The organism is Candidatus Photobacterium acropomis (assembly GCF_030685555.1).
Lineage (GTDB): Bacteria > Pseudomonadota > Gammaproteobacteria > Enterobacterales > Vibrionaceae > Photobacterium > Photobacterium lucens.
On sequence record NZ_CP131609.1, the window covers coordinates 2,592,713 to 3,054,085 of the forward strand.

Annotated in this window: 374 protein-coding genes, 13 tRNA genes, 3 rRNA genes, 1 other RNA gene and 1 riboswitch (2 of these 392 only partly in view); of the genes, 153 read left to right on the forward strand and 238 right to left on the reverse strand. The window is 41.0% G+C overall.

The window, feature by feature from the left end; genetic code table 11:
- The 4 genes from Q7657_RS18755 to lrp form a co-directional block, all read right to left on the reverse strand.
- Positions 1–702: the 5' portion of a replication-associated recombination protein A gene (locus tag Q7657_RS18755; protein ID WP_061013327.1), read on the reverse strand. Its footprint begins 639 nt before the window's first position; only the first 702 of its 1,341 coding nucleotides appear in the window; its start codon is at positions 700–702; its stop codon lies beyond the left edge, outside the window.
- 104 nt (positions 703–806) lie between these two features.
- Positions 807–1,421, reverse strand: coding sequence for an outer membrane lipoprotein periplasmic chaperone LolA (gene lolA, locus Q7657_RS18760; protein ID WP_498827406.1), 615 nt, complete (start codon positions 1,419–1,421; stop codon positions 807–809).
- A 101-nt stretch (positions 1,422–1,522) separates the two neighbouring features.
- On the reverse strand, positions 1,523–4,699 hold the full coding sequence (locus Q7657_RS18765; protein WP_107165359.1) for a DNA translocase FtsK 4TM domain-containing protein: 3,177 nt from the start codon (positions 4,697–4,699) through the stop codon (positions 1,523–1,525).
- 442 nt (positions 4,700–5,141) lie between these two features.
- Complete coding sequence (gene lrp / locus Q7657_RS18770) at positions 5,142–5,636, reverse strand: leucine-responsive transcriptional regulator Lrp (RefSeq protein ID WP_005368765.1); 495 nt, start codon at positions 5,634–5,636, stop codon at positions 5,142–5,144.
- Between the two features lie 878 nt (positions 5,637–6,514).
- Here lrp and trxB point away from each other — a divergent pair.
- The 6 genes from trxB to infA all read left to right on the forward strand — a co-directional run bounded on the left by trxB (position 6,515) and on the right by infA (position 13,010).
- Entirely contained in the window at positions 6,515–7,468 is a 954-nt protein-coding gene (trxB, locus tag Q7657_RS18775) for a thioredoxin-disulfide reductase (RefSeq protein WP_053986913.1), read from the forward strand.
- A 114-nt stretch (positions 7,469–7,582) separates the two neighbouring features.
- On the forward strand, positions 7,583–9,355 hold the full coding sequence (gene cydD / locus Q7657_RS18780) for a heme ABC transporter permease/ATP-binding protein CydD (RefSeq protein ID WP_107165360.1): 1,773 nt from the start codon (positions 7,583–7,585) through the stop codon (positions 9,353–9,355).
- Positions 9,348–11,069: a heme ABC transporter ATP-binding protein/permease CydC gene (gene cydC, locus Q7657_RS18785; RefSeq protein WP_107165361.1), complete on the forward strand. Its 1,722-nt coding sequence runs from the start codon at positions 9,348–9,350 to the stop codon at positions 11,067–11,069. Before cydD ends, cydC begins: the two co-directional genes overlap by 8 nt.
- Positions 11,070–11,185: 116 nt before the next feature.
- The gene (gene aat / locus Q7657_RS18790) at positions 11,186–11,899 is read left to right on the forward strand and encodes a leucyl/phenylalanyl-tRNA--protein transferase (protein WP_107165362.1); all 714 of its coding nucleotides are present in this window, start codon (positions 11,186–11,188) and stop codon (positions 11,897–11,899) included.
- A gap of 2 nt (positions 11,900–11,901) precedes the next feature.
- On the forward strand, positions 11,902–12,591 hold the full coding sequence (locus Q7657_RS18795) for an arginyltransferase (protein ID WP_053986917.1): 690 nt from the start codon (positions 11,902–11,904) through the stop codon (positions 12,589–12,591).
- A 200-nt stretch (positions 12,592–12,791) separates the two neighbouring features.
- Positions 12,792–13,010, forward strand: coding sequence for a translation initiation factor IF-1 (gene infA / locus Q7657_RS18800; protein ID WP_005368778.1), 219 nt, complete (start codon positions 12,792–12,794; stop codon positions 13,008–13,010).
- Between the two features lie 141 nt (positions 13,011–13,151).
- On the opposite strand, the gene clpA is transcribed toward infA, so the two are convergent.
- Both clpA and clpS read right to left on the reverse strand, forming a co-directional pair.
- Positions 13,152–15,419 (reverse strand): ATP-dependent Clp protease ATP-binding subunit ClpA, encoded by a 2,268-nt coding sequence (gene clpA / locus Q7657_RS18805; RefSeq protein WP_107165363.1) that lies wholly within the window; start codon positions 15,417–15,419, stop codon positions 13,152–13,154.
- 47 nt (positions 15,420–15,466) lie between these two features.
- Entirely contained in the window at positions 15,467–15,787 is a 321-nt protein-coding gene (clpS, locus tag Q7657_RS18810; RefSeq protein ID WP_053986919.1) for an ATP-dependent Clp protease adapter ClpS, read from the reverse strand.
- A gap of 224 nt (positions 15,788–16,011) precedes the next feature.
- On the opposite strand from clpS, the gene cspD reads away from it, so the two are divergent.
- On the forward strand, positions 16,012–16,233 hold the full coding sequence (cspD, locus tag Q7657_RS18815) for a cold shock domain-containing protein CspD (RefSeq protein WP_008987524.1): 222 nt from the start codon (positions 16,012–16,014) through the stop codon (positions 16,231–16,233).
- Between the two features lie 482 nt (positions 16,234–16,715).
- On the opposite strand, the gene icd is transcribed toward cspD, so the two are convergent.
- Entirely contained in the window at positions 16,716–17,969 is a 1,254-nt protein-coding gene (gene icd / locus Q7657_RS18820; RefSeq protein WP_053986920.1) for an NADP-dependent isocitrate dehydrogenase, read from the reverse strand.
- Between the two features lie 141 nt (positions 17,970–18,110).
- On the opposite strand from icd, the gene rluE reads away from it, so the two are divergent.
- From rluE to purB, 4 genes are all read left to right on the forward strand, one after another.
- Positions 18,111–18,761, forward strand: coding sequence for a 23S rRNA pseudouridine(2457) synthase RluE (gene rluE / locus Q7657_RS18825; RefSeq protein ID WP_107165364.1), 651 nt, complete (start codon positions 18,111–18,113; stop codon positions 18,759–18,761).
- Positions 18,762–19,122: 361 nt separating this feature from the next.
- A complete protein-coding gene (gene mnmA / locus Q7657_RS18830; RefSeq protein WP_107165365.1) occupies positions 19,123–20,238 on the forward strand; it encodes a tRNA 2-thiouridine(34) synthase MnmA in 1,116 nt (371 codons plus the stop codon).
- 11 nt (positions 20,239–20,249) lie between these two features.
- Positions 20,250–20,867: a high frequency lysogenization protein HflD gene (hflD, locus tag Q7657_RS18835; RefSeq protein WP_107165366.1), complete on the forward strand. Its 618-nt coding sequence runs from the start codon at positions 20,250–20,252 to the stop codon at positions 20,865–20,867.
- A gap of 95 nt (positions 20,868–20,962) precedes the next feature.
- Positions 20,963–22,330, forward strand: a complete 1,368-nt coding sequence (gene purB / locus Q7657_RS18840) for an adenylosuccinate lyase (RefSeq protein ID WP_008987529.1) — start codon at positions 20,963–20,965, stop codon at positions 22,328–22,330.
- Between the two features lie 74 nt (positions 22,331–22,404).
- On the opposite strand, the gene Q7657_RS18845 is transcribed toward purB, so the two are convergent.
- The 3 genes from Q7657_RS18845 to Q7657_RS18855 form a co-directional block, all read right to left on the reverse strand.
- On the reverse strand, positions 22,405–22,905 hold the full coding sequence (locus Q7657_RS18845; protein ID WP_107165367.1) for an OmpA family protein: 501 nt from the start codon (positions 22,903–22,905) through the stop codon (positions 22,405–22,407).
- The gene (locus tag Q7657_RS18850) at positions 22,905–26,444 is read right to left on the reverse strand and encodes a putative outer membrane beta-barrel protein (RefSeq protein ID WP_107165368.1); all 3,540 of its coding nucleotides are present in this window, start codon (positions 26,442–26,444) and stop codon (positions 22,905–22,907) included. The genes Q7657_RS18845 and Q7657_RS18850 overlap by 1 nt, the downstream gene beginning before the upstream one ends.
- A gap of 961 nt (positions 26,445–27,405) precedes the next feature.
- A complete protein-coding gene (locus Q7657_RS18855; protein WP_181319793.1) occupies positions 27,406–38,010 on the reverse strand; it encodes a DUF11 domain-containing protein in 10,605 nt (3,534 codons plus the stop codon).
- A gap of 538 nt (positions 38,011–38,548) precedes the next feature.
- On the opposite strand from Q7657_RS18855, the gene Q7657_RS18860 reads away from it, so the two are divergent.
- The gene (locus Q7657_RS18860) at positions 38,549–39,028 is read left to right on the forward strand and encodes a winged helix-turn-helix domain-containing protein (RefSeq protein ID WP_107165370.1); all 480 of its coding nucleotides are present in this window, start codon (positions 38,549–38,551) and stop codon (positions 39,026–39,028) included.
- The gene (locus Q7657_RS18865) at positions 39,028–39,465 is read left to right on the forward strand and encodes a hypothetical protein (RefSeq protein WP_107165371.1); all 438 of its coding nucleotides are present in this window, start codon (positions 39,028–39,030) and stop codon (positions 39,463–39,465) included. The genes Q7657_RS18860 and Q7657_RS18865 overlap by 1 nt, the downstream gene beginning before the upstream one ends.
- Positions 39,466–39,467: 2 nt before the next feature.
- On the opposite strand, the gene Q7657_RS18870 is transcribed toward Q7657_RS18865, so the two are convergent.
- The 7 genes from Q7657_RS18870 to Q7657_RS18900 form a co-directional block, all read right to left on the reverse strand.
- On the reverse strand, positions 39,468–40,208 hold the full coding sequence (locus Q7657_RS18870; protein WP_107165372.1) for an EAL domain-containing protein: 741 nt from the start codon (positions 40,206–40,208) through the stop codon (positions 39,468–39,470).
- Positions 40,209–40,224: 16 nt separating this feature from the next.
- Entirely contained in the window at positions 40,225–41,274 is a 1,050-nt protein-coding gene (locus Q7657_RS18875; protein ID WP_181319794.1) for a fimbrial protein, read from the reverse strand.
- 1 nt (position 41,275) lies between these two features.
- Complete coding sequence (locus tag Q7657_RS18880; protein ID WP_107165374.1) at positions 41,276–41,791, reverse strand: fimbrial protein; 516 nt, start codon at positions 41,789–41,791, stop codon at positions 41,276–41,278.
- Positions 41,769–44,210 carry a fimbria/pilus outer membrane usher protein gene (locus Q7657_RS18885; protein WP_107165375.1) on the reverse strand — a complete coding sequence of 814 codons (2,442 nt, stop codon included), beginning with the start codon at positions 44,208–44,210 and terminating at the stop codon, positions 41,769–41,771. Before Q7657_RS18885 ends, Q7657_RS18880 begins: the two co-directional genes overlap by 23 nt.
- Positions 44,210–44,899 (reverse strand): fimbrial biogenesis chaperone, encoded by a 690-nt coding sequence (locus Q7657_RS18890; protein WP_107165376.1) that lies wholly within the window; start codon positions 44,897–44,899, stop codon positions 44,210–44,212. Before Q7657_RS18890 ends, Q7657_RS18885 begins: the two co-directional genes overlap by 1 nt.
- On the reverse strand, positions 44,896–45,396 hold the full coding sequence (locus Q7657_RS18895; protein WP_107165377.1) for a fimbrial protein: 501 nt from the start codon (positions 45,394–45,396) through the stop codon (positions 44,896–44,898). The genes Q7657_RS18890 and Q7657_RS18895 overlap by 4 nt, the downstream gene beginning before the upstream one ends.
- A gap of 103 nt (positions 45,397–45,499) precedes the next feature.
- A complete protein-coding gene (locus Q7657_RS18900) occupies positions 45,500–46,054 on the reverse strand; it encodes a fimbrial protein (protein ID WP_107165378.1) in 555 nt (184 codons plus the stop codon).
- Between the two features lie 658 nt (positions 46,055–46,712).
- On the opposite strand from Q7657_RS18900, the gene Q7657_RS18905 reads away from it, so the two are divergent.
- Both Q7657_RS18905 and Q7657_RS18910 read left to right on the forward strand, forming a co-directional pair.
- Positions 46,713–48,293 carry an EAL domain-containing protein gene (locus Q7657_RS18905; RefSeq protein ID WP_181319796.1) on the forward strand — a complete coding sequence of 527 codons (1,581 nt, stop codon included), beginning with the start codon at positions 46,713–46,715 and terminating at the stop codon, positions 48,291–48,293.
- A 169-nt stretch (positions 48,294–48,462) separates the two neighbouring features.
- On the forward strand, positions 48,463–49,839 hold the full coding sequence (locus Q7657_RS18910) for a sensor domain-containing diguanylate cyclase (RefSeq protein WP_498827374.1): 1,377 nt from the start codon (positions 48,463–48,465) through the stop codon (positions 49,837–49,839).
- A gap of 49 nt (positions 49,840–49,888) precedes the next feature.
- Here Q7657_RS18910 and oppF read toward each other — a convergent pair whose 3' ends face one another.
- The 10 genes from oppF to moaA all read right to left on the reverse strand — a co-directional run bounded on the left by oppF (position 49,889) and on the right by moaA (position 58,900).
- Positions 49,889–50,878, reverse strand: coding sequence for a murein tripeptide/oligopeptide ABC transporter ATP binding protein OppF (gene oppF, locus Q7657_RS18915; protein WP_107165380.1), 990 nt, complete (start codon positions 50,876–50,878; stop codon positions 49,889–49,891).
- Positions 50,875–51,843, reverse strand: coding sequence for an ABC transporter ATP-binding protein (locus Q7657_RS18920; protein WP_107165381.1), 969 nt, complete (start codon positions 51,841–51,843; stop codon positions 50,875–50,877). The genes oppF and Q7657_RS18920 overlap by 4 nt, the downstream gene beginning before the upstream one ends.
- A 76-nt stretch (positions 51,844–51,919) precedes the next feature.
- Positions 51,920–52,831: an oligopeptide ABC transporter permease OppC gene (gene oppC / locus Q7657_RS18925; protein ID WP_053987174.1), complete on the reverse strand. Its 912-nt coding sequence runs from the start codon at positions 52,829–52,831 to the stop codon at positions 51,920–51,922.
- Between the two features lie 16 nt (positions 52,832–52,847).
- The gene (gene oppB / locus Q7657_RS18930; RefSeq protein ID WP_008987538.1) at positions 52,848–53,768 is read right to left on the reverse strand and encodes an oligopeptide ABC transporter permease OppB; all 921 of its coding nucleotides are present in this window, start codon (positions 53,766–53,768) and stop codon (positions 52,848–52,850) included.
- 82 nt (positions 53,769–53,850) lie between these two features.
- Positions 53,851–55,482: an ABC transporter substrate-binding protein gene (locus tag Q7657_RS18935; RefSeq protein WP_107165382.1), complete on the reverse strand. Its 1,632-nt coding sequence runs from the start codon at positions 55,480–55,482 to the stop codon at positions 53,851–53,853.
- Between the two features lie 451 nt (positions 55,483–55,933).
- Complete coding sequence (locus Q7657_RS18940; RefSeq protein WP_181319815.1) at positions 55,934–56,098, reverse strand: hypothetical protein; 165 nt, start codon at positions 56,096–56,098, stop codon at positions 55,934–55,936.
- A gap of 536 nt (positions 56,099–56,634) precedes the next feature.
- Positions 56,635–57,081, reverse strand: a complete 447-nt coding sequence (moaE, locus tag Q7657_RS18945; protein WP_008987541.1) for a molybdopterin synthase catalytic subunit MoaE — start codon at positions 57,079–57,081, stop codon at positions 56,635–56,637.
- Positions 57,082–57,084: 3 nt separating this feature from the next.
- Positions 57,085–57,330 (reverse strand): molybdopterin synthase sulfur carrier subunit, encoded by a 246-nt coding sequence (gene moaD, locus Q7657_RS18950; protein ID WP_107165383.1) that lies wholly within the window; start codon positions 57,328–57,330, stop codon positions 57,085–57,087.
- Positions 57,327–57,806, reverse strand: coding sequence for a cyclic pyranopterin monophosphate synthase MoaC (gene moaC, locus Q7657_RS18955; protein WP_107165384.1), 480 nt, complete (start codon positions 57,804–57,806; stop codon positions 57,327–57,329). Before moaC ends, moaD begins: the two co-directional genes overlap by 4 nt.
- A gap of 89 nt (positions 57,807–57,895) precedes the next feature.
- Positions 57,896–58,900 (reverse strand): GTP 3',8-cyclase MoaA, encoded by a 1,005-nt coding sequence (gene moaA / locus Q7657_RS18960; protein WP_181319798.1) that lies wholly within the window; start codon positions 58,898–58,900, stop codon positions 57,896–57,898.
- A riboswitch (molybdenum cofactor riboswitch) is annotated at positions 58,874–59,043 on the reverse strand. It overlaps the preceding gene by 27 nt.
- A gap of 185 nt (positions 59,044–59,228) precedes the next feature.
- Between moaA and Q7657_RS18965 the strand changes: the two genes are divergently transcribed.
- From Q7657_RS18965 to yvcK, 3 genes are all read left to right on the forward strand, one after another.
- On the forward strand, positions 59,229–59,456 hold the full coding sequence (locus Q7657_RS18965; RefSeq protein ID WP_053986945.1) for a hypothetical protein: 228 nt from the start codon (positions 59,229–59,231) through the stop codon (positions 59,454–59,456).
- 215 nt (positions 59,457–59,671) lie between these two features.
- Positions 59,672–60,247 (forward strand): LON peptidase substrate-binding domain-containing protein, encoded by a 576-nt coding sequence (locus Q7657_RS18970; RefSeq protein ID WP_053986946.1) that lies wholly within the window; start codon positions 59,672–59,674, stop codon positions 60,245–60,247.
- Positions 60,248–60,352: 105 nt separating this feature from the next.
- Positions 60,353–61,249: a uridine diphosphate-N-acetylglucosamine-binding protein YvcK gene (yvcK, locus tag Q7657_RS18975; RefSeq protein ID WP_053987175.1), complete on the forward strand. Its 897-nt coding sequence runs from the start codon at positions 60,353–60,355 to the stop codon at positions 61,247–61,249.
- Here the strand turns inward: yvcK and Q7657_RS18980 are convergent.
- The 4 genes from Q7657_RS18980 to pepE all read right to left on the reverse strand — a co-directional run bounded on the left by Q7657_RS18980 (position 61,211) and on the right by pepE (position 67,355).
- On the reverse strand, positions 61,211–61,570 hold the full coding sequence (locus tag Q7657_RS18980) for an Hpt domain-containing protein (RefSeq protein WP_053986947.1): 360 nt from the start codon (positions 61,568–61,570) through the stop codon (positions 61,211–61,213). The two genes, yvcK and Q7657_RS18980, sit on opposite strands and share 39 nt — an antisense overlap.
- Positions 61,571–63,025 carry a quorum-sensing sigma-54 dependent transcriptional regulator LuxO gene (luxO, locus tag Q7657_RS18985; RefSeq protein WP_181319800.1) on the reverse strand — a complete coding sequence of 485 codons (1,455 nt, stop codon included), beginning with the start codon at positions 63,023–63,025 and terminating at the stop codon, positions 61,571–61,573.
- A 395-nt stretch (positions 63,026–63,420) separates the two neighbouring features.
- Positions 63,421–65,448, reverse strand: a complete 2,028-nt coding sequence (uvrB, locus tag Q7657_RS18990; protein WP_107165386.1) for an excinuclease ABC subunit UvrB — start codon at positions 65,446–65,448, stop codon at positions 63,421–63,423.
- Positions 65,449–66,617: 1,169 nt separating this feature from the next.
- Complete coding sequence (pepE, locus tag Q7657_RS18995) at positions 66,618–67,355, reverse strand: dipeptidase PepE (RefSeq protein WP_107165387.1); 738 nt, start codon at positions 67,353–67,355, stop codon at positions 66,618–66,620.
- Between the two features lie 404 nt (positions 67,356–67,759).
- Between pepE and rsxA the strand changes: the two genes are divergently transcribed.
- The 7 genes from rsxA (at position 67,760) to nth (ending at position 74,739) form a co-directional block, all read left to right on the forward strand.
- Positions 67,760–68,341: an electron transport complex subunit RsxA gene (gene rsxA, locus Q7657_RS19000; RefSeq protein ID WP_008987552.1), complete on the forward strand. Its 582-nt coding sequence runs from the start codon at positions 67,760–67,762 to the stop codon at positions 68,339–68,341.
- Entirely contained in the window at positions 68,341–68,925 is a 585-nt protein-coding gene (gene rsxB, locus Q7657_RS19005; protein WP_053986951.1) for an electron transport complex subunit RsxB, read from the forward strand. Before rsxA ends, rsxB begins: the two co-directional genes overlap by 1 nt.
- A 2-nt stretch (positions 68,926–68,927) precedes the next feature.
- Positions 68,928–71,492 (forward strand): electron transport complex subunit RsxC, encoded by a 2,565-nt coding sequence (rsxC, locus tag Q7657_RS19010; RefSeq protein WP_107165388.1) that lies wholly within the window; start codon positions 68,928–68,930, stop codon positions 71,490–71,492.
- 2 nt (positions 71,493–71,494) lie between these two features.
- Positions 71,495–72,541: an electron transport complex subunit RsxD gene (gene rsxD, locus Q7657_RS19015; protein ID WP_053986953.1), complete on the forward strand. Its 1,047-nt coding sequence runs from the start codon at positions 71,495–71,497 to the stop codon at positions 72,539–72,541.
- A gap of 14 nt (positions 72,542–72,555) precedes the next feature.
- A complete protein-coding gene (gene rsxG, locus Q7657_RS19020) occupies positions 72,556–73,188 on the forward strand; it encodes an electron transport complex subunit RsxG (protein WP_107165389.1) in 633 nt (210 codons plus the stop codon).
- Position 73,189: 1 nt separating this feature from the next.
- Entirely contained in the window at positions 73,190–73,888 is a 699-nt protein-coding gene (locus tag Q7657_RS19025) for an electron transport complex subunit E (RefSeq protein ID WP_053986955.1), read from the forward strand.
- Between the two features lie 215 nt (positions 73,889–74,103).
- Positions 74,104–74,739 (forward strand): endonuclease III, encoded by a 636-nt coding sequence (gene nth / locus Q7657_RS19030; RefSeq protein WP_060988901.1) that lies wholly within the window; start codon positions 74,104–74,106, stop codon positions 74,737–74,739.
- A 67-nt stretch (positions 74,740–74,806) separates the two neighbouring features.
- On the opposite strand, the gene Q7657_RS19035 is transcribed toward nth, so the two are convergent.
- Complete coding sequence (locus Q7657_RS19035; protein WP_023931642.1) at positions 74,807–75,256, reverse strand: hypothetical protein; 450 nt, start codon at positions 75,254–75,256, stop codon at positions 74,807–74,809.
- A gap of 210 nt (positions 75,257–75,466) precedes the next feature.
- Here Q7657_RS19035 and Q7657_RS19040 point away from each other — a divergent pair, with 210 nt between their 5' ends.
- Positions 75,467–75,910, forward strand: a complete 444-nt coding sequence (locus Q7657_RS19040; protein ID WP_107165390.1) for a DUF2753 family protein — start codon at positions 75,467–75,469, stop codon at positions 75,908–75,910.
- 62 nt (positions 75,911–75,972) lie between these two features.
- Here the strand turns inward: Q7657_RS19040 and motY are convergent, their stop codons facing one another.
- On the reverse strand, positions 75,973–76,866 hold the full coding sequence (gene motY / locus Q7657_RS19045) for a flagellar protein MotY (RefSeq protein ID WP_107165391.1): 894 nt from the start codon (positions 76,864–76,866) through the stop codon (positions 75,973–75,975).
- A gap of 239 nt (positions 76,867–77,105) precedes the next feature.
- Between motY and rnt the strand changes: the two genes are divergently transcribed.
- The 4 genes from rnt to Q7657_RS19065 all read left to right on the forward strand — a co-directional run bounded on the left by rnt (position 77,106) and on the right by Q7657_RS19065 (position 83,362).
- Positions 77,106–77,771, forward strand: coding sequence for a ribonuclease T (rnt, locus tag Q7657_RS19050; protein ID WP_107165392.1), 666 nt, complete (start codon positions 77,106–77,108; stop codon positions 77,769–77,771).
- 275 nt (positions 77,772–78,046) lie between these two features.
- Entirely contained in the window at positions 78,047–79,309 is a 1,263-nt protein-coding gene (locus tag Q7657_RS19055; protein ID WP_107165393.1) for an outer membrane protein transport protein, read from the forward strand.
- Between the two features lie 40 nt (positions 79,310–79,349).
- Positions 79,350–81,758, forward strand: coding sequence for a VolA/Pla-1 family phospholipase (locus tag Q7657_RS19060; RefSeq protein WP_107165394.1), 2,409 nt, complete (start codon positions 79,350–79,352; stop codon positions 81,756–81,758).
- Between the two features lie 281 nt (positions 81,759–82,039).
- Complete coding sequence (locus Q7657_RS19065) at positions 82,040–83,362, forward strand: Na+/H+ antiporter family protein (RefSeq protein WP_053986970.1); 1,323 nt, start codon at positions 82,040–82,042, stop codon at positions 83,360–83,362.
- A gap of 108 nt (positions 83,363–83,470) precedes the next feature.
- On the opposite strand, the gene Q7657_RS19070 is transcribed toward Q7657_RS19065, so the two are convergent.
- On the reverse strand, positions 83,471–83,809 hold the full coding sequence (locus Q7657_RS19070; protein WP_008987566.1) for a Grx4 family monothiol glutaredoxin: 339 nt from the start codon (positions 83,807–83,809) through the stop codon (positions 83,471–83,473).
- Between the two features lie 328 nt (positions 83,810–84,137).
- On the opposite strand from Q7657_RS19070, the gene sodB reads away from it, so the two are divergent.
- The 3 genes from sodB (at position 84,138) to Q7657_RS19085 (ending at position 89,192) form a co-directional block, all read left to right on the forward strand.
- A complete protein-coding gene (gene sodB, locus Q7657_RS19075) occupies positions 84,138–84,722 on the forward strand; it encodes a superoxide dismutase [Fe] (protein WP_053986971.1) in 585 nt (194 codons plus the stop codon).
- A 227-nt stretch (positions 84,723–84,949) separates the two neighbouring features.
- Entirely contained in the window at positions 84,950–86,107 is a 1,158-nt protein-coding gene (locus Q7657_RS19080) for an efflux RND transporter periplasmic adaptor subunit (RefSeq protein ID WP_107165395.1), read from the forward strand.
- Positions 86,094–89,192, forward strand: coding sequence for an efflux RND transporter permease subunit (locus Q7657_RS19085; protein ID WP_107165396.1), 3,099 nt, complete (start codon positions 86,094–86,096; stop codon positions 89,190–89,192). The genes Q7657_RS19080 and Q7657_RS19085 overlap by 14 nt, the downstream gene beginning before the upstream one ends.
- A gap of 66 nt (positions 89,193–89,258) precedes the next feature.
- On the opposite strand, the gene asd is transcribed toward Q7657_RS19085, so the two are convergent.
- Positions 89,259–90,377 (reverse strand): aspartate-semialdehyde dehydrogenase, encoded by a 1,119-nt coding sequence (gene asd, locus Q7657_RS19090; protein WP_061013224.1) that lies wholly within the window; start codon positions 90,375–90,377, stop codon positions 89,259–89,261.
- Between the two features lie 709 nt (positions 90,378–91,086).
- Here asd and nhaC point away from each other — a divergent pair.
- Entirely contained in the window at positions 91,087–92,538 is a 1,452-nt protein-coding gene (nhaC, locus tag Q7657_RS19095; protein WP_008987572.1) for a Na+/H+ antiporter NhaC, read from the forward strand.
- A gap of 63 nt (positions 92,539–92,601) precedes the next feature.
- On the opposite strand, the gene ureG is transcribed toward nhaC, so the two are convergent.
- The 13 genes from ureG to urtA form a co-directional block, all read right to left on the reverse strand.
- Positions 92,602–93,228, reverse strand: a complete 627-nt coding sequence (gene ureG / locus Q7657_RS19100) for an urease accessory protein UreG (RefSeq protein ID WP_053986976.1) — start codon at positions 93,226–93,228, stop codon at positions 92,602–92,604.
- Positions 93,229–93,241: 13 nt separating this feature from the next.
- On the reverse strand, positions 93,242–93,940 hold the full coding sequence (locus tag Q7657_RS19105; protein ID WP_107165397.1) for an urease accessory protein UreF: 699 nt from the start codon (positions 93,938–93,940) through the stop codon (positions 93,242–93,244).
- Entirely contained in the window at positions 93,927–94,130 is a 204-nt protein-coding gene (locus Q7657_RS19110; RefSeq protein WP_107165398.1) for a hypothetical protein, read from the reverse strand. Before Q7657_RS19110 ends, Q7657_RS19105 begins: the two co-directional genes overlap by 14 nt.
- A gap of 30 nt (positions 94,131–94,160) precedes the next feature.
- Positions 94,161–94,613 carry an urease accessory protein UreE gene (gene ureE, locus Q7657_RS19115; RefSeq protein WP_107165399.1) on the reverse strand — a complete coding sequence of 151 codons (453 nt, stop codon included), beginning with the start codon at positions 94,611–94,613 and terminating at the stop codon, positions 94,161–94,163.
- A 68-nt stretch (positions 94,614–94,681) separates the two neighbouring features.
- Positions 94,682–96,385 (reverse strand): urease subunit alpha, encoded by a 1,704-nt coding sequence (gene ureC, locus Q7657_RS19120; protein ID WP_107165400.1) that lies wholly within the window; start codon positions 96,383–96,385, stop codon positions 94,682–94,684.
- A gap of 17 nt (positions 96,386–96,402) precedes the next feature.
- On the reverse strand, positions 96,403–96,738 hold the full coding sequence (locus Q7657_RS19125; RefSeq protein WP_498827375.1) for an urease subunit beta: 336 nt from the start codon (positions 96,736–96,738) through the stop codon (positions 96,403–96,405).
- Positions 96,739–96,744: 6 nt separating this feature from the next.
- Positions 96,745–97,047, reverse strand: coding sequence for an urease subunit gamma (ureA, locus tag Q7657_RS19130; RefSeq protein WP_107165401.1), 303 nt, complete (start codon positions 97,045–97,047; stop codon positions 96,745–96,747).
- A 24-nt stretch (positions 97,048–97,071) separates the two neighbouring features.
- Positions 97,072–97,947, reverse strand: a complete 876-nt coding sequence (locus tag Q7657_RS19135; RefSeq protein WP_107165402.1) for an urease accessory protein UreD — start codon at positions 97,945–97,947, stop codon at positions 97,072–97,074.
- Positions 97,944–98,639, reverse strand: a complete 696-nt coding sequence (urtE, locus tag Q7657_RS19140; protein WP_107165403.1) for an urea ABC transporter ATP-binding subunit UrtE — start codon at positions 98,637–98,639, stop codon at positions 97,944–97,946. Before urtE ends, Q7657_RS19135 begins: the two co-directional genes overlap by 4 nt.
- Positions 98,640–98,641: 2 nt before the next feature.
- Positions 98,642–99,493, reverse strand: coding sequence for an urea ABC transporter ATP-binding protein UrtD (urtD, locus tag Q7657_RS19145; RefSeq protein WP_107165404.1), 852 nt, complete (start codon positions 99,491–99,493; stop codon positions 98,642–98,644).
- The gene (urtC, locus tag Q7657_RS19150; RefSeq protein WP_107165405.1) at positions 99,490–100,650 is read right to left on the reverse strand and encodes an urea ABC transporter permease subunit UrtC; all 1,161 of its coding nucleotides are present in this window, start codon (positions 100,648–100,650) and stop codon (positions 99,490–99,492) included. Before urtC ends, urtD begins: the two co-directional genes overlap by 4 nt.
- Positions 100,651–100,667: 17 nt before the next feature.
- On the reverse strand, positions 100,668–102,275 hold the full coding sequence (urtB, locus tag Q7657_RS19155) for an urea ABC transporter permease subunit UrtB (RefSeq protein ID WP_107165406.1): 1,608 nt from the start codon (positions 102,273–102,275) through the stop codon (positions 100,668–100,670).
- A 59-nt stretch (positions 102,276–102,334) separates the two neighbouring features.
- The gene (gene urtA / locus Q7657_RS19160; RefSeq protein ID WP_107165407.1) at positions 102,335–103,618 is read right to left on the reverse strand and encodes an urea ABC transporter substrate-binding protein; all 1,284 of its coding nucleotides are present in this window, start codon (positions 103,616–103,618) and stop codon (positions 102,335–102,337) included.
- Between the two features lie 505 nt (positions 103,619–104,123).
- On the opposite strand from urtA, the gene Q7657_RS19165 reads away from it, so the two are divergent.
- The 3 genes from Q7657_RS19165 to Q7657_RS19175 all read left to right on the forward strand — a co-directional run bounded on the left by Q7657_RS19165 (position 104,124) and on the right by Q7657_RS19175 (position 106,568).
- A complete protein-coding gene (locus tag Q7657_RS19165; protein WP_053986988.1) occupies positions 104,124–104,864 on the forward strand; it encodes a nucleoside recognition domain-containing protein in 741 nt (246 codons plus the stop codon).
- Complete coding sequence (locus Q7657_RS19170) at positions 104,864–105,325, forward strand: YjiG family protein (protein ID WP_053986989.1); 462 nt, start codon at positions 104,864–104,866, stop codon at positions 105,323–105,325. The genes Q7657_RS19165 and Q7657_RS19170 overlap by 1 nt, the downstream gene beginning before the upstream one ends.
- 121 nt (positions 105,326–105,446) lie before the next feature.
- Positions 105,447–106,568 carry a M20 family metallopeptidase gene (locus tag Q7657_RS19175; RefSeq protein ID WP_107165408.1) on the forward strand — a complete coding sequence of 374 codons (1,122 nt, stop codon included), beginning with the start codon at positions 105,447–105,449 and terminating at the stop codon, positions 106,566–106,568.
- Between the two features lie 137 nt (positions 106,569–106,705).
- Here Q7657_RS19175 and Q7657_RS19180 read toward each other — a convergent pair whose 3' ends face one another.
- Both Q7657_RS19180 and yejK read right to left on the reverse strand, forming a co-directional pair.
- Complete coding sequence (locus Q7657_RS19180; RefSeq protein WP_023931628.1) at positions 106,706–107,074, reverse strand: nitrous oxide-stimulated promoter family protein; 369 nt, start codon at positions 107,072–107,074, stop codon at positions 106,706–106,708.
- A gap of 311 nt (positions 107,075–107,385) precedes the next feature.
- A complete protein-coding gene (gene yejK, locus Q7657_RS19185; protein WP_023931627.1) occupies positions 107,386–108,399 on the reverse strand; it encodes a nucleoid-associated protein YejK in 1,014 nt (337 codons plus the stop codon).
- A gap of 75 nt (positions 108,400–108,474) precedes the next feature.
- Between yejK and Q7657_RS19190 the strand changes: the two genes are divergently transcribed.
- The gene (locus Q7657_RS19190) at positions 108,475–108,693 is read left to right on the forward strand and encodes a YejL family protein (RefSeq protein WP_023931626.1); all 219 of its coding nucleotides are present in this window, start codon (positions 108,475–108,477) and stop codon (positions 108,691–108,693) included.
- A 51-nt stretch (positions 108,694–108,744) separates the two neighbouring features.
- Positions 108,745–110,625: a DUF3413 domain-containing protein gene (locus tag Q7657_RS19195; protein ID WP_107165409.1), complete on the forward strand. Its 1,881-nt coding sequence runs from the start codon at positions 108,745–108,747 to the stop codon at positions 110,623–110,625.
- Positions 110,626–110,677: 52 nt separating this feature from the next.
- On the opposite strand, the gene Q7657_RS19200 is transcribed toward Q7657_RS19195, so the two are convergent.
- Entirely contained in the window at positions 110,678–110,953 is a 276-nt protein-coding gene (locus Q7657_RS19200; protein ID WP_107165410.1) for a hypothetical protein, read from the reverse strand.
- A gap of 282 nt (positions 110,954–111,235) precedes the next feature.
- Between Q7657_RS19200 and Q7657_RS19205 the strand changes: the two genes are divergently transcribed.
- The gene (locus Q7657_RS19205) at positions 111,236–112,849 is read left to right on the forward strand and encodes a sensor domain-containing diguanylate cyclase (RefSeq protein WP_107165411.1); all 1,614 of its coding nucleotides are present in this window, start codon (positions 111,236–111,238) and stop codon (positions 112,847–112,849) included.
- A gap of 66 nt (positions 112,850–112,915) precedes the next feature.
- Here Q7657_RS19205 and Q7657_RS19210 read toward each other — a convergent pair whose 3' ends face one another.
- Positions 112,916–114,901: a DNA topoisomerase III gene (locus Q7657_RS19210; protein ID WP_107165412.1), complete on the reverse strand. Its 1,986-nt coding sequence runs from the start codon at positions 114,899–114,901 to the stop codon at positions 112,916–112,918.
- 170 nt (positions 114,902–115,071) lie between these two features.
- Here Q7657_RS19210 and Q7657_RS19215 point away from each other — a divergent pair, with 170 nt between their 5' ends.
- Positions 115,072–115,851 (forward strand): glucosaminidase domain-containing protein, encoded by a 780-nt coding sequence (locus Q7657_RS19215; RefSeq protein WP_107165413.1) that lies wholly within the window; start codon positions 115,072–115,074, stop codon positions 115,849–115,851.
- Positions 115,852–115,944: 93 nt separating this feature from the next.
- Here the strand turns inward: Q7657_RS19215 and mnmH are convergent, their stop codons facing one another.
- From mnmH to Q7657_RS19230, 3 genes are all read right to left on the reverse strand, one after another.
- Positions 115,945–117,033, reverse strand: a complete 1,089-nt coding sequence (gene mnmH / locus Q7657_RS19220; protein ID WP_107165414.1) for a tRNA 2-selenouridine(34) synthase MnmH — start codon at positions 117,031–117,033, stop codon at positions 115,945–115,947.
- Positions 117,033–118,067 (reverse strand): selenide, water dikinase SelD, encoded by a 1,035-nt coding sequence (gene selD / locus Q7657_RS19225; RefSeq protein ID WP_107165415.1) that lies wholly within the window; start codon positions 118,065–118,067, stop codon positions 117,033–117,035. Before selD ends, mnmH begins: the two co-directional genes overlap by 1 nt.
- 215 nt (positions 118,068–118,282) lie before the next feature.
- Positions 118,283–118,831 carry an NAD(P)H nitroreductase gene (locus Q7657_RS19230; RefSeq protein ID WP_053987007.1) on the reverse strand — a complete coding sequence of 183 codons (549 nt, stop codon included), beginning with the start codon at positions 118,829–118,831 and terminating at the stop codon, positions 118,283–118,285.
- Positions 118,832–119,253: 422 nt separating this feature from the next.
- On the opposite strand from Q7657_RS19230, the gene ald reads away from it, so the two are divergent.
- Both ald and Q7657_RS19240 read left to right on the forward strand, forming a co-directional pair.
- A complete protein-coding gene (gene ald, locus Q7657_RS19235) occupies positions 119,254–120,372 on the forward strand; it encodes an alanine dehydrogenase (protein ID WP_107165416.1) in 1,119 nt (372 codons plus the stop codon).
- A gap of 337 nt (positions 120,373–120,709) precedes the next feature.
- Positions 120,710–121,966 carry an SLC5/6 family protein gene (locus tag Q7657_RS19240; protein WP_107165417.1) on the forward strand — a complete coding sequence of 419 codons (1,257 nt, stop codon included), beginning with the start codon at positions 120,710–120,712 and terminating at the stop codon, positions 121,964–121,966.
- A 1,505-nt stretch (positions 121,967–123,471) separates the two neighbouring features.
- Here the strand turns inward: Q7657_RS19240 and tsgA are convergent.
- Positions 123,472–124,662 carry an MFS transporter TsgA gene (tsgA, locus tag Q7657_RS19245; RefSeq protein ID WP_053987010.1) on the reverse strand — a complete coding sequence of 397 codons (1,191 nt, stop codon included), beginning with the start codon at positions 124,660–124,662 and terminating at the stop codon, positions 123,472–123,474.
- A 268-nt stretch (positions 124,663–124,930) separates the two neighbouring features.
- Between tsgA and Q7657_RS19250 the strand changes: the two genes are divergently transcribed.
- Entirely contained in the window at positions 124,931–125,839 is a 909-nt protein-coding gene (locus Q7657_RS19250; protein ID WP_107165418.1) for a DUF6454 family protein, read from the forward strand.
- Between the two features lie 104 nt (positions 125,840–125,943).
- On the opposite strand, the gene rfbB (Q7657_RS19255) is transcribed toward Q7657_RS19250, so the two are convergent.
- The 15 genes from rfbB (Q7657_RS19255) to Q7657_RS19325 form a co-directional block, all read right to left on the reverse strand.
- Positions 125,944–126,954 carry a dTDP-glucose 4,6-dehydratase gene (gene rfbB, locus Q7657_RS19255; protein WP_107165419.1) on the reverse strand — a complete coding sequence of 337 codons (1,011 nt, stop codon included), beginning with the start codon at positions 126,952–126,954 and terminating at the stop codon, positions 125,944–125,946.
- 214 nt (positions 126,955–127,168) lie between these two features.
- Complete coding sequence (locus Q7657_RS19260) at positions 127,169–129,100, reverse strand: polysaccharide biosynthesis protein (protein WP_107165420.1); 1,932 nt, start codon at positions 129,098–129,100, stop codon at positions 127,169–127,171.
- 36 nt (positions 129,101–129,136) lie between these two features.
- On the reverse strand, positions 129,137–130,312 hold the full coding sequence (locus tag Q7657_RS19265) for a DegT/DnrJ/EryC1/StrS family aminotransferase (RefSeq protein WP_107165421.1): 1,176 nt from the start codon (positions 130,310–130,312) through the stop codon (positions 129,137–129,139).
- 16 nt (positions 130,313–130,328) lie between these two features.
- A complete protein-coding gene (locus Q7657_RS19270) occupies positions 130,329–130,946 on the reverse strand; it encodes an acetyltransferase (RefSeq protein ID WP_107165422.1) in 618 nt (205 codons plus the stop codon).
- Entirely contained in the window at positions 130,939–131,535 is a 597-nt protein-coding gene (locus Q7657_RS19275; protein ID WP_107165423.1) for a sugar transferase, read from the reverse strand. The genes Q7657_RS19270 and Q7657_RS19275 overlap by 8 nt, the downstream gene beginning before the upstream one ends.
- Entirely contained in the window at positions 131,519–132,793 is a 1,275-nt protein-coding gene (locus Q7657_RS19280) for a glycosyltransferase family 4 protein (protein WP_107165424.1), read from the reverse strand. The genes Q7657_RS19275 and Q7657_RS19280 overlap by 17 nt, the downstream gene beginning before the upstream one ends.
- The gene (locus Q7657_RS19285; RefSeq protein WP_107165425.1) at positions 132,790–134,604 is read right to left on the reverse strand and encodes a heparinase II/III family protein; all 1,815 of its coding nucleotides are present in this window, start codon (positions 134,602–134,604) and stop codon (positions 132,790–132,792) included. Before Q7657_RS19285 ends, Q7657_RS19280 begins: the two co-directional genes overlap by 4 nt.
- Before the next feature lie 14 nt (positions 134,605–134,618).
- A complete protein-coding gene (locus Q7657_RS19290; protein ID WP_107165426.1) occupies positions 134,619–136,760 on the reverse strand; it encodes a bi-domain-containing oxidoreductase in 2,142 nt (713 codons plus the stop codon).
- Between the two features lie 2 nt (positions 136,761–136,762).
- Positions 136,763–138,130: a phenylacetate--CoA ligase family protein gene (locus Q7657_RS19295; RefSeq protein ID WP_107165427.1), complete on the reverse strand. Its 1,368-nt coding sequence runs from the start codon at positions 138,128–138,130 to the stop codon at positions 136,763–136,765.
- Between the two features lie 9 nt (positions 138,131–138,139).
- Positions 138,140–139,360, reverse strand: a complete 1,221-nt coding sequence (locus tag Q7657_RS19300) for an O-antigen ligase family protein (RefSeq protein ID WP_107165428.1) — start codon at positions 139,358–139,360, stop codon at positions 138,140–138,142.
- A gap of 13 nt (positions 139,361–139,373) precedes the next feature.
- On the reverse strand, positions 139,374–140,414 hold the full coding sequence (locus tag Q7657_RS19305) for a glycosyltransferase family protein (RefSeq protein ID WP_107165429.1): 1,041 nt from the start codon (positions 140,412–140,414) through the stop codon (positions 139,374–139,376).
- A gap of 1,095 nt (positions 140,415–141,509) precedes the next feature.
- Positions 141,510–142,802 carry a UDP-N-acetyl-D-mannosamine dehydrogenase gene (wecC, locus tag Q7657_RS19310; protein ID WP_107165431.1) on the reverse strand — a complete coding sequence of 431 codons (1,293 nt, stop codon included), beginning with the start codon at positions 142,800–142,802 and terminating at the stop codon, positions 141,510–141,512.
- A gap of 16 nt (positions 142,803–142,818) precedes the next feature.
- A complete protein-coding gene (gene wecB, locus Q7657_RS19315) occupies positions 142,819–143,946 on the reverse strand; it encodes a non-hydrolyzing UDP-N-acetylglucosamine 2-epimerase (RefSeq protein WP_107165432.1) in 1,128 nt (375 codons plus the stop codon).
- 258 nt (positions 143,947–144,204) lie between these two features.
- Positions 144,205–146,379, reverse strand: coding sequence for a polysaccharide biosynthesis tyrosine autokinase (locus tag Q7657_RS19320; protein ID WP_107165433.1), 2,175 nt, complete (start codon positions 146,377–146,379; stop codon positions 144,205–144,207).
- 55 nt (positions 146,380–146,434) lie between these two features.
- Entirely contained in the window at positions 146,435–147,565 is a 1,131-nt protein-coding gene (locus Q7657_RS19325; protein ID WP_107165434.1) for a polysaccharide export protein, read from the reverse strand.
- A gap of 461 nt (positions 147,566–148,026) precedes the next feature.
- Between Q7657_RS19325 and Q7657_RS19330 the strand changes: the two genes are divergently transcribed.
- The 3 genes from Q7657_RS19330 (at position 148,027) to Q7657_RS19340 (ending at position 152,250) form a co-directional block, all read left to right on the forward strand.
- Complete coding sequence (locus tag Q7657_RS19330) at positions 148,027–149,007, forward strand: OmpA family protein (protein WP_107165435.1); 981 nt, start codon at positions 148,027–148,029, stop codon at positions 149,005–149,007.
- Between the two features lie 50 nt (positions 149,008–149,057).
- A complete protein-coding gene (locus Q7657_RS19335; protein ID WP_498827376.1) occupies positions 149,058–150,002 on the forward strand; it encodes an excinuclease ATPase subunit in 945 nt (314 codons plus the stop codon).
- Between the two features lie 91 nt (positions 150,003–150,093).
- Positions 150,094–152,250 (forward strand): YjbH domain-containing protein, encoded by a 2,157-nt coding sequence (locus tag Q7657_RS19340; protein ID WP_107165437.1) that lies wholly within the window; start codon positions 150,094–150,096, stop codon positions 152,248–152,250.
- Between the two features lie 66 nt (positions 152,251–152,316).
- On the opposite strand, the gene Q7657_RS19345 is transcribed toward Q7657_RS19340, so the two are convergent.
- Complete coding sequence (locus tag Q7657_RS19345; protein WP_107165438.1) at positions 152,317–154,329, reverse strand: NADPH-dependent 2,4-dienoyl-CoA reductase; 2,013 nt, start codon at positions 154,327–154,329, stop codon at positions 152,317–152,319.
- Between the two features lie 235 nt (positions 154,330–154,564).
- Here Q7657_RS19345 and sppA point away from each other — a divergent pair, with 235 nt between their 5' ends.
- The 3 genes from sppA to Q7657_RS19360 all read left to right on the forward strand — a co-directional run bounded on the left by sppA (position 154,565) and on the right by Q7657_RS19360 (position 158,475).
- A complete protein-coding gene (sppA, locus tag Q7657_RS19350; protein ID WP_107165439.1) occupies positions 154,565–156,412 on the forward strand; it encodes a signal peptide peptidase SppA in 1,848 nt (615 codons plus the stop codon).
- A 223-nt stretch (positions 156,413–156,635) separates the two neighbouring features.
- Positions 156,636–157,649, forward strand: a complete 1,014-nt coding sequence (gene ansA / locus Q7657_RS19355) for an asparaginase (RefSeq protein WP_107165440.1) — start codon at positions 156,636–156,638, stop codon at positions 157,647–157,649.
- 145 nt (positions 157,650–157,794) lie between these two features.
- Positions 157,795–158,475, forward strand: coding sequence for a glutathione S-transferase family protein (locus tag Q7657_RS19360; RefSeq protein ID WP_107165441.1), 681 nt, complete (start codon positions 157,795–157,797; stop codon positions 158,473–158,475).
- A 1-nt stretch (position 158,476) separates the two neighbouring features.
- On the opposite strand, the gene Q7657_RS19365 is transcribed toward Q7657_RS19360, so the two are convergent.
- Entirely contained in the window at positions 158,477–158,782 is a 306-nt protein-coding gene (locus Q7657_RS19365; RefSeq protein WP_053987037.1) for a YeaC family protein, read from the reverse strand.
- 220 nt (positions 158,783–159,002) lie between these two features.
- Between Q7657_RS19365 and Q7657_RS19370 the strand changes: the two genes are divergently transcribed.
- Positions 159,003–159,866, forward strand: coding sequence for a DUF2989 domain-containing protein (locus tag Q7657_RS19370; RefSeq protein ID WP_498827377.1), 864 nt, complete (start codon positions 159,003–159,005; stop codon positions 159,864–159,866).
- A gap of 142 nt (positions 159,867–160,008) precedes the next feature.
- Here Q7657_RS19370 and msrB read toward each other — a convergent pair whose 3' ends face one another.
- The gene (gene msrB, locus Q7657_RS19375; RefSeq protein WP_107165443.1) at positions 160,009–160,395 is read right to left on the reverse strand and encodes a peptide-methionine (R)-S-oxide reductase MsrB; all 387 of its coding nucleotides are present in this window, start codon (positions 160,393–160,395) and stop codon (positions 160,009–160,011) included.
- Positions 160,396–160,729: 334 nt separating this feature from the next.
- Between msrB and gap the strand changes: the two genes are divergently transcribed.
- Positions 160,730–161,725 carry a type I glyceraldehyde-3-phosphate dehydrogenase gene (gene gap / locus Q7657_RS19380; RefSeq protein WP_053987039.1) on the forward strand — a complete coding sequence of 332 codons (996 nt, stop codon included), beginning with the start codon at positions 160,730–160,732 and terminating at the stop codon, positions 161,723–161,725.
- A 322-nt stretch (positions 161,726–162,047) separates the two neighbouring features.
- Entirely contained in the window at positions 162,048–162,920 is an 873-nt protein-coding gene (locus Q7657_RS19385; protein WP_107165444.1) for a D-hexose-6-phosphate mutarotase, read from the forward strand.
- 38 nt (positions 162,921–162,958) lie between these two features.
- Here the strand turns inward: Q7657_RS19385 and Q7657_RS19390 are convergent, their stop codons facing one another.
- Positions 162,959–163,339 (reverse strand): VOC family protein, encoded by a 381-nt coding sequence (locus tag Q7657_RS19390; RefSeq protein ID WP_053987041.1) that lies wholly within the window; start codon positions 163,337–163,339, stop codon positions 162,959–162,961.
- Between the two features lie 529 nt (positions 163,340–163,868).
- Here Q7657_RS19390 and Q7657_RS19395 point away from each other — a divergent pair.
- From Q7657_RS19395 to Q7657_RS19405, 3 genes are all read left to right on the forward strand, one after another.
- Positions 163,869–165,803: a PrkA family serine protein kinase gene (locus tag Q7657_RS19395; RefSeq protein WP_053987042.1), complete on the forward strand. Its 1,935-nt coding sequence runs from the start codon at positions 163,869–163,871 to the stop codon at positions 165,801–165,803.
- A 28-nt stretch (positions 165,804–165,831) separates the two neighbouring features.
- Positions 165,832–167,103: a YeaH/YhbH family protein gene (locus Q7657_RS19400; protein ID WP_107165445.1), complete on the forward strand. Its 1,272-nt coding sequence runs from the start codon at positions 165,832–165,834 to the stop codon at positions 167,101–167,103.
- A gap of 93 nt (positions 167,104–167,196) precedes the next feature.
- Positions 167,197–168,726, forward strand: coding sequence for a SpoVR family protein (locus Q7657_RS19405; protein ID WP_053987044.1), 1,530 nt, complete (start codon positions 167,197–167,199; stop codon positions 168,724–168,726).
- A 68-nt stretch (positions 168,727–168,794) separates the two neighbouring features.
- Here the strand turns inward: Q7657_RS19405 and Q7657_RS19410 are convergent, their stop codons facing one another.
- The 4 genes from Q7657_RS19410 to fadR all read right to left on the reverse strand — a co-directional run bounded on the left by Q7657_RS19410 (position 168,795) and on the right by fadR (position 171,954).
- Complete coding sequence (locus tag Q7657_RS19410; RefSeq protein WP_107165446.1) at positions 168,795–169,406, reverse strand: porin family protein; 612 nt, start codon at positions 169,404–169,406, stop codon at positions 168,795–168,797.
- Positions 169,407–169,558: 152 nt separating this feature from the next.
- On the reverse strand, positions 169,559–170,047 hold the full coding sequence (locus Q7657_RS19415) for a hypothetical protein (protein WP_107165447.1): 489 nt from the start codon (positions 170,045–170,047) through the stop codon (positions 169,559–169,561).
- On the reverse strand, positions 170,041–170,910 hold the full coding sequence (locus Q7657_RS19420) for a winged helix-turn-helix domain-containing protein (protein WP_258178226.1): 870 nt from the start codon (positions 170,908–170,910) through the stop codon (positions 170,041–170,043). Before Q7657_RS19420 ends, Q7657_RS19415 begins: the two co-directional genes overlap by 7 nt.
- 192 nt (positions 170,911–171,102) lie before the next feature.
- Complete coding sequence (gene fadR / locus Q7657_RS19425) at positions 171,103–171,954, reverse strand: fatty acid metabolism transcriptional regulator FadR (RefSeq protein ID WP_053987048.1); 852 nt, start codon at positions 171,952–171,954, stop codon at positions 171,103–171,105.
- A 521-nt stretch (positions 171,955–172,475) separates the two neighbouring features.
- On the opposite strand from fadR, the gene nhaB reads away from it, so the two are divergent.
- Both nhaB and dsbB read left to right on the forward strand, forming a co-directional pair.
- Entirely contained in the window at positions 172,476–174,062 is a 1,587-nt protein-coding gene (gene nhaB, locus Q7657_RS19430) for a Na(+)/H(+) antiporter NhaB (RefSeq protein WP_053987049.1), read from the forward strand.
- A 143-nt stretch (positions 174,063–174,205) separates the two neighbouring features.
- Positions 174,206–174,721 carry a disulfide bond formation protein DsbB gene (gene dsbB, locus Q7657_RS19435; RefSeq protein ID WP_053987178.1) on the forward strand — a complete coding sequence of 172 codons (516 nt, stop codon included), beginning with the start codon at positions 174,206–174,208 and terminating at the stop codon, positions 174,719–174,721.
- A gap of 75 nt (positions 174,722–174,796) precedes the next feature.
- On the opposite strand, the gene Q7657_RS19440 is transcribed toward dsbB, so the two are convergent.
- The gene (locus Q7657_RS19440) at positions 174,797–175,204 is read right to left on the reverse strand and encodes a (deoxy)nucleoside triphosphate pyrophosphohydrolase (RefSeq protein WP_107165449.1); all 408 of its coding nucleotides are present in this window, start codon (positions 175,202–175,204) and stop codon (positions 174,797–174,799) included.
- Positions 175,204–175,857, reverse strand: a complete 654-nt coding sequence (locus tag Q7657_RS19445; protein ID WP_107165450.1) for a YecA/YgfB family protein — start codon at positions 175,855–175,857, stop codon at positions 175,204–175,206. The genes Q7657_RS19440 and Q7657_RS19445 overlap by 1 nt, the downstream gene beginning before the upstream one ends.
- A gap of 265 nt (positions 175,858–176,122) precedes the next feature.
- Between Q7657_RS19445 and Q7657_RS19450 the strand changes: the two genes are divergently transcribed.
- From Q7657_RS19450 to Q7657_RS19465, 4 genes are all read left to right on the forward strand, one after another.
- Entirely contained in the window at positions 176,123–176,800 is a 678-nt protein-coding gene (locus Q7657_RS19450; RefSeq protein WP_107165451.1) for an NAD(P)H-binding protein, read from the forward strand.
- Positions 176,801–176,880: 80 nt separating this feature from the next.
- Entirely contained in the window at positions 176,881–177,822 is a 942-nt protein-coding gene (gene dusC / locus Q7657_RS19455) for a tRNA dihydrouridine(16) synthase DusC (RefSeq protein WP_107165452.1), read from the forward strand.
- A gap of 169 nt (positions 177,823–177,991) precedes the next feature.
- Positions 177,992–178,852: a KPN_02809 family neutral zinc metallopeptidase gene (gene ypfJ / locus Q7657_RS19460; protein WP_107165453.1), complete on the forward strand. Its 861-nt coding sequence runs from the start codon at positions 177,992–177,994 to the stop codon at positions 178,850–178,852.
- A 205-nt stretch (positions 178,853–179,057) separates the two neighbouring features.
- Positions 179,058–180,041 (forward strand): MBL fold metallo-hydrolase, encoded by a 984-nt coding sequence (locus tag Q7657_RS19465; RefSeq protein WP_107165454.1) that lies wholly within the window; start codon positions 179,058–179,060, stop codon positions 180,039–180,041.
- A 76-nt stretch (positions 180,042–180,117) separates the two neighbouring features.
- Here Q7657_RS19465 and Q7657_RS19470 read toward each other — a convergent pair whose 3' ends face one another.
- On the reverse strand, positions 180,118–180,555 hold the full coding sequence (locus tag Q7657_RS19470; RefSeq protein WP_107165455.1) for a YcgN family cysteine cluster protein: 438 nt from the start codon (positions 180,553–180,555) through the stop codon (positions 180,118–180,120).
- A 250-nt stretch (positions 180,556–180,805) separates the two neighbouring features.
- Here Q7657_RS19470 and Q7657_RS19475 point away from each other — a divergent pair, with 250 nt between their 5' ends.
- Entirely contained in the window at positions 180,806–181,054 is a 249-nt protein-coding gene (locus Q7657_RS19475; RefSeq protein WP_053987057.1) for a YkgJ family cysteine cluster protein, read from the forward strand.
- Positions 181,055–181,080: 26 nt separating this feature from the next.
- Here Q7657_RS19475 and Q7657_RS19480 read toward each other — a convergent pair whose 3' ends face one another.
- Both Q7657_RS19480 and Q7657_RS19485 read right to left on the reverse strand, forming a co-directional pair.
- The gene (locus Q7657_RS19480) at positions 181,081–181,326 is read right to left on the reverse strand and encodes a TIGR02647 family protein (RefSeq protein ID WP_023931511.1); all 246 of its coding nucleotides are present in this window, start codon (positions 181,324–181,326) and stop codon (positions 181,081–181,083) included.
- Positions 181,327–181,574: 248 nt separating this feature from the next.
- Positions 181,575–182,447, reverse strand: a complete 873-nt coding sequence (locus Q7657_RS19485; protein WP_053987179.1) for a Tim44 domain-containing protein — start codon at positions 182,445–182,447, stop codon at positions 181,575–181,577.
- A gap of 298 nt (positions 182,448–182,745) precedes the next feature.
- Here Q7657_RS19485 and Q7657_RS19490 point away from each other — a divergent pair, with 298 nt between their 5' ends.
- From Q7657_RS19490 to Q7657_RS19500, 3 genes are all read left to right on the forward strand, one after another.
- Positions 182,746–183,150 (forward strand): NINE protein, encoded by a 405-nt coding sequence (locus tag Q7657_RS19490; RefSeq protein ID WP_107165456.1) that lies wholly within the window; start codon positions 182,746–182,748, stop codon positions 183,148–183,150.
- Between the two features lie 208 nt (positions 183,151–183,358).
- Complete coding sequence (locus tag Q7657_RS19495) at positions 183,359–183,955, forward strand: TetR/AcrR family transcriptional regulator (RefSeq protein WP_053987059.1); 597 nt, start codon at positions 183,359–183,361, stop codon at positions 183,953–183,955.
- A 13-nt stretch (positions 183,956–183,968) separates the two neighbouring features.
- Complete coding sequence (locus tag Q7657_RS19500; protein ID WP_107165457.1) at positions 183,969–185,843, forward strand: MFS transporter; 1,875 nt, start codon at positions 183,969–183,971, stop codon at positions 185,841–185,843.
- 47 nt (positions 185,844–185,890) lie between these two features.
- On the opposite strand, the gene menE is transcribed toward Q7657_RS19500, so the two are convergent.
- From menE to Q7657_RS19525, 5 genes are all read right to left on the reverse strand, one after another.
- Positions 185,891–187,318 (reverse strand): o-succinylbenzoate--CoA ligase, encoded by a 1,428-nt coding sequence (gene menE, locus Q7657_RS19505; RefSeq protein WP_107165458.1) that lies wholly within the window; start codon positions 187,316–187,318, stop codon positions 185,891–185,893.
- On the reverse strand, positions 187,306–188,280 hold the full coding sequence (menC, locus tag Q7657_RS19510) for an o-succinylbenzoate synthase (protein ID WP_107165459.1): 975 nt from the start codon (positions 188,278–188,280) through the stop codon (positions 187,306–187,308). The genes menE and menC overlap by 13 nt, the downstream gene beginning before the upstream one ends.
- A gap of 91 nt (positions 188,281–188,371) precedes the next feature.
- A complete protein-coding gene (menH, locus tag Q7657_RS19515; RefSeq protein ID WP_107165460.1) occupies positions 188,372–189,190 on the reverse strand; it encodes a 2-succinyl-6-hydroxy-2,4-cyclohexadiene-1-carboxylate synthase in 819 nt (272 codons plus the stop codon).
- Positions 189,174–190,901, reverse strand: a complete 1,728-nt coding sequence (gene menD, locus Q7657_RS19520; RefSeq protein WP_107165461.1) for a 2-succinyl-5-enolpyruvyl-6-hydroxy-3-cyclohexene-1-carboxylic-acid synthase — start codon at positions 190,899–190,901, stop codon at positions 189,174–189,176. The genes menH and menD overlap by 17 nt, the downstream gene beginning before the upstream one ends.
- Positions 190,898–192,262, reverse strand: coding sequence for an isochorismate synthase (locus Q7657_RS19525; RefSeq protein WP_107165462.1), 1,365 nt, complete (start codon positions 192,260–192,262; stop codon positions 190,898–190,900). The genes menD and Q7657_RS19525 overlap by 4 nt, the downstream gene beginning before the upstream one ends.
- A 354-nt stretch (positions 192,263–192,616) precedes the next feature.
- On the opposite strand from Q7657_RS19525, the gene Q7657_RS19530 reads away from it, so the two are divergent.
- The 3 genes from Q7657_RS19530 (at position 192,617) to Q7657_RS19540 (ending at position 195,936) form a co-directional block, all read left to right on the forward strand.
- On the forward strand, positions 192,617–193,831 hold the full coding sequence (locus Q7657_RS19530) for a pyridoxal phosphate-dependent aminotransferase (RefSeq protein ID WP_053987065.1): 1,215 nt from the start codon (positions 192,617–192,619) through the stop codon (positions 193,829–193,831).
- A gap of 153 nt (positions 193,832–193,984) precedes the next feature.
- Entirely contained in the window at positions 193,985–194,569 is a 585-nt protein-coding gene (yfbR, locus tag Q7657_RS19535; protein WP_053987066.1) for a 5'-deoxynucleotidase, read from the forward strand.
- On the forward strand, positions 194,569–195,936 hold the full coding sequence (locus Q7657_RS19540) for an anti-phage deoxyguanosine triphosphatase (RefSeq protein ID WP_107165463.1): 1,368 nt from the start codon (positions 194,569–194,571) through the stop codon (positions 195,934–195,936). The genes yfbR and Q7657_RS19540 overlap by 1 nt, the downstream gene beginning before the upstream one ends.
- A 50-nt stretch (positions 195,937–195,986) precedes the next feature.
- On the opposite strand, the gene Q7657_RS19545 is transcribed toward Q7657_RS19540, so the two are convergent.
- Positions 195,987–196,604 carry a tRNA-uridine aminocarboxypropyltransferase gene (locus tag Q7657_RS19545; RefSeq protein WP_107165464.1) on the reverse strand — a complete coding sequence of 206 codons (618 nt, stop codon included), beginning with the start codon at positions 196,602–196,604 and terminating at the stop codon, positions 195,987–195,989.
- A 10-nt stretch (positions 196,605–196,614) separates the two neighbouring features.
- On the opposite strand from Q7657_RS19545, the gene rrtA reads away from it, so the two are divergent.
- Positions 196,615–197,160, forward strand: a complete 546-nt coding sequence (rrtA, locus tag Q7657_RS19550) for a rhombosortase (protein ID WP_258178227.1) — start codon at positions 196,615–196,617, stop codon at positions 197,158–197,160.
- A 37-nt stretch (positions 197,161–197,197) separates the two neighbouring features.
- On the opposite strand, the gene Q7657_RS19555 is transcribed toward rrtA, so the two are convergent.
- From Q7657_RS19555 to Q7657_RS19590, 8 genes are all read right to left on the reverse strand, one after another.
- Complete coding sequence (locus Q7657_RS19555; protein WP_053987069.1) at positions 197,198–197,491, reverse strand: ComEA family DNA-binding protein; 294 nt, start codon at positions 197,489–197,491, stop codon at positions 197,198–197,200.
- Between the two features lie 139 nt (positions 197,492–197,630).
- Positions 197,631–199,523, reverse strand: a complete 1,893-nt coding sequence (gene ppiD, locus Q7657_RS19560; protein ID WP_107165465.1) for a peptidylprolyl isomerase — start codon at positions 199,521–199,523, stop codon at positions 197,631–197,633.
- Positions 199,524–199,937: 414 nt separating this feature from the next.
- Complete coding sequence (hupB, locus tag Q7657_RS19565; protein WP_008987659.1) at positions 199,938–200,210, reverse strand: nucleoid-associated protein HU-beta; 273 nt, start codon at positions 200,208–200,210, stop codon at positions 199,938–199,940.
- Between the two features lie 222 nt (positions 200,211–200,432).
- Positions 200,433–202,796: an endopeptidase La gene (gene lon / locus Q7657_RS19570; protein ID WP_053987182.1), complete on the reverse strand. Its 2,364-nt coding sequence runs from the start codon at positions 202,794–202,796 to the stop codon at positions 200,433–200,435.
- A gap of 192 nt (positions 202,797–202,988) precedes the next feature.
- The gene (clpX, locus tag Q7657_RS19575; RefSeq protein ID WP_008987661.1) at positions 202,989–204,269 is read right to left on the reverse strand and encodes an ATP-dependent protease ATP-binding subunit ClpX; all 1,281 of its coding nucleotides are present in this window, start codon (positions 204,267–204,269) and stop codon (positions 202,989–202,991) included.
- A gap of 109 nt (positions 204,270–204,378) precedes the next feature.
- On the reverse strand, positions 204,379–205,002 hold the full coding sequence (clpP, locus tag Q7657_RS19580) for an ATP-dependent Clp endopeptidase proteolytic subunit ClpP (RefSeq protein WP_008987662.1): 624 nt from the start codon (positions 205,000–205,002) through the stop codon (positions 204,379–204,381).
- Between the two features lie 105 nt (positions 205,003–205,107).
- Entirely contained in the window at positions 205,108–206,406 is a 1,299-nt protein-coding gene (gene tig / locus Q7657_RS19585; RefSeq protein ID WP_107165466.1) for a trigger factor, read from the reverse strand.
- Between the two features lie 475 nt (positions 206,407–206,881).
- A tRNA-Arg gene (locus Q7657_RS19590) sits at positions 206,882–206,958 on the reverse strand.
- Between the two features lie 305 nt (positions 206,959–207,263).
- Here Q7657_RS19590 and folD point away from each other — a divergent pair.
- A complete protein-coding gene (folD, locus tag Q7657_RS19595) occupies positions 207,264–208,121 on the forward strand; it encodes a bifunctional methylenetetrahydrofolate dehydrogenase/methenyltetrahydrofolate cyclohydrolase FolD (protein WP_107165467.1) in 858 nt (285 codons plus the stop codon).
- A 249-nt stretch (positions 208,122–208,370) separates the two neighbouring features.
- Positions 208,371–208,907, forward strand: coding sequence for a hypothetical protein (locus Q7657_RS19600; protein ID WP_498827378.1), 537 nt, complete (start codon positions 208,371–208,373; stop codon positions 208,905–208,907).
- A gap of 47 nt (positions 208,908–208,954) precedes the next feature.
- Here Q7657_RS19600 and galU read toward each other — a convergent pair whose 3' ends face one another.
- Both galU and rfaH read right to left on the reverse strand, forming a co-directional pair.
- Positions 208,955–209,872: a UTP--glucose-1-phosphate uridylyltransferase GalU gene (gene galU, locus Q7657_RS19605; RefSeq protein ID WP_107165469.1), complete on the reverse strand. Its 918-nt coding sequence runs from the start codon at positions 209,870–209,872 to the stop codon at positions 208,955–208,957.
- 43 nt (positions 209,873–209,915) lie between these two features.
- Positions 209,916–210,413, reverse strand: a complete 498-nt coding sequence (gene rfaH / locus Q7657_RS19610) for a transcription/translation regulatory transformer protein RfaH (protein ID WP_107165470.1) — start codon at positions 210,411–210,413, stop codon at positions 209,916–209,918.
- Positions 210,414–210,855: 442 nt separating this feature from the next.
- Here rfaH and Q7657_RS19615 point away from each other — a divergent pair, with 442 nt between their 5' ends.
- A complete protein-coding gene (locus Q7657_RS19615; RefSeq protein WP_107165471.1) occupies positions 210,856–212,244 on the forward strand; it encodes a peptide MFS transporter in 1,389 nt (462 codons plus the stop codon).
- A gap of 49 nt (positions 212,245–212,293) precedes the next feature.
- On the opposite strand, the gene Q7657_RS19620 is transcribed toward Q7657_RS19615, so the two are convergent.
- A complete protein-coding gene (locus Q7657_RS19620) occupies positions 212,294–213,346 on the reverse strand; it encodes a response regulator (protein ID WP_107165472.1) in 1,053 nt (350 codons plus the stop codon).
- A gap of 318 nt (positions 213,347–213,664) precedes the next feature.
- Between Q7657_RS19620 and Q7657_RS19625 the strand changes: the two genes are divergently transcribed.
- Positions 213,665–214,549 (forward strand): LysR family transcriptional regulator, encoded by an 885-nt coding sequence (locus tag Q7657_RS19625; RefSeq protein ID WP_053987078.1) that lies wholly within the window; start codon positions 213,665–213,667, stop codon positions 214,547–214,549.
- Positions 214,550–214,775: 226 nt separating this feature from the next.
- Positions 214,776–215,378 (forward strand): Yip1 family protein, encoded by a 603-nt coding sequence (locus tag Q7657_RS19630; RefSeq protein WP_107165473.1) that lies wholly within the window; start codon positions 214,776–214,778, stop codon positions 215,376–215,378.
- Between the two features lie 74 nt (positions 215,379–215,452).
- Here Q7657_RS19630 and purF read toward each other — a convergent pair whose 3' ends face one another.
- From purF to fabB, 11 genes are all read right to left on the reverse strand, one after another.
- Positions 215,453–216,970, reverse strand: coding sequence for an amidophosphoribosyltransferase (purF, locus tag Q7657_RS19635; RefSeq protein ID WP_107165474.1), 1,518 nt, complete (start codon positions 216,968–216,970; stop codon positions 215,453–215,455).
- A 73-nt stretch (positions 216,971–217,043) separates the two neighbouring features.
- Positions 217,044–217,535: a colicin V production protein gene (gene cvpA / locus Q7657_RS19640; RefSeq protein WP_008987674.1), complete on the reverse strand. Its 492-nt coding sequence runs from the start codon at positions 217,533–217,535 to the stop codon at positions 217,044–217,046.
- A gap of 62 nt (positions 217,536–217,597) precedes the next feature.
- A complete protein-coding gene (dedD, locus tag Q7657_RS19645) occupies positions 217,598–218,266 on the reverse strand; it encodes a cell division protein DedD (RefSeq protein ID WP_107165475.1) in 669 nt (222 codons plus the stop codon).
- Positions 218,267–218,316: 50 nt separating this feature from the next.
- Entirely contained in the window at positions 218,317–219,576 is a 1,260-nt protein-coding gene (gene folC, locus Q7657_RS19650) for a bifunctional tetrahydrofolate synthase/dihydrofolate synthase (protein WP_107165476.1), read from the reverse strand.
- A 186-nt stretch (positions 219,577–219,762) separates the two neighbouring features.
- A complete protein-coding gene (accD, locus tag Q7657_RS19655; protein WP_008987677.1) occupies positions 219,763–220,692 on the reverse strand; it encodes an acetyl-CoA carboxylase, carboxyltransferase subunit beta in 930 nt (309 codons plus the stop codon).
- Between the two features lie 140 nt (positions 220,693–220,832).
- On the reverse strand, positions 220,833–221,618 hold the full coding sequence (truA, locus tag Q7657_RS19660) for a tRNA pseudouridine(38-40) synthase TruA (RefSeq protein ID WP_107165477.1): 786 nt from the start codon (positions 221,616–221,618) through the stop codon (positions 220,833–220,835).
- A 199-nt stretch (positions 221,619–221,817) separates the two neighbouring features.
- Positions 221,818–225,951 (reverse strand): FimV/HubP family polar landmark protein, encoded by a 4,134-nt coding sequence (locus tag Q7657_RS19665; RefSeq protein ID WP_107165478.1) that lies wholly within the window; start codon positions 225,949–225,951, stop codon positions 221,818–221,820.
- Positions 225,952–226,199: 248 nt separating this feature from the next.
- Positions 226,200–227,213 (reverse strand): aspartate-semialdehyde dehydrogenase, encoded by a 1,014-nt coding sequence (locus Q7657_RS19670; RefSeq protein ID WP_053987085.1) that lies wholly within the window; start codon positions 227,211–227,213, stop codon positions 226,200–226,202.
- Entirely contained in the window at positions 227,210–228,385 is a 1,176-nt protein-coding gene (locus Q7657_RS19675) for a 4-phosphoerythronate dehydrogenase (protein ID WP_107165479.1), read from the reverse strand. Before Q7657_RS19675 ends, Q7657_RS19670 begins: the two co-directional genes overlap by 4 nt.
- 20 nt (positions 228,386–228,405) lie before the next feature.
- Positions 228,406–229,572: a nucleotide sugar dehydrogenase gene (locus Q7657_RS19680; protein WP_107165480.1), complete on the reverse strand. Its 1,167-nt coding sequence runs from the start codon at positions 229,570–229,572 to the stop codon at positions 228,406–228,408.
- 219 nt (positions 229,573–229,791) lie between these two features.
- Entirely contained in the window at positions 229,792–231,006 is a 1,215-nt protein-coding gene (gene fabB, locus Q7657_RS19685) for a beta-ketoacyl-ACP synthase I (protein ID WP_053987088.1), read from the reverse strand.
- 347 nt (positions 231,007–231,353) lie between these two features.
- On the opposite strand from fabB, the gene mnmC reads away from it, so the two are divergent.
- Positions 231,354–233,417 (forward strand): bifunctional tRNA (5-methylaminomethyl-2-thiouridine)(34)-methyltransferase MnmC2/FAD-dependent 5-carboxymethylaminomethyl-2-thiouridine(34) oxidoreductase MnmC1, encoded by a 2,064-nt coding sequence (gene mnmC, locus Q7657_RS19690; protein WP_107165481.1) that lies wholly within the window; start codon positions 231,354–231,356, stop codon positions 233,415–233,417.
- A 92-nt stretch (positions 233,418–233,509) separates the two neighbouring features.
- Here mnmC and Q7657_RS19695 read toward each other — a convergent pair whose 3' ends face one another.
- The 19 genes from Q7657_RS19695 to Q7657_RS19785 form a co-directional block, all read right to left on the reverse strand.
- On the reverse strand, positions 233,510–234,808 hold the full coding sequence (locus Q7657_RS19695; protein ID WP_107165482.1) for a glycoside hydrolase family 18 protein: 1,299 nt from the start codon (positions 234,806–234,808) through the stop codon (positions 233,510–233,512).
- 235 nt (positions 234,809–235,043) lie between these two features.
- Positions 235,044–236,420: an MBL fold metallo-hydrolase gene (locus Q7657_RS19700; RefSeq protein ID WP_107165483.1), complete on the reverse strand. Its 1,377-nt coding sequence runs from the start codon at positions 236,418–236,420 to the stop codon at positions 235,044–235,046.
- Positions 236,421–236,597: 177 nt separating this feature from the next.
- The gene (locus Q7657_RS19705) at positions 236,598–237,038 is read right to left on the reverse strand and encodes an arsenate reductase/protein-tyrosine-phosphatase family protein (protein ID WP_107165484.1); all 441 of its coding nucleotides are present in this window, start codon (positions 237,036–237,038) and stop codon (positions 236,598–236,600) included.
- Positions 237,039–237,058: 20 nt separating this feature from the next.
- Entirely contained in the window at positions 237,059–237,988 is a 930-nt protein-coding gene (locus Q7657_RS19710; protein WP_107165485.1) for a KpsF/GutQ family sugar-phosphate isomerase, read from the reverse strand.
- Position 237,989: 1 nt separating this feature from the next.
- Positions 237,990–238,733, reverse strand: a complete 744-nt coding sequence (gene kdsB / locus Q7657_RS19715) for a 3-deoxy-manno-octulosonate cytidylyltransferase (protein ID WP_107165486.1) — start codon at positions 238,731–238,733, stop codon at positions 237,990–237,992.
- 99 nt (positions 238,734–238,832) lie between these two features.
- Positions 238,833–239,630, reverse strand: coding sequence for a 3-deoxy-8-phosphooctulonate synthase (gene kdsA / locus Q7657_RS19720; RefSeq protein ID WP_107165487.1), 798 nt, complete (start codon positions 239,628–239,630; stop codon positions 238,833–238,835).
- A 137-nt stretch (positions 239,631–239,767) separates the two neighbouring features.
- On the reverse strand, positions 239,768–240,829 hold the full coding sequence (gene wecA / locus Q7657_RS19725; RefSeq protein WP_107165488.1) for a UDP-N-acetylglucosamine--undecaprenyl-phosphate N-acetylglucosaminephosphotransferase: 1,062 nt from the start codon (positions 240,827–240,829) through the stop codon (positions 239,768–239,770).
- An 85-nt stretch (positions 240,830–240,914) separates the two neighbouring features.
- On the reverse strand, positions 240,915–241,487 hold the full coding sequence (locus Q7657_RS19730; protein WP_258178228.1) for an acyltransferase: 573 nt from the start codon (positions 241,485–241,487) through the stop codon (positions 240,915–240,917).
- A 17-nt stretch (positions 241,488–241,504) separates the two neighbouring features.
- Positions 241,505–242,650 carry a DegT/DnrJ/EryC1/StrS aminotransferase family protein gene (locus Q7657_RS19735; protein ID WP_181319804.1) on the reverse strand — a complete coding sequence of 382 codons (1,146 nt, stop codon included), beginning with the start codon at positions 242,648–242,650 and terminating at the stop codon, positions 241,505–241,507.
- Complete coding sequence (locus Q7657_RS19740) at positions 242,643–243,647, reverse strand: WaaS/CpsH family glycosyltransferase (RefSeq protein ID WP_107165490.1); 1,005 nt, start codon at positions 243,645–243,647, stop codon at positions 242,643–242,645. Before Q7657_RS19740 ends, Q7657_RS19735 begins: the two co-directional genes overlap by 8 nt.
- A 4-nt stretch (positions 243,648–243,651) precedes the next feature.
- Positions 243,652–244,923, reverse strand: coding sequence for a capsular polysaccharide export protein, LipB/KpsS family (locus Q7657_RS19745; protein WP_107165491.1), 1,272 nt, complete (start codon positions 244,921–244,923; stop codon positions 243,652–243,654).
- A 1-nt stretch (position 244,924) separates the two neighbouring features.
- A complete protein-coding gene (locus Q7657_RS19750; protein WP_107165492.1) occupies positions 244,925–246,187 on the reverse strand; it encodes an oligosaccharide repeat unit polymerase in 1,263 nt (420 codons plus the stop codon).
- Positions 246,171–247,568, reverse strand: coding sequence for an oligosaccharide flippase family protein (locus tag Q7657_RS19755; RefSeq protein ID WP_107165493.1), 1,398 nt, complete (start codon positions 247,566–247,568; stop codon positions 246,171–246,173). The genes Q7657_RS19750 and Q7657_RS19755 overlap by 17 nt, the downstream gene beginning before the upstream one ends.
- Before the next feature lie 34 nt (positions 247,569–247,602).
- Positions 247,603–248,148 (reverse strand): dTDP-4-dehydrorhamnose 3,5-epimerase, encoded by a 546-nt coding sequence (rfbC, locus tag Q7657_RS19760; protein ID WP_107165494.1) that lies wholly within the window; start codon positions 248,146–248,148, stop codon positions 247,603–247,605.
- The gene (rfbA, locus tag Q7657_RS19765; protein WP_107165495.1) at positions 248,148–249,047 is read right to left on the reverse strand and encodes a glucose-1-phosphate thymidylyltransferase RfbA; all 900 of its coding nucleotides are present in this window, start codon (positions 249,045–249,047) and stop codon (positions 248,148–248,150) included. Before rfbA ends, rfbC begins: the two co-directional genes overlap by 1 nt.
- Positions 249,048–249,119: 72 nt before the next feature.
- Positions 249,120–250,178 (reverse strand): dTDP-glucose 4,6-dehydratase, encoded by a 1,059-nt coding sequence (gene rfbB / locus Q7657_RS19770; RefSeq protein WP_107165496.1) that lies wholly within the window; start codon positions 250,176–250,178, stop codon positions 249,120–249,122.
- Between the two features lies 1 nt (position 250,179).
- Positions 250,180–251,235, reverse strand: coding sequence for a Wzz/FepE/Etk N-terminal domain-containing protein (locus tag Q7657_RS19775; RefSeq protein WP_107165497.1), 1,056 nt, complete (start codon positions 251,233–251,235; stop codon positions 250,180–250,182).
- Positions 251,236–251,330: 95 nt separating this feature from the next.
- Positions 251,331–251,588: a YfcL family protein gene (locus Q7657_RS19780; protein WP_107165498.1), complete on the reverse strand. Its 258-nt coding sequence runs from the start codon at positions 251,586–251,588 to the stop codon at positions 251,331–251,333.
- Between the two features lie 29 nt (positions 251,589–251,617).
- Entirely contained in the window at positions 251,618–252,154 is a 537-nt protein-coding gene (locus Q7657_RS19785; RefSeq protein ID WP_107165499.1) for an elongation factor P hydroxylase, read from the reverse strand.
- A gap of 315 nt (positions 252,155–252,469) precedes the next feature.
- Between Q7657_RS19785 and Q7657_RS19790 the strand changes: the two genes are divergently transcribed.
- Positions 252,470–253,090 (forward strand): trimeric intracellular cation channel family protein, encoded by a 621-nt coding sequence (locus Q7657_RS19790; RefSeq protein ID WP_107165500.1) that lies wholly within the window; start codon positions 252,470–252,472, stop codon positions 253,088–253,090.
- Positions 253,091–253,169: 79 nt separating this feature from the next.
- On the opposite strand, the gene aroC is transcribed toward Q7657_RS19790, so the two are convergent.
- The 3 genes from aroC to manA form a co-directional block, all read right to left on the reverse strand.
- Positions 253,170–254,255, reverse strand: coding sequence for a chorismate synthase (gene aroC, locus Q7657_RS19795; protein ID WP_107165588.1), 1,086 nt, complete (start codon positions 254,253–254,255; stop codon positions 253,170–253,172).
- Positions 254,256–254,438: 183 nt separating this feature from the next.
- On the reverse strand, positions 254,439–256,343 hold the full coding sequence (locus Q7657_RS19800) for a PTS fructose transporter subunit IIABC (RefSeq protein ID WP_107165501.1): 1,905 nt from the start codon (positions 256,341–256,343) through the stop codon (positions 254,439–254,441).
- A gap of 406 nt (positions 256,344–256,749) precedes the next feature.
- Positions 256,750–257,949 (reverse strand): mannose-6-phosphate isomerase, class I, encoded by a 1,200-nt coding sequence (gene manA / locus Q7657_RS19805; RefSeq protein ID WP_107165502.1) that lies wholly within the window; start codon positions 257,947–257,949, stop codon positions 256,750–256,752.
- A gap of 275 nt (positions 257,950–258,224) precedes the next feature.
- Between manA and Q7657_RS19810 the strand changes: the two genes are divergently transcribed.
- On the forward strand, positions 258,225–259,082 hold the full coding sequence (locus Q7657_RS19810; protein ID WP_107165503.1) for an AraC family transcriptional regulator: 858 nt from the start codon (positions 258,225–258,227) through the stop codon (positions 259,080–259,082).
- Here the strand turns inward: Q7657_RS19810 and Q7657_RS19815 are convergent.
- The 5 genes from Q7657_RS19815 to Q7657_RS19835 all read right to left on the reverse strand — a co-directional run bounded on the left by Q7657_RS19815 (position 259,063) and on the right by Q7657_RS19835 (position 265,873).
- Positions 259,063–259,851, reverse strand: a complete 789-nt coding sequence (locus Q7657_RS19815; protein WP_107165504.1) for a PTS sugar transporter subunit IIA — start codon at positions 259,849–259,851, stop codon at positions 259,063–259,065. The genes Q7657_RS19810 and Q7657_RS19815 overlap by 20 nt on opposite strands.
- A gap of 12 nt (positions 259,852–259,863) precedes the next feature.
- Positions 259,864–260,175, reverse strand: coding sequence for a PTS fructose transporter subunit IIB (locus tag Q7657_RS19820; protein WP_008987697.1), 312 nt, complete (start codon positions 260,173–260,175; stop codon positions 259,864–259,866).
- Between the two features lie 113 nt (positions 260,176–260,288).
- A complete protein-coding gene (rluF, locus tag Q7657_RS19825; RefSeq protein ID WP_107165505.1) occupies positions 260,289–261,440 on the reverse strand; it encodes a 23S rRNA pseudouridine(2604) synthase RluF in 1,152 nt (383 codons plus the stop codon).
- 216 nt (positions 261,441–261,656) lie between these two features.
- Positions 261,657–264,791, reverse strand: coding sequence for a multidrug efflux RND transporter permease subunit (locus Q7657_RS19830; protein WP_107165506.1), 3,135 nt, complete (start codon positions 264,789–264,791; stop codon positions 261,657–261,659).
- A complete protein-coding gene (locus Q7657_RS19835) occupies positions 264,791–265,873 on the reverse strand; it encodes an efflux RND transporter periplasmic adaptor subunit (protein WP_107165507.1) in 1,083 nt (360 codons plus the stop codon). The genes Q7657_RS19830 and Q7657_RS19835 overlap by 1 nt, the downstream gene beginning before the upstream one ends.
- 180 nt (positions 265,874–266,053) lie before the next feature.
- Here Q7657_RS19835 and Q7657_RS19840 point away from each other — a divergent pair.
- From Q7657_RS19840 to Q7657_RS19865, 6 genes are all read left to right on the forward strand, one after another.
- Positions 266,054–266,138: transfer RNA gene (locus tag Q7657_RS19840), tRNA-Tyr, on the forward strand.
- A gap of 68 nt (positions 266,139–266,206) precedes the next feature.
- A tRNA-Tyr gene (locus tag Q7657_RS19845) sits at positions 266,207–266,291 on the forward strand.
- A 68-nt stretch (positions 266,292–266,359) separates the two neighbouring features.
- Positions 266,360–266,444: transfer RNA gene (locus tag Q7657_RS19850), tRNA-Tyr, on the forward strand.
- Between the two features lie 68 nt (positions 266,445–266,512).
- Positions 266,513–266,597, forward strand: a tRNA-Tyr gene (locus Q7657_RS19855).
- A gap of 68 nt (positions 266,598–266,665) precedes the next feature.
- Positions 266,666–266,750: transfer RNA gene (locus tag Q7657_RS19860), tRNA-Tyr, on the forward strand.
- 206 nt (positions 266,751–266,956) lie between these two features.
- Complete coding sequence (locus tag Q7657_RS19865) at positions 266,957–268,618, forward strand: response regulator (protein ID WP_107165508.1); 1,662 nt, start codon at positions 266,957–266,959, stop codon at positions 268,616–268,618.
- 78 nt (positions 268,619–268,696) lie between these two features.
- On the opposite strand, the gene Q7657_RS19870 is transcribed toward Q7657_RS19865, so the two are convergent.
- Positions 268,697–268,939, reverse strand: a complete 243-nt coding sequence (locus Q7657_RS19870) for a GlsB/YeaQ/YmgE family stress response membrane protein (RefSeq protein ID WP_008987703.1) — start codon at positions 268,937–268,939, stop codon at positions 268,697–268,699.
- A gap of 475 nt (positions 268,940–269,414) precedes the next feature.
- Between Q7657_RS19870 and budC the strand changes: the two genes are divergently transcribed.
- The 3 genes from budC to grxB all read left to right on the forward strand — a co-directional run bounded on the left by budC (position 269,415) and on the right by grxB (position 271,889).
- Entirely contained in the window at positions 269,415–270,176 is a 762-nt protein-coding gene (gene budC, locus Q7657_RS19875; RefSeq protein ID WP_107165509.1) for a meso-2,3-butanediol dehydrogenase, read from the forward strand.
- Positions 270,177–270,367: 191 nt separating this feature from the next.
- On the forward strand, positions 270,368–271,174 hold the full coding sequence (gene xthA / locus Q7657_RS19880) for an exodeoxyribonuclease III (protein ID WP_107165510.1): 807 nt from the start codon (positions 270,368–270,370) through the stop codon (positions 271,172–271,174).
- Positions 271,175–271,238: 64 nt separating this feature from the next.
- Positions 271,239–271,889: a glutaredoxin 2 gene (gene grxB / locus Q7657_RS19885; protein ID WP_107165511.1), complete on the forward strand. Its 651-nt coding sequence runs from the start codon at positions 271,239–271,241 to the stop codon at positions 271,887–271,889.
- Between the two features lie 90 nt (positions 271,890–271,979).
- Here grxB and Q7657_RS19890 read toward each other — a convergent pair whose 3' ends face one another.
- The 4 genes from Q7657_RS19890 to Q7657_RS19905 all read right to left on the reverse strand — a co-directional run bounded on the left by Q7657_RS19890 (position 271,980) and on the right by Q7657_RS19905 (position 275,172).
- Complete coding sequence (locus tag Q7657_RS19890; RefSeq protein ID WP_053987109.1) at positions 271,980–272,669, reverse strand: ABC transporter permease; 690 nt, start codon at positions 272,667–272,669, stop codon at positions 271,980–271,982.
- A gap of 4 nt (positions 272,670–272,673) precedes the next feature.
- Positions 272,674–273,414: an ABC transporter permease gene (locus Q7657_RS19895; RefSeq protein WP_023931453.1), complete on the reverse strand. Its 741-nt coding sequence runs from the start codon at positions 273,412–273,414 to the stop codon at positions 272,674–272,676.
- A gap of 89 nt (positions 273,415–273,503) precedes the next feature.
- A complete protein-coding gene (locus Q7657_RS19900; protein ID WP_053987110.1) occupies positions 273,504–274,280 on the reverse strand; it encodes an ABC transporter substrate-binding protein in 777 nt (258 codons plus the stop codon).
- Between the two features lie 121 nt (positions 274,281–274,401).
- Positions 274,402–275,172, reverse strand: coding sequence for an ABC transporter ATP-binding protein (locus tag Q7657_RS19905; protein WP_107165512.1), 771 nt, complete (start codon positions 275,170–275,172; stop codon positions 274,402–274,404).
- A 908-nt stretch (positions 275,173–276,080) separates the two neighbouring features.
- Between Q7657_RS19905 and focA the strand changes: the two genes are divergently transcribed.
- The 12 genes from focA to Q7657_RS19965 all read left to right on the forward strand — a co-directional run bounded on the left by focA (position 276,081) and on the right by Q7657_RS19965 (position 292,961).
- A complete protein-coding gene (gene focA / locus Q7657_RS19910) occupies positions 276,081–276,947 on the forward strand; it encodes a formate transporter FocA (protein ID WP_023931450.1) in 867 nt (288 codons plus the stop codon).
- A 57-nt stretch (positions 276,948–277,004) separates the two neighbouring features.
- Positions 277,005–279,278, forward strand: coding sequence for a formate C-acetyltransferase (gene pflB, locus Q7657_RS19915; protein WP_107165513.1), 2,274 nt, complete (start codon positions 277,005–277,007; stop codon positions 279,276–279,278).
- Between the two features lie 311 nt (positions 279,279–279,589).
- Positions 279,590–280,330, forward strand: coding sequence for a pyruvate formate lyase 1-activating protein (gene pflA / locus Q7657_RS19920; RefSeq protein ID WP_053987112.1), 741 nt, complete (start codon positions 279,590–279,592; stop codon positions 280,328–280,330).
- A 141-nt stretch (positions 280,331–280,471) separates the two neighbouring features.
- Complete coding sequence (locus Q7657_RS19925; RefSeq protein ID WP_107165514.1) at positions 280,472–281,794, forward strand: IS4 family transposase; 1,323 nt, start codon at positions 280,472–280,474, stop codon at positions 281,792–281,794.
- 682 nt (positions 281,795–282,476) lie between these two features.
- On the forward strand, positions 282,477–284,231 hold the full coding sequence (locus Q7657_RS19930) for a formate--tetrahydrofolate ligase (protein ID WP_107165515.1): 1,755 nt from the start codon (positions 282,477–282,479) through the stop codon (positions 284,229–284,231).
- A gap of 296 nt (positions 284,232–284,527) precedes the next feature.
- Positions 284,528–285,034, forward strand: a complete 507-nt coding sequence (locus tag Q7657_RS19935; protein ID WP_107165516.1) for a YfbU family protein — start codon at positions 284,528–284,530, stop codon at positions 285,032–285,034.
- Positions 285,035–285,258: 224 nt separating this feature from the next.
- Entirely contained in the window at positions 285,259–286,509 is a 1,251-nt protein-coding gene (locus tag Q7657_RS19940; protein WP_107165517.1) for an ABC transporter substrate-binding protein, read from the forward strand.
- On the forward strand, positions 286,506–288,890 hold the full coding sequence (locus Q7657_RS19945; RefSeq protein ID WP_107165518.1) for a sensor histidine kinase: 2,385 nt from the start codon (positions 286,506–286,508) through the stop codon (positions 288,888–288,890). Before Q7657_RS19940 ends, Q7657_RS19945 begins: the two co-directional genes overlap by 4 nt.
- Positions 288,880–290,154 carry a sigma-54-dependent transcriptional regulator gene (locus tag Q7657_RS19950; RefSeq protein ID WP_107165519.1) on the forward strand — a complete coding sequence of 425 codons (1,275 nt, stop codon included), beginning with the start codon at positions 288,880–288,882 and terminating at the stop codon, positions 290,152–290,154. The genes Q7657_RS19945 and Q7657_RS19950 overlap by 11 nt, the downstream gene beginning before the upstream one ends.
- A gap of 136 nt (positions 290,155–290,290) precedes the next feature.
- On the forward strand, positions 290,291–291,121 hold the full coding sequence (gene rlmA, locus Q7657_RS19955) for a 23S rRNA (guanine(745)-N(1))-methyltransferase (protein WP_107165520.1): 831 nt from the start codon (positions 290,291–290,293) through the stop codon (positions 291,119–291,121).
- A gap of 128 nt (positions 291,122–291,249) precedes the next feature.
- Positions 291,250–292,206 carry a ChaN family lipoprotein gene (locus tag Q7657_RS19960; protein WP_107165521.1) on the forward strand — a complete coding sequence of 319 codons (957 nt, stop codon included), beginning with the start codon at positions 291,250–291,252 and terminating at the stop codon, positions 292,204–292,206.
- A gap of 446 nt (positions 292,207–292,652) precedes the next feature.
- Positions 292,653–292,961, forward strand: a complete 309-nt coding sequence (locus tag Q7657_RS19965) for a DUF6172 family protein (RefSeq protein WP_008987721.1) — start codon at positions 292,653–292,655, stop codon at positions 292,959–292,961.
- 191 nt (positions 292,962–293,152) lie between these two features.
- On the opposite strand, the gene yfbV is transcribed toward Q7657_RS19965, so the two are convergent.
- Entirely contained in the window at positions 293,153–293,602 is a 450-nt protein-coding gene (gene yfbV / locus Q7657_RS19970) for a terminus macrodomain insulation protein YfbV (RefSeq protein WP_053987119.1), read from the reverse strand.
- Positions 293,603–293,935: 333 nt separating this feature from the next.
- Here yfbV and Q7657_RS19975 point away from each other — a divergent pair, with 333 nt between their 5' ends.
- The 4 genes from Q7657_RS19975 (at position 293,936) to Q7657_RS19990 (ending at position 298,667) form a co-directional block, all read left to right on the forward strand.
- Entirely contained in the window at positions 293,936–295,132 is a 1,197-nt protein-coding gene (locus tag Q7657_RS19975; RefSeq protein ID WP_107165522.1) for an acetate kinase, read from the forward strand.
- Positions 295,133–295,289: 157 nt separating this feature from the next.
- Positions 295,290–297,437 carry a phosphate acetyltransferase gene (gene pta, locus Q7657_RS19980; RefSeq protein WP_181319806.1) on the forward strand — a complete coding sequence of 716 codons (2,148 nt, stop codon included), beginning with the start codon at positions 295,290–295,292 and terminating at the stop codon, positions 297,435–297,437.
- 154 nt (positions 297,438–297,591) lie between these two features.
- Positions 297,592–298,356 carry a sulfite exporter TauE/SafE family protein gene (locus Q7657_RS19985; RefSeq protein WP_107165523.1) on the forward strand — a complete coding sequence of 255 codons (765 nt, stop codon included), beginning with the start codon at positions 297,592–297,594 and terminating at the stop codon, positions 298,354–298,356.
- 23 nt (positions 298,357–298,379) lie between these two features.
- Positions 298,380–298,667, forward strand: coding sequence for an Rdx family protein (locus tag Q7657_RS19990; protein WP_008987727.1), 288 nt, complete (start codon positions 298,380–298,382; stop codon positions 298,665–298,667).
- 109 nt (positions 298,668–298,776) lie between these two features.
- Here Q7657_RS19990 and yfcE read toward each other — a convergent pair whose 3' ends face one another.
- A complete protein-coding gene (yfcE, locus tag Q7657_RS19995) occupies positions 298,777–299,322 on the reverse strand; it encodes a phosphodiesterase (protein ID WP_107165589.1) in 546 nt (181 codons plus the stop codon).
- 258 nt (positions 299,323–299,580) lie between these two features.
- Between yfcE and Q7657_RS20000 the strand changes: the two genes are divergently transcribed.
- Entirely contained in the window at positions 299,581–300,483 is a 903-nt protein-coding gene (locus Q7657_RS20000) for a TIGR01777 family oxidoreductase (protein ID WP_107165524.1), read from the forward strand.
- Between the two features lie 46 nt (positions 300,484–300,529).
- Here Q7657_RS20000 and Q7657_RS20005 read toward each other — a convergent pair whose 3' ends face one another.
- From Q7657_RS20005 to Q7657_RS20025, 5 genes are all read right to left on the reverse strand, one after another.
- The gene (locus tag Q7657_RS20005; protein WP_107165525.1) at positions 300,530–300,859 is read right to left on the reverse strand and encodes a hypothetical protein; all 330 of its coding nucleotides are present in this window, start codon (positions 300,857–300,859) and stop codon (positions 300,530–300,532) included.
- A gap of 345 nt (positions 300,860–301,204) precedes the next feature.
- Positions 301,205–301,549: a type II toxin-antitoxin system RelE/ParE family toxin gene (locus Q7657_RS20010; protein ID WP_107165526.1), complete on the reverse strand. Its 345-nt coding sequence runs from the start codon at positions 301,547–301,549 to the stop codon at positions 301,205–301,207.
- A 10-nt stretch (positions 301,550–301,559) separates the two neighbouring features.
- A complete protein-coding gene (locus tag Q7657_RS20015) occupies positions 301,560–301,799 on the reverse strand; it encodes a type II toxin-antitoxin system prevent-host-death family antitoxin (protein WP_023931431.1) in 240 nt (79 codons plus the stop codon).
- 151 nt (positions 301,800–301,950) lie between these two features.
- Positions 301,951–304,419: an ABC transporter permease gene (locus Q7657_RS20020; RefSeq protein WP_107165527.1), complete on the reverse strand. Its 2,469-nt coding sequence runs from the start codon at positions 304,417–304,419 to the stop codon at positions 301,951–301,953.
- The gene (locus tag Q7657_RS20025) at positions 304,409–305,098 is read right to left on the reverse strand and encodes an ABC transporter ATP-binding protein (protein ID WP_045063629.1); all 690 of its coding nucleotides are present in this window, start codon (positions 305,096–305,098) and stop codon (positions 304,409–304,411) included. The genes Q7657_RS20020 and Q7657_RS20025 overlap by 11 nt, the downstream gene beginning before the upstream one ends.
- Between Q7657_RS20025 and Q7657_RS20030 the strand changes: the two genes are divergently transcribed.
- From Q7657_RS20030 to Q7657_RS20040, 3 genes are all read left to right on the forward strand, one after another.
- Positions 305,097–305,711: an arylesterase gene (locus Q7657_RS20030; protein ID WP_045068111.1), complete on the forward strand. Its 615-nt coding sequence runs from the start codon at positions 305,097–305,099 to the stop codon at positions 305,709–305,711. The two genes, Q7657_RS20025 and Q7657_RS20030, sit on opposite strands and share 2 nt — an antisense overlap.
- Positions 305,708–306,535 carry an SDR family oxidoreductase gene (locus Q7657_RS20035; protein ID WP_107165528.1) on the forward strand — a complete coding sequence of 276 codons (828 nt, stop codon included), beginning with the start codon at positions 305,708–305,710 and terminating at the stop codon, positions 306,533–306,535. The genes Q7657_RS20030 and Q7657_RS20035 overlap by 4 nt, the downstream gene beginning before the upstream one ends.
- Before the next feature lie 487 nt (positions 306,536–307,022).
- Complete coding sequence (locus Q7657_RS20040; protein ID WP_023931426.1) at positions 307,023–307,877, forward strand: co-chaperone YbbN; 855 nt, start codon at positions 307,023–307,025, stop codon at positions 307,875–307,877.
- Between the two features lie 119 nt (positions 307,878–307,996).
- On the opposite strand, the gene der is transcribed toward Q7657_RS20040, so the two are convergent.
- The 20 genes from der to trmJ form a co-directional block, all read right to left on the reverse strand.
- The gene (gene der / locus Q7657_RS20045; protein WP_107165529.1) at positions 307,997–309,499 is read right to left on the reverse strand and encodes a ribosome biogenesis GTPase Der; all 1,503 of its coding nucleotides are present in this window, start codon (positions 309,497–309,499) and stop codon (positions 307,997–307,999) included.
- 177 nt (positions 309,500–309,676) lie between these two features.
- Positions 309,677–310,840, reverse strand: coding sequence for an outer membrane protein assembly factor BamB (gene bamB / locus Q7657_RS20050; RefSeq protein ID WP_107165530.1), 1,164 nt, complete (start codon positions 310,838–310,840; stop codon positions 309,677–309,679).
- Between the two features lie 11 nt (positions 310,841–310,851).
- Positions 310,852–311,463, reverse strand: a complete 612-nt coding sequence (locus Q7657_RS20055) for a YfgM family protein (RefSeq protein WP_008987738.1) — start codon at positions 311,461–311,463, stop codon at positions 310,852–310,854.
- Between the two features lie 13 nt (positions 311,464–311,476).
- Positions 311,477–312,745, reverse strand: a complete 1,269-nt coding sequence (hisS, locus tag Q7657_RS20060; protein WP_107165531.1) for a histidine--tRNA ligase — start codon at positions 312,743–312,745, stop codon at positions 311,477–311,479.
- Positions 312,746–312,841: 96 nt separating this feature from the next.
- The gene (ispG, locus tag Q7657_RS20065) at positions 312,842–313,963 is read right to left on the reverse strand and encodes a flavodoxin-dependent (E)-4-hydroxy-3-methylbut-2-enyl-diphosphate synthase (RefSeq protein WP_107165532.1); all 1,122 of its coding nucleotides are present in this window, start codon (positions 313,961–313,963) and stop codon (positions 312,842–312,844) included.
- 15 nt (positions 313,964–313,978) lie between these two features.
- Positions 313,979–315,019, reverse strand: coding sequence for a cytoskeleton protein RodZ (gene rodZ, locus Q7657_RS20070; protein ID WP_107165533.1), 1,041 nt, complete (start codon positions 315,017–315,019; stop codon positions 313,979–313,981).
- On the reverse strand, positions 315,009–315,767 hold the full coding sequence (pilW, locus tag Q7657_RS20075; RefSeq protein ID WP_107165534.1) for a type IV pilus biogenesis/stability protein PilW: 759 nt from the start codon (positions 315,765–315,767) through the stop codon (positions 315,009–315,011). The genes rodZ and pilW overlap by 11 nt, the downstream gene beginning before the upstream one ends.
- Before the next feature lie 56 nt (positions 315,768–315,823).
- A complete protein-coding gene (rlmN, locus tag Q7657_RS20080; RefSeq protein WP_008987743.1) occupies positions 315,824–316,945 on the reverse strand; it encodes a dual-specificity RNA methyltransferase RlmN in 1,122 nt (373 codons plus the stop codon).
- 278 nt (positions 316,946–317,223) lie between these two features.
- On the reverse strand, positions 317,224–317,652 hold the full coding sequence (gene ndk / locus Q7657_RS20085; RefSeq protein ID WP_053987134.1) for a nucleoside-diphosphate kinase: 429 nt from the start codon (positions 317,650–317,652) through the stop codon (positions 317,224–317,226).
- A 52-nt stretch (positions 317,653–317,704) separates the two neighbouring features.
- Positions 317,705–318,982: an aminopeptidase PepB gene (pepB, locus tag Q7657_RS20090; protein ID WP_107165535.1), complete on the reverse strand. Its 1,278-nt coding sequence runs from the start codon at positions 318,980–318,982 to the stop codon at positions 317,705–317,707.
- Between the two features lie 77 nt (positions 318,983–319,059).
- On the reverse strand, positions 319,060–320,343 hold the full coding sequence (pepB, locus tag Q7657_RS20095; protein ID WP_107165536.1) for an aminopeptidase PepB: 1,284 nt from the start codon (positions 320,341–320,343) through the stop codon (positions 319,060–319,062).
- 474 nt (positions 320,344–320,817) lie between these two features.
- Complete coding sequence (gene iscX, locus Q7657_RS20100; RefSeq protein ID WP_008987747.1) at positions 320,818–321,018, reverse strand: Fe-S cluster assembly protein IscX; 201 nt, start codon at positions 321,016–321,018, stop codon at positions 320,818–320,820.
- A gap of 89 nt (positions 321,019–321,107) precedes the next feature.
- Positions 321,108–321,446 (reverse strand): ISC system 2Fe-2S type ferredoxin, encoded by a 339-nt coding sequence (gene fdx, locus Q7657_RS20105; RefSeq protein ID WP_008987748.1) that lies wholly within the window; start codon positions 321,444–321,446, stop codon positions 321,108–321,110.
- A 2-nt stretch (positions 321,447–321,448) separates the two neighbouring features.
- Complete coding sequence (hscA, locus tag Q7657_RS20110) at positions 321,449–323,302, reverse strand: Fe-S protein assembly chaperone HscA (protein ID WP_107165538.1); 1,854 nt, start codon at positions 323,300–323,302, stop codon at positions 321,449–321,451.
- A 33-nt stretch (positions 323,303–323,335) separates the two neighbouring features.
- A complete protein-coding gene (hscB, locus tag Q7657_RS20115) occupies positions 323,336–323,851 on the reverse strand; it encodes a co-chaperone HscB (protein WP_008987750.1) in 516 nt (171 codons plus the stop codon).
- Positions 323,852–323,937: 86 nt separating this feature from the next.
- Positions 323,938–324,261 carry an iron-sulfur cluster assembly protein IscA gene (iscA, locus tag Q7657_RS20120; protein WP_008987751.1) on the reverse strand — a complete coding sequence of 108 codons (324 nt, stop codon included), beginning with the start codon at positions 324,259–324,261 and terminating at the stop codon, positions 323,938–323,940.
- A gap of 18 nt (positions 324,262–324,279) precedes the next feature.
- Positions 324,280–324,666: a Fe-S cluster assembly scaffold IscU gene (iscU, locus tag Q7657_RS20125; RefSeq protein WP_008987752.1), complete on the reverse strand. Its 387-nt coding sequence runs from the start codon at positions 324,664–324,666 to the stop codon at positions 324,280–324,282.
- Between the two features lie 33 nt (positions 324,667–324,699).
- The gene (locus Q7657_RS20130; RefSeq protein WP_023931414.1) at positions 324,700–325,914 is read right to left on the reverse strand and encodes an IscS subfamily cysteine desulfurase; all 1,215 of its coding nucleotides are present in this window, start codon (positions 325,912–325,914) and stop codon (positions 324,700–324,702) included.
- A gap of 31 nt (positions 325,915–325,945) precedes the next feature.
- A complete protein-coding gene (gene iscR / locus Q7657_RS20135; RefSeq protein ID WP_042117050.1) occupies positions 325,946–326,464 on the reverse strand; it encodes a Fe-S cluster assembly transcriptional regulator IscR in 519 nt (172 codons plus the stop codon).
- A gap of 110 nt (positions 326,465–326,574) precedes the next feature.
- Complete coding sequence (gene trmJ, locus Q7657_RS20140) at positions 326,575–327,315, reverse strand: tRNA (cytosine(32)/uridine(32)-2'-O)-methyltransferase TrmJ (RefSeq protein ID WP_045068127.1); 741 nt, start codon at positions 327,313–327,315, stop codon at positions 326,575–326,577.
- Positions 327,316–327,599: 284 nt separating this feature from the next.
- Here trmJ and suhB point away from each other — a divergent pair, with 284 nt between their 5' ends.
- Both suhB and Q7657_RS20150 read left to right on the forward strand, forming a co-directional pair.
- Positions 327,600–328,400 carry an inositol-1-monophosphatase gene (gene suhB / locus Q7657_RS20145; RefSeq protein ID WP_008987756.1) on the forward strand — a complete coding sequence of 267 codons (801 nt, stop codon included), beginning with the start codon at positions 327,600–327,602 and terminating at the stop codon, positions 328,398–328,400.
- Between the two features lie 134 nt (positions 328,401–328,534).
- On the forward strand, positions 328,535–329,464 hold the full coding sequence (locus tag Q7657_RS20150; RefSeq protein ID WP_107165539.1) for a VirK/YbjX family protein: 930 nt from the start codon (positions 328,535–328,537) through the stop codon (positions 329,462–329,464).
- Between the two features lie 50 nt (positions 329,465–329,514).
- On the opposite strand, the gene secF is transcribed toward Q7657_RS20150, so the two are convergent.
- The 5 genes from secF to queA form a co-directional block, all read right to left on the reverse strand.
- Positions 329,515–330,462 (reverse strand): protein translocase subunit SecF, encoded by a 948-nt coding sequence (gene secF / locus Q7657_RS20155; protein WP_053987145.1) that lies wholly within the window; start codon positions 330,460–330,462, stop codon positions 329,515–329,517.
- Positions 330,463–330,474: 12 nt separating this feature from the next.
- The gene (gene secD, locus Q7657_RS20160; RefSeq protein WP_107165540.1) at positions 330,475–332,328 is read right to left on the reverse strand and encodes a protein translocase subunit SecD; all 1,854 of its coding nucleotides are present in this window, start codon (positions 332,326–332,328) and stop codon (positions 330,475–330,477) included.
- A gap of 40 nt (positions 332,329–332,368) precedes the next feature.
- The gene (gene yajC / locus Q7657_RS20165; protein ID WP_008987760.1) at positions 332,369–332,704 is read right to left on the reverse strand and encodes a preprotein translocase subunit YajC; all 336 of its coding nucleotides are present in this window, start codon (positions 332,702–332,704) and stop codon (positions 332,369–332,371) included.
- A gap of 15 nt (positions 332,705–332,719) precedes the next feature.
- A complete protein-coding gene (gene tgt / locus Q7657_RS20170) occupies positions 332,720–333,844 on the reverse strand; it encodes a tRNA guanosine(34) transglycosylase Tgt (protein WP_008987761.1) in 1,125 nt (374 codons plus the stop codon).
- A 288-nt stretch (positions 333,845–334,132) separates the two neighbouring features.
- Positions 334,133–335,185, reverse strand: a complete 1,053-nt coding sequence (gene queA, locus Q7657_RS20175; RefSeq protein WP_107165541.1) for a tRNA preQ1(34) S-adenosylmethionine ribosyltransferase-isomerase QueA — start codon at positions 335,183–335,185, stop codon at positions 334,133–334,135.
- Between the two features lie 291 nt (positions 335,186–335,476).
- On the opposite strand from queA, the gene Q7657_RS20180 reads away from it, so the two are divergent.
- On the forward strand, positions 335,477–335,938 hold the full coding sequence (locus Q7657_RS20180; RefSeq protein ID WP_107165542.1) for a CBS domain-containing protein: 462 nt from the start codon (positions 335,477–335,479) through the stop codon (positions 335,936–335,938).
- Between the two features lie 154 nt (positions 335,939–336,092).
- Here the strand turns inward: Q7657_RS20180 and aceA are convergent, their stop codons facing one another.
- The 3 genes from aceA to Q7657_RS20195 all read right to left on the reverse strand — a co-directional run bounded on the left by aceA (position 336,093) and on the right by Q7657_RS20195 (position 340,732).
- A complete protein-coding gene (gene aceA, locus Q7657_RS20185) occupies positions 336,093–337,400 on the reverse strand; it encodes an isocitrate lyase (protein ID WP_008987765.1) in 1,308 nt (435 codons plus the stop codon).
- Between the two features lie 132 nt (positions 337,401–337,532).
- On the reverse strand, positions 337,533–339,146 hold the full coding sequence (gene aceB / locus Q7657_RS20190; RefSeq protein WP_107165543.1) for a malate synthase A: 1,614 nt from the start codon (positions 339,144–339,146) through the stop codon (positions 337,533–337,535).
- 689 nt (positions 339,147–339,835) lie between these two features.
- Complete coding sequence (locus Q7657_RS20195) at positions 339,836–340,732, reverse strand: hydrogen peroxide-inducible genes activator (RefSeq protein ID WP_008987767.1); 897 nt, start codon at positions 340,730–340,732, stop codon at positions 339,836–339,838.
- Between the two features lie 132 nt (positions 340,733–340,864).
- Between Q7657_RS20195 and Q7657_RS20200 the strand changes: the two genes are divergently transcribed.
- Together Q7657_RS20200 and Q7657_RS20205 are read left to right on the forward strand one after the other, a co-directional pair.
- Positions 340,865–341,473, forward strand: coding sequence for a peroxiredoxin C (locus tag Q7657_RS20200; RefSeq protein ID WP_008987768.1), 609 nt, complete (start codon positions 340,865–340,867; stop codon positions 341,471–341,473).
- A gap of 224 nt (positions 341,474–341,697) precedes the next feature.
- Positions 341,698–342,447 carry a copper homeostasis protein CutC gene (locus Q7657_RS20205; RefSeq protein ID WP_107165544.1) on the forward strand — a complete coding sequence of 250 codons (750 nt, stop codon included), beginning with the start codon at positions 341,698–341,700 and terminating at the stop codon, positions 342,445–342,447.
- A gap of 98 nt (positions 342,448–342,545) precedes the next feature.
- Here the strand turns inward: Q7657_RS20205 and phoU are convergent, their stop codons facing one another.
- From phoU to Q7657_RS20225, 4 genes are read right to left on the reverse strand one after another with little or no spacing between them, the layout of a single operon-like run.
- On the reverse strand, positions 342,546–343,253 hold the full coding sequence (phoU, locus tag Q7657_RS20210) for a phosphate signaling complex protein PhoU (protein WP_107165545.1): 708 nt from the start codon (positions 343,251–343,253) through the stop codon (positions 342,546–342,548).
- 12 nt (positions 343,254–343,265) lie between these two features.
- Positions 343,266–344,084, reverse strand: coding sequence for a phosphate ABC transporter ATP-binding protein PstB (pstB, locus tag Q7657_RS20215; protein WP_107165546.1), 819 nt, complete (start codon positions 344,082–344,084; stop codon positions 343,266–343,268).
- A 39-nt stretch (positions 344,085–344,123) separates the two neighbouring features.
- Entirely contained in the window at positions 344,124–345,761 is a 1,638-nt protein-coding gene (gene pstA / locus Q7657_RS20220; protein WP_107165547.1) for a phosphate ABC transporter permease PstA, read from the reverse strand.
- 15 nt (positions 345,762–345,776) lie between these two features.
- Positions 345,777–348,008 carry an ABC transporter permease subunit gene (locus Q7657_RS20225; protein WP_107165548.1) on the reverse strand — a complete coding sequence of 744 codons (2,232 nt, stop codon included), beginning with the start codon at positions 348,006–348,008 and terminating at the stop codon, positions 345,777–345,779.
- Positions 348,009–348,292: 284 nt separating this feature from the next.
- Between Q7657_RS20225 and Q7657_RS20230 the strand changes: the two genes are divergently transcribed.
- The 3 genes from Q7657_RS20230 (at position 348,293) to ppx (ending at position 352,529) form a co-directional block, all read left to right on the forward strand.
- Positions 348,293–348,793, forward strand: coding sequence for a glycine cleavage system transcriptional repressor (locus Q7657_RS20230; protein WP_045068139.1), 501 nt, complete (start codon positions 348,293–348,295; stop codon positions 348,791–348,793).
- Positions 348,794–348,925: 132 nt separating this feature from the next.
- A complete protein-coding gene (gene ppk1, locus Q7657_RS20235) occupies positions 348,926–351,028 on the forward strand; it encodes a polyphosphate kinase 1 (protein WP_107165549.1) in 2,103 nt (700 codons plus the stop codon).
- The gene (gene ppx / locus Q7657_RS20240; RefSeq protein ID WP_107165550.1) at positions 351,015–352,529 is read left to right on the forward strand and encodes an exopolyphosphatase; all 1,515 of its coding nucleotides are present in this window, start codon (positions 351,015–351,017) and stop codon (positions 352,527–352,529) included. The genes ppk1 and ppx overlap by 14 nt, the downstream gene beginning before the upstream one ends.
- A gap of 38 nt (positions 352,530–352,567) precedes the next feature.
- On the opposite strand, the gene Q7657_RS20245 is transcribed toward ppx, so the two are convergent.
- The 7 genes from Q7657_RS20245 to Q7657_RS20275 form a co-directional block, all read right to left on the reverse strand.
- A complete protein-coding gene (locus tag Q7657_RS20245; RefSeq protein ID WP_498827379.1) occupies positions 352,568–353,557 on the reverse strand; it encodes a PstS family phosphate ABC transporter substrate-binding protein in 990 nt (329 codons plus the stop codon).
- Positions 353,558–353,575: 18 nt separating this feature from the next.
- Positions 353,576–354,910, reverse strand: a complete 1,335-nt coding sequence (gene phoR / locus Q7657_RS20250) for a phosphate regulon sensor histidine kinase PhoR (RefSeq protein ID WP_053987158.1) — start codon at positions 354,908–354,910, stop codon at positions 353,576–353,578.
- A 424-nt stretch (positions 354,911–355,334) separates the two neighbouring features.
- Positions 355,335–356,024 carry a phosphate regulon transcriptional regulator PhoB gene (phoB, locus tag Q7657_RS20255; RefSeq protein ID WP_008987779.1) on the reverse strand — a complete coding sequence of 230 codons (690 nt, stop codon included), beginning with the start codon at positions 356,022–356,024 and terminating at the stop codon, positions 355,335–355,337.
- 187 nt (positions 356,025–356,211) lie between these two features.
- The gene (locus Q7657_RS20260; RefSeq protein WP_107165553.1) at positions 356,212–360,009 is read right to left on the reverse strand and encodes an AAA family ATPase; all 3,798 of its coding nucleotides are present in this window, start codon (positions 360,007–360,009) and stop codon (positions 356,212–356,214) included.
- Positions 360,010–360,023: 14 nt separating this feature from the next.
- Positions 360,024–361,256: an exonuclease SbcCD subunit D C-terminal domain-containing protein gene (locus Q7657_RS20265; protein ID WP_107165554.1), complete on the reverse strand. Its 1,233-nt coding sequence runs from the start codon at positions 361,254–361,256 to the stop codon at positions 360,024–360,026.
- 210 nt (positions 361,257–361,466) lie between these two features.
- A complete protein-coding gene (locus Q7657_RS20270; RefSeq protein ID WP_107165555.1) occupies positions 361,467–361,781 on the reverse strand; it encodes a hypothetical protein in 315 nt (104 codons plus the stop codon).
- A 139-nt stretch (positions 361,782–361,920) separates the two neighbouring features.
- Positions 361,921–362,319: an SH3 domain-containing protein gene (locus Q7657_RS20275; protein WP_107165556.1), complete on the reverse strand. Its 399-nt coding sequence runs from the start codon at positions 362,317–362,319 to the stop codon at positions 361,921–361,923.
- Between the two features lie 250 nt (positions 362,320–362,569).
- Between Q7657_RS20275 and Q7657_RS20280 the strand changes: the two genes are divergently transcribed.
- From Q7657_RS20280 to rdgC, 4 genes are all read left to right on the forward strand, one after another.
- Positions 362,570–362,812, forward strand: a complete 243-nt coding sequence (locus Q7657_RS20280) for a hypothetical protein (RefSeq protein WP_023935465.1) — start codon at positions 362,570–362,572, stop codon at positions 362,810–362,812.
- A gap of 242 nt (positions 362,813–363,054) precedes the next feature.
- Positions 363,055–364,206 carry an iron-containing alcohol dehydrogenase gene (locus Q7657_RS20285; RefSeq protein ID WP_042117060.1) on the forward strand — a complete coding sequence of 384 codons (1,152 nt, stop codon included), beginning with the start codon at positions 363,055–363,057 and terminating at the stop codon, positions 364,204–364,206.
- 67 nt (positions 364,207–364,273) lie between these two features.
- Positions 364,274–364,666, forward strand: a complete 393-nt coding sequence (locus tag Q7657_RS20290; RefSeq protein ID WP_045071353.1) for a EutQ-related cupin domain-containing protein — start codon at positions 364,274–364,276, stop codon at positions 364,664–364,666.
- 238 nt (positions 364,667–364,904) lie between these two features.
- Positions 364,905–365,816, forward strand: coding sequence for a recombination-associated protein RdgC (gene rdgC, locus Q7657_RS20295; RefSeq protein WP_181315472.1), 912 nt, complete (start codon positions 364,905–364,907; stop codon positions 365,814–365,816).
- Between the two features lie 124 nt (positions 365,817–365,940).
- Here the strand turns inward: rdgC and Q7657_RS20300 are convergent, their stop codons facing one another.
- The 3 genes from Q7657_RS20300 to Q7657_RS20310 form a co-directional block, all read right to left on the reverse strand.
- Positions 365,941–367,359 (reverse strand): permease, encoded by a 1,419-nt coding sequence (locus tag Q7657_RS20300; protein ID WP_107165557.1) that lies wholly within the window; start codon positions 367,357–367,359, stop codon positions 365,941–365,943.
- A gap of 136 nt (positions 367,360–367,495) precedes the next feature.
- Positions 367,496–368,089, reverse strand: coding sequence for a DNA-3-methyladenine glycosylase I (locus Q7657_RS20305; protein WP_107165558.1), 594 nt, complete (start codon positions 368,087–368,089; stop codon positions 367,496–367,498).
- Positions 368,090–368,159: 70 nt separating this feature from the next.
- Positions 368,160–369,521 carry a GntP family permease gene (locus Q7657_RS20310; protein ID WP_107165559.1) on the reverse strand — a complete coding sequence of 454 codons (1,362 nt, stop codon included), beginning with the start codon at positions 369,519–369,521 and terminating at the stop codon, positions 368,160–368,162.
- A 161-nt stretch (positions 369,522–369,682) separates the two neighbouring features.
- On the opposite strand from Q7657_RS20310, the gene Q7657_RS20315 reads away from it, so the two are divergent.
- From Q7657_RS20315 to Q7657_RS20325, 3 genes are read left to right on the forward strand one after another with little or no spacing between them, the layout of a single operon-like run.
- Positions 369,683–370,195, forward strand: a complete 513-nt coding sequence (locus Q7657_RS20315) for a gluconokinase (protein ID WP_107165560.1) — start codon at positions 369,683–369,685, stop codon at positions 370,193–370,195.
- Positions 370,192–371,982, forward strand: coding sequence for a phosphogluconate dehydratase (gene edd / locus Q7657_RS20320; protein ID WP_107165561.1), 1,791 nt, complete (start codon positions 370,192–370,194; stop codon positions 371,980–371,982). Before Q7657_RS20315 ends, edd begins: the two co-directional genes overlap by 4 nt.
- 22 nt (positions 371,983–372,004) lie before the next feature.
- Complete coding sequence (locus tag Q7657_RS20325) at positions 372,005–372,646, forward strand: bifunctional 4-hydroxy-2-oxoglutarate aldolase/2-dehydro-3-deoxy-phosphogluconate aldolase (RefSeq protein WP_008987797.1); 642 nt, start codon at positions 372,005–372,007, stop codon at positions 372,644–372,646.
- Between the two features lie 99 nt (positions 372,647–372,745).
- Here the strand turns inward: Q7657_RS20325 and Q7657_RS20330 are convergent, their stop codons facing one another.
- The gene (locus tag Q7657_RS20330; RefSeq protein WP_107165562.1) at positions 372,746–373,762 is read right to left on the reverse strand and encodes a substrate-binding domain-containing protein; all 1,017 of its coding nucleotides are present in this window, start codon (positions 373,760–373,762) and stop codon (positions 372,746–372,748) included.
- 275 nt (positions 373,763–374,037) lie between these two features.
- Here Q7657_RS20330 and trhP point away from each other — a divergent pair, with 275 nt between their 5' ends.
- Entirely contained in the window at positions 374,038–375,429 is a 1,392-nt protein-coding gene (trhP, locus tag Q7657_RS20335; protein ID WP_107165563.1) for a prephenate-dependent tRNA uridine(34) hydroxylase TrhP, read from the forward strand.
- 5 nt (positions 375,430–375,434) lie between these two features.
- Complete coding sequence (locus tag Q7657_RS20340; RefSeq protein WP_042117063.1) at positions 375,435–375,689, forward strand: YfhL family 4Fe-4S dicluster ferredoxin; 255 nt, start codon at positions 375,435–375,437, stop codon at positions 375,687–375,689.
- Positions 375,690–375,794: 105 nt separating this feature from the next.
- Here Q7657_RS20340 and mepA read toward each other — a convergent pair whose 3' ends face one another.
- Together mepA and fdhD are read right to left on the reverse strand one after the other, a co-directional pair.
- Positions 375,795–376,625 (reverse strand): penicillin-insensitive murein endopeptidase, encoded by an 831-nt coding sequence (mepA, locus tag Q7657_RS20345; RefSeq protein ID WP_107165564.1) that lies wholly within the window; start codon positions 376,623–376,625, stop codon positions 375,795–375,797.
- A 329-nt stretch (positions 376,626–376,954) separates the two neighbouring features.
- Complete coding sequence (gene fdhD, locus Q7657_RS20350; RefSeq protein ID WP_107165565.1) at positions 376,955–377,782, reverse strand: formate dehydrogenase accessory sulfurtransferase FdhD; 828 nt, start codon at positions 377,780–377,782, stop codon at positions 376,955–376,957.
- Between the two features lie 102 nt (positions 377,783–377,884).
- On the opposite strand from fdhD, the gene fdnG reads away from it, so the two are divergent.
- From fdnG to selB, 6 genes are all read left to right on the forward strand, one after another.
- Positions 377,885–380,899: a formate dehydrogenase-N subunit alpha gene (gene fdnG / locus Q7657_RS20355; protein WP_146146399.1), complete on the forward strand. Its 3,015-nt coding sequence runs from the start codon at positions 377,885–377,887 to the stop codon at positions 380,897–380,899.
- 3 nt (positions 380,900–380,902) lie between these two features.
- On the forward strand, positions 380,903–381,775 hold the full coding sequence (gene fdxH, locus Q7657_RS20360) for a formate dehydrogenase subunit beta (protein WP_045064549.1): 873 nt from the start codon (positions 380,903–380,905) through the stop codon (positions 381,773–381,775).
- Complete coding sequence (locus Q7657_RS20365) at positions 381,775–382,410, forward strand: formate dehydrogenase subunit gamma (RefSeq protein WP_107165567.1); 636 nt, start codon at positions 381,775–381,777, stop codon at positions 382,408–382,410. The genes fdxH and Q7657_RS20365 overlap by 1 nt, the downstream gene beginning before the upstream one ends.
- A 97-nt stretch (positions 382,411–382,507) precedes the next feature.
- Positions 382,508–383,398 carry a formate dehydrogenase accessory protein FdhE gene (locus Q7657_RS20370; RefSeq protein WP_107165568.1) on the forward strand — a complete coding sequence of 297 codons (891 nt, stop codon included), beginning with the start codon at positions 382,508–382,510 and terminating at the stop codon, positions 383,396–383,398.
- 13 nt (positions 383,399–383,411) lie between these two features.
- Positions 383,412–384,875, forward strand: a complete 1,464-nt coding sequence (gene selA / locus Q7657_RS20375; RefSeq protein WP_107165569.1) for an L-seryl-tRNA(Sec) selenium transferase — start codon at positions 383,412–383,414, stop codon at positions 384,873–384,875.
- A 15-nt stretch (positions 384,876–384,890) separates the two neighbouring features.
- Positions 384,891–386,813 carry a selenocysteine-specific translation elongation factor gene (gene selB, locus Q7657_RS20380; RefSeq protein WP_107165570.1) on the forward strand — a complete coding sequence of 641 codons (1,923 nt, stop codon included), beginning with the start codon at positions 384,891–384,893 and terminating at the stop codon, positions 386,811–386,813.
- A 10-nt stretch (positions 386,814–386,823) separates the two neighbouring features.
- On the opposite strand, the gene Q7657_RS20385 is transcribed toward selB, so the two are convergent.
- Positions 386,824–386,918 (reverse strand) — tRNA-Sec (locus Q7657_RS20385).
- A gap of 106 nt (positions 386,919–387,024) precedes the next feature.
- Positions 387,025–388,005 (reverse strand): sugar-binding transcriptional regulator, encoded by a 981-nt coding sequence (locus Q7657_RS20390; RefSeq protein WP_053989804.1) that lies wholly within the window; start codon positions 388,003–388,005, stop codon positions 387,025–387,027.
- 444 nt (positions 388,006–388,449) lie between these two features.
- On the opposite strand from Q7657_RS20390, the gene Q7657_RS20395 reads away from it, so the two are divergent.
- The 4 genes from Q7657_RS20395 (at position 388,450) to Q7657_RS20410 (ending at position 398,476) form a co-directional block, all read left to right on the forward strand.
- Entirely contained in the window at positions 388,450–393,462 is a 5,013-nt protein-coding gene (locus Q7657_RS20395) for a cadherin-like domain-containing protein (protein ID WP_107165571.1), read from the forward strand.
- Between the two features lie 94 nt (positions 393,463–393,556).
- Positions 393,557–395,737: a type I secretion system permease/ATPase gene (locus Q7657_RS20400; protein WP_107165572.1), complete on the forward strand. Its 2,181-nt coding sequence runs from the start codon at positions 393,557–393,559 to the stop codon at positions 395,735–395,737.
- Positions 395,730–397,112 (forward strand): HlyD family type I secretion periplasmic adaptor subunit, encoded by a 1,383-nt coding sequence (locus Q7657_RS20405; RefSeq protein ID WP_107165573.1) that lies wholly within the window; start codon positions 395,730–395,732, stop codon positions 397,110–397,112. Before Q7657_RS20400 ends, Q7657_RS20405 begins: the two co-directional genes overlap by 8 nt.
- A 38-nt stretch (positions 397,113–397,150) precedes the next feature.
- Positions 397,151–398,476 carry a TolC family outer membrane protein gene (locus Q7657_RS20410; RefSeq protein WP_107165574.1) on the forward strand — a complete coding sequence of 442 codons (1,326 nt, stop codon included), beginning with the start codon at positions 397,151–397,153 and terminating at the stop codon, positions 398,474–398,476.
- Positions 398,477–398,930: 454 nt separating this feature from the next.
- Here Q7657_RS20410 and Q7657_RS20415 read toward each other — a convergent pair.
- The 13 genes from Q7657_RS20415 to Q7657_RS20475 form a co-directional block, all read right to left on the reverse strand.
- Positions 398,931–399,007, reverse strand: a tRNA-Asp gene (locus Q7657_RS20415).
- A gap of 131 nt (positions 399,008–399,138) precedes the next feature.
- A 5S ribosomal RNA gene (rrf, locus tag Q7657_RS20420) occupies positions 399,139–399,254 on the reverse strand.
- An 85-nt stretch (positions 399,255–399,339) separates the two neighbouring features.
- Positions 399,340–402,229: ribosomal RNA gene (locus Q7657_RS20425) — 23S ribosomal RNA — on the reverse strand.
- 302 nt (positions 402,230–402,531) lie between these two features.
- A tRNA-Glu gene (locus Q7657_RS20430) sits at positions 402,532–402,607 on the reverse strand.
- Between the two features lie 3 nt (positions 402,608–402,610).
- Positions 402,611–402,686: transfer RNA gene (locus Q7657_RS20435), tRNA-Ala, on the reverse strand.
- A gap of 24 nt (positions 402,687–402,710) precedes the next feature.
- A tRNA-Val gene (locus Q7657_RS20440) sits at positions 402,711–402,786 on the reverse strand.
- Positions 402,787–402,815: 29 nt separating this feature from the next.
- Positions 402,816–402,891 (reverse strand) — tRNA-Lys (locus Q7657_RS20445).
- 21 nt (positions 402,892–402,912) lie between these two features.
- Positions 402,913–402,988, reverse strand: a tRNA-Glu gene (locus Q7657_RS20450).
- Between the two features lie 99 nt (positions 402,989–403,087).
- A 16S ribosomal RNA gene (locus Q7657_RS20455) occupies positions 403,088–404,639 on the reverse strand.
- Together the 16S, 23S and 5S rRNA genes with 6 tRNA genes alongside form the textbook arrangement of a ribosomal RNA operon.
- A 369-nt stretch (positions 404,640–405,008) precedes the next feature.
- Complete coding sequence (locus Q7657_RS20460; protein WP_107166784.1) at positions 405,009–405,431, reverse strand: type IV pilus modification PilV family protein; 423 nt, start codon at positions 405,429–405,431, stop codon at positions 405,009–405,011.
- Entirely contained in the window at positions 405,418–406,686 is a 1,269-nt protein-coding gene (locus Q7657_RS20465) for a hypothetical protein (RefSeq protein ID WP_107166785.1), read from the reverse strand. The genes Q7657_RS20460 and Q7657_RS20465 overlap by 14 nt, the downstream gene beginning before the upstream one ends.
- On the reverse strand, positions 406,679–407,287 hold the full coding sequence (locus Q7657_RS20470) for a PilW family protein (RefSeq protein WP_107166786.1): 609 nt from the start codon (positions 407,285–407,287) through the stop codon (positions 406,679–406,681). Before Q7657_RS20470 ends, Q7657_RS20465 begins: the two co-directional genes overlap by 8 nt.
- Complete coding sequence (locus Q7657_RS20475) at positions 407,274–407,861, reverse strand: GspH/FimT family pseudopilin (RefSeq protein ID WP_107166787.1); 588 nt, start codon at positions 407,859–407,861, stop codon at positions 407,274–407,276. The genes Q7657_RS20470 and Q7657_RS20475 overlap by 14 nt, the downstream gene beginning before the upstream one ends.
- A gap of 132 nt (positions 407,862–407,993) precedes the next feature.
- Between Q7657_RS20475 and Q7657_RS20480 the strand changes: the two genes are divergently transcribed.
- On the forward strand, positions 407,994–408,383 hold the full coding sequence (locus tag Q7657_RS20480) for a type IV pilin protein (protein WP_107166788.1): 390 nt from the start codon (positions 407,994–407,996) through the stop codon (positions 408,381–408,383).
- Positions 408,384–408,444: 61 nt separating this feature from the next.
- Here Q7657_RS20480 and dnaJ read toward each other — a convergent pair whose 3' ends face one another.
- The 3 genes from dnaJ to grpE all read right to left on the reverse strand — a co-directional run bounded on the left by dnaJ (position 408,445) and on the right by grpE (position 412,429).
- A complete protein-coding gene (gene dnaJ / locus Q7657_RS20485) occupies positions 408,445–409,584 on the reverse strand; it encodes a molecular chaperone DnaJ (RefSeq protein ID WP_498827380.1) in 1,140 nt (379 codons plus the stop codon).
- Between the two features lie 101 nt (positions 409,585–409,685).
- Positions 409,686–411,599, reverse strand: a complete 1,914-nt coding sequence (dnaK, locus tag Q7657_RS20490; protein WP_053987860.1) for a molecular chaperone DnaK — start codon at positions 411,597–411,599, stop codon at positions 409,686–409,688.
- Positions 411,600–411,814: 215 nt separating this feature from the next.
- A complete protein-coding gene (gene grpE / locus Q7657_RS20495) occupies positions 411,815–412,429 on the reverse strand; it encodes a nucleotide exchange factor GrpE (protein ID WP_107166789.1) in 615 nt (204 codons plus the stop codon).
- 195 nt (positions 412,430–412,624) lie between these two features.
- On the opposite strand from grpE, the gene nadK reads away from it, so the two are divergent.
- The 3 genes from nadK to bamE all read left to right on the forward strand — a co-directional run bounded on the left by nadK (position 412,625) and on the right by bamE (position 415,870).
- Positions 412,625–413,506, forward strand: coding sequence for an NAD(+) kinase (gene nadK, locus Q7657_RS20500; protein WP_008988374.1), 882 nt, complete (start codon positions 412,625–412,627; stop codon positions 413,504–413,506).
- Positions 413,507–413,675: 169 nt separating this feature from the next.
- Positions 413,676–415,343 carry a DNA repair protein RecN gene (gene recN, locus Q7657_RS20505; RefSeq protein WP_107166790.1) on the forward strand — a complete coding sequence of 556 codons (1,668 nt, stop codon included), beginning with the start codon at positions 413,676–413,678 and terminating at the stop codon, positions 415,341–415,343.
- Between the two features lie 170 nt (positions 415,344–415,513).
- Entirely contained in the window at positions 415,514–415,870 is a 357-nt protein-coding gene (bamE, locus tag Q7657_RS20510; protein WP_008988376.1) for an outer membrane protein assembly factor BamE, read from the forward strand.
- Between the two features lie 77 nt (positions 415,871–415,947).
- Here the strand turns inward: bamE and Q7657_RS20515 are convergent, their stop codons facing one another.
- Together Q7657_RS20515 and Q7657_RS20520 are read right to left on the reverse strand one after the other, a co-directional pair.
- Positions 415,948–416,253 carry an RnfH family protein gene (locus Q7657_RS20515; RefSeq protein WP_107166791.1) on the reverse strand — a complete coding sequence of 102 codons (306 nt, stop codon included), beginning with the start codon at positions 416,251–416,253 and terminating at the stop codon, positions 415,948–415,950.
- The gene (locus Q7657_RS20520; protein ID WP_008988378.1) at positions 416,243–416,677 is read right to left on the reverse strand and encodes an SRPBCC family protein; all 435 of its coding nucleotides are present in this window, start codon (positions 416,675–416,677) and stop codon (positions 416,243–416,245) included. The genes Q7657_RS20515 and Q7657_RS20520 overlap by 11 nt, the downstream gene beginning before the upstream one ends.
- Before the next feature lie 204 nt (positions 416,678–416,881).
- On the opposite strand from Q7657_RS20520, the gene smpB reads away from it, so the two are divergent.
- The 5 genes from smpB (at position 416,882) to Q7657_RS20545 (ending at position 423,645) form a co-directional block, all read left to right on the forward strand.
- Complete coding sequence (smpB, locus tag Q7657_RS20525; RefSeq protein WP_008988379.1) at positions 416,882–417,364, forward strand: SsrA-binding protein SmpB; 483 nt, start codon at positions 416,882–416,884, stop codon at positions 417,362–417,364.
- Positions 417,365–417,476: 112 nt separating this feature from the next.
- Positions 417,477–417,846: a transfer-messenger RNA gene (gene ssrA, locus Q7657_RS20530) on the forward strand.
- Between the two features lie 165 nt (positions 417,847–418,011).
- Positions 418,012–419,250, forward strand: coding sequence for an integrase domain-containing protein (locus tag Q7657_RS20535; protein WP_107166792.1), 1,239 nt, complete (start codon positions 418,012–418,014; stop codon positions 419,248–419,250).
- 297 nt (positions 419,251–419,547) lie between these two features.
- Positions 419,548–420,789, forward strand: coding sequence for an integrase domain-containing protein (locus Q7657_RS20540; protein ID WP_107166793.1), 1,242 nt, complete (start codon positions 419,548–419,550; stop codon positions 420,787–420,789).
- Positions 420,790–421,062: 273 nt separating this feature from the next.
- Entirely contained in the window at positions 421,063–423,645 is a 2,583-nt protein-coding gene (locus tag Q7657_RS20545) for an HsdM family class I SAM-dependent methyltransferase (protein WP_107166794.1), read from the forward strand.
- A gap of 82 nt (positions 423,646–423,727) precedes the next feature.
- Here the strand turns inward: Q7657_RS20545 and Q7657_RS20550 are convergent, their stop codons facing one another.
- From Q7657_RS20550 to Q7657_RS20570, 5 genes are all read right to left on the reverse strand, one after another.
- Positions 423,728–424,309: a recombinase family protein gene (locus Q7657_RS20550; RefSeq protein ID WP_107166795.1), complete on the reverse strand. Its 582-nt coding sequence runs from the start codon at positions 424,307–424,309 to the stop codon at positions 423,728–423,730.
- Positions 424,310–424,480: 171 nt separating this feature from the next.
- A complete protein-coding gene (locus Q7657_RS20555; RefSeq protein WP_107166796.1) occupies positions 424,481–425,578 on the reverse strand; it encodes a tyrosine-type recombinase/integrase in 1,098 nt (365 codons plus the stop codon).
- On the reverse strand, positions 425,568–426,056 hold the full coding sequence (locus Q7657_RS20560; RefSeq protein WP_107166797.1) for a helix-turn-helix domain-containing protein: 489 nt from the start codon (positions 426,054–426,056) through the stop codon (positions 425,568–425,570). The genes Q7657_RS20555 and Q7657_RS20560 overlap by 11 nt, the downstream gene beginning before the upstream one ends.
- Complete coding sequence (locus Q7657_RS20565; RefSeq protein WP_107166798.1) at positions 426,049–426,249, reverse strand: helix-turn-helix transcriptional regulator; 201 nt, start codon at positions 426,247–426,249, stop codon at positions 426,049–426,051. The genes Q7657_RS20560 and Q7657_RS20565 overlap by 8 nt, the downstream gene beginning before the upstream one ends.
- 99 nt (positions 426,250–426,348) lie before the next feature.
- Entirely contained in the window at positions 426,349–427,350 is a 1,002-nt protein-coding gene (locus Q7657_RS20570) for a hypothetical protein (protein ID WP_107166799.1), read from the reverse strand.
- A 1,046-nt stretch (positions 427,351–428,396) separates the two neighbouring features.
- On the opposite strand from Q7657_RS20570, the gene Q7657_RS20575 reads away from it, so the two are divergent.
- On the forward strand, positions 428,397–429,038 hold the full coding sequence (locus Q7657_RS20575) for a helix-turn-helix domain-containing protein (RefSeq protein WP_008988380.1): 642 nt from the start codon (positions 428,397–428,399) through the stop codon (positions 429,036–429,038).
- 134 nt (positions 429,039–429,172) lie between these two features.
- Positions 429,173–429,688: an inosine/xanthosine triphosphatase gene (yjjX, locus tag Q7657_RS20580; RefSeq protein WP_061014989.1), complete on the forward strand. Its 516-nt coding sequence runs from the start codon at positions 429,173–429,175 to the stop codon at positions 429,686–429,688.
- 42 nt (positions 429,689–429,730) lie between these two features.
- Here the strand turns inward: yjjX and trpR are convergent, their stop codons facing one another.
- Positions 429,731–430,048: a trp operon repressor gene (trpR, locus tag Q7657_RS20585; protein WP_107166863.1), complete on the reverse strand. Its 318-nt coding sequence runs from the start codon at positions 430,046–430,048 to the stop codon at positions 429,731–429,733.
- A gap of 157 nt (positions 430,049–430,205) precedes the next feature.
- Positions 430,206–432,155: a murein transglycosylase gene (gene sltY / locus Q7657_RS20590; RefSeq protein WP_107166800.1), complete on the reverse strand. Its 1,950-nt coding sequence runs from the start codon at positions 432,153–432,155 to the stop codon at positions 430,206–430,208.
- Between the two features lie 265 nt (positions 432,156–432,420).
- On the opposite strand from sltY, the gene ettA reads away from it, so the two are divergent.
- Both ettA and Q7657_RS20600 read left to right on the forward strand, forming a co-directional pair.
- Entirely contained in the window at positions 432,421–434,088 is a 1,668-nt protein-coding gene (gene ettA, locus Q7657_RS20595; RefSeq protein WP_053987887.1) for an energy-dependent translational throttle protein EttA, read from the forward strand.
- A 182-nt stretch (positions 434,089–434,270) separates the two neighbouring features.
- Complete coding sequence (locus Q7657_RS20600) at positions 434,271–435,254, forward strand: M23 family metallopeptidase (RefSeq protein WP_107166801.1); 984 nt, start codon at positions 434,271–434,273, stop codon at positions 435,252–435,254.
- 48 nt (positions 435,255–435,302) lie between these two features.
- Here the strand turns inward: Q7657_RS20600 and radA are convergent, their stop codons facing one another.
- Entirely contained in the window at positions 435,303–436,697 is a 1,395-nt protein-coding gene (gene radA, locus Q7657_RS20605; protein WP_053987889.1) for a DNA repair protein RadA, read from the reverse strand.
- 147 nt (positions 436,698–436,844) lie between these two features.
- Here radA and Q7657_RS20610 point away from each other — a divergent pair, with 147 nt between their 5' ends.
- A complete protein-coding gene (locus Q7657_RS20610; protein ID WP_107166802.1) occupies positions 436,845–439,196 on the forward strand; it encodes a PilZ domain-containing protein in 2,352 nt (783 codons plus the stop codon).
- 103 nt (positions 439,197–439,299) lie between these two features.
- On the opposite strand, the gene serB is transcribed toward Q7657_RS20610, so the two are convergent.
- Positions 439,300–440,265, reverse strand: coding sequence for a phosphoserine phosphatase (gene serB, locus Q7657_RS20615; protein ID WP_107166803.1), 966 nt, complete (start codon positions 440,263–440,265; stop codon positions 439,300–439,302).
- Between the two features lie 364 nt (positions 440,266–440,629).
- Here serB and Q7657_RS20620 point away from each other — a divergent pair, with 364 nt between their 5' ends.
- A complete protein-coding gene (locus Q7657_RS20620; protein WP_023930961.1) occupies positions 440,630–441,244 on the forward strand; it encodes a YtjB family periplasmic protein in 615 nt (204 codons plus the stop codon).
- An 88-nt stretch (positions 441,245–441,332) separates the two neighbouring features.
- On the opposite strand, the gene deoD is transcribed toward Q7657_RS20620, so the two are convergent.
- The 6 genes from deoD to Q7657_RS20650 all read right to left on the reverse strand — a co-directional run bounded on the left by deoD (position 441,333) and on the right by Q7657_RS20650 (position 448,692).
- The gene (gene deoD / locus Q7657_RS20625) at positions 441,333–442,058 is read right to left on the reverse strand and encodes a purine-nucleoside phosphorylase (RefSeq protein WP_008988390.1); all 726 of its coding nucleotides are present in this window, start codon (positions 442,056–442,058) and stop codon (positions 441,333–441,335) included.
- 184 nt (positions 442,059–442,242) lie between these two features.
- Positions 442,243–443,463: a phosphopentomutase gene (locus Q7657_RS20630; protein WP_107166804.1), complete on the reverse strand. Its 1,221-nt coding sequence runs from the start codon at positions 443,461–443,463 to the stop codon at positions 442,243–442,245.
- A gap of 10 nt (positions 443,464–443,473) precedes the next feature.
- Positions 443,474–444,805: a thymidine phosphorylase gene (deoA, locus tag Q7657_RS20635; RefSeq protein WP_053987893.1), complete on the reverse strand. Its 1,332-nt coding sequence runs from the start codon at positions 444,803–444,805 to the stop codon at positions 443,474–443,476.
- Between the two features lie 211 nt (positions 444,806–445,016).
- Positions 445,017–445,793: a deoxyribose-phosphate aldolase gene (gene deoC, locus Q7657_RS20640; protein ID WP_107166805.1), complete on the reverse strand. Its 777-nt coding sequence runs from the start codon at positions 445,791–445,793 to the stop codon at positions 445,017–445,019.
- A 606-nt stretch (positions 445,794–446,399) separates the two neighbouring features.
- Positions 446,400–447,689 carry a NupC/NupG family nucleoside CNT transporter gene (locus Q7657_RS20645; protein ID WP_107166806.1) on the reverse strand — a complete coding sequence of 430 codons (1,290 nt, stop codon included), beginning with the start codon at positions 447,687–447,689 and terminating at the stop codon, positions 446,400–446,402.
- 220 nt (positions 447,690–447,909) lie between these two features.
- Positions 447,910–448,692 (reverse strand): TatD family hydrolase, encoded by a 783-nt coding sequence (locus Q7657_RS20650; protein ID WP_107166807.1) that lies wholly within the window; start codon positions 448,690–448,692, stop codon positions 447,910–447,912.
- 236 nt (positions 448,693–448,928) lie between these two features.
- Between Q7657_RS20650 and prfC the strand changes: the two genes are divergently transcribed.
- The gene (gene prfC / locus Q7657_RS20655; protein ID WP_107166808.1) at positions 448,929–450,518 is read left to right on the forward strand and encodes a peptide chain release factor 3; all 1,590 of its coding nucleotides are present in this window, start codon (positions 448,929–448,931) and stop codon (positions 450,516–450,518) included.
- 94 nt (positions 450,519–450,612) lie between these two features.
- Here prfC and rimI read toward each other — a convergent pair whose 3' ends face one another.
- The 5 genes from rimI to ubiT all read right to left on the reverse strand — a co-directional run bounded on the left by rimI (position 450,613) and on the right by ubiT (position 453,912).
- Positions 450,613–451,068 (reverse strand): ribosomal protein S18-alanine N-acetyltransferase, encoded by a 456-nt coding sequence (gene rimI / locus Q7657_RS20660; protein ID WP_107166809.1) that lies wholly within the window; start codon positions 451,066–451,068, stop codon positions 450,613–450,615.
- A complete protein-coding gene (locus Q7657_RS20665) occupies positions 451,058–451,459 on the reverse strand; it encodes a DNA polymerase III subunit psi (protein ID WP_107166810.1) in 402 nt (133 codons plus the stop codon). Before Q7657_RS20665 ends, rimI begins: the two co-directional genes overlap by 11 nt.
- Before the next feature lie 156 nt (positions 451,460–451,615).
- Positions 451,616–452,713: a glycerol dehydrogenase gene (locus tag Q7657_RS20670; protein WP_107166811.1), complete on the reverse strand. Its 1,098-nt coding sequence runs from the start codon at positions 452,711–452,713 to the stop codon at positions 451,616–451,618.
- 184 nt (positions 452,714–452,897) lie between these two features.
- Positions 452,898–453,401 (reverse strand): GNAT family N-acetyltransferase, encoded by a 504-nt coding sequence (locus Q7657_RS20675; RefSeq protein ID WP_053987900.1) that lies wholly within the window; start codon positions 453,399–453,401, stop codon positions 452,898–452,900.
- Positions 453,391–453,912: a ubiquinone anaerobic biosynthesis accessory factor UbiT gene (gene ubiT / locus Q7657_RS20680; protein WP_008988406.1), complete on the reverse strand. Its 522-nt coding sequence runs from the start codon at positions 453,910–453,912 to the stop codon at positions 453,391–453,393. Before ubiT ends, Q7657_RS20675 begins: the two co-directional genes overlap by 11 nt.
- 231 nt (positions 453,913–454,143) lie before the next feature.
- On the opposite strand from ubiT, the gene Q7657_RS20685 reads away from it, so the two are divergent.
- The 3 genes from Q7657_RS20685 to Q7657_RS20695 all read left to right on the forward strand — a co-directional run bounded on the left by Q7657_RS20685 (position 454,144) and on the right by Q7657_RS20695 (position 458,216).
- The gene (locus tag Q7657_RS20685; protein ID WP_107166812.1) at positions 454,144–456,171 is read left to right on the forward strand and encodes an EAL domain-containing protein; all 2,028 of its coding nucleotides are present in this window, start codon (positions 454,144–454,146) and stop codon (positions 456,169–456,171) included.
- A gap of 147 nt (positions 456,172–456,318) precedes the next feature.
- Positions 456,319–457,326, forward strand: a complete 1,008-nt coding sequence (gene ubiU, locus Q7657_RS20690; protein WP_107166813.1) for a ubiquinone anaerobic biosynthesis protein UbiU — start codon at positions 456,319–456,321, stop codon at positions 457,324–457,326.
- Between the two features lie 11 nt (positions 457,327–457,337).
- Positions 457,338–458,216 (forward strand): U32 family peptidase, encoded by an 879-nt coding sequence (locus tag Q7657_RS20695; protein WP_107166814.1) that lies wholly within the window; start codon positions 457,338–457,340, stop codon positions 458,214–458,216.
- 62 nt (positions 458,217–458,278) lie between these two features.
- Here the strand turns inward: Q7657_RS20695 and nlpI are convergent, their stop codons facing one another.
- A complete protein-coding gene (gene nlpI, locus Q7657_RS20700) occupies positions 458,279–459,193 on the reverse strand; it encodes a lipoprotein NlpI (protein ID WP_107166815.1) in 915 nt (304 codons plus the stop codon).
- Between the two features lie 137 nt (positions 459,194–459,330).
- A protein-coding gene (gene pnp, locus Q7657_RS20705) for a polyribonucleotide nucleotidyltransferase (protein WP_008988411.1) crosses the window boundary here: on the reverse strand, positions 459,331–461,373 show its 3' portion. 84 nt of this gene lie beyond the right edge of the window; the window shows 2,043 of its 2,127 coding nt (coding positions 85–2,127); its start codon lies off the right edge, out of view; the stop codon is at positions 459,331–459,333.

Genomic DNA, 461,373 nt, shown 5'->3' on the forward strand with positions numbered 1-461,373 from the left:
TTCAACCGTGATTTGCTTAACGCCTTTGTCATCTTCTTCAGCCATATCAATGAGCTGCTCCAGATAATTTAAAGACATTCGCGCATCACCACGGACAAACTCCGCTAGCTTTTCTTTAATATCATCAACGAAGTGCAAGTTTGTTTCCGTCACACCGCGTTCTTTATCAGTGAGTGCTTGCTCTAACACTTGCAAGATCTCGCTATCTTCTAGCGATTTAAGTTTATAAACACGAGCACGGGACAACAATGCGTTATTTAGTTCAAACGATGGGTTCTCTGTCGTAGCACCGATAAACGTCACAGTGCCATCTTCGATATGAGGTAAGAAGGCATCTTGCTGACTTTTATTAAAGCGATGCACCTCGTCGACAAACAAAATTGTACGACGCCCTGCCATTTTGTTATCACGCGCTTTATCAATTGCTGCACGGATATCTTTAATACCAGATGTCACGGCAGAAACACGCTCTACCTCAGCATTGGCATAATGTGCCGCCACTTCTGCCAATGTGGTTTTTCCTGTCCCTGGTGGTCCCCATAAAATCATGGAGTGTAAATGACCGGCTTCTAGTGCCCGACGCAGAGGTTTTCCTTCACCTAAGATATGTTGTTGACCGATATATTCTTCTACTGTTCGAGGTCGCATTCTTGCTGCTAGCGGTCTGAAATCAGAAGAAAAATCAAGGCTGAAGTTATTCAAAATAACGACTCCCATAAACAGAAAAAGGTGGCTATACAGCCACCTATTATATTCGAATGAAACAATGATGTTAGGCGAAAAGTATTTGCCTATTCATTGATTGATCATTGTCGCTGATCATCCAGCTCAACCCCTTTCGGAGGTGTGAACTTAAACAAACTTGCCGCAGGTGTCGTGCGGGTAAATTTAGATAAAGTATAGTTACTACGTTGACCATCACTTTCAACCACAGAGAAGTTACGTACCTGTCCATCTTGAGAAACAGTCACGATAAACTTGTCCATTGAAGACGTTTTATCTTTTGGTGTCAGAGTGAAAGTATCAGCAAGTTGCTGAACATTGTAGCGAGCCCAATCTTTAGGGCTATTTCTTGTTAATAGAACAAATGGCGTTTGCTCTGTAGCATCTTTTAACCACATCGCTGTCACTTGTTCAACAAATGGACTGAAATACCAAACCGTTTTACCGTCAGATACTAATAAACTTTCATCAGGTGTTTTGGTATCCCAACGAAATAGGTTTGGACGTTTAATCGATAAATCACCAGTGCCATCAACCAGTGTTTCACCATCAGGACTGATCACTTTTTGGGTAAAGTTAGCGCTAAATGCATTCACTTTATCAAGGCGGCTACTCAATGCTTGTTCTGGTGTTGCCCAAGCATTGGCTGTTGCCAACATAGATACGGCAACTAACATACTTAGCCATAACTTCTTCATCATATTCGCTAACCTCTATTAAAGTAAACCGCCGAACATAAATGTTACAGCGGTTTAAGTTACGCTATAAATTCACTAACAACAAGTTGTCGGTGATTTCATTAATCATGGATCTGTACTGGCGCTGGCGCTAATACTTCTCGGTTTGAGTTATGCCCCGGAGGACTAACAATACCATGTGCTTCTAATTGCTCGACAATACGAGCAGCGCGGTTATAACCAATCTTAAAGCGACGTTGAACACCTGATACTGATGCTCGACGTGTTTCCGTAACAAACGCTGCTACTTCATCAAACAATTGGTCAATATCGTCATCACCACCTGTCGATGTTTCACCAGGGAGTAAACTTTCTGCACCTTGATCAGAGCTTAAGATACTATCGATATATTGTGGCTTGCCACGTGCTTTCCAATCGTTAACCACATTATGAACATCATCATCTGATGCAAATGCACCGTGAACACGTGTGGTGTGACTTTGACCCGGTGGAAGATACAACATATCACCCATACCCAGTAGTGACTCTGCACCACCTTGGTCAAGAATGGTTCGTGAATCCGTCTTGGTTGACACAGTAAACGCCATACGTGTTGGAATGTTTGCTTTGATCAAACCAGTGATAACATCTACTGATGGACGCTGAGTCGCAAGAACTAAGTGAATACCTGCCGCACGTGCTTTCTGTGCCAGACGAGCAATCAACTCTTCGACTTTCTTACCTACAACCATCATCAAATCAGCAAATTCATCGATGATCACCACAATACTTGGCATTTTTTCCAGTAATGGTGGGTACTCATCCATGGTATCGCCTGGTTGCCATAATGGATCATGGATAGGGTAACCTGCCGCCGCTGCTTCCTCTAATTTATCGTTGAAGCCCGCTAGGTTACGTACGCCACATTTCGCCATTAGCTTATAACGACGTTCCATTTCACCAACACACCAACGTAGGGCATTACCTGCATCTTTCATGTCAGTAACAACTTCAGTCAGTAGGTGCGGAATACCTTCATAAATTGAAAGCTCCAACATTTTCGGGTCAATCATAATAAAACGACAATCTTCTGGCTTACACTTATATAGCAAGCTCAAAATCATTACGTTTACACCCACTGACTTACCAGAGCCTGTCGTACCTGCAACCAATAAGTGTGGCATTTTACTTAAGTCAGCAACAACAGCTTCACCAGCAATATCACTACCTAATACAATTGGTAGTGAACCATTCATATTCTGGAAACGATCACTTGCAATCACTTCTGATAAATAAACCGTCTCACGGCCTTTATTTGGCAGCTCTAAACCAATGTATGGCTTACCAGGGATCGCTTCTACTACACGTACAGCCATCACTGATAGTGCGCGAGCCAAGTCTTTTGATAGACCAGAAATACGGCTAACTTTCACACCCGGCGCTAAATCTAATTCAAAGCGGGTAATAACCGGCCCCGGATAGATCCCTTTCACCTGCGCTTTAATTTTGTAATCAACTAACTTAGATTCAATTAACGCAGCTGTCGCTTGCAACTCTTCCTCAGAAGCAGGTTCGACTGTACGACGAGCTTCTTGAAGTAAGTCTAATGTCGGCATTGGTGATGTTGGCGCAGGAAGATCAACTTCTGTTTGCATTAAAAATGGATTATCTAATCCAGCCAAGTGTGCTTGTTCTTTTTGTAGATCACGAATGTTTTGTAAAAAGGCTTCTTGATCTGCTTTCTCTTGCTCTTCTGCTGTTAATGGTGCTTCACCACGCTCAAGTTCAGACATACCGTCTTGAACACCAATTTCAATATCACTACCTGGTGTAGGTTGAGCTGCAAATGATTGTGTGATTGTAGGTTCAACTACAGCTGGCTGTACGGCTTCTGCAGCAGCTATAGCACTTTGTTGAGGCGCATAAGCTTGTGGTGAAACCGTAGGTTCAGCAGCATCAATCGCACTTTGCGTGTACTCATCAACAGGAACGGTGAAGTCTTCATCTTTATCTAACTCACGCTCTAGCTCTTCAATAGAAAGTCCACGAGGTTGTTGAGCTGATACTTGAGATTGTGGTTGAGCCACAGGCTGTTGTACTTCTGCTTGTGGCTGTACCACTGGCTGAGATACCACAGGTTGTTGTACCGCTGCTTGTGGTTGTGCTACAGGCTGAGTTACCACAGGTTGTTGAACTGCCGCTTGTGGCTGTGTCACTGGCTGAGATACTACAGGCTGTTGTACCGCTGCTTGTGGTTGTGCCACTGGTTGAGATACTACAGGTTGTTGAACTGCCGCTTGTGGTTGTGCAACAGGCTGAGATACTACAGGTTGTTGTACCGCTGCTTGTGGTTGTGCCACTGATTGAGATACTACAGGTTGTTGTACCGCTGCTTGTGGTTGTGCCACTGGCTGAGTTTCCACAGGTTGCTGAACTGCCGCTTGTGGTTGCGCCACTGGTTGAGATCCCACAGGCTCCACTGCCGGTTCAACAATAGGGCTTGGCTCTAATAATGGATCGCGTGTGATCGCTGAGTTAGCACGAACAATTTTATAAGGCGATGACGGCTCTTTTTTCTCTACAGATGTGAAGTCATCAGCGTAAGAAGATAATAATGGATCGTCCCCTGCATCAAACTCATCTAATTGAGCGATATAAGGCATTTCAGATTCATCAGGGATTTCTGTTGCAAAAGGTCGCATCACCTCATGCTTATCTGAACGGAATTTATTTAAGAACCACGTTAATGATGAAAGCGTCTTCTCACCCAATGTATCTGCAATAGATGTCCAAGAAACACCAGAGAATAATGTAAAGCCAATCGCCCAAATTGCCATTAACACTAACGTGGTACCTAGTACATTCAATAACGGCATAGAGATATTTGACACTACATCCCCTACTACACCGCCTGATGAGAAGTACCAAATATCATCAAAGTTTAGATCGGCAAGGCCACAGCTAGTCAGTAACAATAAAATGAGACCTAACAGACGCGTACCGTAAACCATGTAGTCATGGGATAAACTTTTTGAGCGTCGACGGAATAAGTAAGTACCTAGTAATACAATTAAGGCAGGAAAAACATAAGCTAAAGAGCCAAAGCTGAAGAAAAATGTATCAGCAACTAAAGCGCCTAATGCGCCAGCTTTATTCTGTACAACTCCATCCCATGCAGTTTGTGACCATGATGGATCTGCAGGGTTAAATGTTACCAATGCCACCATTAGATAAATAGCGGCTAAAATACTGATGATTAAAAAACCTTCAATGATGCGTTGTGTACCTGACAAACGCATCTGGGACAGTTTTTTACCTTTAATCTTCCTCAAGGATAACTCCGATGTCTCTATAAAAACTCAAAAACTTGCCAGAAATCTAAGACATTCATCGACCAATAGTAATCTTCATAACCAAATGCGCTATAAAGCTTAGCCAAATATCAAAAATACAATGTCATTGTCTCAATGCCACTATTCTATACTAATTGCGCACATTGTCTGTGTACCGAAAAACTTTTTAGTGAAAAAGTTGCCTATTTCTCCACAATGGCTAGGTACAAATAGTTCATATCAAAATCTTATTTTAGACGGTGAATAGATAAAAAAATTCATCATTATGTCAATTTGAATAACCGTTTGCCCAATTAAACAACAGTACGTAAGCGTTTTGATTTAATAAAAACAAAACGAGCGGCCATAGCCGCTCGTTTATTCAGTTATTTCAACGCTTCGCAGTCGCTTATCGTGTTTTAATAACGAGATTATTTGATTGTTTCACTTCTTCCATTACCACGTAAGTACGTGTGTCATTTACACCCGGTAGGCGAAGTAACGTTTCACCTAGTAACTTACGGTATGCAGACATGTCAGATACACGTGTCTTCAACAAGTAGTCAAAATCACCAGAAACTAGATGACACTCTTGAATATCTTCTAGCTCTTGTACTGATTTATTAAACTGCTCAAATACATCAGGCGCACCGCGGTTTAGTGTAATTTCAACAAACACTAAAAGTGAGGCATCAAGAAATTGTGGATTCAGAAGTGCTGTATAGCCACTAATGTAGCCCTGACGCTCTAGTCGACGAACACGCTCAAGACAAGGTGTTGGCGATAAACCAACACGCTTAGACAGTTCAACGTTAGAAATTCGACCATCTTTTTGAAGTTCATTCAGTATGTTACGGTCAATGCGATCCAATTCCTTGGACGGTTTCTTTTTGGTATCTACCATTTTTTATTCCACCTTCTTACTTCCTTGCAAAAAAATATACTACATTCTATCTATTTTTAGAATCAAATACTGAATAAGTCAAAAACAATAGTAATAAACTACAGCTAATAACTTATATCCGGCCAAATGCTCACTTGCGCAATCAACTACACTATAAAGATGATCATGCTACAGATGTCCCCTACACAGGCCTAGCATCCTGCCAAAACACATTAGAATTTAACTCTAAAAATGAATACTTATCATTTCCTCACAATACAAAATAAAGTGAGGTTTTAAATGCAGTTATAGAAATTTTTACCAGATAAGAAATGATTGTCAAAGTAAAACCTTAGTAAATAAGGTAATAATCACGACGAAAATGTGCTTAAAACTCATTAATCTTGTATCTTTAACTTCATATCATTGGCAACAAAGTGCGCTCATTTCGCATAAATAAGAGAATAAAAATGCATTAATTATGCTTTAAGCCATGACATACTCATTTTAGCCCTGTCAGCTGTGGATCATATTAAACATCAGAGTACAGCGTTAAACGCTAAAAGATCAGTATGTTACAAGTGGTTTGTCATTTTGTTTAAATCATTAACAACCGATTCTATGATTAACGACTACGTAGAAATGTAAAAATCAACATATATAAAAAGATGATCTGATTTTGCAAAATTAACCAATTAAGGCATTCATTATCTTTCGCTTTTTTTTGTGATGGATATAACATTTTATTTCTTAACTTATTTAATCCTGTTTTGTGATTTTTTGTTATATCTCAGGACGAATTGACAACAAGCTATTCTTAATTCGACTCTTCCTTTACGTCTGCAATTTACCTACAATCAATCTTCTATAACAATAATCTCATTCAGCCTGGAGAAGAAATGAGTAACGTAAAACATTGTAATCTACTCATCCTTGGTTCTGGTCCAGCAGGTTATACTGCTGCGGTTTATGCTGCACGTGCAAACTTAAATCCTGTGATGATCACAGGCATGCAGCAAGGTGGTCAATTAACCACAACAACAGAAGTTGAAAACTGGCCAGGTGATGCCGATGATCTAACCGGTCCTGCACTAATGGATCGCATGAAAGCTCACGCAGAAAAATTTAACACTGAAATTATCACTGATTACATTGTTGAAACCGACTTTAGCCAACGCCCTTTCCTGCTAAAAGGCGAAAACAGCACTTACACATGTGATGCATTAATTATCTCAACAGGCGCATCAGCAAAATATATCGGTTTAGAATCTGAAGAAGCATTCAAAGGTCGTGGTGTATCTGCTTGTGCAACGTGTGACGGTTTCTTCTACCGCAATCAAAAAGTTGCAGTTGTCGGTGGTGGTAATACCGCTGTTGAAGAAGCGCTTTACCTGTCTAACATTGCCTCTGAAGTTCACCTGATCCACCGTCGTGACACATTCCGTTCAGAGAAAATCCTTATTGATCGCCTAATGGATAAAGTGGCAAACGGTAATATCATCCTTCACACTGATCGCACACTTGATGAAGTGCTAGGTGATGATATGGGCGTGACAGCTCTTCGCTTAAAAGACACTAACTCTGACTCAACAGAAGAGTTAGAAGTAATGGGCGTATTTATTGCAATCGGCCACCAGCCAAACACTGCGATTTTCGACGGTCAATTAGACATGGAAAATGGCTACATCAAAGTACAATCAGGCTTAAACGGTAATGCAACACAAACAAGCATTGAAGGTATCTTCGCTGCTGGTGATGTGATGGATCATAACTACCGTCAAGCAATCACATCAGCAGGTACAGGTTGTATGGCTGCGCTAGATGCTGAACGTTACCTAGATGCAAAAAAATAAGTAATACCTCAAAACCGCGACCTTAGTGTTGCGGTTTGTTTATCTCATCGTTAAGTGATGCTCACCATTTAACGATGAGCGACCCACCGTTAACCCCCGTAATGAAACCCATATATGGATAAACAATTACAGCGTGATTTAACCAAGTGGCTTAAATCTCAAAGCAAGTTAGCTAAACGTTGGCTAATGCTCAGTGTCGGATTAGGCTTTGTGTCTGGTTTGCTACTGGTTGGTCAAGCAGCTTTACTTGCTAGCATTCTGCATCAATTAATCATCGAACACGCTGATAAATATTCTCTAATTAACCAATTTGTAGGCTTATTTATCATCATTGGTTTACGTGCGCTCTGTAGCTGGGGAAGAGAAATTTTCGGCTATCGTTGTGGTGAACAAATACGCTTACATATCCGTCAACTGATCTTAAATCGTCTACAAAGTTTAGGTCCGGCGTATATTAAAGGAAAACCAGCGGGTACATGGGCAAGCTTAGTGCTTGAGCAAGTGGAAGAGATGCAAGACTTCTTTGCTCGCTATCTGCCTCAAATGTCCCTATCAGTACTGATCCCTGTTGTTATCTTATTTGCTGTATTCCCGCTCAACTGGGCAGCCGGCCTTATATTTCTTCTTACCGCTCCGCTTGTACCACTATTTATGGCATTAGTTGGGTTAGGTGCGGCAGACGCAAACCGCCGTAACTTCAAGGCATTACAGCGTTTATCCGGTCATTTTTATGATCGTTTACAAGGCTTAAGTACACTGCGCTTATTTGACCGTGCAGAAGCTGAAGCAGAGAACCTGCATGCTGCTTCCCACGTATTGCGTAAACGTACGATGGAAGTCTTACGTTTAGCTTTCTTATCTTCTGCAGTTTTAGAGTTTTTCTCAGCTATTTCCGTTGCAATCGTGGCTGTTTACTTCGGTTTTGCATTCATTGGTGAGCTAAACTTCGGTAACTATGGCATTCCAATTAGCTTATTTACTGGTTTGTTTATTCTGGTTCTTGCCCCTGAGTTTTACCAACCACTGCGAGATCTCGGTACGTTTTACCACGCTAAGGCACAAGCTATTGGTGCGGCAGAATCCATCGTTGAGTTTCTAAATATTGAAGCAGACGAAATGACGGATGGTTCAAAAGCATTAGCAAACCCTGAGAAAATTCACATCTCGGTTACCGATTTAGAAGTCCTCAGCCCTGAAGGTCAAAAATTGGCAGGCCCTCTAACGTTCGATATCAATGCCAATGAGCATGTGGCGTTAGTTGGCCCAAGTGGTGCAGGCAAAACCAGTTTGTTAAACGCATTACTGGGTTTCCTCCCCTACCGAGGCAGCATCAAAGTTAACGGTGTGGAATTAAAAGAGCTTAATCACAGTGAATGGCGTCAAGCGATCAGCTGGGTAGGCCAAAACCCGTTACTTGTACACGGTACGATTTACGACAACATCACATTAGGCAATCCACTCGCAGAGCAAACGCAAGTCACTCAAGTTGCTAAAGAAGCGTACGCTAATGAATTCATTAATCGCTTAGAAAAAGGCTATCAACATCATGTTGGTGATCGTTCTGGTGGTTTGTCCGTAGGTCAAGCGCAGCGAATTGCGGTTGCTCGCGCCATGTTACAGCAAGGCGCATTTTGGATTTTAGACGAGCCAACAGCCAGCCTTGATGCAAACAGTGAACGTTTAGTGCTTGAAAGTCTTAGTCGTGCTGTTCAACAACACACCACATTAATGGTTAGCCACCGTTTAGATCAGCTTCATGCCATGGATCGCGTTCTTGTGATGGAAAATGGTAAGCTGGTGCAAAATGGTGCATTTGCCGAAATCAGTCAACATGGTCTTTTAGCCGATATGCTAAGCCACACAGATAAGAGGGATCTCGATGCGTGATTTAATCCCTTACCTAAAGCTTTACCGTAAACACTGGTTTGGCTTAACGCTGGGTATGATTTTAGGCTTAGCAACAATCCTTGCAGCTATCAGCCTATTAACCCTATCCGGTTGGTTTATTGCTGCTTCTGCCGTTGCTGGTTTAACTATCGCCCGAGAAACATTTAACTACATGCTGCCAGGTGCTGGTGTGCGTGGTTTCTCTATGGCACGTACTGCGGGTCGTTGGGGTGAGCGTGTTGTTAGCCATAACGCAACTTTCAAGTTACTCGCTGATCTGCGTTTATTCTTCTTTAGAAAACTAACACCACTTATTCCGGGACGTCAAACTAACCTACGTGATGCGGATTTGCTTAACCGCTTAGTCGCAGATGTTGACGCAATGGATCACATCTATCTACGACTGGTTAGCCCATTAGTCATTGGCGTATTAGGTATTGCAGCAATCACCGCGTTTCTCGCTTGGTTTGCTCCCACTATTGGTTTTACCTTAGGTGGTATTCTATTAGTGTTAATGATTGTTTTGCCTATTATTTTTTACCGTTTAGGTAAACGTAATGGTGAACAACTCACATTTGCTAAAGCGAACTACCGTGTAAAACTGCTTGATTGGCTGCAAGGGCACGCAGAGCTATTACTGTTTAATGCTGAATCACGTTACCGCCAACAAGCAGAAGCAGAGCAAGATCAACTGCTTGCTGCGCAACGTAAAATGGCGAGTTTAACTGGTCTCGCTAACGGCATTTTAATGGCTGCAACAGGCTGGACGTTGGTGGTGATTCTATGGATTGCCGCTGATGGTATTGGTGGTCATGCGCCAGATCCGTTTGTTGCTATGGTTGCGTTTGCCACAATGGCGAGTTTTGAGATGATGATGCCTGTGGCAGGTGCTTTCCAATATTTAGGTCAAACCTTAACATCAGCAAAACGCCTAAATGAAATCATTGAAGCGACACCTGATACGGTCTTTGATCCAAACGGTTATCATGGTGATGCACAAGGTGAGCTGAAGCTCGAAAATGTCAGCTATACCTACTATGGTAGTACTCAAGCTGTTGTTAAAGACATCTCTATCGATTTGAAACAAGGCGAGAAACTCGCTCTATTAGGTCGTACGGGGTGTGGTAAATCGACACTATTACAACTGATTACTCGTAGCTGGGATCCTCAACAAGGACACATTCTGCTAGATGGTAAGCCGCTACCAGAGTGGAGTGAAGCTTCACTGCGTAAAGCGATTACTGTAGTTAGCCAGCGTGTTGATATCTTCAACGGCTCATTACGTGAAAACCTCATATTGGCAAAACCTAATGGTACAGATGCTGAATTTACCGAAGCGTTAATTCAAGTTGGCTTATCTGCATTACTTGAAGATAAAGGCTTAGATACATGGTTAGGTAACGGTGGTCGTCAGATCTCCGGAGGTGAACGTCGTCGTTTAGGTATTGCTCGTGCTCTACTGCATAATGCACCTATCCTACTCATGGATGAACCAACCGAAGGACTTGATCGCCGTACCGAGCAGCAAATCCTATCGCTACTGTTAGAACACGCTAAAGATAAAACAGTCTTGTTTATCACTCACCGTTTAGTGGGTCTCGATCAAATGGATCAAATCTGCTTAATGGATGAAGGTGAGATCATCGAGCGTGGTAAGCATCAAGTATTACTAGCCCAACAAGGGCGTTACGCTGAATTGTGTAATCGCATTTAATAGCAATCACTCTTCAAAGGCGATACCTCTGTATCGCCTTTTTATTTATCTTATTCTCTATATTGCTAACAACTAGCTTATAATTTCTAAAGATTTACTAATATTATCAGTGCTGTATGACTATCTATTTACCAGAAATTGATACTGACTCTTATCAATTCCCTCACCCTAGCAACGCACTTGCAGAGCCAAACGGGTTGCTCGCAATGGGTGGTGATCTCAGCCCTCTGCGACTGCATAATGCCTACCGTGAAGGGATCTTCCCTTGGTTTTCAGAAGGTGAACCTCTGTTATGGTGGAGCCCAACACCACGCGGCGTTTTTCACCCAAGCACTTTTAAACCAAGTAAAAGCCTACGTAAATTTTTCAAAAAATCAGGCTATAAAATCACAATCAACCAGGCCTGCCACGATGTTATCCGTCACTGTGCCAGTTGCCGAGGTCCTGAGCAAACGTGGATAACTGAAGAGATGATCACAGCCTATCAGACATTGCATGACTTAGGTTTTTGCCATTCTGTCGAAGTTTGGGCTGATAACGAGCTTGTCGGTGGTTTTTATGGGATTGAAGTGGGAACAATCTTCTGTGGTGAATCAATGTTTTCACTCGCTGATAACGCCTCTAAAATTGCGTTATGGCAGTTTTGTCGTTACTTCACACAGCAAGGTGGCACATTAATTGATTGTCAGATGATGAACCCACACCTTGAATCATTAGGAGCTGAAACTCTTGAACGAAATGCTTTTCTTCAGCATTTATATCAACAACGAGACATTGCACTAGCAAGCCATACCTATCAATCTCAACCAATACCAGTAGCACAGGCATAGTAATGAATCAGTTATCTTTACAAGTTGGCTTAACACCTGAATCTGAATGCAGTTACTTACCTGATGAAAAAGAGCAATTAGGTGTTGTGATAGATCCTCAATGGCTATCGCCAGAAGGCTATAAAGTACTAATTACGTCAGGCTATCGTCGGAGTGGTCGCGCTATTTACAAACCTATGTGTAATGCATGCTCAGCATGTACCCCATTACGTATTGATTGTCCGGCATTCGTTCCTTCACGTAGCCAGAAAAGACAATTAGCACAAATGCGTAAATTACGCTGGGAATTTAAGACAGAGCTTGATGATAATTGGTTTGAATTATACGAAAAGTATATCCGTATTCGTCACTCGACAGGCTCGATGTATCCAGCCAATAAAGAACAGTTTTTTGATTTTGTCACCGCCCCTTGGATGGCTACGGCTTTCTTGCATGTTTATGAAAATGAAAAACTTATAGCTGTTGCAGTGACTGACGTATTTGCTGATGCACTGAGTGCTGTTTATAGTTTTTTTGAACCAGAGCACCCATTGTCACTTGGCACTTTATGTGTGTTATTCCAAATTGAATTTTGCCGACAATCAAACCGACAGTGGCTCTATCCGGGATATCAAATAGATGCTTGTAAAGCGATGAACTATAAAACGCGTTTTGCTCCTCACCAAAAGCTTATAGGCGGTATTTGGCAATAGTTTGCTTAAATCTAAAGCAATGAAAAAACAAACAAGACAGCTTGATGTTAATTTAACTAGAAAATGCGTATTAATCGCGAACAAAAGCTGACAAAGACAACTGGCAAGGGTAAAATTACGTCCTAAACTTTACACTTAAACAGTTTCGAGGCATTATCCAGCCCGATCAAGATGAATGGCTGGTAGCCTAAGAGGATTCAATGGCAAAAGAAGACGTAATTGAAATGGCAGGTACTGTACTAGATACACTACCTAATACAATGTTCCGTGTTGAGCTGGAAAACGGTCACGTAGTTACTGCTCACATCTCTGGTAAGATGCGTAAAAACTACATCCGTATCCTTACTGGTGACAAAGTAACTGTGGAACTGACTCCTTACGATCTAACTAAAGGTCGCATCGTCTTCCGCGCACGTTAATTTTCATTCAAGATTAACGATGCAATGAAACCCAGCCACATGCTGGGTTTTATTTTATCTATTGAAAAGCGATTCGTTAGATAAAAAAACGCCGAAGTGTTATTAGCTCTTCGGCGTTATTGTTTTATCTATTCAATTTAATTAATGGGCTGGTTCCATTTCGCTGCTGAATTGGAAATCAAGTTCGCCATTAACAAAGTCAACACGAACCGAGCCTCCGTTAACCAAGCAACCAAATAGCAATTCATTCGCTAAAGGTTTCTTCAAGTTATCCTGAATGACACGTGCCATTGGTCGCGCACCCATTGATTTATCGTAACCTTTATCTGCCATCCAATCACGAGCACGATCTGATACTTCCATTGAAACACCACGTGCATCAAGTTGAGCTTGCAGCTCTACAATGAACTTATCGACCACCTGACCAATTACATCTTTCTCAAGATGGTTGAACCAAATAATGTTATCAAGACGGTTTCTAAACTCAGGTGTAAAGACACGCTTAATTTCAGTCATCGCATCATGACTATGATCTTGTTGGATAAGACCAATTGACTTACGCACAGTTTCCGTTACACCAGCGTTCGTTGTCATAACGAAAATCACGTTACGGAAATCCGCTTTACGACCGTTGTTATCTGTTAGCGTACCGTTATCCATTACCTGTAGTAGCAGGTTAAATACATCTGGATGCGCTTTTTCAATCTCATCAAGCAGTACCACTGAGTGCGGATGCTTGATCACAGCATCTGTTAACAGACCACCTTGATCGTATCCCACATAACCTGGTGGTGCACCAATCAAACGGCTTACTGTGTGACGCTCCATGTACTCAGACATGTCAAAGCGTAATAGCTCAATACCTAATGTACGAGCAAGTTGCACAGTCACTTCTGTTTTACCTACCCCTGTCGGGCCTGCAAACAAGAATGAACCTACAGGTTTATTTTCAGCACCAAGACCTGCACGGCTTAATTTGATGGTTTCAGTCAGTACATCAATGGCATCATTTTGACCGAATACCAGCATTTTAAGCTTGTCATCAAGGCTCTGTAATACATCACGATCGCTCGATGAAATCGATTTCTCAGGAATTCGTGCCATCTTCGCAATCATGGCTTCGATATCACTGACGTTCACAGTTTTCTTACGACGGTTAGCTGGTGCTAAACGACAACGTGCGCCCGCTTCATCAATAACGTCAATCGCTTTATCAGGTAAATGACGCTCATTAATGTATTTTGCTGAAAGCTCTACAGCTGCACGAATCGCTTTATTAGTAAAACGTACTTCATGGTGAGCTTCATATTTCGGCTTCAAACCCATCAAGATCTTAGTAGTGTCATCGAGTGATGGCTCAATCACATCAATTTTTTGGAAACGACGTGATAAGGCACGCTCTTTCTCAAAGATATTGCTGTACTCTTGATAAGTCGTCGAGCCCATACAACGTAATTTACCGCTACTTAGTAGAGGTTTAATTAAGTTAGCTGCATCAACTTGACCACCGGAAGCTGCACCTGCACCAATAATGGTGTGAATTTCATCAATGAACAGTACTGCATGATCTTCTTTCTCTAACTGCTTCAAAATACCTTTGAAACGTTTTTCGAAATCACCGCGATATTTAGTACCGGCTAATAGCGAACCAATATCCAATGAGTAAATCACACAATCTTGAATAATATCTGGTACTTGACCTTCAACGATACGCCAAGCTAAACCTTCAGCAATCGCTGTTTTACCCACACCAGCTTCACCAACTAATAATGGGTTATTCTTACGGCGGCGACATAATACCTGAACGGTGCGTTCAAGCTCTTTATCGCGACCAATTAACGGATCAATACCACCTGATTTCGCTAGTTGGTTAAGATTCGTTGCAAAGTTCTCTAGTTTATCTTCAGAGCTAGCCTCTGCACGTTGATCTTCGCCATTCCCCATATCTGAAGAATTTACATCATCATTATCGCTGTCTTTAACAGTACCGTGAGAGATAAAATTAACCACATCAAGACGGCTAATATCACTTTTCTTCAATAGATATGCAGCATGGGACTCTTGCTCGCTAAAAATCGCGACAAGTACGTTGGCACCAGTAACTTCACTACGGCCTGATGATTGAACATGGAATACTGCACGCTGTAAAACACGCTGGAAACTTAGCGTAGGTTGTGTTTCACGGCTTTCATCATCAGCGGGAATTAATGGCGTTGTTTGTTCGATGAATGAATCTAATTCACGACGCAATTGGTCTAAATCAGCGCGACACGCTAATAGAGCCTCTTGGGCCGCAACATTCTCTAACAGAGCTAACAGTAAATGTTCAACTGTCATAAACTCATGACGCTTTTCACGCGCACGGGCAAATGCACCGTTTAGACTCGCTTCAAGTTCTTTATTTAGCATAAGGCACCTCCCCTAAAAACCACTCGATATGGCGTGCCGGAAAAAGATTATGCTTTTTCCATTGTACACAGCAGCGGATGTTCATGTTCGCGTGCGTACATCATGACTTGAGCTACTTTTGTTTCTGCTACTTCTGCTGTAAAGGTTCCGCATACCGCCTTACCTTCATAATGAACAGCGAGCATCAACTGAGCAGCTTTCTCCAGATCCATGGAGAAGAACGTTTGTAACACTTCTATCACAAAATCCATCGGCGTGTAATCATCATTATTTAAGATCACTTTGTACATCGATGGTGGCTTAACCTGAATCTCTTCCTCTTCTAAAATATCGGAGTCAGGGCTAATCCATTCGTATAACTTACTCATAATTTCATCTTAGTTCATTAGTTCACAAGCTGGCTATAGCTACGCCAACAAAAAAGATTTTATCAAAATGTTACAAAGAACACTTGACTGACTTGCTCTTTTTACTAAAGTGTTACCTGTAGTAGATATAATCTGCATCAAAGCGCATTAGTATGCAAATAATCAAATGTATTAGTATACAGCTAATGCCAAATGGAACTTGAATGCAAGAGGGATGTAAAAGCATGGCAACAGGTACAGTGAAATGGTTCAATAACGCCAAAGGATTTGGTTTCATCTGCCCTGAGGATGGTGAAGGTGATATCTTCGCCCATTACTCTACAATCCAGATGGAAGGATACAGAACACTTAAGGCTGGTCAACAAGTTAACTATGAAGTTCAAGCCGGTCCTAAAGGTTACCATGCTAGTGAAATAGTCCTCGCTGATGGCGATGAAGCAAAGTAACCTTGTATCTCCCATTTTGTGCGTACTAAAGGTGAGTTCAGCTCGCCTTTCATTTATCTTGCAAACGAATCCCTACTTTCCCTCAATATGGCATCGCTAGCTAGACCATAATAACAAAGCACTAACTTGTCTACGCTCTTATCTTCAATTACCACGCCAAACCATACCTAAACAGCATTATCCAACGTATTCAATTACAGCAAACAAACTTACAAAGAGCGCTTATTTTGAATAAATAGTGAATAATCAAAAAAGTAATGAAACAGCCTTTATTTAAAACACTTTATTAACATATCACTTAACATGTTTTCATCATATGCCAAATGATTAGCATTGAAAACAGCTTACTTACTGTGATGTAGCACCTTTGAGATCTTAAGCACGAACCACTCAACTAAATGCCTAACAAACATACAGTTTGTGATTTTTAAATACAAAAAAGCCCAGCATTGCTGGGCTTTGGTATTCACAGAATCAATAGATTACATTTGTTCAATCATGTCATCAGCAAACTCAGAACACTTACGTAGTGTTGCGCCATCCATTAGACGCTCAAAATCATAAGTAACTGTCTTATTGCGAATTGCAGCTTCCATTGAGCTGATAATTAGATCTGCAGCTTCTGTCCAACCTAGGTGGCGAAGCATCATCTCAGCAGAAAGAATAAGAGAACCTGGGTTCACTTTATCTTGGCCAGCATACTTAGGTGCCGTACCGTGTGTCGCTTCAAACAGTGCAATACCATCACCGATATTTGCGCCCGGTGCGATACCGATACCACCAACCTGTGCAGCTAGTGCATCAGATACGTAGTCACCGTTAAGGTTCATGGTTGCAATTACATCGTACTCTGCTGGACGAAGTAGGATCTGTTGTAGGAATGCATCAGCGATACAGTCTTTAATTACGATCTCTTTACCCGTGTTTGGATTCTTCAATGTCATCCATGGACCGCCATCAAGCAGCTCAGCACCGAACTCTTGTAGCGCAACTTCGTAACCCCAATCTTTAAATGCACCTTCGGTAAACTTCATGATGTTACCTTTGTGCACTAATGTTAGTGAGTCACGATCGTTATCAATTGTGTATTGAAGCGCAGCACGAACTAGACGCTTAGTACCTTCTTCAGATACAGGCTTGATACCTACACCACACTGTTGTGGGAAACGGATTTTGGTTGCACCCATTTCATCTTGTAGGAACTTAATCACTTTATCAGCTTCAGCTGTACCCGCTTGGAACTCAACACCTGCATAGATATCTTCTGAGTTTTCACGGTAAATAACCATGTCAGTCAGTTCAGGTTGTTTAAGTGGGCTTGGTACGCCATCAAAGTAACGTACTGGACGTGCACATACGTAGAGATCAAGCTCTTGACGAAGTGCTACGTTTAGTGAACGGATACCACCACCAACAGGGGTAGTTAAAGGACCTTTAATTGCAACTTTGTATTCACGGATAAAATCTAGTGTTTCTTGTGGAAGCCACGCATCTTCACCGTATACTTGCGTCGATTTTTCGCCAGTGTAGATTTCCATCCATTCAATCTTACGATCACCAGCATATGCTTTGTTAACAGCCGCATCGACAACTTTAATCATTGCAGGGCTAACATCAACACCAATACCATCACCTTCAATGTAAGGAATGATTGGGTTGTTAGGGACGACCAATTTGCCATCAGAATCTAGGGTAATTTTCTGACCTGCAGCTGGTACAACTACTTTACTATCCATTTTAATCTCCTAGCGTCCATTTGTTATCTTTTTGTAAGATGCGAGCAAATCATACTTGAAATTTTATCAACACGCCAATCGTGTTATTTTCAAGTATAATAGGACGGTCTATATTACAAATCTCCATTACGGCCAGTATTTATGAAGCCAAACACCACGATTCGTCAACCAAAACGTGCCAATAATGAGCGCAGGGCATCAAGAAAATTAAATAAACCGAAGCGAGCTCGCGGTCCACAAAAGATCATTTTATTTAACAAACCTTTTAACACTCTCACGCAATTTTCGGGCGAACCGGGTGATAGCACCCTTGCCGATTTCATCCCTGTAAAAGATGTCTATCCTGCTGGACGCTTAGATAAAGATAGTGAAGGTTTACTGGTTTTAACTAATGATGGCGTCTTACAAGCTAGGCTAACTCAACCTAAATCGAAACAAGCAAAAGTGTATTGGGTACAAGTGGAAGGCGCACCAACAGAAGCTGACTTACAAGCACTGCGTGATGGCGTGGAATTAAAAGATGGCATGACACTGCCAGCAGGCGTAGAAGTTATTGAATCACCACAAGTTTGGGATCGTAATCCACCTATTCGTGAACGCAAAAACATTCCAACAACTTGGCTTGCAATTACTTTAAAAGAAGGCCGTAATCGCCAAGTTCGTCGTATGACTGCGCATATTGGTTTTCCAACACTACGTCTAATTCGTTATAAAATGGCGCAATGGACGGTTGATGATTTAGCCCCTGGTGAATGGCGCGAAGTTACCCTTGCAGCAACTACCCCAGCCTAACTCTACTTTTGATCTGTGTGTTTCTTTCATAAAAAGGAACACACAAATTATTGTTCAAAATGTAAAACACTCTTTCCTACTAAAAAAACTACACATTCATCACTATATCCATTATCATCCAAACAAATAGCAAACGTTTGCGTTAGATTCCAAACTTAATATATAACCTCTGTTTTATTGGCATTTTTTATTGTTAGTTATTGTATTAACAATGATTTTTAAGGTTATTTTAGTTTGGTACCTAGCACATAAAGCTATGTCTCTTATTTATTGAAGTGTGATTCTGCTCTCGATCTGTTTCAGCTCAATGCTTTCTGTTAGAATTACGCTCTTAACACTAAATTAGCGACTGAAGAGAAATATGTCAGATAACAGCCAAAAGAAAGTCATTGTCGGCATGTCCGGCGGCGTAGATTCATCGGTATCCGCTTACCTACTCCTTCAACAGGGTTATCAAGTTGAAGGCTTATTCATGAAAAACTGGGAAGAAGACGATAACGACGAATACTGCTCTGCTGCAGAAGATCTCGCTGATGCACAAGCTGTATGTGACAAGCTTGGTATTCCTCTGCACACCATCAACTTTGCAGCTGAATACTGGGATAACGTATTTGAATACTTCCTTGCTGAGTACAAAGCAGGCCGTACGCCAAACCCAGACATTCTATGTAACAAGGAAATCAAGTTTAAAGCTTTCCTTGAGTTTGCAGATGAAGTGCTTGAAGCAGATTACATTGCTATGGGTCACTACACACGTCGCAGCTTCCCTACTGTAGAAGGCGAAAAGCCTCAAATGCTACGCGGTGTCGACAACAACAAAGACCAAAGTTACTTCCTATACACATTAAGCCACGAGCAAATTGCACGTAGCCTATTCCCTGTAGGTGAGTTAGAAAAACCTGAAGTGCGCCGCATTGCGGAAGAGCAAGGTTTGATCACGGCGAAGAAGAAAGATTCAACCGGTATTTGTTTCATCGGTGAGCGTAAGTTCACGGAATTTTTAGGCAAATACCTACCAGCGCAGCCAGGTAAAATCGTTACCGCTGACGAAGGTAAAGAAATTGGTGAACACCAAGGTCTGATGTACCACACGCTAGGCCAACGTAAAGGCTTACACATTGGTGGTCAGAAAGGCGGCAACGGTCATGAAGATGCATGGTACGTTGTAGATAAAGACGTTGAAAACAACCTACTGATTGTTGGTCAAGGTAAAGATCATCCTCGTCTTAAATCTAATGGTTTAATTGCAAAGCAGCTTCACTGGGTTGATCGTCAACCAATCCGTGAAACCATGGCTTGTACGGTGAAGACACGTTACCGTCAGCAAGACATTCCTTGCACCATCATTCCTGTGGATGATGAAACCATTAAAGTGATTTTTGATGAGCCTCAAATTGCAGTTACTCCAGGTCAATCCGCGGTATTCTACAACGGTGAAATCTGCCTAGGTGGCGGCATTATCGAAGAGCGAATTTAAGGAGTTTCACCGTGGCTTACACTGTTTATGACCGAACAATCGCCTTTGCTGGTATTTGCCAAGCAGTAAAACTAGTACAGGAAGTTGCCCGCAACGGCAGCTGTGATAACGATATTTTAGCCGCAACATTAAATAGTATTGTTGAAACAAATCCTTCTAATACTATTGCTGTATATGGAAATGAAGCCAACTTACGCATGGGCTTAGAATCCATGATCCGTGACATTGATAACAGCTCATCAGGTAGCGAAATTACTCGCTACTTGGTTAGCGTAATGGCACTTGAGCGTAAGTTAGAAAGCCGTCGAGATAGCATGTCACAACTCGGTGATCGTATTGATATGATCAAACGCCAACGTGATCACTTTGAGCTACTTGACGAGCAAATGCTAAGTAATATCGCGAGTGTTTACCTTGATATTATTAGCCCGCTTGGCCCTCGCATCCAAGTATCAGGTACCCCTGCACAACTGCAGCAACCACACGTACAACATAAAGTACGTGCGCTATTGCTAGCTGCGGTACGTGGTGCGGTACTTTGGCGTCAAGTAGGTGGTAAACGTCGCCATTTATTGTTTGGTCGTAAACAAATGATCGAACAAGCAAAAATCTTGCTTGCTCGTAACTAAAGCGACAGATTGAGATTCATACTGCTTGGCTTGAGTGCTCCTCAAGCTAAGCAAACAATTTTGTTTTAACCCTTATAAATCAGGAGAAACCCAATATGGAACTGTCAGCATTGACTGCTGTTTCCCCAGTAGACGGCCGCTACGGAAGTAAAACAAGTGCGCTACGCAGCATCTTCAGTGAATTTGGTCTGCTAAAGTACCGTACTATCGTTGAAATCCGTTGGTTACAGAAATTGGCTGCTACTGACGCTATTGTGGAAGTTCCTGCATTCAGCGCTGAAGCAAACGCATTCTTAGATCGTATTGCGGCTGAGTTTAGTGAAGAAGATGCGCTACGTATTAAAACGATCGAGCGTACAACAAACCACGACGTTAAAGCGGTTGAGTACTTCTTAAAAGAAAAAGTAGCTGAAGTGCCAGAGCTTCACGCTGTTAACGAATTCATCCACTTTGCATGTACTTCAGAAGACATCAACAACCTTTCTCACGCGCTTATGCTGACAGAAGCTCGTGAAAAAGTGATGCTACCTGAAGTACGTAACGTAATTGATGCGATCAAAGATCTTGCTAATCAATTCCGTGATATTCCAATGCTAACTCGTACACACGGTCAGCCAGCTTCTCCATCAACAATGGGTAAAGAAATGGCAAACGTGGCGTACCGCATGGAACGTCAATACAAGCAAATCGAAAACGTTGAAATTCTTGGTAAGATCAACGGTGCTGTAGGTAACTACAACGCTCACCTTTCTGCTTACCCAGAAATCGATTGGCACCAATACAGTGAAGAGTTCGTGACCTCTCTAGGTATCACTTGGAACCCTTACACAACACAGATTGAACCACACGATTACATCGCAGAGCTATTCGATGCATTCGCACGTTTCAACACAATCCTTCTAGACTTCGACCGTGACGTTTGGGGCTACATTGCACTAGGTCACTTCAAGCAGAAGACAATTGCAGGTGAAATCGGCTCATCAACAATGCCGCACAAAGTTAACCCAATCGACTTTGAAAACTCTGAAGGTAACCTTGGCCTAGCGAATGCTATCTTCGGTCACTTAGCACAGAAACTGCCTGTTTCTCGCTGGCAGCGCGACCTAACTGACTCAACAGTACTTCGTAACCTAGGTGTAGGTTGTGGTTATGCAATTATTGCTTACACATCAACACTAAAAGGTATTAGCAAGCTAGAAGTTAACGCAGAAGCACTAGCTGCAGAGCTTGATAAGAACTGGGAAGTACTAGCAGAGCCAGTACAAACAGTGATGCGTCGTTACGGTATCGAGAAACCATACGAGAAGCTAAAAGAGCTAACTCGTGGTAAGCGTGTTGATGGCGAAGGTATGCGTGTATTCATCGATGGTCTTGAACTACCAGAGCACGAAAAAGCACGTCTAAAAGAGCTAACACCAGCTAACTACATTGGTGATGCTGTTAAGCTAACTGACAAGCTATAATTTCGTTATAAACGAGATCAAAAAAGGCGAGAAGGGTTACCTTTCTCGCCTTTTCTTTATCTCGAATTTATCGATTAAAGTTCCGTGAACATCACCAAACCGCGACGGTTCAATGCATTGGCTTTTAAGCTGTGCCCTTTCACGATGGGATTCTTCTCACCAAAATATTTCACTTCAAAATGATAATGACTTTCATCAATTCGCGCTTTTAAATAGCTTTCAATCGCATGTGAACGACGCAGCGATAAAGCTTCATTGTAGCTGTCACTACCTTGATAGTCGGTATGACCAGCAATTAAGATATCACCTGAAAGCGACTGAATTTTAGCAATAAAATCATCTAATTCTTTAATGTCTTGTGGTTTTAAAACCGCTTTATCAAAGTCAAAATGCGAGATCAAAGACAAGTATATCTTCTTATCTTCTGCTATTGCTTTCGGTTTAAGCTCTGCAATTAAAAACTTCTTCACGGTCAGATCATCAAACTTATTGATGTTTTCTTGGCTAACATAAGTATCTGTTGAGCAACCACCCAATAACGCTAATACACATAATACGAAGAATGATTTTTTCATTAGAATTTACCTACTAAGTTAATGAAGACACCTTTCGCGTTGTAATCATCGTTATGTACTAAATCATCATCAAATTTAGAAAAGTTATAACCCACACCAATTTTCACATTATCATTAATATGTTTATTCACAGACACTAATGCACCTTGCTCTAAATCATCAGTCACACGATCTTTTTTCCAGTGATATTCACCGGATATATCCCAGTCTTTCATCACTTTATAGCTGGCACTGACACCAGTTAGGAAGATCTCGTTCTTCACTGGCACATCGCTACTGTCTTTACGTTTATAAAGCTCAGATTTTTTCTTGTAAGCCCCTTTCAAACCAACATCAACATGGGCATTGACCGAATAAATCGTTTCACCTTCAACAATATGGCTTTTCTCATTATTGGTATCTTGCTCTTTTGAACTGTCAGTTTGATCGTAATCTTCTAAATAGGTATAGCGAGTTAAGAAATTCAGCCGATCATTAAAAATAGGACGATAAGCTAAGCCCACACTGCTTTCTGTGTAGCGTTCAACGACTTCGTTTTTCGTTTCATCTTTAGATTTCGAGTAATTAAACTTACCAAACAAGGTGTATTCATCGCTAAGGTGATGAACATAACGGTTAGTGGTAACAAATTGAGTGACTTTGCTATCACCTTTATCGACACGGTATTCCACTTTATTTTTTAAGCTGTAATCGTCTTTATCAACCGAGGTATAAACACTGATCCCACTTCGCTCAATATCACCATTATCTGTGCTTTTTAAGTTACTTTTTTCAAACGCAATACCAGCATCAACGTCATCGTTGACATCATAATCAAAGCCAAACGAGTTCACCTTGCCTTTGCCATTGTTATCATCCACAAACTGATTTTCTTGATAGAACGACAAGGTATCGGTGAGATCCGCTTTCTGACCAAAAACAATATTGTTTTCGTTATCGTAATCTTCTTGGATATAACTCGCGTAAGTAGAGTAGTAATCGTTAACTTGGTAATCCACTTTCGCTTGCAGTGAATCGCCGCGATCACCCGTGGCATATTCACCGGATAACGTCCAATCATCATTCAGCGCAAACTCAGCACCCACGGCAACGCTATCGTCCTGATCAAAACTTTGACTAGCATTAACGGTTTTCTGCCCTTTAACATAAACACTATTGTCATCGTTAAATTCATAATCGGCACGAACACCTACCAGATCACCAGAGCTTTGCTGATCATCATTATTAAGCTCATTAACATGACGACCTGCTGCGGCAATTTTTAGATGATCGGTGACTCGGTATTGGCCTTCAACTTCAACACGTTCGGTATCAGTAACTGTTTTACCGCTGCTATCTTGCTCATCTAAATGATCAAATCGAGTAGTTAATTGTGTTCTATCGCCAAACTGCAAACGTAGCTTCGAGCCATAAGCCAACTGTGCCAAGTTATCGTCTTGGCTGGCATAGGAATAGCCTAAATCTTTATCACGATACCAAGCTTCAATATCGTTACCGACAGCACCAAAGGTATCAGGCATAAAATCGTACAAGCTCGCGACAGCATGTACTTGGATCATGTCACCTTGACGTTTAGCACTTGGATTAGTGTTTTCAATTTTATCGAAACTTAAACCGCCATCTTTTGACAGGTAGTTACTATCGGTTTGCTGCCCTTCAGAATGAGAGAATTCCGCCGTTAAGTAACTCCCTTCAGTGGCTTTTAAGGTTAAGTCAGCCCCTGATAATTGATAATTCTGATTATCTTTTTGCTCTTGAACATAAGTACTACCAAGGGCAATGTTATCGGTAAGCCAACCTTTAACACGTCCACCCGTTGTCATTTGCTCTAATGCTTCGCTGCCGTTTGGCACATATTCATAATCAACCGATAAGTAGTTTTCGAGATCGTTATTGGTTGATGAATCTAATACCCCATCACCACCAGATTGTGACTGCTGACTTAATGGTTTATTCAGTACAATACGACCTTGGAACGGGTTAATGGTGTAATCACGACCCGATTGCAAAGTTTTACGGCTTTCCACAACACCTGTTTTACTGTTACGCACAACGAGAGTGACTTTGTCGCTGCCAGGTACAATTTCACCGTGACGAGTGCTGTATAAGCTACCACCAGTACCTAAAAATTCATCATGCGAAGAAAGCGTATCGGCTTGTGAAGCAAAAGCGGTAACAGCAAGCCGATCATCACCAAATGACGTGGTTTGACGAGTACGATAATCCCCTTTAAAACCATATAAGCTGCGGCTGTAATCTGCGTTTTCAGTACCGGTTAATCCAGTATTGAAATTACCCCACATGGCACTGGATTTATCATATTGCACATCCAGATAGACTTTACCTTTGGTATTAACGACTTTCTCAATATTAGCTTCATCACCATAGTTGCCATAATACATTTCGTCGTCATCGTCTAAGATATCAAATACCGTCGTGTCGTCTGCGGCAAACGGATGTTTGAACATATCTTTTAACGCTGATTCTTTAGTATCTACATGAGCAACAACCTGAAGCTTATCGCCAAACTTACCTTGACCGAAATAGGCTAAGCGACCACGGTTATAAATATCACCTTGGTATTGATCGTCCACGCCCAGCACATCTTTATTGCCAGAAACATGATTTTTTCCAAAATACAGATCCACTAAACCCGCTTGAGCATAGTAAGTATCCGGAATACGCACAAATAGCTGATAGTCACGCTCTTTGCCATCGTCATATTTCACTTTCACAGGGAACATGTAGGCATCGGTTGGCAAATACTTTTCTACATATAACTTGCCATCTTCCACCGTGTATTCATCTTCACCAATGGTGACAGTATCAACGCCCTTTAGCCCTGTACCCATCATTTTTGCCATGCCTGACGACGTGGGAATGTTATGACGCATCAATGTTGCACGACCATAAGTGCGCTTTTCATTGCTGTCATCATTATCAAGTTTATCGATTTCTACTTGTTTATCAGCATGGACTAAATCAGTAACACCGATTGTCGATATATCCATGTTGCCATCTTTATCCCAAACCTTGAGTCTAAAGATCAGTTGCTCCCCAGCTTTAAACTGATAGTTCGTTTCAGTTTTTCCGTCCCATTCAATATCAAAATCATTACTCAGTTCATCACCAGCCAGCACTTTCAATGGCTGAGATAAATGACGATCTTTGCCTCGGTATACCGCAAGTTGCCAACGCTTAATATAATGAGAGTAATTGGTTTGGATATTGAATCGAAGGCTATCTGTTACCTGATTGTGTTCAACTTCCACCTCATCACTAAGATCGACATTAAGCACAGGTGAAAATTTGGTGATATCACGAGTAGCCCAAATCGCACCTTCGTCTAAATAGATACGTGAGTTATCTTTCTGAGTGTGAATATCGGTTTTAACATCGGTAGATTCTGAGCTAATTAACGTTAATTCAGGATCACTTTGTGATGGATTTTCTGACGTATTTACAGGTTGAGCTTGAGCAATTAAAGGCAACGCCGTAATGATTAATAGTGTTATTTTACTTAGTTTAAACTGTTTCACTTTAACCTCTTTTGGCAACCACGCCGGATGTAAAAGAATCAATACTCATTCGGGTGAATAGCAATTCTTCTATCTTTACTTCCTTAATTTTGATCACGACATATAGGTGTTATCTGTGAACAAAATGGATACATAATTAATATGTAGACAGGCTAACAATTGGTCTTAAAAGGGTTAACTCATAAACATTGAAATATTTTGATTTTGAATTTCAGAGAAAAAAACACTGTTTACGTCAATTAATATTAAATACATGGCAAGATAAATTCATCATGGAAATTCAAGAGAAGCAAGATTCCCCCCCCTTTACATAAAAAAACATAAACATTTAAAATCATTGAGTTACAAAGAATAACCATATGATTTTATGATAGTAAAGAGTTTTGAATCCAATTTTCAGAATAATATTAATACCCCAATAGCAGTGATATTTTCACTGCCTCTCTCTATTTCCATTTAAAAGTCATAGTTATTATTGTCTCTTACTTTAATTACAAAAATGAAAATGACTTAGTTGTATTAATTGACTTATCCAATATCAACTCCCTCATAGATAGGTATTTATACTCGTTAAAGCACATAGTGAAATACATCTAGGAATATAGAACAACAGCAATAGATAGATTAATACGCGCACTGTTATTCATGGCAAGATAAATGATGACAAGTATTCGTTATATTAATGGGTATGAAAGCGACTCTTTGATATTAAAAAGAGTTTATACCCAAGTAACTTCAAGATGCAGTGTTCAGAGAGACGACCTTAGTTCTCAGGCGCGGCAACGATTCGTAGATATAGTGGTTCTACATTGAGAATCGTTAACAAAGTCTGAGAGCTAAGGACGCTCGCCCTTTGGGAGCGTGTCACTGAATCAGGCATCTTGAAGTCACTTGGGTATATAAAATAGATACAAAAAAGGCTGATGAGAATTCATCAGCCTTTGATTTATCGCTTAACTAATTAATGTTTGGTTTGAACACTGAAGTTAAACTTAGCCAGTGCATTTGGCGTTATACGCTGTACTTTCGGGTTTTCACTGATCACTTTCATTCCTGTTGGTAAAGAATCAGTATCAACTTTCACAAGGAAGTTCTTACCTTTTTTATCTTTCACCCACTGATCTGGAATGTGGTAACGACCAAATTGATCGGTTTCGATCTTGATCCCTTCAGTGGTAATTAAGCGAACCCCAGGGATACCATCTTCATAGATACCCAAGTTTTCAATCACGATCTCCCAAACATAACCCGTTTTCGCTTGGTATAGATTACGTGTCACATTCAGGTTTTCAGCGGAAAGCCCTTGCTTGGTATCACCGGTTAATGTACGTGTAATTTTACCATCGGCACCAAAGTGAACATGAGTACCATTGCTTGTTGTTACACTAAAAGCAAACGGTGTAGCTGTTGTCGTTTTAAAGCGGATCGCGACTTTATTACCTTGCTTCAAGGTTCTATTTTGCGATTGACCCATCAAGGATTTAACTGTGATACCACGGTTAATAGGTGCCGCTTGTTTTACATCACTCACGACAGTCGTTTTACCGTCACGCATTAAAGTTGTTGAATTGGCAACATAATCCCCTTTCGGTAAGTCCGTTTTTACAGTAATGCCTTTTGCTGTTGCATCGGCTTGGAAACCATCACCATTTAAGTCTTCAAATACTTTACCTATGATAGATGCAGTATCGAATAACTTATCTGCTTCAATTTCAACAACGGCTTTATCGACATTCGATTTGTCTTCACCACGGATCTGCGCAACAGCGGTATTCACATATTTACCAAACGTCACACCGGTACTTACACGCATAAGGTAACGAACACGCACTTTCTCACTTGATTTCAGATTAACCTTTCTAAAGGTTAATTGTCCTGAAATCACTGGCTCTTGGCTTAGCAATTCGTCATCTTTGGTATCAAACTCACCATCAGGGCCACTATGTACGATTTGGGTTGAACCTGCCACGTATTGAAAACCTGCTGGGTAATGGTCAACAACTGATACATCGAAGAAACTCGCTTTATTGTCGTTTTCTACCATCACTTCGTATTCAACCACGTCACCCACTTGTGCCGTCGCTTTTGATGCTGTTTTAGTTAGCTTCAAGTCGTACTCTGGCAGCATAGGTTTCACTTCAGATTCAAGCTTTTCAATATCCATTTTATGCGGTGTTGGAAAGCCAATGACCTTATTACCGATATACAGTGCTAGATAATCAATTTTATCTACAAGATCTTTATCTACCGTGGTTGTAAAGGTGTAGACCACTTTACTATGCGGAGCAATATGCAGATCGGTTTTGATATCAGCGTTATCAGAAAAATCACCAACAGTCGTACCATGCTCTTTACCCGTTGCTCTTACGGTGATTTCCCAGCCAGTAAAGGCATTAATATTACTACCTTGGTAATCCTTCGCCTTCACCTTTGAGAATTCACTCATAAAGCCAACGTTATTAGCAAACGCATCAGTATCATTCGCAAGTGTAATGGTATAAACCACTTCACCGCCAGGTACATAGATGTTTTCATCTTCACCCACATTGTTGTCGTCATAATCCGTTGTCGTAACAATGGTACCTGTAATTTCGGGCTCTAATGGTGGGACAAGATTACTTAATACATCTTGATCATTAACCTGCGCGATATTTTGAATCATGCCATTAGCACTATCTACAACCTTACCTGTTACTTTAAACGTAATGGTTTGTTTAGGTAGTAGATCAACCAAGAACTGACTCTCTGTTTGCGCTTCAACTTGCGCTCCTTGCGGTACGGTATCTACGACAAACTTAGTGCTACCTTTTACAAAAGCTGGACCTGTTGAACCATCACGATATTTCGTCTCAATCGCACTCATATCATCGTTAACTATCATGTCATTGATAATATTGGCAGATGTATTGGTAATGCTGAGTTCAAAGCTCAAATCATTATTAATAATATAGTGCGACTCAATACTTGCTTTGGTTGCTTCAAAACTGGTTTGCTCTGGCTTAACAGTTGCCGTTGCATCCTGTTTGTTCTCACCAAATGTCATGCTCGCAGTGTTAGTAATATCATCAACAATGTCATCAGCAGCAGTACCCATTACAGTAAATGTCACTGTATCTTGTGGCGCAATATCCATCACCACATTCACATCTTTATCTTCAGGTAAGTTTTGCTTTAGCTTATTTAAAGCAACATCCATCACTTTGGTGTTTTCATCACCAGCGACATAACTCACTTTCCAGTGTGTTAATGCAGGTGTTGATTGACCTAAGTTTGTTGTTGCTTCTATCTTGCTGATCAGATCTTGTAGCTCTACATGAGCGGCAAAACCTGCGCCAGTATTTTCAACTTTAATATCAAAACCTACTTCACCACCGTTCTTATAAGTCGCGTAAATAGCTTCTTTCGTTAAAATCACAGCACCTTCAATAGGTTCGATAGTCACTTCAGCATTATGATCATCACCATTAATATCAATCGCATGAGCGATATTGGTAATAGAACCAATCACGTTCTTATTCACATTCGCAGCAATATTTACCGTCACTGAAGAGTTAGGCGCGATATCTAAAATGATACTTTCATTGCTTTCTTGCTTAACAACCTTGCTATCGCCCAAGTCAGCAATTTTTGTCACAACCGAATTGGCATCAAAAGCACTGCCTGTTAATGGTGAGGTTGGCGTACCACCAGCGATTTCAGCTTCAATTTTTGATACTTCATCTTTGATATTAACGCCCGTCGCCCAACTCGCTTTGGTGTTATTCACTGTCACTGTGTAATTCACGGTTTGACCCGGAACAAACTCACTAATATCAGCTGTTTTCTCAATCGTGATTTCAGAAGCTTCAGGCGTGATCACAACTTCATTAGACGCTTGATCATTCGCATAGGCAGTATTGGCAATATTACCGACAACATCGCTTGCAACCTGAGCATTAACGGTTATTACCGCTTCACTATTTGGTGCTAAGTCCACTAATACCGATAAGCTGCGATCAGGGTTAGGTTTCACATAACCTTCACCAGTAGTAATCTTGCCAGATGTCACTTTGATTGATGATTTATCAAAAGCTAACCCTGTTCTATTACCTGCAAGTTCAGTTGTAATAGTATTAAATGCATCTGTCACTTTTACATTTGTTACCCATGCTTCTGAATTATTCTTCAGAGTTAGGCTATACGTCATGGTTTCATTTGGTACAAACGTTGGCTTGTTTACAGCCTTCTCTAGCGTAAATTCACCTTGCGTTGGGGTAATGGTCGCTTCAGCAGATTTATCACCCGCCACTGCTATGTTAGTAATATCCCCAACAATATTGCTTGCAACATTCGCTTCAATCTCAAAGTGTACTTTGCCATGTGGCGCAATACTGACCTGTGCCGATTCACTAGCCGTATTGATATCAACAAAGCTATCAAGGCTACCTTCAGATGTTGCTGAAACCTTAATCGTTGCAGGATCAAACGCAGCGACTTTCGTCCCTGTTGGATCAAGTGCTTCGATTTTTGATACTTCATCTTTTAGCAGTACATCCGTTACCCAACTATCAGAATCATTTGACAATGTCACTGTGTAAGTGATCTTCTGACCTTGAATAAAGGTATCGGTATCAGCGATCTTGGTTAACGTAAAATCACCTTGCTCTGGCGTGATAGTTACCGTTTCAGATGGCGTCTTTTCTTCACCTGCATAAGCGGTGTTATCAATTGTGCCAATCACGTTATCAGCAACAACAGCCGTTACTGTAAATGTCACCGAGCCTTTCGGCTTAATATCCGCCACAGCGTCAATGTTGTCAGTTGCATGACTGGTAACATATGAGCCATCAGATGCTGTAGCATCGACGGTTACCGAACTAAATGCAGCACCCGTTGTTGGTGATGTTGCATCATGTGCAATCTCAGCTGTAATTGACGTGAGTGCATCTTTGATCGGTAAATCGTTCAGCCATGCCTCACCATTATTTTCAACCGTGATGGTATATACCATTGCTTGACCAGGGATAAAGGTTGTTTTATCCACACTCTTGTGAATCACAAAATCCCCTTGCTCTGGCGTAATCACAACTTCATTAGACGCTTGATCATTCGCATAGGCAGTATTGGCAATATTACCGACAACATCGCTTGCAACCTGAGCATCAACGGTTATTACCGCTTCACTATTTGGTGCTAAATCCACTACAGCTGATGAGCTACCATCAGGGTTAGGCTTTACGTAACCTTCACCTACGATCACTTTGCCAGACGTCACTTTTATTGATGCTGGATTAAATGCTCCCCCAGTCTTACCACCAGCAACTTCAGTTTCAATACTATTAAAGGCATCAGTTACCTTCACATTCGTTACCCATGCTTCTGAATTATTCTTCAGAGTTAGGCTGTACGTCATGGTTTCATTAGGTACAAACGTTGGCTTGTTTACGTCTTTCGCTAGCGTAAATTCACCTTGCGTTGGAGTAATGGTCGCTTCGGCAGATTTATCACCCGCCATTGCTACGTTAGTAATATCCCCAACAATATTGCTTGCAACATTCGCTTCAATGTCAAAGTGTACTTTGCCATGTGGCGCAATACTGACCTGTGCAGATTCATTAGCCGTGTTGATATCAACAAAGCTATCAAGGCTACCTTCAGATGTTGCTGAAACCTTAATCGTTGCAGGATCAAACGCAGCGACTTTTGTGCCTGTTGGGTCAAGTGCTTCGATTTCCGATACTTCATCTTTTAGTAGTACATCCGTTACCCAGCTATCAGAATCATTCGATAACGTCACTGTGTAGGTGATCTTCTGACCTTGAATAAATGTGTCAGTGTCAGCATTCTTAGTTAACTCAAAATCACCTTGCTTAGGCGTGATAGTGACCTTTTCAGAAGGCGTATTATCACTTCCTGCATAAGCGGTGTTATCAATTGCACCAATAACGTTATCTGCAACGACAGCAGTCACTGTGAATGTCACCGAGCCTTTCGGTTTAATATCAGCCACAGCATCAATGTTGTCTGACGCATTGCTTGTCACAAATGAACCATCGGAAGCTTTCGCTTCAACTAATACAGAGCTAAATGCCGTACCTTCCGTCGGTGATGTCGCATCATGAGCAATCTCTGCTGTGATCGCTGTTAATTCATCTTTGATCGGCAAGTCATTCAGCCACGCATCACCTGTATTTTCTACCGTGATGGTGTAGTTGATCTCTTGCCCAGGTGTAAAGGTTTTATCATCATCTGCCACCTTTTTATGAATAACAAAGTCACTGTTTTGCGGTGGGATCTCCTGCGATGTGTTGTCTAAACCATTAACAAATGCATGATTAGGTTCAATCACACCAACCGCAGTATCTTTAATCATTGCTTCAACGGTAAAGTACACGGTTTGTTGTGGTGCAATATCCAGTTCAGTATCAAGCTGCTTATTATCTAAAGGCGTATTTACTGGTACAAAGGTATCAGGCAAACCAGATACACCACCTTCAACACGATAAGTAATGCGATAATCGCTATAAGCTGGCTCATTCTTATCACCCGCTACATCGACGCTTACATGTGATACAACGTCTTTAACTGTGATGTCATTTGCCCAGTTATTTGAACTATTCTGAACCTTAATTTCATATGTCGCTTTTTGTCCTGGAAGGTAATAGCTATTCGATGTGAACGGCTTACCATCAAGCTCAATGACATTTTTTGACGCTCTAATATCTTTAGGCTCAGAGGTTAATACAGCATCATCACTCTTCTTACCGAACACTGCGGTATTGGTAATATCCCCCAAAGCATCATCGCTAATGGTTGCATCCACTAAAATCGTTATTTTGCCGACTTTAGGAGCAAGAACTGCCTCAGCGTTAATATCATTCTGCCCCGTTGTTAGTGGGATTGTTGTAATGCCACCTTCAAATGCAGGCTCATTAACAGACCAATTGCTAAAAGGCGTACCTGTTGGATCTTGCTTACCATCACCTGATAATTCAGCGACGTTGGTAATTAATTTACTTAGCTCATCTTTCAATAGCGCTGTGTAACTCGTACCGTAGCCTTTGTTTGATAACTCAATTTTGTATTGGATTTTTTGGCCTGGTTGGTAAGTCTTAATTTCCTTACCGGCACTATCCATAACAATTTTCGTTAGCTCCACATTGGCAGGCAACATCTTAGAGGAAGGAGACTTAGGATGTAGCCTGTCTCCAACATTTGCTTCATTGTGGAAAGTACCAACAATGGTAGGTTTAATATGCGCTGTGATATTAAACGTCACCTCGTTTTCAGGACCAATATCAACTGTTGTATCAAGCACTTGAGTTGAAGGTGCAAAATCTGCCACTTTACTAAATGCATCTTGATGAGCAAAAGCATGAGCAATCAATACATCATCAAAAACAGGCTCTTCCACACCATTAACGGTTTTTGCTGTGATAGTAGATAGATCGTCTTTTATCGATAAATCATCAATATTCGCAGTGCTTTGGTTAGTAACCGTCACCTGATACTCAATGTAACCACCCGGCATATAGCCTTTAAGATCGGGCAGTTTATTTTTCTCGTCATCGTAGTAAGCAACAATCGTCTTGTTAGCAATGTATTTTGCAGTAACAGGGTTTGTAACCACTTCGGTGGTATTACCATTTACATCTAAGGCATTGGTAATTGGGCCAACCGCATCCATGTTTACAACAGCATTAACGCTATAAACAGCAGTACCGCCTAGAGGAATAATGGTATCCGTTGTATTAATACTGCCAGTTTTGTCATAGTGACCTGCGAAGTACCATGTTTTATATTCACCGCTGTATTTATCTGTTGTTGTAACAGATGAGAACGCAGGCGCTTGATTACCATGAACATCCAGCACTTTCACGTCAGCAAGTAAATCCTTAACATGGACATCAAAGGCATGGGCTTTACCCGTGTTTTTAACGGTTAAGGTGTAATGTAATGGTTTTCCTGGTTCATAGCTTTTCTGATCGACCTTCTTTTCAATTTCTAATTTCGGCTCATAAGGTTCAACCACTAAGTCAGGATCGTTATTAAAAGTAATATCACCAACTGCATCGTCACGTACCGTACCTGTAACGGTATAAATCACTTTATCTTTTGGTGCGACATCAATCATAGTGTTGATGTTTTTGTTATTAGCAACAGTGCCGTCTAACGAACCATCCGTTGAAGTTGATGGAAGGTCGTGCCCAGTTACTTCTGACTTCTCTACTGATACGGTGAACACAGGGCCAGAACCATGATCAAACGGGTTACCTTCTGAAGTTGTACCGTCTTTATTGATAGTCGTTACTTTTAGTCCTTCGAGATCATCAAAAATGGTTCTATCGTTCATATAACCCAAGCTTGAAGATGCCGTGATGGTATAAACGATTTGTGTTTTACCTGGAATATAATGTGATTCATTCAAATGGCGAGTGACATCACCACCTGTATTGGCACGTTGTACAGTAGCATCTGCATATGCAGTGATCGGCTCCATCTTGCCGTTTTTCAATGTAAAGTAAGAGACTTCAGCAACGTTTTTCAGCCATTCATCCACCACATTATCTTTAATAATCGCCGTGATTCGATAAGTCGCATTGTCGCCAGCCTCACCTTTTTTCGCTAATTGCAATTCATCATGCAAGTCGACATTTTCAGCAAGCGGCTCTTCACTTCCCTCACCAACTTGCTTGGTAATTGTCCATGAACGGTAAGGCGTACCTGTAATATCGGCATGTTTGTTGTCGCCGTTATTTGCCAGTAAAACATCAACACCAATGATCTTGTCACTAACAACGACATTATCGACAGCATTCGCACTGTTATTAACAACACGTACTGTCCAAGTATATTTGTCACCTGGGTGATAACGTTTAAAATCAGGATCACCGTATTTGTAGATACTAATGCTATTGACCGATGTATTATCTTCATTGACATCAACAGAGGCATCAAAATGATCACCCGCATTATCCGTTGCAGTTACAACGTTAGTGATCTTACCCTTACCTACTGCCTTTTCAGACACTAAGCCTTTTACATGAATACGTAATGTTTGATGCGGTGCTAAATCAAAGCGAGCATTATTAATATCTTTGGTACTTTCACTCGCACTTGCTTCTGTTGTTGGGTAACCAAATAGCTCTGTTCCTTGCCCACGATCTTCTGTTGCAGGGTTCTTCTCATCATCAATGATTTCCCACCACACTTTCCATGTATCAAAAATGCCTAATGTTGAGATCGAATCTGATACATGACCATCATTCACATAACCATCACGATCATAATTTTGGATATCAATGGTGTACTCAAGTGGTTGTCCAACCGTATAAACACTGTTCGACACTAACTTACGTAAACGTAAACGAGGCTCAGCTGGAACAACATCAACGTTAGCTGTTTTGATAACTTCGCCTGTACGTGCCAATTTAGCTTGTGCTTGGTTAGTAAATTTGCCCCAAATCACATGATCTTTACTACGTGGATCAATATTGGCAGTTACAGTAAATGTGACGGAGCCTTCAGCTGGAACATTAACAACGCTCTCTAAATCTTTATTATTTACAGGTGCTTTAACAACTTCCGCCCCACCGTCAGTCGCTGTTGATACTGTCCAGGACTTGAATACAGGTACCTCTTCACCCTTTTTTTCAAGTAACTCTGCTTTTATTTGAGAAATAGCATCCTTGACTGTGACATTTTTAGCAAAGCCCGCTGGTGCTGGGTTAGTAACTTTAATGGTGTAAGTAAACTCATCATCGTTATAACCATAAGCACGCCAGCCATCACTATTTGCGCCTTTAACATGCTTTTCTATGTTCAAGTTTTCTAAACGTGGCGTGGTAATAACTGTCGATTTACCTTGCTGTTTACCCTCACCAGCATAGGCTGTGTTAGAGATAACACCGACGATGTCATGCTTAGTTTTAGCGGTAACAATGTATTTCACCGACTCATTCGGGAAAATGGTTGCTTTTACATCAATAGGATTTTTATTTAAATCACCATTAACATCAGGATTTGAATGTTCACCTTGATCTGTAGTTACACGAATACTCCCTTCAACAAATGGATATACCATCTTACCGTCAGCATTCTCTGCCGTGATTTCATCTAATTTATCAACCACAGGAATATCAAGTAACAAACCATTCGATGGGTTTTTTACTTCAATGGTATAAGTAATATCTTCACCCGGAGTGAACTTGTCTTGATCTACCGATTTCTTAATTTGGATCTTACCCTTTGGCATATCAATACCAGAGCCAGACTCATCAAAGTCATCACCACAAGCATTAGAATCTTGAATATGTCCAATCGTGGTGTCTTTCACTTTTGCTTTGATCGTATATTCGATATAAGAATTGGGCGCTAAATCGACAACAAAGTTAATGTCATCCGTTCTGTGTGCCGACGGGTTATTCGCAGCAACACCTGCATCAGTACCTTTATCAGTATTTTGAGCATCAATACTGTCGATATACCAATACTCAAATGGCGCCTCATCTGCACCTGTCGATTGCGTAGTAGCAGGACATGTCATCAGCTTATCTAATAAACTAATGTTGTTCGCAAACTTATGCTTATCTGTATTCTTAACTCTTAATTTATAAGTGATTTCATTACCAGGTGAATACTCACTTTCAATCACTCTTTTCGTATTTTGTGTCTTGGTTACAAGTTGAGTATTTGCATTCACTAATTCCGTTTCAGCAACTTGCTGACTTTTTGCATCAAGCAACAATGCTTTATTACTGATCTCTGCAATAGCAACAGCAGTTGTTGTCGCTGTTACCGTATAGGTAATTTTACCCTTAGCAGGTAATGTCACAGTGTCATCAAGATCAGTATCTTTTAGAGGAGAAGATAATGAAGAATCAGCACCGTTTTCAACGGCAACAGCAATATCCCACGTTGTAAACGGGCTAGACTTATCTTCGTCGGTATGTGACCAGTTATTATTGTCGTCGATATTATTATTTGCAGCTTGTGACTGAATAGATGAAAGCGTATCAATCACATGATAATTACGTGCAGTACCTGCATGAGCAGCATTTTCAACCACTACGGTATAGGTAATTTTCTTACCTGTTTGATATGCCGAATTAGCAACGGTTTTAGTAATAGAAACATCTGGCAGTAAATAATGAGTGACAACCGCATCTAATTCTTTTTTAAACCAGAAGCCTTTTTTAAATGAAACATGATCACTGGTATTAATATCGCCAATAGCATTTTCAACAGTCTTAGCTGTAATAATATAAGTAATTGACTCTGATGGTGCTACAGTAATATTTGTTACTTCTAAATTACCAGAAGAATTAAAGACACCCGCATCACTATTTACACCAACTTCTGTCGCTTTATTGGAAACGGTAGAAAAAGCTAACCCTTCGCTACCAGAATCAAGCATCGTAGTGATATCTGCAATTAATGCATTTAACTTTATATTTTTATAACTACTATCTTCAGAGTTGTTTTTAATGATTAATGTATATTTAACTGATGAGCCTGCATCATAATTCTTTGGTGCACTTATTGTTACAACCAAATCATCGGTAATATTCGCTTGTGCTGGAAGCACAGATAAACCAGTTATACATATCAATAAAGATAATATGAACCTTACTAATGTCGATAACAAACGCATAAGCTTTCCGTATATCTTCCTATTAATTATTTTTACACCTTATTTATGCTGACTAGGTGTCCCTATGAATTAACATTAACAAGAGAAAGATACGGGGTTAACTCATATGTTATGAATAACATTGAATTGAAAAATCAGAACAAACTGCCATTTTTAAAATACACTTTAAAACAAGGCACCTCATAATCAACAAAAAATTATTAACAAACAAAAACAAAGACTTACACTAAAAATAGAGCTTAAATTAAAATAAAAAAAACTAAATCAGTAAATTTATAAGCGCAAGTTTAGCAAATTAATAAACATTAATATCATTGAAACTTTTACACCAAAAACACGTTACCAACACTAAAAACCATAATGTTATAAAGGACAATATATATAAAATTTTTTATAATTTCATAAAGATGCATCTAGAATATTTGTATTTGAAACTATATAATAACTAACCAAATCAACAGCGAATATATATATGTCTTCTAATATCACTTATTCAAAAAATGAGAGAGCTATATTCATCAACTCAGGAGAATATAATAAAAAGATAGATCTATCTAAATTATCTTCAGCTGAATTAAACATTATGGAGCACTTTACTCACAATATAAATCAAGAAATAACACGTAAGGAGCTGATTAATATCGGATGGCCATATAAATCAGTCAGTATGAGCTCTCTAAATGTTGCAGTTGCTAATATAAGAAAAAATTTTATTGCTAATGATATTGATAGCAACTTATCAATAAATACTGTACCTACTATTGGATATATGTTTAATGCATCATTTACAAATACTCTGGAATCAATTCATGACCCAACCAGTGAAGATCTATTTAAAAGCAACAGAAAAAAAACATCGAAACTAAGTTTTACTATATTAAGCATGATTACTATCATAAATATGATATGTAGCTTTATGGTATCAAAATATATCTATAAGTTATTTTACTAATGAAAAATAAAACCTTTTTATATCTCAACATCTTTATTTTTTTCATTCCATTATATTTACTTATCCCTGCACTTTATAATGGTAACCAGTGTGCTTATACGGCAGAAGGAAAGATAGTTTTACCTGAACGTGATTTTAAGTTTATTTGTAAGAATGGTGTTTACGATCTATATCACTACTTCCCCGATGGTAGCATTCGGCATCATAGTGGTTTGTACTTAAATTATGGCTCGAAGAGTGCTCTTATAAAACTCAATGAAAAAATGATCAATTACCACTTAAAGGGAGAGACGTTAAATACAGACGTATTGAATCGAGGAATTAAAGTAGCCCCTTTCCTAAAATATGAAGATAGAATAGAGTTCAAACTTTTTGATAATGAACTTATGAAAAAATCTTATCGTATTAAAAATTTAGTTGTACACAAACAAAAATAGCACTAAATACTTAGTGCTACTTTTTCTATCAATGATGGTTTGGAGTATAAAAAACCTTGCTGATGTTTAATGCCCAGCTTAAGTAACTCTTGCGATTTCTCTATAGTTTCCACCCCCTCTGCTATCAGATCTGCTGAAAGCGTATCTGCAAAGTTAATCACGGCTTGTAGAGTATTCAGCGAGCCATTAACAATCGACTTATCAATCTTTATATCTTTTATCTTTAAGTCAGAAAAATAAGTATCAAAGTCGCAATAATCTTTGCCAAAATCGTCGATGTAAAACTTAAGACCATGTTTTTGAAGTAACTTTATATTTTTGATGAATATGGTTCTATTCGCAATTTTAGAACTTTCTGTCAATTCTAAAATGAGATTAAATTTATCTGCATCATAGCAACCCACCACCTTGGTTTGTATAAATTGAATAAACGATTGCTCTTCAATTAATGAGGGGGGCACATTAATACTAATATCTAGCGTAGTAGATATGTGGATATTATTAAGTAAAGTTAGCGATTGATAAATAATAGACTGTGTAAATTCATTCATTAATCCATAACTTTCAATCTCAGATAAGAAAGTGGCTGGAGATAAATATCTTCCATTTGCGTTTTTTCGTGCTAATACCTCTACACCTTTTATCGTTCTTTTTTCAAAATTATAAATACCTTGAAAAAAAGGAACATATACGTTCCTTTTAATCTCACACTTAACCCATTGTTTATAAAATAAATTACGCATTAATCACAGCCAAATGTTACTCATAAATAAATGTGACACTCGCAATTCCTGATGCTTCCCCAGCAGTGATATCACCTGTTCGTACATATTTCGCAGTAAGATTCACATCAATTAAATCTTCATCTTTATCTGCGGTTGCGATGTACCATTTATTCGATTGATCAGCCGTATTATTATCAGGCCCGTAAACAATCGCTTTAGGATCATCCTTATGGAAAAACTGAATCCCGACTCCTTTCGCTGTTGAAGTATCGGTTAATGTTAAAATATCAGATGTGTTACCTGGAAATGATTGATCTGTCATCACAGCCGATACCGCAACACCATTTTTACATTTAAGATTTATCTGCAAATTGGCTTCTCCGGCAGTCTCGCCAACGGCTGCAAATTCACTCATATTATGCTCACCTAAATCTATGGTAAATTCTTCATCAGAAGAAATTTCACAGCTAGGAGTAGTAATAACAATATCGTCACCATTAGTTAATATTGGTATATTGGTATTATATGTTGCACCTTTTGTATCAGCGTAAAGACGAGCAAAACCCAGCGTTCCACCCTGATCAATTTCAGGGCCTGTAATATTATGATTACCCGAGGGTATTGGTTCACCGGTATAAACAAAAATAATTCTAAACTCAAACCATGCTTTTGTTTTATCTACTAGTGGTATTTCAAGTTTATCAGTCGCATTAAGGCCAACAAAATTATTACCCACTTTCGCTTCTAAACTATAACCAATGCCTTTGACATTAGTTTTGTATATCACATGCTCACCGTTTTCATTAGTGAAACTGCCTGATGCTGCATTGGCAAAAGGCTGTGATAAATAAATAGACTCTATCTCACAGCTATTCAAATTAGATGGACATAAAAATGTAGGATCTGCTTCAGTTGAAAAACCATATGCCACGCCATTTTTAATAGGTGTACCTGCAACAGCATTATCAGGGTCAATAATAATATTTGCCCCATGTGCATATTCTTCATGATGATTTTCTATGGGAGATTCAGCATAAAGATGAAATGAAAGCAGTGATAAAGCAATTGCTAATATTTTTTTCATGTTATAAATATTCAACCTCAAATGTCGCTGTTGCAGAAAAAGCACCTTCAGCAACATCAATTTCTGTTTTCTTTAACGAAGCGGAAAAAGTAATAGATTGACTATCACTAGAATCAAAATTAATAACTTCACTACTACCATTTAATTTTATCTGCTCATCATTTGGAGTGAAAAAAGCAATGCTAAAACCCATATCTGCATCACCATTAATATTTAATGTATTAACATCCGTTTTATCTGCATCACCTTTTAAATTAAGTTTCACAGCTTGAATACTTTCACTGCAATTTTCAAAATTAATCGTAATTGGTGTTTTTTTGATTTGATCCCCTACTGAACCAAATTCTTTTTTATCTACTGTACCAAAAGACACTAATTTATTTTGATCTAATGGAGATATCGTACATGTATTCTCAATAATACGACCATTGATATTGATCAAAACATCGTAAGCAAAACAATTCGATGAAAATAAGACCAATAATATGATAAATTTAGATACAATCTTTCTGCCCATAATAAATACGCCCTTCTTTAAGATCGTTTAATTCAATATCTAATTGACATGATTTATCACGCCCCCATTGAATTTGGTAAGATTGTTTCTCTTGCAAGCCCGATAAATAAATTTTACCTTCATCACCTACAATGGATGCTTGGTTATTGTCTTTATCTAATACCGAACTGCCAAATGGTAACCACTTCCCTTGATATTTAACGTTGATCAGGGCCTTATAACCTTTCTTAATATCAAAAGTTAATTGAGCAATCGCACCATCAGTTGGTACAGTTTTCTTCACTGATTTTTCAATTTCTAAATTATCATCAAGATGGTTAACATCAATCTCAACCGTATTTTCTTTATATGGACGAGCATAAGATACAATGGCATAGCCCTGACTATCTGTAACAACATTACGTTCGTTATAAAGCGGTACATTAGCCACGCCATTAGTGGATACTAATACACTGGTGTTACCCACGTTTTGCCCAAAGGTGATCCCGCCCTCATGGAGAATAATGCCGCCTTTCATTGAATAGTTTATAGTTTGACTATCACCATTTTTCGAGTAACCAACATCATATTCCGCATGAGATGAGGAATAATTTAAATTCACGTTGCCCGAAAAATCACTGCTATTAACACGGGTTGAAGCAGAATATTGCAACTCTTTATTTTCTAATAGCGCCCCAGAGACCGAAGCACGATGCGCAACATGACCATCTAAATCTGAATCCATACTGTAATTTACATATGAGGTTGATAATGTATTTTTATCATCCATGTAATTAATTGGTATCGATGCATTCAATGAAATCATCTTATCACTGTTTGAATATTGACTATCATTGTCAACCTGAGAATAAGATAAACCCAATGTAACGTTCTTGATGGTTGCGTTATAACCAATTAAGAAATTATTTTCTTTACTGCCATCCCAATAAGACTGCTTATAATAGTTAGTATATAAGCTGCCATATTTTCCTAGTGATTGATTAACAGTAACATTTGCTTTGGCTTTTTTATTATTAATATGATCTTTAGTACTATTTTCTTGGATCACATCCGACAGCTCATAAAACCCTTTTGATGAATAACGGTAACCCGCTAAACTTACGTTCATACCTGTGCTTGTTAGTGATTTAGAATAAAGAATACTAGTAGACACACCTTCCGCATCACTGTTTTCAAACTGACTTTTTGCATAGGATGTATTAATCGAAAAGGCACCAAATTGACCAATATTCGCTGCTACACCAAGTGATAATGCTTGATAATTGGTATTTAATTGCACAGCGTTATACACGGTAAACGTATTGTTTAAACCGTAATAAAAATTACCGTCTAAAAATAATCCATCTTTTAGATCATCCGCATCTTTCAATTTACCAAGGTTCATTTCGTAACCTAGATGACCCGCACGTTGCAATGACGGTAAACTTGAAAATGGGACAATAAATGAGCTAACAGTATTATCTTCTTCTTTCACTTCAACATGTAAGTCACCGCTTGATCCTGTTGAGTAAAGATCATCAATAACAAACGGACCCGGCTGCACCGAGGTTTGATAAATGGTGCTATTACCTTGTTTTACAGTGACTAATGCATTCGATTTAGCGATCCCTTTAATAACAGGGGCAAAACCTTGCTGACTTTCTGGCATTAAATTTTTATCAGTTACAAGCTGAACCCCATCATAACGATTAGAAGAGAATACCCTGCCACTGGAATTTAACTCACCCACTTTCAGCTTCGATTCAATCGCTGGGATCACTTTATAAATATAGTTATTACTAATATTGACATCTGGTGAGCCAGTTATATCACTAACAAAAAGACTACCGCGGTAACGCCACTCGTTAAAATTAGCTCCGAGTAATACGTTCGCAGATAAATTATTAGATGCATTGCCATGATAACGGCTATTACGACCAGATAAATGATAATTCATATATGCTGAATTAATACCATTATCCCAACGACTAGGATCAACGAATCCTCTCACATTTTTATCAAGGTATGCTTGAGGAATAGAAATAGACAGGGCTTGTTTGGAGGTATCAACGTCAATGCCAAGATCGTTAATTTCTTTATAAGCAAAACAACTTTTAAGATCGAAGTGTTGCTCTCCCAGCTTCGTTAAATCTAACCCTAATGAAGATAATTCCTCTAATGAAAGACAAGGTTCAACGCTGTCATCATGATTTTTAAATACAATCTCTTCATTGGTTAAATATTTATCATTAACGTAAATATCAAAGATATATTGGCCTGGTAAAATAGAACTACGACTAAATGAAGAGAGATCCACTGCTGCACCATCACCTTCAGAAAGAAAGGCGGCATCAAATGTTTCAGCATTAACCATGACTGTTGATTGAGTCATACATAATAACAGGCAGTAGGCTACTTTATTTAGTCGTAGTGTCATCATTACATTACTTTCAAGGTTAACTTATCAGAAATCGCACCATAATCATTAATGCTTTGATATTGCAGATTGGCATTTTTACAATCATTACAATCAAAACTTGTGGTTGATTTAGGTGCTAGCATAATTGCTTGAGGCTTATTTTTTCCCGTTTTCACATTGATCAATGATTGATGGAAAATAGAGTCATTCACTAATTCAATATGTCGACTATCTTTATATTTGGCTTGTAATGGTATATCTACCATACCTGCGGCATGCGCTACATAATCAGGGCGATAGAACATTTTGATCCGCGATACAATCGCCAGCTGCAAGGTATTTTTCTTCTTTTCGTCTTTCGGTGGGATCGCTTTTACATTGATCCAATACACTTGCTCTTTTTTAGGTTCGAACGCTGCGCTGTCTTTAACTCGAATGATCCTGATTTTATTTTCTGTATTTTTATCAACAACAAATAAAGGTGGTGTAATGGTGAAATCATTGGTCTTCTCACCTTTATCGTTTTCAATCCATGACTGAATTAAGAATTTATTATCTTGATCAGAATTATTAATATTTAACGATTGCTGTGAGTTTGATTCTTTAAATATTACCCGCGTTGCTCCTAATGAAACACCACCAGCATAAGAACAAATTGGAGCAAGCAATGATAATAATAATACTGCTTTTCTTTTTTTAAATTTCATCATGGATAGATAACTCGAATTAAAAGTTTACTGTTTGTTGAGCTTGGGACAACTTTCTTTTGAGTGCTTTTGTATTTTAAAACCATATCAACTTTTTCTTTATTCTTATCCAATACCACACGGTTATTAGTATTGGGTAAGAATGGTTTACCGTAAATATCAGTAATAACAATCGCAATGCCATTTTTATTACTACCTGCTTTAAAAGCATTCATATCTTTGATGTCTTTTATCCCGGTAAAACCTAAATCAATATTTTTTTTAATATCTGTAATGCACTCTTCAAATAAAACATTAAAGTTAAAACCATCATCTATATCATTATTATTATGTTTCGATATAGTGGTTTCTTCATGGTTGTTATCATAATTAATCACGCAGGTTTGATTAACTACCATGCCTTCAATGTTGACAATTCCATCTGCAGTTACAGGCATATCTTTGCTAAATGCAAAATGAGAATAAGTAACAATCGATAATATTAATATGTAATATTTCATCTAACCTACTTATTACTTATTGATAAGAAAGTGCTCACCCTTAATACGTTGAATAAAAGTAAGCACCCTATCTTAGTTAGCTATATTTACGCCAACTTAACCCTTATGAGTAAGTAACAGTAAATTGTGCCACTGCGTTTGCTACGCCTGGTTCTACTGTCGCATCAGTTGATACATACGTTGCGCGGTAGTTAAATACGTTAGTACCGTCAATTAGAGCTTTCGAATAAGACGAAGCTTCATTGAATGTAACTGCACTACCATCTTCATTGTAAAGATGAATACCTACACCTTTAGCTGAGCCCGCTAGGGTATTAATTGCTAATGCTTGAGTATCAGTTGCAGCAACATTACCTTGGAAGTTAATCGCAGCAGTAGTTTGAACTGATGTATCACAATCTACTAAAGAAAGCGTGAAAGAGTTACCACCCGCTTCATCGCCTGCTGAAGCAAAGTCAGCAACACGCACTTGACCCATTTGTACTAGCTTGTCACGAGACTCGTTATCAACTGCACATGCTGCATTAACTACTTCACCTTCAAAACGTACTTGGCCGCCTTGAACTTCTGTTGTACCTGTAGCGCCTGAAGTAGCAGCAGAAGCCATCATTGGGAACGCAACAGCAGCTAGAGCAACAAGAGTCTTATTGAATTTCATATCGATTTTCCTTTATGTAAATTTTTTAGTCGTAGCTTGAAAGGCAAAGCATGTCTTCTGACATTCGTGATTCACGATGATGTGCAGATAAGCGCTTGATGAGCTCCTTAAAAGCACCTTGCCTTTCGAGTGACTACATTTAGCCACAGGAAAATTCGTATCCGATAGTTATTAATTATGATTAAGCATGATGAAAATAATTAATCAAAAAGACACTGATATATAAGGCTTTTTCGCTCACCACAATCAAAAAATTAATACTTTTTAATATTTAATTTCTTCGCCACCATTAAAATGGCCACAAATGGATCTGTTTAATTGCAAACCAACCTTAGTATTTAAAGACATGAAAAAATAGACTCGACTCCAGACAAATACAGTCACAAAGCCGCTTAATGAAACCAGTTAAATCAACAGGGCAAATAAGAGTCATGAAAGAAACAGAAATAATAAGATAAATACGATATGGAGGAATAAATTTACCCAAGAAAGAGCTCATAAAACGCAAGATAAAAGACAAAATCGAAGATAAATAAACATAAAAATATTTTCTCTCACATAAATTTTATGTTCAGATTTTTTCAGGGCTATTTGGTAGCGTATTAATACTTCAAGATTTATATTGTCGCTTTAAAGCACTACACGTTGGGTGAGTATTATGATCGTAAAATTAAAGCGTCTTTCTTTTACTTTTTTTAACTGCGCGGTTGGCTTTCTTAGCTTAGCTATCGTGCTAGTTTTAGCGATCTTATCCTCGGAGCAAATCAGCACTCAGCTTTTCCAAACTCACCTTAAACTTCTCGAAAAACAGCGTTTTTATGACTATATCGAGCAAGTAAAAAAGACTTCAGTGCTACTTGATAACTTACAATATAGTCTTTCTTATACTTGCGATGCTCAAGATATCGCTGAACTGGAAAAAATCAGTTACTACTCACCTCAGATCGCATCGATTCAACTTATTACTAATAGTGGTTTACAATGTAGTGATCACCGTGATATTGATGCGCTATATACCCATCCTCTTCAAATTATCGAATTAGATCCGCAAATTATTCTCATCGCTAATAAGAAAAATAATCAGTCGATTGTCCAGTACAAAAAGCATATTTTAGGCGGTAATGTTATTGTTGATATTGCTCAACAGCCTATTAACCCTTTACTTGCTGGATTACCTAAAAATAGTTGGATTCAAATTATTGAAGGTAATAATGTCGCATTATTTACGGGTAATCGAAAAGGCTCACCTAACGAAATTTTCTCAAAAGACATTACCGCAAGTGATATTAATCATATAGTCAAACCTATTTTATCCATGTCATTAAATAATAAAGCATGGCTCAAATATTATGCGACGCCTGAAGCAATTAAGACTTATCGCAACATTATTAAACCGTATTTACTCTTTTTACTGGCTCTTTTTTCTAGCGCCTTGATCTACCTATGTTATCGCCGTTATCACAGCACTAGCATCATTAAGTTTTTGATTGAAAATGCGATTAAACAAAATCATCTGGTGCCTTACTACCAAGCAATTGTCGATGCCGATAAACAGCAAATTTGTGGTTATGAAGTCCTGATCCGTTGGGAAACAAAAAAAGGTAAAGTGATTTTACCAGATGAGTTTATTCCACAATGTGAAGAAAATGGAGCAATCACGCCTCTTACTTTCCAACTAATTAATACTGTTGCGAAAGATATTCGAAAGCTTGAAATTCTGCATCATGGCAAGCCTTTACCTTTCTATTTCAGTATTAATTTAAGTGCCAGCGTACTGCAAGATCCTGAGCTTGTGCAGATCACCCGCGAAGCACTACAACATTATAAAATTGCGGCACACAACATAGCGTTTGAGTTAACAGAGCGCTCGCCAATTAAAGATATTGAGTTAGCTGGTAAAATTTGCCAACAGCTCAATGATATGGGTATTCAAATTAAACTCGATGATGTCGGCAATGGATATTGCGATTTCCTTGCTCTACAAAAACTACAAGCAACGACAATTAAAATTGATAAGATCTTTATTGATGAACTCGATTGCAATAACAAAAATACCATTGTGAGTTCATTGGTTGCCTTTGCTGATAAAGCAGAAGTCGAAGTGGTGGCTGAAGGTGTAGAAACAGCAGAGCAAGCTAACTGCTTATTAGCGATGGGGATCCACTATCACCAAGGCTACCTATACAGTAAACCACAACCCTTTAGCCGTATTTGTCAGGAGTTTTCTACTGATGAATAACAACAATCACAGTATTTTAAATGAACAACAGTCAAGCCGATTGACGAGGTGTTTTTTCGTCAATCACTTCCTGTTAAACCGTGTATTTGTAATATCTATCAATATATTGCTGCTGATCTTTCTTGTTGTCATGAATACACAACAAGAGATCAGTGCAGCCAAAGAGTACGTGCAAGGTAATTTAAATCAGATAAAAAAAAGTATTATTTCATTGGCTTATCGTAATGAGCGTTATGCTCGAACATTTTCGAAGCAAATAACGACATTACATCCCCTGCAAACCTCACCGCTTGTTGAGGTGCATTACTATCCAGAGCTCAATGAGTTTGGATTTAACCGTAATGTTTACCCCAGTAATTTACTTAACGGCAGCCTTATTGGAACAGGAAAACCCTCTGATAAAATAAAAATGGAAACCAATATTTTTCCCTTTTTAGACGATCTATGGAGCCAGCAACACCAGCACTCGATTAAGTATAATTACTACTATATTTCACATACATTGAAGTATTTCTATTTATCGACCAAGTATCCAGTGAGTGAATTTAATACCCGTAAGCATTTTTTTTCAACCGCACTATATAACAGCTATCGTTCTGATATTAATAAGCAATATCAGAATAAAAAAGGGTTTTATTTTACTGCGCCTTATACTGATTACATCACCCATGAACAAGTGATCACATTAAAATCACCTGTTTATAAAGAGCAGAAAGTGATTGGTGATATTGGTGTAGATATTCCAATCGCCTCATTAAGTAATGCAATTACACTACCACGTAACTTTAAACCTTACTTGACGTTTATCTTCTATAACAAAGAGGATGGTTCAAAGATTAATATCCAAAAAGGAAGTAAAAATAAATTCCTTCCGCACATAGAAATGAAAGTAAATATTGATGATAACAATGCAATTTATGCAAATTTATCGATTTTGTTTTTCTTAAGCGCGGTACTGCAAAATATTGTTATTGGAGTACTGTTCTTATTTTTACTCAATTACATGTATTCACAGTTGAAAAAATACAAATTTCAAAAGAATCACTTTCAACTAGAAGCATTTACAGATTCGTTAACTGGGTTATTTAATCGTCGTATTATGGAGAAGATCCTGCCTAAATTAATTAGGGAATATCAAGATAAAACAACGCCAATCTCAATTATTGCTATTGATGCTAATGACTTTAAAATCATTAATGATACCTATGGTCATGAAACTGGTGATAAAGCACTCATGCATATAGCCAATAATATCTCACATTTAAGCCGTAAGTCTGATATTGGTTTACGATTAGGTGGTGATGAATTCTGTATTGTACTGCCCGATTGCTCATTAGATAAGGCGACTAAAATGGCCCATCGGTTATCCATTGCTATCAATCAAAGCCGTTTTTGCGAGCATAATGTACACACTGGTATCACTACAGGTTGTATTGAAATCACTAAAAATGAAAGCTTGAAGGAAGCTTTAAAACGCGCTGATAATATTCTGTATCAAAATAAGAAAAACAAAAAAATCACTGAGCAGTTTAAAAAATATCAATAAAAAACGGCTTCTAGGATCCCTAGAAGCCGTTTTTACAACTTACCTTAACTTACGCTACATGTAAGCATGACACCGCATGAACATCATTACCTTTCAACTGTGGCTTTTGCTCTGCACACAATGATGTAGCATTCGGACAGCGGGTTCTAAATACACAGCCTGATGGTGGATTCATTGGTGACGGCAAATCCCCTTCAAGTAACTCAACATGTTTATTTCGCTCTAACTCCGGATCAGGGATCGGCACAGCTGACATCAATGCTTTGGTATAAGGGTGCTGAGGCTCTGCAAACAGGGCTTCACTTTCCCCCATTTCAACCGCATTACCTAAGTACATCACCAATACACGATCTGAAATATGTTTTACCACAGACAAATCATGAGCAATAAAGATCAGGCTTAAACCCATCTCTTTTTGAAGCGATTTCAGAAGGTTGACTACCTGAGCCTGAATAGATACATCCAGCGCAGATACAGGCTCATCACAGATGATCATTTTAGGTTTTAAGATCAGCGCACGGGCAATACCAATACGCTGACACTGACCACCAGAAAACTCATGAGGATAACGGTTGATCACATTAGGTAATAAACCTACTTTTGCCATCATGGCTTGTACTTGCTGCTTCACTTCATCTGCTGGCAAATTCGGGTAAAACGCTTTTAATGGCTCTGCAATGATTTCCCCAACCGTCATACGAGGGTTCAACGATGCCAGTGGATCTTGGAAAATCATCTGAATTTCTTTACGTTTTTCACGTAACGCTTCATGTTTGAGCTTAGTGAGATCTTGTCCTAGCCATACCACTTGTCCGTCAGTCGCTTCAACTAAACCGATAATGGCACGGGCAAAAGTAGATTTACCACAACCTGACTCACCTACTACACCTAATGTTTCGCCTTCATAGATACGAATGTTAACCCCATCAACCGCTTTTAATTTGATAGGTGGCGTCCAAGGCCAAGCAGATTTTGCTGCAATGTTGAAATGCACTTTTAAGTCATTTACATCTAACAATAATTTCTTTTCTGCACTCATGACAACGCCCCCATTTCAGAAAAACATGCACGTAAACGACCGTCAGCAAATGGCGTTAAAATTGGTGATTCTTGTTTACAACGATCAATCACACGGTGGCAGCGATCTTGATAAGGACAGCCCGTAGGTAAGCGCAATAAGTTAGGTGGATTACCCGGAATGGTTGGCAGATCTTCACCCGTGGTATCTAAACGTGGAATTGCACGCAGTAGACCTTCCGTGTATGGGTGACTTGGTTGGTAGAAGATCTCATTGATCTTACCGTACTCCATGGTACGACCCGCATACATCACCAAGACTTTGTCACAGCTACCCGCTACAACACCTAAGTCATGAGTGATCATGATAATCGAGGTATTAAAGTCTTTTTTCAGATCGTTCAATAACTCCATGATCTGGGCTTGTACTGTCACATCTAGCGCTGTTGTCGGCTCATCAGCAATCAACAATTTAGGGCGACATAACAATGCCATTGCGATCATCACACGTTGACGCATACCACCAGAAAACTCATGGGGATACATGGTAATACGCTTGCGAGCTTCAGGAATTTTTACTGCGTCGAGCATACGAACCGATTCTTCAAACGCTTCGGATTTACTCATGTTTTTGTGCAGCATTAACACTTCCATCAGCTGATCGCTAACTTTCATGTAGGGGTTTAGCGATGTCATCGGATCTTGGAAAATCATCGCAATTTGTTCAGCTCGAATGTGATTAAGTGCTTTTTCTGGCAAGTTTAAGATCTCTTTACCTTCAAACTTAGCACTACCACTGATCTTACCGTTCTTCGCCAGTAAGCCCATAATGGCAAACACAGTTTGGCTTTTACCTGAACCTGATTCGCCCACAATACCTAAGGTTTCACCTTGATTTAGCGAGAAATTAAGATCGTTAACCGCAGTAACAATACCGTCAGGCGTGGTGAATTCAACACGCAGATCTTTTACATCTAATAAGCTCATATTACGTCCTTATAATGAAGCAAGCTGATCAACTTTATTGTTCTATCAGCATGTGTTGCCAACCTGCTTCATCCTGTTATCTATCTTTTGGATCCAATGCGTCACGTAGACCATCACCTACGTAGTTAAAACAGAACAGGGTCACGACCATGAAAGCGGCTGGGAATAATAGCTGCCATATGGCGACTTCCATTGTTTGTGAACCTTCTTGTAACAATGCGCCCCAACTTGTCATTGGCTCCTGTACCCCTAAGCCTAGGAAGCTTAAGAAAGACTCTGTCAGGATCATCGATGGCACCAGTAAGGTTGAGTACACCGCCACAATACCCAATACGTTAGGTACGATATGGCGAGTGATAATACGCCAGCGACTAACACCACACACATGTGCCGCTTCAATGAACTCTTTACTGCGCAGTGACAAGGTTTGACCACGAACAATACGTGCCATGTCGAGCCATGAAATTGCACCAATCGCAATGAAGATCAGCATGATATTACGACCGAAGAAGGTCACTAGCACGATCACGAAGAACATGAATGGAATAGAGTATAAAATCTCTAAAATACGCATCATCACACGGTCAGTTCGACCACCAATAAAGCCTGATGCTGCGCCATATAGCGTACCAATCACGACTGCAACTAATGCACCTAAGATACCCACCATCAGCGAGATCCGACCACCAATTAAGGTACGGGTATAAAGATCGCGTCCTAAACTATCAGTACCAAAGAAGTGACCGTCAGCACCAAAGGAAGGTGCTGCATGCAAGGCATACCAGTCGGTATCATCAAAAGCATATTGGCTGAACATTGGGCCGAAAATCACGGCTAAAGTGATCATCAACAAAATGGCAAGCGAGATCATTGCCGCTTTATTTCGCATAAAACGCGAGCGAGCATCTTGCCATAAACTACGGCCTTCAATTTCCAAGTTATCTGAAAATTTCTCTAAGGCTTCTACATTATCTTTTTTCATTAACATCATAACTTTCAGCCTCTTAGTAACGGATCTTCGGATCAATTGTCGCAAGAACAATATCCACAATGGCGTTAAAGATGATGGTTAATGAACCAATCAGAATCGTGATACCAAGTACCAATGAGTAATCACGGTTAAATGCAGCATTCACGAATAACTTACCAATTCCCGGCAGACCGAAAATAGTTTCGATAACTACAGAGCCTGTAATGATGCCGACAAACGCAGGTCCCATGTATGACACGACCGGTAATAATGCAGGTTTTAAGGCATGTTTGATCACAATGTAAGGGTAACTTAAGCCTTTCGCACGAGCGGTACGAATGAAGTTACTATTTAGCGTTTCAATCATGCTACCACGAGTAATACGGGCGAACGTCGCCACATATAACAACGCCATACCAAACATTGGCAATAAGATGAATTTAGTAGAACCGTCTTGCCAGCCACCAGCAGGTAACCACTGAAGTTTAATTGAGAAGATATAAATCAATACAGGCGCAAGAATAAAGGATGGCATCACCACCCCCGCCATAGCGGTGGACATAATGGTGTAATCGAGCCAAGTATTCTGTTTAAGTGCCGCAATAGTACCAACCGTTACCCCCATCACAAGGGCGAAAATAAAGGCAAAGAAACCAATTTTTGCTGATACCGGCAGTGCTTTTGCTACCAATTCATTAACGGTGAAATCTTTGTATTTAAAGGATGGGCCAAAATCACCTTGTACAATATTGCCAAGGTAAGTGGTGTACTGCTCAAACACAGGTTTATCTAACCCGTATTTCGCTTCGATGTTAGCCATAACTTCTGGAGGAAGAGGACGATCACTTGAGAATGGGTTGCCAGGAGCAAAGCGCATTAAGAAGAAAGAAATCGTGATCAATACCAATAACGTCGGTATGGCTTCTAAAATCCGTTTAGCAATGAATTTAAACATAAACTCTACCGTAATTGCTGTGAGTGCAAAAAGCAGCCTTCTATCCCGAAGGCTGCGTATTATTATTTTTATTTAATGCGAATTACTTCGCGATGAAGTACATATCTTTCGAGTAGATATTGTCTTCAGGGTTTTCCATTGGGTAACCCCCCAATTGCGGGTTCACTAGACGTGCGTTCACGTAGTGGTAGATAGGCATGATAGGCATGTCTTCAGCCAGTTTCGCTTCTGCTTCTTTATAATCTGCTGCACGATCGGCATCAGTTTTTGCTAGTACCGCATCATCAATCGCTTTGTCGTATGCTGCGCTTGAGTATTTAGGGTAGTTTTGTGAGTGATCACTGCGCATGATCGCTAGGAATGTTGAGGCTTCATTGTAGTCACCACACCAGCCCGCACGAGAAACATCAAAGTTACCCTGACGTTTTGCATCTAGGTAGCTCTTCCACTCTTGGTTTTCAAGTACAGCTGTTACACCCAAGCCTTTTTTCCACATTGAAGAGATCGCCACAGCAATTTTCTTGTGGTTTTCAGATGTGTTGTAAAGTAGGTTAAATTTAAGTGGGTTGTTTTGATCGTAACCCGCAGCTTTCAACAACTCTTTCGCTTTCGCTAGACGTTGCTTCTGATCAAGCCTCGAGTATTCAGGCATTTCAACATCCAGACCGTTCGTTGCAAGCGGTGTGAAGTTGTAAGCTGGTGTTTCACCTTTACCTACAATGAATTTCGCCAATACCTCACGATCAATAGCGTATGATAGTGCTTTACGCACGTTTGCATCATCAAACGGCTTACGTGTCATATTGAATTCGTAGTAGTACGAACATAGGTAAGGGGTCACTTTTACATCTTGTGGGTATTCTTTTTGTAGACGTTTGAAGTGCTCATTTGGCATTTCATACGTCATATCAAGCTCACCCGCCAAGAAGCGGTTCATTGCTGCTACTTGGTTTTCAATTGGTAGGAAAGTAACTTGGTTAATAACAGTATTTTTGTTATCCCAGTAGTTTTCATTACGAACAAGAACAATACGCTCGTTCACAACCCAAGTATCTAATTTGAAAGCACCGTTAGAAACGTAGTTGCCCACTTTCGTCCAGTCATCACCAAACTTCTCAACCACTTTCTGATTAACTGGCTTCATTGAAGTATGTACTAGCATTGAAGCAAAGTAAGAAACAGGTTTATCTAGCGTCACTTTTAGTGTCTTGCTATCTACCGCTTCAACACCCAATGTTTCAGGTGCTTTTTTACCTGCGATAATATCTTCTGCATTCGCCATTGTGGTCATTTGAATGTATGACGCATAAGGAGATGCTGTTTTTGGATCGGCAAGACGACGCCAAGTGTAAACAAAATCTTCTGCTGTAACAGGATCGCCATTTGACCATTTCGCATCATCACGAATATGGAAGGTCCATGTTTTATAATCTTCGGTTTCCCAAGACTTCGCTGCACCCGGTACTAGGTTACCTTTACTATCTTGGTTCACTAACCCTTCAAGCAAATCACGAATAACGTTTGATTCTGGAACACCAGAGACTTTTTGCGGATCAAGAGATTCAGGCTCAGTACCATTACCGCGCACTAACTCTTGTTTATCAGCCAGTTTTGTATCTGCAGGAACCTGCGCCGCAAAAGAGGAAAAAGAAGTGGCGGCAACAGCAAAACCCAGACTCATCATGAGTGCTTGAGTGATTTTATTCTTATACATGCATTACTCCAATACATTTGATTATTACATCCATGACGTTCTTCATTTGGTCATAAGGATGACTGCACTGGTTGTTTTTTATCCTAAAAGCAACCAATCAAACCGAAGAATTATTCAAAACGTTATCAGAATATAAATAAATTTACCATATTTTAACATTTAAAAGTAATTTTATACTGATAAAACAGGTGAGAGTAAGTTATAAACACTAATAACAAGAGAAGTGCCAAATTTTCATCTTCATAAAAACTATATTTACAGTAAATAACACTACAAATAACCAACGTAACGCTAATTAACTAGATATTTTATTTATACAAGATCACATAAACAGTTCAAAAAACCGCCCACTTAAAACCAAATAACAACATTTTATTTACATTTTTATTTCAAACATAAAAAAAGCACCGACTGAGTCGATGCTTTCTTGTGATGATGCAGGCAGAATTTACTACTTATTTTCGCTATCTAATTTAATCATTTGTTTGTCTTCATTCACAGCTTGCTCTCTTTGCTCGAGCAATAATTGTGAATCATCATCTTCAGGCTTATCAGTCATACCAATGTCAGCCATAATTTGCTTCATCTTTTTATTCGATACGCGTCTGTGCTTCATTGAACCCTCCGCTGTCAACCACTGTGCCAGTAGACCTCAATTACCACTTATTCGATTTAGCCTATACCAGCAACGTTTGTAATTACTAACCGCAATTAAAATATGGCACACAACTGACAACTTCGCCTCTTTGATCACAAATAAACTTGCTTTCACTGTGTCTTAAATAACTAAAAATAATTAACAATTTTTTTTATAGATATTCTCATTATAACGACAGATTTATCCTACTAGTAACATATCAACCAAATAAAAAAGAGGTTAAACTATATTCAATAAAGTGTTTATGCTTTATTTACTGATTTATAAAGAAGAACTTTACACTGCAATTGAAGAGTATCTATATGAGACCAGTAGGTTTTGCTACGCCGCGCAGCCCATCACGTTTTCGCCATAACTACGTTCCATCTATGATGACATCACGTGATAAGAATAAGAAAAACGAACAAACCAAATAACGAAATATCCCCTACCTCAGCTGTTTAATTTATACAAAAAAAGGAGCCTCTCGGCTCCTTTTTTACATGCAATGTTGATTATTTTGACCAACGATCGGCAGCAGAAGTATCTGTTTCGCGTGCATCAACCCATCGGCTTTGCTCTGGGGTTTGCTCTTTCTTCCAGAACGGTGCGCGTGTTTTTAAGTAATCCATAATGAATTCACACGCTTCAAAAGCAGCACCACGGTGAGCACTGGTTACGCCAACAAAAACAATCTGATCGCCCAACGCTAAATCACCTACTCGGTGAATCACTCGAGTTTTCAATAATGGCCAGCGTTGATTTGCTTGATCAACAATTTCCTGTAATGACTTTTCCGTCATCCCAGGATAATGCTCTAACGATAATCCTGTAACCGCGTCACCTTGGTTAAAATCACGTACTTTACCGATAAATGTAACCACCGCGCCGGCTTCAGTGCCTTCAGAGAGCTTTGCGTATTCATCAGCAACAGAGAAGTCATCAAACTGAACAGAGATCATGGGTTAACCTCCTGTTACTGGCGGGAAGAATGCCACTTCATCACCATCCTTCAATGGTGTATCTAACGAACAGATCGTTTGATTAACAGCAACTAATAGCTTTCCAGACTCTAATGCTAATTGCCACTTATCGCCACGAGTTGCTAGCTCACTACGCAGTGCATCTGCGGTTGCAAAAACAGCGTCAACTTCAAGGCTATCGATACCAACAAGCTCTTTGACTTGTGCAAAAAAGAGAACTTTGATCATACTTCTACCTTAAAGTGACCTGATTTACCGCCTGTTTTTTCTAGCAGACGAACTTGGCTAATTACCATGTCTTTTTGTACCGCTTTACACATATCGTAAATAGTCAAAGCAGCAACAGAAGCCGCTGTAAGCGCTTCCATTTCAACACCAGTTTTACCCGCAAGCTTACAGCAAGACTCAATACGCACCTTATTTTCAGCAGGGATCGCTTCCAACTGTACTTCTACTTTTGATAGCAATAGCGGGTGACACAATGGGATCAAATCCCATGTTTTTTTCGCTGCTTGAATACCCGCAATACGTGCTGTTGCGAACACATCACCTTTGTGATGCTGTCCAGAAACAATCAGCTCTAGTGTTTCTGGTGCCATGTGAACAAAAGCTTCGGCACGTGCTTCACGTACGGTTTCTGCTTTAGCTGACACATCGACCATATTGGCTTCGCCAGATGCATTAATATGTGTAAATTGATTCATTATGTAATCGTTCCTCAACGAAGCGATAAACACAGCACGGCAGTAACATGACTCACCATGCTGACTAAAATAAGGGAAAATAGAGGGTGTTAACCCCCAATAGAGGCTAAGTTAGGTGTCATACCTGTTTTGCCTTCATCCAAGAAATGGCTTACTGCTTTTTCATTAAGCCCTGCTTGAATACGTGCGATCAGTTCAGCTTTTTGATCATCACGCGCCAGCAAATCACGTAAATCGACACCTTGCTCACCAAATAAACACAGGTGTAGCTTACCTTTTGCAGAAACACGTAAACGGTTACAGCTTTGGCAGAAATTCTTTTCGTAAGGCATGATCAAGCCAATTTCGCCCATATAATCAGGGTGACAGAAAACTTGTGCTGGGCCATCGTTGCTACCTTTTACTTTCAGTAACCAACCATTGGCGATCAAATGATTACGAATGCTCACACCTGATAGGTGATGATTTTGGAATAAACTATCCATCTCGCCTGTTTGCATTAATTCAATAAAACGCATTTGAATAGGACGAGTCTTAATCCATTCTAGGAATTTAGGTAGTTCTTGCGAGTTTAAATCTTTGAGGAGTACCGTGTTGATTTTTACCTGCTCAAAACCTGCATCAAACGCTGCATCAATCCCTTCCATCACCTGATGGAACATATTCTCACCCGTAATTTGGTAGAACATTTTAGGATCTAAGCTATCAACACTCACATTAATGTTGGTTAAACCAGCCTCACGCCATTCATGAACGTGCTTAGCCATACGATAACCATTAGTTGTCGTAGCAACTTTATTGATCCCAGGAATATCAGCAACCGTCTTAATAATATCTGTAAAATCACGACGTAAGCTTGGCTCACCACCGGTAATACGGATCTTATTAGTGCCACATTCAGCGAACGCTGACGCGACCCGATGGATCTCATCCAAGCTCAAAAAAGAAGCTTTCTTCTTCTCTGTCGGATGGTAGCCGTCAGGTAGGCAATAGGTACATTTGAAGTTACAAACATCTGTAACAGAAAGTCGCAAGTAGTAAAACTTACGATGGAAACTATCTTCTAATTGTTTCGCCACGGAACACCTTTCCAAATACGGGAGGCCAATTCATTTCTAAACCAACCCTGGTGACAAATCGTCACTGGCATTAATCACCTATCAACTTTTGAACGTATATATAATCGTTCAATACCACTTAGCAACTTAGTGATAAATGCTCGGAGTTATGGCAGTTATGCAAAGCAAATCAATCCTTGAGAGAATATTACACAACAGCATTTCTTAATATAAAAGTATCGGACATTTTCCGTATTTAACAAATTACAGAAAAAATCCCGTCGTATTCTACCTTTCGAGCCGGATCACGACAATACTAGTTAATAATTTAACCACTAATTTACCGATAAAAGTGAGGGTTATTATGGCAAATATCATGGAATCAGCCTCCATCGAAGATATTGCACTCTATCTCCAACGTGAGGATGGCATTGATGCAGCTTCAGCACAAACAGCTGCCCAAGAGGTGATTAATGGATTTATTGATATGCGTGATAAAGGGCTAATTAAAGGATGGTATTTCGATGAATTAGGTCATTTAGAGCTACTGCCAACAGATATTGCACTGTCTATTATTGAACGTCAGAAATAAGGCCTACCATTGCGTTTTTCAATACATGATTTGCAAATTGCGACAAATAGAATGAGATAAGGAGCAATTTGCATTCATCCCCACAAAACTGATTCAACCTTGCTCTAATTGCGCAGTTTTAAAGAAAAACATTTTCAAGTTATCACTTTTTAGTCGGCACTAGAATTGCATTGTATATAAAACTAGACATCGCACGTTTAACGATGGAGTTCATTATGACCAAGATGCTTCCTTTGCTTTTCCAAAAACGTCATATACTTCCTTCTGGGCGAATGCAAATCTATATTTCACCTGTAGATCAAGTACCTACCCTAAAAGCTGCGCTTGCTTCAAAAAACGGTTTAGGTATTTGTATGTACAGCGATAAGAAAGAAGCGCAACATCTTTTTCATATAGGTACCCGCGTCACTATTGATGACTTTGATCAAGATCCCAATACCCAATTGTTGAAGCTTACTGTGTCGGGGCAGAACAATTTTAAAATTCAGTCCATAGAGCAAACCACCGATGGCGTATTCTGGGGGAAAACGACCTCTTTACCTCGCTGGAAAGCCATTGAAATCAATAATGAACAACGCCTCTTAGCCATACGTCTAAAAAAGATGTTCGAGAAATTTCCAGATCTCGATGACCTATATAAACGTAAAGACTTCGATAATTTAAGTTGGTTATGTCAGCGATGGTTGGAAATATTGCCTTTACCAGCAATCGATAAACAACAATTATTAAATAAGCCCACCTGTTTAAACACTTACGATTATTTAATGAGTATGATCAAAACCAGTCACTAAAAGCATTTTTGTGATATTACGTATAATTTACACAGCAACAAATGCAACAATGTACATTATTTGATAGTCTGGCTGCTCATCAAAAATATAATAAAAGCCAACTTTATGCTTAAAGCTGATAAATCCAATAAAAAAATTGTAGCTATTGGAGGAGGACACGGACTAGGGCGTATCCTCTCTTCCCTTTCTAGTTACGGCTCACAAGTAACTGGCATTGTTACAACTACAGATAACGGAGGCTCCACCGGACGCATTCGCGCTTGCCAAGGTGGTATCGCCTGGGGTGATATGCGTAACTGTATTAATCAGTTAATAACAGAACCCTCTGTAGGTTCAATGATCTTTGAATACCGTTTTAAAGGGAATGGCGAGTTAGATGGTCACAACCTTGGTAACTTAATGCTTACAGCGTTAGATAATCTGTGTATTCGACCATTAGAAGCGATCAACCTGATCCGAGATATGCTTAACGTTGAAACTCAGATCATCCCAATGTCTGAGCATCCTTCTGATCTTGCTGCATTTACTCATAGCGGTGAAATCATTAGCGGCGAAACAAGTGTCGATGAGCTGCAAGAAATTCCAAAACGTTTATTTTTAGAACCTGCCGTACCTGCGACAAAGGAAGCAATCCAAGCGATTAACGAAGCAGATCTAATTTTACTTGGTCCTGGTAGCTTCTTAACCAGCGTGATGCCCGTTTTGCTGTTACGTGATTTAGGATTAGCCCTGAAAAAATGTGATGCCCAGATCACCTTTATCACCAACCTAGATAAAGAGCATGGACCTGCAGGAAAAATGTCACTTGAAACTATGCTGCACTGGTGTGAGCGCGCAATGAATGGACGCAAGATTGATACGATTTTAACGGATAAGCCTCACCCTGAATTAGAGCAAAGGTTTCATCTACAAATCGAAGATCTTGCATCCAATAATCATGAATGGCGACATGATCGCGATAAGCTAAAGCATGCGGTTGATAAGCTCATTATTTCCCGCTAACTGCTTATACTCCACAATCATACCTTCGACCATTTGCCTAAACTCAGGCAAATGGTCAATCATCCAATCATCTTGACCTTGTTTGACACGATACTCGCATTCCTGTGCCATCAACGCTAAATCATCGGCACCAAAACTGGCAGCACTACTTTTGATCGCATGACTAATTTCACCAATTTGATCAACTGACGGATGATTAGATAGTTGTTTTGAATACTGCTCTAGTTCATCACTAAATACGTTTAGTAATAAAGACACAGTATCTTCACCGACTTCATCTGCAAGGCGCTTAATCGTTTCAGAATTTATCGTTGTTGCCATTTAATCCATCTCCCTACCACTGGCGTTGTTCTCTTGCCAAGCCTGTAATTTGCGATAAATCGTTGACGGGCTTACTTCTAATAATCCCGCAGCTCTTGGAATATTGCCATCACAAGCGTCAATTGCCCATTGTATCGCTCTTTTTTCTACTACCCAGAGCGGCTCTATTTTATTTTTCTGATGATCATGCGAATAAATTGATGCATCAGCGACGCTTTTTTCGCGTCCTTTATCAGGTATTACTCTAGAATGAGATGCAAATTCTACACCGTTAATTGCATTGATCGGTGGAGGTACCATTTCGAGTTTTACTTCATCACCCGAATTTAAAACCACAATATTACGTATCACGTTTTGTAGTTCACGGACGTTACCCGGCCAAGAGTAGGACTCAAATAGACGTAGAACAGGCTCTGAAAAACGACTAAAACTTTTTCCTTCTTCTAACGACATTAATCCCAATAGTGCATGGGCAATTTCAATAATATCGCCACCACGCTCTCTTAATGGCGGTAATGAAATTGGAATAACATGAAGACGATAATACAAATCTTCTCGAAAGCGTCCTTCTTGGACTTCTTCCCAAGGATTACGGTTTGTTGCACACACAAAGCGTACATCTACACTACTTATTTTAGACGATCCAACTTTCTGATAAGTACCTGTTTGAATAAATCGTAACAGCTTACTTTGCAGATCAAGATCCATTTCGCACAGCTCATCCAGCATCAAGGTGCCGTTATGTGCCATTTCTACCGCACCTTGGCGCTCAGTTGATGCACCAGTAAACGCGCCTTTTACGTGGCCAAACAATTCACTTTCAATCAAATCTTTAGGAATCGCTGCACAGTTAAGTGCAATAAAAGGTTTATCGTGACGAGGACTAGCTGCATGGATGGCTTCAGCACAGACTTCTTTACCCGTACCACTTTCTCCCGTAATGAAAACGGTAGCTTTACTTGAAGCTGCCGATTCAATCACACGGTAAACAGCCTGCATCGGTAAACTATTACCAATAAAGCCTTGGTACTGCGCCCCTTCAGATTGCTTCGACTGATTACTTGTATGAGATTTATTTTCAGCCTTTAGGACTTTATTGACTGTGATACGAAGTCGGTCCGCTTCACAGGGTTTGATTAAAAAATCTTGTGCGCCATAACGTATGGCTTCAACCGCAATATCAATTGAACCATGGGCTGTCATGATCACAACAGGAACATTGCCATGATTTTTTCTTACTCGCTCAAGCACCTCCATACCAGTCATGTCGGGCAAACGTAAATCTAATAAAATCAGATCGGGAATAATATCTTGAATAAAGCTCAGCGCTTCTTTCCCTGTACCTACGATGCTTACATTAAGTCCAAGGGGATTTAAGTAAGATTTGTACAAGGCAGCAACCGACGCTGTATCTTCAACCATTAAGACTTGGCGTTGCTGTATTTTGCTTTCCATTGCTCCTCCCAAAATAAGCCCCTTAAACTAATTGTAATCAATAGAAAAAATTATGGGGTATAGATTTCTCTTTTTTCTATAATCGCATATTGAATTGCAAATTGATTCGCATTTTGCGAAAAACTGTTTTTTATTGTGCATTAGCGCAAACAAATAAGTGCTAGTCAAAGACAGTAAAAATGCGGATTTATAAAAAAAATGAAGATAAAAAAAGTTGGCACACTATCTGCTTTATATAAATCGACTCTAAAATTTAGAGTCAACCTAGCCAACTGACGTTGTTTGTGGATTTTTTCACTAAAACAATGACGCCAACCGAAACTCCTTTCTCGGTTGGCTTTTTTTTTGCCTTAATTTCCACTCAACACAAACAGTGAAAACAGCCAAGGAAAGCACTAACTGTTAGCAATAAACTGCTCACGTAGCTTTTGGATCTTATCGCGGGTTTCTGCGGCTTGTTCAAATTCAAGGTTCTGTGCAAAATCATACATTTGCTTTTCTAGAGCCTGAATTTGTGACTCTAATTGTTGCGGAGTCAGGGTTGAATAAGTGCCTTTCGTTTCAGCGACTTTATGAAGTTCAGCGGCTCTATTGCGTGACTTCGCACGAGGGTTAGTGCCACCTAATTCCAGAATATCACCGATTTTCTTATTCAGTTTCTGAGGAATAATGCCATGTTTAAGGTTGTATTCTGTTTGTTTCTCACGACGACGCTGTGTTTCATTAATTGCACGTTCCATTGAGCCAGTAATACGATCCCCATACAGAATGGCTTTACCTTCAATATTTCGAGCCGCACGTCCAATAGTCTGGATCAAAGAACGCTCAGAACGTAAGAAGCCTTCTTTATCTGCATCTAAAATTGCCACTAACGACACTTCAGGCATATCTAAGCCTTCTCGTAATAAGTTAATGCCCACTAACACATCAAACTCGCCTAAACGTAAATCACGTATGATCTCAACCCGTTCAACTGTATCAATATCAGAGTGCAAATAACGCACTTTGACACCATGCTCAGTTAGATATTCCGTTAAGTCTTCTGCCATGCGTTTAGTTAAAGTCGTCACTAACACACGTTCATTTTTCGCTTCTCGAATATGAATTTCCGAGAGCAAATCATCAACCTGTGTTGCGACAGGACGCACTTCAATTTCAGGATCAAGCAACCCTGTAGGACGTACAACCTGCTCAGCGATATCGTTACTGGACTTCTCTAGCTCATAATTACCTGGCGTTGCAGAAACATAAATCGTTTGGGGGGCTAAAGACTCAAACTCTTCAAATTTCATAGGGCGGTTATCAAGTGCTGATGGTAAACGAAAACCGTATTCCACTAAGTTTTCTTTACGTGAGCGGTCACCACGGTACATGGCTCCAATTTGCGAAACTGTAACGTGAGATTCATCGATGATCAGCAAGCCATCAGCAGGCAAGTAGTCAAATAAAGTTGGTGGCGGCTCACCCTCAGCTCGACCACTGAGGTAACGTGAATAGTTCTCGATACCAGAGCAAAAGCCCAGCTCGTTCATCATCTCGATATCAAATTGAGTTCGTTGGCTAATACGCTGCTCTTCAACCAACTTGTTATTGGCAATGAACTGCTCTTTACGCACATCAAGCTCTTTTTTGATCCCTTCTATTGCCTCTAGAATTTTCTCACGAGGTGTCACGTAGTGGGTTTTAGGATAAATGGTCGTTCTAGGGAGATCACGTTGGATCACGGCTCCCGTTAACGGATCAAAAGAAGAAATACATTCCACTTCATCATCAAAAAGCTCTAAACGAATCGCTTCTTTTTCTGATTCTGCGGGGAAGATATCAATCACTTCACCGCGAACACGAAATGTACCACGCTCAAATGCCACATCATTACGTGTGTATTGCAATTCAGCCAAGCGACGCAGAATGTCTCGCTGATCTAAGAAATCACCACGACGAACATGCAGCATCATTTTTAGATAAGAATCAGGATCACCTAAACCATAAATCGCGGATACCGATGCAATAATAATGACGTCACGACGCTCCATTAAGGCTTTAGTCGCAGAAAGTCGCATCTGTTCAATATGCGCATTCACCGAAGCATCTTTTTCAATAAAAGTATCGGTGGTCGGTACATACGCTTCAGGTTGGTAATAATCATAATAAGAAACAAAATACTCAACCGCATTATTAGGAAAGAACTCTTTCATCTCACCATATAATTGCGCAGCCAAGGTTTTATTGGGTGCTAGGATTAATGTTGGTCGGTTAGCTTGAGCGATAACATTAGCCACGGTAAATGTTTTCCCCGAGCCAGTAACCCCAAGTAATGTTTGATGTGCAAGCCCTGAATCAAGTCCATCTACCAGCTGTTCAATCGCTGTCGGTTGATCACCGGAGGGAGAATATTCAGAAGCGAGAGAAAAAAGATCGCTCATAGTTCATATCCAACAATAAATAACTGTTTACATTGTGGATAGACGCTTTGTAATGTCAATAACAGAAATGATAGTGAAAGAAGCTAAATGACAGATAAAAAAATAGCTTCAATATTAGTTTAACCACATCGTGAGTTTGAACACCAAACATCACTCACAATGTAGAGACCACAACTATTAACCTTGCTGGCCAACAGCCCCCTTTGGGTCTTAACTAACTAATATTGAAGCGAAAAACAACATTATATTGTTACTAGCTAACTTAAATTCTAAGCATGACGTTAAGCTAAATTTGACGTGTAGAGCATTAAGTACCTTTATCTTAATGATTAAGTTTAAATACCTGACTCGAATCCAGGTACTTAATGTTGGCAGCATGATAATGCGAAGAATTGAAGAGGTAAAAGTCACCACATGAATATAAACAAGAGATAAATAAGCCAGACTTATAATTGGTTCTGAAATTCAGAAACTCAAGTATAAAAACACTGTATAAATACAGGTAAACATATAATATATAAGAAAATTAACGTGACTAACTACAATTGAACAATTTCACAATAGGGATGGATGTTAAAAAAAATCAGCGTTTTTTTATCTCTTTTTATGAACTTATTATCCAAAAAACGAAAATCTTATGAAAAACCACCTGAGATCAATTGACCAATAAAGTTGATCGACGTATTATTCACCCGCAATAACACATATGGTTTTCGTTTTTTTAACCAAATGAAAACATCAAATCCAAATTGTTTACATCCACAGCTTATTCAATATCTGCTTAGAAATTAAACACAGTCTCAAACAATCGACATTTTCACCCTTATCACTTTCAAATCCCTGTATAAATATTATTTAACTCAATAATAATTATTGATATTAGTGCACTTTTATTCCTAACTTGATTAATTGATGAATCAAGTTTCTTATACATATATCTCGCACTATAAAGTTTACAAACTTAAATCAACACAGTTATCCACAGTTTTTGTGGATAACTAAGCTAACATCACGTGTTTACTAAGATTGTAAAAATCAACAATTATTTAATACGCAATAGAGTGGGTATTAGCTAAGTTTATTCCTAATTGTGAGATCCTACTCCTTACTTACAGCCAACAAAAAGCCAGCATTATGCTGGCTTTCGGCAAGAAGAATTAGTGGGGGGATTAACAACTAATTTCCATCATAAATTGGATATCTTGCTCAGCCTCAAAATAAACAGGCGTTTCACCGTAACGGAATAACTTTAATGGCTTACCATTCGCGGTATGGTAACTTAATTGTCCATCAAGAAGTTGTAGCCATGTCCCTTCAGGGATCCCCATCACTGGCTCGTGTTGGTTTACTTCTAAAAACTCTTGAATACGTTCATCACGGGTTTCACCCATATGACCTTCAACAGACGCTTCTAGATAATGTGGGTTTATTTGGAACGGCACAAAGTTCAATGACGTTAACACAGCACTTGTCACAATCGGCATATCATTCGTCGTTCTGATTGTTGGGCACGCAATGTTTGTACCTGCGCTCCAACCAATATAAGGCACACCTTCCGCTAACACTGCTTTTCTTAATGGTCCAACCAAACCTAAATCGTGTAATTTCTTATTAAGAACCCAAGTATTACCACCACTAACAATAATACCTTCAGCTTGTTCAATCGCTTTGACCGGATCTGCAGCCTGATGGATCCCTGTTGCAACACAATCAAGCCCTAAACGATCAAAGGTTGCTTGTACCATAGCAACACGATCATCATGACTAGAGCGAATAACAGCGTATGGAATAACCAAAAAATGCTTAGCGCCTGTACGTTTTACTTGTTCAACAATTGCATCGCCTGCAAATTCCATAACATCTGTGTTGCCAGCGATTTTGCCATTACTCAGCAATAAAATATCCATCATCTACATCCTATTTTATTCGGTTAGGCCTACATCAAAATGATGCTCAGCAGTGCCCGGATATAAAACGAGGTTTAGGCTTCCTTTACAAGCTAATCAATCACATTTTCCGAAATCTTAACTCTACCCGTAAACAATCAACTCAATAACTTATAAAAACACACCGTATAAAAACAACATCAATACAAGATCGAAACATACCAAGATCAAACAGATAACAGTAAAATGAGTAACATCTGAACAAAAACGTGATATTAAGATAATAAATATAATTAAAACTTATATTTCACCTGCGAAGTTTACGAAAAAAGCAATTATCGCTAAAACCCTACACCACAGGAGTTGTTATAACGGCGACAAAATCAGATAATGTCGAGATCTCTTGCAACAATAATGAAGCCGGTATGACTGAATACCTCCTACTACTCATCGGTACAGTGTTAGTTAACAACTTTGTACTGGTTAAATTTTTAGGCTTATGTCCTTTTATGGGCGTATCTAAAAAGTTAGAAACTGCTATCGGAATGGGCTTAGCGACAACCTTTGTGTTAACGCTTGCTTCTGTGTGCGCCTACCTTGTTGAAACTTACATCTTGGATCCGCTTGGGATTCAGTACTTACGCACACTTAGCTTTATTCTGGTTATTGCCGTTGTGGTGCAATTCACTGAAATGGTCGTACATAAAACAAGCCCAACGCTTTATCGCTTATTAGGTATTTTCCTACCACTGATCACCACAAACTGTGCAGTGCTTGGTGTTGCCTTACTCAATATCAATGAGCGCCATAACTTCATCGAATCTGTCATTTACGGTTTTGGTGCAGCGGTTGGTTTCTCGCTTGTGCTTGTTTTATTTGCCTCTATGCGTGAGCGCATTGCCGCTGCCGATGTGCCAGAGCCATTTAAAGGTGCATCGATTGCAATGATCACCGCAGGTCTCATGTCTCTTGCCTTTATGGGCTTTACTGGATTGGTGAAATTGTAATGAGCGGGATCCTTATCGCAGTCATTGCCGTTGCTATTCTTGCTGCAATCTTCGGTATTATTCTAGGTTTTGCTTCCGTTAAATTTAAAGTGGAAGCCGATCCTATCGTTGAACAAATCGATGCTATTTTGCCACAAACCCAATGTGGTCAATGTGGTTACCCAGGGTGTCGCCCTTATGCTGAAGCGATAGCCAATGGCGATGTGATCAACAAGTGCCCTCCAGGCGGTCAAGTTACGATTGAAAAGCTAGCTGACTTAATGGGGGTTGATGTTCCAGATTCTGCTCCCGATGCAGAGAAAAGCGTAAAGAAAGTCGCCTTCATTCACGAAGACATGTGTATTGGTTGTACTAAATGTATTCAAGCATGTCCCGTCGATGCCATTGTCGGTGGCACCAAATCCATGCACACCGTTATCAAAGACGAATGTACAGGTTGTGATCTTTGCGTCTCTCCCTGCCCTACTGACTGTATAGAGATGATTCCAGTAGAGGAAACCCCTGATAACTGGAAATGGCAACTAAACCGTATCCCTGTCGTGAATGTCAGTGCAACACCGAACACAGAAAAGGTAGAGTCGTAGTCATGCTATCTATCATTGAACAAATAAAACAAGGTAAATTGTGGGATTTCCACGGTGGTATCCACCCAGCCGAAAATAAAGATTTATCGAATAAATCACCTATCGTTAATGCTGGCATCCCACAAGAACTTGTTTTACCGCTAAAACAACATATCGGCTCAAAAGGCGACATTATCGTTGCAGTTGGTGACACCGTACAAAAAGGACAACCTTTAACACAAGGCGATATTGCCATGTGTGTTCCTGTACACGCACCAACATCAGGCACGATCACTGCGATTGAACAACGTACTACCGCTCACCCATCAGGTTTAAGCGACTTATGTATTGTGATCGCCCCAGATCAACAAGATACATGGTGCGATAAAACTACATACGCAGATTATGAAGATCGCGATCCTGCAGAGTTGATCGATGCGATCCGTTTAAGTGGTATTGCAGGTCTTGGCGGTGCGGGCTTCCCTACTGCACGTAAGCTGCAAGGTGGTTTGGGTAACGTTGATATTTTAATTATTAACGCTGCCGAGTGTGAGCCTTACATCACGGCAGATGATCGCTTAATGCGTGATTACGCAGAAGAAGTGGTTGAAGGTGTGCGTATTCTTCGCCACATCATTTCACCAAAACTGACCATCATTGGTATTGAAGACAACAAACCAGAAGCCATTCAAGCACTAGAGCAACACGTAAAAGAAGACGACAACATTCTGATCCGTGTAGTACCAACGAAATACCCTTCTGGTAGCTCTAAGCAACTTGTGAAGATCTTAACTGGTCGAGAAGTACCAAGTCAGTCTCGTTCAACCTCCGTTGGCGTGATCATGCAAAACGTCGGGACTGCATTCGCTATCAAGCGTGCAATCATTGATGGTGAACCATTAATTGAACGTGTAGTTACGCTGACAGGTGAAGCATTCAAAGAGCGTGGTAATGTTTTTGCCATGCTTGGGACACCAATTGCTTATCTATTGGATAAATTCGGTTACAAAGCTGATAAGAAACATCCTCGTGTGATCGTAGGTGGCTCATTAATGGGATTTACCCTGCCCCATTCCAATGTGCCTATCACCAAAATGACCAACTGTATTTTGGCGCCAAAACGTAAAGAGCTACCGCTACACACTTACGAGATGGCATGTATTCGTTGCTCAGCTTGTGCTGATGTTTGTCCATCATCATTACTGCCACAACAACTCCAGTGGTACGCCAAAGATCAGAACTACGAAAAATGCGAAGAGTACAACCTACAGGACTGTATTGAGTGTGGCGCGTGTGCGTATGTTTGCCCAAGTGAAATTCCACTGGTGCAATATTACCGCCAAGCCAAAGCAGAGATCTGGGCTCGTAGTCAAGATGAAATCAATGCAGAACGTGCTCGTCAACGCTTTGAAGCTAAACAAGCACGTATGGATCGTGATAAAACGGAACGTGAAAACCGCTTTAAAAAAGCCGCTGAAACTCGTCGTGAAGAAATGGCAAAAACAGGTGGTGATGATGCTGTTGCTGCTGCCATTGCACGTGTAAAAGCAAAACAAGCCGCAGCTCAAAGCGATAAGCCTGAAGTAAAACCTGCTGTTGCCGCAGCGATTGCAGCAGCCAAAGCCAAACAAGCCGCTTCAGCACAAGGTGCTACATCAGAAAGCCTGCCAGATAACAGTGAAATGGCGAAATTACGTGAAGAGCGAAAACGCCAAGCTCGTGAGCGCAAGGCTGAAAAAGAAGCATTAGAAACTACAGCTTCCACTTCAAGCAATGACAGCAAAAAAGATGCTGTCGCTGCTGCTATTGCCCGAGCTAAAGCGAAAAAGGCACAACAAGCTAATGAGCAAACAGCTTCTGTAGATCAAACCGTTGTTGAAAATGTAGAGGTTGACCCTAAGAAAGCTGCGATTGCTGCCGCTGTCGCTCGTGCGAAAGCTAAAAAAGAAGCGCAACAAGCACAATCAGAAACGACACCTGAACCAGTTGCTGAAACTGAAGCAGTCGATCCGAAGAAAGCTGCTGTTGCCGCAGCCGTTGCGCGCGCTAAAGCTAGAAAAGCAGCACAACAGGCTGAAGCGCAATCAGAAGTGACATCAGAGCCTGCCGCTGAAACTAAAGCTGTCGATCCGAAGAAAGCTGCTGTTGCTGCTGCCGTTGCACGCGCTAAAGCTAGAAAAGCAGCACAACAGGCTGAAGTACAATCAGAAGTAACACCTGAACCAGTTGCTGAAACTGAAGCAGTCGATCCGAAGAAAGCCGCTGTTGCTGCTGCCGTTGCTCGCGCTAAAGCTAGAAAAGCAGCACAACAGGCTGAAGCGCAATCAGAATCAACATCTGAGCCTGCCACTGAAACTGAAGCTGTCGATCCGAAGAAAGCCGCAGTTGCTGCTGCCGTTGCTCGTGCTAAAGCAAGAAAAGCCGCACAACAAGCTGAAGCGCAATCAGAAGTGACATCTGAGCCTGCCACTGAAACTGAAGCTGTCGATCCGAAGAAAGCCGCAGTAGCTGCTGCAGTTGCACGTGCTAAGGCCAGAAAAGCAGCACAACAGGCCACTAAAGAACAACAAAACATTGAGGAAGATTAATCGTGGCGTTTAACATTGCCAGTTCACCCCATGACCATAACCGCCGTAGCACCAGCGCTATTATGCGCACGGTTATTTTGTGCTCGGTATTTGGCGTTATTGCTCAATGCTACTTCTTTGGTTTCGGTACTCTGATCCAGATCTTGCTAGCATCTATTTCAGCAATCATTTTTGAAGCGCTTGTTTTAAAACTGCGTAAACGTCCAATTGTGCCTTACTTGCGTGATAACACTGCGCTATTAACTGGTGTTTTAATTGGTTTGTCTATTCCACCACTCGCCCCTTGGTGGCTAACTGTTATTGGTGTGTTCTTTGCGATCGTTATTGCAAAACATCTTTATGGCGGTATCGGTCAAAACCTCTTTAACCCCGCGATGATTGCTTACGTTGTACTGCTAATTTCATTTCCAGTACAAATGACTACCTGGTTACCACCAGCATCATTAAGCGCACAGCCTGCAAACTTCATGGATAGCATTTCTGCGATTTTCACAGGCTTTACCCAAGATGGTTTTAGCGTACCTCAACTAAAAATGTCTGTTGATGGTTACACTATGGCGACCCCATTAGATACCTTAAAAACTTCGTTACATACTGGCTTTACCACTGCTGAGACGATGGCAAAACCTGTTTATGGCGCGATTGCGGGTATTGGTTGGGAATGGGTAAACATGGGCTTCCTGCTTGGTGGCTTAATCCTACTGAAACTACGTGTTATTCAATGGCATATTCCAGTTGCAATGCTAACGTCACTGTTTGTGATCAGCAGCCTTGTATACCTAGTGCATCCTGATACAACAGGTTCACCACTGTTCCATCTATTCTCTGGTGCAACCATGTTAGGTGCATTCTTCATTGCTACCGATCCTGTAACAGCATCGACAACAGTAAAAGGTCGCCTAATTTTTGGTGCCTTTATCGGTATCATGATTTACTTGATCCGTACTTGGGGTGGTTTCCCTGATGGTGTGGCTTTTGCCGTTCTTCTTGGTAACTTGTGTGTACCACTCATTGATTACTACACCCGTCCTCGTACTTACGGGCACTAATTAAGAGAGCAGCCATGTTTAATGCAATGAAAAAAAACGGGGCTATTCTCGCAATCTTTGCGTGTTTAGCTACAGCGCTAGTCGCCCTAACCAACTACTTAACTGAAGATCGTATTGCAGAGCAGCAACGACTTCAGCTATTAGATACGCTAAATCAAGTGATCCCAGCAACAAGCCACGATAACTTGCTTTATAAAAGCTGTACTATGGTCAAAGATCATAAGCGTCTCGGTACTACCGATGCGATGCCGGCATATATTGCACGCAAAGACGGTAAACCTGTTGGTGTGGCAATCGAAGGTATTGCACCAGACGGCTATAGCGGTGCAATTAAAATCATCGTTGGCCTTGATATGAAGGGCGTGATCACTGGCGTTCGTGTATTACAGCAAAACGAAACGCCTGGATTGGGTGATAAAATTGAAACCACAGTCAGTAACTGGATTTACAGCTTTAATGGTAAGCGCGTAAACGGTGATAACGATCCCGCCTTTAAGGTACGTAAAGATGGCGGTGAGTTTGATCAATTTACGGGTGCTACGATTACCCCACGTGCGGTAGTTAAAGCAGTGAAAAATGTTTCGTTATACTGGGATCAAAACCAGCATAAGATCATCAACCAACCACTAAATTGTGCAGGTGAGTGATATGACAACCAATAAAGAATTGATGACAAATGGCCTGTGGTCAAACAACCCAGCAGTTGTTCAACTGCTTGGTCTGTGTCCTTTACTCGCCGTTTCATCAACAGTGACCAATGCTCTCGGTCTCGGTTTAGCAACCACCTTGGTGCTAATGGGTTCAAACCTCATTGTGTCTTTAATTCGCCATTGGGTACCGTCTGAAATTCGTATTCCAGTATTTGTGATGATCATTGCCTCACTCGTAACTTGCGTGCAGTTATTGATGAATGCGTTTACTTTTGGTCTATATAAATCATTAGGTATCTTTATCGCTCTGATCGTGACCAACTGTATCATCATTGGTCGTGCTGAAGCCTTTGCCTCTAAAAATAAACCATTACCAGCGGTATTGGATGGTTTATGGATGGGCTTAGGTATGACATCTGCGCTGTTCGTTCTTGGCGCAATGCGCGAATTATTGAGTAAAGGTACGTTATTTGACGGTGCTGATCGTCTATTAGGTAGTTGGGCATCGGTATTACGAATTCAGGTATTCCACTTTGATTCTGGATTCTTGCTTGCAATGCTACCGCCGGGTGCCTTCATCGGTGTCGGTTTGATGATTGCAGCCAAGAATGTGATTGATAAACGTCGTCAGCAAAAGCTACCAAAAGAAGAGTCAAAACCAACAGTAGAACGTGCTCGCGTCACTTCTGTAGACTAAATAAAAAACCCAATAAGTGTGGTGTTATTACTAGTGACTAGTAATAACACCACACTCTTTCTAGTTAAAAGTATATAAGAGTTGAAAGCTTATTGGGTTTCTTTTTAATCCATATCGCGACAAAATAATGGAAAAGTAAAACGCTTAATTGCACAACAGGCGCTCACCCTGTTACTCCCTACTAATATTGCAATAAGCCTTATTTGGAATAGAAAATGAATAATCAAAAACGCGTCCAAATTCTTGAACGTTTACGCGCAGAAAACCCGCATCCAGAAACCGAGCTTAACTGGAGCACCCCTTTTGAATTACTAATTGCAGTATTACTTTCAGCACAAGCAACCGATGTTAGCGTGAACAAAGCGACCGACAAACTCTACCCTGTTGCTAATACACCTCAAGCAATTTATGACCTAGGTGTTGATGGCGTAAAAGAATACATAAAAACAATCGGCCTATTTAATTCAAAAGCAGAAAACGTGATTAAAACGTGCCGTATTTTATTAGATAAGCATAACGGCGAAATCCCTGAAAACCGTGAAGCACTTGAAGCTCTGCCTGGTGTTGGGCGTAAAACCGCTAACGTTGTGCTAAATACCGCATTTGGCTGGCCTACCATTGCCGTTGATACCCATATTTTCCGTGTGTGTAACCGTACAAAATTTGCGATGGGTAAAAATGTTGATCAGGTAGAAGAAAAGCTACTTAAAGTAGTTCCTAAGGAATTTAAAGTCGATGTTCACCACTGGTTGATCTTACATGGCCGTTATACCTGTATTGCTCGTAAACCTCGTTGTGGCAGCTGTATCATTGAAGACCTTTGTGAATACAAAGATAAAGTAGACATCTGATTATTAAAGATTTAACCCAATAAAAAAGGAGCAGAACGCTCCTTTTTTCATGTTTAATCATTAACGATTAAAGCGGTTCGCAATTGACTTTAAAGCCGTATGCTTTACGTTTCTCAGCCATTTGTTTTGCGCCTTCAGCTAATTTATCGAACATCTCATTACGCTCTTCCGCTGATGGTTTATCTGTACTTGCATCAATCGCTTGCTGTAATTGAACGCGTGCAGCATCTTGATCGCCCATCAAGTAACTATTTTGTGCTAACGCAATATAAGCCAAGCTACGGCCTAATGGTGTTGCTGTATGGCCTAGCGCTTCAAGTTCTGCTGTTGCACCAGATTCACAAGCTTCTAGCTTACCAATTGCTTTTGATACTGGCGCTAAATCAGCACTCACTACTTCTTTTAATACTTTCTTAGTTGTTTCATTCGCTGCTTTTTCAGTAAATTTACTCACACTAAATACGCCAATACCTGCTGCAAGTAATACGACTACCACGATAGCTACAATTTTATTCATAACGAATATCCTTATCTAAACACCAATAAATCATAACCTTTACAAATATATACCATGTCAATTAATCATCAAATTCATTCTATATTCAGTTATTCACTCTTTTTAACTTGATATTGATAATTATTATCAATTAATATACGAACGATTTAATATCATACAAATAATGTAATAGTACTAAGTTCGCGCATTAATGCTGAACAGGGGGAAGAGATGGATACTAGATCATGGGAGCAACACACATTACTTGCCGATCAAGCACACACTAATAATAACCCTGTGATGTCAATCGTTCATTATCAGCTGGCATTTTCTATCGCCGATGAAATGACGCTTGATATGCCGAATGAAGAGCAACTAAACGAACTACTTACTATCAAGGTGATCTCTTGTCATAACTTGGCTAACTTTTGGCGTCAGCACGGTGATAGCGACTACGAATTAAAGTATCTACAGCTCGCATCTGAACAAGTTCTCTCTTTGATCCCACAATGCAAACAAACACATTGTCATAGTTATATTGAGTCATTAGGTTGCTGTATGTCAGCACTGATCGCCTTCTTAAAAAGGCACCCTAATCCTCTAATTGCCAAACAAATTAAAGCAATACCGCATTATTCTAATTGCGAGCGCATTGCAACTTTCAAATTAAACTAATAAAAAAGCTCGAACCCTCATGAATAAGAGTTCGAGCTCCAATTGTGTATTCGCAATATCAGTTAATACATTGGTGTTTGGCCTAATGAAATCACAACACGTCTATTTAAACTTCGTCCAATAGGTGTTGAGTTATCAGCAATAGGACGACGCTTACCATAAGCCTCTATTTGTACCCGATCTTCAGGTAACCCTAATGATTTAAAGTAGTTACGTAAATTCTCTGCACGATGCTCTGACATATCTTGGCTCTCTGTTGTCCCAGCTAATGAATCATTAAAAGAGGCCACCAGCACCAAATCGACATCATCAGAATAACGGACAAAATCTGCGATTTTCGCCAAGCGTTGCTGTGAGATTTTATTCAATGTATCGCTATTCTCATCATAGTGCAGAACTGAAAATGCAATGTCTTCAAAACCGTATGGCAATAGCTTATTTAAACATAGGCTAAAGTCTTGATAGCCTTTTTGAAAAGATACCGCTGATAACCCAACTTCCAGAGCTCGATTCTGACGCTGCCAATCTTGATAACTAAAAGTAGGATTACGTCCATCTTCCAGCTCAGCTAACATGTTCCAAACTGTTTTCCCTTGAATATAGCCATCAAACTGTTTGAAAAATTTTAATCGTGTAATGTTATTGGCAGCCTCTCCTGGCATCCAACGAGCAGGCATAGAGGTAAGGCGGACATTGCGTGTTTCCCCCATTGGGCGATACATCTTCAACTCAAATGCTACCGACTGCTTTTTACTGGCACGAGCGACAAACTCCCCATCACCATAACCGGGAATATTATGAGATAAACGGCATTCTAATGGCGTATCAACGATCACGTTCCAGTGGGATTGATTAGGTGTTGCGATATATTGCTTCACTGCCCAACTTGGCAGCGAAAACAACAAAACACACAGATACAATGGCCTAGACCATGATTTAAACGAAATAAAAGTCATTGTGATAACGCTTTATCCAAAATTCAGTAGCTATAAGGCAAGTGTTCTATGAAGAGCACTTTAAAACATCAATTATCATTATGTTATATCGACCATATCACCCATTGCTTTAACGATTCTGCATCCGTTTCACATTAAGCAACAACGCTTCACGGTTTTATTTTTAAACATCAGATCGAATTGGTATCAAGGGGCGAATCTGACATAATAGCCTATTCATTTATTTTGACAGCAGTGTTATGAGCCAAGATAACGAATTCAATACCTTAAAAAGTCGCTTTCGCGGCTACTTTCCCGTCGTCATCGATGTCGAAACGGCTGGATTTAACGCTAAAACTGACGCATTACTAGAGATCTGTGCCGTCACATTGCAAATGGATGAAGACGGTTGGTTAAAACCAGCGACGACTATCCACTTCCATGTAATGCCTTTTGAAGGGGCGATTTTAAATAAAGAAGCGCTCGAATTTAATGGTATTCGTGACCCGTTCAGCCCACTACGTGGCGCAGTATCGGAAGAGCACGCATTAAAAGAGATCTATAAGCAAATCCGTAAAGAGCAGAAAGCTTCGGATTGCTCACGCGCAATCATGGTTGCTCATAATGCCACCTTTGATCATAGCTTTGTAATGGCGGCCTCTGAACGCGCTAAACTAAAACGTAACCCATTCCACCCATTTGCTACTTTTGATACTGCAGCACTGAGTGGCCTTGCTTTTGGACAGACGGTTTTAGCGAAAGCTTGCCAAACAGCAAATATCCCATTTGATAATCGTGAAGCACACTCAGCCCTTTACGATACCGAGCGTACTGCTGAGCTATTTTGTGAAATAGTTAACAAATGGAAGAAGTTAGGAGGTTGGCCACTAATGGCACCTCAAACGGATGAAAACGAAAATCTGTAATTTCTTCTAAGAAAGTTACAAGGTTAAAGAATCATAAGCTCATATTTTTTATGAGCTTTTTTTTACTTTAATTTTATTAAATCATTTTTCAATTAAACGTTTTAAACAGTTATTACAAAAACATGTTAAATACATGATTGTTACATTAATTTTTAAGTTACATTTTATTAACATTTAACGTATCCAGTCTTATACTCACTCTTGTACTTAATATTTTGTTTTTCCTTTCAGGGATGAATAAGAAGCTAAATAACAAAGCATAGAGAGGCAGTATAATGTCCATAAAAAAACGTTATCTCACCGTTGCCATTGCCGCTGCAGTACTTTCAACGCAGGCTTACTCGGCAGGTTTCCAAGTTTCAGAGCAATCAGCCACCGGTCTTGGTCGTGCTTTTGCTGGTGAAGCAGCCATTGCTGATAATCCTGGCGTACTCGCACGTAACCCTGCCAGCATGACAAAATTCGATAAAATGGCGATCTCAGCACAAGGAAGTCTTGTCTTACCTGACATTGATGTGACCGGTCATGATGCGCCTAACGGTGAACAAACCGCAGAGGATGTTGCCCCTCTCGCCTTTGTCCCTTCAACCTATTTCGTTCAACCGCTCAATGATCGCCTTTCTTGGGGGATGTCACTATTTTCCAATTATGGTGTGACCACTGATTATCCTGATGATTTTTATGATGGCACATCCGCAGGTAAAACCTCACTCATTACGATTAACCTAAACCCAAGTGTGGCTTACAAACTCAACGACCAGTGGAGCCTTGGTTTTGGTGTCAGTGCTGTTTATGCCAAAGCTGAGTTATTCCGCCATTACGGTCAAAACGCATTACCCTTCTACCCTGCCATCAAACCCAGCGATAAAACCATTAATATGGAAGGGGAAACCTGGGCATTTGGTTGGAATATCGGTGCATTATTTGAACTTAATGACAACCATCGCTTTGGTTTAGCGTATCGCTCACAAGTCGATCTCGATTTTGATGGTGATTTTACCGATTACTCAGGGCAAGTCCTTGGGGCTACCCGTCGAGGTGACACCATTGATGCTAACCTTTCTGCTCCTCTTCCTGCGACCGCAGAGTTTTCAGGCTTCCATCAACTAAATACTCAATTAGCGATCCACTACAGTATTTTCTGGACCCAATGGAGCAAGTTCACCGAGTTAAAAGCGACCAGCGAGCAATGTAATTTCGGTGGTCAGTTACCGGGCGTATGTTTGCTGAAAGAAGAGGAGTATGACGATGCATTCCGCTGGGCGATTGGTGGAACCTATAACCTCAACCCACAAGTCACGCTCCGTGCAGGTTTTGCTTACGATGAACAAGGCGGTAAACCGACACTCAGTATCCCAGATACCGATCGCTTCTGGTATTCAGCAGGTGCAAGTTACCAATACAGTGATCAATTAAGTTTTGATCTTGGTTTTAGCTATGTCTATGGCAAAAAAGGCACCTTTATAGAATCTGGTGACAGTTTCACTGCGACCAGTGATGCCTACATAGGCGCAGCACAGATGAACTACACCTTCTAGCCCCAAGACATAAACTGAATATTGAGAAGTAAGGAATAATATGAACAAGCATATTTTATCCATCATCGTTGCTGCTAGCTTGGGACTAACAGGATGTGGTGGCGATAGTAAAACTACAGGCGCACCAACGATTGATCCAGATACCGCCAATAGCCTAAATGCTGCAACTAAAGTCAATTTTGATATTGTTTCAAATCCAACGTCGCCAACTATTGTGACGCCCACTTATTTAGCAATGGATCAAGAGGATGGTACATTAAGCGTAGAAAGCAGTGCAGACGATCCTAATGATATTTCAAACCCTGTCGTTGCTATGGGTGCAACCGATGGTTGGAGTACTAGCCAGCCGATCCTTGTCAACTTTAAAGGCAATCCATTAAACCCTGATAGTGCAACAGGAAGTTTCTACTTAATTAAATCCGGCGATCCGACGGACTCTTCAGATACTACTGCACCAACAAAATTAGTTGAAGGGCAAGATTACGTGGTACAAGCGGCTGGTGATACATTAACAGCGTTATTACTGAAACCCTTGGATCCTGCCAGTAATTATATGTTTGCAGTAACCAATGCACTAAAAGATGATCAAAACAATCCTGTCGGCACAAGTGGCTCTTACGCCACCTTAAAATCCACGGCAACGCCACCGTCAGATGCCCTATTACCAGCACAAGCTATTACTCAAGCAACAGAAGCCGCTTTTGCACAAGTGGGCGTTGATAAAAACAGTATTATTTTCTCTTCATGGTTTACGACAGCTTCTGTCGGTGATGTGCTTTTTGCAGCCAAATCCGCCACTGCATTAGCAATAAATAGTAAACCTTCCGATATTTGGAAAGGCACTGCAATCGATAGCTATATTGATACAACGGTTTTAGATGCCACTTTATTTAATATTGAACCTCCAACACTTCAAGGAGAGACTTTAGGCACACTAGGTCAAGTGTTCACAGGTACCATTCATCTGCCTTACTTCTTAAGCGCCGAGCCTGATAAATTCTTAACTACACCTTGGCAAAGCGGCCTGCCTAGTATCGCAAGAATTCAATACGTTTTAACCAATGGTACAGATGCTGAAAAGCTTGCCGTTCAGACAAAAATTGCTGAGCTAAATATCGATCCAACCGACTTTGCTAATATCGCTACCGATCCAGCGGCACAACAGCGAGTATTAACGGCATTACTCGGTTCTGAAATTATTTTGCCAGATGGTAAACAGTTAGATGAAGCAAGACTCATCACCCGTTACAGCCCTGTGCCTAAACTGCGCTCGATTGCCTCTATGGAGTACACTTTAGTCTTACCAAATAAAGCTGAGTGTACCGCGCCATTATCCAACAGCATTACCATTTACCAACATGGCGTGACAAGTAGTAAAGAGACGCTGATTCAGTCAGCACTTGCTGACAACATGATTGGCAATGACTGTCGTGCCATCTTTGCGATTAATCTACCATTACATGGTGATCGTGGTGTGGGCGGTGTTACGGCAGCAGATAATCCTTCTGTGTTCTTAAATCTAGCAGCATTAACCGTTGCCCGTGATAATTTACGCCAAAGCACCATTGACGTGATTAACCTAAAAGCGGTAATCACACGTCTATTTGTACAAATCGGTACGCTTGCACAAACAGCACCAGAGCAACTAGCAAGCTTAGGTGCTTTAGCAAGGCTAGATCCAACCGCTGAGGTTAACTTTGCTGGTCACTCATTAGGCGCAATGACAGGTATTAATGTCGCTAGTGTCGCTAATCGTCCTACTGGTAATGCCACCGCCGATCAGCTATTTGCAGTTAACCAATTTGCATTTGCTAACCCTGGGGCTGAAATTCCTTATCTACTGCTGAACTCTGGGAGTTTTGGTAACCTGATCAAAGGCAGTATCTTAGCCAGTGCTAATGCTGACTTTAAAGCACAATGTGGTAACAACCCAATTGCCGATTGCTATCAAGGTTATGAAGCGACACTTATCAATGAAGGAAGTGAAAGCGCATTAGCAACACTCGGTAGTATCTATAGCTCGTTTACCCAGTTTGCTTATGCCGCACAAACCGTACTTGATAGTGTTGATCCTATTAATCATTCGTTATTAGTACCAAGTACAGCATCGGTTTACTTAACCCAAGTAAAAAATGATGAAACCATTCCCAATAATACGCCACTTGGAGCAACGGTTGCTGGCACTGACATTCCAGTTCCATACTCACCATTTACGGGCACATTACCATTAATTAAAACGATGCAACTGGCACCAACAACGGCATCTATTAATGGCACATTAGTGAGAAATGCCGTGTTATTTAACGCTGGCAGTCATTCATCATTACTCGACCCAACAGCAAATGCGGCAGTCACCAATGAAATGCAATCGCAAATGCACTCTTTCGTTAATGGCGATGGCAAAACATTAACCATCACAGATACAACAGTGTTAAGTTCAGAGCCGTAAATTATAAATCACATCATAATCACCAAAGGCTAGCACTGTGCTAGCCTTTTTCATTACCAAATCATTCCCTCAATATCCTATTTTTACTGGTTTAAAATCATACAACCTCAATAAAATGTGGTTCAAAACACATTTTGTCCTCGACATGTGCAAAAAATTAAGCAAACTGGTAAAAACGGTGTTATTTCACCCTAATGATTCTGTGATTATTCACACACTTTGAAATACGTAAAATAATGCAGTTCACAATTTCCTAATTTAAACGGACGGATCGAAGCTTTATGAACCCTGTAGTTATAGCGGTATGTATCATGCTGTTACTCGCCCTATTGCGAGTTAACGTTGTGGTCGCGCTAACCTTTAGTGCCATTGTTGGCGGCCTTATTGGTGGGATGTCTCTCACTGATGCGGTATCGGCCTTCGAAGGTGGTCTTGGTGGCGGTGCTACCACAGCACTTAGTTATGCCATGTTAGGTACGTTTGCAGTTGCAATCTCACGCTCTGGTATTACTGATGTCTTAGCACAAAAAGTGATTAAGAAAATCAGTGGTCATGATAATGCAGCCGCAGCGACTGGCGTCAAATACAGCGTTCTGATCATTTTACTTTTATTGGCAATCTCTTCTCAGAACGCCATCCCTGTTCATATTGCTTTTATCCCTATCGTTATTCCGCCACTACTTCATGTATTTGCGAAGCTAAAGTTAGACCGTCGTCTTATTGCTTGTGTACTGACATTTGGTCTAGTTACGCCATACATGGTACTGCCAATTGGCTTCGGTGGTATTTTCTTAAATAACATCCTACTGAAAAACCTACACGATAACGGCTTAGACGTATTAGCAAGCCAAGTGCCTGTTGCAATGATCCTACCGGCTTGTGGCATGGTGTTTGGTTTATTAGTATCGATCTTTATTAGCTACCGTAAACCACGTGAATATTCGGTTGAGAAAATCTTAGCGAGTGAGCCAGAGAAAAAAGAAATCGATATGCGCCATGTCTATGTCGCTATCGTGGCAATTTTTGCTGCGCTAGGTGCACAGCTTTACAGTGGCTCAATGATCATCGGTGGCTTAATGGGCTTTATGGTCTTTACCTTCACCGGTGTAATTAAGTGGAAAGAAACCCATGATGTGTTCACGAAAGGTGTACATATGATGGCGATGATCGGATTTATTATGATTGCAGCAGCAGGTTTTGCTGCGGTAATGAAAGCAACCGGTGGCGTTGAAACACTGGTTAACTCACTTGAGGCAGCAATTGGTAATAACAAACCATTAGCGTCACTACTAATGCTAGTTGTTGGTCTGCTCGTTACTATGGGTATCGGTTCATCGTTCTCAACCATTCCTATTCTTGCCACGATTTACGTACCACTTTGTCTGTCTTTTGGTTTCTCACCAATGGCAACCATTGCAATTGTTGGTACCGCAGCAGCATTAGGTGATGCAGGCTCACCAGCGTCAGATTCGACATTAGGTCCAACATCGGGCTTGAATGCGGATGGTCAGCACGATCACATTTGGGATTCAGTTGTACCAACGTTCATTCACTACAACTTACCGTTAATCGGCTTTGGCTGGCTGGCATCTATGGTGCTGTAAGCCTTTTATTAGATACAAAAAAACCGCCGAGTTTGGCGGTTTTTTTATTGCTTAAAAGTGAAAGACTTAAAAATCATATCACCTTAAACAAATGACGTTACAGAAGAATTACTCTGCTGAAGCTGCGTCGCGACGTGCTGCTGCTTCTTTAATTAGTGGCTGAAGCTCACCTTTTTGGAACATCTCAAGAATGATGTCACAACCACCGATCAGCTCACCTTCAATCCATAATTGTGGGAATGTTGGCCACTGTGCGTAAATTGGAAGTTCAGCACGGATATCTGGGTTTTGCAGAATATCAACGAAAGCAAACTTTTCGCCACAGCCCATTAGCGCTTGAGACGCTTGAGATGAGAAACCACAGCTTGGTAGCTTAGGTGAACCTTTCATGTAAAGTAGGATTGGGTTTTCAGCGATCTGCTGCTTGATCTTGTCGATAGTTTCCATAGCTTCCTCGTACAACTTTAATAGTAATAACCTAAACCCTACCATTCTACTTGGTTATCGTCACCAATAAAAATACTTTCCTGCTCCTAACCGACGGCTTTTAATTCAATCCTTAAGCAGAGCACTATTTAACCTTGCTAATTAAAAGGTTATTGACGATCACCTGAACGAGGTATAGGGTATTTTTTTATAGCCAAGTCTTTTAATAAAGAAAAAACTTGCTAAAATAAAACGGTCAGATTCAAAAATAAATTAAGTAAGCCTCGATGCTTACTGGAAGCAATAATGTCGTGGCAAACGCCACCAAACCAATATGGAGAATTGAGCAATGGCATTTGAATTACCAGCTCTACCTTTCGCAATGAACGCTCTTGAGCCACACATTTCTCAAGAAACTCTTGAATACCACTACGGTAAGCACCACAACACTTACGTTGTTAAGCTTAACGGTCTTGTTGAAGGTACTGAGCTTGCTGAAAAGTCACTTGAAGAAATCGTAAAAACTTCAACTGGCGGCGTATTTAACAATGCAGCTCAAGTTTGGAACCACACTTTCTACTGGAACTGTCTTGCACCTAACGCTGGCGGTGAACCAACTGGCGAAGTAGCAGCAGCAATCGAAAAAGCATTCGGTTCTTTTGCTGAGTTCAAAGCTAAATTCACAGATTCAGCAATCAACAACTTCGGTTCTTCTTGGACTTGGTTAGTGAAGAACGCTGACGGCTCTCTAGCGATCGTTAACACTTCTAACGCTGGTTGCCCAATCACAGAAGAAGGCGTTACACCACTACTAACTGTTGACCTTTGGGAACACGCTTACTACATCGACTACCGCAACCTACGTCCAAGCTACATGGATGGTTTCTGGGCACTAGTTAACTGGGATTTCGTTGCTAAAAACCTAGCAGCTTAATAACCCATTAAAGCGTAAAGCCTAATAATAAGCCGTGAATATTTATGAAATGTTCACGGTTTTTTTGTATCTAGGCGATTTGGGGAGAAAATAACAAAATAAGAAAAACAAACATAAACCTAACAATGCCAATAACAACCTAACCATTCACTGACATTATAGATTGGCTTTTTCTATATCTTTCTCACACATCGACACCCTTATCCCCCCAATAAGAGTTAAACGACGTGCACTATAAAAAACTATCCCCACTCCTGTTTACCATCATGGCGTTCACAGCAACAAGCTATGTTCAAGCCAGTGATGATGAGCAACCTCAAGCTGTTCCTGTTACCGTTGAACCGATTTCTACTAAAGAGTTCGTTGCCACATTAAATGAAGTCGGAAAAATTAATGCGATTGATTTTGCAGAGCTCACATTTAGTACCCCAGGCAAACTGGTTTCGATTAATTTCAAAGATGGCGACGTGGTGAAAAAAGGCCAAACTATTGCCAAGCTCGACAGTAGCAAGGCAAAAGCCGATCTCGATAAAGCGGCAAGTTCACTCACCACAGCAAGAAACAAAGTTAAACGAGTGATTGAGCTCAATAAAAAGCAACCTGGCGCGTTATCAAAACAAGATTTTGAAGAACTGCAAGATGCCGCTAACCTTGCTGCTGCTGATTACCGCCAGCAACAAGCGATTTTAAAAGACTACATTATTACTGCTCCTTTCGATGGTGAACTTACTAATTTCACCAAATCAAAAGGCAGCATGATTGATGCTATAACGCCATTAGTGAGCATTTATAACCTTGATCCGGTTGAAGTGTCATACACCATTAGTCAAAACGATCTCGGCAAAGCGGTAAAAGGCCAACCAATCACGGTAACGGTTGAAGCCTATAAAGATATGACCTTTAACGGTGTCGTTGATTACGTTGCGCCAGCGGTGAACAAAAACACAGGGCGCGTGGCAATTCATGCGCGTATTGAAAACCCGAACCATGTTTTAGCTCCGGGCATGTTTGCCCAAGTAAGCCAAATGGTGAACGGTCGCACTGAACATATTGTGGCACCTCAAAATGCCATTCTTGCCCATAATGAAGATCGTTATGTATGGGTCGTAGACAAAAACAACATTGCAACCAAACGCTATCTAACATTAGGCGACAACCTCAACAATGGTTATGTGATTGTTGAAAAAGGCTTAAAAGTGGATGATAAGGTTGTTGTTACTGGGCATCAAAAAATTGATGATGAAACACTGGTTAATATCATCAAAACCCAAACACCAACATCAGATGCGCCAGCACAAGCGCCAAAAAAGAAAACAACCGATCCTGCTACTGCGGGTAAAACAGAGAAAAAGACTGTAACGGAGCCAAATAATGAAGCTACCTGAAGTCTGTATTAAACATCCCGTTTTCGCTTCAGTGCTAAGTATCGCGATTATTCTTATTGGTCTATTTTCATTCCAAAAACTAGCGATTCAATATTTCCCTGAGCACAACACACCTAAAGCGACAGTCACAGCCAGTATTGATGGTGCCAGTGCTGACTTTATGTCACGCAATGTTGCTACGCATTTAATCAATGCAGCAACGGGATTAGAAAGCGTCGATATTATGACGACTGACTGTACTCAAGGTAGATGCACATTAAATGTAAAATTTGACGATGGTATTTCCGATGTCGAATACGCGAATTTAATGAACAAACTACGTAGTAGTATTGAAGCTATTGCCGATTTTCCACCGAGTATGGTTGATAAACCTACCGTAACTGACGATTCAGCAGATAAAAGCTCAGCCAGTAACATCATCACCTTTATTAATAAAGGAACGATGAGTTCGCAAGAAATGTATGACTATATTGGTCAACAAATCAAACCACAATTTCGACATATTTCTGGTGTCGGTGCTGTTTATGGCCCTTATGGTGGTGCAGCCAAAGCCGTACGTGTATGGCTAAACCCAAACCGTATGATGGCATTAAATGTTAAAGCAGCAGATGTAGTTACAACACTGAGCGCATACAGTTCATCATTTACTGTCGGTCAAATTGTCGGTGAAGCGCGTAACTTTCAAATTAACCCAGTAACCCAAGTCACAAGTGTTAAAGATATTCAGAATCTTGTGATCCGCGTGGATGATGGCAACATTATTCGCATCAAAGACATTGCTGATGTCAAAATGGGTGAAAACAGCCTAACGCCAAGCAAACTTAAAGTGAATGGTGAAACGGCTATGTCGCTCCAGGTGTTACCGCTAAAGAGTGAAAACCCTGTTGATGTGGCAGCACGAGTAAAAGCTGAAATCGAAAAGATGCAGCAACATTTACCTGACGGTCTTGAAATGAAAATGGTATATAACCAAGCCGACTTTATTCAGGAATCCATTGATCAAGGCTTTCATACACTGTTAGAGGCGGTGGTTTTAGTTTCCGTTATCGTCGTGCTTTTCCTTGGCTCACTGCGTATTGCATCGATCCCAATTATTACCATTCCAGTATGTATTATTGGTGTATTTGCAGTGATGTCATTTCTCGGTTTCAGTATTAACGTACTGACTATCTTAGCCATTATTCTAGCGATTGGTCTGGTGGTTGATGACGCCATTGTGGTGGTCGAAAACTGTTATCGCTATATTGAAGAAGGTGAAACTCCACTCAACGCAGCGATCAAAGGTAGTAATGAAATTATCTTCCCGGTAATAGCCATGACAATGACCCTTGCAGCGGTTTACTTGCCTATTGGTTTGATGTCAGGCATGACGGCTGATCTATTCCGCCAGTTTGCCTTTACCCTTGCAGCATCAGTGATTATCTCAGGTCTTGTGGCACTAACCCTCTCGCCTATGATGAGTGCTTATTTAATTAAGCCAGTATCACAGCAGCCTAAATGGTTTGCTGCCATTGATAAACAACTACATAGGTTATCAGATAGTTATAGTAAACAACTCTCAAAATGGTTTGATCGTAAGGCACTGATGGGTGGCATGGCGCTTGCGTTAATCGCACTATCAGGAGTGGCGGTGTGGTCGATGCCACAAGTCTTGTTACCAACTGAAGATACGGGCTTTATTGATGGCAGTGCTGAAGCGCCAACAGGGGTAGGTCGTCGTTATCACATCAAGCATAACTCTGAATTAAACAGTGTTATGGAAGATAATAAAGACATCGCAGCCAATTTATCCTACATCGAAGGAACACCATCAAACCATATTTTGCTTGAACCTTGGGGTAAACGTACTAAACCTGCTGATGAAATAGTGGCAGAGCTTACCGATAAGGCAGCGAAGACGTTGTCTGCCTATAGCATGTCATTTAGTGTACGTTCGGCTGATGGTCTTAATGCTGCGACCAATTTGAAGCTACAACTAAAAACCGTTAATCGAGACAATACAAAGCTCAATGATACAGCGAACCGTGTCGTTAAAAAGCTAAGTGAATATGAAGGATTAACGCGTGTTAAAAGCTCGTTGCTGCGTGATCAACTACGCTATGACTTACGCATTGATCGCAATGCAATTATCTTATCAGGTGTAGCTTATACCGATGTAACCAATGCCTTATCTACTTTCCTTGGTTCATTGAAGGCGGCAAATTTACAGGCCGATGATGGTTATACCTACCCTATTCGCGTTCAAGTTAACCGCAAAGATCTCGGCAACTTCGATATTATCGATAAGCTTTATGTGGCGTCAGAATCAGGGCAAAACATTCCTTTATCTGAATTCGTCTCGATTAAAGCAGTAACCTCCGAGTCTAACTTTAAGACTTATATGGGGCAAAACAGTGCTGAAATTACAGCCACTTTAATGCCGGGCTATACCGCTGGTGATGTGCGTAATTATATTGATGAAAACATACCAGAGCTGCTTGGTGACTCACAAAGCTATGCCTATGACGGTGTCGTGAAAGAGTTAATGGACTCACAAGATGGTACCCAAACACTGTTTTTGATGGCGCTTATTTTCATCTATTTGATCTTAGCCGCACAGTTTGAGAGCTTTGTTGATCCATTGATCATTTTACTTACCGTTCCCCTATGTATTGTAGGCGCAGTACTGACCCTGTGGGTATTTGGGCAAAGCCTCAATATTTACTCGCAAATTGGTCTATTGACCTTAGTCGGGCTAGTCACCAAACACGGTATCTTGCTAGTTGAATTTGCCAATGAGCAACGTAAGCACGGAAAAACAGCCATTGAAGCGGCAATTCACAGTGCTCGCTCCCGTTTACGTCCAATTTTAATGACATCACTGACCATGATTTTAGGTGCTTTACCGTTAGCATTTGCATCAGGTCCGGGCTCATTAGGTCGTGTAAATATTGGCTTAGTCTTAGTCGGAGGATTAACCGCTGGGACATTCTTCTCTCTATTTCTAGTGCCTGTTGCTTATGTCGGGATGAGTAAGTTAAGAGAAAAAGATGCGCTAAAAACCTTATTAAGTGGTCGTGGTTTCCGCCAGCGAAATCAACACTAAATAAGATTTACAAAAACAAAAACGCCTACATCACTGTAGGCGTTTTTTATTATCTTGTAATTGTGATTACGCTTTCTCAGAAAGAATAATACGTAGAGTACGACGAAGTGGCTCTGCAGCACCCCATAGCAACTGATCACCCACAGTAAAGGCATTAAGGAAATCATCACCCATAGCCAGTTTACGTAGACGACCAACAGGTACTGATAGCGTTCCTGTTACTTTTGCTGGGCTTAGCTCTTGTACTGTTACATCACGATCATTCGGGATCACTTTCACCCAATCATTGTGTGATGCGATAATTTCTTCAATTTCGTCTAGTGGTACATTCTTCTTCAGCTTTAACGTTAATGCTTGACTGTGACAGCGCATTGCACCAATGCGTACACATGTACCATCAATAGGAATTGGCGAGTCTTCTAAACCAAGGATCTTGTTCGTTTCAACTGACGCTTTCCACTCTTCTTTGCTTTGGCCATTTTCGCGCTTCACATCAATCCAAGGGATCAATGAACCCGCTAACGGCGCACCAAATTCCTGAGCAGGGAAATCACTAGAGCGCAGAGTATCTGCAACCTTACGGTCAATATCTAAAATAGAGGTCGCTGGGTTTGCCAGCTCGCTGGTCACTGTGTCATTAATCACGCCCATTTGGCTGATCAATTCACGCATGTTTTTCGCACCAGCACCGGACGCCGCTTGATACGTTTGTGACGTCATCCACTCAACAAGCCCTGCTTTATATAGGCCACCAACAGCCATAAGCATTAAGCTTACAGTACAGTTACCGCCTACATAGGTATTTGTACCCTTGTGGATACCTTGTTGGATTTGATCAAAGTTAACTGGATCCAATGTGATGATTGAATCTGGCTTCATACGCAGTGTCGACGCTGCATCAATCCAGTAACCTTTCCAACCTGCTTGGCGCAATGCTGGATAAACTTTTTCAGTATAACCACCACCTTGACAGGTAATGATTGCATCAAGCTGTTTTAAACTCTCTAAATCGAAAGCATCTTGCAGCATTCCTGCATCTTTACCAAAATTTGGCGCTGGAATGCCTACTTGAGAAGTTGAATAGAAGACAGGATCAATCAGCTTAAAATCACCTTCTTCAATCATACGTTGCATCAGTACAGAGCCGACCATGCCACGCCAACCAACTAAACCTACTTTCATCATTTCTACGACACTCCCTGTTGTAATTTAATTCTTATTCCATCTATAGAGATTTAACACCCTAAAAACAAGCATAATTTTCACATTCATTTAAAAATACTATCGCAAAACAGAGTAACAATCTTTGTAATTTTACAGATATCTGAATTTCTTATCAGTGATATTAGTTTTTTTTATAAGCTCAAAATCGCAACGACAATGAATAAAAACCCATCAAAAACACCAATTAAAAGCTAATTAACACCCACTTTTAACCTTATTAATGAAATTTACCAACAAAACACAAATAAACTTACTTAACGCATAACTTTGAAAAAAAGCCCCTATCCTGATAATCTCTCTCACCGCTTTTTAGTGGATATATCACTTGTTATTTACATGTATTGTAGTTTTTTAAACTAATTAATTAGCAAGTTTTATGCTTTAAAACAAAAAAGCCAAATAAAACAAATAATATACAACCACAACAAAAAAACTAATTTTTAACAAATAAAGCACAATAAAAGCAGTATTTTTACTTCTTTTAAAAAGCAAAAGACTCAGGTCACATAAAGACACATTATTTATCGCGGTTTTAAAGCCACCTGCTACAGTAGCCAAAGTTTGTTACAAGCTGTGATACACGTGATCGATTAACCAGTATAGAAAGATTAATTACTGACTTTTGGGGCTAATTCCCCATTTTACAGGTACGATAAACAAGGTTAGAAGTATGGAAAAACAGACTGTTGTGAAACTACCCTCGTTGATGCAAGTTCTTGTTGCTCTCGGTATTTTCCTTGCACTAGCATTCTCATTTACCGCTAAATTGCATTTACCTATTCAGCTAGCACTTTACATTGGCTGGTTCATTATCATGGGTTTAGGTATTAAATTAGGCCATGATTACAAATCGTTAGAAAAAGCAGCCACCAAAGGTATTGCAAACGGCCTCGGTGCTGTGCTGATCCTATTAGCCGTTGGTGCACTTGTTGGTACTTGGATCGCTGGCGGTATTGTTCCAACAATTATTTACTACGGTCTGAAAGCTATTCACCCTTCCATTTTCTTGCTTGCGACAATGATCATCTGTTCATTAACGGCATTAGCAACAGGTACTTCTTGGGGTGCAGCAGGTACGGCAGGTATCGCTATGATGGGTATCGGCCAAGGCTTAGGTATTCCAGCACCAATGACTGCAGGTGCAGTGCTTTCTGGTTGTTACTTCGGTGATAAAATGTCACCACTATCAGATTCTGTGATCCTTGCTTCTTCAATGTCTAACGTTGAAATCATGGAACACATCAAAGGTATGCTGCCTATCGCACTGATCAGCTACGTTATCACAGCCATTCTATTTACTGTTGTGGGTTACCACTACTCAGGTAATGTAGACATGACGCAAGTTGATTCAGTTATCAAAGCAATGGATCAGCAGTTTGTTATCTCACCACTGTCTTTCATTCCTGTTGTTATCGTTCTTGTACTACTGGCACTGCGTTTACCATCATTCCCAGTGATCACGCTAGGTTCACTACTGGGTATTATATGGGCTGTCATGATCCAAGGTATGGATCCACTGGTTGCATTTAACACCGCGTGGGCACCATTCTCTATTAGCTCTGGTGTTGAGTTTATCGATGCGATCCTAAACCGTGGCGGCATGTCTTCAATGCTTGGCTCTGTAGCCGTGATTATCTTCGGTCTTGGTTTTGGTGGCTTACTAGATAAAGTGGGTGTGCTTCAGACTATTGCTCGCCTATTTGAAAAGCGTGTTAATTCTGCTGGTAGCCTATCAATATCAACGATTGCGACCGCTTTCCTAGGTAACGTATTTGGCTCTGCGATGTATGTATCGCTAATCCTTACACCTAAAATCTGTGCGAAAAACTACGACCGTTTAGGTTACCAACGTAAGAACCTATCTCGTAACGCTGAGTTTGGTGGTACTTTAACATCAGGTATGGTGCCATGGAGTGATAACGGTATTTACATGGCGAGTATCTTAGGTGTTGCTACGCTGTCTTACGCACCATTTATGTGGTTAAGCTTCGTCTGTATCATCGTGACGATTGTATGTTCATTTATGGGTTGGTTCGTCGATCGTTGCCCACCAGCATCAGCAGAACAATTAGCGCAAGATGAAGAAGAAGAAGCATTAGCGGTTAAACAACTAACCTCATAATCACGATTCCTTATCTAAAGAAAAGCCCCATTATATTAGCCAAATAATGGGGCTTTTTTATGCCTATTCATTTTTCAATTCAACCATGCCTTCTGTTACGATGAAATCAATGATCGTGTCGAGTCCCTCCCCTTGCTTTAAATTCGTAAACACGAAAGGTTTGGTTGGTCTCATTCTTTGAGTATCTTGTTCCATCACCTCCAGTGATGCCCCCACATAGGGTGCTAAATCTATTTTATTGATAACCAGTAAATCCGAGCGTGTGATCCCTGGTCCCCCTTTTCTCGGTATTTTTTCCCCTTCAGCAACATCAATGACATAGATAGTTAAATCAGCCAATTCAGGGCTAAAGGTTGCACTCAAATTATCACCACCGCTTTCAACAAAAACGACGTCTAAATTCTTATGACGCCTTGCCAACTCATCGACCGCAGCAAGATTCATGGATGCATCTTCTCTTATCGCTGTGTGTGGACACCCTCCTGTTTCTACACCAATAATTCGATCAGGCGCTAAAGCTTCTGCGCGCGTTAAAATCTTTGCATCTTCTTGGGTATAAATATCGTTAGTCACCACTGCAATATTAAGTTTGTCGCGAATAGCTTTACATAGCACTTCAAGCAATGCTGTTTTCCCTGAACCGACAGGGCCACCTACACCGATACGTAACGGTTGTTTATATTCAGTCATGTCATCCATCCTTTTATGAACGAAATAAACGCGTGTATTGCGTCTCATGGCGGCTACTAGCGATAGATAATGCAGGCATATAGCTACCGATATTGATGTCAGATACTTGTGCTGATTTTCCAATAGCAATGGGGAAACCTTCGGCTAATTGCATTAACGCTTTTTGCCCTGAGGTTTGCCCTAATGGGATCAGTTTGACCCCCGCCATGACCATGTTTTCAGCCCAACTCCACAAATACCCTTGGCATAATTGCTCAAGTGAAATGTGCCAATGCTTCGCGGCGAGCACAAAGCCAAGCAGTTGATTTTGATTATGCGAATACTGTGTTTCTGTATTCATTGTTGGCACCGCTAATTGTGCTAATAAAGTAAATAACGCACGTCCTCGTTGCAGCTCTTCTGCTCGTAGTTCTTTGGTTTCTCGGCTGGCATATAAATATTCACTCCATGTCGCAATTGCAGCAAAATCTTGCTGTTCAACAGCTTGGTAATAACGTCGCAATATTGGCAATTCCAACGTGGCAATACTTTGCTCAACAATAACCCGCAGCCAAGACACCAACGCTTTTTCATTGGCAACCCAATCGGCCTCTACCGCCCACTCCAAGCCTTGAGAATAAGTAAAGCCACCAATCGGTAGTGACGGACTCATTAATTGATATAAACGGTATTGAGCAAGTTCATCATCAAGCACCGGCTTATTTTTTGGCATAGGCAACAACCAAAGCAATCACAGCCAATAATGCAAACAAAAAGGTGCCTGACAAAGATTCAAACAGGTTCACCCCATGAAAGAGTGTGGACTGCAAGGCATGATGAGTAGGATCTTCTGTCGCATGCCCACCATGAGCCCAAGTAACCGATGAAAATAAGCTGATAGCCAATAGAAGGTATAATTTCATAACGCATATCCTTATTTAGTTATAAAAATATTAATGATGATGGTGATGACCCGTTGATTTACCACCATAGGCACCACTTTCAGGCTCAAAGGGCTCACAATCGCACATAACTTCACCACCTAAGCCTTTCACCATTTCATCTAAAACATGATCGTGTTGATAACGAACCCATAGCTTAGATAGTTGCAATGGCACATGACGATTACCGAGGTGATAAGCAATCTTCATCAATAGGAGAGGATCGCCACAATACACAGTTGAGACTTGCTCTGGTGCCGCTTTGATTTCAACGGTGAGGCCGCAACGACTCAGCAGTTGCTCTCCATCACGTAAAATATGCCCTCGAGGTAAAAACAACCCCGCTTCTCGCCCATCATCTAGGTAAACTTTTAAGCGACTTTTGATCCGGCTATCTATCGGTAGACTTAAATACGCGTGCGGTGGATTTAAACAGTCTGACTTTATGGCTATCAATTCAATCATGGTTATCCCTCTTATGATCTGTTATTTATCCTTGAGTTCGCCCTCTAGCTTGATATTTACCATCACGATTAGAATAAAAAGTAACGCTGTGCCATCGGCAATACTGAGGCCGGCTCACAGGTAAGCAACTCTCCATTCGCCCTTACTTGATAGGTCTGTGAATCTACTTCGATATGCGGCTGCCAACTATTTAATTTCATGTCACTTTTACCAATAGTTCGGCATTGTTTTACAACGCCAATCAAGCTGCCTAAACCTAATTGATCGGCAACGCCCTCTTTATATGCTTGCTGCGAGAGAAACAGCATCGAGGTACGTTTAGCGGCATCACCATAGTGACCAAACATAGGCCGATAATGCACAGGTTGAGGGGTTGGGATAGAACCATTCGGATCCCCCATCGGTGCCATTGCTATCATGCCACCTTTTAAAATAAGACTTGGCTTTACTCCAAAAAAAGCCGGTTTCCATAGTACTAAATCCGCCAATTTCCCTACTTCAATCGAACCAATTTCATGAGCCATACCATGCGTTATCGCCGGGTTAATCGTGTATTTGGCGATATAACGTTTTAAGCGATTGTTATCGTTGTTCTGCGTATCTTCCGCTAATGCACCACGCTGCACTTTCATTTTATGAGCGGTTTGCCATGTCCGAATAATGACTTCACCGACACGCCCCATGGCTTGAGAATCAGAAGCGATCATCGAAAAAGCCCCTAAATCATGGAGAATATCTTCAGATGCAATGGTTTCACGGCGGATACGAGATTCTGCAAAAGCGACATCTTCTGCAATAGAGGGAGACAAATGGTGACACACCATCAGCATATCTAAATGCTCATCGACGGTATTAATGGTGTAAGGACGGGTAGGATTGGTCGATGATGGCAACACATTATGCTCACCACAAGCACGAATAATATCAGGGGCATGACCGCCACCAGCGCCTTCTGTATGGTAGGTATGGATCACCCGATCGCCAATAGCCGCTAAAGTTGATTCCACAAAACCCGATTCATTTAAGGTGTCAGTATGAATCGCTACTTGCACATCCATCGCATCGGCAACCGTTAAACAAGTATCAATCGACGCAGGCGTAGTCCCCCAATCTTCATGCAGTTTTAACCCCACCGCCCCTGCCGCCACTTGTTCTTGTAATGGTCTTGGCTGACTGCAATTACCTTTACCCAATAAACCAAAATTCATTGGGAAAGTATCTAACGATTGCAGCATGCGATGAATGTTCCAACTCCCTGGTGTACACGTTGTCGCATTTGACCCCGTAGCAGGCCCTGTACCACCACCGATCATGGTTGTAATACCTGATGCGAGAGCCTCTTCAATTTGTTGCGGACAAATAAAATGAATATGTGAATCAATGCCACCGGCCGTTAAGATGCTGCCTTCACCCGCAATAATTTCAGTGCCAGCACCAATGGCAATGGTCACTGCTGGCTGTACATCAGGATTGCCCGCTTTCCCTATCGCACTAATACGTCCGTTTTTTACTGCAACATCGGCTTTTACGATCCCCCAATAATCTAGAACAATCGCATTGGTGATCACTAAATCTGGGGTGTCAAAAGTAGAGGCTTGTCCTTGTCCCATGCCATCGCGGATCACTTTACCGCCACCAAATTTCACTTCATCGCCATAAACGGTGTAATCTTTTTCTACCGATAACCAGAGTTCAGTATCAGCCAGTCTCAGTTTATCGCCCACGGTTGGGCCAAACATTTCAGCGTAGGCTTGCCTTGGAAGAGATGCCATTCATCATCCTTAACGGGCTATAGTTTGCCCATGATTTTCCCTTGAAAACCAAATATCTGGCGCTTTCCTGCATACTCCACCAGCTCGATAGTGCGTTTTTGCCCCGGTTCAAAACGAATTGCAGTTCCTGCAGGGATATTAGGGCGATAACCTCGACTTGCTTCTCGTTCAAAAACCAATGCTTCATTAACTTCATAAAAGTGATAATGCGAACCCACCTGAATGGGACGATCACCAACATTCATCACCACGACTTGCATCGTTTTTCTACCGACATTAATTTCAATATCATCACTGGCGACGACAACTTCACCCGGTATCATAGGGGACGTAGCTTGCTTAACTTTCGTCATACGCCCTCACACAATCGGTTCATGAATAGTGACGAGCTTGGTGCCGTCTGGAAATGTGGCTTCGACTTGCACATCAGGTAACATAGAAGGAATGCCATCCATGACATCATCAGAAGTTAATAACGTCCGGCCATAATCCATGAGCTCTGCTACCGTTTTACCGGCTCTTGCTCCTTCCATGATTTCAGCACTAATAAACGCCACACATTCTGGATAGTTCAATTTAAGCCCACGCTTTAGCCGATCTTTGGCTAATAACGCCGCACAATAAATGAGTAATTTGTTTTTTTCTCTTGGGGAGAGCTCCATCCTTTACTCCTTATCCCTAAACGATTAAGTAGCCCAAATTCTTGGTTTTTCCGGTACGGTGTTAAGCCATAAGTACCGAACTTGCTGCCAAATTTCGACAAAGACTGAAAGTATAGTTTCGCTCCAATTTGCAAAGGCTCTAATGACCATTAAGCCCTCAATCTGGGTAACACCTATTGTCAAGTCGAATAGGTGATACCGCTTGCATATAGTATTAAGCAGCATTTGTACCATTTCAAATGCGTGAGGGTCATTATTGGTTATATATAAACTTGCTGATAAGCTAAATTTTTGTAACCCATTGATATAAAAATGACTATCAGCACCATCTAAAGCTAAACGCTCGATTAATATTTTCTTACCACCAATGTGTATTTCTGTTTTCCCTTCTAAATAGCCTTTCTCAAAGCCCTCATTTAGTGCAGGTCGACCAAAACAGTGCATCTCCCAACCAATAAAACGGGCGTTCTCAGCCAGTAAAATATGGGTATTTAACTGCACTTTGGCCTCAGAGAAAAAAATATTCTCTTGCGGTAACCACTCTAATATTCCTTGTTCAGCCACTGACAAAAGCTGAGTTTGTTTTGCCCATTTATTATCAGAGCGATAAAACTTGGTTGCCCCCGGTGTGGTGATTAATGCATGAGCATGGCTTTCAACATCCGTTTGAATGGAGAGTGAATCGCCGCCGACCACGCCCCCCGGTGGATGCAACAAATAAGCATGACAAATATTGTTTTCAGGATAAAAAGGCCGTTGTACCGCTAATGGGCCATATTGCTGACGATGAGATAAAACGGTTTTCTGATTTTTAACACTAAAACCGAGTGACAATTTCGCTTGCCATCCCGTATGAGATGCGGCGTTTGATACTGGCGTTGCGATACGAGGATCATTCATACCGTTAAATACTCCGTGATCAGTCCTTGATCTAAATCCTTCATTGCGCCACTTGCGACATTTCGTCCCCGATCAAGTAAACAAAAGTGATCACCGACACGACGAGCAAACGGCAATTTTTGCTCTACCAGCAATACAGTTAAGCCATAATCGCTATTTAGTTTTTGAATAATATCGCCAATTTCATGAACAATATTGGGTTGAATACCTTCGGTGGGCTCATCCAAAATAAGTAGCTGAGGATCAACCACTAACGCTCTCGCAATGGCCAATTGCTGCTGCTGACCACCGGATAAATCTCCGCCATAACGATGACGCATTTGGTGTAAAACGGGAAAGAGTTGATAGATATAATCGGGGATAGTACGTTTGCTTTTCTCTCGCACAGGCAGCCCTACCGATAAGTTTTCCAATACCGTGAGCATAGGAAAAATCTGCCGCCCTTGAGGTACATAACCGACCCCTAAATACGGTCGCTCTTCTGCTTTATCTTTAGATATGTCACGGTTATTTAATGAAATACTGCCTTGTTTAATTGGCAATAACCCCATGATGCATTGTAATAGCGTGGTTTTACCGACTCCGTTTCGTCCCATTAGTACGGTGCATTGCCCCTTGGCAACATGAAGATTGACATCCCATAAGGTGTGGCTTTCACCATAAAATTGATCAATACCAGTGACATTAAGCATCTTCATTCCCCTAAATAGACTTGAATGACCTCAGGATCAGATTGCACCTGCGCCATGGTGCCTTCGGCTAAGATCCCACCTTGATGCATGACCGTGACATGGCTGGCAATAGAGCGAACAAAATCCATATCATGCTCAACCACAACCACCGAATGTTTACCTGCAAGGCTATGGAGCAATTCCGCAGTTCGATCCATTTCTTGATGAGTCATACCAGCCACTGGCTCATCAACCAATAATAATTTAGGGCTTTGCATCAGCAACATACCGATTTCTAGCCACTGTTTTTGCCCATGAGACAGATTCCCCGCTAAGTTATCTTTCTCCTCTTGAAGATGGATTAAAGCTAATACCGATTCCAGGGTATCTCTTTGCTCGCTATTTAATTTAGCTTTAAGCAACTGCCACACTTTTCGCTCACCCGACATCGCCAGTTCAAGGTTATGCCATACCGATAAACACTCAATAACAGTGGGCTTTTGAAACTTACGGCCAATCCCTGCATTGGCAATTTCAGCTTCTGACATAGTGAGTAAATTAAGTGAAGAGCCTAACCATACTTGTCCTGAATCTGGCTTGGTTTTGCCTGTAATAATGTCCATCATGGTAGTTTTACCCGCCCCATTAGGACCAATAATGCAGCGTAGCTCGCCTTCTTTGATATAAAGATTCAGCTCATCAATTGCTTTAAATCCATCAAATGATTTATTCACCCCTTCAAGGTAAAGCAAAATATTATGCTTGGTATTAACTAGCGGATGCTGCTGAGTTTGCATGAACTGAAACACTTTCTCTCGCTCAGTTAGGGCTTGAAAGGTGGAGCTTAAAGGCAAGATCTTCGATAACGCACTCATGATTTCACCTCCATAAAGTAGCGCTTAAGATGGCGTAACGTGGGTAAGCAAGAAAAACGCCACGAACGCTGAGAGAACACGCCTATCACCCCTTTAGGTAGATATAGCGTCGATAGAACAAATAACGCCCCAAGTGCAAATAACCACACTTCGGGCAGTTCAACGGTGAACCAACTCTTCGCATAATTCACCAATAAGGCACCCACTACCGCACCATACAAGGTGGCACGTCCACCTAAGGCGACCCATACCACGATTTCAATCGAGTTAAGTGGTGAAAACTCACCGGGATTAATGATCCCTACTTGAGGCACATATAAAGCACCTGCAATACCGGCTAACACAGCCGATAAAACAAATAACCATAGCTTGATGTTATCGACGTCATACCCCATAAAACGAGTGCGTTGCTCGGTATCTCGAATCGCCATTGCAACCCGTCCAAGTCGACTATTAATGACATAACGGCATAAACAATAAGCCAGCATTAACGCTACAGTTGTTGCTACAAACAGCATGACTTTGGTGGCATCACTTTGCAGGCTAAAGCCGAGAATATCTTTAAAATCCGTTAAACCGTTATTCCCGCCAAAACCCATTTCATTACGGAAAAACGCCAACATCAACGCATAGGTAAGTGCTTGGGTCATGATAGATAAATACACCCCAGAGACCCGTGAACGAAAGGCAAGTGTGCCAAACACATAGGCGAGTAACCCAGGTGCTAACACAATCATCAAACAAGTAAAAAGAAACGAATCGAATCCATACCAAAACCACGGCAATTCAGACCAATTTAAAAACACCATAAAGTCAGGTAGCACAGGGTGACCATATACCCCTCGCTCGCCAATTTGACGCATTAAATACATCCCCATGGCATAGCCACCTAATGCGAAAAATGCACCGTGCCCTAAACTTAATATGCCTAAATACCCCCAAACCAAATCGACCGCGAGGGCTAATAACGCAAAACTTAAATATTTACCTAATAATGAAACGGTAAAGGTTTCGATATGTAGCGGGTGTGATTCTGGCAACCACAAATTACAAAGAGGAATAATGAATAACACTATCAATAATATAATCAGCGTTACTTTTCCACCTTTATCTTGAGCAAATAATGAGCCTTTCTCTAATAACGTTCGACGGTACATAGCAACTCCTTAGCTAATTAACCTTCTGCAGCTCGACCACGTTGAGGAAATAATCCTTTCGGACGTTTTTGTATAAATAAAATAATAAAGATGAGGATCAATATTTTGGCTAAAACGGCCCCCGCCCATGGCTCTAATACTTTATTAAAGATCCCTAAGCTTAATCCTGCCACTAATGTACCCCAAATATTTCCAACCCCACCAAACACCACCACCATGAATGAATCGATGATGTAGCTTTGCCCCATATTCGGGCCAACATTAGTGAGTTGAGATAAAGCGACACCTGCGATACCTGCAACGCCAGAGCCAAGTCCAAAGGTCAGCGCATCAACCCTTTCAGAACGGATCCCCATCGCTTTTGCCATCGGACGGTTCTGCGATACCGCCCGTACTTGTAACCCTAGTGCGGTTTTTCTTAATACCATCAGCAGCGCAATGAACACTGCAAAGCAAAAGATCAATATATACAGTCGGTTATAAGTGATCATTAACATCGGGTTAATCGTTAATGCCCCCGACATAAACTCAGGTGTGCTTACGGAGCGATTCAATGGTGAAAAAATACTACGCACCGCTTGCTGTAAAATGAGGCTTATCCCAAAAGTCGCTAATAAGGTTTCCAACGCCCGTCCGTATAAATGGCGGATCACCATGCGTTCGATAATGATCCCTACCAGACCTGAGACAATAAAGGCAGCAGGAATAGATAACAGTAAAGCCAGTGCTAAATGCTGTGGCAATAATTGCTGAATAACATATGTGGTGTAGGCACCTATCATTATCAGCTCACCATGCGCCATGTTAATCACGCCCATGACCCCAAAGGTGATCGCTAAACCAATCCCTGCCAATACCAATACCGAGCCTAAGCTTAGGCCAAAAAAGATCGTTTCAATACCAGCATAGAAGCGTTGCTGCTGCTGATATGTATCAAGCCCTATTTGCACCGCCTGTGCGGTCTTAGGTTCTAACTTTTGTTTTTGCAATGCGTTCAATGTTTGATAAACGACGGGGTTTTTATACTGGCTAATGGTATTAATCGCATCGATTTGAGCTTGTCCACTTGCATGTTTAGCTTGATAAGTTGCTAGCGCAAGTAAGGCGATATTTTTCACCTTCTGTTGCTGCTCATTTTCATAAAACGCCCGCATTTTTTGATAACGTTCAGAAGTTAGCTCTCCCACTAATGAAAGAGCAGATTGATAACGTTGTTGTTGGTCTGAACTAGATAAGCCTAATAACGCAAGTTGAGTACTGATTTCTTTTCTCAGCTTATTATTGACCCGAATTTTTTGATAATGTTGTTTATTTTCTATAATAACAGTTTGGCTATTATCAATCGCTATTGCATTATTTCCTTTGTTTAAATCAGAAATAATAAATAGTAACTCTGATTTTTTCTCAATATACAATTTACCATTAAGCCAAGCCGTTAATATTTTTTCACTTTGTTGAGTGTTTTCATTATTTACTAGCCACTCAATGGCTTTTATTTTTTGAACTGTTTTTTTTACTGTTAATGTTGAAACAAATGAAGAATAAGAATCAATGGGAGTAGCAAAAACAACAGAATGCGACATCATTATTGTCGCAATTATTAAGATAAATATTCGAAGCCGCATAATATACATCCCTGATTTAAGAGAAAAAGCCCCTCGACAAAGGGGCTTTACTATTGAGATTAATTAGCACTACCAGAACATTTTTTCTCAATCACATTGTAGCTACCGCATGAGAAAGGTTTACTCCAACTTGAATACAAATCGCGAGAGCCTGGAAGATAATTTGACCACGCATCACCATTGACTAAACCTGCGGTTTCCCATACCACTTCAAATTGACCATTATCTTGAATTTCACCAATCAGCACAGGCTTTGTTATGTGATGATTCGGCAGCATCGTCGAGTAACCACCAGAAAGGTTAGGCACTGATACGCCAATTAAAGCATCTTGCACAGCTTCAGGATCCGTTGTACCTGCATTCGTTACAGCTTTTACCCACATATTAAAACCAATGTAGTGTGCTTCCATTGGATCGTTAGTCACACGCGCTTTGTTTTTAATAAATTTCTGCCATGTTTCAATAAACTGACTATTCTGAGCCGTATCGACACTCATGAAATAATTCCATGCGGCAAGATGACCAACCAATGGCGAGGTATCCATCCCAGATAACTCTTCTTCACCCACCGAGAAAGCGATTACAGGAATATCTTCTGAGCTCACACCTTGCGCGCCTAGCTCTTTATAAAATGGTACATTGGCATCACCATTAACAGTTGAAATAACGGCCGTTCTCTTTCCTTCGGCACCGAACTTCTTAATATCAGAAACAATAGACTGCCAGTCAGAGTGACCAAACGGCGTATAGTTGATCATTATATCTGCCGCTTTGACACCTTTACTTTTCAAATAAGCTTCAAGAATTTTGTTGGTGGTACGAGGATAAACATAATCAGTGCCAGCCAATACCCAACGCTCAATTTCCAACTCTTTCATCAGATAATCAACGGCAGGTACCGCTTGTTGGTTAGGTGCTGCGCCAGTATAAAATACGTTTTTCGAAGACTCTTCACCTTCATATTGCACCGGATAGAACAATATACTATTAAACTCTTCAAACACCGGTAACATGGATTTACGAGATACCGATGTCCAGCCACCAAACACCACATCCACTTTTTCTTTTTCAATCAGTTCACGAGCTTTTTCCGCAAAAAGAGGCCAATTAGAGGCAGGATCAACTACGACTGCTTCTAACTTTTTACCCAGTAATCCCCCTTTTTTATTTTGTTCATCCACCAACATTAATACCGTGTCTTTTAAGGTGGTTTCACTGATAGCCATCGTACCTGATAAAGAATGAAGGACGCCGACTTTAATCGTGTCTTCAGCAGCCCATAATGGTTGAGAAAGTAACGCTAGAACAGATAATGCCGTTAGATTGATCAGCTTCTTCTTCATAATATGCTCCTTGTAATAAACACTATCTACTGTCCAAGAAGCGTACCAACTCCCCTTGTTTTAATTATTAAAACAACCCATTGATTCCTAAAGAGAATAAATAACCCACAATACTGATAATATTGTTAAATGCTCAATTCTTGTGCAGTTATTCTTCATCATCACCATAACTGTGCGTTCCTATAATGATAAAAAGTACAAAATACAACATATCCGCCTATTTACACCTCATTACACCCATATAAATACAGTTACATATCATCATTATTTGTCATAAATCATTAATGATGAGCAAGATCACAAATACAAACATACATATTTAGCAATCTTAGCTTTCAAATATTGAAGTTGATCTCAATCAACATCGAACCGTGATTTTTAATGAAAATACGGCTCACGCAATATTTAACGCCAGATGTAAAACGGATTCACGTTCATTGCGGAATGATTATCGACTTTCTATCGATATCACATTTTTTCCTCTCCATATAAAGGACTTATAGCTATGAGCAATAATGCTACAGAAGGCCGTAAAGTTACGGTTGGCAGCTACCTTGCCCTCGCCTTTGCGGTTGTTTTCTTCTCAGGCTTACTTCAATCGAACCAATGGTACGGTGTATTTGACTTCACCACCTTAAACGGCTCTTTTGGTAGCGTTGTGTATTCTGTTGACCAAACGGCAGAAGGCATTGAAACAGCATCAACGTCTCTACGTGGTAAAGGCGGTAGTGGCGCGCGTGACGGTTTCTTATTCGCCCTAACCCTGATCCCAACAGTCATGTTCGCACTTGGTATGATCAATGTACTTGAACACTACGGTGCTTTAGATGCCGCTCGTAAGCTATTAACACCATTACTTCGTCCTTTAATGGGGATCCCTGGCAACTCAGGTCTAGCACTTATTGCTTCACTACAAAGTACCGATGCGGGTGCGGCAATGACACGTCAATTAAAAGATGAAGGTCACCTAACCAAACGAGAAACCGACGTCTTTACCATGTTCCAATTCTCAGCTGGTGCAACAATTGTTAACTTCTTCTCATCTGGTGCGGTGCTATTTACCTTAACCTATGCCTCAGGTGAGTTAGCTGTTACTTCATCGCTAGGCCTTGCTGTTGCTGTCATGTTTATCTTCAAATTCGTAGGCGCCAATATTTTCCGTGTTTACCTCAACATCACTGAAGGTAAAGAAGATAAAGATGGTAAAGACAACCAGAAAAATGTGATCAGTCAGGAGAACGCATAATGACTACAGCAAAGAAACCGATGGTGACGGACATTTTCGTTGAAGGCGCTAAAAAAGGCTGGGTAATTGCAACCACTTCAACGGTTCCTAATGTCCTAATGGCATTTGTGATCATCAAAGCGCTGCAAATCACTGGCGCACTTGATGCGATGGGCACACTGTTCTCACCAATCATGGCAGTATTTGGCCTACCCGGTGAAGCCGCAGCAGTACTGATTGGCGCATGGATGTCAATGGGCGGCGCTGTCGGTGTGGTGATCACCCTGTTTGACCAAGGTATTTTAACGGGCGAACACATCGCAATTTTAGCACCAGCTATCTACCTAATGGGTTCACAAGTTCAGTACATGGGCCGCATCATGGGTCCTATTGGTACTGAAGGTCGCTACATTCCTGTAATGATTGCGATTTCTGTACTGAATGCTTTTGCTGCCATGTTCGTGATGAACATCTTGGTATAAGCCCTTTCTCATTGCCGTGAGTACTTGCTCACGGCAAATGCTTTTCATCATAAGCGAACACCACTTCTTTTGATTTCTGCATTGATGCTGTTTTCTGCATCGACGCAACTCGGAGCTGATTATGTCTTTTTGTCTTGATTCTTACTTAGAAGAGCTACGCCCTTTAATTAACGTTGATTGTGGCACCCTAACCGTTGAAGGCATCAACTTTATCGCTGATACCATGGCACAGAAATACCAAGATCTTGGCTGGCACATTAAGCGTATTGATTGTGGTATCGCAGGTACCGGTTTAGAAATTCGTAACAAACCAGAAGCTGAGCATATTGATGCGATGCTAATCGGTCATATGGATACCGTTTTCCCAGTCGGCACTGCTGCCGCTCGTCCAATGACAACCGATGAATCCAAAGCCTATGGTCCTGGGGTTTCAGATATGAAATCTGGCCTATTAAATATCCTTTATGCGCTGCGTAGTTTAGAGCAAACAACATTAGATAAACTATCTATCTGTGTATGTATGAACCCAGATGAGGAAATTGGCTCATTACATTCTGAAGCATGGCTAAAAAGCGTAGCTGTGAATGCAAAACACGTTTTTGTAGCAGAAGCTGCACGTGCTGATGGCTCATTAGTTAAAGCGCGTAAGGGTATGGCACGTTACCGTTTAGGTTTCCACGGTAAAGCTGCGCATGCGGGTAACGAGCCTGAAAATGGTCGTAGTGCAATCAGTGAAATGGCACATTGGATCATTGCGATTAATGAACTCACTAACTTTGAATCAGGCACCACTTTCAACGTAGGCGTGGTAAAAGGTGGTGCTGGCGCAAACATCGTACCTGATTTTGCCGAAGCCATTGTTGATGTTCGTTTTTGGGATAACGATGAATACGCAGCAGCAGATAAAAAAATTCGTGCACTATGTGAAACGCCATTTACTGCTGATGTAAAAGTGGTTGCTGAACGTGAAGCACATAAACCATCAATGGTACCAAGCCCACAGACCGAGCAATTAATGGCACAAGTTGAAGCAATCGGTAAAGACTTAGGTATTGATATTACGTGGCAAGCGGTAGGTGGCGGATCTGACGCTAACCTAACTGCAGTACTAGGCGTACCAACATTAGATGGTTTAGGTCCTATTGGTGCAGGTTTCCACAGTGCAGACGAGTGGCTAGATCTGGCTTCAATTGAACCTCGTATTCGTTTACTGCAACGTATCTTAGAAAAACTCGCTGCGTAAGCAATGATTAAAACTGGCATGTAAAACAACGAAAGGCTGCATCATGCAGCCTTTCTTTTCTCTGTCTTTGATAGGTAAACCTACAGATCAGAGCACAAAACATCTGTTCATATTTTCCGTGTTAAATCGTCGCTGATCTAACCCGTTTTCGTAAAGATCTCCGCTTTTCCTGCTGACATCTGGGCACTGTGTAAATTGTCTAATTTAAATTGTAACGCCCGGATTGGATGACGCCATAAGTAACGTGGAAACGTCCAACGCAATACATGGATCATCTGTAAACGCTTAGCCGATTGATAGCAATGCCCAATACAATGCGAACAGCTAGGTTTATCCTCACCTAACCGACAACCGCTAACACGTTCTTCAACATACTCGATAAGACTTTCACATTCAGGGCAAATAATTGCCCCACGGTGCAACGTTTTACAATATAGGCGAATCATCGCTTTCACTGCGTTCAGTTCACGTTGCGAACGAACTGAATGATTGTTTTGAACTATCATAGTGCGGTTATTATCCACCGGACGTTGCAAGATCCAATGATAAAGATCAATTTTTAAAAATAATCCTATCTATATGAGCAAATAACGAAACAAGCCTATCAAGATTGATTAAAACGCGATCTTTAATACATTGTTCGATATTTTATAACACAGCGTACCAAATAAAAAACATTTCATTAGCAGCGTTTTTAAGCTTTATAACAGATAAAAAATAGCCCTGACTGCTTTACTTTCATCAATAGTGAAAGCACACAATCAAGGCCATAAGTATTTAATCGTTGTTACTGATTACGGACAAGCCGTTTAAATGATTAGTTATCCGAATTTAAACGACGTAATAACTGATCTTTTAAGTTCGGTGGCGTACCTTTAATGGTTAAGGTATCGGTTTCAGCATCGTAGAAAATGCGCTCACCTAACAACATGCTGTCAAAGTTCAACGTCATACCACCGCCAGAACCCACAAATTTGGTCAGTTTACGCATTGCAGTACGATCGGCAGGGAAACTTTCTTCTAACTCATAACCTTGTTTAGAGGTAAATTCATAGAAGTTAGTCCCATCATCAGAAGTAGGCAGTTCACTTGCAAGCTCTTTAACCGTAACTTCATCACCTGCTTGTAGCTGACTATTACAGTAATCGTAAACTTGCTTACGGTATTGCTGCTTTTCTTCTTTATCTAAACGAGAATCCGCGCAGAAATCTTCAACCGCCTGCATCAGTACTTGGTTCTGCTCTTTCACGTCCAAGCCAACATCTGCTTGCATGAAATCTAAGAAGAAATCGGCAATCTTACGACCTACTCGACCTTTAATAAAAGTAAGGTAACGTTTCGATTCTGGATCGGTTTCCCATGATGACAAGTCGATACGTGCCACAATATCCATTTTCGCGATATCAAGGTAATCGGTCACGCTGATACTTAGCTGCTCAGTTACCTTCATGCTGTGGCAAGTTGGCAACATACCGATAAACAGATAATCAGTTGCTAGTGACTGATACTCTGCCATGACAATTGTGCCCGCTTCCGCAAATGGATATTTCGCCAATTCGGTTTGTAAGCGCTTCGCTGACATATTAGAAAAAGTCAGAAAATCTAACTCACCTTGACGAAATTGCTTTAACCAATGGGAAAATTCACTGTCTTGAGCAAAAAGTGCAAAACCTTTCGCACCTTTACTACTGTAAATGCGGTTAAGTTCAGCCACGAGATCTTCTGTCGATGCATCGTTCTCTAGTGTCTGATTTCTAAGATGTATTTCTAGTTCATCTTGGTCGTTTTTTGTCAATTGATGAAGAATGACATTAGAAAGTGTAAGGCTCATAATGAAAAGGTTTTCAAGAAAACTGAACTCTAGGTTATCATAAGTCGCTTACGTAAACATTAAACAAGATTTCTTATGCCAATTACTTCAAAATACACAAATAAACAAGTTGAACAAATTATTGATGACGTGTTCGATGTACTTGAAAAACATCAAACTTCGCCAGAACTAGCACTAATGGTAGTTGGTGATATTGCGACTAATATCATTAACGCTAACGTGCCAGCTGCTCAACGTGCAGTGATTGCAGAAAAATTTGCTAAAGCTCTGCAGACCTCAATTAAAAAAGACTAAGTTTAATCACCTGATTAAACTTGCATTGAAGACTGAGAAGAATTGACATTTATGGTCGCCAGCGGAAATACCTACAAAGAGAAAGTCTCACAGCTGATTAGCTGGGGACATTGGTTCAGTTTCTTTAATATCATCGCAGCCATGCTATTGGGTACGCGATATATTACACATTCAGACTGGCCTGCAACCTTGATCGGACAACTTTACCTTTTGTTAAGTTGGGTTGGTCACTTTGGATTTCTTGTTTTTGGCATTTATATTCTCATTATATTTCCAGCAAGCTTCCTGATCCCATCACAACGCTTAATGCGTTTATTTGGTGTACTCGTTGCCACTGTTGGTTTAACCGCCCTACTGCTTGATACCTATGCGTACCAAAGCGTTGATCTCCATTTAAGCCCACTGGTCTGGGACTTACTGTTGAGTGGCGATAAAACAGAATTAAATGCGCGCTGGCAGTACCTATTTGTCGTCGTACCAGTCATCTTCCTCTTAGAGTTAATGTGCTCTGAGTGGGTATGGCGCAAACTTAGAAAGCTAACACGCAAACATGTCGGCGGTCCTATCGCTTTTGTTTTCGGCGTTTGCTTTCTAGGTAGCCACCTTATTTATATCTGGGCGGATGCTAACTTATACCGTCCAGTGACAATGCAACGCTCTAACTTCCCGTTCTCTTATCCGATGACGGCAAAAACCTTCATGGAAAAGCATGGTTTGTTAGACCGACAGGAATACACTAAGCGTCGTGCAGAGCAAGGCGTAAAGAACAGCGAATTAGTTCGCTACCCGATTCAAAAACTCAGCTTTAATGATCAAGGAACAGGTCAAAACCTGATGATCATTATGGTTGATAGCCTACGCAGTGACATGATCACCCCAATGGTGATGCCAAACCTGTCTGCGTTTGCCGATCAAAACCTTGATTTCACAGACAATTACAGTTCAAGTAACAGTGATTCAACAGGTGTCTTTGGTTTACTTTATGGTCTACCAAGTGGCTATGCCAATAGTATCCGAGCTGAAAATAAATCACCGATTTTACTCAACACGCTACAAAACCGTGGCTACCACTTTGGGTTATTCAGTGGTGAGAATTTTGAGCTGCCAATTTACCGTGAAGCTATTTTTGCCAATACTAAGCTAGCCACAACTGACTCTGAGCACCCAGATCAAGTGCCAAGCGATGCCCATGCGCTTAAAGATTGGCAACACTGGCTTGTTAAACAAAAGATTGGTCAACCTTGGTTTAGTTTCCTTGAATTGACTTCAGTACAGCAATTTAAAGAAGGTGAGCATTATAAGCCTCGCTTCACTCCGTCTTTAGGCAGTAATGCCATTAATGAGAAAGGGGTTGATTCAACGTTACTTCTGAAAAACAGTTACCGTAATGCCGCTTTCCACATTGATGAAATGCTTGGTCGTGTTTTTGCTGATCTTGAAGCTAAAGGCGTATTAGACAATACCATTGTTGTGATTGCTTCTAACCATGGCACTGAGTTTAATGAAACGGGTAACAATACTTGGGGCTCTGGCAGTAACTACAGCAAGTACCAAATTAAAGTGCCATTAATCATTCACTGGCCAGATCATGCTGCACAAGATGTCACACGCCTAACCAGTAACTTGGATGTAGTACCAACATTAATGGAGTCGCTATTAAATGTTGCGACTGCACCATCAAATTACAGCTCTGGTGTAAGTTTATTTGATCAAAATAATGATCGCCGCTGGATCTTAGCGGGTAATGATGATGACATCGTTGTAGTACAGAAGAAACAAACGACGGTAGTTGATAAATATGGTAATTACAACGTTTACGATAATAATTACCAGCTAAAAGATGAAGGTAAACCAAAACTATCAACGCTAATGCAAGTAATGAACGAATTAAAACGTTTTTATGAGCCAAAGCCATACGAAAAAAATAATTAATCTTTTATCGGTAAATTAAATAAAAAGCAGCATTTATTGCTGCTTTTTATTTTTAATGATAGTCATCTCTTTCATCGTTATAGCAATGTTCAAAGCCATCGTTCCAACCATTGGCATATTTTCCTTTCATTGCCATCCGCTCTGGATCGCGCCTAAATCCTTCTGAATAAGTCATTTCATCTAAGGTTCGACTATGGCAACCATCTTGATAACCATCGAGATAATGACGAGTAAAACCAAGCTCTGATAATTGTTTATGTCGACTCGTCGAACATCCTATTAAAAGAAAAATAGATAATAAATAGCAGCAAACCACACCATATTTCATTATTCGCTCTCCATTTCCCTTTTATTCTTATTTCACATTCATGTAGTAGCGGAATATATGTTTTACTCATTACATAATAGAACGCTAGCTAAATTCTCATTCTTAAAAATAAGACTATGAATATTAATCTGGATCCCATTTCTGATGGTTAATTTGAATATCAACACATTTTTGTGGGTTATATCGCGCCTATTTATCAATGAGTAGTTAAAATATAAGGTGTTATAAATATTAAAAATAATTTAAACATTAAAGTTAGGCTTAGTTGGAATTAACCTTGGAATGAAAAAGCACGTTGATCTTTTTTATAAAAACATAACGGAACAATGGGGAAATGCCCATAGTTTACGTACTATCTGTGAATTGACTTGTCGCAATCTCATGGAGTTTTTTGATATCCAGCATTGTCAGATCATCGTTGCCTACAAAGGACAGTGGCACTCATTACTGCAGTTAAATGAAACAGGTATCCAATACAGTTTCCCTCCTGTCACCATTAACGAAGATACTCACCCTGATATTTACAACACCATTACTGAACAAGACAATAAACAACCTTTTATTTCCTCTAGTAACGATTTTCATCGGGCTTGGCTACCGCTGTTTCGCCGTGAACAGCGCATTGGTTGGCTACTGATTGATTTCCCCCATGCCGCTAAAGTTGATCTTCAAGCTCTAGGGCAATTACGGACATTACTAGCCTCAGAAATTGATGCTGATCTGCTATCACAGACCATAAAAAGTGAACATAGTAACCGTCGCCATGTTGAGCAGGAATTAAAAAATAGCCAGCATGAACAAGGTCTACTACTTGAACAGTTGCAAGCCATGCACAGTATTTCATTTATGCTATGGCGTACAAAATCCATCAAAGAGATGCTGTTTATCGCAGTCGATGAAGGCAAAAAGCAACTTGAAATTGACCGTATGGCAGTATTTTTATTTGATGAAAAACATCATATGCATGGTACCTATGGGACTGATATTGCAGGAAATACTACCGATGAATATTATTTTGAATCGGTGATCCCGAATCAATGGTATGCCGCCCGCACTCTTAAAGAAAAAGAATATATTGCGATTCAAGAAAATACGCCTTTATTTCACGACTTAAAGCAAGTCGGCTTTGGCTGGAGTGCCTATATTGCCTTATGGGATGAAGATACCCCTATTGGTTGGATTGCCTGTGATAACTTACTCACTGGACGCCCATTTAGAAGCTATCACCACCAGCTATTAAAACAGTATGGCTTTATTATTTCTCAGCATCTTGTTCGTCATCAAGCAGAAGATCGTTTAAAGCGTCTAAATAAAGATCTTGAAAAGCGAGTACTTACACGCACGCAAGAACTGAATGACGTCAATAAAATGCTAGAAAAAATGTCACGGCTTGATCCACTCACCAACATTGCTAACCGTCGTGTTTTTGATGAAGCTATTGTCGATGAATGGCGACGTGCTGAACGCCATCAATTACCTATTTCATTATTGATTTTGGATATTGACCACTTTAAACAATATAACGACCACCTCGGCCATGATGCCGGTGATCTCTGTTTAAAGAAAATCGCCAATGGGCTGGCTAATATAGAACGTAGAGCTGGCTCTTTATTTGCACGTTTTGGTGGGGAAGAGTTTGTACTATTACTACCAGGGCAAGACAGCAAAGCTGCAGTGTTCGCTGCAAAGAAAATATTAAAAGCCATGCATGATATGGCGTTGCCATTTCCTCATAATAATAATGATCGTACTGAGCCTATCGTGACGTTAAGTATTGGTGTCAGTACAACTATCCCAACCCAAGGTAGTGACTATAAAATACTCTTTAACACGGCTGATAAAGCCCTATATCGTGCTAAAGGTGAGGGTAGAAACTGCTATCGTCTGCTGTTGTAACCCAATAAATAAGTGACTACTTACTATTACCATTACTAGTGTAAGTAGTCACTTTACTATTCATGTTTATTCAGATTTAGGCTTACGTTTTCGTGTTGTTTTACCAGTAGAAGCACTATTGGATTTCGTACTGGCTCCTTTCTTACTATATCGACGTTTTGCCGCTGTTTTTGTCCATTCTGGTGATTTTAAATCACGTAAACTTTGTGGCACCTCAGAGACTTTCACCTTATCCATCAGTGCTGTCACTTGCTGCTGCAAAGCCCCCATAAACGGCTGATACGCATATTTCTTATCTGCCATATCTTGCAGTTGGTGCTCCCAATGTGCTGTCATATCAGGATACGTTGCTTCATTGGGTAAAGCATAAATCAAGCCCCTTCCCGCCTCGGTTGCATGAATGGTTTTACCTTGACGTTGTAATAACTGACGCTTAAACAAAATTTCTAAAATCCCAGCACGTGTCGCTTCAGTGCCTAAGCCATCAGTATCGCGTAGAATTTTCTTCAATGATTGATCGGAAACAAACCGCGCAATACCAGTCATGGCTTGTAATAACGTCGCTTCAGTAAATGCTTTTGGTGGCTCGGTCATCTTGTCTTTGATTTCACCATCACGACAAGTAAGCACAGTGCCTTTGGTTAATGGCGGTACTTTATCAGCAAGATCGTTATCGTCACCTTTATCATCACGCCCCAGCAATACACGCCAGCCCGCATCCATTAATTGGCGACCTTTTGCGACAAACTGTCCATTGGCGATAGTAAATACTAACTTAGCTTCAGCATAAACAGCAGCCGGATAAAACTGCATCAGATATTGTCTTGCCACTAACTGATAAATCTTTGCTTCACTTGGGCTCAAACTTTGCGGATTCACTGACTTAGGTGTTGGAATAATCGCATGGTGCGCATCGACCTTTTTATCATTCCAGGCTTTTGATTTTAATGAGGTATTAGCACCTGATACTGCACTAGATAAACTATTATCAGTATTTGCGATCGCACGGCACACCTCACTTGCTTGTTTAAAATGATCGAGAGGTAAATAACGACAGTCAGAACGTGGGTAAGTGATCACTTTATGCTTTTCATAAAGCGACTGACAAGTACTAAGCACATCCGCAGCACTCATATTAAAGCGGCGTGCCGCATCTATTTGTAATGCCGATAATGAATAAGGTAACGGTGCGGCTTGTTTAGTTTCTTTTCGTTCAGATTCCGTCACTTCTGCCGCTTGCCCACGAATTCGGCTAACGACGTTTTCACAAAGCTGACGACTAAGTACTCGCCCATCTTCATCTTGATAAGGTTCGCACGCTTTACTCGGGATCCAACGGGCACGAATGTCCTGCTCTTGATATGGAATTAAAGCAAACACTTCATAAAATGGCTTAGGCACAAAGTTAGCAATTTCATCATCACGACGAACCACTAACCCAAGGATTGGCGTTTGTACCCGACCTACCGATAACACGCCACGATAACCGCCTTTCTGACCAAGCAAAGTATAAGCACGGGTCATATTCATGCCATAAAGCCAATCGGCACGAGAGCGAGCTAACGCAGAGACTGACAAAGGCACGAAATCATGATTACTACGCATCGATGACAACGCTTTTTTCACCGCAGCTGGGTTAAGATCAGAGATTAACAAACGCAGAGCCGCATTTTTTTTCGAGGCCGATAGTTTGGCATAGTCAATCACCTCATCCACCAGCAACTGCCCTTCCCGATCAGGATCTCCTGCATGAACAATTTCGGTTGCAGATTTTGCTAATTTCTTAATCACCGCTAATTGCTGTTTCGCTGCTTTTCTCGGGATCAACTGCCACTTTTCAGGAATGATCGGTAAATCCTCTAAATGCCATTTCTTATAACGAGGATCATAAGCATCAGGCTCGACTTGCTCTAATAAATGGCCAATACACCAAGTGACAATATCGCCATTTCCCACTTCTATATAACCATTCTGATTTTTATGTGGTCGTGGCAATACAGCAGCAATCGCTCTGCCTAGACTGGGTTTTTCAGCAATATATAAACGGCTCATCGAGATCTTAAAATCTAACAGTAAAGTAATGGCGAAACTCTACCGAAAACCTTGCATATCAGCAACAAATACTGGATATAAAACCAGTTAACGAAGCATTTTTTTGTTTAATTTTTGTGATAATATCCGCACAAAACCTATATAACGCTAGCCATGCATAAGAGATTTGAATGACTAAGCTAAAACCCTTCATTATTTTACTCACACTTATACTTCTTATTGGTTTCCTATGGTTTGGAAAGCAGTTATTTGTTGACGGTGTTAATACAGACAATCAATTTCAACCGCCTAAAAGGCCACCATTTAGCACTATCATCAATATTGAAGATAAAAAGAAGGCATTTTTTGACTACCTGACCCCCTTCGTCGAAGAAGCGAATAAACAGATCTTGTCGGATCGCCAAATATTAGAAGAGTTAAGCCAAGATCCAACCAAAATCGATCCGAGTAGCCCTTTTATTGAAAGTTTAAGTGAAGAGTATGCGCTACCGATCCCGAAAGAGGGGATCACATCTGCATGGCTTAATGAGTTATTAAAACGGGTTAATATTATTCCAGCTCAACTGGTACTAGCACAATCGGCAATGGAATCCTCATGGGGGACATCACGATTTGCCGTCGAAGGGAATAGCTTTTTTGGTCAATGGTGCTTCACCAAAGGCTGTGGTATTCCACCTCACGATCTCGATCCTGAGCATTATCACGAAGTACAACGCTTCCCTACTGTTTATGCCGCAGTGCAAGCTTATTTCGATAATATCAATACCAATGATGCGTATACGCAGCTACGTGATATCCGTGCGAATTTACAAGCCAAGCATGAAAAAATCACCGCAGATGCTTTAGCTCATGGGTTATTAAATTATTCTCAAATAGGTCATCAATACATCCAACAAGTATTGGAAATGATCAAAACCAATCAGCAGGTTATGCCTAAAACAACAACATAATTTGTACTGTGTGAACACCACTTACAAAAAAGCTGACTGTTGGTGAAGTCCCAACATGTCAGCTTTTCTATTTTTACAAGGTGTTAGTGACGATTACTTCGCCTCAAACCAAGCTTTCACCGTTTGGTAATCGCCCCTAAATACAATTCGATCCGCTTTTTTACTTAGCTGATAGGTGTACATAGGATCGTAATACTGCTCAAGCAATGGCACTAACCATGCGTCATGCTCAGTCACCGAGCCTGTCGATTGCATCACTTTAACCGCATGTTGCTGAGCGTCTAATATTTCTTGGTAACGCTCTAAACCTAAACGCTTACGAATATTAAACATGCCTTTTTCTAGGTACTCAGCAAATAACAGCCAACCCTGCTCTTCACCGTATTGCGCCACATAATCACGCTGCATAGTGATCACATAATCATCTAATAAACGCACTAAGCGCACATCCATTGGATCATCAATCACAGCAATAGGCGCATCTTTCATCGTAGCTTGCAGTGATAGCGGCACCATTACACGGCCAATACTTTTACCTTCATCTTCATAGATAAATTGGGTAACACCGCGATCTTGTTTTTTCAGCATTTGTACCGCTAAATCATTTTCAAAAGCAATTTGTGTATGCTGTGGTGTTACAAAGCGGCCAAAAGAAGAACCACGGTGATGGGCTGCCCCTTCTAGATCAATACCACAAGTTAACTCGTTAACCATGATGGTCTTACCGCTGCCCGTATTACCCGCAACCACCATTGATGGCTGCTTAGCAACATCTTCAATCGTCTCAATTAAGAAGCGACGCAGTGCTTTATAGCCACCATTGATATAAGGAAAATCAATACCAGCTTCTTTTAACCATTGCTGAGTAATTTGCGAGCGTAATCCACCACGAAAACAATAGAGGTAACCATTAGGATTGGCTTCACAAAACGCTTTCCACTGGGCAACACGTGCCGCTTTTACATCACCATTAACTAATTGGTGACCCAGTTTAATTGCTTCTTGCTGGCCTTTATTTTTATAGCAAGTCCCAACGGCGGCACGCTCATCATTTGTCATTAATGGACGGCTAACCGACGTTGGGAATGCGCCTTGTTCAAATTCAACAGGCGCTCGCATGTCCATTAACGGTGTATCGTTAACAAACAAGCTGCGAAAATCATCGCAATTAGGACGTGGCATTAGCAAACCTCGATAAAGGTATCGCCATCCATCGGCTCTAGTTCACCAATCGCTTCCAGCAAAATATCATATTTCTCAGCAATCGCTTTAAGCTCTGCTTCACAGTCAGGCGTTGCGGCAAGCAGTAAGCCGCCAGAAGTTTGTGGATCGCACAATACCGCTTTTTGCTGCTCGGTCATTGCACCCAGTTTATGACCATAACTCATAAAGTTACGCTCAGTACCACCCGGTACACAACCCTGCTCAATGTAGTTATATACGCCCGGTAAAGTCGGCACTTTATCGAACCATAGTTTTGCTTTTAGGTTGCTACCTTCACAAATTTCAGTAAGGTGACCCATTAAACCAAAGCCTGTTACGTCTGTTAGGGCTTTTACGCCTTCAACGTCTGCAAAATCAGCACCCGGTTTATTTAATTTGCACATCCAATCACGTGCCAATCCTTGGTGCTCATCAGCCAACTTAGATTTCTTCTCAGCGGTTGTTAATACGCCAATACCTAGCGGTTTGGTGATGTAAAGCTTACAACCCGCCTCTGCACTGTTATTACGTTTAACGCGATCGGTATCCACGATACCAGTCACAGCAAGACCGAAAATTGGCTCAGGAGCATCAATAGAGTGACCACCAGCAAGAGAAATACCGGCTTCACGGCAAACAGAACGGCCGCCTTCAATCACTTGTTGTGCGATTTCAGGGGCAAGAATATTCACAGGCCAACCTAAAATTGCAATTGCCATAATAGGTTTACCACCCATGGCATAAACATCACTGATCGCATTGGTTGCGGCAATACGACCGAAATCAAATGGGTTGTCAACGATAGGCATAAAGAAATCAGTGGTACTAATAACAGATGTACCGTTACCTAAATCATACACTGCCGCATCATCTTTACTTTCATTACCGACCAATAGGTTAGGATCTGAAAATGGGGCTAACTGGGTGCGTAAAATGGTGTCGAGAACTTGGGGAGAGATTTTACAACCACATCCGGCACCGTGACTGTATTGGGTTAGGCGAACATTTTCCATGACACGCTCCAAAAAAGGGGAAAGAGTCAGGGATTCTACTCCTGCCCCTGACACCTGTCATCTTTGAAGCGAACATCGTTCGGTTTTTCCGTTGATATAAATCAAAACTTGGCTTAAAAACGAGCAAAACAAACTAAAAAAGGTGATCCTTTTCACGGTATTATTCACCGGATAGGTATCACCTCTTTAAAACTTATCGCTAAAATGTTTGCTGTTTATAGGTATTCAACAAACTTTGTTAGATCACGTTCATGTAATTTCGCTTCACGACAATCGACTGATCCTAGATATAAAAAGCCGACGATCATATCTTCACCTTGCACGCCTAACGCTTCACGTACTACTGGGTGGTAAGCCCATGATCCAGTACGCCAAAAGCCAGAGAAACCTTGTGCAACCGCAGCCATTTGCATCGCTTGTACCGCACAACCTGCCGATAAATGTTGCTCAATCACAGGGACTTTATGCCCTTCCGTCACCTTACTAACAACTGTGATAACCATAGGTGCACGAAACGGTGCTTTAGACGCTTTTTCAATGACAAAATCTTCAAGATCGTCAGCTTTAGCCGCAGAAACCAAAATATCAGCCAAGCGCTGTAATCCCTCACCTTCAGAGACAATAAAACGCCATGGCATTAAACCACCATGATCTGGTGCGCGAAGACCTGCTTTAAAAATATTCTCTAATGTATCGCCACTCGGTGCTGGTGCTGCCAGCTTAGGAATAGAGCGACGATTCAGTAAAAGTGATAACGCGTCCATGGTAACCTCAAATGAAAATAGTTATTGTTTTAATGTATCACGACACACGATTGTAGTCAGTACAACACACGTCTTTAAACGCTAAGAATGATGTAATAACATCGCACTAGCCTCCCAACTCCTCACTCAAACAATCTTATTAACCACAGATAAAACAACTACCAATAAAATAAAAAACAGTCATAAAAACCACATATAAAAACAACAGCCAGTTTTAAAAACCAAAAAACTTAACGAAAGTCACATTTTAAATTGTGAGCAATATCTAATTTGGTTTTTTATACCAATTACAAATAAAAAACCAGTTTGTTTTGTTGTTTTTTAGTTAAAAAATGGTGACACATTCCGCTTTAATTTGTTTAACCTAATAATAATTCCAATAACTAACAACACCTATAAACATAAATATTAAGGCTTAAACTATGATCATTGGTATCCCTAAAGAAATCAAAACCCATGAATATCGTGTAGGTATGATCCCTGCAGCTGTCAAAGAAGTGGTATCTCACGGTCATCGTGTTTATGTCGAAACCAACGCTGGTACAGGCATTGGTTTTAGCGATCAAGACTACATCGATGCAGGCGCACAAATCCTAGCTACCGCAGCTGATGTTTTTGCAGAAGCAGAAATGATTGTAAAAGTAAAAGAGCCTCAAGCAGTTGAGCGTGCAATGCTTCGCGAAGGTCAGATCTTATTTACTTACCTACACCTAGCCCCAGATCCAGAGCAAACGCATGATCTCATTAATAGCAAAGCTGTTTGTATTGCTTACGAAACAGTGACAGATAAAAATGGTCGTCTGCCACTGCTTGCACCAATGTCAGAAGTCGCTGGTCGTATGTCTATTCAAGCAGGTGCATTTGCATTAGAAAAGTCTCGTGGCGGTAGCGGTATCTTACTTGGTGGTGTACCAGGTGTTGAGCCAGCGAAAGTGGTGATTATTGGTGGTGGTGTAGTAGGTGCTAATGCGGCGCAAATGGCGTTAGGCTTACAAGCTGATGTAACGGTAATTGATCGTAATATTGATGTGCTTCGTCAACTTGACGCGCAATTTGCTGGTAAGCTAAAAACAGTTTACTCAACCAATGACTCAATTGAAAAACATGTGCTTGAAGCAGATCTTGTTATCGGTGGTGTTCTGGTCGTCGGTGCGGCAGCGCCAAAACTGGTCACAGCTGAGATGATCAAGAAAATGAAGCCAGGCTCAGCCATTGTGGATGTGGCTATCGACCAAGGCGGCTGTGTAGAAACATCTCATGCAACAACGCATAGCGAGCCTACTTACATTGTTGATGATGTGGTTCACTACTGTGTTGCAAACATGCCGGGGGCGGTTGCTCGTACATCAGCTGTTGCCCTTAACAATGTAACACTGCCTTACATTGTGAACCTTGCTAATAAAGGCTACCAAAAAGCCCTACAGGACGATAAACACCTACTCAATGGTCTAAATGTTTACCGTGGACAAATCACTTGTGAAAGTGTCGCAACCTCACTCAACTTACCTTACGTAAGTGCAGACTCAGTTATCACATCATAAAACACCCCAACGCCCGCTAGCATTGTAAAAAATGCATAGTGGGCGTTTTTATTAAAGCGTATTTATTCCACCTACTTTTCATTGCTCTTTCCTACTGACACTTTCCCATCGTTTCACGCTTCTCTTGAGCTGCATTTCGATATTTAATTTCGAAACATAATCACAAAAAACGAATCATTAATATAAAAAACTAAATTTGTTATTTTTAATGAAATATTTATGAGATCTAAGCAACAAATATACCTTATAGAAATACACCAATAGTTACAAATTTGTTATCATTATGTTCGATATGAAAATACCTATAACAAATACATTAACCCATAAGGTCAATCACATGTCGCTTCCCAATAACGTTGAAATTACCAATACAACAGATCAAAAACTTACCTTAAATAAACACGATAAAACCTGGATTATTAGCCTCTTTGGTACAGCCGTTGGCGCAGGGATATTATTTCTTCCTATCAATATCGGTGCCAGTGGAATGTGGCCATTGATCATCATGGCATTACTCGCAGGTCCCATGACTTTTTTAGCACACCGTGGTTTAGCGAGATTTATTTTGTCGTCAAACAATCCAAAAGCGGAGTTCACAGATGTTGTCGAAGAGCACTTTGGTCATCGCTTCGGTTTTCTGATCTCACTACTTTATTTCTTGTCTATTTTTCCAATATTAATGATCTACGGGGTGGGATTAACCAATACGGTTGAAAGTTATATGGTCAACCAACTGGGGATGGCTGCACCACCACGTATTATGCTATCTGGTATATTAGTGACTGCGATGATTGGCGTCATGATGGCAAGTGAAAAAACCGTCTTACGTGCTTTTGAAGTGATTGTTTACCCGTTAGTCTTTATTTTATTTGGCATCTCACTGTACTTGATCCCCAACTGGCACATGCCTGACTTTTCACAAGTACCAGACGCCAAAGAATTTACCCGAACATTATGGCTCGCTATCCCTACCACAATTTTTGCCTTCAGCCACACCGCTGCCATTTCTAGTTTTTCCGTTGCTCAGAAAAGACACTATGGCAAACAGACAGATAAACGCGTCGATTTCATCTTAAAGCATACTTCGATGATGCTGATCACCTTTGTACTGTTCTTTGTTTTCTCGTGTGCCCTCAGTTTAAGTCCAGAGCAATTAGCCGATGCCAAAGCGCAAAATATTTCTATCTTGTCTTATCTGGCAAACGTCACAGGCAGTGGACTGATCGCCTCTTTCGGCCCGTTTATTGCTTGTATTGCCATTATTTCTTCTTTCTTCGGTCACTTCTTGGGAGGACGAGAAAGTTTAAACGGCATTATTGCCAAACATACCAAACTCCAACCTAAGCTCGTAAATAAGCTGACTATTGCTATTCTCTTTTTCTCGGTTTGGTATGCTGCGGTGAAAAACCCAAGTGTCCTTGGGATCATGGAAACCTTCTCAGGCCCTGTGATTGCGCTGATTTTATTTATTCTGCCGATGTATGCTATTCGCAACGTTGATGCAATGAAGCGCCATCGCGGTAAGATGAGCAATATATTTGTGACTGTTATTGGCTTGATTGCGATATCAGCGATTGTATACAACTTGCTATAAATACAAAAAAACAGCCATTAAATTGGCTGTTTTCTTGAGAGGCTTTAATGGCTTAACCTATTACGCATTTTAAATGCATTTGTTCTAATTCATTAATAAAGCTAATAAAACCTATGACATCAAATAATTACTATGGCAGTTTAGCTGCTGTTTTTAAAAAATTGAGACGGATAAGATAACAATCCACAGTCTAAAAATGCTGTAAAAAACAACGCTTGCTATCAAGATAAACGATCAGTCTTTTAACTCCGCCCATAGCATACTGTCATTTTCTATATGATTCAGTGAAGCCTCATTTTCAATCACCTTCGCTCCGGTAAAAATATAACACATACATGCCGTAGTGATTAATGAAGCACATAAAAACAATAATATTTCAAAAAAGACTGTCATAACGATTTAACTTTACATCCGAGTAAACTTAGAGGTGTACGACATGCTAAATTGATATATTTATTTGTAAAGTCAAAAAATTGACGGTCATCTATAAAATTTATTTTGTTATTATTAATTGCTCACCGTTTTATTATAAGGTACTGATCCAAAGGTTTTTTTTGGTTAAAATTTATCAGTAACGAATTATTACAGCTAAAAAATATGAATAAATTAAACTAATGACTTAATTTATATTTAGACAGCCATTACTCGTTTATTTATAAAGTAAATTCATATTAACCACATAATTATAAAAAACATTATTCATAAAAAAGCCACCACAGAAAAACTGTAGTGGCTTCATAAGTAAATATTTATGCGAATTTTAGCTTTCTAAATAACACGGCTATTGAGCAATACACACGCGACTAGAACAATCTAGTAAGTCAGCCCAAAATAAAACATCTTTTACAATATCCAGTGCCATCATTACTTTAACTAGAGGAGATTTAATGCCTCCTCTTTATCTGTAATTATGTCAGACGGATGTGAATACGATAAAAACTAACGCCCATCAGTGATCATATTCAACGCAACAAGACAAACACTCAGTCTTTTAACTCAGTCCATAACGCGCTATCGCTCTCGATATGATCTGGCGAAGCCTCGCTTTCAATCACTTTTGCTCCCGTAAAGATATAACACACACAAGTCGTCGTGATTATTGACGCAAATAAAAATAATAAAATTACCAAAAGGAGTGTCATAACGATTCAACTTTACATCCAAGTAAACTCAAAAGTGTACTATATGCTAATTTAGTATATTTATTTGTAAAGTTAAATATTTGGCACTTATTTATAAAATGATTTTCCTGCTTATTAACCTACCCAAAGACATCAACAAGGCACTGATATATAAATACTTTATTATTTAATAATAATGGTACCAGATTATTATGATAATAATATCTAAATATATTGACCGAATATCTATATTTATATTTAATTGGATTATTAACTATTATTTATAAATTCAATGCATTTAAAACGAATATTTATCAATATTTTAAAAAAAAAACCACTACAGTAAAACTGTAGTGGTTTATTTATTTCAAATGAATGCCTATTTTATTCAGCGTCTGCATGACCGTAAATGCGATGTTTCGTCACAAAGCCGACTAAGAAACACATCACAAAGACCACTCCGTATAAGCCATTTGCGGTAACCAATGCCGCATGTGCACCAAACTTGTCTACGATTGGACTGGTAACCACAAAGGTCAGCATGGTACCGATAGTGCCGCAAAGCAGAATAAAGTTCACCAATTTCGGTGATGCAGCTTTGGTTTGCTGTGAGCCCAAGGTAATGATCGAAGTGTAAATCGCACTACTAAAGAAGCCCAATGTTGAAATCACGTAAAGCAATGTTTTCGCATCAGTATCTTTGTTGAACCAGTACATTAGTACCGTTGCTAGTGCTGCTAATACCATCACGAAACGCTGCAGGTCAAATTTCTTTAACAGTACACTGAAGATCCACATGCCGATCATGTATGCGCCCCAGAAATAACTCACCAATTGACCGGCATCGGTGATCGACATACCTAAATCTTTAGTCGCGTATTCAGGGATCCAAGAAACAAAACCTAGCTGACCAAGAATGTAGCACAGTGCCGCAATCGCTAAGAACACCACGCCTAATCCCCATTTTTCTTTCTCAGGGATCACTTCAAATTCTTCTTCGTCTTTTTTACCCAGTACAGGGAATTTAGCAATTAACGTCAGAATAAAAATCGCTAAATAGATACCACCGATAGCTACATACACCCAGTACCATTCAAGATGACGTGCTAATACTGCAGCTGAAATCACAGGGAAAATCATCCCCGCCATACTAAAGAACGAGTCAGTAAACAGTAGGCGCGAACCACGTTGCTTACCTTCATAGATATGGGTAATAAGGTATGTACCAATCGACATGGTGATACCACTCACCACACCTAATACAAACATGCAGCCAGAGAAAATCGCCAAGTTATGCCCGAACATTAGCCCTAAAATCGCCAATACCATGAGACAAAAACCAAAGATAAGCTGGCGTTTTAACGGTACAATTTCCATCAACCACACATTGAGGAAAATAGAGATCAAAATACCTGTGTTTAAGAAAGTAAAGGTATTACTCATGCTCGATATTGGTAAGTCGAAATACTTAGCAATATCGCCCATCACAATACCTGTGACGATGATCAGCGAGCCAGTCAACGCATAAGATAAAAAACTGATCCATGTCAGGAGGTTGCGGTTTGTGTTTGTCATAGCAAATCCTGAAAAACGTTCTAGTGAAAAATAATGTAATGAAATGCTACCAATTAGTATTACATTTAATTGTGATTATACTCACAAAGCATCATTCAAGTGATACGTATTAGGATAAAACATCATTAAATTCAGGATTTATTCAGCGAAAAATTAGCAGTAAGAATATTTACTCCTTCACACTTGCCTTTCCCCAATTAATAGAACTGTCATTATTTTCATTTAGTTTTAGCGCATTTCGCGACAACTTAATTCTTATTGGTGACCTATGTTCAAAAAAACACTTCCGAGCGTAATCTTACTTTCTTTAAATGCTTATGCTTTGCCTCAAGATGTTGCAAGCAACTTCAGTCAATTAAATGGCCATATGAAATGGGACAATAAGCAAGAAATCAAACTGGAAGGCAATACCTATCATCCTCAAGGCATGGTCAAGATCGGTGACTACTTTTATATCTCTTCTGTAGAAGTTATAGAGCAACCAACAAAATATTCAAAACCAATACAAGGGTTAGATCGCACGGCGGGGAAAGGCAAAGGGCATTTATTCAAATTTGATAAAACCGGAAAACTGGTTGCTCAGGTAACCTTTGGCGAAGGCGATATTTATCACCCTGGTGGTTTGGATTTTGACGGGAAAAATATTTGGATGCCAGTGGCAGAATACCGCCCTCACAGCCACTCTAATATCTATAAAGTGGATCCTAATTCACTGGAAATCATCAAGCAATTTACGGTTAATGATCATATTGGTGCCCTTTCTTGTGATCCTGAAACAGAAACTCTGTATGGCGGCACTTGGGGCTCACGTGAATCTTACACTTGGCCGTTAAAAGGCAACAAAGCAAACCCACAAAGTACAACAGTAAAAAATACGTCTTACTATATTGATTATCAGGACTGTAAATTTACCAGCGGGCATTTCCTTATCTGCTCTGGTTTAAAGAAATACACAGTTAATGGAAAAGACGAAGTCGCATTTGGTGGATTGGAATTAATCGATACAAGATCAATGACACTTTCACAGCAGATGCCCGTTGACGCATGGATAAAGCCCGACCTTCCTATGACACAAAATCCATTTTGGATTGAGAAAGAACATGAAAGCCTCACGTTCTATTTTGCGCCTGAAGATAATAAAACCTCAATTTACGTCTATAAAGAACACAACAGTTAAGGTTAACAGCCAACAGATCAAACCAAGCGAAGCTTTCGTGCTTCGCTTTTTATCGCACAGATCTCGACTTTACCGCTGTTAACTTTTACTAACTTTAATTACCCTCACCATGACGGATACGCTAAATACCATTCAACCGTTTTTCTCAAACCAGACTCAAAGCTCTCTTGCGGCGTCCAGCCAAGCTCTTGCTCAATTTTCGTAGTATCAATGGCATAGCGTTTATCATGACCTGGGCGAACATCCACATAAACAATCAAGTCACGGTATGTCTTAACCCCTTGTGGCTTATTAGGTACTAAGATCTCCAGTACATCACAGATAGCATGAACAACAGCTATATTGGTTTGTTCATTGTTACCGCCTATATTATACGTCTCACCGACTTTTCCCTTCTCTATTACAGCTACTAACGCTTTCGCATGATCATCAACATACAGCCAGTCACGCACTTGCTGACCGTTGCCATAGATAGGGAGTGCTTTCCCTGCTAAGGCATTTAGGATCACCACTGGTATTAGTTTTTCAGGGTACTGATACGGGCCATAATTATTTGAACAATTAGTCACAATGACAGGCAAGCCATAAGTGCGGTGCCACGCCCTGACTAAATGATCGCTCGATGCTTTCGATGCAGAATAAGGGCTCGAGGGTTGATACGGTGAGGTTTCAGTAAACGGCTTCGCTTGTGGTGAAAGATCGCCATAAACTTCATCGGTTGATACGTGAATAAACCGAAACTGCTGACGACGACTATCAGAAAGCGCAGAAAAATAGTGTCTTGCCACGTCCAGTAACACGTACGTTCCAATCACGTTAGTTTCAATAAATGCCGCAGGCCCATCAATCGAGCGGTCCACATGACTTTCAGCAGCCAAATGCATCACAGCATCTGGCTGATACTGAGAAAAAACACGCTCAATCTCAATACGGTTAGTGATATCTACCTGTTCAAAACTGTACCTGTCATCATCACTGACACATTCTAGTGACGCTAAATTGCCAGCATACGTTAGCTTGTCGATGTTCATCACTTGATGAGGTGTATTTTGTATCAAGTGGCGAATAACCGCTGAGCCAATGAACCCAGCACCACCTGTTATTAGGATTTTCACTACAATGAACCTTATTTTTTAAACACGCCATTGTAACGTTTAATCACTAACAGTAAGAGAAAATATACTGTTGTACTTAATTATTGATTGTAGTTAATAAAATTTAAAACGAGTAGCCTTAATTGATAACTTTAGCCCAAAACAAAAACAACCCGATATTATTAAGCACTAGTAATCAAGAGCTAATATCGGGCTGTTTTATTTTATAAGTAAATTAACTTACTGCTTTATTCAGCACTGTGACATTACTGGCTGTTACATTCCAAACAATGTCGCAAATACCATCTGTAGGCACAAACCCCGTTGGGGCTTCAAGTAATAGCTCTCTTACAACATCATGTTGGAATTCATGACATGCTGTATCTAATCGCTGTAACAACGGTTCTAATTTGCTCCATGGCAAATAGATTTCATCTGCTGTCATGATACGTTGATGACGTGTTTTAGCTACGTTATCTCCAATCAGTAACTCTTCATACAACTTTTCACCAGGACGAAGACCCGTATATTGGATCTCAATATCACCATTCGGATTATTATCATCTTTTACTTCTAAGCCAGATAAATTAATCAATTTACCTGCAAGCTCAGCGATTTTTACAGGCTCACCCATATCAAGAACAAAAACATCACCACCTTTACCCATGGCTCCCGCTTGAATAACAAGCTGTGCTGCTTCAGGAATAGTCATAAAGTAACGGATAATATCTTTATCGGTAACAGTAACAGGCCCACCTTCTTTTATTTGGCGTTTAAACAATGGAATAACAGAGCCTGAAGAGCCCAATACATTACCAAATCGCACCATACAAAAACGTGTTGAAGAACGTTGCTCAGCTAGCGCTTGTAAAGCAAGTTCAGCCATTCGTTTTGTTGTTCCCATAACGTTGGTAGGACGTACCGCTTTATCTGTAGAGATTAAAACGAACGTTTCTACTCCTGAAGCAATCGCCGCTTGTGCCGTATAAAGCGTACCAAATACATTATTGCGCACGCCTTCTATCACATTGAATTCAACCATTGGCACATGTTTATAGGCTGCTGCATGGTATAACGTTTGAACTTGAAACGCCTCCATGACCACTTGCAAACGATTTTCGCGCTGAACACTGCCCAATAAAGGATAAACCTCAACGTTCAATCCTTCTTTCTTTACTGTCTCAACTAGCTCTTTTTCAATGGAATATAAGCTATATTCAGATACTTCAAATAACAGTAACTTGATAGGCTTTTGCTTAATGATTTGACGACATAACTCAGAGCCGATTGAACCGCCCGCCCCTGTTACCATCACCACTTTATTTAAAATATTCGCAGTGAGTAACTCAGTATCAGGCTCGACAGGATCACGTCCTAATAAATCCTCAATGGGCACATCACGTAATTCATCAATCTTTGCTTTACCAGATAAGATGTCTTCAACGTCAGGAACGGTTTGTACCTCTACCGATAATGGCTCTAAATGCTGAAGTACTTCTTTACGCTCAGAGCGACTCGCACTCGGCAACGCTAATAACACTTTTGATATATTATATTTTTTGATTGCAGACGAAATATTTTCAGAATGAAAAACACGCAATCCCATAATATTAGTATTTAGTAAGGTATCATCACGATCAACAAACGCCATTGGTTTGTATTCTTTACTGTTACGCAAAGTAAAACACAATTGTCGCCCTGTCGTTCCTGCACCATAAATAATGGTATTTTGACGCTCAGATTTTGCAATATTTCGATTAGCGATATAGTTTCTCATGATCAAACGAGAACCACCGGCTAATAATGCTAAAAATGTTGCAAAGATAACAGGAACCGTTCTTGGCACTAAATCATCAATATAAAAACGTAAACCATAAAAAGACAACATTGATATTAGAGCACCAAGACTTACAACCAGTAATGCTTGAAAGGTTAAGTACCTTAATATTGCCCTATATAAACCTAGCTGAGAAAATGCAAATATCGTTACAAATATTAAAGGAATTAATCCTTTCCATATTTCAACTGAATAAATTGCATCTACATTATCTAATCTGACAAAAAACGATAGAAAATATGCGACACCTATAAATATAGCATCGCATAAACAACTTATAATACGTTTTTTAGGTCGAGATAATGAAAGTATTTTGTTCATTACCTTCATATATATACCTATATTTATTATTTTATAAGAGATGTATTACTTTTGTGCAGAAATTAAAACACTTTTAATGACATTACTCATTTTATTTATTTCTATTTCAGTCAATGTTGGGTGAACCAAAAACATTAAACTATTTTCACCTAGCTCTACAGCATTCTTTAATCTTTCTTTTGGCCGCCACGGCGTATTATCAAATGCTTTTTCTAAATAAACTTCTGAGCAACTTCCTTGAAAGGCTGGTACACCTTGCTCATTAATTGCATCAATGATTTTATCACGACTCCAACCTGCTTTTAGATTTTCAGGTTGAACGAACAAATAATGTTTATACTCAGCATGCTCTATATAACTTGGCACTTCCACTCGACGAACAACATTTAAATCAGCCACAGCGTCATCAATTGCTTTACCATTCGCTTGACGTTTTGCCGTCCAATCAGCCATTTTGGTTAATTGAATTCGCCCAATGACCGCTTGCATTTCAAGCATACGCCAGTTGGTTCCAAAGCTTTCATGTAGCCAACGAAAACCAGGCGCATGCTCACGATAATAAATAGCATCATAACTCTTACCATGATCTTTATAAGACCACATCGCATTCCACAACGCTTTATCATTGGTCGTGACCATGCCACCTTCACCGCCTGTAGTCATGATCTTATCTTGGCAGAAAGACCATGCGCCAACATGCCCAATTGTGCCGACAGAGCGCCCTTTATATTTTGCGCCATGTGCTTGTGCACAGTCTTCAATCACATATAGATTATGCTGATTTGCATATTCCATAATATCGTCCATTTCAGCAGGCATACCAGCTAAGTGAACGACAATAATAGCTTTCGTTTTCGAGGTTATTACCGCTTGAATAGTTTCTACCGTGATATTTTGGCTGTTTAAATCTATATCGGCAAAAACAGGATTTGCTCCAGCCGTAACAATACTTGAAGCAGATGCTAAAAATGTACGAGAAGTAACAATAACATCATCTCCCGCACCAATATTCATTGCTTTTAATGCAACATCTAATGCTAACGTGCCGTTACTTAATGCAACCGCATATTCACACCCCACCCAAGCCGCAAACTCTTTTTCAAATTCACGGCATTCATTACCAGTCCAATAATTTACTTTATTCGATAAAAGGGTACGACTAATTGCCTCGGCTTCTTGTTCAGTAAAAGAAGGCCAAGGGGAAAATGAAGTATTTAACATGATATTTCCCTATGAATTAAATTGGTTTTGCAGGTGAACCAACAACCTTTTGAAAAGAAGAGATTGAATGAATAACTGTTGAACCAGCACCAACAATAACGTCATCACCGATTTCTATTAATTGAATGATATTGGCGCCAATACCAACCCATGAACGAGAACCTATTTTAATGCCACCTGCTAAATTTGCACCGGGACTAATATGAACACCATCAGCAAGATAACAATCGTGATCAACAGTAGATGCGGTATTAATAATGCAAGCTTTACCTATTTTACAAAATGGATTAATTACCGCATTCGCCATTACTACAGAGCCTAACTCTAGCGTTGCTGAATTACTGATCACTGCACTTGGGTGAATTAATGAAACTAATTTTGCATTGCGCTGCTCAAGTTGTTGCTGCTTTTGAAGTCTAATGTTGTTATTTCCAATGCCAACAATTACCCCATCATAACTATCCAAACATTCAAAAAGAGTTTCTGTATTCCCTACAACAGACCAATGTTCAATTTTAGTTAACTGTGGCCAACGGTCATCAAAAAAATCAACGATATCCCAATTTGTTATTGAGGCTATATCAGCTAAAACCTTGCCATGACCACTGGCTCCTAATATAGCAAGCCTAGCCATTTTCACTTCCTTTAAAAGGCTCGATAGTGACGTGGCCGTCTGCAGATATGCCTTCCTTTACGAAGACCTTTTTTACCGTCATGACAAGAATCTTAATATCTAGCCATAATGTTTTGTTATCTACGTACCAAACATCTAAGGCAAACTTTTCTTCCCAACTGATCGCGTTTCGGCCATTGATTTGGGCCCAGCCCGTTATACCAGGACGAACATCATGCCGTCTTGATTGTTCTTTGCTATATAGCGGTAGGTATTGCATGAGTAACGGACGAGGCCCAACTAAGCTCATTTCCCCTTTTAACACATTCCATAGCTCTGGAAGTTCATCTAAGCTGCTGTTTCTTAACTTATCGCCAAAATGAGTCATGCGCTCAGAATCAGGTAATGGATTGCCTTGTTGATCCACCGCATCCTTCATTGTCCGAAACTTCACCATTTCAAAAGGCTTTCCGTTTAAGCCCGGACGCGTTTGACGGAACAGTACCGGAGAACCAAGATTTTTACGAATATTCCAAGCGACTAATGCCATGATAGGAGATAACAGAATGAGCGCGATAAGAGACGCGAGAAAATCAAACAGTCTTTTCATTTTTCACCTCTGATGCATGGCGATCTGTCGCATTACCCTCTTCTGCATTAACGCCAATCACCCAATCAACCCATTTATCAGCCAATAGCGCGCGGTCAAACTGACTCTCTGCAAGTTGGCGTGCATTGGAACCCATCAAGGTAAGGGCTTCTTTTTGATTGGCAGCTTTTTCTAACGCATCAGCGAAAGCAATCGGGTCGTCTGGCTGAACCGCGAATCCACATTGCGTTTGCTCAATCATTCCTGCTAACCAACCTGGGTAATTGTTAATAACTGGTAGACCCGCAGAAATATAATCGAAGAACTTATTAGGCGATGTGCCGTAATAAAAGGCAGGTATATTCGCCAGTACTTGCATGCCAACGTCTGCACTTGCCATCAAACCAGATAACTTTTGCTTATTTACCGGAGGGTGAAACACAACATTGCTCAATTTGAGCTCTTTCGCCCTTCTCTCCAGTTCAGGTTTTAATTTACCTTGCCCGACTAAGGCTAGCTTAATGTCCTTTCGACCACGTTTCTGTAGCTCCACTGCCGTATTTAAAACCGCATCTAGGCCATTTGCCATTCCATGGGTTCCAGTGAAAATCGCCATCAGATCTGTTTCTTTCACGCCTTCCGGGCGCCAAGGCTCACTTGGTTGACTAAAGATAGACAAATCACAACCATTTGGCACCATGGCTATTTTACTTTCGTCCACACCGCGCTTTTTAATGCCTTCAACAATGCCCGGAGATAAGCCAATACAACGATGCGCACTTCGGTAAGATGCCCACTCTAAAAACGACATCAAGCTAAGAATAACTGGGTTTTTAATTACCCCCATTTCTTTGGGCAGTTCTGGCCATAAATCTCTCACTTCAAAAACAAATGGCTTGCCGCGTAACCAACGAGCAAAGATACCCGGGATACCAGCTGTCAGGGGTGTTGTGGTTGCAAACAACACATCGTATTTTTCAGTAAAGGCAAGGCCAATACTTTTTAAGGCAAACTTAATAAACGTCATACTGCGTTTAATAAAACCATCTGAGTTTGAGTAAGCCAAATCAAACTCTATGATTCGAATGCCATCGACGATACCTTCACGCTTGCCAGAAACAAAGGTCGAATCTAAACCCGTCTCTCCACCACCGTAGGTGCCACAGACCATAGTCACATGATGTCCATGATGAATTAAGCGCTTAGCCATTCCATAGGAACGGATCCCTGTTGAACCTTTCGGTGTAGAAAAGTGTTGATGAAAATAAAGAATATTCATGAATGAAATTGATACTCTGTTGTAATTTTGCCATCTGACGAAATCTCCACCTCAAGAACAGGGATAGAGCTTTCTTGGTAGTAATAACGAGATTCTCTGCCTTCTACGATCTCTAGGCGATCAATCTTTACATCACTATTGATCAAGATACTGTGATTTCCATTGGTCACTTTTTGTTCCTGAACTTGCCAATTATCAGGGTTTAGCCGCCAACGAAGAACAGCTTTATTTTTAACGCCTTGTACTTTGTCTGTTACCTTCAAAGACGTTTCCGTAAGGGAGACTTCTCTATGATGTTCGCCTCCCAAATAATCCCGGTAACCCGCTTGTCCAGTTAGTTGGTTTTCGTCAAAATTGACGTTCTTTGCTTTTAGCCAACTGCCCAGCAAAAAACGGCTAATTCTTGGCATTTGCTCGTGTCCATCAAATTGGATGGTATTATGACTTTGTGTACCACCGTAGTAATCGATATAGCCTTGGCCTGCGTTGTAGCTGAACGTGCCACCATCGCGTAACAGATTGACCCCATCACGCCATAAATCCACATGGAGCGCATCATTTTGAGCGGGCCTAAATCGAAACTTGGGATAGTTAAATAAAGCAAATGCTCCCGATTGATTTCTTAGGCCAATATAGCCACCTTGATCAAAATGAAACGATGCTGGAGTTTGTAAGTTTTTTTGCGGTTTTCGTAACTGCAACAATGCAAGGGCTTCATCATAATCCCCATCTTCCTGCCATGCGCATGCTTGAAGGAACACGACAGAAGCAAGCTGAACAGATGGACGAAAATCTCGATAGTCGGTATCCGTTAACTGCAATAAGCGAGCACCATCGTTATGACCTAAGTTCGGCGCATCACCTGTTGATGTGTCGATTAACTGATAAAGCCACTGCGTTGCCAGACTTACCCTTTTTGTCAGCTCTTTTGAAAATGGGGCAAGATCTAGTTCTCGACGCCAAAGCTCGGCCATTGAGTAAGTGTCTAGCATTACCCTGTGATAGTTCACCGAATACTGACTAAAGGTTCCATCTCTAGCAATAAGATGCTTGGCTCGGTTTTCTAACCATTTTCTCCCCAACTTTTGCCAACGATTCCCGCTTTTATCGCCATTAGCAACTAACCAACTGCCACCAATAAACAAAGCAGCAGCCTCAGATGTGCCATGGTTATTATCTTGCGCAACCGCGTAGGAGATCGTCGGTGCTATTCTTTGAAGGTGTGCTTTTATTAGCGCCAAAAGTGTAGGTTCAGTTTTACGAACTTGACTAAGCAGTTTAGCGGAGAACGCTAAGTGCATAACGCGTATTGACGCTTCTTGCCCGCACTTCCAATTAGGGCCAAGATAAGGAGCATTCTGCTCCAGCCAACTTTTTGCAGTAGCGTTGAGTTGATCTAAAGCTGACTCACGACCAGAAAGATGCTCTCGTGCTAATCCCAAAGCCCAATCAAATCTTGACGCCTCCCAAATACCTTTAATATCACCAACATTTGAATCAAAATCAGATAGTTTGAACCAAGGCTTACTCATATCTGAAAAGCGATGTTTGGTTAGTACACTGTTATCCCATTTAAGTTCTTTTACAGACAATTGTGGCAACCAACCAAATGGAGCTACCTTATATGGCTTAATGCATTTCAATTGCCTTGAGCAAGTAGCAGGACGGAACAAAAGCCCCGAAATCGGGGCTTGAGAAAGGCGCTTAACTGGGTTGAGTCCGCTTCGAACACCAAGTTGATAACTTGCGACTCGAGCTAAGTTTAAAAGCCCTAAGTCGATGGCTGTTTGCGCTTTTAATTTAAAACTCATCTTATTTTTACAACTTATCGCTGTTTACGTAGCTGCTCTGCGATTTCAATCGTAACTCTTGCCACTTCGAACAATTCTCGCGCCGGAATTGGAGACTCTTTACCAGTTTCAATCGCATTAAGGAAAGCCGCCGCACAATCGGTTTGTCCTTTGTCTTGCTTCCATAAATTCATTTTGCTGAAACCTGGCCAGCCGAATGCCTTTAACTTACGGAAATTATCAAGTTGAAGAACACGCCCTGCGGCAAAGACTTCTACACGCTCTTTAGGGAAGTTCGCTGCGCCGTTGGCTAGGTAATGAATAGTACCGAATGAGCCATCAGCAAAGCCGAGAATAATAGCCGCTTTATCCTCGGTAACATCAACACCATCAACATCACCCATGCGACGGCACTGTACAGAAACAATTTCTGAATCCGCTAAGAAACGCATCAGATCGATGAAATGGCATGCCTCACCAATGATTCGACCGCCGCCAACTTCATTATCTTGCGTCCAGTGATCTGCTGGGATCGCGCCAGCATTCATCGTCATCATAAAGCTTTTAGGTTCTTTCACTGACGACAGTAGCTCTTTCATTTTTTGCACTTGAGGCGAAAAACGGCGGTTAAAGCCAACCATTAACTTTGGCGCTGAAGCAATAGAGGCTTTCGAGTAATAGGTCGCTTCCACTTCCGCAAGCTCTTCTAGCGTGACGGCTAAAGGCTTTTCTACAAATACATTTTTACCTGCATTGAGCGCTTCAGAAACAAAATGAGCATGGCTGTTATGGCGCGTAACGATTGCAACTGTGTTAATTTCTGAGTCAGAAATCATGGCGCTTGTATCTGTGGTCGTTTTAGCAAAACCTGCTTTTTCACCATGAGTTACGCCGTTAATACCACCAGAAGTAGCAATAGTATGTAATTGAGCACCACCAGCCTTAAACGCAGGGATCAGCATTCGAGACGCATAGTTACCAGCACCGACAAAACCAACGACAGGCTTAGATGCCTCGAACGTTGCTTCATTGTTAAGCGTAACGGATTTCTCATGGCGAGTACTGGAGTCACTCTGGTATTGAAGCAAAATTCCAAGAGCAGACTTGTCAGACGTCAGGAGCTCGTATGCTTGAGCTGCGTCTTCAAATTTGAATCGGTGAGTAATAAGAGGCTTAACGTCCACTTGGCCTGAAGACATCATATCTAAGATGGCTTCAAAGTTACGCTGTTCAGTCCAACGAACAAAAGCATATGGATAGTCATTACCATTGTCCTCGTAGTCTGCATCGTAGCGACCAGGGCCATAAGAACAAGAAACTTGGAATGTCAGTTCTTTCTCATAAAAGTCTGCGCGATTAAGCTCTAACCCAGTAACACCTACAAGAATAATACGCCCACGTTTACGGCTCATTCGTGCCGCTTGTGTTACTGGATCATTAGATTTCGTTGACGCCGTGATAATTACACCATCAACACCCTTGCCGCGACAAAAAGCCATACCCGCAGCGACAGGATCTTCACCTTTACCTGGGTTACAAACTTGGGCACCAAACTGCTTAGCCAATTCCAGTTTCGCCTCGTCATAATCAATGGCTAGTACACGACAGCCTTGAGCACGCAGTAATTGAACAGTCAGTAAGCCGATTAAACCAACACCAGTCACGACAAATGCTTCACCCAGTGTAGGTTCTGCTAAACGGATACCTTGTAAACCAATACTAGCCACAACAGTGAATGATGCTTCTTCATCAGATACATTGTCTGGAATCAAAGCGCACAAATTTTTAGGCACGCGGACGACATCGGCATGGGGACCGTTAGAAACAACACGATCACCCTCTTTAAAACCGCTAACACCCTTACCTACAGAATTAACAACACCAACATTACAGTAACCGAGGGGTAATGGTTGCGCCAATTTAGATTGAACCGCCTCTAGAGTAGTCATCAAGCCATCTGTTTGGACTTTTTCCAATACCATTTTTACTTTGTCAGGCTGCTGGCGCGCTTTATCCAGCAGACTTGCTTTACCAAAATCGACCAGCATGCGTTCTGTACCAGCAGAAATTAAAGAAATGCTAGTATCAATTAGTAGGTTACCAGTTGAAGCTTTTGGGGCAGGTGCTTCAACTAAGTTAGAGCCACCTTTAGCCATATCTTGTAGTATTTGTTTCATTATTACAACCTATTAACAACTGCTTTAAACTTTCCTGTAGAGCTTCTCTCTATCGAAGCCACGTATTCAAAATCAATCTTCATATTCTTATCTATATACTCTTGAAATGAAGAAATGATTTTTTTCTCAAATATAGACTTTTCAAATAAACGAGAAGGTACACATTTAATAATCAAACTTCCAAGCTGCTCTTGTATCACTTGCGCTTCAGTTACTTCATGCGTATTTTTAAAGAGATAATCCAAACGCATAATTTTTCTTCCGTCAGACGTTATGATGTAGTCGTCCTTTCGACCATCCACATGAAAAATTACTCGTGATTCCCGTCCACAGCTACATTTAAATCCATCTGGAGCGAATGTCGCTATATCTCCAGTATCGTAACGCAAAAGAGGGAAAGTACTATTTTCTAAGGTAGTACCTATCAACCGTCCAGTTTTTGAACCATCTTCATTTTTTTCAAAGTCAATAAGCTCAATATATGAAAATTCAAAATCTTCATGATACATACCCTGCTCACATCGAGAAAAATTACAATTAGCTTCGGTTAACCCATACTGATCGGTAAGCACAGGTTTAGGACCAAGCCACGAAGATATTTCATGACGTTGATAATCTAAAACATTTTCTGCTCCAAAAAATACCACTTCAGGAACGCTAGACTCTTCTATTTTCAAACCAAACCTACGTGCTGTATCTGCGAGCTGAAATATAATACTTGGATAACCACTGTAAAACTTGGGATTTATAGTATTTAGAAATTTCACTAAGCCATGAATATTGTCATCATTAATACTTTGCATACAAATCAAGTACTGATTTTGTGCTGCATTATAGCGCCAAACCTTTCTTGATTTTCGATTAGGAGGAAGAAGTGGTTTTCCTGTAAAATTTACACTAACGTCGTTTAATTTAACCCCAAACCTAGCTCTATGCCTAAACCAAACCGCCCATTGGTAACTAGTTAAGTTACCATCTCGAATGACAGAAAGACACTTACCAGTTGTACCACTCGTTTTAACAACCTTACCTTTTCCTTTATAATCACTTACTACGTTTATTAATTCACTTTTTGTCATAACATTTATTTTTTGTAGCACCGAGAAAGGGTCATTTTCAATGTTTTCAAAACTAACGTCATTTAAACAGCGATAAATATTTAATTTTTTTGCTATTCTTAGGCTATTCGACAATTTAATACGTTGATTATCAACAATCTTCTCTTTTGAAAAATATTCACTCTCACAAAGACTAATTAGATTACTCTGAAACCCCCGACCAAACCTGTTTTTTTTCTCCAAATATCCATAAACCGAACACATGATATTTTGAAAAAAAATTGGTGAATTATCATATAAGAATTTAATCATACTGGTTACTCAATTAGAAAATTTAGAAGAATTTGAAATATAGATTACACAAAGTAATACAAAACAATAATTAATCACATAGTAAGGCTGTGTTAGAGGACTGTTTACTAATAATTGTATAAATAACTGACCAACAATACACACAAAAGAAAACAACCGAATTGTTATTCCACGGTACACTACTTTGTAATAAATAAAGTAACCAACACTAGTTAAGACAAGTAAGTAGACAACTGTAGAAATTAAACCTAAACGAAAAACCAGATCAAGGAAAAAATTATGGAAACTATATGCCCCACCTCCAAAACCAAACAGAAATCCAGTTAAATCACTTGATATAATATCTATTGCTTTAGAATATATCTCAAATCGTCCTCCCGTAAACGTGTTACTCACAAAAGAGTCCGATATTCTTTCTAAGCTAGGTGTTAGCCGAACCAAAGCACTAGCTATCATTAAAAAAAACAAAATTTGGAAAAAATTAATCACCCAATTATCTATTTTCTTTTTACTTTTCAAGAACCACGGAGATATAAACAAAAAAACAAATATAACCCACCCCATTTCTATAAATACTGATTTTCTTGCAGACAAAAGCATTAAAAAACAAACAACAAACAATGAAAAGACAGTAAATAGTCTACTAAGTCCTTTGACTACACCACTAAAATACAAAAATATAAACAATGTAAAATAAAGAGATAACACTGCTGGGTATGAAACTAGCGATTGATAAATGGAAGTTCCAAAAAACATTGGAAACTCTAATGAACTAACTTCAAATAATTCTTCTGAAAACAAAAGCAAACTTAGCAAATGTAACGTTGTAAATATAGAAAAAGAAAATATCCCGATAAAGAAAAAAGTCCTGTTTTTATATTCATCCTTAAATAAGGATAGTAGCAAAAAAAACAGTATTGGTAAAACTAGTTGTAATAACCTAACAAAGCTTAACTCTGAGATAAATATACCATTTAAAAAGAGAAAAATAACTCCGACAAAAATAAAATATCTTACATTACCAGATAATACATGCTGATAACTGCTACTTTTTAAAATAGACAACAGGTAAAACAAGACCATTAATAAACAAAAAGCAAACAATCCAATCGGTATCGGAAACTTAGTTTCATGTCCAAATGGATACTCGGAGTACACAAAATTAAAAGTCACCAAATCAAAAAACAAAGGAATCGGTATCAATATCGCCAGTAAAGAAATAAAACGCATTATATTATCCAAACTATTTCATTTTATAAATACAATCATAGTGAAAAATATAATCGTCGATATTATTTTCAACTTCAACCTTATCAAACCCATAGTTTAATGAATAACAAACTTTATCAAACAAATCTTCAACATTTGGGTAGCAAAAAGTTTGAACACCTTTATATCTAGGAACAACATCACTAGCAATAACATCTACCCCATACATCATAGCTTCTTTCATAGATATCGCATTTGCATCGGTTGATGTAGGTCTAATTAGCAAGTCACTTTTTGAAATAATTTCCCATCCATTTATAGTATTATCTGATAGCAAAACGACATTATCTAAATTTGAAAACAAACCATTTAAATAATCTCTATTATTTATATCAGCTATCATAACTATAAACTTACAATCAATATTTTCTTCAGTTAGCCTTTTTGCCAATTTTGAGATAATATGAAGGCCATAAAGATCGCTTTTATGAGATATCAAATGTACATTATAAGCATTGACACATATTACTGGAATGTTACTTTCAAAGAGCTTATCTAAATTTTTTGGAATACCTTTCTCTCCTTCTTTAAGAGGAGGTAGAAAAGCATCAACACATACCACATTAGTAGTATCCCCTTTAAATAATTTTACTTGATGTACTAAGTGTTCACCACCAACAAAAATTCGATCTATCTTTTTAAAACAAAGCCTAATAATAAATCCTAATAGTTTCTTTTCCTTTAATCTATTTATGTAACCTTCACCGTGTATTGTAAATACAAGTTTGAATTTATTTTTAAAAATAGAATTAACTAAAACCAAATATATCAAACCAAAGTAATTAGCACCTTGATAATGGACTATATCTGAATCAAACCCTTTGATTAAGTGATTTATCATCCATTTAATCATATTATTGACGTAAACAACATTATCATCTTTGTGATCTACATTATTAATCGACGTAAATTTGGCATCAATATTTCTCTTTCTTAACCACATAAATAGTCTTTCATTATGAACCGTGACCCCTCCTTTAGGAGGAGGAAGCTTCCCAATAATATTAACTCGCACACGTACTCCTTTTGAACCCACTAATTTTGTACAATAAAATAAAAAATACAATTATAGAAAATAATGAAACCATATAATTAGAGCTAACAATGCCGACAGTTTTTAATAAGCTAAGCTTACAAAAACCAATGAAAGAGAAAGTAACTAGTGGAACTTTCATTAGCCCACCTTGTATATATACCGTACAGACAACCATTAACATGTAGACAGAGAACACAAGAAAAAATATTGATAAAACGTCATAAAAATTAAAGAATGGTACCTTCAATACAACTAATACAGAAGGGAATGTATAATTAAATAAAGAAATAAAAGATAATGTGCCGATAAAGGCTATTAACGAAGGAATTATTATATGTATGTAATTTATTTTACATTGGTTACGGATCGACTTGCGTATTTTATCAAAATTATAGCCAAAAAGACCAAAAATAGCGAAGAATACAGAAAGATAAAACAAATACGAAACAGAGCGAGACAATGGTTTTATATCATCAATAAATAGCCTATCCATGTTAAGAACTAAGGACGATAATAAAAAGTAAAATAGCATCCCTATAGACTCTTTGTATTTTGTTAAAAAATCATACAGATTAAAAACGAACCTTTCACGCCTGAGCATCCCTACATTATACAAATAAAACAAAGAAAAATATGCCAATACACTGGCACTCAATCTATCTGCAAGACTTAATCTATCAAAAAACATTACAACAGATAAGATGCTTAAAAACTCAATCAAGTAAAGTAAAGTCAATTTTATTTGAGCTATTTTTATTGAACTTTCAATACAGCAAGAAATATATAAGACCCTCTCAATGTTTTTGAATGTTATATATAATACTATAAAAGACTCTACATAATGTTGGAATGATAGAAAAATTAAACCAATACCAACACCTATAATCATTATAATTAATAATGATGTTTCGGGTGTGACTTTCTCTTTCCATATCGCATCGAGAACTGGCTGTAAAACACAGGTAGAAATTAATAAATAGAAAAGAATTCTATTAAAAGACACATATGCATCTTCTCCCCAAAAATACAACGTAAAGTACATTGAAGAGAATAGTAACATCTGTTGAAAAATTCTTAAGAAAAACAATTTTCAACCTCAGTGAATATTCCTTTAGTATCAACAAACTTACCTTTTATCGGCCTATCGGTATCTTTAAATTCTTTATGGTCAACCAGTAAAACATGTACATCAACTTCTTTAACTGCAATATCAAAGTCTACAAGTTCAACATGCTTAAGTTTTTCAGGAATAGATTTAATATTTGGTTCCACTGCAATCACGCGGCCAGCATGCATTTCTGCGATCTGTTGTGTAATAGCCATTGCAGGGCTCTCACGCAAGTCATCAATATCTGGTTTAAATGCCAGACCGTAACAAGCGACTGTCACTTCTCTTGCTGTTTTATCAGGGTTCGCTTGTAGGAAGTCTGCAATTGCCAATTTAACTTTATTAATCACCCATTCTGGTTTGCCATCATTCACTTTACGTGCAGTGTGGATGATTTGTGCCTCTTCTGGCGTTTTAGACACGATAAACCAAGGGTCAACAGCGATACAGTGGCCGCCTACACCTGGGCCCGGTTGAAGGATGTTGACACGCGGGTGACGGTTTGCGAGTGCAATCAACTCCCATACATTGATGTCTAACTTGTCACAGATGATGGACAGCTCGTTAGCAAAGGCAATTTGTACATCGCGAGAGCTGTTTTCGGTTAGCTTCGCCATTTCTGCCGTGCGAGCATTGGTCACCACACACTCACCTAGAACAAAGGTTTTGTACAATTCAACAGATCGTTCTGAACAACGAGCCGACATACCGCCAATAACGCGGTCGTTTTCTACTAGCTCACGAACAACATGCCCTGGCAGCACGCGCTCTGGACAGTGCGCAACATTAACATCTGCGTTATCACCATGTGTTTGCGGGAAAGTAAGATCCGAACGAGCTTGAGCAAGCCAAGCCGCCATTTGCTCTGTCGCTCCGACAGGAGAAGTGGATTCTAGAATCACCAAGTCGCCTTTTTTTAGCACAGGAGCAATCGCTTTACTTGCTGCTTCTATGTAAGACAGATCTGGTGCTGGTACTTCGCCCTCTTCACAAGGTAAGAACGGGGTTGGTACGGCAATCAAAAACGCATCCGCTGGCTCTGGGGATATTACCGCTTTTAGATAACCTTCGGTAACGGCAGCACTTACGATCATATCAAGATCAGGTTCTACAATGTGGATTCGGCCTTGATTGATAGTATCCACTGCGTGCTGGTTAACATCAATTCCAATCACTTTTTTCTTACGTGATGCAAACATCGCAGCAGTTGGAAGTCCTATATAACCTAGTCCAATAACTGAAATCGTTTCAAACGACATGTTGTATCCTTTCTTATTATTTATTTATTAAATTATTTAAAATATGTGAACATGCATTACCGTCACCATAAGGGTTATGAGCAAAACTCATGGTTTGATACGCTTCACTGTCATTAAGTAATGTATTTAATTCAGCACATATAATATTGGTATTGGTACCTACTAATTTAACCGTCCCTGCTTCGACTGCTTCCGGTCGCTCCGTTGTATCTCGCATTACTAAAACAGGTTTACCTAGTGAAGGGGCTTCTTCTTGAATACCACCCGAATCAGTCAAAATAATATCCGAACGATCCATCAAATAAATAAAGGGTAAATATTGCTGAGGTTCAATTAAGAAAATATTTTTGATATCACTTAAAATACGATTAACGGGTTCACGAACATTCGGGTTTAAATGCATTGGATAAACAATTTGAACATCAGGATTATCTTTTGCTGTCTTCGCTAACGCCTGACAAATACGTTCGAAACCACCGCCAAAACTTTCACGTCGATGACCCGTTACCAAGATCATTTTTTTATTTTCATCTAAAAATGGAAATAAATGCTCAAGCGTTGCTTTAAGATCTAAGTCAGATTCAATTTTTTCTTTCACCATTAATAACGCATCAATAACCGTATTACCTGTTACATAAATATTTTCTGGTGCATAATTTTCTTTGAGAAGATTCTGTTTTGATGTTTCAGTTGGAGCAAAATGATATTGCGTTAAAGCACCTGTTAACTTACGGTTTGCTTCTTCTGGCCAAGGCGAATAAATATTGCCTGTTCTAAGCCCTGCTTCTACGTGACCCACCGCAATCTGCTCATAATATGCAGCTAGACTTGCTGAAAATGTGGTTGCGGTGTCGCCATGAACCAACACAACATCCGGTTTGAACTCCTGAAGAACAGGTTTTAATTCAAGTAAAATACGAGCTGTGACATCATTTAATGTCTGGCCAGCCTTCATAAGATTAAGATCATAGTCGGGCTTGATTTCAAATAAATCTAATACCTGATCTAACATTTCACGATGCTGAGCTGTTACACATACCTTTGCTTCAAAACGTTCATCTTTACCTAAAGCATGAACTAAAGGTGCCATTTTAATAGCTTCTGGACGGGTACCAAAAACGGTTAACACACGTTTTTTTTCCATGTTTAATCCCATTTTTTATAAGATTTAAATTAACTAATACTGAATTTTTTCAACTTAATAAGTCAGACTTTTTGGACACCTGAGACGGTTTTCTTGAAATTTGAGACATAAAAAAACACTAGTGGAAACCGCTAATGCTTTGATATGCAACTTAAATACTATGTTTTAGTGCTATTAGGGGAATAGGTCCTAAAAAAAAAGGGCTTAATTTTCTCTTTTCTCTAAGACCGTATTCTTTTTAATTAAAACACTTAATAATTACTTGCTGTCGTAACTGTAATTATAGTAACCGTAATTTCCACCATAAGTACTGCTTGCCTTACGAATAATGGCGTTAAGAATAAAGCCTTTCACTTCAATACCATTTTGTTCAAAACGGTTTTTAGCTACATCAATTTCTTTGACTGTATTTTGCTCAAATCGACCCACGAGTAATGTTGTACCAACATGCGCACCAACAATTGCAGCGTCCGTTACGGCTAGAATAGGTGGAGTATCAACAATTACCATGTCGTAATTTTGCTGCGCCCACTCAACTAATGCTTTAAAACGAGGATGCATTAACAGTTCTGACGGATTCGGTGGTGTGTCGCCTCGAGGAATGAAATCTAATCCGTCTACACCCGTTTCACGCACAACATTACCAAACTCTTGCTTGCCACATAAGTAATCTGATAAGCCTGGTTTGCTGTCTGTACATAGTTGTGTTTCCATTCGCCCCTTACGCATATCCGCATCGATAACCAGCACTCTCTGCCCAGCTTTGGCGATAACAGACGCCAAGTTTGCAGATACAAAAGATTTACCAATGCCTGGGCTTGGGCCTGAAATCATTAACACGTTATTTTTCGCTTCCATCATCGCAAAGTGCAAACTGGTACGTAAACTACGTAGCGCTTCAATAGATAAGTCAGCAGGGTTGTAAACACTTAATAAGGTTTGCTCTACTGTTAAATTATTTTTCTTACCTTTTTGCTTTTTAAGCAGTTCTGTTTGAGAGTCCGATAACGGAATAGAGGCATATACAGGCAGACCTAATTCTTCAATTTGATCCGGTGTTTCAACACCTTTATGGAACGCTGCGCGAAGTAAAGATATAGCTACCGATAACATACCGCCTAATAGCGTTGCTAAAACAACAATTAACGCTTTTTTAGGTTTAACTGCTTGAGAATACGTTTGTGCACTATCAAGAATACGGACATTACCCACGGTGCTCGCTTTTACAATGCTTAGCTCTTGCACTTTATTTAATAACTCAACATAAATTTGCTGATTAACTTCAACACTTCGTGTTAATCGCAGAATTTCTTGTTGTGTTTTTGGTAGCTTTTCAACACGCTTATTTAAACGTGCTTTTTCCGCTAATAATGTTTTACGTTTATCAAGCAACGCAATATATGCTGGGTGCTCTTTGGTGAAACGCTGTGAGATATCACTTTCTTTAAAGGTTAATTCGTTTAATTGCGCTTCAACATTTACCATGACCTCTAGGGCTGATTTTGCCTCTAAGTTTAAATCAACCGATTCGTTTAATTGTCGATATTGATTTAACCTTTCTTCTGCATTATTTAATTGCGCTTTAATTTCTGGCAGGTGTTTCTTTAAAAACACTAAACTTTTTTCTGCTTCTGCTGAGTTTCGTTCAACATTTTGCAAGAAATAGTTCTGACTGATGTCATTCAGAATATCTTTAATTTCACTACGATTTTCACCTGTCATTGAGAGTTGAAGGATACCCGTTTGTTTCCCTCGCTCACTAATGGATAAATCACGTTGTAAATTTTGAATAGCATCTAATCGGCTAATTTTACTTAAGGTAAATGTCGCTTCATCTTTAGCATGAATATCGGTTACAAATAAGCTAATGCCATTTTGTTCAACTAGCTCACCTACTCGCCCTTGTAAAATTTCACGCCCTTCTGAATTAGCTAACGTATATTTACCTTTTTCACTATTTGTAACTGTTAACACATAGCCATTAGGCTGCATATATTCAGGTAAAATAAAACGTGAAATAGCAATAGAGGCACTTTCTCCACTTAATCGCGCCAGCCCCTTTCCTATTACTGGCATATAATTCGGTGTAGCCACAACGGTGAGATTTAATTTATCAACCGTCTCACCCAGTACCATACGCGATTTAATAATTTCAATTTCAGTTGTTGCTGTTGATTCAGATGAAAATAGCTCTGCCATATCACCACCAAGTGCAGGCATACCTGTACTTTTTTGCTCAACTTGAATCAATGCATCAGCTTTATATACCGGTGTTGCTAGAAGCGCATAAGCAATACCAATAAAAGTGAAGAGCAAGGTGGTTACAATAATGCTCCAACGACTATCAACCAAAATGCCAAATAGTTTACCTAGGTCGATTTCATCACTGGTATTTGGTGTTGCTTTATTTGCTAAATTTTGAGTTAAACTCATGAACAATATTCCATGTCAGTCATATTTTATTCAAGATTGGGTGATGAAATCTTGCCTATTTTAAATCGACAAAACGGTTAACACCTTCAGTTAAGCTATTAAATCCGGTGATAGTTGGTAATAGCTGTTTGATTACACGGTTCCAACGACTAATAGGTGCGGCTGTTACGTAAACAACATCATAAGGCTGTAATTCAAACTCAGTTCCAATCACCAATGCTGTCGCATCTTTAATATTTAATTGGTAAATATCAGCTATAGGATCGTTTGGTTTTTGAGAATCCTTAGAGCGAATAACAAATACGCCTGTTGCATCAGCTTCTAATTCATTGATGCCGCCCACATTACTGAGTGCTTCAGTTAAGCTCATGCCAGCACGGTCAATTTTAAGTAGTTGTGGCTTATTTACTTCGCCCATCACAAACACTTTTTGTGCATCATTACGAGGGACATGCACAATGTCGCCATCTTGTAATAAACGATTTTGAGTTAAATCGCCGCGCTGCATTAGCGCATATAACGATATATTCTGATCTTTACCATTGCGTGTTAACGTCACATTACGCCAATCAGAATCTTCTGCTAAGCCGCCTGATTTGTTAATTGCATCAAGAAGTGTTAAGGGAATATTAGTAATTGCTTGAGGACCAGGTTTTTTTACTTCACCGGTTATATAGGTTTTTTTCGAGCGAAAAGAAGCAACATTGACATCAACTTGCGGTGCTTCAATATAAGCAGCTAACCGACGAGCAATCTCTTTTCTCACTTCAGTAACTGTTTTCCCTGCAACCTTCACTTTACCGATGTAAGGATAGAAAATAGTGCCGTCTGCATGCACCCAGTTACCCGCTTCACTCGCACTACGATACGAACCAGCAGGAATGGTTAATTCAGGATGATCCCAAATAGTGACATTTAAGATATCGCCAACACCAATATGGTATTCGTAATTTTTCAACTCACTATCCAGTATGGTATTGACTTGGGCTGAAACTGGTGTGCTTTTATATTTCGCAACAGTCATCGCTGTTAATGGATAAACATTAATATTATCTAGCGAAGAATCTTCAGCCCCTGCAGTTATTACTTGTTTATTATCTATATTGATATTAGAACCGGGAACACTACAACCAGAAAGTAGTAATGTTATAGATACTGTAGATATGATTTTTCTTGATAAAGTCATGCTTAGCTCACAGCTAGATTATAGGCAATAGTAAATGAGAAATATCTAGATAAGGTGACAAAAAGGTAAGCTACCGCCCTAAGGTTACAGCCCCCCATTCGCTATATACGTTTAAACAACACTATTAAATCAGTTTCATTTAAATAGAAATTTTTGCCGCATCATAATGCAAAATAACGCACCTTAGTAAACCTGTTTTACAAAACGTGTTGCAGGTCACAACATTTACAAGCAAATAAATGGCCGTACATATAAGCTATTGACATGTAACAAAATAAACATGTGTTTATTTTTTGTTACCAACCAGTTGCATACATTTTTTAACTGTGATGTATGTATCAATTTTGCGTAAAAAACGATTGGTAGCAAAAAAATACATTCCTCACAATATGCAACAAACTATATACTCGCCACTTAAAAATCCTATCTCATTTATTTATTTTTTATATACGGTGGCAATAATGAAAAAAATCTTTTTGATGATTCCACTTGCACTTGCTGTATCTAATTCCGTACACGCTTCAACAGATAATCCATGGTATGTAGGTGCTCGCGCTGGTGCTAGCTTCCTAACCAATATGGATGACGCTGTGACTTCAGTGACTGAAATTCAAGATACAAATTTTGCAGGCGGTATTTTTGCTGGTTACCAAGTAACACCTTGGTTTGCATTAGAAACAGGTTACACGCATCTAGGTAATGCAAAATTAGATAACGGACAAGGAAGTTACGAAGCTCAAGGTGCAGATCTTGTGACTAAGTTTTCTTTCTCTGCAACTGACAGCTTAGATATTTATGCTAAAGCAGGTGCTTTTTACTACGACTGGAATGCTATTGGTTCTGGTGTGAAAAACAGTGATAACGGTTGGGCGCCTACCGCAGGTGCAGGCCTTGAATACTTTATTAATAAAAACCTGTCAACACGCCTTGAATACCAATATTACAACGATGTAGGTGGTCCTGATATTCATTTTGCAGGTCTTGGTCTAGCGTATCACTGGGGAGCACCAGCTCCTGTTGTGGCACCAGAGCCTGTTTATGTTGATCAAGTAACAGTAACCACACTTGAAGAACTAAAACTAACCGTTCCTTTTGCTTTTGATAGCAGCACAATCACAGCTGGTGATGCAGCAAAATTAGCACCTTTTGAGCAACGCTTAAAAGATCAAGATGCAGCACAAATCTACGTTATTGGTCATACCGATAGCCGTGGTTCTGAAGCTTATAACCAAAAGCTTTCTGAAAAACGTGCCCAAGTTGTGGCAGATGCACTTCGTCAACACCTGAATGTAAGTGAAACACGCATTATCGCTCAAGGTCGCGGTGAATCAGATCCTGTTGCGTCAAACCAAACCGAAGAAGGTCGCGCACAAAACCGCCGTGTAGATATTATTTCTCCATCTATTGATGTTGAAACTGTAACGCAAGTGATTGCTGAATAATTTATTCACACATCCATTCAAATTTATCGCTTCATAAATAAGGAATAGATATGAAGATCAAACTATTATCAACAATCATTGCTGGCGTTATCCTTGCCGGTTGTGGTAGCGACAATAACAACAGTGTTACACCTGAAGTTAAATCAGCATCAGTACAAGCTTATGATGGTGCTATTTGGGGTATTCAAGGTATTTATAACTGTGGTAACGGTGATAAAGTTGCAGGCCTAACCAATTACGATGGTTTCGTAAAAATTACTGATGCTACTTTTGTAGACGCTCCAGAACAATGCTCGTTCACCTTTAAGCCAAACGGTACAGTAACACCACAAGACACATCAAATGGTAAGTTCTTACCAAACCTTGTGCTAAAGGCGCCTAAAGGGTTATTTAAGAAAGGCGAAGCAGCTACCGCATCACCTCTTTCAACGCTTATAGCTAACAAGCTTGGCGATCAACCTTACGATGAGGCAACTGCAACAGAGGTTCTAGAATCACTAAGTTTAGGTGATATTGCTAATGACTGTGGTATTTCTGTAACTGAACTTCTAACTGATACTGATGGTGCAGTGAAGAAACTTGCGGCTAACCCTGACTTTTCTGATATTCACAGTAAGTTAATTGCGACTACACATGTACTTGCAGATACACTTGCAGCACAACCTAATGCATCAACAGATGAAGTAACCAAAGCAACTAAATTGCTAGCTGAAACAACATTAAAAGAGCATCCAAATTACCCAACAAGTAAAGATAATAAACCTGTATATGTTGAGTTAGCAGATATTCTAGCTGATGAAGAGACATTTAAATCAGTAAAAGACGCTGAAACTGTCGAAGATATTCAAAAAATCCCGGCTTTAGATAAAGCAATCAAGAATCCTACAGAAGCAAAAATACCTGATCGTCCTGCGGATCCAGATGCCCTTCCAACTGGTGGTACTGGTGGTGGTACTGGTGGTGGTGACGGTTCATCAGGCGGTACTGGTAACTAATCATTACCCTAAAAAACTAAGGCACCTTCGGGTGCCTTTTGTTGTTTGTTTATATGTGCGATATTTATATCTTGTTACACGGAAGTCGATCATGAATTCACTCCCATCTCTGCATCATTCATTATTATCATTAAGTGTTTTGGCTGCACTAGCCTCACCACAGGTTCACGCTTCACCTGTTGATATTCTTCCTTCAAGCCAAAGTTATACTGGCTTAATGTTTACCCCTAATGCCCAAGTGATAAAAACGGGAGATATTAGTCTTTCTTTCCACCAAGGTGTGCCCTATCGCCAATCTATCAGCCAGTTGGATAACTGGTTTGTAGCTACTGGCTTATTTCCTTACTTAGAAGTCGGTGGTCGTATCGTAACGAAAACATACGATACCAATCTGTATACTGAGAAAGATGGTGGAATTCGTGATTTATCCGCCTCTGCAAAATTTCAATTACCATACATTTATGACTTAACAGGTTTTAATATTGCTATTGGTGCACAAGATATCGGTGGTGCTGCCAATAACTTTGATACTAAATACATTGTGGCAGATAAAAGCTTTGACACATTATCACTACGTTTAAGTGGCGGTTATGGTAGCTCTGTGCTTGCCAATGGCATTATGGATGGTCCTTTTGCTGGTGCTGAATGGCAACCACTTTCATTTATTCAGTTAACGGCAGAATACGATGCAGCTGAGTTTAATAGTAATGCCAAACTGTTTACTCCACAGGGCTTATTGCCATGGGGAAGTCAATTAAGCCTTGATTACCAGCTTTATACTGGGCATGAGCGCAGCGAGCAAGATGTATGGGGCGTTAATTTTTCTGTTCCTTTAATGGGTTATAACGACAATAAAGCTCTTGATCTTGCCACCAGCAAAAATGAGCAGTTAGCCCAAAAGGTAAATCAACAATTAGCCGAATCAAGTACTGCAAGCTTAGCAAACCTGATTGATGCTTTAAAAAATGAAGGCTTTGTTAATTTAAACCTTGGCTATCGCAATAATAAAATGGTGGTGGCATTAGAAAACCGTCGTTACAACCACAACCAAATGGATGGTGTTGGTGTTGCATTAGGTATTATTGCCAGCAAAGCAGGTGAAGGCGTATTTAGCGATCTGGCGGCATTGATCAAACAATCTGATGACACCGCTAAAGTTGCAAATACTCAAGATCAAAATATTGAATTGATTTTACTTACTAATGGCCTTCCGATGTTTACGGTTAACACTGAGAGCCAATGTTACCGTGAGTTCATCCAATCAGATGTACCTTGCGATCAATTAAGCTTTAACACGATTAGTGCTAAACCAAACTTTGACCAAACGACCTGGTTATACCAAACCATGAATAACGGTTTCGGGCGTAGCCAAGTCATTTTATCGCCAGCATTAAATCACCGCACAGCAACAGAATATGGTTTCTTCGATTATTCTTTAGCGCTTGCAGCGAACCTTTATACCCCATTATGGCAAGGTGCTGCCGTTGATCTACGTTACATGGTACCTATTGCCAATAGTGATGATTTTGACGAAGGTGGCTTATGGCACCAAGAAGCATTTGAGAATAAATTAGATCGTGCACTTGTTCATCAAGCCTTCAAACTACCACAAAATATTATTACTCAATTTAGTGGTGGCTACATGATGGGTGGCTACTGGGGTGGTGTTAATGAAACACAGTGGTACTCACCGCAAGGCTCACACATGCTAGGTTTTGAAGCAAGCAAGTTTGTACCTAAAGATGAATATGATACTCGTGGTAAAAAAATTGCTGATAAGCAAAGTTTAATCGCAAACTACACTTACTCTCTACCGGAATACAACTGGCAACTTGGTATTCAGGCGGGTGAATATTTCCAAGGAGATGTTGGTGCTCGTGTAACATCAAACCACTGGTTAGGTGATACAAAACTTAGCATTAACTACCTTACGTCAAAAGCAAAAGGCAGTAGTGAATATGAAGACTTCGTCGCTGTTAGTATCGCTATTCCACTAACACCTTGGCGTGATATGAAGCCTGATTATGTTCAGGTTCGTGGTATTGATCAGTTTGTTTACTCATTGCAAACCCGTGTAGGTGAAAGTCACAATAACTTAAATACCGGATTAGGTGCGACATCGGACCTACAACACAATATTGTTCGTCAGTATGAAAACCGTGGTCGATTATCACCAGCCTACTTTAAAGCTAATATTCAACGTTTAAGAAATGCATATATTAAATATGTCAAAGTGGCAGTAGAGTAAAAATAAAAGGATGAGGTATCAACACCTCATCCTTTCTTTTAGCGGCAATCATACAGATTCGATTAATTACAGCTTTGCTGCCAATTCTACGCCTTGGCGAATAACACGCTTCGCATCCACTTCCCCCGCAACATCGGCGCCACCAATCACATGAACATTGATCCCATGATCTGCAAGTTTTTCAGATAACTCTTCAACAGATGTTTGCCCTGTACAAAGCACAATATGATCTACGGGTAATAAACGAGATTGCCCTTCAACAGTAATATGTAATCCATCATCATCTATTTTGTCGTAGCTAACACCACCGAGTAACTCAACACCACGTTTTTCAAGAGTGCGACGATGGATCCAGCCCGTTGTTCTACCCGGACCTTTACCAACCTTGCCTGGTTTGCGCTGCATTAACCACACTTGACGAGGGCTAATGTAATCATCATGAGGTAATAAGCCACCTTCATTTTGAAGGGATTGATCGATCCCCCACTCTTCAAGCCATTGAGATAAATCTTGATTTTCTGGCTCTGTTAACATGGTTGAGACATCAACCCCAATGCCACCAGCACCAATAACAGCTACTTTATTACCAAGTTGAACTTTATCTCTGATCAACGTTTGATAATCGATAACCTTTGGATTATCAACACCAGGTATGGCTGGAATACGAGGTTTTACACCCGTAGCCACAATCACTTCATCATAGTTAATTAAATCTAACTCTGTCACTGTAAACCCAAGCTTTACATTAACGCCTGTTTGTTCAAGTCGACGGGTAAAATAGCGAATGGTTTCTTTAAACTCTTCTTTACCCGGAATTTGCATCGCTAAATTAAATTGTCCGCCTACGTGATCATTTTTCTCAAACAGATCGACACTAAATCCCCTCTCAGCAGCAGCGACTGCACATGCCATACCGGCAGGACCTGCTCCAACAATCGCCACTTTTCGATTATGCGCTGTTGGTGTTAATACCAGTTCGGTCTCATAGCAGGCTTGAGGATTTACTAAGCAACTGGCACGTTTACCTACAAAAGCATGATCTAAACACGCCTGATTACAGCCAATACAGGTATTAATATCATCCGCACGATCTTGCTCTGCTTTATTTACAAATTCAGGATCGGCAAGAAACGGCCTTGCCATCGATACCATATCAGCTTGACCTGACGAGAGAATATCTTCAGCTACTTGTGGAGTATTGATGCGATTACACGTCACTAACGGAATAGAGACTTCTTTTTTAAGCTTTTCTGTTACCCATGCAAACGCTGCTCTCGGTACTTGCGTTGCAATGGTTGGGATACGTGCTTCATGCCAGCCAATACCAGTGTTTAAAATAGTAACACCCGCTTTTTCAAGTGCTTTTGCTAACATCACTACTTCTTCATGGGTACTGCCTTGCTCGACTAAATCAAGCATAGAAAGGCGGAAGATAATAATAAAATCACTCCCAACTCGTGCGCGTACCGCTTTTACAATTTCAAGCGGGAAACGAATACGGTTTTCGTAACTTCCGCCCCAGTCATCATAGCGGCAATTAGAACGTTTACAGATAAACTGATTAATTAAATAACCCTCAGATCCCATTAGCTCGACGCCATCGTAGCCCGCTTCTCGTGCAAGCTCAGCACTTTTCGCAAATGCATCGATGGTTTTCAGTATTTGACGCTCTGACATTTTGCTTGGCGTAAACTTAGAAATTGGCGAGCGAATAGCTGATGCACTTACCGCAAAAGGAGACATTGCATAACGCCCAGCATGAAGCAATTGCAGGGCTATTTTTCCACCTTCTTGATGAACAGCATCGGTAATGGTTTTATGTGCACGTGCTGCACGCGATGAGCTAAATTCCGCACTGAAAGGATGAAGCCTGCCACGAAAATTAGGAGAGAAACCGCCTGTTACAATTAGCCCAACCCCACCACGAGCGCGAGCAGCATAAAAAGCAGCTAACTTTTTAAAACCGTCCCGTGATTCTTCTAGCCCAGTATGCATTGAGCCCATTAACACACGATTTCGTAGGGTAGTGAAACCAAGATCCAATGGCGCTAACAAATGAGGATATGCTTTATTGTCCATGGCTTTTGCTTCTCTTTATTATTATGGTCTGACCAGTATATTAATCTCACACCACCATTTCAAACATTTGTTTACATAAAATTAACAACATCACATTTCTTATGATTTATCGACCTTATTATCACCCCAATTTATTAAGGTTTCCCTTTAGATATAAAGACGTAATGGTAAAAGTACTGAAATTACAAGATGAGTGCGCTAGGATATGCCATAAGAATCACTATAGAGATCATTCATGAAAGCCATATTCAAAGGGATTGGAACGTTTTTCCAAGCGATCTGGAAGCTGATAAATTTCACCCGCAAGTTTGTTCTTAACCTCATTTTCTTAGTTATCGTCGGAGCGATCTTTTTTGCTCTAAGCAGTGACGATGATAGCGTTAATAAACCTGATGCATCTGCGCTTGTACTTGATTTATCAGGTCCAATCGTTGAACAGAAGAATTATGACAACCCATTAGATAGCGTTGTCAGTGATGTAATGGGTCAACCACCAGTTAAACAAAATGTACTGTTCGATATTGTTGAAGCCATTCGTACTGCTGCAACTGATAGTTCAATTACAGGTCTTGTTTTAAACCTGAAAAACATGCCTGAAACCAGCTTGACTAAACTGCGTTATATCGCCAAAGCCATCCAAGAATTCAAAGCCTCTGGCAAACCCGTTTATGCTTACGGCGGTCACTACAGTCAAAGCCAATACTACCTAGCCAGTTATGCCGACAAAATTTTCATGTCACCTGACGGTGGAGTGATGTTAACAGGCTACGGCACTTATACTCTTTACTATAAATCGCTCTTAGAAAAGTTAGATGTGACGACTCACGTATTCCGTGTTGGTACTTACAAATCCTTTGTTGAGCCCTACATTCGTGACGGCATGTCAGCAGCAGCAAAAGAAGCAAACACCGTTTGGCTCGATCAATTATGGGCTGCTTATACTTCTGATGTTGCGAAAAACCGCAATATTGATGCAGCAACACTAACCCCTGAAATGGATAATTTCATTGAGCAATTAACGGCAGTAAAAGGTGACTTTGCCCAATTAAGCAAAAAAATGGGATTGGTCGATGAATTAGTGACGCGTCCACAATTGAGCCAAATCCTAATTAAAGCCTTTGGTGACAATGGTGAGCATAGCTTCAAACAAATCAGCTACTACGATTACCTATCAATGCTTGTTGACGATCAAGCACCGTCTAAAAATAAAGTCGCCGTCGTTGTTGCAAGTGGCGCTATCGTTGATGGTAAAAGCAGTCAAGGCACTGCAGGTGGCGATACTATTGCGGGATTACTACGCAAAGCCCGTTTTGATAAAGATGTAAAATCGGTGATCTTACGTGTTGATAGCCCAGGAGGTAGCGCATTTGCATCTGAAGTGATCCGTGATGAAGTAGATGCATTAAAAGAAGCCGGAAAACCGGTTGTTGTATCAATGTCGAGTGTCGCTGCATCTGGCGGTTACTGGATCTCATCAAGTGCAGATAAAATCATTGCTCAACCAACTACAATTACAGGCTCGATTGGTATCTTTGCGATTCTCACCACATTTGAGAAAAGCTTAGAAAAACTCGGGGTTTACAGCGATGGCGTAGGGACAACCCCATTTGCTGGTGTCGGTGTCACTCGTGCACTGCCAGAAGATATCGGTAAAGTGTTCCAAATGGGTGTCGATAATGGCTATCAACGCTTTATTGGACTCGTTAGTAAATACCGTCATATGTCATTGGAGCAAGCAGATAAGATTGCCCAAGGCCGTGTATGGACAGGTAAAGATGCCAAAGAACGTGGCTTAGTTGATGAATTAGGCGATTTTGATACCGCAATCACTGAAGCTGTCGCTTTAGCGAAAGTGGATAATTATCAACTCGTTTGGATGCAACAGCCACTATCGCCTATCCAACAATTCTTTAAAGAAATGTCAGGTGAAGTCAAAGCACAAGTGGTTGCAATGGTACTTGGCGATACCCCGAATGCATTCGCACCTGTGACAAAAGTTGCTAAGGATCTAACCTCTTTAAGTAACTTTAACGATCCAAACGGTCGTTATGCGTTCTGTTTAAACTGCAGTACCGTTAACTAACTTTCTCGTCCAACACTGATATTCATAAAGCCCAACTTTCATGTTGGGCTTTTTATTTACGTATCATTTATAAGTTATTAACACTATAAATAACAATAAAATAAGCACACTTCACTGAGATCACATTTCAAAACAATAAATCAAACCACCAAAAAGGGTTAACTCGCATCTTCATGCAGTTTGAGTATAATGCGCACACCAACCGTTAACTCTGTGCTGAAAAATGGAAAGAAAACATATTTATATCGCCTACACTGGCGGCACCATTGGTATGCAAAAATCTGATCATGGATATATTCCTGTTGCTGGCTTTATGCAGAAGCAGTTAGAGAGCATGCCTGAATTCCATCGCCCAGAAATGCCTGAGTTCACTATTCATGAATACGCTCCATTAATCGATTCATCGGATATGACACCAGCGGATTGGCAACGCATTGCTGACGATATTAAAGATAACTACGACAAGTATGATGGATTCGTGATCCTACATGGTACTGATACCATGGCATACACAGCGTCAGCGTTATCTTTTATGTTCGAGAATTTAGATAAACCCGTGATTGTGACAGGCTCACAAATCCCACTGGTTGAACTTCGCTCTGATGGCCAAAGTAACCTGCTTAATGCACTCCATATTGCAGCGAACTACCCAATTAATGAAGTGACAGTATTCTTCAATAACCAATTGATCCGTGGTAACCGCAGTACCAAAGCACATGCTGATGGTTTCGGTGCGTTTATTTCACCTAACCTTCCGCCATTACTTGAAGCGGGCATTAACATTACGGTTAATAACGTCACTGAATTAAACAAAAAGCCAGAGGGTGAATTTAAAGTACACAACATTACGCCTCAACCTATTGGCGTGATCACCATGTACCCAGGGATCTCACCAGAAGTGATCCGTAATACATTACGTCAACCCGTTAATGCGATGATCTTACTCACCTTTGGCGTGGGTAATGCCCCACAAAACAAAGAGTTATTAGAGCAATTAAAAGAAGCATCGGATCGTGGCGTGATTGTGATGAACCTGACGCAATGTCTATCAGGTAAAGTGAATATGGGTGGTTACGCAACAGGCTGTGCGCTGGCAGATGCTGGTGTATTAAGTGGTTATGATATGACACCAGAAGCCGCTCTAGCGAAATTACACTTCTTATTAAGCCAAGATTTACCGTTAGAGACAATGCGCACGTTAATGCAGCAAGATCTCCGTGGTGAATTAACTCATTAAGCCATGTTTTTAAATAAAAAAGAGCCGTTGCGGCTCTTTTTTATTTCCATCAATTCTCAGAATAAAGACACCATTATTCCAAGATTTTCTAACCGAACTACACTTACAGCTAATATCATTGACTGTTCATGGGTTGGAAACGATTATGATTTTACATGGTGCATCCATTTCACCCTTTGTTCGAAAAATCATGCTAGCGCTAAATTACAAAGGGATACGCTATGAACTTCAGCCCCTCAACCCTTTCTTAGAAAAAGAGCTTGCTCATAAACGTCATCCAATGGGGAAAGTGCCAGTACTAGAACATGATGATATAACCGTTATCGATTCAACCGTGATTGCCCATTATCTTGATGATACATTCCCAGTCCCGCCTTTATACCCTGGAGATGCCAAGCAACGAGCACAAATTCGCTGGTTTGAGGCCTATGCCAGTACCCGACTCACTTCACTCATTGGTGGTGTTTTGTTTTATCAAAAAATTTTACGGGCAAAAATGCAGGATAAGCCCTGTGATGAGGAAGCCGTTGAACAGTGCATTCACCACCACCTGCCTAATGTCTTAAATTATTTAGAAGAGCAGTTACCCGAAATCGATTATGTCGGTGATCATTTTTCAATGGCAGAGATTAGCTTATGGAGTATTTTCCGGTGCGGTTGGATGGCAGGGCTAAGGCTACAACCTCATTACCCTATCCTACATAGCTATTTACAGCGAATAGAACAAGAACCTTGGATTGCAAACTTTGTCGCAGAAGAAGATCATCAACTACAAAGTTTTTATTGTGAAGCGATGATCTTACCCAACCAACGTGACAATGTTTAGCTTACAGATCGTCGTGTTCAAAACGTGCAATATCTGACGATGGCGCTAATTCATCACCTTGTGTTGTTGCAAATTCACGTTTGAACTCAGCTTTGGTCTTAAATTTTATTTCTCCACCAGCAGCAACCGTCATATGCTGCGCTTCCGTATTGTATCGAGATTGGTACAGCATCACAGCCTGCATTGCAGAGTCTCGCTGAGCCGAAGTTAATGGCGTACCATCAGGCCATTTACCTGTTTCTACAGCAAATGACATTCGCTCATAGACTTCTGGTGTCATTGCTGCCAATAATTTAGACACATCCATTATTTCATCCTTCTGTTAACTTCCACACACAACATCAATACATTGCTGTAGCTTATAAAACACGTAATCTCAGTCAATGCGATACTGTAAAACTGCAATCACGATCACATCTTGATAGTTTTATCTAAATAAATTCAACATATTAACGAGCGATCGTCGATAACAACAAAATACACAGTTACTATTTACTACTACAAGTAACCCATGGATTGGATCACTTATGACGCATTCTTTATTCAGTACTCAACGTCGAAACAGAGTAATGCCCAAAGGGTTACCTCTCACGTTCAAAATGCTTACCGGGCTCAGTGTGGGTCTATTACTATCCGGTTGTTTTGAAAGACACCGAACCACAGATAGCCTGTGCGAAAGCTACCCTGATATTTGTACAGAGCTAAACGTCAATGATGGTCAATGCAGGATCCAACGCACAGCACTGATCTGGCAACGGTACGATGTGCTTAAAAATCCTACCGTTCAAGAAAAATTTAAAGAGTTAAAAGATACGCAAAATTACATTTTCTGCTTAGAGTACGCTGCACGTATCGAGCCAACAGAACTCAAAGAGCGTAAAACCATTCGTATGAATGCACTCTATGACAGCTACAACAATGTCACTCGATTAAACAACGAGCTTGCTTCCTCCAATGATCCTGAAATCATTTACTATCGCTGGAGCCAAGGTGATATGAATGCACAAGCTCAATTTCTCAGCCTTGAAGGAAAACCTGAACTAGAAACACCTAACCTACAGCTTGCTCTAGCTAGCTACTACATCAGCAAAGATAAAGATAAAACTTATCAACTCCTGCACCATGCACTTTCTTTGTATAAGAAAAACGAAGTCGTGAACCAGGAAATTATTAAGTCACTCGCAACCTTATCTCAACAGAAAGAAAAACTACAAGAAGCCTATATTTGGGTATTAATAGCTAATGACATGAATATGCCTGTCGCAAAATCCCAAAAAGTCGCTAACTTATTTTCATTAACAGAAGATGAACAGAATAGATTAAATAAAAAAGCTGCACATATTATGGAAAATTTAAGAAATGGTAATTACAAGCAAAATATGGTCAATTAAAAATTAATTGTAAAAATCAAATAATCTTATAATTAATAAAATATAACAGTTAACTATTAAATTTATTTAATATATTAAAGTAAAAACCACACATTTATTTTAGTGACAGCAAACCTTTATATATTACCGTCACTCATACGTTTTATTGATCAGCAAAAATCAAAGAAACAGAGTTAACGCAGTAACGCTCCCCTGTTGTTTTTGGTCCGTCCGTAAAAACATGCCCCAAATGACTATCACAATGCTTACAGCGAATTTCTATGCGATTCATACCATGGCTATTATCTTCAAGGTAAGTAATGCAATCATCATTGATAGGTGCATCAAAACTAGGCCAACCACAGCCTGAGTCATATTTATTAGCCGAAGAGAACAACGGGGTATCACAACAGACACATGAATAAATACCCGTTTTATGATTATGAAGGAGTGTGCCACTAAAAGGAGGTTCGGTTGCTTGCTGCCGACAGACCTGATAAGCCTCTGCTGATAATTTCTCTTGCCAGTATGCGTCAGATTTATTTTTCATGGCACCCTTTCCTTCTTTCCCTCAATATTATTTTGCAAAATATATTTTTTATTTATAGAGACTGTAACACATAACACCACTTTAAAATTTCACAGTTTTAAAAAAACGGTCTAATGTAATTCTCGGCAGTATTAAGTATGAGAATTTATAGCGGTGTTAAATTAAACAACATTTGTATGATTTACCGTCGTTGTAGTCGAAATGTAAATAAAATCCGATCTTTTTTTTGACTTTAAGCAATTTAAACGATTTTTTTGCTTGCAGGGTCACGTAGGATTATGTAATTTTACTACCAGTTATCTTTCATTAGAAATTAAGTTGTGGAGCAACTGTAATGACAATTAAAGTAGGTATTAACGGTTTCGGCCGTATCGGTCGTTTTGTTTTCCGTGCAGCGCAAGAGCGCAACGACATTGAAGTTGTTGGTATCAACGACCTTATCGATGTTGACTACATGGCATACATGCTTAAGTACGATTCAACTCACGGCCGTTTCAACGGTACTGTTGAAGTTGAAGGCGGTAACCTAATCGTTAACGGTAAAACTGTTCGCGTAACTGCTGAGCGTAACCCAGAAGATCTTAAGTGGGATGCAATCAACGTTGACGTTGTAGCTGAAGCAACTGGTCTTTTCCTAACTGACGAGACTGCTCGTAAGCACATCACTGCTGGTGCTAAGAAAGTTGTTCTTACTGGTCCTTCAAAAGACGCAACTCCAATGTTCGTAATGGGTGTTAACCAAGACACTTACGCTGGTCAAGACATCGTTTCTAACGCTTCTTGTACTACTAACTGTCTAGCGCCTATCGCTAAAGTTCTTAACGACAAGTTCGGTATCGAATCTGGTCTTATGACTACAGTTCACGCAACTACAGCTACTCAGAAGACTGTTGACGGTCCTTCTGCTAAAGACTGGCGTGGCGGTCGTGGTGCTTCTCAGAACATCATCCCATCATCAACTGGTGCAGCTAAAGCTGTAGGTGTTGTTCTTCCTGAGCTAAACGGCAAACTAACTGGTATGGCTTTCCGCGTACCAACTGCTAACGTTTCTGTAGTTGACCTAACTGTTAACCTTAAGAACGGCGCATCTTACGAAGCTATCTGTGCAGCAATGAAAGAAGCTTCTGAAGGCGAACTAAAAGGCGTTCTAGGTTACACTGAAGATCAAGTTGTTTCTCAAGACTTCATCGGCGAAACTCAAACTTCAGTATTCGATGCTAAAGCTGGTATCGCTCTAACTGATAACTTCGTTAAAGTTGTATCTTGGTACGACAACGAAATCGGTTACTCAAACAAAGTTCTAGACCTAATCGCTCACATCTCTAAGTAATGTAAGCATTAGCTAGCTTTCTTTGAAAGCCAATAAAAAGGCGACGCATTAAGCGGCGCCTTTTTTGTATCTAAAACACTGTATTTAAGTTTAAGAAAATTTCGATGCCAATCATCGAGTTAATTTAGATGCGCTAAACAACAAAAAGCGTATGATAGTAACAGTTTAAATGCTCTTCTTGGTAAATCTTCACAACTTTAACAAATAAGTTTTCATACCTTTTGATATTTTAGAAATAAAAATAAGTACCTATCCTTTTATCTTCCAATCACCATAGCTAAACGAATAGGCACTTTGAATTTTAAACATTTAAGGAACGAAGATGAATTTACGTCAACTTTCTACTGTTAACGCATTGGCTGATCATGTCACGGTCTGTGAATACCAAGGGATTAATATTATTCGTGTTATTCACCCACTAGCAGAAGCTGGTATTTCACTTCATGGCGGCCACTTAATTTGGTTTAAGCCTACCGATGAAAAAGATCTTATTTGGTTAAGTGAAAACGCTATCTTTGATCCAGCCAAAGCGATCCGTGGGGGGATTCCTGTTTGCTGGCCTTGGTTTGGTCAAGCAGGTACACCATCTCATGGCTTCGCGCGTACATCTCAATGGACACTACTTGAACATCGTGAAAATGAACATGGTGTAATTGTAAGTCTACAACTTGAAGATAATGACGATACACGTGCAATTTGGCCATATAAGTTCAACAACGTGCTAACCTTTGAAATCGGTCGAGAACTGAAAGTAAGCCTAACGTCAACCAACACAGATAGCCAACCTTGGTCTTACAGTGGTGCTCTTCACACCTACTTTGATATTGCTGACATTAACAATGTAGAAATTACAGGAATGGGACCAAGCTACCTTGATAGCACCCAGCAAGGAAAAGCATGTAATGGTGATGATGTACTGACATTCTCTGGTGAAACCGATCGCGTATACAACCAACCAGAAGCAACCATTACGATTAATGATAAAAACAATCAACGTAATATTTTAGTGACTAATGAAGGTAACAATGCTGCTGTGATTTGGAATCCGTGGCAAGAGTTATCAATCAACATGGCTGATATGGCAGATAACAGTTTTGAAACCATGGTTTGTGTGGAATCTACTATCCATACGCCGAGTATTGAACTAGCACCAGGTCAGTCGCATACATTAGCGACTACAGTAGCTACCAAGTAATCACTTCTTAAGCCACGAGTTACTGTTGAGCTCGTGGCTTATGCATACATTTTTGCTGTTGCTTCAATTAATACCCAGCCATTGCCATCAGGATCGTTAAAAGTGGCAAATTTTCCCCCCACTAAATTAACAATACTCGACAATAACACCCCTCTTTGTTTTAGCTCATTATAAGTTGATTGAATATCATCAGTCTGAACAACTAATCCTTGTACTGTTCCTGCTTCCATCCCCCCAAATGGCATCACTAAGCTGATCGTTGTTTCTGCACCTCTTGGCGCTAACTGCAACCAACGTTTGTGATTGTTCGTACTATGATCACGGATCAACTCAAACCCAAGTGCATCACGATAAAACTTCAAGGCTTGGTTTTGATCTGATACCGGAATCGAAACAGTATCGACACGCGAAATTGTCATGGAAGCACCTACCTATCCAATTTTGATAATGACCTTATTTCAGCTTATGACAGTCTAGAAATTTCGCTCAAAAAAAAACGGCATGACTCAAAACCACAAATTTTTTCTCAATAATGGTTCTCAAATCGCGATATTTTCAAAAAAGACAAATAAAACCATAAACAAAGAAATAATCGAGAGAATAAGTTAGATAAATAAAGTAATGTAATTTTTTTAACTATAAAAAAATAATTCATCAGCATTCTGACTTTTTCTTCGTATTTTTAGCAGACCCAATCAATTTACCAACGAAAAGATTTACAATTTATTCACAAACCCCTTGCGAAACCTAACTCATAAGAGGATAGTGAAAGATGCAAGCTTAAAAAATAACCGTTTAATCACGGCTTTTGCTTGGTATTTTTTATTTAGAAATCATTAACTCAGTACGGCAAATTGATTAGTTCGGTCTAGGCTTACAATAAGGGATGTAAAAGAGGTTGATTTTCGTCCTGTCTAAATGATCAAAGAACGATTCAGGGGGCATACCATGAGTATTTTTGACCACTATCGTCAACGCTACGAAGAATCCAAGGACGAAGAACTTTCATTACAAGAATTCCTTGAGATCTGTCGTCACGATCGCAGTGCCTACGTGAACGCCGCAGAGCGTCTCTTAATGGCTATCGGTGAACCAGAAATGATCGATACTGCGCAAGATCCACATCTTAGCCGTCTCTTCTCTAATCGTGTCATCTCGCGCTATAAAACCTTCGAAGATTTCTATGGTATGGAAGATGCTATAGAACAAATCGTGTCATACCTAAAACATGCAGCACAAGGGCTTGAAGAGCGTAAACAGATCCTTTATTTACTTGGCCCGGTTGGTGGCGGTAAATCGTCATTAGCAGAAAAGCTCAAAAGCTTAATGCAAAAAGTACCTATCTATATTTTGACTGCGAACGGAGAGCGTAGTCCTGTAAATGATCACCCTTTCTGCTTATTCGATAAGAATGAAGACGGTGAATTGCTTTCCAGTGAATACAATATTCCAACACGCTACCTTAATACCATCATGTCACCTTGGGCAGCAAAACGTCTTCATGAGTTTGGTGGCGATATCACCCAGTTTAAAGTTGTAAAAGTTCGTCCATCTATCCTTGATCAAGTCGGGATAGCTAAAACTGAACCCGGTGATGAAAACAACCAAGATATTTCATCACTGGTTGGTAAAGTCGATATCCGAAAACTAGAGCATTACTCGCAAGACGATCCTGATGCTTACAGTTACTCTGGGGCGTTGTGTAAAGCAAACCAAGGCTTAATGGAGTTTGTAGAGATGTTTAAAGCACCATTAAAAGTGCTACATCCACTATTAACGGCTACACAGGAAGGTAACTATAACGGTACTGAAGGACTGTCCGCACTGCCTTTCGATGGTATGATCCTCGCTCACTCCAATGAATCAGAATGGCAAAGCTTCAGAAATAACAAAACCAATGAGGCATTTTTAGACCGAGTATATATCGTCAAAGTCCCTTACTGTTTACGTGTTTCTGAAGAAATTAAAATTTACGAGAAACTACTCCAGAACAGTGAGCTTTCTGCCGCACCATGTTCACCAAGTACACTCGATATTCTTGCCCGTTTCTCAGTACTATCACGCTTAAAAGAGCCTGAAAACTCAAGCGTTTACTCAAAAATGCGGGTATATGATGGTGAAACCTTAAAAGATACTGATCCTAAAGCGAAATCATACCAAGAGTACCGTGATTACGCTGGCGTTGATGAAGGTATGAACGGGCTTTCAACTCGTTTTGCATTCAAAATATTATCTCGTGTATTTAATTTCGATCACTCAGAAGTTGCGGCTAACCCAGTACATTTATTCTATGTCCTAGAGCAACAAATCGAACGTGAGCAATTCCCGCAAGATGTTGCCGAGAAGTACCTCGAACATTTGAAAGGCTTCTTGACACCGAAATATGTGGAATTCATTGGTAAAGAAATCCAAACCGCTTATCTCGAATCTTACTCTGAATACGGTCAAAACATCTTTGATCGCTACGTGAGTTATGCCGATTTCTGGATCCAAGATCAGGAATACCGTGATCCTGAAACAGGTCAATTGTTTGATCGCGCCGCACTGAATAACGAACTAGAGAAAATCGAGAAACCTGCTGGGATCAGTAACCCGAAAGATTTCCGAAATGAAATCGTTAATTTCGTCTTACGTGCTCGTGCAAACAATGCTGGTAAAAACCCGAATTGGACTAGCTATGAAAAACTACGCACTGTGATTGAGAAGAAAATGTTCTCCAACACAGAAGAGCTACTGCCAGTGATTTCATTCAACGCCAAAACCTCCACTGATGAGCAGAAGAAACATGATGATTTTGTCGCTCGTATGATGGAAAAAGGCTATACCCGCAAGCAAGTACGTTTATTGTCTGAATGGTATTTACGCGTACGTAAATCGTCGTAAGCCAGCAGAAATAAGATAAGGGGGAGCTATGGCACATTTTATTGACCGCAGACTCAATGGTAAAAATAAAAGTACGGTGAATCGCCAACGCTTTTTACGTCGCCATAAGCAGCAGATCAAAGAATCTATCGCAGATGCTGTGAATAAGCGTTCTATCACTGACGTCGATAGCGGTGAAGATATTACGATCCCATCCCGTGATATTCGTGAACCTAGCTTTCACCAAGGCAAAGGTGGACAACGCGATGTTGTTCACCCTGGCAATGACCAATTTACCCCAGGCGATCGCATTGAGCGACCGCCTGGTGGTGCTGGTCAAGGTGGCGCAGGAGAAGGACAAGCCAGCCCTGATGGTGAAGGACAAGATGAGTTTGTTTTCCAAATTTCGAAAGATGAATACCTTGATCTGTTATTTGAAGATTTAGAGTTACCGAATCTTCAAAAGAATCAAATGAACAAAATTGTTGAATGGAAAACTTTTCGCTCTGGTTATAAATCACAAGGGGTTCCGGCCAATATTGCGATAGTGAAAACGCTACAGAATTCACTCGCTAGACGAACAGCAATGACTGCAGGAAAACGACGTAAACTGCAAGAGCTAGAACAAGCACTAAACCTATTATTTAATACTGAACCCGCACAACCGTTTGAAGAAGAAAGAATAAAGCAAGAAATTGAAGTATTACGTCAAAAGATCAATCGCACCCCGTTTATTGATACTTTTGATCTTCGTTATAAAAACTATGAACGTCGTCCGCAACCATCAAGCCAAGCTGTGATGTTCTGTTTAATGGATGTCTCTGGCTCGATGGATCAAGCCACTAAAGACATCGCAAAACGCTTTTACATTTTACTTTATTTGTTTTTAAACCGAACTTATAAAAATGTTGATGTGGTGTTTATCCGCCATCATACCCAAGCGAAAGAAGTCGATGAGCACGAATTTTTCTACTCTCAAGAGACGGGAGGAACCATTGTTTCTAGTGCACTTCGCATGATGGATGACATTGTGAAAAATCGTTATCGCCCTGAAGAGTGGAACATCTATGCCGCTCAAGCTTCAGATGGTGATAATTGGGCAGATGATTCACCTGGTTGTCGAGAGTTACTTGATAAACATATCTTGCCGCTATCTCGTTACTATTCTTATATCGAAATTACACGACGAGCACACCAAACGTTGTGGCGAGAATATGAAGCACTACAAAATAGCCATGACAACTTTGCGATGCAAAACATACGGACAGTGGATGATATTTTCCCAGTATTTAGAGAGCTATTTAAAAAACAAGTGAGTTAAGAATATCAATTCACTACAAGATAGTTAGCGGTATTAATAACAATACCGCTACTCTTCTGGCCGGTATCAACGCGCTTAAAGGGGATCAAAGTAATGAATACTAATACAAAAACAAAACCACTCAGCGATGGGCCGGATTGGACGTTTGACTTATTAGAACAATACCACGTTGAAATTAAGCGAGTTGCTGAACACTATCGTCTTGATGCCTATCCCAATCAAATCGAAATAATCACTGCCGAACAAATGATGGATGCCTATTCCAGTATTGGTATGCCAATTAATTACCATCATTGGTCTTTTGGTAAACGCTTCATTGAAACTGAACGTGGCTACAAACATGGGCAAATGGGGCTCGCCTATGAAATAGTCATTAATTCAAATCCCTGTATTGCCTATCTAATGGAAGAAAATACCATTACGATGCAAGCATTAGTGATGGCTCATGCTTGTTATGGACATAACTCATTCTTTAAGGGCAATTACTTATTTAAAACATGGACCGATGCAAGCTCCATTATTGATTACCTACTCTTTGCTCGAAAATACATTACGGAATGTGAAGAAAAATACGGTGTCGATGATGTAGAAAAACTACTCGATTCCTGTCACGCATTAATGAACTATGGGGTTGATCGCTATAAACGCCCACAAAAAATCTCTTTAGTTGAAGAAAAGGCGCGTCAAAAAGCCCGTGAAGATTACTTACAATCACAAGTTAATGCGCTATGGCGAACCATTCCGACACAAACAGAAAAAGAAACCGTTATCGAAGAAGAACGTTTTCCATCAGAACCTCAGGAAAATATTCTCTATTTCTTTGAAAAACATGCGCCTTTACTTGAGCCATGGCAACGCGAGCTTGTGCGTATAGTGCGAAAAATAAGCCAATATTTTTATCCACAAAAACAAACCCAAGTGATGAATGAAGGCTGGGCAACATTTTGGCATTACACTATCTTAAATCACTTGTTTGATGAAGGATTAGTGACTGAGCGTTTCATCATGGAGTTTCTCCACAGTCATACCAATGTTGTGGCACAACCTGAATACAACAGCCCGTATTACTCAGGGATCAACCCTTATGCGTTAGGCTTTGCCATGTTCCAAGATATCAGACGTATTTGTGAAGAGCCGACAGAAGAAGATAAATACTGGTTCCCTGATATCGCAGGCTCAAATTGGTTAGATACCCTGCACTTTGCAATGGAGAACTTTAAAGATGAAAGCTTTATTAGCCAATTTCTTTCACCGAAAGTCATGCGAGACTTTAAGTTGTTTGCGGTAAATGATGATGATCGTCATAACTATGTTGAAGTCAGTGCTATCCATAACGAGGAAGGCTACCGCGCAATCAGAGAGAAATTATCATCTCAATATAATTTAAGTAATAACGAGCCAAATATCCAAGTCTGGAATGTGGCTTTACGAGGAGATAGATCATTAACTCTACGCTATATTCCACATAACCGTATTCCACTCGCTGATAGCCATAAAGAAGTGATCAAACATTTGCACCGATTATGGGGATTTGATGTCACACTAGAAGAAGAATTACCGGATGGTAGAACACAAATTATTGCCACTTGCCCTATCAAGACCCAATATAATACTGATATTTAATTACCTCTTATCAATAAAAAAATGCCACTGTAATAACAGTGGCATTTTTATAATTTATCTATTTATATTTAAAATTTGTATGTTGTACCTAAATACCAAGAACCAATAGTTTGATCATAATCTTTAACGGCTGTTTCTAATGTATAAAAGTCAGCTTCATAGGCAACACGAATACCTAACCCTGGCACTTGTTTCACTTGATATTCCAAACCCGCACCTAAACGAATTAAGCCACCATCATCTTTAAATTCGTTTTGCTTTAATGAGATGCTTCCCAAACCAACTGTTGCAAATGGACGAAGACCATTATCGAAAGTATAACCAAGGTTTGCAGCTATACTAAATGACTCGTGTTGTGCCTTTCCTGATTCAGAGTAAGAGCCCTTTTTAAAAAAATACTTTACATCACCATATTTAGTATATTGAGCTTCTAGAGAAACAATGCGATTAAATTGATAACCAGCAATGATCTTATAACTTTTACTATCATCATCATAAGATAAATGAGTTGTCGGGTCATTTTTTAATTCGCTCTCAAAATCATCATGGAAATCGGTTGTACCAACACCAGCACCAACATAGAAACCTTGATATTTATTAGAGTTAGTCGTGTTTTCAGATGCTACTGCATATGTTGATGATAATGAACAAACCAAAGTAGCTAATAATAATTTTTTCATGTGTTTTACTTTTTAAACTGCTTTACAAAAGAGGTGCTCAGCTTATTGAAAAACTCACAAAAAAAACAAACGAAAACCAAACCTTAACCACACCAAAAATAAATAAACATAAAAAACATTTACAATCAAAATGTTAAATACATTTATAATACTTATTTATCAGTATAACAAACCATGTCAAACGCTTCATTTTTGCTGTCTGTGTAAAAATATAAACGCTTTCCAATCCTTTTATATCGATACAGTATGCTATATCCCTCATAGTCTTTATAAGCTTGATTTAAAATTTCATTATCATGCTTCTTCTGTATCTGAACACGATTAAAGTTTAAGGTTAAATGGTCTCTTGTTTGTATATAATCACCATCATAATAAAGCTCCATTAATTTAGCTTCATTATTACCTTCTTTTACTTGAATAAACTCATTAATCAAGAAGCTACTTTTAGAGCTAAACGTTAAGATCATGCTCTCAGAAATATGGCTATATTGAGTAAAGGATTTATTAATAAACCCCGATTTTCTTTGATCGCATACCCAAGTCGTCGAAACTAAATCATTTTTATTAGTTATTAAATAAAAAGTACTCGCTACCAAGCCAATCAAAACAAATATCAGTAACGTGTTTATATATTTCAACATGAGATATTTTTACTCTCTAAGTAACTATTTAATTTTTTAGAGAAGTCATTATATTTATATTTTGACATTCTAAAATTAAACGTACGATCATTTGGGCTCATAATAAAAACAACAACTGCACTATTATTCGCTATTCGTGTATTATAGTAAAACTGAGCATATATCTTTGAATTACAAACCGAGGATATGCCTTTCTTTATATCTTTTATAAACAGTTCTTTATCTACACCATAACTATCTACATTATTAAAATATACTTTATTTGAACCAATATTGATTTGATTCTGATAATTTTTAGTATCAATAAAATATGGAGTAGTATTTATTATATTATTCATATAATAAAGTAAAAATGACATCATACTAATAAGTATTATTAATATATATAAAACGCTTTTCCTACTTAAAAAGTTAAGTTTTACTGATTGATTTACATCGCCTTCATGAACTTTAGTAATAACATCATCAGATACAAAGGAAGGTTCTATCGTTTGAGATTTTTGTTGTTTTGCTGGCTTGTTATCTTCTAGCACAACAAAACTGTCATCCACTTTTACATCCAGTAAGTAACCTGATTTACTCACCGTTATGATCGTAATCGCTTCTAAAGCATGCTTGGCTAATACTTTTCTAAGCTTAGAGATGACATTGGTGAGTGCTTGTTCTGAAACAATCGCCTCTCCCCAACATTGAGATAATAAAAACTCTTTTTCTACACAAGTTCCTTGGTGTTCGAGCAACAATAAAAATACATCATTCACCCGTGGTGTGAAGTATTCTGTTTGTCCATTGTCATGAGTCAGAGTTCGTGTGGAACTGTCGTAAGTAATAGGACCAATTCTGTACACTTCACTGCTTGTCATAATGACCATTTTGTTAACATAATTATGGTCTAATTATTATTGATGCCATCAACACAATCAACTTTTGTATTAGTTTTCATTATCAATAACCTTCTTTACCTTTTAAGTGTTGAGAAAAGCAACAATTGAGCTAGAAAACAATAAAAAAGCCGAGTGATAAACACTCGGCTTTTTCTCAATATTCAAAAAGCATTACTGCTCTTCTTCATACATGTACTTAGATATCTCTACACGATGACTGTACCAAATTGCGCCACTTTCACGACCATATAGACGAATACGATCAGCAACCAACTCTGGCTTATGCCCATCACACATGGCTTTTAAATCACGGTAGAACTGCAATGCTAATTCACATGCTTCTGGCTTCATGAAGTAATAGCCGCCAACACGGGTATAAATCTTACGTAAGCCATTAAACGTTAATACGTAAAGTGTGTTACCCGATTTACCTGCCATGCCTTGGAATAAACGGTAGTCGTAATAGTTAAATGCACGCGCTAGACAGATTTCCTCACATAGTTGAGGATCGTCTTTACCGTATTTATCAACGATCTTTTTAACTTCTTGTTGTAATTCTGCTTTATCTTCGCTGTTTTCTATAAACTCAGCAAAGCTTGCAGACTCACGCAATCTTTCAACTGACTCAATCACATGTTGGATCAATTGACTGGATTCTTCAGCATTACCCTTCACGGCATAACGCATAAACACACTACTGATATCAGTTCGAGCTGCCAATAAATCTGCTAATACTCGTTGAACATCCTGTCCATCTAATGTCACTAAGGTATCTAGAATATTTAAACCAGACGTATCCATGTAGTTATTCACACGTGTTGGTTTACCATGTTGGATTGTTAACCATCCATCACGAGCCAAACGTTGTAAAACTTCACGTAAGGTGGTGCGAGTTACTCCAATTAACTCTGAAAGTTCTCGTTCCGCTGGAAGAATTGATCCCTGAGGAAAGTGATTATTCCAGATACTTTCAATTATATATTTCTCAGCAAATGTCGCTGGGCTATCTGCCTTAATAACCATCTAAGTAAAATCCAGTTCGCTTCGTGTATTTCTCGTATTGGCACTCATCATACCACTAGTTATCTAATAGTAGAAACCTCGCAACCAACTCTGACATGAACATGAAAGAGGTGTTTAAAAATACAACAATATTGTTAAGTCTATCACTTAAAATCGTGAATCTTTGACGTGAATTAACAATAAGAAACTCATTTTCTGTATACTGTGCGGTTTATAAGACGGATATATTCAACTCCCAAATTGTGATGAAAATGTAATAAAACAATTGCATTTTTGTATCACTTATTGACTAATGCCTCTTAAACGGTAGAGTGATTAGTGATGAACTGGGAGCGAATGGAAGCTGCTGCCTAAGAAAGTTAAACCTAAAGAGCGACACCACTCTGTTTAACTTTGATACTTCAATCTACACCCGTAATCATTGGCATGATGCTATTGATTATCCTGCTGATTGACCAATCAAGGCATCTAGCCGACATCAGATCCATACTATTTTGCGCTAATAATAAAGAGATCCAAACATGGCTATATCGCTAGGGAATGCCTTTATCAAAAACTTTTTGGGTAAGGCACCTGACTGGTACAAAATTGCAATCATTACTTTTCTGATCATTAACCCTCTTGTTTTCTTTTTTGTTGATCCGTTTGTTGCTGGCTGGCTGTTAGTTATCGAATTTATCTTTACGCTAGCAATGGCACTAAAATGTTACCCATTACAACCCGGTGGTTTACTGGCTATTGAAGCCGTCGCTATTGGTATGACAAGCCCAGAGCAAGTTAAGCATGAGCTTGTGGCAAACATCGAAGTATTACTACTATTAGTCTTCATGGTTGCGGGTATTTACTTCATGAAGCAACTGCTGCTTTTCATCTTTACAAAAATACTGATCGGCATTCGCTCTAAAGTTTTACTTTCACTCTCTTTTTGTGTGATGGCCGCTTTCCTATCTGCGTTCCTTGATGCCTTAACAGTTATTGCCGTTGTGATTAGCGTCACTGTGGGTTTCTACAGCATTTACCACAAAGTGGCATCGGGACAAGACCCGCATTCTCATCATGACCATACTAATGATAATCACGTACCAGAGCTAAGCCGTGATGATTTAGAAAACTACCGTGCTTTCCTACGTAGTCTTCTTATGCATGCCGGTGTGGGTACAGCATTAGGTGGTGTGATGACAATGGTGGGTGAACCACAAAACTTAATCATTGCCGATCAAGCAGGCTGGCAGTTTGGTGAGTTCATCATCCGTATGGCACCAGTTACTATCCCTGTGTTCTTCTGTGGTCTGATTACTTGTGCGCTGGTAGAGAAATTTAAGATCTGTGGTTACGGTGCGGAATTACCAGAAAACGTTCGTCAAATCCTCGTTGATTTTGACAATGAAGAGCGAAAATCACGTACTAATCTTGATTACGCAAAGTTGGTTATTCAAGCCGCTATCGCAGTATGGCTGATCATTGGTCTTGCGTTGCACTTAGCTGCGGTAGGTTTAATTGGCTTAACCGTAATTATTCTAGCGACTTCGTTTACAGGTATCACAGAAGAGCATGCACTTGGTAAAGCGTTTGAAGAAGCACTGCCATTTACTGCGTTACTTGCTGTATTCTTCTCAGTTGTTGCAGTTATTATCGACCAACAATTGTTTGCACCAATCATTAACTGGGTACTAAGTCTAGAAGGTAGCTCACAGCTAACCATGTTCTACATTGCTAATGGCTTATTATCGATGGTATCAGACAACGTTTTCGTTGGTACGGTATACATTAATGAAGTGAAAACCGCGTTAGTTAATGGTGTTATCAACCGTAGCCAGTTTGATATGTTAGCTGTTGCAATCAACACAGGAACTAACTTACCTTCTGTCGCAACACCAAATGGTCAAGCCGCATTCCTATTTGCATTAACATCAGCCATTGCCCCTCTGATCCGTTTATCTTACGGTCGTATGGTATACATGGCATTGCCGTATACGATTGTACTGACTTTCGTTGGTCTTGCAGGTATTGAATTGATGTTGGTTCCAATGACGGATTGGTTCTACACCATGGGCTGGATCACTGAAGGCACAGCCGCTGTATCTGCTGCTCCTGCACTGGCTCACTAATTAACCCTATAAAAATGACGGAAGATTTACTTCTTCCTGAAGCTATGCTTGAATGTCAGCGTTAGATTAGTGTTATAACGTATACGAAAACCCTGAACTATCAGGGTTTTCTTTTATTATAATTAGTGCGTAGAGTATCAATGATGCAACACCTCAACACCTTTTCAAAAACGCGTTTAGCATGGCTGCTATTACTGCTTTCAATCATCTTCTTTGAAGGTTGTGCCCTTTTCTTTCAACATGTCATGAACCTAGCACCTTGTGTTATGTGTGTTTATGAGCGAGTGGCAATGATGGGAATAGGCTTTGCTGCCATTATTGGTTTGATTGCTCCTCAAAATGCGGTCTTCCGTTGGATTGGTTTAGCTGGTTGGGGTTACTGTGCTTACCGTGGTGTTGTACTTGCTCATCAGCATGTTGGCTTCCAATTTAATCCATCACCATTTGCAACTTGTGATCTATTTGTTCAGTTCCCAAGCTGGGCTCCAATCAATCACTGGGTACCTTGGATGTTTGAAGCTTACGGTGATTGTGCAAAAGTGGTTTGGACTTTCCTTGGTCAATCAATGCCACAATGGTTAGTGATCATTTTCGGTGCTAACTTAGCCGTGTGGGCAATCATGGTTATTGCGCAATTCTTTGGTCACAAAAAAGCCTAACTAACAGCATGATATTTATAAAAAAGCGAAGCTAAATATTATCTAGCTTCGCTTTTTTATTACCTGAAGATCCTATTATGAGACAGCGTATTGTCGCTCTAATGCCGATAAAATAGGGTAGTCAGCTGGACATAACGCATAGTGCTGAAATTCCGCTAAGGTTACCCATACCATAGCTTGATGGGTATTAAGAACGATCTCTCCCTCGCACCAATGTGTTAAGTAGCCTTTCAGCTCTACGATTTTATCACCATAATCAAACACGCTATCAGCAAGCCATTGCTGTGTTTTGGTAGTGATCGCTAACTCTTCCATTAGTTCACGCTCTAAAGCTTGCTCTGGTGATTCATTAGCTTCAATCTTACCGCCAGGAAATTCCCACAAACCACCTTGACTTGCACTATCAAGACGTTGAGCAAGTAGGTACTTACCTTCTTTTTCAATCACTCCTGCAACAACGACGATTCTCTTTACCGAGGTCATTAGGCAGATTTACCGCAACATTGCTTAAATTTCTTGCCACTTTCACACGGACATGGATCGTTACGCCCGATATTTTTATAAGGGTTAATCGCTTGTGCGCCAGCCCCTACTTGTAACTGATCTGCAGCCATCATTACTTCTGTTAACATCAATGGTAGTTGTGGGTATAACTCACTCGGTGCTGGCATTCCCGTGATACCCGCTTGCTCCATTTGCTCTAGTGTGCCAGCTTCATCAACACATAACATTAATGTCGTAAGCAAAGCCGATAGCATGCGCATCGTACCGTCTGAAGCAGTTTGTCCTTCCCAGTTTGGCTCAATATATTGCCATACCGTTAAAAAACCTTTCGCAAATTCAGCTAATGCCGTATTAGCTTCGCCGTTTTCTTGCCACTGTAACTCTGTTGGTAATTGGTATTCACCCGCTTTAACTGTGCAATACTGCATTTCAAAGTGGTTTAATACTGCTACCTTATCTGTTTCTGAAAGCGTGACTGCATCGTCATCTGCAGCACCACCCGTTAATAACACCGGTAACCAAATTTCAGGTTCCATCGGTTTAGGGTTTGCGTTTGCAGCAAATAGTGCCCCTTCGATAAAAGTCGCTGGCATACCATCCCAATCAGATGACAGTGTCATTAATGTATTCATTGAATTTTTCCAGTAATAATTTCTGCTGCAAGTATACCTAAAACTCTCACGCTTTGTTTATCAGCAATGACGTCAATACCACTAACGCACTGGAATATTGATTATTTTGTTCCTAAATGAATCAGAGCAAGCTCAAATTTTGTCATTGTTAAGCGATTAATTGATTGATATTTGATGTAGTTAAACGCATAACTAGCAATATTCAGTTTAACTAGCGCTTTGTTATTCCACTCTATTTGATACAACGACGCTATAGGAACGTGTTATGGATAATCACAACCTGAGTGCCATTATTGCTGGCGCTAGCGGGCTTGTTGGTCATGAACTATTAAACCAACTACTTGATAATAAGGCTTTTTCACATATCTATGCCTTATCACGTCGAGAGCTCCCTTTGCGTAGTAGTAAACTCCAACAAATTATCGATCCTTTATTACGTATTCATCAATGGGAAGATAATGCACCAGCGCCTAAATACGGTTTTATTTGTTTAGGTACCACCAAGAAACGAGCAGGAAGTAAAGCAGGGTTAGCCGCTGTAGATCTGGAACTTGTTAAAGATGTCGCCATAACAATGCGTAATATTGGTGTACAACACATTATTGTGATTTCCAGTTTAGGTGCTTGTGTGCACTCACCTTCGCACTACTTACGCTGCAAGGGAAAAATGGAGCAAGCCATTAATAGCATGGGATTTGATAACTGTATTTTCATCCGTCCAGGTCCATTAAAAGGCGAACGCAGTGAGATCCGCCGTGATGAACAGTTATTACAGCAAGTTTTTGATCTAATTAATCCACTTGTTATTGGCCCACTCAAACACTTTTCTCCGATCCCTGCTGAATGTGTAGCTCGTAGCATGGTAAAAATGGCATTAGCATGTAAAAAACATCGACTTACAGAAAAGACTGTCGTTTCAGGACATCAACTCCGTACAATTTAAAATCAAAGGTGACAAATCCTCCTACTCGCACTAGAATCTCGCCCCTTATATTGTTTTTACCGAGCTGAGCAATCACCACTATGCGAGTAATTTTGGGCCCGATGGAAGGCGTCTTGGATCATTTGATGCGAGAAATGCTAACTGAAATTAATGACTACGATCTCTGTGTCACCGAATTTGTCCGTGTCATTGATAGCCTATTGCCTAACAGTGTGTTCTATCGTTTATGTCCTGAATTACATCAAGGGGGAAAAACTCGCTCGGGAACCCCTGTTCGTGTACAGATCTTAGGTCAAGATCCTGACTGGATGGCTGAAAACGCGCAACGAGCCTGTACGCTTGGCTCTGCTGGTGTTGATATTAACTTCGGTTGTCCGGCAAAAGCTGTCAATAAAAGCCGTGGTGGTGCGGTACTGCTCAAAGAGCCTGAGCGTATTTACCAAATCGTCAAAGCTTGCCGAGAAGCGGTCAATCCAGTTAAGCCATTAACAGCGAAAGTACGTTTAGGTTGGGATGATCCTAGCCAATGTTTTGAAATTGCTGATGCTATTGCCCAAGCGGGTGCTGATGAATTAGTTGTTCATGCACGTACCAAAGAAGATGGTTACCGCGCAGACACCATTAAATGGGATTACATTAAGCAACTAAAACAGCAGGTAAAACTGCCGATTATTGCTAATGGTGAGGTGTGGAATTATCAAGATGGTCAAAGCTGTTTAGCTGCAACCGATACCGATGCATTAATGGTATGTCGTGGTGCATTAAACTTACCTAACTTAGGTAATGTGGTGAAACACAATGCCCCTCATATGACATGGGAAGAAGTGCTAGAACTCTTACTGGTATATTCACAGTACGAAATCAAAGGTGATAAGGGCTTATATTACCCTAACCGCGTCAAACAATGGTTTGCTTACCTACGCCATGAGTATCCACAAGCTAAAGCCCTATTTGCCGATCTACGTGCGCTAAACAAAGCTGCACCGATTATCGATATCTTACAGCAAGCACAGCAAAACTAATTTCCTGAGACAGCTCAGCCCTATGAGCTGTCTTTTTCTATCATAATGGAACTTTTCAACTTTTTATCACTCTAAATGCACGCTCGTATTTCCTATAAGAAAAATCTCACTTATACGCAAATATGAGCCATTATTGTATTGATATAATTCTGTTTACTAAGGATCCACTATGCGCTGGAAAGACTCCCGCCAAAGTACCAATATTGAAGATCGCCGCGGAGAAGGCCCTGCTCAAGCGGGCATGCCAATAGGCGGTTTACTCCGTTTTATCCCATTCTTAATGCGAAGCAAGGTTGGCAGAATTATTCTTGTTGTCGGTGGCTTATTTTTAGCTTATCAACATTTTACTGGCGGCAACATGATGGGACTTCAACAATCGCATACCTCATCATCAACGGCACCACGCAATGATGAAAATAAACAATTTGTTGCAGCTGTGCTTGGTAGTACTGAAAACGTTTGGAATAAGCTATTAGATGGTAAATATCAGCCGCCTAAACTGGTTCTCTACAACAATGTAACGCAAACAGGTTGTGGTACAGGCTCTGCGCAATCAGGTCCATTCTACTGCCCTGCAGATAAGAAAGTGTATTTAGACTTAAGCTTTATGAACGAGCTAAAACAACTCGGTGCGCCTGGTGATTTCGCTTTTGCTTATGTTATTGCACATGAAGTGGGCCACCATGTACAAAACCTACTTGGCACCAGCACTAAAGTTCACCAAATGCAGCAACGTAGCAGCAAGGTTGAAGCAAACCGCTTAAGCGTGAAGCTAGAACTGCAAGCTGACTGCTATGCCGGTGTATGGGGTCACTACGTCAATCAACAAGGTATGCTAGAAGCTGGCGATATTGATGAAGGTATCAAAGCTGCAAGCTCTGTTGGTGATGACCGTCTACAGCAAATGGCAGGCCAAGCGGTACAACCGGATGCCTTTACCCATGGCTCATCAGCACAACGTATTGAGTGGTTTAAAAAAGGTTTTGAAACGGGCGATCCTCGTCAATGTAATACCTTTAGCGCCATGTAATAACAGCGCTAACTAACACGCTAAATAGCCTAATAAGCATACCCGTTTATTAGGCTATTTTTTTATTTCGCCATCTCTCACTTCTTATAAAAATCCCTTTGCACTTATCCGTGTATTTTGTATATATCCCGCCGATTTAGGACACATTCAAAGCAGGTTTCGAGCTTAATAGCACAAGACCTTTTGTTTATCAGTATGGATTTTTATGAACAAACATTTTATTGCAGCAGCACTGTGCTGTTACTCATCACTTAGTTTCGCAGGTTTTGATGTTATTACGCTGGGTGATAAAGGCGGGATCCAAGACGGTAACCTAACCGCATTTATGCTGAAATCAAACACCGATGACAATTACATTACCTTAGATGCGGGTAGCATTATTAATGGACTTATCGCTGCCACTCATAACAATGCGTTTGCTGATATGCCAGTGCCCTCATCAACCCCTTATACTCAAGAAGGCTATATTCTTAATCAGAAAATCAAAGGCTATTTTATTAGCCACGCTCATCTGGATCATATTGCGGGGCTCATCATCTCTTCCCCTGATGATAGCAATAAGCCGATTTATGCCCTGCCATCTGTTCATCAGACCATTAGCCAACATTATTTTAATTGGAAAGCATGGCCTAATTTCACCACCCAAGGTGATGGTTTTAAATTGGGGAAATATGAATTAACCCCATTAAATACCAACCAATGGTTACCGGTAACCAATACAGAGCTAAAAGTAAAAGCCTTTCCATTAAGCCACTCTGGTGCTGAATCAACCGCCTTCTTATTCGAAAATGCGGCAAAAGAAGCCGTGATTTATTTCGGCGATACGGGCCCAGACGCCGTTGAGAAAAGCACAGCACTAAATACCATCTGGCAACAACTCGCCCCTTATATTCAGCAAAAGAAACTCAAAGGGATCTTCATTGAAACATCATTTAGCAATAGCACGCCAGATAAGTCGCTGTTTGGTCATCTAACACCACAATGGTTGCTCACTGAATTAACGACACTGGCAGGTTATGTCGGTGGCGAAGAGCCGCTAAAAGATTTGAATGTCATTGTCACTCATATCAAATACAGCTTAAAGAAAGGCACAGATCCTAAAAAGATCATCGAAAAAGAGTTACGTGAAAATAACAACCTAGGCGTCAACTTTATTTTCACCGAACAAGGCGATAGAACTCAGCTTTAAAGCAACCGTTTTATACTTATGTTACCGTAAAAACAAAAAGGCTCGTTATCAAACGAGCCTTTAAAAACCTTTACAATCAACTACGTAGGGGATGATTCAAAATATGATCTTCCCAGTCGATGACATCAATCTCATAGACCACTTGATCACGTACAGATTCACCTGCTTTGTGCATTGCCTCTTTCGAGCCCGTTAGTAACGGATGCCATTCTGGAAGTGGCTTACCTTCAGCTAATAAACGGTAAGCACAAGTTTCAGGTAACCACACAAACTCATCAATACGTTCACGTGTTAGCTTCAAACATTCTTCGCCAGATTCAAAGCGATTCGCATAGTCTTTACAAGAACAGGTTTTATTATCCAGTAAACTACATGCGACATTGGTGTAATAGATCTCATCTGTATCATCGTCAATAAGCTTATGCAGACAGCACTTACCACAACCATCACAAAGTGATTCCCACTCTTGATCTGTCATTGTTGTTAAGTCTTTTTCTTGCCAAAAATGCGTCATGATACCTACACCAATTTATTATATGCGCCATTGAATTGCGCAAAGTTACAGTTTGCTATTTCATTATAGCGCGACGTTTATAGCGACCCTGACGGTAAACTGCAAATTTAAATTACCTATTAATAGATAAATGGGTAGAAATAAGAGCTATTACTATTTAAAAAGAAATGCGAGAGATGACGTTTTTTGACCTTATCAACAAGGAGTGATAATTTGCGCACCCCATGAAAAATGAAAAGAGAAATAAGTGATGGAATGTCGTCTTGGCTGTGGTGCCTGTTGTATAGCCCCAAGTATCTCATCAAGCATACCTGGCATGCCTAACGGTAAACCTGCGGGGGTTCGTTGCATTCAGCTGAATGAACAAAACCTATGTAAGTTATTCGGCAAACCAGAGCGTCCTGCAGTATGTCATCATTTTAAAGCTTGCCCTGATATTTGTGGTAAAACTAACGAGCAAGCTTTAGCGATCATTACCGAATTAGAGCAACTGACATAACTATCAGCCCTCTTTAAGTTATTACGTTATTCTGTCGTTTTCCCAGTCAGAATACGTAATGCTATTTTGGCGTTTTCTGCCACTTGATGGCCAGAGTGAGTAAGATAACCACCATCAACCTGTGTTACTAGCCCTTTCGCGTACAAACGCTGTGCTGCAGAAACTAATGCAGGGTTAGCATCACTATGTACTTTGATCCCTTCCATATTACTGTGCATTGGGAATTTCACTAAAAGATTCATTTCTTCAACGATATCTGGAGTGTATGGCATAGCTACCTCTTATTCGAATTCATGTAGGCACTCTTATTGGATGGCCTATTTAATATCTTGGTTTAATACTAGCGGTTACTGCTGATAAAACTAGGTGGCGCGATCAAGATCTGACGATCTTTATTTCAGTGAAACGGGATCACGCTCATAAATTCAAAACTCTTTTTGCAGTGGTTGACACTTGTATAAAAAACAAACTAAACATTTGAGAGATATAAAAAAACCGCTCAATGTGAGCGGCTTTGTTATTAAGCTTGAATACCAACAATCAACCATGGTGCATTTGGCGTTTTCAAATCACGCTCTAAATGCCACACATCTGTGATGTCTTCTTCAACACCTTCAACTCGGTCTTTATAGCGACCAGAGAACTTAATACTTAACTGTGCAGTGTTTGCATCGTAATCAGCACGAACCAGTTCAGCATCAACATACATCACTTCAGTATGTTGCTCACCCTCTAGTTTGGCGCGCTCTGCTGCAAGATCAGCAAACAGTGCAGGTGATACATATTCTCTGATTTTTTCTAATTCGTTGTGATTCCATGCGCCTTGAATGATGCGGTAGTGATCACGAGAACCACTTAGGAATGCATTCATATTGAAATTAGGCGGCAAATTAAATGGTACATCGCTATCTGTTGACTCAAAACCACCGTTCTGAGGCTGAGATTGTGTACCTGCTGCTTGACGATATTGTTGTTGAGGTTGTTGTGGCTGCTGCGGAGAGTTACCCGCATAAGACTCACGATGCCCCATTGGTGTGCCTTTATTAGCACGCATTGCTTTAAATAGCTTAAACAATACAAAAGCAATCACACCGATGATCAGAATATCCATAAACTGGATACCTTCGAATGCACCACCAAAGAAAGCGGCAAGTAAACCACCAGCAAGTAAACCACCTAATAGTCCACCCATTAAGCCTTTTTTGCTTGATGCTGCTGTCGGTGAATTTTGCTTACGGATAGTATCGGTTTGTTGTGGCTGTTTTTGTTGTACTGGTGCCGTTTTGTAGCTTTTACCAAACGACTTACCACCACCAAATTTCTTTGCCTCGGCATGTGGAGTAGACAATGCCACCACAAACACCAAAGCAAATACGGTAAAAAAGCGTTTCATCATTGTAGAAGTACCTTATCCATGTCCTGTATGCATCCTAGCTATATGACACAGAATGTCAATTCTAAGTCATTTTGAAATTGTTACTAACCTTTAACATCGAGCGTTTATAATTTCATCATCTATAGATACAGTTAGTAAAAACTATTGTATACTGTTTTTTATTTAACCAGATAATGAAAAACCTCTCTTTATTATGGCACTTTTCGCTAACTAAGAGGTCATTAATAGGTAATCGCTCGTTAAAGCACATACGGTTTTATCGCTTGTGGCCTTAACACAACCAATGGATATTTTTATGCAAGAGAATAACACTCACAGTAAGTTCATCGGCTATCTGCTTTGGATATTCGGTTTTACGGGTGCTCACCGCTTCTATTATGGTAAACCTGTGACAGGAACTATTTGGTTTTTAACACTGGGGGTATTTGGTATCGGTTGGTTGATTGACTTGTTCTTAATTCCATCAATGAACCGTGAATCGGACTTGCGCTTCGCTGCGGGTGATATTGATTATAATATTGCGTGGTTACTCCTTACCTTCCTGGGTGTATTCGGTGTTCACCGCATGTACATGGGGAAATGGATCACCGGTATTCTTTACCTCTGTACGTTCGGCTTCTTCTTAATCGGTATATTGGTCGATTTTTGGACGTTAAATGATCAAGTATCGCTTGAAAACACCAAGAACAAGGCAGCATAACGTTTAATATTGGTGATTTTTGTTGTGACAATATATGATTCCCGGCTTGCCGAGCAGATTAAATTGTCGCAACTTTATTCACAACAACAATACATAACGAATAAGTGCACCTCGGTGAGATTATAATAAGAATATTGAACAATGTTCTATAATAAATGAACGTCAGTTTTTTATAACGAAAAGTAAACACATCTTAAGAGTAATACTCATGGCAAGAAGAAATGACCATACTCGTGAAGAGTTGGTGAATATGACACTGGAGCAAGTAAAAAACTTTCTCAATGAGCACCCTCATCACGAGTTAAGTTTACGTAAAGTCGCTGCAATGATCGGCTATGTACCAAGCACACTTGTTAATGTTTTTGGTAACTACAATTTACTATTGCTACACGCTGTTGCTCAAACGCTAGATGAATTATCTCAAGAAGCACAAGCTTGCTTAGCGGATGCACAAAGCCCTGAACAAGCCCTACGAAACCTCGCTTACTGTTACCTTGATTTTGCTATTGCCCATCCCTACCGCTGGCAATTAATCTTCCAACACACCATGAATGGTGAAGATCTACCTGAATGGCAATCTGATCGTATTAATAATATGACTGGCATGCTAGAAACGTTGATCGGTCAGGTAAGTAGCAACATCAATGAAAATGAAGTACTGGAAACAAGCCGTGTTATTTGGGCTGGTGTTCACGGTATTACCTTGCTTACTGTAGATGATAAGTTATTCACCTCAACTCCTGTTGATGGCAAAGCACTTATCGATAATCTTCTAGATACTTATCTCAATAAGTGGAAACAGTAAAAGAGACTCATAGATGACCACAAAGCCCCAATCGAGCCTTCTTACCAAACGGCGATTTCTTCCGTATTTTTTAACTCAGGCGCTTGGGGCATTTAATGATAATGTTTACAAGAACATATTATTAATCCTGATTGCCTATGCTTCTATAGATAGCCTGCCATTAAGTGCAAATTTGCTGATTAATATTGCTGCAGGCTTATTTATTCTGCCTTTCTTTTTATTCTCAGCTTCTGCCGGCATCCTTGCCGATCAATACGATAAAGCCGCAATTATGCGGATAGTAAAATTTGCAGAAGTGATCATTATGGGATTAGCGGCTGTCGCTTTTTATTTTCAAAGCTACACCCTACTGCTATTTCTCTTGTTTTTAATGGGCACGCAATCAGCATTTTTCGGCCCAGCCAAATATGCTTTACTACCCCAACACTTAAAAACAGAAGAGTTAGTCTCTGGTAACGCATTAGTCGAAACGGGTACTTTCTTAGCTATCTTATTAGGGACGCTATTAGCAGGCTTTATTGCTGATAGTCCAAACGCACATGTTATTGCAGCAATTTCAGTAGTGGCCTTTGCCATACTGGGCTATCTCACCTCATTAGCCATTCCAAGTGCGCCACCCACAGTCAAAAGAACCCAATTTAAATGGCAACCAATTAAGCAAACGCGCTCAACGATGGCGATTGCCCGTCAAGATAAAACCATCTTCCAATGTATTCTGGGTATTAGCTGGTTCTGGTTTCTAGGTGCTTGTTACTTAACACAGTTTCCTAACTACGCAAAAATCAGCCTTGGCGGTAATGCAGCGTCAGTGTCTTTTTTACTCATGCTGTTTTCAATCGGTATCGCGATCGGCTCTATGTGCTGTGATAAGTTATCGCAACATCGCATTGATCCCGGTATCGTGCCTATTGGTAGTTTAGGTATCACCCTATTTGGTGCAGGTTTATACTTCATGACACCAGATCACATTGTTACCACCTCAAGCCTTAGCGCATTTATTTCTGCGCCTAGTCTATGGCCTGTTTTTGTTTCTCTACTGCTATTAGGTATTGCAGGCGGTATATTTATCGTGCCACTTTACGCCCTGATGCAGCAACGAGCAGAAGAAAACGTACGCGCACAGATCATTGCTGCAAACAATATTTGGAATGCGGTATTTATGGTCGCCAGTGCAATCTCAGCGATTGTCTTTCTCTCAGTACTAAAGCTCTCTATCCCTGAGTTTTTTCTTATCTTAGCTACCGTTAATGCCTTAGTTGTTATTTACATTTACTTCCAAGCCCCAGACTTTTTTTGGCGATTTGTCGTCTGGATCGTAACGCACACTATGTACCGCGTTAAAAAACAAAACTTTGCTAATATTCCAGAACAAGGTGGCGTGTTAATTGTCAGTAATCATGTAAGCTATATGGATGCACTACTGCTAGCTGGCGCTTGCCCTCGCCCTATCCGCTTTTTAATGGATCGCCAAATTTACAATCTGCCTGTAATCAATACATTCTGCAAAGCATGTAAAGCTATCCCTGTTGAGGCAAGCGATCGTAGCTCTGTCCGTACTGCTTTTTCACAAGTTTCAACCTATCTAGATAATGGTGATATTGTTTGTGTTTTCCCTGAAGGAAAACTCACATTTGATGGTGAAATTGCTCCTTTTATGCGAGGTATCGATTTGATCATCAAACGCTCTGACGTCACGGTCATACCTGTAGCATTACAAGGATTGTGGGGCAGTTATTTCAGCCGAGAAGGTGGCACGGCATTATTAAAATGGCCTAAGCGATTTTGGTCTAAAGTGACAATTAATGCTGGTGAGTCGATGAGTTCTAAAGAAGCTAACAGCCAGCTTTTGTATGAATATGTCAGCCGCTTACGTGGTGAACACCGATAGTCTTATCTACCAAAAGAAAGGCGAAGCATGATGCTTCGCCTTTTTCTTTACTGCTTAGCTAACCACTCCGCCAATTTCGTTCGTGATACCTTAATACCACGATAAATATCAGCATCAGGCAAAGCTAAATACCTAACTGGACGCTTATACGGTGCAACGGTTTCTGCCATGTATGTCATTACGTGATCAACAAACATCGCATCAAATGGGCAAGATGTTTGAACAATCGCCACTGGGCGTTGACCAAAATCATAATCATCAACGGGTAAAACAAAAGCTTGCTCTATATCTGGCAATTGAAGTAACACTGCTTCAATATCTTCAGGCTGGATATTTTCACCACCCGAGATGAACATATTATCAGCACGGCCCCTAATGAATAATTCATCATCATGCCATTCACCGATGTCATTAGTTGCGAACCACTCACCATCATGTTCGTGGTTATCTAAAATGGAGAAAATAGTATGATTACGGTAGTAGCCTAAACATAAGCTCTTACCGCGCACTAATATCTCCCCCTCACGCAAAAACAGTTCACGGTTAGGTAATACGTTTCCAACACCTTGGCTCTCATCTGCTTGCTTAACCGAAATGGTCGATGCCATTTCAGTCATGCCATAGCCACACCAACAATCAATGCCAGCGCTACGGGCTTTATCCGTCAGACTGACCGGAATATGAGCTCCACCTAATAACACTTGCTTTAAAGCTATAGGTTGCTGAGTAGGCGCTTGATCCAATAAACGTTGTAGCTGTGTCGGCACAAGTGATGCATGAGTTACCCAGCTAAGTGCCTGTTGCTGTAGGGCTTTCTCTACAATCACTAAGCAAGCACCACGATAAAGCCAACGCCATAAAATAGCGAGTCCAGAGATATGAAATAAAGGCAAAGACAATAACCAACTGTCTTCAGCATTAAATGTCATCTTGCTTAATAAACCAGATGCACTCGCTAAATGAGATTCAGGGCTATGCACTACCGCTTTCGGTGAACCTGTCGAACCCGACGTTAGCGTTAATGTCACTGGGCGATGTTCTTGCCATGTCACAGGCACCATACGAGAGACTTCTGACTGGCGCAACGTGATTATTTGCCCTGTTAGTTGCTCGGTAGCGATATCACGATCCGACCAAAGATAGTGATTGTCTAACATGGCTAACTGCTGCTGAATTTCAGCAAAAGACAGTTTCGGATTTAACCCGACATAACGAGCACCAACACGAATAATAGCGAGGATCAGCCACACTACTTCAATGGTGTTATCAGCGATCACCGCAACCAACTGATCTCGCTTAACGCCTTGCTCTACTAATCCTTGTGCGAACTCATCTACCTGTGTAGAGACTTCAGCCCAAGTATAAGTTTGTGCTCCCTTGGTTTGATCACCAAGAGAGATCGCGACATCTGACGGACGCTCCGCAGCCCAACGCTGCCAAGGCCATGTCAGGAAATCATGCTTTATTTCTGCCATACCACTTCAAGTTCTGATAAAGATGTCATAGGAAGTTCAGTTTCAGGCCAAGGCGTAATAAGCTGTGCTTTGAAAAGCTGCATCGTATCTAAACCAGGAGTCACATTAGGTGTTTGCCATTGTGCTATGCGTGCTAGCTGGTTTAAGCCGAAGCTTGATTCTAGGCTTGAACTGATCACAGCGGTTAGTCCTGCTGCATAAGCCTGTTTAACAAGCTCAATACAACGGGTCAAACTGCCAGTTAATGTAGGTTTAATAATGATAGCGACAACACCAGGTTGCGCTTTAACTTCAAATCCAGGCTCACGTACTGTTTCATCCCAAGCAATATTAATACCTGTCTGCTCGGCAAAACTGAGGCTATCTTCAGGGGTTGTACATGGCTCTTCTAAAAATGCGATACCTTGACGATGTTCAGGTTTCACATACTTGGCAAATTGCTGTGCTTTAATCGGTGTCCATTTACGATTAGCATCTAAACGCAATTGAATATCAGGAATTGCTTCAATAAACATATTAGCCACAATACCATCGCGTACCGCTTCGTACATGCCAACTTTAATTTTAGCCACTTTGTCGCCGTCAGTTTGATTTAAACGCACAATCAAATCATCAGGATCACCGGAACATAGCGGTGCTACCGCATAATTAGCCGCTTGTGGTAATTCACCTTCAAGTTCTGCTAATGCACAGCTCATACCAAAGGCTACAGATGGGAAAGCCGTCTCTAAATCTAAAACTTGCTCTTGCTGCCATAACGCCAATAGTTGCTCGGCTTGCGCTTGGGCTTGCTCTAACGTTTCATGGCTAAATTCAGGTAGTGGTGCAATTTCCCCTAAGCCAACACGCTTACCTTGTTTAAGCTCAACAATCAAGCCTTGGCGTGTCACCAAACGTTGATCACGTAAGATAACGCCAGAATCCATTGGTAATTGATATTGATATAACTTAACACTGCGCATTATTGATAACCTTTCATTGATGCCAGAGCATAAAAAACACGCTAGATTCCAGTCTAGCGAAAGAATAAATCACTTTAATTACAGAGGTTCGTTAACACTTTTGGATAAAAGCAGATAAAGCGGAGATAAAAGCCTGCGGCTGTTCAACATGAATATTGTGTCCAGCATCGGGGATCACTTCAACGCTTAGCTCTGATTGCGCGGCGATCTGACGAAACTTTGTATCATGTTCACCACAAACATAACGAACGGGTAATGTTAAAGTTTGTAATGATGTAAGTAATAGTGGTTGCTTAGACAATGAGGTTGCTAACAACATATTGGCGACACCTGCTCCAAGGTTATCACTTCGTTTTAGCACTAAGCTTTGTCTTTGGTCATGATCCAGTGATGAAAACACCGCTTGTTGATACCAATCATTCAGCACGATAGAAAGAGGTCCACTGGAAAAGCGTTCAGCCCATGCTTGATCATTTACAAAGCGTGCTTCACGTTCAGAAGCCGGCAAACCAAAATGCCCGCCTTCTAAAAAGAGCCCCTTTAATTCTGGCTTTGAAAACGCACTATCATCAGGCTTATCATTGGTTAATTGCGATGCAAGATACATTGCTAATCGCGCCCCTAATGAATAGCCGACTAAGATAAATTGCTTAATACCTCGATGAGCAAGCGTATCTAAAATAGCATGATAGCTTTGCTCAAAACCAATATCAGAAGATGCCTGCGGCATCGTCACCGACGCACTTAATCCATGCCCCGGTAGATCGATAGTAATACAGGTATAACGGTAAGCTAATGCCGAGGTAATATTGCGCCAATCACGCCCAGAACCCAACAGCCCATGAAGGAAAACGATCACAGGCTGAGTGTTATCTAATTGATGACCAAAGGTTTCAGAGTAAAGACGCACGTTTAACCTCAGCAAAGATGGTTTTTAGCATATTTCCTGCTTCACCTGCTGGTGTTTGAACTTCAATTAACATCGTTTGATTTAACTGCTGCGCTTTTATGACCGCTTCTTTAGCATCAGCTAAGGTTGTAGGACAAACATAACCTAACTCAAACATTGCTGCGGCATGAGCAAACGTAATGCCATGGGGCATTCGGTAGAAATCGTCTTTTTGCTGCTCAGGGACTGGCAACATATCAAAGATGCCGCCGCCATCATTATTCGTCACAATCACAACCATCGGCTGTACGGTTTGCTTTAGTAACGCTAGCGAATTGAGATCGTATAAAAACGAGGTATCACCAACGAGCATAACCATAGGTACTTGACGAGCACGTTGTACCCCAGCAGCGGTGGCAATTAAGCCGTCGATGCCAGATGCGCCTCGATTGGTAAATACCGCTGTCGTTGGTAATTGACCAAACATATCAATCAAACGCACGATCATGCTGTTACCAAGAAAAAGTTCGGTATCAGGTAACAACCAGTGCGCTAATGATGCGGCTAAGGATGCTTCAGATAAAGAATCACAGTACGGCGCAACAAGATCACGGTAGTTTTTTGCAGCAGGGATAAGTGCTGATGCCCAACCATTTTGCTCTCTCGCTGAATCCAGTGATAACGCAGCATGACTCCACTGACCAACATTGGCTTGAATACGTAATCCAGAATGATGATGTGGATCTAAACGCCCTTGTTGCGGATCTATCAGCCAATAATCTTGCCAAGCGTGCGCACCAATAAATTGCAATAAACGCTTTGAGACAATGCGCGCACCAAACTGCAATAACACTTCAGCTTGGGATAACAGTGCTGAACACGACTCATTTTGCAGCCAACCGTCAAAACCGGCCAACTCACTCGAACCACCAGCTTGTGGATCAACCAATAGCGGCCAACCTAACTGAGCCGCTAATGCTTCAACATGTGTAAGCTCAGTCGGTAATAATTTACCTGCAACAATAACGCCTTTTTTCGTACATAAACGCCGCCAATCAGCATGATTGATAACAGCATCATGGCTCACGGCTTGTTGATGTTGACAATAAGGCTTATCGCTCTGTTGCCAATGCTGTACTGGCGTCAAGTAGGTCGTGAAATCCACCGCATCGCCATATAAAGGCTCAGGATAATGACAATTAAAGTGCACCGCACCGCCATGTAATTGCTGCTGATGCATCATCTCGTCAACAACACCTAATAACCAGCTTGGTGTGATATCAAGAGTTGGTGTCGGAATATCATAAAATGCAGTCACATGGTGAGAAAAAATACCATGCTGTACAATGGCTTGGTTAGCACCACAAGCTAAAAGTTCAGCTGGTCTATCAGAGGTCAGTAGCACTAACTTTTCTTTCGTTAGGCCAGATTCAGCGACAGCAGGTAGTAAATTGGCGACCGCTGTCCCTGATGTCACGATCACAGCGACGGGGGATTGAGAAGCTTTCGCTAATCCTAATGCTAAAAAGCCTAAACCACGCTCATCAAAATGAGTATGAATGGTTAACTTTGGTTGCTTTGCTGCCGCTAATGTTAACGGTGTAGAGCGAGAGCCTGGGGCAATACAAACATGCTTAACACCTTGACATACGAGCTCTTCTAACATGAGTTCAGCCCAGCAGCTATTTAACGCAGCACGATAAGCTGTACTATTCGATAACGCTAATTTCATGATGCGCTTTTACACTCCATTTCAACGGCTAGCGGCTCTGTTTGCTCAAATAAACTGCATAAGGTTGATGTTTTACGATCCAGCTCTTTCCATTCACTTTCGGCAATGGAGCCCGGCACAATACCAGCACCAGCAAATAAATGAACTTCACCTTCAATGATTAAAGCACTGCGGATCGCCACACAGAACTCACTATGATGTTGACCAATATAACCTACCGCACCACTGTACCAGCCACGAGAAAAGGGTTCATTTTCAGCAATAAAGTGCAATGCAGGATCGCGAGGTAAACCCGCAATCGCCGCCGTTGGTTGTAAATTATCTAATAAGTCGGCACTGAAAATGCCATCATTTAACTCTGCATCAATACTGCGTTTTAAATGCTGCACTTTACGTAACTGCACTAATTCAGGGCTTTGTGCAACGTTCATTGATTGGCTACAAGGCACTAAGCGGTTAACAATATCATCAACCACTAAGCGGTTTTCATAGCGATTTTTATTATCCGATAAAAGCCATTGTGCTAATCGTTGATCTTCTACTTCATCATGGCCTCGTCCAATCGTCCCCGCTAAGGCTTCAGTTTGGAGTGTATGCTCATGACGTTGAAAAAGGCGTTCTGGAGTTGAGCCAATAAAGCCATGTTTATCATCTAACGCCATTAAAAAATGAAAGCTATTGCTGTTGTTGGCACAGCTTGCTTTTAACAGTTGGGCTGGTGAGACGGGCTTATCAAGCTGTAATTGCGTACGTCGGGCTAATACCACTTTTTCAAATGCTTTATTTTCAATCGCCTCTAACGCACGAGTGATCATATTCGACCAACCTGAAAAATCAGGCGTGAAGCTACGACTTAAAATCGTACTTTTAATACCGCTAATTAATGACGTATCAAACTTTAATTGCTTGAGTGCCATTAACATACGATCGCGATCTTCACCGACATTAATAGCAAGGTGCCATTGATGATCAATGCGGCTCAGTTCTAATAGCGGCAAAAAGAAAAAAGAAGAAAGACAACGACGATTACGCTCCGTTCTTCCATCAAAAGAACGCCCACCCCAAATACGCTGATCATCAGTAATAACTTTTTCAGCAGCTTTTGGATCAGTAAATGTTTTAATTTGCCCTAACGCCACAACCTCTTCACGGCAATTGCGTGATTGCCAATAGAATTTAGGATACAAATCTTGTGTATCCATCCAATCAATGAGATCAATATTTTTAGATAGGTCTAATTTAACCAATAGACGCTGGGTTGTAGCAGATGCCTGCTCTAATTTAGCAATTAATAATTCAACGGCTTGTTGTAACGCAGTCAAGATAACCTCGCTCAGCTCTATTACACCAATACGGCTCATCCCTGGCTGAAAGATAGATATGTCACTCTCTTAGACATATTTTCTTTACTAAGAATAGTCACTTGCACCTCTCTATGGAGGTAATAACCGCTGATTCTCTTAGTAAAGAAGAATGATGTGACATTCTACCTCACTAAAAAGCTTCTGACTAATGAAGTAACGCAATTGTATTATCCAACTTGCCAGCAGAAACCTCTGTTCAATATTATTAATTCTAGTTAAACAGCCCAGTTTCATTCTGATCAAATAAAACAAAACACTCTTTTACATAATTATCTTCTGAAAGGTGTTCCTATCGCCCTCTTTTATAGTGTAATTTGTGGTTATACCAAATAATCATCAGGAAAATCTCTTATGCAAAAATTCGGGATGTCATCCAAGCTTAATAATGTTTGCTATGACATACGCGGTCCCGTTCTGAAACACGCTAAGCGCATGGAAGAAGAAGGGCAAAAAATTCTAAAACTAAATATTGGCAACCCGGCCCCATTTGGTTTTGACGCCCCTGATGAAATTCTGGTGGATGTGATCCGTAATCTGCCAACCTCTCAAGGTTACTGTGACTCAAAAGGTATTTATTCTGCACGTAAAGCCGTAGTGCAACACTACCAAAAGCGTGGTTTGCGTGATCTTGATGTTGAAGATGTCTACATCGGTAACGGTGTTTCTGAATTAATCGTTATGGCAATGCAAGCGTTGCTAAACCATAAAGATGAAATTTTAGTACCATCACCGGATTACCCATTATGGACAGCAGCGGTATCGCTATCAGGTGGTACACCCGTTCACTACACCTGTGATGAACAAGCTGACTGGTACCCAGATCTGGATGACATTAAACAAAAAATCACACCGAATACCCGTGGTATTGTGTTAATCAACCCGAATAACCCAACGGGTGCTGTTTATAGTCGTGATTTCCTATTAGAAGTGGTAGAGATTGCTCGTCAGCACGATCTGATCATTTTTGCCGACGAAATCTACGATAAGATTTTATACGATGGTGCTCAACATACATCTATTGCGCCATTGGCGGATGATGTTGTCTGTGTAACATTTAACGGTCTTTCTAAATCATACCGAGTCTGTGGTTTCCGCGCAGGTTGGATGGTGATCTCTGGCCCTCGTCACCGCGCGAAAGGTTACATCGAAGGTTTAGAAATGCTGTCATCCATGCGTTTGTGTGCCAACGTACCAATGCAACATGCAATCCAAACTGCATTAGGTGGCTACCAAAGTATCAATGAATTGATCTTACCGGGTGGACGTTTATTAGAGCAACGTAATAAAGCGTATGATTTATTAACTCAGATCCCTGGCGTATCATGTGTAAAGCCAAAAGGCGCACTGTATCTATTCCCGAAATTAGATCAGAAGAAATTTAATATTCAAGATGATCAGAAGATGGCGATGGACTTCTTACTACAAGAGAAAGTGTTAGTCGTCCATGGTACCGGCTTTAACTGGAAACAACCGGATCACTTCCGTATTGTTACTCTGCCTCACGTCGATGATCTTGAACTGGCAATGGGTCGCCTAGAGCGATTCCTTCATAGCTATCGTCAGTAACACTGCACAACATTCTCAAGCCTCGGTAATCCGGGGCTTTTTGTTAACTAAAAGCTGTCACACCTTCCCTTACATCTGTTACTTTATACTCATAATTTCTATGCAAGCTGTTCGTTAATAGCTCAGCAACCTTAGCAAAGAGAACTGTTCATCATGGAAAAAAGTCATTTCTTCGCCCACCTTGCCCGTATGCGTTTAATTCAACGCTGGCCTTTAATGCGTAGTGTCGAAACAGAAAATATTTCAGAGCATAGTCTTCAAGTTGCCTTTGTTGCTCACGCCCTCGCTTTAATTAAAAACCGTAAGTTCGGTGGCAATCTCAATCCAGAACGTATCGCTCTACAAGGGATGTTTCACGATGTCAGTGAAGTGATCACTGGCGATATGCCAACCCCAATCAAGTACTACAACCCTGCAATTGCTGAAGAATATAAAAAGATTGAATTAGCCGCAGAGCAAAAGCTGATCTCAATGCTACCCGCGGAATTTCAAGACGATTACGCATCACTATTAGATAGTCATAAAATTGATGCAGAAGCGGCTGCGATTGTAAAACAGGCAGATACCTTATGTGCTTATATTAAATGCCTAGAAGAGCTCAGCGCAGGCAATCACGAGTTTACTCGAGCCAAAAAACGTTTAGAAGAAACACTAGAGCAACGCAAAACCCCGGAAATGGAATATTTCCTCGATACCTTTGCCGATAGCTTTAATCTGACATTGGATGATATTAGTTAATGACAGAATTTAAGATTGACCCACAATGGCAAGATCGTCACTACGACGAAAAAAAAATGCGTCGAGATGATCATCGCTCACCTTATCAACGAGACAGAGCCCGTATTCTTCACTCAGCGGCATTTCGTCGCCTACAAGCCAAGACCCAAGTTCATGGTGCGGGTAATCATGACTTTTACCGCACTCGCCTGACGCATTCATTGGAAGCATCGCAAATCGGTACAGGGATCGTCGCTCAGCTTAAGTTAAAACAGCCAGAGTTTCGTGAGCTATTACCGTCAACGAGCTTAATGGAGAGCCTTTGTTTAGCTCATGATATCGGCCATCCACCTTTTGGTCATGGTGGTGAAGTCGCCCTTAATTACATGATGCGTAATAACGGCGGCTTTGAAGGCAATGCACAAACATTTCGTATTGTGACGTTATTAGAACCCTACACCGAAGGCTATGGGATGAACCTAGCAAGGCGCACATTGCTAGGATTATTAAAATATCCAGCCTTACTGAGCCAAACCGCACCATTAGAAAGAGCACCAGATGTTGCTAACTTCCGCCATTTAAAAGCAAAAGATTGGTATCCAGCCAAAGGCTTATACGATGATGACAAAGCTGTATTTGACTGGGTATTAGCGCCATTATCCGATAAAGATAAAGCCTTATTTGCCCAAATGCGCTGTGAACGACAGTCTCCAATGCAGCCATGTAAAACCCGGTTTAAATCTTTAGATTGTTCGATCATGGAGCTTGCCGATGATATTGCTTACGGTGTTCATGACTTAGAAGATGCTATCGTGATGGGCATCGTTAATCGTGATGAATGGCAAGAAGCTGTGGCTTCTAAAATTGCTGAATGTGGCGATCCTTGGTTAGAAGAGCGCATTGGTGAGATCAGTGAATTAATGTTTGGTAGCCACCATCAGCGTAAAGATGCGATAGGTGCGTTAGTAAACGGGTTACTGACATCTATCACTATTAGCCCAACCATTCAAAATGGTACGGATTTTTTTGATGAGCCATTACTGCAATGGAACGCTTTCTTATCTGAACCAATGGAAAAAGCATTAGAAGTATTGAAACAATTTGTCAGTATCTATGTAGTGAAAAAGCCTGAAATTCAGCTATCTGAATACAAAGGACAGCAGCTGATCATGGAATTGTTTGAAGCCTTCTCATCTGATCCAGAGCGATTACTACCTGAAGGTACGCGTCAACGTTGGCTTGAAGTACAAGAAAATGGCGGTAATGAACTGAGGATCATCGCTGATTATATTTCAGGTATGACAGACGGTTTTGCCCAACGCTTGTACAGCACCTTGTTCCAGCCGACGTCTGTGACAGGGATCAGCAATGACGGTTACGGGTTTTAAGCTATCAAAAAGGGAGCTATATGCTCCCTTTCTCTTACTAATTTAATTTCTTACTCGTTACTCTGATAGTTTTGCTCAAAAACCCCAGACGGCATCTGCGCAATTTGAAAGTTAATCATCGCCTCAAATGTATCAAGCAATGGCTGAAGATCAGTTTGCTCAGATTCCAATACAGAAAGCGCAAGAAAACCGGCTTCTACCGTTGAGACTCCCTGCTCTTTCGGTGATTTACGGATCCGATAATTACCGATTTCAACATTATCTAAACTCACTAACGGCAAATGATGTAAGTTAGTTGATAATTGCCACATCTTATAAGCTTTCTTCCATGTACCATCAAGCAGAATAATCACTTTTTTACGCTCATTTGCTGACTTTTTGGCAACCTCAGACAAGGCGATTGAACCCTCTCCAGGATAAACGACATAAATATCATGATCTGTTTGAACCAACGCTTGATTAAACTCATCATGTTGTGAAAAATCTTCTCCTACCCAAAGTCGGCTATTTGGCAGAGATAGTGATAAGATCCTTGCCGTACCAATGGCCCGCTTTACCTCTGACGGATGTTGTAAAATCCACAGCTCAGTTTGGGTTTCAATGGTTTTAATCCAGTGACAAATACACGCTTTATTCGCTTTACCACAGTTATCACAATACCGACTCATTGAGGTTGCCTTGTCCATTCGAAATTACATTGTTATCGCATTATTGATTGGCGTGATAGCACAATTACCATCACTCCAGCCATTACTTGTCTGGGATCGACAAGCCATTATAAATGGTGAATTATGGCGGATCCTAACAGGAAATATCACCCATACCAATTGGGTGCACCTTGCTATGAATGCAGCAGTCTTTGTGATCATCAGTTTTATTTTTCGCATCCACTATCACGCTAAAGGCTATAGCTTACTGATCTTCATTATATCTGTCGTTATAGGGCTTGGCCTCTTTGCTACCAGCATTACCTGGTATGCGGGCTTCTCTGGTGTATTACACGGCATTTTTGCTTGGGGCTGTATTCGAGATATTCAATCCAAAACCAAAGGTGGATGGCTATTATTAGTTGGATTAATAATTAAGATTGGTTGGGAGCAATACTTCGGCGGCTCAATAAGCTCTGAAGAGTTAATCGGTGTTCGTGTTGCCACAGAAGCTCATTTGATTGGTGCAATCACAGGGATCATCAGCGCACTTATCCTAAAACCAAAATGGCTATAAATTAACGGGAGCGCATCAGCTCCCGTCATTAATACCACTACAACTCAATAATCTTGCGGTTTTTCTCAACCGTTGCTTTACCGATCCCTTTCACTTTAACTAAATCATCCGCACTCGCAAACTTACCGTTAGCACTACGATAATCAACAATCGCTTGTGCTTTCTCTGCGCCTATACCATCTAATAAGATATCAAGCTGCTCAACATTCGCTTCATTGATATTCACAGTTTTAACGATCCCTTCATGCGTCTTTTCATCAGCATGACTTAGCGGTACCAAGGCTAACCCACTTGCTAAGGCGATAACTTTAAATAAACGGTATGAGTGCATTCTTTCTATCCCTAATTGATATATTGGAATCAAAAGAATAAGCAGAAATTGACGAATAAGAAGCGATTTTATGAAAGGAGTCACTAGAAAAACGACGGGCCGCACAATGGCGGCCCGTTAAGAGAAATATTAATTTCAATTATTGTGCTGGCTTGTCCAACATTGGGTAAGTCACTTTTGCAGACTCACGTAACGTTTCAAGCGTTGCAGCTAGATCTTGCTGAGCAAACATATTCTCAACTTGAGTTGCAAACTGGCTATTCACTTCATCAGCTGAAGGTTTAACGTTTACCACTTTATCTAGTGCAATGATTTCAACATTACCATTGTTGTCACGTGCCATACCGTAAGAAGCTTTACCGTCTTTAGGCTTAGGCAATGTGAACGCAACACGTGCAACATTTGCATCAGGGCCAGAACGCGTTACTGTTTGATCGCCTGAGAAGCTTAGGCCATCTTTAGCTACAACGTCTGATTTACCTTCACGTAAAGCTGCAATAATAGAGTCCGCTTTTTCAGTCGCTTGTTTCTCACCTTTTTGCTGTGCTAGCAATGTTTTCACTTTCGCTTCAACATCAGCAAATGGTAGAACCGCTTCTTCACGAGAATCATCAACACGAACAACGACTACATGCTCAGGTGCAATCTCAATCACATCAGAGTTCATACCATCATCGTGAACTTCAGGGCTTTGTAGCGCTTCCTGAACTTTCTGATCTGCTAGTACGCCTTTCTCATCTTGTAGAGAGATAAAGCCAGTTGTTACCACTTTAGCTTTTACCGCTTCTGCTGCTGCATCTAGAGAGTCTGGAGATTCAAATGCCGTTTCAGCAAGTTTGCTTTGCAGCTTGTAGAATTGTTCTGCAACTTGCTGCTCTTGAAGCTCTGCAATAATGCTTGCTTTCACTTCAGCAAATGGCTTCACTTTAGGCTCTTCGATGCCATCTAGCAAAATGATGTGGTAACCAAATGAAGATTTCACAAGACCAGACATATCACCCGGCTTAGCTAATGAGAACGCAGCTTCTTCAAATGCTGGATCCATTACGCCTTTACCGAACCAATCTAGCTTACCGCCATCTTTTGCACTGAACGTATCATCAGATGATTTCTTCGCAACATCAGCAAAGTTCGCACCGCCTTTTAGCTCAGCTAATAACGCTTCCGCTTTGGCTTTAGATGCATCGCTGTCGCCTTTCACAAGGATGTGGCTTACTTGACGCTTCTCAGCTGTGCTGTACTTGCTCTTGTGTTCGTTATAGTAAGTTTCAGCTTCTTGATCAGTGATCTTAATGTTGTTAACTAAATCTTTACCCGATAACTCAATGTAAGAGACTTTCACTTGCGCAGGACGAGTAAACTGATTTTTATTTTCGTCGTAGTAAGCTTTCGCTTCTTCGTCAGTTACCGTCACTTTGTTAGTGAAATCAGCAAGGTTTAGTTTAAGTGTACGTACTACACGCTCTTGAGATTCAAGCTTACGTAGTTCATCAACTTCATTGTTAAGTGCAAAATCACTGCTTTGTAGTGCACTTAAGAATTGTTGACGAAGCATATCTTTACGGATTGATTCCGCAAATTGCTCTGGAGAAATACCAGCACGACGTAGCGTTAGATTGTATTGCTCGTTATTGAATACGCCATCAACTTGGAAAGCAGGCATTTCAATGATTGCTTGCTTAACTTGTGCATCACTTACACCAAGACCTAACTCAGTCGCGCGTTGCTCAATCAGTTCATCGTTAACCATACGATCCAGTACGCTTTTACGGAACTGCTGAACGTACTCAGGGTTACCCATTAACGTTGAGAAGTAATCACCTAAACGCTGCTGCATTTGGTTACGTTGATTCTGATAAGCCTGCTCAAATTCACGCTGGCTGATCTCTTTGTCATTCACTTTTGCAGCAACTTGCTCATTACCGCTCGCCAGATAACTGCCGACACCAGCAAATACAAAAGATAAAATAATTAAGCTAAGAATAATCTTAACCCAGATGCTGTTAGCGCCTTCGCGCAATCGCTCCATCATAATTTGCCGTCTCTCCTACTGTTCGATCTGGCACGGTTTCGAACTAGATATCAAATGTGTGCACTAAATATCGGTATCAACACGATAGCCGAACCATAACAATCATTATTAATTCGTTATTAACTAATTACTAAATAATTTATTTAAAATCAGCATCTAAACTATAGATAACTGAGACACAATAAACCATAAAACAGCTAGTTTGATAACTTGATACCGATTTGATTAATGAAATGCATTTTGCGCTATTGCTACCACAAACACCACAGATCGTTATTCAAATTGACACCATCATAAGTAAAAAAAGCGCATCCACCGATGCGCCTTTGTTGAACTGGAATCAGTATACCCTTTCCAGTAGCAATATTTAAGCCATGTAACATGACAAAACAGTTGGTAAAGACCAACTATTTCTTAGTTAACAGAGTCTTTTAGCGCTTTACCAGGTTTGAAACCAGGTACTTTTGCCGCAGCAATTTGGATTTCAGCGCCAGTCTGTGGGTTACGGCCTGTACGAGCGGCACGTTCACGTACAGAGAAAGTACCAAAACCAACCAATGCAACTTGATCACCGTCTTTCAATGTTTCAGAAACAGCTTCGATGAATGCATCTAATGCACGGCCTGCAGATGCCTTAGAGATGTCTGCACTTTCTGCGATTTTATCAACTAGTTGAGTTTTGTTCACGATTAAATCCCCTTAATGAACTTTACCTACCCGTAACTCGTCACTGAGACGTTGTGAATAGTAGGCAATTAATTGTTTCTAGACCTGATAATAGATATTCAAACTTAACCAGATCTTAATAATACATCGCTTAGCGCGGATTCGAAGTTAACTTATAGCCAGACAAAAAAACGCTGACAAGGACTTTTGCCTTTGAAAGCGTTTTTTCTTTAGTTAATTTTGCTACAGGTCACTATTTTGGGCATTCACTAGCTCAATACCTGTTGGATTATTCTGCAGTGCAACAGTTAACACTTCATCAATCCAACGTACTGGGCGTACTTCCAAATCAGCAATAACGTTGTCTGGGATCTCTTCCAAATCACGTTCGTTCTCTTTTGGAATCAGTACAGTTTTAATACCGCCACGGTGTGCTGCTAGCAGTTTTTCTTTCAAACCACCAATAGGTAACACTTCACCACGTAAAGTAATTTCACCTGTCATCGCAACATCTGCACGCACAGGGTTACCAGTCAGGCTAGATACAAGCGCTGTACACATTGCGATACCCGCACTTGGACCATCTTTTGGTGTAGCACCTTCCGGTACGTGAACGTGAATATCACGTTTCTCGTAGAAGTCAGCAGCAATACCTAAACGCTCTGCACGCGTACGTACAACCGTCATAGCAGCCTGAATAGACTCCTGCATCACATCACCAAGCGAACCTGTATAAGTTAACTTACCTTTGCCTGGCATAGATTCAGTTTCGATAGTTAATAAGTCACCACCAACTTCTGTCCACGCTAGTCCTGTAACTTGACCAATACGGTTACTTTCGTCAGCTTTTCCGTAATCGAAACGCTGAACGCCTAAGTAATCCTTAAGATTATCTTGACTGATTTGAACGTGCTTAATGTCTTTATTAAGTAAAATTTCTTTCACTGCTTTACGGCAAAGTTTAGAGATTTCACGCTCTAGACTACGAACACCTGCTTCACGTGTGTAGTAGCGAATAATGCCAATGATCGCTGAATCTTCAACCGTCACTTCGTTTGGCTTTAGACCATTACGTTGGATCTGCTTACCTAACAGGTGATTCTTAGCAATATTCAGTTTTTCATCTTCGGTGTAACCAGAAAGACGGATCACTTCCATACGGTCAAGTAATGGACCTGGAATGTTCATCGAGTTCGATGTTGCCACGAACATCACATCAGATAGATCGTAATCCACTTCTAAGTAGTGATCGTTAAATGCGCTATTTTGCTCAGGATCTAACACTTCAAGTAGTGCTGATGCTGGATCGCCACGCATATCAGACGACATCTTATCGATTTCATCTAATAGGAAAAGTGGGTTTTTCACCTCAACTTTTGCCATTTTCTGGATCAATTTACCCGGCATAGAACCGATATAAGTACGGCGGTGACCACGGATCTCCGCTTCATCACGAACACCACCCAGTGCCATACGAACGTACTTACGACCCGTTGCCGCGGCAATAGATTGACCTAATGAAGTTTTACCTACACCTGGAGGCCCCACTAAACACAGGATCGGACCTTTTAGCTTATTCACGCGGCTTTGTACTGCGAGGTACTCAAGAATGCGTTCTTTCACACGCTCTAGACCATAGTGATCGGCATTAAGTACTTCTTCGGCTTTTGCTAGGCTCTTTTTCACTTTAGAGCGCTTGTGCCAAGGCACACTTAGCATCCAATCAATGTAGCCACGAACCACTGTTGCTTCTGCTGACATCGGTGACATCATCTTCAGCTTCTGTAGTTCTTGCTCAGTCTTTTCACGTGCCTCAGTCGGCATCTTAGATTCTTCAATCTTTTTCTTTAGCGCTTCAAACTCATCTGGCGCATCATCCAGCTCACCCAATTCTTTTTGGATCGCTTTCATCTGCTCATTTAAGTAATACTCACGCTGAGATTTTTCCATCTGTTTTTTAACGCGTCCACGGATGCGTTTTTCAACTTGTAACAGATCAATCTCGGATTCCATCATTGCCATTAAGAACTCTAAACGTTCTGTAATATCAACGATTTCTAATACTTTTTGCTTATCCGCCAATTTCAATGGCATATGTGCAGCAATGGTATCTGCAAGGCGTGCAGCTTCATCGATACCGTTTAGTGAAGTTAATACTTCTGGCGGGATCTTTTTATTTAGTTTGATAAAGCCTTCAAACTGACCAATTGCAGTACGAACCAGCACTTCTTGCTCGCGCTCGTCCATTTCAGGCGTCACTAAATACTCAGCTTCTGCTGTAAAGTATTCATCATCAGTCAGCGCTTCTACTTTGGCACGCTGCTGACCTTCAACCAGTACTTTAACCGTACCGTCTGGTAATTTTAAAAGCTGTAGAATAGTGGCAACAGTACCGACATCATAAAGATCAGTGATCGACGGTTCATCTGTTGCTGCTTCTTTTTGCGCAACCAACAGAATCTGCTTATTGTTCTCCATTGCCGACTCAAGGCAACGAATGGATTTTTCCCGGCCCACAAACAATGGAATAACCATATGAGGGTACACCACCACATCACGCAGTGGCAGAACCGGGATCTCTAGGCGCTCAGAACGCTCCAGGTTCATATTCATCTCTCTTCCTGTCAATACTAATCGTATTAAGTAACTGCTTGAGACACTTACTTAATACGACTAGAAAGTTAGCATATATTGAGTATATGGGGGTAAAACAACAATATTCAACGAAAGAAGTGCTAGAAAATAAAAAAGGAGGCTTATGCCTCCTTTTTTTAGCCTTTATGTGCACTTATTAGGCACTTACTCAGCTGCAGCTGCTGGTGTTTCAGTGTTCTCATAAATCAGTAAAGGCTCAGATTCACCTTTAATTACTGATTCATCGATAACAACTTTGCTCACACCTTGCTGGGATGGTAGTTCGTACATTGTATCAAGCAGTACAGCTTCAACAATTGAACGCAGACCACGAGCACCTGTTTTACGCTCCATTGCTTTACGCGCAATAGCCACAAGTGCATCATCACGAAACTCTAGTTCTACATTCTCAAGCTCTAATAATGCTGCATACTGTTTAGTTAGTGCATTCTTAGGCTCACGTAGAATCTGTACTAGCGCTTCTTCATCAAGCTCACCAAGTGTTGCTGTTACAGGAAGACGACCAATAAATTCTGGAATTAGACCATATTTAACTAAGTCTTCTGGTTCAACTTTCTCAAATAGATTACTTAATGAATCCGCTTGATCTTTTGAACGTACTTCTGCGCCAAAACCGATACCAGTACCGGTAGCAACACGTTGCTCAACCACTTTATCAAGGCCTGCAAATGCACCACCACAGATAAATAGGATCTTAGAAGTATCTACTTGTAAGAATTCCTGTTGAGGATGCTTACGACCACCTTGTGGTGGAACAGAAGCAACTGTACCTTCGATCAATTTTAGTAATGCTTGCTGTACACCTTCACCAGATACGTCACGAGTAATCGATGGGTTATCTGACTTACGTGAAATCTTGTCGATTTCATCGATGTAAACAATACCACGTTCAGCTTTCGCTACGTCGTAATCACATTTCTGTAGCAGTTTCTGAATGATATTTTCTACGTCTTCACCCACGTAACCCGCTTCTGTTAGCGTGGTTGCGTCAGCCATCGTAAACGGTACATCCAGCATACGTGCTAAAGTCTCGGCCAATAGTGTTTTACCACTACCAGTAGGACCGATAAGTAGGATGTTACTCTTACCTAGCTCAACACCTTCACTGTTAGTATCGCCATTACGTAGACGTTTGTAGTGATTATATACCGCGACCGCTAGTACTTTTTTAGCGTGTGCTTGACCAATTACATAATCATCCAGGTTGTTACGAATTTCTTGCGGAGTCGGCAGTTCATCGCCATCGCGTTTCGGCAACACTTCTTTGATTTCTTCGCGAATAATGTCGTTGCATAGATCAACACATTCATCACAAATATAAACAGAAGGGCCTGCAATCAGCTTGCGAACTTCATGCTGACTTTTACCGCAGAAAGAGCAATATAATAGCTTGCTGCTACCACTCTCTTTTCGCTTATCTGTCATTCGCTAACCTCTTATTGGGGTATTCCCATCATTGCCTTGTTTTGAGTGTATAACAAGTCCAGTTATTTTGCTTCGTTAACTATCTTAAGCTAACAAGCTGAATAAGAACTTAGTCACGCTTACTCAATACAGCATCCACTAAACCATATTCTACAGCTTGGTCTGCAGACATAAAGTTGTCACGGTCAGTATCACGCTCAATAATTTCTAATGGTTGACCAGTGTGCTCAGCCAATAGACCGTTTAGGCGTTGTTTGATTGTTAGAATTTCTTGCGCATGGATTTGGATATCCGACGCTTGTCCTTGGAAGCCACCTAATGGCTGGTGAATCATTACTCGTGAATTCGGTAGACAGTAACGCTTACCTTTCGCGCCACCAGCAAGTAAGAATGCGCCCATAGAACATGCTTGACCCATACATACAGTACTCACATTTGGCTTAATAAACTGCATAGTGTCATAGATTGACATACCCGCAGTAACAGAGCCACCTGGAGAGTTGATGTAAAGGAAGATGTCTTTATCTGGGTTTTCTGACTCCAAGAATAGCAGCTGGGCTACTACAAGGTTTGCCATGTGATCTTCAACCTGACCAGTTAAGAAAATCACACGCTCCTTTAAGAGACGAGAATAGATATCGTAAGAACGCTCACCACGAGAAGTCTGCTCGACCACCATAGGTACCAGCGCATCCAAAATTGGTGACATGGCGTTTTTTTCTTGGTAGCTCATAACGTTATTTCCCTAAAATAAATGGCCCGAATGAAATTACTCACACGGACCATTGTTAGCAGAAGACTTGAGAGAATGTCAAATCTCTACGGTAATTTCAGCAAATTAAGCAGCTGGGTTCATTAGCTCGTTGAAGCTAACAACCTTATCAGAAACCTGTGCTTTCGCTAGAAGTGCATCGATTGCTTGCTCTTCTAGAGCAACATTACGCATGTTGTTCATTAGCTGTTCGTTAGTTTCGTAGTACTTAACCACTTCTGATGGATCTTCGTATGCAGAAGCCATTTCAGCGATGATTGCTTTAACGCGCTCTTCGTCTGCTTTTAGCTCTTCAGACTTGATCACTTCACCCACTAGAAGACCAACAACTACGCGACGCTTAGCTTGCTCTTCAAATAGTTCACGTGGAAGCTCAGGCATGTTCTTAGCGTTACCGCCAAAACGTTGTGCAGCTTGCTGACGTAGTGCTTCGATTTCTTGGTCGATAAGTGCAGCAGGAACAGTGATGTCGTTTTGCTCAACAAGACCGTTAAGAACTTGATCTTTGATACGACCTTTAACAGCTTGCTTAAGCTCACGCTCCATGTTCTTACGAACTTCAGCTTTAAGACCTTCAACAGAACCGTCTTCAACGCCGAACTTAGCAACGAACTCTTCAGTTAGTTCTGGAAGCTCTTGAGCTTCAACTTTGTGAAGTTTGATAGCGAATGCTGCAGCTTTACCTTTTAGGTTTTCTGCGTGGTACTCTTCTGGGAAAGTCACTTCTACAGTGAACTCGTCGCCAGCTTTCTTACCTACGATGCCATCTTCGAAACCAGGGATCATACGACCTTGGCCCATAGCTAGTGCGAAACCTTCAGCTTTACCGCCTTCGAACTCTTCACCGTCGATAGTACCAACGAAGTCGATAGTTACACGGCTGTTAGCGTCAGCTGCTGCTTCTACTTCTGCCCATGTAGCTTGTTGCTTACGTAACGTTTCTAGCATTGTGTCAACGTCAGCTTCAGTTACTTCTACAACTGGCTTCTCAACAACAACTTTGTCTAGACCTTGAAGAGCGATCTCTGGGAATACTTCAAAAGTTGCTTTGAATACTAGATCTTTACCTTCAGCTATTTCTACTGGAGTGAAAGTAGGTGCGCCTGCTGGGTTGATCTTTTCTTTAACGATAGCTTCGATAAAGTGGCGGTGCATAACTTCACCAAGGATGTCTTGACGTACAGATGCGCCAAACATTTTAGCAACCATCTTAAGTGGTGCTTTACCAGGGCGGAAACCGTCGAAACGACGAGTCTTAGCAATTTTCTTTAGTTCAGCTGTTACTGCGTCTTCGATGTTTGCAGCAGGAACAGTGATAGTTAGTTGGCGTTCTAGGCCTTCAGTGGTTTCAACGGTAACTTGCATTATATTTAACCTCAAAACTTACTCAGTTTTCTGAGTGATGTTGCCGAACAGCCATTTACTGACGGTGGCATCCTTTTCGTGTTACGGCTTATAAACCATAACGCCTAAATTCTTTTACTTTATTTCTAAACTGTCAGAGATGTTCATTCAACCTAGAAATTAAAGCGCGTCATTATAACGACACACAAACGTGTCGTCGAGGTTCGATAGACTAAACTGCTATCTTGCTCTACAACTGAAACACAAGATAGGGGCTAGATTGCGCATTTCAAGGGGGAAAGAGAAAATAATCAGTCTAATATGCGATTTTTGTGTTCAAATGTTGGAAAAACAGCCTATTTGATGCATTTTTTGAATGATGGGTGCGTAATAAAGCAAATGCTAAATAAGAAGACAATAAGCTAAAATAGATATTATAAAATCGGAGAATTCAACGATGAATGTAAATAGGAAGAGCGATAATAAGAGAAGGAAATGGCACGCCCTGCAGGATTCGAACCTGCGACCACATCCTTAGAAGGGACGTGCTCTATCCAGCTGAGCTAAGGGCGCATCATTGATGTAACATGAAGTTACGAGGTCGGATTATACGGAGCAAAAAGCTTAGGTCAATACGTTTACTTTATTTTTCATGATTTAAGACACCAACCGATTAAAGTTAAATCAATCTGTTTTAATTTCGTTTTTCCCTACCCGATATCATTAATCTCTACCCTCTCTCTGTTGGACGGATATTCAATTGCTTATCACATACACGCGAGTAACACACCGAAAAGCAAACGTTTGCGCTATAGCTAATATCATCATTTTCTGCCACAATATCTCCATTATGCTCAGCCAATATAAAAAGGATCACCATGACCGCTCAAATTATTGATGGGAAATTGATCTCCCAAACAGTTAGACAGGAAGTTGCTGCGAGAGTGAAAGCTCGTGTTGATGCAGGTCTTCGTGCGCCTGGCTTAGCTGTCGTACTTGTAGGACAAGATCCTGCTTCTCAAATTTATGTCGGCAGTAAACGTAAAGCCTGTGAAGAAGTTGGATTCGTGTCAAAATCCTTTGATTTACCTGCAACATCAACAGAAGAAGAGTTACTACTTCTTATTGATGAGCTAAACCTTGATCCCACTATCGATGGCATTTTGGTGCAATTGCCATTACCAGCTGGTATGGATAGCACGCGTATTTTAGAGCGCATTGATCCTGAAAAAGATGTTGATGGTTTCCACCCATATAATGTAGGTCGCTTAAGCCAACGCATACCTAAACTACGTTCATGTACACCTAAAGGCGTAATGACACTGTTAGAGCGCTACAATATTCCTGTTCGTGGTAAAGAAGCCGTCATTGTTGGCGCTTCTAATATTGTTGGTCGCCCAATGACACTTGAATTGTTGTTAGGTGGCGCAACAACAACAACCTGTCATCGATTTACACAAGATCTTGAAAGTCATGTTCGCCGCGCTGATATTCTTGTGGTTGCGGTAGGTAAGCCTAACTTTATTCCAGGCTCATGGATCAAAGAAGGCGCAACGGTAATTGATGTTGGCATTAACCGATTAAAAACAGGCAAACTTTGTGGTGATGTCGAATTTGATGTTGCAAGCCAACGAGCAAAACACATCACACCAGTACCTGGTGGTGTAGGGCCAATGACAGTAGCAACCCTCATTGAGAACACCATGCTAGCCTGCGAACAATTTCACGCTGAATAACTAAATAAGAGCAATAGCAATATTGCTCTTTTCTTTTCAATATCTTTTACTGCTTAATATCTTTTATCAGATATAATAAAGGTTATATTAATTCTTTATTTTTATATATTTCTTTTTCTGATAAGTCTGAGATATCAATGCTGTATTTTTTACGCTTCATTTTGATTACATTCTGTATTTTATTTTCATCTTTATCCTTGGCGAGTAACCAAGATATACATATTACCGAGCCTAGATAATAAAGCATTAGTGGCTTTTAATGTCGGTGTAGATCTTTCTGGTATCGAGCAACCTGCAAACATAGCAGCGCAATCTATTGAGAAAATGGCAGCATCATTACAAACAATGGCTAAGCACCCTAACCTTACGCCTGAGCAACAAGCTGCTATCACTGATACATTTAAGCATATTGATACATTAGCGCAATCATTTAACCAATCTGTTGCTGCACTACCTAAAGCTGTCGCTCAAACCAGCACACCTATTATCACCGCATCTAAATCGATCATGAGTGATATTAAACTTTACACTATTTTATTTTTTTCACTTATTTTAGTACTGATCGTTCTTGCGCTTATCGCTATATATTATTTAGTTCTTGCTCCGGTTAAAAATATTCTCTTAGAAACAACAGGAAAACTTAATCATATGGCAGATGCATTAGAAACAACAGCTAATTTAGTCCATGAAAGTAATCAATTTCATCGTGAAATACTCAACAGTATTCACCATTATGAAAAGCAGCAAAAAGAACATAACAGACTAGAGTCATTGACTCAGCAATAATAAAAAAGCGATGCTAATTCGCATCGCTTTTCTCAAGTTACTTACAATTACAATGTCTTTGCTAATTGCTTTAAGTAATCTGTAAACTCTTCACCAAACTGGTTATGGCGCATTCCGTATTCAACAAATGCCTTCATATAACCAATTTTACTACCGCAATCGTGGCTTAAGCCTGACATATGGAATGCATTCACTTGCTGAGATTGCATTAACATATCAATCGCGTCAGTTAACTGGATCTCATCACCAGCACCAACAGGCGTTCGAGCTAATAGCGCCCAAATTTCAGCAGGTAAAATATAACGTCCAACAATAGCCAAATTAGACGGTGCGTCTTCAACCGCTGGTTTCTCGACAACTTTAGTCATTGGTGCTGATTCGCTAGCATGTAGCTCTACGCCATTAATATCAGCAACACCATAACTGGATACTTCAGACATTGGCACTGGCTCAACCATCACTTGGCTAATTTTAGTCTCGTTAAATAGCTTCACCATTGCTGCCATATTATCGCAACGCAGATCGCTTGCTACATCATCTAAAATCACATCTGGTAACACCACAGCAAATGGCGCATCACCTACAAGTGGGTGTGCACATAACACGGCATGACCTAAGCCTTTAGCTTGACCTTGGCGTACATGCATAATCGTCACGTCAGGTGGACAAATGGCTTGAACTTCTTCTAGTAACTGACGCTTTACTCGTGCTTCTAAGGTCGCTTCCAACTCAAATGACGTATCAAAGTGGTTTTCAATTGAATTTTTTGAAGAATGCGTAACAAGAATAATTTCTTTAATTCCAGCAGCAACACATTCATTCACAACGTGCTGAATAAGAGGCTTATCAACAATCGGTAGCATTTCTTTTGGAATAGCTTTTGTCGCTGGCAGCATGCGTGTGCCAAGACCGGCTACAGGAATTACGGCTTTACGTACTAATGAATGATTCAATTTTTTATACATGTTTCGTTATAAACATCTTCATTGATGATTGCTTACTGAGAAATTATTTCTTTAATAAATCTGTATTTTCTACGCTTACCTTTACAGGCTTACCAAGAAGATTTATCAACATAAATGAGCGTTTTTCACCATCCGGTTCTTGATAAATCGCCTCTAAGCCTTGGAACTTACCTTGTTCCAACTTTAGTTTTTCACCAGGTTGAGGCAGCATTGATAATAAACGTTGATGCTCTGCACTATCTTCATTCATCATCAAATTATAAATTAGCTCTTCTCGCACTTTCTGAGGAAAGGTACCACAGCGGATGAAATCAGCAACACCTCGTGTTGAGCGCACTGATGTATAACTGACAACTTCAGGGTCAAAGTGAACAAAAACATAATTCGGAAATAGCGGCTCAGCAGACTCTGTACGCTTTCCTCGCATTATCTTTTGTACTGTAACTTGTGGGTAGTAACAATCAACACCCTGACGATCAAGATTGATCACGGCACGCTCTTGCTCACTGCGCTTACAATAAAGTAAATACCAATCTTTCATCATCAATCCTAATTATTCTAAACAACGTTTATTATATACATAAAAATAACGATTTTATATGACCACCTAGCAAGGACTTTATAAAATCAAGAATATAATTTTGTACCTATGATAATTCGTTTTTCATTAAAATGTGTACAAATCACACCTCAAAAATGTAACATTCATTAACAACCATAATTGACAATATATAACACCAAAAATAAAACAAAAAACAGACAAACAAACCAAAAATAGACACATAAATAGAATTTAAGATCAATTTAAACATTGAAAATTGATTTTTCAATTTTGGATAAAACACAAACAAACACTATATTATCAATAACTTAAAATGTTTTCACAATGTACTTCAAATGTAAAAACTTGCAGTCATATATATTGTGCTTTATAAAACTACGGGTATTAGCAAACACACCATCACAATAATATAGAGAATCCTATGAGTCATAATAGTAGTGGTACCTTATTGGGCCACCCAAAAGGCTTGTTCCTGTTATTTGGAACAGAGCTATGGGAGCGTTTCTCCTACTACGCAATGCGCGCTATTCTAGTTTTATATTTAACAGATAAAACAATTAATGGTGGTTTAGGCTGGACAACCCAAGAAGCTCTAAGCTTATACGGCATCTACACTGGTCTTGTTTACTTCACACCTTTAATTGGTGGTTGGATTGCAGATAACTTTTTAGGTCAACGTCGCTCAATTATTATTGGCGGTGTATTAATGGCCATCGGTCAATTTACGCTTGCACTTCCACATAGTGTTGTAGATCCACATGCCGTTAAAGCTTTCTACGTCGGTTTAACATTCCTGATCATCGGTAATGGTTTATTTAAGCCAAATATTTCTACCATGGTCGGTGACTTATACGAAGAAGGTGATAATCGTCGCGATGGCGCATTTACCATCTTCTACATGGGTATCAATATTGGCTCACTATTAGCAGGTGTGATCGCAGGTACTGCTTCAGCAGTATATGGTTGGAAAGCAGGCTTCCTATGTGCTGGTTTTGGTATGCTGTTTAGCTTACTGATTCAACTATTTTTTGCACAGCGCTACCTTGGTGATATCGGTACGGTTCCAGCCGCTGTTCGTGATGCAGCAAAAAATGCTAGTGGTAAAAAAGAACCTCTAACGAAAATTGAACGTGATCGCCTAAAAGTAATCATGGTGATGTGTACTTTTGTTATTGTATTCTGGGCTGGCTTCGAGCAAGCGGGTGGCCTTATGAATATCTACTCACAAGAATATACCAACCGTATGATTGGTAGCTTTGAAGTACCTGCAGCTTGGTTCCAATCACTTAACCCATTCTTTATCATCATTTGTGCGCCAATTCTGGCTTCACTATGGGTTAAAATGGGTAAAAAAGAGCCGAACTCACCGGTAAAATTTGCATTAGCCATGTTCTCATTAGCATTAGGTTTTGCTTGTATGATAGGTGCTGCACTTGAGCAGGGCGGTGACATGACAGTGAAAACGTCCATGTTATGGCTGATTGGTGCGTATTTCTTCCATACTATTGGTGAACTATGTCTATCACCGATTGGTTTATCATTAGTAACTAAACTTGCCCCATTACGTCTAGCATCATTAATGATGGGTGCGTGGTTTGGCGCAAATGCGATTGCAAACTACATTGCCGGTGAAATTGGTTCACGTATTGGTGAAGCTGGTCCTCTTGCTATTTTCTCTGGTATCGCAATCACCGCAGTGATCGCAGGTGTTCTACTACTGCTACTATCTAATACATTAATTAATTGGATGCACGGCGCTGAGTCATCAAATAATGATGAAAACGTAGAAGTGAAAACAGCAGAAGCTTAAGTAAAAGAAATAAACGTTGAGGGTAGTGTCTGGCCACACTACCCTTTTTTTATAGGTTTAAATACTTAAAGTTAACACTAAAACTTGCATGACCTAATTGACTGAGTGAGAGCCGCCCCCCAGAAGGTGAAATTGCTAACTTCGATAATGGATTGTGACTTGCTTGACGTCCAAGCCATTGCCCTGCCCTCACCTCATAGCTATCTTCACTGGTACGCAATTGCGCATCAATCCCAGCAGGCAAAACGTGTAAACGGCGCTCAGATAAGTCAAACAACCCAAATAGTCCTTTTACTGGCGATGCATAACCTGAATGCTTCATCCCTTGCTCTAGTTGGGTCACTAAATGACTTAAACTTTCTAAACTGTTTCCTTGATTACGCAGATATTCATTAAAAAATGCACGGATCAAAAGCGCAGTCGCTGTTGCATTATCGCCACCACTACTGGTATCTATTAAATAAAATGCCAATTGCCCATCAAATAACCACGTGTAATCAAGTAATACAGGTAAGCTATCGATAGACTGCAGCACACAATAATTTAGCTGCCAATGTCCATAAGAAGACTGAGTATCTGGCATTAACCCCACAAGAAGATCCCGAGCTGCCTTAGGGTTATTTTGTAACTCTTTCAAGTGCCACGCTAACTCTTCTTCTACAGGTTCAGATTCCTCAGATGTAGAGAACCATCGACTCGAAAAGTCTTGCTTCTCATAAACCGCACTATCTTGCGCTCTTAATACTGATAACATTGAAGACTTCAACATCAAGATATTATCTAATGGCTTTATCAAGAAATCTTTGACGCCTAGCCTTAAGGCTAAAGCAACATCAGCCATTTCCCCAGTACCTGAAATAACAATCACTGGGATCATCGGATATTGAATCGCTACTTCTTCGACAAATTCCATTCCTGTCATCACTGGCATTGCTAAATCACACAGCAATAAATCAGGGATATGCTCTCTTAACGCACGTAATCCTTCTAAGCCATTATCAGCTTCTTGCACCAAGCATCCTTGGCTTTCTAAAAAGCCAACTATCATATTTCTAAATACCGGATCGTCTTCTACAACGAGAATCTCTTTCCCTTCGAGCAAAAGTACCTCCGCTTCTTTCTAATAACTTAGATGTATAAACTAATAATCAGACAAATCCTCTTATTTACGTCTAATCATTGCGACATTACTAAGCATAGAAAAAAGCTACGCAAAAATGCATAACATCGTACATTTAATAAAAAATAAATTGATTTATGTAATACACTTCAAATTATCAGGCTTTTTATCGATATATCCACTAACTCTACAAAACTTGAGCAAGATAGATTTTTCTTATACAAATTTGATAAAAAGTGATGCATTTGACTCATTTTGTTATACAATTGCACATCATAAGCGTTCAATAATGACTTTTTTATGAAACTTGACGATCTAAATCTCTTCCGCATGGTTGTGGAAAATGGTAGCTATACAGCTGCATCAAGAAAGACCCAGGTACCAGTAGCAACACTGACACGTCGAATTCAAGCACTTGAAGAAGGCCTAAATATTCGCCTGCTTAATCGTCATGCCCGTAAATTGTCGCTAACAGAAGCTGGTCAAAAGTTCTACCATGACTGTGCACCTTTACTACAGCAACTGTTAGATACTACTGAACATATTAGTGAAGAGTGTAAAGGAGCAGCAGGTAAGCTACGTATTGCTGCACCAGCAAACATTACTAAAGTAATGCTTCAACCTTTATTAAATGCCTTTATGCTAGAGCACCCTGCAATTAGCATTCAGCTGTATATGAGTAATGAGCCAGATCAACTTGACCCTACCGATTGGGATGTCATGTTCCGCATCGGTCCTCAACGCGATTCTACACTTATTGCACGTCGCATTAATGAAGTAAAAGATATTCTTGTTGCTAGCCCTGACTACCTTAAGAAAAATCCAGAGCCAAAACATGCACAAGATCTCCACGAACACACGTTACTAAAAGGTAACCCATTACTTCGCTGGCGTTTGAATAATCATAACGGCGAAACAGTAACGATTAATGAACGTGGTCGCTTTGAAGCAAGTGAGCTTAACGTTGTACGTAAAGCATGTTGTGCTGGCCTTGGTATTACCTTGATGCCCGATGTAATGTTAGAAAAATACATTGCAGCAGGTGAAGTGGTACAGGTACTTAAAAACTGGTCTGCTAACCCACGTGACGTATATTTAATTTATAACCACCGTGACTATCAACCAGAGAAACTACGTTTATTTATTGATTTTGCAAGTCACTACTTTGACTTAGAAAAACACTAAATAGAATTGTAAAAAACAACATTCTTCGATTAAATGCCATATTATCCCCTTTAATATGGCATTTTGTTTTTTTGTAGAAGCTGTATTTTTTTATCATCACAAGCAAACAAATAATCCTAAACCTTGCGCTCCCTTCTGTTCCCTACTAAACGTTATAAGACCAAACAAAAAATAACAGCCACAACATATCACGAACTCAAACATAATAAATTTATGGGGGCGTACTATGATTTTGGGACATCTTTGGGGGATCTACACCCATCCAAAACAAGAATGGCGTACTATCGATAAAAAGCACGAAGGGTTACTCAGTGGTTGCTTAAGCCACATCCTCATTACAGCACTGTTTCCTTCTATCTTTGCTTTTATTTCCAGTGTGTATATTGGCTGGAATATCGGAGCAGGAGAGCCTATTTTTCTTACTGCATCCAGTGCTATTCCGATGGCTATTGCTATGTATATCGCCTTGATCACAGGTGTATTTGCATTAGCCTATTTAACCTACTGGATGAGTAAAACATTTGGTGCAGCACCGAGCATGACACAAGCCATAGAATTAGCGGCGTACACTGCAACACCATTATTTATGACCAGTATGGCAGCGTTATTCCCCCACCTTTGGTTTCTCATGCTAGTTGGACTTGCAGGACTCACTTATTCGGTCTATTTACTTTATACCGGAGTGCCAATTTTGATGCATATTCCTGAAGAGCGTGGCTTTATTTACGCAAGTTCTATCGTCACAGCAGGACTAGTACTCCTTGTTTCGATTATCACTTCTTCTGTTATTTTATGGAGTTACGGCTTTGGCCCTGAATTTGTACACTAGATGGGACGAAACGAAAACAAAAAAGCCGACATGCTAGACATGTCGGCTTTTATTTACAGCATAGCAATGACTATTTAGACGCCTTCATTATGCAATTCTAAATTTGCTAAATCTTGTTGGATTTCACGTTGTTGTTTTGAATCATCACTACGTAATGCATCGAGGTATTCTAAATACTCTTGATTTACATCCCCTGTTACGTAATTGCCATTAAATACTGATGTTTCAAATAGCTTTATATCAGGGTTACCTTCGGCAACGGCATCTACCAAGTCTTGCAAATCTTGGAAAATCAAACCATCAGCACCAATAATTTTTGAAATTTCATCGACTTCACGACCATGAGCAATCAACTCATTTGCACTTGGCATATCAATTCCATATACGTTAGGGAAACGAATTTCAGGGGCTGCCGATGCTAAGTACACTTTCTTTGCACCTGCTTCACGTGCCATCTCGATGATCTGCTCTGATGTTGTGCCACGAACAATCGAATCATCCACCAGCAGAACACTCTTATCTTTAAATTCAGAGCGAATCGCATTTAACTTACGACGCACTGATTTACGACGCATTTGCTGCCCAGGCATAATGAAAGTACGACCAACGTAGCGGTTCTTAACAAATCCTTGGCGATAAGGCTTATCAAGTGTGCGTGCGATCTCTAATGCACTATCACAAGAAGTTTCAGGAATTGGGATCACAACATCAATATCAACATCAGCCCATTCACGCTTAATTTTCTCACCAAGCTTAGTCCCCATCGCAAGACGCGCACCATAAACTGATACTTTATCAATAAATGAATCAGGACGAGCAAAGTAAACAAACTCAAATATACATGGGTTTAACTGTGGATTATCCGCACATTGTTGTGTAAACAATTGACCATCAAAGGTAATGTAAACCGCTTCACCCGGTGCAATATCACGCATAAAATCAAAACCAACAGCATCAAGCGCTACAGATTCTGATGCCACCATATATTCAATTTTTCCCTGATCTTCACGCTTACCAATACACAATGGGCGGATACCATTAGGATCACGAAATGCAATCAAACCATGACCAATCACCATAGCAACAACCGCATAAGCCCCTTTCACAATTCGGTGAACTTCGGTAATTGCGGTAAAAATTTCTTCAGGACTGATAGGATAACTTTGGCAGTGCTCTAATTGGTTTGCCAAAATATTGAGTAAGATTTCAGAGTCAGAGGTTGTATTAACATGGCGCTTAGCTTGCTCAAATAATGTATCTCGAATATCTGCAGCATTGGTTAAATTACCATTATGCGCCAGTGATATACCGTATGGAGAGTTAACATAAAAAGGCTGAGCTTCTGATGCACTAGAGCTACCTGCCGTTGGATAGCGAACATGACCAATACCAACAGTTCCTTGTAAGCGTTGCATGTGTTTTGCTTCAAACACATCACGTACTAAGCCATTGGCTTTACGCAGACGGAAACGATTGCTTTCTAAGGTACAAATACCCGCAGCATCTTGGCCGCGATGTTGCAGCACAGTAAGTGCATCATAGATAGACTGGTTTACCGGGGTTGAGCCCACGATTCCAACAATACCACACATTTCCAAAATCCTCGTCGTGCATAAAAATACAGTTACCAAATTAAGATAACTTGGTAACTGCTATTAATTGGCGCTACTTAATGTTGGGTAAGAAGCTAGAACTATGTTTGATGTAGGAGAAAAACCATTCAATCACAACACCAAACTGTGGGATCAGCTTTGATTGTTTCCACCAATCAGAGCTTGCGAACCCAGTAAAGGCATCAAGAAAGAACAATACTGCCGCAACAATTAAGACGCCGCGAACCCCACCAAAAACTACGCCTAATACCCGATCAGTGCCAGACAACCCTGTTTTCTGAACCAACTGACCAATAACATAGTTAACTACCGCGCCTACTATTAGCGTTGCAATAAATAAAACGGCAATAGCACTACCGTTACGAAGCATCTCATCATGGAAGTTTGTAAAGTGTACAGCTAATTGCGGGTAGAAATTACTCGCAACAAAAAAAGCGGTAAACCAAATAACTAATGAAAGTGCTTCCTTAACAAAACCACGGATTAAGCTTACCAAAGCGGAAAAGCCAATCACGGCTAAAATTACATAATCAATCCAGATCATCATGTGTCATTCGTCTTGTTGATGCGTATTCTAACAGAAAAAATGAAGACGCAAACGTTTACTTAAGGTTTTATTGGGTTAAATTGATACAATTTGCCACTTAAACCAGTTAATTTTTTCAGGTCATCAATCTTAGCTAAAAGCTTATCTTTTGACAGATCAGGCCCTACTACCACTTTGACATATTGACCAGGTTGCGCATTTTTAGGCAGTAAATGTGCCTGATAACCATTAAGGCGTAACTTCGCCACTAGCGCACTCGCATTTTTAAAATTGCCAAAAGTACCTAACTGGATCATCCACCCACTGTTTTTCAAATCGCTATTACTAACGGTTGCAGGCTTAGGTGCCGGCTTTTCAACAGGTTTAGGCTGTGGTTTCACTACGGGTTTTGGTTGCTCTACTGGCATAACAGGTTTCGCAGGTTGAGCTGTCTTATCTTCTTCAACGGTATAAGTTTCATTATCATCAGCATGAGAAGATGAAACAGTCTCTTTTCCATTATCAACCGTTACCGTCACAGGCTCTTTAGGTAACTCAGCATTCGCGGTTTCAGGATCAGGGACTTGTGCCTGCTCCTTTTGATCTCCTACTTTAGGTTGTAGCGGAATACTTGCGAACTGCTCTTTATAATGTTGTTTTTGGCCATCAAAAAGATCAGGAAGAAAAATCACGCCAACTGTTACCAAAATAATGGTACCAATTAGTCGATTTTGAAATTGGCTCGCCACATGGACTCCTATGTTATTTAAACGCTTTTCAACAAAGCGCTTTTCACTACTTAACTTAAATGACTTGTGATCTGGCCGACAGTGTAAAACGAGCCAAAGACGATTACCATATCATCGTCTTGTACCTGTGTTAGGGCTTGGTCAAATGCCGTCTCAGGCTTATCAAAACCTACACAATCTGCTGATAAATATTGCAATATCTCTTCAGCGGTTGCCGCTCTTGGTCCTGTAAGTGAAGCAGGATACCAATGATCGACAATATCTTTCATTGCCGCAATCGTAGATGCAATATCTTTATCGTGTAACATCGCAACTACAGCATGGATCTTACTCTTACCTTCTTTCTGTTTAATTTTGCCTAATTGATTCGCAAAGTACTCAGCAGAATGTGGGTTGTGTGCTACGTCCATAATAATTAATGGCTGCTCACTCACTCGCTGCATACGTCCTGGTAACTGCGCTTTCTTCAGACCATTAATGATGTTTTCTTCAGAAATATCGAGCTCTGCAGCACCTAATGCCATTAGTGCTGTTGCCGCATTAGGAAGAGGAAGATTGGGTAACGGTAGCTGTGTCAAATCAAATGCACCGCACTGCCAATTCCAGTGGTTATCTTCAACCTGGTATTCAAACTGATAACCCACTTGATATAACTCTGCGCCAATATCATCAGCATGCGCAGGTACTGTCGCGGGCGGGTGAGGCTGACCACAAATAGCAGGCTTACCTGAGCGGAAAATACCTGCTTTTTCATAGCCAATCACATCAATATTGTCACCAAGCCAATCAACATGATCAATAGCAAGGCTAGTGATCACGCTAACATCGTGATCAACAATATTGGTTGCATCTAAGCGGCCACCTAAACCAACTTCTAACACTACAACATCCACCTGATGGGTTTTAAATAGTGTCAGCGCAGATAATGTACCAAACTCAAACAAGCTCAAACTGATATCACCACGTGCAGCTTCAACGCTGGCAAAAGCTTTGGTGTGCTCACTATCGTCTAATTCTTGGTTATTGATACGAACACGCTCGTTATAACGTACAAGATGAGGAGAGCTATAAACACCAACCTTATAACCAGCTTCAATCAAGATAGCTTCTAGCATGGCACAGGTTGAACCTTTACCATTAGTACCTGCAACAGTAATCACGCAAGGCGCTGGTTTTAATAAATCAGCCTTTTGCCCAACCGCTTTAACGCGATCTAATCCTAGATCTATCGCGCTAGTGTGTAATTGCTCAAGGTATTTCAGCCATATTGAAAGCGAGGCTGTCGCTTGTGGTGCCATCAATCCTGACATGAGAACTCATTCATTTGTTTATAACTAACTTAAGTTATAATTTACCATCGAATCTCTTATAACTTAAATCTCAGATCAGATTAATTCGATGAATCGACAATAGAATCGCATTTGTATTGCTAAACGCGCAAAAAAAAACCGTTTAGCTTATGGCTAAACGGTTTTCTTTATAAACCAATAAATTGGTTATGCATTTTCTGAATCTTCAGCTTCAACTTTCGCTTCAATTTCTACTGGCTTGCTGTCGACTGAAACTACAAGTGGAGAAGCTTGGTTAGTCATTTTCGCAACCAAGCCTGCAATTCGCTGACGCATTTCACGGCGATCAACAATCATATCAATTGCACCGTGCTCTAGTAGGAACTCACTACGTTGGAAACCTTCAGGAAGTTTCTCACGTACTGTTTGCTCGATAACACGTTGACCTGCAAAACCAATCAATGCCTTAGGCTCACCAATGTTGATATCACCAAGCATGGCAAGAGATGCTGATACACCACCCATTGTTGGATCGGTCAGCACAGAGAAGAACGGTAGACCTTTAGCAGATAAACGCTCAAGTGCAGCACTTGTCTTTGCCATTTGCATCAACGACATTAGCGCTTCTTGCATACGTGCACCGCCACTTGCTGAGAAACAAATTAATGGGCAGTTATTTTCAATCGCAGCATCAACAGCACGGACAAACTTAGCACCCACAACCGAGCCCATTGAGCCGCCCATGAATGAGAATTCAAAAGCACATGCAACAACAGGTAGACCAAGTAAGTCACCTTTCATTGCCACTAATGCGTCTTTTTCGCCTGTTGCTTTTTGTGCCGCAGATAAACGATCTTTGTATTTTTTAGAATCGCGGAATTTAAGCTTATCTTGAGGCTCTAGCTCTGCGGCAATCTCAACTTGCGTATCAGCGTCAAGGAAAGTTTCAAGACGACGACGTGCTTTCATACGCATGTGATGATCACACTTAGGGCACACCTCTAGATTGCGTTCAAGATCTGCATGGTACAGTACTTGATCACAAGAGGTACATTTCGTCCAAACGCCCTCAGGAATCGACACTTTTCGTGAAGAGACAATGTTGCTTTTAGTTAGAATCTTTTCAAGCCAGCTCATGAATGACCTTTATTCTTAATGCTTCCGCCGTCAATGGCCGAAGATACAAATTCATTGGATAACGATCAGAGATTAAAACACAATCTTGCTAATCTGTAGATAAAAAACTGGTACTACCTTATCAAGGTAAGATAAGTAACTCAATCAGCTAAGAATAACGGCCCCAATGGAACTCGAGGTAAATTATGCTCTTGCGGGTAGTCAACATCGACTAAATACAAGCCTTCTGCTTTTGCTGTTGCTCCTGCTAATGTGCGATCTTTTTGCTCAAGTAACCATTTGATCCACTCTGGTTTCTCTTCACCTTTACCGACTTTGATCAAACTACCTGTGATATTACGTACCATATGGTGAACAAACGCATTCGCCTTGATATCAATGATCACGAAATCACCTTGGCGCGTTACTTTCAGATGCATTAAATTGCGCCATGGGCTACGAGACTGACAATGCACAGCGCGAAATGACGTAAAGTCATTCTCACCTAAAAGATACTGACCCGCTTCATGCATTTTCTTCTCATCAAGATGACCGTGATAGTGGCTCACACCTGCACCTAAGATAGCTGGACGCAGCGCATTATTAAAAATGATGTAACGGTAACGACGAGCTGTTGCTGTGAAACGAGCATGGAAGTCTTCATTAACTTCAGTTGCCCAACGTACAGCAATATCTTTAGGTAGGTTTGCATTCGCCCCCATGGTCCATGCCACCATTTTACGATCGATATTGACATCAAAGTGAACAACTTGGCCAGTACCATGCACACCTGCGTCAGTACGCCCAGCACAGAATACTTCAATGGGCTGGTTTGCAACTTTAGAGAGAGCTTTTTCCAAACGCTCTTGTACACTATCTACATCACGTTGGCGTTGCCAGCCATAATACTTGGCACCATCGTACTCTACACCTAAAGCTATTCGCATAATTCTTTCAACTTCGCTAAATCAAACCTATGTAAATTGCGTACCACGCCATTTACCTCATCTTTGGTGAATTATAAGTAATTCGATAGGTAAGTGAAAGAACGGTGCTGTATCAGCATAAGAATAGGTACATCAATAGATAATAAAAAAGCACGATAGATCATCTACCGTGCTTTTTATTTATAATTTACCGCTACATTTAAATTCTAGATAACAGTTTTTTTGCTTCATCCTGTAATGCTTGCTCAGCATTTTTAGCAATATCTTCCAGTAAACCAACAGCACCTTCGCTGTCATTCATTTCAAGATAAGCTTTCGCTAAATCGAGCTTGCTTGCATACTCGCCTGCAGTATCAACATCGTATTCAGCAATACTTGCTAACATCTCAGGATAATCATCCAGCCCCACTTCTAAGTTCAGTGGATTGGCATCAGGATCGGCTTGCTCATGCAAAGGATCATCTTTCATTAGCTCTTCAATGCTAATGTAAGTTGGCTTCTCCACGGTTTTTTCACTGTCGCCAAGCAATTCACTGCTTGCTGATTGACTCACATCACTATCTCGTAGGGAAAATTCAGACTCTAACGATAATGTCTCCAAGTCTTCTTTTACTAACTGTGGTTGTTGAGTCCAATCTTCTTGCTCTAATTCTGGCTCTGATGCTGACGTCTGCCAAACTTTAGCATCATCATCAGACAGCTCATCAGCAAATGCTTGAGTGTTAATATCATCAGCAATATCTTGCGTTAATAAACCATCACGCTCATCGTCTTCTAAACCTAACCCTGAACGCTCCACTTTTTGCGTTGTTTGTGGTGACGACTCTTGATTAGCAGCACTCGCAAATTCTGGCGTCACTGTTTTTTCAGTTAATTGTTCATATTGTTGTTCATTAGATAATGATTCATCGAATAACAACGCATCCATATCAAGACCAGCAGAATCAACCATGTTTTGATCAAGCTGATCAAGTACCACAGGTTTTTCGCCACGATAAGCCACTTCTTCGTTAGGTAAACGAAGTCCTTGTTCAATTTCATATTGCTCAAGTTCGTGTTGCTCATCTAACGAGGCTTGCAGCGCTTCGCTTTCATCAAACTCAGGAATACTCGCGGGATCTAGCTTTTCAAATGGGTAACTATCATGCTGCGCTGTATCAAATGGTGATAATGCTTTATCAGATTCAAGCTGTGCAGAAGTACTCTCTAACTCGGTATGATCTGTCGTTATATCGACATTGGAGGCAAAATCGGCTTTAGGCTTATATTGCTCCGCCGCCTCTGCTGCCTGCTGGAGCTGACGGATCACATTATCAAGTGCGATTTGTTCATCAACATCGTTATTAAATGTTGTTTCATCTAATGGCTCTGCTTCTGGATCGTCAAATGCAGCTTGCTCATCAAACTCTGGCAAATCATCTAATGACAACACATCATTATGAGCAGCATCTTCTTTTGGCTGCTGATATGTTTCACCATCAAAAGCCTTTAGCGCTTCTTCTTCGTCAAAAACAGGTAAGTCTTCGACCGAGATTGCTTGATCAGACTCATCTGAGTCAGTTGCTAGATGATTAGCAAGTGCATCTTGCTCATCCAATTCGCGCTCTAAATCAGAAACTGTTAATGGTTTAATATCACTATCAAGTGATTGACGGTAAAAAGCTTCGTCCAATACGTCATCTAAGATTTCATCAAATTTCTGCTCACTTGCCGCAGACAGTTGTTGTAGCTCTTCTGAGTTATTAGGCTCATTGCCACCTTGAGAAGCAACAGATTCTGCACTTTCGTCAGCAAATGCATCTTCAAGCAAGGCATCAAACTCAGCTTCATTTTCAGCTTGAGAAATCACTAATGATTCCGATACTTGACTCTCTTTAGTATCTTGCTGTGGCGCTTCTGCTTTTGTTAGAGCATCTTCTTGTTTCTCATCACTCAAATCATGAGTATTTTCAATCACATCCTCAAGATCTGAAACTGCTTCATCTTGCCCTGTTTTAATATTCTCAACGAGAGGCTGAGACTCTTTTGTAGACTCTTCTTGCTGTGAAGATAAAATTTCATCAAGTAAATCGGTGCTAGATTCATCAAGTGCGACATTATTATCAGAGAAAGAATCTATCTCTTCATCATCGTGAAGTAATTCATCAAGCAGATCTGTACTGTCTTCTGCGACTTCAAAATCATCTTCCGCTTGCGCTTTTTCGTCATCATCGAGCAGTAATTCGTCAAGTAAGGCAGTGCTGTCTTCTTCAAGCTCTATATCGCTGCTTAACTCATCATCTTCCACCAAATCATCTAATAATGCAGTGCTACCCTCTTCAAAAATGGTTTCATCATCAAGGTTGTCTTCTGCCACTGCTTCATCTGTTTGTTCAAACTCAGGCAGATCTGTACTGAAGTTATTGAATAAAGCATCCAGTTCATCTTGTGCAACATTTTCTGATGGAGCGTTAGATGCGTCTTCAGCATTTGACTCGGCTTTATCTTCTTGTGTATCAGCTGATTGATCCTGATTATGCGCTTCAGCTTGTTGCAAAATCTCATCAAGTAACGATTGTTCTAGCAGACCGTTTTCTAATTCTTCATCTTCCGAATGTAATTGAGTCTTATCGTCTGCATTATCAGCTTCACTTAGATCAAAATCTTCGTGTGATAAATCAAACTCATCATTACTGATATCTGCAGTATCATCGTCTTTAGCTGCATCATTGAGCGATTTCTCCCACATCAATGCTAACGCTTCATCAGCACTTGGCTCGCTCTCTTCATTATCCATTTCATCAAGTGCGCGCTCCATGTCTTCAAGACCGATAGCGTCATCACCTTTTACTGAAATACTGCTGCTGACGTTATTTTCAAATACATCATCAAATTCAATCTCATCTGTCGCATTATCAGTTTGAGATGGTGCTTCAACAACAACTTCATCAGTAAGATCTGCAATAGGCTCAGAAACTTTCTCTTCAGTTTTACCTGATTGCTCATCTTTCTCATCAATTTCTAATGTGAAATCAGGATCATTAAATAAATCATCATCAGCAAACAGATCATCTAAATCATCAGCATCTTCTGAATCCGTCTCTTTACCATCCATAGGCGGAACCACTACTGGTGCATTGTCTGTCGCTGTTGCGTCAGGTGCTTGTAGTGACTTCACTTCATCTTGTTCATCTTCGTTCTTACGGCGTAATAAGAAGAAAGCTAATAAGGCTGCAATTAAACCGCCAGGGATAATGCCTGCAGCTGCGAGAGCCCATGGATTATTAGCCAGTGAATCAAACCAGGTTGAGGTAGGTGGCGTCACAGGTTGTGGCGCATTTTGCAGTTGCTTTTGTTGCTCTAAGAAAGTTAGCAGTTCTTGGCGTACATCATCGCTATCTTTAACTTGATCTTTTAATGCTTCAACTTCTTGCTGCATCTCAGCTAAACGTAAACGTAGCAGGTGATTGCTCTCCACCAGCTTAGTCATTTGCTCATCAGTTAACGCTTGCTGCTGATCAGATAGTTCTGGTTTTGCAGGGATAGCTTCTACAGAATCAGCACTTGTCACATCGGCTGTTTTCACATCTGATGCTACTGTTTCCGCGGGCTTTTCTGCACCCGTTGCGGTGTTGGATGTAACAGTACTAACAGCCGCTGCCGTTGTTGCTGCCGCCACTGCTTTTTCAATTGTTTTAGCCGATACCTCTGGTGTTGGTTGTGCTGTATTTGCAGGCTTAGGCGCGACAGGCTTTACAACCGTATCAGCGGGCTTAATTTTTGGCGTCGCCGCTTGTTCCTTGGCTTTTTTCTCGGCTTGAATTGTTTTTAATTCTTCCGGCTTTGGCTTTAATTTAACAACGCGTTTAGGCTTAGGTGTTGTTTTTAGGTAAGGTGCGCGCTTTTTGTCTGCCTCTAATTGGCGACGGATCAAACTTTCTTTTTCATTGTTAATTTGGCTCAGCGTTGGCATTACCAAATAACTACCCGGTACTAAACCATGAATATTGCTATTTTCAAACGCTTGCGGGTTTACATGATAAATCGCACCAATCACTTGGTAGACAGAAACCGATGTATTAGGGCGATGGCGCGAAGCAATAGACCACAAGGTTTCTTTTTCCCCTGTAGGACCATAACGACGTGCTGAAGATTGTGCCGATGTCGACTGTGAAAGAGTGCGCAACGATGGCGCTGTAGCTAAACTGCGAGTGGCTTGCGAATAGGATCCATCCTCATTCGATGGGCCAACAATACGAACGGTATTGGCATTCACCACAGGTAAATAAGATGAGATGGTAACGAAGGCTACCGGCACAATAAAGCGCTTTAAGATCTTTGGAATATCAGACACTGCCTGCGTTCCTCTCTGGCAGAGATAAATAGGACGAAAAGCATTTATCCGAAAATACCCTTCGAAATAATACAGTTATTACACGTAAACCATAATGAACATGTAACGGCGACATTGAGCAAAACTTAACGTCATAACGGATAATTCTTGCTAGCTCACTTTATATGTCAAGGGACTACTTAGTGTTTTACCAGTAAGATCATGGAAAAGAAGAAGGAGCAATTTCTCACTCCTTCTTTTTATTTCTTTTACAAATATTCTTCAATCAGCTTTTCAGCAATTTGAATACTGTTTGTTGCTGCGCCTTTACGAACGTTATCAGCAACAACCCACATATTCACACCGCAAGGGTGGCTAATATCTTCACGAATACGGCCAACCATAACGTGATCTTTACCTACCGCATCCGTTACTTGTGTTGGGTAATCGGTACCATGGAACACTTCGATACCATCGGTATTTTCAAGCATGTTTACCACGTCTTCAACCACAACCGGTTGGTGTGTTTCTACGTGAACCGCTTCTGCGTGACCGAAGAATGCAGCAACACGTACACATGTTGGATTAACACGAATACTTGAATCACCTAGGATTTTTTGTGTTTCCCACACCATTTTCATTTCTTCTTTGGTGTAACCATTATCAAGAAACTCATCGATATGAGGCAAACAGTTAAATGCAATTTGCTTATCGTAAGCACTGTTTTCAGCTGGTAAGCCATTTAGCAATTTCGCTGTTTGACCTGCAAGCTCATCAATACCTTTACGACCAGAACCTGAAACAGACTGGTAAGTTGCAACGTTAATACGATCAATACCGTAAGCATCTTGAATTGGCTTCAAAGCAACCAGCATTTGAATCGTCGAACAGTTTGGGTTCGCAATAATATTACGGTTACGGTAATCCGCAATCGCTTCTGGGTTCACTTCAGGAATAACCAGCGGTACATCGTATTCGTAACGGAATTCTGATGTGTTATCGATAACCACGACACCATGATCGGCAGCAATTGGCGCCCAATGACGAGAAGCCTCTGCACCTGCTGAGAACAAGGCAATTTGAACTTGCCCCCAATCGAACTCTTCTACGTTTTTAACGCGGATCGATTTGCCTTTAAAACGTAGCACTTTGCCTGAGCTACGATCACTTGCCAGCAAGTAAAGATTGCGAACAGGAAAATTGCGCTCTTCTAATACCTCGACCATCGCTTCGCCAACAGCGCCCGTTGCGCCGAGTATTGCAATATCATATTCCTGACTCATTGAGTTACCTCTACTACTGTAAAACCTAATTTAGCCAGCGACTCTACCTCAAAATCAGCCTTACCCGCTACTGTAATCGCACTATATTCACGACGATCCCAGTAGTTTTTTCGCATAAGATCAAAAGCAGTCGCCATTTTGCTGTTATCATCACCAGCTTGCTGCATCTGACGACGGAAAATACCATCATCTTTACGCACATCATAAACCAATTGAGTGAGGCTAAATAACGTAGCTTCATCCCATTGACGGCTCAGTTGGACTTGTGGAACAGGCGCAACAGGTAATAGCTCACTCGCTTCAACCTGTTTATCTAAACCTAAAAATTCACAGAATCGATTAAATACCATAGTAGTACCACGGGCCTTACCTTCAAGGCCGTAACCTGCAACATGTGGCGTTGCAAAGGCTAAGTAAGGTAACAGCTCCAAATCTACCAATGGCTCTTGTTCAAACACATCTAAAACTGCGGTAAGTAATTTTCCTGTCCCGTTGCTTGATGCTATTAATGCAGCTTTTAGGGCTTGGTTATCTACCACAGGACCACGTGCGGCATTAATTAAAATCGCATTTGGCTTTAGTGCTTCAATAAAATCAGCATCAACAAGATGATGGGTAGGATATTCACCTTCACGGGTTAATGGAGTATGTGTGGTGATCACATCACATTCCGCCAACAAGGTTTCTAGGGAATGAAATTCACGCTCATCGCCTTCTGCTTGTTTTAGTGGATCATTGAGTAAATAACGAATACTCAAAGCATCTAAACATTTCGCTAAATATGAGCCAACGTTACCTGCACCAATGATACCAACCGTGCGTTCGAAAATAGAAAAGCCTTGCTGTTGCCCTAACACCATGAGGCTACTTAATACATATTCAGCAACCCCTACCTTGTTACAACCAGGAGCCGCCGTAAAAGTGATATCACGCTCAGCCAATAGCGACTGATCAACATGATCTTGTCCTGCCGTTGCCGTACCAACAAACTTCAACTTGTCGGCTTTTTCCAACAAACTTTCATTAACTTTGGTTACCGAGCGGATCATTAGGGCATCAATCCCAATCAAATCATCAGCAGTTAAGTTACGACCTGGCTTTGCTACTACTTCACCCAGCTCACTGAACAACTCAAATGCATACGGCATGTTTTCATCAATAAGGATTTTCATTCAGGCTTTCCTTGCTTTGCTTAATCAGCCCCGAACAGATCTCGGGTGTAAACTTTCTCTTGCACATCATCTAGCTCAACCGCCATTCGGTTTGAGACAATAACATCAGACATCGCTTTAAATGCTTCCAGATCTTTAATCACTTTTGAGTTAAAGAAGTCATCTTGCTCAAGCACTGGCTCGTACACCACCACTTCAATACCTTTAGCTTTAATGCGCTTCATGATGCCTTGAATACTGGATGCACGGAAATTATCAGAACCCGACTTCATGATTAATCGATAAACACCCACCACTTTTGGCTGCTTTGCAATAATTGAATCAGCAATAAAATCTTTACGGGTGGTATTCGCATCCACAATCGCACCAATAATGTTATTAGGCACATCACGGTAATTCGCTCGCAATTGCTTGGTATCTTTTGGCAGACAATAACCACCGTAACCAAAAGATGGATTGTTATAGTGATTACCAATACGAGGATCTAAGCCGACACCTTCAATGATTTGACGACTATCTAAGCCTAATGCTTCAGCGTAGCTATCAAGCTCATTAAAATAAGCCACACGCATAGCTAGGTAAGTATTTGAGAATAACTTCACCGCTTCCGCTTCCGTAGAATCGGTAAACAGCACGGCTATATCTTGCTTTTCAGCACCTTGCTTTAATAAACCTGCAAAAGTTTCAGCTCGCTCGGAGCGCTCACCAACAATAATGCGAGAGGGATGCAAGTTATCGTAAAGGGCACGACCTTCACGTAAAAACTCAGGTGAGAAGATAATATTATCAATACCAAATTGCTTTTTGATACTTTCCGTATAACCAACTGGTACGGTTGATTTGATCACCATGGTTGCCGATGGATTTTTTACCATCACATCTTTAATTACTGCTTCAACTGAGCTGGTATTAAAGTAGTTAGTAACAGGATCATAATCGGTAGGTGTGGCAATAATGACAAATTCAGCGCCATCATAAGCATGATCAGCATCCGTTGTTGCCACTAAGTTCAATGTCTTGTGTTGTAAGAAGGCTTCAATCTCTTTATCAACAATTGGCGATAAACCTTGATTAATTAACGCCACTTTTTCTTCAACAATGTCTAACGCTACCACCTCATTATGCTGAGATAACAGCACGGCATTTGACAGGCCTACATAACCTGTACCTACCACAGTAATTTTCATTACCTAACCTCAATGAATTAATGTGCAAGTAGCTGTTATTCAACCCTTGCTTACTGGCTATTAGTTTAACTGAAAACACTTTAAAAGAACAAAAGTGACCTTTTCCGCTACTATCACAGCGGTTCATTGACTTTTAATGAATAAAAAAAGAGCCATAAATTACTTTATAGCTCTTCTATCAATTTGATTAACGCTACGGTTAATCTACATCTGATTTAATTACGCTTCGTATTTCTTGATCACTAGCGTTGCGTTAGTACCACCAAAACCAAAGCTGTTAGACATTACTGTCTTAAGTTCAACGTCACGCTTTTCAGTTACGATATCAAGACCTTGTGCCGCTTCATCTAGGTTATCGATGTTGATGCTTGGCGCAACAAAACCGTGCTCAAGCATTAGTGTTGAGTAAATCGCTTCATGAACACCTGCCGCACCTAATGCGTGACCTGTCATGGCTTTAGTTGCAGAAATTGCAGGGCTGTTTTCACCAAATAGCTCTTGGATAGCACCAAGCTCTTTCACATCACCTACAGGCGTTGATGTACCATGTGTATTGATGTAATCAACAGGACCATCAAGATCTTGCATTGCCATCTTCATACAACGCACTGCACCTTCACCTGATGGAGCAACCATGTCGTAGCCATCAGACGTCGCACCGTAACCTACGATCTCACCGTAAATTTTTGCGCCACGTGCAAGTGCGTGCTCTAGTTCTTCGATAACAACCATACCGCCGCCACCAGAGATCACAAAACCATCACGATCAGCATCGTAAGTACGAGATGCTTTGGTTGGCTCATCATTGTACTTAGTCGATAGTGCGCCCATTGCATCGAACATCATGGTTAGTGACCAGTCTAGCTCTTCACCACCACCTGCAAATACAACGTCTTGTTTGCCTAGTTGGATTAGCTCTACTGCGTGACCGATACAGTGTGCTGACGTTGCACAAGCTGAGCTCATTGTGTAGTTCACACCACGGATCTTAAATGGTGTTGCAAGACATGCAGATACCGTTGAAGACATCGTACGAGGTACCATGTAAGGACCAACACGCTTAACGCCTTTTTCACGTAGCGTATCAACCGCAACGTATTGGTTATGAGATGACGCACCACCAGAACCTGCCACAAGACCTGTACGCTCATTAGATACTTGCTCTTCAGCTAAGCCAGAGTCGGCAATTGCTTGTTCCATTGATAGGTAAGCGTAAGCCGCTGCATCGCCCATGAAACGCATTTTTTTACGGTCAATGTGCTCTGATGGGTTAATTTTCAGATCACCCCAAACATTTGAGCGTAGCTTCATCTCTGCGAACTGCTCAGAAAAATTAATGCCTGATTTGCCTGTCTTCAGTGACTCTAGTACTTCAGCAACATTGTTACCGATACTAGATACAATACCCATGCCTGTAATTACGGCTCGTTTCATGATGACTTCCTACTAATATTAATGGATATAGCCTTACCGTGATAATTCGTCTTTATACGGTGGGTTTAGTCCCAAACGGCTTTAAGATGCGCGTTCTTGTCGGTAAGTATACCGTATTTAACGGAACATCATATCTTAAAGCTGTTTGGCAGCCAGTGTTATTATCAAATAACTTGAGCCCACCGACTATAACGGCTTTGGCGGTAAAAAGTGGTCAGCTTTCCTGATATTCGGGTACAATCGGCTCAAAATTGCCATTTCTTACTGTATAACAGCTAATAACTGGTGCTAATTCAACCAATTTTTTTGTTATACAGTTTGCCAATTAGTTTAAGAGGTTTCCCCTTTTGTCTTATCCAGAAAAAGAAAAGTCTATCCCACACATTGAAAATGCCGTTCTTGATTGGAATGACGTGGGAACGCCTGTGTCGAATAACTTTGATGATGTCTACTTCTCGAATGCCAATGGATTGGAAGAAACCCGTTACGTCTTTATTAAACAAAATGGCTTACCTGAACGCTGGATTGAAGGCAATCAACGCCGCTTTGTTATCGCAGAAACCGGCTTTGGCACTGGATTAAACTTTCTCGCTGTTTGGCAAGCATTCAAGCAATACCGTGCCGAACATCCAGATTCTGCCACCCAAGAGCTACATTTCATCAGTTTTGAAAAGTATCCCGTTACTAAGCAAGACTTAATTAAAGCGCACCAATCATGGCCTGAGCTGGCTGAACTTGCTGAGCAACTTCACGCCCACTACCCACCAGCCATTGCTGATTGTCACCGTATCGTATTAGAAGATGGCATGATCACGCTAGATTTATGGTTTGGTGATATCAAAGATTGTATACCACAAGTTTGGGTCGGTAACGACGGCATTATCGATGCATGGTTCCTTGACGGTTTTGCCCCAAGTAAAAACCCTGAAATGTGGAATCAAAACTTATTTAACGGCATGGTAAAAATGGCGCGACAAGACTGTACTGTCGCAACATTTACCGCTGCAGGCTTTGTTCGTCGCGGCTTAATGGAAGCGGGCTTTGAGATGCGAAAAGCCAAAGGGTTTGGTACTAAACGTGAAATGATTGTTGGCAAGGTTATTGAACGTCAGCATAGTACGAATGTGAAACCTTGGTATAACAGAGCTGCACAAACAAACAATGATTCAGGTATTGCTATCATTGGTGGCGGTATTGCTTCTGCAACCACAGCACTTGCTTTGATCCGCCGAGGTCAAAAGGTGACATTATATTGTGCAGATAGCGAGCTTGCAGATGGTGCATCCGGGAACCGCCAAGGTGCAGTCTACCCTTTATTAAACGGTAACAATGATGCGGTATCTCGCTTTTTCTCAACCGCATTTATCTACGCTAAACAGTTAGTTGAACAAGCCGCCACTGAGCTTGAATTTAGCCATAGCTGGTGTGGTGTTACTCAATTGGCTTATGACGAAAAGTCAGCCGCTAAACTTGAAAAAATGTTAGACGGTGGTTTTACTTCAGAGTTAATCCATAAGCTAGATAAAGCACAAACCGAACAAACCACAGGTGTTGAAACCGGTTTTGACAGCGTGCATTACCCGTTAGGTGGTTGGTTATCACCAAAAGAATTGACCACAGCATTAATTGAACATGCTGTAAATGAAGGGAAACTCACGCTTAAAACACAAAAAGAAGTACAGTCACTTGAGCAGCTGTCTGATGAGCAATGGCAACTACATTTCACTGATGGTAGCCAAGCGCAACATCACACCGTGATCTTAGCAAGTGGGCATCGTTTTAGTGAATATCCACAAACTCAGGCGATCCCCGCTTCCTCTGTTCGTGGTCAAGTGAGTCACGTACCAACCAACTCGTCACTAGGGCAGCTAAAAACCGTACTTTGTTACGATGGTTACCTCACACCAGTAAATAGCGAAACCAAAAGCCACTGCATTGGTGCTAGCTATGATCGTCGTAATGTCGAACTAGCGTTTAATGAAGATGATCAACAAGATAATAAGCAACGCTTAGTTAATTGTTTACCATCCGTTGAGTGGCCTAAAGCAATAGACATTAATGGTTTTGCAGTAAAAGATCGCGCCCGAGTAGGAATTCGATGTGCCACCCGAGATCATCTACCTTTTGTCGGCAACGTATGTCGTTACGACGATTTATTAGCGCAATACCATAACCTAAAAGAAACCCAAGAGCATGCCGAAGAAGTCCCTATCTATGACAACTTGTTTGCGATTGTTGGCTTAGGCTCTCGAGGATTAAGTTCAGCACCATTACTGGGCGAAGTTTTAGCGTCACAAATTTGTGGTGATCCATTACCGCTACCACTTAGTGTACTTGAAGCACTTCACCCTGGCCGTATGTGGGTAAGAAGATTAATAAAAGGCAAAGCACTAACCTCGCTTGATGCTTAATTAAATATAAAAACGCCATGTAGGTACTCTTAATCTTTAAAGAGCCGATTCCTACATGGCGTTCTATTATGACTTTGAGTGACCTTTGCTGACTACTTCAGTTCACTCGCCATCACATTCATTAATTCATTATTCTCATCGCCAGACAGATCCCAAACAAATAAGCCAGCAAGTTTATTTTTCTTCACCCAATCGGCTTTGGCTTTTACCGAGCGAGCATCATCATAACTAATGAAAACTTGTTTCTCTGCATTCCATAAATAAGGAGCTTCTGCCTTATCGTCATAACCTGCGATATAACCTTGAGCTTCGGTATAATTACGTTTTAGATCCCAGAACATAAAAAAGCCAGGCTCGGTTTCAGATGTACCAAAACTTGCACCTTTTGCAGAGGAAAGCTCTTTAGGTAAGACCTTACCATCAAACCCTTTTGTTCCTTCCCAGCCTCGACCATAAAATGCCGCACCCACAACCAATTTATTAGCAGGAATGCCTAGCTCAATCATCTTGTTAACAAACACATCAGTACCCATTCCCCACCAACCGTTATCTGTTGCGTGAAGATTCGTTAAGTGACCAGTCTGTGTTCCCCATCCACCTAAATAGTCATAAGTCATCGCAAACATATTGGTTAAATGTGGTGCAACAACAGCCCAATCTATCGATTCAGCTTTACTCCCCACACCAACAGCTGTTGATAACTCATATTCACGACCGGTTTTCTTCTCTAAGTTATCAAGATTAGTACGTAGTGTTTTCACCAAGTGCGTATACGCTTCCTTTTCTGCCGCCTTTTGCTCATCCGACAGTTTAGTTTCAGGGTTCCAAGGAGACGTTGTGAGGCCACCACCACCTGGGTATTCCCAATCGAGATCGATACCATCAAAGAAATCATATTGCGCAATCAGCTCAACGGCTGTTTTAGAGAAGTGTTCAATTGCGGCTTTATCTTTAGCCATTACATGAAATGGTTCAGACATTGTCCAACCACCAAAAGATGGCAAAATTTTTAATTCAGGTTTCTCTGCTTTTAAATCTTTTAGTTGTGCAAAGTGACCTTTGTAATCCACTTTAACTTTTGTTGGGCCAAAGTCCTTTTCCAATGCGGCTTCTTTATCAACAATGACAGCACTAAAAGGTGCTTTGTCTTTACATGCTGTTTCGATTTGCTGTTGTACAGCTTCACTCGCCCCATTATGTGGTCCACACATACTTAAAAACGCATAGATAACATGGGTTAGTTTATCGGCTGGAATGTCTTTTACCGTATAAGGGGTAGCTTCATTGTTATATTGCCAGTCAGCAAAGTAACCTGCAACAACAGGCGTTTGTGCATTAACTGCAGGACTACTGAATACAGCAGCAATAGCAAAAGGTAAAATCGCTTTCATGATGTTTCCTTACTCATCAATTGATTTACGGCATATGCTTTTGCTTCAACGATGATCTCGGAACTGCAGCAACGCAATAACCTAAAAAGTAAGAATAAACATAGTGTGAACACTTTATAGATGGGATAACTAAAAGCTAATCGAAACAAAAAATAGCGTATTTTTTCGATAGAACTCTTAGTTATGTTAGAAATGTAATATGATGAAAAGTTAATATGAGATCTTTTGCTTAGCTTTATAATTCAGCGGCAATAACGATCTCTGCATCAGGTCGACTCACTCTCAGCTTATCGGCCAAACGAGATTGTGCTTCTTTATCGCCATGAACAATTCGGATCACAGAAGGGCCGTCTTCTATCTGCTCCACAAATTTAACTAAATCATCTTGCGCAGCGTGAGCAGAATAACCTGATAAACCGTAAACTTTTGCGTTAACCTCAACGATTTTATCATTAATCACTATCTGATTGTTTTGATCAAGCAACTGCCTTCCAACCGTTCCGATAGCTTGATAACCAGCCAAGATCACGTCAGTTCGAACATCAGGTAGCAATGCTTCAAGATAGTTCATAATTCGCCCACCGGAGCACATACCGCTGGCAGCAACAATAATGGCAGGCTCACCAGAATGTTTTAATCGATTAACAAGCTCTACGTGATCTTGATGCTTCTCGATGGTAATACATTGCTCAAACGCTAATGGATGACGTCCAATATAACGTCGATCTTTCGCTTCTTTTGACCATAACTCTTGGAAATGTCGATATTGCTCTGTAATTTTCTGCGCTAATGGTGAATCAAGAATAACAGGCAATGTCTTCCATACTTTTTGATGCTCATTATCATGACTCGAACCGGATAAGACATCAGCCAAAATATTTTCAATATCAAACAACAGTTCTTGCGTTCGACCGACGCTAAATGCAGGAATTAAGATCGCACCACCATCTCGTAAAGAGTGTTCAATTAACTGACGTAATTGCGATTCACGCTCAATCACATCATGATGGGGCTTGTCGCCATATGTACTTTCTAAAACAAGCACATCTGCCGATAAGGGAGAAATAGGATCAGATAAAAGAGGAGTATTTGAAGGACCAAGATCGCCGCTAAAAACAACGATACGTTGATCTGGCAATTTAATCTCAATATAAGCAGAGCCTAAAATATGCCCAGCTTGACGAAAACGTATAGCCACACTTTCGCCATTTAATAACACTAATTTAGCCCAACAGTCATAAGGCACAGGGCGAACTTTTTGTTTAATCAATTGGGTAAATTGCTGACATTGAGCAGAACTCAATCCAAGCTGAATTTTTAGTCCATCTTCTAACATCAACGGAAGCAACGCCGCCGTTGCTTCCGTCGCATAAATCGGGCCCGTAAACCCCGCAGCCAGTAACCAAGGAATACGACCGACATGATCAATATGGCAATGGGTCAGTAACAGTGCTTGTATGTGTTCAATATCAAACTCAATATCAAACTTTCTGCTATTTGCTTCTTTGCCCTGAAACAAACCACAGTCAATTAATAAACTACTACTACCAATGACAAGCTCGTGACATGAGCCTGTCACACCTGTTTTCGCCCCATGGTGAATAATATCCACGTTTGATCCTTGTGCTTATATTTTATCCAATCTGATGATAATGACAGAGCTATTATCATGTTAAAAATATTAACAACTAGAATCAGAGCAGGCTCACGAAATCAACGAAAGCAAATTATGTAGCACATAAAAAACACATTATCTCATCAAACAAATTATTTAATTTATAAATGATAATTACAGCTTAGTGGCCCATGCTTGCGCAGCTTGATCGACTAAAGTTAAAGAGTGCTCAAACGCTTCACGACTTTGACGGTATGGATCAGGAATATCACGCTGACCAATCCATTGACCAAACAACATCGTTTTACCTCGCGCTTCTGGTGCAATATTGGTTACTGCATCAATATGTCCTTTTTCCATCACCAAAATCAGATCATAATCTCGGCATAACTCAGGTGTCAGTTGTTGCGCTTGGTGACCTGATAAATCAAAACCATATTGCACCATCACTTCACATGCCATCGCATCTGCAGGCTTTCCAGCTAACCCACTTTTTTGGGTTGCAATACCCGCAGAAGCTATGTGTTTAGCTGGTAATTTCGTTTTTAGAATACGCTCACCAGCAGGCGATCGACAAATATTGCCTACACAAACCACGAGGATTTTGTTGAACATGATACCCCTATAATCAATTACTATTTTTTAATAATTCCGAGTAACTTATTATTCTCTAGTACAACTAATGACGTCACATTTCTATCGTGCATAAATTCATAAGCTACTTGAATATTAACATCTGGACTTACAGAAAGAGGATTATTAGTAACAATATCTTTAGATACCAAATCAAATACATTTTTTCCATGTATTTCCATTGCTCTTCTAATGTCGCCGTCTGTAATTATTCCAACTAAGCTCTCATCATTCATAACTAGGCAAAGTCCTAATTGACCTGTTGAGATAACGTTGACAATAGCTGAAAAATGATCATCAATTGATACTGTAGGTAAATTATCTTTTACCATCTCATCTCTAACTTTACCCAATAAACGTCGCCCTAAATTTCCACCAGGATGGAACCGAGCAAAATTTTCAGGTTTAAAATTGCGCTTATTCATTAAAGCAACAGTTAAAGCATCTCCCATAACTAATGTGGCCGTTGTGGATGACGTTGGGGCTAACTGCAGCGGGCAAGCTTCTTTAGGAACAGCTATATTTAAATGACAATGAGAATTTTTTGCTAAAGTTGAATCTTTCTTACCAGTTATCGCTATTAAATAATTTCCATTATCACGTAAAAAAGGTAATAGTTTAAGTACTTCATCTGTTTCACCAGAATTAGAAATAGCTATAAATATATCCTCTTGTTTAACCATTCCTAAATCACCATGAAATGCTTCACCTGGGTGCATAAAAAAACTTGGTGTTCCAGTACTAGCAAATGATGCAGCTATTTTTTTTCCAATAATCCCCGATTTTCCCATCCCACAGATTATCGTACGACCAGACGTTGAAATAATTGTATTAACAGCTTCGATAAAATCATTATTAATTTGTGAAGACATATACTCTAAACCGTTAATCTCGGTTCGAATAACATCCTTAGCGATATTAATAGCACTCATTTTAATATTCCATTATTTTTTTTACCGCAAGATAATCATCATATGTATCAACACCATGAGCTAACTCTCCATGATAAATACAAGCACCAATTGATATTCCATTAGATAAAGCTCTTAATTGCTCAAGTCTTTCATATTTCTCTAGCGGAGCTTCAGGATAAGAGCAAAATTTAGAAAGGGCACTCACTTTATATGTATAAATACCTATATGACGATAACAAAGTGAAATATCTTTAGGATTATCGCGATTAAAAGGTGAGGGTGAGCGAGTAAAATAAAGTGCTCTTCCATTAAGTCCCATAATAGCTTTCACAACATTAGGATTATTGAAATCAGAGGAATTTAGAGGATTTACTGCTGTTGTTATTAAAAACTCTCGATTGGACCTTGCAAAATCAACAAGTTGAGAAATCAATGCAGGAGGTATTAAAGGCTCATCTCCTTGAATATTAACAATCAATGTACTCTCTGGCCAATTTAGGATGTTAGCCACTTCATTTATTCGGTCTGTTCCACTCTCGTGATCATCTCTAGTCATCACGGCAGATAAATTTAACTCATTAGCTTTTTGATATATACGATGATCATCTGTTGCCAGAACAATGTCAGAACTTTCAAAACCAGCCTCTATACTTCGCTGATATACATGCCAAAATAAAGGCTTACCGTTTATCTCTAATAGTGGCTTACCCTCTAATCTAGAAGAACCATAACGAGAAGGAATAACAATTTTAACACGGCTCATTTATTAATACCTTGGTTACATATAGCCATTAATGATCTAAATAAAATGGCACTAAACCAAGTAGTACCATCAAAAATATAGTTATATACAGAAGAAGTATTAAGAAAACTTCTTCTCTATCATAGGTCGACGATTAACAATTTCATCAATTTCAAGTAATGTTTCTAATAATTCATCCATATGCTCTAAAGCTAACATATTTGGACCATCACATAATGCCTTATCTGGATTAGGGTGTGTTTCCATAAATAATCCATCGATACCAACAGCAACAGCAGCACGAGCAATCGCAGGAACATAATAACGATTACCACCTGTCGAGCCATTTAAAGCCCCTGGCATTTGAACACTATGAGTTGCATCCATTACGACTTTACAACCAGTTTCTTTCATAATTGTTAGGCCTGGCATGTAATTAATTAAAGTACCAAACCCGAAACTTGTCCCACGATCACATAACCAAATATCATTATTACCAACAGCGCGGCATTTATCGACCACTGGAGCCATATCAGCAGGATGCATCCATTGACCCTTTTTGATATTTACAGGTTTCCCCATAGAGGCAACTCGCTGAATAAAACCTGTTTGACGAACTAAAAAGGCAGGGGTCTGTAATACATCAACAACAGATGCAACTTCATCAAGAGGTGTATCTTCATGAACATCTGTAATGACACGTACACCTAATTGCTCTTTAGCTTTTTGTAATATTTTAAGCCCACCTTCAATACCTGGACCTGTAAATGCATTTACAGATGAGCGATTAGCTTTAGTAAAAGAAGATTTAGCTATATATTCAATACCATACTTGTTTGTAATTTCCTGCAACTTTCCAAAAGTATCTAATACTAAGTTTTCAGATTCGATAACACACGGACCAGCAATTAAAAACATGACATCCTCTTTAAATGAACAATTTAATATAATACAACATTGATAAATACAAGCTTATTTTATAAAAATAAGCAATCGTAACAATATAATTTCGTTTGCAATATAATTATTAGCGTTATTGCCTTCATAAATAATAATTATGTCTTTATAATCTTCCTAATTAACGTCAATATTCTCCATGAATATGACAACATTAAAAAATAAATTAAAAACAAAGTTAAAAATAATAAAAACATAATATATTCAGGAATATTTATAATCTCCCCATATATACCAAACATAGCAAAGACAAAAGCCAATAACGAAATTATTCCTAAAGTTTGATGAGAGGAAAAACCAATACGTTGAAAAATATGGTGCAAGTGTTCACGATCAGGCTTAAAAGGTGAATCACCACGACGAATTCTGCGTATCATTATTGCAGCCATATCCATCAATGGAATAGCGATTAACCACAATGCTGTTACAGGTCTGAGTGGAGCTTTAGCTCCTTGACTAGACGATAAAAGGAGCCAAATAATTGTAAAGCCAATTAACATACTACCAGCATCCCCCATAAATACTTTTCTCTTACGACCCATAAGTCCAAGATTAAACAAAACATAAGGGATTATTGCGACAATAATAACAAGACAAAATAGTGCTAATGAATCTTGGCCATCATATTTCAAGACAATAGCTAGACTACTAAAAGTAACAATAGATAACCCCCCTAAAAGGCCATCAATACCATCAACCATATTAAAAGCATTAATAGCACCTATTACAGCTATAATTGTAATGAAATATGCGAAATAAGTCATGTGCATTGATGAAAAATCAATCACACCAAAACCAAACATATTTCCTAAATTTAATAATTTAATTCCAGCAAAATGTATCATTAAAAATGATAATATAGCCTGAACAAATAACCTAACTTTAAAGTTTAGGTCATACTTATCATCAATGACACCAACGATAACCAATATTATAATTGATAAAGAATATAGCCCAGAGTAATTGATAATAGAATCATTATAAAATAAAAACTGTACTAAAACGATACAAATAGATAAACCACCAACTAAAGGAACTAATCCTTCATGAGTTTTCCTTTGATTTGGTTTATCAACTAAACCTACTCGCTTAGCTATTTTCCTCAATATATAGAGCGTTGTTAAGGATGAAAAAAAAACAAAAAAAAGTTCTATATACATTTATTTTCCTTGTAACATCAAATTACACTATTGTTCACGATACTATTTAAAATTAAGAAACAAATAAGCTAAACAGTATAGATATTTATGCCTTTACCCATAACATAAGTTTTTTATCAAATTTTTTTACAACTTTAGCAGGATTCCCAGCTATAACACTATAATTAGGGTAAGTACCTTTAACAAAAGAGTTTGCCCCTACAATACATTGCTCACCTAAAATAGTTCCTGATTGAATTACAGCACCATAACCAATAAAGCAGTTTTTTCCAATTATTGTTTCTTTATAAATGGACTTTTGCGATAAAACATTCTCACCAATAGTTTTATAATCATTATCTAAATTATTAATAAAAACATTCGGAGCAATAATAGTACCACTTGAAATAGTTAATCTTCCACCTGATATAACATGAAAATTTTGACCTATACCAACATTATCTTCAATCTTTATATATGAATTAAGTCCGTGCACTTCAAATCTAGCACAAGGAAAAATTCGAACGTTTTTACCAATGAAGATCTTTTTCGGATTATGTATAAAAATAGGCTTACCTATATAAGAAGGGAAGCCTATTTTATTAAAGATAAGCTTGTATATAATAGCTCTTATAGTCCAAATAACTTTATAAAACATAATAAAAAGTAAAGGTGTCATGTAAGACACCTTTAATATTACTCCATAAACTCGATAATAAGATCACAAATATAATTCACATCTTCATCTGACATTGATTGATGAATAGGTAAATTCAATGTTGTCGCTGTAGCCTTATCAGAACCTTTAAACTCTAATGAACTATCATTGTTAAAAAGCTCTATTCGATGTAATGGCCAATATCTAAAGGTGCAATAAACACCATGTTTAAGCAAATATTTAGCTAATTCATCACGCTTCTCAGTCTGCACCCAAAAGAAGTAGAATGAAGATTCATAATCGAATTTGAGTTCAGGTGGTAAAAGTAAATCTTTAACACCCGATAATTTCTGTCGATATAAAGTATTAATATCTTCTCTACGAGATATAAAGCTAGGTACTTTATTTAATTGAACTAAACCAATTGCTGCTGTGATATCGTTCATGATAGCTCTTCTGCCTGGTTTTGTTATATCGAACTCCCACCAACCAGCTGCTTCACCATCAGATGACTTATCAAGCCCACTTTTCTCTTTTGCTGGAAGCCCTAAATACAACCATTCTGATGCAGAACAACGATCATTTTCATCTTTAAAATAAATCATTGCACCATCGCCTGTTGTAAGAGTTTTCATGGCGTCAAAAGACCAAAAAGCCATATCTCCAAATGTTCCGCAACGTTTACCTTTGTAACGGCTTGAAACAGCACATGCTGAATCTTCAATGATTTTAATATCATTCGCCAGACAGAAAGTAACAATGTCATCCATATCAGTTGGATAACCACCATAATGAGTAATAAAAACAGCCTTAGTGTTATTTGTTACTAAATGCTCAAAATGCTTTAATTCAACATTTAGCGTACGAGAATCAATGTCACAAAAGACAATTTTAGCACCTGATTCTAAAACACTACTAGCAACTGAAGGAAAAGAGTTCGTAGGTATAATTATTTCATCTTTCTCATTAAAATTAAATATTTTAGATGATAAAAATATCGCTTCTGTACAACTACTAGTACTAAGAACTTGTTCTTTTTTTGAGTCTAAATGTAATGCAAACCTCTCTTCAAATAAAGCAGTCTTAGGTCCTTTTCCTATCCAGTTACTTTCAAAAACCTTAGATACCTCAGCAAGTTCTTCCTTACCTAAACAAGGTTGAAACAAATTAATTTTCCTAGTCATTTTCATTACCATTTATTAATTTAGCTTTTCCATTAATAACGTTACTCACCCAAGAATCAATATGATTAGATTTAATCTTCTCATTAAATTCTTCATTAAATGCAGTTGTAAAAAAACTCATTTCAATTTTAGGGTTATTCCTATCTAAAATATACACATTATCAGGGTGATAAAAATCATATTTTACAATTTCATTATTCGTTGTTATCAATTTACACCCAGCACCAAGACATTCAAAAGTTCTAGATGTTAGCCCTTTCTGTCCTGGATGATTTATATCAAGAATAGCTTTAGAACAAGAAAAAATTTCGGCAATTTGATTACTCGATATTTTATTAAAGTTGAAATCAGATTTCTTGCTTTTTAACATAGATAAAGATAAAAAACGTCTCAAGTAGTATAACGCATTACTTGGCATATACATGAATTTATAGAATTTAAGTTCTCTATTATCTAAAGCTGAAATGATTTTATATCTATCAGAATGAACCGTTCCAATGAAAGCCAGATCATACTTAGATTCATTTCTAGGTAAATTATAGTTAGACTCATAAAAAAGTGGTAAAAAACCTACTTTATTGTATTTAATTGAATCCTCAAGATCAAAGCTAATTATATCATCACAATAATCAAATAATTTTATCGCATCTTTCTTATTTGCTATCGAATCCCACATATAAAGTACAATTTTAGAATTTAACATTCTAATTTCTCTGAGGTGATCTTCTGATATTGACTCTGGACTTATCAAAAGAATCACATCAGGATTAAATTTTTTTATCGTTTCTTTAACACCGCTATAGTAAGTGTTAATTTTATTTCTAATAAAAAAAGTCAATCTAAGTCGAAGTAAAACCTTTGTAATAAAATCATTAGCAGGTCGCTCATCGATAAAAATCGCAGTCCCCCCTTGCTTTTCTATCGATTTAATTATTGCATCGGGATAACCAAAAAAATCCGGTCCAATAACAGCTATTTTTTTATCTCTTATCGTCATAATATTAACCAAGCATCTTTACTATTTTTTTTGCTACTAACTTACTTACAGTCAAAACACGATCTCTATAATGTCCTGGTAATAAGTTGTCATATATTAGTGAATTTAAATATCCATTAACTAAATTGTGATCCAATTTAGAATTCATTACCGATGAAATAAATAAATCTAAACTATTTAAACTCTTAACTTTAAATACACACGGAGCTTGATCATAATATGAGTTTCCAAAAACAATCACTTTCTTATATTGTGATAAGGCATCAAGTCCACTTGTTGAGTTATTAACGATAACTAAACTCGATTCATTAATTATATCATCAACAGAGCCGGACTTATCTAGAAATATATCTTTTTCTTTTGAAATAAAATCATACAATTCTTTTTCATAGCGTCTTTTGTATAGCGGGTGCTCACGTACTACGATTTTAATATTTTTAGGCCTATTACGATAAACTGACTCTACTAATTCTAAATGCGATGAAAAAAACGGATTATGATGTGTAAAATTAGCATCATGTGGGACCTGCAATATGACTAATATAAATTCATTATCGTTAGTTATTTCTTTAATTCTGTCATAGTCCCTTTTAGAGATAGTCTTATCTAAAAGATATTCTCTATTATCGTATGGATAAAAATCAAATGATTTAAAACACCTATCAACAACCTTATCAAAAGCCCTATAAATATAGTTCCTTTTGTATTTTTCAGATTTTTGTGGCTTTTCAAATTTAGTATCTAAGTATTTATTAACTATTTTATTGTTATACCTAAAAGAACAGAATGAATTAACGCCCTCTTGATCAATAATAGTTGTACCATATGGTCCTTGTTCAAAATAAACTACTTCAATTCCTTTAACCGAAGCAAGATCTATTATTATTTGCTCTAGCATTCGGCAGTCTCCCGGCATTATAATTATGTCAACATTTATCTCATCTAAAAGATTTGATATATAATGATAATAATTATTTGCTTTAGTGATTAATTTTCCTTCAATTTTATGAGTTAATTTTTCACATTTTTTATTGTATTCTAAATATCTCTTTTGTTTAATTTTATCAATCTTATCATCGCCAACGATATTGGAAAAGTATGATTCAACATTTATCAAATGACTGTTCTGACCATGAAGTTTACCATACAAATAACCGCTTATATTGAAATACCAGAAAAAAGATTCAATCTCTAAATGTTTACTTATTTCTTTTGATACTGATGAATAAAATCTTGCATAATCATCATAAAAACCAACAAATAATACTTTTTTCATTTCATTTCATCACTATTTTTTTAAAAATTTTTAATGTTCCGTAAAAAATCAAAGACCAAACTACAATTTTAATATAAGGAAATATACTATAAACCATCCACCTAGGAAAAAGAGTTAATGTCAATATAGGCACTAACATAATAAAAGTTGAATGGTTTCTTATAGATAGCATTACTCTGAAAATATAACTAAAAAATATTACTCCAATAGGACCAAGAAATAAATAAAAATATGTCGTAGTAAAACCACCATTACCAGGTATTGGCGTATATTTCATTGCTTCTATATTTATGAAAGTTTCATCTGGTGATAATGAGGATGGTAAAAATGAAACTACAAATTGCGATATAAAACTTATAATTCTAAATTTCAAATCAAAAGTATCATTCTTAACTAATCCAAGATACGCGACGGAAGCGGCTGTCACTCCACCTTGATTATTCGAATATTCACCATTTTCTTTTAAACCAAACAATAAATAATTAATAGAAAAATTATATTCCGAATCTCTGATTACACCAATTATTTGAATAAAAATCAAAGAAAATAAAACTAAATAAACTAAGTCTTTTTTGGTTAATTTACTTTCTAAGAAAAAAATATAAAATATCATTCCACATAAGATAAAGGGTAACCTCTTACCATATAAAAGAGGAAGTACCATCGATATAAGAATAACAACAAATAAACTAAAGACTTGAAATTTAACTTTTCGAGAACAGTGAATACACGCAATAGATAAAGGAACAACTACGTACTCCAAAAATATTGTACCAGAATTAAAACTATTTTCATATCCGATACCGATAATAGATTTACTAACGGTAATTGTGTAAACATTAAATACAACAGCAATTACGATAGAAATATAAAATAGTAATTTTGATTTTTTAACACAAATATTGCTTATATTTATTTTTTTACAAGTTTCATTTGTAGTAATAATGCGTTGGAAAATAATCTGCATTAAAACCACTTGAGATGTTAGCGACAATGTTTGATACGTATCATATATATGATAATGAATTCCATATACGAAGAAAGGTACAAGAGCTAACCAATAAGTCATTAAAAAAATATTTATTATCAGCAGTGAATTTTTAGAGCGAAATAAAAGTTGTACATTTGAAATTATTGCTAACAGTATAACATAAATACCTATATCTTTAATTGATAAATAATCAGCAATAAGTAAAAGAGATGATAATAATATGAATACAGTATCTATTTTAAAATCACTTGATATCTTATTTTTTATATTCATCAATTAATTTTCTCACAAAATCAAAATTCACTAGAACAATAAATATAATTATTACTGCCATCAATGTTAATTTTATTAAAAACTCTTCATAAAAATTATATTCTATATTAGAAATATAGTTTGTAATAAAAAAGGATATTGAAAAGATGATAGCATATATCATTATTTTAATATTTGATATCTTTAGATTAATATTAAATTCTTTTGTAACCATATAGTTACAAATAAACTTTGAAAATAAAAGACATGATATAGAAGAAATTGCTGCACCTTCACCACCAATCAATGGAATTAAAAATATATTTAATATAACATTCAATATAATTGCTAAGAACGAAACGCAAACAACTAATTTTCTTTTTTTATTCCAAAGTAAATATTCAGAGGACACACCAAAAGCAGTTATAAAAGTAAAACCACAAGTTAAAACTATCATAGCATAATAAATGGTTTTATATTCATTACCAAATATAGAGAGGATAGTCTTTCCGTATATTATAAAAACAATAGATATTATTACTGAAAGTAAAACCGATATATTTATATTTTTATGGTATGCTGAAAATATATCAGCTTTATCCATTTCTAAAGCTCGAGTTTCTGTTGTTTTAGCCAAAGCAAGTAAAGGGTAAAATGTAAATATACTTAATGAATATGCTATATCATAAAGACCAACATTATCTATTGTACTTAATTGTCCAAGCATTAATGAATCTAAGTGTATTAATAAAACAGATGTTAAAGCTGTTAAACCAAATAGAAGCGATTCGTTAAATTTATTAGCATATCTTTTGACTGAAATATTTTTCTTATAAGAAACTAAATCAGATTTTACCGTATAAATAGAGACTATTACTAAGACAAACTGAGATATTATATAACCTAGAAGTACTCCAAAAGCATCAGGAAAAATAATGACACTAGTTATAACAATGACAAATCTTAATACTCTTTGAATCACATTTGATATAAAAAATGATTCATTTATTCTGTTAATAGCTCTTAGAGCCGCATTAGTTATATTGAAAGCTCCCCATAAAGGTATCATTAACAATCCTAAATAATTTATATAACTAGAATCAAATAATGAAAAACCAAATGCTATTATAAAAAAACAGATAAATAATAATAGAATAGTAATAAATATTTCTTCAAATAATACCCCTCTTCCTTCTCTTTGATATGATAGTACTATTATATTTTCTCGTCCCATCATACATATAACTAAAGCAATAGATGCTACATTTAAAATATATTTAGCTTGTCCATATGCCTCTACTGAGATTGTTCTGGTAATAAATATTGTTAGTATCAACAATAAAAAATTACCCATTACTGAAGAAATAAAACCAAATATAATGTTATTTATTTTTTTTAACATTAGAAACTCTATAAATAAAAAGAGGGACAAGCCCTCATTTATTTAACTTAATAAAAAAATCCTGAAAGGTTTCTTGAGTTGAATCTTTAAATGATATCAGTGGAGTCTCGAGCGGCCATTTTATATCGAGCGTTTTATCATTCCAAAGGATTCCAGCTTCGTCTTTTGGATCATAATAATCTGTACATTTATATTGAAAATCTGCAGATTCACTTAACACACAAAAGCCATGGGCAAAACCAGGTGGAACATAAAACTGAAGTTTATTATCACCACTTAAGATAATAGTTTCGTATTCTCCAAAAGTTTCAGAATCAGGTCTAAGGTCTACAGCAACATCGAAAACTTCACCATTAGTTACGGTGACTAATTTTCCTTGTGGCTTTGTTTTTTGAAAATGTAATCCGCGGAGAACATTCTTAGTTGAACGAGAACGATTATCTTGAACAAATCGTTCTTTTATACCTACATCGATATAACGTTCCTCTTGATATGTTTCCATAAAAAAGCCGCGCTCATCACCAAATACTTTCGGTTCAATAATGATACAGTCTTTTAATTTAGTTTTAATTATTTTCATTATCGATTAACCTTTAAAGAATTACGCAATGTTTGATTCTCAACTAATGATACTAAATACTTGCCATAGTTATTCTTTAACATTGGCTGAGCTAATCGAATAATTTCTTCATCAGATAACCAACCATTTGACCAAGCAATCTCTTCTAAACAAGCAACTTTCAAGCCTTGAACATTTTCCAACGTTTCCACAAATGAAGACGCTTCATGTAAACTTTCATGTGTGCCAGAATCTAACCAAGCAAAACCACGACCCAATAACTCAACATTTAGAGAGCCATCATTTAAATACATTTGATTTATTGTAGTAATTTCCAGTTCGCCACGTTCAGATGGTTGAACATGCTTAGCAAAATCAACCACACGATTGTCATAAAAATACAATCCTGTGACAGCCCAATTAGATTTTGGTTGTAACGGTTTTTCCTCGATGCTTAACGCCTTATAATTTTCATCAAACTCAACAACCCCAAAACGCTCAGGATCTTTTACATGGTAACCGAATACGGTAGCACCACAGTCTCGTGAAACAGCATTTCTAAGAGTCCGACTAAAAGACTGTCCATAAAAAATATTATCACCGAGAACTAAACACACACTATCACCGCCAATAAAATCTTCACCGATAATAAATGCTTGAGCTAAACCATCAGGAGAAGGCTGTACAGCGTAATCTAGATTAATACCAAAATCTGAACCATCACCAAGCAAACGACGAAAACTATCATTATCTTCGGGGGTAGTAATAATTAGAATGTCTTGAATACCAGCTAGCATCAACGTCGATAGCGGATAAAAAATCATAGGCTTGTCGTATACAGGTAGTAACTGTTTAGAGACACCACGAGTAATTGGGTATAAACGAGTACCTGATCCACCTGCTAATATAATGCCTTTCATTTATAAATGTCCTAGCTTTTGTTTATCAAGGTTGATAAACAATCAACCTTGAAAGAAAAAATATAGTAACGATTACTTGCCTAAACGCTCTCGATTGTATGATCCATCAAGTACACGGTTCCACCACTGCTCATTATTCAAATACCATTCAACTGTTTTACGAATGCCTGACTCAAATGTTTCTTGAGGCTTCCACCCAAGTTCTGACGCAATTTTGGTTGCATCAATAGCATATCGTACATCATGTCCTGGACGATCAGTCACATAAGTAATCAAGTCTTTATATTGAGCTAGACCTTCAGGCTTATTAGGAACCAACTCTTCAAGCAATGAACAAATTGTTTTCACTACTTCAATGTTTGCTTTTTCGTTATGGCCACCAATATTGTATGTCTCACCAATATATCCTTTGGTTACAACGGTATAAAGAGCAACTGCATGATCTTCTACATACAACCAATCACGAATTTGCATACCATTACCATAGACCGGCAACTGTTTTCCCTCCAAAGCGTTAAGAATCATCAAAGGTATTAATTTCTCAGGGAAGTGATATGGCCCATAATTATTTGAGCAATTTGTTACTATGGTAGGGAAACCATAAGTACGTAGCCATGAACGAACAAGATGATCACTTGAAGCTTTAGATGCTGAATATGGACTAGATGGTGCATATGACGTTGTTTCAATAAATAGATCGTCAGTACCTTCTAAATCTCCATATACTTCATCAGTTGAAATATGATGAAAACGGAAAGCTTTCTTTTTCAAATCATCTAGTTGATTCCAATACTCTCGAGCCGCTTCCAGCATATTATAGGTACCAATAATATTAGTTTCTATAAATGCAGCAGGTCCATCAATAGACCTGTCCACGTGACTTTCAGCGGCTAAATGCATAACAGCATCAGGTTGATGTTGAAGAAATACACGTGCCAACTCAACACGATCGCAAATATCTACTCGTTCGAATTGATAGCGGTTACTTGATTCAACTCCAGAAAGTGATTCTAAATTACCTGCATATGTAAGCTTATCAACATTAACTACACTATCTTCTGTATTATTAATAATATGACGAATAACAGCGGAACCTATAAAACCAGCACCACCAGTAACAAGGATTTTCAATTTATTGTTCCTCTTTGCTTTCATCTTGATTTGAAGAAATTAACAAAACATATAACACACCTGCGCATATACCAAAAATAAAGCCAAAGATTATTATATATAATCCAGGCGTACCTTTTTGCTTTATTGGGTTTGTTGGTTTTTCAATAAAAGAATAATACTTCGATGTACTAATCTCATTAACATCTATTTTCTTTAAAATATTATAATTATGTTCTAAAATACTAATTTTTGGTTCAAAAACAGAGTAATCTTTGAAGTTATCAAGAATCAATTTCTTTTCAAGTAAAGCTTTTGAACCTTTTTGTATGTCAAAGATATCGCTATTATATTGTAATATTGGGTTGGTTATTTGAGATTTTTTTGCAATTGTTAATGCACCTTCTGTGAGAACTAACTCTTTACTTACCCGTTCTTTAGCCTTTACTAAAAGTAAATTTTTCTCTTCATTATTGTTATTAATTAAACTAGTTACTATATTTTTCAATGTGGTTAAATTTTCATCATTAATTTTCTTGTTTACAAAACCAATATAATTACTTAATAACTTCTGACTTCTCTTTGCTCCATTTGATGTAAAAGTAAGATTATAAAGGTTAGAATCTTTTTGTTTTACTGATGATATATCTTCTGATATTTTTGCTATTAATTTTAACTTTTCATCTTCAGTCTGCTTATTATCTAAATCTTTTTTAAAATTTAAATATATAAATTCTTCTTTTACATCATCACTGTTGAATGAAATATTAAACTCAGAAAATAACTTCTTATAATCAATTAGAGATTTTAATTCTGCTAATTGTGTAGAGTCGCTAATAAGAATTAGACTATTAACTTCTTGTTTTAATTTTAATATATCGTTATAAACAGGAGGTGATATAATCGCTTCAGACATCCATAAAACTGATCGAAGTTGACTATATAAAAAACTCAAACTTACTGATAGTAAAGTTATAAGGAGGATTTTTTTCTTATGATATAAAATCAAATCAAGCAGATTAAGAAAGTTGTTACTATCATTTAAAATCACATCTATAGCTCTTTTATTATCATTCACTTTTTTTACCTATTTTCAATTACGCTACCGCCCTTGGGATACGCTATAAAACCCACAAAGCAATCACCAAATTTTAAAATTCACCCTAAAAACGACTAGTTCAATTGCTTCCAATAAGCACAAATTAAGCAGTAGTCTGTCGGAGAAAGCTCACTTTTCGCATCAGCGATACTCTGCTCTACTTTTTCCTTCATTACTGATAGTTGTAATTCATTTTCAGACTCACACTCAGCAGCCGCTAATGAAATATGCCCGCGCAGATACCCGCCGGCAAACAGCTCATCGTCTGTCGCAGTGTCTATTCCATCGTCGATAAGCTTAAGCAGCTTTTCTTCGTATTCTTGAATTGTCATTTCCTACCCTATACACAACGCATTTCATTCTATCGAACGAGTTGTCTGAAATCCTGTTCTGTTAACTGTTTGATACCATAAAACTCTCGGAACGCATTAGACAGCATTTTTGCTCGCTCTGGAATTCCGAACTTTAAATAGGTCAGTACTTGCTCACGAACTTTCAACGTGAACGCTACCCTATCAGGCTCACAGTCACCACTCAAGTTGTCACAACTTACCTGGAATTTAAATCCGCAACTTGCTGATAAAATCCACTCAATGGCCTGTGGCTTAATTTCTACTTTCTCGAACTCTGCCTGAACCGCTTCAGAGCGACCATCAGGTTCATACCAATAGCCATAATCTTCCAATTTACGGCGCTCAACACCCGCTATACACCAGTGTGCTAATTCATGCATTGCTGATGCAAAATAGCCACGAGCAAAGATAATTTGATTATGCTCTCGCTCATTTGATGCTGGTAAGTAAATTGGTTCATCGCCTCCAAGAAGTAATTCTGTATTGAGACTTTCTAAAAATAACCCATTGAAAATAACGATTAAATCGTTGTAATCATGTCTCATACTAATGATAACTTCTTAAATACATAACTTATCGATTATACAATGCGGCAATTCTAAGTGCGAATTTTCTTACGGCTTCAGACCATGACTAACGTCATATTATTGTCATTTTATAAAATAAATCTAATTTTTGTTGGTTTTTCAACCAGATAACGCACAACAAACAGAATAAGAATCTAAGCACATATTATTGAATGGAAATATTCTTAACATTCTAAGATGAATTAAATTCATGCCAATAATTTTTCTTTTCATTAGAACAAGATGGAGATCACAAATACAATCGCCTTAATCTTCATTAAGGATATCTTTACCATGCTGCTTTCAGTTTTATACATTATTGGCATTACAGCCGAAGCTATGACAGGTGCATTAGCAGCAGGTAAACGCCATATGGATTGGTTTGGGGTCATGTTAGTGGCAAGTGCTACCGCTATTGGTGGTGGAACAGTGCGTGACATACTACTCGGTCACTATCCGCTAGGCTGGGTTGCTCACCCACAATACTTAGTGATCACATGTGTTGCCGGGATCTTAACGACCTATTTCGCACGTTGGGTGGTTCGTTTTCATAAAGTGTTTATCTTGCTCGATGCTATAGGCTTAATCGTTTTTAGCATTATTGGATGTCAAGTTGCGATGACAATGGGGCTCTCTCCAATTATTTGTGTTGTTGCGGCGGTAGTGACCGGTGTATTTGGTGGTTTGCTACGCGATATGATCACGCGTCGCAAGCCTATGGTACTGCATAAAGAGCTTTATGCGTCAGTCGCATTTATTGCAGGTATCATGTACTACGCAATGTCATATCTAGGTGTGCACCCTGATATCACCACACTGATTACTCTAATTACTGGTTTCAGCCTACGTATGGCTGCAGTGTATTTTAGCTGGAGTTTACCCGTATTTGAGTTTGAAGAAGAAGTCGCTCATTAAGCTTATTTTCTAATAAAGAGATAAAACAAAGCCACGCTGAACTCATTCAAGCGTGGCTTGTTTATAGATATCTTTTTAATTAGATCTTAGGTGTATCAGTAACAACATCTGCGTTTTGGCCACGATGACGTAACAGATGATCCATTAAAGTAATCGCTAACATCGCTTCAGCAATAGGTACTGCACGAATACCAACACATGGATCGTGGCGACCTTTAGTGACAACTTCAGCAGTTTCACCAAATTTATTAATGGTCTCACCCGGAACCGTAATGCTTGAGGTTGGCTTAAGCGCAATATGTGCCACAACATCTTGACCAGACGAAATACCACCTAAAATGCCACCAGCGTGATTGGTTTTAAAACCTTCTGGTGTCATCGCATCACGGTGTTCACTTCCACGTTGTTCGACTACATCAAAACCATCACCGATCTCAACACCTTTTACCGCATTGATACTCATTAGTGAATGTGCAATATCGGCATCTAAGCGATCAAAAACGGGCTCACCTAAACCAACAGGGACATTTTGCGCAACCACGGTAATCTTTGCACCGATTGAGTCGCCTTCTTTTTTCAACTTACGGATCAACTCATCGTAAGCTTCAACTTTATCAACATCAGGGCAGAAAAAGGCGTTTTGCTCGATTTGATCCCAATCGACCTTATCAATTTTCACATCACCCATTTGTGATAGGTAAGCACGTACTTCAATGCCATGAACTTGTTTTAGGTATTTCTTTGCCACCGCGCCGGCTGCAACACGCATTGCTGTTTCACGAGCAGATGAACGACCACCGCCACGGTAATCACGTACCCCATATTTTTGATGGTAAGTATAATCGGCATGACCAGGACGGAATAGGTCTTGAATATTCGAGTAATCTTTAGAGCGTTGATCGGTATTTTCAATCAATAAACCGATAGAGGTACCTGTTGTTACACCTTCAAATACGCCAGATAGAATTTTTACTTCATCAGGTTCACGGCGTTGCGTGGTGTATTTTGACGTTCCCGGACGACGACGATCCAAATCATGCTGCATATCAGCTTCAGTTAATGCGAGTCCCGGTGGGCAGCCATCAATGATACAGCCCAGCGCCAAGCCATGGCTTTCGCCAAATGTGGTGACGCGAAATAGTTGTCCAATCGTATTTCCTGCCATTACTTCCTCTGTGATATCTCTATGCTTACATGCATTTTTAATTTTACTAATACTGACATAGTGCAAAGTTGTCAGATAGATTGCAAGAACAAGTGCGTAAATTACCGCCAGTGATAGCTTTCCAAAACGAAAAAAGCGACAGGCTTTCACCCATCGCTTTCATTTAGCTATTTATAGTAAAGATTAAGCAGTTGCTAATGCTCGCTCCGCTTTAGCTTTACGTACTTTCTTTAGTGTTACCGCAACAAGAGCAGTAACGACCATACCTGATGCCATACATAGTAGTGCAAGCGCAGGTTTGTTCATCGCACCTAGTAATGCTACAACTGGACCACCATGTGCCACGCTGTTAGTGATACCGAAAGAGAACGCCATCACTGCAGCAACCATACTACCTAATACGTTTGCAGGGATCACAGACAGTGGATCTTGCGCAGCAAATGGGATTGCACCTTCAGAGATACCTACTAAGCCCATTGCACCAGCTGCTTTACCGGCTTCAACTTCTGACTGCTCAAAGATATTTAGCTTACGACCAATCACAGTTGCTAAGCCCATACCAAGAGGAGCAACAGGGATCGCACATGCCATAGCCCCCATGAACTGTGTTTGACCGTTGGCAATCATACCGACAGAGAACAAGAATGCGACTTTGTTAAATGGACCGCCCATATCAAAGCCAGCCATACCACCGAGTACAATACCCAGTAGAACTACGTTACCTGTGCTCATTTCAGTAAGCATGCTGTTCATGCTATCCATTAATCCAGCGATTGGCGCACCAATAACGAAGATAAACAAGCCCGCGATGAATAAGGTACCCGTAATTGGCGCAATAAGAATAGGCACTAAAGGCTGTACCATCTTATGGTAGTTACGAGTTGCAACCCAACGAACGAAGTAACCCACCAGCAAACCCGCAACAATGGCACCAATAAAACCAGTGCCCGCACTTGCATCATAGAATGAACCGTTATTAGCAATCCAACCACCAATGAAACCCGGTGCTAATGCTGGACGGTCACCTATTGCAAAGGCAATGTAACCTGCCAGAATTGGGATCATCAAAGTAAAGGCGACAACACCCACATCGAGCACTTTTTGCCATAGACTACCCGCTGGAATTTGCATACCAGAATCAGTTGGTTGACCACCAATTGCCAGTGACAATGCGATTAACAAACCACCAGTTACCACAAACGGGATCATGTGGGATACACCGTTCATCAGGTAGCGATATAGATTCGAGCGAGTTTGCGCAACTTTGCTCTCGCTTGAATCAGAAGTATCATCACCATCGGCTTCATAGGTTTTGGCAGCTAACGCTTGCTGAATTAAGCCTTTTGCATCTTTAATTGGCGCTTTAACACCTGTTTTGATCAGCTTTTTACCTGCAAAGCGAGCCATATCAACTTGCTTATCACAACTGACGACAATCGCTTCTGCTCGTGCAATCTCTTCAGCGGTTGGGGAATTCTTAACACCAATCGAACCATTGGTTTCTACTTTCACTTCATAGCCAAGCTCAGCACCTGCTTTTTCTAATGCCTCTGCTGCAAGGTAAGTGTGAGCCACACCAGCAGGACAGCCTGTGACACCAATGATCAAACCTTTAGTTTGCGCTTGCGCGACAACTTGCTCTTTTTCTTCAAGCAATAACGCTAGGGCTTCTTTTTCTGTTTTAGCTGCTAAGAATTGCTCAACAAAACCATCTTCAATCAGCTTTGAAGAAAGCTCTGCTAATACTTCAATATGGTGGTTATCGCCGTTATCAGGTGATGCGATCATAAAAAACAACTGTGATGGTTTACCATCTTCCGCACCGTATTCAATACCAGTACGACTGACACCAATCGCAACTGCTGGTTGTGCAACTGCTGCACTTTTTGCGTGAGGAATTGCAATGCCTTCTTCAAAACCAGTATTACCTAATTCTTCACGGGCTTTTACATCAGCAATAAATTGCGTTTTATCAGCAACACGACCTTGTGCTACCAATAATTCAGCCATTTCGTTAAACACGTCGTCTTTGGTTTTCGCCTTAAGCTCAAGGCAAATTAAATTTTCATTGATCAAGGAAGTAATCATGTCTATCCCCAACATTTATTTTTATGTGCCCATCAAGCATTCATTTGATGGATTTCAGTATGGGAATATTGTCGAACTTTTAGATGGTTCAAAATAGAGCACAGAAGAGGCTTTAACTGGATAAATGTAACCTAATAATTGAGATGTGAGCTAAGGCACATTTCATTTAACCGATTCAATAGACACCAAGATTAAATTTAAATTATTTAATATCAATAATATAAAACAAAAACAGTTTAATTAAAGGAATAAATTGAAATTCAAATAATTTTTCAATCACTGTAAATATCACGCATTGACATTAGCTATAACGCAGAATTTTAGTGAGTTACTTCACACTAACCGATACAAAAAAAGCGACAGAAAAATCTGTCGCTTTCGATAAAGGTTAATGATTTAACAGAGCTTAGTTATAAGCACGAGCAAAACTGCCAGTACAAGTTACTTGGTACTGTTCAGCGTAAGCTGGAATAAAGACAGACTGACCTTTATCAATCACAACGGTATCGCCATTGCTATGTGTTAGCGTTACTGGCGCATCAATAGCGAAGATAATTTCAGCGCTATTTACAGCAAGCGTAATATTCTCTACTTGCTTATAAACACTGAACTTAAAATCAGGTACTGGAATGGCATAGTGTGAACCATTTTCAGCTTTAGTCGGCGCTAATAACAATGAATCAAATGCCATTGGTGTAAAGTAAGTATTAGCGACTAGCTCTGGCACATCCATGTATTTTGGTGTTAAACCTGCGCGCAATACATTGTCAGAGTTAGCCATGATCTCTAACCCCGTACCTTTAATGTAAGCATGTGGCGTACAAGCACTCAAAAACATTGCCTCACCCGGCTGAAGGGTTAATACATTTAGCATTAATGGCGCAAATAAACCGATATCACCTGGGTATTGCTCAGCTAAATCTAGTAATAAAGCAAACAATGGCTGATCTTTATGTGCTTCGCTGTAAACCAGTAATGCGTTTACCGCTGATGCTTTTTGCTCACCTTCTAGCGATAACATCGCAGCAAAGAAATCACGTAAACCTGCTTCCGTTTGATTAGCATTAAATGCAACTACTAACTCGCTGATAGCTGGAATTTCAAGTGCATTGAACTGCGTTGCAATCTCGTCGATTTGACGGAAACCATTCATTGCTTGGTAAGGTGTTAATGCAAATACCAACTCTGGCTTGTGGTTGGGATCTTTGTAATTACGGTTTGCCGCATTACGTGCAATGCCCATTTGCTCTTCTTTAGCAAAACCGACTTCTGCTTGCTGCTTATTTGGGTGTACCTGAATCGACAATGCGTTTTCAGCCGCTAGCACTTTAAATAAATACGGCAATTCACCAAATTGTTGCTGGGTGTGCGCACCAATGATCGCATCAGGATCTGTTGCAATAAAATCAGATAGCTTTACCGCTTCGCCTTGAACTTCAATTTCAGAGCAACCATTCGCATGAGCGCCCATCCACAATTCTGCCTGTGGTTTCACTTCAGGGTTTGCGATACCAAACAAAGCTTCAATCGAGGTTTTGCTTCCCCATGCATAATCTTGGATCACGTTATTCATTTTAAAAAACATAGAGCGGTGAGTACCAGCCATAATTCATTCCTAAATTTATTATCGTTGTGCGTCGATGAAATAGTATTCCACTTAGCAAATCAAAGAATTACAAAGAGGAATACTATTTAAACCAGTGTAAATGTTACATAAGTCAAAAAGTGGTACATCAATCAGGTCACCATAAGCCCTTATTCGATACAATCCATTAAGTGAGCTATGTTTTACAAAATATTGCGCTGCACTATAACAAAAACAACCGCAAAGATTCATTCCTAACTCACAATCCTTACAACTCAGGTTTATTGGCGGCAATAATGGATACCGTATTTCTTAATCTAATCGACTCTATTCTCGAAGAGCGAGAGAGCTTCAACCATATCTGGTTTGCCAACGATCACACCACACCGCCGCAATTTAGTTATCAAGTTAACTTCCCTCGTCTTGAACTGGTGCTTAAAGGCGAATACATGAATCAATTGGAAGACGGTGAGCATGGCATTTGTGACGTTAATCTGATGCTAGGTGATGCGCTGTATATTCCCCCTAACTGTTGGAATAAACCCAACTGGGAAACCGAATGCTCCGTACTGAGTTTACTGTTTGGTAAACGGCAAATTGGCTTTAGTTTAGTCAGTAAAAGTAAAGATAATCCGAACTTCTTTGATGTGCAGAAATACTCAATTCAAGCTGCAACCGGACATGCGATTGATCCGATTTTATCGGCATTGAATATGCTGGCAAAAGAGCCAACCAAAAAGCCAATGGATGAACATCTGCTATTGGCGCTGCTTAGCTATAGCCGCTCTATGCTCAATACCCCAGATCGAGTTAAAAAGAACCGTTGTGAAGATCTCTATCAAGGGATTTGTATTTATATTCAAGAAAACTTTCACCGCGCGATTAGCCGTGAATCCATCGCTCATCGCTTTAACATTACCCCGAATCATCTTTCACGCTTATTCAGACAACAAGGGCACATGCGATTGGCTGATTACATCTGTTGGGTACGGTTAGAGCGCGCAAAGTTTATGCTCAAGAAATACAATTTTCGTTTAGCGGAAGTGGCAACCCGATGTGGGTTTCAAGATATGAATTACTTCTGTCGAGTATTTAAAAACAAAACAGGTCGAACACCAACTGAGTACCGCAGCCTTAATCAGACGCTAGCATAGCTTCAACAATCAAAGCTTCAATGACTTTACTATCAGAGGCTTGGCGCAACGCTTGTGCATAAGGCTCTTGTAGTAGTTGTTTTGAAAACCGAGAAAATGCCATCAACACACAACGTGGCGAAGGCTTGGGTAATACCATCATCAATACTTTGCTGATATTACCTCTCGGACTATGCCAATCCATTTCCTGACAACAAGTTATTACCATTGCAGGTTGCAAAATAGGCTCTATCATCACATGGGGCATTGCTATCCCCTCTGCCATCACCGTTGCTGAAATACTTTCACGGTTTTCTATCGCGGATAATACAGCTTGATAATCATCATTTTTGATCACCTTTTCCTCCACCAGCGAGCGTGTCAACGAGGCTAACAACGATGCTTTATTCTGAACGGTTTGAGGTTGTTTAGAGGTGATAAAAGAAAGAGGAAAATCCAGCAATGCCATGCGCTGTTGTAAAATAGCATTACCTTTACTGTCGCTCGATGACAACAATAACGGACACGCATATTCGTGAATAAAATCTGTCAGCACTAATAAGGCCAACTCAGCATCTGCGCCTGTAATAATGAGCTGACACAATTGATAAGGTTTACTGGAAAGGGTTGATACCCGAAGTGGCTTTGTTACGGATTCTGCACGTAATAGCTGCAAGTTAAACACTTGGACATCAGAGGAAAAATAACCAGCGAGCTTTTTCAATTTATCTAACTGAAAAAGAGTTAAGCCCGTTTCCCCACAATAGAAAGTAAGACGTCTTTCTAACATCTCTATACCCTGCTATTGGGAAATTAATTGCTGGCAGCGTTTAAGTACCGCTTCAGGATCAATCAACACTTCTTCAATGGTAACACAGTGGATCTTACTGCCTGTAAAGCGACTACGTTGCTCCACTTCAATATCTGAAGCAATCAAGGTTAAATCGGCTTTGGCAATGTCTTGCATGGTTAGCTGATCTTCGATACCCATTGCGCCTTGGGTTTCAACTTGGATTTGAATCCCCATTTTATGCGCTGTTTTATTGAGTGCATCTGCTGCCATGTAAGTATGGGCGATCCCCGTTGGACACGCCGTTACTGCTACAATTTTCATGCTATTTCCTTATTACGCATCGAATCACGTACAAACAAAAACGCCCTTTCAGCTATTCACACTTATTGAAAGCGTATAAAAAACTAAAGGGCGCTATTTTCATTTAAAAAGCATTAATCTTCTTTCTTAGATTTCCACTTTTTAATACCCGTACTTTTACCGCCAAAGCTTGGTTTTGAATCACGGCCTGTATTACGTGAAGGGCGAGAATCTTGGCGACGATTGTCATTACGACCTTGACCATTACGCTCATTGCCGTTGCGATCTTGGCTATTACGATCGTTACGTCCCTGACCATTACGTTGACCACGTTGTTGACGACCTTCACCACCCTCTTCGTTACGACGATTCTGACGCTGACTACCCGGACGGCGAGTAAATTCACCTGTACCGCTGTAGGTTTTGAATTTCTTCTCTTGTGCGCGTTTTTCGTTGCGAGCTTCTTGTTGGCGATGATCATACAGCTTTGCATCGGTGGCTTTTTCAATCTTACGACCTTCACCATCAACTTTTGATGCTTCTTCTGTACCACTTGATTGAGAAATTAAACGATGAATTTCCGCAATTTCATCATCGGTTAAGTAACGCCACTTACCGTTTGGTAGACCATCAATCGTGATATTCATGATGCGCACACGGCGAAGCTTGTAAACTTCATAACCTAACGCTTCACACATACGACGGATCTGACGGTTCAAACCTTGCGTCAGTACAATACGGAAAGAGAAATTCGTTTCTTTGGTTACCTTACAAGGCAGAGTAACTGTATCCAAGATCTCAACGCCTGATGCCATTTTCTCTAAGAACTCAGGAGTGATCACTTTATCAACACGTACAACGTATTCTTTTTCGTGAGAGTTACCTGCACGTAAGATCTTATTAACGATATCACCATCGTTAGTTAAGAAAATCAGACCATCAGAAGGCTTATCTAAACGACCAATCGGGAAAATACGCTTACGGTGACCAATAAAATCAACGATGTTACCTTCGATATGACGCTCAGTAGTACAGGTGATCCCTGTTGGCTTATTTAGTGCGATGTAGATTGGTCGCTCTTTGCTACGCAGTGGCTTATCATCAATAAGTACGTCGTCGCTGTCTGTTACACGTACGCCCATCTCTGGCTTTTTACCATTAATAGTGACGCGTCCCTGATCAATCAGCTTGTCCGCCTCACGGCGTGAGCAATAGCCTGTATCACTAATGAATTTATTTAGTCGAACCCCTTGTGGGCTCTGCTGTTGCGTTGGATTCTGTGACATGGTTTTCTTCTATAAAGGGCTTTAGGACGATCAGGGTAATAAACTCCCTTGTGGCAGTTTAATTACTCGATTGTTATCTAAGCTGAAGTTTAACTGATTGCTCAGTAAAGAGGTAGTCGCAGCACCTTTAGCGCTATAAAAAGACCGCCGAAAAACCAAAAGAAAAGGCGATAAGTTTCCCTATCGCCTTTCGTCCTTCAAGTTTGTGTTTGTGGTTTAATGATCTTGCTTAGGCAGATCACCGTGACTCATACGACCTATATAATCATGTTGCAGCTCTTTTTCTAATAAGCTTTCAACATAACCTGGTGATTTGGTATTACCCGCCATTAAACGATACATAGCCGGAATAACAAACAAGGTCACTAAGGTCGCAAACGCCATACCAAAGAACACCACAGTACCCACAGAAATACGACTTTCTGCACCAGCACCGGTTGAGATGATCAACGGAATCGCACCAAACAAGGTGGTAAATGCCGTCATCAGGATTGGGCGTAAACGACGAACAGAAGCATCAACGATCGCTTGTTCAAACTCAACGCCTTTGTCACGCAATTGGTTTGCAAATTCGACGATCAAAATACCGTTCTTGGTTACCATACCAATCAACATGATCATGCCAATCTGGCTGTAAATATTGAGCCCTTGACCCATTAACCACAAACCAGCCAAGCCACCAAAGATCCCCATTGGAACCGTCAGCATCACTACCAATGGGTTCACAAAGCTTTCAAACTGTGCCGCCAATACTAAGTAAGCCACCAGTAATGCCAAACCAAACACCAAGGCAATGCTGCTTTGGTTTTCTCTGAAATCTTTCGACTCACCGGCATAGTTAATCGTGATGTCTGATGGCAGTTTTTCGATTGCTTGTTGATCTAAGAAATCTAACGCTTCACCTAAGGTATAACCTGCCGACAGGTTTGCTTTTAAAGTGATCGATTTCTGCTTTTGGTTATGACTGAGCTTCTGTGCTGAAGCCACTTCATCAATCGAAGCCACAGTATCTAATGTGACTAGCTGACCGTTTTTCGCCCTTAAATAAATCTGGCTTAAATCGGCTGAGCTATTAAAGCGATTTTCGTCACCACGCAAATAAACATCATATTCTTCACCACGCTCAACAAAGGTAGTCTCACTACGACCGCCCAGCATCACTTCCAGTGTTTCTGCAATATCTGAAACAGGAATGCCTAAATCTGCTGCACGCTGGCGATCAATATTTACCATAAGTTCTGGTGTGGTTTCGGCGTAATCGAGATCCACACCTTCCATCATTGGGCTATCTTCTGCGATGTGTTTAAGCTCCGATGCCCATTTATAAAGCTCTTGGTAATCTGAGCCGCCTAACACAAATTGCACCGCTTCCGATGAACCACCTCTAAAGCCCGGCATAATTGGAATTACACGCACATCAGGAATACCCGTTAATGCCTTACTTACCATCCCCAATGCTTGTTGTGCTGACACAGAGCGATCTTGCCAATCTTCTAACTGCATGATCACAAAACCAGTTTGATCCCCAGCTCGACCACCAAATGCAGGTGATTGAATACTGACTGATTTCAATACGCCTTTACCTAGCATTGGCAACAATCGGCTTTCCACTTCATCCATATTGCCGATCATACGGTTATAACTGGTGCCTTCTGCACCTTTCACAAAAGCAAATAACACCCCGCGATCTTCTTGTGGTGCCAATTGGGCTGGGATCACTTTCATTAAACCAACACTTGCGCCAATACATGCCAAGACGACAACGGGTGCGATAAAGCGTTGTCTCACAGCAACGGTGACGCCTCGACGATAGACATTCTCTAGCTTATCGAACTGACGATTGACCCAAAGGTTAAAACGAGTCGGTTTGACATTGGCTTTTAAGATTTTACTGCCCATCACTGGCGTTAACGTTAACGCAATTAATGATGAAAAAATCACCGCCATCGCAAGTAGCACTGAGAACTCAGTAAATAAACGCCCTACCATGCCTTCCATAAAGGAGATCGGCAAGAACACCATCACTAATACCGCAGTCGTTGCAATCACCGCAAAGCCAACTTCACGAGTCCCTTTGTAAGCAGCAAGTAAAGGTGATTCGCCACGTTGCATGTGATGGAAAATATTTTCAACCACCACAATGGCATCATCGACTACCAGACCAATCGCTAGAATCAGCGCCATTAACGTCAGTAGGTTGATGGAAAAGCCAAAGAAATATGCGGTAATAAAAGCTGAAATTAACGATACTGGAACCGTAACCGCAGGGATTAAGGTCGCACGGGCTTGCCCAATAAAGACATACAGCACCAAAATAACCAAGGCACCAGTAACTAATAAGGTGCTGTACACTTCGCTAATTGAGCGTTCAATAAACACCGTTGCATCGTAATCCACCGTTAACGACGTACCCGCAGGCAAGAACTTCTGCATTCTCGTAACTTCGGCACGCACATCTTTTGCCACCTCTAAGGGATTAGCATCCGACATGGTGACAATGCCTAAACTCAGGTTAACAACACCATTACTCTTAAAGGTTGAGTTTTCATTCTCCGCACCAACGGCAACATCAGCGACATCTTTTAAGTAGATCGGTGTGCCATTTTCTGTTGTGCGTACAACCAAGTATTTAAAATCGTTAGCATCACGGTATAAACGCGCAGTCCTAACTGCCATCACGGTTTGATCGTTACGTACTTCACCGCCTGGTAATTCAACGTTTTCATCACGCAGCGCATCAATGATGTCTTTGGTGGTAACGCCTCGACCCACCATTAATTCAGGTTTGAGCTTAACGTACATCACCTTATAAAGGCCGCCACTCAAGCTCACCGAACTGACGCCGTTGATCAAACTAAAGCGATCTTCAAGCACACGTTGGGCGTAATCCGTTAGCTGAGTACGATCCATTTCAGACGAAGACAGGTTGATATAAACCGCAGGCTCACCCGAACCGTTATCTTTCGATACCACAGGATCGTTAGCATCATCAGGTAAACGACGCTGAGCACGAGCGACCGCATCACGGACATCACTGACACCTTCGGTCAGATCCCAATCCATCGAAAATTCAATCGAGATCCGAGACATACCGTTACGTGTGATTGAGGTGATATTGTCGATCCCACTGATCCCCGATAATTCATCTTCAATCGGGGTCGTCACTTGGCTTTCCATTACCGTTGCTGAGGTACCTGGATAGGTGGTCATCACCGTCACCACAGGGCTTTCTACATCCGGCATTTCACGAATTGCTAATTTGGAGAAAGACACTACACCAAACACACAAAGTAATAAGCTCAGTACAATCGCAACAACTGGGCGTTTTACCGAAACATCAGATAACCACATCAGCTATCCACTCCCTGTTGTGCGCTTTGCTTTGGCGTAATATCAGAAACTTTAATGCCATCACGCATATTCACTAAGCCTTGCACCACAATGCGATCGCCAATATCGGCACCTTTGTTGATCACAACGGTATTATCAATACGAGCACCTAATTGAACCTCGGTGCGATGTACCTTCTCTTTATCATCAACAAGGTAAATAAAACGCTTAGTACCTGAGTATTCAATCGCTTGGACAGGGATCACCGCTTGAGGACGAGGAATAAAGCCTATATCAGCCGCCAATAACATACCCGGCTTTAACGCATTATCTTTATTCTCAAACACCACACGGACTTTGATATTTAAAGAATCAGTTTGAACCCGAGAATCAATCGCGGTGACTTCACCATTAAACACGCGATCAGGCCATGCTTGACTGGTTGCGACCACTTTCATACCTACCGCAAGGTGCGATAAATACTGCTCTGGCACCTGAATATCTAATTTCATCGAAGACAGATCATCAAATGTCAGCAGTTCTGCACCTTCAGCTACTCGATGACCCTGACTAAAATCGAATAAACCTACCGTACCGTTAAAAGGGGCTTTAATAACATGATCGTTTAATTCTGCACGGGCAGCTTTCAAACGCGCTTGAGCAATATTGACACTCGCGGTTTGTGCATCGATTTCAGTTTGCGTGATCGCACCACGTTTCACTAAGCGTTTAAATTCATTTAATTTACGTTGTTCGTCATTGAAATAGGCTAGAGCTTCATCGTAAGCCGCTTTGGCTTTTTCATTATCCAGTTGGATCAGCACGGCTCCTTTCTCAACTAGCTGATTTGGTTCTACATTAATTTTTGTTATTTGAGCTGATGCTTCAGCTGCAATGTTGACAGAGTGCTCTGCTTGTAATTTACCGGTTAAAGAAAGAGATTGAGCGATACTCACAGAAGATACCGTTCCCGTCGTTACGCTAACAACACGACTCGAACGCGCTCCTTTGCTTTCTTGCGCAGCATGAGACGTTCCCTGAAAGTAGAAGTAACCACCAGATAACACTGCAGCAACCACGACTGCCACGACCATTTTTTTCATTGTCAAAACACCGTAAAAAATCCTGTCGCAATAATATCTGAATCTTGCTTTTAACAACGTCAAGAAATGTAAATTTAAGCAAGAATTCGTAATATGATGAAAATTCAGCCAAACACACAATATTTAAAAGAAAAGTCTTTACAGGATCGAAATGTTTGCTATTATCCGCCCCGCACTTGTGGTGGGGTTCCCGAGTGGCCAAAGGGAGCAGATTGTAAATCTGCCGGCACTGCCTTCGAAGGTTCGAATCCTTCCCCCACCACCATCTATTTTGAGAAGCTGTCGCCACTGACATCTTTTCTGGCGAAAGCCAAACAATAAGCAACACCCCGTGGTGGGGTTCCCGAGTGGCCAAAGGGAGCAGATTGTAAATCTGCCGGCACTGCCTTCGAAGGTTCGAATCCTTCCCCCACCACCATCTATTTTGAGAAGCTGTCGCCACTGACATCTTTTCTGGCGAAAGCCAAACAATAAGCAATACCCCGTGGTGGGGTTCCCGAGTGGCCAAAGGGAGCAGATTGTAAATCTGCCGGCACTGCCTTCGAAGGTTCGAATCCTTCCCCCACCACCATCTATTTTGAGAAGCTGTCGCCACTGACATCTTTTCTGGCGAAAGCCAAACAATAAGCAATACCCCGCGGTGGGGTTCCCGAGTGGCCAAAGGGAGCAGATTGTAAATCTGCCGGCACTGCCTTCGAAGGTTCGAATCCTTCCCCCACCACCATCTATTTTGAAAAGCTGTCGCCACTGACATCTTTTCTGGCGAAAGCCAAACAATAAGTAATACCCCGTGGTGGGGTTCCCGAGTGGCCAAAGGGAGCAGATTGTAAATCTGCCGGCACTGCCTTCGAAGGTTCGAATCCTTCCCCCACCACCATCATTCAAACCAGTAGCCTCGGCTGCTGGTTTTTTTCTATATAATATTTATCCCTCCATCTTATCCATAAAAATCCCTCAAAAATTTAATAGCAAAATAATTGCTATAATCGTGTTATGTAGATACTTTTGTTTATTGTTATCAATAAGCATAATAAGTCATATTGAACACAGTAAATTCAGTAATAACAACACTATGGATAGGTTATGACTTCGAGTTTCACGGAAATAGAACAAGAAAAGTGGAACAACATAAAAGTGCTCATCGTTGATGATCAGCTTTCGTGTGCGCAATTGGTCAAAAGTGTTTTAGACAAAATCGCAATTAAAGTCATAGATATCGCCACTTGCTACCAGCAAGCCTTGCAGCTGTGTCAAAACCATCGCTACGATATTGTTTTATTTGATTTTCACCTTAATCAAAACATCAATGGTGGTGAATTACTCACCTTACTACGTAAGAAAAACATCATTGCGTCAAATTGCGGGGTGATTTTTTTCTCTGGTGATCGCTCACCAGAAGTTATTTCGACGACCATGGGCATCGATCCTGATTGTTTCCTCACGAAACCCATTAATATCGGCACACTAAAGCAGCGAATTAGAAACGTTTATCATGTTTGCTTACAAAGAAAGTCTATTTATGACGCCTTAGATCAAAACAATATTGAGCAAGCGATTCAACTCTGCCGCCAATTATTACGAGAGCAAGGCCATAACCTTCATATTGAGACTCTATTACTTGATCTTTTGATGGCGCAGAAACAATGGCAACAAGCAGAACAATTACTTACGCTTTTTAAGCAACGGTCTCAACATCACAAGCTTGCTTTAATCGAAGCTCGACTCGCAGCCAAACAAGGTAATAGCAAAGAAGCAATAAGACAGCTGCAATTGTTGATCAAGCAAGTACCTCTGTGTGTCAACGCCTATGATGAATTAGCACGTCTTTATCAACAAAATAAGCAATTCGAAAGTGCATTAGATATAGCCCAACAAGGGTTAGCTCTAACTCCAACGATCCCACATCGTGCCTTACTGGTCGCTCAGCTTGCTGCTGATATGAACGAAATAGAGATCTTTCTCCAAGCAGGAAAGACACTCTCAACTCACCTGCCAATCATCGATAATCTATGGTTGGTTCACTTTGCTGAATACACCGCTATTTTTGAGCAAATCTATACAAACCAACTATCAAGTCAGCATAGCTATCGACTACAAAATGAAATCAAGCAGATCCATCAATTTGCTACGCAGCGACTACAGGAAACGCAATGTTATCTGCTCGATGCTTTCGCTAATGTGGTGATGGCAAGAATTAATTATACCGATCAACAAATCACCAAAGCGAAAAGACGCCTATTTCAAGGGCTTAAACCTTTCTTTGGTGTAATGCATCAAGCACCGTCCATTGTGATGATAGATGCACTACCTATGCTGATCAGTTTTGGCGAAACCCGTTTAATTGGCGAAATATATCAAGTGCTAATGACTCGTTCAGAGCTCGATGGGCATAGCCAATACCGCTTAAGTCAACTCAAAGAAAAACAGCTGATCATCGAAAATATTCGATTACTGGTCAGCCATTTAGAAACAGCAAAAGCCCATTTAGCGCAAGATCCACAACGCGCTAGCGCACTGTATCAAACTATTTTGCATGACTATCCATTATGTAGTGAAGCAATGCTTGGTTATTGTGATAGCTTGCTAAATCAACAACACTATCAACATCCTGAAGTTATTGAATACATCAAGCAACTTAAAATGCTACCACTTCCTGTGCCTCTTGCTCATTGGAGGAGTACTATTGTCACCAAACAATCCTCATCCCAACCACAGGTGATCAATCATCTTGGCGCAAATATATGAAAAAAGCCTAGTATATCAACATACGCTAGGCTTCTAACTTCAACTGGTTATTACGCTACAAATTTATAGAGAGTATAACTAGCGAATAAAGCGGTTATAGATAAATAGCAGTACTAATGCACCAACTGTAGCAACAACGATTGTGCCAACAAAACCTGATGCACCAATACCTAGTAAAGAACCTAGGAAACCACCAGCAAAAGAGCCCGCAATACCTAAACCACATGTAGCAAGCCAACCGCCGCCATCATTTCCAGGCATCAACCATTTAGCTAGCGCACCAGCAATAAGACCAACAATAATCCAAGTGATTATAGACATTACATTCTCCTTAGTATTTAACAGTAATAACACTATTACCGTGTAATCTTCATCCGAATACTATTTAAAACAATATGTTGTAGTATTTCGTACTCATCCAGCATAGACCTGATAAAAGACCTAATACAACTAAAGCTTGTATTTTTTATCTCTTTTTATCATCGCCTATATTTTCAGCCTGAGATAGCGGCTTAACTAAAAACTAATATATTGATTTTTAATCATTAAGTGTCAGCTAATAGCAAAAAATTAATTCTCTTATTAATAAATAAAACAGCGCTTTATTTATTTGACAAAGGAAATACCTCTTGGAATATGAATGGGTTATGAGTAATTGTTTCTTAATTACTAGCAAATCATTCCGTTATTCATTTGTTCTTAATGTTGCCTAAATATTAGTGACAGTGATCACAAATCCACCATCATCGGCAATCTATCATGTGTGCACATCATTTGTATTACATAAAGGCCAATCATGAACAGATTCGAAGGAAAAGTGGTGATTATCACTGGTGCAGGTAACGGTATGGGTAAAGCGGCAGCACATCGTTTTGCTTCCGAAGGTGCCATTGTTGTTTTAGCAGATCTTTACCAAGACGCATTAGATAAAGTACAGAGTGAGCTTATCGCAGAGAAAACTCTGAGCGTAAAAACTGACGTATCTAATGAAGAAGAGGTTAAGAACCTTATCGAACAAACCATTAAGAACTTCCATAAGATTGATATCTTAATCAACAATGCAGGTGTACATATCCCAGGTACGATTTTAGACGGTAGCATTCAAGACTGGGAGAAAATCTCTAGTGTGAATATCAATGGTGCGATTTACTGCTCTAAACATGCCTTGCCTCACCTTATTGAAAGCAAAGGCTGTATTGTTAACAACGCCTCTGTTTCAGGCTTAGGTGCTGACTGGGGTGCGGCATATTACTGCGTATCTAAAGGCGCAATTGTAAACCTTACTCGTGTTCTAGCACTGGATTTTGGCCTACAAGGTGTGCGTGTTAACTCTGTATGCCCAAGCCTAGTGAAAACTAACATGACCAATGGCTGGCCCGAAAATATTCGTAATAAGTTTAACGAACGTATTCCATTAGGCCGTGCCGCAGAGCCTGAAGAAGTTGCAGCCGTGATGAGCTTCCTAGCAAGCAGTGATGCAAGCTTTGTTAATGGTGTAAACCTACCTGTTGACGGTGGTGTTACTGCATCCGACGGTCAACCTAAAATCGTTGCTTAGCTATAAATAACCTATAATTACCGAAGGCGGCTCTTTATCTTTCTCGTCGCCTTCTTTTCTCTATTATTCTTTGCTTAATATCGATTAACCTCATCGTTTATTTAAAATAAATAGGCTCTGTTACGACTTAACATCTATGTTAGTATCTTGGCTTATCCGTAATTACATACAGACATAAATCGGAATAAATGATGAAAGTTATCTCCTTCAACATCAATGGGCTACGTGCTCGCCTTCACCAATTACAGGCTTTAATTGAAAAGCATCAACCTGACGTCATTGGTCTCCAAGAAATTAAAGTTCATGATGAAGCATTCCCATTAGCGGATGTTGAAGCGATGGGCTACAAAGTTTACTTCCACGGTCAAAAAGCCCACTACGGCGTAGCTATGTTATGTAAGCAAGAGCCAATCAGTGTACAAAAAGGCTTTCCGACCGATGATGAAGATGCCCAACGTCGTATGATCATGGCAACTTTCAAGCAAGAAAACGGCAAGGATCTCACTGTGATGAATGGCTACTTCCCACAAGGGGATAACGTAAGCCATGAAACAAAATTCCCTGCGAAAGAAAAATTCTACGCGGATCTGATGAACTACTTAAATACTGCCCACACTAACGATGAAGAGTTAATTGTGATGGGTGATATTAATATCAGTCCTATCGATTTAGATATCGGTATTGGCCCAGCTAACGCAAAACGCTGGCTAAAAACAGGCAAATGTTCATTCCAACCGATTGAACGTGAGTGGTTACAAACCCTATTAGATTGGGGCTTTATTGATACTTTCCGTCAACTACACCCAAGTGTCGACGATAAGTTCTCATGGTTCGATTACCGCTCTAAAGGTTTTGTTGATAACCGTGGTCTGCGTATTGACGTGATCCTTGCAACACCATCACTGGCTGAGCGTTGTGTGGAATCTAATATCGACTATGAATTACGTGGTATCGAGAAACCATCGGATCACGCGCCGATCTGGTCGACATTCAAATAAAAATAAAGGTGAGTCTTTACTCACCTTTTTACTATCTATTTCACTTCACTCTAAGGGACTACCTATGAAGTTATTCGTTTTTGACCATTGCCCTTTCTGCGTCAAAGCCATGATGATCACAGGCTTGAAAAAAGCCGATATTGAGTTGGTTTATCTGCAAAATCACGACATTGATGCACGAATCGAGAAAGTGGGGGCTAACATGGTGCCAATCCTCCAAAAGCCGGACGGTAGCTACATGGCTGAAAGCCTTGATATCGTCAAATACATCGACAATAGCGATGCGCACCCAGTACTGACGCCTGAGGTTCATCAACAAGAATTAGTGGAATGGGCAGAAGCGGCTCGCCATTGTGTGCCTTATTTGCTCTACCCTCGTTGGCTGAAAATTGACTTACCAGAGTTTCAAGTAGAAGAAGCGAAAACATGGTTCCATGACAAGAAAGCACCAATGCTATCAGTCAGCTTTGAACAAGCGTTTGCAGATTCTGCGCACTATATTGAACTTGCTAATAACGCACTGCAAACATTGGAATGGTTAACATTGCCATCGGAGCGTAATAATCAGCTAAGCTACGATGATATTCATCTATTCCCGATGCTGCGTAACCTCACAGTCGTAAAAGGCGTTCAATACCCAGCTCGTGTTCGCCAGTACATTAATGAAGTATCTGCACTCACATCCGTTCATCTGTATGATGATGTGGCGGTGTAAAACACATCACCAATAACACAAAAAGCCCAGCCTTGATGATTCAACGCTGGGCTTTTTGTCTTCCATCCCCCAAGTAATGGCGAAGATAGACTAATCTGTTATTTCAGTCAGTGGCTGTAAATGACGTAAGTATCGTGCTTCCAGCTTCTTAAAGCCCCAGATAATGGCAAACGTCAGTACCATGTAACATAAACCCGCAAACAAGAATGACTCGAACGGTGCATAGTAACGAGAATTCACTATCCGTGCCGCACCGGTTAAGTCCACAATGGTGACAATACCCGCCACCGCTGAGCCGTGTACCATGAAGATCACTTCATTGCTGTAAGCCGGTAACGCTCGGCGTAACGCACTTGGCAAAATAATACGGCGAAAAGCTTGAAGTTGGCTCATACCATAGGCTTTGGCCGCTTCTATTTCTCCTTGTGGCATACTGTTAATTGAACCGCGAATAATTTCAGCCGTGTATGCAGCAGTATTTAAAATGAAAGCCACTAACGCACAGAACCATGCTTCTTGCCACAATGTGCCTTGCACTTCGATAACTTGGCTTAAGCCGTAATAAATCAGGTAAAGCTGGATCAACAGTGGTGTGCCACGGAAGAAGTAAATATATGCCCAAGCCGGAAAGGCAATAAATTTGTTGTCGCTATTGCGCATTACACCAATCGGAATAGCACACACTAATCCAATCAATAGCGATACTGCGACCATCCACACCGTAGTGTAAAAACCTTCAAGGTAGATCTGCCAGCTTTCAGTAAAAATCGTAAAGTCCATATCACTACCTCGTCGGAATACTGTATTTACGCTCAGCCCAATTAAGTGCCAAGGTCGATATCGAGGTAAAAATTAAGAACACAATCGCAACGGTAAAATAGAAGGTAAAAGGTTTTTGCGTTGTGCCTGCGGCTAATGCGCCCTTACGCACCATATCATCAAGGCCAATGATCGAGACCAAGGCGGTAGTTTTCAGCAATACCAACCAATTATTACCAAAGCCCGGTAAAGCATGGCGGATCATCTGTGGTAATAAAATACGACGAAACGAAAGAAAACCGCTCATCCCATATGCTTTGCCCGCTTCAAGCTCGCCTTTATCTACCGCTAAAATCGCGCCACGGAACGTTTCTGCCATGTAGGCACCAAAGATAAAACCTATGGTTAAGACACCCGCAACAAACGGACTGATCTCAATATAATCGGGTAAATAACTCGTCCATTCATGGTTTGGATCAGACTGAGTGAAATGGTTATTCAGCCATTCATTAATGTTATATAAGCTGTCATTAAGCAGCATTTGACCGCCGAAGAAGATCAGCATCATCAAGACAAGATCGGGAATACCACGGATCACCGTCGTATAAAGTGTGGCAATCGCACGCGCCCAGCGATAAGGCGACAACTTGGCTAATGCACCTAACATCCCCAAGGTGGCAGCAAGCAATAGTGACAACAGTGCAACTTGAATTGTTATCCATGCGCCTTGGGCTAGAGACCATCCATATCCATATAAATCGAACAACGGCATACTCCTTCATTGTTCAAAATAACGAGCACGTACCATCACCTATAAAGTGTTAGCAACAGCACATGCTCTTATTCAGCTATGAGTTACTGACCGTAAACGTCATAGTTGAAGTACTTCTCTGCAATTTTTTGGTACTGACCATTTTCACGTAACGCTAGGATCGCTTCGTCTAACTTTTTGGTCAGATCTTTATCTTGCTTACGTACCGCAATACCAAAGCCTTCACCAAACCACTTAGGATCTGTCAGTGATGGACCAATAAATTCAAAGCCCTCACCGCCGTCTTTATTTAGCAATCCTTCTTCCAGTGCAGATGCATCACCTAGCACGCTAACAATACGACCTGCTTTTAGATCAAGGTAGGCATCATCAAATGAACCGTAACGTACAATTTCAACTGAATCACCAAAGTTGTCAGTTAAGTATTTATCGTGGGTCGTTGCACGTTGAACACCAATTTTCACCCCTTTTAAACCTTCTTTAGTAAAGTCTAAATCTGTGCCTTTCTTTGCTACAAACTTATTAGGGATCAGGGCATATTTCCCCGTGAAATCGATTTTCTTTTTACGCTCTTCGGTGATCGACATAGCGGCGATGATCGCATCATATTTACGAGCGAGAAGCGATGGAATAATACCGTCCCAATCTTGAGCAACGATCTTACATTTCACCTGCATTTGCGCACAAAGTGCGTTTGCCATATCAACATCAAAGCCTTTAAGTTCGCCGTTTGGCTCAGTCCAACTAAATGGAGGGTAAGCACCTTCAATACCAAAGCGTACTTCTTTCCACTCTTTTGCTTGTACTGCTGATGCGCCCATCGCAGAGATCAATGCTGCGGCTAAAATCCATTTTTTCATATCGCTTCTCCTGTTTATATTCAGTGATCAGAGCTATCTCGCCATGATCATCACGCTTAAAAGCGTAGTCATCTATTAGCAGAGTGACAAACACCCTACGCCTTAGTCGATAACTCTAAGTTTAGTAAATAGACGAAATAAATTGCTGCAATCTTTCGGATTCTGGATTGGTAAAGAGTTTATCGGGGTGACCTTGCTCTTCTACTAATCCTTGATGGAGGAACATCACTTGATTTGACACATCACGAGCAAACGCCATTTCGTGAGTTACCACCAACATGGTACGCCCTTCTTGTGCGAGATCTTGCATGACACCCAGCACTTCACCGACAAGCTCTGGATCGAGTGCAGAGGTAGGTTCATCAAACAGCATAACTTCCGGATCCACCGCAAGCGCACGCGCAATAGCGGCACGTTGCTGCTGACCACCAGATAAATGGGCTGGGTAATAATGACGACGTTCAAATAAGCCAACGTTTTGTAATAAGGCTTCAGCTTTTTCAACCGCTTCTGCTTTCGGTACGCCTAGAACATGCACAGGTGCTTCAATCACATTTTGTAGCACTGTCATGTGCGACCATAGATTAAAGCCTTGAAATACCATGGCTAGACGGGAGCGAATACGTTGTACTTGTTTCTCGTCAACAGGAAGGAATTCACCACGGCGATTATGATGCATTTTTATCAATTCACCGTTAACCCAGATCTCGCCTTGCGTTGGGGTCTCTAATAAGTTGATACAGCGTAGAAATGTGCTCTTTCCTGAGCCTGATGAGCCAATAATCGACACTACATCACCACGGTGAGCAGTAAGAGAAATCCCTTTTAGCACTTCATTGTCACCAAAAGATTTATGCAGGTCGTTGACTGCTAGCGCCACGTCATCCTTCATGTGCGCAAACTCCTGTCTTATAGAAATTGTCACTAACTCGAATAGCTATTCTTTAGCAGAGCATGACATTTCATTAAAAATCATCTTTTTCGAAAGTATCACCTGAAAATAATTTTTGCAACATTCCATTAACCTAACTGAAATAACAAACACAGCACCAAATATCGCCTAGTTAGGCAGTTTTAAAGCATAAAAAATCACAAAACTTTAGTGAAAGGGTTTTATCTTTACATTTTTGATAAAGTGAATGTTCAGTCATTCCAAGTAGAGCAAAAAACCAACAGTTACTTTTTAAGCAGAATTTAATTTTACGCTTAATTTCCTAACACGAAATTGATGAAAATGCAGCAAACGCTATCGTAGAATAAAGCCATAAATATACATGGGCATAAAAATTCGCTTTATTGCCTTACTCTGCTATGTTTTTCTCAATAATGAAAACGACTCAAAAATGCATAGTGTTGAATCGAAGAGTGTTAGTTAAATATCACGATTTTTTTGACTTTTAACAAAAACGATAAGTAAAAATTACAATAAAACGCGTCATTCACATTTTTAAGTAACAATTAAAATTTTTTTTAGTTTTATCGCCATTTTTAACGGTCAATATACGCTAAAAAAAACAACGAAAAACACTAAGTTGCTGATTTAAAATGGTTATTTATTTTAAATGCAAAGCAAAATAATAACTGTAAGAAAATTACATTAAAATTTTTTTTAGTTTTATCAAAAAAATTATACTCTTACTTTTCAACAACTTAAAAGTTTTCACTGTGTCATAATTTGACGAATTTTGTTATAAATTTTCACCGCAATGATCTAGGTCAAGTTTGTGTTTTATCAGTTTTGGTATTATCAACTCAGCGAATTTAATCTCACTTTCACTCACACAAAGAGCACCTGAGAAAATGGAAAACAATCCTTTCGACTCATTGATGCCACCAGCAATGGCACATAAAGCAGAAGAAGTTGGTGTATACAAAGCAACAAAGCACCCGCTACAATCTTTCTTCTTAGCGATCACCGCTGGTGTATTTATCTCTATCGCATTCGTGTTCTACACAACCGTTACGACTGGTGCGGGCTCTATGCCTTGGGGCATGGCAAAATTTGTAGGCGCATTAGCGTTTAGTCTTGGCTTAATCTTAGTAGTTATTTGCGGCGGCGAGCTTTTTACCTCTTCTGTTCTCACCACTGTTGCTCGCGCAAGTAATCGTATTACTACTGGTCAATTATTACGTAACTGGGTTGTTGTCTATATTGGTAACTTCATCGGTGCATCATTCTTCGTAGTATGTATTTGGATTGCAAAACAACACCTTGGCGATAATGGCCAATGGGGTATTACGGCAATGAAAATCGCACAACACAAACTACATCATACATTCGGTCAAGCAGTTGTACTGGGTATGCTATGTAACTTGATGGTATGTTTAGCGACCTGGATGACATTCTCTTGTCGTAGCGCAACTGACAAGATCATGGTAATGCTGCTACCTGTTGCGATGTTCGTTGCGTGTGGTTTTGAGCACAGTATTGCAAACATGTTTATGATCCCAATGGGTATCGTGATTCACAACTTTGCATCACCAGAATTTTGGGCTATGACGGGTGTTAACCCTTCACAGTTCGCAGATTTAACTGTAAATCATTTTGTTATGAACAACTTAATTCCAGTCACTATTGGTAACATCATTGGTGGTGGTTTCTTAGTTGGTCTAACGTACTGGGTTATTCATCGTCGCCCTGAACTTAAAGGCAATAGCCATCACTAAGTTCAAACGTCGATAACACTTATTTTTTTCTACTGAATAGTAATAGGTAGGTATACAATGGCAGAGCAATTTACTGCATGGGAAGGCTTCACCGCTGGTGATTGGCAGAACGAAGTAAACGTTCGTGACTTTATCCAAAAGAACTACACTCCTTACGAGGGTGACGGCTCTTTCCTAGAAACAGAAGCAACTCCAGCTACAGCGAAACTATGGGACGCTGTAATGGAAGGTATCAAGCAGGAAAACGCAACTCACGCACCTGTTGATTTCGATACTGACGTTGTATCTACTATCACTGCACACGATGCAGGTTACATCGAAAAAGAACTTGAAACTATCGTAGGTCTTCAAACTGACGCGCCTCTTAAGCGTGCTTTGATCCCTAACGGTGGTATCCGTATGATCGAAGGTTCTTGTAAAGTATACGGTCGTGAACTAGATCCAACTATCAAGAAAATCTACTCAGAGCTTCGTAAGACTCACAACCAAGGCGTTTTCGATATCTACACTAAAGATATCCTAAACTGTCGTAAGTCTGGCGTTCTAACTGGTCTTCCAGATGCTTACGGTCGTGGTCGTATCATCGGTGACTACCGTCGCGTAGCGCTATACGGTATTGATTACCTAATGAAAGACAAGCTAGCTCAATTCAACTCTCTACAAGAGCGTTTTGAGAAAGGCGAAGATCTACAGATGACTATGCAACTTCGTGAAGAAATTTGCGAACAGCACCGTGCTCTAGGTCAAATCAAAGAGATGGCTGCTAAATACGGTTGTGATATCTCTGGTCCTGCAACAACTGCACAAGAAGCAATCCAGTGGACTTACTTCGGCTACCTAGCTGCTGTTAAGTCTCAAAACGGTGCTGCAATGTCTCTAGGTCGTACTTCGACTTTCCTAGACATCTTCGTTGAGCGTGATATCGCTGCAGGTAAGATCACTGAAGCTCAAGCTCAAGAAATGATCGACCACTTCGTAATGAAACTACGTATGGTTCGTTTCCTACGTACTCCTGAGTACGATGAGCTATTCTCTGGCGACCCAATCTGGGCAACAGAATCAATGGGTGGTATGGGTCTTGACGGTCGTACACTAGTTACACGTACTAACTTCCGTTTCCTAAACAGCCTATACACTATGGGTCCTTCTCCAGAGCCAAACATCACTGTTCTTTGGTCTGAGCAACTACCTGTAGGCTTCAAGAAGTTCTGTGCGAAGGTATCTATCGATACTTCTTCTATCCAGTACGAAAACGACGACCTAATGCGTCCAGACATGAACTCTGACGACTACGCAATCGCATGTTGTGTATCTCCAATGGTTGTTGGTAAGCAAATGCAGTTCTTCGGTGCTCGTGCTAACCTTGCTAAGACTATGCTTTACGCAATCAACGGTGGTGTTGATGAGAAGCTTAAGATGCAAGTTGGTCCTAAGACTGAAAAAGTAACTGCTGAAGTTCTTGACTACACAGACGTGATGGATCGCCTAGATCACTTCATGGACTGGTTAGCAACTCAGTACGTGACTGCACTAAACGCAATCCACTACTCTCACGACAAGTACAGCTACGAAGCATCGCTAATGGCTCTACATGACCGTGACGTTAAGCGTACAATGGCTTGTGGTATCGCTGGTCTTTCTGTTGCTGCTGACTCACTATCAGCAATCAAATACGCTACAGTTAAACCAATCCGTGATGAAGACGGTATTGCAATCGACTTCGAAATCGAAGGCGACTACCCTAAATTTGGTAACAACGATGCTCGCGTAGATGACATCGCTTGTGACCTAGTTGAGCGCTTCATGAACAAGATCCGTACTCACAAGATGTACCGTGATGCGATCCCAACTCAGTCTATCCTAACTATCACATCTAACGTTGTGTACGGTAAGAAGACTGGTAACACTCCAGACGGTCGTCGTGCAGGTGCTCCTTTCGCACCAGGTGCTAACCCAATGCACGGTCGTGATGAGAAAGGTGCTGTAGCATCTCTAACATCTGTAGGTAAACTACCATTTGCTCACGCTAAAGATGGTATTTCTTACACATTCTCTATCGTACCGAATGCACTAGGTAAAGATCTTGATACTCAAGAAACTAACCTAGCTGGCCTAATGGATGGTTACTTCCACCACGAAGCTGGTATCGAGGGTGGTCAACACCTAAACGTTAACGTTCTAAACCGCGAAACTCTAGAAGACGCTGTTAAGAACCCAGAGAAATACCCACAGCTAACTATCCGTGTATCGGGTTACGCAGTGCGTTTCAACTCTCTAACTCCAGAACAGCAACGTGACGTTATCTCTCGTACTTTCACTGCATCTCTATAATTTAGAGCTTACAGTTTAGTATGTAGAAAGCGTGCTTTCTGATAAAAACCGGTCTTAATGGCCGGTTTTTTTATATCTGATGTTTACGTTATTCCCCTTCCTCTCTTCACTTCTTGGCGTTTTGATTTGCCACTAAACGTTTTCACTACTGGCTATAAAATAACAATGTAAAACTGCCGTTAAAATGTAGAAATTCACGATAAATATTGGCAAATATCCCTGATTTTCATCCTGATATTTCGCTACAATAGACCCGTAGTTTGTAATAAAATAACAACTAAATAGAACGCAGCACGCGGAGAAAGTAAGCAATGTCAGCAACAGGTCGTATTCACTCATTTGAATCTTGTGGAACCGTCGATGGACCGGGTATCCGTTTTATTGTTTTTCTACAAGGCTGCTTAATGCGCTGTCAGTACTGTCACAACCGCGATACATGGGATACTCATGGTGGTCGTGAAGCTACTGTTGATGAACTAATGCATGAAGCGAAATCATACCGTCACTTCATGAATTCTTCAGGTGGTGGTGTGACTGCATCAGGTGGTGAGGCAATGCTTCAACCTGAATTTGTACGTGACTTTTTCCGTGCCGCACAAGCTGAAGGTATTCATACCTGTCTTGATACTAACGGTTACATTCGTAAGCACACTGATGTGGTTGACGAAGTGTTAGATGCGACCGATCTGGTAATGCTTGATCTTAAGCAAATGGACGACAGCATTCACCAAAACCTTGTTGGCGTACCAAACAAACGTGTACTTGATTTCGCACGTTACCTACACCAACGTGGTCAGAAAACTTGGATCCGTTATGTTGTAGTACCGGGCTACACCGATGATGAACGCTCTGCTCATCTACTAGGTGAGTTCATTAAAGATATGGACAACATTGAGAAAGTCGAGCTGCTACCATACCACCAACTAGGTGAGCACAAATGGGAAGCAATGGGCTTTGATTACCCACTAAAGGGTGTTAATCCGCCGAAGAAAGAAACCATGGAAATGATCAAAGAGATCCTTTCTAGCTATGGTAAAAAAGTGATGTACTAACCCTACAGGTATATCCATATAGTGGTATCAAAAAAGCGAGCCTAAATGCTTAATGCCGATCAGTTAAGCTAAAAATGATCAGTTGAACGATCCTATAGATGTGTAAAAATCCAAGTGTGTTTAATGCTCTTGGATTTTTTTATGTTTTTAAGACAAGCACTTGAACAGATACACACCTTTTCAGCTGACAAATTAAATGGTCTTTCAGACTTACTTTGTCCAACGCTTATTGACCAATGCCTTCAAGATACTGGTGTTACAACTATCAGAAAACGAAGACTTCCAATGGAGTTAATGGTTTGGAGTGTCGTTGGTATGTCACTTTATCGACATTTGTCGATGAGCAAAGTGGTGTCTCAATTAGACATCTTATTACCAGGGAAAAAGCCATTTGTTGCCCCAAGCGCTGTCATTCATGCTCGAAAGAAATTAGGTCATGAACCACTAGAGGCAGTCTTTAATAAAACACAACAGTTGTGGCATGAGAAAACACCTCATCCCGATTGGCATGGTCTCACATTGCATGCTGTCGATGGTGTTGTCTGGCGTACGCCAGACACAAAAGAAAATGACCAAGCATTTTCAAGAACAGGCAATAAAACAACAATATCCGATTATCCTCAAGTGCGTATGGTTTGTCATATGGAACTAACCAGCCATCTTTTAAATAGTGCTGCATTTGATTCTGTTTCTGTCAGTGAGGTCGATTTAACAACCCAACTTATTGAAAAAACACCAGACCATAGCCTGACGCTATTTGATCGTGGTTTCTACGCCTTAGGTTTACTGCATAAATGGCAAAGTAAAGGTCAAGAAAGACACTGGCTAATCCCATTACGTAAAGGCGCTCAATACAAAACATTAAGAAAGCTCGGTAAAGGCCAAGAACTCATAGAGTTAACTTTGTCGCCACAGGCTCGCAAAAAATGGGTTGATGCGCCCGATACAATGAAAGCACGCTTAGTAACGACCATGATCAAAGGTCGTGAAGTGAAATTATTAACATCAATGACTGACCCAAAGCGCTATATAGGTGCTGATATTGCAGAGCTTTATAGCCACCGTTGGGAGATTGAGCTGGGTTACCGAGAAATGAAGCAATATATGTTGCAGGGAGCGATAACGTTAAGAAGTAAAACACCAGCGTTAGTAACTCAAGAGTTATGGGGAATGTTATTGGCTTATAATTTATTGCGATTCATGATGTGTCAAATGGCGTACTCATTAAAAAGTGTCATGCCATATCAAATAGGCTTTAAGCAAGCCTCAATATTTTTAATGAGTCAACTGCAACTATTACCAGCTGTAGCTGCTGGTCGATACCCTGAAATATTGAGATATATAATTGATATGGCAGAAAGTTTTGTTCTACCTGAAAGGCGTGAAAGAAGTTATCCAAGAGCAGTAAAGAAAAGGCCTAGTCGCTATGCGACTAGACCTTCAAGAAAACGTGAATTATCTTAATTCACATGCATTAAGCCTAAATGCTCGCTTTTTATTTACGTCGGAAATGATAAACAAAAAGAGCGATACACTCATACTTACAGTATAAATATATCGTTCTTTTCTTTTTAATATCAGTTAAATAGCAAGCAAAAAACCTGTATTAACGAGACAGTGGTAACACAACCAATAAAAATGAAACAAATAGCAGCATGATGCCAAAAGAAATTGGGGCGGTGTGCTTTAATGTCGTAACTGGCTCTTTCATTGATAGCTTCCTTTAAAACCGTTTTAATTATTTTTGATATAAATCAAATTATCCCTAAATTTTAAAGGTTATTGGCTAGGAAACCCACAACCAATAGTGAAAGCAGAGTTTTCATTATTTGTTAATTTCACAAATTTGCTTTCACTAAGCCAATCGATATACTTCATCACTCTGTTAACCTAGTTAATCACATCATCATTCTTCTACTATTCATCCCTATTAACGAATAATTACCTAGTACATATAACAGCATTACCAAACATAACCATTAAGATTTATATCGATAAAATATGGTTTATCCATGATAAAATTGTGATATAAACGCAGTGCAAACGTTTGCGTGACTAGTAAAGCAATGAAATTTAGCATCTATAGCCACTCATAGAGCTCTCACGCAACCAGCATATTGTTTCTACTGTGAGGAAATAAGCCTATATGAAAAGCGACATCGATATTTGCCGCGACACTCGACTTACGCCAATTGAACACATCGCTGAACAAGCTGGTATTCAACAGCAAGAGCTCACTCCGCAAGGAACATTAAAAGCCAAAGTTAAACCTGCAATTCTAAAAAGACTGGCTGACAAAGAGGAAGGTAAATTAGTTGTCGTTACCGCTATTACGCCGACTCCTCTTGGTGAAGGCAAAACAGTAACCACCATTGGCTTAGCACAAGGCTTAGCTAAGATAAATCGCTCTGTTATGGCATGTATCCGACAACCATCTATGGGTCCTGTCTTTGGGGTAAAAGGTGGCGCTGCTGGCGGTGGTTATAGCCAAGTTGCACCAATGGAGAAACTCAACCTGCACTTAACCGGTGATATTCATGCGGTAACGGCTGCACATAACCTTGCAGCAGCAGCTTTAGATGCCCGCTTATATCATGAGTCACGTTTAGGTTATGACGAATTCAGCGCCAAAACAGGCTTGCCAGCTCTTCGTATTGATATAAATAATATCTGCTGGAAACGCGTGATGGATCATAACGATCGCGCATTACGCATGATCACCATTGGTCAAAACGAGCCAGGTAAAACCATTAACGGTTTAGAACGTCATGATGGCTTTGACATCACTGCAGCTTCTGAGCTGATGGCCATTCTCGCGCTTGCTGATGATTTACATGATATGCGCCAACGCATTGGTCGTATCGTGGTGGCTTATGATCTCGATGGAAAACCCGTAACCACTGAAGATCTACAAGTCGCTGGTGCAATGGCTGTTACCATGTGTGAAGCCATTGAACCAACACTAATGCAAACATTAGAAGGTGTACCAACACTTATCCATGCTGGCCCTTTTGCTAACATTGCACACGGTAATTCTTCGATCATCGCTGATAAGATCGCATTAAAACTGAGTGATTTTGTTGTCACTGAAGGCGGTTTTGGCTCTGATATGGGGTTTGAAAAAGCCTGTAATATTAAAGCGCAGCAAGCTAATCGTGGCCCTGATTGTGCTGTGGTGGTTGCGACACTACGTGGTCTAAAAGCCAACTCAGGGCTTTATGATTTACGTCCGGGTCAAGCACTGCCTGCTGCTATCTTTAAAGAAGATAATGCAGCCCTTATTGCGGGTTTTGATAATCTAAAATGGCATATCAATAATGCCGCACGTTATGGTGTACCTGTGGTAGTGGCGATTAATCGTTTCCCACAAGACACCGATGCAGAGCTTGAACTACTGCAAAGCATGATCAATAACGCTGACTTTGCCACTCATGTTGATGTTGCGATCAGTGAAGCCTTTGGCAAAGGTGGTGAAGGTGCTATCGCACTGGCAGAGTGCGTGGTAAAAGCTTGTCAGCATCAAGCGAACTTCACGCCTTTGTATCAACTTAGCCAGCCGCTTGAAGAGAAAATCATGACTGTGGCTGAAGTAGGTTATGGAGCAAGTCATGTTGAGCTATCACCACTCGCCCAACAACAACTCGCACAATTTAAAGCTCAAGGTTACGATGATCTTGCTATCTGTATGGCGAAAACACCGCTTTCTATCTCGACCGATCCGAGTATAAAAGGCGCACCAACAGGTTTCACGGTTCCTATTCGTGAACTCAAACTTTGCGCCGGTGCAGGCTTTATTTATGCGCTATGCGGCAATGTAATGACAATGCCAGGTTTACCTGAGAAACCTGCATTTATGAGCTTAGATATCGATGAAAACGGCAATATTATCGGTCTAAGTTAACTACCTTTTCCCCTTTATTGAGACAGACTTTAAAGGGGAATCTGCTTTCTATCCTCTCGCTTACGCCCTCTTCACACTCATGTAACCATTTGTATCTTTTATACTATTCGCATAACAACAAGGTTAACACTTATCAGCACCACCTATTTAAATCAATACCTTACAAATTTAAAGGGTTTTATTTCAATAACATAAAGTAACAAAAAAAGATGCCTAATCGGGGTCAGATCATTTTTTTTTATACCTAACCTGCTACTCTCATTGGCAGAAAATAAATATCTATGAGGCCACCTTAAATGGAAATGACAAACGCTCAACGTTTAATTCTATCTAACCAATACTACTTAATGTCTAAATTGACACCTGAGAACGCAGAGAAATACCGTCGCCTTCAAACCATCGTTGAACGTGGTTACGGTCTACAAATGCGTGAACTTGATAAAGACTTTGGCGATTTACCTGAGCAAGATTGTCGTGAAATAATCGACTTCATGGAAATGTACCATGCCCTGCAAGAGTCGTTTAACCTTGAAGATTGCCGTTGTGATGGCGCAAAAGATATCGATCAACGCCGCTTACAATTCCTAGGTTTTGATGCTGCAACTGAAGCACAGCTTGTTAACTATGTTCGTTTCCTTGTTGATGAAGAAGGGCTATACCCTCAATTTGAGAAAAATGAGCACCGCTTTAATAGCCACGTTCCTATGCTAGAAAAATACCAGCGTATGTTAAAAGTATGGCGCAACTGTCCTCGTCAATACCACTTATCATGCAATGAGATCCAACAAATCTTGACTGCATAATATACGCATATTCATGAATAAGCCGAGTATCATACTCGGCTTTTTTCGTTTCCTATTTATTGACCAGAAATAGCTCATCACAAAACACTGAGTGCTATTTTTGTGAGATCGTCCATAGTTTATTATTGATATAAAGCATCCTTGCCAGCCTAGTGGTATAGCTACAGACATAATATAAAAAAGCCATAAATATTCAGTCTGATACGCTAGGAATCATTACTCAAATGCTCCACATCTTTATCTTGCTGCTCGTTATAGCAACACCGGTAATCGCACAAGCAACCCCTAATTTAGTTATTCTGACAACATTCACAGAAGAAGGGTTAAGTCCGATCATTGATAGATTCAAAGAAGAGCATCCACAAAGTAATATCAAAGTGATCCAACGCCGTGAAGCTTCTGGCTTACGTTTTCTAGACGATCAAAAAAAGAATATTGATATTATCATTTCATCATCACCCACTTTTTTCCAACCACTGATCAACAGCCAACAACTGCTTCCTTTCGGTAAAGCCAAAGCAAGAAAAGAGCAGCAACAGCTTTCTGAAGATATTATTGCATTTGGTCATACCGGATTTGGCTTACTGTGGAACCAGCGTTATTTAACTAACAATAACCTGCCTACACCGCAAACTTGGTTAGATCTCGCGAAACCAGATTTCTTTCGCCATATCAGTATTAGTAGCCCTTATCGCTCTAATACCACTCACTTAATGATTGAAAGCATCTTACAAGAATACGGTTGGGAGGAAGGTTGGCGTCTGCTGTATCAACTGGGCGGCAATTTCGCGTCAGTCGAAACCAATGCTTTTGCGCTCAGTGAAGCTATTTCTCGTGGTCTCATTGGTGTCGGCCCTGTGACTGACAGTTACGCTCGTCACTATAAAGCACAATTTCCCTATGTTGATTTTCTTTATCAACCACAAAGTCCATTATTACCGCACTATGTTGCGATAGTAAAAAACAAATATCGCTCTGATTTTGCTAAAGAGTTCGTTAATTTATTACTGTTTCAACGCTGTGATGAGAACACTGCCATATATGAGCATTTGATCCATCCAAAACAAATTGCCCATAATGATTTTATCGCGCAAACATTCAATAAAAAAACATTAGACTATCAAGTCATTCAGCAGCGTTCAGGACTAGTAAAACACTTGTTTGAGCAGACGATCAGCAACCAACTGCCAAAGCTAAATCAAGCATGGCAATTGCTACATTCAATCGAAAAAACAGCAGATACATTAACCGAGGAACAGCAAAAAGATTTTATTTTAGCGAAGCAACTAGCATCAACCTCTCCCGTCAGCATAGATGATATGCAAGATAAGGTATATCATGAGCTATCTCTTTTTCGAGACAACCCGCAGGTACATAATTATCGACAACAATGGCGGGTAAAAATGGCAATGCAATTAGAGCAAGCCATCGCATTAAGCTATACGATTATTAACGGGAAAACAGCATTGCAATGATCCGCAACATCAACAAAAAAACAATTGGTAGTCGTCTTATTATGTCGATTATCTTGATGGCATTTCTCACCATCTTAGTCAGCTTAATCGCCGTGTTAAATTGGGAAAAACTCAGCACACAAATTGAAACCATTACCCACAATAACATGCCTATTGTGCAGGCAAGTTATCAGCTAGAACGCAATACCGCTGAATTACAATCAACCCTGAATCTATTAGGGCAAAATACCAATCCACTCAAACACGATGCTATCAAAAGTAATATCAATCACACCCTAATTAACATTAGTACGGCGATTAACCGTATTTCCAAATTACACCACTACCCTGCTATCAAATCAGGGCATCAAGTATTGGTGCAGCAAATTGATAACTACACCAAACTGCTACAACAACGTAATAGTGATTTGTTTGCTTTAAGCCAAACGGCCAACAAATTGAAATGGCTTCACCATGATCTTATTGATGAACTAGTACCATTGCGCCAAGAAGTCGAATGGAAACTCAATAACATTAATCGTCATGAACACAAAAAAGATGCGGTTCAGCTTGATGTCGTCAATAACGTAATGAACGAGTTTTCACTGATCCAAGCAATCACAGTAAAAGAAAATGAACTGCACCAATTGGTCGTGGAAATCATTCAACAACGTCAAGATCGTGATCTTAAAAATGCTTTCAACTTCATCGGTCATAAAGCAGATGAAGTCGATATTATCAGCCAGCAAATTCGTAGCTATCCATCAAGCGTCACTTTCCGTCAGCTATTAGAGAAATTTACGGTATTGGTGAAACCCGGTGGTCAACTTGAGCAACAACTTAAGCGTGATATGATTTTAAGCTTACAAATCAACCGCGCGAAGGTCGATATTAAGCAACGACTCACACAGCAAGAAAACATGATCCAAACGCTCGTTGAGCATGCCGATCAATCGCTTAATAATTTAAATAACGATACCCGCCATGCCATTACCATGAGTAACTATATGTTGTTTGGCGTGGTATTCATTACGATCATATTAACTATTTTTCTCTCAGTGTATTTGGTTGGCAACGGTATCGTTAATCGACTCAATCTGCTCAGCAAAGATTTGCATGCCGTTGCAAAAGGCGATCTTAACGCGAAAATCTCCACCACAGGTGAAGATGAAATTGGCATTTTAGGCGATAACCTACGATATTTCTGTCGTCAAATGCAAGACATCCAAGCTTCTAATGCTTTGAATTTAATAAACAATACGCAAGTAAGCCTGATCACCTGTAACATGCATGGCGTGGTAGAATCCGTGAACTTACAGGCACTAAAACAATTTAATTTCGATCAGATCAGTCAACATCAAACTTTATGGGATTTATTTGATGCTCCGATCTCCACTCGATTAAGCCTGCTATTTAAGCCAAATAGCCTATTGCGTAAATTAGGCGCATATAAAATGACCGTGACATACACCACGGATAAACAACATTTATTCTACCTTCGATTGGATTTTCGCACCTTCAAACATGGCAATCAGGATAAGGTGATCATCACCATCACTGACATTACCGATCAAGAAAAAACCACCCGCTGGCTAGAAAATAAAGTTGCCGAAAAAACTCAATCATTAACCCTTAGAAATCAGCAATTAAAAGCTGAAATTGAAGATCGTAAGCGGATTGAAGGGGATTTAATTGCAACCCAAGATGAACTGATCCAAGCAGCTAAAATGGCAACGGTTGGTCAAACCATGACATCACTCGCCCACGAGCTAAATCAGCCACTATCGGCAATATCAACTCGACTATTTAGTGCTAAATTAGCCATTGAACATCAAAAATACGAAAAAATACCGGATAACTTAGGAAAAATTGAAGATTTAGTTATCCGAATGAGTAAACTAATCAGCAGTCTTCGAAGTTTTGCCAAAAAGCAATCGGCGACAAATCCATTAACCCAAGTGGATGTTCAAGAGTCAATCAAACAAGCCATACTCATTGTTGAAAGTCGTGCCAAAGTACAACAAACAACAATAGCCAATACCATTAGTGCACCTATCTATGCCCAAGCCGATCAGGTTCAACTTGAGCAAGTTTTAGTCAATTTATTGGTCAATAGCTGTGATGCTGTTGCAAGTTGTAAACAGCGACAAATAACCATTATGCGACTTGATAGCCCTAAAGATAGAATAAGGATCGCGGTGTTAGATAGTGGTCATGGCTTTAGTAATGACATTATTGATAAATTATTCGTACCTTTTACTACCACCAAAGATGTTGGACTCGGGTTAGGTCTCAGCATCTGCAATTCAATCATGACAAGGTTAAAAGGTAACATCTACCTCGCTTCTGGTCTCACAGGTGGAGCGATGGTTGTTCTGGAGTTAAAAAAAGATGATGAGTGATAATACTAATGTACTGATTGTCGATGACGATCAAGATGTACTAGATGCCTACCAAGAGTTGCTCGAGTTAGCTGGTTACAATGTTGAAACCGTCTCAGACTCAACTCAAGTGATCGCCATGCTTGATCATCACTGGACTGGGGTCATTGTCACTGATATGTACATGCCTGGTTTAAATGGCATGGAGTTGCTGGAAAAAATTCAGCAATTTGATAACGAGATCCCTGTCATTATCGTCACAGGTCATGGTGATATTCCAATGGCGGTTGATGCTCTTAAAAAAGGAGCTATCGACTTTCTGCAAAAGCCATTGCAGCCCAATGATCTGATCCAACTGTTAGAGAAGCATCTACCATTACGTAAGCAGATCATTGAGCAACGCAAAACCTTACAAAGCACAGCTACTGAACTGTTACTAGGTGATAGCCCATTAATCGTTAAAGTGCGTGAGCAATTAAAACAAGTCGCAAACTCTACTAAAGACGTATTAATCGAAGGTGAAAATGGCACAGGCCGTCACACCATTGCTAAAATTCTGCATAAAAACAGCCCATTGCATCAAGGACCAATGGTAGAAGTTGATGGTTCAGCAATCACTTGTACCCCCGATCTTCAACGTAGCATGATCTCTGCACGTACTGGTTGTTTATGTTTAAGCAACCCACATATCATGCCAAAAGAAAGCCAGCAGTGGTTATGTCGTTTCTTATTAGAGCAAGAGCGCCAAGGCAAGAAAGAAGTACGTTTATTAGCACTGTTTGAAGGTTCACCAGAGCCTTTCGTTGAAAGTGAGCAATTCTTACCTGAGCTATTCTACTTCCTAAGCCAAGTACGTTTTAGCTTACCGACATTACGTCAGCGCAGCAGTGACATTACTAGTATCTTTAAGCACTATTTAAAACAAAGCTGTAAGAAACTAAACAAGTCAGTACCAACTATTGATAAGGCTTACATCAATACCCTATGTCGTTATGAATGGCCGGGGAATGTGTTAGAGCTAAAGAACGTCGCTGAACTGTATGCGATTGGCATCGTCAAATTGGCAGGACAAGAGCGTTCAAAACCAATTGAGCAAATGAGTAGCCCACTTGACGATCTAGTGGATGGTTACGAAAAGCAAGTCATCGAAGATGCATTATACCTGTTTGCAGGACGTATTAATGAAGTGTCATCGTACTTGCAGATCCCACGTAAAAAACTATATTTACGTATGAAAAAGCATGGATTAGACAAAGCAGAATATAAAGTTAGACCAAGCCACTAACACTGATTCTACGCTTAAAATCCTGCTGCAAAAGCCTTCGTCACTGAAGGCTTTTTTATTTGCACCAAAATCCGTTAGCGACAACAGCCAATAACCATTACACTAAGCGGCTGTTTTTCAGCTTTGGTTTATTCTTATGTCCTATCAATGCCCCCTATGCCATGCGTCACTGGTTTTAAATACGCAAGGCGAGCAACCGAAAACTTACCGTTGTTGTAACAACCACCAATTTGATCTGGCAAAAGAAGGCTATGTGAACCTAATGCCTGCTCACCACAAAAGCTCGAAAAATCCCGGTGACAATAAAGAGATGATGCAAGCGCGTCGTTTATTCCTTAATACCGACCATTATCAGCCACTTCGTGACGCTGTTATGGCGCAACTTCGTTCTCAATTACCGGAAGATGCAACCCAACTACTTGATATTGGTTGTGGGGAAGGCTACTACACCTCCGAGTTTGTCCAGCTACGCCAACAATTTCCCGCACTTACCGTTCATGGTTTAGACATCTCAAAAGTAGCGGTAAAGTATGCTGCCAAACGCTACCCTGAATGTGATTTCTGTGTCGCTTCAAGTCACCGTTTACCTTTTGCTGATCAGTTCTTTGATGGAGTCGTGCGTATCTACGCACCTTGTAAAGGTGAAGAATTAGAACGTGCAATCAAACCCGGCGGCATCTTAGTTGCAGTAACCCCTGCACCTCGTCATTTATACCAATTAAAAGAGCTGATTTACGATGGTGTACGTCTACACGATGTGCCTGTTGAAACGATCCCTGGCTTTGAATTGATTGCAGATGAGCAACTACATTACGAGATGTCTTTAAGCGGTGAAGAAGCGACAGCGTTAATGCAAATGACGCCGTTTGCGTGGAAAACATCAGAGCAAGTATGGCAACAACTCGGTGAAGCGAAAGATTTCTTCTGCGAAGCGGATTTTGCAATTCGAGTTTACCGTCGCCAATAATCGACATTATCTCTCCGCACTCAAATGCGAGTTACTGTCAATTGATAATAACTCGCATTAACGGTATTATTCATTACTGCGTTTTATTTCCTACTCTTAAAATAAGTTCATCTTTAGGGATATCAGTAATGAATAAATGGCTCGCGCTAAGTCTTAGCCTTGCAACGGTATTAACCGGCTGTGCTTCTTCAAATCACTCTCCAGCTCCTGTTTCCCCCCCAAGTACCTTTTACGACTACACGATCACCTCTGCACAAGGAAACACATTAAGCGTTAACCAATTAGCCTTAGCACTTAAAGACGCCGATATTATTTTGGTTGGCGAATGGCACAGTCACCCTGCAGCTCACCTATTACAGAGCCAATTGTTTGCAGCCTTATACCAACAAAACCCAAATATGGCGCTCTCAATGGAGCAATTCACCCGTGACAAACAAGCCATTGTAGATCAATACCTTGCAGGTAAAATTGGCGAGCGAACACTGGTATCAGAAGCTAATGCATGGCCAAACTACGACAGTGATTACCGCCCGTTAGTTGAATTTGCCAAGCAACATAAATTAGATGTGATTGCCGCTAATGCGCCCAAAAGTATCGTGCGCTGTATTAGCAAACAAGGGGCAGGCTATCTCAATAAATTACCAACATCAGAGCGTTCGTGGGTAGCACAATCACTCACGCTCAATAAAGATGCCTATCAGACTAAGTTTTTAAACTCGATGCATCATGGCAATGAAGAGCAAAACCTGCGTATGTTTGCCGCTCAAACCGCATGGGACGATACAATGGCAGAAAGTATGGTCGACTATTTAAAGAACCATCCAAACAAGCAAATTATTCATGTTGCTGGTCGTTTTCATACCATGGAAGGACTCGGCACTGCATCTCGGATCAAAGCACGTAACCCTAACTTAAACGTCGCATTGGTTACCCCAGTCACCGCTAAAGAAAAGTTAGCCGATAATGCTCAAGATTACCGCGTTACCATGGCACCACTACCTGTACGTTATGCACAAAAAGATAACCAAAACAAAGCGATGAAAAAAATGATGATGAGAAATAAAGAATTAAAGTGCTATGAATAGATGATGGGAAGATAATTTTACATAGCCCAGATAGAGCAGAACCCCATCGGCGGCCAAGCAGTTGGGGTTCTTTGGGAGATAACAGCTATATCTCTTAGTAGCCATATTATAATGCCATAACTACCTTTCTGATTTCTGAATAGGATAGTTTCTAATACCTATTAAATCCTCAGAAAAAACGGCAACATAGATTGCATTAATATTACATTTAAAAAACAGCGTAGATACTAATCTCACTCTATGTATTTTATATGACACCCTTGTAGCAATTTGGTTGCATTTAATTATGCATTTTTTTAGTTTTTTTTCTAACCACAGGCCCCCCCCTGCGATAAACCTATTCTTGCGGTATTAAATCTTATCTCTTAACATCGCTACCCTGCTCAAATTCGAGTAAAATAGATCCAGCTCTCCCTGTTTTGAGCTTATAGAGAACTAGGAAAATCATGAAAAAAACATTTGCTTTAACCCACCCTAAAAAAGCTGTTCCTCGCGTTGTTGAAGCGGTTAAGTACGAAGTGAAGAAATACTTACGTCGTGAGCGCAACAAAACATTGCCTGCAGGCGCTGATTTCTGGGACTTTGATTGTAAGTTTGGTCATACCGAGCAAGAAGCAAAAGTGATTCATGTTAAAGAAATCAACAAGTGCATTGATGAAGCAGAAAAACTAGCGCTTCCTTCACTGTACCTAGAAATTTTGGCGAAGCCTGCAACACGCGCACCTCGCCCTGTTCGTGATTTCGATGACGAATAATCAATCTATCTGTTAAGGTTCACGCCTTACAAAAAGAGTCACAATGTGGCTCTTTTTTATTATCTGTAAAATGGTGATAGTAGCAGCGGTTAATATGATAACCATACAAAAAAAGCAGCGTCATATGAGGCTGCTTTTTCGTAACGAACGATCAATTAAAATAACAAGTTCCAACAGTGTTATAACGTGATTTAGAACCAACGCTCTAGTGAGCTGCGATCAAGCTGTTTAAAAGCACGGCTTAACACTTCTGCTAATTCTTGATAACGCGGCTGCGCCTTTTTCGGCTGCATCGCATACCCTTCACTGACTATCTTTTGGTAAATTTCGTTATACCACTTTGCTAATGATGGCGGCAGTACGGTTTGGCTACGTTTACCCAACCACCATAAGCCTTGTAATGGCATCGATAACGCTAATAACGCCACAGCTACCGCCTGTGGCATCGCCCCATAATTATTGAAAACCATTTGGGTCAAAATACTAATGGCAGCCACAGCTGGCATCACTTTGGTTGCGAACTTGGTCGCCTTGATATAGCGGTGCTCAGGAAAAACGGCAGCCAACTCTTTACGCATTGGCCATGTGCTCATGTAATGCTGACCATCTTGGAAACTTTTCCACATTGTTTGTTGAGTCATAAAGCACCATTTATCAAAAAAAATTACAATTCTTCAACTTTTTAGGTAGTAAACTTGATTAAAATTAAATTTATCTAAAAATGTTTTTGTTATATTGCTTAACAATCGCTATCCTAAGCGCGCTTAAACCTAATTGTTGCTGTTAATTGTATTAACTGCAAGTTAAGCACCCTCAAGGATGAACCTGAATTGCAGGCAACTCAATTCAAATACTCAAGAATGAGCGCGAATTTCACCCTGATTAGACTGATGATTTAAACATCGTCTATTCTATGGGTACTTTTTTATTCAAACATGAATATCAACTTTCAGACAGATTATAGGTAGTCACTCATGTCTAAGCTGGTTTTAGTTTTAAACTGCGGTAGTTCATCTCTTAAGTTCGCAATCATCGATCCTGTATCAGGTGACGAACACCTTTCAGGTCTAGCAGAATGTCTAGGTCTTCCTGAAGCACGCATCAAGTGGAAACTTGACGGCAAGCACGAAGCTCAACTAGGTGAAGGCGCGGCTCACGAAGAAGCTCTAGCATTCATGGTTGACACTATTCTTGCTTCTAAGCCAGAACTTAAAGAGAACCTAGGCGCTATCGGTCACCGTATCGTACACGGTGGCGAGCAGTTCACTGACTCTGCACTAATCGACGACGTAGTACTTAAAGGTATCGAAGACGCTGCAACTTTCGCACCTCTTCACAACCCAGCTCACATCATCGGTATCGAAGCGGCTAAGCACAACTTCCCTGAGCTTAAGAACGTAGCAGTATTCGACACAGCTTTCCATCAGACTATGCCTGAAGAAGCATTCCTATACGCTATCCCATACAACCTATACAAAGAGCACGGTATCCGTCGTTACGGCGCACACGGTACTTCTCACCGTTTCATCGCACGTGAAACAGCATCTCTACTAGGTAAGCCTCTTGATGAACTAAACATCATCAACTGTCACCTAGGTAACGGTGCATCTGTATGTGCAATCAAAGGCGGTAAAGCAGTTGATACTTCAATGGGTCTAACTCCTCTTGAAGGTCTAGTAATGGGTACACGTAGTGGTGACCTTGACCCTGCAGTTATGTTCCACCTACACGACAAGCTAGGTATGAGCGTTGCTGAAATCAACACTATGTTCACTAAAGAGTCTGGCCTACTAGGTCTTACTGGCGTGACTTCTGACTGTCGTTTCGTTGAAGAAAACTACGGCGAGAAAGAAGAAGCAACTCGTGCAATGAACGTATTCTGTCACCGTCTAGCTAAGTACGTAGCTGGTTACGCTGCAACTATGGACGGTCGTCTAGACGCTATCGTATTCACTGGTGGTATCGGTGAAAACTCTGCGCCAATCCGTGAAATGGTTCTAAACCGTCTATCTATCTTCGGTATCGAAGTAGACAACGAAGCTAACCTAAAAGCACGCTTCGGTGGTGAAGGTGTTATCACTACTGCTGACAGCCGCATCCCTGCAATGGTTGTTTCTACAAACGAAGAACTAGTAATCGCAGAAGATACAGCTAAGCTAGCTAACATCTAATCTCACGATTATCTTAACGGCTGGCTTTAAGTCAGCCGTTTTTTCATGACCTCCCGTCATGTTCTCATGTGGTGCTGTTCTATACTTATTCCCATTGTTTACACGTGAATTGTTATTGAACAGTGCTGTATCCATTCAATAGTTAGAGGAATTTATAGTGTCCCGTACTATTATGCTTGTTCCAGTTGGTGCTGGCGTAGGTCTAACAAGTGTTAGCCTTGGTGTACTTCGTGCAATGGAACGCAAAGGCGTTCGCGTTTCTTTCTTCAAGCCTATCGCTCAACCACGTAAAGGTGGCGATCAGCCTGATTTAACGACGACTATCATTCGTGCAAACAGTGACATGCAAATCGCAGAGTCATTCTCAATGGCGAGTGCAGAAGAGTTAATCCGTAACGACAAAACTGACGTTCTTCTAGAAGACATCGTTGCACGTTTCAAAGAATCTACAGCTAACTCTGAAGTAACGCTGATCGAAGGTCTAGTTGCGACTCGTAAGCACCCATTTGCAAACCAAATCAACTTTGAAATTGCAAAAACGCTAGATGCTGAAATCGTATTCGTTGTTTCTCCTGGCACTGATAACCCAGCTCAACTTAAAGAGCGTATCGAAGTAGCATGTTCTAACTTCGGTGGTATCAAGAACAAGCAAATCTCTGGTGTTATCGTTAACAAACTTAACGCACCAGTTGATGCAGAAGGTCGCACTCGTCCTGACCTTTCTGAGATCTTCGACGACGCTGAAGGTACTGTTCCTTCAAACGTTGAAATCATGCAAGTGTTCAACTCAAGCCCAGTACGCGTACTAGGTTGTGCTCCATGGAGCGCAGAGCTTATCGCAACACGTGCAACTGATATCGCACAACACCTAAACGCTGAAATCATCAACGCTGGTGACATCGAAACTCGTCGTATTAAGAGCATCACTTTCTGTGCACGTTCTATCCCTAATATGGTTGAGCACTTCCGTCCAGGTTCACTACTAGTAACTTCAGCTGACCGTCCAGACGTAATCGTTGCAGCATGTCTTGCAGCAATGAACGGCGTTGAGCTAGGTGCACTACTTCTAACAGGTGGTTACGACCTACCAAAACCTGTTATGGATCTATGTGAGCGCGCATTCGCAACAGGTCTACCTGTAATGACTGCACAAGGTAACACTTGGCAGACTTCTCTAAATCTACAGAGCTTCACACTAGAAGTACCTGCAGACGATAAAGAGCGTGTAGAGCTAGTTAACGAGTACATGGCAAGCCACATCGACGGTAACTGGATTGAATCTCTAACTGAAGGTTCAACTCGTGAGCGTCGTTTAAGCCCACCAGCATTCCGTTACCAGCTAACTGAGCTTGCTCGTAAAGCGGCTAAGCGTATCGTTCTTCCTGAAGGTGACGAGCCACGTACAGTTAAAGCTGCGGCTATCTGTGCTGAGCGCGGTATCGCGGAATGTGTGCTTCTAGGTAACCCAGAAGAAATCCGTCGCGTTGCTGAGCAACAAGGCGTGACTCTAGGTGCTGGCGTAACTATCATCAACTCTGATGAAGTTCGTGAAAACTACGTTGCTCGTCTAGTTGAGCTACGTGGCGCGAAAGGTATGACTGACGTTGTTGCTCGTGAGAAGCTACAAGATTCAGTATTCCTAGGCACAATGATGCTTGAGAACGACGAAGTTGACGGTCTAGTGTCTGGTGCAGTTCACACAACTGCGAACACTATCGTTCCTCCGTTCCAAATCATCAAGACTGCACCAGATGCATCTATCGTATCTTCTGTATTCTTCATGCTACTACCTGACCAAGTATTGGTTTACGGTGACTGTGCGATCAACCCAGATCCAACAGCTGAGCAACTTGCTGAAATCGCTATCCAATCTGCAGATTCTGCAAAAGCATTCGGTATCGACCCTCGCGTTGCTATGATCTCTTACTCTACTGGTACTTCTGGTAAGGGTGCAGACGTAGATAAAGTACGTGAAGCAACGAAGATCGCTCAAGAGAAGCGTCCAGATCTAGTGATCGACGGTCCTCTACAGTACGATGCTGCAATCATGGAAAACGTAGCTGCTTCTAAAGCACCTAACTCTCCAGTAGCAGGTAAAGCAACTGTATTTGTATTCCCAGACCTAAACACTGGTAACACAACATACAAAGCGGTACAGCGTTCTGCAGATCTAGTATCTATCGGTCCAATGCTTCAAGGTATGCGTAAGCCAGTTAACGACCTTTCTCGTGGTGCGTTAGTTGACGATATCGTGTACACAGTTGCACTAACTGCAATCCAAGCAGAGCAAGCTGCAGCTAAATAAGTTTTAAGACTTATTTAACCGACAGATAAACGCCTCTATACCTGCTATCAATTTTTATTGATAAAGCGTATAGGGGCGTTTTTTATTACTGGCAACCAAAGATATTACCCTTTATGCTGACAAGCTCATTAACGGTTAAGGATGACCTGTTAGCATGGATTTACTCAACTCAATCGGGCTATTTATTGGCTCGCTGATCTCAAATACCCTCGCATCACTCTCAGGTGGTGGCGCAGGCTTAATACAATTTCCCCTACTGATTTTTCTCGGCTTACCTTTTGGTATCGCCCTAGCAACCCACAAAGTCGCAAGTGTGGCATTAGGCGTTGGCGCAGCAATTAAACATTTACGCCAAGGCACATTATCTTGGGGATTTACCCTCTACGTTATTCTGACAGGCGCTATTGGCGTGATCCTTGGCGCGCACCTGATCCTCTCTTTTCCTGAAAATATCGCAGAAGCGGCACTCGGCATCTTAATCATTAGCCTTGGTATTTATTCGCTGATGAAAAAAGAGCTAGGGCAAAACGAAAACAGCATAAACCGTGACACCAAAGGCATGATCATCGGTGGGCTAGGCTTAGCCACTATTGGGGTATTAAACGGCTCATTAACGGCAGGTACAGGGTTATTTGTTACCCTATTTTTAGTCAGGTGGTTTGGCTTTAGTTATAAACAAGCCGTGGCCTTAACACTTGTTAGCGTAGGGCTATTTTGGAATGGCATTGGCGCTGTCGCTATTTACCAAGCAGGCGCACCAATTTACTGGCCGTGGATCCCTGTACTTTTACTTGGTTCACTCTTAGGGGGTTACTTAGGCGCTCACCTTGCTCATCAAAAAAGTAATCAACTCATCAAACGTTGTTTTGAAGCCCTCACCTTCATTATTGGCTTCAAATTACTTTACTCACTATTTTAATCCACGCTATTTAAGGAGTTTGCATGGATAAAGCGATCATTGATATCTACTACTGTCGTCAATGTAATTGGATGCTACGCTCCACTTGGATGACCCAAGAGCTACTGCATACCTTCAGTGAAGAAATCCAAACCATCAGCCTTCACCCAGACACAGGTGGACGTTTTGAAATTCACTGTAATGGCCAGCTAATTTGGGAACGTAAAGCCGATGGTGGCTTCCCAGATGCGAAACAGCTAAAGCAACGCATTCGTGATGTTATCGACCCTGAACGTGATTTAGGCCACGTTGATCGCCACAGTAAACCATAAGCGATAACTTCATATACAACAACGCCCTGAATGTGCTTTCTCTATTAAGTGGCTTTGCGCTTAAAACCAGAGAGCTACATTCAGGGCGTTACTTTTATCTCGTTGCGAATTAGATCTGGGTTTGAACCAGTACTTCACCGTCAAAGCTGATCACAGATAGCTGATTGCCATCTAATAGACCGTAACTTGCAGGTAAGCCATTACGAGGAATAGCAACAGAGCCAGGATTAAACACAAACAGTTCGTCTTGCGCTTCAGCCACAGGAATATGTGTATGGCCGGATACAATCACATCACCGGCACATAAACGAGGATGTTTATTGGCGTTGTATAAGTGGCCATGTGTTAAAAACAGACGTTGGCCTGTTGGCAATAACACAAGGTTGTAGTCCGCCATGATTGGGAACTCAAGCAGCATTTGGTCAACTTCACTGTCGCAGTTACCACGAACAGCAGTAATACGATCACCATAGCGATTTAACAACTCAGATACCTTGATAGGATCGTAGCCTTCTGGCAATGGGTTACGTGGGCCATGATTTAAAATGTCACCCAATAGAATTAAGTGCTCTGCACCGCTTTGTTCAAAAGCAGCAATCATCTTTTCAGCACTCGCAAACGAGCCATGAATATCAGAAGCAAAAAATAATTTCATCATCAAAAACCAGTCATTAATACAGGTTCGAAGTCTACTCTCTGTATCATCAAATTACTATGTTATCGATATGAGACATCACCCACCACTGCAATCATGCGCATTTACACACATAAAGAATCGTGACCACACTCCGACGTCACAATATTAATAAGAGCATTTTTAGCGTTCAGTTATACTGATAATTCAACTTATATATACTATAAATAAGCGACACATCAGAATGTTAAGATGACAAACAGAAAACGGAAGATAACGATGAAGATTTTAATGACAGGCGCAACAGGCTTTATAGGACGAGCTCTTCTTCCTCATTTTAATCACGATCATGTTACGGTACTGACCCGCAACCCAACCCGTGCTTATCATCTGCTTGGTCATCATATTAATGCGGTAGACAGCCTAGAGAGCTTCGACAACTTTGATGAGTTTGACGCCATCATTAACCTTGCTGGCGAGCCCATCATGAACAAGCGTTGGAGCGAAAAGCAAAAGCAAAAGATCTGCCAAAGTCGTTGGGATATTACCAAACAGTTAGTTGATAAAATCAATGCCAGCACTAACCCACCGCATACCTTTATTAGCGGCTCAGCTGTGGGAATTTATGGCGATAATCAAGATAAGACCATTGATGAATCTACCCCGCTTGATATTAACGATAACGACTTTGCCCAGAACGTCTGTCATCGCTGGGAGCAAATTGCCCTTGAAGCCCAATCAGAAAAAAACCGTGTATGCCTTATTCGCACAGGTATCGTACTTGGTAAACAAGGCGGAGCATTAGCACGTATGTTACTGCCATATCAATTAGGGCTAGGCGGTAAAATTGGCGATGGTAAACAGTACTTCCCGTGGATCCACATGCAAGACATGATCAAAGGCATCATCTTCTTGCTCAACCACCCAGAAGCGCGAGGCGTGTTTAACTTTACAGCACCTACTCCAGTGACCAATAGCGTCTTTAGCCAAACCTTGGCAGCAACCCTAAAACGTCCACACTTTTTATTTACTCCTGCATGGATACTAAAGCTCGGGCTTGGGGAATCAGCACAACTATTGCTTGATAGCCAACGTGCACTGCCGAATAAATTACAGCAAGAAGGGTTTAACTTTAGCTTCCCTTGTATTGAGCAAGCATTGAAGCAGACGTTATGTGATTGAGAGAAACAAAAACAGGGCTGAAGAGCCCTGTTTTTGATATAAAAATTTATCGTTTTATTTCTGCTTCGAGCTGCTTTTCAATCACGTCACATTCTTGTTTTGTCGGTGCAGTCCATCCTTCTGGTTTTATTTTATATGGGTCTATCCCCTTACATTCCAAAAGTCTTCTCTTTCTTGGATCTTTTAATACGTTATCAATATCTTTCAGTGCATTATCTAATTGAACATTAGTTTCTTTAGACGCCTCATTTAAAGAATTACACTTATAAAAACTGAAGCTAATTAAACCTAAAAGCACAAATACAACAATTTTAGACCACAATGGTGACGTCACTTTGCCACCAAGTTTCTGAAAGTGTCTAATATCTTTATGCATCCATCCTTTATAATCCTTTACACCTAACACAACACCTTTAAAAGGTTTACGGCTACCACATCCTAAACATGACTTTGTATCATGAGAAAGTTCCTTTGAACAATGAGAGCATTTAATTAGCACTAGCTATTCCACTAAAAATAAAAATTATCTTAATGTTTAAAGATACTAACAAGTACCATTATCTCAAATTAATTCAATCAGTTAATAAAAAATGTAACAAATTTAAGATATCGCTCAAAAAGAATACTCTGTAAGAACAAAGCCATTCCTTTTTCAATTAGCATGATACAAATATTTACATAAATAAAAGGTCACTCTATACCGAAAGCGACCTTATAAAATTTATTTATAAACGAGACAATAATCTATCAGCGTCTTTTGCATATCTTGTTTATCACTAAGCATCAACATTGCATAAACTATGTTATTGACTGCATCATAGCGATAAACAATTTTTAGCCCATCAGATTTAAATACTCGGTACTCAATCATTCCAAAAAATTCCCTTATGTCATGACATATTGGATACATTTCAGGATTATCTAATACAGTCGATTCAAATCTCTCAATTAGCTTTTCAACTCGCTCAACAACCTTAACTTCATCATTCCACTGGGTGAAATAATCAATTAAAGCAAAAGTTGTATTCTCAAATGTATTTGTAGGAACTAATGTAGTTTTAGCCATGATTTCTCGTCTATTTTTTACGAGCGGCTAATCTATCTTTTAATGATGTCATTGACGATGTACGACCTTGTTTGATATCTGATTCAGCAAAACTCAGCATCTTCATCATTGCAATGGCTTGCTCACGACGTTCATGTTCTTCATAAGAAATCACAACGTAAGAGGGTTTACCATTTTGTGTAATCGTTAATGGTTCATCTAAAGGTAGATCTGCAGCATTTTTCTTTAGAAAACTTACTGTTTCAATCATCTTCACCTTCCATTGTGCTCTGCTTCTCATAGAGCATTTATTTCATCACTTTATCGGTAACTCTAACAGTCACTCGATATAGCAATAATAGCTTTGCAAACCTAAAAGGTCCATATTTAGACCAAATTTAAACCATCAATATTTAAGCATATCACCTTAACGGCAACAACAGCTTCTTGATCTGCGAACGTGACACTAAATACACCAACCCAATTGCCAGCACAGGTAAGCCTAACCACATTAAGGGATGCAAGGTAAACGGCAGTTCAAAGCCTTTCACCACCAGCAAGCCGACAACAAATTCAGCGCCAACAGCTGCAATAATACCAGCTAATAACGCAATAATGCCGTATTCACACCACAAAGTAGCAGCAATGCGTTTTCGGCTTGCACCGAGTGTGCGATAAAGCTGAATTTCGGTTTGACGCTCAGAAATACTCAAGCGCAATAAGGTCATGATTAACAGCAACCCACTCAGAACACCTAAACCAGCTAATACCGTCAGTGACCAACTCACTTGAGTTAACAAGCCTTGAATGCGTGTCGCCATCATACGTAAATCAAGCACACTCACGGTTGGGTAATTGCCAGCTAAGGTATTAAGTAAATCACTTTGCTGATCGTTTATGCGAAAACTCACTAACCATGTAGCAGGAAACGACTGCAATACATCTGGAGTGAAAATAAAATAGAAGTTCGGCTTCATATTACGCCATTCTACATCACGAATGCTGTTTACTGTGGCGTTAAACTCTAACCCACCAACAGTAAAAGCTAACTTATCACCCAAATTAATATTTAGGCGTTTCGCAATACCCGACTCCACTGAGACACCAGAGTTATCTCCCCATTTACCTTCAATAACGTCATTATGGCTCGGTAAGGTTTCTGCCCATGTGAAGTTAAGCTCTCGTCTTAATGCGGGATCACGATCTTCCTCTGTGTGATCACTATTCATATCATTATCGACTTGCGCTTCTTCCGCTAAGGGATAAAAACGTTGCTCGTTAATCGCTACCAATCGCCCACGGGTTACAGGATAGCCATCAGAACGGGCTAATTGATTCACATCTAAATAATCTAAATAGGCTTGTTGCTGCTCTGGCGCAATATTAATTGCAAACACGTTAGGCGCATCAGTAGGTAAGGTCTTTTTCCAATCCGCCAGTAGCTCGTTACGCAGTAAGCCAATCACGGCTAATAGCATTAACGAACAGGTTAATGCTGCCAATTGTGTTGCGGTATTTGCTTTACTACGATTGACACGACTTAACGCCAACGCATAAGCAGAGCCAAACTTAATCTTCTTAAGTAATGCGATAGCTGCGATGCCAACTAAAGCCAGCAACACTAACAGTGCAACCATGCCCAATAAGGTGAGCCAAACAAACAGGTTAGTACCAATCCATGCAACGGCTGCCAGTACAGGAAAAATCAGTAACAACCAAACAGGTGAGAATTTAGCCGTGGGTGTGTCGGTTACTTGTACCGTATTCATAGCAGAAGCATTGACCAAGCGAGACAGCGGAATACTCAATGCAGGCAATGAAATAAATAACGCCAATAATAGGCTGATCACTAATGGCGCAAACCCAATGCTCGGTAATTCATCAGGTAGCAATTGTTGCAGTGGGTAGCGCAGCAACCATTCAAGCCAAAAACCCAATAGTAAACCGACGCCAATGGCGACTGAAAACACGACCGCAATTTGTTGTAATAACCATCGCCATAGAAAACGTCGACTTGCACCAAGGCTTTTCATCATCGCAACAGAGGTAATGCGGGTTGCGGCATAATGCTGACATGTCAGCACTAAGGTTGCTGATGCCATCAGTACTACCAGAACTAAAGTTAACGATAAATATTGCCTTGCTCGTTCAATAAAATCACCGCTGCGCCCTGCATCGTTTTCAGTTAACCAGCGTTGGCTAGGGGTTAGTGAGAATTGCTGGCGAATATCTTTAAGAGCAGCATCTGAGCCAGAAAAATAATAACGATAGCTGATCCTACTGCCTTCTTGGATCCCACCAATGGCTGCAATGTCTTGATTATTAATTAGCACGGCTGGCATTTGGCTAAAAGGATTAAAAGAAAGCTCGGGATCTTCTAAAATTCGCCCACTGATGGTTAGCTCACCATCCCCCAGCATGAGTGTATCGCCCACGTTGACATCAAGTAGGGAGAATAAACGCTCTGATAGCCACAGCTCACCAGGCTTCACATTATGGTGCAATGACTTATCAGCCGCTTGTAAGCGTAACTCACCACGTAATGGAAACTGTGCATCTACGGCTTTAACACTGACTAACTGCATACCGTTATCGCTAAATGCCATGGTACCGAAACGGGTTTGCTGTGAAGTTGTTACATTATTAGTTGATAGCTGCTTGAGATCGACCGCTTGAGAAGATCGCAATACCATGTCTGCCGCTAATGCAGAGCGACCTTGCGAAACTATAATCCCTTCAACTCGGCTGACTAATGCCGATAATGCAAACACACAGGCAATGATTAAACTCAGCGCCAAGGTAACTAGCCATAACTGACCTTGTCGGATTTCACGCCACGCCCAACGCAAAAAGAATGGACGTTTTTTCATAGAAAGAGGATCACTCTGCATGACGTTCATCCCTCGCAAGTTTGCCGTTATCTAATCGCATTACACGATCGCAACGAGCCGCTAATGTATCGTCATGGGTCACAAGCACCAGTGTTGTGCCACTGTTTTTATTAAGTTCAAACAGTAGCTCAATGATCATTGCTGCAGTGTGCTGATCAAGATTTCCCGTTGGCTCATCAGCAAACAAGATTTTCGGTTTGATCATAAATGCACGGGCTAACGCAACGCGTTGTTGCTCTCCGCCTGATAACTGGCTTGGTAAGTGCGTTTCTCGCCCTTTTAATCCCACCACCGCAAGCAATTCTTTTGCTCGCTCAATGTCTACTTCATTGTCTTGTATCAGACACGGTAAGGTAACGTTCTCCAGCGCATTTAACGTTGGAAGCAATAAGAAATTTTGAAATACGAAACCAATAGATTCACTACGAAGTTGAGCGCGTTGTTCATCATCTAGCGTGGAAAGGTTATGACCAAGTAGCTCTATTTCACCTTGGGTCGGTACATCAAGCCCAGCCAGTAATGTCATTAAGGTTGACTTACCTGCACCAGAAACACCGACAAGAGCAATAGATTCACCTTGCTCGACCTCAAGCGAAACATCCTGCAAAATAGTCATTGGCGACAAGGTAGTCGTGACCTGTTTTGATACAGAGTGCGCTTTAATTACGGAGACAGACATGATACGAATCCTTTCATTGTTGATGCTGGTGTTTTCATCCACCACATTGAGTCAAACACTGTTAGTCCTTGGCGATAGCCTCAGTGCCGGTTACCAGATGCCAGCAGAAAAAAGCTGGCCTGCACTTCTTCCCCCTTTATTAGCACAACAAGCACAGCCAACAACGGTAATAAATGCGAGTATCTCTGGTGATACCAGTGGTAACGGTCTTGCGCGATTACCTAAATTACTAAAACAACATAAACCGGATTTTGTTTTAATCGAATTAGGTGCGAATGACGGTTTACGTGGCTTTCACCCTAAAATATTACGTAATAACCTCAGCCAAATGATCACTGAGATCGAAAAAGTGGGATCACAGCCGCTATTAATGCAAATTGAAGTCCCACCTAATTATGGCAAACGCTATAACGAGCTGTTTCGTAATACTTATCCATCATTAAGCGAAGCAACTAATGTACCTTTATTACCGTTTTTTCTAGTCGATATTATTGTCAAACCAGAGCTAATGATGAAAGATGGTCTGCATCCAACCGCAGAAGCACAACCGCTTATTGCTCAGTTTATGGCAAAGCACCTTCAACCTTATCTCAACAAGGAAAGCGCACAGTGACACAATCAATTTTAATTACCGGATGTAGTTCAGGTATTGGCTATTACTGTGCAAAAGCACTGACCGAGCAAGGTTTCAATGTGGTTGCCAGTTGCCGCAAATCAGAAGATGTAGAAAGGCTCAACCAAGAAGGCATTCGCTGTGTGCAATTGGATGTGACGTCTGAACAATCCATCACTGATGGTTTACAACAAGCGCTTGCTATAACTGGTGGCTCAATTGATGTGTTATTTAATAATGCCGCATACGGACAGCCGGGGGCATTAGAAGATTTACCCACATCAGCCCTGCGTGAGCAGTTTGAAGCCAATTTCTTTGGCTGGCATGAACTAACTAAACAAGTGATCCCACTGATGCTTGCCCAAGGTCACGGTAAAATTGTACAGAACAGCTCCGTGCTAGGTTTGGTTGCAATGAAATACCGTGGAGCGTATAACGCCAGCAAATTTGCCATTGAAGGTTATACCGATACCTTACGTTTAGAGCTCGCCAATACCCCTATTACGATTTCACTCATTGAGCCGGGACCAATTGAAAGCCAATTTCGTGCTAACGCAAAGCGAATGTTCGAACGTCATATTGATATGGCTGGATCTCGCCATTATGACAACTACCAAGACACCCTATCTCGCCTTGGAAAAGAAAAGGTTACCAACAAATTCACGTTAAAGCCTGATGCCGTATTGCGTCCATTATTAGACATTATTAACAGCTCTCGTCCAAAATCACGCTATTACGTTACTCAACCAACCTACATTTTTGGTTTCTTGCGCCGTATCTTACCGACTTCATTACTTGATAAACTATTGATAAAAAGCAACTAAACTATCATGCCGCTGCTTGTCTAGCATTATTTCAAGCAGCATTCTCACGTTGTGAAAATTGGTGATAAAAACAACATTTATAAATTAAAATTGTCGATAAAGGCTGTTGTTTGGTAACTAAAGTGTCATAAACAGCCCATACACCCTTTGAAGATTAACTAAGCAATAAAAACAATAAAACGTAATATTACTGTCATATAAGCAACGTAAAGTAGCAACATCTCTTAAGCTAACTCTCTCGGTTAGTTTTTCTTCATAGCTCAAAAGGTGTATGTATGACGTTGCGCCAAATTAACTTACTTTGTGCTTGTATCACCCTTGCTCTTTTACTGACATTTGGTAATTAATGCTCTAGTGAATCGCTCACTTGAGCATTTTTTGCTTTTCGCTATCTCAACTCATGCTTTTCAACGATAGCTGCTTGATCCACATCGATTCATCCCCATATATTTGATATAGCCTTCAAATAGCCAATGGATCGAATTACATGTACCAAAATACAGCGCTAGAAATTAACGAACAAAATCTGCAGCAGGTTATCGAGCAGTCAATGCAAACGCCTGTTGTTATCAGCTTTTGGGCGCCATCGATGCCTGAAACGCTAGAAGTTAACGCCACACTTGAAAAACTTGCCCGTGAATACCAAGGGCAATTTGTACTGGCGACATTGAACTGTGAAACCCAACAAATGGTAGCATCGCAGTTTGGTGTTCGCGGCTTACCAACAGTCGCGCTATTTAAAAACGGCCAACCAACGGATGGCTCTGCTGGCCCGCAAACCGAGCAAAGCCTACGTGAAATGCTAACCCGTCATTTGCCAAGCCAAGAAGAGCTAGCACTAAAACAAGCATTAGTATTAGTTGATAATAAAGACTACGCCCAAGCTCTACCGCTACTGCGCCAACTTGCAGCTACGCAACCTAACGATAGTTTAGTGAATTTAGCGATTGCAGAATGTTTAATTGAAACGGCGCTATTTGATGAAGCAGAGCCGATCCTTGCTACGATTCCTATGCAAGATCAAGACGCGCACTATAAGAGCTTAGTGGCGAGATTAGAGCTACACAAACAAGCAGGTAATTCACCAGAGATCCAACAGCTTGAGCAAAAGTTAGCAGCCGATCCTGATAACGTAGAACTACGTTATGAATTAGCTATTCAATATAGCCAAGTGAACCGTAATGAAGAAGCGTTAGAGCTATTGATTGCGATTCTACGCAAGGACATGAACTATTCAGATGGTAACGCGAAGAAAACCATGATGGATATTTTAACTGCATTAGGTCAAGGCAACCCAATGGCGGCATCTTACCGTCGTCAGCTTTACTCATTAATGTATTAATTACTTATTTAATTAAGTATCAGCAACTAAATACAAACAGCTGAGATTAAAAAGCCCGATACGCTTTAACTACAAGAGTTAGCATATCGGGCTTTTTCGTATTCGCTTAACGCAGTAAATTACTTCTTACGATCGCGTAGTGCATTCGTTAGACGCTTACGTTGACGCTCTTGAGAAACCGTTAGCTTTTGCTTCTTAGTTTCAAATGGGTTTTCGCTGTTCTGGAATTGAATACGAATTGGTGTACCCATCATTTCTAATGACTTACGGTAGTAGTTCATTAGGTAACGCTTATAAGAGCCCGGTAGCTCATTCACCTGATTACCGTGAACCACGATAATTGGTGGGTTGTAACCACCTGCGTGCGCATATTTTAGTTTCACACGGCGACCACGGATCATTGGTGGCTGGTGATCGTCTTGTGCCATTTGCATAATACGTGTTAGTAGAGAAGTACTAATACGCTTAGTTGCAGATTGGTACGCTTCAATCACTGACTCGTATAAGTGACCCACGCCTGTACCGTGAAGTGCAGAAATGAAGTGAATACGTGCAAAGTCAACAAAACCTAAACGGCGATCTAGCTCAGATTTAACACGCTCTTTCACGTCGTTATCCAAACCATCCCACTTGTTCACAGCGATAACCAATGAACGACCCGCATTGAGCGCAAAACCTAATAGGCTTAGATCTTGATCTGAAATGTTTTCACGCGCATCGATAACTAGCAATACAACGTTTGCATCTTCAACTGCTTTTAGCGTTTGAATAACAGAGAACTTCTCTACCGCTTGGTGCATGTTCTTACGACGACGGATACCCGCAGTATCGATCAGAACATACTCTTGACCATCACGCTCCATTGGAATGTAGATAGAGTCACGAGTCGTTCCCGGCATATCGTAAACAACCACACGCTCTTCACCTAGAATACGGTTAGTTAGCGTTGATTTACCAACGTTTGGACGACCAATGATCGCAAGTTTAATTGGCTGCTCTTGAAGACGCTTATACGCAGCTTCCGCATCAGCTTCAGAAAGGTTTGCTTTCTCGATATCTTCAACAGACGTTAGATCTTCGATAGAAACTTCTTGCTCTTCGCCGTTTTCAGCAAGCTCTGCATTCAGTTTGTCAGAGAACGGTGCTAATGCACGTTCCATTAGTGCCGTTACACCACGGTTTTGGGTTGCTGCAATTTGATACATTGCATCAACGCCTAGACGCCAGAATTCAGCACATGCGCTGTCTGCATCAATACCATCAACCTTGTTTACAACAAGGAAAGTTGGCTTATCACGGCTGCGTAAATGTTTAGCGATTGCTTCGTCTGCAGCAGTTAAACCTGCACGACCATCAACTAGGAACAGAACAACATCAGCTTCTTCAATCGCTGCTAATGACTGTTCAGCCATTTTTGTTTCAACGCCTTCTTCAGTACCATCAATACCGCCGGTATCGATAACAATGAATTCGTGCTCTTCTAGCTCTGCTCTACCGTATTTACGATCCCTAGTTAAGCCAGGAAAGTCAGCAACAAGTGCATCCCTTGTGCGAGTAAGACGATTAAATAGCGTCGATTTACCCACGTTCGGGCGCCCGACTAGGGCAACAACAGGAATCATAACTACCTCTTACTTTTCATAGTCTTATTGACATTCTTACCGTTCATTCTTGCCTCCAGCCTATATTTTTATAAGCCTTCATCCGACAATAATATCTACAACGGATATAACAACAACGGCTCCAACTACTTATCGCAGTTGGAGCCGACAAATTTAATCTAGCGACATTATACCGATTTATTGCGGTATTTGCATTTTGTTGATTTCACCATCACGGGTCACAACAATAAAGCCATTATCGTCTAGTGCGACAGGCGGTACCGCAATACCACTGCTGTCAATTTCTTCTTGTGAAACGAACTCGCCGTTCTGAGTATCAAGCCAGTGTAGGTAACCTTCAGCATCACCCACCACTACATAGCCATCAATCATCGCAGGTGCGCTTAACTGACGGTATTGTAGATCTGTGTTTTGCCATAACTCGGTACCGCTACGTGCATCGACTGCTACAACATGATCTTTCGCTGTTACTAAGAATAGCTCACTACCATCAACAATAAAGTTTGTTGCTGAAGAGTAGTTACGTTTCCAAACAATTTGTCCAGAACGTAGATCGATTGATACCAATGTACCGTTGTAACCCACTGCAAATAGACGATCACCAGCAATAACAGGAGATGCATCAACATCAACTAAGCGATCGATCTCTGTTGAGCCTTTTGGTGAAGCAATTGATTGTTGCCACAACAGACGACCATCAGACATTAATGCGCCCGCTAAACGACCGTTTGCTAAGCCCCAGAATACACCACCAGAAACAGCTACAGGTGAGCTATCACCACGTAGTGTCAAAGTTGGTACTTCGTTGCTTACTTGCCATTTTGACGTGCCAGTTTCAACATCTAGTGCTTGTAATACACCACTGCTGGTATTTACAACGACTAAACCATCAGCAACAAGCGGTTTTGCTAATACTTCACCAGCAACCGTTGTACGCCAAACTTCTTTACCTGTTTCAGCATCTAATGCGATAACTTTCGCATTTTCAGTGCCAACAAAAACTTTGCCATCACCTAATACTAAACCGCCAGAAAGCTTCGCACTGTTGTCACCTTCAAGATCGGTTTCCCACTCAACTTTACCTGTTGCTGGGTTTAGTGCTTCGATAAGACCTGCACGATCAGCAACGAAAACTTTATCCAAACCTACAGCTGGCGTTAGTTTTGAGTAGTAGCCATTTACGCCATCACCGACGCTACGGCTCCAATCTGTTTTTGGTGTGAAGGTATTATCAACTTTTGGCAATGGTGCCATTTTAATTGAATCAACTTCACTCGCACAACCTGATAGCACACTTACTGCAACAGCAACGGCTAAAACACGTTTTAACACTTTTTGCATCGTCATCTGCCTTATTGCGCTAAATCATCAAGCTTCATTTGCAATGCAGGTGATGAACCGTCTTGCTGAGCTTCTACATAAGCTTCACGTGCGCCTGTGATATCGCCTTTTTGTAGCAAAATATCACCACGTAGTTCAGCAACTTTTGATTTCCAGCTTGGTACTGTTACTTTCTTAAGTTCAGCCAATGCTTCATCAAATTTTTGCTGTTCTGCATAAATACGAGCTAAACGTGTTGTTGCTAAAGGTAGAATCGCTTCGTCTTTAGTATTGTTAAGCACCCATTGAAGTTGCTCAACAGCGCCATTCAGATCTTTATTCTCAACCTGAACTTTTGCTAGCTGTAATGCTGTAAGCACTGCGTATTGACTGCCTTTGTTGGCATCAATAAATGTTTTCGCTTCAGCGACTGCGTCTTTGCTGTTTTCATCAAGCGCAGAAACAACTTGTGTGTAGCTATCCGATGCAACGTGTTTTGCAGCATGTACTTCAGACTGGTAGTAACGCCAGCCCCAAAGACCACCTAAACCAATCACGGCACCTAGAACAACGGCTTTGCCGTTCTCTTGCCACCACGATTTAATCGCTTCAACCTGTTGTTCTTCTGTGGCGTAGTCGTTCACTTCCTGTCCTCTCTTAAATCAGTGCTGCCAGTTTTGCAGCAACCTCATCCTGTGCCATGGTCGTCTGCTCACCGCCGTGTAAGTCTTTTACTACTACGGTGTTCTCAGCAATTTCATTTTCTCCAAGAACTAATGCAACAGCTGCGCCAACGTTGTCTGCGCGCTTAAATTGCTTCTTGAAGTTACCGCCACCAAAGTGCGTCATTACACGTAAACCTGATACTTCAGTACGTAGCTTCTCAGCCAGTGTCATACCTGCAGCCAGTGTACCTTCACCCGCTGTTACCACGTAAACGTCTACTGAACGACGAACTTCATCTTGTTCTAGTGCTTCCATTAGTAATACTAGGCGCTCAAGACCCATTGCAAAACCAACAGAAGGTGTCGCTTTACCACCTAGTTGTTCAACTAGACCATCATAACGACCGCCACCACAAACAGTACCTTGTGCGCCAAGGCTCTCTGTGATCCACTCAAATACAGTACGGTTATAGTAGTCTAAACCACGTACAAGACGTTCATTTACTTGGTATTTGATGCCAGCAGCGTCTAATAGTTCACATAAACCGTCAAAGTGTTCTTTAGATTCTGGATCTAAGTACTCAGAAAGCTTAGGCGCATCAACTAGGATGTCTTGAATAGCAGCATTCTTAGTATCTAGTACACGTAATGGATTGGTGTACATGCGACGTTTTGCATCTTCATCAAGCACATCTAAGTGTTGCTCAAGGAAAGCAATAAGTGCTTTACGGTATTCTGCACGCGCTTCTAATGAGCCGATTGAGTTCAACTCTAGACGAACGTGTTCATGAATACCTAACTCACGCCATAGACGTGCAGTCATCATGATAAGTTCAGCGTCGATATCTGGACCGTTAAGACCAAATACTTCCACACCTACTTGGTGGAACTGACGGTAACGACCTTTCTGTGGGCGCTCATGACGGAACATTGGACCAATGTACCAAAGACGCTGTTCTTGGTTGTATAGCAAACCATTTTGAATACCAGCACGCACACAACCTGCTGTACCTTCTGGGCGCAGTGTTAGGCTATCGCCATTGCGATCTTCAAAAGTGTACATTTCTTTTTCAACAACGTCGGTCACTTCACCGATCGCACGTTTAAACAAATGTGTTGATTCAACAATCGGCATACGAATTTCGTTATAACCGTATGCACTGATCACTTGTTTAACAGTACCTTCGACTTTTTGCCAAAGTGGAGATTGTGTTGGAAGGCAGTCGTTCATGCCTCGAATTGCTTGAATTTGTTTCGCCACGTTTATTCTCGTTAACCGCTGGGAATTGGAATCGAATATATAATGTCTTTATGAAATAGTGAACCATGCTCAATCATTATGAGCATGGTTTTTTGATTATATATCTTGTTGTTTTACATCAATGCGGTTGTTTTGATCTAACATTGATGCCTTTGCTCGAATTTTACTCTCAAGCTGATCAATCACATTGTCGTTATCAAAGCGCTCTTTTTGACGGATACCGTCTTCATAGAAAGCACTCTTACGGTTACCGCCAGCAATACCTAAATGAGAAACTTCAGCTTCACCTGGGCCGTTTACTACACAGCCAATCACTGAAACATCCATTGGTACCACAATATCTTCTAGACGTTGCTCTAGCTCATTAACAGTACCGATCACATCAAACTCTTGGCGTGAACATGTAGGACAAGCAATAAAGTTGATACCACGAGAACGGATGCGCAGTGATTTTAAGATATCAAAACCCACTTTGATTTCTTCAACCGGATCAGCTGCAAGAGAAATACGTAATGTATCACCGATACCTTCAGCGAGAAGCATACCTAGACCAACTGCAGATTTAACAGAACCTGCACGCGCACCACCCGCTTCGGTGATACCAAGGTGAAGAGGCTGAACAATTTGCTTTGCTAATAAACGGTAAGATTCAACAGCAAGGAAAACATCAGAGGCTTTTACGCTAACTTTGAATTGATCAAAGTTCAGACGATCTAAGATTTCTACGTGACGCATTGCTGATTCAACTAAAGCTTGTGGTGTAGGTTCACCGTACTTTTGTTGAATGTCTTTTTCTAAAGAGCCGCCGTTAACGCCGATACGAATAGGAATGTTCTTGTCACGCGCACATTCAACCACAGAGCGAATACGATCTTCACGACCGATATTACCTGGGTTAATACGCAGACAATCTACGCCATATTCTGCAACTTTAAGTGCAATGCGGTAATCAAAATGAATATCAGCAACAAGCGGTACATTGACTTGTTGTTTGATCACTTTGAATGCTTCCGCTGCATCCATTGTCGGTACAGAAACACGGACAATATCAGCACCAACTTTTTCTAATGCCTTGATCTGTGCAACAGTCGCTTCGACATCTGTTGTACGCGTGTTGGTCATCGACTGAACGGCGATAGGTGCACCATCGCCAATAGGCACATTACCTACGTAAATTCGGCTCGATTGACGGCGTATAATTGGTGATTTGTTATGCATTGCTCTTTCTCTAAATTACTGCGGCAACTTAAGCGTTACTGGCTTAGATGCTGGGTAACGACTTAAATCAAAAGGTTGACCTTTGATGTTAATTTTAACGGCACTTGGTGCGCCAAGTCGAACGCGAAATGGTGCTTTACCTTCTAAATCTAAAACTTGGCCGGCTTTCTTAATACCAGAGTCTAATCGCTTACCCGTCGCGTCACGTACATCAATCCAACAATCAGCAGAAAAAGCTAACTGAAGTTGAGGAGCATCAGCGGTTTGCTCTGTTGTTTCAGCAGGGGTTGCATCTGTTGTTGCCGTCGTTGCTTCAGCGGTTGTCGCTGAAGCATTAGCACTGTCAGCAGGTGTTACTGTTGAAGGTTCAGAAGTCGGTGCTGCCGTTTGTGCCGTGTTTGATGTTGTTGATTCAGTGCTTGTAGGCGTTGTTGCCGTTGCTTCTGCTGGCTGCGCCGTAGTATCCGTTGTCGCGGAATGATCAACATTGGTATCCACCGTCGCAGGTTTCGTTACGCTGATGGTTGCATCATCATTTGTTAAGGTTGTCACAATCGCTGAATCTTCACCCTGCTCTTGTTTTTCATGAGCAACAGTTTGATCTGCGGTTATGTTTAAAGCATTGGTATTTTGATCAAGATGGATGTTCTGCCACCACCAAACAGCGGTCACACCTACAAAAACAGCCGCAAGGATCCAAGTAAGTCCCATAATACGGCTGTCGTGTGCTTCACGTTTAGTTCGGCGAGAGAAACTCTGCATTTCTTGTGCTTTTGGCTTGGCGTGACCGCATTTATCCAACAGAGCAAGAACAGCATTTTCTTCTAAACCCACATATTTTGCGTATGAACGCACATAGCCACGCGTAAACGTGGCTAGTTGGGCTTGATCAAAACGGTTGTTTTCAATGTCATCAATAACAGAAAGACGTAACCTTAGACGGTTAGCAATATCCTTTTGTGAATAGCCAAGTTGCTCTCGAGCTTGACGCAATACGTCACCAGGAAGCTGATTCCCTTCTGTTATTTTTTGTTCTTCGTTATTTTCAGTATTCATTGGCCAAATAATTCTGATATTGCAGAGAATCTGGGTATTTCTCTTTCAGCAAAATAGCGTATTTGTTTGCCTGAGTTAAACGTCCAGCTTGTTTTTCCAACTGAATGAGTAACCACAAACTGTCTGCTGTGTACCCATATCTCTTATTAAATTTGAATAACTGTACGCGAGCATCTTTGAAATTGTTGGTCTCAATCTCAACTTGCGCCAGTTGCAACATAGATCTCGGACGATTCGGGTCATGGGCAAGCGCATTTTCAAAATAACCCGTTGCGGCTTCTAAATTGCCCTGCTTACGACTACATAAGCCTGCGTTTTCATAACTTGCCGAAATCAAATAATAATAAGGTTGTTCAATCGCTCTCACAAAAGCAGCAATGGCTTCATCGTAGCGCCCTTCACTACACAAGAATACACCATAGTTGTTTAAGACATCGCCATTTTTAGGTGAATATCTTAACGCTTGTTTGTACATCTTTTCTGCAGCGTCTTTATCACCAACTTTCTGATAATAATAAGCCATTGCGTTTTGTGCACGGTAGTAGGTTGGATCATACTTTAACGCTAGTTCCAAATTTTCTCGTGCACGTTCCCACTGACCCTCTTTTAAATAATTCAGGCCGAGGTTTAATCTCGCTTCTGAGGCAGCTTTAGCATCAAATTCTCTACCATTATCTGCCACTTCTACTGTGGCACAGCCTGTAAATAACAGGCATGACAATAGTGGGTATACGCTCCATCGCATCATTTTTGCTCACCTCAACATCCATGTGAAATTACGCAGTTATTTATAGAAGTCTGTTTTTAGACCGCTTTTACTGCTATTTGTTCACCCGCATTCAATTTAGCTTGGGTGCGCTTGGTACGGTCGATGACATCACCAACTAGCTGACCACAAGCAGCATCAATATCATCACCACGCGTTTTACGAACAGTGACTGTAAAATCGTATTCCATCAGTGTTTTCATAAAACGGTCAATACGAGAATTGCTTGGCTTCTTATATGGTGAACCTGGGTACGGGTTAAACGGAATTAAGTTAATTTTCGCTGGTGTATCTTTTAATACCTTCGCTAATTGACGCGCATGTTCCATGTCGTCATTAACATGATCCAACAATACATATTCTACCGTTACTCGACCACGGTTCGCATTCGTTGAATTCACATAACGGCGAACTGCATCCAAAAATGTTTCAATATCCCAGCGGTTATTGATTGGCATGATTTGCGAACGTAGTTCATCTGTTGGTGCATGCAATGAAATAGCAAGTGCCACGTCAATGTTACCGATCATTTGCTCAAGACCAGATACCACACCTGATGTTGATACGGTTACACGACGCTTTGATAAACCAAAACCTAGATCATCAAGCATAATTTCTAATGCTGGGATCAGGTTTTTCATATTTAATAATGGCTCGCCCATACCCATCATTACAACGTTAGTAATTGGACGACGACCCGTTTCTTTTTGTACGCCGATTTCTTTCGCCGCACGCCATACCTGACCAATGATTTCAGATACACGTAAATTACGGTTAAAGCCTTGCTGTGCCGTTGAGCAGAATTTACATTCCAATGCACAACCTACTTGTGATGAAACACATAGCGTTGCACGATCTTCATCAGGAATGTAAACCGTTTCAACGTCTTGATCACCAACACGCATTGCCCATTTGATAGTACCGTCAGCTGAGTGTTGTGCTTCAGAAACATAAGGCGCACGGATTTCAGCAACACGCTTTAATTTCTCGCGCAGCTTTTTGTTGATGTTGGTCATTTGATCGAAGTCGTCACAACCGAAATGATAAATCCATTTCATGATCTGATCTGCACGGAATGGCTTCTCATTAAGTTCTTCGGCAAAGTATTTACGCAGACCTTTGCGATCGAAATCCAGCAGATTGATTTTGACAGTTGTCATCGGTTGGTGCCTCACTAAAAATGACTATTGCTGCGCCTAAATAATCAGGTATTAAATGCAGACCTGATTATCTCGGGTTTAAGGCGCGAAATTGTACAGCCTTTACGTCATGGTTTCCACATGTTCACTCTATGGTTATTCTAGTGTTGCCAATTTAAAAACGCCACAGACAACAACGGGAAGCATAAGCTTCCCGTTAAAAACATGATTAATCTATTCTTTCGATAAAACCTAAACCATCGGTTTAACATCACTCGTCATAGATTTTTAACCATTAATTAGCCTCGTGGACAAATTTCATCTTCAGCAAAGAAGTAGGCAATTTCACGCGCTGCAGATTCTGGACTATCAGAACCATGTACTGAGTTATGACGCATGCTTAATGCAAAATCACTACGAATAGTGCCACACGCAGCTTCTTCTGGGTTCGTTTTACCCATTAACTCACGATAACGCACGATCGCATTTTCGCCTTCTAGCACTTGTACCATGACAGGACCTGAGGTCATAAATGCCACTAATTCATCAAAGAATGGTTTACCCTCATGCTCAGCGTAAAAACCTTGTGCTTTAGCACTGTCTAAATGCACCATTTTGGCAGCAACAATGTTCAATCCTGCATTTTCAAAACGCTGGTAGATCGCACCGATTAAGTTACGTTTTACCGCATCTGGTTTTACGATTGAGAAAGTTCTTTCGATTGTCATTATTATCGTTTCCTTTTGAGTCTTATTGCTTCCAACAAACAAAAAATGTCAGTTACAGCAACAAACCAGCAATATTAGCAAGACCTAACCCTGTTGCGCCAGCAGCCCAGCGCGGATCAGCACCATCACGGAAACTTGCAGCCAAATCGAAATGGATCCAACGGCTATTTTCTGTATCCACAAAACGCGATAAGAATGCCGCAGCATTTGATGCGCCTCCCATACCACCGCCTTTTTGTACTCGGCTATTGGCAGTATCTGCATAAGGCGATGGGCAATATTCCTGATGCCATTTTTCCAATGGTAACGGCCATGCCGGCTCATTCACCAATTCAGATAATTGCTGTGCTTGTTGTAATAATGGCTTATCTAACCCAAAGATAGCATTATAGTCACTTCCCACGGCTACCATCGCAGCCCCAGTTAATGTTGCGGCATCAATGATAAGTGGTGCGCCTGTCTCTGAGGCTGCAATTAAACCATCTGCCAACACTAAACGCCCTTCGGCATCTGTATTTACGATTTCCACCGTAACACCATTTTTATAACTTAGCACATCACCAAGCTTATAAGCGTTACCTGATACAAGGTTTTCGGCACAACATAAGATCAGCTTCACACGTTGGGACAAACCTTGCTCAATAGCATAGCCAAGAGCTGCCGTTACAGTCGCAGCACCACCCATATCACACTTCATTGTTACCATGCCAGCACTTGGCTTTATACTGTAACCACCTGAATCGAAAGTGATCCCTTTACCAACTAAACACGCAGATACCGGCGCTTCAGGATCCCCTGTTGGGTTGTAATCAACTGTTAGCATTACCGGTGGTCGAGTACTACCACGACCTACGCTATGAATACCAATCCAGCCATCAGCGAGTAGCTCTTCGCCAACGATTTCTTCGGCATGAATTTTATCGCCAGCAATGTTTTTGAGAAAACTCACTGCTTCTTGCGCTAGTTTTTGAGGATACATATCTTCAGGAGTGGCATTCACCATAGAGCGTAACCAATCAGAACACTGACGGCGGGCATTTAATAGCTCTAACTCATCTTCATCAATCGATGCCCACTGAATATCAACACGTGCCATGGTTGCAGCAAAACCACAATAGAACGCCCATTGACGTTCATAGTTCCAACCGTCACCAACCAGGCGAACTGCCAGTGCACCTTGCGACTGAATTTGACGACCCGCTTGTTGAATACGACGTAGAGGAAAATCACTACGATAGTGCACTGTTGCACTGTCTGACTCGTAACTTAGTAGTGAATTTAATCCCCAAGGGCCATTAGCTTCTTCATTTGATAAATGCACATTGAGCATGATGCGATTTCCTTTCTTATTCTGATAATGCAAAAAGCCTTCTTGTTATAAGAAGGCTTTTAATATTAAGGCGTGACTTATTTAGTTAGGATATTTGCAAGCGTTCTTACACCCATACCTGTTGCACCCGCTGACCACTGATCATTAGCACTCTTACGGAAAGTGCCACTAGCATCAATGTGCATCCAGCCCTTCTTATAGTCATCAACAAAGTATGACAAGAACGCTGCTGCAGTACTTGCGCCAGGCATAAACTCACCACTAGAGATATTAGCCAGATCGGCAAAATTGGATGGCAACATATTACGATGAAGATCAGCAAGTGGTAACGGCCACATACCTTCATTTTCTTCAGCGGCGGCCGTTAATGCTTGATGTGATAACTCAGCATCAAAACTCAATAGTGCGTGATAATCATTACCTAATGCCATTTTTGCCGCACCGGTTAAGGTTGCGCAATCAATCACAAGCTCTGGATTCTGACTATTGGCGTAAATCAAACCATCAGCCAATACTAAACGACCTTCAGCATCGGTATTTAAAATTTCAACTGTTGTGCCGTTTTTATACTTAATGATATCGCCAAGTTTTAGTGCACGGCCTGAAATCATGTTTTCAGCACAACACAGCACTAATTTAATACGCTTATTTAAGCCACGTGCCATCGCTAATGCTAAACCGCCAGTTGCTAGTGCTGCACCACCCATGTCAGCTTTCATTGCTGTCATGCCACCAGATGGTTTGATGCTGTAACCACCTGAATCAAATGTAATGCCTTTACCCACTAAACACGCAAAGACTGGCGCATCAGCATCACCTGTTGGGTTATAGTCAAGACGAAGCATTGCTGGACGGTGGTCTGAGCCTCGGCCTACAGCATGAATACCATTCCAGCCTTCATCTAATAAATCATTACCTTTAATGATCTTGTAGGTCACATGTTCTGGCGCAAGGGATTTAATAAACTCACCCGCACGTGCCGCTAACTGTGATGGGCGTACTACGTCTGCAGGTTGGTTAATGATTTCGCGTACCCACTCAGTCGCTTTTAAACGTGCAGCAAGCTCAGCTTCATCACTGTCACTTAGCGCAGGCCATGTAACAGTATTACCCGGTTTAGAGTTACGGTGACCTTGGATAAATGCCCACACGTTTTCTAAATCCCAACCTTCTCCAGAAAGCGTAACCTGCTTAATGCCTTGAGTATCTAACTTACGCGCTGCACGCTGAAGATTACCCAAAGTATCATTTTCTGTTAGATGCACAACCGCACCTTCAGGGCCAAAACTGACTAACGCATTATTACCCCATTGGGCATCCGCTGCCTGTTGAGAAAGAGAAACAGCCATGATCGTCGACATTTAAAACTCCTTGAATGTAGCAACAATGAGCATGCTAAAGAAATAAACTCGTTGTCGTTTTGAATATGTATACCCAAGTAACTTCAAAATGCAGTGTTCAGCGAGACGACCTTAGTTCTCAGGCGCGGCAACGATTCGTAGATATAGTGGTTCTATATTGAGAATCGTTAACAAAGTCTGAGAGCTAAGGACGCTCGCCCTTTGGGAGCGTGTCACTGAGCCGACTTCTTGCGTCAGACAACTTGGAAAGAGCTCGCTATTCCGCTTCGTTGCCTTCCTTGAATTCAACTCAGTGACTTCGCTCTGAATCAGGCATATTGAAGTCACTTGGGTATAGATAGTTATGGGGATAAAGCGAGATAATTGCAATGCGATAAAGGGAATAATTAGCAATTCTCACTGGTGGAGAAAACAAAAAAGCACCTAATTAAATTGTTTACAATCAATTAGATGCTTTTCTTTTAAATAGCCTTACTATTCAGCTTCTTCAATCCAACACATTTGTACGGCTTCTAACACCCTTTCACTGCAATGGCTTGGTTCATCATCAAACTCATCTAACGCGAGGATCCATTCTCGTAACTCAGTAAAACGGATTTGTGTGGGATCGATATCGGGATATTTTTCAAATAGTTCAATGGCGATATCGAGTGAATCTGTCCATTTCAAGCTCATAACTCTTCCTTCTTCATGTCTTGATAAGTCACTTAATAATAACGCTGAGATGAAAAAAAAGGCTACCTTCAGGCAACCTTTTTTACAACTTAGTGATTTTCAGACGCAAGGTTTAGCGTGTAGCGTGGAATTTCCACCACTAAATCTTCATCTGCAACACGTGCTTGGCAGCCAAGACGCGATTCAGGCTCGAGACCCCATGCTTTATCTAGCATGTCATCTTCTAACTCATCACTTTCTTCTAATGAATCAAAGCCTTCACGGATCACAACGTGACAAGTAGTACATGCACAAGATTTTTCACACGCATGTTCAATACCAATGCCGTTACGCAACGCTACATCAAGGACAGTTTCACCCGCTTCAGCTTCTAATACTGCACCTTCTGGGCATAGATCTTCGTGGGGAAGTACAACAATCTTAGGCATGCTTAAACCTCATCAATAGACTGACCAGCCAATGCACGACGAATAGATTGATCCATTCGACGTGAGGCAAATTCTTGGCTCGCTTTGTCTGTTTTCTTAATTCCAGCTTCAATTGCTCGGGTATCTGTACCCTGACGTAATTGAACCAGTTCCATCATTACTGCTTCTAATTCTGCACGCTCTTCTGCGCTTAATAAAGTCTCACCGTCAGCAGCAAGCGCTGTGATCAAACCTTCAAGTACACGATCGGCTTCTACTTGCTGTTCGGCCAATGCACGTGCGTCTTTATCATCTTGCGCATAGGTCATTGAGTCACGCAGCATGGTTGCGATTTCATCTTCAGATAAACCGTAAGAAGGCTTAACTTGAATTGAAGATTGTACGCCGCTACTCTTCTCCATTGCCGTTACAGACAATAAACCATCAGCATCCACTTGGTATGTCACACGGATATGTGCAGCGCCTGCTGCCATTGCCGGAATACCACGTAGGGTAAAACGTGCTAGTGAGCGACAGTCATCTACCATCTCACGCTCACCTTGAACAACGTGAACAGACATCGCCGTTTGACCATCTTTAAACGTGGTAAATTCTTGTGCGCGGGCAACAGGGATAGTGGTGTTACGAGGGATGATTTTCTCAATCATGCCGCCCATGGTTTCAATACCCAGCGACAACGGGATCACATCAAGCAGTAACATGTCTGAATCAGGCTTGTTACCCACTAGAATGTCCGCTTGAATCGCAGCACCAATTGCAACCACTTTATCAGGGTCAATCGACGTTAATGGTGTTTTACCAAAGTAATCACCCACCATTTCACGCACTAGCGGTACACGTGTTGAACCACCAACCATCACGGTTTCAATCACTTCATCTGCCGTGATATCAGCATCTTTTAATGCGCGGCGACACGCCATCAGTGTCTTTTTCACTAATGGTTGAATTAATGTGTTGAATTGCTCTCGGCTGATCTCACCTTGCCAGCCCAATACATCCAGTGCTACAACATCAGCATCTGTTAGCGCCACTTTAGCCGCTTGTGCTGCATCTTGTAATGCACGACGCTGTTGTGCTGTTAGTGCTTCGGTGTAGTTCGCTTGCTCTAGGATCCAATTTGCCAATAAGTGGTCAAAGTCATCACCACCTAATGCTGAATCACCACCTGTCGCTAATACTTCAAATACGCCTTTTGATAAACGTAGAATTGAAATATCAAACGTACCGCCGCCTAAATCGTAAACCGCAATAACGCCTTCTTGACCAGAATCTAAACCGTAAGCAATCGCTGCCGCTGTTGGCTCATTCAATAAGCGAAGTACATTTAGGTTAGCTAATTTCGCTGCGTCTTTAGTACCCGCACGTTGGGCATCATCAAAATAAGCAGGAACAGTGATCACCACACCTTCAAGCTCGCCACCTAACACATCAACAGCACGTTGGCTGAGTGATTTAAGAATTTCAGCAGAGACTTGAACAGGGTTAGCTTTACCGCTACGGGTTACTAACTGTGGTAAGCCATTTTCTGACGCTTCAAACTGGTATGGCAGTTGTGGGTAACGTTGCTCAATATCAGCAAGAGAACGTCCCATAAGACGCTTAACTGATAAAATAGTATTGGCAGGATCTTGTTGAGCAAACGCGCGAGCGGCATCACCAGTTAAAACTGCTTCGTCAGCAAAATGCACAACAGAAGGTAAAATTGCACGGCCTTCTGCATCATTTAATGTTTCTGCAACGCCACTACGAACCGCAGCAACCAATGAATTCGTTGTACCTAGATCAATACCCACCGCTAACTTATGTTGATGCGGTGCAGCACTTTGACCTGGTTCAGCAATCTGTAATAGTGCCATTGTCATTCCTATCTAAATAGCGAATATGGATGATTAATCGAATAGCGACTCTTCAAGGCGCTCAACTTCATCACGCAATTTCACAATAAACTTTAATTTACGTACCGCATCAGCAGCTTCTTCCCACTTTTCGTTATTTAATAATACGGTAAGTTGGGCTAATTGCTCTTTATACATCGCTGATGCTTGTTGCTCAAAATCAAACAATGCACTTTCGGGATCTGATGAATCAGGAATCGCTTCTAATGCTTCTCGCAGTTCCATTTGTTGCATCAAGAACGCCATATCTTGCAATGTTTTTTGCTCACCACGAATATCTTCATCTCGCTCGGCCAGCATATATTCAGCACGGGATACCGGATTTTTTAACGTTTGAAAAGCATCGTTAATTTGCGCTGCTTTTTGAACGGCAAGTAAGCGGTCACGCTCTGATGCTGTCGCATAATTATCGGGATGAAAATGACGTTGTAGTTCACGGAACTGAGTGGCAAGTTGGCTACCGTCTAGTTCAAACTGAAAAGGTAGTCCAAATAATTCGAAATGATTCATATTGCGACCATCTATAAAAATTAAACCTGACAACCAACTCGCCTATGACGATCAGCTATCAGGTTTAACTGAAACACTAAAAACGTTTATACGTTGAAGCTTTCGCCACAACCACATTCGCTTGATACGTTAGGGTTGTTAAACTTAAAGCCTTCATTCAGACCTTCTTTGGCGAAATCTAATTCAGTACCTTCAAGGTAAACTAAACTTTTTGCATCAACGATAATTTTCACGCCTTTCTCTTCGAAGACTTGATCACCTTCATCAAGTTCGTCCACGAACTCAAGGATGTAAGCCATTCCAGAACATCCTGAAGTGCGAACTCCAAGGCGTAGTCCAAGACCTTTGCCACGACTGGCTAAAAAAGTCGATACGCGACTTGCTGCCGCTTCAGTGATTGTAATGGCCATACTTCAACCCTCAGAAAGTTATTCTTGCTCGTGTTTCTTTTTGTAATCGCTAACTGCCGCTTTAATTGCATCTTCTGCAAGAATTGAACAGTGAACTTTAACCGGTGGTAACTCAAGCTCTTCAGCAATCGCTGAGTTCTTGATTGATGCTGCTTCGTCTAGCGTTTTACCTTTAACCCACTCTGTGATTAAAGAGCTAGATGCGATTGCAGAACCACAACCGTAAGTTTTAAATTTCGCATCTTCGATGATGCCTTCTTCAGTTACTTTGATCTGAAGTTTCATTACGTCGCCACATGCTGGTGCACCCACCATGCCGCTACCGATATTTTTGTCGTCTTTATCAAATGAACCCACGTTACGCGGATTTTCATAATGATCGATGACTTTTTCACTATATGCCATGATAAATTTCCTCGAAATCAGTCTAACCGCAGATTAGTGGTGTGCCCACTCAACTGTGTCTAAATCAATACCTTCTTTATACATATCCCAAAGTGGTGACATTTCACGTAGTTTATCTACTGCACCTTTGATTTGAGCTACTGCATAATCCACTTCTTCTTCTGTGGTGAAACGACCAAATGAGAAGCGAATAGAACTGTGTGCTAGTTCGTCATTTAGACCAAGTGCACGTAGTACGTAAGAAGGTTCTAGACTTGCAGAAGTACATGCTGAACCAGATGATACTGCAAGATCTTTTAATGCCATCAGTAGCGATTCGCCTTCAACGAAAGCAAAGCTAATGTTTAGGTTATTTGGAACACGTTGTTCAAGATCACCGTTGATAGACATTGCTTCAATACCTTCAAGGCCTTTTAGCAAGCGATCACGTAATTGAACAGCGTGTTTGTAATCTTGTTCCATTTCTTCTTTAGCAATACGGAATGCTTCACCCATACCCACGATTTGGTGAGTTGGTAGTGTACCAGAGCGGAAACCACGCTCATGACCACCGCCATGCATTTGTGCTTCAAGACGAATACGAGGCTTACGACGTACGTATAGTGCGCCAATACCTTTTGGACCGTAAATTTTGTGTGCAGAGAAAGAGATCAAGTCCACTTTCATTTCTTGAACATCAATCGGTAGTTTACCAGCTGATTGTGCCGCATCTACGTGGAAAACAGTTTTGTTTTCACGACAAAGCTCACCAATTGCTGCGATATCTTGTACTACACCAATTTCATTGTTCACGTGCATGATTGAAACAAGAACTGTGTCTTCACGCATAGCATCACGTAGTTTAGCAAGATCAATAAGACCGTTTGATTCTGGCTCAAGGTAAGTTACCTCGAAACCTTCACGCTCTAGCTGACGACATGGGTCAAGAACCGCTTTATGTTCTGTTTTACAGGTAATAACGTGCTTACCTTTTTTGCTATAAAAGTGAGATGCACCTTTAATTGCAAGGTTATCTGATTCCGTAGCACCAGAGGTAAATACGATCTCACGTGGATCTGCATTTACTAAATCAGCAATATGTTCACGAGCAGCATCAACTGCTTCTTCTGCCTGCCAACCATAACGGTGAGAGCGTGAAGCTGGGTTACCGAAGTTACCTTCCATAGTTAAGCACTGCATCATCTTCTCGGCAACGCGAGGATCAACAGGGCAAGTAGCGGAATAATCAAAATATATTGGCAGTTTCATTTTCTTCTCCGAAAACACGAACGTCTGGTCTCTAGGAGCGGACATCGACACCTATTGTTGTGGCGCTGTCGTGTAATTTTTTATGTCCAAAAGATGCTTTAGCATTCCCCTGTAGGATCTCGTCCTGACGATCAGAAATACTTTGTACATCATTATCTTTCATCAACTCACCAAGAGTGATGTTATTTAAAAAGCCGCTAATACGATCGCTTAAGTCATGCCACAACGTGTGGGTTAAACAACGAGCACCGCCTTGGCAGTCCCCTTTCCCATGACATTTGGTTGCATCCACTGACTCATCAACAGCTGCGATCACCATACCAACAGCAATATCTGATGCTTCTTCGCCTAAACGGTAACCACCGCCAGGTCCACGCACACTCGTTACTAAACCTGCTTTGCGAAGACGCGAAAATAATTGTTCTAAGTAAGACAGCGATATCCCTTGACGCTCTGAAATATCCGCCAACGGAACCGGTCCATTATGCGAGTGCAATGCTACATCTAACATTGCTGTTACCGCGTATCTTCCCTTTGAAGTCAACTTCATAACATTGCTACCTGCTTGAATAGTTTAAGCAAGCTTCTCATAACCAACTAAAATGGTCAAGTATTTACCTGACCGTTTTAGTTGGTTATTCACCCTTACGAGGAAAATGGTTATTTATTGTTCTTTTCTAGGGTTTCAATGGTCTTTTCTACTGACGATAAAATACCTCGTAAGATATTCAGCTCTTGCTGCTCGGGACGAGCACGAGTAAATAAACGACGTAATTTTGCCATCACCATACCTGGGTGATTTTTATTTATGAAGCGGGTTTGACGAGTGACGTGTTCTAAGTGAACGTAAAATCGTTCAAGCTCTTCTGCGCGAGGATATTCTTCAACTTGCGTTTTACCCGTATGTTTTTGGCTTTCCAAATATGCCATACGGACTTCATAACTTACCGTCTGTACTGCCATTGCCAGATTCAATGAACTATATTCTGGATTTGCTGGAATATAGACATGGCAATGACACTTTTGTAATTCTTCATTCGTTAAGCCGGTACGCTCGCGACCAAATAAGATCGCAACATTGTGGTGCTCTGATTCAGCAACCACTTTAATACCGTTTTCACGAGGATCTAATTGCGGCCATTCTAGAGTACGAGAACGCGCACTAGAGCCCACAACTAAACCACAATCTGATACTGCTTCATCAAGTGTTTTTACAATCTTTGCATTTTCAACCACATCAGCGGCTCCAGCAGCTAATGCAATTGTATGGCTATCAATCTCACAAGCCGGATCAACTAATACTAGATTTGTCAAACCCATCACCTTCATGGCACGAGCCGCTGAACCAATATTGCCTGGATGTGATGTACCCACTAATACAACGCGAATTTTATCTAACATGATGAAACAAGATTCCACAATTAACTAAAGCTGGGGGATTTTAGCACAGCCATAACAAAAATGGAGAAAACATGTGTTTTTGATATCAGTAATTATCTATTACTACTATTCAATAATCAGATTGTGCTAATCAAGGTTATTTATCTATGTTTAGTACGCATTAACCAGTACAAACGCGCAATAGATTTGTATCAATGACGAAAAAATAACCACTTCCTTTTTTTTTTAGCTCTGTTATACTCGCCGCCGCTTTTTAGTTCTTTAACATCCGTTGGGAAGATCCTATGCATCCGATGCTTAATATTGCCATTCGCGCTGTGCGAAAGGCTGGTGACCATGTCATTAAATCTCTAGAAAAACCTCAATCTATTGAAGTTGCTAATAAAGGTAATGATGTTGTTACCAATATCGATCATGAAGCAGAAGCTATCATCATCGATACTATCCTTAAGTCTTACCCTGATCACTGCATCGTTGCAGCTGAATCTGGTAACAAAGAAGGACGTGACAAAGAGTGTCAATGGATTATCGACCCAGTGGATGGCACCAAGAACTTCGTTCGCGGTTACCCACACTTTGCAATTTCTATCGCGCTACGCATGCGTGGTCGTACTGAAGTTGCTGCTGTTTACGATCCTGCTCGTAACGAACTATTCACTGCAACACGCGGTGCTGGCGCTCAGCTAAACAGCCAGCGTATTCGTGCTTCTCAACCTCGCGATCTAACAGGTACTGTTCTAGCAACAGGTCTACCTTTCGCTGCTAAGCAACACGCAGAAAGCTACCTAAAAATCCAAAATGCACTATTTATCGAGTGTGATGACATGCGTCAATCAGGCTCAACAGCATTGGATCTATGTTACCTAGCTGCTGGTCGTGTTGACGGCGTATTTAAACTAGGTCAAAAGCCTTGGGAAATTGCTGCGGGTGAACTAATCGCGCGTGAAGCTGGTGCTATCTGTGCTGACTTTACTGGTAACACTAACTACCTAACAACTGGCAACATCGTTGCTGGTAACGCTCGTGTAGTTAAGCCAATGCTTGCTAAAATCCGTGAATTCGGTAGCGATGCACTAACTAAATAATCATTTAGTTATCCAGTAAGAATAAAAGCCCTGCTGATATTTATCAGCAGGGCTTTTTTATTGTGCATCTATATAATAAGGCGTCTCATTACCATATAATTACCTTATAGTATATTTAATACCTGTAAAGAATTATGAATACCTTATCTTTAAGTAAACTTTCCACTGAAGTTTACCCTACGGAATTATCAGATAAATATAGCCCGCTATGGAGTTATCGCCTCAAGTTTCTCACTCGTGGCTTATTTTATAAATCTTCACTGCAAAAGCTCGTCAATGGTATAGATCCGACGCTACTAGCAACCTTATGTAAAAGACACAACCGTTTCATTGAAAAACCTTTTCGTCCTTACATAACAAATACTGCAGCACCGAGCCAGCGTGTAGCGTTTATTACTCAACACTATCAGTTCATTTCTAATGAATTACCATCAACAACAAAAGAGCATATTTTTGCCAACAGCAAGGGGCTAAAGTTAGTTTCATTCATTGTTGACGATCAAGAGTACTCACTTAACCTAACCTTTGATGGTCGCTACCAAAAGGAAGGCGAACTTTGCTTAGTCTTGTTTGATGCGCAAGGTAATAACTTTTATACCGTAACGTTTATCGTGAATAATCAAGACGGTAAACGGAGTATCATTATAGGTGGGTTACAGGGGCCTGCTAGCAACGAAGAAAATAACCTTAAAATAAAAAGACTCACTAAAACATTACATGGTCAACGACCAAAAGATTTGATGATAAAAATGATGACGTTTATTGCCAACTGCTGGCATGTCGATCATTTCTTAGCGATCAAAAACGAGTCCCATACCTATTGCGCCAAACGTTATAAATCTAAAAAATACGGTAGTTCAAGGATCAAAACAGACTACAACCGTCATTGGGAAGCATTAGGTGGTAAAGAATACGATACACATTTTTATCAATTACCGATGGAAGATGTACGTCGTGATCCGGAAGATATTTCACGCCCTAAGCGTGCAATGTATCGTCGACGTTATGAATGGCTTGATCAAGTCAAAGCTGAGATTCAACAAATCATCGCTTTAAAACAATAAAAAAAGGATCGCTTATGCGATCCTTTTTATTAAGAATTTACGCTTACCAATTATGGCATTGCATCAAATTCCTCACCTTCTTTTTCAACCGGTGTTGGCATCAAGTGCTCACGAGTAATACCCAGTTTAAGCGCAAGTGCTGATGCGACGTAAATTGAAGAGTAAGTACCGATAGTAATACCGATCAATAATGCTAATGCAAAACCGTGGATCATACTGCCGCCTAATACGAACAAAGCAATCACTACAAATAAAGTGGTACCCGATGTGATCAAAGTACGACTTAATGTTTGTGAAATTGAATTATTCATGATTTCAGCAGGGCTTTCTTTACGCATCTTACGGAAGTTTTCACGGATACGGTCAAAGACAACGATAGTATCGTTCAATGAGTAACCGACAACGGTAAGTAACGCCGCCACGATCGTTAGATCAACTTCTACTTGTAATAGAGAGAAGATACCAACAGTAATGATGATATCGTGCGCCAATGACATTACCGCACCTGCAGCTAAACGCCATTCAAAACGCAATGACACGTAAAGTAAGATACATAGCAATGCAATCAGAATTGCCATACCACCCGCTTCAGCTAGTTCATCGCCCACATTCGGACCAACGAACTCAATACGGCGCATTTCAACAGATTGCGCAGTACCTTGTTTTAAAGCATCGATGATTTGGTTACCTAACACTTCACCTTTAACATCATCACGCGGTTGTAAACGCACCATGACATCACGCGCTGTACCAAAGTTCTGTACAACGGCATCACCAAATCCCGCTTTCTCTAATGATTCACGTATCAAGGGTAAATTAGCAGGCTCTTTGAAACTCACTTCAATTAGCGTACCGCCAGTAAAGTCTAAGCCCCAATTAAGCCCTTTTGTTGCTATCGTACCAATGGATCCTGCGATCATTAATAGCGAGAACACAAAAGCGACTTTTGACCAACGCATAAAGTCGACGACTTTGTCCGCATTCAATATTTGTCTCATGTCTGCGTCCTCTTAAATCGACAACTTATCTACGCGTTTACCGCCGTAGATCAAGTTAACTACGGCACGAGTACCAACAATCGCTGTGAACATCGAAGTCAAAATACCAATCGATAATGTCACGGCAAAACCTTTGATCGCACCTGTACCTACAGCAAATAAAATAATTGCTGTAATCAAGGTAGTGATATTCGCATCAGCAATGGTGCTAAATGCATTGCCATAACCTTGCTGAATAGCTTGTTGTGGACTGCGACCTTCACGTAATTCTTCACGAATACGTTCAAAGATCAGCACGTTCGCATCAACAGCCATACCAACGGTTAATACAATGCCGGCGATACCCGGTAAGGTCATGGTAGCCCCTGGGATCATCGACATAACACCAATAATCAATACCAAGTTCATCATTAGTGCAAGGTTTGCGATCAAACCAAAGCCACGGTAGTAAAGCAGAGTAAATAGCATTACCGCCACCATACCCCAGATACACGCTTGTACACCCATATCAATGTTTTGCTGACCCATTGATGGACCAATAGTACGTTCTTCAACAATTGAGATTGGCGCAATCAGGGCACCTGCACGAAGCAATAGCGACAAGTTATGCGCTTCTGCTTGTGAGTCGATACCTGTGATACGGAAGTTACGACCAAGTGCCGATTGAATCGTTGCTTGGTTGATAACCTCTTCGTGTTTCTCAAGGATCACTTTACCGTCAGGACCACGTTTACCGCTGTCTTTGTACTCAGTAAATACCGTTGCCATCAGTTTACCGACATTGTTCTTAGAGAACGCTGTCATCTTGCTACCACCTTCGGTATCTAGCGAGATGTTCACCTGAGGGCGACCATATTCATCAGCACTTGAGCTTGCATCGGTAATGTGAGAACCCGCTAGGATCACACGTTTTTTCAGTACCGCAGGACGACCATCACGTGTCATCTTCACTTCACTACCAGCAGGTACACGACCTGCAGCAGCGGCAGCGAGATCTGCACTGCTGTCTACTTCACGGAACTCAAGAGTTGCTGTCGCACCTAAAATTTCTTTTGCACGTGCCGTGTCTTGAACACCCGGTAGCTCAACCACAATACGGTTTGCGCCTTGACGCTGTACCAGTGGTTCTGCCACACCTAGTTCATTTACACGGTTACGTAAAATGGTGATGTTTTGGTCAACAGCATAATTACGGATTTCCTGTAAGCGCTCTTCAGTAAATTTAGCCGTTAATACAAAACGACCATTTGTTTCACTGGTAGTGAACACCATATCAGGATGCAATTTTTCTAACGCTAGTTCAGCTTGTTCTAATTGCGCTTCATCACGCAGGCGAACTTGAACGCTGTCTTTCGTTTTACTGATTGCACGGTAGCGAATTTTTTCCTCACGCAGCTCTGTACGGAACGTTTCTTCTTGCTGACCAAGAAGTTTTTCCATTGCTGCGTCCATATCAACTTCCATTAAGAAGTGAACACCACCACGTAAATCCAGACCTAATTTCATTGGTGTCGCACCAATAGATTCAAGCCATGAAGGAGTGGAAGCGGCAAGGTTTAGTGCTACAACGTAGTCTTTACCTAATTCACTATTAAGGATATCGCGGGCACTGATTTGAGTATCAGTATCATTGAAGCGGACAAGTACAGAGCCATTTTCAAAAACAGCTGACTTGTAAGGGATATTGTTCTTTTTTAAATCTTCGGTAACGGTATCCAGAGCACTCATATCAACCGAGGCGCCGCGCGCCCCGGTGATTTGAATCGCTGGATCTTCACCGTACACGTTAGGAAGTGCGTAAAGCAAACCAATGATAAGTGCGAACAACACCATCAGGTTCTTCCATAGGGGGTATCGGTTAAGCACTGCTATGATCCTTCAAAGCGAATGTTTTATTTTTGCAGAATTAAAGAGACTGCATAGTGCCTTTTGGCAGAACTGCTGTAACGAAATCTTTCTTGATTGTTACTTCAGTATTGTTATTTAGCGCAATAACAATGTAATCACTGTCAGCAGAAACTTTAGTGATACGGCCAAGTAGACCACCGTTAGTCATTACTTCATCGCCTTTGCCCATTGAGCTCATCAGCGCTTTGTGCTCTTTCACACGCTTAGCTTGTGGACGGTAAATCATGAAGTAAAAAATAACAGCGAATAGACCAAGCATGATGAATAGCTGCATGCTACCGCCTTGAGGGGCACCTTCTGCTGCTGCGTGTGCTTGTGAGATAAATAAACTCATTAATAACGTCCTCGTTTAAACATTTAATGGTGGAACTTCACGGTCTCGACGAGCGTAGAATTCTTCTACAAACGCATCGAAACGATCTTCTTCAATTGACTTACGGATACTTTCCATCAAACGTTGGTAGTAGCGTAAGTTATGAATAGTATTTAAGCGTGCACCTAAGATTTCATTACACTTATCTAGATGATATAGGTACGCTTTTGAATAGTTACGACAAGTGTAACAGTCACAATGCGGATCTAAAGGCGTTGTGTCTGTTTTATGTTTCGCATTACGGATCTTGATCACACCACCAGTCACAAATAAGTGACCATTACGGGCATTACGTGTTGGCATTACACAGTCAAACATATCAATACCGCGACGAACACCTTCCACTAGATCTTCAGGTTTACCTACGCCCATAAGGTAGCGAGGCTTATCTTCTGGAAGTTGTGGACATGTGTGCTCAAGAATACGGTGCATGTCTTCTTTTGGCTCACCTACTGCTAAGCCACCAACTGCGTAACCGTCAAAGCCAATATTTGTTAGACCTTCAACAGACACATCACGTAAATCTTCGTAAACACCACCTTGAACAATACCGAACAGTGCATTTGGGTTTTCAAGTTTGTCGAAGTGATTACGGCTGCGCTTAGCCCAACGTAGTGACATTTCCATCGATTTCTTCGCTTCTTCGTGCGTCGCTGGGTATGGCGTACACTCGTCGAAAATCATTACGATGTCAGAACCTAGATCTTTTTGAATTTCCATCGACTTTTCAGCGTCCATGAAAATCTTGTCACCGTTTACAGGGTTACGGAAGTGAACACCTTCTTCAGTGATCTTACGTAGAGAACCAAGGCTAAATACTTGGAAACCGCCTGAATCGGTAAGAATAGGACCTTGCCATTGCATGAAGTCATGTAAATCACCGTGTAATTTCATTACTTCTTGACCTGGGCGAAGCCATAAGTGGAAAGTGTTACCTAACAGGATTTGCGCACCTGTGTCTTTCACTTCCTCAGGCGTCATACCTTTAACTGTACCGTAAGTACCCACTGGCATGAATGCAGGCGTTTCTACTGTACCGCGTTCAAACTGCAAGCGACCACGACGAGCGCGTCCTTGAGTTTTATCTAATTCAAATTTCACAAAACCTCCAAAAGCCAGAGAAACAATCTGACGAATTTCCCATTACAGGACCTAGCTCCACCAGCACATGCTGAGAAACCACATAAACAATCATGATAATGATGATTGCCAGCTTAGCTTTAGCTACATTAATTACAAGATTAACTAAAGCGTAGCGGAAGAACGTCATGCTGTGACTGGGTTATATAACAGAATTTATACTAAGCCACAGACACAACAAAGGCTGCAATTGTAACAAAAAGCAGCCTTAATCTTTACTCGTTATAACAAGCGTAAAACTATCGGGTTTTACGCGTCTTTACGAGTAATGAACATTGAATCACCATAACTGAAGAAGCGGTACTTATTTGCCACTGCTTCATGATAGGCATTCATGGTATTTTCATAGCCAGCAAAAGCGCTAACTAACATAATTAGGGTTGATTCTGGTAAGTGGAAATTAGTAATTAATACATCCACTAACTGGAACTGATAACCAGGGAAGATAAAGATATCAGTATCACCAAAGAATGGCTTAAATTCAGTACCTTTCTTTAATGCATCTTGGGCTGCACTTTCTAAAGAACGCACTGACGTTGTACCCACAGCAATAACACGACCACCGTTAGCACGCGTTTCATTAACTACAGCGACCACTTCTTCAGGTACTTCAACATATTCTGAGTGCATGTGGTGATCATTGATGTCATCCACACGTACAGGCTGGAATGTACCTGCGCCAACATGCAAGGTCACAAACGCAAAGTTTACACCTTTTGCTTTCAGATCAGCCATTAGCTTATCGTCAAAGTGTAAACCCGCCGTTGGTGCGGCTACTGCGCCCGGTTTTGCATTATAAACCGTTTGGTAACGCTCTTTATCTGCATCTTCATCAGGACGATCAATGTAAGGCGGTAATGGCATGTGACCGACGATATCAAGGATCTCTAGTACTGTTTTATCGCTGTTAAAGCGAATTTCAAACAGTGCATCATGACGTGCAACCATTTCAGCGGAGAATTCACCATTTTCACCCAACAATAATTCATTGCCAGGCTTTGGCGGCTTAGAAGCACGAACGTGAGCCAAAATAGATTTGTCATCAAGCATGCGCTCAACTAGCACTTCAATTTTGCCACCCGACGCCTTATGCCCAAACATACGCGCAGGGATCACTCGAGTATTATTAAATACAAGTAAATCGCCCGGTTGCACAAGATCTAACACATCTTTAAAGCATTTATGTGCTAATTCACCCGTATTACCCGTCATTTGTAGTAAACGGCTTGCGGTACGTTCTGGTTGAGGATAACGAGCAATTAACTCGTCTGGTAGTTCAAAATCAAAATCTGAAACTTGCATTGTATTACGCCCTAAATCACAGCAAGCCGGCATTATATACTTAACTTCCCCCAAGATGCGAAGCCAACTGTTATTTCACTCGATTAAAATGGATAATTTTCGCTAAACCATTAAAACGAACGCTCACCACTTCCACTTAACCCAAGCAATATCCACATAGAATATATTGAAATATTTGATATTCATCATGCGTTTTTGCAACGCAATTCGATATATTGAAGAAAAGAAAAGAAAAGATAAGCAAATCACTCGTCTATTTGCTGTTTTAACCGCACTTGCATGGAGGTTAATATGTTCACAGTTGCTGATATGATGACACCCCAACCTCGAACCTTATCACGCAATGATACTTTGCTGGATGCAAAGGAAATGATGGAGAATTTATCTATTCGTCATATTCCTATTACTGATCATAATAATGAATTGATAGGACTCGTTAGCCAGCGTGATATTCTTTCCGCTCAAGATTCAAATCTCAAATCTATTATCGAAAACCCGCTATCCTCAACACTGGATGTTTTACTTGATCATTCAATGAACACAAAAGTAATGAGTGTTGATTATCGTGCAGGATTAAAACAAGCCGCACTGTATATGCAAAAACATAAAATAGGCTGTTTACCTGTAGTAAAAGAGAAAAAACTGGTCGGTATTATCACAGATTCAGACTTTGTCGCGATTGCGATTACATTAATAGAAACACTGGAAGAAGTTGATCCTATTGAGTCTGATTTCGAGATGTTAGACGAATAAAAAAGGGGAGCGTCATGCTCCCCGATGATAACGTAATAGTCAGTACTCATTTAAAGCTGCGGCCCATACTTAAGTACTGCTGATAACAACACTTTGCTAGGATAGTTAGTAAACACGTTATCTTAAAAATATTATTCATTGCGATGCAGCTTAATTACTTAAATTGATCTTCTTCTGTAGAGCCAGTCAGTGCTGTTACTGAAGAATTACCGCCTTGAATCGTATTAGTCATGGTATCGAAATAGCCCGTTCCCACTTCTTGCTGATGCGCAACGAAGGTATAGCCTTTCTCTGCAGCCTCAAATTCAGGACGTTGTACTTTCTCAACGTAGTGACGCATCCCCTCACCTTGCGCGTAAGCATGGGCTAATTCAAACATGTTAAACCACATATTATGAATACCCGCTAAGGTAATGAACTGGTACTTATAGCCCATGTCTGAAAGCTCTTGCTGAAATTTAGCAATGGTTTCAGCATCAAGATTTTTCTCCCAGTTAAACGATGGCGAACAGTTATAAGCCAGTAACTGATCTGGGTATTGCGCATGGATCGCTTCTGCAAATTTACGTGCTTCTTCTAAACATGGAGTCGCAGTCTCACACCAAATTAAATCTGCGTATGGTGCGTATGCTAAGCCACGAGCAATCGCCTGATCGATGCCAGCACGGACACGGTAGAAACCTTCTGCAGTACGATCACCAATAATGAAGTCTTTATCATATGGGTCGCAATCTGACGTTAATAAATCCGCAGCATTGGCGTCAGTACGGGCGATCACGAGTGTTGTTGTACCAGCCACATCAGCGGCTAAGCGGGCAGCGACCAACTTTTGCACCGCTTCTTGAGTAGGCACAAGTACCTTACCGCCCATATGACCACATTTTTTCACCGACGCTAACTGATCCTCAAAGTGAACACCAGCAGCACCTGCTTCAATCATGCTACGCATTAACTCATAAGCATTGAGTACGCCACCAAAACCCGCTTCCGCATCAGCGACAATCGGTAAGAAATAGTCAACACCATCTTCTGGGTTACCACCGTTAGCCCATTGAATTTGATCAGCGCGACGGAAAGAATTATTGATACGTTTTACTACAGCAGGTACAGAATCTACTGGGTACAACGACTGATCTGGATACATAGTCGATGCGGTATTATTATCTGCTGCCACTTGCCAGCCTGATAAATAAATCGCTTCAATACCGGCTTTTGCTTGCTGAACAGCTTGCCCACCCGTTAATGCGCCCAAACAATTCACATACCCTTTTTTCGCTTCACCATTAACTAATTGCCATAACTTGTCAGCACCACGCTGAGCAATAGTATTAGCTGGAGCAAACGAACCGCGTAGATTAATGACTTCTTCCGCACTATAAGTACGCTTAACATGTTTCCAACGTGGGTTTTCCGCCCAGTCTTTTTCAATTGCTTCAATTTGCTGTTGGCGTGTTAATGTCATAATGGTATCCCTCGTATCTATCCGCTTTCATCCGTTGGTATGACGGTTAATTGATACTAATTTTCAACATACATCTGGTACTGCGACCCTCAACCACCTCGGATTCTCTTTGTTACACAAACGCTATGGCGCTTAATTCAAATATTCATAACCATGCAAGGTTAAGAAGTTTTCTAACTCTTCACTGGTAGTCAGCTTCGCCATCAATTCCGCCGCTTCATCAAAGCGCCCTTGATTAAAGCGAACATCACCTAATTCTTCTTTTAAGACCAACATTTCTTCAGCTAACATTTGCTCAAACAACGCTTTAGTAACCACTTTGCCATTTGATAATGCTTGCTTGTGTTTGATCCATTGCCAAATCGAGGCACGAGAAATCTCAGCCGTTGCAGCATCTTCCATTAATCCGTAAATCGGCACACAGCCATTACCAGAGATCCATGCTTCAATGTATTGCACCGCAACACGAATATTATGACGCATTCCCTCTTCTGTTCGTTCACCATCACAAGGCGCTAATAACTCATTTGCCGTAATAGGCGCATCGTTATCACGAGTAATATCTAATTGGTTTTTACGATCACCCAATACGTGATCAAATACGCCACATGCGGTATCAGCAAGTCCTGGATGCGCAACCCATGTACCATCGTGACCATTGCTTGCCTCAAGTGCTTTATCAGTTTGAATTTTATTTAATACCCATGCTTGGCGCTGTGGATCTTTAGATGGAATAAAGGCAGCCATCCCTCCCATAGCAAAAGCACCACGACGATGACACGTGCGAACTAACAAGCGTGAGTACGCATTAAGAAAAGGCTTTTCCATTGTTACGACTTGGCGATCAGGTAAGATGCGATCTGGATATTGGCGTAAGGTTTTTATATAGCTAAAGATATAATCCCAACGACCACAATTAAGCCCTACAATGTGCTCTTTTAGGTTAAATAAGATCTCATCCATTTCAAAAACAGCAGGCAGTGTTTCAATTAACACAGTGGCTTTGATAGTGCCTCGCGCTAATCCAAATTCATCTTCGGTATAGCTAAATACATCACTCCACCATGCCGCTTCTCGATATGCCTGTAATTTTGGTAAATAGAAATATGGACCACTGCCTTTAGCTAATAAGGCTTTTTGATTGAGATAAAAGTACAGCGCAAAGTCTAATAGCGCCCCTGGAATGGGTTTACCATTCCACAGCACATGCTTTTCGGGTAAATGTAACCCTCGAACTCGGCATATCAATACTGCTGGATCATCGGCTAATTGATAATGTTTGCCATTCGCTGGATTAACATAATCAATGGTGCCATTAACTGCATCTCGTAAATTACGCTGTCCTTCGATCACTTCATTCCATGCTGGTGCAAAAGAATCTTCAAAGTCAGCCATGAACACTTTTACATTGGCATTAAGCGCATTGATCACCATCTTGCGATCAACAGGGCCTGTAATTTCCATGCGTCGGTCTTGTAAATCTTGAGGAATATTTTGAATTTTCCACTCAGCTTGACGAATAGATTCTGTTTCAGGATCAAAGTCAGGTAATTGACCTCTATCAATCTGACGCTGACGCTGTTCACGATCTTCTAGCAGCAAAGGAATACGCTCAGCAAAACGATCAACCAAACGTTCTAAGAAAAGTAATGCGTCATCCGATAAAATCTCACGCTGCGATTCTGTAAGCGGTTGCTGTAATGATAATTTCATTTGGTAGTTAGATTGAACGGCTGTATCTGTCATAACGCCCCATCCTTGTAACTTAATCACCACTTTTATCAATAAGCCGTAGTGAGCTTTTTATAAGCATTATTGCTTAACCTGTTCTTTACGTTGCAGCAACATATAGCAAAAAGCAAATCCACGCCTTCTATTTTAAAATAATAAAAAACAACAAAAACCAATATTAACAGCGACTTAAACAAATAAGAGTAAAAACTCAAAACACTAAATTAAAACAAAAGGCAGTAAATAACTCGGAATAGATACTTTGTTTTAAAAACGATACTTTTTGTATGTAGTTACGTAATTTAATTACACAATAAAAGAATGAGTAATTAGTAATATTTTTCGTTTTAAACATCGATACTTTTATTATTAGAAAATAATTACTTGATTTTTTTAAGGTAAATAAGGGGAAGATAGAAAGGAATTAAACAGTGTGAGATCTTAGTGATAATATTCACAATCCTTTGTTTTCTTCACGAAACAAAAAAAACCGACAAAACAGCATGTTAAAGCCAATTAAGCAAACAGAATAATAATCTAAATATAGTTATAAACCAGAGTTTTAGTCCAAATTATATCTTTTTTTTACTTGAGATAATTTTAAATAAAAAAAACCTGAAAATATGCCATTTTTTATCATTGATAATAATCACAACAGCACATAATTCAGGTCTTTAACCGCATTCATTCAGTCACTCTTTAGACTAAAGTAGCGTTTCAACAATCTCAGCTAACTTTTCAAACGTCTTTAAGCGACTTGATGTTGGACGCCATACTAAGCCAATTTCACGAAATGCCGCTTGGCCAGGTGGCTCAATCACCACAAGATTTTGGTTATCTAAAATCCCATGCTCAATCGCCATCTGTGGGATAAAGGTTGTTCCTAACCCATTAGCGACCATTTGCACCAAGGTATGAAGGCTGGTTGCTGTAAAAGGGTTAATCTTTTCTTTGGTCGTTAATCGACACGCAGACACCGCATGCTCGGTTAAACAATGCTCTTTTTCTAATAGAAAAACCGACTCATCAGGTAAATCAGCATAACGTAACGGCACTGATACACGTTCAGCTTGGTTTTTACTGATCACCATCTTAAAAGCATCACGACCAACGACTTTACTACTCATACCATTAATTTCGACTGGCAACGCAAGGATCAATACATCCATCTCACCGTTACGTAAAGCCGCTAATAAATTGGTCGTCGTATCTTCTCGCAGTAATAAGTTAAGTTTTGGATACAGTCGGTTAACTTCTTGGACTAAATCGCACAATAAGAAAGGCGCAATAGTTGGAATACAACCCACTCGTAGCGGCCCTTCCATTCCATCACCGGAAGAACGAGATAGTTCTACCAAATCTTGGCTGCGTGCAAGCAATTCTCGTGAACGAACCACGACTTCTTCACCCATACTGGTGAATACTAATGATTTATTATCACGCTCAATTAGCTGACAATCTAATAAATCTTCTAAGTTTTGGATCCCTGAACTAAGTGTCGATTGGCTCACAAAACACTTTTTTGCCGCTTCGCCAAAGTGACGGGTTTCCGATAAAGTTACTAGGTAATGCAATTGTTTTAACGAGGGAAACTTATTCATCGTATTTTTCGATTACTTCAATCTGTTTATTCCGCTTTTTTCAATTTAACAGTTTGGCTATAGTTTGTCTCGTCCAAGTATGGAGCTAACCAAAGAAGGTTGGCAAAACCCCAATATTTTAGGAGCACCAAAATGGTACTAGTAGGTCGTCAAGCACCAGATTTTACTGCTGCAGCTGTTCTAGGTAACGGCGAAATCGTTGATAACTTCAACTTTGCAGAATTCACTAAAGGTAAAAAAGCGGTAGTTTTCTTCTACCCACTAGACTTCACTTTCGTATGTCCATCTGAGCTAATCGCTTTTGACAAGCGTTTCGAAGATTTCCAAGCGAAAGGCGTTGAAGTAATCGGTGTTTCTATCGACTCACAATTTTCTCACAACGCATGGCGTAACACTGCTGTTGAAAACGGCGGTATCGGTCAAGTTAAGTACCCACTAGTTGCTGACGTTAAGCACGAAATCTGTAAAGCTTACGACGTTGAGCACCCAGAAGCAGGCGTTGCTTTCCGTGGTTCTTTCCTAATCGACGAAGACGGCCTTGTACGTCACCAAGTTGTTAACGACCTACCACTAGGCCGTAACATCGACGAAATGCTACGCATGGTAGACGCACTAAACTTCCACCAAAAACACGGTGAAGTGTGTCCTGCACAGTGGGAAGAAGGTAAAGCAGGTATGGATGCATCACCTAAAGGTGTAGCGGACTACCTATCTGAGCACACTTCAGACCTAGGTAAGTAATTACCTAATAACACCACGCTCAACGGTGTTATCTGACAAGAAGCAAATAAAAAATAAAGCTAATTAAGTCAGCTTAAATAAAAGAATAATGAGGCTCGGAGCATACCGAGCCCTTTTTTTATCTGTAATTTATAATCAACCGCACAGATCCCCTTCCTGCTATTCGCCCCTTCTAAAGCAATCATCTACACTGCTGATCATTCTTTTCTAAGCGATAAAACAGTATGTCTATCCAACTTGAAGTCTGTATCGATAATATTGAATCCCTGCATTATGCCCAACAAGGCGGCGCAACCCGTATTGAGCTTTGCTCTTCATTAACTCTCGGTGGCTTAACGCCAAGCTCTGGCTTTATGGCGTTAGCTGCTAAACATGCAAAAGTCCCTGTTTATGCCATGATCCGCCCTCGCCAAGGGGATTTTCTATTTAGTAGTGAAGATGTTGAAATCATGCTGGCTGATATCTATGCTGCACGAAATGCAAAGTTACAAGGGATTGTGATTGGTGCACTTACCGAAGATGGTCATATTGATAAAGATATCGTGGCAAGCTTAGTCAAAGAAGCCAATGGACTTGGCGTGACTTTTCATCGTGCTATCGATCAATGCGTTGAGCCCTTTGCAGCACTTGATACCATCATGCACAACGGCTGCGAACGAGTACTAACCTCAGGCCTCGCATCTAATGCTCCTGCTGGTAGCAAGATGATAAAAGAGATGGTGAATTACTGCGGTAATAGGCTCAGTGTTATGGCTGGTGCAGGTGTTAATCCCGACAATGTGCGTAAGCTGATCACCGCTACGGGTATTCATGAAGTCCACTTGTCAGGTAAAACCACTCGTCCTAGTGCGATGACAAATATCTCAGCAAGTGCTCATATGGGAAGTGCTGCACTTGATGATTTCCAGATCCCTGTAACCAGTGCTGAAACGATTAAAGCGGTCGCTCTAGAGCTTAACCAGCTATCACAGTAGTCAAACTATTAAGCAAAATAAAAGGGCGCAGTGACTCTATATAAAATCAATGCGCCCTTTAAAATCTCTTTGACTGCAACAGCTTTTAAGCTAGATCCTTACAAGATATTTTTTATATCTTCTGGGTTGGTATGGCGAATATCTTTACCTTGCACGAAATAGATAATGTATTCACAAATATTCTGACAACGATCGCCTACACGCTCAATCGAACGTGCCGCCCACATCACCTTCATCACACTTGGGATGGAATCTGGATCTTCTTTCATATAAGTCATTAGCTGACGAATAATCGCTTCATATTCACGGTCAATACGATCATCGGTTTGGTACACATCAATCGCAGCTTTAACGTCCATACGTGCAAAAGCATCTAACACTTCATGCAGCATTCGTACTGCGTTTTGCCCTAAGGATTCAAGTGAGGCTAACAAGTTATATTGCTTCGTGGTGAAGTTACCTAATGCTACTTTCGCAATGCTTTCTGCCACATCACCGATACGTTCAAGATCGGTAATGGTTTTAATGATCGCAATTACAAGGCGTAAATCACTGGCCGTAGGCTGACGCTTAGCAATAATGCGCGTACAAGCTTCATCAATCGCCACTTCCATAGCATTCACTTTGTGATCGTCTTGGATCACTCGCTTCGCTAATGTTTCTTCTTGTTTATGTAGCGCTTTTAACGCATCAGCCAATTGCTGCTCAACCAAGCCGCCCATGGCTAATACATGGGTACGAATACTTTCTAGCTCATGGTTGAACTGACCAGAAATATGACGACTAAGACTAATGTTGTTTAACATGATGGTATTTCCTTAACCATAGCGCCCTGTAATGTAATCCTCAGTGCGTTTTTCTCTCGGGGTGGTGAAAATATCATTGGTGCTCGAATATTCCACCAGCTCACCCATATATATAAAGGCTGTTTGATCTGAAACGCGCGCTGCCTGTTGCATGTTATGCGTTACGATAATAACGGTATATTTGGCCTTTAAATCATTTATCAACTCTTCAATAGTCAATGTTGAGATCGGATCCAATGCAGAGGTTGGCTCATCAAGCAGTAAAATTTCAGGTTCAATAGCAATCGCACGAGCAATCACTAAACGTTGTTGCTGACCACCTGATAAACCAAAGGCGTTTTCATGTAGGCGATCTTTTACTTCATCCCATAATGCAGCCGCTCGCAGTGCGCTTTCTACCGCATCATCTAAAATACGCCTCTCGCTGATCCCTTGTAAGCGTAAGCCATACACCACATTCTCATAAATGGATTTAGGGAAAGGATTAGGACGTTGAAATACCATACCAACTCGACGACGTAATGAAGCAACATCGACTTTCGGATCATAAATATTCTGACCATGTAGCATGATTTTACCATCGATATGGCAACCTTCGACCAAATCATTCATGCGATTAATACAGCTTAATAACGTCGATTTGCCACAGCCTGAAGGGCCGATAAATGCCGTCACCTGACCTTTAGGGATCCGCATATTGATATCAAACAACGCCTGTGTTTTACCATAATGCAGGTTAAGCCCTTCAATCGATAAAGCGGTTTGTTCATCTGGTAATGAAGAGAGATCGACAGGCTCAAATAAGCCCATTGATGGTGTCACTGAATGCATAATCTTCTCTCTATAAATAATCAAAAATCTACTACGAAATTACTGCTCTAAAGCGCGGAATTTCTCACGTAGATGATTACGGATCCCAATTGCCGTTAAGTTCAAGCTGACAATTACGGTCACTAATAAAAACGAGGTAGCGTAAACCAAAGGTCTTGCTGCCTCTACGTTCGGGCTTTGGAATGCAACATCATAGATGTGATAACCCAAGTGCATAAACTTACGATCTAAGTGAACAAAAGGGAAATGCGCATCAACAGGCAGTGTCGGCGCCATTTTTACCACACCCACTAACATTAACGGTGCTACTTCCCCTGCCGCACGAGCAACCGCTAAGATTAACCCCGTCATAATCGCAGGGCTTGCCATTGGCAGAACAATTCGCCATAAGGTTTCAGCTTGGGTTGCGCCTAACGCTAACGAACCATTACGGATCGAGCTAGGAATACGCGATAAGCCTTCTTCAGTCGAGACAATCACCACGGGTAATGTCATGATCGCAAGGGTTAAAGCTGACCATAAAATACCGGGAGTACCAAAAGTTGGAGTGGGTAATTGTGCCGAGAAGAACACATCATCAATGGTGCCCCCGACCATATAAACAAAAAAGCCTAAACCAAACACACCGTAAACAATCGACGGCACACCTGCTAAGTTGATCACCGCCACTCGGATCAACTTAGTAAATGAATTATTACCAGCGTATTCATGCAGATAAATCGCGGCTAATACCCCTAATGGCGTCACCATCACGCTCATTAGTAGCACCATGAAAACAGTACCAAAAATAGCAGGGAATACCCCACCTTCAGTGTTGGCTTCTCGTGGCGCTTCAGTTAAAAACTTATAGACTTCACTACCCCAGTGCTGGAATTTCTCAACAAAGGTGAGATTGTTGGGATACCAAATATCAAGTACCTGAGACATAGGTACAGTGATCGTTTTACCTTGGCTATTACGCAATAACAAACTTGCACTATCTAACTGTGCTTGAAGCGCAAATAAGCGATTCTCTATATTCTTGTAGATCGTGTTGTAATTAAGCTCATCACGTTCAATACGGCTTTGCTCTTCCGCTGTTAGCTTGCCTTTCAGTGCTAACTGGCGTTTTTCAAGACGCAGTTTTTCTAAATGCCAATTAGCATCAGCTACCTCTACCGATTGTAATGTTTTCAGCTCTTTGCGAACGCTTGATGCTTCAGCTAAGGCTTCTGGCAAAAAATCCATATTATTACGGACGCCATCAGCAATAATCGCCATTGGGTAACCATAAAACTTACCGTTCGTTTCACGATCAACAACAGCGATGTTATCAGCAATTTTCTGCTGCTTAATTTGACTATTAAGCACAGTGATAAAATCACCACCTGAACGTTCACGATTACCTGTTTTGATCAAATAACGCATCTCAACAGGCTCAGATAGCTGCGATACATCCACACCCGCTTCACGCAACTGCTGAAGTGGGATCGCTTTGCTGTCGTATAGCTCTCCGATCACGGTTTGAGTTTTACCTGCGACATCAATATCAAATTGATAAACCGGCGACGGCCAGAAATAGCTCAAGCCTTTATAGCCAATCAACAGCAATAAACCTAATACGGCAACAAGACTGATACTCACCGCACCAGCTGTTACCCAAATCCAAGGCGAGCCTGATTTAAACCATTTAATCATGAACGTACCACGTCCTTATAATGAACTGTATTTTTCACGTAGACGCTGCCTCACAACCTCTGCAATCGTATTGAAAACAAAGGTAAACACAAATAACACAAATGCGGCTAAGAAAAGCACTCGATAATGCGAGCTTGCCACTTCAGATTCAGGCATTTCAATCGCAATGGTGGCTGCTAATGTTCTTAAACCTTGGAGTAAATTCCAATCCATGATCGGGGTATTACCGGTAGCCATCAGTACAATCATGGTCTCACCGACTGCACGACCTAACCCCATCATCACCGCAGAAAAAATACCCGGACTTGCCGTTAATAACACGACTTTAGTTAAGGTCTGCCATTGCGTTGCACCAAGGGCTAATGAGCCTTTAGTTAAATGTGGCGGCACAGAAAACACTGCATCTTCAGCAATCGTAAAGATGGTTGGGATCACAGCAAAGCCCATGGCGATACCGACGATTAACGCATTACGCTGATCGTAACCAATACCATAATGTTGCGATAAATAGCTTTGTAAATCGCCCCCCAATAATTGCTGAGATAACCAAGGGCTGACAGCAAAACAGCCATAGCCCACTAACACAATCATCGGGATCAACAAGGCAATATGAAAACCATTTGGAATACGTGAACGCCAGCGTCCCGGCAGCATCGACCAAATAAAGCCAATCACTATCATACTGATCGGCAATACAATAAAGCTCAGTGCTACGCCTGTTAAGTTTTGATCAACAATCGGCGCTAACCAAATGCCAGCAAGAAAGCCCAATATTACCGTGGGTAACGCTTCCATTAATTCAACGGTTGGCTTAATTAAGCGTCTTACTTTTGATGACATAAAGTACGCTGTATAAATCGCCCCAGCCAATGCTAATGGGATCGCAAATAGCATCGAAAACACAGCCGCTTTTAATGTACCAAAGATGATGGGAACCAAGCTCAACTTAGGCTCAAACTCATCACTGGCAGATGTCGACTGCCATACATAATCTGGCTCAGAATAGCCTTCATACCAAACTTTCTGCCATAGTGAAGAGATACCAATATCAGGGTGCGAGTTATTCACTTTATAGCTTTGCCATTCCCCATTATCGATGGTTAATAACACATTGGCTTTAGGTGAAATAGCAATCTCTTGCGGCACTTTATCAAATACCTGATGTTGATAAATCACATCACGCTCAGAAGTATAATAAGCAGATACTCGCCCATCCTTCTGCACCACAAAAAAACCTTTGCGGTAATACTCCGGCACAATTTTCACAATTGGACTAGCTGAAAAGTGAAAGTCACGAACGTTAATGAGCTGACGCTTACCCTCTTTCACCACCTCAAACCACTGTGAAATCGTATTATTGGAATTAGTGATCAACAGAGAATTAGCACCAGACAATAAATCGATACGCTCAGGTTGAACGGATTTATCCGCTGATAATGGTGTTTTCGCTCTTAACTCTGCTTGCTGATGATTCAAGCTATAAGTAAACAAGGTGGAATCGCTCAATACATACAGCGTCTTACCATCAGGCGTTAATACAAGTTGCTCCACCTTATTAGGCATATCACGCACTTCAAATAACGACTGATGCCATGCTTGATCTGGATTTATCGTTGAGTCCGCTTTTACCAACCGAGCTAAATATAGCTGATGCTGCTCAGTATAAGCTGCCAGCATGATGAGGTTATCACGCCCAGATATGGCAAGTTGTTCTACCTTTGTTGGCGTAGGAAGAACCGTTAATGGCGTCTTACCAATCGGGTAATCCAATACAGGAAATAACTGCTTTTTATCGTTTTCAAACGTGAAGTTAAAATCAGCTTTGGCAATTTTTATCTTGCCACCTTTCATGGCATAAGCCACTAAGCCGTCACGAGGCAGACTGGTCGCAAAAGCTGTCGGATCATTAACGATAGTGCGCTGTTTAATCACTTTACCAGCAGTAGATGAAGGCGATAAACGGATGAAGTCAACCTGCCCATCCGTTGTGAAACGATAGGCTAAGGTATTGCTTTCATCGATACCTACTTGCGCCGTTTGTCCTGGCAGCACTAAGGAAAACGAGTGGGTGGGTTTTACCGAAACAGAAGAGAAAATAGGTACGATAACGTAAAGCAGATAGAAAAAGATCAGCACTAAAGTCACTAGCACAAAGATGCCGCCAGCAGTTACCCCTAACCGTGCTAACTTGTCTTTCACTCGGCGAAGCTGATTTTCTCCCATTAAAAATGAACTGGCATGTGCCATTATTACCTCAAGCCTATTTATACGCACTAAAGTGTATTGCTATTTAATGACACTTTTATTACAGGAAATGTTTCTAAAATTCCACATCGCGCAAATTTATAAATTAATGCTGAAAGAAAATGTTACGCCAAATAAATGAATTATGACTACTTACGCATTTACTCATTTACGTCCTAACACACCATAGACAGCCTAAATGGTTGTTAGGATAATTATTAATAACAATCAATCAGTTTGTTGCTTTATTGTCAGTTCACTAGCAACCAATAATAAGGAAATATGTAATGAAACAACTCATTATTACTGTTATCGGTAAAGATAAAACCGGATTAGTAGAGCAACTCTCAGATACGGTTTATAACAATGGCGCAAATTGGCTCAAAAGCTCATTAACCCAGCTCAGTGGGCAATTTGCAGGCATTGTACAAGTAGAAGTTTCAGCTCAACATATTCAACAACTTAGCAGTGCATTATCGCAAATAGACGGTCTTCAGATCCATATCGTCGAGGCACAAATCAAAGCTTCCTCACAACAGATCATGCAGAAGCTAACCGTTACAGGTAACGATCGGTTAGGTATTGTTAAAGAAGTAACCACTCACCTACACCAACTAGGCGTGAATATCTACAAACTCAAAACCAGTACCAAAAGTGCTCCTAACTGGGGCTACCCTATTTTCAAAGCGCAATTTCAGCTCGAACTACCCGCCGATCTCGGCATAGATGTCGTGCAAGAACAACTTGAATTATTAGCTGATGACTTAACCATAGATATTGAGCAATAACATCAATTAACGCTGTAAAACAGGTGCTGATGAACAGCACTCAATGTAACGCTTATCCCTTATCTTTACCATGATATTTCAAAGCGAAATATCAATACCGCCATACCCGAAGTACAAGGATGAATACCGCGAATGAACACCAACGATCTATATATTGAAAAAGAGTTAAGTTGGCTTTCTTTTAACGAACGTGTATTACAAGAAGCGGCAGATAAATCTGTCCCTTTAATTGAACGTGTACGATTTCTCGGTATTTTTTCTAGCAATACAGATGAGTTCTACAAAGTACGTTTTGCTGATGTAAAACGCCAAATTTTAATAAATGAAGAACAAGGTGGAGGCGATCAAGCCAAACAGCTATTAAGCAAAATTCAAAGTCGTGTACTGAAGCTCAATCAAGACTTCGATACCCTTTATAATGAAATTCTGCTCGAAATGGCGCGCCGTCATATCTTCTTAGTTAACGAATTACAGTTAGAAGACAGCCAAAAAGCATGGCTAAAACATTACTTCCAACAAACAATTTTACCGCATGTCACCCCAATATTACTGACTGACGATGTTGATATTCTGCAAGTATTAAAAGACGAATATTCTTATCTTGCGGTAGCGATAAGTCGTGGTGATGAAACCCACTATGCTCTGATCGAAATCCCAACCGATCAGCTTCCTCGTTTTGTTCAATTACCGAAAACCAAAGGTAAACGACACAAAACGTTAATTTTACTCGACAACATTATTCGCCTTTGCATCGACGATTTATTTAATGGTTTTTTTGAATATGATGCCCTTGCCGTCTATGCAATGAAAATGACCCGAGATGCCGAATACGATCTAAGCCAAGAAGTTGAACACAGCTTATTGGAACAAATGTCGGAAGGCTTAAACCAACGCTTAACAGCAATGCCTGTTCGGTTTGTTTATCAGCGAGATATGCCGGGTGAAATGATCAACGTACTGTGCGATAAGCTAAAAGTCTCTAGCTACGATAGTGTGATCCCGGGAGGACGCTACCATAACTTTAAAGACTTTATCGGCTTTCCGAATGTCGGCAGAAGTTACCTTGAAAATAAAGATCTCACACCAATTGAAAGCTATCATTTCAAATCGGCTCGTAATGCCTTTGATGCCATCAAAGCACAAGATATTTTACTCTACTATCCGTACCACACCTTTAGCCATATGACAGAGCTGGTACGCCAAGCTTCTTACGATCCCAAAGTACGTAGCATTAAAATCAATATTTATCGTGTAGCGAAAAACTCACGGATCATTGATTCAATGATCGATGCCGCCAACAACGGCAAGAATGTCACTGTGGTAGTAGAGCTTCAAGCTCGCTTTGATGAAGAAGCCAATATCGAATGGGCACGACGATTAACCGAAGCTGGAGTGAATGTGATCTTCGGTGTGCCGGGGTTAAAAATACACTCCAAACTATGTTTGATCACCCGAAAAGAAGGCAATGAACTCGTTCGTTATGCGCATCTTGGTACCGGTAATTTCAATGAAAAGACAGCCCGTATTTATACCGATTTTTCACTATTAACATGCGATAAATCTATCACCGATGAAGTCAAACAAGTATTTGGTTATATCGCTAACCCTTATCGCCCCGTTAACTTTGAACAACTCATCGTTTCACCACGTAACTCACGCTCACGTTTATACGAATTAATCGATAGAGAAATTGCTCACGCCAAGCAAAACTTGCCATCCGGTATTACACTTAAGGTCAACAACCTTGTTGATAGAGGCTTGATTAATATGCTGTATCAAGCCAGCAACAATGGCGTAAAAATCAAATTAATCATTCGTGGTATGTGTTCATTGGTACCGGGGATTAAAGGGATCAGCGATAACATCACCGCGATCAGTATCATCGATAGATTTTTAGAACACCCTCGCGTCGCTGTATTTGAAAACAATGGTGATCCTGATGTTTATATTTCATCAGCAGATTGGATGAGCCGTAACATTGATAATCGTATCGAGGTGGGTTGCCCAATTAAGTCCCCAACACTCAAACAACGCATTATCGATATTCTCAACATTCAACTGTGCGATACCGTAAAAGCCCGTGTGATTGATGAAGGGATGCACAATCATTATGTACCTCGTGGTAATCGTCGCAAAATTCGCTCACAAACAGCCATTTATGATTATCTGAAACACAGCGAAAAACGACTCAAAAAGCACGCTGAAAGAGCAGAGAGACACGATGACAGAAAATAATCACTCTTCCCTACCTCGTGAGATTGCCGCTATCGATCTAGGATCGAATAGCTTTCATATGGTAGTAGCACGTATTGTGGGACAAAGCTTGCAAATCGTTAGCCGCCATAAGCAGCGTGTTCATCTCGCATCTGGGCTTGATAAACAACAAAACCTCGACCAAGCAGCGATCAACCGTGGCTTAAGCTGCTTGGCAATGTTTGCTGAAAGACTGCAAGGGTTTGAGCCTGAAAATGTCCGTATTGCAGCAACCTATACCCTACGACAAGCACAAAATGCCCACGTTTTTCTTCAGCGTGCCGAGCGTATATTACCCTTTCCGATTGAAATCATTCCCGGCACTGAAGAAGCCCGTTTGATCTACCTTGGTGTGGCGCACACTCAGCCAGATAAAGGCAAGAAACTGATCATTGATATTGGTGGTGGTAGTACAGAGCTAGTGATTGGTGAAGAGTTTGACACTCATATTCTTTATAGCAAGCACATGGGCTGTGTCAGCTATAACAAACAATTCTTTACCAATGGCAAGTTGAGCCATAAAAACATTGCTGCTGCACAATTAGCGGCAAGACAAAAACTCGAAAGTATCGCCAATAAATACCTTGATATTGGCTGGGATAAAACCTTAGGTTCATCAGGCACTATCAAAGCCATTCGTGAAGTATTAATTGCCCAAGGGCACAGTGATGGTGTGATCACATCAGCGAGGCTGACACAACTGCTTGATGATATCAGCGCATTTAAGCATCAAGACGATCTTAATTTACCGGGATTAAGTGAAGACAGAAAGCCTGTCTTTGCCGCTGGGTTAGCCATTCTTAGTGCGATTTTTGAAGCCCTCGATATTCAAGATATGCACTTTTCCAGTGGCGCATTGCGCGAAGGCTTGCTGTATGAAATGGAGCAACGTTTCCGCCATTCAGATATTCGTGTGCGCACCGCAACGGCGATGGCAAAGCAATACAATATAGATGTTGCCCAAGCCAAACGAGTACAAACTACAGCCGTTGATATTTACAATCAAATAGAGACACAACCAGGCATCAAGAAAACGGAGCTATCAACCTTGCTGTCATGGGGCGCATTACTCCATGAAGTTGGGTTAAGTATCAGTTATCCAGGCTTTCACCGCCATAGTGCTTACTTACTTCGCTATAGCACAATGCCTGGCTTTAATTTAGAACAACAAACCGTATTATCGACCTTAGTACGCTTTCAACGCAAAGCATTAAAACTGGCTGAAATGCCAGAGCTCACCATCTATAAACGCAAGCATCTTTATCCATTAATTCGTACCCTTCGCTTGGCTGTGGTATTCAATGGTCAACGCAGTGATGAGCCTCAACCTAAGCTGAAAGTAAGCGCTAACAATGAGCATTGGCAACTAACGTTACCTGACGGATGGACAAAGGAAAATAAGCTACTGGCAGCCGATCTGAAAACAGAACAAGAATATTGGCATAAAGCCGGATGGGAATTAGACGTTAACGAATTAGACTAGAAAGAAAAACGCCAGCAAATTAAATGCTGGCGTTTTTCTTAATCTTTTAATAGACCGAGTTTTGCTAAGTTTTGCTCTACAACAGCGACAGGCAATGGGATATAACCATCTTTTTGCACAATTTTTTGACCGTCACTAGAAAGGATAAAACGTAAGAACTCACCTTCCATCGGCGCTAACGGTTTATTCGGATGCTTATTCACATAAACATATAAAAAGCGCGACAATGGGTAGCGTCCATTAACGGAATTTTCAATTGTCGCTTCCACATAATCATTCCCTTCACGGGCAACAGGGATCGCTTTAATACCTGTTGTTTTATAGCCAATACCTGAGTAACCAATAGCATTTAACGATGTTGAGACAGATTGAACAACAGAGGCCGATCCCGGTTGTTCATTAACGTTATTGCGAAAATCGCCACGGCATAAAGCACGCTTTTTAAAGTAACCATAAGTGCCTGATACGGAGTTACGACCAAACAATTGAATGCCGCGATTTTGCCAACTCCCCGTTAAGCCTAACTGTCCCCATTGATTTATAGGCTCTAATCCACCACAGCGCAAAGTACGAGAATAAATCGCATCTAATTGCTCAAAGTTGATCCCTTTTAATGGGTTATCTTCATGAACAAAAACCGCTAATGCATCCACTGCCACTTTAATGGCCGTTGGCTTATAGCCATATTCTTGCTCGAATGCTTCAACCTCTTTGGTTTTCATCATTCGGCTCATCGGGCCGATCTGTGCCGTTGCTTCAACCAAGGCAGTTGGAGCTGTTGACGAGCCTGCAGTCTGAATTTGAATATTCACATTCGGATAACGACGCTTAAACTCTTCAGCCCAATAAGTCATTAAGTTCGCTAGGGTATCTGAACCTACAGAAGATAAGTTACCTGATATACCACTGACTCTTTTATACGGCATTAAAGCAACATCAGACGTTTGCGCATAAGCGCCTGTGCTGCCGCTAAGCCACAGCGCAGTTACCATCCCCAAAGATTTAATCGTATTAAGCGTACTTCTCATGTGCATACAATCAGATCACTAAATAATGTCATGGGTTAATTCAGTTGGATTTGTTTTATCCGCAACCAAACGTGATGGTAAAGTGAATGAGAAAGTACTGCCTTTTTCTAGTTCACTTTCAATTTCTAAATGCGAATCGTGATGGCTTAATGCATGTTTTACAATGGCTAAACCTAAACCGCTACCACCTGTTTCGCGAGAACGCGCTTTATCAACACGGTAGAAACGCTCAGTTAATCGGTGAATATGCTGCGCAGCAATACCTTCACCGCTATCAGTAACTTCTAATCGAGCACCATTAGCAACACGGTACCAACGCACATTAATATCAGCATCTGCTGGGGTATGTTTCACCGCGTTATACACCAAGTTTGAAATCGCGCTACGTAGCTGATCATCATCACCAAGCACTTTTAAACTGTGGTCGACATCAAAACTAATCTGTTGATTCTTATCACCGCTCAGTGATACCGCCTCTTTTTCTAAGATATCGAGCATCGCTGGCACATCGACTTCATCTTCTAATTCAATAGTTGGAGCCGCCTCAATTTTAGAAAGAGTAAGAAGCTGCTCTACAAGTGCATTCATTCGCGCTAACTGCTCTGTCATCACACCATGTGCGCGATCCCACATCGGGCCGACTAACATGTCTGGATCGGCCGACATTTCCAAATATCCTTGCAGTACCGTCATAGGTGTACGAAGCTCGTGAGACACGTTAGCAAAGAAATTACGACGCATACCTTCAAGCTGTTTAAGCTGAGATACATCACGTACTGCCATCAAGTATTCGCCTTCGGTGTAGCGCATAATACGAAGCTCTAACGTACGGTCGTAGTTCATTGGCGAAGTGATTTCTAAAGGCGTATCAAACGACTGACGTGATAAATAACGGACGAAATCAGGGCTGCGTAATAAGTTACTGATCGGCTGACCGGCATCATCAGGCCAGCGTAAGCCTAATAATTGCTGAGCAAGTTTATTACACCACACAATGTTGCCTTCACTGCGGAAAACAACCACCGCATCAGGTAACGATTCAGCACCATTACGGAAACGACGGATCAGCGTTGTCAGCTCTTTGCGACGACGACGATTACGCTGTTGTAAGCGATACATACCATTGAAGAGTGGCTCCCAACTACCAGAGCCGGAAGGAGGAGTAAGGCTGCGATCTTTCCACAACCAATCTGACATTTTTAGCTGATTATGAAAATGCCAGATCAGTTGGATCCATGTTGCGGCGAGTAAGAACCACGGAAGATGGCCAAAAATCATCCCAAGAATGATCCAAGGTAGATAAAATAAAATCAGCTCCCATACCAATTTTTTCCATGACAATCTTTCGACCATGTTTTACTCCTAGTAACGGAGTTATGGTATGGATCCGTTACATCTAATTTCTTTACTCGTATATACCCAAGCGACTTCAAGATGCCTGATTCAGAGCGATGTCACTGCGTTGAATTCAAGGAAGACAACGAAGCGGAATAGCGAGCTCTTTCCAAGTTGTCTGACGCAAGAAGTCGGCTCAGTGACACGCTCCCAAAGGGCGAGCGTCCTTAGCTCTCAGACTTTGTTAACGATTCTCAATGTAGAACCACTATATCTTCGAATCGTTGCCGCGCCTGAGAACTAAGGTCGTCTCGCTGAACACTACATCTTGAGGTTGCTTGGGTATAAACAACATAACCTCCAACCTTATCAAACGACGATAATGGATGAAGGCTCATTTTTACTTTATTGAGGCAACCCTAGTTTGAGTTGTAAATCACTACTATAGGCGAGTGGAAAAACGATAACCTGCTCCACGCACTGTTTGTACTAACTTATCGTGTCCACCTGCTTCTAACGCTTTGCGTAAACGACGAATATGCACATCAACAGTACGGTCTTCAACATATACGTTCGTCCCCCAAACATTATTAAGTAGCTGTTCACGACTGTATACACGCTCTTGGTGCGTCATAAAGAAGTGCAGCATCTTAAATTCTGTTGGTCCCATATCTAATGGCTCATCACCAGAAGTCACACGGTGAGAAACTGGGTCTAGTTTTAGACCTTGTACATCAATCACATCGTCTAACGCCGTTGGTGATACGCGACGCATTACTGCCTTTAAGCGTGCCATTAGCTCTTTTGGTGAGAATGGCTTAGTGATGTAATCATCTGCACCAACCTCAAGACCACGAACCTTATCTTCTTCTTCACCACGTGCTGTTAACATCACCACAGGGATCTGACGTGTAAGTTCATCGCGCTTAAGGTGTTTGATCAGGTTAATGCCTGAACCACCCGGTAACATCCAGTCCATTAGAATAAGCTCAGGGTATGGTTCGCACATTTTTTCTAGTGCTGTGTCATAGTCCTCAGCTTCGATTGCTTGATAGCCCTTTTGCTCCAACACGAAACATAGCATCTCGCGAATTGGAGCTTCATCTTCTACTACAAGAATCCTTCTTACCATAATCAATTATACCTAGTCGTTTGCTTCATCTGACCTGCGCCATTATGTGTGTTTAATATTACACTTTTGTGACCTGTTGTAATAAAACTATAAACCAAGTTGAATATCAGTTTTAAGAAACAGGTCGATTTTGGTCGATGAAAAAGATAAATGTTAAATAATTACAATAGGTTAAATATCACAAATATTAACCTTTTATGGCAATATTACTACGCCCACCGCCTTGTGCTTCTACCGCAACTTGTACACCAATACGCTCTACCAGTGTACCTACGTGAGAAATTACCCCGATTTGGCGACCATCTGCTTGCAGGGCATCTAAACAGGCTAATGCCATTTCTAAGCTATCAGGATCGAGCGTACCAAAACCTTCATCAATAAATAGCGAACCTAATTGACGGGTATCAGCAGCAAGCGATGCTAACGCTAATGCCAACGACAGCGACACTAAGAAACTTTCACCACCTGAGAGCGATTCCACACTGCGCACTTCATCACCCATATCATGGTCGATGACTTGCAGCGCTAACGGGCTGCCCGGTACAGGTTGCAGCGCATAACGAGGCGCAAGATCATGAAGGTGCTCATTGGCATTAATCACCAACTGTTGCAGCGTTAACCCTTGTGCCAAGGTACGGAATTTATTACCTGTTGCTGAGCCAATTAAATCGCTCATTTCCATCCACAGCTCAGTTTGCGTTTGCTGGGTCGCTAATGCAGAGCGTAAATCCCCTGCTTGTTTTTCAGCTTGCTCGCCTAAATCTAAGCGCTGGCGTAATTGGAATACCTGATCATCCAGTTGTGACTTTTCTGTCTGCCATTGGCTAAACAACTGCTGCTGAGTTGAAGCATCATCACTGATGTTATGCTCACTAAACCACTGCTTGGCAAGTTCAACCGTTGGCTGATAATCAACCTTTGCTTGCTGTCTTTCTTTAACAATGGTTTCGCCTTGCGACACCGCTTGCTCTAACTGTTTAAGCTCAGTGCGCTCTTGTTGTAACCATACTTCATCTTTGCTTAACAGTGCTGTTAATTCCGCTTCAGTGAGCGCCAGTTTTTCTAACCATGCTTGCCACACTTGTAGTTGCTTTCGTTGTGCCGTTTCAGATTCCGCTAACTGTTGAGTCGCGTTCTGCTGTTTGGTTAGCTCTACAGCAATCACTTCTGCTAATTGGTTTAATTGTGTTTGTAGCTGTTGGCACTGTTGCTGCTGCGCTTCAATATCTTCTTTTGCTGAGCGTTCAATCGTATCAAGTGGCTGCTCACCTACTAATTCCACACGTTGTTGCCAGCAAGCCTGTTGCTCTTTCGCTAGATGAGTCACTTTGGCTGTGATGTCATTAGCTTGTTGTTCTGCATGTTGCACACTATTGATTAACATTGCGAGCACTGGCGCAAGCTCTGTCAGCTGTTTTTCGAGCAATTGTTGTTGCTCAATATTGGTTTGATATTGCTGAATTTGCAGCTCTAAATCGGCAATAAAGCCCGCTTTACCTTGCTGGGCTAAAGCGTTTAACCATGCATCATTGCCGTAAATAGCCATTAACGCTTGTTGTCTTTCAGCAACCACATTTTGCAAGTTGTTCGCTTGTGTCGTAAACGCATTGAACTGCTCTTGCGCTTGGGTTTGTTGCTGAGTTAACAGGTAGCATTGCTCTTTCAGCTCGGCTTCTTGCTTAGTTAACTGCTGTAACTGAAGCTGTTGTTTCTTAACCTCTTCAATCAGCACTCTACGCTGTTCACCCTGCTCTTTGATCTGCAGCATTTGCGCTTTGGCATCATCGACCGCTTTCGACCAATTGGCTTGGTAATGAGAAAGCTGAGCTACATCACTGTCAGTTGATAAGGTAATTTCAGCCAACGTAATAACATCAAACTCCACTGCCATTAAATCTGTCCAATGGCATTGCTGCTGATTCACTAACCCTTGAATGGTATTATTGAATCCTGCGATATCTTGCTCAAGTTCGGTTTGACGCTGCTTATCTTGGGTTATGGATTGAGTTAGCTGACGCTGCTCAGCATGCGCATCTTGCAATTGCTTGACTAATTGCTGTAATCGCTGCTGTTGCTGGCTAATAATGCTTTCAACTTGCGGATTATGCTGCTGATAAGGATGGGTTTCCGATCCACATAATGGGCAAGCTTCACCTTCTACAAGTTGCTCTCGATAGTCAGTTAAGCTCATTACCGCGCGGCTTTGGTTTAACTGAAATTCCACTTCTTTGTGCTGCGCTTCGAGTTGTAATAACTCAGGGGCTAATGCCGCTAAACGCTGCTCACTAGTAGCAACGCTATTGATTAAACCTTGCTGCGTGAGCTGAGATTTATCACGCTGTTGCAACAAGCCATGCCATTTATCAAGACCAAATAAGCTCTCTTTCAGCTTACTGCTTAATTGCTGATACGCTGCATAGTGTTGGCGTTCTTGATCTTGTAACTGCTCTAATGCAGTAAGATCGTGCGCTGCGGTTTGCTCAGTTAATTGCAGCTTTTGCTGATCCAATGCTGATAGCTGTTTATCAAATTGGATTTGCTGCTGCGTCACTGACGCTAACGTTGTTTCACGCTGTTTGATGTCCGTTTGCAACTGGGCAATTTGGCTTTGTGCTTGTTGGAACTGGCTAATGTTATCTTTGATCGCATTTTGCTGCTCAGCCAAGGCTTTTACTCCTTGTGTTTGAGCCAATGCTGACGCCACTTGTTGCTGTTTTGATTGCGCTAACTGTTGCTGCTGTTGCTTACTCGCTAATTGCTCACGCTGTGTCGTTAGCTCTTTATTTAAGCCAGCTAATTGCTGTTGCAGCTCCGTACTTTGTTGCTGCAAACCATCACGCTTTTGCTCAATACTTGCTGCTTGTTTTAACTTTGGTTCCAGCGCATTAAATGCTTGCTGTTTTTGCGCTAATTGCTGCTGGCTTTGATCAACACAGGTTTGTAATTGCCCTTGTTGTTGCTGTTTAGCCGTTAATTCAGTGGTTGCTGATTGCAGTGACTGTTGCCACTTAATCACTTGTTGCTGAGCTTGGGTTAATAGCGTGAAATCACCGCGAGCAGGTAGTGCTTGCTCATATTTATCAAGTTGCAGATAACGTGGCGCAGCCAATTGTTGTGCTTGCTTAGTTTGAACTAATTGCTGCTCACTTTCACCAATACGTTGCGTCATTTTTTCAGCATTGACCAACACATCTTGATGCTGTTTAAGTTGCTCTAACTTTTGTTGCTGGTTCGTCACTTGCTCACGAGACGTCGCTAATTGGGCATTTAATGCATCACGCTCTTCATCAGTGAGCAGTGCGATATCACCTAACTTACCTTGAAGCTGTGTCAGTTTAAGCTTTTCATCTTTCGCTCGTTCATAAGCAGCAATGGATAATCGACCGTAAATTTCACCGCCCGTCATACGCTCTAACAATGCCGCACGTTCATCTGCCCCTGCTTTTAGAAATGCTGCAAACTCGCCTTGTGGCAACATCACAGCACGACGAAATTGATCGAAACTCAGCCCGATTAGCTTTTCAATTTCAGCTTGTAGTTCTTGTTTTTTACCTGCGAAACGCTGTCCTGTTTCAATGTTTTCTAACCATTGTTCCGCCGCTTGAATTTTACCTTCAGCACGACCACGAGCACGGCGAACATGCCAGTGAGCACGCCAATGGGAACCATCGTTAGCAACAAAATCGACTTCGGCAAAACCTTCGCCTTTACCGCGCGATAAGATGCTACGCACATCATTGGCTTTGATGCGGTTATCTTCATCATCACGCCCAATTTCAGCATCATTCTTTTTGTTAGATTGCAGACGAGGAATACGATCGTATAACGCCAAGCAAATAGCATCGAGCAAAGTAGATTTACCTGCCCCAGTTTTACCTGTGATTGCAAATAAGCCTGCGTCACCTAAGCGACCGCCAGCAAAATCAATCTCAAATTGGCTTTGTAAACTCGCTAAATTTTCACCACGAAGCGCAAGGATTTTCATTGTTATTATCTCTCTTATTCTTGTTCTTCAACTTGGGTTAATAGGGTTTCAAAGGCTTCTGCCATAGCTTCGGTTGGCTCACCATCGAACTTCTTGTTCCAACTTAATGCGAACACTTGTTGTGGTGAAACATCTGACAAACGGCGATGTTGCAAACTGTCTTGTTGCTCGCGCTGATTGTAGTACGGAGTGATTTTGGCAAGGCGAACTGACTTGCCTTCTAATGCTTGCAGCACTTTTTCACGCAGTAAAGCTTGCGGCTTATCAAGCAGCACATGCACTTCTAAAAAGGGCTGTTGCTCACGTGGCAGTTCATCGTCAGGTAGCGCTTTTAATGCTGCTAATACTTCATCTAACGGTGCAGGTTTGGTTGGTACTTTGAGCATATCAACACTTCGAGGAATAGCGATTTCATCAATGGCTTTAACGTCACTACCATCAAACTCTACAGCCAAAATTTGGTGCTTATAGTTACGCTCTGACATTGATAGCGGAATTGGCGAGCCGCTATAACGAACATGCTCTTTCTTCGCCACTTTTTGTGCTAAGTGCAAATGCCCAAGTGCGACATAACTCATGTCATCAGCAAAGATTGAAGCAGGTAGTGCATGTTGATTACCGCCTAACACACGACGCTCTGACATTTCAGATAGTTGCCCTGATGCCATATACGCGTGTCCCATGCCGATCATTGCTTGTTCTGGCGCAAGCAATGTTCGGGCGGCTTGAGTCATTTCACCGTACAGCACTTCGACCCCTTTGATTAGGCGATCGTCGTTTTCATCAAGGTTATCAGTGCGTAAATCAGCACTGCGCAAGAATGGTACAGCGAGAACATAAGCAGCCGTTTGTTGGTCTTTATTGGTAATAGACACCAACATGCGTTCAACATCTAACGTGCCGTCATCTAAGCGATGAATACCACCGACCATATGCAAATCAAAGGCTTTTAATAGTTCATGGGGCGCATCAAGCTTACTTGGTGAATCGTGGTTACCACCAATCATCACCACATCTAAATTCGGTAGCGTTTTAGATACTTTCGCCAAAAAGCGATAAAGCATACGCCAACTGCTAGCCGGCGGATTGGCAGTATCGAAAATATCCCCTGCCACTAACAAAGCATCGGCTTGCTGAGTTTCAAGTTCGTCGGCTAACCAATCTAAGAAGGCTTGGTGTTCATATTCGCGGTTATAGCCGTGGAGTTGATGCCCTAAGTGCCAGTCAGAGGTATGGATAATTTTCATAATATAATGCGCAACCTAGCCAGAAATAATCTGCTGATTGTACCGTGAGATCTCACAAACCACATCCGCTATTTCACTGCCTTGCGCTGCTATCACGGAATTTTATTTTTGATAAATAAGTCAGGGAGTTAGTTTTGGGGGAACAGGTTTGTTTTTAAGTGAATTGATATAAAAAAACGTAAAGTGAATAGATAGTCTTTTAAAGCTAAATCACAATTCAAATCCACAACCAAACTCCTCTTCGGCTATTTTAAATTGTTGAAGTGCTTCAAAGAAGTGTTCATGTACATCAAGTACTTGTATCTTTGCATCATCAGGAAGGTATAAGCAACGCACCACTCTTATACATGAATAAACTACGCTCTCTGCGCGCTGTATTTGAGATGTATCCCTTAAATTAGCTCTTCTATATCTTTGAGCTTCACAGAACATTTTATGTAATTTTTTATTATTAATTCCATCAACTTCAACAGTTAATATACCTTGAGATAAAATGTTTTGTGCTTCTGCATCGAACTTAATCATTCATTTACTCCATATAATATTTGAAATAATTAAAACTAAATCATTTCCCTAGTTCCCTTCCATATAAATATTTCATCTAAAAAGAAAAAAGTCGCTGCAGCGACTTTTATATTCACAAGAAGAAATACAAATAGATCATTTACTGATATCTAACGTATTTCTTACTAACATAACCAATCTGATCATTGAAATTTATTTTATAAAATAATGCATTATCAGAACTGAGCACTGATAGTTTTTGTCCTCTAACCACCTTGCCTAACACTTTTGAATCAGGCTTTGGTTCACTTCGCACATTGAGGCTACTAGCTGTTACTACATAAGCTTTTATCGATGAGTGGCGACGACTGTTAGTACTTCGATAGTTATTATTACTAACACTTCGATATGAAGAACTATATGAAGTGGAATAACGTCTTCTTCTTGTGCTAGAACGACGACGCCCTCTTCTTGCTTCTGCTTCCAAAGGAGCCAAACCCAGCATCAGCGCAAAAAAACCACCAATAAAGCCAAATGCTTTTCTTCTTTCGTTGTTCATATATTAATTCAGCATAAAAAAGGAGGGCATTATATACGCAACTAATTTAATTGAAATCAAATTAGTTAATTAGATTCAACCACATACATCCCATCACTAACCCCTACCAATACAACCCTTATTAATTATTACACGTTGGTAATAATTAATTACCGAATTACATTATTGTTTTTTTTTGAAAAAATTAATATAGCACCCATCGAAACGCACAAGGCGTTCACAAACATAAATACACAAGGTTTTATTACTCATGAAAACAGTTATTAAAGCAACCATCGCAGCCGCTATTATCGCTATGTCTTACAACGCTTCAGCAAAAGATGGCGACTTCACAGGTAACGTACAATTTGAAAAAGCTGTTGCTAACAGCATGAATGCAGAGCACTACCAAAAAGAAGGCACTGCAGAGCGTTCACACTCTGGTGTGGTATTCACTCAACCTAAAGCGCACCTAAGCTTTGCTGAAAAACTACTATCAGCAGCAGATAAATAAGCCGCTGAACGCTGCAAACAATACGCTCACTTTTATTATTACCTATGCGTAATAGTAATTTACTTTTAACTCTATTGTTTATATTTCAGTAAATGAGAAGATGTCGGCATCGACACCAACAACAACCATAACGATTCGGTGCCGGTAACACTCACTTTGCTATTCACACTCTGTAAAAAATTCCGGTTTATGGCACATGCGATAAGCCAACATAAATTCATAAATATTAACGGAGCTTCATTATGAGCAATGTATTCTACATGCCACCTGTAACATTAATGGGTCCTAATGCTATTCAATCTCTAGGTGCAGAACTTGCGTCAAAAGAGCTGAAAAAAGCCCTAATCGTGACAGACAGTGTATTAGTTGAAGTGGGTTTAGTTAGCAAGCTAACTGACGAGCTAACCGCTCACGGTATTGATTTCACTATTTACGATGGTGTGCAGCCAAACCCAACAGAGAAAAACATTGAAGATGGCCTAGAGCTACTTGCAAACAGCCATTCTGATTTTGTGATTTCATTCGGTGGTGGTTCTTCACACGATACTGCTAAAGGTATCGCATTGGTGGCAGCGAACGGTGGCCATATTCGTGATTACTCTAAAGGTGTACACCTTTCTAAAAAGCCACAACTTCCATTGGTAACCGTGAACACAACAGCAGGTACTGCTTCAGAAATGACAGTGTTTGCCATCATCACTAATCAAGAAGATGAAACCAAATACCCAGTGGTTGATAAGCACTTCACGCCAATTATTGCAGTGAACGATTCAGAGCTAATGGTAGCAATGCCTAAGTTCCTAACCGCTGCAACCGGTATGGATGCATTAACGCACGCTGTTGAAGCGTATGTTTCAACTGCAGCGACACCAATCACTGATGCATCTGCAATTAAAGCGATTGAGCTGATTGTAAACAACCTAGAAACTGCTGTGAACGACGGTCAAAATCGCGCAGCTCGTGATGCAATGCAGTACGGCGAGTACCTTGCAGGTATGGCATTCTCTAATGCATCTTTAGGTTACGTTCACTCAATGGCGCACCAATTAGGTGGTGTTTACGACCTGGCTCACGGCCTATGTAACGCCATCCTATTGGCAGAAGTTTCGCGCTTTAACGCGAAGCAAGTACCAGAGCGTTTTGTTGATATTGCGAAAGCAATGGGTATCGACACTGCAGCAATGACCCAAGAGCAAGCAGTAAATGCAGCCCTTGAAGCCATTGATGCACTATCTGAAAAGGTAGGCACCAAGCAACGCCTAGCAGATTTGGGTGTAACTGAAGATAAGCTAGCGTTCATGGCGCAAAATGCTCTAAACGATGCGTGTTCTTTAACCAACCCACGCAAAGCGAGCCTAGAAGAAATCGTAGCGATCTTCAAAGCACGCATGTAATACGCAACACCCTACAAAAAGGCTGGGGAACCCCAGCCTTTATTATAAAAAAAGAAGGACAAATCCAATGACTACATTAACTGAAAAGCCAGGTATCTCGCTGATCAAAGCCGGCTCTTTTAAGCTAAACGACCTAAGCAAACTGCTAGAAGTTGAAGGCCTAAAAAGCGACATGGCTGAAGTTGCTGTTACTAACAACAGTGCGCCATTGACGATTGGTCACTTCACTATGTCTCCGGGCGTAGAGTTTGAATACTTCTACGATTCTGTAGAGTACAAAGTAGTAACGAAAGGCAAGATCGTAATGCGCGATATGGAAGGCAACAAATACGTTGCTGAAGTAGGCGACGTTATTCTGTTCTCTGCTGACGTTAAAGTTATCTTCGATGCAGAAAGTGACGGTGAAGCAATCTACACTGCACACCGCCAAGCTGCAGAAGATTTTGCACCTGCAAAATAAGTGCATTTCTAGCAATCCTTTTAAAACATCTGATCAACAACGGGATTAGACGTTCGCTTTATTCCCGTTATCAACAAAGCCGCTTTTCATCAGTGGCTTTGTTTTTCATATCACTTCACGTTTTCCCTTCTTATTACCCTATCTTGACGCTAATTTTGAATCGCTACTTAGTAATTTTTAGTGGTTGAGTTAAGATGTGCGCCCCAACTGTTTAACCCTAGGAAGTGTGACTGCCATGATGTGGTTTAAGAATTTACTGACTTACCGCTTTACCCGTGAAATTGATTTAAATGCAGACCAACTGGAAAAGCAGCTGGAAGAATTTCGCTTCACGCCTTGTGGTAGCCAAGACGTTCAAAAGTTTGGCTGGGCACATGCGTTAGGCAAACACGGTGACATGTTTACCCATGTTTCTGGCGACAACATTTTGATCTGTGCACGCAAAGAAGAAAAAATGCTGCCAGCATCGGTGATCAAAGAATCACTGAACAATAAGATTGAAATGCAGGAAAAAGATCTGGGTCGTAAACTGAAAAAGACTGAGAAAGACACCCTGAAAGATGAAATCGTTATGGATTTACTGCCTCGCGCATTTAGCCGTAAATCGCAAACTTACGCTCTGATCATGCCAAAGCTGGGTTTCATCATTGTCGATGCGGGTAGCTTCAAAAAAGCGGAAGACATGTTAGCCCTGCTACGTAAGTCTATCGGTAGCTTACCTGTCGTGCCTGTTGTGGCAGAAAAACCACTGGCGTTAACTATGACTGAATGGGTTCGCAGCAACGAAGCGCCACACGGTTTCACTATGGGTGAAGAAGCAGAATTTAAAGCCGTTGAAGAAGATGGCGGTGTGATCCGTTGTAAGCAACAAGATCTGAACTGTGATGAAATTCTTGCTCACATTGAAGCCAATAAGGTTGTGACTAAACTGGCGATGAACTGGCAAGATCGTATCGACTTTGTGCTTGCCGATGATTTAACAGTGAAGCGTTTGAAGTTCTCTGATGAGCTTAAAGATCAAAACGAAGACATCGATCGTGAAGATGTTGCACAACGTATTGATGCAGATTTATCACTTATGGGTGGCGAGTTCTCTGCATTCTTACCAAACCTATTTGAAGTAGTGGGTGGTTTAGAAAACAAAGGCTAATCCCCTTTTTCTTATCTGTTGTTAAAAGACAAACCACCTAAAAGAAAAGCCGTGTCGCTGTTATGTGTTCATAACCAAGCGACACGGCTTTTTTGTTATCTCTTCTACCTATGAGAATAAGTAATTACATGCTCATTCCCATGCCTGCATTGGCTTTTTTACCTAAACGGTAATACCAAATTGAAAGCGGAATGAAGATCAGGTTCATCACGGTGGTCATGTTCATCCCAAAGCCAGATTGGTTTAAGGTTCTGACCGTTTGATCAGCACTTACCCAACCAAAGCCGTTGAAGATGGCATCGACACATAAACCAGTAAATAGGATTGAGAGGAAAAGTAACCCTACCATCCATTTGGTTGGACGTTTGCCGTAATATTTTTTGTAAACGCCCATCATTGGAATCGTTAATACATCGGCTAAGATAAAACCAATCACCCCACCAAATGAAATACCACCATGCCACAAGGCTGCCGCCAAGATTAAGTTACCTACTGAACACACATAGGCGATCATAGCGACGAAAATACCAATAATGACATCGAGCAATGAGTGCAGCCATGTTGGTAAACCTACATCGTTACTGATGAATAACGCTTTCCAGCCTTCTTGGGGTACAAGCGCAATCAAGATGGATGACACCACCACGCCAATTAAGATCTCTTTGCCTATCATGGCGAGATCCATTTGGAAGAAACCTGCTGACTTGGTGATTTTAGACATCAAGCCTGTCTCTTCTTGCGCTGGCATATCCATGTGATGATGCATGCTGTGATCATGTTTCATGGTTGACATATCCATGCCGCAGTCGCTGTCTTCATGCTTCATGTGGGACATGTCCATACTGCCATGATCGTGTTTCATGTTAGACATATCCATGCCGCAATCACTGTGGTCATGCTTCATGCTAGACATGTCCATACCGCCATGATCGTGTTTCATGTTCGACATATCCATGCCGCAATCACTGTGGTCATTCTTCATGTTAGACATGTCCATGCCGCAATCACTGTGGTCATGCTTCATGTTAGACATGTCCATGCCGCAATCACTGTGCGCATGTTTAGCTGACTCTGCATTTTCATCAAGATGCTGGCGTAGCTCTTGCTCAACATCTTTTGGATAGAAGCGACTAAACAAGAACCCTGCGGTCACAATTAAGATCAGCCCACCAATCACTTCCCCCCAAAGGAATGTCCAGCCCATTAATGCCACCAGCACAATGAACATTTCCACTATCAAGTTAGTACTAGATACTAAAAATGCCATTGCATTCGCTAAGGTCGCTTTTTTCGCTAGCAGAGTATGAGAAAGAGAAGCCGCTGCATAAGAGCATGACGAGGACACCATGCCAAGAATGGTCGTAAAGGTTAAACTTTTGGCATCGGTTTTACCCAAGTGTTTAACCACGGTATCAACGGGTAATAAATGCCGAATAAAGGATGAAAGGATCAAACCAAAAGCAAGAGGCCAAAAGATTTGCCATGACATGTTAAACAACACTGAAATGACATGAACGATGATGTTGCTATCCCCACTTTCCATGAAGACACCTTTGTTATTGTTATTTATGAGAGAAACATTAATTAAGCATAGTACGCTACTCTAAAGCATTACATTGCTTTATCGCTCAATCTAACTTTGCAAATGTGCCTAAATAAAAGTTTAGCAATATCAATAACTAGCTATTATATGAATAACAGTGACAGGTCGTGAGATGATCGTTCACCATCCCTACCGCTTGCATGAACGAATAGCAGGTCACCGCACCTATAAACTTAAAACCTTGCTTTTTTAGCACCTTACTCATATGTGCTGATTGATCGGTTTGCGCTGGTACTTCTGCCATACTCTGCCATTGATTCACCACGGTTTTGTTATCAACAAACTGCCAAAAGAAATCAACTAATGGAGTGTGTTTTCGCACTGTAATTAACAATTCGAGGTTATTTAATGCCGCCGCAATTTTGCCTCTGTGCTTGATCACATCGAACTGCTGGCAAATATGCTCAACTAAGACTTCTCGAGGTTGCGGTAATAACTCGGTTTCAATTTTTTCTAAATCAAAATCCAGAAAAGCCGCCCGATAAGCAGGACGTTTACGTAGCACCGTTAACCAGCTTAATCCGCTTTGCATACTCTCTAAAATAAAGCATTCGGCAAGGGCGTTATCATCACAGGTAGTGTTACCCCACTCAGTATCATGATAATGCTGTAACAGTGGATCGGTGGTTGCCCAATCGCAACTTATCATTGGCGTACTTTCGGTTGTCATGGATAAAGTCCTTATAAAAAAATACGGGAGTATTGCTACTCCCGTATTGGCTTCTACACGTTGTTTTAATTTATAGGAAAACGCTTAGTGTTGCAGCAATAATGAAAGCAATCGTACCCAGAAGTGTTTCCATTACCGTCCACGTTTTTAGTGTCGTTTTCTCATCCATGTCTAGCAGTTTACCTACTAGCCAGAATCCTGAATCGTTGAAGTGAGATAGCACAGTCGCACCCGATGCAATCGCAATCACGATGAAGCATAAATCTAATGCACTTAAACCTGTTGTTGCCGCCACCATAGGGGCAATCAGTGCTGCTGTTGTGGTTAGTGCAACCGTTGCTGAACCTTGTGCGACACGAAGTGCTGTTGCAACGATGAATGCTGCGACAATCACTGGCATACCCGTATCAGATAGCAAACCTGCTAGTGCATCACCAATGCCACTTGCACGTAGTACGCCACCGAACATGCCGCCCGCACCTGTTACCAGAATCACCGCACAGATTGGCGCAAGTGAATCACCACATAGCTTTTCAAGTTTTGCCATACCGTAGTTTTTAGAGAACAGTGCCAAACAGAACAGTAACGTGATCATCAGAGCAATCGGCGTTTTGCCCAGCATACGTAATACGTTGACCCAAGTATCTTGACCATCAACCACGCCCATCACTGTTAGTGTGTGTAGACCTGTATCCATGAAGATCAGTACCAACGGCATTAATAGAATCGTAAGAACTGTTGAGAACTTAGGAAGATTGTTTTCATCAATCACTTCTTGGGTTGCTAAAAATGCTTGTGGCAATGGCAGTTTGAATCGCTCGCCCGCCCATAGACCGTAAAGGTAAGCACCTAAGTACCATGTTGGTAGTGCAATCACTAAACCAACAATTGTTAGTAGACCAATGTTCGCACCTAGTAATTCACCAGCCGCAACTGGGCCTGGGTGTGGTGGCAAGAATGCGTGCATTACCGCAAATGCACCTGCCACTGGTAATGCATATTTAATGGTTGAGCCACCAAATTGCTTCGCCACACTAAATAGGATTGGCATCATTACCATTAGACCGGCATCAAAGAAAATTGGGAAACCAAACAATAGTGATGCGACACCGAGAGCAAAGGGTGCTCGCTCAGAACCGAACCTACCAATTAATGTATCCGCTAATACTTTCGCACCACCAGTTACTTCTAAAATTCGACCAATCATGGTGCCTAAACCCACCAGTAGAGCAACAGAGGCAAGCGTGCCACCAAAGCCCGACATCATGGTTGGTACAACCTGATCAGCATTAACACCTGTGACTACTGCAGTAATAAAACTCACTAAGGTTAACGCTAAGAAAGCATGTAACCTGAATTTCATAATAAGCAGTAATAACAATAAGATAGAACAGAGCGCAATAAATAATAAGTAGGTTGGGTCTAACGTCATACAGGATCACTCCGGCAAAAATATAGTTATTTCGTTGTGAATATTTTTATTGTGATAGTCTTCACAACCCTTTATGTTACGGGTAACATGTTACCCGTAACATGGTAACTTACAAGTAAATCGAACAATCGATATTCAAAAATGAGATAGAGGTTAAAAAAATGGCAGGTCAGAGCATTATTGTAATGGGGGTGTGTGGTAGCGGTAAATCAACAATTGGTGAAGGTATCGCTGCTCGCTTAAAGGCAAAGTTCATTGATGGTGATGATTTACACCCAAGAGCGAACATTCAAAAAATGGCCAGTGGCAACCCTCTTAATGATGCTGATCGTGAACCTTGGCTAGAGCGCATTCGTGATGCGGCATATAGCTTAGAAAACAAAAACGAAGTGGGGATCATTGTGTGCTCTGCTTTGAAAAAGAAATATCGCGATCAAATCCGTGAAGGCAATCAGAACGTCTCTTTCGTCTTTTTAGACGGTGATCGTGAGCTAATCCTTGAACGTATGCGTGCTCGTAAAGGTCACTTTATGCGTGAAACCATGTTAACCAGCCAGCTTGAAACCTTAGAACGCCCTGTTGATGAAGCAGGTGTATTCACTGTCTCTATCGACGGTTCAGTTACCGATATTATTGAAAACGCTGTTGAGCAATTGCGTGGAGCAAGCCTATGAACCCTGTCATTTCTGCTGTTACTGAGCGTATTAAAGCAAGAAGCGCTGAGAGTTACTCACAATGGCTCGCCATGACCAAGGAAATGGAACAAGCAGGTAAAGGCCGTAGCCAATTGTCGTGCGGTAACCTTGCCCACGTTGTAGCAGCCAATTGCGCACAAGAGAAATCAGCGATCCTTGATTTTCTTCATGCCAACATTGCCATTGTTAGCGGCTATAACGACATGCTAAGTGCTCACCAGCCTTATAAGTTCTACCCTGACATCATTGCTAAAGCCTTAGCTGAATACGGTCACACCAGCCAAGTGGCAGGTTGTGTGCCAGCGATGTGTGACGGTATTACCCAAGGTCAGCCGGGTATGGAAATGTCGCTGTTTTCCCGTGATGTGGTCGCGCAAGCAACGGCGATCACGCTAAGTCACAACGCATTTGATGCGACATTACTGCTCAGCATCTGCGATAAAATCGCACCGGGACAATTAATGGGCGCGTTATCTTTTGCGCACTTACCAACAGCATTTGTCCCTGTTGGCCCGATGGGAACGGGCATCAGTAACGATGAGAAAGTCAGCGTTCGTCAGCAATATGCCGCAGGTGAAGTGGACTCAAGTGCCCTCCTTACGATGGAATGCCAAGCGTATCACTCTCCGGGCACTTGTACCTTCTACGGCACAGCCAATACCAATCAGCTGATTTTAGAAGCCATGGGCTTAATGCTACCGGGCTCGGCATTTGTGCCTCCGACAAGCGAATTACGTAAAGCATTAACCGAAGAATCTGCGTGTCGTATTGCGGCGGCAGCAAATCAACAATCAACACAATACCGCCCACTTTATGAGGTGGTAACAGCAGAAAGTCTGGTGAATGGTTTAGTGGCATGGCTGGCATCTGGCGGCAGTACTAACCACAGCTTACACATGGTGGCGATTGCCCGTTGTGCAGGTTTGATTTTAACGTGGGATGACATTAACGATTTATCTGATGTCGTACCGCTATTGGTACGTATGTACCCAAATGGTCCTGCTGATATTAATGCTTTCCAACAAGCAGGTGGTGTACCAACGTTAATGAAAGCACTACACCAACACGGACTATTAAACACTGAAGTGAAAACCGCTTTTGGTGACTTTAGTGACATGATAACAACACCTAGTATCAACAACGGTAAGTTGGTTTGGACTGCTTGTGATGATTCCACTGATGGCGATGTGATTTGTACGCCTGAGCATGTATTTAGCGCAACGGGCGGCTTGAAAGTCCTAGCGGGTAATATCGGAAAATCGGTAATTAAAGTCTCTGCCGTTGCCGCTGAGCATCAACATATTTGTGCGCCTGCGAAAGTTTTCCGTTGTCAAAACGAGGTTGAAAAAGCCTACAAGCAAGGCTTATTAGATCAAGATACGATCATTGTCGTGACCCATAATGGTCCTGCTGCAAATGGTATGCCTGAGCTTCACAAATTGATGCCAATTTTGGGGAATATCCAGAAGAAAGGCTATAAAGTAGCGCTGGTGACGGATGGTCGCCTCTCTGGTGCATCAGGCAAAATTCCTGCTGCTATTCATATTACACCTGAAGCCTTACGGGGCGGTGCGATTGGTTTAGTAGAAGATGGCGATATGATTGAATTAAATGCAGTCACGGGTGAGCTAACCGTTCAAGCCGATCTCAGTGCTCGTACTGCCACATATACCTTAGACACACCAGCACTGACCTTTGGTCGTCAGCTGTTTGCAAATATGCGCCACAACGTATCAAGTGCTGATACTGGTGCCACCATTTTTTAAGTTATTGGATAGGAAGAAACCTATGAACACTTGGCAAGTTAACCCACAAGATGTTTTTGCCGCATCTCCTGTTGTTCCTGTAATGATCATTGAACGTGTTGAAGATGCTGTTCCTATGGCGCAAGCACTGCAAAATGGTGGGATCACGGTATTTGAAATTACCCTACGTACTCCTGTTGCCCTTGATGCTATCCGTGCTATCGCACAAGCCATGCCTGAGGCAATGGTGGGGGCTGGTACTGTGCTAACGTGTGAGCAATACGATGCCGCTGTTGAAGCAGGTGCGAAATTTGTGATTTCTCCGGGAATGACACCTAAGCTACTTAGTCATGCTAAAGCTGGCTCTGCGCCATTAATTCCGGGTGTTAGTACGCCATCTGAAATCATGCAAGCATTAGAGCTTGGCTACCAACATCTTAAGTTCTTCCCTGCGGAAGCTAACGGTGGTGCGAAAGCGCTAGCTGCAATTGCTGCACCGCTACCACAAGTTAAATTCTGCCCAACAGGCGGCATTAGCCCAGCTAACGTTGATCAGTACAAAGCGGTGAAATGTGTGGCGACTGTCGGCGGCTCTTGGATGCTACCAAAAGATCTGATCGATAACGGTCAGTGGGATGAAATTACGAAGTTGTCTCAAGAAGCAGTAGCGCTATTAGCTAAATAACGCTTGAGCGTAGTAGCTAAATAGATCACAAAAAAGCAGCGCACGAGTTCATCGTGCGCTGCTTTTTTTATTGCTTTATAAGCGGTTTTATTCGCAATCTTAAACAGGCTTACCTAAGCTCTCGCCCAAATATAAACTGTAGCCAATATCTTGGATCGGTTTGGTCACCTTCTTACCCGATAGTTTTTTAAGTAGCAATGTGGCGGCCGCTGCCCCTATTTCCTCACGAGGCGTATTCACACTCGCAAGCGTCGGTGAAATAGCCTTACCAATATCTAAAGCGTTATAACCTGCAATCGCCACACGATTAGGGATATCAATGTTATGCTCTTGGCAATGCATCATGGCACCAATGGCTAAGTCATCGTTGGTGCAAAATACCCCATCAAGCTCTGGGAATTGTGCCAATGCTTGGCGCATCAATTCACGACCTTGGGTAAAGCTAGAATGCTCTTGGGTAGATACAATCTGTGGCGTTAAGCCGTTGGCTTCCATTGCTAGCAAATAGCCTTCACTACGTAACTGAGTTCGACGGTCTAATCGCGCTGCAAAATAGACAATGTGACGACGACCGTATTCAATCATCTTGGACACTAAATCAAATGCGGCTTGTTTATGATCGAGCCCTACCGCCATATCAATCGGGTTTTCAGGCAGGTCGATAGTTTCTACCACAGGGATCGCCGCTGCATTGATCATCTTCTGGCTACGTTCGCTATGAATACTTTCAGTTAAGATCAAACCATCAACGTGATATGACAACAGTGAAGCGATCTTCTCTTCTTCCTCTTCTGCGCTATAGCCATAGTGAGTGATCAAGGTTTGATAACCTTCGGCTTTGGTGACAGATTCAATTCCCTGTAATAGCGAGGCAAACACTTGGTTCGATAACGATGGCAGCAATATGCCAATCGCTTTACTGTTGCGGTTCGACAAAATATCTGGCGCACGGCTTGCCACATACCCAAGCTCATCAACCACGACCGCAATTTTCTCACGGGTGGCTTCTGCAACCGAGTTAGGATCACGCAAGTAACGACTGACAGTCATCTTAGTGACACCCACTTTCTTGGCTACATCATTTAATGTGGGACGGTGTTTTGGCTTCGCAGTCATTGATCTGTCCTAACGCGGTTCAATAGATAAAACGTAATAATGGCGTAGAGTATGAGCTAAATTCGCTAGCAGCAACTATTTATCGGTAAATTCGTCATCATTCTTTTAGCTATCTTATAGTTAGCACGATGCGCTTGGCGATAAATTATCTCGAACAAGAAAAAACTCCGTGAGAAATGTGGCGCTCAGGTCACGAAAAACGTAAAATCCCGCCTTTCCTTCATATCACTAGGTGATATGAACTGATCTGGAATCAGAAAAGAGACAATAGAGCTATGTTTAAACCAGAATTACTTTCGCCAGCAGGCAGCCTTAAAAATATGCGTTACGCATTCGCCTACGGTGCAGATGCAGTATACGCAGGTCAGCCTCGCTACAGCCTTCGTGTTCGTAACAACGAATTCAACCACGAAAACCTAAAGATCGGTATTGATGAAGCACACGCGCAAGGCAAAAAGCTTTACGTAGTATGTAACATTCAGCCGCATAACTCTAAGTTAAAGACGTTTATCCGCGATCTTAAACCAATCGTAGAAATGGGTCCTGATGCACTTATCATGTCAGATCCAGGTCTTATCATGATGGTTCGTGAAGCTTTCCCTGAAGTGGTTATTCACCTATCAGTTCAAGCGAACGCAGTTAACTGGGCGACAGTAAAATTCTGGGCAAGCCAAGGTGTTGAGCGTGTGATTCTATCTCGTGAACTTTCACTAGAAGAAATCGAAGAAATTCGTGAGCACTGCCCTGACACTGAACTAGAAATCTTTGTTCACGGCGCACTATGCATGGCTTACTCTGGTCGTTGCCTACTGTCTGGTTATATCAACAAGCGTGATCCTAACCAAGGTACATGTACTAACGCATGTCGTTGGGAATACAAGACAGAAAAAGCGACTGAAAACGATGCTGGTCAAATTGTTGAAGTACAAGATGCAGCAGCGGTTCAAATGCAAGACGTTGAACGCCCAGACAATACACTTGGTCTAGGCAAACCAACTGATGAAGTTGTGCTACTGAGCGAATCTCACCGCCCTGAAGAAAAAATGGCGGCATTTGAAGATGAGCACGGCACTTACATCATGAACTCGAAAGATCTTCGTGCTGTTCAACACGTTGAGCGTCTAACTAAGATGGGTGTTCACTCACTGAAAATCGAAGGTCGTACTAAGTCGTTCTACTACTGTGCACGTACTGCGCAAGTTTACCGTAAAGCGATTGATGATGCGGTTGCAGGTAAGCCATTTGATGAATCACTAATGGGCACGCTAGAAAGCCTTGCTCACCGTGGTTACACTGAAGGTTTCCTACGTCGTCACACCCATGATGCGTACCAAAACTACGATTACGGTTACTCTATTTCTGATTCTCAACAATTTGTTGGTGAGTTCACGGGCAAACGCCGTGGCGATCTTGCTGAAGTAGAAGTGAAGAACAAGTTTGTTGTTGGTGATAGCCTTGAAGTGATGACACCAAAAGGTAACGTTATCTTTAACCTTGAGACAATGGAAAACCGTAAGTCTGAAGTGATTGATGATGCTAAAGGTAACGGTCACTTTGTCTTTATCCCAGTACCACAAGACATGGATCTTGAGTACGGTCTACTTATGCGTAACTTGGGCAACGGTGAAGACACACGTAACCCACACGCACCTAAAGACGGTCAATAAGCACTATGGCACTGCTCATTACAAGCAAATGCATTAACTGCGATATGTGTGATCCTGAATGCCCTAACGAGGCGATCACCATGGGTGACGAGATCTATGAAATCAACCCAGATCGTTGTACTGAATGTAAAGGGCATTACGACAAGCCGACTTGTCAGTCTGTTTGTCCGATCACCAATTGCATTATTACCGATCCTGAACACGTAGAGTCAGACGAAGAGTTACTAGAAAAATTTGTTACTCTTCAAGGTCTAGCTTAATCAAAGCTCGCCACTGGATCTGATGTTCAGACCATAAAAAAGCGCCTCTCGGCGCTTTTTTTGTATCTCGTTATTGGCGTTTAGTGTTGTACGCTGATAATTAGCTTAGCTATCAATCACCACATGACACTGAGCAGGTAACACTGGCTTCGGTTTAGGCTTTGGCTTCACCGCAGGCTTATTTGAAGCTGGCTTTTGATAATCTGGCGACCATGACGCAAGTTCTTTACCACAACCATCACCCGGTGGTGGCGGTGTTTGTGGCTCACAGTATTGGCTGCCTTCAGGACAATTTAAGCGAACATGAAAATGATAGTAGTGCCCAAACCAAGGACGCACCTTACGCAGCCAGTCACGATCTTTCCACTTCGCCTTACAAAGCTGCTCTTTGATCACTGGGTGAACAAAGATGCGCGCCACACGATCATCACTTGCTGCTAACTGGATAAGCTGTGCTTGCTTCGTGCCCCAGTTCTTTTCAATGATCTTGTAGTTCTTTACATCCACCATCGGCAGTGCAGAGACACTTTTCAGTTGTTTTTGAGTTAATGGCTTTTCAGGAATGCGCAACCAAATATCAGCATCCAAACCGGTTTGATGACTAGCATGACCTGACGAGAAACGTCCACCACGAGGCATAGCAATATCGCCCACCAGCACATTACCGATTTTCAGTTGTTGTGAGGTTTTCATTAACTCTTTTAAGAAGGTGATCATTTCATGGTTACCGTAGTAACGCCCACGCTCAGCACGGATCACCTGATAACCATCACCTTTTAGCGGAAGCATCTCGCCTCCCGCTAAACAGCCATTGGCGTATGAACCAATTGATTTTGATTCACCTACCGTTGGTGTTTTTACTTTCTCCCATGGCGATGCCATCACACTCGTGCTTGATGCCACCAGCAACAATCCTGTCAAAATTTTCCCTAGCACACAGATATTCCTAAATTAGTGATAATAAATTGGATCATAGCTTATGCCTTTTCATGACTCCAATTAAATCCTGTTTTTTATCTCACTAATGAACAGGTTTATTCCTACTACTATAACGATATATCTATCACTTAAATAAGAATGATTCTCTTATTCAATAAAAACTATAGGGTATTATTGGTTTATTTAAGTCAGTATTTGTTATTTTAACTTATTTAAATTAATTATCACCGAAGCAATTAAATATAAAAACAGACAATTTAAACTGTCGATAATTTTTATTTACAGATTTAAATAACCACCTAAATATTAAATTATAGGATTAAGATTTAATTTATTATTCTGTGCTTATGGGTATAAATTGTCGCCCTTCCTTCTCGACAAAAACCAATTAATGTTAAACCTGACTCTTCTGCTAAGTTAATCGCTAATGCTGTCGGTGCTGAGACTGCAAATAATATTTCCACCCCAACCGATGTCGCTTTTTGAATTATTTCATAACTTGCACGACTGGTAATTAAGATTGCACCATTGGTAAGTCGAGGATATTTTGCACGAGCACCAATTAACTTATCTAAAGCAACGTGACGACCCACATCTTCATAGATGGCTGCCAGCTCGCCTTGCTCATTTAACCATACCGCAGCATGGGTACAGCCGGTACGATTAGCGAGTTCCTGATGTTGATACAAAAACTTAAGAGATTGATTAATAATAGAAATATGCATTATTTGCGTGTCAGGAACCTGCGTAACTGGCTTCATCGCTTGCTTTAAATGTTCGATCCCACATAGCCCACATCCGGTCCTACCCACCAGCTGTCGACGCTGCTCTTTAAGCATCATAAAAGGGCGATTTTGTAATTCGATATATACTTCAATGCCCTCTTTATTACTTTTTATATCAATATTTTTTATTTCTTTAATATTGTTAATGATTCTTTCAGATAATGAAAAGCCAATAGCAAAACTTTCAAGATGAGAAGGGGTCGCCATCATTACCACATGCGAAATACCATTATAAATAAGTGCGACAGGCACTTCTTCTGCTATAAAGTCTTCACATTCTATTTTTATTCCATTCTTATATTTAATTATTTCATGAACGGAATATTCCTGATGCTCTATATATTCATCAGTAATTAAACAACTGGACATTTATTATTTCACACAAAGATTTGACGATATTATATTCGCGCCTATAATAGCCAACCTCTTATGTAATACAATTCTTTTTTATAATAATTAGGTGAGTTGACTTTGAATATTAGTAGACGTCAATTATTTAAATTGTGCGCGGGAGCTGTCGCAACGACAACTATTGCCTCCCTTGCCACAATACCGCAAAAAGCTTGGGCGCAAGCTCGAGAATTTAAATTAACCGCAGCAAAAGAAACCCGTAATACGTGTTCTTACTGCTCGGTAGGTTGCGGAACATTACTTTATAGCACTGGCGCAGCAAACGGTAATATCAAACAAAAGGTATTCCACGTTGAAGGTGATCCCGATCATCCAGTAAGCCGCGGTGCATTATGTCCAAAAGGTGCCGGCCTAGCTGGTTTTGTTAACAGCGAACAACGTTTGAAATTCCCCGAATATCGCGCACCTGGCTCAGACAAATGGCAACGTATCTCATGGGATGAAGCATTCACCCGTATTGCCAAGTTAATGAAGCAAGACCGTGATGAAAACCTTGTTAAAACAAACGAACAAGGCACCACAGTTAACCGCTGGCTAACCACAGGTATGCTATGTGCTTCGGCAGAGAGCAACGAAAATGGTTGGTTAACACAAAAATTTGCCCGTGGTTTGGGCATGGTTCCAGTTGACACTCAAGCGCGTATTTGACACGGCCCAACGGTAGCAAGTCTTGCTCCAACATTTGGCCGCGGCGCGATGACCAACAACTGGGTTGACATTAAAAATGCCAACGTAATCCTTGTAATGGGCGGTAACGCAGCAGAAGCACACCCTGTTGGCTTCCGCTGGGCGATTGAAGCTCAAAAAACCAATAACGCTGAAATCATTGTGGTTGATCCACGTTTCACGCGTACAGCAGCAGTGGCTGATCACTATGCACCGATCCGTTCAGGTGCTGATATTGCTTTCCTATTAGGTGCGATTCGTTACCTGATCGCAAGCAGTCAAGTGAATCACGAATATGTGAAAGCCTACACTAACGCTAGCTTTATCGTACGTGATGATTACGAGTTCCACGATGGTCTGTTCTCTGGCTATGACGCCGAGAAACGTAAGTACGATCGTAGTAGCTGGTTCTACAAGCTAGACGATAACGGCTATGCAATGAAGGATGAATCCCTACAACATCCTCGTTGTGTATGGAACTTACTGAAAGAGCACGTATCTCGCTACACACCTGATGTGGTTTCAAACATCACAGGTACCCCTGTTGATATGTTTGAACACGTGTGTAAAGCACTAGGTAGCACAGCAGCCGATAACCGTACTGCAACGATCTTGTACGCAACAGGTTGGACTCAGCACTCAAAAGGCGCTGAAAACATCCGTTGTATGGCAATGATCCAGTTGCTGCTCGGTAACATGGGTATGGCTGGCGGCGGTGTAAACGCCCTACGTGGTCACTCTAATATTCAAGGTATTACAGACCTTGGTTTGCTAGCACAAAGTTTGCCGGGTTACTTGAAGCTGCCATCTGATAAAGATGTGGATCTTGCAACTCACCTTAAGCACCACACACCAGTGGCACTTGAAGCAGATCAAACGAACTACTGGCAACACTACCCGTCTTTCTTCGTTTCATTACTGAAGTCGTTCTACGGTAAAAACGCTACCGCAGAAAATAACTTTGGTTACGACATGATGCCGAAGTGGGATCAGGGTTACGACATGCTTCGCGTCTTCGACATGATGAAGAAAGGCGAAATGAACGGTTACATCTGTCAAGGTTTCAACCCTGTTGGCTCGATGTCTAACAAGCAGAAATCATTGGATGCGCTATCTAAGTTGAAATACTTAGTGGTGATCGATCCACTTGCGACAGAAACCTCGACTTTCTGGCAGAACAAGCCAAACGTAAACGAAGTGGATACCAAGAATATCCAAACAGAAGTGTTCCGTTTACCTTGTGCATGTTTCGCTGAAGAAGATGGCACCATCGTAAGTTCAGCGCGCTGGTTACAGTGGCACTGGAAAGCGGCTGATATGCCGGGAGAAGCGAAAGGTGATGCTGAGATCTTAGCGGGTATCTTCTTGAAGATGCGTGAAATGTACCAGAAAAATGGCGGTACATACCCAGATCCTATCCTATCGCTAGATTGGAGCTATGCGATCCCTGATGCGCCAAATACCAAAGAATTAGCGCAAGAGCTTAACGGTAAAGATGCTAACGGCAATCAACTATCTAGCTTTGCTCAGCTAAAAGCAGATGGCTCTACCACTGCTGGTTGTTGGCTATACACAGGTAGTTGGACTCAGGCGGGTAACCAAACTGCACGTCGTGATAATAGCGATCCATCCGGTTTAGGTTTAGCACCAAACTGGGCGTGGTCTTGGCCTGCTAACCGTCGTGTGCTGTACAACCGTGCATCAACACGTCCTGACGGTAGCCCTTGGGATAAATCACGCACGCTAGTTGAATGGAATGGTAGCAAGTGGGTTGGCCCTGATGTGCCTGACTTTAATGCGAAATTGCCACCATCAAGCAATGCAGGTCCATTTATCATGCAACCAGAAGGCGTAGGTCGTCTATTTGCGTTAGATAAAATGGCAGAAGGTCCGTTCCCTGAACACTACGAACCGTTTGAAACACCAATTGGTACCAACCCATTACATAAGAATGTGGTATCCAACCCAGCGGCACGTATTTTCAAAGACGATCTTGAGCAGCTTGGTAACAAAGAGCAGTTCCCATTTGTCGGTACCACTTACCGTTTAACGGAGCACTTCCATACATGGACCAGCCACTCTCACTTCAACGCTGTACTACAGCCAGAGCAGTTTGTTGAGATCGGCGAAGGTCTAGCGAAAGAGCGTGGCATTAATAATGCTGACATGGTGCGTGTGACGTCTAAGCGTGGCTTCATTGAAGCAAAAGCCTATGTGTCTAAACGTATTCGCCCACTACAGGTTAACGGTCAAGCCGTACATACCGTTGGTATCCCAATTCACTGGGGTTACGAAGGTGATACGAAACCTGGTTATCTTGCTAATACGCTAACCCCAGATGTGGGTGATGCGAACTCGCAAACACCAGAGTACAAGGCATTCTTGGTTAACGTGGAAAAGGTGAAGTAAGCCATGGGTATGGAATCACAGAATATTATTCGTAGTTCTGCGACATCATCGCTAACGCCTTCACCTGATGCGCGTAAACGCCAAATTCAGGTCACAAAGCTTATCGATGTAACGTGCTGTACTGGCTGTAAAGGCTGTATGGATGCGTGTAGCGAATGGAACAACTTGCGCGGCAAAGTAGGTACTTTTGAAGGTAGTTACCAAAATCCGCCAAATACAACCGCTGAAACTTGGACCACTATCCACTTCAAAGAAATTGAAGAAGATAACAAGTTCAAATGGTTATTCAGCAAACACAGCTGTATGCACTGTTCTGATCCTGGCTGTTTAAAAGCCTGTCCAGAGCCTGATGCTATCGTGCAATACGAAAATGGTGTTGTCGATTTCAACTCTGAAAAGTGTGTCGGTTGTGGCTACTGTATTGCAGGTTGTCCGTTTGATATTCCACGCATGAACCCAGTCGATAACCGTGTTTACAAGTGTACTTTGTGTCTTGATCGCCTACAGGCAGGTCAAGTGCCTTCATGTGCAAAAACCTGTCCTACAGGTGCACTACGTTTTGGTGAGCGAGAAGAAATTCTTGAATACGCTAACCAACGTGTCGCAGCGCTGAAAGCCAAAGGTCACAAGAATGCTGGTGTATATAACCCAGCAGGTGTCGGCGGTACTCACGTGATTTATGTGTTACACGATATCACCGATCCTGAGCGATACGATCTACCGAAAGATCCAAAGATCAGTGAAACCGTGAAGTTATGGAAAGACGATGTGAAGCCGCTAGCTGCCGCAGGTCTATTCGGCACATTAGCACTTGCTGCTGTGCACCGTGTCACTGTCGGTCGTAGCCGTGTTGCCGAAGAAGAAGGAGATGAATAATGAGTTTGAATAAAACGATTTTACGTCATAAGCCTTTAGATCGCGTGGTGCACTGGACTGTCGCACTATCAGGTATCTGGACGTTATTGTCTGGTTTATCTTTTATGTTCGCACCATTGCATTTCCTTAGCTATGTCTACGGTTCGCCGCAACTTGCTCGCATCTTGCACCCATTCGGCGCAATTGTAATGACAATCGGCTTAGCTTTCTTAGTTGTTCGTTACTGGAGCCATAACCACTTTGAAAAAGGTGATCTCCAGTGGATGCTGAAAGTAAAAGACGTGTTGACTGAGAACGAAGAAAACGTACCAGAAGCAGGACAATACAACGCAGGTCAGAAGATGATCCTACGTCAGTTTATTGCTTGTGCGGTGTTATTACTCGTGACGGGTCTGATTGCGTGGCGTGCTTACTTTGCAGGTTACTTCAGCATCGACATTGTGCGTATTGCACTGATTGTTCACTCAATCACAGCAGTTGTATTTGCCCTTAGCCTGATCATCCATGTTTACATGGCGTACTGGGTAAAAGGCTCAATCGACGGCATGTTAGAAGGTAAGGTGTCCCCTGCTTGGGCGAAGAAACACCACCCTCGTTGGTTCCGCGCTATTACTAACGGTAAAAACCAACACTAACAGCACTATAAAAAGCGATAAGCCACTGTTTATCGCTTTTCATTCCTATACCAACCAAAGGCAACTTTGGTTGGTATTCTTGTACTTGGAAAACAGCATGAGCGTAAAAATTCTCGATAAAAACACGATAGTTAAACAAAACAGCGATGGTTTTACCCCACTCATCATCGGTGATCCTGCAACCATTTTTTCAGCACGTGCCGCACGTTTGCGTGAACTTGCTAAAGACTCTTTTATGGCAGATTACCTACTTGTTGCGGGTCAAATTGTGCAACTTCAAGCGCAACTAGCAGAAGACTTCGCAGCACCAGTGGCGCAATTTGTTCAAACTCACGAGCTTGCTTGGCCGCTAACTTTAAATAGTGACTGGTTCCCACTGTTAGAACAAATGCTAGCGCAGTTAAGCACCTCACTACGCCTTGTTGCCTCTGATGATATTGTGAAAATTATCGATGCAATTAATGAGCTCGATAGCGACACTCTGCACCATTACTTCACTGCACTTCAGCACAACCAATCAGAGCGAGTACCTGCTGATCTTGCGATCATCCTTTTCGCCTGCATCAATACTTTCACTAGCCTGATCGTAAAAACCACGGCACTTGAATGGCAACCAGAGCCAAACGTGAAACAACACACTTGCCCATTATGTGGTGGCGCACCAGCAGCCAGCATGATCAAAGGCAGCGGCCATCGTTACTTACATTGCAGCCAGTGTGAAGCCGAGTGGCATCGTCTACGTGCAGAATGTACCCAATGTGCTGACGGTGAGAATATTCAGCTACAAAGTGAAACCCTAGAAGATGCGGTACGTGCCGAAACATGTGGTCACTGTAATAGCTATCTGAAGATTTTATTTTTAGAAAAACAACCAAACCTTGATCCTATCGCAGACGACCTTGCGACATTAGTGCTAGATCAGAAGTTAAGCCAGAGCGAATTATACCGTAATGGATTTAACCCATTCCTTTTACCACTAATGCAGTAATACCGAGTTTGATATGACAGCCCAAGCACTCTACGCCCATTTACCTAGTGTTGATCTGATTTTAAATCATCAATCACAACAAGCCTTGATCAACCAATACGGCAAAGAGCATATCACCACCCTTGTTCGTCAATTACTCGACCAAGCCCGTGATAGCATCAAACAGCAACAACAATTGCCACTATGGTTAAGCCTAAATGAGTGTGATGGGCTGGCGCTGACACAACAAAAACAGCAGCGTATTGCCTTGTTCTCAGAGCAACTAGCGCAAGTCGCACAACCGCTTAGATCTAAAGGACAACGCCGTGTTTTTAACTTAACCGGCACTATCCTACACACCAATTTAGGTCGTGCTTTGCAAGCAGAAGCGGCGATCAAAGCGGTAACAGATGTCATGCGTTTTCCGTCTACCTTGGAATATTCACTGCAACAAGGTAAACGTGGTCACCGAGATCACGCCATTAGTGAACAACTCCAACAGTTGATTGGCTGTGAAGATGCCTGTTTGGTCAATAACAATGCCGCTGCCGTGCTCCTGATGTTGGCAAGTTTAGCCAACGGTAAAGAAGTGATTGTTTCACGCGGTGAGTTAGTTGAAATTGGTGGCTCGTTCCGTATTCCAGATGTAATGCGCCAAGCGGGATGCCAGTTAGTCGAAGTCGGCGCAACCAACCGTACTCATTTGAAAGATTACCAACAAGCGATCAATGAAAACACCGCACTACTGATGAAAGTACACACCAGTAATTTCATGATCCAAGGCTTTACCAGCGCAGTATCTGAAGCGGAGTTATGTGCACTAGGACGTTCCATGCAAGTGCCAGTGATCAGCGATTTAGGGAGCGGTTCATTAATTGATTTAGCCCAATACGGACTGCCAAGCGAGCCGATGCCACAAAAGATGCTGCAAGATGGCATTGATTTGGTGAGCTTCTCTGGCGACAAGCTATTAGGCGGGCCACAAGCTGGGATCATTGCAGGTAAATCTGAACTCATTGAGCTGCTGCAACATCACCCACTTAAACGTGCCCTTCGCTGTGACAAAATGACCTTAGCTGCGCTTGAAGCGACACTGAATTTATACCGTCATCCTGAGCGCTTACCTTGCGATCTACCCACACTTTCCATGCTTACTCGAAGCCTTGATGCCCTTACCGATTTAGGTCAGCGCCTGATACCCTACTGTCAGCAACTGGTTGGTCAGCATTTCACTGTCTCTGTAATGCCTTCAATGGGGCAAATTGGCAGTGGTGCATTACCAACGGAACAACTTGAATCTGTCGCATTGTGTTTCAGCGTTAACAATAATCAAACATCTCAAACGGTTAATGATCTTGCGGATCTTTTAGCAAGCGGCGAGATCCCAATTATCGGTCGTATCCACCATAACAAACTGTGGTTATGCCTACGTGGGATCAGCCATGAACAAGACTTTATCGCTCAGCTTGCACAGCTTTCACTTACCCATAACGAATAACCTATAACGCCACTTATGATAATCGCCACTGCTGGCCATGTTGATCATGGTAAAACCCATTTACTGCAAGCCTTAACCGGCACCAATGCCGATCGTTTACCTGAAGAGCAAAAACGTGGGCTTACCATTGATTTAGGCTATGCGTTTATGCCGTATTTATCGGCTACAACACAACAACAAGAAACCCTTGGTTTTATTGATGTTCCCGGACATGAGAAGTTTCTTTCCAACATGCTGGCAGGTGTTGGTACAGCTCATCATGCAATGTTAATCGTGGCTGGTGATGAAGGTATGATGGCGCAAAGCTATGAGCATTTAGCGATCCTACGTTTACTGGCAATGGATAGCTTAACCGTGGTGATCACCAAATCCGATCTCACTACAGTAGAGCAGCAACAGCAGCTAGAAGCACAGCTCACTCAACTCTTGTTTCAGCAAGGCTTTACCGAACCGCAGATCTTTCATTGCTCAGCCATAACAGGCGATGGCATTGATACCCTAAAACAGCATTTGTTCGCACTTTGTGACAATGAAAAGCAGCAACAGGATCAACAAGGTTTCCGCCTTGCTATCGATCGTGCCTTTCATGTCAAAGGGGCTGGTTTAGTTGTTACAGGTACAGCATTAAGTGGCAATATTACTGTTGGTGATAGCTTACAATTTGTCAGTCACCATAAATTAAAACAAGGCCTAGCACAGACCAAAACCGTGCGCATAAAAGGCTTACATGCCCAAGGAAAAACAGCACAAACGGCGATGGCAAACCAGCGTGTGGCAATGAATATTGTCGGTGATATTGATAAGCAGGATCTTAACCGTGGCGATTGGTTGCTCGAAATCGCCCCCAATACCGTGATCAATCGTGTGACTGTTGCACTAACAACCAATACCGATATTAAACACTGGCAAACGGTACAGCTTTTCCATGCTGCAACTCATACTACTGGTCGTATTGCGCTCCTTGAAGCTGATGAAGTCAAAGCTGGTAATTCCGTACTGGCTGAAATTACTTTCGATAGCCCATTATGTTTAGCTGAGCAAGATCGCTTATTGCTGCGTGATCCTGCCTTAAAAACAAATCTTGGTAGTGGCGTTATCATTGATTTACTGCCGCCTAATCGTGGTAAACGAAAACCTGAACGTTTAGCTTATTTAACCCAGCGCGCGACACTTAATGCGACTAAAGACATCGTCGCCTTTAAACTAGCCAATAAACCGCAATCTATCAGTGAATTAACGTGGCAACATCAATGCTCCAATATCGAACACCTCGCTTGTCATCAAGTTGATAATGAGATCAGCCAATACGGTGATGTCCTTTGTACTTCTGACTATCAAACACAACTACAGCAGCTAATTATTGAAAAGCTCGCCCAATACCACCAGCAAGAAAACGATCATATTGGTTTGGGTAAGGATCGCTTATATCGCATCGCGGCACTCAATCAACCGACAGCTATTTTTAATGCCCTTTTAACGCAGTTATTAGCACAGCAAATTATTATCAATACCCGTGGTTGGTTACACCTTGCTAGCCACCAACTTCAATTGACCGAGCAAGAGCAACACCACTGGCTCCACGTTGCACAGATGATGCAGACCAGCCAAGAGCCTTGGTGGGTTCGCGATCTTGCTAATGCGTGCGATATTGATGAAGACGAACTACGTACACTTAGCTATAAATTGGCACAACTGGGTTATATCTCTGCCATCGTGAAAGATCGTTATGTTACGCATGAGTATTTAATTCACATCGCCAATGCGGTACGAAAGCATATCGAGCAGAACCAAAAACTAGAAACAGCAGATTTTAGAAACCTAAGCCAATTAGGACGCAAAGTAGCGGTGCAAATATTGGAATACTTAGACAAGATTGGATTTACAAAAAGAAAGTTTAATTACCGCGAATTGCGAGATGAAGATTTACTGAAAGGATAAACAAACGAAGTGGCGGAAGAACATAGGAGTCGAACCTACCCAGGACTGCTGGCAGCCCTACCCGGATTTGAAATCCGGACGCATCACCGGATACGCCGTTCTTCCTCATTTGTGTGATGTATTTTATGCATTAAAGGTATGGTTATCAACTGCTATCACTTAAATTCAGGGATAGCAGTTGTTTTTTAAGATCAACTGATTAAATATCAAACTACTTCATTTGCTGATCTAAATTCAAAATCGTTAATGCGTTACTCACGCTCGTTGCCAGCACATCAACCACACCCGAACGCAATGCGCCTAATAAGGCCAGCGCCTTACTATTTTCAGCTGCAACTACAACCACGGTTGGAATGTGGCGCAACTCTTCCATGGTTAAACCAATGACACGATCGCTCATCATGGTGTCGGCTTGTTTACCGTGACTATCAAAAAAGTCATAACCGGCAATATCACCCACCACGCCTTTACGAATACGGGCTTCAACAATCTCTTGTGGTGTGAACCAACCTAACTTCACCATATGGCTGTTTTCATTCATATCACCGACACCCACTAACGCCACATCAGCACGACGCGCACGATCTAACGTCTCTTTAACTGTGCCGTTTTTCATGAAGGCTTCTTTTACCACAATGTCTTCAACGTACGCTGGGGCATACAAGGTTTCACTGATGCCATCATATTTTTTCGCTAACTGACGACAAATATGATCGGCATTAATTGCATTACCAGAGCGGTGAGTACCACCAATACCACACACAAAACGACATTTACGGTGCGGCACCACCCCCACATGGCTAGCAATCGAGGCAATATTACGCCCCTGACCGACCGATACCACCATATCATCAGTGAGGGTTGCGGTAAGATAACTGGACACTAAACTCGCCACTTGCTGGCGTTGGGTTTCATCATCAGGCTGATCAAGTGCTACCAATGCACGTTTTAGATTAAAGCGTTCAATCAGTTGCTGCTCTAACTTTTCACTAAATACTGGGTGGTATTTGACGGTGATTTCCACCACTCCCTCTTCACGAGCACGGCGCAGTAAACGCCCCACTTTAGCGCGAGACATACCAAAACGCTGAGAGATCTCTTCTTGAGTCGCACCATCCTGATAATAAGCAATGGCGATCTCGGTCAGTAAATCGCTATCTACATGATTACTGTCAGTGCTGTTTGTACTCATTTTCAATCCTTTATTCTATCGCGATACGGTTAACCAGTTGATTTTAACACTTTTCAATCAATAAGCAGATGATTAATTATTTTTAATAACAGAGTACATTAAATACCTAAAAAGAATTTAACAATACATCCATTCTTTATATTTAATTCATGACTAATAAAATTAAATCAGCATTTTAATATCCAATTATTATTTTAAAAAAACTAAATTTAATATAACGACTAAACTAAAAATAATAATCATATCTATATTGGTTATATTTGGATCAGATATTAATCAACAGCTATTTCTATACGCTTATTTTATTAAGAATAACAACCAAAACAAAAATGCAACTTCACACCTATTCTATTAAGGCATAGTATCCTGCTGCATATGCCATGTTACACATAACAATCTCTATTAATCACATTTACTTTTCATTTATATGATCAGGGATAGCAAATGAAACCGTCTATCATTGCTAATAAAACGCATGTTAAAAATGCTAATAATGATATTAATTCAAATAGTTACAGCATTAATAACACTATTAGTCATTTAATACACAATCAGATCCAAACAACAGATACGCCTTCTTCTACACATGATTTAAACGCCCTCTATAACTACATTCTTGATGGCAATGACCCATCAGTATTACCTGCACCAGGGGCGGGTCATGCCGTTAACGGCGGTGGTGATTTTGGCTATGTCACTATTGAAAGAAATAATAGTGAAGTTATTGCAACAACACCAAATAGCGAAATAAATAGTAACTTAAATATTAATGAAGTAGATCAATCATTATCTCAATTAAATATTAACGTTCTTCATAATGACGTTGTGACTAATAATCTAGACACAAAGGATTATTACTCTGTACAAGAAGATAATTGTTTAGCGTTAAATATTAATACACATAATAACGAAATAATCAGTATTAATAACATTCTATTATCCGGTGAAAAACAAGATATTTCACTTGCTCATGGTCAGATCCATATTAATAACAATGGTGCGATCACTTTTACCCCAAATAAAGACTTTAATGGCGATGTTTCATTCGATTATACCGTAAAAGGTGAAACAGCCGATTCTACTCACGCTATCAATATAGACGTTACCCCTATGAACGATGCACCACATTTAACAAGCCCAGAAGCTAATCAAAACAACTACATTAACACCCAATATGTCGAAGGAACTGGTGCACAATACCTGATCCCAAATGCCACCATTTCAGATGTTGATAGCAAGACATTAACCAAAGCTATTTTCACCATTACACCAGATGTCAATCACGATGGTATTAATGGCTATGATGCTGTGCATGAGTACCTACAACTGGATCCTGCCATGAGCGATAAATTCCAGTTAGTCCAATCGTTTGATTATTCAAAAGATGCAGGGAGCTGGATCTTAACAACCAAAGACGGTACGCCAGCTTCAATTCATGATTTCGAACAAGCTATCCATGCGGTGCAATACGTTAATACCGCAGAATCTATGACTGGCCTTAACGGCGTAAAATCGCTAGGTGTCGATGTTTACGATGATCACAACGCTTTTAGTAACCGCCTAAGCATCAGACTTGATCCTATCAATGTGAATGATGCGCCTGTTGCAACAGCCGATGATGCACAAAACGGTTGGATCACTCGTCACTACACTGAAAACTCAGGCCAACAGCAACTACTGTCACACGTAACACTGAGTGATGTTGATAGCCAACATTTATCTTATGTTGAGATCACCATGACGACTGAAGGCAACTTCAACCGCTTTGACGCAGCACATGATCACTTTACTCTTTCTCCTAAATTTGCCGATCAATTTACGCTCGTTCAACACATTGAAGAGGGTGCTGCTGTATGGACACTTGCCGCTAAACATGGCGCTCAGTTAAGTGTGCAAGATTTCCAAGCCGCACTACAGTCAATTAGCTATGAAAATACCGCAGAATCCATGACCGGCCTTAACGGTGCAAAGTCTTTCGGTATCAACGTGTTTGATGATCACCATGCCGCAAATGATGCTTTCTCTGTTAACGTTATTATGAATAACGTTAATGATGCACCCGTTGCAACAGCGGATGATGTACAAAACGGTTGGATCACTCGTACTTACAGTGAAAATGCAGGTCCACAGCAATTACTGTCTGACGTTACATTACAAGATGTTGATAGCCAGCATTTATCTTATGTTGAAATCACCATGACAACAGAAGGTAATATTAATCGCTTCGATGCTACGCATGATCACTTTACTTTAGATGCTGCTTTTGCCGATAAATTTACCCTTGTTCAGCACGTTGAAGAAGGTGCTGCAGTATGGACACTAGCAACAAAAGATGGCGCACAGCTAAGCGTGCAAGATTTCCAAGCCGCACTACAGTCAATTAGCTACGAAAATACCGCAGAATCCATGACCGGCCTTAACGGTGCGAAGTCTTTCGGTATCAACGTGTTTGATGATCACCATGCAGCGAACGATGCTTTCTCTATCAATGTGATCATGAACGATGCGCCAATCACAGCAACTGACGATATGCAAAATGGCTGGATCACTCGCACTTACAGTGAAAATGCAGGTCCACAACAGCTACTAACAGATGTTGCCTTAAAAGATATTGATAGCGAGCATCTTGATCGTATTGTTATCACTATGGATGCAAGCAAAGATCATAATGCTTTTGATGCTGCGCATGATCATTTCAGCTTACCGCCAGAACTAGCTCATGAGTTTACTCTAACAGCAGATCATGATGACAACGCAGCAACATGGACGCTACAGGCGACAGATCCTGCACACACAACGGTTGAAGACTACCAAAATGCACTGCATGCACTATGTTACGAAAATACCGCTAACAGCATGACAGGATTAAATGCAGCTAAATCATTTGGCATTAATGTTATGGATGATCAGCATGCACTAAATAAAGCATTTTCTGTCAATCTATTAATGAATGATGCACCTATCGCAACCGCTGATGATGTGCAAAATGGCTGGATCACACGTAGTTACCAGGAAGGGACGGGGGAGCAAGCATTACTGTCTGATGTAACACTGACTGACGTAGATAGCCAACACCTTTCTCGTGTTGTGATCAGTATGGATGCAAGCAAAGATCACAACGGCTTTGATGCAACTCATGATCACTTCACACTAGCTAAATCTCTGGAAAATACTTTCACTCTAACGGCAGATCACAACAGTGCTCAAGCAACATGGACACTGGTTGCAAAAGCTGGCACGACCCCAAGTGTTGAAGATTTCCAACATGCGCTACAAACACTGACTTACAGCAATACTGCTGACAGTATGACAGGTCTCAATGGGGCGAAGTCTTTTGGCATCAACGTGGTTGATGATCAAAATGCAGTCAATAAAACCCTTTCTGTCAATGTTGTGATGCATGAACAAGCAACAGCACAACAAGCACTACATGCGTTAAGTGAAGCTGCGCAAAACAGTGTGGATACCACACCATTTATCCATACTGATAGCATGAACCACCATGGCTGGGTATTTGAAAATTACAACGCCGATAAAGGTCTACTAGCCGATATTAGCCTAAGCAGTGCTCATACGATCCATCGTGCTGAAATTACCATTACACCCGATGTGAATAGTGATGGTCACAATGGTTTTGACAGCGAACATGATCACCTAACTTTAGATGATGCCTTCTCTGCACACTTTACTTTAAAAGCAGAACCGTACACTGATGTTCATACCAAGCAACTCACTGGTCGTTGGGAGCTAATCGCTAATGGTGAAGTGAGCAATAATGACTTTGAAGCCGCACTACGTAGCTTACATTACACCAATAGTGCAGATCATTTTGATGGTTTAAATGGTGCGAAAACATTTGGTCTAAACATTTATAACCAACAAGGCACCATGAGCAACCGTATCTCTATTGGTATGAACTTACATGCTGCGACAGCAACCCATGAAATTGCGCATGATGGTAAGTACACCAATGACACCCTAAATGGTGGCCATGATAGTGACATCATGATTGGCGATACCAAAGGTATTCAAATTATCCCAGGTGAAAACTACAACATTGCTTTCATCTTAGATACCTCTCGCAGCATGTACACCGACTCCGTGTTATTCCACTCATCGGCTTACCATGACTCATTAGTACAAATTGATACCGTACTAACACAGCTACAATCAGACATGAACCAAGGTATTGAAAACAGTGCAATTCAACATGGTCATATCAATGTATCTCTGATTGCAATGAATGGTAGCGCAACTGTTGAGAATATCGATTTAGTGCACTTTAAAGCAGGTGATCTTGTTGCTCAGTACGCAAAAGGTTTCGGTAATAAAATTTCCGATATCTTCCATGGTACTAACTATCAAGATGCCTTTATGAAGGCAAAAGAGTGGTTTACCCATGATGCTGCACACAACCACGGCAATAATGTGACGTACTTATTTACCGATGGTAAAGCCACCTGTGATAACTCCTCATCATGGTTTACAACAGATGCCACCATCAACGAGCACGCTGTTAAAGCCTTTAACGAGCTACAACATGTATCCCCTACCGTTGAAGCGATTGGTATCAATGATGACATCAAAGCTGACACGTTAAGCCAGTTTGATACTGATGGTCATGTTCGCACGAATATCGACGCCAAAGATATTGCGCAGATCGTACTAGGCCATGAAGAAGCCATCACCGATGAAGGTGCTGACACCATTAATGGCCATGCTGGTAACGATATTATTTTCGGTGACATCATTAAGTTTGATGATAGCCATGACGCACAAGGCTACAGCGCAATTAAAGAGCATGTTGCACACGCAACGCATCAACCAGCTGCAGATCTAAATAACCATGAAGTAGCAAGTTACATCGAGCAGCATGCCGCTGAATTTGATATCTCACATACTAAAGATGCCAATGACAGCATCAACGGTGGTAGCGGTAACGACATCATCTTTGGTCAAGGTGGCAACGATACCCTACATGGCAACTTTGGTGATGACATGCTATTTGGTGGCCAAGGTAATGACATTCTAGCAGGTGGTCTTGGTAACGATACACTAACGGGTGGCGAAGGTAATGATACCTTTAAATTTGCCAACCAAAGCCTATACCGTGAAACCGATACCATCACAGATTTCGATGTTCACCACGATAAGTTAGATCTGTCTGATTTGATCCATAACTCAGCATCAATTGAAGATGTGTTATCAATCTCAGGTAAAGGTAACGACACACTCATTACCATTGAGAGCCAAGGACAAGTCGATGCGCATCATGATGAATTAAGCATTGTATTGAAAAATACCAATACTGAAACTTTCATCAAAAACGCAGGTGTGATCACCAATCACCTCCTTGATAGCAACGAAGCAAAAGCGATCTTTGCCCATGATAGCCATCATGCCGCATCGGATCATGTGGCTTTAGATACCTATCACCACCACGATGCCATTTGTTAATCCATCTAATTAATTAGCATCCACATTTAATAATGGGAATAGATGTTTATCTATTCCCATTTGTTGCATTTAAATAAAAGTAAGAGAACCGTCTGTGGTATCAACGACCGTTAATCAAAATGAGCAATGGCATATTTCCGCCTCACAATCCGTTACCGAAGATCCATTATTAGATGCCTTAGTATTAATCTCAGAGTATTACGGCAATCCCTGCTCTGGCGAAGCATTAGTCGCAGGCTTACCCCTATCTAACGCTTGGTTAACGCCAGATATTTTCCCACAAGCAGCCACCCGTGCTGGGCTTAAAACCAAACTCATTAGAAAGCCGCTAAACACTATTTCAGCGATTTCAATGCCGTGCGTTTTATTATTAGAAGATAAACGTGCCTGTATTTTGTATTCCATTGATAACGATGAAAACAAAGCCGTTATTCAATTACCCGAAAATGGCGGTGAAACCGAGATCACCCTCGATGAATTAAATGCACTTTATACCGGCTATGCGTTTTTAATTAAGAAACAACTGCGTGGTGATAAAAGTATCGATACCCACTTACATGTCAATGAAGGCCATTGGCTATGGGTAATGATCAAAGAAGCCAGCCCTATTTACCGTGATGCTTTATTTGCTTCAGTATTAATCAACCTATTCGTACTCATCTCACCGCTATTTATGATGAATGTGTACGACAAGATCTTACCTAACCTTGCTTTTGAATCGCTTTGGGTACTGGCAACAGGTGCGATTGTCGCTTTCACCTTCGATTTTATTATTCGCCATATGCGAAGCTACTTAATTGATATCGCAGGTAAAAAAATCGACGTGATCGTGTCATCACGGTTATTTGCCAAAGCGATGAACATGCCGCTTGAGAAAAAATCCCCGTCCGTGGGTGGCATGGCAAAACAATTGAGTGAATTTGATAGCGTGCGAGACATGCTGACGTCAGCCACCATCACGACCTTGGTTGATTTACCATTTGCACTACTATTCTTATTTATTATCTATTTTGTCTCTGGCAATTTAGCGGTGATCCCGCTGCTTTCTGGCGTTGTGATTTTGCTGTATACCGCTTATATCCAACCTAAATTAAAACGTGCCGTAGAAGAGTCGAATAAATTCTCTAGCCTTAAAAACGCCCACTTAATTGAAAGTTTAAGTGCGATTGAATCCATTAAGTCCAATGTTGCTGAAGGGATCATGCAGCATACATGGCAACAAATGATTGCCCACACCGCAGACTGGCAACTTAAAATCAAAGAGCTTTCTAATTCAGTCTCTTACCTTGCAACTTATATTACTCAACTGACATCTATTTTTGTTGTGATCTTAGGTGTCTACCAAGTCTCTGCTGGGCATATTTCAATGGGTGGCATCATTGCTGCGGTCATGCTGTCTGGACGAGTCGTCTCGCCAATGGCGCAACTTGCTAGCTTATTAACCCGTGGTAACCAAACCGCCACGGCATTGCGTCAACTCGACATGATCATGCAGCAAGAAGATGAATTCTCAGAAAAAGGGCATTTGATCAATCGCCAACGACTACAGGGAAAAATCACCGCTAATCATATTGAATTTACTTACCCAAACAGTGATGAAGCGATCCTCGCACCGACCTCTTTCACCATTAATCCCGGTGAACGTGTTGCTATCTTAGGTAAAAACGGCTCAGGCAAAAGCTCTCTTGCCAAAATGTTAGCTGGACTCTATCAGCCAACTACGGGACATCTCCTGTTTGATGGCGTGGAATCAAAGCAAATTCACCCAGCCGATCTACGTCGTAATATCGGTTACATGCCACAAGACATCACGCTGATCCACGGCACTATCCGCGACAACATTATGTTTGGTAAACGCCAAGTTACCGAGCATCAATTGCTACGTGCAATCCATCTTTCAGGCGTCGCACAATTTACCGCAGAGAACAATGAAGGGTTAGATAAACAAGTCGGTGAAGGCGGTGCTGCGCTATCTCGTGGACAACGACAAGCTGTTGTACTTGCCCGTGCCATTTTAGCCGATCCTTCCATCCTGCTCATGGATGAACCTACCGCTAGTATGGATGCCTCTGCTGAAAAGCAATTTATCCACAACATGGCAAGAGTGTCTCAGCAACGCACCCTTATTTTGATCACCCACAAAATGTCCCTGCTGCAATTAGTCGATCGGATCATCGTGCTCGACAAAGGCCACATCATTGCCAATGGTCCTCGAGATCAAGTGCTTCAACAACTGAGTCAAGGCGTAACGACAGGAGCTTCACACCATGAATAATCAACACACGCCTGACGAATTAGCGATGGCAGATGATCTCTATAGCGCCATGCTAATGGAGTCTCCTCGCTTACATCGCATGGTTATCCGTATTTTTTGCGCCATGATCTTTGCCTTTATTGTATGGGCCTATTTTGCCAATGTTGACCAAGTTACCCGTGGTAACGGCAAAGTGATCCCCTCATCACAAGTCCAAATCATTCAAAGTTTGGATGGCGGTATTTTAGAAGCCATGTATGTTAAAGAAGGAATGCAGGTCAAAAAAGGGCAACCGCTCGCTCGCATCGACGACACCCGCTTTTTATCTGATTTCGCCCAACAAGAAGATGAAGTGGATAGCTTAAATGCCAATATCACACGTCTTCAGCACGAGTTAACAAGCATCACTATAGATAAAAACGAACCAGACTGGCGTAAGCAAGTCACCATGAATACGCCCCCGTTACAGTTCTCTGCCGATCTCGAAAAAACAGAGCAGCACCTCGTACAGCAGCAAAAAGAAGAATATCAAAGCCGGATGGCAGAGTTTTCTAATCAGCTCGATATTCTTGGTCGTCAGGTCATTCAAAAAGAGCAGGAAAGTCACACCCTAGCACTGCAATTAAGCACGCTAAAAAACAGCTTAAGCCTAATTCATCAAGAGCTGAATATGACTATCCCTATGGCGAAAAAAGGCATTGTGTCAGAAGTCGATATGTTGCAATTACAGCGTAAAGTGAATGACATGAAAGGCGAGCGTTCAAAGCTATATAGCCAAATTGAAAAGGCGAAATCAGCGCAAGATGAAGCGATCCTAAAACGCCAAGAAGCGGTACTCAATTACAGAAAAGATGTACGCCAAAAGATCAACGAATTGAGCGCTCGTCTTTCTCGCTTAACAGAAGCACAAGTTGGTGCAAAAGATAAAGTCGACAAAGCAGTTATTACCTCTCCGGTAAACGGCACCATTAAATCAATCAAAATCAACACGATTGGTGGTGTTATCAAACCGGGTGTCGATATTTTAGAAATCGTTCCTACCGAAGATCAGCTATTGATTGAAGCCAAGATTGCACCAAAAGACATTGCCTTTTTGCATCCTGGGCTACCTGCAGTCGTCAAAGTCAGTGCTTATAACTTTACTCGTTATGGCGGGCTAAAAGGTACCGTAGAAAACATCAGTGCCGATACTTCGCAAGATAACAAAGGCAACAGTTACTACATCATCAAGGTAAGAACCAAGCACTCTAGCCTGATCAAAAAAGATGGTACACCGATGCCAATTATTCCCGGCATGCTGACATCCGTAGATGTGATCACCGGTAAACGCAGCATTTTAGATTACATCTTAAATCCAATCCTTCGTGCCAAAGATATGGCATTCCAAGAAAGATAACAGACACATTTTTAGCAACAAAACAGCGGCAATATCTCATGAAAAAAAATATCATCACACTCACTATCGTTTCAGCTTTTTTATCGCAAACAGCAACTGCTGAAACGTTAGAGCAAGCTATGTCTCATACCATTCAAACCAACCCGAAGGTATTACAAGCACTACATCAATACCAAGCTAGTGAGCAACAAATCGCCCAAGAAAAGGCTGATTACTTACCTAGCCTTGATTTACATTCAAGCTATCGCTCTGATAATACCGACGATAAAAACAACAAAGACTTACAATCTTACTCTGGCGATATTAGTCTTAACTTGCACCAAAATATCTTTAATGGTCTTTACACCACTCACCAAGTAGAAAAGCTAAAAAATCAAACCCTAGCTAAACAATGGAGCTTGATTTCTGTTGCTGAAGATACTGCACTACAAGTCGCTAAAGCTTACCTGCACTATATTGAAGCCGAAAAGCTGGTGACACTTGCTAAACACAATGTTGAAAAGCACCAAAGCATTTATCAACGCATTAAAGAAAAAACAGAATCAGGTTTAGGCTCTGTTGCTGATCTCTCTCAGATCCGTGGTCGTTTAGCTCGTGCTCGCTCAAATTTAATCGCTGCAAACAACAATCTAGCAGATGCACGTGCTGAATATATTGCCGTTACCAATGAACAGCCTGTTGACCTAAACGCACCCAACATCAATATGTCAGTGATGCCAACATCACTACATAGTGCGATCCAAGTTGCCGCTAAGAATCACCCAACCATTCGTGCTGCGCTGAGTAATATTGATGCGCTTCACGCCGATCAAACCTCAGTCAAATCAAACTACCTACCACAATTTGATTTAGAACTAGGGAAAGATTGGTCTGATAAGTCTTTCGATAGTCATCACAGCTTTGATAACTCACAGCAACAAACCTATGCCGCCATTGAAATGCGCTACAACCTATTTAAAGGTGGCAAAGATATAGCTAAAGAAAAAGAGCTCGCATACCGACTATCTGATTCTAAAGATGCTGAAGCATATACTTATCGACAAGTCGTAGAAGGCACAACACTAGCTTGGAACGCTTATCAATATGTATCAGAACAACTGGGCTACATTAAACAACACATTGATGCAGCCAAAGACACACAAGCGAGCTACGCTCAACAATTCAAATTGGGACAACGTTCATTAGTCGATCTGCTTGATGCTGAAAACGAGTTATTTGAAGCACGTAAAGATTACTTAAAATCAGAAAGTGATAAGACAATTGCTTATTACCGCATCTTAAATGCGACAGGACAGCTACTGCCATCAACTCACACCCAGTTACCTAATACTTGGCAGGTATCAACATCACAACACAGCGCATAAATGTATGCCTAACAAATGAATCACAAAGCCTACTTTTATGTAGGCTTTTTTTCATCTCAAGCATCTAAAAATTATCTGATAACGACACCAGACACTTGTACAACGATTAAGCCTATAACAACCAAAAAGCTAACCACTATTCTGCTTTAAATATCCCCATATCAAAACAACACCCTAACAGTTTGTTTTTAAAGAACAAAGTAAAGTGTACAGCTTTTTACCTTCCGTAGCACAAAAGCTATTTAAGCTGTACAAGCTGATGTTCATACATAAAACATCAGCATTTCTGCTAGGGTCGCATTCAATCGGGACTAGAACCTGAGCCCCGATATGACAGGCCGCTAAGCCATCCAATAAAGAGACTAGCTAACTGAACGACCAGCTCATTCGAATAAATTTAACTTATCTAAAACGCAAAAAAGCCCCGCTATTTCTAGCGAGGCTTCTTAATAAGTGGCGGAGCGGACGGGACTCGAACCCGCGACCCCCGGCGTGACAGGCCGGTATTCTAACCAACTGAACTACCGCTCCGACGAACATGGATGTTCTAATATCGCGAAGCCATGGATGGCTAAGAGCGATAACACCACATGCGATATCCATAGTTCAAATAGATATCTAATTTTATAACTTCCAGCTATTAGCTAAAAGTGAAATTTGAAGCCTGGCGATGTCCTACTCTCACATGGGGAGGCCCCACACTACCATCGGCGCTATTACGTTTCACTACTGAGTTCGGCATGGGATCAGGTGGGTCCATAATGCTATGGTCGCCAAGCAAATTCGGTACAATCTTAGAAAGCTGATTCTCAAACACACGTTCAAGTGTTCTTGGAGTCCGTATAAAACCCCTTGGGTGTTGTATGGTTAAGCCTCACGGGCAATTAGTATCGGTTAGCTCAATGCCTCACAGCACTTACACACCCGACCTATCAACGTTGTAGTCTTCAACAACCCTTTAGAGACCTTAAAGGTCTAGGGATGACTCATCTTGAGGCTCGCTTCCCGCTTAGATGCTTTCAGCGGTTATCGATTCCGAACTTAGCTACCGGGCAATGCGTCTGGCGACACAACCCGAACACCAGCGGTTCGTCCACTCCGGTCCTCTCGTACTAGGAGCAGCCCCTCTCAATCATCCAACGCCCACGGCAGATAGGGACCGAACTGTCTCACGACGTTCTAAACCCAGCTCGCGTACCACTTTAAATGGCGAACAGCCATACCCTTGGGACCGACTTCAGCCCCAGGATGTGATGAGCCGACATCGAGGTGCCAAACACCGCCGTCGATATGAACTCTTGGGCGGTATCAGCCTGTTATCCCCGGAGTACCTTTTATCCGTTGAGCGATGGCCCTTCCATTCAGAACCACCGGATCACTATGACCTGCTTTCGCACCTGCTCGACTTGTCAGTCTCGCAGTCAAGCGGGCTTATGCCATTGCACTAACCTCACGATGTCCGACCGTGATTAGCCCACCTTCGTGCTCCTCCGTTACTCTTTGGGAGGAGACCGCCCCAGTCAAACTACCCACCAGGCACTGTCCGTAACCCCGATAAGGGGTCGACGTTAGAACATCAAGCATACAAGGGTGGTATTTCAAGGACGACTCCATAACCGCTAGCGCGATTATTTCACAGTCTCCCACCTATCCTACACATGTAGGGTCAATGTTCAGTGCCAAGCTATAGTAAAGGTTCACGGGGTCTTTCCGTCTAGCCGCGGGGACGCAGCATCTTCACTGCGATTTCAATTTCACTGAGTCTCGGGTGGAGACAGCGTGGCCATCATTACGCCATTCGTGCAGGTCGGAACTTACCCGACAAGGAATTTCGCTACCTTAGGACCGTTATAGTTACGGCCGCCGTTTACCGGGGCTTCGATCAAGAGCTTCGCGTTACCGCTAACCCCATCAATTAACCTTCCGGCACCGGGCAGGCGTCACACCGTATACGTCATCTTTCGATTTTGCACAGTGCTGTGTTTTTAATAAACAGTTGCAGCCACCTGGTATCTGCGACTCCCGGCAGCTTAGAGAGCAAGTCTCATCACCGCTAGGAGCGTACCTTCTCCCGAAGTTACGGTACCATTTTGCCTAGTTCCTTCACCCGAGTTCTCTCAAGCGCCTTGGTATTCTCTACCTGATCACCTGTGTCGGTTTGGGGTACGATTCCTTATAATCTGAAGCTTAGAAGCTTTTCCCGGAAGCATGGCATCAATGACTTCAACACCGTAGTGTCTCGACATCGTATCTCAGCCTTAGGATGGTCCGGATTTGCCTAAACCATCAGCCTACATACTTGGACCTGGACAACCGTCGCCAGGCTCACCTAGCCTTCTCCGTCCCTCCATCGCAATTATAAGAAGTACGGGAATATTAACCCGTTTCCCATCGACTACGCCTTTCGGCCTCGCCTTAGGGGTCGACTTACCCTGCCCCGATTAACGTTGGACAGGAACCCTTGATCTTCCGGCGAGGGAGTTTTTCACTCCCTTTATCGTTACTCATGTCAGCATTCGCACTTCTGATACCTCCAGCGAGCTTTACAACTCACCTTCAACGGCTTACAGAACGCTCCCCTACCCAATGTGCAAAGTACATTGCCGCAGCTTCGGTGTATAGCTTAGCCCCGTTAAATCTTCCGCGCAGGCCGACTCGACCAGTGAGCTATTACGCTTTCTTTAAATGATGGCTGCTTCTAAGCCAACATCCTGGCTGTCTGAGCCTTCCCACATCGTTTCCCACTTAGCTATAACTTTGGGACCTTAGCTGGCGGTCTGGGTTGTTTCCCTCTTCACGACGGACGTTAGCACCCGCCGTGTGTCTCCCGGATAGTACTTACTGGTATTCGGAGTTTGCAAAGGGTTGGTAAGTCGGGATGACCCCCTAGCCTTAACAGTGCTCTACCCCCAGTAGTATTCGTCCGAGGCGCTACCTAAATAGCTTTCGGGGAGAACCAGCTATCTCCGAGTTTGATTGGCCTTTCACCCCTAGCCACAAGTCATCCGCTAATTTTTCAACATTAGTCGGTTCGGTCCTCCAGTAAGTGTTACCTCACCTTCAACCTGCCCATGGCTAGATCACTCGGTTTCGGGTCTAATCCTAGCAACTCATTCGCCCAGTTAAGACTCGGTTTCCCTACGGCTCCCCTAAACGGTTAACCTTGCTACTAAAATTAAGTCGCTGACCCATTATACAAAAGGTACGCAGTCACCCAACAAGTGGGCTCCTACTGCTTGTACGTACACGGTTTCAGGTTCTATTTCACTCCCCTCACAGGGGTTCTTTTCGCCTTTCCCTCACGGTACTGGTTCACTATCGGTCAGTCAGGAGTATTTAGCCTTGGAGGATGGTCCCCCCATATTCAGACAAGATAACACGTGTCCCGTCCTACTCGTTTTCACTGATAATGCGTTGTCGGTTACGGGCCTATCACCCTGTATCGCAGAACTTTCCAGAACTTTCACCTAACGCAAAACTAGCTTAAGGGCTAATCCGGTTTCGCTCGCCGCTACTGCCGGAATCTCGGTTGATTTCTCTTCCTCGGGGTACTTAGATGTTTCAGTTCCCCCGGTTCGCCTCGTGCTGCTATGTATTCACAACACGATACTTACTTATGTAAGTGGGTTTCCCCATTCGGAAATCCCAGAGTCACCGGTTTTTACTACCTCATCTGGGCTTATCGCAAGTTAATACGTCCTTCATCGCCTCTGACTGCCAAGGCATCCACCGTGTACGCTTAGTCACTTAACCATACAACCCCAAGAGGTTTCAGTATGTTCAAACAACCAAGGTTTATGTCTCTCCTCTTCGATCAAAAAGAGCGAGACGTTGGTTTTTCGCCGGACTCATTGTTTGTCTTCACTTTAAAAAGTGAAAACAAACAACAGACACTTGAATGTGTTTGTTTTTGAGAACTCGTTTTCATCTTTCGATGAAAACTATAAATCAATCTATTCGATTGAATTTACTAGTCAGCTTTCCAGATTGTTAAAGAGCATTGTGTTTCTTTCGAACCACTTTTTAAAGACATTCAAGAGAATGCGTTTAAAGAGTGGCGTCCCGTAGGGGAGTCGAACCCCTGTTACCGCCGTGAAAGGGCGGTGTCCTAGGCCTCTAGACGAACGGGACACATGGTGGAGCTAAGCGGGATCGAACCGCTGACCTCTTCGCTGCCAGCGAAGCGCTCTCCCAGCTGAGCTATAGCCCCAATTTTTACTTCTTAGGGAAGAAGTGGTGGGCGATACCGGGCTCGAACCAGTGACCCCCTCCTTGTAAGGGAGGTGCTCTCCCAACTGAGCTAATCGCCCTCCGATGTTTTACATCTTCGAGGAGAAGATGGTGGGTCGTGCAGGATTCGAACCTGCGACCAATTGATTAAAAGTCAACTGCTCTACCAACTGAGCTAACGACCCAATATTCACTTCAAAGAGAAGTGGCGTCCCGTAGGGGAGTCGAACCCCTGTTACCGCCGTGAAAGGGCGGTGTCCTAGGCCTCTAGACGAACGGGACAATGTTCATACTTACTGTTGTTGGGCAACAATAAGTGGCTCTCTTACATTTTAACCAAGCAATCTGTGTGGACACTGCATTCAACAGTAAGTCTTTAGGTAAGGAGGTGATCCAGCCCCAGGTTCCCCTAGGGCTACCTTGTTACGACTTCACCCCAGTCATGAACCACACCGTGGTAAACGCCCTCCCGAAGGTTAAGCTATCTACTTCTGGTGCAGCCCACTCCCATGGTGTGACGGGCGGTGTGTACAAGGCCCGGGAACGTATTCACCGTGACATTCTGATTCACGATTACTAGCGATTCCGACTTCATGGAGTCGAGTTGCAGACTCCAATCCGGACTACGACGTACTTTATGGGATTCGCTCACTCTCGCGAGTTGGCAGCCCTCTGTATACGCCATTGTAGCACGTGTGTAGCCCTACTCGTAAGGGCCATGATGACTTGACGTCGTCCCCACCTTCCTCCGGTTTATCACCGGCAGTCTCCCTGAAGTTCCCACCCGAAGTGCTGGCAAACAAGGATAAGGGTTGCGCTCGTTGCGGGACTTAACCCAACATTTCACAACACGAGCTGACGACAGCCATGCAGCACCTGTCTCAGAGTTCCCGAAGGCACCAATCCATCTCTGGAAAGTTCTCTGGATGTCAAGAGTAGGTAAGGTTCTTCGCGTTGCATCGAATTAAACCACATGCTCCACCGCTTGTGCGGGCCCCCGTCAATTCATTTGAGTTTTAATCTTGCGACCGTACTCCCCAGGCGGTCTACTTAACGCGTTAGCTCCAAAAGCCACGGCTCAAGGCCACAACCTCCAAGTAGACATCGTTTACGGCGTGGACTACCAGGGTATCTAATCCTGTTTGCTCCCCACGCTTTCGCATCTGAGCGTCAGTCTTTGTCCAGGGGGCCGCCTTCGCCACCGGTATTCCTTCAGATCTCTACGCATTTCACCGCTACACCTGAAATTCTACCCCCCTCTACAAGACTCTAGTCTGCCAGTTCAAAATGCTGTTCCGAGGTTGAGCCCCGGGCTTTCACATCTTGCTTAACAGACCGCCTGCATGCGCTTTACGCCCAGTAATTCCGATTAACGCTCGCACCCTCCGTATTACCGCGGCTGCTGGCACGGAGTTAGCCGGTGCTTCTTCTGTAGGTAACGTCAAACAATGCCGCTATTAACGACACTGCCTTCCTCCCTACTGAAAGTACTTTACAACCCGAAGGCCTTCTTCATACACGCGGCATGGCTGCATCAGGGTTTCCCCCATTGTGCAATATTCCCCACTGCTGCCTCCCGTAGGAGTCTGGACCGTGTCTCAGTTCCAGTGTGGCTGATCATCCTCTCAGACCAGCTAGGGATCGTTGCCTTGGTGAGCCATTACCTCACCAACAAGCTAATCCCACCTGGGCTAATCCTGACGCGAGAGGCCCGAAGGTCCCCCTCTTTGCTCCGAAGAGATTATGCGGTATTAGCTATCGTTTCCAATAGTTATCCCCCACATCAGGGCATATTCCCAGGCATTACTCACCCGTCCGCCGCTCGCCGCCCTTAACGTTCCCCGAAGGTTCAGTTAAGTCGCTGCCGCTCGACTTGCATGTGTTAGGCCTGCCGCCAGCGTTCAATCTGAGCCATGATCAAACTCTTCAATTAAAGTTTTGGTGGCCGCTCTTGTAAAAAGGCGACCGGCTCAATGAATACTGTTAATTCATCATAAATGATGAATGAATTGACTGTGCTGATACCCCTCTTTATATAAAGAAGCGAATCAAATTGGTCACTAGTATCATTGATAAATCTTTTGACTAATCATTCAACGAGTGCCCACACAGATTGCATGGTCAAATTGTTAAAGAACAATACTGACATCAACGCTAGCTAGTGGCTCGCTCCGTGTCAGTGAGGTCGCATTATAGGAATATTTTTTTCGCTGACAATAGATTTTTGACAAAAAAAAATCGTTTGAATAAATTTTATTCAAAACGACTTTTTTAAGTGTTTTTTGGTAAGAATTTAGCCTAGTTAATCGAATTCATTGTATTTGGATATAACTGTATCTAAGCTAACGCTCTGAGTTACATCCCTACGATCTTGCCAACTAACAATGACATTAATCTTCTTAGCACCAGACACAGGCTCGTTATCCATAACTGTAATTTTTCTTGTCATAGTTATTCCAGATATTGATATAGTTTCTGATGGAGTAGTTATTATAGAGTTATATGCTATGGTCCCAGAGCCACCACTTAGAGAACGTGTTTGAAAAAGTTCTAATTTTTTCTCGGCTAAATATAACGCATCCAGTGTTTTTAATGCATTTTCAGACTTCACTTCCATATGAGCCTGCATTTTCACAAGCCCCAGTACTCCAATCGAAAGTACAGCAAGTGAAATCACGACCTCTAATAAACTAAATCCTTCACATGACTTTTTACTGAAAATCATTCCAAGACCCTTCTATCCACCGAGGCTTATTAAAAACTGATAGTGCAAAATCTATAACATCCTTATTATATCTAAAATCTATAGCACTATAAAAAAGAGCACTTTGTCCAACACTATCAAATACTTGACCACCACTAAACCTAAAACTACCTTCTTGATAATATGAAGAATTCAAAAGGTAATCATCGGGTATTACAGAAGATGAGTGTCCAAGCATATTATTAGCATCTAAACCAACCCAAGATGTATCCCCGATTGAATAATCATAATTAAAATGTACTACCATACCTTTTAAACTTTTTGGTAATTCACCTGGTAATTCTGGAGGTGGCTTCATAAACGAAAGTAAACCATCATGGAATACAAGTAGAATACCTTGTGTTTTATCACTTTCTTTAATTAAATCTTTAAATGCGGCAGATTTAATTTCACAATCTCCCTCTATCCATATTCTCTTTTTTTTCGATGAATCTTTAAGTATATTAGTGATTAAATCTCCACACTTTCCTCTATTAGATGAATTTGTAAATAATATTTCAAACTCACCATTATCTCTAATGTCATTATGATCTTTATTTTCAACATTAAAAATTTCTTTAAATGGCGATACCGTTGAGTCTTTTACAAAATCAGCATTAACAAAACCATCATCACTATCATCAAACTTATTTAAATGACTTGGGGCACAATTTTTTGCTTGAGGATCAAATTTAGCAAATGGAGGTTCGCCACCAGGATATACCCCTTTATTATCCATAACAGCAGCATAAAATTTATTTTTATATCTTAATGCAACACATTGCCATCCATCTGTTTCTAAATTACCTGGGTCTGGCGTCATAAAACTAGCACTAGTATGGAAATATAAATCAGCACTGGATCGCATAGCTCCTGATTTTCCAGAACTGCCAGAATTAATCTTTTTTGATATTATCTTTGCAGATACAGAATTAATAGTCTTACTTTGCAAGACTAATTCAGTTGCTGTAATTTGATTTAACTTTAAATCTAACTTACTACTTTTACATTTAACAAAGTCAGTAAAATTATCTTTATTCGCTATATATTCACTAAACCCACACTCCAATCCACCTTCAGATAACCAGTGTGCTTGTCTTGCTAAAACTTCATTCTGCGTACGTTTAATTTGATAAAATAAATTCTTATATGATGCTAATGAAAATAATAAAGCAATAATCAATAACATACTGGTAATTAATAATGTCGTCATTCCTGACTGATTATATTTATTCATTCTTATGCCAATTCCTTGTTTTTATCTGAATCGACTTTTGGGTACTCACTGCAGAGCTTCTTATTTCTGCCGCAAGGGTAATATTAATTAACTGACTAGTCGCTCTAGCTGAACTAATTTCTTCTTCTATAACTTTAAAATCACTTACAGCAATTTGCTTTTCATATAATAATGAAGAAGCTCCACTGATTACACATGCTGTATCTGTTCTTATCTCATTTTTAGAAGAACGATAAACTAATTTTTCATCCTTTTTATTGTACATAACTTCATTATATTTGGGCCCATCTGGAGTATCATAAACATAAGCCAAACAATTAATAGCTGAGCTTACATAAACCGTATTAGCTTTACTAATACCATTAGAAAAAAAAAGTCTTAGAGTATTGTTACCACTAGAGGCATATCCTGCTCGCAATATATCCTCTTTAATCAATCGAAAAGCATCATTAACATCTTGCTGTAACATCAGTTCCAAAGAACGTTTATTTGCAGCATTATGTCCAGATAAAAATACAGAACCCACCATAGCAATAGCTAACAGCCCAACAGCAGATGATATTAATAGTTCAATTAAGCTAAAACCTTTAGCATGTTTCATAACTACCAACCTTATATGTTGGAGAAGAGTTACTTGGAGATACAATACATGTATATATCCGCCCAGTTAAACTATACAAAACAGTTTTAAATTTATATTCACCTAACGAAAATGAATAATGACCATTTGCAGGAAAGCTTTTCGGCTTTCCATATATAGGTTCATAATAAAATTTTTTAGCTCCACCAACAGATGAGAAAGTCGCTAATTTAAAGTTTTGACTATCCACTTTACCAATGACATTATTTGGAAGATCAATACATGTATTAGAATCAGTAGCACTTTCAGAAACAACCAAACACCATTGATTACCAGTGCCAATCAAATGACTAACGTATATATTCCTGCCACGCATAATTGCTTCTGATTTCGCTTGTACTAAAAGCCACTCAACTTCTGTCGCCAGTCGCTTGATTTTGTTGGTTTCAATTAATTGACTAAAACTCGGTGCAGCCATCGCTAACATAATGCTCATCACAGACACAGCTATCACTAATTCCAGCAAAGTAAAACCTCGCTGTTGCTTAGCGATAAAATGTATGTAATGAAAATAGGATGAATTTCCGCGAGCCATTCCTCAAATCCCTTTTAATACAGCTCTTGATCCTTAAGAGCACCTTGATTCATAGATTAACATCAACGCAAAATAGCAAGGATAAGAGAAAAATCAGATATCGATGGGACTCGTAAAATAAAGAGATTAAGGATGATGACTAAACAAAAAGGCGTGACTCTGATCGAAATGTTAATCGTGGTGGCGATTATTGGTGTTATTTCAGCCATTGCTTACCCTTCTTACCAATCTTACGTTTTAAAAGGGCATCGGACTCAAGCAATGGGAGATATGGTAAAAGTACAACTCAATCTTGAAGAGCACTTTACTCAAAATAGTAACTATAACTCCCCTGTCATTAGTGGAAGTACTTGTTCTATTTGTGATAGCGACAACGACCGCTACACATTCAGTCTATCAAGTGCTGCTAATAGTTATACGATTACTGCAACAGCTAAAACAGATAAAGGGCAAGATCAGGACGAATGCGGTAATTTAACTTTAAACCAGAACGGAACTGGTACCCCAGCTGACTGCTGGTAAGCAAATAAAAACAAAAAAGCCGACAATCACGTCGGCTTTTTAAATTCAAAATTAACTAATCTTAGTTAGTTAAATCATCAAAAAACTTCTTCACACCTTTGAAGAAACCTTCTGATTTTGGCTTGTGCTTACTTGCTGCTTTGCCACCAAATGTCTCTTCAAGCTCTTGAAGTAGCTCTTTTTGGCGTGAGCTTAAGTTTACTGGTGTTTCTACCACTAAACGACAAATCAGATCACCCGTCATACCACCGCGAACAGACGTCACACCTTTACCACGCATACGGAACATACGACCTGTTTGAGTTTCAGCTGGAACTTTTAAGTTTACACGACCATCAAGGGTCGGTACTTCAACTTCACCGCCGAGTGCTGCCATCGTAAAGCTTACAGGCACGTCACAATGTAGGTTATTGCCATCACGTTGGAAAATGTTGTGTTCTTTCACATGTACTTGAACGTACAAGTCACCTGCTGGTGCACCAAATTCCCCAGCTTCACCTTCGCCAGTAAGACGGATGCGATCGCCAGTATCAACGCCTGCAGGAATTTTAACGGATAACGTTTTGGTTTCTTCTACACGGCCTTCGCCATGACATTTATCACATGGATCTTTGATGATTTGACCACGACCATGACAGTGTGGACAAGTTTGCTGTACGGCAAAGAAACCTTGACGCATTTGTACTTGGCCTGCGCCATGACAGGTAGTACAGGTTGTTGCTGATGAACCTTTCTTCGAACCAGAACCATCACAACTGTCACAACCAACTAATGTTGGTACACGGATTTCTTTTGAACAACCACGAACAGCTTCTTCTAACGTTAGCTCCATGTTGTAGCGAAGATCTGAACCACGCTGTGCGCGTTGTTGACGACGACCACCGCCACCACCAAAGATATCGCCAAACACATCGCCAAAGATGTCGCTGAAGTCTGCACCGCCGCCGAAGCCGCCGCCACCGCCCATACCACCTTGTTCAAAGGCTGCATGACCATATTGATCGTAAGCCGCGCGCTTTTGGCCATCAGTAAGAATTTCGTAAGCGTATTTCACTTCTTTGAATTTCTCTGCTGATTCCTCATCACCCTGGTTACGGTCTGGGTGGTACTTCATCGCTAAGCGTTTGTATGCCTTTTTGATGTCACGCTCATTTGCGTCACGGGCTACGCCTAGCACTTCATATAAATCACGTTTAGACATAACTTGATTGTCACCTGGCTAGATATATTTACGGGCGTTAGAGTAACCTCAAACGCCCGTAATTTAAATAAGATGTTAATTAATAAGTATTAATTACGTTCTTATTTGTTGTCTTTAACTTCTTCAAACTCAGCATCAACAACGTCGTCGTCTTGCTTAGCTTGTTGCTCACCTGCACCATCAGCTTGTTGAGCTTGTGCTTTCTGTTGAGCGATTTCCATTAGCTTTTGAGAAGCTGCAACTAGAGCTTGTACTTTAGCGTCGATAGCTTCTTTATCTTCGCCTTTACGTGCTTCTTCTAGTTCAGTAACAGCTGCTTCAATTGCGGTTTTGTCGTCAGCTGGAAGTGCGTCACCCGCTTCTTCGATTTGCTTACGTGTACCGTGAATTAGCTGGTCAGCTTGGTTACGTGCAGTTACTAACTCTTCGAACTTCTTATCAGCTTCTTTGTTAGCTTCTGCTTCTTGAACCATTTTCTCGATATCTGCATCGCTTAGACCGCCAGAAGCTTGGATAGTGATCTTCTGCTCTTTACCAGTAGTCTTATCTTTTGCAGATACGTTTAGGATACCATCAGCATCAAGGTCGAAAGTTACTTCGATTTGTGGCATACCACGAGGAGCTGCTTGAATACCTTCTAGGTTGAATTGACCTAGAGACTTGTTGTAGCTCGCTTGCTTACGCTCACCTTGAAGAACGTGGATAGTTACCGCGCTTTGGTTATCTTCAGCAGTAGAGAACACTTGGTTCGCTTTTGTTGGGATAGTTGTGTTCTTCTCGATTAGTTTAGTCATCACGCCACCCATGGTTTCGATACCAAGAGATAGTGGAGTAACGTCTAGAAGTAGAACGTCTTTAACATCACCAGCAAGAACACCACCTTGAACAGCAGCACCTACAGCAACAGCTTCATCAGGGTTCACGTCTTTACGCGCTTCTTTACCAAAGAACTCAGCAACTTTTGCTTGAACCATTGGCATACGAGTTTGACCACCAACTAGGATAACATCAGTGATGTCACCAACAGTTAGGTCAGCATCAGCTAGTGCCACTTTTAGTGGGTCTAGAGAGCGTTGAACTAGGTCTTCAACTAGAGATTCTAGTTTCGCACGCGTCACTTTGATGTTCATGTGCTTAGGACCAGTCGCATCAGCTGTGATGTAAGGTAGGTTTACATCAGTTTGCTGTGCAGAAGATAGTTCGATTTTCGCTTTTTCTGCTGCTTCTTTTAGACGCTGCATAGCAAGTGGATCGTTCTTCAGATCGATACCTTGCTCTTTCTTGAACTCGTCTACTAAGTAGTTGATTAGACGTGTATCGAAGTCTTCACCACCTAGGTGTGTGTCACCGTTTGTTGATAGTACTTCGAAAGTTTTCTCGCCTTCAACTTCATCGATTTCGATGATTGAGATATCGAATGTACCACCACCAAGGTCGTAAACAGCGATAGTGCGATCACCACCTTGCTTATCAAGACCGTAAGCAAGTGCAGCTGCTGTTGGTTCGTTGATGATACGTTTAACGTCTAGACCTGCGATACGACCCGCATCTTTAGTTGCTTGACGTTGTGCGTCGTTGAAGTAAGCAGGAACTGTGATTACCGCGCCAGTTACTGGTTCGCCAAGGAAATCTTCAGCTGTTTTCTTCATTTTCTTCAAGATTTCAGCAGATACTTGAGGAGCAGCCATTTTTTGGCCTTTTGCTTCTACCCATGCATCACCGTTGTCAGCCTTAACGATTTTGTAAGGCATGATTTCGATATCACGCTGAACTTCTTCGTCTTCGAAACGACGACCGATTAGACGCTTGATTGCGAATAGTGTGTTTTCAGGGTTTGTTACTGCCTGACGTTTTGCTGGTTGACCAACTAGCGTTTCACCATCTTGAGTGTATGCAACAACTGATGCTGTTGTACGCTCGCCTTCTGCGTTTTCGATTACACGTGGTTTGTCGCCGTCAAGTACTGCTACACAAGAGTTTGTAGTACCTAAGTCAATACCAATGATTTTACCCATCAGACTATCTCCGAAATTCGTTATATTTACTTGCTACACTCTAGAACGCATTCTGAGTTAGCGGTTCGGGTGTTACCCGTGACAAATATATTTAATGTCTTATGACTACTAAATAAGGTCACTAGAATGCTTTTCAAGGGCAAAATAAAAATATTTTCAAAAAAAATAAAAAAACCCACCGAAGTGGGCTTTTATGCGCTAACAGATAGCAATAATTACGCTTGCGTATTTACGTTACCCGCAGCAGCTTTAGATACCATTACCATCGCTGGACGGATCACACGGCCATTTAGCTCGTAACCTTTTTGCATTACCATCATGACGGTGTTTGGCGCAAACTCAGTACTTTCTTGAATAGCCATCGCTTGGTGGAATTCAGGGTTAAATGCTTCACCTTGTGGATTGATTTGCGTTAAACCAAACTTCGCCACTGTGTCTGTCATTGTTTTTAGCGTCAGCTCAACACCTTCCATCATCGCTTTTGATGATTCATCAGTCTTGTCTGCCATTTCAAGCGCACGCTCAAGGTTATCAATGACTGGCAGTAATTCTTCTGCAAATTTGTTTAATGCATACTTACGTGCTTTATCAATTTCTTGCTCTGAACGACGACGTACATTCTCGCCTTCTGCACGTGCACGCAGTGCCATGTCTTTTGCTTCGTTAGCTTGTGCTTCGCTTGCTAGTAGTGCCGCTTCTAGCTCTGCAATACGCGCTGCGTATAATTCTTCTTCAGATTCAACAAACTCCCCCTCAACAGCTTCAACTTCTACAGCCTCAACTGCATCTTTAAGCTGCTCATCCTGTACATTGTGGTCTTTATTTGTCATGCGTCATTTCTCCGCCAAGATAATAGGGTATGAATTAATCAGTAGCGGTATATTAATATTCGCTACGTTTCAAACAGTCTTGGGCATATTATGGGGATGAAGTTCAATGATTCAACCCAATATTGATAACAAACAGCGACAAGTTTTTTTTTCTAAGGCTATACTGCCCTCACTATCATTTGTTGGAACAAAGAGATGACGCGTATTTTTGAAACCATTGCGTTAATTGGTAAACCACGTAACCCAGATGCCCTACAAACACACATGAGTTTGTATCAATGGTTAGTGGCACAAAATTACACCGTTTTATTAGATCATCGCCTTTCCAATGATCTTGATATACCAGAAGACTGTTTCTACGATTTGCTCACACTTGGGGAAAAAGCCGATCTAGCTATTGTGGTCGGTGGTGATGGCAACATGCTTGGCGCAGCACGTGTACTATCTCGTTTTGATATCTCTGTGATTGGGGTAAACCGTGGCAACCTTGGTTTCTTAACCGATCTTGATCCTGATGATTTTGAAGCACCACTCGCACGCGTGCTAGACGGTGAATTCATAAAAGAAGATCGCTTTTTATTAGAAGCAGAAGTGCATCGTCACGGACAAGTAAAAAGCCGAAACGCCGCATTGAACGAAGCCGTACTGCACCCAGATAAAATCGCTCATATGATTGAGTTTGAAGTTTATATTGATGATAGCTTCGCGTTCTCGCAACGCTCTGATGGTTTAATTATTGCGACACCAACAGGCTCAACAGCCTATTCGCTCTCTGGTGGTGGTCCTATTTTATCACCAAGTTTAAATGCTATTGCGCTTGTACCCATGTTCCCACATACACTGTCATGCCGACCATTAGTGGTAGACGGTGATCGCTGTATTAAACTGCTGGTATCACCCAATAATGGCAGTACATTAGAAGTCAGTTGTGACGGTCAGGTATCTTTACCTGTTAGCCCTGGTGATGAAATTCACATTTACCAAAGCAAAGACAGGTTACAGCTGATCCATCCGAAAGATTACAGCTATTATAATATCTTGCGAGGAAAACTCGGATGGTCTAGCCGCCTCTTCTAAACAATATTCCAATAAAGCCAGTTTCTACACTGGCTTTATTTCTATCTGCATTTCAAAAACTTAATCCAAATCATATTTTTCAGCATATTTCTTCACTCAATACTTTACTGGTTATAGATACAGTATATACTGTATGAAAAAACAGGTGTTGATTTAAACAGGTGAACACATGCTGGCACACATGACAATCTCTAACTTTGCCATTGTTAAAACGCTTCAATTTGAACTTAAACCGGGTATGACCACCATTACAGGTGAAACGGGTGCAGGTAAATCTATTGCTATCGATGCACTGGGTTTATGCCTTGGTGATCGTGCAGAAGCTTCAATGGTTCGTCCGAATGAAGACAAAGCAGAGATCTCTGCCGCTTTCTCATTAGCAAACAACCAAGCTGCACGTCGTTGGTTAGAAGATAACGATTTAATGGATGGTGAAGAGTGTATTTTACGCCGTGTGATCACCAAAGAAGGTCGCTCTCGCGGCTTCATTAATGGCAGCCCTGTTCCAGCATCACAACAAAAAGCATTGGGACAGCTATTGATCAACATTCATGGTCAACATGCCCACCAGCAACTAATGCGTCCTGATTATCAACAGCAAATGCTTGATCAATATGCAGGTCACCACATGCTGTTAGATAAAACACGTGAAACCTACCAACGCTGGCGCCAAGCGCACAACGAGCTAAAACGTCTAACACAAAGTCGTGAAGAGAACGAAGCGCAAAAACAATTACTTCAGTACCAAGTCAAAGAGCTAGATGAATTAGCATTAGGCGAAGAAGAATTTATTGAGATTGAAGAAGAGCATAAACGCCTGTCAAACAGTGGGGAGCTTGCTGTTGCTAGCCAAACAGCACTTTCTGCTCTCTACGACGGTGATGATGGTAATGCATTACAGCTACTGCAAATGGCTTGTCAGCAAGTGTGCAATTTAGGTGAGTACGATAATAACCTAAACACAATCCCACAAATGTTGGAAGAGGCGATCATCCAAGTACAGGAAGCAAGCCAAGAGCTTCGTAGCTACCTTGATAACTTAGATATGGATCCGCATCGCTTGATCTATTTAGAAGAGCGTTTATCAAAAATCATGTCGATGGCACGTAAGCACTACGTAATGCCAAACGAGCTATATCAAAAACATCAAGACTTACTAAAAGAGCTAGAAAACCTTGATTGCAGCGATGAACGCTTAGAAGAAATGGCTGAAAACGTAGAAACATTACGTCAAAAATGCCTCCTTGCCGCAGAGAAACTCAGTAAAAGTCGTCAGCGTTATGCCAAAGAGCTTGATCAAAAGATCTCAGAAAGTATGCATACATTAAGTATGGAGCACGGTGAGTTTTCAATTAACATCACCAGCGATCCAGACCGTATGTTAAGCCCTATTGGTTACGACAGTATCAACTTCTTAGTCTCAACCAACCCAGGTCAACCATTACAGCCTCTAGGCAAAGTCGCATCAGGTGGTGAACTATCACGTATTTCATTGGCGATTCAAGTGATCACGGCTCAAAAAGTAGAAACGCCAAGCCTTATTTTCGATGAAGTCGATGTAGGTATTAGTGGCCCAACAGCCGCTATCGTTGGCAAGATGCTGCGTACGCTAGGCGAATCAACCCAAGTCATGTGTGTAACTCACTTACCGCAGGTCGCTGGCTGTGGTCATCAACAAATGTTTGTAGCAAAGAAAACGTCAGAAGGACAAACTGAAACCAATATGCGTCCATTAACAGAAGATGATCGTGTAGCAGAGCTTGCTCGCCTACTCGGTGGTAGTGAAATTACTGAACGCACATTGGCAAATGCAAAAGAGTTATTGATTGCGGCTTGATTAAGTTTCGCTTATTTAGCGGTTATGAAATAAACTAAGAGACAGATGCAACTATTACGAGAAGTAATAGTCGAATATCAAAATTATTTACTTTTTTTCTTTACCGCTTTTTACTTCTGCATAGACCTTGTTTATCATCGCAGCAGTTAAAGCTAAAAAGCCAGGATGCTATGACTTGGAAAAACATTGCAGCCCTAACCCTAGCGTTAGGCTTACTTAGTGGCTGTTCAATCGCAGAACGTTTGGTCTATCGCATTGATATCGACCAAGGCAACTACGTAGAACAAAAAAGTGTAGATATGCTTCGTGTCGGCATGACTAAAGCGCAAGTTCAATATGTACTGGGCACTCCTATGTTAGTAGACCCAAGTTACCCTGATACATGGAACTATATCTTCTACGAACAAAACGGCCATGACAAACCGATCCAGAAGAATTTGATCTTAACATTCAACCCACAAGCACAACTTGTGAGTATGAAAGGAGATTACAAACAAAGCCCTCAATTTTTAACACCAATTAATTAATGGTTTTGTTCTTGTCATAACAAAAAAGCTCGCCAATGCGAGCTTTTTTTATATTCAAACTTTAACCATTAGTGCTTCTATTCAGCATTAAGTTTAGCTTGCTCAGCACGTTTACGACGGATCTCACGAGGATCGGCCACTAACGGACGATAGATCTCAATTCTATCCCCTTCTCTTGCTGTGCTGTCTAATTTTACATTACGACTATATATCCCGACTTTATTTTTCTTTAAGTCAATCTCAGGATACATAGCTAAAATGCCAGATTGTTCAATAATTTCCTGTATCGGCGTATCAGCAACAACAGCTAACTTTAAAACTCGCTGTGCATTAGGTAATGCGTAAACAACCTCAACATGGATTAGCGATTGATCAGAATGCATAAATTTCTTTTGCTCGTTGAGTGAATGCCTGAACCATATTACTGGTCAAGTCGCGGAAAATCTTACCAAAAGCTGCATCAATTAAGCCGCTGGTAAATTCAAATTCTAAATTCAATTCGATCTTACATGCCGTAGCGTCAAGCTCAGTAAAAGTCCAACCACCGACAAGTTTACGGAAAGGGCCATCCACTAGCTGCATGTTGATCTGATTAAAATCAACCAGCTTATTATGCGTCACAAATGTTTTACGGATACCGGCTTTTGATACATCAACCGACGCCATCATATGATCGGCTGAGCTCTCTATAATTTTACTGCCAGCACATCCCGGTAAGAACGCAGGATAGGATTCAACATCATTGACCAATTCAAACATTTGCTGGGCACTAAACGGAACAAGTGCAGAGCGACTAATCTGCGGCATAGCTTCTCCTTCATCGAACAGAATGCCTCTGCGACGCATTGCAACTACGCAACAGAGACGCAACTATAATACCATTAGTCGTCAATCTACCAAAATAGCTATTGTTACCGCCAACAATTATGATAAGTTCAATAACTTATTCGACCATGCACAGCATTATTTGCTGCTGACTTGGGACAGCAACACTGACTTTAAGAGGTCATCATGGCTAAAAAACCAAACAAAAAGCCAGGCAGTAATACTATTGCCAAAAATAAAACTGCACGCTTTGAATTTGCAATTAATGACGAATACGAAGCAGGCATGCAACTTCAAGGTTGGGAAGTAAAAGCGATCCGTGACGGTAAAGTAAACATGACAGAAAGTTATGTATTCTTACGTAATGGCGAAGCCTTTATCTCTGGTTTAACCATCACACCACTGAATGCCGCATCAACGCACGTCGTCGCTGATCCGACACGTACACGTAAGCTACTACTGAATCGTCGTGAAATAGATAAATTAGCAGGTGCTGTAAACCGTGATGGTGAAACCATTATTGCACTTAACATGTACTGGAAAGCCTCTTTTGTGAAGATCAAAATCGGTACAGCACGTGGTAAGAAATTGCACGATAAACGTGCCGACAGCAAAGCTAAAGATTGGCAACGCGATAAAGCACGTATACTTAAAAGCAGCAATCGCTAGAAATTATTCGTTACAGCAGATTAGCATTTGATTACTAATCAATCGTTTGGGCTTTTATAGTATATATATCTATTGACCCCCTCAAAGAATCTGCTAACATCGATCGAACTCTGGGGCTGATTTAGGATTCGACAGGATCACGAAGGCTTGTGGAGCATGCCGAGGTGCGGTTGGCCTCGTAAAAAAGCCGCAAAAAAATAGTCGCAAACGACGAAAACTACGCACTAGCAGCTTAATACCCTGCTAAGAGCGCTCCTGCCCTAGCTTCCGCTTGTAAGACGGGGAATAACAGGGGTTCAAACCCAAACAAGATAGCGAGGGAACCTTTGACTAGAGAGGTGAACCGCGAAATAGAATTCTGGTATGTATTTGCATAGCGTGTCTGTTCGCAGTGCACTTACGAGATTAAAGACAGACTAAGCATGTAGCGCCATTGGTTAGACTGGTTTTGGACGCGGGTTCAAATCCCGCCAGCTCCACCAAATTCGTATACGAAGACATCCTAGGATGTCCTAAAAGCCCCCTAAACCATTGGTTTAGAGGGCTTTTTTGTATCTGTAAGATTCTAAGACGTCCAGTAGCATCTTTGATTTATAGGTACACCAATGGGTACACTGCTATAACGATGTTTATTTGGTGTACCCATTATGGCAAAAGTAACTACTCGGCTTACCGATAAAGAAATCAAATCAGCAAAAGCAGCAGACAAAGAATACAATCTATTTGACGGTGGAGGTCTTAGGCTTCGAGTCAAACCAAATGGTGCAAAACATTGGCTGTTAAACTACTACCGCCCCAATAGCAAAAAGCGGGCAAACCTAAGTCTAGGTAAATACCCCGATCTCTCACTCGCTATCGCCCGTAAGCTATCTCAAGAAGCGCGTGAACTCCTCGCCCAAAATATCGACCCTCAAGAAGATAAGAAACGAAAACAACAAGAACATAAAATCATTCATCAACACACTTTGCTTAATATCGCTAAAGAATGGTTTGAAATTAAGCAAGGTGACATTACGCCTGACTATGCTGTTGATATATGGCGTTCACTTGAGCTACACATCTTCCCCAACCTATCAAATACACTAATTAAAGACATCACTGCGCCTTTGATCATTGAACAACTCAAACCGATTGAAGCAAAAGGTAGTCTCGAAACGGTGAAACGATTAGCACAGCGTTTAAATGAGATTATGGATTTTGCGACCAACTGTGGTTTAGTTACTGCGAACCCATTAACAGGTATTAAAGCTGCTTTCAAAAAGCCTAAAAAAGAAAACATGGCATCATTAAAACCTAATGAATTACCTGAACTCATTAATGCGATTGCTTATGCCAGTATCAAACGAACTACACGCTGCTTAATTGAGTGGCAATTACATACTATGACACGACCATCTGAAGCGGCAGGAACTCGCTGGGATGAAATAGACCTAGAGACTAAAATATGGACTATTCCACCAGCTCGCATAAAAAAACGTCGTAAACACCGTATTCCACTAACAGAACAAGCTATCACCCTATTGGAAATAATGAAGCCCATTAGTCAACATCGGGAATTTGTTTTCCCAGCAGACAGAAATCCGAAAAAGCCATGTAATAGCCAAACGGCAAACATGGCATTAAAGAGAATGGGATTTGCAGGAAGGTTGGTGAGTCATGGCTTGCGATCACTTGCAAGTACGACACTTAACGAACAAGGTTTTGAAGCTGATTTGGTAGAAGCTGCATTAGCACACGTTGATGATAACCAAGTGCGCAGTGCTTATAACCGCACAGATTATTTGGAAAGACGTATTCCAATGATGGTTTGGTGGAGTGGGCATATAGAAGCAGCCGCATTGGGCAGTCTATCTATTACAGGTACTAAACAGTTAAAAGTGATTTAATACGATTGTTTAGTCTCACACGAGGCTAAACAATTCCTTCATCAATTCTTCCATTACCACCTCACAAGCGCTTACAAAACAACCAAACAGTAACATCAGTCAAAAATAAACAGACGAGAGTTCAACTCCCAAAATACACTAACAACATAATCCAATAACGTCCAACCACATCCAGCTACGTCTTAACAAAAAAATAAAAATACTTAAAAACATAAACTTAAAACAACAAGGCACATATTAACTCTATGTTTAGACGGGTACACCATAAAATCAATCACACAAAATGGTGTACCTATTATGGCTAAAATAACAACTCGACTAAGCGATAAAGAAATCAAAGCAGCAAAGCCAAAAGAGAAAGAATATATGCTCTCTGATGGTGACGGATTACGGGTAAGAGTAAAGCCTAATGGTTCAAAACTATGGCTACTTAATTACACTCACCCAATAAAACGCAAACGCACTAATTTTGGATTAGGAAAATACCCTGAGCTGTCACTTGCTAATGCGCGAAAAATCGCTTTAGATGCGAAAGCACTTATCGCTCAAGGCATCGACCCACAAGAGAATAAGAAACAGCAGCAGCAAGAACAACAAGCTACCCACCAGCATACTTTGTTTAATGTGTCTAAAGAGTGGTTTGCTATCAAACAAGATGACATCACAGCTAATCATGCTACCGACATATGGCGTTCACTTGAGCGACATATCTTTCCTAGCTTGGCAAATACACCCGTTAAAGCAATTACCGCCCCAATGGTTATTAAGTTGCTAAAGCCTATCGAGGCTAGAGGTAGCCTTGAAACCGTAAAACGATTAGCTCAGCGTTTAAATGAAATAATGGATTTTGCAACCAACTGTGGCTTAGTTACTGCGAACCCACTAACGGGCATTAAAGCTGCATTCAAAAAGCCGAAAAAAGAAAACATGGCTACCCTACAACCTAGTGAGTTACCCGAACTCATTAATGCCATTGCTAACGCCAGTATCAAACGTATCACTCGTTGTTTAATAGAGTGGCAGTTACATACCATGACGCGTCCGTCAGAGGCTGCAGGCGCTCGCTGGGAGGAAATAGATTTAGAAGCAAAAGTATGGACTATTCCACCAGCAAGAATGAAAAAACGTCGTGAGCATCGTATTCCATTAACTGAACAAGCTATTGCCCTATTGGAAATAATGAAACCAATTAGTGGGCATCGAGAGTTTGTGTTCCCATCAGATAGAGACCCATTAAAGTCGTGTAATAACCAAACCGTAAATATGGCGCTTAAACGCATGGGATTTGCTGGACGTTTGGTTGGTCACGGCCTACGCTCGCTGGCGAGTACCACACTCAATGAGCAAGGTTTTGACAAAGATTTAATTGAAGCGGCCCTAGCACATGTGGATGACAATCAGGTTCGAAGTGCCTATAACCGCACAGACTACCTAGAGCGTCGTCGCCCAATGATGTGCTGGTGGAGTGGGTACATTGAAGAAGCAGCTAAAGGAAAGCTATCGATTACAGGTACTTTAGCGTTAAAAGCTGTCATTTAACTGTACTAAAACCACCAGCACTGCTGGTGGTGCTCTCAGCCCAGCCAGCATACTTCTGGACATTTCCGAGTTACTCCCCGTACAGCCCTCTGTACTATTTGCATTATCTGAAGTACGGAAATGAAGTCGAAAAACTTAGTATGTTCATTATTCCTACTTAGCGACTCATAATTGATTGGTCCGCAGTTCAAGTCTGCGAGGGCTGTAATAATTCTTACACTGCGCTGTAGGTTCTTGTATGATGTGACTAAATCAATAACTGATGAAGTTAACATGCAATATACATTAAACTGCCCTGTTAGGGGTAGACTAAAAGTCGAGAAAAAAGTTCGAGGCGGGCTTACTCCCGATGAAGAATTTTACAGAGTTGAAGCCTTAAATTATCTAGTAAAACAAGGTTATTGCCCTGAAAATATTAAAATCGAACAGGTAGTAAAAAAGTTTGGTAGTGGCGGAAAAAATAGTTTCCGCTGTGATTTCGCTGTACTTGATGTCCCAGTAAGCACGTTAAGTACCTCATCGATTGACGAGGTATTAGAGCATGCAATTATTTTAGGAGAAGTCAAAAGAGATAATAATAAATCCGATTATGTGAAAAACACTCAGGTTAAACCTATGCTTGACTTCGCTAGTCGAACTGATTGCTTAGGTATTTACTGGGACAATGTTGAACATAAACTATTTTGGCGAACTTATGAGCACGGTAGGCACTGGACACATGAAGGACCTATAAAGTATTTACCTAAAAATGGTATGAAACTGAATGCCAAGCCATTAGTTTATAATGACCTTGTTGAGTCTGATGACTTGATCGGACTATTTGAGCGGATTGAGGATTCATTACACCAAGGAGCTTACGGTCCAGAAAAAAGATATGAAATAATTCTGCAACTATTATTAGCGAAGATTTACGATGAGTTATCGAAAAAAAGCTCTAAAGAAGAATTAAGCTTTCAAGATTTTACATCTCTATCTATGATTCCCTCTATTGCGCTAAAAAATATTAATAATGTATTAAAAGAGGCTGTAGAATATTACGAGCATCATTTACCCAAAAAGATACCAGTTAGTCTTCCAATATCAGATGACAAACTAGTTGAAGTGGCTAGTATTCTAGCTCCTGTAAAAGTAACAGGTTCAAATCGTGATGTCGTGCAAACTTTTTATATGAAGTTTGCAAAAGATTTATATAAATGGGATTTAGCACAATACTTTACCCCAACACAAGTAACTGACTTTATCGTTGAGTTACTTAATCCCGGTTTTGGAGAGCATGTGGTTGATCCTGCCTGTGGAAGTGCAGACTTCCTTGTTGGTTCATTTCATTATATGCGAAAAAAAAATCCACACTGTGCAGATCAAATTTGGGGGTTCGATAACTCGGAAAATGCCGTGCAAGTGTCAGTACTAAATATGGTATTGAACGGAGATGGAAAAACTAACATTAAAATGGCGGACTCCCTAGAGTCAGTTAATACTAATTTAAATCGCTATAGTGTTGTAATGTGTAACCCACCTTTTGGCGTTAGGATTAAAGAGAAAAGAGTAAATGTATTAAATAACTTTGATCTTGGCCATGTGTGGACTGAAACAGAAAGTGGTTATAAAAAATCAGAAAATAAGCTATTAGACGACCAAGAGTGCGGAATTCTTTTTGCTGAGCTTTGTGTGAAAATATGTAATTCTGAGAAAAGTGGTCGAATCGGACTCATTCTTCCAAATGGGTATTTAGGTAACCGCTCTTTAAAATATAAAGTATTTAGAGATTGGTTATTGAGACATACTAGAATATGTTCAGTAATTGGCTTCCCTAGATTTACATTTAAGTCTTCTGGTGCTGATGTTAGCGCAAGCGTTTTAATCCTTGAAAAACGTCAAATACCATTGGCCTCTGTTCATGATTCTGAGGGATATAATGTTTCCTTTAATATCATAAATAATGTGGGATGGGATGCTGGTACGACTAAAGGCGGACCAATTTATCACCGTGATTCTTCAGATGGTACATTTATTGTTGGCGATGATGGAAAACTACAAATAAATTCTGATTTTGAGTGTGTTATTGATGAAATTAGACATAGTATGGCTGCTGATGATTTCTCTTGGTTAACCAAAGGGATTGATATTGATAAAGGCAAAAGCGGCTGGACTGTTGATATTGAAAACATACTGAATGACTCAGAGTTAACAATTGATCCTAAGCATCACTGTCAAAAGCGGATGCAACTCATTGATGCTTACATGGAGCGCAATTATGTGAATCTAGGAGATATTGTCGACTTTTATGATCAAAGAGTTGATACAAGATATAACCCAGTAAAAATGAAAAGAGATAAAAAATATGGGTATGTCGATATCAGCCATATTGGTCAAGGTGATTATGAAGCAAAAATAATGCGAGGTTGGCAATTGCCAGATCGAGCCAAACACTTTGCATCAGAGGGCGACATTTATTTTGGTGCCATTTGGAGCAGTGTTGATAAATGGTGCTATGTTGGAAAAAATGATGGTAACATTGTTGTTACTAATGGCTGTTTAAGATTCCGACTAAAAAGTGGAAAAGAAGATTACCTTCAACACTTAGTTGCATTTATGTGTACAGAAGGGTGGACAAGCCAATTAAGAGGGGTTGCTCGAGGGTCTGATGGTTTAGCTGAAATATCTGTTCAGGATGCAAAAAAAATAATCATCCCAATTATTGAAGATGAAGATGCGATAAATAAAATAAAACCCTTCGTTGAATTCTTAAAGAGTGGTCGTCTAACACTTAAAGATATGGTTACAGGTATGATTAATGAAGGTGAGCTTAATATTGACATACCTCAAAAACGAGGTAGTCATATTGAATTAGTTTAGGTAAACATTAGGCGGGTTTTAAATCCGCCTAATTTATTTCTCAACATATAGATCAGTATAAATTATTATTTCCCCCTACTAGCTAACTATTCGGGTTAGGCTTGTTCCAATGTCGTTTTACCGTAGCTATTCCAATACCCAGCGCTTCGGCTACCTTAGATTGAGACAATCCTTCGGCTTTCTTCACTTGTACCAAAAGAGTAGTGTCATGAGCCTCTGGTCTACCAAGCTTTTTCCCTTGAACTTTAGCTCGTTCAATCCCTTCTTTAGTACGCTCTCTTATTCTATTCCGTTCAAACTCAGCAAAGGCGGCAAACATTTGTAGCATTAGCTTTCCTTCGGCACTAGATAAATCCGCAACAGGTAAATCTAAGCAAACGACCTTAACCCCTTTTTGGGTTAATAAATTAATCGTATTTTGAACATCAATATTGTCACGCCCTAAACGGTCTAATTTCAAAACAACTAACATATCACCCGCTTCCATTTGGTGATTAATAAGCATTTTAAATTGATCTCGTTTCATTGCTTCGACTGAGCCTGAAACCGTTTCACTCACTACGCGTGAATCTGAAACGTCATAACCTTTTTGACGAATGGCAATTATTTGGTTTTGTGTTGTTTGTTCTGTTGTTGATACTCGACAATAAGCAAAAGTACGCATCTTCGTTAAATCCCCTCCAAACTGGCATCATAAATTATGGTATCATCTAAATAAGGTATCACAAATGATTTACCCTATATTTTTGATACCACATTAAGTAATAAAAAACTGGTATCAATAAACGGATGTTTTTTGATACCAGCTTAACTATGTCTTTTTAACAGGCTTTATTTATTTCCCCATCATTTTTTGAAACTGCATAAACTGCTTGAACTGCTCCTCCATATCAGAAGAAGTACCTTCTGCTGGTTTAGCTAGTTTCCGTAATAACTCAGCTTGCTTGTAATCAGGTACATCACCGTAGCTATAAAAACTAGTCAGCACACTTTCATGCCCTAAGTTTTGACTCCATGCCTTGAACTCTTCCGGTGTTCGACAAAGCCGCTCGCCCAATCGCACCAAAGTGTTTCGGAAACTATGAGGATTAAAGTAAGGTAACCCAGCAGCTTCAAAGGCTTGTGCAAAAGATTTGCGGATTGGGTTCGCATTGCTCCAATGTTCTTCAAGTAAACCAATCGCCTCAAACTGCTGGTTAGCGTTATGTGCCAACTTAGTTTTGGGAAACAACGGCGAGTTTTGCTTGAAACCTAACTCCTGCACCAAATAATCAACCCATTCACTCAAAATCCTTAGTGGCAGCTCGCCTACAGGAAAAAAGTATGTTGTAAATGTTTTACTGAACTTTGTATTCACATCCCTTGCGTCCTGATAAAAGCTTTGTTCAACAAGGTCAATATGCTTTATCTTTGCAGAGGCAACCGCTCCGTCTCGTGCACCAGTTAAGATCACGAAAGCCATTAAAGCTCTATCGCGCATCTCAATGGCCGTCGAGCAAGGCATACCTTCCAAGGTTTGCATGACCTGCTCAACCGTGGCCACATTTCTTTTGCGCTTTGTATTGGCGATACGAGTATCTTTTTCTGACAAGTTAAAATACTCAATATCACTGTAATTGATTTTTACTCGGTATCCTTTCTGCGTAACCAAATATTGGAAGAACGCCTTCAAGTGACGAGTTGCTGTCAGCACAGTTGCTTTGCTTAATACTTCACCTGTCACAATGGACTTTTTGCCTAGCAGGTGCTTCTTAAAACCAATAGCGTGCTTCGCCCTAAACTTATTAAAATCAACATAACCAGTATATTCCTCGAAGCGATTAACTGACTTAAGAACACCATCAATTGTTGAATCATCTAAGCGCTTAGCTTCCTTTAAATACTTGGTAAACTCATAGATAATTCGCGCATTATTTGTACTATTACTTTTCATCACTAAAAACTCCATTGAAAGGACAATTTAAGAGGCTTTGTCCTCTTAGGATTATGTGTTTTTCAGCTATCGGTAATTTCCCCTTGAGTTCAAGCCAGATGTCATTCACATTTCTCCAAGAAACGTACTTATTCATTCTGCACCCGCACTCTTCACACATGCCTGTCATGTGAGCCATTCCCGCAGGTTTAGCAATAAATAGCACTGATTCAATACTTGGTTTCATTGGTTGTTTACATCGAAAACAACACATCTCATGATTCTCGCAGTCGAACATAATTGCTCTGCGCTTTTGTTTAAAGTGAACCTTCAAATCGGCACCATTTATTAATAGTGGGCGTTTTTTGTCGGCTACAGGTAAACCAACACGAATCCAATTACGCACTGTTTTAGGATCGACTTCTAGCTTTTCACTAATATCAATAACGGTATAATTGCGATTGCTTTTTATACGATTAAGAGGGTTGCGTTTAGTCATTATCAACCGCCTTAGATGCAGAAACGCAAGCATCAAGCCACAATTCAACATCAGCTTCTAACCAGCCAACAGCACGCTCACCTAGTGAGATTGACTGCGGAAAGCTTCCTTTGGACATACGCAAGTAGATAGTGCTGCGAGATAGGCCCGTCATCTCTTTCACTTCAGGTAATCGAATAATTCGTTGGGACATAAAAAAACCTCTTGGTTACTTGTTGGATGACCAAGAGGTTATTTGAAAGGTACTTACGTAAATCCTAATTCGGAAAACCAAATACCTAATTAGGATTTGTTACTTTTGTCTTCGTTCTTGTGCCGTAGGCACTTCTTTGAGAATTTTCCTTATCGTATCGTCTGATATGGGGGTCCCCGCTAGCTCAGTCATCGCTTGGACTGAAGCCGTTACACCTCGAACTGACAGATCAATATTTAACTCATTACAGAGTGCGCCAATAAGCGTAAGTAGTGTATTACGCTCTTTGGCTGATAATTCTTCTTCTATTTTGGGAATAGCTGGTGGCTCATCATCTAAAGATTGAAGGAACCGTGCTAGTTCCATGGTTTTGATCACAAATTGGCAGCTATGCTCCGCAAAACCCAAAGAGTCTTCATAACAAGCAATACTATCAACTTGATTCCTCATAAGGCCCAATAGAAACGATACATTATCAATATCATCATCGGTTAAATCGTTATATAAATTATCACTATCACGGGATAGGAAATCATCGACAGAAATACCTTTAGGCTCAAGAATAAATTCCAACCCAGATTGGATATCAGCTAATATTTCTTCGGTTCGATCTGCTGCTTCCTTTTGCAACCTGCAAACCAATTCCCCCTGCTGAAGATAAATTCCCTGCGCTTTTGTAACAACAGGCTCAGGCCCATTTACTTCATTTTGATATAGTCGCTCAATATGGAGTGATTCCATACCTATCATGGCTAAATCCCATACACCATCCACGACATGAACTTGTTCATCGAACATAAACCATTTATTAGTGCCTATTGGAACAGAATTATCATTGATGCAAACAGAATAAGGTTCGTCTAATACTTCACCTGTCACTAAATCGGTTTGTAATTGAACCCAATCACCATCATGACCATTAACAATTTGCCCCTTTACTGCAAACTCTGGATTAATTAACCGTACCGAGAGTGTTAAGTGCTTATCAATTACCAATCTATATATATCGGATAAAGACACAGACTCTTCTAAAGAACTCGACAAATACTTTGCCGCCTCTTCAATAGTTACGAATTTCTTTAATTTAAATAGTTTGCTCATTTCGAGTTACTTTAAGTCAGTATATAAATCGTGCAAAAATCACGCAGTAGATGAACAAAATACGCTTAATTTGAAGAAATTTACAGGTAACAAAAATAAATAGGTACACCGCAAGGTACACCAATAAAAATCAAACCGAGATAAGTCCTATAAAAACAATAAGATAAACACTAAGATCAGATGACGCCAGCCCACCAAATTCGTATACGAAGACGTCCAAGGACGTCCAGAGAGCCCGCTAGGTTACTGACTTAGCGGGCTTTCTTGTATTTGTAATGTACGAAAGTGCCTAATAATATCCATCGGCTTGGTATACCAAGAAATTAGACGTGTCAATTAAGGCTAATTCTAACAGTAATATTTCCATCACAAATATCTAGAAATATAGGCGCACCCATTATCTTCGAACTACCGTTCACAAACTCTTTATTGCCTGTTTCAGCCTAAAAAATAAAGAGGTTCTACGCTCCATTTATACATACTTATAAACATTTAAGAAAAGCTAGCACGTCATCAACATCACTTGATATTGGTCCCAATTTTAATTAATTCGTTTTTGTATTAGTTATTCCAACTTGGAATTAATATATAATTAACAACCTCAATAATAAGCCATTATTGTTAAGTAGATTGATACCTTATTAAATACCTTAGAACATTAGGTCATTCTATTATTGTAGCCTGACTGTAATAGCTTAGACGGTAAGAATCATATATCTGAGCTATAAATACGCTGCAATTAATTTACACTAGATATGCACAACCTCTTCGTAATCATAGCCTTACAAATATTTATCAGCTTTAATATTAATGCAACAAATACAAGTTAAAGCTCTACACGTATTTAAAACTGAAAACTTATTTTTTATTGCGCATTTTGTACCTTTTTTTACCCATCTTACCCTGAGGGTATATTCCTTTACGCTGTTCAATCGCACTTTTGTTTTCTTAGTGATTCCTTTATTACAATTATTAGTAAACTCAATTATGACTTTTAAGAATGCCTTTTTGCATTCTCCCTTTTTTAAAGCAGGAAGCTAATTGTTATGGAATATTTAGAGAGAATTAAGCGTTTGGCGAAGGTACAAGGTATCAGCCAAAAGCAACTTGGTGAAGCTCTAGATCTTCAGCAAGGTACGATGAGCCGTAAACTGTCCGGTAAATACGGCATTGAGGTTCGTGAATTAGAAAAAATTGCTGAAACCTTAAATACTTCTATCGGTTATATCCTAACAGGACAAGTAGATACAGGTACGCAAGCGACAACAACAATCAGTACTGAACTGGATAATGCTGCGACATGTACTTACATCCCAGTGATCCATCGTAAAGATTTTTCAGCATACACTGATGGCAGCTCTGTTGAAGTGATCAGCAAGCGTGCAATTCCTCAACACCTTGAGCGTGAAGAGTGTTTAGGCCTTCTAATTGACAATGAGAACATTGCTCAATGTGCACCAGTTGGTAGCTATGCACTAGCAACTAAAAAGGCAGAATACCGTCCTAAACAACCAGTATTTGCATCTGTTCGTGGTAGTGAGCCAGACTTTTACCACATGACACAACTTGCTGATGGTGTTGTATTCTCAACATCACAACCGGATTTCCCGAATTTATTCGTAAATAACGATGAATTCCAAATTCACGGTTACATCATCCAATCTGACTGGGCTTACGATCGCGTATAAGCATCAGAGATAAATGAATAAACGAAAGCCTGCGAGAAATCGCGGGCTTTTTTATTTTGTCACTATCACACGCTTTGGCTCACGCTTACTTTTCAGTACACTGGGCACGCATTCAACAATTTAGGGATCTATACATGCAAACAGTTATGGTTGCTTCAACCAATCCAGCCAAAATTGCCGCTGTGCGTGATGCATTTACGCTCGTTTTTCCAGAACAAGCATTCACTGTTGAAGGTATTGCAGCATTAAGTGGTGTGAGGGATCAGCCGCTAACTTGTGATGAGACACTACTCGGTGCAAAAAATCGTGTTCGTCATTGTCGAGAACAATGCCCTAATGCTGATTTTATTGTGGGCTTAGAAGCTGGAATTGATGAAAAATTTACGTTTGCGTGGATGGTGATAGAACATCAAGGAAAAATGAGTGAATCACGTTCAGCCTCTTTACCTTTGCCACCACTTGCACTGGAGAAAATCCATCAAGGTATGGAGCTCGGTGACATTATGGATGAGATGTTTAACCAACAGAATGTGAAGCAGAAAGGCGGCGCGATTGCGATGCTAACTAATCATCTATTAACGCGAAGTTCGGTTTACCAACAAGCGTTAATTCTGGCATTGATCCCATTTATTAAACCTGAGTTGTTCTAATAAAAAATAGGATATTGTTTTTAAGACAATATCCTATTTTCACTATTTATTTGGTTTATTCTGAGCCAAAAAATTCGCTAACCAAGCTTTGGTATCATCATCTTGATGTTTTAACTCATTAGAGCCTCGGGTGATAGTCGCTACCCCTACACCGAGTAATTCACTGATCTTACGCTGACTGCGCTCACCATTGAGTAATTCATGCACAATATTCACCCGTGCAATTAATGCTTCTCGCTCATCGTGAGTTAACAGCACTTGAAATAACAACTCATCACGTTGCTCCGCAGACGCATGTCGGATCAAATCGAGTACATTCTGCCACTCAGTGAAATCAGGGCTATCGGTCGTTGTTGTCATGGTGATCTCATCAGATTTTTTGTCTTGTTGCAGTGTACATTGATAATCATCAGACACCAAGTTGTCCCCATATAAAACCTTACGCATCAAACATAAAAAAGCCGAGTTATAAAAACTCGGCTTTGGCTTGCTAAATAGCTAAAGTCGTTAAGTAATACTAGTAACGAGCTTTTAACTCATTTGGCTTAAACAAAGGTGCTTTTTTACCCATCAGCTCGTTGTAGTATACATCGAACATCAGCACATTTTGGACATAACCTCGGGTCTCATTAAATGGGATCTGCTCAATAAAACTGTACACATCCAATTTACCATCAGTTTGTTTCTTCCATTGTTTCACTCGACCAGGACCGGCATTGTAAGATGCGAATGAATAGATACGGTTTTCATCGTTATTATCCAACATCATTTTCAAGTAGCCACTACCCAAACGAATGTTCACACCCGGATCAAATAAACTTTCTTTACCTGCGTACTTATAATCCAATTTCTTCGCCGTATGCGCTGCGGTTGCTGGCATTAGCTGCATTAAGCCTCGTGCACCAACATGTGATTGAGCATGAATGTTTAACGCACTTTCCTGACGTGCTAACGCCATCATGGTAGATGTTGGAATACCACGCTCTTTACTAAAGAAATCAAACCACCATTTATGAGCCAATGGGAAGCGAAGTGCCATGTGATCCCAAAGCTTACCAGAGATCGTTGCTTGTACCGCAAGGTGATGCCACTTATGTTTTTCAGCATATACGGCTAACTGACGCTTAGTTTGTACACCTTGAATATGCGATAACAAATAGCCCCATTCACGATTGGCTGCAATCAACCTATCAGTATCAATCAACTCACCAATACGCTTTAATGTCGTCATATATGGTTGGATCAGCTTGGTCGATGTTGGCCCTTTTTGATTCGGGTATACAATCGGCTTATGTAGAATTGTGGCTGCAGCTGCACTATAAAAATCACGCTCACCTAATAGTGACTGGTAAATCTTATCTGCTTGCTTTTTCTGACCTTTCTTCGCTAATAACTGCGCTTGCCAGAACTGCCAACGCGGACTATCTTTCGCTTCTTTTGGTAGACGATTGATCCACGTTTGTACACCACTCCAATCCGCCTCACGGATCGAATTACGAATGCGGCGCTCTAAAATGCTCACATTCTGACTTGTCTTTAATTTACTATCACGCCACTTTGCCAGCACAGGATCGGTCGTTGACATTAATCGAGACGCTACCGCATCTGCCAGCTCTTGCTTGGTTTGCTTATCAAAATGCTGACCTGACACCACTTGATTGTATGAAGCCACCGCTTGTTTAACATCAGTACGAGCTAAACGATAGAAAGCTGCTTCCGTAACCGCTTGATTAAACTTGGTCACCTTACTTTGTTTGGCAAAATCTGCGACACCTTGAGGTTTATCTAATAACGCGAGGATCTTATCGCCAGTCGCTTGTGCGCTACCGGATAATTGCTTATCTAGATAAACGACTAAGCTCTTGTTGCCTTTTTCAAACGCCAATAGCATGCGATCAAGGATCAAGGTATTAGTACGCTTGCCCGCTGCAGTCCACGCATCTAACAATGGATCACAAACGGCTGGTAATGAGCTCCCCGTTTCCCACAGTTTCTCGGCACCCGCCCACGCTTGACTGGCATGACCCGTTTGACTCTTCGCATAGAAGTAAGAACATTTTAGCGAGGTACTGCTAGGCTCTGTCGGCTGTACAGATAAAAAGTCACGCCACCTGTCAGCTCCTGCAAGATAAGACAAATAATTACGTTGAATCGTTTGGCTAAAAGGCAACGCTTTGTATTTATTAACAAAGGTTTTTACTTGGCTTGGTGATTTATCATCTAAGTCTTTATTAAATAGACGGTACTCCAAGTAAGGGTATAGCGGATACCCACCTAATTTACTTTTGTTGGCGTTAAATACCGCCATATTATTGTTATCAAACGCGGTTTGCGCTTGATCATACCAAGTGCGCTGTTGCTCTAACGAGGCGGCATGTACACTAAAAGTACTTGCTATGCCTAGTGATAACAGCGCAATGGAAAAAAACTTATGAGACGTTGGAATGCGTGGCACTAGAAGCTCCATATCAAGATCGTAAAAATAAATTCCCTGTTGTCATAGTGACCAATGGGTAATGGCAACTACATCTGAGACAATCATAATAGCAAATAATTCATGACCTCATTCTCATCAATGAGTAGGTAACCGTAACATTTCTAGGAAATGAGCCCATTTTTTTCGCTGCGTTTTTTATTGTCTTCCCCACCAAATATAAACAATTCTGTTAAACTTCAGTCCAGAACAGGTAAAATATTCCCTTTCATTTTTTAAGTAGAGATCACACACGGATATGGCTGATTACGTCTATACCATGTCGCGAGTGGGAAAAATCGTCCCACCTAAGCGTCAAATTCTAAAAGATATTTCACTGAGCTTTTTCCCTGGCGCTAAGATCGGTGTCCTAGGTCTAAACGGTGCCGGTAAATCAACATTACTACGCATCATGGCGGGTATCGATACTGATATCGAAGGTGAAGCACGTCCACAAGCTGGTCTAAAAATTGGTTACCTTCCACAGGAACCAATCCTAGACGAAAGTAAAACTGTACGTGAAGTGGTTGAAGAATCTGTATCAGATGTGAAAGAAGCACTGATCCGTCTTGACCAAGTATACGCAGCTTACGCAGAACCAGATGCAGACTTCGATGCGCTTGCTAAAGAGCAAGGTGAACTTGAAGCACTGATCGAAACTAAAGATGGTCACAATCTAGGTATGCAACTTGAGCGTGCCGCAGATGCGCTTCGTCTTCCTGAGTGGGATGCAGTTGTTAAAAACCTATCTGGTGGTGAGCGTCGTCGTGTTGCGATTTGTCGTCTACTACTAGATAAGCCTGACATGCTACTGCTTGACGAACCAACCAACCACTTAGACGCTGAATCTGTGGCATGGCTTGAGCACTTCCTTGTCGATTACAGCGGCACTGTTGTGGCTATCACGCACGACCGTTACTTCCTAGATAACGCTGCTGGCTGGATCTTAGAGCTTGACCGTGGTGAAGGTATTCCATGGCAAGGTAACTACTCTTCATGGCTAGAGCAAAAAGATGCACGTCTAAAACAAGAAGCATCTCAAGAACGCGCGCTACAGAAGACTATCGAGAAAGAACTTGAGTGGGTACGTCAGAACCCTAAAGGTCGCCAAGCGAAATCTAAAGCACGTATGGCACGCTTTGAAGAGCTACAAAGCAACGATCATCAAAAGCGTAATGAAACAAACGAACTGTTCATTCCGCCAGGTGAGCGTCTAGGTGACAAAGTTATCGAAGTGAATAACCTAACTAAATCGTTCGGTGATCGCGTACTTATCGATGACTTATCATTCAGCATTCCTAAGGGTGCTATCGTGGGTATCATCGGTGCTAACGGGGCAGGTAAATCGACCCTATTTAAGATGCTAAGTGGTACAGAGCAACCTGACGCAGGTACGATTGAGCTAGGTGAAACAGTGAAACTGGCATCAGTTGAGCAGTTCCGCGATAGCATGAACGACAACAACACTGTGTACCAAGAGATTTCTGAAGGCGCTGATATCATCAAGATCAACAGCTTTGAAATCCCTGCGCGTGCTTACGTGTCTCGCTTTAACTTCAAAGGTAGTGATCAACAAAAACGCATTGGTGATCTATCTGGTGGTGAGCGTAACCGTGTACACCTTGCAAAACTGCTTAAAGCAGGCGGTAACGTATTACTACTCGATGAGCCAACCAACGACCTTGACGTTGAAACCCTACGTGCACTAGAAGAAGCGCTGCTTGAGTTCCCTGGTTGTGCAATGGTTATTTCGCACGACCGTTGGTTCCTAGACCGTATCGCAACCCACATCCTAGACTACCGTGACGAAGGTCAGGTGAACTTCTTTGAAGGTAACTTCACTGAATACGCTGATTGGCTGAAGAAAACGTTAGGCTCTGATGCGACAGAACCACACCGTATCAAGTACAAGCGTATTGCTAAATAAGCAATTCACTTGTGATACATAAAAAGAGCGGCTTCGGTCGCTCTTTTTATTTTTGATGAAAAATCAGCAATATTACTAACAAAAGCCATTAAAACGTTGCATAAATGAGAAAGTAGAAACTAGCAATAATCCTATCCAACACATAAACTCTAGCTTCAGAAATTGCTCAACCTGTCGTACGCATGATGTTTAATCTAAAGAACGTAACCACAAAACTTCGCAGCGGTGATAAAAAAACACTCACGGCTAATATTGCTCGATACTCAGGACTATTTATCCTTTGTGGGCTATTTTTCTATGGAACTCATGCTATTTTCGATCTTTATCTCTCCGCACAAAGCTCCCATCAGCAAGTATCAAAATTGCGCAATAAAGCGTTAGAGCTTAGTGCATCACTATCAGAAGAGACGGCACTTAACAAAACCCTGAATGACTCCTTAGAGAAAAAGACACAATCGCTAGAAAAGTTAAATCAGCGCATTGATGATATGGAAAACATTCTAGGATTAAGTGATGAAAATCCACCGCAAACGATCAAACAACGAGTTGATACTGCCGCAATTAATTCCGCAGTCAAAGCAACGCTATTTCAACTGCTCCCTAATGGTAAACCAACACCAGATGCACCATTAACGTCAGGTTTTGGTACTCGTGTTCATCCCATTACCAAACAACGCAAAAACCATGATGGATTAGACTTCGGTGCAAGTATAGGAACACCTATTTATGCACCAGCAGATGCAGTGATCGAAAAGGTTAACACCAGTAAATATGGCTATGGTAATCAGCTAACACTGAGTCACACCATGGGGTTTGTCTCTACCTATTCACACATGAGTAAATTTAACGTCAAGCAAGGGCAGTTCGTTAACAAAGGGGAGCTAATTGGCTGGACGGGTAACTCAGGGCTATCGACAGGGCCTCACCTACATTATGAAATCCTTTTTTTAGGTAAGCCTCTAAACCCACGTCCGTTTGTTAATTGGAATATCGAGAATTTTGACACGCTATTTGAAAAAGAGCCCAATGTCGAATGGACATCACTGCTCAATACCATCGGCAGTATGGTGGAAATGCAAGTGCAGTTGGCCTCTGATCATAGTCGTGATGTATTTAACACCGCCAACCACCCCAAACCGACTGTAACATTTGATACGACAGAATAAATAAGAAAGCGAGAAGCATATGCTATATAGCGGCCTCTCGCTGTTTTATTAGTTGATCAAATCCAGTAACTCATGAATGGTTTTCACTGGCGTGATTTTCGCACCTAACCCTTCCATTGACTTATGGTAGTTACGATAAGGAATAAAGATCTCAGTAAATCCATGTTGCGCTGCTTCTTTCACACGTGGCACACCGCTATCAATCGGGCGAACATCACCGTTTAAGCTAAGCTCTCCCATAATGCAGGTAGTACGAGGCACCACAAACTCATTTAAGCTACTCAATAGTGCTGCCACCAGTGCTAAGTCGATGCAGGTTTCCGATTCATCAATTTTCAAGCCGCCAACGATATTGAAAAAGGTATCGTGGTAGATCTTAGTCTTCGCATGTTTGCGTAAAATACCCGTCAGCATTTTGATGCGGTTCATATTTAAACCGACACACACGCGCTGTGGGAACTCTCCTTCAGTTTCCGTGGTTAAACACTGGATCTCCAATAAGATGTTACGGTTACCTTTACGAATACAGGTAATCGCAGAGCCCGATGATTCCGTCGTTGACCCCGATAAGAAGATCTCACTTGGGTTATCAACACTCAACATACCACGCTCCGTCATGCGGAAAATACCAACGGTATCAACATCACCAAAACGGTTTTTATTGGCACGCAGGGTACGTACTTGACCATCATTGGTATCAATATGTAGCAAGGAGTCAACGATGTGAACCAGTGTTTGTGGACCTGCAATTTCATTGTTTTTGTTTACGTGAGCAATCAAAAACATCGTTACATTATTTTGTTTACAGTACTGGGTTAATGCTTGGGCTGCCGCTTTTACTTGTGATGGTGAACCCGGGCTACCATTGGCAAGCTCTGTTGATACCGCTTGAATGGAGTCAATAACCGCAAACTTGATTTGTTTAACTTCAAGCTCTGCAATGATCGCTTCCACACTGGTTTCCGCCATCAGATATAAATTATCTTCATTGCAATTGAGCTTAAGGCGATTCACACGGTTCTTAAACTGCGACAGTGATTCTTCTGCGGTACAGTAAAGCGATGGCATCAACTGAGACATACGCGCAACTAAGTCGGAAAGCAGCGTTGTTTTACCAGCACCAGGATCGCCTGAAATAATATTGACAGATCCAGTCGTTAAACCGCCACAAAGTACGCGATCAAGCTCGCCAATGCCTGTTAGCATCTTCTCTGCTTCTACCGCTTCAACTTCATTCAGTTTCTTCGAGCCACCACCAACAACACCTGCGTAACCACCAACACTAGTGCGTGCAGAACTACTGGTTAATCCAGATTTGGTATTAGGGATCGTAAATTCAGTGATCGTATTCCACGATTTACATCCAGAACACTGCCCCTGCCAACGAGCAAAGTCCATTCCACAATCACTACAAACATATGCACGTTTTGCTGCTTTCGCCATTCTTTACCCTAAATGTCTAATCCATCGAATAAACCGATATTATTCAATGTAAACCTCAACTTAAATGTCAGTTTTTATCACTTTACATTAAACTTTTGTCACTCTAAGCAGATAATACTAACAGCGAATCTTTTCTCAGAAAATAAAATGCAGTTGGACGATTACAAAGCACTCATAGAACAACTATTACCTGTATACGGAAGCGAAGATTTCCAACAAGTATTTGATAGTTTAACCAGTAGCGAATCAGGGCCGATCAAACTCCGTATAAAAATGGAAATTAACCGGTTAATGACCCCGTGTAAAAAAATCATTGATTTACGTGGTCGAGTAAAAGGGCAATGTCGCCCATATACTTTTAACGAACAAACACACTGGCTTGATGATGTAGCCATCAATATTTTACATCGCCGTAGTAAAGTCTTTAGTAATCAATACTGTACTGGATTATATGAAGCATTAGTCAATACTCATAATGATTTTCGTGAGCTCCACCAGCAAGGTGAACGCTCAACACTTGTGACGCAGAAAAGTAATCCCGAACTCTTTACGGCTAATTTGATCCGCTTTGGTCATTATCTCCACCGAGAAGAAAATCGCCTGCAAATCAGCACCCCTGTGACCATTAATTTCCCACTTAATCAACAAATTTGGGGAATGACGGCTGATCTGTCTTTTTCTGGTGCTAAATTTAAAGTCCCGGCAGCATTTAACTATCGTTTAGGGCAAACCATCGATGCCACTTTCCCACAATTAGCAACAACACACGATGAACCCTGCTTTGAACAACCTCACCGCTACCGTATTTTAGGTATTGATGACAATCCAGAAGACAACAGCTTTAAATGGTTACGACTGATCGCATTAAGTGACAATGAAGCCTTAAAAGCCATGATCGTCGAGAATCAAAATAAAGGCTCATTACGACACCGCCATAACCATGAAGATAAGATCATTCAGGCACGCACCCAAGGCTATGAGCATTGTTTTCTCAAACATACCGTAGGGATCCCGCTATTCTTCTCAGGCACTGAGCTTAAATACGCCCTATTGACCGATCACAACCGTTATTTATGGCAATACTGGCATGATGAACGTAATCAGCCCGTGATCAATCAGCTACTCTCAGAGCAACGTATCGCATCACTAGGACGTAAGGGGCTCAAGCAATCTAGCACCCTCATTTATTGTTTCCATCATGATCACCAAGGCTCACGCTATTTCTACTCCGCTGCTTTGCCTGAAATGGATCAAGAGCAGCGTCGTCTATTCTGGCAGCTTGGTGCACATCGTGACAGCTGGCGTGTGATGCGATTAACGGTATACCCTCTGCGCCAACAAGAGCTAGAAAAGCTCAATGACGTCGCCCCTGAAATGTTAGAGAAATTCCAAGATCTCACGCATGTTGGTGTGCTACAAGACATTACTCACAAGGCGACACAACCAGATTATCGTGCTGCCCACAAATCCACCTTAGACAGTAAAGCGATTAACCCATTTAGACACCCGAAAAACCCAATTTGTCTTGCGGAAGCAATCCATTTCGATCCCAAGCCACAACGAAGTGAATCTCGCTTTGCTTATAAAACTCCGATATCTTTATATCAACAAGGACAATTGATCAGCGCCGGTCACTCTATTGATTTCTCCAGTAAAGGGCTGAACATCAATCTTGATATACCTTTTCGCTGTAAGAAAGATGATCCTGTGATCATTAAATTTGATCAGCTCCAGCGATTAGCCAAAATAGATATTCTCAGTCGTATGCCATATAAAGTGATCCGCACTAGCCCTAATGGCAAGAATATCCAGCTAATAACCGAGGGCAGTAAAGAGTCAGCCGCTGGCGAGCAATTTTTACGAAACTTGATCAAAACGAATCAAGAGAAATTAGCCCTGTGTGAAGAGCAACTTCCACCACCTGCAATGTTACTTGCAATGCACCAAATGCTACTGACACGTTTAAATAGCATTCCGTATTTTGCCGAAAAGATTGACCATAAAATCAAAGTGAAAACTGTCGGTTCAAACTTCCCATTAACACCACTTGCCGATATTTTTTATCAGCTAGGCGAGCATAAACACTTTGATCTCAGTCTACTGTTTAAGCGTCGCGTTAAAGAAATGCTAGCGTATCCAATGCGTCCGATTGAGAATCTACGCGAGCCTTATGCGCATGAACTGTATATTGCTTTCCAGCAACAAGACGGAGAAATTAAACAAATCGCAGTCAAAGCGAGCTATGAGTTCGAAACCTTAGAAGATCGCATTCGCTTTATTACCTTCGCTCGTAAAAATGGTAGTTTTCTTGCCATTCGTGTGACTGCATTACCGATTTTTAATCCGTTAACAGCATTAATTGGTGAGAAGCTCAGTGAACTGGCTCGTTTAACACTCCATAGAGCAAGAGCACTTGAAGCAGAATTTATTTCGCTGATTGGTTGTGGTGAGATCTTCGATATTACTGACGAAGTATTAGTTCGATTAGAGATCAGTTAACGCGCAACTTCCACCATTAAACAAAAAAGCCGCTGATGATTGCTTTATAACAAAGCGAACATCAGCGGCTTTTCTCATCTCTCTTTTATGATCTAACTATGGCTTACCAGCTTAAACGCTGCGGTACTAAAGAAGCCGATAATATACACAAAATACCGCCTAAATCAGCATAACGGATCACCGCTGGCGCTTGCTGCTCAACTTTCGGTTTAGCATGATAAGCAATACCTAAACCTGCCGCTTTCATCATCACCAGATCATTGGCACCATCGCCTACCGCCACAGTATTGTGCGGCTCAATATCATATTGCTCAGCAAGCCCTTGCAATATATTCGCTTTAGCTTGAGCATCCACCACATCTCCAAGCACTTTACCTGTTAACTTACCGTCAATGATTTCTAATTGGTTAGAAAAAGCAGCTGTAAGATCTAACTCTTGTTTTAGGTGATCAGAAAAGTAAGTAAAACCACCAGAAGCAATCGCTACTTTCCAGCCTCGTGCATGCAAGCTGGCAACAACCTCTCTTAACTCAGGCATAAACGGCAGTGTTGCTTTTACTTCGGCTAGGATAGATTCATCAGCCCCCGCTAGCGTACCGACACGCTGGCGCAAACTTTGTTCAAAGTCCAGCTCACCTTGCATCGCGCGCTCAGTGACTTCTGCAACTTGCTCACCAACGCCTGCTAGTTTTGCTATTTCATCAATACATTCAATTTCAATTGCGGTTGAATCCATATCAAAAACCACAAGACCGGGCTCGGTGAGATCCGGTAGTTCTGATAACTGATAATAATCTAACGCTAGTGAACGGAATGCTTGTTCTAGTTCTTCAGTAAGATCATTGGCGATCAAAAACACATCGTAAGATCCAACCTTCCAGCCAGCTAACAGAACGAGATCATCATCAAGCACTGCAGCTAATGATTCAATGTCATAGTGACTGATCGCTTTACCATAAAACATGGCGCGGGCTTGTCGCTTATCACCGTTAGTAACAGATAATAATTGCGGGAAACGTTTATAAAGCGTGGGGTGTTTTTTTATTTTAAGCACGTGCTCAACATCCATATTATTCATCCTGAAGGTAGCTTATTGCTATACCTAAGTCATCTCAAGATACTTAGGTATAGAGTATGATTATTAAAACCCTAACATCGTGACAATTCAGCCACTTTATCGCTACTTCTTTACAAACTACCGATCCTGCCCGTGAAGAGCAACCCAATTTGTTACCAAGCTGTAATAAAAGATAGCTATTTCTCTTTTCTTTTACCTATAAAAACACCAATAGAAATGTGATTTTTTATCAGAGCTCATTAATAATAGACTCAAGGCTATGTTTTAAAACAAGATAATTACAGTGAACAGTAAGATTCTTCATCTCATAGATTATCGTGTAAAATAACACCAGCGAAGAAGAAAGGTTAACTCGATGATAAAATGGAAAAATAAGCGCTGGCAAAGCTTAGGACGACTTTCAGTACTGTTATTATGTGCTCTTGCCTTAATTGGTATGCTGGAATATGGTGCCCTGCTAACACAGCGTAATTATCAAATGCTCAGTGAGCAAACACAGACGTTATCGCGCATGCTTGTTCGCCAAACAGCAGAAAGTGCAGCATCTGAAATTACCGATAATGATCAAGATAAATTACAGCAGCTCGTCAATCAGCTTTCTGATGAGCCTCTTATTTTAGATGCTTCTATTTATAATATTGATGGGGTAACGCTAGCAAAAACAGATCAATCAATGCCATTAGAACAATTAACCGGGCTATCGACCCCATTAGCGATGGCGAGCATTGGACGCCAACAAATTGTTCAACCGATTTTTGCCAATAATCACGTGATTGGTTTTGTTCGTATTACGCTTGAGCACAATAAACTATTGGCGCATGCAAAAAGCCAAATTGAATACATGACCAGTATTATTCGTGGCTTGATCCTCGTTGCATTAATGATTGGCTTACTATTGGCTTTTACCTTTGGTCGTCGAAAAGATATTTGGCATTTTCCTTTCTTACTCACCGCTAATGCCAAAGACTAAACGAGAAATCCATCGAATTGACACATAAAAAAACGGAAACAGCTTATCAACTGTTTCCGTTTTTATTTATCTGTTTAATCAAGAGTGATTAAGCTTCTTCTGCATCACCTAAGATCACAGAATCTAGTGCGATTTCAATCATCTCATTAAACGTTAACTGACGCTCTTCAGACGTTGTCGCTTCACCACGTAAGATGTGATCAGATACAGTACAGATAGTTAGCGCTTTTGCACCAAACTCAGCAGCGACACCGTAGATACCCGCCGCTTCCATTTCAACACCAACGATGCCGTACTTATCCATGGTTTTGAAGAATTCAAAATCAGGGTTGTAGAACAGATCAGCAGAGAAGATGTTACCTACTTTTACAGGAATACCTTTCGCTTTTGCTGCTTCTACTGCGTTTTGTACCATACCGAAATCAGCAATCGCTGCGAAATCGTGACCGCCAAAACGAATACGGTTTACTTTAGAATCTGTTGATGCACCCATACCGATAACAACGTCGCGTAGCTTAACGTCGTCACGTACTGCACCACAACTACCCACACGAATGATCTTCTTCACACCAAAATCTTTAATTAATTCTGTTGCGTAGATAGAACATGATGGAATACCCATACCGTGACCCATCACAGAGATCTTGCGACCTTTGTAAGTGCCCGTGAAGCCTAACATACTACGTACATTACATACTTCTTTTGCGTCTTCTAGGAAAGTTTCAGCGATGTACTTAGCACGTAGCGGATCGCCCGGCATTAGCACTACATCTGCAAAATCGCCCATTTCAGCATTAATATGTGGAGTAGCCATAGTTGTATCCTTTTCCTATTTTTAGTTAGCTGTCAGTGTTGAATTATGCTCAACGTTAAAGACTGACATTTCGCTAAACACGCTGTGACTATCTAGCATTATAAAGTGGAAAATACTAAACAATCATGTCTTTTTTATAATAAATAAGGGTAAATAAGATTTACCCTTATAAGAAATTTTTCAATTATAGAAATGACTTACCGTATTCCATATCAGAAGTACCAAAGTACTCTGCTAGGCTTTGACCGATATCGGCAAATGTTTCACGGCGACCTAATGAACCAGGCTTGATGTTAGGACCTGCAACCAATACTGGAATGTGCTCACGAGTATGATCAGTACCCGGCCATGTTGGATCACAACCGTGATCGGCTGTAATGATCATCACATCATCACCTTGAAGCAGATCTAAGATCTCAGGTAGACGACGGTCAAAGTATTCCAGTGCAGCCGCATAACCAGCTACATTACGACGGTGACCATAAGCAGAGTCGAAATCAACAAAGTTAGTGAACACAATAGTGTTATCACCCGCTTCTTTAATTTGTGCTAACGTTGCATCAAACAAAGCAGGAATGCCTGTTGCTTTTACCTTGCGTGAGATACCACAACCTGCGTAGATATCAGAGATCTTACCGATAGATACTACTTCGCCTTGTTTCTCATCCACAAGCTTTTGCAAAATCGTTGCTGCTGGCGGCTCAAGCGACAAATCACGGCGATTACCCGTACGCTCAAACTGACCTTTACCAGCTCCGATAAATGGACGCGCGATAACACGGCCAATGTTGTAATCTTCTAGCTCTTCACGGGCAATTTGGCAAAGCTCTAATAGACGATCTAAACCAAATGTCTCTTCATGACAGGCAATCTGAAATACTGAGTCAGCAGAAGTGTAGAAGATAGGTTGACCTGTTCTCATGTGCTCTTCGCCTAGATCATCCAGTACTTGTGTACCCGATGCATGGCAATTACCAAGGAAACCATCTAAACCTGCACGCGCTAGAATGCGATCAGTAAGCTCTTTCGGGAAACTGTTTTCTTTATTGTCAAAGTAGCCCCAATCAAACAACACAGGCACACCTGCAATTTCCCAGTGACCAGATGGGGTATCTTTACCAGAAGATAGCTCTTGTGCATGAGCATAAGCACCAGTGATCTCAGAGTTTGGATCCATGCCTTCAGGGAAGCTGCCGCATGATTCTTCACACGCTTTCGCTAAACCTAATTTAGTTAAGTTTGGTAAGTGTAATGGACCGTTACGATCGCCGTTATTGGCTTCGCCACGGGCACACGCCTGTGCAATATGACCTAATGTATTTGCACCTACATCACCAAATTTATCAGCGTCTGCAGAGGCACCAATACCAAAAGAATCTAGCACTAAAATAATTGAACGTTTCATAGTTACTCCATTACACATCTTGCTTGCTGACACGACGGTATACTTCAGGGGTGGCTTCAGGTTTATTGTCACTTACGGTGATATTGCTACGAACAGCTTTTGCTGCTTCTTCCCATTGTGCTTCAGTACGTGCATGTACCATAGCTAATGGGGTATCAGCGTACACTTCATCACCTAAGCGGATCATGTCACTAAAGCCCACAGCATAGTCGATCTTATCGCTTGCTACGCGACGACCACCGCCCATACCCACTACAGCCATACCTAAACCACGGGTATCCATGGCATAAGCAAAACCTGTCGTTTCAGCAAATACTGGCTTCACGATTTCAGCTTTTTCTAAATAGTTGTCATAGTTGTCGATGAAATCTGTAGGGCCACCTAAACCTGCTACCATTTTGCCAAATCGCTCTGCCGCTTGACCGTTATCTAATACTGCTTGCAGCTTAGTACGTGCTTGTTGTGTATCAGCAGCTAACTTACTGATCACTAACATTTCAGCACACAATGCCATAGTTACTTCAAACAAACGAGGGTTACGGTATTCACCGGTTAAGAACTGTACTGCCTCACGCACTTCTAGTGCATTACCCGCGCTTGATGCTAATACTTGGTTCATATCTGTTAGCAATGCAGATGTACACGTACCTGCACCGTTTGCTACTGCGACGATGGATTTCGCTAGATCTTCAGAAGCTTGGTAAGTTGGCATAAATGCACCAGAGCCTACTTTCACATCCATCACTAAGTAATCTAAGCCGGCTGCTAATTTCTTCGATAAAATTGAGGCGGTAATGAGCGAAATATTATCAACCGTTGCAGTCACGTCACGGGTTGCGTACACACGCTTATCTGCTGGAGCCAAATCACCGGTTTGACCAATGATCGCCACACCTGCATTTTTCGTCACATTACCGAACACTTCATTGGTTGGAGTGATGTTATAGCCAGGAATGGATTCTAGTTTATCAAGCGTACCGCCTGTATGACCTAATCCACGACCAGAGATCATTGGTACGTAACCGCCACATGCCGCCACCATTGCGCCTAGCATTAATGAAGTCACATCACCCACACCACCAGTTGAGTGTTTATCAACAACAGGACCATCAAAGTGCATGTATCCCCAATCAATCACCATGCCCGAATCACGCATTGCACAGGTCAGTGCCACACGCTCATCCATAGTCATATCGTTAAAGTAAATTGCCATTGCGAATGCCGCAATTTGACCTTCAGAGACAGTATCTTTTGCTACGCCTTGAATGAAGAAATTAATTTCATCGGCTGTTAGTTCAATATTGTCACGCTTTTTACGAATGATTTCTTGAGGTAAGTACATGCTGATCCTCTTATTTTTTGTTCAGCTAAGTAGGGAGTACCAACGCTTTAATTTATGGTATTTTGCTTTATTTTCTAAATTTTAGGTGCAAAAAAGGCAACAACCACGAAAACGCAGTGCTGATAAACAAATTAAAGTATTAGTTACGACGTTAATAACGTCGCCAAAGAATTTAAACAAGGTGGCATTTCACCACCTTGTTTACAAAGGATTAGTAGCCGCCTTGCGCCGCTGCTTCACCTTCGCCTAATGTGTGTAGCAAGTTAGCAAGTAAGCTTGATGCACCAAAACGGTAGTGACGGCTATCCGCCCACTCTTCACCTAGAATTTCATCAGCCATTGCTAAGTATTGTTGCGCATCTTCTGCTGTACGCACACCACCTGCAGGCTTAAAGCCAACTGTTTTTTCTACGCCCATGTCTTTGATCACGTTAAGCATGATTTGTGCGTATTCTGGTGTTGCGTTAACAGGCACTTTACCAGTTGATGTTTTGATGAAATCTGCACCAGCATTGATTGAAATTTCAGATGCTTGCTTGATCAGTGCTTCTGTTTTTAGCTCACCCGTTTCGATGATAACTTTTAGTAGTACGTTGTCGCCACATGCCACTTTACATTGCTTCACTAGCTCAAAGCCAACTTCTGCATTACCAGCCATTAGTGCGCGGTATGGGAATACTACGTCTACTTCGTCAGCACCGTAAGCAACCGCCGCTTTTGTTTCAGCAACAGCGATTTCGATATCATCGTTACCGTGTGGGAAGTTAGTTACTGTTGCAATGCGTACTTCTGGCGTACCTTGCTCACGTAGTTGCTTCTTCGCTACTGGGATAAAGCGAGGGTAAATACACACTGCTGCCGTGTTACCAACAACTGTTTTAGCGTTCTTACAAAGCTCGATCACTTTTGCATCAGTATCGTCGTCATTCAGTGTTGTTAAATCCATTAATTTAAGTGCACGTAGTGCAGCAGTTTTTAAATCGCTCATGACTATCTCCAGTCGTAATATTTAATTCAAAGCTTCTCAAATTAAGCTGTGAATATCAGTATAAACGAAGGTAAAGCACTCATGGTTTTTCCATCAGGCTACCGTATGCAGTATCAAATACTGCAACAAATGAGCGGACTTGATTCCTTGAAGTTTCCAGTAAGTAAATACTTACCAAATGACTTATCCATATTCCCGCGCAAGAGCAGCAACACACGGCGCAACCCTTGCAAAATCGCTTTATTTGTTGGGTTCAATCATAACAACTCGACCGTCATTCGACTATCAAACTTATGTTTCCTCCCGTGGATAATGTGTTTACTAAAATAATAAATCAGAAACAGTAAAAGCGTTATTCTGCCTAACCCTATTGATTTAAAATAAGTGGTATTTGCTCGTCACATTACCCTTTTTGAATGGCGTAAGAATAGCAGAGTGAAAATATAGAAAAGGGAACGCAATCGATTTTATGAAAGTTCATTTCGAACTATCGCCATAATGTTTACCTATACTGTTGAAAAGCGCCAAAGCTACCATCACGCAAACATAAAAAAACGCCCTAACTGACAGTTAGGGCGTTTTTATGAGATTTGATTATCTTTGCAATTACATCGCTAGAGAGATAAACAGACCAGCAATTGTTGCAGACATTAGGTTCGATAATGTACCTGCTGCTACCGCCTTCATACCGAAGCGAGCGATTTCTGCACGGCGGCTTGGAGCAAGGCCACCTAGACCACCTAGTAGGATTGCAACCGATGATAGGTTTGCGAAACCACATAGTGCGAATGAGATAATTGCTTTTGTCTTCTCAGACATTGCTGCGCCAGTTTGAGCAACGATCATGCCACCATCTGCTACGTCTTTTAGGTACGGTGCAAAGTTTAGGTAAGCAACGAATTCGTTAACAACAATCTTCTGACCAATGAATGAACCAGCGATTTGTGCTTCACCCCATGGCACACCGATTAGGTAAGCAAGTGGTGCGAAGATGTAACCTAGGATCAGTTCTAGTGTTAGCTGAGGCATACCGAACCAACCACCGATGCCACCTAGCATACCGTTGATTAGGGCGATTAGACCGATAAATGCTAGTAGCATTGCACCTACGTTTAGCGCAAGTTGCATACCTGATGAAGCACCTGCTGCTGCTGCGTCGATAACGTTAGCTGGTTTTTCAATGCTTTCATCTTCGTTACCAGCAAGCTGCTCGATAGGCTGCTCAGTTTCTGGCTTGATGATTTTAGCAAACAGTAGACCACCTGGTGCTGCCATGAATGATGCAGCAATTAGGTATTCTAGTGGCACACCCATTGATGCGTAACCTGCTAGTACACCACCAGCAACAGACGCCAAACCACCACACATTACAGCGAATAGCTCAGATTGCGTCATCTTAGGAATGAATGGACGAACAACTAATGGCGCTTCTGTTTGACCAACGAAGATGTTCGCTGTTGCTGACATAGATTCAGCGTGAGAAGTACCCAATACTTTGCGTAGACCACCACCAAGAATGTTGATAACAATTTGCATCACACCCAAGTAGTAAAGAACACTAATCAACGCAGAGAAGAAAACGATAACAGGAAGAACGCGTAGGGCGAATACGAAACCACCACCACCGAATACTTCAAACATTTTATCCGATGTTAGGCCACCAAATAGGAAGTTGATACCGTCATTACCGTAAGCGATAACGTTAGCAACAGCCTGCGACATGCCATATAGCACATCACGACCAACTGGCACATACAGTACGAATGCACCTAATAAGAATTGGATAGCAAATGCGCCACCAACAGTACGTAAGTTAATTGCTTTACGGTTATCAGAAAGTAGTACTGCAATTAGTAGCAGAACAACCATCCCAACCAGGCTCATAAACATGCTCATGGTTTATGTATATCCTATAAGTTAAATTTGGCGTCTCAACAATTCGGCTCTCTATAAGAGTCGTGCGCATTATACGCATGCAGCCCGTAACAAAGTAATGCCACCATCACAGTTTTAGAGCTGTAAACATGCAAGAGTTACCCACTATGTGAACACAATCACAAAAAGTTAGAACCAAAAAGCAAACGTTTTACGCAATCGTTTGTCTTTTGTACCAAGATCACGAGGGAATTTTAAATAGTTCATGTGCAGTTAAGGTTGTAGCACCGATAACATCCGCTATTTCTATCCCTTTAAGCAGTGCAACTGACTGCGCAATATGGGTTAAACGTTCAGGTCGATTTGGTTCTCCTTGAAAACCACAAACAGGCATATCAGGTGCGTCAGTTTCTAAAACGATAGCTGACATTGGAAGCTTCCTGATGGTTTCACGAGTCTTTTTCGCCCGTTCGTACGTGATTGTGCCGCCGACTCCAATTTTGATCCCCAAATCCAACAATTGAGAAGCTTGCTGATAACTACCACTAAAACCGTGATAAATCCCACCTTGAGATGGCATGTCTGCTTTAATGGCTCGCAATAATTCAGGAAAGGCTTTACGACAATGTAATATGACTGGAAGATGGTAAGCATTCGCTAACTTTAGTTGCTTAGTGAGCCAAAATAGTTGCTGCTGACGATCAAACTCTGCAAGTGCAAAATCCAATCCGCATTCACCTACTGCAACACACTTTGAATGGGACTGTTTAAGTACACGGGCTAATGCATGCTCCAATTGAATACAAACATCATCACTATGTTCAGCACTAAAGAAAGGATGAATACCCAAACCGTAATAAAGCTCATGATGGTGTTGGCATAACTGCTCAATATTATGCCAATTAGATTGCCCCACAGAGGGAATGACTATTTGCTTAACTCCAGCTGCTTTTGCCAAGGTTAACGCACGCTCTGGATCATCACTAAACGGGGGAAAATCAAAATGGCAATGGGTATCTATCATCTATAATCCCTTTCATTACAAATCTCTTGTTATGAAGAGATACCTTACCGCTCTCTTCTATTTGGTTAAGAATACTTTATTTCACTATGCTCAATTAAGGATTCTTATACGCCTAGATTGAGTCTCACGTTAAAATCAGCGACAATAAGAAGTAATTCACCATTCATTTTGTTCTGTTGCTTTGCTTGATGCATGACAGCGGCAACGGAGTACTTTTATTAAAAAAGAACACGCTAATGTCGCAAACTCAGTTTCAGGGCGAAGTATCTAAACGTCGTACTTTCGCTATCATCTCTCACCCCGATGCGGGTAAAACAACCATTACTGAAAAAGTACTGTTATTCGGAAACGCTATCCAGAAAGCAGGTACAGTAAAAGGTCGTGGTTCAAACCAACACGCAAAATCAGACTGGATGGAAATGGAAAAAGAGCGTGGTATCTCTGTTACTACCTCTGTAATGCAGTTCCCATACAACGAATGTCTGGTAAACCTACTTGATACCCCTGGACACGAAGACTTCTCAGAAGATACCTACCGTACTCTAACGGCTGTTGACTCATGTCTGATGGTTATCGATGCGGCAAAAGGTGTCGAGGATCGTACTCGTAAGTTAATGGAAGTAACGCGTCTGCGTGATACGCCTATCGTTACCTTCATGAACAAATTGGACCGTGATATCCGTGATCCAATGGATCTACTTGATGAAGTTGAAAATGAACTAGGCATGGCATGTGCCCCTATTTCATGGCCGATCGGTTGTGGTAAAGAGTTCAAAGGTGTTTACCATATTCACCGTGATGAAACTATCCTGTACAGCACAGGTCAAGGTCACACCATCCAAGAACAACGTATCGTTAAGGGTCTTGATAACCCTGAGCTTGATGAAGCAGTGGGTAGCGATCTAGCTGCACAGCTTCGTGAAGAGCTTGAGCTTGTACTGGGTGCTTCAAACGAATTTGATGAAGAGCTATTTCTAGCTGGTGAATTAACACCGGTATTTTTCGGTACTGCACTAGGTAACTTTGGTGTTGACCACATGCTTGATGGTTTAACTGCATGGGCTCCTGCACCACTACCTCGTCAAGCTAATGAGCGTGAAGTTGAAGCAACGGAAGAGAAGTTCTCTGGCTTCGTATTTAAGATCCAAGCCAACATGGATCCTAAGCACCGTGACCGTATCGCATTCATGCGTATTGTATCGGGTACTTACAATCAAGGTATGAAGATGAACCATGTTCGTACTGGTAAAAACGTAAGTATCTCTGATGCGGTAACCTTCATGGCGGGTGACCGTTCTCGTGCTGAAACGGCTTATGCGGGTGACATCATCGGTCTACACAACCACGGTACTATCCAAATCGGTGATACTTTCACTCAAGGTGAAAGCTTGAAGTTCTCAGGTATTCCAAACTTCGCACCAGAATTGTTCCGTCGTATTCGCCTCAAAGATCCACTAAAGCAAAAGCAGCTACTAAAAGGTCTAGTACAGCTTTCTGAAGAAGGTGCGGTACAGGTATTCCGTCCACTGCAAAACAACGATTTGATCGTAGGTGCGGTAGGTGTACTTCAGTTTGATGTGGTTGTTGCACGTCTAAAAGCAGAATACAACGTTGAAGCGATTTACGAAGGTGTTAACGTGGCAACTGCACGTTGGGTTGAATGTGGTGATGTGAAGAAACTGGAAGAGTTTAAGCGTAAGAACCAAGCAAACCTTGCACTTGATGGTGGCGATAACTTGTCTTACATCGCACCAACGATGGTTAACCTAAACCTTGCGAAAGAGCGTTTCCCTGAAGTGGATTTCCGTGCTACTCGTGAACACTAATCACTACTATTGGGTTTAACCTGTAGATATAACAAAGCCGAGCATCATGCTCGGCTTTTTCATATGAGTAACTCTTCAAATCAAGACAAAAGGCTTAGCCAAATGGCATAAACATGTACGCCATGATCAAAGCATCTTCACGACCTGTTGCTGTCGGGTAGTAATCTACACGGCGGTTAGTTTCATTAAATCCAGTTGCTTCGTAAAGCTTATAGGCGCTAGTGTTACTTTCACGCACTTCTAGCCAAATTTCTTCTGCTTGTTTCGCTTCTAGCGCATCAATAAAACCATTTAATAAGATTTTACCGTAGCCCTTGCGTTGGTGTGCAGGATCAATGGCAATATTCAGTAACGTACCTTCACCTGCCACCAGCTGCCCATAACAGTAACCAACAACTTTATCATCTGCGATTAAAACGTAATTTGCCGCAATACGATTGGGCTCTTTACGGATCATTGATTCAGCCCAAGGAAAGGCATGAGCTGCTTGCTCAATACGCCATACCTCATCACAATGCTGCGCTTCTAAGGGAATAATTTTATGCGTCATAACTACAGATCTGTTGCCATAATGTTTTCTTCGCAAAAGGATCATTATGCATTAACGGTAAAGATACGGAATTAAGGACCTGACATCCGGTTGGATGAGCGCCTTGGCAACCTGCAAACCAGCACCACGTTAAATGGTGTTCACCGACTTGCTCTAGGGCTTCAAGTGGCAGCGATAACGCCTGTTCAGGTTGTAATTTCATGCTACTGAGAATACGTCCAAACAACCATGCATCATGCTCATTGAGTTCATCATTGGTAACTAATAGTAGTTTGCAACTTTCAGGGAGATCAATCACAGGGATGACTTGATCAGGAAAGATTTCAGGCTTTCTCACCTGCCAATAGGTTAACCCCATTTCTTGGAGTACCTGAATATCACGCTGTTTCATTCCGTACCTGCTATCTTACTTCCACAGCATTATGAGCAATGCTATGGCAATTCATGGCGCTGATCCTACCAAATTACGTCTCAGTTGTACTTATAAACCCAATGAAATAATGGATAAAAAAATACCGACAGCAAAGTCGGCATTTTCCTCACATCATTAATCGTGATAGCGCTGCGCCAGCTTATTTGCTTCAATGATCGCTTGGTACACCTGATTAGCACTGACTTTCACTGGCATATTGCCCATTGAGTTGGCTGGAGAGCAGGCCATATCAACCACTTCTCGCCAGTCAGATTCCACAAACTCATCAATACCGAAATCAGCTAATGTCAGTGGCAGCCCTGCTGTTTTGATCACGTAAATCACATTCTCAATTTCTTCAATATCGGCTTTCTCTAACACCAATTGTACTAGCAGACCAAATGCAACTTTCTCACCGTGTTGAATGTGATTAAATTTCTCGATCGATGACATACCATTACAGATAGCATGTGCACACGCGATACCGCCAGACTCAGCAGCAACACCGCTTAAGTACACAATGGCTTCCACCATCTCTTCTAAAGCAGGAGTCACTTCCTGACGACGTACCGCTTCCATTGCCATTTCAACATTATCGACAATTAACTCGTAGCACATCAACGCCATACCAAGCCCAGTGCGTGACACACGGGTTTTCACCAAATTTAAACTGGCTGCATAACAACAAGCCCGAGTTTCAAAAAAGGTCGCTAGCGCATCACCAATACCCGCAGCAAAATATTTTTCCGGCGCTTGAGCAATAAGGCGCGTATCTGCCAACACTACATCTGGGTTTTGCGGTAAAACGAGGTAACGATCGAATTCGCCATTCTCGTTATAAATAACAGAGACAGCAGTACAAGGTGCATCACTTGATGCAATGGTTGGGAAGATCACCACTGAGGCATGGCTATAATGAGCAACCGCTTTTGCCACATCTAAGGTTTTACCACCGCCAATACCAACAACAATATTGGCACCTTGTGTTTCCACTAACTGACGTAAGCGCTCAATTTCATTCTCGGTACATTCACCCTGAAATTTTTCAGCACATGCCGTGATCCCTGCTTGTTCTAAACATGGCATCGCCTGTTGTTGAACACGTTCGAGAATGAACTCATCACAAATAAGCAATGCATTATTGCCAAAGTCTTTAATAAAGCTGTCAAGTTGTGCCAATAAATCTTGACCAATAATGAATTTTTTCGGGGATGTGATACTGCGAGGGATCATCGTCAATAGTCCTAACCATATACTTATACGATGATAAATTATCACGATGGAAAAATAAGAAATATCTAGAAATTAGATATCTTACATCCCAATAGTAAAATGAATGAATACATGAAAAATAAAAAAGCACAGCATTAAGTGCTGTGCTTTTAAAAATAACGAATAACAACATCACAATATGTTATTACAGCGCATCAAACTCTGGGCTGTATTTCACCATGCCTTGGTGTTGAGCAACGGTACCTGGAAAAACATCACATACCATGAATGCTTCTTCCGTATTCGGCCATGGACAAGTCAGTTGGTGATCTAATGCTTTTTCAAAGCCCGCTTTTGCGTAATAAGCAGGATCGCCTAATACTACGATCGCAGGATAGCCAAAATCACCCAATACGCTTTTCGCTTCTTCAATCAGCGCTTGACCAATACCTTGACCTTGATAATCTTCACGCACAGCTAAAGGTGCTAAGCCTTGCCAGTTATGATCTTCACCATCGATGGTTACAGGGCTAAAGAAAGCGTTACCCACGATTTCCCCCTCGTCATTGCATGCCACCAGCGATAAGGTTCGACAACCATTTTCACGTAATGTCATCACAAGGTTGGCTTCCGCTTCAGACGGAAAAACAGCTTTGAGTAAGGTATCTATTGGTAAGATATCAGCAGGAGCTTCAGATCTAATGAGCATTTAAGGCCTCTTGGGCAGCACTGCGCTCATGCATACCTTGATGAATGAACTCAGCTGATTGCTGCAAAATAAACTTCACAGGAGCAGGTAGAGAATCAAGATCGATACTATCCATCAAGTTTTTCACTTCTAGACCTAACTCAGTATCCCCTTCGATACGAAGACGACGTTGGAAGAACAGTGTATCAGGATCTTCTTTACGTGCAGCAATAAGTACTAAATCATTACACTCACCGCTGAAACTGACATCTTCTTGTTCGCAGTGCTCCGCAACCACTAGCTTTTCATCTTCATAACTAATGAACCATTGCAGACCTAAATCACGCACTTCTACTTTTAGCCAACGATCTTCTAAGAACTCAAAATCGCCATCCTCTAGCGCTTCTTTGAAAACCATAGCTAAGCCTTCTAACATCACTTTCTTTTGTACAGAGAAAGGCGTTAATTTCGCAGGTACGCGGAGTAGTGAAGGAGCATGTTGAACTATTTGTTTTCGAAGTTGAGCAATCACAATGATTTATTCCTGTTTAAAATCGCACTTAGATCCCGATTGTATGGCAAGATAGCAGTTTCGTTTTATGCCTTGAGTCAAAAAAAACGCTTCTGTATTGGCAAAGTTCATAATAATTTTCGCCACGGGCTGTATATTAAGGCTAGAGTACATTCATAACATTTATATATACGCTACTTGGTACATACGTAGCGCATTAAATATAACACCGACATGGAGAATGGTGACTAAATGCCAACAGAGCAACTAGACTATTGGTTTCCTTTGCTGACTGATAATAGCCCCTTCTTTTTTGCCATCCTTGATCGTCAACATAATTACTATGCGGTAAATAATCGTTTTTGTGAAATCAGTGGGCTCGAACGTGAAGCGCTGCTCGGTAATAACGATTCTAATGTATTAGGCGATCATTACTACCAATCTCTAAAACCTTATTATGATCGTGCTTTTAACGGTGAAAGCGTTGAAGCAGAGGTCGTACTCAATGACAGTCGCCACGAATCAAGCTTGCACTTTAGCCTTGCCCCTCTTTGCGATCTTGAAGGTAATATTCAACATATTATTCTGCACTCAATCGATACCTCTGAGCGCCAAATTCTTATTCATTCGCTGGAAGAAACTGAGCATCAACTTAATCAATTAAATAACCTGATCACAGAAGGGATCTGTTTGATTGAAAACAATGTGGTGATCAACGCCAATGATCAGGCAGCGATTCAACTTGGCTTTCCAACAAAAAAAGAATTACTAGGACGTTCACTGGATCAATTACTGCTAGATAGCAACAATCAACCTTGTACAGGTGAAAGACTAAAAAGTGACGACAGTAAATCGCCCGCTTGCTACACCCCTATCAATAAAAATGAACAAACAAAACCAGTAAAACTCAGCATATCCCCCGTTAAACAAATGGGCTCTGAAGCACTATTGGTGAAAATTGAAACCACACAAGAGATCAAACGCCAGCAAGGACACATTGAACAGTTAGTACAAATGGATCCATTGACAGGCTTGCTCAATCGCCATGGTTTTACCCGTCAACTAGAAAAGCTGATGAAAGCCGAAGTGCCGGTAGTGATGCTGTATATCGACATTGATAACTTTAAGAATATCAATGATTCGTTAGGTCATCATATTGGCGATAAAGTACTGCAAGAAATCGCCCAACGTCTACGCCGTTTATTACCAGAAACTGCAATTATCGGCTATTTAAGTGGTGATGAATTTGCCATATTACTGCCAAACCCAGAGCATGAACGTACAGGCGAAATTATCTCTGAGCAAATCATAGCACTGGTTAATCAACCATTTGAGCTACGTCATTTTAGAAAACACCTTGCCTGTTCAATTGGTATGGTGACATCACCTGGGCATGGCAGTGATGCCCGAATGATGTTGCAAAATGCCGATACAGCCATGTATGAAGCCAAGCACCGTGGGCGTAACCGTTTAGTTGAATTTAATGATTCTATGAGCAAAGAAGCTCGTATGCGCTTGTGGCTTGAAATTGAGCTACAAAAAGCGCTGCAAAATAACGGCTTAGAGGTATGGTATCAGCCGAAAGTGAATGCCCGTGATTTTGCCATTGATGGCGCAGAAGCACTCGTGCGTTGGAAACACCCTGTTGAAGGCTATATTAGCCCTGCTCAGTTTATTCCGGTGGCTGAAAGCTCTGGCTTAATTGAACAACTCGGTTGTGTTGTGATGCGTGAAGTCTTTACTACCGTTAGCCAATGGAAAAAACGTAAACTGCTGACAGGACGTGTTGCGATTAACTTATCACCACAACAATTTGGTAATTCAGGCTTAATTAGTTTTGTTGATAAGCTCCGTCTATCCACCGATATAAATCCGGCAGACATTACGTTTGAGCTAACCGAAAGTGCGGTAATGAGTGACGGTGAACATACCGTTCAGATGCTAAATTCGATCAAGCAACTGGGCTTTGCCCTTTCTATTGATGATTTTGGTACTGGTTATTCATCGCTATCATATCTCGCTCGTTTCCCACTTGATGAACTAAAAGTGGATCGTGCTTTTATTCAAGATATCGACACCATTCCCAAGCAAGTTACCTTAATTGAAAACATTATCAATTTAGGAAAGTCACTCAAAATGAGTGTGGTGGCGGAAGGGATTGAAACCCGCCAACAAGCGACACTACTATCGAATTTAAACTGTGACTATATCCAAGGTTTCCACTTTTATCGCCCAATGCCAAAACACGAATTAGAAGCGATTTTATTGCAAAATAAATGAGTCAAATTCATCTCAAAAAAGGAGCTTAACGGCTCCTTTTTTCTTAATAAAAACAACGAAAACCTGCCTAAAATCAAAGCACCATTCATTAAACACTTTTAGGATCATCGGTCATCATTTTATTCAAAGACTGGATGATAAAAAATAATGGAGCTTCTCTGCCCCGCTGGTAACCTTCCAGCCTTAAAAACCGCAATTGATAATGGTGCTGATGCCGTTTATATCGGTTTCAAGGACGATACCAATGCCCGCCATTTTGCTGGTTTAAACTTCACTGGCCGCAAGCTAGAAAAAGCGGTTGAGTACGTTAAAGATCATAACCGTAAACTTCACGTCGCACTTAACACTTTCGCCCATCCAGATGGTTTTAACCGTTGGACAAAAGCGGTTGATAACGCTGCCGCTATGGGTGTAGATGCGTTGATCGTGGCTGATATTGCCGTATTAGAATACGCAGCGACTCATTACCCAGATTTAGAGCTGCATCTGTCTGTACAAGCCTCTGCTACCAATACGGCCGCGATTGATTTCTACAAACAGAACTTCAATGTAAAGCGTGTTGTACTACCTCGCGTATTGTCGATCCACCAAGTAAAACAACTTGCCCGTAATACTGATATGGAGCTTGAAGTATTTGCTTTCGGCAGCCTATGCATTATGTCTGAAGGTCGTTGTTACCTATCGTCTTACATGACCGGTGAATCACCGAACACTGTGGGTGCTTGCTCACCAGCTAAATTTGTTCGTTGGCAAGAAACCCCGCAAGGGCTTGAGTCTCGCTTAAATGAAGTGCTGATCGATCGTTACGGTCACGGTGAAAACGCTGGCTACCCTACACTGTGTAAGGGCCGTTTTGATATCAACATTGATGGTGAAAACAAACGCTACCATGCGCTTGAAGAGCCAACGAGTTTAAACACGCTTGAGATCTTACCCGAGCTATTTAAAGCCAACATTGCTTCAGTGAAAATTGAAGGTCGTCAACGTAGCCCTGCGTATGTTGAACAAGTGACACGTACTTGGCGCGCAGCTATTGATCACTACCTTGCAAACCCTGAAGGCTACCAAGTTAATCCAGCTTGGAATGCTTGTTTAGATAACGTTTCAGAAGGTAAACAAACCACACTCGGTGCTTATCACCGTAAATGGCAATAAGGAGCCAAACAATGAAATACTCTCTTGGCCCATTGCTTTACTTCTGGCCGAAAAATGATGTTGAAGCGTTCTACCAACAAGCGAAAAACAGCAATGTTGATATCATTTACTTGGGCGAAAGCGTGTGTTCAAAACGTCGTGAACTAAAGCCTGCACAGTGGTTGGAGATCGCAAAAGATATCGCGACGAGCGGCAAGCAAGTAGTGTTATCGACCATGGCATTACTTGAAGCGCCGAGCGAAGTAAACATCATGAAGAAGTATGTCGATAATGGCGACTTTATCATTGAAGCGAACGATGTATCTGCAATTCAATTGGCTTCCCAAGCGAAGATCCCATTTGTCGTTGGCCCTGCTGTGAACTGCTACAACGCACAAACGCTAAACCTATTTTTAAAACAAGGTATGACCCGTTGGTGTATGCCCGTTGAGCTTTCTCGCGAATGGCTTAGCAACACACTAACAGAGTGTGAAAATCTGGGTATTCGCAATAAGTTTGAAACGGAAGTGTTCAGCTACGGCTACCTACCGTTGGCGTACTCTGCGCGTTGTTTTACTGCTCGTGCAGAGAACCGTGCTAAAGATGACTGTGAAACCTGCTGTATTAAGTACCCACAAGGGATCACCGTCAACAGCCAAGAAAATCAAAAGGTCTTTACGCTAAACGGTATTCAAACCCAATCTGGTTATTGCTACAACTTGATCAACGATCTAAAAGGTATGGCTGATTTAGTTGATGTGGTTCGTTTAAGTCCACTGGGCCTTGATACCCTAAGTTTAGTCGATGATTTTCGCTCAAATGAGCAAAGTGAAGTTCGCCATCAGTTAGAAGACAGTCACCAATGTAATGGTTACTGGCACAGCCTTGCTGGACTTAACATTAGCGAATAAGCAACGCAAACACTCGCTCAAAAGAGCAAATAAAAAAGCCGCATTCATCTGCGGCTTTCTTTTTATCCCCCCGGTACGACCGGAACGGTTTCGCTATTCGGAGCATCTTGCTCTTGGTAAGCTGAATAGAGTCGACTCAATTCAAGTAACGATAAGCGATGTTCAATAAACTCATATACATTACCCGCTAACGCCAATTTATATAGCATCACTGCGGTGGAGTAATCTTCTTTATTCTGGTGCAGCTTGCCTAAATAGAAATACGCCTCTGTTAAGTGCTCAGCTAGCTCATCATTATTTTCACTTTGCTCTGCAATATCACTCAACAATTGACGCTCAGTCATTTGCCCCAAAAATAGGCGAACTAACTGCCAACCCCAGGCTTTTTTATTACTGGCATCATAACGCTGCTTCAATAATGCTAAGGCTTGCTCTGGCTGTAATTCCACGTCATTGAGGTATAGCCAAATTACACGATAAGGATCATTCAGATCTTGTTTATAGTGTGGCAATAAATCTTTGTTAGCTAACTCATAACGCTCACCATAATACAGCGCAATACCACGGTTACGCTCTGCGTACATATGGTTAGGAGCAAGCTCTAAGGTGGAATCAAACGCTTCATAAGCAGCATCAAAATGTGCCATCTGGGTAAAATACACCCCTAGCACATTATATAAATCTGGTTGGTTTGGCTCTAACGTCAGTGATTTATTAAAATCTAAACGAGCCAAATCACGTAAACCTAAACTGTCATAAACTAAGCCACGTTCATAGAACACTTGCGCTAATGTTGCTTGGGAAAGATCATCACGCTGTAAAATTTGTTCAATACGCGCTAATTGGATCTGCTGTTGCAGTGTCGGTTGAAATGGGATCGCCATCGGAGGATGGGTCCACTTAGTTGGTGCCGTCGCACAACCTGATAGCAACATGACTACAGTGATTACGGCAAATTTTAAGCGAGTTGCTATCAAGGCACTTCTCCCTAAGGCTTATAAAATGACTCAGTCCTATTTTCATCATTCAATTTCATAGAACCCACACATGATATCTTACAGATAACAAAAAAGGGGCTAAGAAGCCCCTTTATATCATGCTTTTAGCAAAAAACTTAACCTTGAGGTTGTTCGTTTTGTGCTGGCGCTTCCGCTGCAGGAGTTTCTACAGCTTCTTTCATGCTTAGACGGATACGGCCTTGACGGTCGATTTCTAGCACTTTAACTTTAACTTCTTGACCCATTTGTAGGTAATCAGACACTTTCTCTACACGATCTTGTGAGATTTGAGAAATGTGTACTAGACCTTCTTTCGTGCCAATTACTGATACGAATGCACCGAAATCTACGATACGCATTACTTTACCAGTGTAGATACGGCCTACTTCAACGTCAGCTGTGATTTCTTCGATACGACGGATAGCTTCTTTCGCAGCTGTACCTTCAGTCGCAGCGATCTTCACTGTACCATCATCTTCGATCTCAATTGTAGTACCAGTTTCTTCAGTAAGTGCACGGATCACAGCACCACCTTTACCGATTACATCTTTGATCTTCTCTGGGTTGATCTTCATAGTATGAATACGAGGAGCAAACTCAGAAATATCTTCACGAGGTGTGTTGATTGCATTATCCATTACGCTAAGGATGTGCTTACGCGCACCTTTTGCTTGGTTAAGTGCAATCTGCATGATTTCTTTCGTGATACCTTCGATCTTGATGTCCATTTGAAGTGCTGTGATACCGTCTTCAGTACCCGCTACTTTAAAGTCCATATCACCTAGGTGGTCTTCGTCACCAAGGATGTCAGAAAGAACAACGAAATCATCGCCTTCTTTAACAAGACCCATTGCGATACCCGCAACAGATGCTTTGATTGGCACACCAGCGTCCATAAGCGCTAGAGACGTACCACATACAGAAGCCATTGAAGATGAACCGTTAGATTCAGTGATTTCTGATACTACACGTACTGTGTATGGGAATTCATCAATTGATGGCATTACCGCAGCAATACCACGCTTAGCAAGCTTACCGTGACCAATTTCACGACGCTTAGGTGAACCTACAAAACCAGTCTCACCTACACAGTATGGAGGGAAGTTGTAGTGTAGTAGGAAGTAATCTTTCTTCTCACCCGTTAGCTCATCAATGATTTGTGCGTCACGTTGAGTACCAAGCGTTGCAGTAACAAGTGCCTGAGTCTCACCACGAGTAAATAGAGATGAACCGTGAGTACGTGGAAGTACACCTGTACGTACGTCTAGCGCACGAACCATGTCTTTTTCACGACCATCGATACGTGGGTTACCAGCGATGATGCTGCGACGCACTACTGTTTTCTCTAGATCGTGGAAGATAGTGTGAATTTCTTTCGTGTTTGCTTCAACATCTTCAGCAAGTAGCACTTCGTTAACTTCATCAGCGATCTCGTGGATGCGATCGTAACGCGCCATCTTTTCTGTGATTTGGTAAGCTTCAACAAGCTTAGCTTCAGCAAGTTCTGCGATCTTGTTCTTAAGTGCAGTGTTCTCAGCTGGTGCAACCCAATCCCAAGCAGGAGTAGCAACTTCAGCTGCAAACTCGTTAATTGCTTTGATCACAGTTTGTTGTTGGTCGTGGCCAAATACAACAGCTTGTAGCATTTGCTCTTCTGTTAGACGGTCAGCTTCTGACTCAACCATAAGAACAGCAGCTTCAGTACCAGCAACAACAAGATCTAGACGGCTTTCTTCTAGCTCAACATTGCTTGGGTTTAGTACGAATTGATCGTTGATGTAACCAACACGTGCAGCACCGATAGGACCATTGAATGGGATACCAGAGATTGCAAGAGCCGCAGACGTACCGATCATAGTTACGATGTCAGGGCTTACTGCTGGGTTTACAGAAACAACAGTTGCAATAACTTGAACTTCGTTTTTGAAATCGTCAGGGAATAGCGGACGGATTGGACGGTCAATTAGACGTGCAGTCAGTGTCTCACCTTCAGAAGGACGACCTTCACGCTTGAAGAAACCACCAGGGATTTTACCTGCAGCGTAAGTACGCTCTTGGTAGTTTACTGTTAGTGGGAAGAAGTCTTGGCCTTCCACTGCTGTTTTTTTACCAACAACAGAAACGAACACTGATGTGTCGTCCATGCTAACCATAACTGC

Bases quoted from the DNA above. Each gene is read 5' to 3' on its own strand.
- lolA (WP_498827406.1), bottom strand. From the start codon at position 1,421: ATGAAGAAGTTATGGCTAAGTATGTTAGTTGCCGTATCTATGTTGGCA.
- Q7657_RS18765 (WP_107165359.1), bottom strand. From the start codon at position 4,699: ATGCGTTTGTCAGGTACACAACGCATCATTGAAGGTTTTTTAATCATC.
- lrp (WP_005368765.1), bottom strand. From the start codon at position 5,636: ATGGTAGATACCAAAAAGAAACCGTCCAAGGAATTGGATCGCATTGAC.
- trxB (WP_053986913.1), top strand. From the start codon at position 6,515: ATGAGTAACGTAAAACATTGTAATCTACTCATCCTTGGTTCTGGTCCA.
- cydD (WP_107165360.1), top strand. From the start codon at position 7,583: ATGGATAAACAATTACAGCGTGATTTAACCAAGTGGCTTAAATCTCAA.
- cydC (WP_107165361.1), top strand. From the start codon at position 9,348: ATGCGTGATTTAATCCCTTACCTAAAGCTTTACCGTAAACACTGGTTT.
- aat (WP_107165362.1), top strand. From the start codon at position 11,186: ATGACTATCTATTTACCAGAAATTGATACTGACTCTTATCAATTCCCT.
- Q7657_RS18795 (WP_053986917.1), top strand. From the start codon at position 11,902: ATGAATCAGTTATCTTTACAAGTTGGCTTAACACCTGAATCTGAATGC.
- infA (WP_005368778.1), top strand. From the start codon at position 12,792: ATGGCAAAAGAAGACGTAATTGAAATGGCAGGTACTGTACTAGATACA.
- clpA (WP_107165363.1), bottom strand. From the start codon at position 15,419: ATGCTAAATAAAGAACTTGAAGCGAGTCTAAACGGTGCATTTGCCCGT.
- clpS (WP_053986919.1), bottom strand. From the start codon at position 15,787: ATGAGTAAGTTATACGAATGGATTAGCCCTGACTCCGATATTTTAGAA.
- cspD (WP_008987524.1), top strand. From the start codon at position 16,012: ATGGCAACAGGTACAGTGAAATGGTTCAATAACGCCAAAGGATTTGGT.
- icd (WP_053986920.1), bottom strand. From the start codon at position 17,969: ATGGATAGTAAAGTAGTTGTACCAGCTGCAGGTCAGAAAATTACCCTA.
- rluE (WP_107165364.1), top strand. From the start codon at position 18,111: ATGAAGCCAAACACCACGATTCGTCAACCAAAACGTGCCAATAATGAG.
- mnmA (WP_107165365.1), top strand. From the start codon at position 19,123: ATGTCAGATAACAGCCAAAAGAAAGTCATTGTCGGCATGTCCGGCGGC.
- purB (WP_008987529.1), top strand. From the start codon at position 20,963: ATGGAACTGTCAGCATTGACTGCTGTTTCCCCAGTAGACGGCCGCTAC.
- Q7657_RS18845 (WP_107165367.1), bottom strand. From the start codon at position 22,905: ATGAAAAAATCATTCTTCGTATTATGTGTATTAGCGTTATTGGGTGGT.
- Q7657_RS18860 (WP_107165370.1), top strand. From the start codon at position 38,549: ATGTCTTCTAATATCACTTATTCAAAAAATGAGAGAGCTATATTCATC.
- Q7657_RS18865 (WP_107165371.1), top strand. From the start codon at position 39,028: ATGAAAAATAAAACCTTTTTATATCTCAACATCTTTATTTTTTTCATT.
- Q7657_RS18870 (WP_107165372.1), bottom strand. From the start codon at position 40,208: ATGCGTAATTTATTTTATAAACAATGGGTTAAGTGTGAGATTAAAAGG.
- Q7657_RS18875 (WP_181319794.1), bottom strand. From the start codon at position 41,274: ATGAAAAAAATATTAGCAATTGCTTTATCACTGCTTTCATTTCATCTT.
- Q7657_RS18880 (WP_107165374.1), bottom strand. From the start codon at position 41,791: ATGGGCAGAAAGATTGTATCTAAATTTATCATATTATTGGTCTTATTT.
- Q7657_RS18885 (WP_107165375.1), bottom strand. From the start codon at position 44,210: ATGATGACACTACGACTAAATAAAGTAGCCTACTGCCTGTTATTATGT.
- Q7657_RS18890 (WP_107165376.1), bottom strand. From the start codon at position 44,899: ATGATGAAATTTAAAAAAAGAAAAGCAGTATTATTATTATCATTGCTT.
- Q7657_RS18895 (WP_107165377.1), bottom strand. From the start codon at position 45,396: ATGAAATATTACATATTAATATTATCGATTGTTACTTATTCTCATTTT.
- Q7657_RS18900 (WP_107165378.1), bottom strand. From the start codon at position 46,054: ATGAAATTCAATAAGACTCTTGTTGCTCTAGCTGCTGTTGCGTTCCCA.
- Q7657_RS18905 (WP_181319796.1), top strand. From the start codon at position 46,713: ATGATCGTAAAATTAAAGCGTCTTTCTTTTACTTTTTTTAACTGCGCG.
- oppF (WP_107165380.1), bottom strand. From the start codon at position 50,878: ATGAGTGCAGAAAAGAAATTATTGTTAGATGTAAATGACTTAAAAGTG.
- Q7657_RS18920 (WP_107165381.1), bottom strand. From the start codon at position 51,843: ATGAGCTTATTAGATGTAAAAGATCTGCGTGTTGAATTCACCACGCCT.
- oppC (WP_053987174.1), bottom strand. From the start codon at position 52,831: ATGTTAATGAAAAAAGATAATGTAGAAGCCTTAGAGAAATTTTCAGAT.
- oppB (WP_008987538.1), bottom strand. From the start codon at position 53,768: ATGTTTAAATTCATTGCTAAACGGATTTTAGAAGCCATACCGACGTTA.
- Q7657_RS18935 (WP_107165382.1), bottom strand. From the start codon at position 55,482: ATGTATAAGAATAAAATCACTCAAGCACTCATGATGAGTCTGGGTTTT.
- Q7657_RS18940 (WP_181319815.1), bottom strand. From the start codon at position 56,098: ATGAAGCACAGACGCGTATCGAATAAAAAGATGAAGCAAATTATGGCT.
- moaE (WP_008987541.1), bottom strand. From the start codon at position 57,081: ATGATCTCTGTTCAGTTTGATGACTTCTCTGTTGCTGATGAATACGCA.
- moaD (WP_107165383.1), bottom strand. From the start codon at position 57,330: ATGATCAAAGTTCTCTTTTTTGCACAAGTCAAAGAGCTTGTTGGTATC.
- moaC (WP_107165384.1), bottom strand. From the start codon at position 57,806: ATGAATCAATTTACACATATTAATGCATCTGGCGAAGCCAATATGGTC.
- Q7657_RS18965 (WP_053986945.1), top strand. From the start codon at position 59,229: ATGGCAAATATCATGGAATCAGCCTCCATCGAAGATATTGCACTCTAT.
- Q7657_RS18970 (WP_053986946.1), top strand. From the start codon at position 59,672: ATGACCAAGATGCTTCCTTTGCTTTTCCAAAAACGTCATATACTTCCT.
- yvcK (WP_053987175.1), top strand. From the start codon at position 60,353: ATGCTTAAAGCTGATAAATCCAATAAAAAAATTGTAGCTATTGGAGGA.
- Q7657_RS18980 (WP_053986947.1), bottom strand. From the start codon at position 61,570: ATGGCAACAACGATAAATTCTGAAACGATTAAGCGCCTTGCAGATGAA.
- luxO (WP_181319800.1), bottom strand. From the start codon at position 63,025: ATGGAAAGCAAAATACAGCAACGCCAAGTCTTAATGGTTGAAGATACA.
- uvrB (WP_107165386.1), bottom strand. From the start codon at position 65,448: ATGAGCGATCTTTTTTCTCTCGCTTCTGAATATTCTCCCTCCGGTGAT.
- pepE (WP_107165387.1), bottom strand. From the start codon at position 67,355: ATGGATATTTTATTGCTGAGTAATGGCAAAATCGCTGGCAACACAGAT.
- rsxA (WP_008987552.1), top strand. From the start codon at position 67,760: ATGACTGAATACCTCCTACTACTCATCGGTACAGTGTTAGTTAACAAC.
- rsxB (WP_053986951.1), top strand. From the start codon at position 68,341: ATGAGCGGGATCCTTATCGCAGTCATTGCCGTTGCTATTCTTGCTGCA.
- rsxC (WP_107165388.1), top strand. From the start codon at position 68,928: ATGCTATCTATCATTGAACAAATAAAACAAGGTAAATTGTGGGATTTC.
- rsxG (WP_107165389.1), top strand. From the start codon at position 72,556: ATGTTTAATGCAATGAAAAAAAACGGGGCTATTCTCGCAATCTTTGCG.
- Q7657_RS19025 (WP_053986955.1), top strand. From the start codon at position 73,190: ATGACAACCAATAAAGAATTGATGACAAATGGCCTGTGGTCAAACAAC.
- nth (WP_060988901.1), top strand. From the start codon at position 74,104: ATGAATAATCAAAAACGCGTCCAAATTCTTGAACGTTTACGCGCAGAA.
- Q7657_RS19035 (WP_023931642.1), bottom strand. From the start codon at position 75,256: ATGAATAAAATTGTAGCTATCGTGGTAGTCGTATTACTTGCAGCAGGT.
- Q7657_RS19040 (WP_107165390.1), top strand. From the start codon at position 75,467: ATGGATACTAGATCATGGGAGCAACACACATTACTTGCCGATCAAGCA.
- motY (WP_107165391.1), bottom strand. From the start codon at position 76,866: ATGACTTTTATTTCGTTTAAATCATGGTCTAGGCCATTGTATCTGTGT.
- rnt (WP_107165392.1), top strand. From the start codon at position 77,106: ATGAGCCAAGATAACGAATTCAATACCTTAAAAAGTCGCTTTCGCGGC.
- Q7657_RS19055 (WP_107165393.1), top strand. From the start codon at position 78,047: ATGTCCATAAAAAAACGTTATCTCACCGTTGCCATTGCCGCTGCAGTA.
- Q7657_RS19060 (WP_107165394.1), top strand. From the start codon at position 79,350: ATGAACAAGCATATTTTATCCATCATCGTTGCTGCTAGCTTGGGACTA.
- Q7657_RS19065 (WP_053986970.1), top strand. From the start codon at position 82,040: ATGAACCCTGTAGTTATAGCGGTATGTATCATGCTGTTACTCGCCCTA.
- Q7657_RS19070 (WP_008987566.1), bottom strand. From the start codon at position 83,809: ATGGAAACTATCGACAAGATCAAGCAGCAGATCGCTGAAAACCCAATC.
- sodB (WP_053986971.1), top strand. From the start codon at position 84,138: ATGGCATTTGAATTACCAGCTCTACCTTTCGCAATGAACGCTCTTGAG.
- Q7657_RS19085 (WP_107165396.1), top strand. From the start codon at position 86,094: ATGAAGCTACCTGAAGTCTGTATTAAACATCCCGTTTTCGCTTCAGTG.
- asd (WP_061013224.1), bottom strand. From the start codon at position 90,377: ATGATGAAAGTAGGTTTAGTTGGTTGGCGTGGCATGGTCGGCTCTGTA.
- nhaC (WP_008987572.1), top strand. From the start codon at position 91,087: ATGGAAAAACAGACTGTTGTGAAACTACCCTCGTTGATGCAAGTTCTT.
- ureG (WP_053986976.1), bottom strand. From the start codon at position 93,228: ATGACTGAATATAAACAACCGTTACGTATCGGTGTAGGTGGCCCTGTC.
- Q7657_RS19105 (WP_107165397.1), bottom strand. From the start codon at position 93,940: ATGCCAAAAAATAAGCCGGTGCTTGATGATGAACTTGCTCAATACCGT.
- Q7657_RS19110 (WP_107165398.1), bottom strand. From the start codon at position 94,130: ATGAAATTATACCTTCTATTGGCTATCAGCTTATTTTCATCGGTTACT.
- ureE (WP_107165399.1), bottom strand. From the start codon at position 94,613: ATGATTGAATTGATAGCCATAAAGTCAGACTGTTTAAATCCACCGCAC.
- ureC (WP_107165400.1), bottom strand. From the start codon at position 96,385: ATGGCATCTCTTCCAAGGCAAGCCTACGCTGAAATGTTTGGCCCAACC.
- Q7657_RS19125 (WP_498827375.1), bottom strand. From the start codon at position 96,738: ATGACGAAAGTTAAGCAAGCTACGTCCCCTATGATACCGGGTGAAGTT.
- ureA (WP_107165401.1), bottom strand. From the start codon at position 97,047: ATGGAGCTCTCCCCAAGAGAAAAAAACAAATTACTCATTTATTGTGCG.
- Q7657_RS19135 (WP_107165402.1), bottom strand. From the start codon at position 97,947: ATGAATGATCCTCGTATCGCAACGCCAGTATCAAACGCCGCATCTCAT.
- urtE (WP_107165403.1), bottom strand. From the start codon at position 98,639: ATGCTTAATGTCACTGGTATTGATCAATTTTATGGTGAAAGCCACACC.
- urtD (WP_107165404.1), bottom strand. From the start codon at position 99,493: ATGAGTGCGTTATCGAAGATCTTGCCTTTAAGCTCCACCTTTCAAGCC.
- urtC (WP_107165405.1), bottom strand. From the start codon at position 100,650: ATGTACCGTCGAACGTTATTAGAGAAAGGCTCATTATTTGCTCAAGAT.
- urtB (WP_107165406.1), bottom strand. From the start codon at position 102,275: ATGCGGCTTCGAATATTTATCTTAATAATTGCGACAATAATGATGTCG.
- urtA (WP_107165407.1), bottom strand. From the start codon at position 103,618: ATGAAGAAGAAGCTGATCAATCTAACGGCATTATCTGTTCTAGCGTTA.
- Q7657_RS19165 (WP_053986988.1), top strand. From the start codon at position 104,124: ATGAGCAATAATGCTACAGAAGGCCGTAAAGTTACGGTTGGCAGCTAC.
- Q7657_RS19170 (WP_053986989.1), top strand. From the start codon at position 104,864: ATGACTACAGCAAAGAAACCGATGGTGACGGACATTTTCGTTGAAGGC.
- Q7657_RS19175 (WP_107165408.1), top strand. From the start codon at position 105,447: ATGTCTTTTTGTCTTGATTCTTACTTAGAAGAGCTACGCCCTTTAATT.
- Q7657_RS19180 (WP_023931628.1), bottom strand. From the start codon at position 107,074: ATGATAGTTCAAAACAATCATTCAGTTCGTTCGCAACGTGAACTGAAC.
- yejK (WP_023931627.1), bottom strand. From the start codon at position 108,399: ATGAGCCTTACACTTTCTAATGTCATTCTTCATCAATTGACAAAAAAC.
- Q7657_RS19190 (WP_023931626.1), top strand. From the start codon at position 108,475: ATGCCAATTACTTCAAAATACACAAATAAACAAGTTGAACAAATTATT.
- Q7657_RS19195 (WP_107165409.1), top strand. From the start codon at position 108,745: ATGGTCGCCAGCGGAAATACCTACAAAGAGAAAGTCTCACAGCTGATT.
- Q7657_RS19200 (WP_107165410.1), bottom strand. From the start codon at position 110,953: ATGAAATATGGTGTGGTTTGCTGCTATTTATTATCTATTTTTCTTTTA.
- Q7657_RS19205 (WP_107165411.1), top strand. From the start codon at position 111,236: ATGAAAAAGCACGTTGATCTTTTTTATAAAAACATAACGGAACAATGG.
- Q7657_RS19210 (WP_107165412.1), bottom strand. From the start codon at position 114,901: ATGAGCCGTTTATATATTGCTGAAAAACCCAGTCTAGGCAGAGCGATT.
- Q7657_RS19215 (WP_107165413.1), top strand. From the start codon at position 115,072: ATGACTAAGCTAAAACCCTTCATTATTTTACTCACACTTATACTTCTT.
- mnmH (WP_107165414.1), bottom strand. From the start codon at position 117,033: ATGCCACGTCCTAATTGCGATGATTTTCGCAGCTTGTTTGTTAACGAT.
- selD (WP_107165415.1), bottom strand. From the start codon at position 118,067: ATGGAAAATGTTCGCCTAACCCAATACAGTCACGGTGCCGGATGTGGT.
- Q7657_RS19230 (WP_053987007.1), bottom strand. From the start codon at position 118,831: ATGGACGCGTTATCACTTTTACTGAATCGTCGCTCTATTCCTAAGCTG.
- ald (WP_107165416.1), top strand. From the start codon at position 119,254: ATGATCATTGGTATCCCTAAAGAAATCAAAACCCATGAATATCGTGTA.
- Q7657_RS19240 (WP_107165417.1), top strand. From the start codon at position 120,710: ATGTCGCTTCCCAATAACGTTGAAATTACCAATACAACAGATCAAAAA.
- tsgA (WP_053987010.1), bottom strand. From the start codon at position 124,662: ATGACAAACACAAACCGCAACCTCCTGACATGGATCAGTTTTTTATCT.
- Q7657_RS19250 (WP_107165418.1), top strand. From the start codon at position 124,931: ATGTTCAAAAAAACACTTCCGAGCGTAATCTTACTTTCTTTAAATGCT.
- Q7657_RS19260 (WP_107165420.1), bottom strand. From the start codon at position 129,100: ATGAAGGTAATGAACAAAATACTTTCATTATCTCGACCTAAAAAACGT.
- Q7657_RS19265 (WP_107165421.1), bottom strand. From the start codon at position 130,312: ATGTTAAATACTTCATTTTCCCCTTGGCCTTCTTTTACTGAACAAGAA.
- Q7657_RS19270 (WP_107165422.1), bottom strand. From the start codon at position 130,946: ATGGCTAGGCTTGCTATATTAGGAGCCAGTGGTCATGGCAAGGTTTTA.
- Q7657_RS19275 (WP_107165423.1), bottom strand. From the start codon at position 131,535: ATGAAAAGACTGTTTGATTTTCTCGCGTCTCTTATCGCGCTCATTCTG.
- Q7657_RS19280 (WP_107165424.1), bottom strand. From the start codon at position 132,793: ATGAATATTCTTTATTTTCATCAACACTTTTCTACACCGAAAGGTTCA.
- Q7657_RS19285 (WP_107165425.1), bottom strand. From the start codon at position 134,604: ATGAGTTTTAAATTAAAAGCGCAAACAGCCATCGACTTAGGGCTTTTA.
- Q7657_RS19290 (WP_107165426.1), bottom strand. From the start codon at position 136,760: ATGAAACAAATACTACAAGATATGGCTAAAGGTGGCTCTAACTTAGTT.
- Q7657_RS19295 (WP_107165427.1), bottom strand. From the start codon at position 138,130: ATGATTAAATTCTTATATGATAATTCACCAATTTTTTTTCAAAATATC.
- Q7657_RS19300 (WP_107165428.1), bottom strand. From the start codon at position 139,360: ATGCGTTTTATTTCTTTACTGGCGATATTGATACCGATTCCTTTGTTT.
- wecC (WP_107165431.1), bottom strand. From the start codon at position 142,802: ATGTCGTTTGAAACGATTTCAGTTATTGGACTAGGTTATATAGGACTT.
- wecB (WP_107165432.1), bottom strand. From the start codon at position 143,946: ATGGAAAAAAAACGTGTGTTAACCGTTTTTGGTACCCGTCCAGAAGCT.
- Q7657_RS19320 (WP_107165433.1), bottom strand. From the start codon at position 146,379: ATGAGTTTAACTCAAAATTTAGCAAATAAAGCAACACCAAATACCAGT.
- Q7657_RS19325 (WP_107165434.1), bottom strand. From the start codon at position 147,565: ATGACTTTATCAAGAAAAATCATATCTACAGTATCTATAACATTACTA.
- Q7657_RS19330 (WP_107165435.1), top strand. From the start codon at position 148,027: ATGAAAAAAATCTTTTTGATGATTCCACTTGCACTTGCTGTATCTAAT.
- Q7657_RS19335 (WP_498827376.1), top strand. From the start codon at position 149,058: ATGAAGATCAAACTATTATCAACAATCATTGCTGGCGTTATCCTTGCC.
- Q7657_RS19340 (WP_107165437.1), top strand. From the start codon at position 150,094: ATGAATTCACTCCCATCTCTGCATCATTCATTATTATCATTAAGTGTT.
- Q7657_RS19345 (WP_107165438.1), bottom strand. From the start codon at position 154,329: ATGGACAATAAAGCATATCCTCATTTGTTAGCGCCATTGGATCTTGGT.
- sppA (WP_107165439.1), top strand. From the start codon at position 154,565: ATGAAAGCCATATTCAAAGGGATTGGAACGTTTTTCCAAGCGATCTGG.
- ansA (WP_107165440.1), top strand. From the start codon at position 156,636: ATGGAAAGAAAACATATTTATATCGCCTACACTGGCGGCACCATTGGT.
- Q7657_RS19360 (WP_107165441.1), top strand. From the start codon at position 157,795: ATGATTTTACATGGTGCATCCATTTCACCCTTTGTTCGAAAAATCATG.
- Q7657_RS19365 (WP_053987037.1), bottom strand. From the start codon at position 158,782: ATGGATGTGTCTAAATTATTGGCAGCAATGACACCAGAAGTCTATGAG.
- Q7657_RS19370 (WP_498827377.1), top strand. From the start codon at position 159,003: ATGACGCATTCTTTATTCAGTACTCAACGTCGAAACAGAGTAATGCCC.
- msrB (WP_107165443.1), bottom strand. From the start codon at position 160,395: ATGAAAAATAAATCTGACGCATACTGGCAAGAGAAATTATCAGCAGAG.
- gap (WP_053987039.1), top strand. From the start codon at position 160,730: ATGACAATTAAAGTAGGTATTAACGGTTTCGGCCGTATCGGTCGTTTT.
- Q7657_RS19385 (WP_107165444.1), top strand. From the start codon at position 162,048: ATGAATTTACGTCAACTTTCTACTGTTAACGCATTGGCTGATCATGTC.
- Q7657_RS19390 (WP_053987041.1), bottom strand. From the start codon at position 163,339: ATGACAATTTCGCGTGTCGATACTGTTTCGATTCCGGTATCAGATCAA.
- Q7657_RS19395 (WP_053987042.1), top strand. From the start codon at position 163,869: ATGAGTATTTTTGACCACTATCGTCAACGCTACGAAGAATCCAAGGAC.
- Q7657_RS19400 (WP_107165445.1), top strand. From the start codon at position 165,832: ATGGCACATTTTATTGACCGCAGACTCAATGGTAAAAATAAAAGTACG.
- Q7657_RS19405 (WP_053987044.1), top strand. From the start codon at position 167,197: ATGAATACTAATACAAAAACAAAACCACTCAGCGATGGGCCGGATTGG.
- Q7657_RS19410 (WP_107165446.1), bottom strand. From the start codon at position 169,406: ATGAAAAAATTATTATTAGCTACTTTGGTTTGTTCATTATCATCAACA.
- Q7657_RS19415 (WP_107165447.1), bottom strand. From the start codon at position 170,047: ATGTTGAAATATATAAACACGTTACTGATATTTGTTTTGATTGGCTTG.
- Q7657_RS19420 (WP_258178226.1), bottom strand. From the start codon at position 170,910: ATGACAAGCAGTGAAGTGTACAGAATTGGTCCTATTACTTACGACAGT.
- fadR (WP_053987048.1), bottom strand. From the start codon at position 171,954: ATGGTTATTAAGGCAGATAGCCCAGCGACATTTGCTGAGAAATATATA.
- nhaB (WP_053987049.1), top strand. From the start codon at position 172,476: ATGGCTATATCGCTAGGGAATGCCTTTATCAAAAACTTTTTGGGTAAG.
- dsbB (WP_053987178.1), top strand. From the start codon at position 174,206: ATGCAACACCTCAACACCTTTTCAAAAACGCGTTTAGCATGGCTGCTA.
- Q7657_RS19440 (WP_107165449.1), bottom strand. From the start codon at position 175,204: ATGACCTCGGTAAAGAGAATCGTCGTTGTTGCAGGAGTGATTGAAAAA.
- Q7657_RS19445 (WP_107165450.1), bottom strand. From the start codon at position 175,857: ATGAATACATTAATGACACTGTCATCTGATTGGGATGGTATGCCAGCG.
- Q7657_RS19450 (WP_107165451.1), top strand. From the start codon at position 176,123: ATGGATAATCACAACCTGAGTGCCATTATTGCTGGCGCTAGCGGGCTT.
- dusC (WP_107165452.1), top strand. From the start codon at position 176,881: ATGCGAGTAATTTTGGGCCCGATGGAAGGCGTCTTGGATCATTTGATG.
- ypfJ (WP_107165453.1), top strand. From the start codon at position 177,992: ATGCGCTGGAAAGACTCCCGCCAAAGTACCAATATTGAAGATCGCCGC.
- Q7657_RS19465 (WP_107165454.1), top strand. From the start codon at position 179,058: ATGAACAAACATTTTATTGCAGCAGCACTGTGCTGTTACTCATCACTT.
- Q7657_RS19470 (WP_107165455.1), bottom strand. From the start codon at position 180,555: ATGACGCATTTTTGGCAAGAAAAAGACTTAACAACAATGACAGATCAA.
- Q7657_RS19475 (WP_053987057.1), top strand. From the start codon at position 180,806: ATGGAATGTCGTCTTGGCTGTGGTGCCTGTTGTATAGCCCCAAGTATC.
- Q7657_RS19480 (WP_023931511.1), bottom strand. From the start codon at position 181,326: ATGCCATACACTCCAGATATCGTTGAAGAAATGAATCTTTTAGTGAAA.
- Q7657_RS19485 (WP_053987179.1), bottom strand. From the start codon at position 182,447: ATGAAACGCTTTTTTACCGTATTTGCTTTGGTGTTTGTGGTGGCATTG.
- Q7657_RS19490 (WP_107165456.1), top strand. From the start codon at position 182,746: ATGCAAGAGAATAACACTCACAGTAAGTTCATCGGCTATCTGCTTTGG.
- Q7657_RS19495 (WP_053987059.1), top strand. From the start codon at position 183,359: ATGGCAAGAAGAAATGACCATACTCGTGAAGAGTTGGTGAATATGACA.
- Q7657_RS19500 (WP_107165457.1), top strand. From the start codon at position 183,969: ATGACCACAAAGCCCCAATCGAGCCTTCTTACCAAACGGCGATTTCTT.
- menE (WP_107165458.1), bottom strand. From the start codon at position 187,318: ATGGCAGAAATAAAGCATGATTTCCTGACATGGCCTTGGCAGCGTTGG.
- menC (WP_107165459.1), bottom strand. From the start codon at position 188,280: ATGCGCAGTGTTAAGTTATATCAATATCAATTACCAATGGATTCTGGC.
- menD (WP_107165461.1), bottom strand. From the start codon at position 190,901: ATGAAATTAGCGTTATCGAATAGTACAGCTTATCGTGCTGCGTTAAAT.
- Q7657_RS19525 (WP_107165462.1), bottom strand. From the start codon at position 192,262: ATGAGCCGTATTGGTGTAATAGAGCTGAGCGAGGTTATCTTGACTGCG.
- Q7657_RS19530 (WP_053987065.1), top strand. From the start codon at position 192,617: ATGCAAAAATTCGGGATGTCATCCAAGCTTAATAATGTTTGCTATGAC.
- yfbR (WP_053987066.1), top strand. From the start codon at position 193,985: ATGGAAAAAAGTCATTTCTTCGCCCACCTTGCCCGTATGCGTTTAATT.
- Q7657_RS19540 (WP_107165463.1), top strand. From the start codon at position 194,569: ATGACAGAATTTAAGATTGACCCACAATGGCAAGATCGTCACTACGAC.
- Q7657_RS19545 (WP_107165464.1), bottom strand. From the start codon at position 196,604: ATGAGTCGGTATTGTGATAACTGTGGTAAAGCGAATAAAGCGTGTATT.
- Q7657_RS19555 (WP_053987069.1), bottom strand. From the start codon at position 197,491: ATGCACTCATACCGTTTATTTAAAGTTATCGCCTTAGCAAGTGGGTTA.
- ppiD (WP_107165465.1), bottom strand. From the start codon at position 199,523: ATGATGGAGCGATTGCGCGAAGGCGCTAACAGCATCTGGGTTAAGATT.
- lon (WP_053987182.1), bottom strand. From the start codon at position 202,796: ATGAACCTGGAGCGTTCTGAGCGCCTAGAGATCCCGGTTCTGCCACTG.
- clpX (WP_008987661.1), bottom strand. From the start codon at position 204,269: ATGACAGATAAGCGAAAAGAGAGTGGTAGCAGCAAGCTATTATATTGC.
- clpP (WP_008987662.1), bottom strand. From the start codon at position 205,002: ATGAGCTACCAAGAAAAAAACGCCATGTCACCAATTTTGGATGCGCTG.
- tig (WP_107165466.1), bottom strand. From the start codon at position 206,406: ATGCAAGTTACCGTTGAAACCACTGAAGGCCTAGAACGCCAACTAACT.
- folD (WP_107165467.1), top strand. From the start codon at position 207,264: ATGACCGCTCAAATTATTGATGGGAAATTGATCTCCCAAACAGTTAGA.
- galU (WP_107165469.1), bottom strand. From the start codon at position 209,872: ATGTATAAAAAATTGAATCATTCATTAGTACGTAAAGCCGTAATTCCT.
- rfaH (WP_107165470.1), bottom strand. From the start codon at position 210,413: ATGAAAGATTGGTATTTACTTTATTGTAAGCGCAGTGAGCAAGAGCGT.
- Q7657_RS19615 (WP_107165471.1), top strand. From the start codon at position 210,856: ATGAGTCATAATAGTAGTGGTACCTTATTGGGCCACCCAAAAGGCTTG.
- Q7657_RS19625 (WP_053987078.1), top strand. From the start codon at position 213,665: ATGAAACTTGACGATCTAAATCTCTTCCGCATGGTTGTGGAAAATGGT.
- Q7657_RS19630 (WP_107165473.1), top strand. From the start codon at position 214,776: ATGATTTTGGGACATCTTTGGGGGATCTACACCCATCCAAAACAAGAA.
- purF (WP_107165474.1), bottom strand. From the start codon at position 216,970: ATGTGTGGTATTGTTGGAATCGTGGGCTCAACCCCGGTAAACCAGTCT.
- cvpA (WP_008987674.1), bottom strand. From the start codon at position 217,535: ATGATCTGGATTGATTATGTAATTTTAGCCGTGATTGGCTTTTCCGCT.
- folC (WP_107165476.1), bottom strand. From the start codon at position 219,576: ATGTCAGGATTGATGGCACCACAAGCGACAGCCTCGCTTTCAATATGG.
- accD (WP_008987677.1), bottom strand. From the start codon at position 220,692: ATGAGCTGGCTTGAAAAGATTCTAACTAAAAGCAACATTGTCTCTTCA.
- truA (WP_107165477.1), bottom strand. From the start codon at position 221,618: ATGCGAATAGCTTTAGGTGTAGAGTACGATGGTGCCAAGTATTATGGC.
- Q7657_RS19670 (WP_053987085.1), bottom strand. From the start codon at position 227,213: ATGAGTCAGGAATATGATATTGCAATACTCGGCGCAACGGGCGCTGTT.
- Q7657_RS19675 (WP_107165479.1), bottom strand. From the start codon at position 228,385: ATGAAAATCCTTATTGATGAAAACATGCCGTATGCATTTGAGTTGTTC.
- Q7657_RS19680 (WP_107165480.1), bottom strand. From the start codon at position 229,572: ATGAAAATTACTGTGGTAGGTACAGGTTATGTAGGCCTGTCAAATGCC.
- fabB (WP_053987088.1), bottom strand. From the start codon at position 231,006: ATGAAACGAGCCGTAATTACAGGCATGGGTATTGTATCTAGTATCGGT.
- Q7657_RS19695 (WP_107165482.1), bottom strand. From the start codon at position 234,808: ATGAAAGCGATTTTACCTTTTGCTATTGCTGCTGTATTCAGTAGTCCT.
- Q7657_RS19705 (WP_107165484.1), bottom strand. From the start codon at position 237,038: ATGTTCAACAAAATCCTCGTGGTTTGTGTAGGCAATATTTGTCGATCG.
- Q7657_RS19710 (WP_107165485.1), bottom strand. From the start codon at position 237,988: ATGAGTGCTATTAATATCGCTAAGGATGTTATTCGAACCGAGATTAAC.
- kdsB (WP_107165486.1), bottom strand. From the start codon at position 238,733: ATGAGCCGTGTTAAAATTGTTATTCCTTCTCGTTATGGTTCTTCTAGA.
- kdsA (WP_107165487.1), bottom strand. From the start codon at position 239,630: ATGTTTTTAATTGCTGGTCCGTGTGTTATCGAATCTGAAAACTTAGTA.
- wecA (WP_107165488.1), bottom strand. From the start codon at position 240,829: ATGTATATAGAACTTTTTTTTGTTTTTTTTTCATCCTTAACAACGCTC.
- Q7657_RS19730 (WP_258178228.1), bottom strand. From the start codon at position 241,487: ATGACACCTTTACTTTTTATTATGTTTTATAAAGTTATTTGGACTATA.
- Q7657_RS19735 (WP_181319804.1), bottom strand. From the start codon at position 242,650: ATGACTAGGAAAATTAATTTGTTTCAACCTTGTTTAGGTAAGGAAGAA.
- Q7657_RS19740 (WP_107165490.1), bottom strand. From the start codon at position 243,647: ATGACGATAAGAGATAAAAAAATAGCTGTTATTGGACCGGATTTTTTT.
- Q7657_RS19745 (WP_107165491.1), bottom strand. From the start codon at position 244,923: ATGAAAAAAGTATTATTTGTTGGTTTTTATGATGATTATGCAAGATTT.
- Q7657_RS19750 (WP_107165492.1), bottom strand. From the start codon at position 246,187: ATGAATATAAAAAATAAGATATCAAGTGATTTTAAAATAGATACTGTA.
- Q7657_RS19755 (WP_107165493.1), bottom strand. From the start codon at position 247,568: ATGTTAAAAAAAATAAATAACATTATATTTGGTTTTATTTCTTCAGTA.
- rfbC (WP_107165494.1), bottom strand. From the start codon at position 248,148: ATGAAAATAATTAAAACTAAATTAAAAGACTGTATCATTATTGAACCG.
- rfbA (WP_107165495.1), bottom strand. From the start codon at position 249,047: ATGAAAGGCATTATATTAGCAGGTGGATCAGGTACTCGTTTATACCCA.
- Q7657_RS19780 (WP_107165498.1), bottom strand. From the start codon at position 251,588: ATGACAATTCAAGAATACGAAGAAAAGCTGCTTAAGCTTATCGACGAT.
- Q7657_RS19785 (WP_107165499.1), bottom strand. From the start codon at position 252,154: ATGAGACATGATTACAACGATTTAATCGTTATTTTCAATGGGTTATTT.
- Q7657_RS19790 (WP_107165500.1), top strand. From the start codon at position 252,470: ATGCTGCTTTCAGTTTTATACATTATTGGCATTACAGCCGAAGCTATG.
- aroC (WP_107165588.1), bottom strand. From the start codon at position 254,255: ATGGCAGGAAATACGATTGGACAACTATTTCGCGTCACCACATTTGGC.
- Q7657_RS19800 (WP_107165501.1), bottom strand. From the start codon at position 256,343: ATGATTACTTCCTTGATCAATGAAAATTTAATTTGCCTTGAGCTTAAG.
- manA (WP_107165502.1), bottom strand. From the start codon at position 257,949: ATGGCTGGTACTCACCGCTCTATGTTTTTTAAAATGAATAACGTGATC.
- Q7657_RS19810 (WP_107165503.1), top strand. From the start codon at position 258,225: ATGGATACCGTATTTCTTAATCTAATCGACTCTATTCTCGAAGAGCGA.
- Q7657_RS19815 (WP_107165504.1), bottom strand. From the start codon at position 259,851: ATGTTAGAAAGACGTCTTACTTTCTATTGTGGGGAAACGGGCTTAACT.
- Q7657_RS19820 (WP_008987697.1), bottom strand. From the start codon at position 260,175: ATGAAAATTGTAGCAGTAACGGCGTGTCCAACGGGGATCGCCCATACT.
- rluF (WP_107165505.1), bottom strand. From the start codon at position 261,440: ATGTCACAGAATCCAACGCAACAGCAGAGCCCACAAGGGGTTCGACTA.
- Q7657_RS19830 (WP_107165506.1), bottom strand. From the start codon at position 264,791: ATGTGGTTATCTGATGTTTCGGTAAAACGCCCAGTTGTTGCGATTGTA.
- Q7657_RS19835 (WP_107165507.1), bottom strand. From the start codon at position 265,873: ATGAAAAAAATGGTCGTGGCAGTCGTGGTTGCTGCAGTGTTATCTGGT.
- Q7657_RS19865 (WP_107165508.1), top strand. From the start codon at position 266,957: ATGACTTCGAGTTTCACGGAAATAGAACAAGAAAAGTGGAACAACATA.
- Q7657_RS19870 (WP_008987703.1), bottom strand. From the start codon at position 268,939: ATGTCTATAATCACTTGGATTATTGTTGGTCTTATTGCTGGTGCGCTA.
- budC (WP_107165509.1), top strand. From the start codon at position 269,415: ATGAACAGATTCGAAGGAAAAGTGGTGATTATCACTGGTGCAGGTAAC.
- xthA (WP_107165510.1), top strand. From the start codon at position 270,368: ATGAAAGTTATCTCCTTCAACATCAATGGGCTACGTGCTCGCCTTCAC.
- grxB (WP_107165511.1), top strand. From the start codon at position 271,239: ATGAAGTTATTCGTTTTTGACCATTGCCCTTTCTGCGTCAAAGCCATG.
- Q7657_RS19890 (WP_053987109.1), bottom strand. From the start codon at position 272,669: ATGGACTTTACGATTTTTACTGAAAGCTGGCAGATCTACCTTGAAGGT.
- Q7657_RS19900 (WP_053987110.1), bottom strand. From the start codon at position 274,280: ATGAAAAAATGGATTTTAGCCGCAGCATTGATCTCTGCGATGGGCGCA.
- Q7657_RS19905 (WP_107165512.1), bottom strand. From the start codon at position 275,172: ATGAAGGATGACGTGGCGCTAGCAGTCAACGACCTGCATAAATCTTTT.
- focA (WP_023931450.1), top strand. From the start codon at position 276,081: ATGGAAAACAATCCTTTCGACTCATTGATGCCACCAGCAATGGCACAT.
- pflB (WP_107165513.1), top strand. From the start codon at position 277,005: ATGGCAGAGCAATTTACTGCATGGGAAGGCTTCACCGCTGGTGATTGG.
- pflA (WP_053987112.1), top strand. From the start codon at position 279,590: ATGTCAGCAACAGGTCGTATTCACTCATTTGAATCTTGTGGAACCGTC.
- Q7657_RS19925 (WP_107165514.1), top strand. From the start codon at position 280,472: ATGTTTTTAAGACAAGCACTTGAACAGATACACACCTTTTCAGCTGAC.
- Q7657_RS19930 (WP_107165515.1), top strand. From the start codon at position 282,477: ATGAAAAGCGACATCGATATTTGCCGCGACACTCGACTTACGCCAATT.
- Q7657_RS19935 (WP_107165516.1), top strand. From the start codon at position 284,528: ATGGAAATGACAAACGCTCAACGTTTAATTCTATCTAACCAATACTAC.
- Q7657_RS19940 (WP_107165517.1), top strand. From the start codon at position 285,259: ATGCTCCACATCTTTATCTTGCTGCTCGTTATAGCAACACCGGTAATC.
- Q7657_RS19945 (WP_107165518.1), top strand. From the start codon at position 286,506: ATGATCCGCAACATCAACAAAAAAACAATTGGTAGTCGTCTTATTATG.
- Q7657_RS19950 (WP_107165519.1), top strand. From the start codon at position 288,880: ATGATGAGTGATAATACTAATGTACTGATTGTCGATGACGATCAAGAT.
- rlmA (WP_107165520.1), top strand. From the start codon at position 290,291: ATGTCCTATCAATGCCCCCTATGCCATGCGTCACTGGTTTTAAATACG.
- Q7657_RS19960 (WP_107165521.1), top strand. From the start codon at position 291,250: ATGAATAAATGGCTCGCGCTAAGTCTTAGCCTTGCAACGGTATTAACC.
- Q7657_RS19965 (WP_008987721.1), top strand. From the start codon at position 292,653: ATGAAAAAAACATTTGCTTTAACCCACCCTAAAAAAGCTGTTCCTCGC.
- yfbV (WP_053987119.1), bottom strand. From the start codon at position 293,602: ATGACTCAACAAACAATGTGGAAAAGTTTCCAAGATGGTCAGCATTAC.
- Q7657_RS19975 (WP_107165522.1), top strand. From the start codon at position 293,936: ATGTCTAAGCTGGTTTTAGTTTTAAACTGCGGTAGTTCATCTCTTAAG.
- Q7657_RS19985 (WP_107165523.1), top strand. From the start codon at position 297,592: ATGGATTTACTCAACTCAATCGGGCTATTTATTGGCTCGCTGATCTCA.
- Q7657_RS19990 (WP_008987727.1), top strand. From the start codon at position 298,380: ATGGATAAAGCGATCATTGATATCTACTACTGTCGTCAATGTAATTGG.
- yfcE (WP_107165589.1), bottom strand. From the start codon at position 299,322: ATGAAATTATTTTTTGCTTCTGATATTCATGGCTCGTTTGCGAGTGCT.
- Q7657_RS20000 (WP_107165524.1), top strand. From the start codon at position 299,581: ATGAAGATTTTAATGACAGGCGCAACAGGCTTTATAGGACGAGCTCTT.
- Q7657_RS20005 (WP_107165525.1), bottom strand. From the start codon at position 300,859: ATGCATAAAGATATTAGACACTTTCAGAAACTTGGTGGCAAAGTGACG.
- Q7657_RS20010 (WP_107165526.1), bottom strand. From the start codon at position 301,549: ATGGCTAAAACTACATTAGTTCCTACAAATACATTTGAGAATACAACT.
- Q7657_RS20015 (WP_023931431.1), bottom strand. From the start codon at position 301,799: ATGATTGAAACAGTAAGTTTTCTAAAGAAAAATGCTGCAGATCTACCT.
- Q7657_RS20020 (WP_107165527.1), bottom strand. From the start codon at position 304,419: ATGCAGAGTGATCCTCTTTCTATGAAAAAACGTCCATTCTTTTTGCGT.
- Q7657_RS20030 (WP_045068111.1), top strand. From the start codon at position 305,097: ATGATACGAATCCTTTCATTGTTGATGCTGGTGTTTTCATCCACCACA.
- Q7657_RS20025 (WP_045063629.1), bottom strand. From the start codon at position 305,098: ATGTCTGTCTCCGTAATTAAAGCGCACTCTGTATCAAAACAGGTCACG.
- Q7657_RS20040 (WP_023931426.1), top strand. From the start codon at position 307,023: ATGTACCAAAATACAGCGCTAGAAATTAACGAACAAAATCTGCAGCAG.
- der (WP_107165529.1), bottom strand. From the start codon at position 309,499: ATGATTCCTGTTGTTGCCCTAGTCGGGCGCCCGAACGTGGGTAAATCG.
- bamB (WP_107165530.1), bottom strand. From the start codon at position 310,840: ATGCAAAAAGTGTTAAAACGTGTTTTAGCCGTTGCTGTTGCAGTAAGT.
- ispG (WP_107165532.1), bottom strand. From the start codon at position 313,963: ATGCATAACAAATCACCAATTATACGCCGTCAATCGAGCCGAATTTAC.
- rodZ (WP_107165533.1), bottom strand. From the start codon at position 315,019: ATGAATACTGAAAATAACGAAGAACAAAAAATAACAGAAGGGAATCAG.
- pilW (WP_107165534.1), bottom strand. From the start codon at position 315,767: ATGATGCGATGGAGCGTATACCCACTATTGTCATGCCTGTTATTTACA.
- rlmN (WP_008987743.1), bottom strand. From the start codon at position 316,945: ATGACAACTGTCAAAATCAATCTGCTGGATTTCGATCGCAAAGGTCTG.
- ndk (WP_053987134.1), bottom strand. From the start codon at position 317,652: ATGACAATCGAAAGAACTTTCTCAATCGTAAAACCAGATGCGGTAAAA.
- pepB (WP_107165535.1), bottom strand. From the start codon at position 318,982: ATGCTCAATGTGCATTTATCAAATGAAGAAGCTAATGGCCCTTGGGGA.
- pepB (WP_107165536.1), bottom strand. From the start codon at position 320,343: ATGTCGACGATCATGGCTGTTTCTCTTTCTCAACAGGCAGCGGATGCC.
- iscX (WP_008987747.1), bottom strand. From the start codon at position 321,018: ATGAGCTTGAAATGGACAGATTCACTCGATATCGCCATTGAACTATTT.
- fdx (WP_008987748.1), bottom strand. From the start codon at position 321,446: ATGCCTAAGATTGTTGTACTTCCCCACGAAGATCTATGCCCAGAAGGT.
- hscA (WP_107165538.1), bottom strand. From the start codon at position 323,302: ATGGCACTATTACAGATTGCTGAACCAGGTCAAAGTGCTGCACCGCAT.
- hscB (WP_008987750.1), bottom strand. From the start codon at position 323,851: ATGAATCATTTCGAATTATTTGGACTACCTTTTCAGTTTGAACTAGAC.
- iscA (WP_008987751.1), bottom strand. From the start codon at position 324,261: ATGGCCATTACAATCACTGAAGCGGCAGCAAGTCGCGTATCGACTTTT.
- iscU (WP_008987752.1), bottom strand. From the start codon at position 324,666: ATGGCATATAGTGAAAAAGTCATCGATCATTATGAAAATCCGCGTAAC.
- Q7657_RS20130 (WP_023931414.1), bottom strand. From the start codon at position 325,914: ATGAAACTGCCAATATATTTTGATTATTCCGCTACTTGCCCTGTTGAT.
- iscR (WP_042117050.1), bottom strand. From the start codon at position 326,464: ATGAAGTTGACTTCAAAGGGAAGATACGCGGTAACAGCAATGTTAGAT.
- trmJ (WP_045068127.1), bottom strand. From the start codon at position 327,315: ATGTTAGATAAAATTCGCGTTGTATTAGTGGGTACATCACATCCAGGC.
- suhB (WP_008987756.1), top strand. From the start codon at position 327,600: ATGCATCCGATGCTTAATATTGCCATTCGCGCTGTGCGAAAGGCTGGT.
- Q7657_RS20150 (WP_107165539.1), top strand. From the start codon at position 328,535: ATGAATACCTTATCTTTAAGTAAACTTTCCACTGAAGTTTACCCTACG.
- secF (WP_053987145.1), bottom strand. From the start codon at position 330,462: ATGAGACAAATATTGAATGCGGACAAAGTCGTCGACTTTATGCGTTGG.
- yajC (WP_008987760.1), bottom strand. From the start codon at position 332,704: ATGAGTTTATTTATCTCACAAGCACACGCAGCAGCAGAAGGTGCCCCT.
- queA (WP_107165541.1), bottom strand. From the start codon at position 335,185: ATGCAAGTTTCAGATTTTGATTTTGAACTACCAGACGAGTTAATTGCT.
- Q7657_RS20180 (WP_107165542.1), top strand. From the start codon at position 335,477: ATGTTCACAGTTGCTGATATGATGACACCCCAACCTCGAACCTTATCA.
- aceA (WP_008987765.1), bottom strand. From the start codon at position 337,400: ATGACATTAACACGCCAACAGCAAATTGAAGCAATTGAAAAAGACTGG.
- aceB (WP_107165543.1), bottom strand. From the start codon at position 339,146: ATGACAGATACAGCCGTTCAATCTAACTACCAAATGAAATTATCATTA.
- Q7657_RS20195 (WP_008987767.1), bottom strand. From the start codon at position 340,732: ATGAATAAGTTTCCCTCGTTAAAACAATTGCATTACCTAGTAACTTTA.
- Q7657_RS20200 (WP_008987768.1), top strand. From the start codon at position 340,865: ATGGTACTAGTAGGTCGTCAAGCACCAGATTTTACTGCTGCAGCTGTT.
- Q7657_RS20205 (WP_107165544.1), top strand. From the start codon at position 341,698: ATGTCTATCCAACTTGAAGTCTGTATCGATAATATTGAATCCCTGCAT.
- phoU (WP_107165545.1), bottom strand. From the start codon at position 343,253: ATGTTAAACAACATTAGTCTTAGTCGTCATATTTCTGGTCAGTTCAAC.
- pstB (WP_107165546.1), bottom strand. From the start codon at position 344,084: ATGCATTCAGTGACACCATCAATGGGCTTATTTGAGCCTGTCGATCTC.
- pstA (WP_107165547.1), bottom strand. From the start codon at position 345,761: ATGATTAAATGGTTTAAATCAGGCTCGCCTTGGATTTGGGTAACAGCT.
- Q7657_RS20225 (WP_107165548.1), bottom strand. From the start codon at position 348,008: ATGGCACATGCCAGTTCATTTTTAATGGGAGAAAATCAGCTTCGCCGA.
- Q7657_RS20230 (WP_045068139.1), top strand. From the start codon at position 348,293: ATGAAACAACTCATTATTACTGTTATCGGTAAAGATAAAACCGGATTA.
- ppk1 (WP_107165549.1), top strand. From the start codon at position 348,926: ATGAACACCAACGATCTATATATTGAAAAAGAGTTAAGTTGGCTTTCT.
- ppx (WP_107165550.1), top strand. From the start codon at position 351,015: ATGACAGAAAATAATCACTCTTCCCTACCTCGTGAGATTGCCGCTATC.
- Q7657_RS20245 (WP_498827379.1), bottom strand. From the start codon at position 353,557: ATGAGAAGTACGCTTAATACGATTAAATCTTTGGGGATGGTAACTGCG.
- phoR (WP_053987158.1), bottom strand. From the start codon at position 354,910: ATGGTCGAAAGATTGTCATGGAAAAAATTGGTATGGGAGCTGATTTTA.
- phoB (WP_008987779.1), bottom strand. From the start codon at position 356,024: ATGGTAAGAAGGATTCTTGTAGTAGAAGATGAAGCTCCAATTCGCGAG.
- Q7657_RS20260 (WP_107165553.1), bottom strand. From the start codon at position 360,009: ATGAAAATCCTTGCGCTTCGTGGTGAAAATTTAGCGAGTTTACAAAGC.
- Q7657_RS20265 (WP_107165554.1), bottom strand. From the start codon at position 361,256: ATGAAAATTATCCATACCTCTGACTGGCACTTAGGGCATCAACTCCAC.
- Q7657_RS20270 (WP_107165555.1), bottom strand. From the start codon at position 361,781: ATGATTAAGTTCGATGCAGAAGCACAAAACATTTTATCTCAAGGTATA.
- Q7657_RS20275 (WP_107165556.1), bottom strand. From the start codon at position 362,319: ATGAACAACGAAAGAAGAAAAGCATTTGGCTTTATTGGTGGTTTTTTT.
- Q7657_RS20280 (WP_023935465.1), top strand. From the start codon at position 362,570: ATGAAAACAGTTATTAAAGCAACCATCGCAGCCGCTATTATCGCTATG.
- Q7657_RS20285 (WP_042117060.1), top strand. From the start codon at position 363,055: ATGAGCAATGTATTCTACATGCCACCTGTAACATTAATGGGTCCTAAT.
- Q7657_RS20290 (WP_045071353.1), top strand. From the start codon at position 364,274: ATGACTACATTAACTGAAAAGCCAGGTATCTCGCTGATCAAAGCCGGC.
- rdgC (WP_181315472.1), top strand. From the start codon at position 364,905: ATGTGGTTTAAGAATTTACTGACTTACCGCTTTACCCGTGAAATTGAT.
- Q7657_RS20300 (WP_107165557.1), bottom strand. From the start codon at position 367,359: ATGGAAAGTGGGGATAGCAACATCATCGTTCATGTCATTTCAGTGTTG.
- Q7657_RS20305 (WP_107165558.1), bottom strand. From the start codon at position 368,089: ATGACAACCGAAAGTACGCCAATGATAAGTTGCGATTGGGCAACCACC.
- Q7657_RS20310 (WP_107165559.1), bottom strand. From the start codon at position 369,521: ATGACGTTAGACCCAACCTACTTATTATTTATTGCGCTCTGTTCTATC.
- Q7657_RS20315 (WP_107165560.1), top strand. From the start codon at position 369,683: ATGGCAGGTCAGAGCATTATTGTAATGGGGGTGTGTGGTAGCGGTAAA.
- edd (WP_107165561.1), top strand. From the start codon at position 370,192: ATGAACCCTGTCATTTCTGCTGTTACTGAGCGTATTAAAGCAAGAAGC.
- Q7657_RS20325 (WP_008987797.1), top strand. From the start codon at position 372,005: ATGAACACTTGGCAAGTTAACCCACAAGATGTTTTTGCCGCATCTCCT.
- Q7657_RS20330 (WP_107165562.1), bottom strand. From the start codon at position 373,762: ATGACTGCGAAGCCAAAACACCGTCCCACATTAAATGATGTAGCCAAG.
- trhP (WP_107165563.1), top strand. From the start codon at position 374,038: ATGTTTAAACCAGAATTACTTTCGCCAGCAGGCAGCCTTAAAAATATG.
- Q7657_RS20340 (WP_042117063.1), top strand. From the start codon at position 375,435: ATGGCACTGCTCATTACAAGCAAATGCATTAACTGCGATATGTGTGAT.
- fdhD (WP_107165565.1), bottom strand. From the start codon at position 377,782: ATGTCCAGTTGTTTAATTACTGATGAATATATAGAGCATCAGGAATAT.
- fdxH (WP_045064549.1), top strand. From the start codon at position 380,903: ATGGGTATGGAATCACAGAATATTATTCGTAGTTCTGCGACATCATCG.
- Q7657_RS20365 (WP_107165567.1), top strand. From the start codon at position 381,775: ATGAGTTTGAATAAAACGATTTTACGTCATAAGCCTTTAGATCGCGTG.
- Q7657_RS20370 (WP_107165568.1), top strand. From the start codon at position 382,508: ATGAGCGTAAAAATTCTCGATAAAAACACGATAGTTAAACAAAACAGC.
- selA (WP_107165569.1), top strand. From the start codon at position 383,412: ATGACAGCCCAAGCACTCTACGCCCATTTACCTAGTGTTGATCTGATT.
- selB (WP_107165570.1), top strand. From the start codon at position 384,891: ATGATAATCGCCACTGCTGGCCATGTTGATCATGGTAAAACCCATTTA.
- Q7657_RS20390 (WP_053989804.1), bottom strand. From the start codon at position 388,005: ATGAGTACAAACAGCACTGACAGTAATCATGTAGATAGCGATTTACTG.
- Q7657_RS20395 (WP_107165571.1), top strand. From the start codon at position 388,450: ATGAAACCGTCTATCATTGCTAATAAAACGCATGTTAAAAATGCTAAT.
- Q7657_RS20405 (WP_107165573.1), top strand. From the start codon at position 395,730: ATGAATAATCAACACACGCCTGACGAATTAGCGATGGCAGATGATCTC.
- Q7657_RS20410 (WP_107165574.1), top strand. From the start codon at position 397,151: ATGAAAAAAAATATCATCACACTCACTATCGTTTCAGCTTTTTTATCG.
- Q7657_RS20460 (WP_107166784.1), bottom strand. From the start codon at position 405,431: ATGATTTTCAGTAAAAAGTCATGTGAAGGATTTAGTTTATTAGAGGTC.
- Q7657_RS20465 (WP_107166785.1), bottom strand. From the start codon at position 406,686: ATGAATAAATATAATCAGTCAGGAATGACGACATTATTAATTACCAGT.
- Q7657_RS20470 (WP_107166786.1), bottom strand. From the start codon at position 407,287: ATGAAACATGCTAAAGGTTTTAGCTTAATTGAACTATTAATATCATCT.
- Q7657_RS20475 (WP_107166787.1), bottom strand. From the start codon at position 407,861: ATGGCTCGCGGAAATTCATCCTATTTTCATTACATACATTTTATCGCT.
- Q7657_RS20480 (WP_107166788.1), top strand. From the start codon at position 407,994: ATGATGACTAAACAAAAAGGCGTGACTCTGATCGAAATGTTAATCGTG.
- dnaJ (WP_498827380.1), bottom strand. From the start codon at position 409,584: ATGTCTAAACGTGATTTATATGAAGTGCTAGGCGTAGCCCGTGACGCA.
- dnaK (WP_053987860.1), bottom strand. From the start codon at position 411,599: ATGGGTAAAATCATTGGTATTGACTTAGGTACTACAAACTCTTGTGTA.
- grpE (WP_107166789.1), bottom strand. From the start codon at position 412,429: ATGACAAATAAAGACCACAATGTACAGGATGAGCAGCTTAAAGATGCA.
- nadK (WP_008988374.1), top strand. From the start codon at position 412,625: ATGACGCGTATTTTTGAAACCATTGCGTTAATTGGTAAACCACGTAAC.
- recN (WP_107166790.1), top strand. From the start codon at position 413,676: ATGCTGGCACACATGACAATCTCTAACTTTGCCATTGTTAAAACGCTT.
- bamE (WP_008988376.1), top strand. From the start codon at position 415,514: ATGACTTGGAAAAACATTGCAGCCCTAACCCTAGCGTTAGGCTTACTT.
- Q7657_RS20515 (WP_107166791.1), bottom strand. From the start codon at position 416,253: ATGCATTCTGATCAATCGCTAATCCATGTTGAGGTTGTTTACGCATTA.
- Q7657_RS20520 (WP_008988378.1), bottom strand. From the start codon at position 416,677: ATGCCGCAGATTAGTCGCTCTGCACTTGTTCCGTTTAGTGCCCAGCAA.
- smpB (WP_008988379.1), top strand. From the start codon at position 416,882: ATGGCTAAAAAACCAAACAAAAAGCCAGGCAGTAATACTATTGCCAAA.
- Q7657_RS20535 (WP_107166792.1), top strand. From the start codon at position 418,012: ATGGCAAAAGTAACTACTCGGCTTACCGATAAAGAAATCAAATCAGCA.
- Q7657_RS20540 (WP_107166793.1), top strand. From the start codon at position 419,548: ATGGCTAAAATAACAACTCGACTAAGCGATAAAGAAATCAAAGCAGCA.
- Q7657_RS20545 (WP_107166794.1), top strand. From the start codon at position 421,063: ATGCAATATACATTAAACTGCCCTGTTAGGGGTAGACTAAAAGTCGAG.
- Q7657_RS20550 (WP_107166795.1), bottom strand. From the start codon at position 424,309: ATGCGTACTTTTGCTTATTGTCGAGTATCAACAACAGAACAAACAACA.
- Q7657_RS20555 (WP_107166796.1), bottom strand. From the start codon at position 425,578: ATGAAAAGTAATAGTACAAATAATGCGCGAATTATCTATGAGTTTACC.
- Q7657_RS20560 (WP_107166797.1), bottom strand. From the start codon at position 426,056: ATGACTAAACGCAACCCTCTTAATCGTATAAAAAGCAATCGCAATTAT.
- Q7657_RS20565 (WP_107166798.1), bottom strand. From the start codon at position 426,249: ATGTCCCAACGAATTATTCGATTACCTGAAGTGAAAGAGATGACGGGC.
- Q7657_RS20570 (WP_107166799.1), bottom strand. From the start codon at position 427,350: ATGAGCAAACTATTTAAATTAAAGAAATTCGTAACTATTGAAGAGGCG.
- Q7657_RS20575 (WP_008988380.1), top strand. From the start codon at position 428,397: ATGGAATATTTAGAGAGAATTAAGCGTTTGGCGAAGGTACAAGGTATC.
- yjjX (WP_061014989.1), top strand. From the start codon at position 429,173: ATGCAAACAGTTATGGTTGCTTCAACCAATCCAGCCAAAATTGCCGCT.
- trpR (WP_107166863.1), bottom strand. From the start codon at position 430,048: ATGACAACAACGACCGATAGCCCTGATTTCACTGAGTGGCAGAATGTA.
- sltY (WP_107166800.1), bottom strand. From the start codon at position 432,155: ATGGAGCTTCTAGTGCCACGCATTCCAACGTCTCATAAGTTTTTTTCC.
- ettA (WP_053987887.1), top strand. From the start codon at position 432,421: ATGGCTGATTACGTCTATACCATGTCGCGAGTGGGAAAAATCGTCCCA.
- Q7657_RS20600 (WP_107166801.1), top strand. From the start codon at position 434,271: ATGATGTTTAATCTAAAGAACGTAACCACAAAACTTCGCAGCGGTGAT.
- radA (WP_053987889.1), bottom strand. From the start codon at position 436,697: ATGGCGAAAGCAGCAAAACGTGCATATGTTTGTAGTGATTGTGGAATG.
- Q7657_RS20610 (WP_107166802.1), top strand. From the start codon at position 436,845: ATGCAGTTGGACGATTACAAAGCACTCATAGAACAACTATTACCTGTA.
- serB (WP_107166803.1), bottom strand. From the start codon at position 440,265: ATGGATGTTGAGCACGTGCTTAAAATAAAAAAACACCCCACGCTTTAT.
- Q7657_RS20620 (WP_023930961.1), top strand. From the start codon at position 440,630: ATGATAAAATGGAAAAATAAGCGCTGGCAAAGCTTAGGACGACTTTCA.
- deoD (WP_008988390.1), bottom strand. From the start codon at position 442,058: ATGGCTACTCCACATATTAATGCTGAAATGGGCGATTTTGCAGATGTA.
- Q7657_RS20630 (WP_107166804.1), bottom strand. From the start codon at position 443,463: ATGAAACGTTCAATTATTTTAGTGCTAGATTCTTTTGGTATTGGTGCC.
- deoA (WP_053987893.1), bottom strand. From the start codon at position 444,805: ATGTACTTACCTCAAGAAATCATTCGTAAAAAGCGTGACAATATTGAA.
- deoC (WP_107166805.1), bottom strand. From the start codon at position 445,793: ATGAGCGATTTAAAAACTGCTGCACTACGTGCACTTAAATTAATGGAT.
- Q7657_RS20645 (WP_107166806.1), bottom strand. From the start codon at position 447,689: ATGAGCATGTTTATGAGCCTGGTTGGGATGGTTGTTCTGCTACTAATT.
- Q7657_RS20650 (WP_107166807.1), bottom strand. From the start codon at position 448,692: ATGATAGATACCCATTGCCATTTTGATTTTCCCCCGTTTAGTGATGAT.
- prfC (WP_107166808.1), top strand. From the start codon at position 448,929: ATGTCGCAAACTCAGTTTCAGGGCGAAGTATCTAAACGTCGTACTTTC.
- rimI (WP_107166809.1), bottom strand. From the start codon at position 451,068: ATGACGCATAAAATTATTCCCTTAGAAGCGCAGCATTGTGATGAGGTA.
- Q7657_RS20665 (WP_107166810.1), bottom strand. From the start codon at position 451,459: ATGAAACAGCGTGATATTCAGGTACTCCAAGAAATGGGGTTAACCTAT.
- Q7657_RS20670 (WP_107166811.1), bottom strand. From the start codon at position 452,713: ATGATCCCTCGCAGTATCACATCCCCGAAAAAATTCATTATTGGTCAA.
- Q7657_RS20675 (WP_053987900.1), bottom strand. From the start codon at position 453,401: ATGCTCATTAGATCTGAAGCTCCTGCTGATATCTTACCAATAGATACC.
- Q7657_RS20685 (WP_107166812.1), top strand. From the start codon at position 454,144: ATGCCAACAGAGCAACTAGACTATTGGTTTCCTTTGCTGACTGATAAT.
- ubiU (WP_107166813.1), top strand. From the start codon at position 456,319: ATGGAGCTTCTCTGCCCCGCTGGTAACCTTCCAGCCTTAAAAACCGCA.
- Q7657_RS20695 (WP_107166814.1), top strand. From the start codon at position 457,338: ATGAAATACTCTCTTGGCCCATTGCTTTACTTCTGGCCGAAAAATGAT.